A 461,373-nucleotide genomic window follows, 5' to 3' on the forward strand; every position below is an offset into this window, starting at 1 on the left:
GTTCAACATGACCGGTACGAAGAAGTTCCCATCCTCCTGCGATATCGCAACCGGCATGCTGACCGCCTCCTCCGTCAACTACACCCGCCAGGATGCGCCGGCCGGTTCCGTGGCGGTGGTGAAAGTGGGCGACAAGGAAATCCCATCCTTCAACGCCGCGATGACCGCTGACGGCCTGAACTTCGACGCCGACTCCAAGAAGAAGGAAGGCGACCTGAAGAAAGCCATGGGCGACGCGATCAAAGCCGCCGGCTACCCCGCCAAGGCTGATCCAGAGCAGATCAACAAGCCGATGATGGTGTTGGTGCTGTTCGTCCTGGTGCTGTACGTGACCATGGTGTACGGCCCGATCGCCGCCATGCTGGTTGAAATGTTCCCGACCCGCATCCGCTACACCTCGATGTCTCTGCCCTACCACATCGGTAACGGCTGGTTCGGCGGCCTGCTGCCAACCACCGCCTTCGCCCTCGTGGCCTTCAAGGGCGACATCTACTACGGCCTGTGGTACCCGATCGTGATCGCCCTGGCCACCCTGGTCATCGGCGCTCTCTTCATCCGCGAGACCAAGGACGACAATATCTACGCTGCCGACTAATCCCCGCCAGCCCCAACTCCAGGCCGCCCTCGGGCGGCCTTTTTATTTTTCCTCCCCCGCGAGTAGTTAATTTCCTGGTGACAATTGAAGAGTTTTTGAGGCAATTGTTTTCCATATAATTCGCAGGCGCTGTCGCGCATAAAACTCTATAAAACAAAAGGGGAAATAATGAAAAAAATACTGGCCCTCGTGGCGGTGGCAGTCCTGGGCACTGGTTGCGCATCGATTTCGGGCGAGAAGATGCAGCCGATCCGCGTGCTGGCGACGCATGAGAATACCGAAATCGTCGGCGTCGGCTGCACCTTGAGCAATGACACCGGCAGCTGGTTCGTAACCACCCCTGCCAGCGTCACCGTGCACAAGAGCACTGGCGACATGGCCGTCGACTGCAAGAAGGACGATTTCGTAGGCAACCAGACCCTGGTTTCCAAATCGAATGGCGCTGTGTGGGGAAATATTCTGATCGGTGGCGGCATCGGCTATATCGTTGACCGCAATACCGGCGCCGGTTTCGACTACCCGGCCGCGATCACCATCCAACTGCGCAAAATTAACCTGGCGAATTCTCAGGCCAGCGCAGCTGCTGCGCCAGCCGCAGACGCACCCGCGTCGAAATAATTCCCGGGGCTGGACACCGCCCCCGGCGTCCAGCCTATTTAAACAGCAGCGGCAGATACTTCACCACGAGCAGACCGGCAATCTGTATGGCGGCAATTCCGGCGCCGAACATGCAGAAGTCGAGAATGGTGTCCCACATTGCTTCCTCGTCTTTGAATCTTCTTGCGAACCATCTTCGAATCACGTTCGCTCCTTTCAGATCTTGACGAAATGCACAATCGCGTAAGTCGTGGCGGATAACGTTGTGACGACAAGCGAGGCAATCATGCATCGAAAATGCCCAAGCCAGGACGCACTGGGCGAGACGACAAGGGAAGTATGAAACAGGGCTCCTCCTGACGCAAGCAAGCAGGACAGGATTAATAAGAAGATCAGGAGCGCCGCCACCCATCCGGAATTCTCAAGCTCGCACACCGCCGCGCCGCACACACCCGTGGGTGCAAAGAGGGGAAGAAGGATGTTGGCGAAGAGCCAGGACATGGTATCCGCGCTGAAGGCCGCGACAGTCCGATCTTAGCGGAAGGACAGTCGCGGGAACTTGAGCGGAATCTACTCAGCCGATGATGCGCAGGGAGTAGTCGGTAGCCTTGATGTCTTTGGTCAGGGCGCCGATGGAGATGCGGTGGACGCCGGTTTCGGCGATGGCGCGGACGGTGTCGAAGTTGACGCCGCCGGAGGCTTCGAGCAGTGCGCGGCCGCCGTTCAGCTCCACGGCGCTGCGCATCATGTCGAGGCTGAAGTTATCGAGCAGGATGGACTCGGCGCCGGCGGACAACGCTTCTTCCAACTCCGCCAACGATTCCACTTCCACCTGGATGGACACTTTCGCGTCCAGGCGCTTGGCGGCTGCCATGGCAGCGGTGATGCCGCCCGCGGCGGCGATGTGGTTTTCCTTGATCAGGATGCCATCGTACAGCGCCAGGCGCTGGTTCTGGCCGCCGCCCACGCGCACTGCATACTTCTGCGCCAGGCGCAGGCCGGGCAAGGTCTTGCGGGTGTCGAGGATGGCGGCGGTGGTGCCTGCGATCACGTCGACATAACGGCGGGTGGCCGTGGCTACGCCGGACAGCAGCTGCAGGAAGTTGAGCGCCGACCGTTCGGCGGTCAGGATGGCGCGGGCCGGGCCGACGATGGTGCACACCGCGGTATCGGCCGTCATGAAGTCGCCTTCGGCATAATGCCATTCGATGCCGATGGCTGCGTCCAGCGCGTGCATGATGCCTTCGAACCAGGGAGCGCCGCACAGCACCGCGTCTTCGCGCACGATCACGCGGGCGACGGCGCGGCCGTCTTCCGGCACCAGCTTGCCGGTCAGGTCGCCGGTGCCGATATCTTCCAGCAGTGCGGCCAGCAGATTGCGCTCGTAGGCGCCGGCCAGGTCGTCGTCAAACGGGGCAAAGCGATTGATCAGGGTACTCATGCAGGACCGATTCCCGAGAACAGTTTGGCTTCCTTCGCCAGGTCGGCGCCGGGAGCGATACGCGCCTTCTTGGCGGCGGCGAAGTCCAGCATGCGGTTGATGGAGCGCTGCGCCTCGACACCCACAGCCGGATCGACGTGGATCTCGTTGCTCATGTTTTCCAGCACGTCCGCCAGGTTGCGCAGGCCGTTCATGGCCATCCACGGGCAGTGCGCGCAGCTCTTGCAGGTGGCGCTGTTGCCGGCGGTCGGCGCTTCGATGAAGGTCTTGGTCGGCGCGGCCAGGCGCATCTTGTGCAGGATGCCGTTGTCGGTGGCGACAATGAATTCCTGCGCCGGCAGGCTCACGGCAGCGGCGATCAGTTGCGAGGTGGAGCCCACCACGTCGGCCTGCTCCACCACGTTGGCGGGAGACTCGGGATGCACCAGCACTTTGGCATTCGGATGCTCGGCCTTCAGCAGGTCCAGTTCCACGCCCTTGAATTCATCATGCACAAGGCAGGAGCCCTGCCACAGCAGCATGTCTGCGCCGGTCTGCTTCTGGATGTAGGAGCCGAGGTGCTTGTCCGGCGCCCACAGGATCTTCTTGCCCTGCTCGTGCAGGTGCTTGACGATATCCAGGCCGATGGACGAAGTCACCATCCAGTCGGCGCGCGCCTTCACGGCAGCGCTGGTGTTGGCGTACACGACCACGGTGCGGTCCGGATGCTGGTCGCAGAAGGTGGCGAATTCGTCGGCCGGGCAGCCCAGGTCCAGCGAGCAGGTCGCGTCCAGGTCCGGCATCAGGATGGTCTTGTCCGGGCTGAGGATCTTGGCGGTCTCGCCCATGAAGCGCACGCCCGCCACCACCAGCGTCTTGGCCGGGTGGTCGCGGCCGAAGCGCGCCATTTCCAGGGAGTCGGAGACGCAGCCGCCGGTCTCCTCGGCCAGGTCCTGCAGGTCGGCATCCACGTAGTAGTGGGCCACCAGCACAGCCTCGCGTTCGCGCAGCAGGGTGCGGATACGCTCTTTCAGCAGGATTTTCTCGTCCGCCGCCACGGGGGCCGGCGTGCGGGCCCACGCATGGGCGACGCAGCTGCCGCCTTCGGCGGGCTTTTCGTACTCTACCGACTTGATCGGCAAGACTTGCGCATTCATTAATCGATACCTTGGCTCTTCAGATAGTCTTCGTAGTTGCCGCGGAAGTCGATGACTTCGTTTTCCTTGATCTCGACGATGCGGGTGGCCAGCGAGGAAACGAACTCGCGGTCATGCGACACGAAGATCAGGGTGCCGGCATACTTCTCCAGAGCGATGTTGAGCGATTCGATGGATTCCATGTCCATGTGGTTGGTCGGCTCGTCCAGCAGCAGGACGTTGTGACGGCCCAGCATCAGCTTGCCGTACATCATACGGCCTTTTTCGCCACCCGACAGGACACGCACCGATTTCTTGACTTCGTCGCCGCCGAACAGCAGGCGGCCCAGGCTGGAACGCACAGCCTGGTCGTCGTCGCCTTCCTTGGTCCACTGGCCCATCCAGTCGGTCAGGGTCAGGTCGGTGGCGAATTCTTCGGTCGGGTCCTGCGGCATGTAGCCAACGTTGGCGTTTTCCGCCCATTTCACGAAACCGGTATCCGGCTGCAGATTGGCCAGCTCGCCGCCGATCGAGCGCAGCATGGTGGTCTTGCCCGCGCCGTTGGCGCCGATGATGGCGATACGCTCACCCGCTTCCACCAGCATGCTGAAGCTCTTGAACAGCGTGCGGTCATAGGTCTTGGAGATATTGTCCACTTCCACCGCCAGGCGGTGCAGCTTCTTCTCGCCTTCGAACCGGACAAAAGGATAGGCGCGGGAGGACGGCTTGATGTCCTCGACCTTGATCTTTTCGATCATCTTGGCGCGGGAAGTCGCCTGGCGCGCTTTGGACTTGTTGGCCGAGAAGCGGCGCACGAAGTCCTGCAGCTCGGCGACTTTCTCTTTCGCCTTGGCGTTATTGGCCAGCTGCTGGTTGCGGGCCTGGGTCGAGGCCAGCATGTAGTCGTCGTAGTTGCCCGGATAGATCTTCAGCGTGCCGTAGTCCATGTCCGCCACGTGGGTGCAGACCTGGTTCAGGAAGTGGCGATCGTGGGAAATGATGATCATCGTGGAGTTACGCTGATTCAGCACTTCTTCCAGCCAGCGGATGGTGTTGATGTCCAGGTTGTTGGTCGGTTCGTCCAGCAGCAGGATGTCCGGATTCGAGAACAGGGCCTGGGCCAGCAGCACGCGCAGTTTCCAGCCGGGCGCCACTGCGCTCATCGGGCCCTGGTGCAGGTCGATGGACACGCCCACGCCCAGCAGCAGTTCGCCGGCACGCGCTTCGGCGGTATAGCCGTCGTATTCGGCGACCTTGCCTTCCAGTTCCGCCGCTTCCATGTAGTCTTCGTCGGTGGCTTCCGGATTGGCGTAGATGGCGTCGCGCTTCTGAATGGCGGCCCACATCTCGGTGTGGCCCATCATCACTACGTCCAGCACGCGCATTTCCTCGTAGGCGAACTGGTCCTGGCGCAGCTTACCCATGCGCTCGTTGACATCCAGCGAGACGTTGCCGGCGGACGGCTCCAGGTCGCCGCCCAGGATCTTCATGAAGGTCGATTTGCCGCAGCCGTTGGCGCCGATCAGGCCATAGCGGTTGCCGTCGCCGAATTTGACGGAGATGTTCTCAAACAGCGGCTTGGCGCCGAACTGCATGGTGATGTTTGCGGTGGAAAGCACTGGTAAAAGCCTTTACGGTCACAGATTTGATTAACCTCAAATTGTAACATTTTTCGGGGCTTACCGCCTCAGCAAAGGGTAATCCGTCACCGTGAGATCAAAACCGGCCGCATCCGAGCGCAGATGGGCGGGCGCGCCGAACGGCAGCGTGCAGCGCTCCTTGACGTGACCAAATGGCAAGCCCGTCAGCACCGGCACGGAAACGCGGGAGCGGATGAAGGCCAGCATGGCATCGAAATCGTAGCCGTTGTCGGCCGGCGCCAGGCGGTAACCGGAGAAATCGCCCAGCACAACGGCCGACTGGCGTTCCAGGATGCCCGCCATCTGCAACTGAAGCAGCATGCGTTCCACACGGTAGGGATGCTCGGCAATGTCTTCGAGGAACAGGATGCCGCCCTCAATGTGCGGGAAGTAAGGCGTGCCGACCAGGTGGTTGATCATGGCCAGGTTGCCGCCCCACAGCGTGCCGCGCACGTCCACCTGCGGGTTACCCTCGGCCGTGCCGCGCACGCGGTGCGTCGGCCCTTGCAGGCAATCCCAGAATTGACGGATCGTGTAGTCCACCACTTCATCGCGGATGAAATCGTCGCACATCATGGGGCCGGCAAAACTGATGCGGCCGGTAGCCTGGTACAGGCCCATATGGAAAGCGGTGATATCGCTGTAGCCGACGAAGAGCTTGCCGCTGTCGGCCATCTTGCGGAAATCGATCTGCGGCAGGATGCGGCTTATGCCGTACTGGCCGCGCAGGGCGATAACGATCTGGCAGTCCGGATCTTCCGCGGCCGCGTTCAACTGTGCCAGGCGGCCTTCGTCCGTGCCGGCGAAGCGCTGGAACTTGCGCCCGGAGTCGTAATAATTGTGGACCGTGATGCCCTGGGCTTCGAGGCGGGCGATGCCGCGGGAGAGTGCCGCGTCGTCGAGGGCGTAGCCGCCGGGGGCGGCGATGGCGATACCGATGTCAGTCTTGCTCAAGATAGTCTGCTGGTGATGGCTGAGTCGCAGCCATCTTACCTTCCATGTGCGAACCGATCAAGGCAAGCAGGCGGCCGATCAGCTGCGGCGGCAAGTCGTGACCCATGCCTTCGATCAGCTCCAGGCGGGAGCCCGGAATCTGGGCTGCCGTGTCGATGCCGCAGGCGGCGGGCACCAGCGGATCTTCCGTGCCGTGGATAACCAGTGCGGGACATTGCAGGCTGCGCAGCAGCTTGCTGCGATCACCCGAAGCGACGATCGCCACCAGCTGACGCGAAGCGCCATCCGGATGGACGTTGCGGTCGACCGCCCGGCTGCACATCTCACGTACATAGGCTTCCGGCATCGGGTAAGCCGGGCTGCCAATCACATTGAAGGTATTGGCCATGTATTCGATAAGCTGCTCGCGCGTGCCGGCCGGGGGCGAGGAAGAAAGCAGGACGCGGCGGGCGGCGGCCGTGGGTCCCGGCAAGCCGGGCCTGCCGCTGCTGGACATGATGGAAGTCAGCGACAAGGTCCGCTTCGGATAGCGCGCGGCAAAGATCTGCGACACCATGCCGCCCATGGACACGCCGATGATGTGGGCGTGCGGAATCCCCAGGTAGCTCAGCAGTCCGCAGGCATCGGCTGCCATATCGTGCAGGGTATAAGCGGCCTTGAGCTTGAGGCCGGCAAGAGTTTTCAGGTAGGCGAGCCAGAGGCGCGGCGCGCCAAGATGGTCGAACTTGCTGGAGAGGCCGGCATCGCGGTTATCGTAGCGGATCACGTAATAGCCCATCTCCACCAAGCCGTCGACAAAGGCTGGAGGCCATGAAACGAGCTGCAGACCGAGGCCCATATTCAGCAGCACTGCCGGTTTGGCGGGGTTGCCGCTGGCCTCGTAGCTTATCGTAATACCATTTATATTCGCGTCCGCCACGGTTGTTCCTCCATGGTGCAAGGATAGCACCGTGGGGGTGCGCACGGCTCAGCTTTGTTGTTTCGCAACACGGCGCCGTTCGGCGAAAAAGGCCTTCAGCAGATTGCCGCAGTCCTCTGCCAGTACACCGCCTTCCACCTCGGCATGGTGGTTCAGTTTTTCCTGCTCGAACATGTTCACGACGGAACCACAGGCGCCCGTTTTTGGGTCGGACGCACCATATACGATGCGCGACAGGCGTGCGTGCATCATGGCGCCCGAGCACATCACGCAGGGTTCCAGCGTCACGTACAGCTCGCAGCCAGGCAAACGATAGTTGCCCACCGCTTCGGCGGCGGCGCGCAAGGCAACAATTTCGGCGTGGGCAGTCGGATCGTGGCTGCCGATCGGCTGGTTGAAGCCGCGGCCGATCACCACGCCATCCTTGACGACGACGGCGCCCACCGGCACTTCACCCCGGTCCCAGGCGCGCTGCGCCTCGGCCAGGGCTTCGCGCATGAAGTCCTGCTGCTCAGGCATCGGTGATCTCGGCCCAGCAGTTCGGGGTTTCGTGCAGCACCAGCTTGTGCAGGTGCAGGCCGGTGCCATAGCGGTCCTTGAAGGCGGCCTTGAGGATGCCCCAGGCGACGGCGGCCAGGTTTTCCACGGTCGGAATGCGGTCGATCACCACCGTTTTGTGGCCTGGCAGCGAAGACAGGAATTCCTTCACGGCCGCATCCTTTTCGTAGACGAGGAAGGCGTGGTCCAGACGTCCACCAGATGCTCCTTGGCGATCGACTTCACATCGGAAAAGTCCATGATCATGCCATTGTCGGAATTGCCTTCGGCATCGATCACATTGCCGGTCAGCGTGATTTCCAGTACGTAGCGGTGGCCGTGCAGGTTGCGGCACTGGCTTTTGTGGTCGGGAATGCGGTGGCCGGCGTCGAATTCCAGCTTGCGGGTAATGGTCAGCATTGCTTAAGGGATGTTCAAAAGTTTATGGGTTTGCAGGCTCAGGTTCCACTTCGGATTGCGCTTGCAGGTCTCAACGGCCAGCCCGGTATTGAAGGCGGCCAGCGGGCCATCCATCGGCTGTACGAAGAAATGTTCGAAGTCCAGCCCTACGTAGGCGGATAGGTCCTGGTCCTTCTGCGGGATCACGACCTTGATTTCATTGCCCTTCGTGACGACCAGTTGCGAGCCCATCTTCGGGCTTACGCAGATCCAGTCCACACCCGGCGGCACTTCGATCGGTGCCGTTGGTTTCGATGGCGATCGTGAACCCGGCGGCGTGCATCGCCGCGATCAGCGCTTCGTCCAGCTGCAGCAGCGGCTCGCCGCCAGTGAAGACCACGTATTTGTGGCCATGGCCCTGCGGCCACAAGCTGTCGATCTCCTGCGCCAGGGCGTCGGGCGTGCTGAATTTGCCGCCCGCGCTCGCCGTCCGTGCCGACAAAGTCGGTGTCGCAGAACTGGCAGACCGCGGTGGCGCGGTCGCTCTCGCGGCCGGTCCATAGATTGCAGCCGGCGAAGCGGCAGAAAACGGCGGGGCGCCCCGGCGTGGGCGCCTTCGCCCTGCAGAGTATAGAAAATTTCTTTGATGCTGTATGTCACGATAGGTCCAGAATCGGGCGCGAAACCCAGGGAGGCAACCCTCTATTATATACCCGTTTCGCGAACCGAATTAAGTTTGCGCTTGGTCAACAATTGCGTGCAAGGGCGACGGCAAAATCTGTTCATCAGGACATTAAAAGAGGCCGCCGCCAAATGAATCAACTGCACAATATCCAGCCCCTGTTTGCCCACCCCGCTGCCGGACAGGAGCATGGATTTGCCTTCAAGCTGATGGAACTGCTGGTCATCCCCACCTTCGTACTCGACTCCGATTCTAAAGTGATCATCTGGAACCGCGCCTGCGAGCGCCTTACGGGCGTGCCCGCCTATGAGGTGCTGGGTACCGCCGACCACTGGCGCAGTTTCTACCGTGCGCCCCGCCCTACTTTGGCCGACCTCGTGGTCCAGGGCCGCACCGACGAAGTCCACCATCTTTACGACGCCCACGCCCACCGCGGCGAAGGCACGGACAATCTGTGCGCCGAAAACTGGTGCGAAATGCCGCGCACCGGCCGCCGCCGCTATCTGGCCGTGGACGCCAGCCCGATCTACGACGCGGATGGTTCGGTGGTCGCCGTGGTCGAAACCCTGCGCGACATGACCGACGAGAAGCAGGCCCAGATCGCGCTGGAACAACTGGCCACGCGCGACGGCCTGACGGGCCTGGCCAATCGCCGCTGCTTCGATGATACCCTGCACGCCGAGTGGCAGCGCGCCATGCGCCAGCAGCAGCCCCTGTCGCTGCTGATGGTGGACGTGGATAACTTCAAGCAATACAACGATGCCTACGGCCATGTGGGCGGCGACGAATGCCTGCAGCGCATAGCGACCGCTGTCGCGAGCGAAATGCGCGCCAACGACCTCGTTGCACGCTATGGCGGCGAGGAATTCGCAGTGATCCTGCCCAACCAGTCGCTGAAGGGGGCAGCCATCGTGGCCGAGCGCATCCGCTGCCGCGTGGAAGCGCTGCAGCTACCCAACCTGGGCGCGGACAAGCAGTTCGTAACCGTCAGCATCGGCGCGGCGACGGCCATCGCTTCAGCAGAACACGATCCTTCGGCCCTGATCGCCACCGCCGACGCGGCGCTTTACCGCGCCAAACACATGGGCCGCAACCGCATCAGCCTGGATCAGCCGGTGTAGGGCGAATAGGTCAGCGTGGATGGCATCACGCCAACCAGCGAGGCGATGTATTCCGGCGATTCGGAGAAGTTGACCAGCACGTGGGCGCGCGAGCTGCCGTGCTGCAGGTCCGTCAGGTGGAAGGCATAGCCTGACGCATCGGGATCGCGGTGCAGCACGTTCCTGTACAACTGGGTGACGAAATCCTCGTTGCTCAGGTTGGCGCCATACAGGCGCGTGAATTCCGCGCTGTTGATGAAGTCATTGGCGATCGATTCGACGGTCACGCCGTGATCGCGCGCCTGCAGCCAGAAACCGAGGCCGCCCTCGTCCGGCGTGCGGGCGAACATGGCGCCATACAGGCGGTACAGCTGGCCGGCCGAGCCGTTGGTATCAAGCGCGACCGCCCAGTCGCTGAACTGCAGCCGCTCCACGCCGGTCAGCACATCGCTGTTTGCGCCGTCGCTGATCACCACCGCGCCGACGACTGTGCTGATCGCCGCATTTTTGCCGGAGCCCGAGAACACCAGCGTATCGACGCCGGCGCCGCCATCGACCCTGAGGCTGCCGGCCTGCGCCTGAAGCATGTCGTTGCCCGCGCCGCCCGCCAGCGTGATTGCCTGCGCGAGGTCCGAGACGGAGAGCGTGCGGTCGCTGAAGCGCAGCGACTCGACGCCCTGCAGCTTATCGACGCCTTCGCCGATCACCGTCACGTTATCGCCGACGCGCACCACGCCGTATTTGCTGAACGCCAGGTCAAAGACCACGGTATCGCTGCCGCCCGCGCCGGAAACGGTGTCATTGCCTTTGCCCAGTTCGAACTGGTCGGCGCCGGCGCCGCCCGTCATCACGTCGCCCAGGTCATTGCCGATGATGATCGATCCACCCGAACCGGCCACCGCGCGCTGCACCGACACGCCATAGGCGATCGAAATATTGTGCAGGCCCGGCGCCGTTTCGCTGAAGGTACCGGCGTTCAGGTTGATCAGCGCTTTCTGCACGCTGCTGGAGAAATCGAAGGTATTCGTGCCGCCGGCGTCCCAGATGCTGCGCGGAGTCTCGTTGGCGGCGAAGGCATACACGTCATCGCCGGTGCGGTAGCTCATATCGGCGCCGTACAGGTACTGCACGGCCTGGATGTCGTACAACATTGGCGACACAGGATACTTGCCGTTCAGCCGGACGCCGGTGGGCGCCGTGTACGACATGATCGTGTAATCCTCGTTGTCAAGCTCCTTCGGCAGCACGGCGCCGGCCAGGGCATCCCCGGCACTGTCATAGCTGCCGGGGTGCTTCAGGCCCAGCATGTGGCCGATCTCGTGCAGCACCACGTTCAGGCCGTAACTGCCCGGGTTGAAGGTGTTATTGAAACTGGAATGGTTGTCCAGGTACATGGCCACCGAATCGATCCACTTTCCAGGCAGGTAGGCGTAGGCCGCGCTGTTGCTGGCGGACTGGTCGTTCGTGCCAAACTGCAAATTCCCGCCGGACGAGACTTGCTGGAAGCTGATGTTCGCCACATCCGCCCACTGCGCCAGCGCCGTGTTGACCGCCTGGCGCTGGGCCGCGGTCATCGGCGTAAAGCCGGCCCGGTCATCCGCATTGGCGTCAGACGGCGCGCTGGTCAGGAAACTGTAGGTCAGCACCGCCGGCGTATGCGCATTGGTGTTCCAGCTGCTGTAAACCAGGGAATCGATCGAATTGTTACCGGTGACGAGGCTCATGGCGCGAAGATGGTGAGAATTTATTGCATGGTAGCATTATTCGAAGGGGTTGTTCGCCGTCTTCACAGCGGGCGGAGGCAGGCGCTGCGGCAAGTCCTTCGCCGCTTCCAGGGCGGCAACTACGCTAGCCAGCAAGGACTGCAATGCGCGGGCGTCCGCCAGTCCCGCAGCGTCGCGCGTCAGGTCGATATCGCCGCTGATAGTGATGCGGTCCCAGCCGGTTTTCGACCTGCAGCCCGCCGATTTGCAGCACATCCGATTCATTCGCATAAGGTTTCATGATTTTCCTTTCGGCCGCAGCAGGCGCAGCATGGATTCCTTCTGGCTTGCCGACAGGGCCGGCAGCAGGTTAATGCCCAGCTTTCCTTCCAGCTCCGCCACGCTGATGGTCTGATAGTGCGCGTCCGCCTCATTGGCCACGAAATACGCTGCCGCTGCATTCTGACGGGGACTGTACACCACTTTGTAGAGATGGCTCGGCACGAAAACGTTCCCGATCTTGCGCAGATCGCGTCCGAGGAAGGCCGGGCCGGTAATCACATACAGCCCGCCCTCGCGCTTCGCCAGCTTGCGCACGGCCTGTTCGATGCCCGCCCACACGTGGCGGTTATTGTCCGAGTCCTGCGGCACCATATTCGCCAGCGAAAAACTCTGGTGCTGGCTGGTGCGGTCCGGCATATCGCCGTTCGGCGCCATGTGGCCGCGGTCGAAGCCGCTGCGTGCGTAGTCGGACAGCTCGGCGCGCTGCGAAGGAGGCAGCTGCGGGTCGGGATGGAAGCTGTTCTCGCGCGACAGGTTTTGCGCTGCCTCGATGTGCGTCGGCGTCAGGTGCTCAGCCGACCATAGCGGCGTGCGCGTCAGCCCGGAATGCATCAGGCCGAAAGACTGGTAGCACAGCTCCTGCGTGGCGCGCGCCAGCTTTTCGTTGCGGATTTCAGGGGAGCGGCCATCCGCGTAGTGCTGGGGGCAGGATGGCGTGGCCAGGCTTGCGCCATGCGCCAGCAGGGCCAATGCCAGCGCGGTGAATCGTTGAAACATCTGATCCTTTTGACATGATTGAAGGATTGGCATTCTAACGGTTCGAGGAAGAATTTGTCGCACGGAAAATACATTCCACTGGACAAGTATGACATCTTATGACATTACTATTGCTTGTTGATTACAAGTAGAGGGAACCGTAATGCGCCAGCAAGAGCACATCCTGAAAGTTCACCGCTATTTCCTGCCCGTCCTGTGGCTGCTTTTCCTTTTCTCGCTGGCGCTCGCGCCGTGGTACGGCACCTGGGGCCCGGCCATCGCCGTCGGGCTGCCGGCGGCGCTGATCCCGACCATCATGGTGATCGCCATGCCGCAGGCGCTCGCTACCAGGCTCGCGATCGGCACGGCAACCATGGTTTTTTGCGCGCTGAACATTCACCAGTCCATGGGCATGATCGAATTGCACTTCGGAATCTTCGTGCTGCTCGCCCTGCTGGTTTATTACCAGGACTGGCGTGTAATCGTTTTCAGCGCTGGGGTGATCGCCGTCCATCACCTGCTGTTCAACCAGCTGCAGGAGATGGGTTTCGGGACCATGTGCCTGACAAAGCCTTCCCTGCCGGTCATCGTCGTGCATGCGGTCTATGTGGTGATTGAAGCGGCGGCGCTGTGCCACCTCGCCATTACCCTGCGCCGCAATGAGGTGAATGAGGAATCCAGCCGGCACGCCCTGCAGGACAGCTTCGACCGCATGCGCAACACGGTGGAACAGGCCCATTCCGGCATCCGCGCCATCACGGCCGCCGCGCATGAAATCTCCACCGGAAGCAGCGACCTGTCTCTGCGCACCGAGACCCAGGCCGCCACCCTGGTCGAGACGGTCGGCACCATCGACCAGCTGGCGCGCACCGTGCGCCAGAATGCGGACGACGCCCACGCCGCCAATGAGCTGGTGCTGAATGCGTCCACGGTGGCAGTCCAGGGCGGCGGCATGGTGTCCCAGGTGGTCGATACGATGGGCGCCATCCGCGAGAGTTCGCGCCGCATCGTCGAAATCATTTCCGTCATCGACGGCATTGCCTTCCAGACCAACATCCTCGCGTTGAACGCCGCCGTGGAAGCGGCGCGCGCCGGCGAACAAGGCCGCGGCTTTGCCGTGGTCGCGAGCGAGGTGCGCAACCTGGCACAACGCAGCGCCGCAGCGGCAAAGGAAATCAAGGAACTGATTGGCGATTCCGTCGCCAAGGTGGAGGCCGGCGGCCGGTTGGTGGACGATACGGGCCGCACCATGCAGCAGCTGGTGGATGCCGTGCAGCGCGTGGCCAACCTGATGAGCGCGATTTCGGACGCCAGCCGTGTCCAGACCGACGGCATCGAACAGGTGCTGCAGGCGATGACGGGGATGGACCAGGCCACGCAGCAGAATGCTTCACTGGTGCAGCAGGCCAGCACCGCCTCCGAGACCATGCGCGACAATGCCGGCCACCTGGCGCAGCTGATGGAAGCCCTGCATCTCACGCCGGGACAGCCGAAGGGAGTCCGGCTGCCGCGCCTTACAGCGTAAGCGTCGCTTCCAGTCCGCCGCCCTCGCGATTCTGCAGCGTGAGGGTGGCGCCCAAGGCCTGTGCCAACTGGCGCGCGATCGCGAGGCCCAGTCCCGTACCGCCGGTTTCCCGGTTGCGCGAACCTTCCACGCGATAGAAAGGCTGAAACACGGTTTCCAGCAACTCGTGCGGGATACCGGGGCCGCGGTCCAGCACACGGATCTCCGCACTGCCGCTGCCGGCAGGCGCCACCACCACTTCAGCATTGCCGCCGTATTTGATCGCGTTGTCGATCAGGTTTCCGAGCACACGGCGCAGCGCAAGCGGACGCGTGGTCAGCGGCGCGCCAAGCGCGCCTTGCAGCGTGACGGGTTTGCCCAGGTCCTGGTAGTCCAGCACCAGGCTGTCGAGGAAGGCGTCCAGGTCCAGGCTGCGCGGCTGTTCGCTGCCGCCATGGGCCGCTCGGGCGTAGGTCACGCCTTCACGCACCATTTCTTCCATTTGCTGCAGGTCTCGCAGGATGATGTCGCGCTGCGCCGGATCGGCATCCATCAGCTCCGTGCGCAGGCGCATGCGGGTGATCGGCGTCTGCAGGTCGTGCGACACGGAAGCCAGGATCTGCATGCGTTCCGTCATGTACTTCGAGATGCGGTCCTGCATGGCGTTGAAGGCGGTGGCGGCGCGCGCCACTTCTTCCGGTCCGCCTTCTTCCATGCGGCTCGGCCGGAGATCCGGCCCCAGTCCATCCGCCGCGCGCGCCAGCTGAGCCAGCGGGCGCGTGGCCTGCCGCACGCACAGCCAGCAGATCGCGCCAATCAGCAGCAACTGTGCGAACAGCAGCGGCAGCAGCCAGGGCGCCATCGGCAGCCCGCGCGGCAACAGGTCGATGGTCAGCGGAGAGCCATCGCTCAGGCGCAGGTGCACCTGCATATGCTCGGGAGGCCCCGGCAAGGCAGCCGCTTCCAGCTCATAGCGCTTGCCGATGGCCTCTTCCAGGGAATTCATCAGCAGGGTGGAAATGCGCGCTTCCGGCATGCCGCCCTTCTCGCCCGGACCAATCATGAAGCCATAGGTGCGGCGCTGCAGCTTGGGCAGCCAGGCCGGACGCTCCGCGGCGGGAAGGCGGTCCAGCAGGGCGACGGAACTGGCCACGTCCTGCTCCATGTAGCCGAGCATCAGCGATTCGGTGGCGGTACGGCGCTCCCGGGAGATCACGTAGAAGGTCAGCATATGGGCCAGCACCAGGCCTGTGACCAGGATCAGTGCGAGGCGGCCATACAAGGTGCGCGGCAACAGGAAACTCATTCACCGCCCTCTTGCGCCTGCACCGTTGAGGAGAAGATATAGCCTTCGTTGCGCAGGGTCTTGATGTAGCGCGGCTCGCGGGCATCGTCGCGCAGGCGCTGGCGCAGGCGGCTCACCAGCAGGTCGATCGAGCGGTCGAACTGTTCGGCGTCGCGGCCCTGGGTCAGGTTCAGCAGCTGGTCGCGTGTCAACACGCGCTGCGGGTGGTCGAGGAAGACGCGCAGCAGGCGGTATTCGGCGCCGCTCAGCGCCACCAGCGTGCCTTCCGCGTCCAGCAGGTGGCGCCCGGTCGTATCCAGTTTCCAGTCGCCGAATTCCAGCAGCGGCGCGGTTTCCACCGGTGCGCGGCCGGCCGGCAGCATGCGCGTGCGGCGCAGGACGGCGCGGATGCGGGCCAGCAGCTCGCGGGTGGAGAATGGCTTGCCGAGGTAATCGTCGGCGCCCATTTCGAGGCCGATCACGCGCTCCGTTTCTTCGCTCAGGGCAGTCAGCATCAGCACGGGCACGGTGCGCCATTTTCCGGCGCGCAGGTCGCGGCACAGCTGCAGACCGTCTTCGCCCGGCATCATCACGTCCAGCACGATCAGGTCCACCGGACCTTCCTCCAGCGCGGCCCACATCTGGCGGCCATTGGCGGCGGCAGACGCGCTCATGCCATTGCGGTTCAGGTAATTAGCCAGGAGTTCGCGGATTTCGCGATCGTCGTCGACGATGAGGATATGTTCTGCCATTTTCTCTGATTTCTTATCGGGAGCCTGCTTTATAGCCCAAGTGTAACGGACTTTTGTGTCCCAATGTATCTGGGAGAGTGTATAGACACATCGGCAAATATCCCGGACAAACAGGGGCGGTCTAATGCAGTCATCGTTAATTCAAACGGAGTGCTGCCATGACCCACTTGCTAGAAGCGCCGCTTGCCTTTTTTGCCGGCGTGCTGACCATCGCCTCGCCCTGCGTGCTGCCGGTGCTGCCCATTGTGCTGGGCAGCGCGGTCAAGGGGCCGCGTACCCGGCCGCTGTTCATCGTGCTGGGTTTCGTGCTGTCCTTCGCTTCGCTGGGGATGCTGCTGTCGCTGGTGTCGAACGTTGCGACCGATACCCACGAAGCGCTGCGCAATACGGCCATTGCCCTGCTGGGCATCTCCGGCCTGGTGAAACTGTGGCCGCAGCCTTATGAGTGGCTGAAGGCGCGCATTGCGGAACGCCTGCCGGAGCGCAGCGTCTCGGCCGTGCAGCCGGGTCCCGGCAACGGCGGCGGTTTCGTGCTGGGGATGTCGCTGGGCGCCGCGTGGACGCCGTGCGCCGGTCCGGTGCTGGCTTCCATACTGGCGCTGGTGGCCCAGGCGCAGGACCCAGCCCGCTCGGCCGGCCTGCTGATGGTGTACGCACTGGGCGCCGGCATTCCGATGCTGCTGATCGCTTATGGCGGACAGGTGATCACGTCCCGCCTGCGCTGGGTCGCCGTGCGCTCCGAAGGCATGCAGCAGATCTTCGGCGCCCTGGTGCTGCTGACCGCCATCGCCATCTATTTCCACCTCGACGTTCAACTTTATGCCCGCCTGCTCGGGCCTTCCATCTAACCGACAAGGAGTTCCACCATGTTCAAGAAAGCCCTGCTCATTTCCGTTCTGGCCGGCGCCGGCCTTGCCGCCAGCGGCGTATTCACCAGCGGCGTCAGCGCCGCCACGGCGCCTGCCGCCGCCCCTGAATTCAGCGGCATCAACCAGTGGCACAACAGCGCCCCGCTGACCCAGCAGCAGTTGCGCGGCAAAGTGGTGCTGGTCGATTTCTGGACCTTCGACTGCATCAACTGCATCCGCACCCTGCCTTATGTGAAATCCTGGTATGAAAAGTATAAGGACCAGGGGCTGGTGGTGGTGGGCGTGCATACGCCGGAGTATCCGTTCGAGCGCAAGAACGAGAACGTCGCCGCGGCGATCAAGCGCTTCGGCATCACCTATCCGGTGGCGCAGGATAACCAGTACTCGACCTGGCGCGCGTACAACAACCAATACTGGCCGGCCGCGTATCTCATCGATAAGCAGGGGCGCGTGGTGTACACGCATTTCGGCGAGGGGAATTACGACGTGACCGAGGCCAAGATCAAGGAGTTGTTGGCGCAGAAATGATGCGCCCCACGGGCGTGTAGGGCGGATCATTGATCCGCCGTGCATGAATGGCCGCCGGCTAATGCAAACGGTCAAGCGCCTGAAGCACACCCTTGCGGTTCTTATGCTTCGTCTCATACGTCCGAACCTTCCGCCGTTCAGCGGCGCTCAGGTCGGAAACCTTGCTGGCGATGCGCGGCACCGTCAGATGATCATAGTCGTCGATCGGCAGGCTGCGATCGGGTGATTTGCCGGCGCGGTCGGCCGACTTGGCGGATTTGGTCTCGCCATACTGCTTGCGCTGCTTGTTAACGATACGGGCCGCGACTTCCTCCTCGCGGCCCTTGTAGCGTCCTTCCTTCTCGAACTTGCGTTCGATCTCCTTGTACTCGCGCTCGCGTTTGGGGCTGGCTCCTCTTGGCATGATGGCTCCCTCCTTTAGATAAAGGCCATCTTAGCCAATCGGCCGCCCCGGCGGCGCACGGCACTCAGAACTGTTCGACCCAGGCAGCCAGCTGCGACGGGGTCAGCGCGTTTTCGGCGGTGACCATGCGGCACTTCACGCCATCATCGCTGGCCGCCATCTGCATGGACGCACCGCGCTTGCCCATCCACAGCAGCACCGCCAGCCAGAAGGCATGTTCCGACGATACCGGCGCCGCGGTCGGCGTTTCCAGGAACTCGGTGAGCTGGGAACGCTGCAGGAACAGGGCCGTGCCGTTGCCCGTGTCGCGGAAGGTCGGACCGAAAGCCTCGGCCAGCAGCACGAAGGCATACGAAGCCTGTGCGCCGCCGTTCTGCTGCTCCAGGCGGCCCAGGTGCTCGCGCACGGCCACGCCGAAACCGGCGCTGCGGAAGGCTTCGGAACTGATCAGGTCCGAGTGGTCCAGCATCAGCCAGTCCGGCTCCGGCGGGATCATGCCTGCGCTCAGGGCGCCGGACAGATAGCTTTCCACCGGCACGAAAGGCGCGCCGGCCGACAGGCTGGCGGACAGCGTGTACAGCGTGCCGATACGGCTGGCGACAGCCTGTTTCTGGCGCACCAGCAGCTTCTCGCGCAGCAGCTGGGCGTGCTCCTTCTGCAGCCTGGCCAGGGCCAGCGCCTGTTTCAGCTCCATGCGCAGCGACGCGATATCCCACGGTTTCTGGATGTAGCGGTGGATCTGGCCCTGGTTCACGGCGTCCACCGTGTGCTCCATCTCGGAGTAGGCCGTGGTCAGGATGCGCACGATGTGCGGGTAGCGGTCCCACGCATAGAACAGCAGCTCATTGCCGTATGCGCCGGGCATGCGCTGGTCGGACACCAGCACCGCAATCTCATCGGCATGCTCATCGAGCATGCGCTTGCCCTCTTCCACCGATTCCGCGGTGTACACAGGTGCGAGCGAACCGAGGGCGCGCTGGAAGTATTTGAGGGCGGTCGCCTCATCGTCGACGTACAGGATCGCCGGTGCGGTTTTCGTGGGTTCGGTCATGCTCGTTCCTTCTCTAAATCCGGGAAATTCATGGTTACGGTGGTGGAGCAACCCTGTTCGGACTGCACCCGCAGGTGGCCTCCGAACGACTGCATCACGCGGTTACAAAATATCAGGCCCCAGCCGCTGCCGCCTTCCTGGCCATGCATGGTGACGGGGTCCAGCAGCAGTCGGTTGAGCAGCGCCGGCGGGATGCCGGGGCCATTGTCCTCCACAACGATGTAGGGACGGGTATCCACGCCCACGGTGATCTTCAGCACCGGGTCGGGGGTGTCCGTTCAGCGCGCGCAGCGCATTGCTGAGCAGGGAGGACAGCACCAGGGCCACGCAGTTCGGCGAGACCTTGACGGTAAAGTCGCGCTGCACGTCGACCGCGATGGCGGCGCGCTGGGCAGGCGACAGCGGATAAACATTCAGCAGCGCATTCACCATCTGGTGCGCGCTGCCGCTGGCCACGCGGGCGGCCGGCACCACGCTGGCGCGCTTGACCGAGTCCACGAAGGACGACAGCACAGACAGGCAGTAGCGCGCATTGTCGTTCATATGCGCGGCCGCATTGCCGATGTCCGCCTTCAGCGGCAAGCCATTGTCCGGCCCCGTGCCGCTGACGCGGCGCTGGATATTGCGGGCGAAATTGGCGATGGTGGCCAGCGGCGTGTTCAATTCATGCGCCAGGAAGGCCACCGTTTCCTCGATCGCCAGCAGGCTTTGGCGGCGCGCGGCGCGCTCGCGGGCATTGTGGGCCGCCAGGCGCAGGGCGTTGCGGACGGTATCCATGTCCAGCGGCTTTTCCAGGATGCGGAAGATATCGCCGCCATTGATGGTATCCAGCAGCACCTGCTTGTCCGCATAGGCGGTCACCAGGATGCGCACCAGGTGCGGATAATCCTGCTCCACCTGGCGCAGCAGTTCGCCGCCCACGCGGCCCGGCATGCGGTAGTCGGTCACCAGCACATCGATATCCGACTCCGGCTGCGCCAGGATTTCCAGCGCCTCGTCCACGCCCGGTGCGGTCAGCACACGGTAATCGCCTTCGATGGAACGGGCGAAGTACTTGCGCGCCAATTCCTCGTCGTCTACGTACAGCACAGTGGCTGCATTGCGTTCACTGTTCGGCATTTATTTGTCCACCCCTGTTACACGCGGCAGGTCGAAAGTGAATCGGGTCCATTCGCCAGGCACGCTTTCAGCCGCAAGCAGGCCGCCGTGACGCTGGATTACGCTATAGCAGATGCTGAGCCCCAGGCCCAGCCCCTGCCCCACCTCGCGGGTGGTAAAGAAAGGTTCGAATACGCGGCCGATGTTCTCCGGCTGGATGCCGGGGCCGTTGTCGCGTACGGCCACACGCAGGCGGTCGCCATCGGCTTCGGCGCTGATGTCGATGGTGGGCTGCGAGGTGGCGCCCTTGCGCATGGCCAGCGCCGCATTGCTCAACAGGTTGATCAGCACGCCGACAATGGCAGCCTCGTCGCCGCGCACCAGGGTATCCGCGGTCAGATTGCGGTTCACCTTGATGCCCTTGATTTCATGGCCCACCAGGCGCACCGAGGAATCCAGTGCGCGCTCGAACAGGAACTGCGAGCTTTCATGGTCGGCGCCGCTCTTGCGGTAAGCGAAAGTCTTCAGGTCGGAGACGATGTACTGCACCCGCTGCATGCCCTGCTTCGCGTCCGTCAGGCATTCCATCAGCAGCGGGCTGCTTTTCGCGGCCGGTTCTTCCACCGCCACATCGATCGCCATCATGCAGAAGTTCACTGGATTGTTCACCTCATGCAGCAGGCCGGCCGCCAGCGTACCCAGCGCCGCCATTTTTTCCTGTTGCAGCATCTGGCCCTTGATCTCGGCCAGGCTGCGATTGATGTTTTCGAGCTCGCCGTTCTTTTGCGCCACTTCTTCCTTTAAAGCGTGCAGCTGGCGGCGAACGCGTTCGTTATAGTAGGTGTATACGGTGCTTCCAGCAATCGAGAAGACGATGATCGTCGTGTGGAAAGCGAACTGGCTGCCATCCTGGATGCCGCCGGGGCGCATGGCGCATGCCATGTAAAACAGCAGCAGCGTGACGACGCCAAAGCTCAGCGTGTATTTATAGCCGACCGGGAACAGCGTGCCGACGGCAAAGATGGTCAGGATGATGCCGGCATAGAACAGTGAAGTCTCGCCCTGCGTGACGTAGATCATCCAGGCGATCATCACCTGCGGGAAAGTCAGCCAGATGAAAGTCACGCTGTGTACATGGTTGCGGCCGTAACGGGTGTACAGCAGCACCAGCGCGGCGACGATGGCCAGGCTGGTCACGGCGCGCGCAATGGCGAAGCGCAGCATCTCATCCGGGTAGACGGCATAGTCCAGTATCATGCCCAGCAGGACCAGCACCACCACTGTCACCGCGCAGGCGCGGCTGGACAGCAGGTGGTATTCGCTCAGTTCCTGCTCATAGCTGGTAGGCAGCAAAATCGCTACTCCGTTCATCAAAATGCCGCCGCGCCGATGGTGGTTTCGGCGAACACATTGACTCCGGTCGGATCCGTGTACACCGTCGTGCCGCTCGACATCGGCGGCAGGATGGCGTGCATCTTCGCTTCATCCCGGTAAATCAGGTACCACTCCAGTATGTGTTCCATGCTGAAGCGCTCCGGATTGCTGCTGTGGACGTTGGTCACCAGCAGCTTGCCGCCCGGGCGGGTACGCGCGGCAAAGTAGCTGTTCAGGCGCGAGCAGACTTTGTCGGACAGGTAGTCGAACAGACCCGCGCAATACACGGCATCGAATTCGCGCTGCTCCTCATCCACGGCGTCCACGCGGCGTTTCAACAGCTGGTGCACGGAATCATGCACGAAATCGATCTGCGTATGGCGCCCGGTTTTGCGCTGGATGCCGGCCAGGGTATTGCGCGTGTACTCCAGCGTTTCCTCGCTGAAGTCCATCAGCTGGAAGGACAGCAGTTCCGGATGCGGCGAGGTTTCCAGGAAACGCTGGATCTCGACGGCAGGACCGCAGCCCACGTTCAGCACGCGCAGCGGACGGCCGATGCGGCGCGCCTCTTCCGCCAGCCGCTCAAGGTAGCCGACCAGGACATCGATGCGGTGACGGTGGGCGGTGGCCACGGCCGTCTGCAGGAAGGCCGTGTTTACGATCTGGAAATAGGTGCTCGGGCCCTGGCGCGGGTCGCTCAGGATCTGGTTCACCATCTGGTAGTCGCCGGCGTAACCGAGCGGCTTGGTATACGTGCGGAACACGAAAGGCGCGCGCAGGATCAGCGGGTGCAGCGCAGCCTGCGCGAACGCACGGTGCGAGGCTTGCAACTCATCTTCCACCTGCGATGCCTGGCCATTCAGCTCATCAAAGTAATGCTTGGTCTTCAGCATCAGCGGACGCGCCAGCTCATAGAAGTAGTCCAGCGGCAGGCGCTGATCGTCCTTCGGCAGCGCGTCGGAGAGGTCGACCTGCTCCAGCCAGCGCGAAGCGTCGGACAGGAAGGCGCGCGTTTCGTTGACAACAATCTGGTAATCGCGGCGGATACGGAAGCGGTCGCTCCAGTCATCCACGAAGGCCTGCGCTTCGCGGCCGATGGCGCCCGGCGCCACCACCACTTCGGAAAGCTCGCGCCACTCATCGATCAGCGTCACCGACACCACGGCCGTGAGGCCGGTGTTCACCATGCTGATGACGACAGCCTTGCCGATATAGGCGCTCTTGGAACCCATGCGGACCGTCAGCTCGTTCAGGACTTCACTGACCTGGACAATGGAGTACGGGTTGTATACCTCCATCACCAGCGACTTGCGCTGCAGGTTCACGATGGTCCCGCGAACCGCTTCACCCTGGGTGTTAAAAAAACTTACGACCGGATCAATTTGTGTCTGTGAATACACGTTATTGGCTATTGGAGGACGTCAACAAATCGAGTGTATAGGAGAGCGTGTCGTAGCGCAATATTTCCACATGGCGAAGTTAATTTCTTATACACTAAATAAATCCCCGGGGGAGACAGGGGTTTTTAAATCCACAATAAATTAATATGAATATCGCGAATATTAGAATCGGTTACCGGCTGACCATCGCATTTTCACTCACCACTTTCATGCTTGCAGTCGTTGTCGCTCTGGGCGTCGGCGCGCTGCAATTCGTCAAATCCGAAATCGAGCTGACAACGGGCGACCGCTATCACAAGATTAAGATCTTGCACCAGTCCAAGGACTTATTAAATCAACAAGCGCGCAGCCTGAGAAACGCGCTGTTGATGCCGGAAGGCGCCGAAGCCCGCGCTGAATTAGAGTCTTCCATCCAATTGGGAAAAGACGCTGATTCTGCCCTGGACAATTTAGGCGATACCCTCCTCCACCCGGAAGGAAAACGGCTGTATTCCGCGCTGCAGGCCGCGCGCCAGGAATACGACCGGCGCCAGACCGCCCTGCTGGCAACGCTGCGATCCGGCGACCAGGAAGCCACCATACACGCAATGAACAAGGAAGTGCGCCCGGCTCAACTCGCCTATTTCGCCGCCATCGACAGGCTGCTGGCCTTCCAGGGCGAGCTGATGAACGACGCGGCGGACAGTGCCAGCCGTTCCGCCAGCCGGGCGACCATGGCAATGATGGTGCTCGGCGTGCTGGGCGCCGTCCTCAGCCTGCTGACGGCCTGGTACATCACGCGCGGCATCGTGGGGCCGGTGCGCCATGCCGTCAAGGTGGCGCGCACCGTCGCCGAGGGTGACCTCAGCTCCTATATAGAAGTGCGCTCCGAAGATGAAATCGGTCAGCTGTCGCAGGCGCTGAAGGACATGAACGCCAGCCTGCAAAAAATCGTCAGCGAAGTACGGGGCGGCACGGAACAGATCACGACCGCCTCGCGCGAGATTGCGCACGGCAATATGGATCTTTCCAGCCGCACCGAGCAACAGGCGGGCGCACTGGAGGAAACGGCTTCCTCCATGGAGGAGCTCACGTCCACGGTCCGGCAGAATGTGGACAATGCCCGCCAGGCCAACACCCTTGCCGCTTCCGCGTCCGAAGCGGCCGAAAAGGCGGCGACGTGGTGGCCCGGGTAGTCGACACGATGGCGTCGATTAACGCTTCCTCGCGCAAGATCGTGGATATCATCACCGTCATTGATGGTATTGCCTTCCAGACAAATATCCTGGCGCTGAACGCGGCCGTGGAGGCGGCCCGCGCTGGCGAACAGGGCCGCGGTTTTGCCGTGGTGGCGGGCGAAGTGCGCAACCTGGCCCAGCGTTCGGCGGCAGCAGCGAGGGAAATCAAGGCGCTGATCGGCGATTCGGTGGAACAGGTGGGCGCCGGCGCGAAGCTGGTCGACGAGGCAGGCGAAGCAATGTCCGATATCGTGCTGCGCGTGCAGCGGGTGACGGACATCATGGGCGAGATCGCCGAAGCGAGCCGCGAGCAGCTGGCGGGCATCGAGCAGATCAACGAAGCCATCGTGCAGATGGACCAGACCACGCAGCAGAACGCTGCCCTGGTCGAGCAGGCTTCGGCGGCCGCAGGCACGATGCAGGACCAGGCACGCCGGCTGAATGAAACTGTCGGCGTATTCCGGATCGGGGCAGCCGCCACGGCCCAAGTCAGCAGCCTGGCAGCGCGCCGTAAGTACGCTGTCGCACCGACACGACAACTGCGTCATGCAAAAGTGGTAACCATAACAGGAGACCAAGATGACGCAAGTGCGAAAGGGCCAGGCTCCCGGCAAACTGGAACGAGCTGAGTTTCACGCCAGATTCGCGTGCACTTTTGCCGATCCCCGCTTCGACAAGGTGCGCGATGCTGTCGCCGCGCTGGAAGACGTGGCCTGGCAAAACTATTGCGATGGCCGCAAGGCGCCGGTGACCAGGCCGGCCGGGCCCGGTTATGCCGACCCTTCCTACGAATTGTCCGTGGAATGGACGGCCGCGCGCGACCGCCTGCAGGCGGCGGAGGCCCGGCAGAAGGACCCCGCCACGCCGTCGCGCGTGCTACTCATCTGCGGCGCGGCGCGCAATGACGGTTCCTGTCCCGGCGAAATCTCCAAGACCTGGCGCATGCTGAGGATTGCCGAAGCCGCGCTGGCCGATGAAGGTATCGGCACCGATGTGCTGGACCTCAGCCGCCTCACGTCCGAGTTCGACCTGCATATCCATCCCTGCAAGGGCTGCGTGTCCACGGCCCAGCCGCTGTGCCACTGGCCGTGCAGCTGCTATCCCAATCACAGCCTGAACCAGGTCAATGACTGGATGAACGAGATCTACGAACAGTGGGTGTCGGCGCATGGCGTAATCATTTTCACGCCGGTCTACTGGTACCAGGCGCCGTCCGTGCTGAAGCTGATGATCGACCGCCTGGTGTGCGCGGACGGCGGCAATCCCGATCCGTCCAGCACGCACGGCAAGAAGGCCGAGGAAGCCAAGGATCTGGAACTCAAGGGCTGGTCTTATCCCAAGCATCTGGCCGGCCGCGCATTTGGCCTGGTCGTGCACGGCGACGTTGCCGGCGCCGAAAGCCTGCGGCGCAACCTGAGCGACTGGCTGGGGTGGATGGGCCTGATCGACGCGGGCGCCCTGTCCCTGCTCGACCGGTACCTGGGATATTACGAGCCTTACGCGACCAGCCACGATACGCTGGACAAGGCGGAAGACTTCCAGGAGGAAGTACGGGTCGCCGCCCGCGCCGTGGCCCGCGCCGTCCGCATGCTGCGCGTTGGCCATCTTCATCGCGCCGACGAGGACCTCAAGCCCGCCCGTCCCAAGTAGCCGCGCCCTCAGTGTGCCGCCAGCTGCCGCTCGAACTGCTCGACGATGCGGGCCGTCATGGCGTGCTGGCTGAAGCCCGCGTATCGCGCCGCAAACGCGTGAGCGGCAGCGCGGAATCGTGCGTCGCCAAGGACGAGCCGCACAAGCCCCGGCCAATCGAGTGGACCGCGCAGGCGTGCCGTATTGACTCCTGCGCCGCCTGCATCCACGCGCTGGCAAATCAGGAATTGCTCTAGCTGCATGGGCAGCATCAGCAAGGGGACGCCGGCGAGCAAAGCCTGCACCAGGGTCGCCTCGCCGCCGTGGCAAACGCAAAGGTCCGCTTCCGCCATCGCCTGATCCAGCGACACCGGCGCGCGGGCGTAAACGATATTGGCCGATGCCACCGGCGGCGCCATGCCTGACGCCACCTCCGGCAAATAGCAAACCACGCGGCATCCGAGACTGGCCAGCGCCTGCAGCACGGCCGCATGCTCCGCGTGCTCCCGCTTCAGATAGGCAAATACTTTCGGACCGCTACCGGCCGGCCAATGCGGCGGCGTGCCGGTACGGGCGAGGAAATTGGGTCCGTACCAGTCTGCCGACGAAGCTGCCCGGCCATAATGATCCAGCTCCGGCCATGTGCACAGCAGCGCCGAGTCGCCAAGCAGGATATCGCAGGCATGCGCAAGCAAGGGCGCGCGATGATGGGCTAGCACCGCATTCGCCGTGCGCAGCACATGCTCTTCGGCCGCTTCCAGCCGTGCCGCGCTGATCTTTTCCCAGGGTCGCAGATTGGGCAGCGCCCTCCCCGGCGGCGGACTGTAAAAGCCGATGCCCACCGAAGCGGAAGGCAGTCCCAGGCTGCGCGCAGCCAGCAGCGCAGTGGGCGCGTAATCGCCAACCACGAGGTCTGGCTTCAGGGTTGAAAGCAGCGAGCGCCAGCCGCCGCACAGGCCATCGAGGCCGGAAGCATCGAGATAGCCGCTGGGGATCAGGATTTCGGCCAGCGATGCCTGGTTGGCCGGCATGCCCGCGGTACGGTGCAGCCAGACCGGCGCCTGAAATTTCGGCGCCGGCAGCGATTCCAGCACGCGCTGCGTATGTCCCAGATCGCGCAGGCTCAGGCTCACGCGGTGACCCCGTTCCAATAGCACTTGCGCCAGCGATTTCAGCCGGCCGGCGTGTCCAAGGCCGCCGCCAAGTTCCCAGGCTAGATGTATGTGCGCCATATTGTTTCATTAGTGAGCCACGGGCGGTATTTTAGAGCACAAGGCCCTCCCCAGGAGCAGCGGCGTATGCAATACTAGGCCATTCCTGCTGCCACCGAAGCCGATGAGCACACGAAGCCTCTTACCACAAAGCCTCAAGTTCCGCATGTCCAGCGTGGTCATCCTGCTCGTGCTGGCGGCAACGGTGATCGTCACCTGGCTAGCGCTGGTGATGGCGGAGCGCGACATGAAGGCGGTCATCGGCCGGCAGCAATACAGCCTGCTCTCCGCCGCTGCCGCCCATATCGACGAACAACTGGCCGGCAAGCGCCTGATGCTGGCCACCCTGGCCGAAGCCATCCCGGCCGGCAAGGCGAATGAACAGACCATCCGCCACTCCTTCGAGGCCCACCCATCGGCGCGCGCCGAATTCTCCAATCTCGTCGTATTCGATAAACAAGGCAATATGGTGGCGACCATGCGCGAAGAACTGGCGGCGCGCCAGTTCAACGTGGCGTCGCGCCCCTATTTCGAACAAACCCTGAACAGCAAGCGCGGCCTGATTTCACCACCGGTGCGCAGCAAGATCTCCAATCTCCCTGTGGTCGTGCTGACCCATCCCGTGATCGACAGCGGGGGCGACGTGCAGTACGTGATCGCCGGCAGCATCGACCTGCTCAATTCGGACTTCTTCAGCCAGTTCAACAATATGCGCCCCGGCAAGACGGGCTTCATGTTCATCATGACCACCGAAGGCATCCTGGTGAACCACCCCAACAAGGCGCGCCTGCTGGAGCACATCAACGCCCGTCCCGGCAAGAACACCGGCACCGAGATGGCGCTGGCCGGATTCGAAGGCTGGGTCGAGGCCCGCAACAAGGACGGCAACGAAGGCATCTATTCCTACAAGCGCCTGGAAGCGACCAACTGGATCGTCGGCGTGCGCTACCCCACCGCCGAAGCCTTTGCACCAATGTCCGCGCTGCGCCAGACTGCCATCATCGCGGCCACCGCTTTCGCCGCCGTCGCCGGCCTGCTCAGCTGGTTCGTGATCGACCGCCTGCTGGCGCCGCTGGAACGCCTGCGCGCCGGCCTGCAATCGGTGCGCACGAAGGGCGGCGATATCAGCCAGCTGCGCACTGGCCGCAAGGATGAAATCGGCGAAGTCAGCGAAGCGCTGTATGAGCTGACCGCCGAACGCCAGGCAACCCAGGACCGGCTGCGCGAAAGCGAACACCGCGCCCGCATGATCGCCGATAACATCCCGGCCCTGATCGCCTATGTGGACCGCGATCTGCACTACCGCTTCACCAACGAACATTACCGCTACCTGCTTGGCCTCGATCCGAAAGACATGATAGGCCGCAGCGTGGCTGAAGTATTCGGGCCGGAAGTGATGGAGCGCTGGCGCCCCCAGTTCGAGCTGGCCATGTCCGGCAAGCCTGTCCAGCTTGAGCGCGAAGGCGAAGAACTGGGCCGCCACATGCACCTGATGACCCATATGATTCCCGACTTCGCGCCGGATGGCAGCGTGGCCGGCGTTTACCTGACATCCGTGGACATCACGGAGCGCAAGATCGCGGAGCTCACCCAGGCCGCCAGCGAACAGCGCCTGAAACTGATCACCGACCACCTGCCGGTGATGATCTCGGCCATCGACAGCGAGCGCTATCTCCAGTTCGGCAACGCGACCTACCAACGCTGGCTGGGCCTCGATCCGGACAGCCTGGCCGGTCGCCCCGTCAGCACGGTGATCGGCTTCCGCTATTACGAGCAGGCGCGGCCCGCCATCGACCTGGCCTTTAAGGGCGAGGTGACGGTGCACGAAGCGCACGCGCGGCTCAATGGCGCGCCACGCATCCTCGAGACCACCTTCGTGCCTGATGTGCGCAAGGACGGCAGCGTACCCGCCGTCTATGCCCTGACCCACGACGTGACGCGCGCGCGGGAAATCGAAGCGGAACTCACCCAGCAGGCCCGGCGCGATCCCCTGACCGGCATCGCCAACCGCCGCCAGTTCGAAGAGGCGCTGGACCAGGCCATCGAGCGTGTGCGGCGCCAGGACAGCCAGATGGCGCTCGCCTATCTCGACATCGACGATTTCAAGACCATCAACGACACGCAAGGCCACGGCGCCGGCGATGAAGTGCTGAAGGAATTCGCGCTGCGCCTTGCCAACAGCATCCGCGCCACGGATATGGTGGCGCGCCTGGCCGGCGACGAATTCGTCATCATCTTCGAGAACATCCGCCAGCCCGAGGAAGTGACGGTGCTGGCCGAGAAGATCGTGAGCGCCATCGCGCCGGACTTCAGATTCAACGGCAAGACGCTGCACGTGACCACCAGCTTTGGCGTGGCGCTCTACCAGGGTGGCGGCGAGACTTCAGGTGGCCTGATCGGGCGCGCCGACGCGGCGCTGTACGAAACCAAACGGCGCGGGCGCAATGGCTATATGATCGACGCCGGCCGCCATGCGGAGGCGCTCAGCGCTGTTTCAGCAACTCGATAAAGCGGCGGCCCGCCGGCCCGGGCGGCGCATCGCGGCGGTGCAAGGCGTGCATGGAGAAGGCCGCACCCAGCACCGGGCTGGCTTCCAGCTCCAGCCGCACCAGGGCGCCTTGCGCCAGATCCTCTTCCACCATATGCAGGGGCATGCTGCCCCAGCCCAGACCTGCTTTCAGGAAGGCGTGCTTGGCCCCAAGGTCGGCCAGGCGCCAGCCCTGGGCGCTCATCACACCATAGTCGCGCCCCGCCGTAAGCTCCGAACGATCAGTGAGGATCAGTTGCACATGGCGCGACGCGACCCGGCGCGTGACGGTGCCGCGCACGGCGGCCAGCGGGTGGCCGGGCGCGGCCACCACCACGGCCGGCACCGCGAACAGGAACTGGCTGTCGCAACCGGCGGGCGCCTCCGGAAAAGAACCGACAATGCCCAGACGCGCGCTGCCATCCAGCACCGGCTGCACCACGGCGCCCAACGCCTCCACGCCCAGGCGCAACGGCGTATTCGGGAATTCACTGTGGAAGCAGCGCACCGCGTCGGTCAGGCGCGCGATGGGGAACATCACGTCCACCGTCACGGACAATTCCGGTTCCAGCCCTTCGGCCAGTGAGCGGGCGCGCGCCTTGAAGCCATCCATGCTGCTGGCGGCGACGCGTGCATCATCCAGCAGTGCACGTCCCTGCTCGGTCAGGATCGGATAACGCCCGCTGCGATCGAACAGGGCAAAGCCGACCTGCAACTCCAGGTTGGCCAGTGTCTGGCTCACCACCGATTGTGCCCGGCGCAGCTTGCGGCCGGCGGCGGAAAAGCTTCCTTCGTCAGCGGCGGCTATGAAGGTCCGCAGCTGGTCCATCGACATCCCGTCAAGCATCCGCCACTCCCGCCAGCACGCGGTGCAGCGACTGGATGGCCGCCGAGCCCTCACCCACGGCAGCCGCCACCCGCTTGACGGAACCGCTGCGCACATCGCCCACGGCGAAGATGCCGGGATTGCTGGTCTCCAGCGGATGCGGCAGGCGCTCCAGCGGCCAGGCCCCGTCCGGGATCTGTGGCCCGGTCAGCACGAAATCGCGGTCATCCAGCGCCACACAATCAGCCAGCCACCCGGTGTTGGGTTCCGCGCCGAGGAAGAGGAAAACATGGCAGATCGGCTTCGCGATCACTTCCGGTGATCCATCCATGCGGCATCGTATGGATTCCAGGCGGCCTTCGCCCTTCAGTTCCACGATCCGGCTGCGCGTGTGCAGCGTGATGTTGGGAATGGCGTCGATGCGCTGTATCAGGTAGCGCGACATGCTGGCGGCCAGGCCTTCCGAGCGCACCATGATGTGCACATGCTTGACGTGGGATGCCAGGAAGACCGCAGCCTGGCCTGCCGAATTGCCGCCGCCAACGACCACCACTTCCTCCTGGTGGCAGAACTGCGCCTCCATGAAGGATGCCGCGTAATACACGCCGCGCCCTTCGTAGCGCCCAAGCTCGGGCAAATCCGGCTTGCGATAGCGGGCGCCGGTGGCAATCACGATCGAGCGCGCGTACACGCACTCGCCGTCGTCCATGTGGATCGTGAAGTCTTCGCCTGGACCACCGCAATCGACACGGCGCACTTCGACCGGCACCGCCACCTCGGCGCCGAACTTGCGGGCCTGCGTCAGTCCGCGGCCGGCCAGCGCCTGGCCGGAAATCCCGGTGGGGAAGCCGAAGTAGTTCTCGATGCGCGAGCTGGCGCCGGCTTGTCCGCCGGGCGCCTTCGCATCCAGCACGGCCACGCGCAAGCCTTCCGACGCGCCGTATACCGCCGAAGCCAGGCCTGCCGGGCCCGCGCCCACCACCACGACATCGTATTTCTCGCCCTTGAGCCGGTCGGCGCTGATGCCGACCGCATCGGCCAGCTGCCGCATGGTCGGCTTTTTCAGGACCTGGCCGGACTGGGTCACCACGGCCGGCGCATCGTCTTCCGTGATGCCGAAACGCGCCATGATATCGGCCGTGCCTTCGTGCGTGGCCATGTCGAAATAGGCGGAAGGCTGCAAGTTACGGGTCAGGAATTCGCGCACGCGCAAGGTGGAGGCCGACGACTGGGTGCCGATAACAATGACGCCAGCCTGCCGGTCGTTGAAAAACGACACGCGCCGCAGGATGAAGGCGCGCATGATCAACTCGCTCAGCTCCGCCTCCGACACGACCAGGGTGCGCACGGCTTCCTCGTCGATCCTTACCGCCACCACTTCGCTTACCGCGCGCACTGTGGCGCTGCTGGCACGCCCGGCCAGCGTGCCGGTGTCGCCGGTGAACAGGCCGCGGCCATGCCGCCCCAGCGAATGCACGCCCAGGGGCGCCTGCCGCGTCACTTCGATTTCGCCGGAGACAATCACGAACATCGAGGTGTGGCGCTCGCCCTGGTGATACAGATACTCTCCCGCTGCAATGCACACGGTCGTACCGTAGCGCGCAACGCGCCGCATCTGCCCTTCGTTCAATAAAGGGAAGATCTGATGCATGCGATTGCTCAGGTCGGGGGCTGGCGGATGCGGGAAGTCAGACATACACTGGATTCTACACGCGTGTAAGCCAAATCTTACAAGCCGACGGGATGAATGCCGCTAGTCATTAGACTGCACCACGGCCATACTTTTTACTATTATGACAACTATAGAACACGTCCGCCGCAACGGCCACGCTGCTCCCTCTGTCCTGACGGCGCGACAGCTCTATCTGCTGCTGCGCGAACAGAATGACCGCGAGCAGGCCCATTCTTACCTCGAGCGCTGCCTGGACCAAGCCTCCGCCCTGCCCTGCGACCTGCCCGCCGTGCCGGACGAGTGGCCGCAATGGCTGGCGCAGCGCAACCGCGAACGCGAATTGCAGCAACAAAGCTACCGCGATATGCGTACTGCCGGCACGCCGCGCCGCTACTTCGCCAGCCGCAACGAGGCGCGCCGCTTCCTGTGCAATGCAGCGCCGGCCATGCTGGCCGAGGGCGCCTGGCTATACGGCGTAATGCAGCACTGGGATGTGGAAGCGCTGCAGCCGCTGGTGCGGGTTTATCTCGAATACGTGGGCAAAGGCGTGCCGGACTGGAACCGTGTCTTACGCGCGCGACAGCTGCTCGCCGTCCAGGGCTGCGTGCAGTGGCAGGAACAGGAAGACGAGCATTTCGTGCAGGGCGCGCTGCGCCTGGCATTGTCGTGCTGCGGTGACGCCATGCTGCCGGAGCTGCTCGGATACCACCTGGGTGTTGCGAATCAACCACTGTATCGTCCATCCGTCGCCGACGAATTGCGCGAACTTGGCATTCCCTGCTACCTGCTGGAACCCCCGGCGGCCGCCGATCAGGCGGCTATCGATTGCCTGCAACAACTCTTGCCGCACATGCAGGACCCGGACAGCTTCCTGCAGCGGGTATGCCTCGGTTACAGCCTGCATGGCCTCGGCACCGAGCCGGTCGCCGCCGCCCAGGACGCCAGCGCAGCCAGCGCTCCCGGGGCTTCCGCCGCGGCAGTTCCCGCGCCGGCCGCCGACGCGGAAGGCGAGCAGCCGCAGGAACCACCGGTACGCCGCCGCGAGCACAATCCTCGTGCAGTAATCCGTCACGAATTCCCGGAGGACGAACACGCGTGGGAAAGCATCGACAATGAGCTTGGCCTGCTCGAGGCACAGGTGGCGTCTTCGCCGACGCAGGAGGAAGCCATGTCCCTGCTCGCCAGCCGCCTCACGCCGGCACTGCACCACGTGCCGCTCGGCCTGATGGCAGGACGCATTTTCTCGCAGCTGTACGAAGAGCCGCCCGAAGAATCGGCCTGAAGCGCCAGGCCTGCGCACAGCAGGCCTTGAATCTGCCGTGATTTGCGTCTAAACTTGCGAACGCTGTCCACTCCGGACGGCGTTCGCTTCGGAGCACCCACCCCAAATGACCATCTGAGCCCCCACTTCGCAAGAGCACGCACCGGCACTGCCGCGCTGCGCCGCATCGTCTTCCGGGAGCTTGTATGGCCGTTACTTTTCTGCCGCCGCGCGCGCGGCGATCCCCTTTATCGAACTTCGCCAGCTTACGCTGCGCCTTGGCGACGGCCGCGTGCTGCTTTCCGGCGTCTCGCACACGTTTGCGCCGGGGCTGACCGGCATTGTAGGAGCGAACGGCTCCGGTAAAAGCATGCTGGCGCGCGCGATCGCCGGTCTGGCTGTGCCGGACGCCGGCAGCATCGCGGTTGCCGGCGACCTGCATTACGTCGCGCAGTCGCCGGCTGCACACCGTGCCGCCACAGTGGCCGATGTCGCAGGCCTTGGCGCGCTGCTGGCCGCGACCGAGCGCATGTCCGCCGGCGCCGCTGTCGAGGCGGATTTCGAACTGCTCGATGGCCGCTGGACGACACTGGCCGACTTCGAGGCCGCGCTGCAAGCCTGCGGCCTGCCTGGCCTTGCGCCTGGCGACAGCGCGGCCCACCTCAGTGGCGGCGAACTGACGCGCGTGTCGCTCGCGGGCGCCTTCCAGTCCGGCGCCGACTGGCTGCTGCTTGATGAACCCAGTAACCACCTGGACCGCGCGGGTCGCGACTGGCTGATCGCCAGCCTGCGCGCCTGGCCTCGCAACACCCTGGTGATCAGCCATGACCGCAAGCTGCTCGAAGCAGTGGACGCTATCGTGGAGCTGTCCGCACAGGGCCTGTGCGTCTACGGCGGCAACTACACTCTTTACCGCAGCCAGCGCAACGGGGAGCGAGCCGCCGCGCTGGACGCGCTCGCTCATGCCCGCACGGAACGCCTCAACTCCCTGCGCGAACAACGCGAGCGTCACGATGCGCAGCAGTCTCGCGCTGCCCGTAACAGCCGCGCGGGCAAGGATGCGAACATGCCGGCCATCGTGCGGGGCAAGCTCAAATCGGATGCCCAGGCTTCGGCCGGGCGAGATGCCGTCCACCGCGCCGAAACCCGCGATGCGCTCGACGCGGCGGTACGCGCTGCGGCCGCGCGTGTGCAGCCGGCAGCAGCCCGCGCGCTCCTGATGCCCGGCACCGCCGTCCCCGCCGGCCGAAGGGTGTTTGCTTTTGAGTCGGCCGTTCCACCGTGGCGGGCCGGCGGCGCTTCCGAAAACCCAAGGCAAAGAGCTAGTGTCTGCCACGATGTGGCAGACACTTGGGTTACGCCTTTGGTTTTAACGCTTGCCGGGCCCGCACGCCTGGCAATCACTGGACCCAACGGCTGCGGCAAGTCGACACTGCTGCGCATGCTGGCGGGCGAAGTCACGCCGCGCGAGGGTAGCGCAAGGGCCCTCGTTCCCTTCGCCTGGCTGGACCAGCACGCATCCGCGCTGCAGCCCGGCCAAAGCGTGCTCGATGCGCTCCGCGACCTGGACTCGCCGCTGCAGGAAGGCACCCTGCGCAGCCACCTCGCCCTGCTCGGCCTCGGCCCAGCGGCGGTGTCCACCCCAGTCGGCCACCTTAGCGGCGGTGAAAAGCTGAAAGCAGCCCTGGCCTGTGCGCTGTGGCGCAAGGAGCCGGCCCAGCTCCTGCTGCTGGACGAACCGACCAACCACCTCGACCTGGCGTCCACCGACGCGCTGGAACAGGCGCTGAAGGACTATCCTGGCGCTATGGCCATCGTCAGCCACGACAGGCGCTTCCTGCAAGCCCTCCAGCCAACGCACGAACTAAGCTGGGTCCATGGCCGCTGGCAGCTCACGGAGCGCTAATGGTATCCTTGCAAACAAAGAACAATTCGCCGGGAGCCGCCGTGTCCATCGCAGAAAAACTATTCAGACTCCAGGAAGCCAAAACCGACGTGCGCACCGAAGTGGTGGCCGGCGTCACCACCTTCCTGACCATGGCCTATATCATCTTCGTCAACCCCACCATCCTTGGCGATGCGGGCATGCCGAAGGAATCGGTCTTTGTTGCCACCTGCCTCGCCGCGGCTCTGGGTACGGCCATCATGGGCCTGTACGCCAACTATCCGATCGCCATGGCCCCCGGCATGGGGCTGAACGCTTACTTCGCCTACGCCGTGGTGCTGGGCATGGGCATCGCCTGGCCCGTGGCGCTGGGCGCCGTGTTCATCTCCGGCTGCCTGTTCATCCTGGTCAGCATCTTCGGGCTGCGCGAAATGATCGTGAATGGCATTCCGCGCTCGCTGCGCACAGCCATCACGGTGGGCCTTGGACTATTCCTGGCCCTGATCGCGCTGAAAAGCGCCGGCATCGTTACGGCCAATCCGGCGACCATGGTCGGCGTGGGCGATCTGCACAAGGCGCCGCCGCTGCTGGCCATCGTCGGCTTCCTCCTGATCGTCACGCTGGACAGGCTGAAAATACGCGGCGCCATCCTGATCGGCATCGTTGTCGTCACCATCCTGAGCTTCTTCTTCGGCGGGAACAAGTTCGCCGGCATCGTCTCGGCGCCGCCATCGCTGGCGCCAACGCTGATGAAACTGGACGTGCAAGGCGCCCTGGGCGTAGGCATCATCAATGTGGTCCTGGTCTTCTTCCTGGTTGAACTGTTCGATGCCACTGGCACCCTGATGGGGGTGGCCAACCGCGCCGGCCTGCTCGTCAGCGGAAAGATGCAGCGCCTGAACAAGGCACTGCTGGGGGACAGCGTTGCCATCGTCGCCGGTTCCGCAATGGGCACCTCGAGCACCACGGCTTATGTGGAAAGCGCCGCCGGCGTGCAGGCCGGTGGGCGCACCGGTCTCACCGCCCTGGTCGTGGCCCTGCTTTTCCTCGCGTGCCTGTTCATCGCCCCGCTGGCCGGCGTGGTGCCGCCCTATGCCACAGCGCCGGCCCTGCTGTACGTGGCCTGCCTAATGCTGCACGACCTGGTGGATGTGGACTGGAGTGAAACCACCGAAAGTGTGCCGGCAGCAATCACGGCCCTGCTGATTCCCTTTACTTACTCCATTGCACACGGTATTGCCTTCGGCTTTATTACCTATGCCGCGCTGAAACTGCTGACCGGCCGCGCGCGCGAAGTGAAGCCTATCGTATGGATTATTGCTGCAGTGTTCACCTTCAAGTACAGCTGGATCGGCGCCTGACTCTGCGGAGGATCGCTTGCCGCCCTGTCGGCGGACGCCGTGTCGCTTTGAAGGACCAGTCCTACGGGCGGTAGATGCCGCCACTGCAGTTGGCGTGGTTGCCCGGCGAGTGACGAATTGTCACATACTGCTGAGTCCATCCCGGGGGTTTCTTGCAGCGCGGAATTGACCTCCCGCAGCGCAGCGAATTGATAGGATTTCCCGACGCGCCCCACTATGGCGCAGGAGATTCTGTCCATGCACGCACTCGACCTGGTCAAGCCGGACGGTCGGCAAATCACGCTTTACAGCCGTACCGCGATAGCGGCGATCCCATCGGCGCCCAGCCCTTTTGCTGAGCCTCTGAACGCCAATCCGCATCTGCGCTGGCACCCGCTGCGCGGCGAATGGGTGACCTATGCCGCCTTCCGGCAGAACCGCACTTTCCTGCCGCCGCCGCAGTACAACCCGTTGGCGGTCACCGTCGATGAAGCCGCGCCAACCGAACTGCCGGCCGGCGATTATGAGATCGCCGTATTCGACAACCGCTTCCCCTCGCTCGCGCTGTCCGCCCATGATGCGCCCCAGCTGCACGTGCCGACCGCGCCCGCGGCCGGACACTGCGAAGTGGTGGTCTTCACACAGGACCCCGACGCCGCCTTATCCCGCCTCGACGTCGGTCGCATCGAACTGCTGCTGCAGGTCTGGGCCGACCGCACCAGCCGCGTACAGGGCCGCGGCGGCATCCAGTACGTGCTGCCTTTCGAGAACCGCGGCGCGGAAGTAGGCGTCACACTGCACCATCCGCACGGGCAGATCTATTCCTATCCCTTCGTTCCGCCGGTGCCTGCACGCATGCTGGCCCAGGAAAAGACCTTTCACGACAAGAACGGCAAGTCCCTGCTCGTGCATATGGCCGAAGAAGAGCTGCGCGAAGGTTTGCGCGTGGTCTACCGCAGCGAACACTCGGTGGCGTTTGTGCCCGTGTGCGCGCGCTATCCGTATGAAGTGTGGGTGATGCCGATCCAGCCCTGCTCAAGCTTCACGGAGCTGAATGACTTCCAGCGCCGCGATCTGGCGCGCGCGCTGAAGACCGTGCTCCTGAAGTTCGACGGTTTGTGGCAGCGTCCCTTCCCTTACCTGATGGCCTGGTACCAGGCGCCGACGGATGGGCAGCCGCACCCGGAAACCCAGCTGCATGCGGAGTCTACCCACCCTACCGCACCAAGGAACGCCTGAAGTACCTGGCGGGTACCGAGCTTGGCGCCGGCATGTTCGCGATGGACGTGCTGCCCGAGGAAAAGGCGGCGGAACTGATGCAGGTCCCGGTAAGCCTGGAGGGCGCATGAGATCGCCGGCCGAATACTTCACGGGCACGGCAACTGCCCACAGCTGGGCTCCTGGCCGAGTCAACCTGCTCGGCGAGCATACCGACTACAACGACGGCTTCATGCTGCCGATCGCCACGCCCCAGCGTACCGACGTGATGCTGGGTCCCAGCGACGACGGCCGTTTCCACCTGTATTCCGCCACGCTGGATGAGCGCTGCGATTTCGCTCCCCACGATAGGGCGCCGCCCGGCTTCGGGCGCTACATCGAAGGCTGCATCCGCCTGCTCGAACAGCGCGGCGTGACCGTGCCACCGCTGCGCATCTATGTGCACTCCAACCTGGCCCTCGGCACCGGCCTTTCCAGCAGCGCGGCGCTGGAAGTGGCCACGCTGCGCGCCCTGAACGAACTGCTGAAATTGAATCTCGACGGCGTGAGCATCGCCAGGATTGCGCAGCAGGCCGAGATCCAGTATGCGGGCGTCAACTGCGGCATCATGGACCAGATGGCAGCCAGCCTGGCGGACAGCGAACATATGCTCTTCCTGGACGCGCGCTCGCTCGACACCCGCCTGCTGCCGCTGCCCGCGAACACTGAGGTTCTCGTGGTCGACTCCGGCGTGGCGCGCACGCTGGCGGCCAGCAAATACAACGAGCGCCGCGCCGAATGCGAACAGGCGGCCCACATGCTGGGCGTGCCCTCGCTGCGCGACGTCACCCGGCTGGAAGACGTGGAAGCCTTGCCTTCGCCACTGCGCGAACGTGCACGTCACGTTGTCACCGAAAACATGCGGGTCATGGAAGCCTGCGGCGAGATCAGCGCCGGGCGCTTTGGCCAGCTGATGAACGAATCCCACGCCAGCCTGCGCGACGACTACGAAGTCTCGATTGCAGCGCTGGATACCCTTACCGAGGCCCTGCGTGCCCACCCGGCCGTCCTTGGCGCGCGCCTGACGGGCGCCGGCTTCGGCGGCGCCTGTGTCGCCCTGTGCCGCCATGGACTGGCGGACGATGCCGGCCAGTTCGCCGTGCAGCGGGTCAACGCCGCCGGCGGCTCGGCCTCCGTCCTGATACCTCCGCCCCGAACCAAGCGAGGAACGATATGAGCGATTTCGAATATCCGCGCCCGCAACTCGTGCGCAGCAACTGGCAATGCCTGAACGGCCCTTGGGAATTTGCCTTTGACGACGAACGGCGCTACAGCCAGCCGGAGCAGGAAATCCAGTGGACGCACCAGATCAACGTCCCCTTCTGCCCCGAGTCCCGGCTGAGCGGCATCGGCGACGAAGGCTTCCACAATGTCGTCTGGTACCGCCGCACCTTCGACCTGGCGCTGCGCGGCACGCGCACGCTGCTGCACTTTGGCGCCGTGGACTACCACAGCCGCGTGTGGGTCAACAACAAGCTGGTCTGCATCCACGAAGGCGGCCACACCTCCTTCTGCGCCGACATCACCGATGCCCTGATCGAGGGCAAGGCCCAGACCATCGTCGTGCAGGCGGAAGACGATCCGCAGGACCTGGCCAAGCCGCGCGGCAAGCAGGACTGGCTGCGCGAGCCCCACTCGATCTGGTATCCCCGCACCACAGGCATCTGGCAGACCGTGTGGCTGGAACAGGTGCCGTCCACCTATATCAAGACCATCCGCTGGACCCCGTATTTCGACGGCTTCGAAATCGGCTGCGAGATCCAGGCCGCCGGCGATCGCCACGACGGCCTCACGGTCGAAGTCAAGCTGTGGCACGACGGCCAGCTGCTGGCGGACGACTACTACAAGCTGATGGGCCAGGAGGCCAACCGCAAGATCGCGATTTCCGATCCGGGCATCGATGATTCGCGCAATGTGCTGCTGTGGAGCCCTGAGCGGCCAACCCTGCTCGATGCGGAGCTCACCCTGCGCTGCGCTGGCACCGTGCTCGAAACCATCCGTTCCTACACGGCCCTGCGCTCCGTTGCCATCAACCGCGACCGCTTCATGCTGAACGGCCGTCCCTACCCCTTGCGCCTGGTGCTCGACCAGGGTTACTGGCCCGATGGCCTCATGACGGCGCCCAACGACGCGGCTTTGAAGCGCGACGTCGAGCTGGCCAAGGCCATGGGCTTCAACGGGGTGCGCAAGCACCAGAAAATCGAGGATCCGCGCTACCTCTACTGGGCGGACAAACTGGGTTTGCTGGTGTGGGAGGAAATGCCTTCCGCTTATGCCTTCAGCCCGCGCGCCATGACCCGCCTGCTCCACGAGTGGGGCGAAGCCATTGCCCGCGACTATAGCCATCCATGCGTAATCGTGTGGGTGCCGTTCAACGAATCGTGGGGCGTTCCAAACCTGACGTCGATGCAGGCACATCGCAATGCCGTCGAGGCGCTGTACCACATGACGCGCATGCTCGATTCGACCCGTCCCGTGATCGGAAACGATGGCTGGGAGGCCTCGGCCACCGATATCCTGGGCATCCACGATTACGACAATGATCCGCAGCGGCTGAAGGCCCGCTACGAAGTCACGGATCCGGCGCGCACGCTGTTCGACCAGCGCCGTCCCGGCGGCCGCATTCTCACGCTCGATGGCTTCCCGCACCGCGGCCAGCCCATCGTGCTGACGGAATTCGGCGGCATGGCCTTCGATCCCAAAGCGCCCGCACACAAGACCTGGGGGTATGCGCGCGCGAACACTGCGGAAGCTTTCTACAAGGCTTACCGCGAGCTGCTGGAAGTTGTCGGTTCCACGCAGATGTTCAGCGGCTTCTGTTACACGCAGTTTGCCGACACATTCCAGGAGGCGAACGGACTGCTGAACGCAGACCGGACGCCAAAAATACCGCTGGAACAGATCAGCGCGGCCACGCAAAACGTGCCGCTCGTGGTCGAGCCTCCACCGTCGCCAGGCTGACAGGCCATTTATAACCAATCATGACCCGACAAGGGCAAGGGAGATTACATGTCAACCATTATCGTGTTTTGTCATTTACGCTGGGACTTTGTCTTTCAAAGACCACAGCACCTGCTGACGCGCCTCGCCAAGCACTACAAGATTGTCTTTGTGGAGGAACCTGTACAGCAGGAGGGCACGCCGTGCCTCAAGATTTCGCATCCCGCGGAAAACATCACCGTCTATCAGCCGCACACGCCGTGCCATGCCACCGGATTCCACGACGATCAGATTCCGCTCCTGCAGCCGCTGCTGGCGGGGATCGTACCTGAAAACGAAAATCCGATCGTGTGGTTCTACACGCCGATGGCGCTGCCTTTGCTGTCACAGCTCCATCCCGGCCTCGTCGTGTACGACTGCATGGACGAGCTGTCCGCCTTCAAGAATCCCCCGCGCCAGCTGCTGCAGCGCGAAACGGCCCTGCTGAATATCGCCGACCTTGTATTCACCGGCGGCCCCAGCCTGTATGAGGCAAAACGCACGCGCCACCCCAACACGCACTGCTTCCCAAGCAGCGTGGATGCCGAACACTTTTCCAAGGCCCTCGACCGGGCGGACGACCATCCGGACCAGAGCAGCCTGCCGCACCCTCGCCTGGGCTTCTATGGCGTGATCGATGAACGCTTCGACCCGGCCATGTTGAGCGAAATGGCGGACGCCCATCCCGAGTGGCAACTGGTGATGGTCGGCCCGATCGTGAAAATCGATCCGGCTGCCCTGCCGCATCGTCCCAACATCCATTACCTCGGCCAGCGTTCCTACCAGGACCTGCCGCACTTCCTGGCCGGCTGGGATGTGTGCCTGATGCCGTTTGCGCTGAACGAAGCCACCCGCTTCATCAGCCCGACCAAGGTGCTGGAATACATGGCGGCCGAACTGCCCATCGTCAGCACGCCGATCACGGATGTGGTCAAGCCCTATGGCGATATTGTGGCCATCGCCCACACGCCGCAGGAATTCGTGCACGCCTGCGAAATCGCCCTGTCGCAAACACCGCAGCAGAACGAGCACATGGCGGAACAGATGCGCAAGATTGTCGCCGGCACTTCGTGGGAATCCACGGCCGCGCGCATGCGCCTGCTGATCGATGGCACCCAGCCGGGCCGCCGCGCCGCGCGCCTGACGACACCGGAAGGCGCCGCCAACGAGGGCACGGTGGCGCTACGCCAGTCCAGCACGCAGGTGCATACCGCCATCATCGGCGCCGGTCCCACCGGACTGTCGGCCGCTTATCACCTTGGCCCGGATACGCTCCTGCTGGACAAGAATGCGACCGTGGGCGGCTGGTGCCGCTCGATCCAGGACAAGGGTTTCACCTTCGACCACGCCGGTCACATCATGTTCTCCAACGACCCCTATGTACTGAAACTCTACGACGTGCTGCTGGGCGATAACCAGCACTGGCAGTTGCGCGAAGCTTGGGTGTACAGCAAGGAGGTCTACACACGCTACCCCTTCCAGGGCGCGCTCTACGGCCTGCCGCCGGATACCATCCGTGAGTGCATCATGGGTGCGATCGAGGCGCGCTACGGCACGGAAGCCGCGACCTGCGCCAACCAGGGCGTGGAAGACTGCTGCGCCGACGGCACCGCCGACGCGGCCAACGCCAGTAGCCTGGCGGCGCCGGGTAAGCCGCGCAATTTCGAGGAATTCATCTACAAGGTCTGGGGCAAGGGCATCGCCAGGCACTTCGCCATTCCCTACAACCGCAAGCTGTGGACGGTGCCGTTGACCGAAATGGAGACATCCTGGCTGGGCGGCCGTGTGCCGCTGCCCGATCTCGCCGAAATCGTGGACGGCGCCCTGCAGCCAGTTGCCAAGCCGATGGGGCCCAACGCGCGCTTCGGCTACCCGATCAAGGGCGGTTTCCAGGCGCTGATGAACGGCTTCCTGCCCCACATCCGCGGCAAGGTGGAACTGAAGGCGGACGTGGTCCAGATCCTGCCGCAGGAACACGTGATTGCGCTGGACGACGGCCGCCGCTACCGCTACGACCAGCTCGTGTCCACTATGCCGTTGCCCGAGCTGGTGCGCCTGTGCGGCGACGAGGCGCCGGAGGAGGTGCAGGCCGCCGCACGTGGGCTGAAGCACATCTCCATCCGCTGCGTGAACATTGGCGTGAACCGCGAACGCATTACGGACAAGCACTGGATCTACTACCCGGAAGACACGATTTTCCACCGCATTTTCGTCCAGGGTAATGCCAGCGGCGAATGCAATGCGCCGGGCGGCTTCGGCTTCACCTGCGAGATTTCGTACTCGCCGTGGAAGCCGCTGCCGGTCGATGGCGATGACCTGATCGCGCGCTGTGTCGCCGATTGCGTCAAGGTGGGCTTCATCAAGCCGGATGACGAAGTGGTGACCGCGTCCATCGTCGACATGCCTTATGCCTACGTGGTCTATGATCACCAGCGTGCGGACAATGTGGCCGCGGTGCGCAACTGGGCCGAGCAGCACGACATCATCCTGGCCGGCCGCTACAGCGAGTGGGAGTACTACAATTCCGACCACGCTTTCCTGGCCGGCAAGAAGGCGGCCGAAAAGATAAAGGCCAGTGCGTCGCCCGCAACCGGCGGCACGGCCATCAACGCTGACGGCTGATACGCGGCACTTCGCGTATCTTGAGGATGCCAATCACGTTGCAAAGCCGCATGCGGCAGAGCACGAGGGCATCCTCGCCCTCCTCGCCTTCCGCCTTAACCTTCAGTTCCATATTCATCCCGTGCACGCCCGGCGCCATTTCGACGCCGCGCAGTTGCACGCCGCCGCGGCGGATGATCGCGAGCGCCGATTCCAGCGCGGCGGTGGCGCTGGCCGCTTCAACGCGCATTTTGAAAGAAGTCTCCATGGGAGAATGATAGGCTGCCGGGTCCGGAATAGGCATCCGAATATTGCTGCCAATCGCGACCGCTGCAGAATATTCTTCTTCCTACGGTAGAATTGCGGGATTGATCATCCTCTCCGCCGCAAAATCATGGAACAACTGGACGAAATTGACCGCCGCATCCTGCGCGAACTGCGCCGTGATGGACGGCTTAGCAATACCAAGCTGGCCGAAAAAGTCGGCCTCTCGACAACGCCGTGCTGGAACCGCGTCCGCGCGCTGGAAGAAGGCGGTGTTATCGAAGGCTACACGGCATTATTGAACCAGGAAGCGCTTGGCCTGCCGGATACGGTGATCATCGAAGTCACGCTGGAGCGCCACGACGATGCCATGCTGGAGAAATTCGGCCGCGCCCTGGCCCTGCTGCCGGAAGTCATGGAGGCGTATCTGCTGACGGGTGAATATGACTACCTGATCAAGGTCGCCGTCGCCGGCACGGCCGGCTATGAGGAATTCCTGCGGCGGAAACTGTACAAGCTGCCCGGCCTGCGCCATAGCCGCTCGACCTTCGTGCTGCGCTGCCTGAAGCGCGCGCACTCGGTCGAACCCTAGAGCGCCCCTGCAGCAGCGCCAGCACGGCCCGTTCATCCGGGTCGAGCCCCTCGGCCGGCGCCGTGGCCTCGCACGGCCCTTCCTCGCACACCACCACGCCGCCGAGATAGGCATCGATCACCCCCGGATGCACGTAGCACTTGCGGCAGACCGCCGGCGTATTCCCCAGGCGCTCCGCCACACCCTCGATCGCCCGCACGATATTGCGCTTGGCTTCAGCCTCCGAAGAAAACTCCGCGGCCTCGCGCAAGGCCAGCGCCGCCAGTACCGTCCCCGCCCAGGTGCGGAAATCCTTCGCCGTGTAATCCTCGCCGCTGATGGAGCGCAGGTAGTCGTTCACGTCGGCCGAGCCGATGGCGTGCACCTCGCCCTGCTCGTCCACATACTGGAACAGGTCCTGCCCCGGCAAATCGCGCATGCGCTGGATGATCCGCGCCAGCCGCCGCTCGCGGATGCGCACCGCATGATTGATGCCACTCTTGCCACGAAACCTGAATTCAACGGCGCTGCCCGCGATGCGCACGTGCCGGTTGCGCAAGGTCGTCAGGCCGAAGGACTTGTTCTCCCGCGCATATTCCTCGTTCCCGATCCGCATCAGCGTCGCCTCCAGCAGATACACCACCGTCGCCAGCGCCTTCTCGCGCGGCAGTCCCGGCAGGCTTAGTGCCTCGTCAACTGCCTGCCGGATCGCCGGCAGCGCGGCGCCGAAGCTGGCCATGCGGCCGTACTTGGCTTCATCCCGCACCGTGCGCCAGCGCGGGTGGTAGCGGTACTGCTTGCGGCCGCGCGCGTCGCGGCCCGTCGCCTGCAGGTGGCCATTGGCGTGAGCGCAGATCCAGACGTCCGTCCACGCCGGCGGGATGACGAGGGAGCGGATACGGGCAAGTACCGCTTCGTCCTTCACTGGAGTGCCATCGGCATCCACAAAGCGGAAGCCGTCGCCATTCGGGACCCGGCGGTAGCCGCGGGAACTGTCGGTTACATAACGCAGGCCTGCCTCGCGCGCTGCGGCTACGCCATTGCTTGCGGAGTCGTCGAATTTCATGATGTGCAAATCCTACGCCAGCTGGGAAATTCGCGGCTCACGAATGGTGTGTAGGCCTGCATCCTCCTGAGGTACAATGCCGGTTCCCGAAAGTATCAACGGCCCACAGGCCCCCGGAGAATGCCCTTTATGAAATACCTCCCAGCCTTCGCTCTGGCGCTCGCCATGGCACACGGCGGCGTGAGCGCCGCAGACACAGTCGAAGAAAACCATGGTTGGCACACTTCCGCCGAACTTGGTGCGATCAATACCAGCGGTAATACGACTGGTACCACCATCACCGGCAAAATCGATGCGCGCCAGGAACTCGAGGACTGGAGCAATGAGTACATTGCCACCGGCTTCTTCAAGGAAGACCGCTTCAAGGACGGCGACCAGTGGCGCAGCAAAAAGTCCGCCGAGCGCTTCTCGGTTTCCGCGAAAGCAGCCTACAAACTGGTGGACGACCAGGAAAAGCTGTTCGTGCTCGGTTCCCATGTCGACGACCAGTTCGGCGCCTTCACCCGCTATTCCGCCGTCGGCGTCGGTCATTCGACGCGCTGGTATGAGTCTCCCAGCAAGACGCTGGACGTGGAGCTTGGCCCTGGCTATATCAACCGGGTGCGCGCCAATGGCGATGAAGAAAGCGGCCTGACGGTGCGCGGTGCCGCGTCCATGCGCTGGAAGATCAGCCCGACGGCCTCTTTTCGCCCAGGTCGTGAGCATGGAGAGCGGCGCGGGCAACGTGCACTCGGTGTCCGAGACTTCGCTCAGCACGAAGATCAACAGCACGATGCAGATGAAGGCCGCCTTCAGCGCCCGTAACGATTCTTCCGTCCCGGTCGACAAGAAAAATACCGATACGCAGACGTCCGTGACGCTGGTCTACTCCTTCTGAGCTATATGAGCAGGGGCAGCAGCGCCCCTGCGATCCCCTGCAGCACGGCGCCGTGCCAGAACAGCGCCGTGTTATCCCACTCGGCCCGCCAGGGCTTGTACTTTAGTATCCGCGTCGCCAGGTAGGCTCCCACGACGGTCAATGCGACAAGGTGCAGGCCCTGATAGGCAAGCAAGGCGCCAATGCCGGCGCTCCACGCGTCCTTCCTGGGATCCAGCCCCGCGATCCAATACACGGCGCCCGCCATCACCGTCCCCACGACCAGGCATCCCACTGCCGCCACCACCCGTGCCACCAGCCAGCCTCGCCCGGCCCGCGAAGGCCAGGCGAAGAGGAGCGAGCTGGCGGCAAGCAGCGCGCCGGGCAGCGCCAGGGCGGCGCCGGACGGCAGTGACGCACCTGGCGGCGGGCATACAGCCAGCCGCATGGCGGCGTGAACAAACGCAAACGCGAACGACAGGAATATCGAAACATCCACCACAAGCAGGACCGCCGTCGCCCACCACGAGTGCGACGCCCTTCCTACCGCCCCAACCGGCAGCGCCAGCCGCGCCCCCACCTTTACCGTGAGCGGCAAGTCCGCGCCAGGATGCCGCTGCCAGACCCAGAACAGCACGGACGCCACTGCGCCGATGCCAAAGATCCAGGCCGCAGCCACCAGATGCACGGTCAACAGCAGGAAGAACCCGGCTGTCCCCACCGCGGCGAGGAATGGCAACCAGCTATCGCCAGGGAGCACCAGCAGATACTGCGGCACAGCGTGCAGGCGGCTGGTGATCAGGGTCTCGCGGCCCCCGGTCAAGGTGCCGGGAAGCCAGTGCTGGCCGGCTTCGACCTCGTCGCCCAGGCCCGGCTGCTCCCACAGCGGCTCCTCGCTGGACACATGGGGAATACTGCGTGTCGCATACTCATCCTGCGGCAGCCACTCCAGGGTGCCGGCCGACCAGGGATTGCCATGCTCGCGCTGCGGCTTGCGCAAAGTCCGCAGCAGATCGAACATCGTCAGCGCCACGCCGCAGGCCAGCACAGCCGCGCCGGCGCTGGAAAGCATGTTCGGCACATCCCAGCCCAGGCCACCCTGCCAGGTATACACCCGGCGCGGCATGCCGAGCAGCCCGGCGATATGCATGGGAAAAACGCCACGTTAAAGCCCACGAACATCAATCCGAACGCCCAAGTCCCTATCCCCTCGGACATCCGGTGCCCGTCCATCAATGGCATCCAGTAATACATCGCCGCAAACATCGGGAATACCAGCCCGCCGATCAGCACATAATGGAAGTGCGCGACGATGAAATAGGAATCGTGCGCCTGCCAGTTGAACGGCAGCACAGCGACCATCACGCCTGTCAGGCCGCCCAGCACGAAGATGAAGAGAAAACCGAGGATGAACAGGGTCGGCGTGTTGAACTTCACCTTGCCGCGCCACAGCGTGCCGATCCAGGCGAATACCTGGACGGCCGTGGGAATGGCGATCGCCATGCTGGCCGCCGACACCAGCGTCGTCTCCAGCAGCCCCAGGCCGGCGGTAAACATATGATGCGCCCACAACGCGAAACTCAGCGTGCCGACGAGCCCCAGCGACCAGATCACCTCACGCCGTCCCACCAGCTTCACGCCGCACAGCGCCGCCAGCATCATCGACACCATGCCTGCCGCCGGCAGGAAGATGATGTAGACCTCCGGGTGGCCGAAGAACCAGAAGAGGTGCTGCCACAGCACCGGGTCGCCGCCGCGTTCGGGGGCAAAGAAAGGCCAGTCGTAGGCACGCTCCAGTTCCAGCAAGGCGGTGCCTGCGATCACGGCCGGGAAGGCAAAGACAATCATGAAGCCCACCACCAGCATGGCCCAGGCAAAGATCGGCATCCGGCCTAGCGTCATTCCGGGCGCGCGGGTGAACAGGATGCCGATGATCAGCTCCACCGCGCCGGCAATGGCGCTGATCTCGATGAAGCCTATGCCCAGCAGCCAGAAGTCCGCGCAAAGGCCGGGCGACCAGACTTTATTTGTCAACGGCGGGTACATGAACCAGCCGCCGTCCGGCGCCAGTCCGAAGAAGAGCGTGCAGAAGAAGGCCAGGCCGCCTATCGCATAGGCCCAGAAAGCATAAGCGGACAGGCGCGGGAAAGGCAGGTCGCGCGCACCCAGCATTCCCGGCAACAGGAACACACCGAAGGCCTCCACCACGGGAATCGCAAACAGGAACATCATGACGGTGCCGTGCATCGTGAACACCTGGTTGTAGGTTTCCGCGCTGAGCAGCGTGTTGTTCGGGATTGCCAACTGGGCGCGGATCAGGAGTCCCAGGATGCCGGCCAGGATAAAGAAGATCAGCGAAGTCGCAGATATACAGTCGACCGATCATCGTATTGTTCACGGCCGTGAGCACCTTCAGTCCACGCGGGCGGCGCCACACCGCTTCCAGCGAATCGAACTCACCTGATGGTCGCGGCAGGTCATTCGGCGTCATTTCAATGACTCCAGCCATTCCGCGATGGCGCTCACCTGTTCCGCGCTGACCGTGGCGCCGGGCATCCGTGCGCCGGGCTTGATTGCCTGCGGATCGGCGATCCAGGCGGCCAGCGTGCCCTTGTTCATCGGCAGCGCGCCTGCAGCGATGGTCGATCGTGAGCCGACGTGCGTCAGGTCGGGTGCTTTGGGCGCGTCCGGCGCTGGCTGCTCATGCAGGCCGCGCACGGCGTGACACGATACGCACCGCGCTGCCACGAACGACCGCTGTCCCTGAGCGATGCGCGCGGAGGCGGAGGGCGGCGCAGCGGCGGGCCTGGACTGCCTGGCGAACCAGTTGGCGAAGTCGGACGGGGGCTGCGCTGTGAGGCGCAATGCCATATTGGCGTGCTGGGCGCCGCAAAATTCCGCGCATTGTCCGCGGTAGTCGCCGGCGCGGTCGGCGCGCAGGGTCAGGCCGTGCAGGCGTTCCGGCAGCATGTCGACTTTGCCGGACAGCGAAGGCAGCCAGAAGGTGTGAATCACGTCCGCGCTGGTCAGGGCAAGGTAGACCGGCACGCCGGTGGGGATGTGCAGCTCGTTAGCGACGACTGCTTCGCGCCCGGTCGAGGCGTCGTAGTAGCGCGCCTCCCACCACCACATATGCGCCTTCACGGTGATGCGCAGCGGTGCAAGCGAAGATGGCGTAGCGATCTGGCTGGCGCGCAAGGTCGAAAAAGCCAGCAAGACAAGCAGTATCACACCGGGGCGCGGCGACGCCGGCCAGCAGAAGGCGCACGCGTGCGGCGCGGATCGCGGCAGCGGATCGGGACGCGACGCCGGTGTGGCCGCGCCGGCGGCGCTCACGGCGGCTGTGACGCACGGCGGCGGCAACGACTGCCATGACGATGATGAAGATGAGTGACGCACCGGCGACGAGTATCCAGCTGAGTTGAGTCAGCAATTGCGCGTCAGGCCCGCCAGGGGCGAAGACGGATTGCAGGGCGGGCTTCATTTCAGCGTGTACAGGTAAGCCGCCATATGGCGCGCGTCATCCGGCGAGACGCCCATGGCCGGCATGGTTGTGCCGGGAAGCAGCGCACGCGGATTGACGATCCAGCGCACCATCACATCCGGATCATTCGGCAGATGTCCCCCCAGGTAGCTGCGGCTGGCGATATCGGTCAGCGGCGGACCGGCCGTACCGGCGGCGCCTTCAACGCCGGGAATACGATGGCAGGAACCGCACTGGAAGCGCGCCAGCAGCAGCTTGCCCTTTGCCGCATCGCCGGCAACCTTCGGCCTGGACGGCTTCTCCGAATGGCAGGCGCCGAGCGCCAACGATGCGAGGAGCGCGACCGCCCCCACCGCGCAGCGCCGCGCGGCCCCGCGAAAACGACGGTGAAGTGAGCTTGCCTGCACGTATCGTCCCTGCTGTAGCCGGGTGAGTACCTATAATACAAGAAAGACATCATGGCCTTTTCTTCAACAGTGCGCACCCTCTTCCGCTTACTGCTGGGTCTTATCGCGGCCGCGCTCCTGGCGGGGCTGGGCGGCTGGGCTGTGCTCGAAGCGGGCTGGTATGACGCGGGCGCGACGCGCCAGCATTTCCAGTTCGTTCACACCTTGCTGGAGCGCGGCATGCACCAGTCGGTGCGCTTTCATGCGCGCGACATCGTTGCGCCACCAGGGCGGGATGCTGTGATGGGCGCGGCTTCGTATAAGGCGCATTGCCAGCAGTGCCATGGCGGGCCGGGCGTGGCGCAGGGGATAATCGGTCTGTCCATGCAGCCGGTGCCTGGGCCCCTGGTCGATGCATCGCGCCGCTTCGAGGCGAAGGAGCTGTATTGGGTAATCCGGCATGGGATCAAAATGAGCGGGATGCCGGCGTGGGGGTTTCACCTGAGCGAGCAGGAGATGTGGGCGATTGTCGCGTTCCTCGAGCGCTTGCCGCATATGACGCCGGATGAATACCGCGCGGCCGACCCGGGTGGCGCGGTGGGTGGCGATGGCGCGGGGCAGGCTGGGCGCGACGGCGGACAGGCCAACGCGACGCGCGGCAAGCTGGCGTTGACGCAATGGGCCTGCCAGGCCTGCCACCTCATCCCCGGCGTCACTGGGCCGGACACGCATGTCGGCCCGCCCCTGAAAGACCTCGCCAAACGCCGCTTCATCGCCGGCACCCTGCCCATGGGCGAAGAAAACCTGGTCCGATGGATCACGAAGCCGCATGAAGTGGACCCGGCAACGGCCATGCCCCAGCTGGGCGTGCCGGAGCGGGATGCAAGGGATATGGCGGCCTATCTCTTAAGTCAGTGAGCGAGCTGCTTCTGCGTCTGGTACAGGCGCGCGTAAATGCCGCCCTTCTCCAGCAAATCGTCGTGGCTGCCCATCTCGGCGATGCTGCCGGACGCCATCACCACGATGCGGTCGGCGTTCTCGATGGTGGACAAGCGGTGAGCAATGACCACCGTCGTGCGGCCCTGCATCAGCTTCTCGAGCGCCGCCTGCACCTGGCGCTCGGACTCGGTATCGAGCGCGCTGGTCGCCTCATCCAGTATCAGGATAGGCGCATCCTTGTACAGCGCGCGTGCAATCGCCAGGCGTTGACGCTGGCCGCCGGACAGGCGCAAGCCATTCTCGCCAACCTCCGTTTCGTAGCCCTGCGGCTGGCGCGCAATGAACTCGTGCGCATAAGCTGCGCGCGCCGCCGCCTCGATGCGCGACTGGTCCGGTGAAGGATCGCCGTAAGCGATATTGGCCGACAGCGTATCGTTGAACAGCACCACATCCTGGCTCACCAGCGCGATCTGGCTGCGCAGGTCCGGCAGGCGGTAGTCGCGCAAGTCCACGCCATCGAGCAGGATGCGGCCGGAGGCCACGTCGTAGAAGCGCGGCAGCAGGCTGGCCAGCGTCGTCTTGCCGCTGCCCGAGCCGCCCACCAGCGCCACGGTTTCGCCGGCCGCGATGTCCAGCGACACGGACCGCAGCGCGGGCGCGGCATCGGGATCATCCACGTTATAGCGGAAACCCACTTCCTGCAGCTCGATGCGGCCCTGGGCGCGTTCCAGCGCGCGGGTGCCGGTGTCCGGCTCGATCGGCGCATCGATCAGGCCGAACACGGACTTGGCAGCGGCCAGGCCTTTCTGCAGCGGTTCATTGATCTTGGTCAGATTCTTGATTGGCGACTGCATGGCCAGCAGAGATCCCATGAAGGTCACGAAGTCGCCCGCCGACAGCGCACCGGCCCGCGCCCGCAGCAGGGCAAAGTAAATCACGGCCGACAGCGTGGCGCCCACCAGCAGCATGATCACGCCCGAATTCATCGCCGCGGTCGATGCATGCTTGACGGCCAGCTGGCGATTCAGCTTGACCACGGCATCGAAGCGATTCTGCTCGTATTGCTGGCCGCCGAAGATCTTCACCACGCGCTGGCCGCCGATGCTTTCGTCCAGCACGCGGGTCAGTTCGCCCATGGCGTCCTGCGCGCTTTCGCTCAGGCGGCGCATGCGGCGTCCGGCGAAGATCACGACCAGCGCCACCAGCGGAAACAGGCCAAGGCAGAACGCCGCCAGCTGCCAGTCCGTCGTGAGCATGGAAATCAGATAGCCAACCACCGCCACCGAGTCGCGCACGGCCACATTGACCACATTCAGGCCTGCCTGCGCCACCTGGGTCGCGTCAAAGGATACGCGCGACAGGGTCGTACCCGTGGAGGACTGGTCGAAGTAGCGGTTGGGCAGGCGCAGGATACGGCCGAACATCTTTTCGCGCAGGTTGGCCTGCACGCGCTGCGTGAGCCAGGTGGAACCATAGTCGCCGAAGAAGCTGCTGATCATGCGCATGAAGGCCAGCAACAGGATCAGGGAAGGAATCGCCCACAGCATGGCGTCGCCTGAATTGGTTGGCAGCACGCTGTCCGCCCAGCCCTTGACCACGCCCAGCATGCCGCTGGCGTGAAAGGCCGTGCCGCCCAGGCGTTCGCCACCCATGGCATCGATCACATTCTGCAACTGCCGGATCAGCAGCACGTCCGTCAGCGACGCCACGCCCACCGCCAGCAAAGTGGCGAAGACGACCCAGCCATAGGGCTTGAATTCCTTGATAAGTCGGAAGTAGAGTTGGCGGCTTTGCACTATTATTATGGTCGGATGCTCGAAAGGCAGCATTGTACCTCAGGGGTGCCTTGCCTCAAGCTTCGCCCTGACCCGCTCCGCCAGCTCCGTTACGAGGAAGGGTTTGCGCAGCAATTCCGCGTCCGGCGCGGTGGGGCCGGCTGCATAGCCGCTGATCATGATCACAGGCAGCACCGGCATCAGTTCGCGCAACGCGCCCACCACCTGGTTGCCGTCCATTCCGCCCGGCAGGCCGATATCCGTTATCAGCAGATCAACATGCGGGCCGGACTTCATCAGCCGCAGCGCCGCAGCGCCGCTCTCCGCTTCGAGCACCCGATAGCCCATTTCTCGCAATTGCTCACCTGTCATCTCGCGTACATCCTGCTCGTCTTCGACCAGCAACAGGGTCTGGCCTTTGTCCGGGCCCACCGGGATGTCGAATTCCGGGTCGCTGGCATTGTAGGGCAGGCAAATCCGCACTGTCGTGCCCTTCTCCGTCACCGACTCGATCTGCACGAAGCCGCCGGACTGCCGCACGAAACCGTAGATCTGACTCAGGCCCAGGCCCGTACCTTTGCCCAGGGGCTTGGTGGTAAAGAAGGGTTCGAATACATGCACCAGCACGTCCGGCGTCATGCCGAAGCCAGTGTCGGACACCGCAATCGTCGCATAGCGCCCCGGCGCCGCGCCCTCGTAGCGGGCCGCCTGCTCGGTGCTCAATTCCATTTCCTCGGTGCTGATGGTCAGCCAGCCGCCATCCGGCATCGCATCGCGCGCATTCACGCACAGGTTCAGCAGCGCGCTCTCCATCTGGTTCGGGTCGCACATCACCAGCCATTTGCCCTCGCCCATCTGCATTTCCACCTGCACGGAAGGACCGACCGCACGGCGGATCATGTCCTCCATCTCGCGCGCCACGCGGCCCAGGCTGACGCATTTGGGTTCCAGGGTCTGCTGGCGGCTGAAGGCCAGCAGGCGGTGCGTCAGGGCCGCCGCGCGCTGCGTACCTTTCTCCGCACGCCGCAGATAGCCTTCAATTTCGCTTAGTTTTCCCTGCTGAATGCGCAGGCGCACCAGATTCAGGCCGGCGCTGATCGTCTGCAGCATATTGTTGAAATCATGGGCAATACCGCCGGTCAGCTGGCCGATCGCCTTCAGCTTCTCGCTCTGGCGCAGGCGGTCCTCGGCCTGCTTGCGTTCCAGGACTTCCCGGTTGAGCGCGTCGAGCGCGCGCTGCAACTCCTGCGTGCGTTCAGCGACGCGGCTTTCCAGCACTTCGCTGTTCCGCATCCGCATCTGTTCGCGCAGATGGGCGCCGATGGCGTCCGCCGCGTGGCGGGCATACAGGTCGGTCATGCGCAGTTCGCGTTCGGTAAAGCGCCGCTTGTTGCGGAAGTGGGTGGACAGCATGCCCAGCACCTTGCCGCCGTGCGAAATAAGCGGCGTGGCCTGCACGGCGCGGAAGCCGGCGCGGCGCGCCTCGCCACGCATGGTGATGCAGCCCGGTTCCCGCTCGACGTCCTCCACGATCACGCGCTGCACACTGGACAGCGCCAGGCCGCAGGGCGTGCCGTCGCCGGCGCGCACGGCCTTGTAGCGGTACAGGAAATCAGGATCGAAACCGCGTGCGGCTGCCAGGTGCAGCGTGCCGTTATCCGGGTCGTACAGCTGGATATTGCCGGCGAAGGCCCCGTGCAGTTCGATGGTGGCGTCCAGCACTTCATGCAGCAGGCCATGCAAATCCTTGGCCTTGACCATGCGCGTGCTCATTTCATGCAGCCGGCCCATATTCCTCAGTTCCACGCCCAGCGCTTCCTCGGCCCGGGCGCGTTCCACCGCGGACCAGGTACGGTCCGCAATCTCGCGCAACAGGTTGCGGTCCTGGCTTGTCCAGTTGCGCGGCGCCGCGTCTGCGGCGTAGAGGCAGGCGACAAGACGCCCATCCTTGATCAGGGGCGCGACGGCGGTGGCGCGCACGCCGCGTCCATAGATGCCGCCCGCCCTGCCGGCCCGCTCGATCGGCGCACGGCGCAAATCGGCCACGAAGCGCGCGCGCCCATCCTGCAGGGCGCGGCGGAAGCCCGGTGAAAATTCGGACAGCCGGCAGGCAATGCCGTGCAGGGATGGCAGGCGGCCATCGCCATAGCCGCCGCCATCGAGCAAGGTTTCGCCATCGGCCTGCATTTCGGCATAGCCAACCGCCGCTACCTTCAGCTGCCGGCCCACGGCTTCGCAGGCTACATCCATGATGCGGCGCGGGCAGGACAAGGGGCGTAGATTGTCGCTCAGTGCAAGCAGGAAGCTCTGACGGGCCTCGCTCAGCCGCATCGCCACATCGTCTTCATGGTGCGTGGTGATGTCTGTACAGCACAGGGCAATGCGTTCGCCGGCACGCGCCGCCGTGCTGCGCAGCCAGCGTGTTGTGCCGCCGACATGATAGACATGTTCGCCCTGCCAGGGCTGGTCCTTCTCCATCGCGTCTGCCAGCCCCCTGAACAGGGGATTCAAGCCCTCATTCCAGTCCCGTGCTGGCAGTCAGCCGCGCAGAATGGCCGTCTTCGTCCAGCAGATACAGCGCCGCACAGGGAATATCCCAAGGGTTGCGGGAGATGACCGACATCGCCAGCCGGCACGCTTCCTCAGCGTTATGCTCTTCAGCGAGCAGGCCGAGCTGGCGCAAGGTGTCCAGCCGGCGCGCGCCAACGATTTTTCCGGTGACTTCGCTGCACGTGCAGTACAACCCGTCAATCGTGCCATCCTCGCCCAGCACCGGACTAACCGAAAAGGTCACATACACCTCTTCCTGCGGTAACTGTCGGTCGAAGAACATCAGCGTGTCCTCCGACCAGCTGGCCTCGCCAGCGCTGCGCACTTTGTTGATCATGGGGCCAATGGTGTCCCAGACTTCGGCCCAGGCTTCGCAGCCTGAGCGGCCCAGCATGGCTGGGTGCTTGCTCGGCCCCAGGAAGGAAATATAGGCGTCGTTATAGAAGAGAGTGAGATCTGGTCCCCACCACAGGTGCATGGGGAAGCGGGACGTGAGGCAAATGCCAAGCGCCAGGCGCAGGTTCTCAGGCCACTCGCTTACGGGGCCCATGCTGGTCTGCGACCAGTCGATCTGACGCATACGCCGGGCCATTTCCGTGTTGCCCGGAAACACTCGCAGCAACTCGGCTGCAATGCGATCCTGCATGGCCTCTCCACTGCCCTTCGCATCCCTGCATTGCTCAGCCCGCGGGCAGGTGGCCGAGTGCGATTCTTATGTACTTCCACAGTAGCGCATTTTGATAGCCACTGTTGCACAAATTGTGAGCACTTGTCGGATGCCAGCCACTCTTTCTCGCTTGTACAGGACAATCAATCGCTCCACCCGTTGTGCGCGCCCGCGTGCACGCAGCTGCCCAGCCTTATTTCGCCGGCGGCCTGCCGCCGCGCCTGCTGCCAACGCGCTCATCCAGCCAGTGCACGATCTGCGGTCCGTATTCAGCCGGCAGCTTTCTTAGCGTGCGGGCGGCCAGGCTGGCAATCGTATGCTGCGCCAGCGCTTCCCGCATGCGCCGCTCCGCATCCAGCATTACGGCGTGGATGGTGCAGGTCCCGTCCGTCGCATAGGCGGGTGGATCGTCGCCGAAGATGGCGCAGCGGGCGCGGATTTCCTTGCAGTCGAACAACGCCTTATCGCCCTCCACTGCATCCACCACATCCAGCACGGTGATGCTGTCCGCCGGACGCGCCAGCGAGAAGCCGCCCTTCACCCCTTCGGTGGCGACAACGATGCCTGCCTTGTTCAACTTGGTGAACAACTTTGCCAGGTACTCAACGGGCACGCCCTGCAATTCCGCCAGGTCCTTCACGCTCGCCTCGCGCACGCCCGCCTTGCCGCCCGCCAGATAGAGCAGGCAATGCAGGACATATTCACTCGCACTGCTGATATGAGCCATTTTTCTAAAACTCCGCCAAAACTAGTCGCCGTTTCATGATAGTCGCATTTCCGAAGCCTGACAAGACTTGCGGTGTCGGAGTTTGCGTATTAGAGTAAACACCGACTGCGCATGTCGTAGTTTAAAAAAACCGACTTGAAGGAGTAACAATGAAACAGAAGATTCTGATTATCGGCGGTGGCTTCGCCGGCATGTGGAGCGCACTGGGCGCAGCGCGTTTGCTGGACCAGCATGGCAAAACCGAAATCGTTGACGTGACCCTGATTTCCCCCGAGCCGACCCTGCACCTGCGCCCTCGCCTGCACGAAGCCAAGCCGCACGAGATGAGCACACCGCTGGTACCCGTGCTGGAAGCGGCCGGCGTGCGCTATGTGCAGGGCGCGGTGACCCGCATCCGCGCCGAACAACGCATGGTGGATGCTGTCGATGCCGATGGCGAGCCGTTCACCATTGAGTACGACCGCCTGGTACTCGGCACCGGCAGCAAGCTGCATCGTCCCGATCTGCCGGGCGTGCGCGACTACACTTTCAGCGTAGACCAACTGGACGAAGCAGCCGAACTGGATTTGCACCTGCAGCGGCTGGCTGACCGTCCCGCTAGCCCAGCTCGCAATACCGTGGTAGTCGTCGGCGGCGGCTTCACCGGCATCGAAGTGGCATGCGAGATGCCTTCGCGCCTGCGCCGCGTGCTCGGCGACGAAGCCCCGGTACGCGTTGTGATCGTGGAGCGCAATGAAGTGATCGGACCGGATCTGGGCCCTGGCCCGCGCCCGGTCATCACCGAAGCGCTGGACGCTCTGGGTGTGGAGCGCTTCCTCGGCGTAGGCGTCGCCACCGTCGATGAGAACGGACTGGTTACCACTTCCGGCAAGCGTATCAATGCCCACACCGTGGTCTGGACCGGCGGCGTGCGCGCCAACGCGCTGACGGAACAGCTGCCGTCGGCGAAGGATGGCGTAGGCCGCCTGAAGGTGGCCCGCGACCTGCGCGTGCAAGGAGCGGAGGATGTCTTCGCCGCCGGCGATGTGGCTTTCGCAGCGACCGACGACCTGGGCAATCACGCCATGATGGCCTGCCAGCACGCGATCGATATGGGCCGTTATGCCGGCCATAACGTCGCGGCGGACCTGCTGGGCGTGGCCACCCTGCCCTACAAGCAGCCCTTCTACGTGACTTGCCTGGATTTGGGTCCATGGGGCGCCATGTATTCCGAGGGGTGGGACCGCCAGGTCAAGCTGCCGCCTGGTGAAGCCAAGGCCCTGAAGCGCCGCATCAACACGGAATGGATCTATCCGCCGCTGGCCAGCCGCAGCGCCACGCTGGCAGCGGCGGATCCGAACCTCAGCGCCGTCGCCTGACGGGCGGCCGCCGCCAGAGCGCATGCTTGCCATGCGGGGACGGTGCGTATATTGTTTGCACTTCAACATTTCCCTGGAGTGCTAATGCGCCGTCCCCTGCTGCAAGCCTGCGCCGCCCTGCTCTTTGCGGCGCTTGCGCCTTCGGGCGCATTCGCCGCCGATTACGCCGTACCTGTTTTCGCCGACGCCGCCCGCCAGGAGCGCGTGCAGGCCCTGCTGCCTGAAATCGATGCGATGTACAAGGACCTGGCCGCGAAGGAGCACATCCCGGGCCTGGTCTACGGCATCGTGATGGACGGCCGCCTGTTGCACGTGCAGGCTATCGGCCAGGCGGACGTGGAAGCGAAAACGCCGGTCACGCCGGCGACGCGCTTCCGCATCGCTTCCATGACCAAGAGTTTCGTCGCCATGGCGCTGCTGAAGCTGCGCGACGAAGGCAAGCTGCGGCTCGACGATCCGGCCGTGCGCTACCTGCCGGAGCTGAAGGGCGTCGCCTTGCCGACCGCCGATTCGCCGCCGATCACCATACGCCAGCTTCTGACCATGAGCACCGGCCTGCCCGAAGATAATCCCTGGGGCGACCGCCAGATGGCGCGGTCCAACGCTGAAATTGAGCGTCTCCTGCGTGGCGGGCTGTCCTTCTCCACGATGCCCGGCAACGGCTATGAATACAGCAATCTCGGTTACATCCTGGTCGGCAAGATCGTCAGCAAGGTCTCCGGCATGCGCTACCAGGACTATGTGACGCGCCACATCCTGCAGCCGCTGGGCATGCGCAATACGGTCTGGGAATACAGCGCCGTGCCTTCGGCCCAGCTGGCGCGCGGCTATCAATGGGTGCACGGCGCCTGGGCGCCCGAACCTATCCTGCATGACGGTGACGGTGCGGCCATGGGCGGCCTGATCACCACCATGGACGATTTCTCGCGCTACGTCGCCTTCCTGCTCAATGCCTGGCCGGCCCGCAGCGATGCCGAAACCGGGCCGGTGCGCCGTGCCTCCGTGCGCGAGATGCAGCAGCCATCCACGTTCACGGCATACCAGCCCAATGCCACCACGGTCGACGGCGAATCGTCCAATCCGAAGGTGGGCTTCTACGGCTACGGCTTGCACTGGACGCGCGATGCGCACAATGTGCTGATCGTCGGCCACGCCGGCGGCTTGCCCGGCTACGGCAGCCAGTACCGCTTCGCACCGGATCATGGCGTGGGCGTGATCGCCTTCAGCAATCTGCGCTACGGCCCTGTGTACACGCCGACTATCAAGGCGCTGAACCTGCTGATCGAGAAAGGCAAGCTCCCGCCTCGCGCCATTCCGCCGTCGCGTGTGCTGGCGGAGCGCAAGGAACAGGTCCTGCGGCTGCTTCAGGCGTGGGACGCCCAACTGGCGGAGTCCATCGCGGCCGAGAACTTCTTCCTCGACCGCTCGCGGGAGGACTGGCAGCAGTTGATCGCCGAGAAAATGGCCGGGATCGGCAAGATCCAGTCGATTGGCGCCATCGTGCCTGAAAATCAACTTCGCTGCACCTTCCAGGTCATGGGCGACAAGGGTGCAATTGATGTATGGTTCTCGCTGTCGCCTGAAAAAGTACCGAAGCTCCAGGCGCTTGAACTCAGACAACCGAAATCCGAATAGGAGATTCTATGCAATCGCGTCGTGCTCTCGATTTCCACGCCCTGCATGAACAGGGCATCCTGATGCTGGCAAACTGCTGGGACGGCGCTTCCGCGCGCATCGCCGAAGCCGCCGGTTCCCGTGCGCTGGCCACCAGCAGCGCCGCCGTGGCCTGGTCGCATGGCTATGCCGACGGTTACAAGCTGCCGCCGGAGCTGCAGCTGGTCACAGTGCGCAATATCGTGCGCGGCACCAGCCTGCCGCTGACCGTTGATGTCGAAGATGGCTATTCCGACGATCCCGAGGTGGTCGCGCAATTCGTCGGTCAGGTAATTGCCGCCGGCGCAGTGGGCATCAATATCGAGGATGGCAGCAAGCCGCCCGAGCTCCTGGCGCGCAAGATTGCAGCCATCCGCGCTCTAGCCGACCAGGCGGGCGTGAACCTCTTCATCAACGCCCGCTGCGACGTTTATCTACGCGGACTGGTCGAGCCTTCCGGTCGTGCAGCGGAAATGATTCGCCGTGCCGCCCTGTACAAGGCGGCCGGCGCCAACGGCCTGTTCGCGGCTGGAGCTTCAGACGAAGCGGATATCGCGGCCATCGTCGCCGCCGCCGGCATGCCGGTGAACCTGCTGGCTCGCACCACGCTGCCGCCGCCGGCACGGCTGGCCGAACTGGGCGTGCGCCGCCTCAGCGCCGGTTCGGCGCCGGCCGAGGCCATGGCCGGACTGCTGTCGGATTATACGAAGCGCTTCCTTGAAACTGGCGATATCTACGAGGAAAAGACCATCGACTATTCGAGCCTGAACAAGCTCATTTCGGGCGGCTGACCACGCGCAGCGCGGCAGCGCCTGCGCCGCTATGCCATTGCGGGAGGCTGCTGGGCGACCAGGACAGCGGCGGCCAGCATGGCGGCTGCCAGCACGATGGATTCGATTTGCAGCACCAGGCGCGCACTGGCGAGCGCTTCTTCATCGCCCGCTTCGGCGCGCGGGAAGGCTGCCAGTTTGTTGTAGCCGCCCATGGCCGCGGCCAGCAGGACCAGCGCTACTTTTACGATCAGCGCGCTGCCGTAAGGGTTGCCCAGCGCATTCGCCGGGGCGCCGAGGCCATGCCAGGCGTTGTAGATGCCTGTCGCCAGGATGCCGCCGAAGGCGATGGTCGCGGCGCCAGACAGGCGGCGCATGTACGCCACCGGCGCCTGGGCGTCTGAGTCCGCGGGTGCCGCCCGGCGCGGCATCACGATCCACGCTGCCACCGTCACGCCGCCCAGCCACAGGCAGACCAGCACCAGGTGCGTCCACTCGATCAGCATGGAGGCGGTCATCAAGCCGTTTTCCGCCGCGTGACTATTCGCCACCCGTGCCGCAGCGAACGCCGCCAGCAGGCCCGCGGCCAGCAGCCGCCAGCGCGTGCTGTCGCCGGCCATGTCGTCGCCAGCGTGCTGCGCCGACGCTGACACGTCCCCCAACGGCGACATCTGCGGCTGCGTCGCCGCGGACCGACGGCGGGCCGCCATTGGCTGCGCGCCGCGCTTCAAAAGGAAGAACGACCGCCGTCTGTGCGGCGCGGACGGAGCGGCCGCGCAGCAGCAGCGGTCCAGCCAGAACCAGGGCGGCCGCGCAGGCAAGACCGAGCATGCCCGCCTTGCCGAACTCCGTGGCGGTGAGCATCGTCCAAAGCGCAGGGAAGGCGTCGAAAGGCGGCAAGCCGGCCATGGTCGCGGAGGCCGACCATAGCGCGGCAAACTGGCCTGCAAGGCAAGCCAGCGCCACGGGACGCCAGCAGGCGTCCAACCGCGCGCGCACAATCGCGCCGGGCGCGCCGGCGGCCGCGTCGCGCAGCCAGTGCCGCGCCGACAGAACGCCGAACAGCCCCGCCAACGCCAGGTTCACAAGCCATGCGCTGCCGAACTGCAGACCCTGCGCGAAATCCACCTTACTTCACCGTGAAGGAATAGCTGCCCTTGCGGCGATGGCCGTCCGGACCGACGGCGACCCAGTTCACCTGGTAGGAGCCCGCCGCCAGCGAAGGCAGGTCAAGCTTCAGCAGCACCGGGTCGGCCGAATCGACGAAAGCCTTGCTCTCGCCTACCGCCTTGCCCGAGAAATCCTTCAGTTCGATCGAACTGAATGCCGGTTCGACCTTCTCGTTGAAGGTCAGCACGATCTGCTGCGGAGCCTTGTCCAGCGTGGCGCCGGCGGCGGGAATGGACTGCTTCACAGTGGCGTGCGCAAATACGAGCGGCGCAACAGCGCTCAACAGCAAACCGGTCACAAAACGTTTCATGGCATATCCCTAAAAATGACGAATAGTCGGCATATCTAACCCGCTCCAGCCTACCCCGGTCAAGGGGTTTTCACAACTTGATAGGGAAGCCAAAAGAGGGCCGATTTTTCAGCACTTTGTGCCGAATCTTCCGGCCGGCACGGGATGCCATTGCGTTCTTGAAAACCCGCTGGCGCAGGCGCCAAAACGTGGGGTAGCATGGCTGCACGCCGCGATGGAAACGGCATTCTACTAACGGAGGAAACGTGACAGAGCAAATCAATGGCATGGTCCTGTGCTACCGCCGCATGACCGAGGCCGACGTGCCCGCCGCGCACCAGCTTTCCCTTGCCGTCCGCTGGCCGCACCGCCTGGAAGACTGGCAATTTGTACAACGCCTGGGCGCCGGCTATGTGGCTGAAGCGGAAGGACCGGATGGACAACCCGTGATCGCGGGCACCGCACTGTGCTGGAGCCACGGTACGGAATTCGCCTCGATCGGCATGGTCATCGTGTCGCCCGACTGGCAGGGCCAGGGTATTGGCAAGAAGCTGATGTCCCTGGTACTGGGTGAACTGGGCAAGCGCACCGTGCTGCTGCACGCCACCGAGGCAGGCAAGGCGCTTTACGAGTCCTACGGCTTCACGGCTTTCGGCACCGTACACCAGCACCAGGGCACTGTGTTCAAGACGCCGCTGATGCAACTGCCGGTCGGCGAGCGCATTCGACCACTGGGGGCACGTGATGCGTCGAAGATTGCCGCACTGGGCGCCCGCGCCGCCGGCATGCCGCGCGCCACCGTGCTGTCCGCACTGCAGAACGTGGCCGAGGGCGTGGTGATCGATCGCTACGACGAGATGATCGGCTTCGCGCTGCTGCGCCGCTTCGGGCACGGCTACGCCATCGGTCCTGTGGTCGCACCGGACATCGAACGCGCCAAGGCCCTGATCGCCCACTGGACCGGCACCTACGGCGGCGCCTTCCTGCGCATCGACGTCAGCGCGCAGTGCGGCCTGAGCCCCTGGCTGACGGAGCTTGGCCTGGTGCAGGTGGACAGCGTGCTGGCCATGTCCCGCGGCGAGCCGCCCTTATGCGATCCGGGCATGAAAGTATTCGGTTTGATCAGCCAGGCACTGGGCTGAACGCAGTGCAGCAGAAAATGCCGGGGCAAGCGTAAATCCGCAATTTAAGCCCGCCCCGGACCGCAGCAATCGCAAGCTTTCACTTGCAGTCCCGCCCTAAGATGGTTCCAGGATCACACCACGGAAACCATCATGCAAAAATCATCCCTGATTGACCTTGACCGACAACACCTGATTCACCCTGTCACGAACTTCCGCGCCCACGAAAAGCGCGGCCCGACCATTCTCACCGAAGGCAAAGGCGCCTGGCTGCGCGACGCGGATGGCAATGAGTTGCTGGACGCCTTCGCCGGCCTGTGGTGCGTCAACACCGGCTATGGCCAGCAAAGCATTGTCGATGTGGCGATGGAGCAGATGCAGCGCCTGCCTTATGCGACCGGCTACTTCAGCTTCGGCTCCGAGCCCGCGATCAAGCTCGCCGCCAGGCTGGTCGAGCTGGCGCCACCTTCGCTGACTCACGTCTACTTCACGCTGGGCGGTTCGGACGCAGTCGATGCCGCCATCCGCTACATCAGCTACTACTACCGCGCACTGGGCAAGCCGGAACGCGACCAGTTCATCTCGCTGCAGCGCGGCTATCACGGTTCCTCGTCCATCGGCGCGGGCCTTACGGCGCTGCCGGTCTTCCACCGCAACTTCGGCCTGCCGCTGCCGAACCAGCACTACATCTCGTCGCCCTACCCTTACCGCCACGCGCAAGGCGCGGATCCGCAGGCACTGATCGCCGCATCCGTAGCCGAACTGCGCGCGAAAGTGGCCGAGCTGGGAACTGACCGTGTGGCTGCCTTCTTCTGCGAGCCTGTCCAGGGCTCGGGCGGCGTGATCGTGCCGCCGAAAGGTTGGCTGAAGGCGATGGCCGATACCTGCCGCGAGCTGGGCATCCTGTTCGTGGTCGATGAAGTCATCACCGGCTTTGGCCGTACCGGCCCGCTGTTCGCATGCGAAGCGGAAGGCGTAGAGCCGGACATGATGACGATGGCCAAGGGCCTGACCGCGGGCTACTGCGCCAATGGGCGCTCTGATGATGTCGGACGCCGTCTACCAGGCCATCGCCGAAGGCGCCGGTCCGGAAACCCCGGTCGGCCACGGCCAGACCTATTCCGCGCATCCGGTCAGCGCCGCCATCGGCCTCGAAGTGCTGCGCCTTTACCATGAAGGCGGCCTGCTGGCCAACGCCCAGGCGCAGGCGCCCCGCTTCGAGCAGGGCTTGCGCGACCTGCTTGTGCATCCGCTGGTTGGCGACGCCCGCAGCCGCGGTTTGCTTGGCGCGCTGGAGCTGGTGTCGGACAAGGCAAACAAGACGCTCTTTGACCCTTCGCTGCGCATCTACGAACGCATCGGCCAGGCGGCCTCGCAACAGGGAGTCATCTTCCGCGCCTTCACCGACGGTAACCTCGGCTTCGCTCCGGCGCTGTGCTACACGGAGGCTGAATTCGACCTGCTGTTCAAGCGTTTGCGCGCCACGCTGGACCAGGTGCTGGAACAGCCGGAAGTACGCAACGCCTTGCGCTGATTGCTCTTCCGTATCACGTTTTCTGCATGCTACAATCAATTCGGGTAGCCGGTTCCCGGCACCCGATTGCCAAGGGATTCTATGCTAGAAGGTGCGTTCAAACTGGACAGGATCGATATCCGAATCCTGGCCCATCTGCAGCAAAGCGGGCGGATTGCCAACGTGGACCTGGCCGATGCTGTCGGCCTGTCCCCAAGCCCCTGCCTGATCCGCGTCAAGCGCCTGGAGAAGGCTGGTTATGTGACCGGCTACGGCGCCCACATCGAACTGGAAAAAATCGGCAACGTGCAGCTGGTGTTCACGCAGGTCACCCTGTCCGACCACCGCCGCGAAGACTTCGCCAAGTTCGAAGCAGCGATCCGCAAGATTGACGAAATCGTGGAATGCCACCTGGTGAGTGGCGGCTTCGACTACCTGCTCAAGTTCGTCACCACCGGCGTGGTGCACTACCAGACCATTATCGAAGGCCTGCTGGACCAGCATATCGGCATCGAAAAGTACTTCAGCTATATCGTCATCAAGTCGCCTTTCACCAAGGGTTACTACCCGGTGGAGAAACTGTTTACACAGTCCGCCACCTGAAGAAACGGCGGCGCAGAATATGCCGCCGTTTCAGTAAATTCGAAATTAAAGCCGTTTCACAACTGCGATAACGGCCTCCTCCTCTCCCCCTCCCGAATTACCATGGTCCTACACTCACAGACCAGGGTAACTCATGACAACGTCCAACTACATCAATGGTGTATGGCAGCAGGCGCTGGATGGCGCCAGCTACGACGTCACCAATCCCGCCGATAACAGCTTTATCGCCGCCGTGCCGGACAGCTCGGGCGACGATGCACGCGCCGCCGTCGACGCCGCCGCTGCAGCACTTCCAGCCTGGCGCGCACGCAGCGCCCGCGACCGCGCACAGATCCTCAAGCGCTGGCACGCGGCCATCGTAGCGAATGCGGACGATCTCGCGATGATCATCTCCAGCGAACAGGGCAAGCCTGAAGCGGAGGCGCGCGGCGAGGTGGCCTATGGCGCCTCTTATGTTGAATGGTTCGCCGAAGAAGCCGTGCGCGCCTATGGCGATGTAATCCCCGAACCGGTACGCGGCAAAAAGATGCTGGTGCTGAAGGAGCCGGTCGGTGTGGTAGCCGCCATCACGCCTTGGAACTTCCCGCTTGCCATGATCGCCCGCAAGATCGCACCGGCGCTGGCCGCAGGCTGCACCGTGGTCGCCAAGCCTGCCGAAGACACACCGCTCACCGCGCTCGCGCTGGCCTCGCTGGCCGCGCAGGCCGGCGTGCCGCCCGGTGTGCTGAACATCGTCACCGCTTCGCGCGAACGCACGCCGGCGGTTGCCTCCGCATGGCAGGCCGATGGCCGCGTGCGCAAGATCACCTTTACCGGTTCCACCGCCGTGGGCAAGCTGCTGGCGCGCGGCGCAGCCGATACGCTGAAGAAGCTCTCGCTGGAACTGGGTGGCAATGCGCCCTTCATCGTGTTCGAAGATGCCGACCTGGACGCCGCCGTCAACGGCCTGATGGCCGCCAAGTTCCGTAACGGTGGCCAGACCTGCGTCAGCCCGAACCGCGTCTATGTGCACGAGGCAGTCTACGAGCGCTTCGCCGAAAAACTGGCGGCGCGCGTTGGCGCCCTCAAGGTCGGCCCGGCCACCGACGGCGAGTCGCAGATCGGCCCCATGATCAATCTGCGCGCCGTCGACAAGATCGCCGCCCATGTGGCGGACGCCCAGGCCAAGGGCGCCGTGGCGCTATGCGGTGGCGAACGCCTGCGCAATCTCGGCCCGAACTACTATGCACCGACCGTGCTGGGCGAAGCCACGCACGAGATGCAGCTCTCGCACGAGGAAACCTTCGGCCCCGTCGTTCCCCTGTTCCGCTTCCGCGACGAGGACCACGTGGCCGCACTGGCCAACGACACGCCCTTCGGCCTGGCCGCCTACTTCTACTCGCAAAACCTGGGCCGCGCCTGGCGCATGGCAGAGCGGCTGGAAACGGGCCTGGTAGGCATCAACGAAGGCGCACTGGCCGCCGAAGCCGCACCATTCGGCGGCGTCAAGGAATCGGGCTACGGCCGCGAAGGCTCGCGCTACGGCCTGGAAGACTATATGCACACCAAATATCTTTGCATGGGAGGACTGAACTGATGAACCTTGAACGTTATCCGATCGAGGTCGATTTCCCCAACCTGGATGCCTACGCCGAAGGCAATACCGGCGTCCCCTACGTCTACAGCTTCGACAGCGGCGTGCCGGGCAGCCACACGATGATCAACGCCCTCACCCACGGCAACGAGGTGTGCGGCGCCATCGCGGTAAAGGCGATGCTGGATGAAGGCTGGCGTCCGCGCCGCGGCCGCGTCACCTTCTCCTTCGCCAATGTGGAAGCCTACAAGCGCTGGGATCCGGAGAACCCGGATGCATCGCGCTTCGTGGACCAGGACTTCAACCGCGTCTGGAAGCCGGAAGTGCTGGACGACCTGTCGCGCGATTCCCAGGAACTGCGCCGCGCACGGGCCATGCGCCCCATCGTTGACACCGTCGACTTCCTGCTCGACCTGCACTCGATGCACGAGCGCAGCGCTCCCCTGAACGTCTGCGGCCCGCTGGACAAAGGCATCGCCCTGGCCCAGCGCCTCGGCACGCCGGCCCACATCGTCAGCGATGAAGGCCACTCGGAAGGCCGACGCATGCGCGACTACGCCGACTTCGGCCTGCGCGAAAGCTCGCGCAATGCACTGCTGATCGAATGCGGCCAGCACTGGGAAGCCAAGTCGGTAGCCGTGGCGCGCAATTGCTGCGCGCGTTTCCTGATCTTGTGCGGGAATATGGACGTAGCGGACATCCCTTCCGGCTGGTTGCAGCCGCTGCCCGAGCATCGCCACGTGGTGCGCGTAACGGACGCTGTTGTCGCCGAAAGCATGGACTTCCGCTTTGCCGAGAATTACACCGGCCTGGAAACCTTCGCCGACAAGGGCACGCTGATTGGATGGAACAGCGGTAAGGAAGTGCGCACGCCCTATCCGAACTGTGTGCTCGTCATGCCTTCGCTGCGCCAGCTGCGCCCCGGCGTCACCGTAGTGCGCCTCGGCCAACTGCTCGACTAAAGCAAGCGGCGCGCGCCTTTTTCCCGCGGCGCGCGCCGACCAATCCCTCAGCGCAGGAACTGCAGGCCGATATACATCACCAGGCCACGGCGGTGCTCCTTCGCGCCCGCGATATCCCTCCCGCCGCTCACATTCAGGATCAACCCCTCCTGCAGTTTCAGCTTGCCGCCCACGCTGGCGGTGGTCTGCCCACCGTCACGCGGTACGCGGCTGTGTTCCAGCTCCACGCGGCATTCCAGCACCGGCAGGCATTGATGCAGGACCTTCAGGCCTGCCTGCCATTCGTGCGGTCCTTCCTGCACGAAGTTGCGGCCGAATTCAGCGTAGAAACCAGTGTCGCCGCGCTTGTAGCCGGCGACGAGCGGCATCAGGAAGCTGTAGCCACGCGTCTCCAGTCCGCGCGAAGCGGTGGCGGAAGAAGAATTCCAGGACAGCTGCGGGAAGATGGCCAGCGCCGTGCCGCTTTCTTCGTCATCGAAGAAGCGCCATTTCGCGCCGGTCGTGATGTTGCCGAAGCCACTGGAGCGCGCCTCGCCCGCCTCGCGTGACCGCACATAAGGCATGCCCAGCAGGAGTTGCAGGCGCTCGCCGACACCGTAATTGATTTCCGCATCCGGAAACGCCACGCGCCAGCTGCCGTGATGGCGTTCATAGCTGATACCCAGGTTATTCTCCCAGCCGCGCGGGCCGGGAGTGTCGGTATCTTCAGTGGCGGCGGCTGGCAGTGCCAGCACCGCCATCGTGATGCAGGTGGCGCAGGACTTCAGAAATAACGAACCCATGCTGCCTTCGACGTCCGCTTGAAGTTGGCAAAGGCCTTGCATGGCACGTACAGCACCGGCATCAGCAATGGCGCGACAATCCAGACCGGCCAGACTTCGCTCACGCCCCAGCGCTCACCGTGGTTGGCGCCAAACAACGCTACCAGCACATGCTGAATGATCAGCAGGACATAAAGGTGCAGCAGGTAATAGAACATCGGCGCGCCGCCAAAGGTCGCGCAGGCGCGGGTGAACCAGTTCTCCATCGGCTCCATCCAGGCGGCGACCAGCGCGCCCACACCCAGCGTCAACAACAGGAAGTCCAGCGAAGGCGGATACTTCGTGTAGTTGAAGAAGGACATCACGGTGTGGATCGCGTCCTGACCGTGCACCCATGGCAGTTCCTCGCCATAGATATTGAAGCCGCGCAGGACCGCCAGCAGCAGCAAGGCGCCGGCGCCGAATGCGCGCAGCAGGGTGCGGCGGCGCTCCGGCGTCATGCCACGCCCGAACAGCGGTCCGACGGCGTAGCCGCACAGGATTACACCGATCCACGGCAGCAGCGGATAAGTGACCTTCAGCTTCACTGCGCCCTCCGCGACCAGGTAGCCGCGATGCAGCAGCACGGTCCAGACGTAGTACGCGAAGGTGCCCGGCTCAAAACTCATCCAGGTCAGCGCATTGTGGCCGAAGACGATCAGCAGGCCCACGGCGCCAATCAGCTTGATCGGCAGTTTGTGGACCAGGCCGAGGAAGATCATGGCCAGGCCAATCACCCAGATCACCTGCAGGTACAGCGTCGCCGGCGGAAACACGCCGGCCCAGGCAAAGTTCACGGCGAAGATTTCCAGCACCACCAGCAGCAGGCCGCGCTTGACGAGGAAGCCGGTTGCATCACGCGGGCCGGCAGACGGATTGGCATACAGCCAGGCCGAAAGTCCGGTCAGGAAAACAAACATCGGCGCACAGAAGTGCGCCGCCAGGCGGGTGAAGAATAGTGCGGGTTCCGTGGCGTCGATCGTCATCGGATCGGTGACCTGATTATGCAGGTATATCGTTTCCCGCACGTGGTCGAACAGCATGATAAGCATCACCAGGCCGCGCAGGACGTCAATAATGGCAATCCGCGAACGGACGGCCTGCTCGGTCAGGTTGGTAGTGGCGGTTGGTCCCGCCGGCGGTTGGGCCCAAACGGCCGGATTATGAATGCTGGTTCGGTCCATCATGCACTTTCTCTTTATATCTCCGGGGTTAATGGATGCGCGCAAATCCATTGTAAGTAGCGGCAATGGTTTTTTCTGCTTAGTTGGCCCGCGCCCACGGTGCCGGAAACACGAAGTTCTGCCCCGCGCAGCATATTCTACGGCGACGCAAACTATGCTGGCGGGCGCCCGGAAAACCGCCATTTCTGCGTCGCCGCCCTCTGTAAACGCTACAAAGGCTGCGTTAAGCTGTGATGTAATGAGTTTATCAACGAAGCGCATAAGGGTCACTGATGAGAGACGAGATGTTCGGCGCCCGCAGGGCAAGTGGAATGTGTCAAGGCGCGGCGCCCTGCGGCGCCTGGCTGGCATTGGCGCGGGCGGCCTGCTGCTGCCCGGCGGCCTGCTGCATGCTGCCGGACGTGGACAGCCGGAAGCCGCTACGCCGCGCCGCGGCGGTTCCATGACCATTGCCACCCAGTCCAGCTCCACCGCTGATACGCTGGACCCGGCCAAGGGCGCACTGTCCACGGACTATCTGCGCACTCATATGTTCTATAACTGCCTCACGTGGCTGGACCCGCAGCTTGCGCCGCACATGCTGCTGGCGGAGAGCGTCGAAACCACTGATGCGATTACCTGGACTGTCCAGCTGCGCAAGGGCGTGCAATTCCACGACGGGAAGCCACTGACTTCCGCCGACGTGGTCTTCGCCCTCAACCGCCACAACGACCCGGCACTGGGTTCCAAGGCGCGCGCCGTGTCGCAACAGTTTGAATCCGTGCGCGCCACGGGGCCGCTCACTGTCGAGATAGTGCTGAAAGGCGCCAACGCCGACCTGCCGGTGGTGCTGGCCACTTCGCACTTCGCCATCATCGCCGACGGCACCACCAGCTTCGCCACCGCCAACGGCACGGGCGCCTTCCGCTGCAAGGAATTCACGCCAGGCGTGCGTACGGTCGCCCAGCGCAATCCTAATTACTGGCGTCCCGGCCTGCCGTATCTGGATGAAGTGCTGCTGCTGGGGATTCCCGACGAATCCGCGCGCATCAACGCCCTGCTGTCCGGCGACGTGCACTGGGTGAATGAAGTGAATCCACGATCCACCAAGCGCATTCGCGGCGAGCCCGGATTCACGGTGATGGAAAGCCAGTCCGGCCTTTACACGGACCTGATCATCCGCCAGACCGTGGGACTGGGCCGCAATCCCGATTTCACGCTGGGCATGAAGTACCTGATGGACCGCGAACAGATGAAGCGCGCGGCCTTCCGCGGCTACGCAGTGCTGGGCAACGACCACCCTATCGCGCCGAGCAACCGCTATTACTTTGCCGACCTGCCGCAGCGTCCCTACGATCCGGACAAGGCGCGCTTCCATCTGCGCCGCGCCGGTGCGCTGGGCATGACGGTGCCGGTGGTCGCGTCGGTCGCCGCCACCGGCTCGGTCGATATGGCGATGCTGCTGCAGCAATCCGCACAAAAGGCTGGCCTGAACCTGGCACTGAAGCGCGTTTCGGCCGACGGTTACTGGTCTAATCACTGGATGAAGTCACCCGTCGGTTTCGGCAACGTCAACGCGCGCCCCACGGCGGATATGGTCTTCACCCAGTTCTTCAAGTCGGATGCGCAATGGAACGAATCCGGCTGGAAGAACGAGCAGTTCGACCAGTTGCTGGTACTGGCGCGCGGCGAAACCGACGAGGCCAAGCGCAAGCAGTTTTATGCGGACATGCAGGTGATCGTGCACGAGAAGTGCGGCGTCGGCATCCCGTTGTTCATCACCAACCTGGAAGCCTTCAGCAGCAGGATCAAGGGTGCCGTCGCCCATCCGCTGGGCGCGTTCATGGGCTTTACCTGCGCTGAACAGGTATGGCTGGAAAGCTAAAGGATCACTATGCGCAATGCCCGATCGCTGCTGCTGTTTGCCCTGCTCGCACTGTTTGCCGGCGTGTGCCTGGCGCATGGTGTGGCCGATGACGACAAGGCCTATTTCGAACAGGCCGCCGGGGTCAACCTGATTCCCTTCACCTATCTCGGCGCCAAGCACATGGTCACCGGCTACGACCACCTGCTCTTCCTCGTCGGCGTGATCTTCTTCCTGTACCGCCTGAAGGACGTGGGCTCCTACGTGACCCTGTTCGCCATCGGCCACAGCGTGACCCTGCTGGCCGGCGTGCTGAGCGAAACGCACGTGAATCCGTATGCGGTGGATGCGATCATCGGCTTCTCGGTGGTCTACAAGGCGCTGGACAATATCGGCGCGCTCGAGAAGATCCTGGGCTTCCAGCCGAATACGCGGGCTGCCGTGCTGATTTTCGGCTTGTTCCACGGTTTCGGCCTGGCGGCCAAGCTGCAGGAACTGGCTTTGTCCCGCGATGGACTGGTACCGAACATCGTCGCCTTCAATGTGGGCGTGGAAATCGGCCAACTGCTGGCACTCAGCAGCATCCTGATCGCCATGGGCTACTGGCGCCGCAGCGCGATGTTCGCCCGCCAGGCCTTCAGCGCCAATGTAGTGCTGATGATCTGCGGCTTTGTGCTGATGGGTTATCAGCTGACCGGATACTTTACCCAACAAGGAGCCTGACATGGCAAACACCGCCACCGCCGCCCAGCCGCTGCCATCCCTCGCCCAACTCGGCAAAGCCACCGTCACCGCGCTCGCCGTAGCGGGTGTGATTCTCACGACCACGGTGCTGCCGGCCGAATATGGCATCGATCCGATCGGCGCCGGGCGCGCACTTGGGCTGCTGAAAATGAATGCCGGCGGTCCGTCCGCCGCCGCGGCGCCGGCCATTGTCCCTGCAGCTCCAGGCGCGCCGGCTGCCGGCGCTTCCACCAGCCCGGTCGTGCGCACCGATGCGGCCTACCGCAGCGACGAGATGAGCGTCACGCTGGCGCCGGGCGAAGGCGCGGAAATCAAGGCGCTGATCCGCAAGGGCCAGCAGTTCGTGTTCAACTGGTCCACCGACGGCGCGCCCGTGAAGGCGGACATGCACGGCGAACCGGAAAACGCCAAGCCGAACGAATTCACCACTTACTGGAAAGAACCGCAGCAGACCCACGGCCAGGGCAGCTTTACCGCAGGCTTCGACGGCATCCACGGCTGGTTCTGGCGCAGATAGGGCGCCCAGCCGGTAACCATCAAAGTACAGGTCAGCGGCTTCCACGAGAAGCTCTACCGCCCATCCTGATGTTCCGTTCGCGCACTCTACGTCCTTCGCCGGCCTCCGCTTCAAAGCGCTCCGGCTTCGCGGGACTGGTGCGCAGCTTCCACCGCTGGTGTGGATTGACGGCCGGCCTGCTGCTGGTCGTCGTCGCGCTGACCGGCGCGGGGATGGCCTTCCGCTGGCAGCTCGAACCTTCACTCGGCGCGAGCCTTTTGCGCGTGCCGGCATGCACCGCGCCCCTGCCTCCTTCACGGCTGGTGTCCGCCGCACATGCCGCGAATCCCCAAGCCGGCGCATTGTCCGCCATCCGCATGTATGCAGACCCGAATGCCAGCACGCGCGTGCGCTTTGGCGATGGACGCTGGGTCTATGTCGATCCCTGCTCCGGCCGCGTGCTCGGCATCCAGGACGCTTATGGCGGCTTCTTTGGCACCCTGGCGTGGGTACATATTTTTGGCTACCTTTCATTCGGAGCCACCGTCGCCGGCCTGATCGCCTTCGCAGTCATGGCGTTTGTGATCGCCGGCTTGTGGCTTTGGTGGCGCAGCCGCGGCCACCGCCCCCCTCGTTCCGCGCTGTCCGGCGGCGCGCGGCGTTTGCAGTTGCATCGCAGCGTCGGGCCCTGGTGCGCCCCGGTCCTCCTTTTACTGACGCTCACGGGCGTCCCACAAGCCTTCCCGGCGCTCGGCGACGCATTGCAGGCCGCAGGCCGCGCGGCACCCGCCACTCCCGTCGGCCGCGCCACGCCCGCCGCACTTGCCGCATCGCCGCGCCCCGGCGCGAACGCCATCGACACCGCGTGGCGCCATGCCATCGCCGCACCGTGGCAGCAAATTCAGTGGCGCGTCGGCCCCGCCTCCGCCGGTCAGCCAATCAAGGCCGAAATTACCGCCGCGACAGCGCCCCACGCCTACGCAGCGGGCCTCGCCAGCTATGACCAGGCGAGCGGCGCGCCGCTGCAGTACGAACCTTACGACCACGCCGCAACCGGCCGCAAGACCTGGCTATGGGCCCTCGCCCTGCACTACGGCGCAGTTGGCGGAGCGGTCTGGCCGCTGATACTCTTCCTGTCCGTCCTTTCGGTTCCCGTGCTGGCGTGGACAGGCGCAGCAAGCTATCTGCACCGCCGCCAGCGCTTGCGCCCCGCGGCAGCGCTGAACCTGCTGTTGAAGCACAAGCGGATGGAGGCGGCCAACGTCTGTTCCTTCGAGTTTGTCCATCCCCGGGGCCGCAAGCTGCCGCCCTGGACGCCGGGCGCACATATCGACATCCATATTGCGCCCGGCCTCGTGCGACAGTATTCGCTGTGCGGCGATCCGCGCGATCGCAGCCGCTATCTGATTGCCGTCCACCGGTGCTCGCCATCGCGCGGCGGCTCGCAAGCCATGCACGAGAACTTGAACGAAGGTGACCTGGTGCAGGTCGGCACTCCACGCAATCAGTTCCCACTGGCGGACCACTCACCGCACACCGTGCTGCTGGCCGGCGGCATCGGCATCACTCCTTTGCTCGCCATGGCAGAAAAGCTGTCCGCGGCAGGCGCCAGCTTTGAGCTGCACTATTGCGCACGTTCGGCGGGAGAGGCGGCATTCCTTGCGCGACTCGGCGAGGATCGATTCAGCGGCCGCGTGCGGCTCCACTTCAGCCAGGGCGGCCAGCGAGTGGACCTGGACACGCTGCTGTCCTTGCCAAGTGATGGCGCCCGGCTGTATATCTGCGGATCCGGGACGTTCACAGACGCCGCTCTCGCCACAGCGAAGCGTCTAGGCTGGCCGGACGATACGGTCAGCACCGAGCGGTTCGCGCCGGCCGCCGCTGCATCGACCGCCGCGGACGCACAGCCGCAGCGGGCTTTCGACCTGCTTATCGCCAGCACCGGCCGCGTGGTCCACGTGCCTGCCGAACAGAGCGCGCTGGAAGCCTTGCTGGCAGCGGGAATCGCGATTCCCACGTCCTGCGGACAAGGCGTTTGCGGCACCTGCATCACCGGCGTACTGGAAGGCGAACCCGATCACCGCGATCACTGCCTGTCGCCGGAATCACGGGCAGCCAAAGACTGCTTCACGCCCTGCTGCTCCCGCGCCCACAGCGCTCACCTGATCCTGGACCTGTAAACGAAAAAAGCGGCGGCGCCGGCCAGGAAGGCCAAGCGCCGCCGCCCAGGAGAGATCTTACAGGCCGACCAGGGCTGCCAGTCCGCCGATATCCTTGATCTCGGTGTAGCCGTAGAATGGCGTACCCGGTTCGTGGCCGCGGTTGACGAAAGCCTTGTTCTTGATGCCCATATCGTGCGCCGACATCAGGTCATAGCGCATGCTCGACGAAACATGCAGGAAGTCTTCCGGCTTCGCATCCAGCTGGTCGATCATGTATTCGAATGCCTGCAGACGCGGCTTGTAGGCCTTGGCCTGCTGGGCCGTGTAGACGCGGTGGAACGGCACTTCCAGTTTCTCCACGTTGTGGACGAGCTGGTGGTCCATGGCGTTGGACAGGATGACCAGCGGGATCTTGTCCGCGATCTTGGCCAGGCCGGCCACGGTGTCCGGATGCGGGCCCCAGGTAGGCACGGCATCGTAGATCGCGCTCACGTCGGACTCGCGGAACGGCACTTTCCACTTGTTCGCGGTGCGCAGCAGCGAGTTGTACACCACTTCGTAATAGGGCTTCCAGGCGCCCAGCACTTCATCGAAGCGGAAAGCCGAGAAGTCCTTGCAGAACTGGTCCATGTCCTCTGCACGAATACGGTCGGCAAAGAGCTGACGCGCGGCAGGCGCCATCTGGAAGTAGATCAAGGTGCCGTAACAGTCAAAGCTGATGTATTTCGGCCTGAAGACGATGCTCATGGAAGCCCTTTCATTGGTTGATCGAAGTATGAACATCATACCCAGCGCAGGCCAGACGATGGTGCCGCATTGGCCCGCGCAACGCACAGAATGCGGCGTTTGCGCCCAAGTGCGCAGCATATTTTGCTGCTCCTCCGGCCCTATACTGACGAGCAAACCAGAGGCGTAACCCAAGTGTCAGGCACGATGTGCCTGACACTAGCTTCACGCCGTGGGTTCTTACAATTCTACCGCCGGAGCAAGCGAAAATGACCGTACTCTTAAAGACCGACGCCGACCGCGCCGCGCGCTGGGCAGCCTATTTTGCCGAGCACGCGCCGGACATCGATTTCCGCACCTGGCCCGACGCCGGCGATATGGCAGACGTCCGCTATTTCATCGGCTGGCAGGCCGACCGCGAGCTGCTGGCGTCCATGCCTCAGCTGGAAGTCTTCTTTGCCTCGGGCGCCGGCGTCGATCATCTGGACTTCAGCGCAATTCCGGCCCACGTACCGGTCGTGCGCATGGTCGAACCGGGGATCGTGGAAAGCATGGTCGAATATGCGGTGATGAGCGTACTGGCGCTGCATCGTGACCTGCTGCATTACGCCCGTGCCGAGCCGGGCGCGTGGCAGGCCCGCCCCGTGCGGCCGGCCGGCACGCGCACCGTCGGCGTAATGGGCCTGGGCGTGCTGGGACAGGCGGTCCTGAAGCGCCTATCGTCATTTGGCTTCCGGCGCCGCGCATGGAACCGTTCCGCGCGCGAACTGGCAGGCGTAGATTGCTTTGCAGGCGACGCCGGGTTGGCGCCGTTTGCGGCCGGCTGCGACATTCTCGTCTGCCTGCTTCCACTGACGGACGAAACGCGTGGCATCCTTGGCCGCGAGCTGTTCGCAGCCCTGCCGCCTGGAGCAGCTCTGCTGAACGTCGGCCGCGGCGGGCACCTGGACCAGGATGCGCTAGTCGACTCTCTGCACAGCGGACAACTGAGCGCCGCCATCCTCGACGTAACCGAGCCTGAGCCCCTGCCTCCGGATCACGCCCTCTGGCATTCGCCGCGCGTGCTCATCACCCCGCACATCGCAGCCATGACGCAACCCGAGACGGCCGCCCCCGTCCTGCTGGCCAACCTCCGCCGCCACCTGGCCGGCCAGCCGCTCCACGACATCGTCGACCGCCACCGCGGCTACTAGAGGTCAGATCTGACCGCATCGTCACGCCACACCCGCATCGCGTCCGTATAGGGAGGGGTAGTTGATTTTTCGGTTTTTACTAAAAAGCGATATCCCTTACTACTCCGCGCTAGTCGTCACTATTTCGTCGGAGCTCGCGCTATTCGGGGAACTAATTCGAGCTGGCCCGTTCTAACAAACACAGTCCACAAGCAATGCTGGTCGGATTCTTTAACACTGGAGCCCTTCATTTGCGAGGCGATCCGTAACTATCTGCGGCCGGCGCCAGCAGCGCAGGCGCAGGCGGCAGTCGCAATGCGTGGAAGGCCGTCTGGCTCTGCTTTCCCGCAGTGAGGAATGGCTGCTTGCCGATGTCTGCCGTTCCGCGCGGAATGCGGCGATAGCGCGTTTGATTGGAGACAATGCCCGGACCGTGCGCCCGTCGAAGGAGCGGCGGCGCGAGCGGCGCGTTGCGGAGCGTCGCACAAGCCACGGCACGGATAGCTCAAAACGCACCCGTGACTTGCGTCACCGCGCCGCGCGCGACAGCGACTTATATTCAGCCGGTTCACGCCAAAGCGCATTAGGAGCGCCGGTCGCTATGAAAATGGGCGCCCCAAGCGCCTCGCGACGAACGGCCTTCCCGGAGTGAAGCACCAATAAAAAGGCGGGCTGGGCCCGCCAAAAACACACTCTGCTGTGACTTACTTGACGTCGAACGTGGCGCTGACCTTGGTTTTCTTGTCGGCCAGGGTGAGCACGGTCATGACCTTGCTGCCTTTCGCTACGCCCGCGGCCTTGCCGGACAGTTTGTTGTCGCCGGCCGGCGCCAGTGCGAATTCCTTCTTCGCGGCGCCGTTGACGACGGTGAACTTGCCGCTCATGCCGGCGCTGGGCATGTCGTCGCCATCGTCCTGCACGTAGAGGTCGACGCCATCGCCGCGCACGACCAGTTCCAGCCAGGTTTCGCCGACGGCCTGTACGATCCCGCCGTGGTTGGGCTGCGGCGAACCGTGGGCGCGGGCCAGGTTGCCGGTCAGTGCGGCGGTGATGGCGGCGCCGCTCAGCAGCAGCGCTGTCAGAATTCGTTTCATCTCAGAGTCTCCTGTTTATTCGGGTGCGTGGGGCAGGACAAAGGACAGCGAAGCCAGGTGCTCCACTCGGTTGTACTTCTTCGGCTGGTCCGGTTCGGACTCGTAGATCGCCACGATCACGTTCAGGCCCTGGTTACGCACCTTCAGCGTCACATTGCCATCCTTGTCGCTCAGCACCGGCGCACCATCCGGATCGTTGACCCAGTCGTGCAGCACCTTGGCGCCGGCAATCGGCTTGCCCTTGTACAGCACGCGCAGCTTGATCGGCTCGCCCAGCATTGCCGGCAGCTTCGCTTCGACGGGCACCACCTGCAGCACCTGGTCCGGCAGCGGCGCCAGTGGCGCCGACAGCGGCGCGCGCAGGTGCACGGCGTACTTCCACGTGCGCTCGCTCACCACGGCCGTCGGCACTTCATCCTTGCCCTTCTTGTGCCACTTCCCGTCCGGCGTCTTGCTCCAGGTGCCATTGTCCAGCACCGCGGCGACAACTGCCGGCTGGTTTTCCAGATTGACCAGCACCAAGCGGCCATCCGGTTCCAGCTTGGTCGGCACAGCCTTTCCGCTGGCGTCGTAGCCGGCCATGCTGGTCACCTGCGGCAGGCGCTTCAGCGAATCCAGGTCGTCTGCGCCGACACCGTACAGGAAGGCCAGCTGGGTGGCGCGTTGCGCGAACCAGATGCCGTGGGCCTGCACACTACCTGCCGCGAGGCCGGCGGCCACCAGGGCGGCAATCGCTATCTTTCTCATCTTGGATCCTTTCAGAACTTGTAGTTCAGGTTGAGGGTGATGGTGCGGTCCTGGCCTGGTGCGACCCAGACCTGTTGGTAAGAGCTGGCGTAGTACTGCTTGTTGAACAGGTTATCCACGTTCAGCGCAAGACGCAGGTTCTTGGTCGGCGACCACGAGGAAATGAACTTGAACGTGGTGTAGGCCGGCAGCTTGAAGTTGCTGGTGAAGGCCACGTCGCCGAAGCGTTCGCCGACGTAGGTCACGCCGCCGCCCAGGGTTGCCGCCTGGCCGTTGACGGTGAACGCCTTGGTCAGCACGATACTGCCGCTCTGGCGCGGCACGTTCGGGAAGCGGCTGCCGGTAATGATGGTCACGTCGCCCTTGGTGACTTTCGCATCGGTGTACGCATAGGCCAGCGCCAGGCGCAGGTCCTTGTAGATTTCGCCGGACACGTCCAACTCCACGCCCTTGCTGGCAACTTCGCCTGCCGGAATCGAGTAGTCGGTGTTGACCGGGTTCGTGGTCAGCACGTTTTCCTTGGTGATGCGGTACACGGCCAGGGTGCCTGTCAGCTTGCCGTCCTCCGTTTCCAGCTTCACGCCCGCTTCATAGGATTTGCTGTTTTCAGCCGGGAAGCCCTTGTTGTCGATGCTGATGCCGCTGTTCGGGCGGAAGCCCTTGGACGCCGTGGCGTACAGCGAAATCGTGGGAATCGGCTGGTAGACCAGACCGCCGCGCGGGCTTGTCGCACTCAGCGACTGATCGTTGATGGCATTGGTGCGGAAGTTCTGCACGGTCTGGTCGTATTTGTCGTAGCGCACACCGAGCAGCATTTTCCACTGGTCCGTCAGGTCGATCTGGTCCTGGGCATAGAAGGCGTGGGACTTCTGGTTCTCCTTGGTGTCGATGGAGATCAGCAGCGGGTCGGCCTTGCCGCCATAAACCGGGTTGTAGATATCGATCGCGTAAGGATTGGTGGCGTTCGGGTTGCGGCGGGTCTGGATGCGGCGGTCCTCGAAGCGGTAGAAGTCCGCGCCGAACAGCACATTGTGCTTCAGCGAGCCCGTTTCGAATTTGCCCAGCACTTCGAAACGGCCCGACTTGTCGGTCGCCTCGAAATCGCGGTAGCGGCGCTGGCGGCGCAGCGTGCGGCCATCGGCCAGCAGGTTGTTGGCCTCGGTGGAGAAGCCGATCAGCGAGCTGTCGCGGTAGGAAACGCCGGTCTGCAGCTTCCACTTCTCATTGAATTCGTGTTCGACGAAGATCTGGTGGCCCAGCGACTTCACTTCAATCGGACCATCATTTGGCTCGCCAAGGAAGCGCGAATTGGGGACCAGGCCAAGCACGCCGTTGACTGCCACCACGCCGCGGTCGAATGGCACGCGCTGCACGCTACGTTCGAGCTCATAGGACACCTTGGTGCTGTCGCCGATCAGCCAGATGAAGGATGGCGAGATGAAGCTGCGACGGGTCTCGATCGTGTCGCGGAAGCTGTCGCCCTTCTCGAAGGCGCCGTTCAGGCGGTAGGCAATGTCGTCGGTGATGCCGCCGGTGAGGTCAACAGCTGTGCGGTAGGTGTGGAAGCTGCCCACGGACAGGTCGATCGCGTAAGCCGGTTCGAAGCGCGGCTTCTTCGTCGTGATGTTGACCGTGCCACCCGGCTCGCCGCGGCCGTACAAAGCGGAGGACGGGCCTTTCAGCACTTCCACGCTGGCGGTGCTGGCCGAGTCGCGCAGGCCGTTGTAGCCGCGGCTGGAGCTGAAGCCGTTCACCAGGTAGTCGGAACCGAAGTTCGGATCGCCGGTGAAGCCACGCATCGAGTAGCTGTCCCACAGGCCGCCAAGGTTGGACTGGCGCGTGATGCCGCTGGAAAGATCCAGCGCACTCGCCAGGCTGGTTACGCCTGCATCCTTCAGCAGGTCTGCGGTCAGCACGCGCACGCTTTGCGGCAGGTCTTTCAGCAGCGTGTCGGTCTTGGTTGCACCTGTGGCGGAGAGCGCGCGGTAATTCTGGCGCGCGCCCTTCACGATGACTTTCTTGGTATCCGGGCTGTCCGCGGCGGCAGAAGCTTGGGCAGGATCTGCCGCAGCCGGTGCAGCTGCCGCCGGCGCATCCGCACTGGCAGGAGCTTCAGCCGCTACGGCGACTATGACGGGTGCCGGCGCTGCAGCTTCCGGCTCTTCTCGGCTTCGACCTTTGGCTCGGCAGCCATGGCTGCTAGCGGATAGGTCGCGGCCAGGAAAAGGGCCAGGGTGCGATGACGGGTGGGATGCATGACAAAACTCCTCTTGTAGTAAGTTGGATGTGTATTGCTGCGTCTTATGTAAGGATTACATCACGCGGGTCTTGCCATTTATCCTGTAATTGACCTGTCACAAAACAGCTTTATGTGCTTTTTGGCGCTTCCGACAGCACGGCTTGCTGACCTGGGCAAGCTTGCACAGTGAAAGGGCTCACTGTGCCATTTTGCACACTTCTGGTGCGAATTTTGCCACTCAAATATCGATTAAAACGCTCTTGAAACGCAAATTTGCCTCGTAAGACTGCTTGCCGAGGTCCTTTCCAATGCCCGAACGCTTGTATCCCCCGGTCGGAATCACGTAATCGTCGCTGCGACCGTAGCGATTTACCCACACTGTGCCGGCTTCGATGCCGCGCGCGCAGCGCAAGGCGCGGCTGATGTCCGCCGTATGGATGCCGGCCGCCAGTCCATATGATGGATGGTCACCCAGTGACAGCGCTTCTTCATCGTCATCGAAGACTTGCACGGTCAGCACGGGGCCGAAGATTTCGTCGCGCACCACTTCCATCGAAGAGTTCACGCCGGTCAGGATCGTCGGCTGATAATAGGCGCCCTCGCCCACCGGCTGGCCGATCCTGCCGCCCACAGCCAGCTGCGCGCCTTCTTCCAGGCCGCGCTGCACCATGCTGTCGATGCGCTGCGCGTCTTTCGGCGTGATGATCGGGGACAGCGTGGTATCGGCGCTCCACGTCGGACCTGGATGAAGCTGGGCGAAGGCGGACGAGATACCTTCTATCAGTTGCTCGGCCACGCCACGTTGCACGATCAGGCGTGAGCCTGCCACGCAGACCTGGCCCGCGTTGCCTGCAATGGCGCCGGCCACCATGCGCGCCACCTTGTCCAGGTCCGGCGCGTCGGCGAAGACGATTTGCGGGCTTTTGCCGCCCAGTTCCAGCGTGACGGGCTTGGTGCCGGTCTGCGCGCAAGCCTGCATGATGGCTGCGCCGGTGCGGGTGGAACCAGTGAAGGTGACTTTGGATACCAGTGGATGGCGCACAAGCGCATCGCCCGTCGTATGGCCCAGGCCCTGGACAATATTGAAGATACCTGGCGGCATGCCGGCTTCCACGGCCAGTTCGGCCAGGCGCAGCACGGAGAATGGCGTCAGCTCGGACGGCTTCAGCACAACAGCATTACCTGCCGCCAGCGCCGGCGCCACCTTCCAGGAAGCCATCACCAGCGGGAAGTTCCAGGGCGCGATGGCGCCGATCACGCCATAGGGCTCGGCAATCGTCATGCCCAGCGACTCGCGGCGGGTCGCTGCCACGTCGCCGCCGATCTTGTCGGCGAATTCGGCAAAGAAGCGGATGCCTTCGGCGGTAAATGGCACGTCCCAGGCGATGGCGTTGGCGATGGGGCGGGTGGAGCCGATCGCTTCCAGCTTCGCCAGGTACTGCACATCAGCCTCGATCAGCTCAGCCCAGCGGCGCATCACGCGGGCCCGCTCGCGCGGCGCGCGTGTGGCCCAGTTAGTTGTTTTATAGGCCTGCCAGGCATTTTGCACGGCCTGATCCACCACGTCGGCCTCAGCCACCGGCAAGGCGGCGTATGGCTGGTTGTCGGACGGGCGGCGCACATCGAGGGTGTTCGCGGTACCTGCAACATGGCGGCCGCCAATGAAATGGGCGCTATTAATGGTCAACTGGTTCGGGTCAAAGCTTGGCATCACGATATCCTTGGAAATGAATGGTGCATTCAAAGATGCTAAGCCCGAACGCCTGGCATTTAATGCTGCCGACGGACCGCGTGGAGGCGCAAGCTTGTGAAGTTGGTGGGTATTTCGCTATAAGGCGGACCACAGCATACTTTGCTGCGTACAGAGGGAAAAACCGTTCATTCTGTTTCACGGATCAGGCAATATGGAATAAAGCGCACAAGCGAACATGATGTAATGACTAGGCACTTAACCCACACAGGAATATGCATGAAGCTTGAATCGTACTGGCTCGACACTGCGCCGCCCTTCAAGGCGGCAGCCCAGGGAGCCGTGCCCTCACGTGCAGACGTGGTGGTGGTCGGTGGCGGTTTCACCGGCCTTTCGGCAGCCCTTGCGCTGGCCCAGCGCGGCGCAACAGTTGTGCTGCTGGAAGCGGGCCGCATCGCGGGCGAAGCGTCCGGCCGCAACGGCGGGCAATGCAATACGGGGTTGGCCCATGATTATGCGGACCTTTCTTCCCGCCTCGGCGAAGACCGCGCCCGCGCTTATTACGACGCCTATAACGATGCCGTACGCACGGTGGACACCATCGTGGCCCGCGAAGCCATCGATTGCGACTTCCGCCGCTGCGGCAAGCTGAAACTGGCGGCCAAGCCCGAACACTACGACAAGCTAGCGCGTGCCTGGGAATACCTGCGCAAGGTCGAGAGCGATGTGAAGCTGGTGCCGCGCGAGTCGCTGGCATCCGAAATCGGTTCCGACCAGTATTACGGCGGCCTGCTGCAGCCGCAGGGCGCCCAGATGCATATGGGTAAATTCGGCGTGGGCCTGGCGGAAGCGGCGTCGCGCGCCGGCGCCCTGCTGTTCCAGGACGCCGCCGTGCAGGACATCGAGCGCATCAGCGGCGGCTTCCGTGTGAAGTCCGCCCGTGGCGAGATCACCGCCGGCCAGGTCTTCCTCGCCACCGGCAATTCCAGCCTGGGCCCCTTCGGCCATTTCCGCCGCCGCCTCGTTTCCGTCGGCAGCTTCATCATCGCCACGGAGCCGCTGTCGCGCGAGGTGCTGGACCGCATCACGCCGTCGCGCCGCAACTATGTGACGACCAAGAATATCGGCAACTACTTCCGCATCACGCCGGACGACCGCCTGCTGTTCGGCGGCCGCGCGCGTTTCGCGCTGTCCGATCCCAAGTCGGACGCCAAGAGCGGCAAGATCCTGCAGCAGACCATGGCCCACGTATTCCCTGAACTGGCCAACACGCGCATCGACTATTGCTGGGGAGGCCTGGTGGACATGACCGCCGACCGCCTGCCGCGCGCCGGCCAGCATGAAGGCATGTTCTATTCGCTGGGCTACAGCGGCCACGGTGTGCAAATGTCCGTCCACATGGGCCAGAAGATGGCGGACGTGATGGCTGGCCGCGCCGAGAGCAATCCCTGGCGCGACCTGGACTGGCCGGCGATTCCCGGCTATCACGGCAAGGCGTGGTTCCTGCCGTTCGTGGGCGCGTATTACCGCCTGCAGGACATCCTGCACTAAGGACCGACCATGAACAAGACCATGGCAAAACTCCTGTTGAACCGCGTGGCGATGGCCGTGCTGACGCTGTTCATCGTCTCGATCGTCGTTTTCGCGATCACCAACCTGCTGCCGGGCGACGCGGCCGAGGAATCGCTGGGCCAGGCGGCCACGCCGGAAACGGTGGCGGCGCTGCGCGCCCAGTTCGGCCTCGACCAGCCGGCGCCCGTGCGCTATGTGCGCTGGCTGGCCCATATCGTGCGCGGCGACGCCGGCACTTCCCTCGTCAGCGGCCAGGCGATCACGGAAATGATCGGCAAGCGCCTGCCCAATTCGCTGGTGCTGGCAGGAGCCACGGCCGTTGTCTCGGTGCCGCTGGCGCTCTCCCTGGGCATCCTGTCCGCCATGTTCCGCGGCTCGAAGTTCGACCGCGGCATGAATATGCTGGCGGTGTCCCTGGTGTCGGTGCCGGAATTCCTGATCGCCACGCTGGCCGTGCTGCTGTTTGCCGTGAAACTGCGCTGGCTGTCGGCGCTGTCGCACACGGCCGATATACAGACACTGAGCCAGTTCCTGCGCGCCTACGCCATGCCCGTGTTCACCCTGTGCTGCGTGATCGTGGCCCAGATGGCCCGCATGACGCGCGCCGCCGTGATCGACCAGCTGCGCTCCCCCTACGTGGAAATGGCGCGGTTGAAAGGCGCAAAGCCGGTGCGCATCGTACTGACCCATGCGCTGCCAAACGCCGTCGGCCCCATCGCCAATGCGGTCGCGCTCAGCCTGTCCTACCTGCTGGGCGGCGTGCTGATCGTGGAAAGCATCTTCAACTATCCCGGCATCGCCTCCCTGATGATCGATGCAGTCACCACCCGTGACATCCCGGTAGTGCAAGCCTGCTCCCTGATCTTCTGCGGCGCCTACCTGCTGCTGGTGATGCTCGCCGACATCGCCGCCATCGCATCCAACCCGAGGTTACGCAACCCATGAACATGCCCGCTACCCTGCGCTTGCGCCGCCCAATGTTTCCCATCACGCCGCTGGCCCTGCTCGGCGCGCTGATTGTCGGCTTCTGGGTGCTCGTTACCCTGGCCGGCCCGTCGATCGCGCCGCACGATCCGGGCGCCATCGTCGATGCCGACGTCTTTGGCAGCATCAGCGCCGCCTTCCCGCTCGGCACCGACTACCTGGGCCGCGACATGCTGAGCCGCGTCCTGGTCGGCGCGCGCTACACGGTGGCGCTGGCCCTGGCCGCCGCCATGCTGGCCAGCACCACTGGCACCCTGCTCGGCCTTTTTGCTGCCGTTTCCGGCGGCTGGATCGATGCGACGCTGAGCCGGGCGCTGGACGCCCTGATTTCCATCCCCAGCAAGATGTTCGCACTGATGATGGTCGCGTCCTTCGGTTCTTCGGTGCCGCTGCTGGTGATGACGGCTGCCCTGAGCTTCATGCCCGGCGCCTACCGCATTTCGCGTTCGCTGGCCGTCAACGTGCAGGCACTGGACTTCGTTCAGGCCGCCCGTTCGCGCGGCGAAGGCCTGGTCTACATTGCCTGCGTCGAAGTGCTGCCGAACATCATCCGGCCCGTGCTGGCGGACTTCGGCCTGCGCTTCGTGTTCACCGTGCTGCTGCTGAGCGGCCTGTCCTTCCTCAGCCTGGGCGTGCAGCCGCCGGACGCGGACTGGGGCTCGCTGGTGCGCGAGAACATTGGCGGCCTGTCCGAAGGCGCACCCGCCGTGCTGATGCCGGCGCTGGCCATCGCCACGCTGACCATCGGCGTGAACCTGCTGATCGATAACCTGCGCGGCCGCCGCGGAAAGGGCATGTAATGGCACCATTGGTACAAGTTAGCGGCTTGCGCGTCTGTGCACGCAACGATGAAGACGTGGATGTCCCCATCGTCAAGGGCGTGGATTTCAGCATCTTGCCGGGCGAGGTCCTGGCCCTGATCGGCGAATCCGGCTCCGGCAAGACCACGATCGCCTTGTCGCTGATGGGTTATGCGCGCCAGGGTTGCCGCATTGTCGGCGGCAAGGTGCAGGTGGCGGGCCAGGATGTGCTGTCGCTGGACGAAAAGGGGCTGGCTGCGCTGCGCGGCCGCACCGTGTCCTACATCGCGCAAAGCGCCTCCTCCGCCTTCAATCCTTCGCGCACGCTGATGGACCAGGTGGTGGAAGGCGCCGCCATCCACAAGACCATGCCGCGCGCCCAGGCGGAAGCCAAGGCGGTTGGCCTGTTCCGCGCCCTGGCCCTGCCCGATCCCGAAAACATCGGCAAACGCTATCCGCACCAGGTCTCCGGCGGCCAGTTGCAGCGCGTGATGGCGGCCATGGCCTTCATCACCGATCCTGAACTGGTCATCCTCGACGAGCCGACCACCGCGCTGGACGTGACCACGCAGATCGAAGTGCTGCGCGCCTTCAAGGACGTGGTGCGCCAACTGGGCATCAGCGCCGTCTATGTATCGCACGACCTGGCGGTGGTGGCGCAGATGGCGGACCGCATCGCCGTGCTGCGCGATGGCGAGGTGCGCGAGAACGGCGTGACGCCGCAAGTACTGCACGCGCCTGCCCATCCCTACACCCAAAGCCTGCTGGCCGCGGCTGCGCCGGCCACACGCGACCTGGGAGAAGGCCCAGCCGGCGCAAGCCGCCGCGCCGCACCGCTGCTGGAAGTGCGCGGCCTGGTGGCCGGCTATGGCGCCGTCGGCAAGGATGGCCTGCCGGCCAAGCGCATCCTGAACGGCATCGACCTGACCATCGAGCGCGGCGCCACGCTTGGCGTGATCGGCGAATCGGGCTGCGGCAAGACCACGCTGGCCCGCGTGGTGGCGGGCATGGTGCCCAGCGCGCGCGGCGAAGTGCTGTTGGATGGCAAAGCGCTGCCGTCCTGCGAGCATGGACGCACCCGCGAGCAGCACCAGCGCGTGCAGTTCGTCTTCCAGAACGCCGACACGGCCCTCAATCCGGCACACACGATTGGCGCCATCCTGGCCCGCCCGCTGGCCTTCTACCACGGCCTGAATGGCGCGGCGCGCCGCAAGCGCGTCCAGGAGCTGCTCGACCTCGTCAAGCTGCCGGCCGCCGTGGCGAACCGCCTGCCGGGAGAACTCTCGGGCGGCCAGAAGCAACGTATCAACCTGGCCCGCGCACTGGCGGCGGAGCCGGAGCTGATCCTGTGCGACGAGATCACGTCCGCGCTCGATACGGTGGTGGCATCGGCCATCCTCGACCTGCTGGCTGAACTGCGGCGCGAATTGAAAGTGTCGTATATGTTCATCAGCCACGACATCAACACCGTGCGCGCCATCTGCGACGAAATCGTGGTGCTCTATGCGGGCAACAAGGTGGAAGCGCGGCCGCGCGAAGCCGTGTCCACGCCGCCTTTCCATCCGTATGCGCACCTGCTGATCAGCTCCGTGCCACGTCTGCAGCAGGGCTGGCTGGACAGCGCCTGCGCGCGCGGCGCCGACGGATTGCCGGTCCTGAGCCAGCCGCCGGCAGAAGGCGCCGAACTGTGTTCCTTCCTGGGCCGCTGCAGCCAGCGCATCGACGGCGTCTGCAACCGCCTGCCGCCGCCGCGCCAGCCGCTGCCCAACGGCGGCAACATGCTGTGCCACCAATCGACTGCTGCCCTCATCAGCCAGCAGGCATCGTTAAACTGTTTTGAGGAAGTCGCATGAACCAGCGCTTTGTACGGCTGGCGGAAAGGACCGCCAGCCTGTCCACTTCACGATCGATGGCCAGCCGGCGTCCGCACTGCAGGGAGACACCCTGCTGGTCGCCATGCTGGGCGCCACGCGCAGCCTGCGCAGTTCCGAATTCGGCGACGGCCGCCGCGCGGGCTTCTGCCTGATGGGCGCCTGCCAGGATTGCTGGGTGTGGACGGCGGACGGCGAGCGTCTGCGGGCCTGCTCGTCCGAAGTGAAGGAAGGCATGGCATTGGTAACGCGCGATACGGAGGCGGCATGGCTGAACCAGGCGTAATCATCATCGGCGCCGGCCCCGCGGGCGTGCGCGCCGCCGAAGAACTGGTGGCTGCGGCCTGCGCCCGACGCTGATTGAGGAAGGACGGCGCGACGGCGGCCAGATCTACCGCCGCCAGCCGGAGCACTTCAAGCGCGAATACGCCACCCTGTACGGCAGCGAAGCGGAGCGCGCCGCCAGCCTGCACCGCGGTTTCGACGCGCTGCGCAGCCGCATCGACTACCGGCCCGAAACGCTGGCCTGGAATATCTCCGAAGGCCATGTACACATCGTCAGCGAACAACGCAGCAGCAAGCTGCCGTACAGCGCGCTCATCGTGTGCTCCGGCGCCACGGACCGCCTGATGCCGGTGCCGGGCTGGGAGCTTTCCGGCGCCTACAGCCTGGGCGCGGCGCAGATCGCGCTGAAGTCGCAGGCTTGCGCCGTCGGCTCGCGCGTCGTATTCATGGGCAGCGGCCCGCTGCTCTACCTGGTGGCCTATCAATATATGAAAGCCGGCGCCGGCGTGGCCGCGGTGCTGGACACTTCGAGCTTCTGGAACCGCGTGACGGCCTTGCCGAAGCTGCTGGCCCGTCCGGCCGTGCTGAAGCTGGGCATGAGTTATGTGTCGGCGCTGAAGCGCGCGGGCGTGCCGGTGCTGGTTGGCGTCGAGCCGGTCGAGATCCGCGGCGACCGCGAAGACGGCGTGCGCAGCATCGCCTTCCGCGCGGGCTCCGGCCCGCTGCAGGAAATCGCCTGCGACGCGGTGGCCATGGGCTATCACCTGCGCCCGGAAACCCAGCTGGCCGACCTGGCGCGCTGCGCCTTCCGCTTCGATGCAACTGCGCGCCAGTGGTTCCCGGAAGTGACGATGGATGGCCGCAGCTCGGTGCCCAATGTCTATCTGGCGGGTGACGGCGCGCGCATCCTCGGTGCCGAGGGAGCGGAAAATGCCGGCAGGCTGGCCGCGCTTTCGCTGCTGAAGGACATGGGCCGCAGCGTGGACGGCAACCGCGTGCACACCCTGCTCGCCGCGCAGGAAAAGATGGAGCGCTTCCGCCAGGGCCTGGTCGAAGCCTTCCCCTGGCCCGCCGAACAGGCGGGCAAGCTGGCCGACGACACCATTGTCTGCCGTTGCGAATGCATCACGGCGGGCGAATTGCGCCGCGTGGTGAAGGAGATGGGCGCGCAGGAAGCCAACCGCGCCAAGGCCTTCAGCCGCGTAGGCATGGGCCGCTGCCAGGGACGCTACTGCGGCCAGGCCGGCGCCGAAGTCATCGCCCATGCCTGCGGCGTTCCGCTGGAACAGGTTGGCCGACTGCGCGGACAGGGGCCCGTCAAACCACTTTCCATCCACACCATCGAGGAGCAGGCATGAGCGCCACACCGCAAGCCGACGTTCTCATTATCGGCGGCGGCATCATGGGCGCCTCCACCGCATTCTTCCTGCGCAAGCGCGGCGTTTCCGTAACACTGCTGGAGCGCGGCCTGGTCGGCCAGCAGGCCAGCGGCGTCAATTTCGGCAATGTGCGGCGCCAGGGCCGCTTCCTGCCGCAGCTGCCGCTGTCCAACCGCGCCAACGAGATCTGGTACAAGCTGAATGAGTTGCTGGGCGAGGATGCCGAATTCCTGCCGTCCGGCCACCTGCGCTGCGCTTATGACTCGGAGCGCGAGGCCATCCTCGAAAAATATGCAGGCGACTGCCGCGACTACGGGCTGGACCTGCAAATGATCGGCAAGGCCGAAATCCGCAAGCGTTATCCCTGGCTGGGTCCTGAAGTCATCGCCGGCTCCCTGTCCCCGCTGGACGGCCACGCCAATCCGCGCCTCGCCGCCCCGGCTTTCGGCCGTGCGGCCGCGCGCCTCGGCGCCCGCATCATCGAAAACTGCGAAGTGCTGACGCTGGAGCGTGAAGGCAGCGAATTCCGCGCCATCTGCGCCGACGGCCGCGAATTCCGCGCCCCGACCATGCTGGTGGCCAGCGGCGCCTGGGGCGACCGCATGAGCGCCCAGATGGGCGAGCCGGTGACGATGGCCGTGCGCGGCCCGCAGATGGCCGTCACCGAGCCGGTGCCGTACAAGCTCGGTCCCGCCATCGGCGTGGCCGTCAAGACGCCTGAGGAATCACTTTATTTTCGTCAGGTCAAACGGGGCAGATCGTGTTCGGCGGCTGCGGCCGCGGCCCGGCCAGCGCCGAAACGCGCCGCGCCTACGTGCTGCCCGAGATCACTTTGGGCCAGTTCCGCCAGATGGCACGCCTGGCTCCCCCCATCGCAAAGCTGAACATTATTCGGGTGTGGAGCGGCATCGAAGGCTATATGCCGGACGATTTACCGGTAATGGGCCCCAGCGCCAAGGTTCCGGGATTACACTATGCATTCGGGTTCAGCGGCCACGGCTTCCAGATTGGCCCTGGCGTGGGGGATGTGATGGCGGAATTGATTGCCACCGGAGCAACTTCCACACCGATCGAGCCCTTTAGCAGTACGTCGCTTTAACAGCTGAACAACAAATAAATATTCTTTTCCAATAATTCCAGACGGCTGTGCTAGTATGCGGCAGCGCCTTGCGTAGACAGGGCTATTATCCGTAGAAAAGTGAATATTGGAGAAGGAACAGTGAGTATATTCAGAACCAAAAACCTGGACGACATGGTGGCAGCCGCGCGCGCTCCAGGTGGATTGCGCAAGGTGCTCGGCCCATTTGACCTCGTGCTGATGGGCATTGGCGCCATCGTCGGTACGGGTATCTTCGTGCTGACCGGCACCGGCGCGCTGACGGCCGGTCCCGCACTCACTATTTCCTTCGTCGTGGCGGCCATTGCCTGCGCCTTCGCCGCCCTGTGCTACGCCGAATTCGCCTCCACCGTGCCGGTGGCCGGCTCCATCTATACTTATAGTTACGCGACGCTGGGCGAACTGGTGGCCTGGATGATCGGCTGGGACCTGATGCTGGAATATGGCCTGGCCACTTCCGCCGTTTTCCGTTGCCTGGTCGGGCTACTTCCAGTCCCTGATCGGGGGCATCGGCCTGCACCTGCCGACCGTGCTGTCGGCCGCGCCGGGCGCGGTCCCGGGCACCACCACCCTGTTCAACCTGCCGGCCTTCCTGATCATGATCGTGCTGACCGCCCTGCTGGGCTGGGGTGTGCGCGAATCGGCCCGTATGAACAACATCATGGTGGCGATCAAGATCGGCGTCGTCCTGCTGTTCATCGTTGTGGGCGCCCGTCACGTGCAGCCGGTTAAACTGGCATCCGTTCGCTCCGTTCGGCCACACCGGCATCCTGAGCGCCGCCGCCCTGGTGTTCTTCGCCTTCATCGGCTTCGACGCCGTCACCTCGGCTGCTGAGGAAGTGAAGCGTCCGGAGCGCGACCTGCCGATCGGCATCATCGGTTCCCTGACCGTCTGCACCATCCTGTACGTGATCGTGGCAGCCATCATGACCGGCATCGTGCCTTACAAGGAATTCCTGGGCATCGACCACCCCGTGTCGCTGGCGCTGCAATATGCCGGCGAAAACTGGTTCGCCGGCTTCGTATCCCTGGGCGCCATCCTGGGCATGACCACCGTGATCCTGGTGATGGCCTTCGGCCAGACCCGCATCATTTTCGCCATGTCGCGCGACGGCCTGCTGCCGAAGAAGCTGTCCACCGTGCATCCGAAATACGGCACCCCGTTCTTCGCCACCTGGCTGGTGGGCGTGATCTTCGGCCTGATCGCCGCGCTGGTGCCGCTGAACGTGCTGGCTGAACTGGTGAACATGGGCACCCTGGCCGCATTCAGCCTGGTTTCCATCGCCGTTGTCATCATGCGCAAAAAGCGTCCGGACCTGCACCGCGCCTTCCGTTGCCCGGGCGTTCCATACATTCCGGCACTGGCCGTCATCTTCTGCGTGGTCCTGATGTCCTACCTGGCCGCCACCACCTGGATCGCCTTCATGGTGTGGCTGGCAATCGGCCTGGTTGTCTACTTTGGCTACGCACGGCATCGATCAGCATTGAACACCGCTGCACAAGCAGCGTAAGCTAAGAGGCGGGAGACAATGTCTTCCGCCTTTTTTACTTTTGGGAGGAGTAAAGCATGAAGATGTTCTCCGCAGCAGCCCTGTTGTTCGTAGCCGCCGCATGCCATGCGGCCGACGTTCCCACCACCGGCCGCCCCGCCGCAGACACAGAGCGGGATGCCAACCGCAAGCCGGCCGAAATGCTGGACTTCGCAGGCGTGAAGCCCGGCCAGACCGTAATCGACTACTTCCCCGGCGGCGGCTACTTTACCCGCATCTTCGCCAATGCAGTCGGCCCTTCCGGCCAGGTATGGGCGGTGACGCCGCAAGTAGTGCTGGACCGCTTCGCAGACCGTCCCCGCCCCAAGCCGGTATCCAGCGAATCGGGCCGCTCCAACGTCCATGAAGCCATCGGCGCCGCCTCCATGAACGTGCCGGTGAAGGCCGACCTGGTATGGACCTCTCAGAACTACCACGACATCCGCATTTGGGGCGGCGAAAAAGGCACCGCGGAACTGAACAAGGCTGCCTTCGACGCGCTGAAGCCCGGCGGTCTTTACGTGGTGCTCGACCACGCCGCCTCGCCTGGCGTGACGGAAGACCTGATGAAGCGCCAGCACCGCATCGACGAAGGCCTGGTCAAGAAGGAAGTGGAAGCCGCCGGTTTTGTCTTCGACAGCGAATCCCAGGCCCTGCGCAATCCGGCCGATCCCCACACCGCCAATGTGTTCGACGCTTCGATCCGCGGCAAGACGGACCAGTTCATCCTGCGCTTCAAGAAACCTGCGAAGTAACGTAAAGGCCCAGTTCCTGGATCACGTCGGCCACAGCGCGTTCGCTGTGGGCGATGTTGATGATCACATGGGCCACACCCAGCGCGCGCAGGCGCAGCAGGTAAGACAGCAGCGCGTTGCGGCCGGTGCGCATGCCCAGCGTGATGGGTTCGGGCGGCGCGTCCGCATGTGACGCAATCCATTGCAGCGACTGACGCGAAGTGCCGACGACGATCATCGGCACCGGCGCCTCGGGCGGCACATGAATGTCATAGCCGCTGGTGCGGTCGCGCACGGCCGCGTGGCGCGCCGGGTCCATTGCCTCGCGCAGCACATCCCAATGCCTGCGGTAAGTGCCCGCCGCTTCTTCCACTGTGCGGCCGAACGCCGCGAATTCGGCCGGGCGGTCGCCGCAGCCAAGGCCGAGAATCAGCCGCCCTCCGCTCAGCCGATTCAGTGACAGCGCCGATTTCGCCAGGTGAAGCGGGTCGCGCAGCGGCAGCACGGTAGCCGCGGTACCGATTCAATCCGAGGGTCAGGCCGCGCCCGATCACCCTGTGCCAGACGGGATTATCAACTCCTGGTGGAAAGTCATTCGTCACAAGCCACCCTTTTTAGCGAATATTGCCGCACCTACACTACAGGCATCAAGCAAGCACTGCTAACCAACCTTCAGGAGAATACATCATGAAAACCACTTACATCGCCGCCGCCATCCTTGCCCTGTCCACCTTTGGCGCTGCCAACGCCCAGACATCCAACAACGTCAGCGGCGAACTGTATCAAGTTACTGTGACCGCACCGAAATCGACGCTGACCCGCGAGCAGGTGCGCCAGGAAACCATCAAAGCCCTGCGTGCCGGCCAGATCCACAGCGGCGAGGATTATCAGGGCCAGGCTTATGAAGCCAGCCAGTCCAAGGTTTCGCGTGAAGCAGTTCGGGCCGATGCCCGAGGTGCGGCCCGCGCCCACGTCCAGAACGGCGGCGAGCTGTATCAGTAACCGTCTAGCGCGGCGCGGGCAGCAAGGCCGGCGCCGCCTTGATCACATAGTTGATGAAATCCCGCACGCGCTTGGGCATCTGGGTGCGGTGCGGGTAGTACATATAGACCGACGATGCCGCTGTCGCAAACTGCGGCAGGATCTCCACCAGCTCCCCGCTCGCCAGTTCTTCCTTGATCAGATAAAGGCTTAGCTGGCCAATGCCAATGCCCGCCTTCACTGCATCCAGTTCCGGCAACACGCTGTTGAAATTGCAGACGGACGGCACGTCCTGGTAAGTCAGCTCCCCATCGATATTCAGCTCCCACGGCAGCAGGCGTCCCGTGCTGGGCAGGCGGAAGCCGGTGCACGGATGCGTAAGCAGCTCGGCCAGCGTTTTCGGCTCGCCGTGCCGCTTCAGGTATTCCGGCGCCGCCACGATCGCCAGCGGCAGCGCTGACAAACGGCGGGACACTACATTGCGCGAGGGCTGGCCGCCGATGCGGAAGCCGATATCGATCTTGGACTGGACCAGGTCCGTGTCCAGGTCGTCCAGTACCAGGTCGAACAGGATTTTCGGGTGCTCCAGGCGGTAGCTGCGCACCAGAGGCACCAGCATGCGCGCACCCAGCGATACAGGCGCCGTGATGCGCACGATGCCTTCGCGGCCGTCGCTGCTGGTCCTGACTTCATCCAGCACTTCATCCAGCATCTTCAGCGCGGGGCCGGCAACTTCCAGCAGCCGCGCGCCTTCGTCGGTCAGTTTCAGCGTGCGCGTGGTGCGGTGGAACAGGCGCACGCCCAGGTTAGCCTCCAGCTGCTTCACGGCCTTGCTCAGCGCCTGCACGCTCATGCCCACGTCCATCGCAGCCGCACTGAAACCGCCGGCCCGCGCCACCGTCGCAAACAGCTCCACTGCCCTTGCCTTGTCCATTCCCCCTCCGCGTTATAGCTCAGCCATTGTAAACCGGGTGACCCAGGTGACAGCCCACCATTCCGCGGCGCCAGCCAAGGTGTCTGCCACGACGTGACAGACACCAGCACTTGCAGTGGGTTTCCAGCGTATGATCTGCACTTACCAAGGAGATTCCCGTGCCAATACGACTACTCATCGAAGGCCAGGTCCAAGGCGTCGGCTACCGCTACGCGTTCTCGGATGAAGCCGAAGCGCTCGGCCTCAGGGGCTGGGTGCGGAACCGCAAGGATGGTTCGGTGGAGGCATGCGTGCATGGCCCGGAAGCAGCAATCGAGCGTATCGTGGCGTGGGCGCACAAAGGCCCGGCGGCGGCGCAGGTCCGGAGCGTCACTGTCAACGATTCAGACGAAGCCGCAACCGAGCATTTCGAGATCCGTCCCACAGCTTAGCAACTATAGCCAGCGCCGCACCCGCTCGCAGTATGCAAGATACCTGTCCCCAAAGCGGGCGAGCATTGCCTCTTCTTCGAACCGCACCTGAATCTGCACCAACAGCTCGCTGGCTGCCCACAGCGCAAACGATGGCCAGCTTCCGATGACCAGGAACTGCCCGGTCATGGTCACGCGCACGCCGAGATAGATCGGATGGCGCGAAACGGCGAACGGTCCGCCCGTCACCAGCTCGCCTTTCTCGATCACGCCGAGCGCCCAGCTGCTGCCCATTGCCGCCTGGGAGTAGACGATCCACGCCGGCGCCACGATCATCAGCACGGCGCCAATCCAGCGCAGCGCTTCGCTATGGAGCAGCGGCGGGCCGGCGTTGCCGGTGACCGCGTACCACACCAGGAAGGCCGCGTCGGCCATCGGCACCCAGAAGTAGAACCAGCGGGCGGCAAAGTCGCGCGGCGTATTGCCGCCCCAGAAGGTAAAGGGACTGCGTCCCACGAGCCAGGCGCGCAGGATGACGGTCGCCAGTCCGAAGACGATGGCGTGGGCGAGCGGGAAGTATTGCCAGAACATGATGGTTATCATGGCAGAGCGGCGGACGCGCTTCCACTGAATTCTGTTCAAGATCAACTTGAAGAATGATCGCTTCTGCAACGGACAGCTGCGTGGCATTCTTCCGCCATGTTTCGACACGTCCTCAACACCGTTGCCGCCGCGCTGGCGGCCCTGTTCCTTGCGATGCGCCTGGAGCTGCCAATGCCGCCTATCGCCATGGTCTGCGTATTTATCGTCATGCAGCCTGCGACTGAGCTGGTGCTGGCCAAGAGCCTTTACCGCTTGCTTGGTACGGTGGCCGGCGCGCTTGCTGCCTGTGCACTTGCTGCACTTTCTGCCTCCACCGCCGAATTCCTGGCTGGGCTGGGCGTCTGGGCCGCTTTGCTCACCGCGGCCGCGACGCTCAGCAAACAGCCGCGCGCTTACAGCATCGTGCTGACGGGGTATACGCCTATCCTGATCGGCGTTCCGGCGATTGCCCACGCGAGCCATGTCGGGCCGGACGCGCTGGCACGGCTGGCGGAAGTGGGCATCGGCATCGCCTGCGCCACCACAGCCATGCTGCTAAACGGCCCGCGCCGCCCGCAAAACCCACGGCGGAAAACAGGTGTCTGCCACGATGTGGCAGACACCAGCTTCACGCCTTGGGTTCTAAGAGCGCGTGACGGCTCGCTGGCAATGCGGTACTTCGGCATCGTTTGCGCGGCCATGGCAACGCTGCTGAACGGCCAGCGACGCGCGCAAAACCACCAGCGTAAAACAGGTGTCTGCCACGATGTGGCAGACACCAGCTTCACGCCTTGGGTTCTAAGAGCGCGTGACGGCTCGCTGGCAGGCCTGTACCCGGCGCTGGCGATGCTGGCAATGGCGTCGCTGTGGCTGGCCACCTCCTGGCGCGGCGGCGGGATGGCGACGCTGAATGCAACCGTCGACTGCGCACTGATAGCGCTCGCGCCCCAGCCCCTAAAGGCGGCAGTGCAAATGACCATCGGCACCCTTGGCGCCGTCGCAGCGGGACTCGCGCTGCAGCTGGCCTATCCGCTGTTCGGCGCGCACTGGCTGCTGCTGGCGCCCTTCCTGGCGCTGGGCGCCTGGCTCACGGGCAGGCAGGAAGCGCTGGGCGCCGGCCTGGGGTTCAGCATCACGCTGTCCATGCTCGCCTACCCGCCCAACGCCCACAACGGCCAGCACCTGTACGATGCGGCGGGACTGATCCTGTCGGTCCTGATCCTGACCGCAATCGCCGGGGTACTATGGACTTTCCGCCAACAGAGCGACCAGCCATGAACCTCGACCGAATCGACCTCAATCTTCTGCGCGTCTTCAACGTGATCTTCGAAGAGCGCAACCTGCTGCGCGCCGGGAAGCGGCTCAACCTGAGCCAGTCGGCCATCAGCCACGCCCTGGGGCGCCTGCGCGAAGCACTGGGCGACGATCTCTTCGTCCGCAGCGCCGACGGCATGCAGCCCACACCGCGCGCGCTCACCATGTCAGCGCCGCTGCGAGCCGCCCTGCAGCAGATCGGTTCTGCGCTGGGCAACGAGCCCTTCGCGCCGGCGACCACCGAACGCGATTTCGTCATCGCTGCCAACGATTACATGACCGTGCTGCTGCTGGAGCGCCTCAGCCAGCACATGCAGCAGCAAGCGCCGAACACCAACCTGATCGTGCGCCCGTCGACCCGCATCGACCTTGCTGGCCAGCTCGATCTTGGCCGCATCGACATTGCCATCGGCGTTTTCGCCGAAGTGCCGCCACGCTTCGCCTCAATGCCCCTGTGGACGCAGACCGACGCCCTGGCCATGCGCCACGGCCACCCGCTCGCCGCGCGGGATGTCACGCCGCAGGACCTGGCGGCATATCCACTGCTCGCGGTCTCGCTAGGCGGCGCCGAGGAGGGCGCAGTGGAAGGCTTCATCTCCGAGCGCGGCCTGGCCCGCGAATCCGAAATGTTCGACCGCGCCGCCCTGGAAGCGGCCACCGCGCCGCACGCGCCCCGTTTCCGGCTGCTGGTGCCGCACTCGCTTGCCGTGCCGTCCCTGCTCAAGGCCAGCGACATGCTGGCGGTACTGCCGTCCTCCCTGGCGCGCCTGTTCGCGCAGCGGGAAGGGCTGCATACAGCCGCCCTGCCCTACGCCAGCCGCACCGCCCAGGTCCGGGCAGTCTGGCATTCCCGCAATGAAAACGACCCCGCGCACGCCTGGCTGCGCGACCTGCTGCCCGGTTTCGTTCCGCAGTGAAACAAAATTCTGGTTGACTTATGCCCTCTTTTGATTATACTCGCAACGAATACTCGGCTTTACCAGCTGAGGGTGGCGCTCATCCGCGCCATTTTTTAAAGCTCTAACTGTGCATATGCACACTCAATTTTACAAGGAACTGGAAATGGACAAGAAATTCCCTTTGCGACCGCTGGCTTTGACGCTGGCCGCGGCGGGCGTTCTCGCTGCGGCGCTGAGCGGCTGCGGTGAGGCGAACAGCAAGGACGCGCCCCCTGCCGGCCCGAAAGCCGCGCCGGTGACCGCCGCCGTGCTGGTCGAGAAGGCCGTGATCGAAACCCAGGAATTCAGTGGCCGACTTGAGTCGATCGAGCACGTGCAGGTACGCTCGCGCGTAGCCGGCTACATTACGCAAGTCAATTTCCAGCCAGGCGGAAAGGTAAAAAAAGGACAAGTCCTGTTCGTGATCGATCCGCGTCCCTTCAAGGCTGAAGCCGACCGCGCCGAAGCCGCCGCCAGTTCCGCCCGCGCCAAGGCCGACCTGGCACGCATCGAACTGGCCCGCGCCGAGAAGCTGCTGGCCGACAAAGCCATCGCCCAGCGCGAATACGACGAGCGCGCCGCCGGCCTGAAAGAACTGGACGCGAACGCCCGCGCCGCCCTGGCCCAATGGGAGAACGCGAAGCTGAACCTGGGCTATACGAATGTGATCGCGCCGATCGATGGCCGCGTCAGCAAGGCGGAAATCACGGTAGGCAACCTGATCGACCAAAGCGCCGTGCTGACCTCCGTGGTCTCGGACGACAAGATCTACGCCAGCTGGGACGGCGATGAATCGACCTACCTGCGCGTAGGCGCCCAGGCCCACAGCGGCAAGCCGGTAAAAGTGCGCATCGGCCTCGCCACCGAAACCGGCTTCCCGCATGAGGGCAAGCTGGAATTCGTGGATAACAAGCTCGATGTGAAAACCGGCGCCGTGCGCATGCGCGCCGTGCTGCCGAACGCGGACAACCTGCTGGTGCCTGGCCTGTTCGCCAAGGTGCAACTGGAAGGCGGCAGCGGCGAGAGTGCCAAGACCAACGCCCTGCTGGTCAACGAGCGTGCCATCGGTACGGACCAGAGCCGCAAGTTCGTCTTTGTCGTCAACGCGGAAGGCAAGGCGGAATACCGCGAAGTCACCCTCGGCCCGACCATCGACGGCCTGCGCATTGTTCGCACAGGCCTGAAGGCAGGCGAAAAAGTCGTGGTCAACGGACTGCAGCGCGTGAAGCCGGGCGCCCCGCTGAATCCCGAGATTGTGGCGATGGACGCACAAATGGTTGCCGCGCCAAAGAAGGATGAAGCCAACAAGATCGCATCAGCCGACACGAAGGGCCAGGCAAAATGAACTTCTCACGCTTCTTTGTGGACAAGCCGATTTTCGCGGCCGTCCTCTCCATCATGGTCTTCGTGGCGGGCCTGATCGCCATCTTCAAGCTGCCCATTTCCGAATATCCGAACGTGGTGCCGCCATCCGTCGTGGTGCGCGCCCAGTATCCCGGCGCCGATCCGAAGGTCATCGCTGAAACGGTGGCCGCGCCGCTGGAGGAACAGATCAACGGCGTGGAAGACATGATCTATATGTCCTCCCAGAACACCTCGGACGGTGCGCTCAAGCTGACGGTAACCTTCAAGATCGGCACCAACGTCAAGCAGGCCGAGACCGAAGTGCAGAACCGCGTGCAGCGCGCCTTGCCCCGCCTTCCCGAGGAAGTGCGCCAGCTGGGCGTGACCACCGTGCGCGCTTCGCCCAGCCTGACCATGGTGGTGCACCTGGTCTCGCCGGACAACAGCTACGATGAACTCTACCTGCGCAACTATGCCGTGCTGCACGTGAAGGACGAACTGGCGCGCATCTCCGGCATGGGCGACATCGTATTGAACGGCTCCGGCGACTACGCCATGCGCGTCTGGCTGGACCCGCAAAAAGTGGCGGCCCGCAACCTGACCGCCACCGACGTGACCAACGCCATCCGCGAGCAGAACCTGCAAGTGGCGGCCGGTGTGGTCGGCGCTTCGCCCAGCAAGGACAGCGAATTCCAGCTGACCCTGAACACCAAGGGCCGCCTGAAAACGGTGGAAGACTTTGGCAACATCATCGTCAAGACCAATGAGGACGGCGGCGTGACGCTGCTGAAGGACCTGGCGCGCATCGAACTGGGCGCCGGCAGCTATTCCCTGAACGCGCTGCTGGACAACAAGCCGGCTTCCGCCCTGATCATCTACGCCAGCCCAGGCGCCAACGACCTGCAACTGTCTGCGGACGTGCGCGCCAGGATGGAAGAACTGAAGAAGGACTTCCCGAAAGGCGTGGAATACCGCATCGCCTACGACCCGACCGAATTCGTGCGCGATTCCATCAAGGCCGTGATCCATACCCTGTTTGAAGCCATCATCCTCGTGGTGCTGGTGGTGATCGTCTTCCTGCAGACCTGGCGCGCTTCCATCATCCCGCTGCTGGCCGTGCCAGTATCGGTGGTCGGCACCTTTGCCGTGATGCTGTGCTTCGGCTTCTCGATCAATACGCTGACCCTGTTCGGCCTTGTGTTGGCCATCGGTATCGTGGTTGACGATGCCATTGTGGTGGTCGAAAACGTGGAGCGGAATATCAGCGGAGGACTTTCGCCGCGCGATGCGACCGTGCAGGCCATGAAGGAAGTGAGCGGCCCGATTATCGCGATCGCGCTGGTGCTGTGCGCCGTGTTCGTGCCCATCGCCTTCGTCTCCGGCCTTACCGGCCAGTTCTATCGCCAGTTCGCACTGACCATTGCGATTTCCACCGTGATTTCCGCATTCTGCTCGCTGACGCTGGCGCCGGCCCTGTCCGCGGCGCTGCTCAAGCCGCACGATGCGCCGAAGGATGGTCTCACCCGCGTGATGGAGAAATTCCTCGGCCGATTCTTCCACCTCTTCAACCGCTTCTTCAACCGCTCGTCGGAGAAATATGAGGATGGCGTGAAAGGCGTGCTGGCCCGCAAGACCATGTCCATGGGAGTCTACGTCGTGCTGGTGGCTGCCGCCGTGTTGATGTTCAAGCTGGTGCCGGGCGGCTTCGTGCCTTCGCAGGACAAGGGCTATCTGATCGGCTTCGCCAAGTTGCCCGATGCGGCTTCGCTGGAACGCACCGAAGCCGTTATCCGCCGCGTGGGCGATATCGCTGTCGGCGTGCCGGGCGCGCGCAATGCAGTCGGCTTCCCCGGCCTGTCCGTGAACGACCTGACCACCGCGCCAAACTCCGGCATCGTGTTCGTCGGCGAGCAGGCGCCGGAGACCCGCACTACCAAGGAACAGAGCGGCCCGGGCATCGCGGCTGAAATCAACAAGCGCGCCGGTTCCATCCAGGACGCTTTCGTCAAGGTGTTCGCACCGCCGCCAGTCTACGGCCTGGGCACCATCGGCGGCCTGAAGATGATGATCGAGGACCGCGGCAACGTGGGCTACGATGAACTGTACCGCGCCACCCAGGAGCTGATCGAGAAAACCCGCAAGACCCCTGAACTGGTGGGTGCCTTCTCCGGCTACCAGGTCAATGTGCCGCAGCTGTATGCGGACGTGGACCGCACCAAGGCCAAGCAGCTGGGCATTCCGCTGCAGGCGATCAACCAGACCTTGCAGATCAATCTGGGTTCGCTGTACGTGAATGACTTCAACCAGTTCGGCCGCACCTACCAGGTGCGCGTGCAGGCGGACAAGCAATTCCGCTCCCGCGTGGAAGACGTGGCCCAACTCAAGGTGCGCAGCGACAAGGGCGAGATGATTCCCCTATCCTCGATCATGAAGATCAGCGACAGCTATGGCCCGGACCGCGTCCAGCGCTACAACACTTATGTGGCTGCGGACCTGAACGTGAACCCCGCCCCTGGCTATTCCAGCAGCCAGGCGCGCGCCGCCATGGAGCGTCTCGCCGAAGAGACGCTGCCGAAGGGCGTGAGCTATGAATGGACCGAGCTGACCTACCAGGACATCCTGGCCGGCAACACGCTGATCTTCGTGTTCCCGATCTGCGTGCTGCTGGTGTTCCTGGTGCTGGCCGCGCAGTACGAAAGCTGGACCCTGCCGCTGGCGGTGATCCTGATCGTGCCGATGTCCATCCTGTGCGCCATGATCGGCGTGAAGATCACGGGCGGCGACAGCAATATCTTTACCCAGATTGCGCTGTTCGTGCTGGTCGGCCTCGCATCCAAGAATGCGATCCTGATCGTGGAGTTTGCGCGCGAGCTGGAAGACCATGGCCGCAGCATCGTGCAGGCCGCGCTGGAAGCTTGCCGCCTGCGCCTGCGCCCTATCCTGATGACGTCCATCGCCTTCATCATGGGCGTGATCCCGCTGGTGTACTCGCACGGCGCCGGCGCTGAAATGCGCCACGCCATGGGTGTCGCCGTGTTTGCAGGCATGCTGGGTGTGACCCTGTTTGGCCTGTTCCTCACGCCGGTGTTCTACGTGCTGCTGCGCACCCTGGCCAAGCGCCTGGAGCGCGCACCGCAGCCCGCAGCCCAACTGGAAGGAACTCACTAAATGAATAAGATCATTATCCCAATCATCGCGGCTGCCATGCTGAGCGCCTGCGCGGCGCCCGAATTCAAGCAGCCGAAGATCGACGTGCCGTCCGCGTTCAAGGAAAACGAGGTCCAGATCGCGGCCGACGGCACCCGCTGGCGCCGCGCCCAGCCTGCAGAACAGCAAGCCCGCGGTGAGTGGTGGCTTGCCTTCAACGACCCGGCGCTGACGGCGCTGATCGGTGAAGCCACCGCCAACAACGCCAACCTGGCCGTGGCCGCAGCCCGCGTGAAGCAGGCGCGCGCCATTGCCGGCATCGCCGAAGCGGACCGCAGCCCGCAAGTGGGCATCGGCGTCGGCGCCCAGCGCGGCGCGCCGTCGCCGACCGAGCGCGGCCTGCCGGCAGGCACGCAGATCAGCCCCGCCACCAGTTACTCGGCGAAGCTGACGGCCGGCTACGAGGTCGACCTGTTCGGCCGCGTGGCCTCGAACGTGGCAGCCACGCGCGGCGACGCCGATGCATCCCAGGCGACCTATCGTTCAGTGCTGTTGTCGCTGCAAGCGGATGTCGCCCAGACCTATTTCCGCCTGCGCGCCACCGACGCCGAGCTGCAAACCCTGGCGGAAACGGTACGCCTGCGCGAAGAAAACGTGCGGGTGAACCAGCGCCGCTTCGACCTGGGAGACATCGGCGAATTCGACCTATCGCGCGCCAAAACGGAACTGTCGACCACGCGCGCAGAGGCGATAGGCTTGCAGCGCCAGCGTGCGACCACCGAACATGCGCTGGCTGTCCTGCTGGGCAAGCCGGCGGCCAGCTTCAATGCCGGTCCAAGCCCCCTGCTGGATTCGGCCCTGTTGCCGTCCATTCCAACCGGCTTGCCGTCCGAGCTGCTGGAACGTCGTCCTGACATCGTCGCCGCCCAGCGCACGATGGAAGCGGCCAATGCCCGCATCGGCGTGGCCCGCGCGGCCATGTTCCCGGCCCTGAACATCGGCGCATCCGGTGGCGGCGTGGCCGGCACGTTTGCCGATGTGTTCAAGGCCGGCGGCCAGTCCTGGCTGCTGGGCGCGATGCTGACCGCCCCGCTGATCGACGGCGGCCGCAACCGCGCCAATGTCACCCGCGCCGAAGCGGCGCTGGAGGAGTCGGTAGGCTCCTACCGCCAGAGCGTGCTGGTGGCGTTCTCGGAGGTTGAGGACAATCTGGCTGGCTTGCGCATCCTCGCCGGCCAGACGACCCAGATCGACGATGCCCTGCTGTCGGCCCGCCGTTCGGCCGACCTGGCGCAGAAGCTGTACGACGCTGGCCGCTCCAGCTACCTCGAACTGCTGGACGCACAGCGCAACCTGACGTCGGTTGAGCGCAGCGCGGTCCAGTTGCGCGGCAACCGCGCCGTGACCACGGTGGCGCTGGTTCGCTCGCTGGGTGGTGGATGGTAAACTGACGCCATGTCAGAAAAAAAAACCAGCAAAGCTACGGCCTGCAACTTCCTCGCGTTGAAGCAGGCCACGCGCAGCGTGTCGGGGCTCTATGAGCGGCACATCGCCAAATGCGGCCTGACGTCGCCGCAGTTCAGCATCATGCGCGCCATCAAGCATAACCCCGGCATCGATATGCACGATCTTGCCGAGATCATGGTGATGGACCGTACCAGCCTGCTGCGCGCACTCAAACCCCTGACGCGTGATGGCTATGTGCTGCAGAGGGCTTCCGAACTGCACCCGCGCAAGCAGGTGATGTGCCTCACCGGCGACGGCGAGGCCAAGTTCCAGGAAGCGATGGAACACTGGAAAGCCGCGCAGGCCGAGTTCGAGGCGGAAGTGGGCGAGGAGCATGCCCGCACACTGCGCGAAGTCCTCGAAAACCTGGTACACCGGCGTTTCTGAGTTACCGGATATTTGCTTGTGGCGCCGATTCGGGCTTCCGGATTCGGCGCCACGCCGCGCGGCCGCCCGAAAATTCGGCTTTCCGACAGCAGCACATTTATTTGATACGTATTTTTAACCGGATACGTATTTTTTGATTCATTGCACGGATTCGTATCATATACTGGTTTTCACCTGCCGCTCGGCAGGACATGCATACCAACTATATGAGACGAGCCCCATGTACACTGCCCAAACCGGTCTTCCATCGTCCCCGGCTGCTGCTATAGCCGACAGCGACAGCGCGCTTTACCGCAAGGTTTCCCTCCGCATTATCCCCTTCCTCTTTGTCTGCTACGTAGTTTCCTTCCTCGACCGCATCAATATCGGCTTCGCGCAGCTGCAAATGCGCCAGGACCTGGGTTTCAGCGACGCGATGTATGGCATGGGCGCGGCCGTGTTCTATGTGGGCTATGTGCTGTTCGAAGTGCCGAGCAACCTGCTGCTGGAGCGCTTCGGCGCGCGCAAGACTTTTGTGCGCATCATGCTGCTGTGGGGCGCGGCCTCGGTAGGTATGGCGTGGGTGTCTTCGCCCACGGAGTTCTATGCGCTGCGCTTCATGCTCGGCGTGTTCGAGGCGGGCTTCTTCCCTGGAATCGTGCTCTACCTGACGTACTGGTATCCCGCGGCGCGGCGCGCTTCAGTGCTGTCCTACTTCTTTGCCGGCGTCGCGGTGGCCGGTGTGCTGGGCGGGCTGATGTCCGGCTGGATCATGCGCGATATGGCGGGCGTGATGGACCTGCGCGGCTGGCAATGGATGTTCGCCATTGAAGGCGCGCCGGCCATCGCGCTGGCCGTGATGGCGCATTTCTACCTGGACGACAAGCCGTCCGAAGCGAAGTGGCTGGATCGCGGCGAAAAGGCGCGGCTGGCTGCCAATATGGCGGACGAAGCGCCGCGCGGCGCCGCGAAGCACGGCGTCGCCGGCCTGCTGCGCAATCCACGCCTCTATCTGTATTCAGTGGTGTATTTTGCGCTCACCTGCGCCGCACTGACACTGAGTTTCTGGATGCCGATCATGATCCGCGACTTCGGCGTGAAAGATGTTGTGACGATCAGCCTCTATACGGCCATCCCGAACGCCATCGGCGCAGTTGCAGTGATCCTGATCGCCCGCCTGTGCGACCGCAGGCGCCAGCACAAGCAGTTTGTCGCCGCCTGCGCCATTGCCGGCGCTGCCGCGCTGTCCTCGCTGGCCTTGCATCCTGCCGATATCGGCGTCGTGCTGGGCATACTGGCGGTGGCTACCACCGTCATCTACTCGGCGCTGCCCATCTTCTGGGCCATTCCCACCGCAACCCTGCCGCCCCAGGCGCGCGCCGGCGGCATTGCCCTGATCAGCAGCGTGGGCATCACCAGCGGCATCGCGGGCCCATGGGCCATTGGCCAGATCAAGACCACCACCGGCAATATGGACAATGCGCTCTACGTGTTGAGCGCATTGCTGGTACTGAGCGCTGCGGCACTGCTTATCGGACTGCGGAAGCGCTGACCGCTTCGCGCAGTTGCGGCGCCGGTGTGCGGTCGATGTGCAGGCCGAGGAATTCCGGGCGGCTGTAATGGCCGGCCGCATCCATCAGGCGCTTGCGGGCGTCGATCAGGGCGAAGTCCAGGTCGGCGATCACTTCGCCCTCGCCGGAGGTAATCGGGGTGCCGATCACCTGGCCGTCCGGTCCCACGATGGCCGTGAAGCTGCCGCCGGAGATAGGGCCGACGGGGGCGCCGGTGTCCTTTGCAATCAGCGCCTGCTGGTCGGCATCGAGCCAGGCGGTCGCGTTGACCACGAAGGCCGCCGATTCCATTGCGTGCTGGCGGATGTTCACTTCCATCTGCGCCGCAAACAGCGGGCCGCCAAACGAACCAGGATACATGGCGGAGTGGATCTGCTCACCATCCGCAATCAGCGCGTAGCGGGCCAGCGGCTGGTTATGCTCCCAGCAGGCCAGCTGGCCGACGCGGCCGACCGCACTGTCCACTGCGCGCAAGCCGCTGCCGTCGCCCTGTCCCCACACTATGCGCTCATGATAAGTCGGCGTGATCTTGCGGCGGCGCTGGATCAGCGTGCCGTCCGCATCGAACAGCAGCTGCGTGTTGTAGATCGAACCGCCGTCGCGCTCATTGACGCCAATCGACACGACCATGTGCGCTTCCTTCGCCGCTTCCGCGATAGCCTGGGTTTCGGCCGACGGCACCGTCACCGATTCCTCCAGCAGGCGCTGATGCTCCTTGCCCATGGCGTAAGGCGGCATCACGAAAGAGAAATATGGATAGTACGGCACCAGCGTTTCCGGGAAGGTGGCGAATTGCACGCCCTGCTTGCCCAGCTCACGGATCTTCTGGACGACTTTCTCGACAGTGGCTGCACGGCTGTACAGGACGGGGCTGATTTGAACTGCTGCGGCTTTAACGATAGTCATGATTTACTCCGATAGTGTATATACATCATTTAGATTAAAAAAACGGTGTTAGCCGGTGGCTTACTCGGACGGCAGGCCGGCGGCCATGCTGATCAGGGCGGCGGCGCCATCCTCACCCAGCAGGCGCCTGGCCTGTCCCTGCGCTTCCCGCCAGGCCGGCATGGCCGTTTCCAGCAGCTTGCGGCCGGATTCGGACAGCACGATGGGACGGCTGCGTCCGCGCTCGGGCATCTGCTCCTCGATCCAGCCTTCGTCCAGCATCAGTTGCAAATTGCGGGTGGAAGTCGAACGTTCCAGATGGTTGGCGCGGCCCAATTCCGCACGGCTGGCGCCCTTCATGCGGGCGATCAGCACCAGCATCGAGAACTGCGAGGAATTCACGTTAAAAGGACGCAGCGCCTGGTCATACATATTCGTAATGACGCGCGAAATCGAACGGGTGCGCGTCAGCAGGCAATGCTTGATGACCTCTTCGATCAGGCTGGCATCAGGGGCCGGGGTGGTGTGCGATTTCGTATCCATGACCCCAGTATAGTGTAGATACACCACATGTCAAGAACAGATGTGCAGCTTGCTCCTCTGCTATTCTTACGCAATGGTGACAATTCGCGAACAGGGCTTGAGAAAACGTCATCTGCCCACCACTGTTCGTAGTATCCCCATGGCAGCCAGCACCAGCAGGAGATTCCATGACACATGACGCGCAGCAGCACGCCCACGCAGAGAGCCCGGTCCCGCAAATGCCCTTCCGGACCCTGCTCTACCGGTTCATGTTCTTCGACTGGCTGTTCAAGGACGTGAGCGCCGCGCGCAACCTGTTCGAGCGGCACGCCGCCTTGCAGCACAACAAGCACATGAGCCGCTATTTGCCTGTCTACTTTCGCCGCTGGACGGTGCTTGCCACCTTCGACTTCGGCCTCGGCTTCCTGTTTGAGCGCGTCTTGCAAGCCACCGTGGTCTCCGCCTACTTCTTTACCTGGTCCTGCGTCACCATGGCGGGCATGGCGGTCATCGCCGCGGCCTGGGCTTTCCTGACATTCGGAAGGTTGTCCTGATCAGCCTGGCCGCTTGATCGCGCGGATCTTGCCGCTGTTGCCGCCGCCGCAGAAGAACTGGCCGGCGCCGTCGGACTCCAGACCCGAAACCGCAGTGCCGGCCGGCATGGTCAGGCGCTCCAGCACTTCGCCGGTTTGCGGGTCGATATGGCGCACATCACTTTCTTCGCCTTCCCAGGTTCCGTGCCATAACTGGCCATCGACCCAGGTGACGCCGGTGACGAAACGGTTGGATTCGATGGTGCGCAATACGGAGCCCGTCTCCGGATCGATCTGGCAAATCTTGCGGCCGCGATGCTGGCCGACCCAGAGCGTGCCTTCGGCCCAGGCCAGGCCAGAGTCGCCGCCGTGGCCCGGCGCGGGAATGGTGGACAGCACCTGCCCGTTCTGCGGGTCGATCTTCTGGATCTTGTCTTCGGCAATCTGGTACAGGTAGCGGCCATCAAAGGCCGTTCCCGCATCTGCGGGGATGTCCAGGGAGCGGACAACCTCGCCTCGCGCCGTGTCTACGGCATTGAGTTTGTCACCGGACGCGAACCACATACGCTCGCCATCGAAAGTGACACCGGCTACGCTTTCGGCGCCCGGGAAAGGGCCGTACTCGCGGATGATCTGGGCTTGGGAAGTTTTCATGGCTCCATCCTAACCGCCCGGCAGCGCGCCAGGGAGTAACAAAGTTGACGGGAATCCGGGTACGGACGGGATAGTCCACCGGCGCGCGGGGCCGCGTCCGAACGAGTGTACCTTGCCGGCCGCCGCCAGCGATTCCAGCGCACGCTGCACGGTACGCGGACTGGAACCGAGCGCGATCGACAGCGCGGAGCTGGACCAGGCCTCGCCGTCGGACAGCAATGCCCGTAGCGCGCCGTGCTCGCCCTCCCCGCCGGGTGGCGCCAGCACGGCGACTTCGCGGTCGCCGCAAGGCGCGAGCACGAAGCCGTCTTTCGTGGCATTGATCTCCGCCATGCCGGCAATCGCGCTGCGCAGGCGGCCAAGCTCGACGCGCAGGCGGGCGCGGTAGGATTCATCGGCTTCCTTGCCGCGGAATGCAGCGCTGACCAGCACATGGCGCGTTGCATCGCCAGGCCAGCATTCGGCCAGTACGCGGGCCAGCGTAAACAGGACCGGGCGGCCGGCCAGTGCAACTACCGCACCGTCGACGCGCACGGCATAGGCACAGGCATCGACAACCACCGTGTCCGATGCAAGCAGGGATTCGACCTCGCCGAGTTGCAGCAGGCGTTGCTCGCCGCGTGCCGTCATGCGCGCCGCGGGCGCAGCCAGCACACGCGCCGCCGCGTCGACTTCGGCCGCCAGCGCGGGGATGCGCGCCTCCAACGCGGCCCGGCGACCACGCGCCAGCGCGTCAGCTGCTGCGGCAGCGTGCAGGCGACGCATTGCGATGCCGGCCAGGGTGAGATCGTGCGCCGCTCGCAGCGCCGGCGGCAGCGGCGCAGGATCGAGTGCGGACAGCAATTTCGAGGCTTCATCCAGCCGACCAAGCAGCAGCAGGCGGCGTGCTTCCAGGTGGCCGGCGTGCGCCGTATTCATGGCGTCGCCATGCGCTTGCAGCGTGGCGCGGGCGGCGGCAAGAGCCCTGGGCTGCCAGCCAAGGTCGCGCGACACCAGCGCGATCTCAGCTTCCGCGACGATGCAGCGCGCACGCGCCACCGCTTCACGCGGACCAAAGGCATGCGCTGCGGCTTTCAGGAGTTCCTTGGCGCGGGACAGGTCGCCCAGCTGCGCCATCGCGATGCCGCGCAGGGCCAGCGCCGGGGCATCCTCGCGCAGGGCCACGCGCTTCAGCGCGCCGAGCAGGTCGCCGGTGGCCAGCGCCCGCGCCGCCGCGGCAATCATCGAATCCATCGCAATCCCGCCAACAATGTCACTCCCACCCTCCCGAGATCCGGCTCTAGTATGCAGATACTACATTCAAAGGAGATCATGATGCACAAAACCGGAACCCGCCAGCAATGGCTCGACGCCCGCCTCAATCTGCTGGCCGCTGAAAAGGATCTGACCCACCGCAGCGACGCCGTCGCGCTGCAACGCCAGCAGCTGCCCTGGGTCCCCGTCGACAAGGACTACCGTTTCGATACCGCCACCGGCCCGGCCACGCTGCAGGAACTGTTCAAGGGCCGCTCCCAGCTGCTGGTCTACCACTTCATGTTCGGCCCGGATTACACGGCGGGTTGCGCCTCCTGCTCCGCCATTGCGGACGGCTTCAATGGCATCACCGTCCACCTGGAAAACCATGATGTGGCCTTTACAGCGGTCTCCCGCGCGCCGATTGAAAAGCTGCTGGCGTTCAGGAAGCGCATGGGCTGGACCTTCGACTGGGCCTCGTCATTCACCAGTGACTTCAACAGCGACTTCAGCGTCTGGTTCAGCGAGGAGCAGCAGCGCGACGGCGGCGTCGAATACAACTATCGCCGCGAACCGCCGTTGCCGGCAGGCGCAGCCGAAGGCATGCGCGGAAGCCCTGTGGGTCATATGGCCAACATGAGCGGCACCGACCCCGTCACCTATATCCGTGACCGCCCCGGCGTGAGCGCCTTCGTGATCGAAGATGGCCAGATCTATCACACCTACTCCGGCTACTCGCGCAGCGTGGACGGCCTGTGGGGCATGTACCAATGGCTCGACCGCGCGCCCAAGGGCCGCAACGAGCAAGGCATCTGGTGGCGCCATCATGACAAGTATGACGCAGCCTAGCCTCGGCGCGTCGGGCGGCGGCGCCGGCAAGCTGGCCCGCCTGCTTGGCCTGGCCGCTGCGCCTACTTTCGCCGCCATGGCGCTGCTGAGCGCAATGGGCGGGGACGCCAACATGATCTGCTCATCCAGCCGCTGGCCGCTGCCGTTCAGCGATATGGTTGCGATGTACCTGCTCATGGCTGTGTTCCACCTTTCCCACTGGCTAAAGCCCCGATAAGGATGCCGACCGTGCGCGCCTGTATGGCGCTTGCGGCCATAATGCGGCCATCGTTGAAAGGAGTGCGACATGGCCACAGTGAGCGACTTCCTGATCTCCCGCCTCGCAGCATGGGGCGCGCGACGCATCTTCGGTTATCCGGGCGACGGCATCAACGGCATCATGGGCGCCCTGGGCCGCAGCAAGGACGGCATCGCCTTCGTGCAGACGCGGCACGAAGAGCTGGCGGCCTTCATGGCCTGCGCCCACGCCAAGTTCACCGGCGAAGTGGGCGTCTGCCTCGCCACATCGGGGCCCGGCGCCATTCACCTGCTGAACGGCCTGTACGACGCGAAGCTCGATCACCAGCCGGTGGTCGCGATCGTCGGCCAACAAAGCCGCATGGCGCTGGGCGGCGACTACCAGCAGGAAGTTGACCTGCTCTCGCTGTTCAAGGACGTGGCGAGCGATTTCGTCCACATGGCCACCTATCCCGCGCAGATGCGCCACCTCGTGGACCGGGCCATGCGCATCGCGCGCGAGCGCCGCACGGTTACCTGCATTATTGTGCCGAACGACGTGCAGGAGCTGGATGCCGAGGAAACGCCGCCGCGCGAACATGGCACAGTGCATACCGGCATCGGCTATACAGCCCATGCGCTGGCGCCGCCAGACACGGAGCTGGAACGCGCCGCGGCCGTGCTCAATGCCGGCAGCAAGGTCGCCATCCTGGCCGGCGCGGGCGCTTTGCACGCCACCGACGAACTGATCGCCACCGCCGAACGGCTGGGCGCCGGCGTCGCCAAGGCGCTGCTGGGCAAGGCTTGCGTGCCGGATAACCTGCCTTACGTCACCGGCAGCATCGGTCTGCTGGGCACGAAGGCCAGCTGGGACCTGATGAACGGCTGCGATACCCTGCTCATGGTCGGCACGGCCTTTCCTTACTCGGAATTCCTGCCCAAGGAGGGCAAGGCGCGCGCCGTGCAGATCGATGTCGATGGCCGCATGCTGAACCTGCGCTATCCCGTCGAAGTGGGTCTGGTCGGCGACAGCGCGGCCACCCTGCGCGCCCTGCTGCCTTTGCTGGTGCAGAAAACCGATACAGGCTGGCGCGAGCATGTCGAGGAGCAGGTCGCGCGCTGGTGGCGCGTCCTGGAAGGCCGCGCGATGAACGACGCCCATCCCATTAACCCGCAGCGCGTATTCTGGGAACTGTCGCCGCGCCTGCCGGACAACTGCATCCTGACCTGCGATTCGGGCAGCGGCGCCGGCTGGTTCGCCCGCGACCTGCGGCTGCGGCGCGGCATGTCCGCTTCGCTGTCCGGCGGCCTGGCCACGATGGGCTGCGCCGTCCCCTATGCGCTGGCGGCCAAGTACGCATGCCCCGAGCGCCATGTGATCGCGATTGCCGGCGATGGCGCGATGCAAATGAACGGCATCAATGGCCTGATCACGCTGGCGCGCGTCTGGCGCGAATGGGGCAATGGCAAGCTCACGGTGCTCGTGCTGAATAACGGCGACCTGAATATGGTCACCTGGGAGCAGCGCGTGATGGCGGGCGATCCACGCTTCGTACCCTCGCAGGCGCTGCCCGACTTCCCGTATGCGAAGTACGCCGAAATGCTGGGCTTGCGCGGCCTGCGCATCGAGCGCCCCGGCGACGTCGCCCCCGCCTGGGACCAGGCGCTCGCTTCCGACGTGCCGACGGTGGTCGAAATGGTGACCGATCCCAACGTGCCCCCGCTGCCGCCTCACGTTTCAGCCAGGCAGGCCATGGCCTATGTGCGCGCCATGTTCGGCGGCGAAGCGGATGCGACGGCTGTCGTCACCGCATCCATCAAGGAAGTCTGGGAAGGGCTGTTCCCTCCCAAGTCCTAGAACAGCTGATGCACTCCCAGGCGCAGCGCAGTCTGCGTGCGGCCGGACGCGTACCCGATCGAGTTGATGGCGGCAACAGCCCCGGCGCCGGAAGCGCGCTGCAGCACCGCCTGCGCATAGACTGATGTGCGCTTCGACAGCGAATACACATTATTCAGCGTGAACTGGTCCCACCGTATGCCGGCCAGCGTGCTGCGCGACAGCGCCACATTGACGGAGAAGCGCTGCCATACCGGGAAGTTGACGCCCAGCTCGCTGCTCTTCATCGTGGCTTCCGCCGCGCCAGCGGTTATCCGTGTTTGCACGTGTAGCGCATGCAGTACGGCCCACTCGGCAACATAGCTTGCGCTGGCGCCGATGCTGCGTACCCGGTCCGCGGCAAGCGCGGAGTACAGAGGCGCCGCGGCAGGTCCGGAAATAAGCGTGCGGCCCAACAGGCTGCGGATGCCCGTGGTCTGGCCCAGCGTGAGAGCGCGATTGCGCACATCGCTGAGCGCCACGGCGGCCCTCAACGGCCCCTCGACATAGTTCGCGCCAAGGCTGAACGCACGATTGCGGGCGCTGTCGCCGGCCTGCTCGCCCGGCGCCAGCATCGCGCCCAGCGTCGCTCGCGCCATCGGCGTGGCGACCAGCTTCACGGCGTTGTCGTAAGCGCCCGCATTGGTCAGGTCATCGATGTTCCCGGGATGGAAAGCGTAGAAGGTTCCCGCCACGACCGCGTTGCTGTTGCGCGCCACCATATCGAACATGAAATTGTTCTGCCGTCCAAAAGTCAGCGTGGCGTAGCGGTTGCCAAGTCCCACGTAGGCCGCGCGATTGAATAGCTTGTTCGGATTGAGTTGGGCGCCGGTATCGGTAAAGAATCCGGTTTCGAGCTGGTACACGGCCTTGTAGCCTTCGCCCAGGTCTTCCTCGCCGCGAACGCCCAGGCGGTCCGGCTGCATATTTCCGCTGCCGACCAGGGCGACGTGGCCGCCGCCCAGGTCATTGACCTGCGTAACGCCGGCATCGATGCTGCCATAGAAGACCGGCCCGGCGGCATGCGCCAGTGCCGGCGCGGCGGCTGCCACCGCGGCCAGGATGCGCGCCCTCATTCCTTCACCTCAGTGCGGCTGACCGTCACTTCCTGGCCGACTTCGAAGGTCATCAGGTCCTCGCCAACCATCAATGGTCCGGCGTAAGTGCTGCGCGTGCGCCGCTCCAGCTCCGCCTCGGTGACGCCGAACAGCACGATATGGGAATACACGGCCATGCGCGGGGCGGCCTTGCTGAATACGCGGCCCGCATCTTCCGGCGTAGTGTGGATGCCGACCACATTGCGCACCACCGGCGACGTGCGCATCTGCTGTTCCGAGCCGGCCGCCACTTCGTGAACCAGCAGGTCAACGCCCTTCGCGCGCTGCACCAGAGCTTCCGAATATTTCGTGTCGCCGGACAGCACCACGCTGCGGCCGGCATAGTCGATGCGGTAGCCATAGGCCGGATGCACGGGACCATGATCGACTTCGAAGGCGGTGATGGTCACGCCATCCTGCTCGTAGACCACACCCGGGCCAATATCGGCCGCCTTCACGTTCGAGCCGGGATTCTGGTCCAGGCGGATGCGGATGTCGAAATCGAAGGCCTTGGCGATGTGTTCCATCATATTGCGCGTGCCCGCCGGTCCCCACACGTGCAGCGGCGACTTGCGGCCGCGCAGCCAGCCGGTCAGGTAGAGGTCTGGGATGCCGATCGTGTGGTCCGAATGCAGGTGAGTAATGAACAGCTTGTCCACGTCCGCAAACGGAATGCCCAGCGTGTGCAGGCGCTGCATCGGGCCGCGGCCAGCATCGAACAGGAACTTGCGGCCGCCCGCTTCAACCAGGATCGAGGGGCCAAAGCGCTTCGTTTCCGGCAATGGGCTGCCGGTGCCAAGCAGGTGCACACGCATTTCGCCCGCCCAGGCGCTGCAGCCGATTGCCAGTAGCGCGGCGGCCAGAATGGTCCGGGCCTTCATCGCGCCACCTGCCACGCGTCGTAGCCATAGACCCAATCCGCATTGCCACCCTCGCGCAGCCAGTTATTGCCGCGCGAGCCGACCTGGATGCGGGAGGCGCGCTCGATGCGCAGCGACTCGTAATGTTGCAGCGCGGCCGGGATATCGCCCGGACGGCGCGCATGCTCGAGAGAACAGGCCAGCACGACACCGTCTTCGATCGCCATGCCCGCGCCCTGCGCCATGAAGGGCATCATCGGATGCGCAGCATCGCCCAGCAGCACCATATGGCCCTTAGTCCATGCCGCAAGCGGGTCGCGTTCGTACAGGGCCGTCTTCAGGACTTCGTCGCATGCTTCGAGCAGCGCGCGTGCATCGGGATGGTAGCCCGCATAGCTCTCGCGCAATTCCTGCACGCTGCCCTGAGTGGTCCAGGATTCGAGATGCCAGCTTTCCTGGGCGGTGGTGGCGAAGATGAAGACATCCTTGCCGGCGTTCAGCGGGAAAGTCACGATCTGGCTCTGCGGGTTGGGCCCCCACCATTTGGTGAATGCGCCCAGATTGGGCAGGCCGGCCACGCGCTCTGCCGGAATCACGGCGCGGAAGGCCACCACGCCGGTGAAGCGCGGCTGCTCCTTGCCGAACATCGCGCTGCGCACGGCCGAATGGATACCGTCCGCGCCGATCAGCAAATCCACATCATGGCGGCTGCCATCGGCAAAGGCGACGCTGGCGCCCTGCTCCCACGCTTCGATGGCCTGCACATGCCTGCCGAACAACACGCGCTCCGCCGGGAAGGCTTCCGCCAGCGCTGCCAGCAAATCCGCGCGGTGGATGGTCAGCTGCGGCGCGCCGTATTTTTCCTCGGCCGTGTCACCCATCGCCAGGCGCGACGTCTCCTCGCCCGTATCCCAGGTGCGGCTGATGCGGTGCGTAGGCCGCGCCGCCGTGCGCCGCACCGCCGCGCCAACTCCAAGGCCGTCCAGCGCCCGCACGGCATTCGGCGTCAGATTGATATCGGCGCCCACGCGCAGGAAGGCCTTCGACTGCTCGAACACCACCACGTCATGGCCCATTTTGCGCAGCGCGATCGCTGCCGCCAGGCCGCCAATACCGGCGCCGGCCACGCCTATCTTCAGGTTTTCCATCTGTCTCCTCCTTTTTGCAAGCTGATGGATTGACTATAGACCCGGCATTCCGCCATGTGCTATTTTTGTTCAATCTGTTCAATTTTGAACATTGGAGGATTAATGGACGATGCAAAGAACGGCGCCGTGGCACGCGCATTCCGGCTAATGGGCTATGTGGCGCAAGGCGGATCCACGACCAATCTCAGCGAACTGGCGCGCCAGGCCGGTATCAACCGCATCACGGCCGCGCGCCTGCTGGCAACGCTGGAGGAAGAAGGCATGCTGGAGGCACTGCCGCAAGGCGGCCACCGCATCGGCGTGCGCTTCCTGGGCCTGGCCGCCGATGCGCTGGGCCGCGATGACCTGATCGGCCACGGACGCAGACTGGTCGCGCTGCTCAGCAAGCAGGTGGGCTGGTCCGGTTATATGGTCGAACTGGACGGCCCGCATGTGGTCTATCTGGTGCGGGAAGTACCGCTGACGCCATTGGTCAGCAATATCCGCCCCGGCAGCCGCCTGCCGGCCTACCTGATGGCGCCGGGCCGTGCAATCATGGCGCGTCGTCCCGAATCCACCTGGCGCGCCATGTTTGACGCAGCACAGGGCGATGCGCGCGCCGGCCGCATGAGCTACAAGGAGCTGGTGGTCCTGCTGAAGGAAGCGCGCGGCCAGGATTGCGTCTGGAGTTTCGGTAAATTCGAGAGAGGCATCGATGCCTGCGCCGCGCCCGTGTTTGATGCCGGCGGCGAAGCCATTGCCGCCATCAGCGCGGCCGGCCCGAGCTACCACCTGGCCGAACAGCCGGCGCAGAAAGCGGCGATAGAGACGGCCGTGAGGACCACGGCTGCCCAGCTGTCGCAGCTGCTGGGATTCGTGGGCGCTTAGCCGCCGATATTGCGGAACGGGTCAAGCGCCAGGTCGATCAGGCGGCGCTCGCGGACGACAATTTCGGCGGTGGCCGTCATGCCGTAGCGCAGCGGGTAAGCGATGTCGCCGATCTGGTAGCGGTCCTGTTCCAGCGTGACGCGGCCTTCGTAGACGGGCTGCTTGTCCGCCCCGGAGGGCTTGGTGGCGGGCGAGATGAATTGCAGTGTGCCGCGTATCAGCCCATAGCGCTGGTAAGGGAAGGCGTTGAATTTCAGCTGGACCGGCAAGCCCTCGCGCAGGAAGGCGCGGTCGTGTTCCGCGATTTCGATTTTGAGGATGGGCTTCGCATCCTTGGGCGCGATGCCGCCGAGGGGCGCGTTGGCCTGGATCTTGTCGCCGGGCTGGGTGGAGGTGACGTCGGTGATCACGCCATCGACCGGGGCGACGATCAGCAGGAAGTTATCCTTGTCGATGTTTTCGAACTTGATGCGGGCGGCCGCTTCGGCCACCAGGCGCGCGGTCTGGACTTGCAGGCGCAGCTTGTCTTCCGCGTTGGCGACCTCGCGGTCGGCCGCCTCGGATTGCAGGCGCAGCTTGGTCAGTTCCTGGCCGCTGGTTTCCAGCTGCGACTTGGCCTGCGTCGATTCCAGCGACTGGCGCGCCGTCAGTTCGGCGAGCCGCGACTGCGCCACGCGCAGCGCATTGTCCGCGGCCATCAGGGCATTTTTCTTGCCTTCCACCTGCAGCTGCGAGACGCCGCCACCGCCCGCCATCGCAAACAGCCGGGTGTACTTGTCCGCTTCATCCTTGGCCGCATCGCGCGCCCTTTTCGCATCCTCTACATTGGTGCGGGCCTCCTGCTGCTGTGCCGCCTGGGCGCCGGACAGCTTGCTCGTGCCTTCGGCGATGCGGCGCTGGTGCTGGCGCTCCTCGACTTCGGTCGCTTCCTTCAGCGCAGCGGCGCGGCGCTCCATCAGGGCTTTTTTGTCGGGAAATTCCTTCCAGTCCCGCTCCGCATCCTCCAGTTTCAGCCGCGCTTCCAGGGCGTTGCGGGCGGCCTCGATGGCGCCGCGCGCATACAGGCGCGCCACCACGTCGCCCTTGTTCACGGGCTGGCCTTCAGCGATATAGATATTTGTCAGCTCGCCGTCGATCGGGGCGTACAGCCGGCGCACATCGGACGCGGGCACCAGTGACCCGCCGGCCGTCACCAGCACGTCGGCGTGCCCGAAGAACGACCACACCAGCCCGACCACGACCAGTGCGAACATGGTGTACACCGTGGCCTGCGTGTAGCGCCACGGATCTGCCGTCAGAATGGCAATGCCTTCGGCGCTGTGTTCTTCCAGCGCTTCGGTCAAGGGCTTAAGGGCTTGCTGGTTCATGGCCTGGCTCCCCTCCCGCTAGGGCAAGTTTGCGCGCATCGCTCAGCGCGGCGGCGTAGGCGTCGCGGAATTCCGGCACGAAGGAAGACATCGTGACGAAGGCGCGCTGGTGCGCCTCGTTCTGCTCTTCCCACTGCTTCAGGAACTGTTTGATCCTGGCGCCATCGGCGGCATCGCGCACCGGCGCCTGGGCGCCTCCACGCGCGGTGACGAAGCTTTCCAGTTGGACGATCCAGTCCAGTTCCGCCAGCAGGGGCGTGATGTCCGGATTGTTGTGCGCCTGCTGGCGCATGCTCGCCACTTGCGCGGCGGCCGCGGGATACTGGCGCATTTTCATCGACGTGATCCAGCCCGGCAGGCTCGCCTTGAGCTGGGCTTCCAGCGCCAGCGCCCGCAGCTTGCGGTTATCCGGCGCGTCCGCCAGGGCCGCGTTGGCGACCAATGCCGCCTGCGCGTTGTTGCCGCCGGCAAGCAGGTTGGCCGCTTCCCGTTCGGCGCCGCCGATTTGCGACAGGGCCCAGGCCAGCAGGATGACTACGGCCAGCGCAGCGATGGCCATGGTGCGGGCGCGGCGCATGTCCAGGTCGCCCTTGCCACCCAGTGCCTTGTAAAAGCCCGACAGCATGACGGCGGTCTTGCCTTGCGGCTGGACTGCCTCGGCTTGCGGCGTGCCCGCTGCATCGGCCGCGTCGGCGGCCGGGTCCTTCGCGGCGGGGGCATCGACGCAGAAGATATTCAGGAAGGAATCCGCAGCCGCTACAAATGTGGTCTTGTCGTCATTCCCGCCCTGCATGCGGCGCGTAGTCAGCGGCACGCCGAGCTGGGTCAGGGTCGGATCTACCGGCAGGCTTTCCCACTCCATGCTGACCTCGTAGACGAAGTGGTGCCCGCCGAACGCCAGCACATCGCCCTCGTGCAGCGCCACCGCGTGTTCTTCCAGCCGGTCGCCGCCGACGAAGGTGCCATTGGTGCTGCCCAGGTCTTCCACATAAGGCTCGCCGCCCTTGAGGAAGATGTGCGCGTGGCGGCGCGACAGGTAATGCACCTGGGCCGGATCACTGTCCTTGTAGCGGGCGAAAGTATCGTCCGCCTTGCTGATCATGAAGGGGAAATCGCTGACGACGATGGCCTGCAAATCATTGCCGTCGTGCTGCGGCGTCAGCGTGAGGCTGATCAGCCGCGTGCGCTGGGCCTGCACGGCGGCCGACTCCAGCTGCACACGGTAGGACAGCGCCTTGCCCAGCCCCAGCACGTCGCCGCTCTTCAGCCGGACGATGGCCTGGCGTACCGGCGCCCCATTCACCGTGGTGCCATTCTTGCTCCCGAGGTCGGCCAGGTAGACCGCGCCATGCTCGCAGAAAATCCGCGCATGCCGCCGCGACAGGCTGGACGCCAGTTCCGGCGGGTAGGACGCAAACGGTTCCTCCGTCCGCCCCACGGCGAACAGCAGATCATGAATATGGATGGTGTTCAGCTCCGGATGCGAGACCGGCTCCAGCACGATCATCAGCTGGCGCCCCGGCGAGGGACGGGCTGGAGCAAGCACGGTATCGGGCGCCATGGCAGCCATATTCCTCAGTTGCGCCCCGCGTTACGCACATCCACCGGAGGCCAGCCGCCGCCCAGGGCCTTGTACAGCGTGACCGTGTCCGCCAGGATTTGCTGGTGGATCGCCAGCAGCGCCAGTTGCGCCGCCAGCAGAGAGCGTTCGGACTCGAACACTTCGAGCTGGGTGACGATGCCCTCCTTCAGTTGCGCCTGCACTTGCGCAGCCACGAGGGACAGCCGCTGCGCCTGTTCCTGCAGTTCCGTACGCTGGCGCCGGTGCGCATCGAGGTTGACCAGTGCATTCTCAACTTCTTCGAAGGCCCCGATCACAGTGCGGCGGTAAGTCTGCTCGGCCACCTCCGTCTGCGCTTCGCTGGTCTTGATGCGCGCCTTCACTCCCGGGTCGAAGATCGGAAAGTTAATGCTGGGGAGCAGGCCGAAGGTGAACGACTTCATCAGCGAACTGAGTGCAAAGCTGGCCGTGCCGCCATGCCCCGTCATGCTCACGGACGGCAGCTGAGCCAGCTTGGCCTGGCCGACGAGGTCATAAGCGACCAGCACGCGGTATTCCGCGGCCACGATATCAGGGCGGCGTTTCAGCAAGTCGGACGGCAAACCCTCAGGCACCTCCGGCAGGCTGACGCGCTGGCGGAGGGAACCTGGCGGCACCTTGAACTCGCCCGCCGGCACGCCCAGCAGGGTCGCAAGCGCATTGCCGGCCAGCGCGCGCAGGCGCGCCAGCTCGATCAGGTCCTTGCTCATGCGGTTGATTTCCGCGCGCTGCTGCAGCACACGCGTTTCCGGCACCAGGCCGTTCTGCAGCATGGCATCGTAGGTGGCGAGGATCTGCTTGTTCTTCGCCAGCGCCTCTTCCTGCTGGCGGATCTGCTCGTCGAACTGCAGGATCTGGAAATACGTGGTCGAAACGTCGGACACCAGCGTCAGGTAGCCTGCGCGCCAGTCCGCTTCCGAGGCGCGGAATTCGGATGTCTGCGCTTCCACCCCCTTAGCCACCTTGCCCCAGATATCGATATCCCAGTTGACCTGCGTGCCGAGGTTGAATGTCTTGCTGAATTTCTGCCCCGTGCTCTTTTCGAAGCTGGCGCCGGCGCCGGCATCCATCGTCGGCAAGGCGCCGGCACGGGCTTCCTCGATTTGCGCCTTCGCCACACCGGTGCGCGCAGCCAGGATCTTCAGGTCGAGATTCTGGCCGAGGGCGCGGTCGACCAGGCCATCCAGGTAGGGATCGCGGAATTGCTTCCACCAGTCCTGCTCGATGATGCGGGCCGGCGCCACAGGCAAATCCTTCTGGCTGGACCAGGCCCCCTTGGCCGGCATATCCGGCCGCTGGTACGGTTTTTGGCTGACATCGGCGCAGGCGCACAGCAAGGTGGCTGCTGCGGCGGCCATTGTCCGTTGATACATCGCGTTAGTCATTTTCATAATGCCGGCCCCTCATGCGGCGCTACGCGTTTCCCAACTCTTCGAGTCGACGAACACCTTGAACAGCGCCGTGTCCAGGTGCCCCGCGCGGCATTCTTCGGCGATCAGGTCCAGTGCGCGTTCGGGCGGTATCGCCTGCTTGTAGGGGCGGTCGCGCGCCGTCAGCGCATCGTAGATGTCACTGATCGTCAGGATTCGGGTCTGAAGGCTGATCTGGCTGCCGCACAAGCCCATCGGATAGCCCGACCCGTCCAGCTTTTCGTGGTGACCGTGCGCGATGGCGGGCACGCCGGCCAGTTCACGCGTCCATGGTATCAGGATCAGGAAGGCATAGGTATCGGCAACGTGGGCTTCGATCTGGCGTCGCTCATCCGGCGTCAGGCAACCCTTGGTGATGGACAGCGCCGTCACTTCCGCCTCACTCAGCAGTTGGAAATCCGCTTGGTCCGTCCCATGGCAGGTGTGGCAGCGGATCGCATGCAGTTCGGACAACGGTTCCGTGTGCGACACGGAAGGCTCGTTGGCGCGCCGGATAATGTCCAGGAAGGCCTCCAGCCGCGCGCCCTCCTCGCCCAGTTCGGCTTCGATGCGCTCGCGCTCGGCGCGGAAGGCCGCTATGCTCAGTTCGCCTAGCAGATGGCGCTCGGCCAGGTCGCGCCAGGCGCGCCGTTCGAAGCATGCGCGCGCATACAGGAAGCGCTGTTCCAGCAGGCGCATATCGGCATGGTGCAGCTTCTTTTCCTTGCGCAGCACATGCTCGCGCACGCCAACCTTGCCGAAATCGTGCAGCAGCGCGGCGTAGCGGATTTCGCGGATCTGGGCCGGCGTGAAAGACGCATTGGGCAGTGCCGGATGATCGGTGCTGGCGACCGCGATGGCAAGGTTTTCCGCATAGCGCGCCACGCGGAAGGAGTGGCCGGCGGTGACCGGATCGCGCTCCTCGATGGCCTGCACGGAAGCGCAGACGAAACCATCCAGCAGTCCACGGATTTCGGAGTAAAGCTGGAAGTTCTTCAGGGCGACCGCAGTTTCGGCGCAGACGCCGGTGAGGATTTCCAGGTCCGCCTCCTGGAAGGCGTGCGGGTCGGAGGAAGTATCCACCTGGATCAGGCCCAGCACATCGTCGCCAAGAATCAGCGGTACGCACATCACGCTGCGGATGGCTTGCGCGATGATCGAAGCGTGGGCGGCGAAATGGCGGTCGGCCAGGGTATCCACCGACAGGATGGCGCGCTTGCGGTGCAGCACTTCATCGACGATGGTGTAGGAGATGCGCACATCGGCCGGGTCCACCGTGCGGCCATTGCGCAGACGCGCCGCCACCGGCGCCGGCGGGTCGCGCTCATTATTGCGCAACATGATGAAAGCGCGCTCGGCCAGCGGGAACAGATCGAAAATGAAATTCATGATCTTTTCGATCAGCGTGGCCTGGTCCGTCACGGCGCCCAGCGCGATGCTGGCCTGCGCCATCGCATGCAGGCGCTGCACGCTTTTCTCCAGGTCGCTGCGGGCGGCGCTGGCCGGGTCGAGCGCGGGGGCAAACTGGGTGGCGTCGACAGAACGCGTGATCAGGGTGGGCGTGGTGCTTTGCTCGGGGACCAGCAGGGAGTGGAACACCAGCTGGGCGGAGGCCAGGGACAGCTCGTCGCCATCGTGCAAGGCGTGCCATTCGCCGGGCGGCAGGCGCTCGCCCAGCACAAAGGTGCCGTTGCGCGAGTGCAGGTCCTCGATCAGGTAGCGCGCGCCGCGGCGCCGGATGCGGGCATGACGGCGGCTGATGGTCTGCTCGGGGATGACAGGTACTGGTCGGCGCCCAGCGCATCCTGCTTGTCGCGCCCGATCACCACTTCATCGTGCAGCGGGAAGACGCCGGGCTTGGTGGAAGCCGTCCCCAGCCACTCCAGATATGCCCTGACCGGCGCTTCCGGTTCGGGAAATATGGCATTCGGCTCCATGGGGACTTTCCTGCGCCATCACTTGACGGTGATGGTGATCTTTCGCGACGCCACGGGCGGCGAGTGCGGCACGTGGTTCTCGTCCCCCATCAGCAGCTGCAGCGTGTGCTTTCCGGGCGGCAGTTCCAGCATGGTCTCGGTCTCGCCCGCGCCGAAATGCAGGTGGTTGCGATCGGACGGGATTTCCTTGCCTGCCGGCGGCATTTCCGCGTCGATCAGCAAGTGGTGGTGGCCCGTGTTGTTGAAGGCTACGCCCTTGGGCGCCACGCCCATATTGCGCAGCCCGAACCAGACCTTGAAGGGCTTGCCGGCCGCGACAACGGAGCCGTCCTGGGGCCAGCCGATATACAGGTAAGCATTCGGGGCAGCGCTGCCGGCATGGGCTGCTCCGCTGGCGAGCGTGGCCATCAGGGCCGCGGCGGCGAACAGTTTGCGCATGGTCTTCTCCTCCGATGGCGCAGGTGGCGCGCCGTATCAGCGCACCGTGATTGTGATTTTCTTCGACTGTACCGGCGGGTTGTGCGGGATGTGGTCCTTGTCCCCCAGCAGCAGCTGCAAGGTGTGCTGGCCGGGCGGCAGCTCGATGCGGGCTTCCGTCTCGCCGGCGCCAAAATGCAGGTGGTTGCGGTCGTTGGGAATCGCCTCGTTCATCGACGGCAGGTCGGTGTCAATCAGCAAATGATGGTGGCCCGTGTTCGGCCCGCCCGTGCCCTTTGGCGCCACACCCATATTGCGCAGGCCCATGCGCACCCAGAACTTGCCGCCGTTAATCACGGTGCCGTCGGTGGGCCAGATGAAGTAAACCGCAGCGTTTTCCGGAGCGGGGGAAGGGTCAGCGGCCGTCGCGCCGGACTGCAAGGCTAACAGCAGGCAGATCAACACAGCATTGCGCATGATTGAATCCTCCAGCCGAAGTATACTGAGGGGGAGACTCCACTATCTAAATCTGGCACACTATTACTCGGATCGCAAGGTCAATCCCATCCAACGCAGCAAGAAAGAGGGGCCGCTTATGTGGCAGAAACTTCTGGTCGTTTGCGTATTGGCGTTGCCAGCCCTGGTGCTCACAGCCCAGGCGCAAAACAACACTCCCGACATCAAGCTTGCCGGGGTCGTCCCCAAGAACAGTGCCGAACAGTTCGAACTCGCCTTCTGGGAGTCCATCAAGGACAGCACCCACATCAGCGACTACGAGGCTTACCTGAAGGCTTATCCGAAGGGCCGCTTTGCCGCCCTGGCCGAAGCCCGTATCGCCCGCCTGCGCGCCGCGCCGGGCAAACCCGCCACGCAGGCCGAGACCCCGGCCGCAGCGCCGCCCAAGCCGGCGCCGGCGCGTGAACCGGCTCGCGAACCCGCGCGCCCGGCCCCAGCCAGGGAAGCGCCGGTGGCCACGGCGGCGCCGGTCCCCAGCCGCCCCGCAGCGTCGGCCGGCGCCGAATTCAAGGACTGCCCCAACTGCCCTGCCCTGATCCCGATTCCCGCCGGTTCGTTCACCATGGGCAGCAATAACAGCGACCCCAGTGAGAAGCCCGCCCACCCGGTAACGATCAAGGCGGGCTTTGCCATCGGAAAAACTGAGGTATCCGTACAACAGTGGAACGCCTGCGTGGAAGCCGGCGCCTGCCAGAAGGTGGCACTGTCGGCTGGAAGCAACGCCAATGCGCCGATCCGCGACGTCAGCTGGGACGATGCTCAGCAGTATCTGAAATGGCTGAGCTCAACCAGCGGCCACACCTACCGCCTGCCCACCGAAGCGGAGTGGGAATATGCCGCGCGCGGCGGCACCGGCTCGCGCTACTGGTGGGGCGAGCAAATGGTCACGGGCAAGGCAAACTGCAAGGATTGCGGCCAGCCATGGAGCAGCGACGCACCTGCCACCGTAGGCAGCTTCGCCGCCAACGGCTACGGCCTGCATGACACCAGCGGCAGCGTATGGGAATGGGTGGCCGATTGCTGGCACACCTCGTTCAAGGATGCCCCCTCCGATGGCCGCTCCTGGGAAGCGTCGCCATGCACGGTGCGCGTGATCCGGGGCGGGTCCTGGCGCGAGGGGGCCGCCTACATGGTCGCATCCACCCGCTTCAAGTACGACGCCAGCGTGCGCCATTCGCAAAACGGCTTCCGCGTGGCGCGCAACGTCAAATAAGCCTGCCCGCTAGCGCTTGCGGGCCTGGGTGCTGATTTGCAGGAAATCGACGGCGATCCTGTCGCCGCCGTTCTTGTTGCGGATCTGTTCCAGCCGCGCCGCGACCGCGCCCAGGTAGGCGGCGCCCGGGTTCGGAAACGGGGCGCATGGTATCGAACAGCGGCACCGGCGTGGTTACCAGCACCACCAGTTCATTCCCGAAGGGCTTGCCTATGCCCCACTCGCCCATGCTGCCCACCGTGGCACTGTAATGGGGTGGCGCGCGGTTGTCGCGGGCGCGCGGATTGGGCAGCAGGTGGACCACGCTGCCATCCAGCGAAAAGTAATCGACCGATGCGTAGGACTCCGTGGCAGCGGTCGTGATGTCCACCATCAGGGACTCGCCTTCCGTCAGCACAAGCTTGTCCCTGGCGCCAAACAGCTGTATCGCTGCGCCGCCGCCCGCGCGGCGGTGGGCGATCCAGTATGGCGCATAGGTATTGATCACGGGGCACTTTGCCTCGTCCACCTCCTGCACCTTCAGGTTCACGTCCGTCACGCCGCGAATCGTCTTCAGCATCACGGTCAGGCGTTCGGGTCCGACCGATTTCGGCACGAAGCCCTGGACATCGACGGCATGGCCGTGGACAGCGGGAATCAGCGCGGAGCACGGGACTTTCGCAAGCAGGCCCGCAACCGCGGCGAAGGTCGGCATGGGCAGCTCCGGCGGGGGTGGCTCGGGACGTGCGACTTCCGGTTCTGGCCTTGCCGCCGGCACTGACGCGGCGGGCGCCTCCTGTTCCGCTGGCGCCGCCTCAGATGCTGTCTCAGGCGCAGAAGCGGCCGCCGGCGGCGCCGGCTTGTCCTGGCCGAAGAAGCGCCATCCAAGCAGGGCAACAGCGCCCACGAAGACCACGCCCAGGCCGGCCGCCATCGCCGGACCGTAACGGCTTACCGTGCTGCCGCCGCCGAACTCGCTGAGGAAGCGCTGCACGCTCGGCGTGCGCTCATTCCGCTCCAGCGCCAGGCCGCATTTCAGCGCCTGCCATTGCGCACGTCCCAGGCTGGGCGGACGCTGCGGCTTGATGCCGGCGCCGCGCGCCTGCAAGGCGGACATGCGGTTGAACGGATGCCGCCCCGTCAGCAACTCATAAGTGATGCAGGCCAGCGCATAGATATCGTCGCGCGGATCGGGATCGCGCTGCTCCAGCATTTCCGGGCTGGCGTAGGCCGGCGTCAGCGCGCCAAGGCTGCCGGGATCGAACACGGTGACATCGACATCCTGCTCGGACTTCTGGAACACGCGCGCGATACCAAAGTCGATCACCTTCACATCGCCCGAATCCATCAGGAAGACATTGCCCGGCTTGAAGTCGCAATGGACGAAGCCGCGCCCCGTGGGCATAAGCCAGCGCATTGCCCATGCCATTGACGATGCGTACCACGTCCGCATACGGCATGCCGGAAAAGCCGGGCGCGCGCAGCACCTGGCTCAGGGGCTTGCCGCTCAGAAGCTCCATGGTCAGGTAAACCATGGCGCCATCGCGGTCGAAGTCGTACACGGAAACAATGTTCGGATGCGCCAGCGCCTGCGCCTTGCGCGCTTCGCGCTGCAGCGCAATCAGCGACTTCGGGTGGCCGCGGAACTGGACATTCAGCACCTTGATGGCGATGTAGGGCTTGCGGTCGGAAGCCTCCAGCTTGCGCAGGTCAAGCGCCTTGTAGACGGTGCCCATGCCGCCGAAGCCGATGCACTCTTCCAATACGAAGCGGCCGTTGAGGGTATCGCCCACCCCTTTCACCCGCTCCAGTTCGGAGCCGGACAAATCATGCGGCGACGGCGGTGGCGGCGGTGGCGGGCGCGACGGCGGCCCGCTGGGAGGCGGCACGGCGCTGGGCTTGGTCTGGACAAAGGTATCGTCGCCGCCCATGCGCTGGCGCGCTGCAATCAGGCGCTCGATGCGACGCTGCACCTCGGTGTAGACATCCGCCTGCAGCGGTACACGCGCATTTTCTTCGCTCAATACCTCGAGCAAGCGGCCGCCGCTCTCGGGAGCTTTTTCCAGCACACCATCAAGCTGGGCAAAGAACTCCGTACGCTGCAAGGCGCCGCTCTGCAACTGGTGGATCGTTTGGGCGAGACTTCCCATGGTTTTTAATGAACCTTTTATTGGAGCCTAGCATGAATCAATCGATGATCAAGCCCCAGCGGTAGAAGCTGTTGTAGAACGCCATACAGCTTTTCGCGAGCTGTTGGCTCCATCCCCACACCCACGCTCGCCGCGCCTTGCCCATTGCATAAGCCGCGCACGCCGCGCAGGACCAAAGCCCCGCATATTCAAGCACTTAGCTCGCCGCTGCCGGCCGCGTGACGAGCTGGCACGGCTTTCGCTAAATGGTAATCGAGCGCAAACGAAATGCCTCAAACCCAAACCAAACCATCAGACAGGAGCAACACCATGAAAACCTTGACCATCAAAGACCTGGCCCGTACCGAAGAACTGAGCAGCACTGCCATGGCCGGCGTGCGCGGCGGCTGGAAGATGAACACGAGCTATTTCAAAGCCGGCGACTTCACTTATGCCCCGCACTACGACTCCTCCATTACTGCTAAGCAGGACCTGTTCCAAGACCAAGAGGTGTTGACTGCTACTGCCAATAATTCTGCATTCGTCGAAGGCGTGAGCGTCAACAGCCACGTCTCGCAAGACGGCAAGAACCTGATCATCGCGAAATAATCACCATCATATTCAAGGAGAACGATCATGAAAACCCTGACCATTAAAGATCTGGCCCGTACCGAAGAGCTGACCACCACCGCCATGGCTGGCGTGCGCGGCGGCTGGAAGATGAACACCAGCTATTTCAAGGCCGGCGACTTCAGCTACGCCCCGACCTACGACTCGTCCATCACCGGCAAGCAGAGCATGTTCCAGGACCAGGAAGTGATGACCGCCACCGCCAACCAGTCTGCCTTCCTCGAAGGCGTGGATGTGCACAGCGATGTGTCGCAAGACGGCAAAAACGTCATCATCCGCAAGTGAACCGATAGTTAGGAGAACAACCATGAAAACCCTGACCATCAAAGACCTGGCCCGTACCGAAGAGCTGGACAGCGCCAAAATGGCATCCGTACGCGGCGGCTGGAAGATGAACACCTCCTACTTCAAGGTTGGCGACATCGACATCGGCGGCAACTACGATTCCTCGATCGACGCCGTGCAGAAGCTGAGCCAGAAGCAGAGCGTGGTGACTGCCACCGCCAACGAATCGGCCTTCCTTGGCCCCGGCATCCACGTCAGCAGCAATGTGGACCAGGACGGCAAGAACGTCATCGTCGGCTAAATGTTGCGGCATCGCGGGGGCCACAACCGGTCCCCGCGAGACCCTCGAACCAGGAGAAAAGATCATGTCATCCATCGCTATTCGTGACCTCGCTCACAGCGCGGCACTCGACAAACGCGCCATGCAGGCTGTACGCGGCGGCACTCTTGGGCCTAATATGGTCCCTAACATCAACGTCAACGTGAACCTGGACCAGAAATTCGCCCAGATGCAGAAGATTGACATTAACGTGTTGAACAACAACGCGATCATCGGTGCCGGCGTGCTGAGCCCCGACATGAAAGAAGCCGCAGCCTTCTGGGCAGCACACCACGCTGACTAATGAAGCGTTGCACCGCGCGGCAAGCGGTCCGTCCCAGCCATGAGCAGATGGCTGGGACGGACCGCGTAAACATTGGATTAATGCAGGAGGAGGTGAATCATGGCTACTATCGTCATCAAGGATCTACCCGAGAACGTTGACCTCGACCGCGCCGCGATGCGCGCGCTGGTCGGTGGCAGCCGCTTCCGCGGCGCCGCCGGCGCTGCGCGGCCCGTGGCGCGGCGCATCCAGCTGTTCGACCTGTCGCGCGGGCGCCCCACAAAGGCGCCACCCACACGCTGAACCTCGAATACATCAGCGCCAAACCCGACCCGCCGGCGGCACCTCTGTGTGCCGCCGGTTTTTTTTGCCTTCCTGCCGCGAGCTGTTGTGCGCGGACGAACAGTTTTACCGCGGTTGTCGGATCCAGCCCGTCACCGCGTTTGTGGGCTCTCGGCATGCACATCGCAGCGCACCTTATAAATCAATAGGTTAGCGATTTTCGGCGCACTGGCACGCTTTCTGCTGTAAGGACAGTGAGCGCAAACAAATTGCCTCACCAACCCAAACCACCAAGGAGCATTGCCATGAAAACCCTGATCATTAAAGACCTGGCCCGTACCGAAGAACTCAACAGCGCCGAAATGGCCGAAGTGCGCGGCGGCTGGAGCATGAACTCGAAGCACTACGAGTTCGGCGATATCAGCTACGCCCCTCATTATGATTCGTCGATTGACGCGGTCCAGAAGCTGACGCAGAAGCAATCCGTGCTGACTGCGACGGCGAATGAGTCGGCTTTCGTGGAAGGCGTGGACGTGCACAGCAACGTCTCGCAAGACGGCAAGAACGTGATCGTGCGTCACTAATCCAACCAGGCCCAAGGAGAACATCATGAAAACCCTGACCATCAAAGACCTGGCCCGCACCGAAGAACTCGACCGCGCAAAAATGGCTGATGTGCGCGGCGGCTGGAAAATGAACACCAGCTACTACAAAGTTGGCGACATCAACATCGGCGGCACGTACGACTCCTCCATCTTCGGCATGCAGTCGCTGAAGCAGGACCAGAGCATCCTCACCGCTACCGCCAACGAATCGGCTTTCCTCGAGGGTGTGTCCGTGAACAGCGGCGTATCGCAAGACGGCAAAAACAAGATCGTCGGCTAAACGCGAACGCGCCACGCCTCTTTCCACCGCCCAGCCACCGCTGGGCGGTTTTTTTTCACCCACACCCTGGGGTCAGATCCGACATTCGGACACGAACTCAGCACTGAACAAATCCCAGAGTGAGGCATGAATGACGAGCTATGGACGAGCACGTCCCATATTGGCAGAAACTGCCGCCAACCGCCTTGTCGTACGCATTCCAGCACTGGTTTCGCTATACGGACGAGTTTGTGTCCGAATGTCGGATCTGACCCCATGGTGTTTGGGGTGTTGCGGTGGGGCGAACAGGTTTGAGGGTGTTTGTTGGGTGACGCCCGCCAAATCAGGCCGTATCGGGCCTTCTCCCCGGGGAAAACGCCTGGCACGCTTCTCGCTAAATGTATAGCGAGCGCAAACGAAATGCCTCAAACCCAAACCAAACCATCAGACAGGAGCACTACCATGAAAACCTTGACCATCAAAGATCTGGCCCGTACCGAAGAACTCGACAGCGCCAAAATGTCCGGCGTGCGCGGCGGCTGGAGCATGAACGCCAAACACTACGAGTTCGGCGATATCACCTACGCTCCGACTTATGACTCGTCGGTGGACGCGGTCCAGAAGCTGATGCAAAAGCAGTCGGTAGTGACCGCAACTGCCAATGAGTCGGCCTTCCTGGAAGGTGTCGATGTACATAGCGATGTACATCAAAACGGCAAGAACGTCATCGTTCAACACTGATCACAGTAACCCTGGCCGGCATTTTCGGGAGAAATTCCATGAAAACCAAAACCATCGCAGAGCTGACTGGCGCCGAGATCCTCGACCGCAATGCAGCCCAAGCTGAACGCGCTGAAGCAACCGAGATCCTTGAGATCGGCGGCCTGACCTTCCACGTTCGCTACCATGCGCCGAACAAGGCCGGCCAGGAAACCCAGACCCAACCCAACACCCAGGAGAACTGATATGTCCACCATCAAAGTTAGCGACCTGTCGCACAGCACCGAACTGACCGAACAAGACATGGGCGAAGTCCGTGGCGGTTTCAAGTTCGCACCGAACGTCAACCTGAACCTGAACGTGAACCAGCAACTGATCCAGGTGCAGGACATCGACCTCAACGTCCTCAACAACAACGGCTCGATCGGCGCCGGTTTCGTCGGCCCGCACATCGACCTGGACGCACGGCTTAAAGCAGAGAACAAGGTGATTCTTCCAAAATTCGCCTAAACTGAGGAGGCCGGACTCCGGCCTCCCAATCCAATCGGAGACGCAATCATGGCAACCATTTCCATCAACGACCTGCCGGCAAACAAGATCCTGGACCGCAAGGCCATGTCGACCATCCGCGGGGCCGGCGGCGCGCCATGGGTCTTCGGCTGGATCCAGCCCTTCGTCGAAGGATCGCGCGGCCCGGTTCCGGTGATCAACTTCTACCAGATCAATAACTACGCCGACCAGATGATCAACCAGTACCAGATGGTCAACGTCAACAACACCGGCAATAATGCGAACCTGACCGTGGGCGTGGACGAACGCAGCGTCAACAACGGCAAGGTCTGAACCGGGCAAGGTGATGAAGCGCGACAGCCAACTTCTCTCCTGGACATCCGCGGCGCGCACGGACATCGGTCTCGTGCGCAGCCGCAATGAGGACGCCTGCCTGGCCCGGCCCGAACGCGGCCTGTGGGTAGTAGCGGACGGCATGGGCGGCCATGCCTTCGGCGACGTGGCCAGCCGCACCATCGTGGAAGCCATGGACCGCCTCGATCCCGCCCCCAACATGGAACAGTTCATTGCCGACGCCCGCGCCATGATCCACCAGGTCAACCAGGACTTGCGCGCCGATGCCCAGGCCCGGCGCGTACCGGTCATGGGCAGCACGGTGGTCGTCCTGCTGGCCTTCGGCGCCCAGGCAGCCTGCCTGTGGGCCGGCGACAGCCGCATCTATCTGTTCCGCAAAGGCCGCCTGCACCAACTGACCCAGGACCACAGCCAGCCCGATTCGAACATGATCACCCGTGCCGTCGGCGCAGCGGAATCCGTGGAGCTCGACCTGGGCACGCTGGCCGCGCGCGATGGTGATATGTTTCTTCTGTGTAGCGACGGCCTCAGTAATCCTGTCCCGGACGAGGAAATCGCCGGCGCCCTGGCCTGCGGCGAGCCCGGGCAAGCGGCCGATGAACTGATCACGCTGGCCCGCGCCAATGGCGGGCGCGACAATATCACCGCCGTGGTCGTTCGCGCCGACGATACCGCGGACGACAAGACGATGCTGAATCCGGCGCTCTGATCACGCCTGCTTGCGGAAGTCCTTCGAATGCAGGCCATGCTTCTTCAGCAGGATCTGCAGGTGCGAACGGTTCATATCCCAGCGCCGCGCCAGTTCCGATACCGATCCGCCGACTTCCTGCAAGCCCCGCTCCAGACAGCCCCGTTCGGCTTCATCACTGGCAGCGCGCTTGGCTTCGGCCAGCGAGCCGCTGTCGGTTGGCGCTGTGGCGCTGGCGGCACTGGCCCGTGACGGCGCGGGGCGGATATCTTCGGGCAGGTGAGCAAGGTCAGCCATCTCTCCGGCCAGGCAGGCAAGCCGGTACATGATGTTGCGCAGTTCGCGGATATTGCCCGGATATGGGTAGCGAAGCAGGAAATTGCGCAAACGCGGTGTCATTGCGACGGGAGAGCGCTTCAAGGCTTCGGCCGCTTCGTCCCCATAGTAAGCCAGCAGCAGAGGTATCTCATCAGCCCGGTCGCGCAGCGGCGGCAGGGTCACGTGGATCACGCTCAGGCGGTAGAACAGGTCTTCGCGGAAGCTGCCCTGCTCGATCAGCTTGCGCAAGTTCTTGTTGGTGGCGGCGACGATGCGCGCATCCACATTGATGATTTCGTCCGAGCCCACGCGCTGGATCTCATGCGACTGCAGCACGCGCAGCAGCTTGACCTGCCCCGGCAACGGCAGCTCGCCAATTTCGTCCAGGAAGATCGTGCCTTTGTGCGCGCTTTCGAACTTGCCCTTGCGGTCATTCGCCGCGCCGGTAAAGGCGCCCTTCTTGTGGCCAAACAGCTCCGATTCCAGCAGTGTGTCCGGAATGGCGCCGCAGTTGACGGAGATATAGGGCTTGTCGGCGCGCGAGCCATTGGCGTGGATCACTTTCGCCATCAGTTCCTTGCCGGTGCCGCTTTCCCCATCGACCAGCACGGGCAAATCGGTTGGCGCAGCCTTCTCCGCGATTTCCAGCGCATCGAGCAGCTTGGGGTTGTCGCCAAAGGTGCCTTCAAAGACGAAGCTGCGCGCGAGCAGCGCTTCCCGGCGCTGGCCCGTCGACTGCTCGGCCGGAGGCGCGGCGCTGACGGCCTGGACAAAACGCTCCTTGTGCGAGAGCTGCAAGACCTCGTCGCGCAAGGCGCCGGTCTGGCGCAGCATCTTTTCGATATCCGGACGGTCAAGCCGGGTCGACCAGCGCAGCGTCGAGCGCAGGATCTCGATCTTTTCCAGCAGCGCGGCGTAGGACATGGCGGAGCCGCGCTCGCCTCCGGGATTGTAGAGTTTCATGCCGAGTTGAGTTGCTTCTGCACGAGTTCGTAATACATGCCGCGCCGTTCGAGCAACTCCTCATGGCGCCCCTGTTCAACGATCTTGCCTTCATAAAGCACGACGATCTTGTCCGCCCGCATGATGGTGCTGAGGCGGTGCGCGATGATGACTGCCGTGCGGCCGGCCAGGATGGCCTGCATATTGCCGATGATATTGCTTTCCGATTGGGTGTCCAGCGCCGACGTCGCCTCATCGAACACCAGCAGCCGCGGGTCGTGATACAGGGCCCGTGCAATGCACAGCCGCTGCACCTGGCCGCCAGAGAGCCCCATGCCCCGCTCGCCCACCACTTGCTCGTAACCCATCGGCATCTTGGTGATAAAGGCGTGAGCGTCGGCCATCTTCGCCACTTCTTCGATGCGGCGCCGGTCCGGACTTTCGTCGCCGCTGGCGATGTTCTCCGCAATCGTGCCGGAGAACAGCAGGTTGCTTTGCATGACGTAACCGACCTGGGCGCGGTAATAATCCTTGTCGATCACGCTCATATCGTAGCCATCGACCATGATCTTGCCTTCGCTGGGCGGATAGAAACCCACCAGCAGTTTCGCCAAGGTGGTCTTGCCCGAACCGCTGCGGCCGACAATCGCCACCAGTTCGCCCGGCTTAATGTCGATGCTGATGTCTTCCAGCACATAAGGCGTGCCGGCGTCGCCGTAGCGGAAATACATGCGGTCGAGCTTAATTTCGCCTTGCAGGTCGGGCAGCACCACGCGCGACGCTATATCGGCCGGCTTTTGCTCCGGTTCGATATCCAGCACGTCGCCCAGGCGCTCCATCGCAACCGTGGCGTCCGCCAGGCGGCTCCACAGCCCGACCAGTCCCATCAGCGGACCCAGCACGCTGCCCATCAGGGCATTGAAGGCCATCAACTGGCCGATGGTCAGCTCGCGGTTCAGCACCAGGGTGGCGCCCACCCACAGGATCACGATGGTGGTTGCCGAATTCAGCAGCTGGCTGACCAGGCCGACCAGGATATTGTACGTCTGCGATTTGTACTGGATCTCCAGCGCTTTGACGTACTTCTTCTCCCATTTCAGCCGCACGGGGACGCTCGCTGCCCATGCCCTTGATGGTCTCGATGCCGCCCAGCGCCTCCATCAGGAAGGACTGCGCATCGGTGCCGCTGGTGAAGACTTCGCGGGCGTAATCCTTGACCTTGGGCGTCGCAATCACGGTCAGCGCGATGATAGGGATGGTGAAGCCGATCAGCAGCAAGGTCAGCTTCACGTTGTAGAGGAAAAGGATGGTGAAGTAGATAAACACCATCAGCAGGTTCAGCAGCGTGGTGACCGTGGACTCGGTCAGGAAGGCGCGGATGGTCTGGTTCTCACGGAAGCGCGCCAGGATGTCGCCCGTCTTGCGCTTGGCGAAGAAGGAGTACGGCAACGACATCGTGTGCTTGAAAATTGCGCCATCATCGAGAAATCGAGATTGCGCACCATATAATTCGCGAGATAAGCCCGCACCGTGGACATGATCTGCGTGAAGACGGTGGCGATGACCAGCCCCAGGATCAGCAGGTGCAGCAGGCTCAGGTTCTGGTGCACCAGCACGCCGTCCAGGATGTTCTGAATGATCATCGGCGGCACGATGCCCAGCATCTGGATCACGAAGGTGGCCAGGAACAGGTGCATCAGGATTTTCTTGTACGGCTGCAGGTAGCCGACAAAACGCAGCCAGGGCGAACGGGTTGCCGTCATCTGCACCATTTGCTGGCCTGGCGTGAAGACCAGGCAGGTGCCGCTCCAGCCCCGCTCAAATTCCTCCACGCTCAGCTTCTTGAACCCGACGGCGGGGTCGGCCACCCACACCGTGTCGCTGGAAACGCCGTACACGATCACGTAGTGGTAGCCTTCCCAGTGCACGATGAAGGGCAGCTCGAAGCCTTTGAGCGCATCGAAAGTACATTGCACACCGCGCGTGCCGAAGCCCAGTGCTTCACCGGCGCGGGCCAGGCTGTCCAGCGTGGCGCCCTGCGCGGTCACATTTGCCAGCTCGCGCAGCTTGCCCAGCGTCATATTGATGCCGTAATGCTTGCACAGCATGGAAAGGCAGGCTGCGCCGCAATCCATTTCTTCCGCCTGCTCGACCCAGGCGAAGCGCTTGATAACTTTTTCGCCGCTCTCCGGTTTCGAAGCCAGGTCCAGCACCACGGGCTTCTTGCGCCGCTCCGCCAGCTTCTTCTGCCGGTGCAGCTCGCGCTCGAAGAAGCGCACGCGGTCCTCGATCACTTCGCGGAACTTGGCGTTGCGTTCGAGGATGAAGTGCGCGCTCTTCTCGGGGATGACCAGCAGGGTAGCCTCGCTTGCCGCGACAACGGTCGCCGGCTGCTCTTGCCGCATCAGGCAGGCTTTCTCGCCCAGCAGCTCGCCCGGCCCAAGCGTCGCCAGCGTGTATTCATCGTTGGCGTCCTTGTAACTGACCTTTACCTGTCCCTGTCGCACCACGTACAGGCGGTGGTCGTCGCGCGCGCCCTGCTTCAGGATTTCCTTGCCGGCGCTCACGCGCTTGACGCCGACGCTGCGCACGAATTCTTCCAGCTCGGCCTTATTGACCTTGTTGCGCAAATCGAACAGCCGCGCCACCAGGCCGCCTGCCGAACTGATCGCCACATAGTTGTTGATGAAGTCGAGCGCGGCCGGGTTGCGTCCGATCAGGGGCTGGAATGCCGAACGGGGAATGAACCACAGCTCCGTCTTCAGGGCGGCACGCGCCGAGACCTCGTGCCGGTAGCTGCGCAGCATGGCAATTTCGGCGAAGACTTCGCCCGTCTTGCGCACGCCCATGCTGATTTCCTTGCCGTGTTCTTCGCTGAACACACGCACGGAACCGGAGTGGATGACATATAGCCCTTCGGCCGGTTCGCCGGCCGTGCAGACGGTGTCGCCAAAGGCATAGGAACGCGTTTCGATGGCGCCGGCCAGTTCGGCCAGCTCCTCGGCAGTAAATACGGACAGGATTTCAACGGTCGACAGGAACTCGGCCGGAGTCTGCTGTTTAGGCGCTAGTGAATCCATGTCGGTGCCTGCCCCCGTGAGCTGGCCGCGCCGGGATCATCGCGCGGGACAAGCCTCGATAATATGCTCCTGCGCCCTCGCCCCCAGCCATTCTTCCCGCAAGAGGCGGCGCACCTCGATTGCGGTTTCCTCGTCCAGCGCTGCGGGATGCTTTGCATTGACCGCGAAGATTTCAAACGTACTCTTGTCGGCGGACGGGAAAGGCCCCAACAGATCGCCCGGCCCGGCATTGAACACACGCGCCTCGATATCGGGCCGCAGCGAACCGCGCAGCACCCTGCCGATCAGGCCGCCCTGCTGCGCCTCGTCGCCAATCGAGTGCTCGCGCGCCATCTCGGCAAAGCTGTCCGGATCGTCGGTCAGGGCCGACATCATTTCCTTTGCCTTGCCTTCCGTATCCAGCACGATATGGCTTACTTCGACCGCGTCGAATTTGGGCGAGTTCAGCTTGAAGTATTGCTCGACGGCTTTGTCGTTGCACACCTGGGCCATCATTTTCTCGTGATACAGGCTGTCAACGATGAAGTCCTCGAATTCATCCAGCGTCACGCCCAGGGTATCGAGGTAATGGTTCATGTCGGCCGCGCGGTGCAGCCCCTGGATGCGCCGGAACTGGTCGGCGCGCTCCTGGATTTCCTCGGCAGGCATGGCGATGCCCGCCTTCTTGGCTGCTTGCACGGTAAGCTTTTCGCGCACCAGCTGTTCGATCAGGCCTTCGAACTGTCCGGTAAGCTTTAGTGTTCTGATGAAATAGTCGGTGTCGATTACTTCATCGTCAATGCGCACGATCGCAGCCATGACCACTCCCTAAAGTCACTTTCGTTGTAGCAGATCGGATAGGAGACTTCAATGGCGTTGCGCCGATCAGACTGTACGATGCCACGCCATCCCCGCTCCGCGCTTCCTATGCTAGCCGATGCAGGCCGGCTCGCCCATGATGCGCGTCAGCAAGGGATGTCTGATGTGGCGCTCCTCAGACCTTGAAATCGTCAAAGGCCACGCGGCGCGCGCCCAGCTCTTTCAGCATATCGCGGGTGGCGTGCAGCATGGCCGGAGGACCGCAGACATAGAAGTCACAGTCGGTGGCGCGGGGATGCGTGCGCAGGAATTCGTCCAGGACCACCTGGTGCACCATGCCGCGCAACGGGGAAGCCTCGTCCGACGGACCTTCGGAAAGGACCACATGCCAGCTGAAATTGGCATGCCGTGCGGCCAGCGCATCGAACTCCTCACGGTACGGCAGCTCACGCAGGCTGCGCGTGCCATACCAGAAATGAATTGGCTCCGTGGCGCCTGAATCCAGCAGCGAATGGATCATGGCCCGCAGCGGGGCCATGCCCGCACCGCCGCCGATGAACACTTTTTCATTGCGGCCCCGGCGCAGTGCAAATTCACCAAACGGCCCGTTGAAGGTGACCCTGTCGCCAGGCTTCAGCGAATAGACGTAGGACGAGCCCTTACCGCCGGGCATGAAGCGCACCAGCAGCGAGATGCAGCCGCCCGCCTGCGCCGGCGGCATCGACAGCGAGTAGGAGCGTCGCAACGCCAGCCTGGAGCTGATCACCTTGGGCAGCGGGAGCCTTTTCCAGTCCTCATGATGCTCGTCCGGCCTGTGAATGCCGTCCAGGTCAAACTTATAACGCGGAATATGCAGTTGCACATAGCTGCCTGCACGGAAATCGGCGCCCGCCTTCTGGTCCGGCCGCAGCACGATCTCACGCAGGAAGGGCGTGACCGCCGTCACCCGCTCCACGACGCCGGCGCGGCTGACAATCAGCGCCGCGCCGTGATTGACTGCGATTTCCATGTCGCCTTCCACCACCATGCCGCAGGCAAGCCGGTGGCCGCGGCTCAGACGCAGGTCGGGAATATGATCGGCATCGGACGACGATGCCGCGGGCGGCTGGTGGCAGGCACGCACTTCACACAAGCCGCAACTCTGGCCGCCGCCGCAGTTCGAAGGCAACTGGATGCCATTGCGGGCCAGGGCATTGAACACCGAATCGCCCAGGTAGGTCTTCACGATGCCCAGGCGCTTGCCCGCTTCGTCGCGCACTGTGATGTGGCGCGCCGGCAGCAGGCGTCCCGGCACGAAGTCGTGCAGGCGCAGGCTGGTGCACAGCAGCCATACGCCGGTCAGGGCCATCCACAGGCCGCCCAGCGCCATCATGACCACCAGCGAGTTGTTGAAATCCTCGCGGCCTGTATAGTCCATGATGTGCAGCATCCACGCGATGTCGAACAGCCGCCAGGACGAGTTGCGGCGCTCCAGGACGCGCCCGTCCTCGGCGGACACGTAGATCGTGGTGCTGTCGGCGTCATCGAAATCAATGCGCCACGCCTGTCCGGTGTGCTTGCGGATCTCCAGCGTTGGCTCCCTGAGCAGCACGGGCGTGGATGGCTTGCCCTCGCCCTTGTAGTCCGCACGCGCTACCTGCAGGGCGCTGTCAGCGCTGACCGGCAGCGTTTGGCCATTGGCGGCGTCGACCAGCCAGGTTCCTTCGGCGTTCTTCAAGCGGTAAGCCGGCCGTTGCGCCAGCCAGTGGCTGTCTATCGATTCGACCGGTTTCCGGACTGCGGCAAGAATGTCAGCCGGCGCCACCACGCTTTGCGATGGCCAGCGCGCCGGCAGCGGCGCAGGAGCCCGGTGAGACTCTCCCGCCACAACGTGATGGTCGAACAGGCTCATTACCAGCCCGCTCGATAGCCACAGCAGGAATTGCAGACCGATCGCGAGGCCTACCCATTTATGCAGCTTGCGCAGCAAAGGCGTCATGATGCAGTCCTCCTGCGCACGGTAAACCACAACAGCCACAATCCGCTCAGCGCGAACAGCACGCCGGCAGCGGAGGCGGCACGCAGCAGCGAATTATTGACATCGCTGCGCGTGTCGTAATCCATGATGTGCAGCATCCACAGGAAGTCGAACACCCGCCACATCGTGTGGCGCTTGGCCACCACTTCGCCGGTGGACGGCGAAATATACAGCGCGCTGCCGAATTCGTCGTCGAAGTCGGCGCGCCACAACGGGCCCTTGCGCGACGCCACTTCCTGCGGCAACTGATGCAGCAGGCGTATTTCCTTCAGATTGCCTTCGCCCTGGTAGGCTTCCAGCGCCAGGCTCCTGGCGCCCGTCTCGTCTAAAGGATCGAGTCGCTGCCCGGTGCCGGCATCCACCAGGCTCACGCCGGCGGGATGCTTGACTTCGTAGACATCCCTCTCCTGCAGCCGCTTCAGGCGGAAGCTGGTCATGGATGGAAATTGTGCAGCCAATTGTGCCGGCTGGACCGCCACACGCCCCGCGTCCAGCGGTGGGCGCTCCACATGCGACAGGTGGTCGCCGTGAATGAAGTCGATCGAGACCGCCGTCATATACACACCGCTCGCCATCCAGAGCAGGGCCTGTATGCCGACCAGTAAGCCGAGCCATTTGTGCAGCCGGCGTGACCAGAAAGCTAGTTTCATAAATTCCTCAATAATCCGTGTGTTGAAGGTCCCGCGGCGGGATCGCCACAGGACCTGCCTTCCTTACATGCGATAGTTCAGCTTGACGTGCCAGCGGCGTCCCAGCAGATCGTAGGTCATCGTGTCGGTGTTGGCGTCGGTCCAGCTCTGGATGAAGGGCGGCTTCTTGTCCCACAGATCGTCTAAGCCGAAAGCCAGCGTCACTGCCTTGCCGAAAGTGCGGCGAAGCTGCATATTGTGGTAAGTGACCGACGGCGCATGGTCGCCGATCGCGCCCGCGCTGGCATTGATATCGCGTCCCTTGCCGATGTACTGAAGGCTGTAGGAACCGGACCAGTCTCCGCGCGATACCGTCAGCGTATCGAAGGAGCGCCACTTGGTGAAACTGCCGCGGCCACCGGTGATCTTGCCCGCATAGTGCAGCGTTTCGCCTCCTTCGAATGGCGTTACGTCATAATTCTTCAGGTACGACGCTTCTGCATTCAGCGTGGCGCGGAAGCCGGCCAACTGGAAGGTATACAGGCCGCCCAGGTCCAGGCCCGAGATCTTCTCATGCGCGGCGTTGGCCGGCTGCGCGGACAGGAAATCGACTTCGCCGGTCAGGCTATTGCGCGTGAAGTGCTCACGGCCGCAGAACAGGTGGCTGCGGCCGGCCGACTCGTAACAGGCGCGCAGCTTGGTCGAACCATCGACACGGGCGATGGCGTTGGTGATCCTGAAACGGAAGTAGTCCAGCGTCAGCACCAGGTCGCGGGCAAACGCCGGCGTCCATACCACGCCGGCGGTAAGGGTACGGGCATCCTCGGGCTGCAGATTGATGTTTCCACCGGACGTGGTCAATACCGTATTGCCAAGCTGCCGGTAGCCTGCCGGAACGCCATCGGCCTTGCAGTTCTGCGCAATGACCGACGACGCAGTCAGGCTGCTCCAGCCGCTACATGGGTCGGTGGTGGTCAGGTTGCCTTCCGCTGTGCCGCCATACAGTTCCGGAATACTCGGGATGCGGAAGGCGGTAGAGTAATTGGCGCGCAGTTTCAGCGCCGGGCGCACCTGCCAGTCCAGGCCAGCCTTGTAGCTGGTGTTGGACCCGAACAGCTTGTAGCGCGAATAGCGCACCGCCGTGTTGAGGCTCAGCGAATCAGCCAGCCAGTGCTTGTCCAGCAGGGGCACGGCCGCCTCGGCGTAGACTTCCTTCGCGTCGTAATCGCCGGCGATCGGGCTTTGCTGATTGGTGTTGGCGATGCCCAGCACGGTCAGCGCGTCCGGATTCAGCCAGCCCTTATCGCGGCGGAATTCGACGCCCGAAGCAAATCCAACATCGCCCGCGGGCAAGGTGAACACACGGCCGCGGATATTCGCCGATATGCTCTTTTGCTCATTGCCGCCATGGTCGCGCAAGTCATTCATGATGTAGCGCAGGACCTGCGGAGTCACGTCCCCATAACCGAGGTAGTCGCCGCAAGGAATGGCGGCATCGGCCGCCGTGCTGCAGACGGCGCGGTTCAGCGTCTGGTCCACCCGGTCCAGGTTGGCGACATTGGTGGTGGTGCTCACGCCCGTGTTGCGGCCATAGTTGGCGGCCACATTCCAGTCCCAGTTTTCACCCAGCTTGCCTTCCATCCCCACGACGACGCGCGCCGTATCGACTTCCTGCATGAAGTAGCGCACACCCGCTTCGGCCAGGCGCCGGCGCTGCAGCAGCAGGTTCTGGCCGGTCGGATCGGTGGGGTGGCTGGCCGGGATATTGATCGGCCGATAGACGCCCAGCGCTCCCGGCGTGGCGAGTTGCGTGGAGCGGCGGTTGGTATACATCAGTTCCGTGAACAGGCGATTACCGCCTTCCAGATTCAGGCCGCCAAAGGCACTGAAGCTCAGGCGCTTGATCGGGTTCACCGCGTTCAGCGATGGATTGCTGTTGTAATTGTGCTTGTCGCCGCTATAGCGCTCGTAGAAGTTGCCGTTGCCGCCCGGCGTCTGGTTGAAATTGACACGCGTGCCGTCGGCCAGCACGGCGCGGCCGCCAATGGTCGAGGAACTTCCGACACAAACCAGCTTGCCGCTGGATTCGCCCAGTCCGCACGGGGCGCGGTCGGCCATGTTCACCGTACCGGATTCGGCGTAATCGATGGCCGCCATCAGGTTGCCGCGTTCACCGTTGATGCCCCAGGCCAGGCTGGCCGACTTTTCGCGCGCGTCGTCGCGTGTGGTCTGCCCGTAACGGGTCGATACTTCCAGCCCGTCGAAGCCCTTCTTCGTGATCAGGTTGACCACGCCGGCCACGGCATCGGCGCCGTAAATCGCCGAGGCGCCGTCCTTCAGCACTTCGATGCGCTGCACTACCGAAACGGGAATCGTGTTCAGGTCCACCGAGCTGTTGGCGCCCGTGCCGCCACTGACCACGCGGCGGCCATTGATCAGCACCAGCGTGCGGTTCGCTCCGAGACCGCGCAGGTTGACCTGCGTTGTGCCGTAGCCGTTTTCGCCCCAGTAGGCGTTGGTCTGGTTGCCTGCAAAGCCGGCCGACGCCGACATACGCTGCAACAGCGTTTCGACCGATGTCGCGCCGGAGCGTTCGATCGCGTCCTTGTCGATGACGGTAACGGCGCCAATGCCGGTCATCATCGAGCGGTTCAGGCTCAGGTGGCTGCCCGTAACGACAACCTGCTCCATCTGCTTGCCGTTGCCTGCATCCTGTGCGGCGGCGTTTACTGCAACGCCTGCGGCCAGTACAGCGTGAATGGCTGCGGCCATGGTTTTCTGCTTCAACATCCGGACTTCCTTTCGCATCACTTGCGCCGGCCCGCCAAAGGCATGCATTGGCGTTGGCCGGACTTAATCACTGCCACGCCACAGGCGTGACTCTTCGTCTGGAAACTCTGTGATCAGCAGAAGTGATGGCGCGGAGGTCGTTCAAGCCCCTCCGGGATGAAGCCGGCATGGGAGGCCGGCAGCGAAGCTGGGTAAAGGTCGGAATCGTCGCGAGGAGACGCAGCCGCCTCCAGGTTCGGCAGCGCGGCCGAAGCGCCACAGCAGGTGACGCAGGGGCCACAGGCGGTGTGGTCCATGTCCGGCATTGCGCCGGACACAGCCTTCTTTGCCAGTTTGGAGCCGTGCAGGCCTCCGTTGACGGCCATTTGGCGTTTCAGGCGCGGCGACAACCTGGCGTAGCCGCCGTGCCCTTTTCTTGGCAACGTAAGCACCCTGCTGCTGATGACCGATATCGCAAGACAGCTGCATGACACTGGCCTGCGCCTGCCAGGGCAGCGCCAGCATCATCAACCACAGTATCCATGTCTTGACGAAACGATTCATACTTTTTAGTCTAACATGCAAAATATGACTATCGAAAGAACATTGTTGCAGACAGCAGCAGTGTTCCGCACAGGGCTGCAATACTTTATTTGACGGCTTCCAGCGAAGTCACCGTCAACGCGCCGTCCACTTTCGCCACCGTGAAGCGCACCTTGTCGCCCTGCCTGGCCTTGTCCAGCAAGGCGGCGTCCTTGACGCGGAACGCCATCGTCATGCCGCCCATGCCCAGGTTTTTCAGGTCGCCATGTTTGAGCGTGATCTTGCTGGCGGCTTTGTCGATCTTCTTGATTTCGCCTTCCGTGGTGTCGGATGCGGCGGCAGCCATGTGCTGGTCGTGTTCCCCGTGCTGCGCGAATGCCGGCGCGCCAGACATGCATACTGCGGCGAAGAAAGCGGCGCGCAAGGTGGTGTTAAATGCGTTCATTTCTGATCTCCTGATAAATAATTGCCCGGCCGCGCCATTCCAAATGCGAGTGCCAAAAATCTGCTTGGTGCGATACCTCAGGCGAGGACGCGCGGCGGCCTTGTGGGCGTATCAGGGATGAAACCAGGAAGACGGGACTGGCCCGCCATGTAGAGGGAGAATGACGCATCCGGCGCCGGCACCGTCAACGACTCGCCCGGCGCGGCAGCGCCGACGCAGCAGCCCGCACAAGCGCTGCACTTGCCGTGATTGTCGGCCTTATCATGCTTGTCGGCGTGGTCATGCTGATGCTGGTGATGCTGTTGCGCGACGGGCCTGGCGGAGTTGTCCGCACACACGCGCATGGCGGCCAACGCTCCCTGAAGCGGGAGCGCCGCAATGATCAGCCAAAGCAGCAGGCGCGCGAGGTATCGGTACATGGCGCGGATCATACACCTTCCCACGGCGGAAAGGTCAAGCCCTTTTTCCGTGAAGTGCTAAACTCCCGTGCATGCAACAGTCAGTCGATCTTCACGTACGCAGCTATGGTCCTTCCGGGGCTCCGGACCGGCACGACTACGCGCAATTGGTGTTGCCGGTGCGCGGCTCGGTGCTGCTGGAGATCGGCGGCAAACAGGGACGGCTCGATGCGCAGACGGCCGGCTTCGTCGCAGCCGGCGCCTGGCATGACCAATGGGGCGAGCAGGCCAACAGCTCGATCATTCTGGATCTGGCCACGATCGAGCCGCAGGCTGGCGAGCGCCTGTACGCGCGCCCCTTCGCCGCCGTCAACCCGGCTGCACGCAAGCTGGTGGAGTTCATGGCGATCATGACGGAGCAGCAGGCGGCCGCGTCTTCCGTGGTGCAGGGCTGGGTGCCGCTGTTGCTGGATGCGCTGACGCTTGAAGCGCCTCGGCCGGAATCGCGCCTCGCCGCGCTGCGGGCGAAGATCGAAGCCGATCCAGGCCTGCCGTGGACGGTGGAATCGATGGCGCAGAGCGTGGGCGTCAGCGTCAGCCGCTTGCACGCCCTGTTCCGCCTGGAGCACGACCAGAGTCCGCATGACTGGCTGCTGGAGCGCCGCCTCGCGCGCGCCTGCGAGTGGCTGGCCCGCACCAACCGTCCCATCGCCGAACTGGCCCTCAGCGCCGGCTTTTCCGAGCAGAGCGCCCTCACCCGCGCCATGCGCAAGGCGATGGATACCACGCCTGCCGCCTACCGCCGTCAAAGCCGCGAGAACTGGTCAAAATAAGAGGAGTTCGTGTCAAGAAGTTCTGCCGATGAACCGGAATAATCCCGGTCTCGGGAGGATTTCTATGCTATCGAACAAAACCTGGCTTGGCGCCGGGGCCGGCATCCTGGCCGGCGCATTCTGGGGACTGGTCTTTCTTGCGCCTGAACTGGCGCGCGGATTTCCACCGCTGCAGCTTTCGGCCGGCCGCTATCTGGCTTATGGACTGGTGGCTGCCGTGCTGGTCGCGCCATCCTGGCGCAAGCTGCTGCGGGCGCTGACGTGGAAGGAATGGCGAGCGCTGATCTGGCTTAGCTTGACGGGCAATATCATCTATTACGTGTTCCTGGCGAACGCCGTACAGTCGGGCGGCGTGGCCATGACTTCGCTGGTGATCGGACTGCTGCCGATTGCTGTCACCCTCGTCGGAAGTCGCGACCGGCATGCGGTGCCTTTGCGGCGACTGCTGCCCTCGCTGCTTCTCAGCGCGGCGGGACTGCTGTGCATCAGCTGGCAGTCGCTGGCGATGGGCGACGGACGACAGACTGGATCGGCGTTCGGACTGATATGCGCGATCGGCGCCCTCGTTTCGTGGACTATCTACGCGGTCGGAAACAGCCGCTGGCTGGCGCGGCTCGATCATGTGTCCGCTCACGAATGGAGTTTACTGACTGGCGTTGTCACCGGCGGGCAGGCGCTGCTGCTGGCGGTGCCGGCTTTCCAGTTCGTTCCAGGCAGACATTCGTCGGCGGATTGGCTCTGGTTCACGGGCGTGGTGACGGCAGTGGCGATTTTCTGCTCTGTGGTGGGCAATGGACTGTGGAATAAGGCTTCGCGGCTGCTGCCTTTGACGCTGATCGGGCAGATGATCGTGTTTGAAACGCTGTTTGCGCTGCTTTATGGCTTTCTTTGGGAGGCACGCTGGCCGACGGGGTTGGAGTGTGCGGCGATGGTGTTGCTGGTCTTCGGTGTGCTGGCGTCAGCATCCGCGCATCGGCCGTCGTGACGCAGGCACGGCGGATCAATGATCCGCCCTACGCGTTGTGGCCAGGCATAATTTTATTGCCAATTTGACACAAGCTTCGCTTTGCGGTCTAGAATACGGCTTCCACAACTTGTATATGGGAGTTATGCCATGCAGCGAAAACTGATTTCCGCGGTCGTACTGAGCTTATTCTTGTCCAGCGCCGCGATCGCGGAAACCACTACCCAGCTGCCGCGGCATACGCGTCCAACGCATTACAGCATCTCGCTGAAGCCGGATCCCGCCAATGCCGCCTTCAGCGGTCGCGTAAGCATCACCCTGCAGGTTGCAAAGGCCACGCGCAGCCTGACGCTGAATGCGGTGGACCTGGCCATCAAGAGCGCGGAAATCGACGCGGCGAATGGCAAGCAGGCGGCCAGCGCGATCAAGGCCGATAACGAGCACCAGACCGTGACGCTGGAATTCGCCCGTCCGCTGTCGATTGGCAAGCATGAACTGACCATCGATTACAGTGGCAAAATCAACAGCCAGGCTTCCGGCCTGTCTCTACCTGGACTACGACAGCGCCGGCGACAAGAAGCGCGCCCTCTACACCCAGTTCGAGGCGGCCGATGCGCGCCGCATGTTCCCGTCCTGGGACGAGCCGGGGTTCCGCACCACCTTCAGCGTGGAGGCCACCGTACCGGCCGCGCAAATGGCCGTGTCCAATATGCCGATCAAGGACAGCAAGGAACTGGGTGATGGCAACAAGCTGGTGCGCTTCGCCACCACGCCAAAAATGTCCACCTACCTGGTCTTCTTCGGTATGGGCGATTTTGAACGCGCCACGCGCACCAGCGGCAACACGGAGCTGGGCGTGGTGACTGTGCGCGGCCGCCTGCCGCAAGCCCAGTTCGTGCTGGATTCCTCGGACGCCGTGCTGCGCGAATACAACGATTACTTCGGTGTGCCCTACCCGCTGCCCAAGCTGGACAACCTGGCCGCTCCCGGTCGCAGCAACTTCTTCGGTGCGATGGAAAACTGGGGCGCCATCATGAGCTTCGAAACCTTCCTGCTGCTGGATCCGGCCATCGCCACGCAGAGCGACCGCCAGAACGCCTTCAGCATCGCGGCCCATGAAACGGCACACCAGTGGTTCGGCGACCTGGTCACCATGCGCTGGTGGGATGACCTGTGGCTGAACGAGAGCTTCGCCTCCTGGATGGCCGCGCGCACCACCGCAAAGCTGCATCCTGAGTGGCAGACCAGCCTCGATAAGGTCACCGCGCGCAACGCCGCCATGGAACGCGATGCCTTGTCCACCACGCACCCGATCGTGCAGCACGTCGCCACCGTCGAAGAAGCCCATTCGGCCTTCGACGAAATCACCTACGAAAAGGGCGAATCCGTCATCGGCATGCTGGAGAACTATGTGGGCGAGGACGCCTGGCGCAACGGCGTACGCAGCTACATCAAGGCCAACACCTATGGCAATGCCGTGTCCGACCAGCTGTGGAAGCACATCGAGAAGGCCGCGCGCCAGCCCGTGACCGCCATCGCGCATGACTTCACGCTGCAGGCCGGCGTGCCGCTGCTGCGCGTGGAAAGCCAGTCCTGCGAAGGCGGACAGACGCGCGTCAGCCTCACGCAGGGCGAATACAGCAAGGACAAGCCTGAGAAGCGTGCGCTGACCTGGCGCGTTCCGGTGCTGGCGCAGACGGTCGGCAGCAAGGCGCCGGTGCGCGTGCTGGTCAACAATGGCAAGGCCACGCTCACCCTGCCCGGTTGCGGCCCCGTGCTGGCCAATGCGGGCCAGGCCGGCTACTACCGCGTGCTGTACGCGCCTGCGGCCTACGGCGCCCTGGCCGCGAGCTTTGCCAAGCTCGATCCGGTCGACCAGCTGGGCTTCATGACCGACACCTGGGCGCTGGGCATCTCGGGCTACCAGCCTGCATCCGACTTCCTGGCGCTGGTGAACTCGGCGCAAACGGATGCGCCGCCCCAGGTCTGGCTGAAGGCCGCAGAAGTACTGGAAACGCTGCAGTACTATGCGCGTGACAACGCGGCGCGCAGCAAGGCGGTGTCTTCCTTCGCCATTGCCCGCCTTTCTCCCGTCATGCAACACATCGGCTGGGACGCGCGTGAGGGCGAACCGGCGCCGCAAGCCATCCTGCGCGAACGCCTGATCCGCGTGCTGGGATCCCAGGGCGACCCGGCCGTGGTGGCGGAAGCGCGCCGCCGCTACCAGGCGTCGCTGGCGGGCGATGCCAAGGCGCTGCCGCCGGAACTGCGCCGCGTAGTGCTCTACGTGGTCGCGCACCATGCCGATGCTGCCACCTGGGATCAGCTGCATGCGGCAGCCAAAGCGGAGCAATCGTCCATCGTGAAGAACGACCTGTACATGCTGCTGGGCGTTGCGGCCGACGAAACGCTGGCCAAGCGCGCGCTGGAGCTGGCCATCAGCGGCGAACCGGCGGCGACGACGGCGTCCGGCATCATCGGGGCGGTCGCAGGCGATCATAGCGAGCTGGCATTCGACTTCGCGCTGGCCAATGCGGAAAAGGTGAATGCACTCGTTGATGTGCCTTCGCGCGCGGGCTACTACTCGCGCCTGGCCGGCGGCTCGACCCACGCCGAAACGATCGCCAAGCTGAAAGCGTTTGCGGAGGCTAACGTAGCTGCCAACGCCCGCGGACCGGTGGCCACGGCCGTGTCCCGCATCCAGTTCCGCATCGACACCATCCGCGACCGCATGCCGGCGGTCGAGTCCTGGCTGGCGCAAAACGGTGCGCCGCGCCGGGCTGACGCTGCCGGCGCCAGGACGGGCGGCATGTAAGGCACAGGCTTGGGCATGCGCGCCGCGCAAGATGTGCTGCGTCTTATAATGCGCCATGCTCAAGCTAACTTTTCTCGGCACGTCTTCGGGCGTGCCCACCCGCAAGCGCAATGTCACGGCACTCGCGCTGCAGACCTCACTGAACCGCGAATGGTGGCTGGTCGATTGCGGCGAGGCCACCCAGCACCGGCTGCAGCGCACGCCCTTGTCCGTGCATGACCTGGCGGGCATCTGCATCACGCACATCCACGGCGACCACAGTTACGGCCTGCCGGACTGCTCGCCAGCGCCTCCATGACGGGACGCAGCCGGCCCCTGATTCTCATTGCGCCGCGCCCCGTGCGGGCCTGGGTGGAAGCGACCTTGCTGCACACGGAGCTGTTCCTGACTTTCCCGCTGGTTCACGTCGATGTCGATGCCGCCCGACTGGTGCACGAGGAGACAGGCCTGCGCATCGAGCGTTTCCCTCTGTCGCACCGCGTGCCCAGCGTCGGTTTCCGCTTTGCCGTGGAAACCGCGCGCTGGAAGCTCGACGGCGACGCGCTGCGCGCCCGCGGCGTGGCGCCCGGACCCGACTGGGGCAAGCTGCAGGCGGGCGAAAACGTCCAGCAGCCCGACGGCAGCACCCTTCTCGCCAATGATTTCCGCATCGCCCAGCGCGAACACGCCGTGGCAGTCATTGGCGGCGACAACGACACGCCTGCGCTGCTGGCCGAAGCCTGCGCAGGCGCACAGTTGCTGGTGCACGAAGCAACCTACACGCAAGCGGGCCTGGAAAAAGTCGGCCCTGGCCGCGGCCATAGTTCCGCCCGGGACGTGGCCCGCTTCGCTACCGAACTAGGCTTGCCCAACCTGATCCTGACCCACTTCAGTCCGCGCTACGACAATCCGGAAGGCATGGCCAATGTGGAGGCGGACGCGCGCAGCGCCTACGATGGCCACCTGTTCCTGGCCAAGGACTTCGACCGCTACGAACTCGATGCCCACGGCTGCGTCCATGCCCTCGCGGTACAATGACGGCCCTTGCCGCCTGACTTACGCGAACATGCCTGCCATTACCGATTTCCACAGCCCCGCCGTTCAGCCGGAATACGACCACCCGCGCGAGGAGCGCCGGCTGGAGGGCAATCCGAAGCGCACCACCTGGAATCACTTCACCAACGACAGCGGCGAAGTCAACGCGGGCATCTGGTCCTGCGAAAAGGGCAGCTGGCGTATCCAGTTCGCGCCCAACAAGGACGAATATTTCTATGTGCTGGAAGGCCGCTGCCGCGTGATCGACGAACAGGGCCACGCCGCCGAAGCGGGCCCCGGCGACGCGCTGGTGATTCCGGCCGGTTTCAAAGGCGTTTTCGAAGTCCTTGAGCCGGTCCCGCAAGCACTACGTCATCATCGAACGCAATTCCTGAGCGGGATCAGGCCAGTTTCACCCAGTTGGCCTGGTTTCGGTTTGCCGCCGACCGTGCAAAACCACAGGCTGGCGATGTCCGTGCCGCGTTCGTCGCGCGCGATGGTGGCGAGCAGGTCGCCCGCCTTCGCCTCCCCCTTCAGTTCCGATGGCGATGCGATCCGCAACGGCACCAGCTGCACTTGAGGGAAGCCATCCGTGCTGAAAATGCCGCCCCGCCCGGCCTCGCCATGCGCCACGGTGCCCTTCGGACCGCGGGCATAGACGCCGATATCGCCGGTTTCGCCAATCAGGGGAATTTGCGTGTCCCCGGCAAGCCCGATCACGCCTGCACCCACTGGATTGGTGCTGTGCGGGATCGGCACGCCGCCGCGTGCCACAACGCCGGCGCCTGGGAACGGCGGACCGACGATGGTATTCACCCCATCGATATTCATGGTGCTGATTTCAGCCTCGGCGCCGACCGCGAACACGCCGACGCTGCCCGTTTCGGCCGGCGACGGCAACGGCCTGCCACTGCCGCCGGCAATCGCCACAACGCCTGCGCCATGCAGCCGCCGCGCTTCGTTGTCCACCATCCGTCCGCCCTGCGCGACCACGCCGGTTCCCGGCGGCGCGCTGGCGATGAAGCTTGGCGAACCCTGCGACCCGCCTATGCCGTGGACGCCGAAGCCGCCGGTCCCGTTGGCGCCGCCACCGCGGCCAACCAGCCCAGTTCCCTGATTTGGTCCGCCAAAACCGACCACGCCGCTGCCGCCGGACGCCGGCACGCCCGCCGATATTGCGCCATTGTTGCCTACGCCATGGATACCGTCGATCGTGCCGCTCGGCTTCAGGTCACCCGGTTGCGGCGCCACCCGCAGGATGACCACGCCATTGAAGTCGACGTCCTTTTCGCTTGGAATCGCCGCCAGTAAATCCGTCGTGCTTTCACCTGTCGTAACCCGCCCCGCCTCGATATCGTCGCCGCTTGACATGATTCCCTCCTGAAATTAGGAACGAAAGCACTTAGAACTATAGTAACTATTGCTCGCTTTGCAAGCCAGGGACGCGCTCGGGCGCGCTGGCCTATAATGCGGCATGCACAAACGGACCTCCCCAGGCACCCCTGTCGCCGATTTCCACCCTGCCGTGGCGCGCTGGTTCGCAGCCTCGTTTCCCAGTGCAACCGAGGCGCAACGCAAGGCCTGGCCGCTGATCCAGTCCCACCGCCCGACGCTGATCGCAGCCCCCACCGGCTCCGGCAAAACGCTGACCGCCTTTCTCTCCGCCATCGATGCGCTGGTGCGCGAAAGCAGCGTGGCGCCGCTGCCGGACGAAACGCGGGTGCTGTATGTGTCGCCGCTGAAGGCGCTCTCGAACGACATTCGCGTCAACCTGCTGGCGCCGCTGGAAGGCATTGCGCAGGAACTGGAGGCGATGGGACTGCCGCCGCACGGCATCCGCGCCGCCGTACGCACCGGCGACACCTCCCAGGCCGAGCGCAATGCGATGCGCCGCAAGGCGCCGCATATCCTCGTCTCGACGCCCGAGTCGCTGTATGTGCTGCTGGGATCGGACAGCGGCCGCGCCATGCTCTCGCATGTGCGCACCGTGATCGTCGACGAAATCCATGCAGTTGCCGGCAGCAAGCGTGGCAGCCATCTGGCGCTAAGCCTGGAGCGGCTCGATGCGCTGTGCGCGAAAGCGCCGGTGCGCATCGGATTGTCGGCGACGCAAAAACCCCTGTCGCTGGTGGCGGATTTCCTGAGCGGGACGGGCCGCGAATGCGCCGTGGTCGATGTCGGCCATGTGCGGGCGCGCGACCTGGGCCTGGAGCTGCCGCCCGTACCGCTGGAAGCGGTGATGGCCAACGAAGTGTGGGACCGCGTCTACGACCGCCTGGCGGAGCTGACCGCCTTGCATCGAACCACGCTGGTATTCGTGAACACGCGCCGCATGGCCGAGCGCATGGCACGCCATATCGCCGAACGCATCGGCGCGGAGCACGTGGCGGCCCACCACGGCAGCCTGGCCAAGGAATACCGGCTGGATGCCGAGCAGCGCCTGAAGCGCGGCGATTTGCGCGTGCTGATTGCCACCGCATCACTGGAACTGGGTATCGACATCGGCGACGTGGACCTGGTGTGCCAGATCGGCTCCCCGCGCAGCATCGCATCCTTCCTGCAACGCGTGGGCCGCTCCGGACACCATGTAGGCGGCATGCCCAAGGGCCGCCTGTTCCCGACTTCGCGCGATGACCTGATCGAATGCACGGCGCTGCTGGACTGCGTGCGGCGCGACGAGCTGGACGTCCTGCAGATTCCGGACGCGCCGCTGGACGTGCTGGCCCAGCAAATCGTGGCCGAAGTCGGCAATCGCGAATGGAGCGAGGAGGAGCTTTTCGCCCTGGTGCGCCGCGCCATGCCGTATGCGAAACTGGAACGCGACCGCTTTGACGCAGTGCTGCGCATGCTCAGCGAAGGCTACACCAGCCGCCAGGGCGTGCGCGGCGCCTACCTGCACCGGGACAGCGTCAGCGGCACCTTGCGCGCGCGCCGCGGCGGCAAGATGACGGCCGTGACATCGGGCGGCACGATTCCGGACAACGCCGACTTCACCGTGATCCTGGAACCGGCCGGCCAGAACGTGGGCACAGTCCATGAGGATTTCGCCGTCGAGAGCATGGCCGGCGACGTTTTCCAGCTGGGGAATACGTCCTACCGCATCCAGAGGATAGAAGCAGGCAAGGTGCGGGTGGAGGATGCCCACGGCGCCGCGCCCAACATCCCGTTCTGGATCGGCGAAGCGCCGGGACGGAGCGACGAGCTGTCGCTGGGCGTGGCGCGGCTGCGCGGCGAAATCGACCGCCTGCTGGGCGAGAAGGAAGACGGCGATGCGGCCATCGAGCATGCGGTGGACTGGCTGTTCGAACACCTTGGCCTGAACGATGATGCGGCCCGCCAGATCGTCGAATACCTGGCGCGCGCCCGCTCTTCGCTGTCCGCCCTGCCCACCTTCGACACGCTGATCATGGAGCGCTTCTTCGACGAGTCAGGCGGCATGCAACTGGTGCTGCACACGCCCTACGGCAGCCGCATCAATCGCGCCTGGGGCCTGGCGCTGCGCAAGCGTTTCTGCCGCACCTTCAATTTCGAGTTGCAGGCAGCGGCCACGGAAGATGCGATCGTGCTGTCGCTGTCGGAAAGCCACAGTTTCCCGCTGGACGAAGTATGGCGCTACCTGCGCTCGACCAGCGCGGAGCACATCCTGGTCCAGGCCCTGCTCGATGCGCCGCTGTTCAATGTGCGCTGGCGCTGGAACGCGACCACCGCCCTGGCGCTGCCCCGCTTCACCGGCGGGCGTAAGGTGGCCCCGCAACTGCAGCGCATGAAGAGCGACGATCTGCTGGCGGCCGTGTTTCCGGACCAGGCGGCCTGCCTGGAAAACATTGTCGGCGAACGCGAACTGCCCAGCCATCCGCTGGTGGACCAGACGCTGGACGATTGCCTGCACGAGGCGATGGACAGCGAGGGCTGGCTCAGGGTGCTGCGCCGCATCGAAGCCGGCGAGATACAGCTGATTTCACGCGACCTGCCGGCGCCGTCGCCGCTGGCGATGGAAGTGCTGAACGCCCGCCCCTACGCCTTCCTCGATGATGCACCGCTCGAGGAGCGCCGCACCCAGGCCGTGTTGAGCCGCCGCTGGAGCGACCCCGCGTCCACCGACGACATGGGCGCGCTGGACGCCGGCGCCATCGAGGCCGTGGCCAACGAAGCCTGGCCGCACGTGCGGAACGCGGACGAAATGCAGGAAGCGCTGATCCAGCTGGCCTGTATCACCCGCGATGAGGCTGATGCCAACGATGGCTGGCCCGCGCTACTTGAATCGCTCGCCGCCAGCGGCCGGGCAACTCGCCTGCTGCTGCGCGGCGGCGCCGAATTCTGGGTACCGCTGGATCGCCTGGCCTGCCTGCACGCCGCCTATCCGGAAGCCGCCGCCACGCCGCCGCTCGCCATACCGGTACGGCTATCCCTGAACGGCGATGAGCCCTGGGCGCGCGATGCCGCGCTGGTCGAACTGCTGCGCGCCCGCCTGTCCGGCTTCGGTCCGCAGCCCGCTACGGCCATCGCTTCCTCGCTCGCGCTGCCCGAGTCCACCGTGGCTATCGCGCTGGCGCAGCTGGAGAGCGAAGGCTATGTGATGCGCGGCCGCTTCACGCCGCGCGCAACAGGCGAAGAATGGTGCGAGCGGCACCTGCTGGCCCGCATCCACCGCTACACGATCAAGAACCTGCGGCGCGAGATCGAACCCGTCGAGCGCCAGGACTTCATGCGCTTCCTGTTCGAGTGGCAGCACCTGTCCGAGGAAACACAGCTGCAAGGAGCGGACTCACTGCAGCAGGTACTGTCCCAGCTTGAAGGCTTCGAAGCGCCTGCCGGCGCCTGGGAAAGCGAGCTGCTGGCGACGCGCGTGAAGGATTATTCTCTGCTGTGGCTTGATGATCTGTGCCGTTCCGGCCGCATCGTCTGGACACGCGTTGGCGCACCATCCAGCGCCAGTGGCGGCACTGTGCGCAGCACGCCCCTGGTGCTGCTGCCACGGCGCCAGCTCCCGCTATGGCATGCCCTGCCCGCCGTCGCAACCGAAATTGAATTGTCGCCACGCGCAGCGCGTGTGCTGGACGCACTGCGCCGCCAGGGCGCCATGTTCTACGACGAGCTGTCGCACGAAGCGCACCTGCTGCCGGCTGAACTGGAAACCGCGCTTGGCGAGCTGGTCGCCACCGGACTGGTGAACGCCGACAGCTACGCCGGGCTGCGCGCCATGCTGGTGCCGGCCAACAAGCGCAACACGATGGACCGCCGCCGTCGCCGCGGCGCCGGCCCGACGATGGAGGAAGCCGGGCGCTGGGCGCTGGTGCGCCAGTCCGAAGGCGTGACCATCCGGGAGCGCTTCGCCGATCCCTCCGCCGCGGCCTCGGCGCCAACGTCGCCGGCAACGCCCGCCCGCCGCCCGCGCATCGCTCCGGACACGCTGGAGCACATCGCCATGACGCTGCTGCGCCGCTACGGCGTCATGTTCTGGAAACTGCTTGACCGCGAAGCATCCTGGTTGCCCTCCTGGCGCGAGCTGCTGCCCGTCTACCACCGCCTGGAAGCACGCGGCGAAGTCCGTGGCGGCCGCTTCGTGGCGGGTCTGTCCGGCGAGCAGTTCGCGCTGCCGAAGCCATCCCCCTGTTGCGCGAAACGCGCCGCAAGCCGCACGACGGCAGCCTGGTCGCCATTTCCGCGATCGATCCGCTCAACCTGTGCGGCACCGTCCTCGCCGGCGACAAGGTCCCCGCTCTCTCCGGCAACCGCATCCTGTTCCGCGACGGCATGACCGTCGCCACGCAGGTGTCCGGCAAGTTCAACTACCTGGCATCGCCAGACCCCGCCGAACGCGAACAAATGCATGCCTTGCTGATCGAGCAGCGCTAGCGCGTGCTTGCCGCTGGCACGGGCGGCCCGGCACAATCTTGAAAGTTCGTCATCAACCAGTAACAAGATGCTGGCAAACTTCGCATCTTTCGAACCACTGGACTATTTCCATGCCTAAGATCCCAATGCGCGCCATGCTCGGCGCCTGCATCGCTCTCGCACTTGCCGCCTGCGGCGAACATACGCCAGCCGGCACAGCGACTACCGCCCCAACTACCCCGGTAGTGTCGCCTAAGAACGTGATCTTCTTCCTCGGCGACGGCATGGGCCTGACCACGATGACTGCCGCCCGCATTTACTCGGTCGGCGAAGACGGCGACCTCACGATGGATACCCTGCCGGAGACCGCTTTCGTCAAGACCTTCTCGAACGATGCCCAGGTTACCGACAGCGCACCGTCCATGTCCGCCTATATGACGGGCGTAAAGATGAATAACGAAGTCATCTCGATGTCCAGCGACACCGTCGCCATTGACCCTGGCGCGGACTCCAACGGCAACAAGCTGGTCAACAATTGCGGCAGCAAGAACGGTACGCCCGTCACCACGCTGCTGGAACTGGCCAAGGCCAAGGGATGGGCGGCCGGCGTTGTGACCACCACGCGCATTACCCACGCCACGCCCGCTGCTACGTATTCCCACATCTGCCACCGCGACCTGGAGAACGATATCGCGGCAGCCCTCGTGCCGGGCGGCACGGGCTATAACAGCGCCCTCGGCACAACCGGCGTTGACGTGATCCTGGGTGGCGGCAGCCAGTTCTTCACGCCTTTCGCCAACGGCGGCAAGCGCTCCGACGGCCGCGACCTGATCGGCGAACTGAAAAAGTCCTACACCTACGCCAGCAACGCCGCTGAATTCAACGCCATCGATCCGGCCAAGGTGGACCGCATTGCCGGCCTCTTCACCTCCAGCCACATGAGCTATGACCTGGACCGCGACCCGGCCAAGGAACCGAGCCTGGCCGACATGACCACCAAGGCCATGGACGTGCTGGCAAAGAACAACAAGGGATATTTCCTGATGGTGGAAGGCGGCCGCATCGACCACGCACTTCATGAAACGACCGCCAAGAAAGCCCTGCAGGATACCGTCGCCTTCGACAATGCGATCAAGGCCGCCATCGCCAAGGCACGTGTAACGGACCCGGATCTGAAAAACACCCTGATCGTCGTCACCGCCGACCATGACCACACCCTGGTGCTGAACGGCTACGCCAAGCGCACCGGCAAGACCGCCGCCGGCAACGCGGGCGTACTGGGCGTGGTGAAGAACTATGTGACGGGCGCAGTGGAGAAGGATGCCGAAGGCGCACCGTACACCATCATCGGCTTTGGCAACGGCGAGAACCGCACCCAGGGCAGCCGCTCCGCCAATGCCAGCCTGGACGAAAGCGTCACCGGCGCCAACACCTATCACCAGGAAGCCGCGATCCGCGTCAGCGCCGGCAATGAGACCCACGGCGGCACCGATGTCTTCCTCGGCGCGATCGGCATGGGTTCCGAAACCTTCCTCGGCACCATCGACAACACCAAGGTGAACGGCCTGGTCAAGGCAGCCGCCGGCCTGTAATCAACACTACTGAACTGGAAATACTATGAACCGCAATCTGCAACGCTCCCTGCTGGCCCTCGCCATCGGCGGTACGATTACCCAGTCCGCCATAGCTGCCGACGCCAAGAACATCATTTTCTTCCTCGGCGATGGCATGGGCCCGGCGACCATCACCGCATCCCGCATTTATAAATACGGCGAAGACGGCAGCCTGAATATGGACAAGCTGGAACGCACCGCGCGCATCAAGACCTTCTCGAACGACGCCCAGACCACCGACAGCGCGCCATCCATGGCCGCCTACATGACCGGCGTGAAGATGAACAATGAAGTGATCTCGATGTCCTCGGAAACCGTGGCGACGGAACCGGGCAAGGACGCCAACGGCAACCTTGGCATCAATAACTGCGCAGCCGCCAATGGCAAGGCTGTCAGCACCATCCTGGAACTGGCGAAAGCCAAGGGCAAGGCTGTGGGCTCGATCACCACGACCGAACTGACGCACGCCACGCCGGCGGCAACCTTCTCCCATATCTGCAACCGCAACGCGCAATACGCGATTGCCGCGCAGGTCGTGCCAGGCGGCGCGGGCTACAACAGCGCGCTGATGGACGGCGTGGATGTGCTGATGGGTGGCGGCCGCAATCACTTCACCCCGTTCAGCAGCACCAACACCAAGGGCCGCGCCGATGGCCGCGACCTGCTGGCGGAAATGGCCGCCAAGGGCTACACCGTTGCCGCCACCAAGGCAGACATGCAGGCTGCCCCGCTGACCAAGAAGTTCATCGGCCTTTACAGCACCACCAGCCACCTGCAGTATGAACTGGACCGCACTGCCACGCCGCCCCTGGGCGAAGGCGCAAACCAGCCAAGCCTGGCCGAAATGACCGTCAAGGCCATGGACATCCTGGGCCAGAACGCGAACGGCTACTTCCTGATGGTGGAAGGCGGCCGCATCGACCACGCACTGCACGCCACCAATGCCAAGCGCGCTCTGGTGGACACCATTGCTTTCGACGATGCGATCAAGGCGGCCCTGGACAAGGCGCGCACTACCGATCCGACCCTGGCCAATACGCTGATCGTCGTCACTGCCGACCATGATCACACGCTTGCCATCAACGGCTACTCGAAGCGCGGCAATCCTATCCTGGACATCACCCGCGACTACAAGACCGGCCAGCCGGGCAAGGATGCCGACGGCAACACCTACTCCACCCTGGTGTTCGGTAACGGTCCAAACCGTCCCAACGTGCGCACCAACCTGGATAGCGCCGTCGTGCAGGGCAACGACTATCTGCAGGAAACCGGCGTGAAACTGTCCAGCGAAACTCACGGCGGCGGCGATGTGAAACTGTTTGCCACCGGCGCAGGCGCGAAGACGTTCAAGGGCACCCTGGATAACACCAAGGTGTTCACGCTGCTGAAAAACGCATTCGGTTTCTGAGCATGAAGATTCTGCAGTCCCTGTTGTTGTACGCCGGCCTGGCTTGCGCTGCGGCGCATGCCGCGCCGGCGGCGCCTGATCTAGACCTCGGCATCAGCTACTACACCAAGGTCGTGACGGATGAAGGCGTCACGCGCGAGACGCGCTACGAGGAACGCTGGCAGCGACGAGCCGGCCATGTGTGGGTGGAACGCGTGTTGCCGGAGCGTGCGTCGCATCATGAAGATGGGCACAAGCACTTCAATCCTGTAAAGCTGGCCCGTCATGTGATGATGGAAAACGGGAAGCTGAAACTGGAGTATGTTGACCTGCACGGCCGCGAGCGCGTCGCAATTCCTCCGGCGGAATACGAGAACGTGGCCTTCGACGGGTCCTGGGACCGCAGCTTCTACCTGGTTTCGCCGAAGGTGGTCGCCCAGATTCCGCTGTCCACCCGTTCGTCCACTGTGCCGGGCGCCCGCTGGCGCGAACGCGAGCGGAACGGCCGTTTCGAGCGCGTTCTGTGGGATGACTCGCGCCAGGTGGCGCTGGTGATCGAAACCGGCGATCGCAGCGGCCAGGAATACCAGCGCATCGAAGCGCAGCCCGTCTCCAAGGCCAGCCCGGCGTCGCCGTGGACCAGGCTGGTCGGCTTCAGCCAGAAAGAGTACGCCGACTTCCTCGACTAGGCGCTCAGTCGCTGGAGGACATCACCTCCAGCGGCACGCCGCCGCGCGCGGTGCGCAGATTGACCAGCTTTACCGGCTCCAGCGCATTCTCCGCCTTCCCGTCCGTCGTTACCGCGAGCGCGATGGTGTTCTGGCCGTTCGGATTGAGGATGCCCGGCGGGATGACGAAGGTGCGCTGCGGGCCGATATTGGCGATGAACTGGCCCATATTCCAGCCGTTGACGAAAATCAGGGCGCGGTTGTCGCGGCCCGAGCGCGGCCTGGAAGTGTCGCCAAAGGCCAGGCCAAGCTGCACGTCGTGACCCTTGGGCAGGTCAAGGGCAAAGCTGGTGCGCAGCCAGTAGGTGCCCGCGGCCGGAGGTGCGGCGGTTGGCCTAGCGGGCAGCCAGCCGTCCTGCTTGCCGGGCAGGTGCCAGCCCTGACGCTCGCCATACAGTCCGCCGTTGTTCAACGGGCCGCGCACCGTGTCGGCAATCGCTTCCCCACCCTTGTTGCCCTGGATGCGCCATTCGATGGGGACAGCGAAACGCTGTCCGCCGCGCGAGGTGAGTGAAGCCGAGATCAGGCCGCGCGCTTCGCGGTGGTAATCGTCGGCCATCAGGTTCCAGTTGTGCGAGTTGTTGCGCACCATGACCGAAATGATGTGCTCACCGGCCACCAGCTTGCCAAGCGAGTACTTCACGCTGTCGGTCGTTTCAGGGAAGGAGCGGCCGGTATCCATCTCGTCCTGGCCCACGAATTTCCCGTCGATCCAGACCTGGATCATGCCTGCCCCGCCGCCACCGTAAAACAGCTCGAGCTGGTTGGTCTTCGGGTCGGTCACGCGCACACGGCCCCGATACCAGACATCGCCGTGATGGAAACCGTAGTCACTCATGCTCAGCGTGGGCTGGCCGCGCTCAGGCATGGTCCAGGTTTGCGCGGCCGACGCACGGTGGTCGGCCTTGATCCACTGGCTGTCATCAAAGCCGGGGCGTGCTTCCGGGCTGTCCATGCGCCGCATCCACGGCAGCGCCTCCAGCTTGGGCAGGACTAGCGCCACCGGTCCCTTGATGGGGCTCGTCCTGATGCTGCCGTCCGCCTGCACGGCCAGCGCCAGCGCCTCGCCGTTGAATGTGACGGCCGATGCAGCCGTTCCCCAGATTTCCAGCGCCGAGTCCTGGCTGGTGTCGCCAGTGAGCGCCAGCGTGCCGCCATCGAAGCGCGCGGAACGGACCAGGGCCGGTGTCATTTGCAGCACCGGGCCTTGCGCCGTGTCCTGGCGCCACATATTGAAGCTGGCTTTCTCGTCCGCCAGCAGGAGAAGCATGGGCGCGCGGCCGCCGCCGCTGATGCGCACGCGCGCCAGGCCGTCATGCACGTACGAGAGTTTCAGGTCGCCTTTGGCCGCATCGAACGCCGAGGCGACCTTTCCGGACAGGACCTCCACCTGCGGCGCGGAAGCATAGCGCAGCACGGTCTCGCCTTCTTCCTTGTCGCGGCCATGCAGCAGCACGATATCGCGCTCGCCGTTGCGGAAGTGCGTCTGGATTTCGGAGGTCGAGTAGACCAGGTGCTGGCGTTCCATGCCGTAGGACGCCAGCAGCAACTTGCCATCCTGGCCGTTTACGCGCAGCGGGATCCGGTAGCTGCCGTCTGCGGTGTCCAGGTCGACGCTGCCCCGATCGTCGCTGAGCGCATTCGATGGATTGTGCACCGTGAAAAGGATATGCGCTCCCGCCTTCGGATTGATGTTGTGATAGGCCTTCAGCTTAGCGTTGCTGACCTTCAGTTCGGGCCCCTTGTCCATTTCAGCCAGCGCCTGCTCCGCCGCCTGCACGAACATCCCCTGCTGCTTCAGGGCGTACGCCTTCTCGCGCAGCCCGCGATCCTCGGAGATGGCGGCGCCATAGTCGTAGGAGGTGTACACCACCGGACCGGCCAGCCAGCCCCACGAAGTGCCGCCGAATGTCATGTAGATGTTGTGGATCGTCAGGCGGTTGATCAGGTTGGTGCCATAGACCACGCGCTGATAGCCTTTGCCCTGGCGCTGCGCCGTGCAATTGTAGGTACCGTTCGAGCCCCAGTAATCGAACCAGCCACCACCCAGTTCCGCTGCAAAGCCGGGCGTTTTCGGGGAAGTCAGCGAACCGGGCTTCGGCCCGGGCTTGGCGTACATGCCCCAGTCTGGCGCTATATTGGGGCCGGACGGGTCGGCGAAGACATTGCAGCTGCCGCCCGGATAGCCGTCGAAGGCATACATATCGGTCGGCCCGGAATTGGCCCAGGGCGCAGTGGAATCCTTCGGCGCCCAGTCCGGCAGACGGCCGGCCGCGTTGTGGAAGAACGGTACGCTGATGCCGTCCGCACGCGCCTTGTGCGCCAGGTGCTGCATATGGCGCACGTGCTTGGGCTCGACCTTGCCCAGTTCATTTTCCAGCTGGTAGGCGATGACATTGCCGCCGCCCGTGGTGGCCTGGTGGCGGGCGATGATGGCGTTAATCTGCGTCATCCACTCGTCGGTGGCGGCCGTATAGGCGGGATCGTCGGTGCGGGCTTCGGCGCGGTTGCGGAACATCCAGCCCGGATAGCCGCCGCCCGTCAACTCGGCGTTCACATAGGGGCCGGTACGCGCGATGATATACATACCCTCTTCTTCGGCAATCTGCAGTGCGCGCTCGATATTGCGTACGCCGCTGAAGTCATACTGGCCCGGCGCGGCGGAGTGGTAGCCCCAGTCGAAGTAGAAAGCGACAGCGTTGAAACCCGTGGCCTTCATCTTTTGCAGAACGTCGCGCCACAGCGAGGGATTCGGCAGGCGGAATGGGTGGACTTCGCCCGACCAGACAACGATACGCTTGCCGTCCACACTCAGCGAGTGCTCGTCCCAGCTGATTTTCTTCGGCTGGCCCCGGGGCCTGGTCGATTCCGCATAAGTCTTGGGCTCTTCTGCCAGCACGCTGAAATCGCGGACGACGCCGGATACTCCGCCTAGCTCCCTCTTGGGCGCCCAGCTGGCGAAGTTGTCCTGGCTGTCGGAGTACCAGGCGTGACGGCCGCCCTCCTCCTCGAAATACATCCGCCAGCCGCCGCCCGGCAGCCGCACCACGGCCTGTCCCGCGCGGCCCTGTCCCAGCCGGCCCAGTCACCCTTCTTTTCGACCGTCCACGGCCCGGTGAGCGCCTGGGCGCTGGCCAGCTCAATGTAGCCGGTCTGCTGGTTCCTGACGAAGGCGGCATAGCCCTTATCCGATGCGACGATGAAGCTGTCCACATAGCCCTGCAAGCCCGCCAGCGGCTTCGGCTCAGACCATTGGCTGAAGCCGGCGTTCGGCTCCAGGATGTAGGCGCCGGTAGCGCCATTGGACGAAAGCGACACCACCAGTTTGAGAATGCCATCCTTGTCGCGCAGCCATTCCGGCGCCCGCGCCTTGGCGAATCCGGATGCCGCGACCTTGATTTCACCCATCGCCTGCCAGCTTTTCAGGTCGCGTGAGCGCGCCGTGCCGAAGGCTGCGCCGTTTTCGCTGCTGGCGTAGACCAGGTAGTAGTACCCGTCGCTGTGGCGAATAATGGAGGGGTCGCGCAGCATGCGCTCGGGCGCCGTGTAGGTTTCAGAGGCCAGCGTGGTGAACGTCGCGCCGTCGGTGGAAGCAAACAGGCTTAACTTGCCAGGCGAAGCCGCCGTAAAGCCAGGCATCAGGTAAACCGGCTGGTCCTGGGCCCCGACGGCTGTGCCCCGAGCCGCTTGCCGGGCCGCGTCCGACGCCTGGGGGATGCCCAGCTCCTGCGCCATCACCCCGCCGGCATGCAGCGCGGCGGCCACGCAAAGGATTGAGAGTCGCGGCAAAAATGGACGGCGGTGAGCTTTGCTGGTCGGGGCCAATGGGATTCCCTTATCTGTAGACGTTGGCGATAGCCTGTCACTCTGCCATTGATTTGATCGGCAGGCGACCAGGAGTACCAAAAAAATCAAAAAACTGATCGTCCGCAATGTCCCGACTGAGTCGAAAATGAAAAAAGGAATCCTGGGAGATACTTTGCGTGCTGGTTGACTGGTCGACGATGAATTTCCTGCCGCACGAGGCTGTCGGCCCGCGTCCTCGCCAACGACAAGTTCCGAGCCAGTATTGCGCCGACGCTACGGCGCGGTGTAACAGAACCAGCCCGACGACGCCAACCTGACACGGTCGAACATGCACAGGGTCGCTTCCCGCCGCGTGGGCTGCACGGCAGCGCGGCTGAGCTGGCGCCGCGCCAAGCAGCAATACCGGCGGGTGTCAGAGCAAGGCAGGGTTCGATCCGAACATGCGCCACTCGAGGAGCGTGTGCGCCACGACCACGCCCTCCGCCAGGTATGGGTCCTTCAGCAGCAACGTCGCCGCTTCGTGTTTCGACTGCGCACGGTAGATGAACATCGCGCCGGAGCCATCTGAAAAGGGACCTGCCATCAGCAACTGCCCGCTGGCCTTCAGGCCCTGTGCACACTCGTGGTGTACAGATCCGGCGCGTTCACGGCGTGACCGGTCAGAAGTGAACTTCACATGACTGACATAGGTGCGCATAGCACCGGTACCGGCGCTGGCAGGAGCGCGGCGCTCGGGTGCGACGAGCGAGGCGGCGAGCAGCTCGGCGTTGCTGTCGACATCCGTCCATTCGTCCAGGCGATAGCTTTCGATTGCGCCTTGCAGGACAAAGGGGTCGCGCTGCACGAAATTCTCGGCTTCCTGTTCGAGGCCGCCGAATAAATGAGCAGGACCCCGCTGGGCCGGCCATCGTCGCCGAGGATCGGGCCGCCCGTCACAAGGTGACCGTTCTCGCGCAGCGCGTCGGCATAGACCTGGTGCTCGGCGCGCGATGCGTTCACCTTGTTTCGGTCCTCCACATACGTCGCCAAGTTGACAAACATAAGGCGCCCGGCTGCTCTCGCCGAGGCCATTCCGCCCAGCGCCAGGCTGGCGGCGCCGGCAGCGGCCGTTGCCAGAAAGCTGCGGCGTGACTGAATATGAGACATCGTTGTTTCCTTTTTATGGCGCCTTTGCCGCCTTCACCAGCAAGGCGTGCACCGCTTTCAATATTTCATCCGACAAGTCCGGATCGCTCTTGGCGACAGCGCGTGCCGCCGCCATCGCACCGATTTCCGCCGCGACGATGGCCAAGGACATGCGGCGCCGCTCAGCGCCGGAAATGCCTTCGTCCAGCACCGCCTCGAAGGCGCCGGCCTTTTCCTGGAAACCTTTGGCGAAGCGCGCGCTGATTTCCTCCCCGTGCCGTCCGATTTCGCTTGCGGACGCAGTCATCGGGCAGCTCGCGCCCGGGTCGTCGCGATTCAGCGACGAAAGCAGATAGTTGAGATACCCGGCCACAGTGCGCTTGCGCCGCGCCCCATCGCCACGAAAGGCTTCTCGGCTCAACGCCAGCCCGGTCGAAAACGCTTCAGTGGCAAGTGCCTCCTTCGAACGGAAATGCGCGTACAGTGCGCCATGCGTCAATCCGGCCTCGCGGGCGATCTCCGCGACGCCTACTCCATCGATGCCACGTTCGCGAAACAGCTTGCTGGCCGTGGCCAGCAGCGTTTCCCGGTTTTCATCGAACTGTTCTCTTCTTACAAATACCACGGTCTCCTCCTGAAACGACGTTCAGCGCTCCGAGAACGCCAGCAGCGGCTTGGCATCGTGACCGGCGCTCTCTGCCGCTGAGAAAGCGTCGAATGCCTGATCGAGTGCGTAGCGGCGTGATGCGGGCAGCTTCAGGCTGCCTTCGGCCATACGCTCCATCAGATGACGCAACGCCTGGCTGGCTTCAGTCACGCCTTTGCGGGCGAGCCACGAGAACACCAGCCAGCCGCGCACTTCGACGCTGGAATAAACCAGCGCAGGCGCGAAAATCGGCATCTCGAAAGCGGCAGGATCAGTCTGTCGGTGCGACGACAAGGCCCCGTAGACGAGCATGCGTCCATTCAGGGCCAGTTGCCGGGCAAGCGTGGCGCCGGTGCGACCAGCAACGCAGTCGATCGCGCTGACGATGCCGCCCGCGCCGGTAGCTTCCTTCAACTGTTCCGGCCAGTCTTCGTCCGCCGTGCAGATCACCACGTCGCCGCCCAGTTCCTGGATCTCGGCGACCTGCTCCTTGCGGCGCACAAGGTTGATGGTGCGGAAGCCCTGCATTTTCGCGATCTGCAGCACAAGGCGGCCAACCGTTGAACCAGCCGCACTCTGTACCAGCCAGTCGCCCCGCTGCAGCTGGTGCTCGGAAACTGTCATCGCCCATGCGGTCATTGGATTGATCAGGGCCTGGGCAGCGTCCTCATCTGAGATCCCCTCCGGTACGGGAATGGCACGCTCTGAAGGACTGATCACTTTCTCCCGCCAGGTGCCCGCCACATCCAGCAACACGACGCGCTCGCCGACCCGCGCAGGCGAAACGTCGCTGCCCACGGCATCAATGATGCCAACACCCTCAGATCCCGGCGACGCCGGCAGCTGCGGCTGACGCTGTCGGGCAAACCTTCCGCGGATGATGTGCAGGTCCGACGGGTGCACGGGCGCCAGCAGCATCTTCACGCGCACTTCCGTTGGCCCGGGCATGGGTTCGGGCAGTTCACGCCACTGGACCACCTGGGACGGTTCGCCGTTGCGTTCAATAATCAGGGCCTTCATATGCTTACTCCTTACGCTTAATTGCGATCACAATCAAGCTTAGACGCCAAACTTATCACTGTCAAGTATGGATTGCGGGAATCAGGAGCGCTACAATTCGCCGCTGAGTCAACTCATTGCACTGATCATGGACGAGAAAGACGATAACAATCCGCTCAATATGCGCGTGGCCGTGGTCGTGGCCTTGCTTGCCACCTTCATGGGCATCTGCAAGGTCAAGGACGACAACATTAACCAGGCCATGCAACAGACCCAGGCCAACAAGGTGGACCACTGGTCGTTCTACCAGGCCCGCAATATCCGCGAAGAGGTTGCCAATGCGACCATCATCCAGCTGAAACTGGCAAAGGCCGGGCGGCCGGCGAGCGAACAATCGGCCTACGATGACGCTATCGCCAGCTACGGCAAGCTGGCGGCGGACCAGAAGCGCAAGAAGGACGAGCTCAGGCTCCAGGCGGAGCAGGACGACAAGACCTATGACGCCCTGAATTTCAAGGACGACCAGTTCGACTTGTCCGATGCCATGCTCGCCATCGCGATTGCACTTCTGGCAATTACCACATTGACCAGGCAACACTGGCTGTTCTGGGTGTCCCTGGTGCCCACGGCATTTGGCGTCTTCATGGGCTTGAGCGGCCTGTGCGGCTGGCCTTTTCATCCGAGCACGCTGGTGGCACTGCTGTCGTAGCTTGAACGCGACCGGACCAGCGGCGAACAATAATTGGTGAGACTTTGCGTCCCCGAAAAATGATATGGTTCATTTTTCCAACCAGGCCACGACACCGTATGCATGCACCCGCTTTCCAACTGATGATGGTATCCATCGCTCTGCTGTGCGTGCCGTGCGTGGTCGTGGCGCGCTGCCTCATCCGCAAAGGCGATGCGATGGCGTGGCGCAGGCTGCTGTTCATCGTGCCCGGACAGTTAGCGGCAGGCGCCGCATTGTTGGCCGGTATCGATGCGATGGAATTGGACGATCCCGAGGACCTGGTGATAACCGCTTCCTCCCTGCTGGGAGTAGCCGGCGCCCTGGTCTGCCTGATGTGCCACCAGATCGCGCGGATTTGACCAGGCCAGCCTCACGCGATTTTGAACAGGACCACGGCATCCTGGTCGTCGTCAAATGCGGCGCACAATCGATGGAATCCATCGGCGATCACCACCCCGTCGCCGTCGCTATGCACGCCGCACACCAAAAGGATGGGCGAGAACCGCCTTCCCTTCTTGATGGCTTTGTTCTGGCTGGTCCAGTCAAACGCCTTCACCTCGGCCATCGGAGTGTGCGCTGCGCGCAGAATGTCACGTGCCGGCATTTTTTTCACTTTGGCCCGGCGCAGCTTCCCGACCAGGCGTGTCGCAACAGCCTGGTTGAATACGAGGCTGAGATAGGCTAGCGCGGCCGGGTAATCCTTTTTCTGTGGCTTTTTGCGCCATTTCACGGATTTACTCATCTGCTCCCCCTTGCTAGACCGATGTTAGCGTAACGCGCCAGAGCGCGTCGCGCAGTCGGAAGAGTTCGCCGCGAGCTAAACCAAGGTATAGTTCCCGCCGAAAGGAATGCGGACTAACCTCTGTTTCATCCTTGCCACCTCGCGCTAGGAATTCAGGGAAAGAGGTTCGATCATGCACGCAATCCATAGGCTGGCGCGTGGTGGCCTGGCGCGCGTTCGCCAGGCCGCGTTTGGCGCCCGAACTATATCCGGGCGGCTCGCCGCGCTTCGCATCGTCCTTGTGCGTTTGCGCCTGATACTACCGCTCGCGTTGCTGAGCGGCTGCCAGCTCAGTCCATCGCTGCCGGTGCTGGGAGCCTTCTTCCCCGACTGGCTATTCTGCATGCTGTTTGCACTGTTCGTAGCCGTGCTAACCGACGCTGCGCTGGCGGCCGCAGGCTGGCGCCGCCAGTTCGAACATTGGACGCTGGTGGCCGGCTACGGAGCCCTTGCCGTAGCGGCGGCGCTGCTGTCCTGGCTCGCACTGTTCAGGAACTAGGAGCGCCCGATGCAAGCGAAGAAATCCATCCATCCGCGCCTCGTCGCGCTACTGCTTGTGCTGCTGGCCGCAGGACTGGCCGTCTACGTGATCTGGCGCCTGGACACGGCGCCGCGCACAGACAACGCCTATATCTATGCCGACACCATCAGCATCACGCCGGAAGTCAGTGGCCGCATCATCGAATTGAACGTAAAGAACGACCAGCTGGTGCATCAGGGCGATGTGCTGTTCCAGATCGACCCGCGCCCCTTCCAGGCTACTTTGGCCAAAGCCGAGGGCAGCCTGCGCGCGTTGAACGAGCAGATCGAACTGGCGCAACGCTCGGTCAATGCGCAGAAATATGCTGCCGATGCGGCGCGCAGCAATGTCGAACGGGCGCGCGCCGCCGCCGAACAGGCCGCGGACACACTGGACCGCATGGCGCCCCTGCAGGCGCCGGGCTACGTATCCGCCGAACAGCTTGACCAGGCGCGCACGGCGCGCCGCAGCGCGGTGGCCCAGTTGCAGGCGGCAGTGCAACAGTCGCAACAAGCCACCGCGGCCATCAGCGGCGTGGAAGCCCTGGTGGCGCAGCGCGCGGTGATCACCGCCGAAATCGCGCTGGCCAGGCTGAACCTGGAATACAGCACGGTGCGTGCACCATTCGACGGCCGCGTGCTGGGCCTGACCACCACTGCCGGCCAGTTTGCCGCAGCCGGCCGCCCCGTCTTCACGCTGGGGGATACGCGCCATTGGTACGTGGTCGCCAATTTCCGCGAAACGGAACTGGCGAACATCACGCCGGGGCGCCGCGTGCAGCTCTACCTGCTGACGGCCCCCTCCCGCAGGTTCAGCGGCGTGGTCGAATCCGTCGGCCATGGCGTCTTCCCTGACGATGGCGGCAGCCAGGATGCCGGACTGCCCCACGTGGCGCGCACCATCAACTGGGTCCGCGTCGCCCAGCGCTTCCCTGTGCGCGTGCTGGTCGAGCAGGCGGACAGCAGCCTGTTCCGCATCGGCGCATCGGCCGTTGCCATTGTCAACGACACGCACTAAGCCATGCTGTCGCTCGCACACTGGTCCCTGCCGCTGGGCGCCATCCGCAAGGAGCTGGCGCCCCTACCCGGCCGCTACGTGACGCTATGGCGCTACCTGATCGCTTGCGCGATCGTGATCGTTGCGTCCCTGGCCCTGCAGGTTCCGTTTCTTGCGCTGTCCCTGGTCTCCATCTTTTCGACGACGCAGCAGAATACTTATCTCACACGCTTGTCCGGCCTGGTGTGCACAATCGGGCTTACGCTGGCCGTCGCCTGCACGCTTTTGCTGCTGCGCCTGACCTTTGACGTGGCTTTTGCTGCGTATACTGGCAGCCATGTTCATCCTGCTGTGCGCAATGTACTTCCTGCGCAAAAGCAAGCTGGGGGTGATTGGATTCCTGGTGGGTATTGTGGTCGTCTATATCCAGAGCGAGGTGGATGTCATCCCTAATCCCGAAGCGCTGACGCGGGCGGTGCTATGGGTATGGATCGCAATTGCCTATCCGATTGCAGTCAACCTGCTGGTCGGCCAGCTGCTGCCTGCCAGCGCGGACGCACATTTGGCCACCGAGTTGCGCGCGCAACTCGACTGCGTCGCGGACAGTCTTCAGGGAGCCGCACCGCACGCACCGGAGAATGCCGCTATCGAGGACTCGTTTCTGCGCATGCGCCGGCACCTGGGTTTTGCGCTGGCCGAACATCCAGCGCATGCCAAGCGCAATTTGCAATGCAAGGCGCGCGTGCGGGTAGTCGAACGGCTGCTGGTGGCTTCGCGCGCGCTGCCATCCGCCGACGCGTCCTCACGCGACGCTGCATCCCAGCTGCACGTGTCGTCCTTGCTGGCAGCCATCAGCAACTTGCAGGCCCGGCTCGCGACCTCCGATGACGGGGCATTCACAATGCCCATTCCGGCGGTGGATCTTTCGAACGCGCCCACGCCGCTGGCCGCCATGCATCGCGCGTTCGCGCAGCTGGAACAGGACGAGGCCGCACGCCCCGTAACAACGGCGCCAGCCGCCGCAGCGACGCCGTCGCCTGTTCCCGGCGCGCACCCAGGACTCGATCCGGCCGCCCTCCGCTTTGCGCTCAAGGTGGTCCTCGCCACCCAGCTTGGCTACCTGTTCTACACGGCCGTCAATTGGCCAGGCATCCACACCTGCATGCTCACATGCATCATCCTCGCCCTGCCCAGCCTTGGCGCGGTCAGGCACAAGGGCACGATGCGCCTGATCGGCGCTGCACTCGGCAGCCTGGCGGCGCTCTGCGCAACAGTCTTCATCATCCCCCACCTGGACAGCATCACCGGCCTGCTCCTGCTAAGCCTCTTGGTAATCGCCTGCGGCGCCTGGATTGCCGCCGGCTCTCCGCGCACTGACTATGTCGGCTTCCAGATGGTGTTCTGCTTCGCCCTCGCGCTGTTCGGCACCTTCGGGCCCGGCACCGACCTGACGGAAATCCGCGACCGTGCAATCGGCATTGTGCTGGGCGTGCTGATTTCCTTGCTGGTGTATGCCGGAATATGGCCAGAGCATGAGGCGGACAAAGCGTCACAGGCCGAAGCGGAACTGTCGAAGGCACTGGAGCGGTTGGCGGAAACGGCGCCGGCTGGCATGGCCGCCTACGAACAGGCGCGTGCCGATGCCTGGTCGCTCCTGGAACGCCTGCGCCAACTGCAGGGGCGCCTGGCCTTTGAGCCCGGCGCCGATCGTCCGCTGGACAAGGCGCTGGATGACGCGCGCCGGAGATTGCTGGACTACGATTGGCAGGCAAGCACCGGCGCGGAGTGGACGAAGCCATGAAACACAGCTATACCCTCGTCATCGCACTGGCCCTGGCCGGTTGTGCCCAAATGAAGGAAGCACCGGATCGGCAGGCTCTCATCGCGCCAGAGCGCATCGGCCTGGCCGGCGACATTCCCGTCAACGGAGAAGGCTGGCCCGCGCCGCAGTGGTGGCAGCGGTATCGCGATCCGCAGCTCAACGCCCTGGTTGACCAGGCCCTGCGTGATGCACCCAGCCTGGCCGTTGCCGAAGCGCGTCTTCATCTTGGCGACAGCGGCGCCCAACTGGCGGATGCCAACCGGGGCCCGGCCGTTGCCTTGGCCGCAGACGCGGAGCGCCTGCAGTTATCCGAAAATGGCTTCAGTTCCCTGTTCACCCGTCTCGACCCGACAACGGGCGGGCCACATGGCCGCTGGTACACCGAAGGCACGATCGGTCTGCTGGGCAGCTACACACTCGATGTCTGGGGCCGCAAGCGCGCGCAGTTTACCGCCGCCGTGGGCCAGCGGAATGCGCTCAGGGCTGAGCGCGACCAGGCGGCCCTGCTACTCGTTGGCGCAGTGACGCAGACCTATTGCCGCATCCAGACCGATTACGCCACGCTAGTCCTGCTGCAGCGCGCCCGGCGCCTGATGCAGGATCTGCAGCAAGCGCACCAGGAACGATATGCGCGCGGCATCGCGCCGCGCCAGCCCGTCGAAACCGCGCGCGCGCAACTGCTGACGATCGAGCAGCAGATCAGCGCTGTCGAAGATCGCTTGCTGCAATCACGGGAAGCACTGCGCGCTCAAGTCGGCGCAGGTCCCTCGCCGCTGGCGCTCGAAGCACGCGCGCTGCCCACAACCCTGGGCATGCTACCCCCTGCACTCGACTACCGCCTGCTGGCGCGGCGTCCCGACCTGCAAGCGTGGCGCTGGTCGGTTCAAGCTTCGCTGAGCGAAATCGAGACTGCACGTGCCGCCTTCTATCCCAGCTTCGACATCAGGGCCTTCATCGGATTCAATGCCATCCACCTGGGTGATTTGTTCAGCAAATCCGGCACCCAGATGAGCCTCGTGCCCGGCCTGACATTGCCGATATTCGACAGCGGCCGTCTCAATGCCGAACTGGCGATATCCAAGTCGCAGAACGAGATCCGTATCGCCCAATACAACCAGGCGGTGCTGACTGCCGTTGCCGAAGTGGCGCAAACTGCGCTGGCCCTGGAAGGCTTGCAGCGCCAGCGCAAGCTGCAGGACGCAAAAGTGGAATCCGTCCGCTTCACTTCCGCCAGTGCGCACGCCCAACTGGAACGCGGCCTGGGCGACCGCTTGCACGACATCGATCCGAACTACTCCTGCTGCGCGAGCAGGAGCAGTCGATTGCCCTGCATAGCCGCCAGTTGCTGGCAGAAGTTGGCCTGACCATGGCCCTCGGCGGCGGCTATCAGGAATGAGGGACCTCGCTCGCAGGCCGAGCCGGGATACGGGCAACAACGATGACCAACCAGGATGAAACCATGAGCGACACCGATTCGAAAAAATCCATTATTGAAGCCAGCACGTCTGCCGAAGCCAGAAATCCGCCTTCGCGGCGCAACTTTCTGAAGGCATCCGGCCTGCTGGCCGCCGGCGCCGCTTCGACGAGTGTCGTGCCGCAGGCATTCGCCGCAAGCAGGGAAGCGCCAGGCCAGCCTCTGTCCCTGCCTGGTGCATTCAGTGCTGCTGCCAAAACCCCGCCTGAGACGCCCGAGCTGCCCATGAATGGCGCCACCCTTTTCGCCAAGGCCTGCCAGGCGGAAGGCTTGGCCGCGCTATTCTGCTGTCCCGGCAATTACACGGTGACACATGCGCTGGCCGCCATCGGCATTCCAACTTATACCGGCCGTGACGAACGTTCGATGTCCCACGCTGCCGACGCATTTACGCGCGTGACTGGCGAGGTTTCCGCCACTTCCGGCACGGAAGGTCCGGGCTTCACCAATCTTATTTCCGGGCTGGCCAATGCCAAGGCTGCACGCACCCCGGTTCTGTTCATGTCTTCCAATAAGAGCGTGCGCGAAGAAGATACCGAAGCCGCCATTCAGCTGATGGAGCAGCAGTCTGTCACCGCGCATATGGTCAAGTGGCAAAAGAGATTGGTGAATGCGCGCCGCAACCACGAATACGCCGCCTACGCTTTCCGCCAATTGAAGACTGGGGTGCCCAGCCCGGTGCACCTCGATTTTGCCGCCGAAGCGGCTGACGGCAAACTGGCCAAACCGGGCGATATCACCTACAACTTCGACAAAAGCCTGTACCGTACCGACGCCAAGCCCAATCCATCGCCGGCACACGTGCAGAAAGCGCTCGCCCTGTTGCAACAGGCCAGGCGCCCCATGATCGTCTCCAGCACGGGCGTGTTCTACTCCAGGGCCTGGGACGCCCTGCGCCAGTTCGCCGAAAAGACGCAGATTCCGGTGGTGGAATCCGGCGCTATGCGCGGCCAGTTCCCGGACGACCACCCGCTGTCCGCCACCTGCGCCCCGGATGCGCTGGCCAGCGCCGATGTGGTCATGCTGGTTGGGCAGTACTGCATGCCCAACATCGGGGAATACGCTTTCGGCCCGGATGCACGGTATATCCGTATCGACCCCGCCGCAGAGGACATCGGCCGCAACCTGCCGATCGAAGTGGGCATAGTCAGCGATGAAAAGGCCGCGCTGGAAATGCTGGTGCGCGAAGCGCCGGCAATGTCGCCACGATGCCTGGCTGGCCGAAATCGCCAGTGCCCGCAAGAAGTTCGAGGCCGAAAACGATGAAATCTACAAGCAGGTGCAGGGTTATAAGGATGCGGTGCACCCGGCCGTCATCGCCAAGGAACTGGCGGACTTCCTGTATCACGGCAGCCTGCCCAAGGAGCAAACCCTCGTCGGCTCCGGCGGCTTCGGCGTGGCGCGCTATACACGGCGCTGGCTGCGGGCCTTCCGCCCGGCGCAGATCATGAACGGGCAGTACCAGTTCGGCACCGTTGGCGCGGACGTAGGTTATGCGATGGGCGCCGGCGTAGCGGTCAAAGAGGGAGTCGGCGCCCAATCGAAGTACAAGGGGCATCCGACCATCACGATCATGGGCGACGCCTCCTTCGGCTATTCCGGCATGGAAGTGGAAACGCTGGCCAAGTTCCGCATCCCGGCCATCATCATCGTCTATAACAACAATGCCTGGGGAACGTGGTATTTGCAGGACGACGAGCCGAAGGCGTTGCCGATGCACCTGTTCCAGGAAAACGTCCGCTACGACAGGATGGCCGAGGCGCTGGGCGGCCACGGCATGTACATCACCAGGCCCGAAGACTTCACGCCCGCGCTGAAGAAAGCCTACAAACTGGCATCCGAAACCAGCCTGCCCGTGGTGCTGAACGTGCAGGGCAAGAAGGAGTACTGGCAGCGCGAGAAATATCCGCCGGGTTTCCTCGGGAAAGTAGAACCTGGCGTGACCTCCTACTACCACTGAGGCGGCGCGCATGGACGACTTGATTTACCGCCACGCGCAGCAGGAAATAGGCGCTGTTCTACAGGACTACGCTACCCGCGGCGTCTTTCAGGACTATCGCGTCGAGCCGCGCAAGAGCGGCGTGGACTTTCACTTTGGCTGGCTTTACGGCCAACCGTTCACGCTTGGGTGCGAGCCCGGACATCGGCGTTTGTCGCTGCTGGACCTGCTGCCCCGCGTCGAGACCGGATCGCTGATGCACAAAGAGATCAGGGCCTGGCTCAAGGGCCGTAGCGGCGCGGGATGTGCCGGAGCACCGGCGCGTCGATCCGGCAAGGGCGCAAGCGGCTGTGCGCCTGCGTAACGGCACTCTGTCGCTGACGCTGGAGGCCAGGGATGCGGATGACTACGCCTACTGCACCCGGAAAATCGTCAATCTTACCCACGAGTTCTTCCTGTTCCTCAACGAGTACTGGGCGGACTACATGTGGGAAAACTTTGGAATGAATATGGAGTAGACAATGAAACAGCTCAAATACCTGTGCGCCGCGTTGCTGGCTTTCGGCATCACTCAAGTCAATCTCACCGCATTCGGCGCCGAACCGGCGCCTGCCGCCGTGGACGAGAGCGGAGATCCCTCTCCGTTCCCCCGGGGCCAAACGCGATGCTGGTCAAGCAGACCTGCTCCAGGTGCCATTCGCCGAATGTGGTCGTCACCCAGACCTTCAACGAGAAGACTGCGCGCAAGCTTTATCAGAAGATGACGGGCGAGAGCCCGGATAGCGAACGTGGCAAGAAGGTGGTCGAGTACCTCTACACCGTGCTGGCGGAAAAGGCGGATTAGCCCCGCCGCCACTATCCTGTAGCCCTGGACTACTTGATGTTGGCCGCCAGCCGTGCCCAGACCGCATCGCCGATATCAGGCCGTCCGTCCGGGGCGCGGAAGGACAGGAAGAACACTTCGTTCTTTACGCCGGTTGCCATGTACATGAAATAGGCCGGCTGCCCGGTGGTGCCGCTGATCATGGACAGCAGCACGGCCGGATTCTTCGCATCCTTGAACTGCTTGACCTGGATATTGGTGGCAGCGGTCTTCAGCTTGTTCAGCGAACCCGGATCGTCGATGCCGTAGAATACGCGGTGGCGCGCGTCGTAGGTCACGTTGGTAGCGGTCGAGCCGTACATATAGCCATTGCGGTTCGGCAGGTTGGCGGCAGTAGCTGTCGCCGCATCGGCAGGACGCATCCAGTACGAATAGCCGATCTTCTTGACCTTCGACTGCTCGTATTCCGCCGGCACGGGTATATTCAGCGGAATCGGCAACGGCAGCCGGCCCTGCATGAACTGGTTGACCGGCACGTCGCGCGTCTTCACTGCCGCAGCTGCAGGCGGTGCTGTGGGTGCGGCGGGCGCGGCCCAGGCAGCGCTCCCGATGACCAGGCTGGCCACAAATAACATCGATTTCACGTCTCGCTCCTCAGATATAAATCATTTAAACACAGCGCATTCTAACGGCTGGCTGCAAACGGCGCGGGATTCCGAAGCTGGGCCCTATTTGGTGTATGCTGCCGGAATGACTCAAGACACCGATATCCAGCTCAGCGGCCCCCTCAAGGCCACGGACGGCAGCGGCCGTACCATTGACATCAAATCCATCCGCATCTTCGATGAAGGCTACGGCGTCGTCGAGCTGTATGTGGATCTCAAGGCGCCGGCGCCCGACGGACTGCATCGCGACAAGAAGCTGATCGCAGAGATCAGCGCCCACCTGCGCACCCTGGGCTACAAGGGACCGGACCTGTCTGCGGGCGATCCCGTAATCCAGGAAAAGCGCCTGATCGTGCTCGATACGCCGGATGAATTCCTGCCCTTCGCCATGGGCAAGGGCTTCAAGGACCTGACCTCGGAATTCGACGACGAATAAGTCCAAATTCCGGGACCCGCCAGCGCGGTCCAGTCCAATCTTTCATACGTTTTTGCGCCACGCGCGATAACACTTTCAATCAAAACAATAACTTAGCCCGTCCAAGGGCTTAGGCACAGCGCTTGCTATTAAGGAGCCACCCCCGCGGTGGCTCACCGCGGTTTCCACAAAAACGGAGACTGCCATGCAAAAGAAGCGCCCACTCACCCTGTATATCCTGATCGCGATGCTGCTCGGTATCGCGGTCGGCTATGCCTGTAATACCGTCTTCCCCGACAAGAAAATCACTGCCGACATCTCTGCCCACATATCGCTGGTGACAGATATCTTCCTGCGCCTGATCAAGATGATCATCGCGCTGCTGGTGTTCTCCACGCTGACCGTCGGCATCGCCAACCTGGCGGACGGCAAGGCCGCCGGCCGCATCGGCGCGAAAGCGTTCGCCTGGTTCGTGCTGGCTTCGCTGGTATCGCTGGCACTGGGCATGCTGCTGTCCAACCTGTTCCAGCTTGGCACCAACCTCGGTCTGCCGCTGCCCGCCGTCGACGCCAGCACCGGCCTGAAAACCGCAGCCTTCACGCTGAAGGACTTTGTCTCGCACGTCGTGCCCAAGTCGCCCATCGAGGCGATGGCCAACAACGAGATCCTGCAGGTGCTGGTGTTCTCCATCTTCTTCGGTTCCGCGCTCGGCGCGCTGGGGTGAATCCGGCAAACGCCTGCTGGGCGTGGTGGACGAACTGGCGCAAGTGATGCTGCGCATTACCGGCGCCATCATGAACATGGCGCCACTGGCAGTCTTTGCGGCAATGGCCTCGGTCGTGACCACCAACGGGCTGGGCATCCTGGCCACGTTTGCCAAATTCATGGGCGGCTTCTACCTGGGCCTGTTCTGCCTGTGGGCCCTGCTGATCGGCGCCGGCTTGCTGGTACTGGGTCCGCGCGTGTTCCGCCTGGTCGGCCTGATTCGCGAACCCTTCCTGCTTGCCTTCTCCACCGCCAGTTCGGAAGCCGCCTACCCCAAGTTGCTGGTGGCGCTGGACAAGTTCGGCGTACAGCGCCGCATCTCCAGCTTCGTCCTGCCGATGGGCTATTCCTTCAATCTGGATGGCTCGATGATGTACTGCACCTTCGCCGTGCTGTTCATCGCCCAGGCCTACGGCATCGACCTGTCGCTGGGGACGCAGATCAGCATGCTGCTCCTGCTGATGCTGACCTCCAAAGGCATGGCCGGCGTGCCGCGCGCATCGCTGGTGGTGATCGCCGCCACCCTGACCCAGTTCCACATCCCCGAAGCCGGACTGCTGCTCCTGATGGGCGTCGACCAGTTCCTCGACATGGGCCGCTCGGCCACCAACGCCGTCGGTAACGCCATTGCGACCGCGGTAGTGGCCAAGTGGGAAGGCGCGCTGGAAGACAGCCCCACCTCCCACGATGAACACAGCTACATCCACGCGGCATAAAAAAGGAGACTCCATGAAATACGCATTCACTGCGGCGCTGGCGCTCGCCTGCGCCGCTGCTCACGCTCAAACCCAGGTCAAAATCTACGGCGTGATGGACGCCGGACTGGTATCCGAACACGGCGGCCCTGCCGGCAGCCGCACGGCCCTCAGCAGCGGCGTGGCCTCCGGCTCGCGACTGGGATTCAAAGGCACGGAAGACCTGGGCGGCGGCCTGTCCGCCAACTTCGTGCTGGAGAGCGGCATCAATATCGACACCGGCACATCCGGCCAGGGCGGCCTGACTTTCGGCCGCCAGTCCTATGTAGGCCTGACCGGCGCCTTCGGCAGTCTGAGCGCGGGGCGGCAGCTGTCGCCATACTACAAGACCCTGCGCGACGTGGCCGATCCCTTCGCCGACGGCCTGGCAGGGCAGGCCATGAACATCATCGCCGGCAACCGCCGCATGGACAACGCCGTGGTGTACGCCACGCCCAAGCTGGCCGGCTGGTCGGCCGAGATGGCCTACGGCGCGGGCGAAGTGGCGGGTGACTCGAGCCGCAAGCGCGTGTTCAGCGGCGCCCTGAGCTACGCGCCCGGTCCGCTGGCCGTGGTGCTGGCCCACCATCGCCGCGAGGATCCGCTGCTGGTCGACCACGTCAGCAACTCGCTGCTGGCGGTGCGCTACACGGTCGGCGCCGTGACCGCGCATGCGGCGTACGTACGCACCCGCGGCCTGGCCGGTGCAGACAGCCACGACGCCCTGCTCGGCCTGTGCTACACGGCAGGTCCGCACCGCGTGGCCGTCTCCGCCATCCAGCACGAGGACAGCACGGCCGCCCGCCGCGATGCGCGCCAGTTCGCCATCGGCTATCTGTATGCGCTATCCCGCCGCAGCGACCTGTACACCGCTTACGGCCATATCAATAACGATAACGGCGCCACCTTCAAGGTAGGCAACGCCACCGACGACGGCACCGGCAACGCTGCCTTCAATCTCGGCTTTCGGCATTGGTTCTAAGCGGACCGGCGCGCCGGATTTGCTATAGTTGCCATGATGTCTGCCACGTCCGATAACATTGCCACTCCGGCCACAGAGGCGGCCGCCTCCTCGCCACCGCTCGCATCGCGTCTGCGGCGGCGCCGGCTCGCCCGCCTGGCCTGGTGCGTGGCGCTGGCTGTCGGCGTGGCGCTCGCCTATGCTGTCTATTGGTGGACCGAGCAAATGAGCACGGAGCGCCTGCGCGCGGCAGGCGCCCAGCGTCTCGAAGTGTATGCGGCCAGCCTGGAAAACCTGCTCGACAAGTACGACTTCCTGCCGCATATGCTGGAGCTGGACAAGGACGTGCTGGCCCTGCTCGAACATCCCGGCGATTACGCACGCCAGCAGGAAGTGAACAGCTACCTGGAGCGCCTGAGCAGGCAGGCCGGGTCGCGCATCATCTACGTTGTCGACCTGCAGGGCCGCACGGTGGCAGCCAGCAACTGGCGGCAAAAAGACAGCTTCGTCGGCGACGACATCGGCTTCCGCCCTTATGTTCAGGACGCGCTGCGCGGCCGCCCGAACGGCTTCTACGGCGTGGGCACCACCAGCGGCGAGCCGGGCTACTTCTACGCGCGCGGCATGCACCGCGACGGCCGCATGGTTGGCGTGGCCGTGGCCAAGGTCAATATCGAAGAACAGGAAAGGGGCTGGGTGCAAGGCGCCGACAAGGTGATGCTGTCCGACGCCAACGGCGTGCTGTTCCTGTCGTCGGCGCCGGACTGGAAATACCACACGCTGCGACCGCTGCCCGACAGCGTGCGCGCGCACCTTGAACAGACGCGCCAGTACTACCGGCTGCCGCTGTCGGCCCTCCCCTTCACCCATGACGAGCCGCGCGCCGACGGTCTGCGCGTGGTCGCCATCGGCAATTCGCCGCGCATGCTGGCGCAAACGCGCTCGCTGGCGCCGCGCAACTGGACCTTCATCTACCTCTCGGACCTGAGTCAGGTGCGCGCCAATGCGCGCGCAGCCATGCTGTTCGCCTGCATGGCCTACAGCTTCCTGATTCTTCTGTTCCTGTACCTGCGTCAGCGCCAGCGCAACATCCGTCAGCGCCTGAAGGCGAAGGAGCAATTGCAGGACGCATATAACAAGCTGGAACAAATGGTGGCCGAACGCACTTCGCGCCTGGCACGAACCACGCAAAGCCTGAGCGAGGAAGTGGAAGTGCGCCGCCAGGCGGAGCAGCAGCTGCACCGCACGCAGAATGAGCTTTACCAGGCGGGCAAGATGGCCGTGCTGGGCCAGATGTCGTCCAGCATCACGCACGAACTGAACCAGCCGCTGACGGCACTGCGCACCATGTCCGACAACGCCGTGCGGCTGTTCGAGCTTGGCCGCATGGAGGAAGCGAAGCAGAACCTCGACCAAGATTTCCCAGATTGTGGCGCGCATGGGCGGCATCACGGGCAAGCTGAAAAGCTTCGCGCGCAAGTCCAATGCGGAGCTGGCGCCTGTCTCCATCCATACCGCGATCTCGAACGCACTGGTGCTGGTCGAACGCCGCATGGAACTGGACAAGGTGCGGTTCACGCTCAATATCAGCGCTGGCGACATTTATGCGCTGTGCGACAGCAACCGCCTGGAACAGGTGCTGCTGAACCTGATGAGCAATGCGCTGGACGCGCTGGGTACGCTGGAACGCAGCGCGCGCCGTGAACTCTCGGTGAATGTGACGGAGACGCCTTCGACGGTACAGATCCGCGTCTGCGACAGCGGCCCCGGCCTCTCGGACGAAGCGCATGCCCGCCTGTTCGAGCCGTTCTACACCACCAAACCGCAAGGCGAAGGGCTTGGACTGGGCCTCGCCATTTCGGAACAGATCATCCGCGATTTCGGCGGCAGCCTGCGGGCGGAGCGAGCCAGTGCCGGCGCTTGCTTCGTCATCGAACTCAAGGCGGCATCAGTGGACACATGATGAACGAGATAGAAGTCATCCTGGTCGAGGACGACCCGACCGTACGCGAAGGCAGCGCCCAGGCGCTGGACCTGGCTGGTTTTACCGTGCGTGATTTCGACAGCGCTGAACCGGCGCGCGAGCTGCTGCAGGCGCATTGCCGCGCCGTGCTGGTGACGGACGTGCGGCTGCCGGGCATGAGCGGACTGGAATTGCTGGCCGCCGTGCGCGCCGCCGACCCCGAGCTGCCGGTCATCCTGGTCACCGGCCACGGCGACATTTCGATGGCGGTGCAGGCGATGCACGACGGCGCCTATGATTTCATCGAGAAGCCCTACTCGTCCGAGCAATTGGCCGACGTGGTGCGGCGTGCGGCCGACAAGCGCCGCCTGCAGCTGGAAGTGCACGAACTGCGCCAGCGCTTAGCGCACAGCCAGGGCATCGACGCCGCGTTGCTCGGTAATGCTCCCGCCATGCGCGAACTGCGCCGCCTGATTCTGGAAGTGGCGAGCCAGCCAGCCGATGTACTGATCTACGGCGAAACGGGCACCGGCAAGGAACTGGTGGCGCGCTGCCTGCACGAATTCAGCGAACGCGCCAGCCACCATTACGTAGCCATCAACTGCGGCGCGATACCGGAGACGATCTTCGAAAGCGAATTATTCGGCCACGAACCGGGCGCGTTCACGGGCGCGTCCAAGCGCCAGGTCGGCAAGATTGAATACGCTTCCCAAGGCACGCTGTTCCTGGACGAAATCGAGAGCCTGCCGCTGGCCATGCAGGTCAAGCTGCTGCGCGTGCTGCAGGAGCGCTATATCGAGCGCCTGGGTTCGTGCCAGACCTTGCCTGTGGATGTGCGCGTGATCGCAGCGTCCAAGGCGGATTTGAAGGAACTGTCCGGCCAGGGCCAGTTCCGCAGCGACCTGTATTACCGCCTGAACCTGATCGTGCTGCAGATCCCGCCGCTGCGCGAGCGGCGCGAGGATATACCGCTGCTGTTCGAGCACTTCATGCTGGATGCAGCCAGCCGCTACAAGCGCGCCGTCCCGTCCGTGCCTGCCGCGCACATGCAGGCGCTGATGCGGCACGACTGGCCAGGCAATGTGCGCGAACTGCGCAACGCAGCCGACCGCTACGTGCTGGGACTGGCCGGCGCCCTGCCCGGCGTTCCCGCCGCTCCCGATACCGCCACGGCCACCCCCGCCTCGCTGGCAGACCAGGTCAGCGCCTTCGAACGCGCCCTGATCGAACTGGAACTGCGCAATGCGGGCGGCAACGTCGGCGCAGCCTGCACAGCACTTGCCCTGCCCAAGCAGACCATGTATCACAAGATGCAAAAGTATGGCCTGACGGCCGAGGATTACCGCTAGCTTTCAGGGTGTAGCAATATTGCGACAAGCTCAACTACGATTGGAAACGTCACCCACTTAAAAAGTCTCTAGCGCAATGGTATTGTGATCCAAGTTCACCGATAACGAGGCCTGGCCATTCGAAGTCAGGTCCGCGAGTAGAACAGAGGAGACAAGGATGCCGATAGAACTGCAGGAACGCAGGGACAGTGACTTGCTCGCGGGTATTATTGATAATGCCCTTGACCTCGCAAGCCGATGCGGATGGCGCTACGCACTCGCCTATCTCATCAGTGAGGGCGTACCCTCCGAAACCATTCAAAGGCTGCTTGCCGGCGGCGAACGTACACGGCGCCGGGCCCGCGCGCCCGGCGAAAAATCCTCGGAAATCCGCATTGGCGCGAAAGGCCGCAACACCGAAGAGATGACAATGTTATTCGATTCTCTTAACCGGCGTCGCGCCTGAAGCCGACGCAGCGCCGGTGCGGCGTGCGCCATGCAGGATGCGGCATGCAGCCATTCCGATCACGATGCCCCAGAAGGCCGACCCCAGGCCGAGAAAGGTCATGCCGGAAGCTGTGGCGAGGAAGGTGATCACGGAAGCTTCGCGATGGTCTTCCGCGGCCATCACCCCGCCCAGGCTTGCTGCGATCGCGCCCAGCAGCGCCAGGCCGGCGAGGCAGACGATCAGTTCTTTGGGCATCGCCGCGAACAGCATCACGATTGAGCCGCCGCACAGCCCTGCCAATAAATAGAAGGCGCCGTTGGCGATACCGGCTATGTAGCGCTTGCGCGGGTCCTCGTGCGCATCGCGGCCGGTGCACATGGCCGCCGTGATGGCAGCTATCGCGATCGTGATCCCGCCCGTGAACGCAACGGCCAGCGAAGCCAGGCTGCACGAGACGATCACGGGACGCGCCGGCGTGTTGTAACCGGCTGTTTTCAGTACCGTCATACCTGGCAGATACTGCCCGCTCAGCGTGACGAGCACCAGTGGCAGCGCCAGGCTGAAGGTGCTGGCCACGCTCCACTCCGGCCGGATCAATTGCGGCACGAAGACTTCGAAGTGGACGTCCGCAAAATGCGTCATGCCGGACATCCAAGCGATGCCGGTACCCACTGCCATCAACAGCACCACGCTATAGCGCGGCAGGCCACGTCTGAAGACCAGATAGGCCGCAATCATGCCGAAGGCCAGCACCGGCTGTGTGCCAGCAGTCTTGAAGGCATTCAGCCCGAACGGCACCAGGATACCCGCCATCATGCCGCTGGCAACGCCCTTAGGCACGTGCGCCATCACCCGTTCCAGCGTGCCGGATAAGCCAATCAGCAGCAGGATCACGGCCGCCGTCAGATACGCGCCGACTGCCTCGCCCAGCGACAGATCGGGAAACAGCGTAATGAGCAGGGCCGTCCCCGGCGCCGACCACGCCGTAATTACCGGCGTGCGCAGCCGCCAACTGAGAAATATCCCGGTAAGGCCGGCGCCGACCGAAATCCCCCACACCCAGGACGCGAACATCGCGCCCGACATATGCGCTGCCTGGGCGGCCTGGTAGAAGATCGCCAGCGGACCGGCAAAGGAAACCAGCACCGCCAGAAACCCCGCCGCCACGGCCGGCAGGGACCAATCCGATTTCTGCTCCCCGGCTTGCGCCGCTGCGCGTGCACCGGCCAGCCCGTCTTCATACTGTTTTTGGCCGCCTGGGCGCATATTGTCTCCGCTGTTTTACTCGCTCTCAGTGCAGGGTAATGAGAATGCGGAACAGCGTCCAAGACCGTTTTGGTATCTCTTCATACCTCGCAGGTATCGCGACGGGGCGCGACAGCGCCCCGGGGATCAGAACGAATAGCGCAGGGCCACGCGATAGCTGCGGCCCGGCTCGAACCAGGCGCGGCCCATGTTGCCGATGTGCTGCTGCTGCGTCTGCTTGACCACGACATCGGTCAGGTTGTTCGCCGAGAAGTTGGCCGAGATACGGTCGCCGAACTTGTAGTCGATGCCAAAGTCCAGCTGCCCCATCGCTTCCTGCCAGGTTGGCAAGCCCCAGCCCACATCCTGCGCGCCATTGCGGGCAGGATCGGCGCTGGTGGCGTCCGAGCCCTGCGTGCCATTCACGGTCACCCCCTGCAGGAAGCGGCCGCGCCAGCTGTATGCCAGCCGCGCCGACAACGGACCCTTGTCGTACAGCAGCGTCAGGTTATACGCGTTCCTCGACAGGTACATGATGGGCAGCGAGGTGAACGGCAGACCGTTGGTGTCGCAGCCATACAGGTTCAGCGAACTGTTGTTGAACGATCCCGCGGCCGGGCAGTATTTCAGATCGAACGGGTGATCAAGGTTTTGCTTGCTCCTGATATAGGTGTAGTTCGCCGATATGCCAAAGCCCTTGGCCCACTCGGGCAGCCGCCCCTGCAGTCCGGGCACATGGTCGAAATACGTCTGGCCCGCGAGCTCGGCGCCGCTCACCGAGCCTTTGGCCGCGTTGTTCGGCGCCGTGATCAGGAAGCTCTGCGCGTTGCCGGCGAGGTCCTTGTAGCTGCGGGTGAACGCCGACGGCAGGATGATGTCGCGCACCTGCTTGTGGAACAGGCCGAACGTCAGCGACGAGCCGCTGCCCGGATACCACTCCAGCGTCAGGTCATAGCTGTTGGCGCGGATCGGCTTCAGGTTCACGTTGCCGGTATCGCTGCCGCTGTAAGTGATGTTTTGCACCTTGCCGCCCGAGTCGTTGATGACGTTCTGGCTCAGCGTGATGTACTCGCTAAGGTCGCCGAAGCCGGGGCGGTACATCGATTGGGCGAAGGCGAAGCGCGCCTGCAGCTTATCGGTCAGATCCGTCTTCAGGTTGAGGCTGGGCAGCACATTGGTGTAGGTGCGCTCGGCGTTCAGCGGCTCGTCGATGGTGCCGAATTGCGGAACTTCCGGCGGCGTGGTGGTGCCGTAGGTCGGTTTGAATACCGTGTAGCCATGGGCGGTGGTACGCGTGCGCACGACACGCACGCCGACATTCCCCTCGACCGGGTAGCGCCAGTCATCGAAGCCGAAGCGCGTCGACACATAGGCGGCTTGCGTGCTTTCCTTCTGGCGGCCGGTGTTGGCGGGGTCATTGTCGTAGGCCAGCGGTTTCCAGCCGCTGCCAGCCGTCGAGCAGTTGTTATTCGTGCCGTAGAGCTGGTTGCCATCCTGGCACTCCAGTTTGAGGATCTGGGTCGCCTGCTGATAGGCGCCTGGATAATCACGGGTGAACGCCGCGGTCGGCATGATCAGGGCCGGCGGCGCGCCGATCTTGCCGTTGAAGAAATTGGCAAAATCATAGACGGCAGTGGGCGCCAGGGCCGCGTAACGGGGATCCTTCAGGTAGCCGAACGTACCGCGGCTCTGCCAGCTCTGCTGGTCAGTCGAGTTCGGCAAACGGCCTGGCACCGACGTGGTCTTGACGTTCCACGGCTCGGCTACGCTGAACCAGCTGCTACCGCCGGCATTGACGTGGGTTGCCGAGCGGTCGGTCAGCCGGAAGCCGAAACGCACGTCGCGCAGCACCGGCAAGTCGAAGCGGTACTTGGCATCGACTTTCCAGGCATAGAGGTCGCCGCTTGCCTTGCTCATGGCGGGCATGAAATGATCAAGGAAGTAGTTGCCGGGGTTGGCCAGGAAGTCACGCGCCGTCTGGTTGAAGCTGAAACTCGGCGGCGTACCGGTGGCGTCGATGGCCATGCTCGGCACGAAGGTATTCAAGGCCATGTTGCTGCCAAAGCTCTTGTTGGTGGCGTGCACCCACTGCAGGTCGTTCTGCACCGACCAGGCGTCGTTGATGTTCCATTTGGTGTTCCAGGCAATCTCGCGGGTTTGCGAGCGCCGGTCCGCAAAACCGGTGTTGGTGTTGAAGTTCAGGCCGCCGGCGGCGAAGTTGTTCGCGCCCCGTCCGCCAAAGGGATAGGTGAACGTCCCCGACTGAAACACGCCGTTATCGTCAAACCTGGGATCGACCAGCCTGGACATGTACGCGTTCTCCACCCCCGAATACAGGGCGTACTCCTCACTCTTCTCCTTGTAGCCCGAATGGAAATACGTCAGGGCCGATTCAATGCCATTGTTCTTCCACTGCAGCGCGCCATAGATGCCGGCCCGGTCGGTCTGGCCGGTATTGCTGCGCCACGATCCCGATCGCGGCACCCAGACGGTCCGGCCAGCGACGATGTCCGTGCGCGGATAGTAGGCATCCATCTGCACGGTGTCATTGTGGGTATTGGTCTGGTTGAACGACAGGTCCAGCAGGGCGCCCCACTGCCCGCTCGAGGTGTCCCAACGCTTCGAATACAGGCCTGACACGCCGGGAGATTTCTTCTTGCCCAGCTCGTTGTAATTGCCGTTCACCGACAGCGCGAACTTCTCGTTCTTGTAGTCAAACGGCAGCGCGGTACGCAAATCGACCTGGCCGCTGACGCCGCCCTCGATCAGCTCGGCAGGCGGGTTCTTGTGAATGATTACGGCGGACATCAGCTCCGGCGGCACGTCACCCCAGCTCAACTCGCGTCCCGGCCAACCGGCCGAGAACGACTCGCGTCCGTTCAGCGTCGACGATCCCCACGTCAGGCCGCGGATCGAAATGCCGGAACCCTCCACGGAAAAGTGTTCCGGATCGCCACGCGAGCGGTTGCGGTCGATTGTCACGCCGACCACCCGCTGCAGCACTTCGGTAATCGATTTGTCGGGCAGCTTGCCGGCTTCTTCGGCCACCACCGCGTCAACGATCTCCTCGGCATTCTGCTTGATCTTGATTGCCGACTGCAGCGCCGCACGCTGGCCGGAAACGACAATACTCGGCGTCTCCACTTCGGCGCCTCGTTCCGCTCCGGCCGGCGAGGCGGCAGCCGCCTGCACTGCCGTCTGCGCATATGCAGCGCCGCCCAGGATCAGGGCCGCCTGCGCCACTGCGACGGACAGCGCGGTCTTTTTGATTTGTCTCCGCATCTTCTTCAACTCCCCTCTAGAAAAATGTCTTGCTGACCCGCGCCTCGGAGCGATGGCGCGGGAATATAGGTCGCTTGCCGCCTTACTGGAAGGTGATCGGTCCGTTCAAGGTGATCTCGGTCGGATAGGTCGGGCTCGCAGCCGACGCGCTTGGCACCGTGGTATTGGTTTGCGCCGCCTCGATCTTGACCTTCACGATCGGATAGGCGGAAAGCTCGGTCGCAGGAATCAGTCCAGTCAGGTCACAGTTTTCGGCAAAGGCGGTAAAGGCAGCCAGTTGCAGCTCGTACTGCTGGCTGGAGGCACTCTTCGGCGTGAAGGTCGTGGTCAGCGCGACGTTGCAGGCATTGTTGTTATTCGATGGCTTCTTGGCGAAGTGACCCAGCACCAGCGAAATCTTCACGTCCTTGCCCGAGCTGCTGAACCACTCGCTGTTTTCGGCCACGCGCAGTTTCAGCGTGGTCTGCTTGCCAATCTGTATGCCGGTCGTCGTATTGCCGGTCGAACTGATACTGGCAACGCCCGGTGCGAAGATTTCAATGCCGGCATAGCCACCGATCCAGCCGTCGCTGTTCGGGTGTTTGGGATCCTTGGTCTGGATCAGGTAGTGGAAGCTCAGGCTGCTGCCATCCGCACTCACCGTCGCGGCACACCAGTTGGGATCGCTGCACCACCAGCCATCGATATTACTGCCGGAGAAAGTGCTGACAGCACTGCCTTCCCTGGTCGCCGTCGTCGAGGCATAACCGGACAGGAAGGTCAGTACTGGCGGCGGCGCATCGCCCACGCCAAACGCAACCATCACCGGCAATGCCGCGGCAAAGTTATCGTTGCCGGCCTGTGACGCAGCGATGCCGCATTGGCCTTTTGACACCAGGGTCAGCGCAGTGCCGCTGACGGTGCAGACGTCCGGCGTGGTGGAAGCAAAGCTCACAGGCAGACCGGAATCGGAGCTGGCCGCCAGTGGTGCGGGCACGGCAGTGAGCGCCTGGAAGCCGGGCGACTCAAACGTGATGGCCTGCACTTTCTTCAGGATCTTGAACAACTGTTGCGAGGACGCAGGCGCATAGCTGCCGTCGCCCGCCTGGCTTGCCGTGACCGAGCACTCACCCGGCTTTACCGGCACCAGCTTGCCGCCGGATACCGTGCAGGTGTCCGGCGTATTCGACGCGAAGGTCACAGCCAGACCGGCTGAAGATGTCGCAACCAGGGGTGCAGCTTCTGTCGCCAGATAGCGCGCACCCGGATAGGGGAAATCGATCGACTGTTGTTTGTTGCCCGAGGCGCCGCCTCCACCGCCGCACGCACCCAGCAGCGTCGCGCAAGCAAGACCGATTGCAGCAAGCTGGAATCGCATCGTTTGTCTCCTCATGTTTATTCCTTTCTGGTCTTTTGATTGCATTGCTTGTCGCCGGTCCGGCCGGCGGCACGAAAAAAATGAAAAAAATATCCCTCCTGCCCGCGCAAGGCCTTGCGGCGTTGACGGTGGCATTGGTTGCATCAGGCGTTATCTACTTGCCACGGCGCAGGCTTTACGATGCCGCGGCTGTCACAATAAAAAAGATGTTTTCTCTACGCTTGTATCTTGCGAAAAGCGGCACTGGACTTCAATTGCTATATTCATCAACGTGGCTGACAAAATTCAACAACCAGTGCCTGCTTGATGCTGCACGAACGAGTTATTGCGCAGCGCGTGCGGTCGTGGCTACGACCTTTACTTCATCGAGCGCTGCTAGCTGTCCCTGCGCCAGCGCGCCGAAGCGCACTCGCACGAAGCGTGCCCTGACCACGGCGGACAATTGCGCCGGCGTGACCGCCTGCCACTGCACCCGGTCAAGCGACACCTCCACCGTGTAGGCGGCTTCGGCCTGGGCATGCTGCACCACTGTCACGCCCTTCAGCTCATAGATGTTTTCCAGGTCGACCGACCAGTAAGGATCGGCTTCCGATGGCGCGGCCTGCCAATACGTCGCGCCGTTGTCATCGTTGGCCATTGATGGCGGGTGCGCCGTGGCGGACGAACTGGCGGAAGTGGGCCTGTTGATGACGACATTCGCCGGTGCGGCGCCCGTCTCCAGCCTTGCCGCAGCCGGGTAGCTGACCAGTGGGCGGTCCTTGGCGATGCCACTCTTGCCGGCGATGTAGGGCTCAGGTCCTTCGGTGACGATGACCAGCGTAGCTTCCTTGAGGCCGGGCGACGAAGCGCGGATCGTGGTCCTTCCGGCGAAATAGGAGCGGAACTCGATCGCAGCCTGGCCATCCCGGATGTCGATTGGCGTGTCATGCCTGAACGTGATCGTGCGGCCTGTCGGGAATTCGCCCGGCCCATCCACGATCGCCAGGGTGACCTCCGGCGAATTGCTGATGGCCTTGCCCTCCGCGTCGCGCACCGTCACCATCAGCTGCACGTCATCATGGCCCTGGGTTCCCTTGATAACCGTCTTGTCGGCAGTGAGGGACAATTGCGCGGCCGCTCCCGGCGCCGGCCAGGCCGGCGGTGGAACCTGCATGTACTCGTTCCGATACCAGTAGTACTGGCGCTTCGGAATGCGGAAATAGTCGATCATGCCCATCTTGCCAAAGTCGATGTCGGCAATCGTGCCGTGGTCAAAGCCGGCCCAGATCGCTTCTCCGCTGCGCCATGGATAACGCCACGGATAGCGCTGGGTGCTGCCCTTCTGGTCGGGCGGTCCGGGCAGGTCTCCCCAACCGGGGGCATAGGCGCCGGGCCGCTGGGCTATGGTGGAACCGTATTCGCTGACAATGCTCGCAGCACCGGGGTTCAGGTACGCCGGCAGCGCCGCTCCGTCGCCGTTATAACCCGCCACATCGCCCAGGCGATCGACCTCGCCGCGCTGCACGCCGCCGACAGCGGCCGGCCGTGTCGGGTCCGCCGCTCGCATAGCGGCCACTTGACGCCTCACAAAGGCGCGCATAGGCTCCATTGCCTCCGACGCGGAGAAAAAGTATTCGTTGCCATTGCTCCAGGCAATGATGCTGGGGTGGTTGCGATGAATCCTGATCATTTCGGCGGTCTGTGCCAGCACGCTTTCCTCGAAGCCGGCGCGGTCGCGCGGATCGGGCGGGTAGGCGCTTGCAAACCAGTTGCCGTCCGCGCCGAAGCCGCCGATACCCCAGAACGGCGCTTCGGACCAGAACATCATGCCCAGTTCGTCGGCCGCCTGCGTGAAGGCCGGCGCATGGGGATAATGCGAGCCGCGCATGAAATTGAAACCGGCATCCTTGAGCATCTGGATATCACGCCGCGCGCCTGCATGGGTGACAGCGTCGCCCCAGCCGGCGTGGTCCTGGTGAATATTGGCGCCCACCAGGTACACATGCTTCCCATTCAGGAAGAAGCCCTGGTCGGCAGTCCAGCGGATGGAACGGATGCCGAACGGCGTGCTGTAGTCATCGACCACGCGGCCACCGACGCTCACTTTGGTTTCGAGCCTGTACAAGGACGGGCTGCCTGGCTCCCACAGCGACGGCCGCGCGATCGGCGGCGGCTGCTGTTCAAACACTTCGGTCACGCCGGCGCGCACGGCGCGGGATGTGGTGCTCTGCGCGACCATGCGGCCCGAAGGCGCATACACCGTCGAGACCAGCGTCACCATCTTTTCGGCATCGTCGGCGTTGTCGACTTCGGTCTGGATGTGCAGCGATGCGCGCTGCGCCGACACTTCGGGCGTGGTGACGAAGGTGCCGTACCAGGCCACATGCACCGGATCGGTGGCGACCAGCCGCACGTCGCGGTAAATCCCGCCGGCAAACTGATGTTCGCCTGCACGCGGCGCAAGCTGCGCATTCCACAGGTTGTTGACCCGCACCGCCAGCGTATTGGCGCCGGGATGCAGCTGGCGCGTGATATCGATGGAAAAACCGGTGTAGCCGCCGCGATGCCGGCCCGCCAGGTCGCCATTGACAAAGATCTCCGCATCCTGGAACACGCCATCGAATTCAAGCGTGAGGCGCTTGCCACGCAAGGCATCGTCCATGACGATGTCCTTGCGATACCAGCCATATCCGACGTAGACACCGCCGCCGAGGAAGTACGGCATGCTAAACGAGTGCGGCAAGTTGATCTGCTGCCAGTCATGGTCGGCATAGGCGCTTGCCGCTGCACCCGACGGATCGCCCAGGGTGAAAGTCCAGGCGCGATTGAGCTGCAGGACCTGCCGCACCGGCTTCGCCGCGCTCGCGTGCGCACTCGCAAACAGCAGTGCCGCGTATGCCAGCACCAGGACCCGCATCGACATCTTAATCAATCGCATCTTCCCTCACCCATTATGGCGCCCAGCCATGGCACTGCGCGCCGGCCTGGACTTTGTCTCGTATTCTATATATTTAATACAATGCAATCCAGATCAACATGGGTGTTTAAGCATGCGTCCCTGCCATGCTAGACAATTTCATTCACGCTTTTGAGCAATATTATAATTTCGCGCGCTGGCGTCACCTTGCGCGCCGGCTGCGGTGATCATCGTCCGCAGCGTACGGCCCTGGCGGCGCCCGTCGTCGTCTCATCCCCGACGAACTCCTAGCCTTTATCGAACCGTCGGCCAGGATGCGGGGCAGCTCGGTCAGCGCGTTCGGCTGCGCCATGATGGGTCAGGAAATACCAGGCTTCACTGCCCTTCGACTGTTTGCCGTCATCATCCCAGAATAGTGCGCAGTCATCCCAGCCGGAAGCGTCCAGCATGATGGCGGATCGCGCCGGCGCAGATTCCCCGTCCGTAGCGGTTCATCCGCGTCCAGTTCAGTTCAGGCGAAATCCGCGTAAGGTCGGGCACGGCGTGACCGACAGTGCTCCAGTTCACCAGATCGCGCGAATGCAGGATCGCCATCCCGGGCGAAAATTGGAAGGTCGATGAAATCGTGAAGTAGTCGTCGCCTACACGGATGGCATCGAGTTCGCTGTAGTCGGCAGGAAGGATGGGATTGCGGTAGCGGCCATTGCCAAGGTCACCCCACTGTATATATTTACGACATCCGCGATAAAAAAACGCGCTCCGACGAACGCCGCATCCGCGAGAACGGGCGTGCGTACGCGACATACCGCTATTTTCGAGCTTGCACTACCGTTGGAACAATGAGAAATCCGGCAGCTTGCCGTGCATTTTCAGACCGGCATCGTCACCAAGGCGGAGTACAGAGGCGTTCGACCCGTTAAATTTGGGCCACACTGGCAGGCCTCTGCCGCTTGGACTACCGGTGCGTGCGAAATTTACCCAGGTATCGGCAAGTCTTGCCGCCAACTTCCGGTCCGACGTGCTCCAGGGGCGAGGATCAAGGTCGAGCTGGTCGAACACGTATTGGATCTCCGCGCCATGCCCCGCCCCACAGCCATACCCGCAAGGGGTCAAGGGCTCTGTCGGCCTGTGGGCAAATAAATAAACATACGGTTTGGATCGCCCATATTTAGCCTGAAGTCCTGCCCAGTACCACATTCGCCAGCCCCACCAATCGTTGGTAAGTTGATTGATCGAGGCTCTCGCCTGCGCATCGTCTGTACCGGGATAGGCCGCCAGCAATCGGGCGGACGGCGCATAACCCAGAAGCTTCGCGACCAGCTCCCGATGATTGGCGGACGTGAAGTCGTCGGTTCCCAGGATTTCTGGCGCCAGATCCTTTCCCTCTTCGGCATTCCAGCCAACCAGCAAAGGCACATCATTTTGCCGGTTGTAGCGATAGGTTGTCGTCAGATCTTCGCGCAGCACGTGACCGTCCACAATTGTGCGCGGCGACCATGCGGTCTTCTGCAATGTCTCCGCGCTCATGCCGCGCAAGTCGGCCAGAAGTTCCCCTCCAACAGCCTTTACCAACGCCTGGCCTTGTGATTCAGCAGTCTTCCGATCGAATTGGCCGTTTTCGTCGGAGTTGATTGGCAAGGCGTCGTTGCCGCTTTGCGCAATGGCACGTTGGAAGAATCCCTTCGCCAGAGGCGACGCAACCAGGATCGCGACGGATTCGCCCCCCGCTGACTCGCCCATGATGGTGACGCGCCGAGGGTCACCGCCAAAGGCCGTAATGTTATCCTTCACCCAGCGAAGCGCCGCAATCTGGTCCTCGATGCCCTGATTGCCTGAAGCTTTGTCCGGCGACTCCGCCGTCAGTTCTGGATGAGAAAAGAAACCGAATATACCGAGACGATAATTAATCGTCACGACAATGACCCCGCGCTTCGCCAGATTGTGCCCGTCATATCCTGGTTGTGCAGACGTGCCGCCATAAAAGCCACCTCCATGAATCCAGACCAGGACAGGTAGATTTCTGGCCTTCTCAGGCGCCCATATATTGAGATAAAGGCAGTCTTCACTCTTGGGATTCGGGAGCCAGGCCGCGGTCTGGGCACATGCCGGAGAAAAACTGCGCGCTTCCCTGATTCCCGTCCATGGCACCACAGCTTGTGGAGCACGCCAGCGGAGATCGCCGACCGGCGGTGCCGCGTAGGGAATGCCCAGATAGGACCGTATAGCCTCAATCTGGGAGCCCACGATTTCGCCCCCGGAGACTTTGACCGAATCTGTTAGCTGTATGGCGTGTCCTGAATGGGCTGTCACGCATAAGGCGAGGAAAGCAGTTACACGAAAGGCAATCATATTATTCTTCCTTTATTCCAGACAAAAGCGGCCCCCTGCCCCGTTCTTTGTCGGTCACCAGGCCAATCGCCAGCAGCGCGGAAAACAGATCCCGCACTGCTGGCGCCTCCTTAGTAGTTCACGCGCACGCCGACGCGGTAGGTGCGGCCTACCGAGTCGTACACCGCCGGATTGAGCGCGAGGCTGAGGTTGGTCTGCGGCACCAGCACCGGCGCGCGGTCGGCCAGGTTGTCGATCTTGAAGTAGCCCGTCACCTGCTTCGAGTAGTTATAGCTGCCGCCCAGGTCGAAATAGACCGCGCCCGGCATATGGTTGTCGAAGATGGTCGGATGGGCGGCCGTCGGCAGCGGGCAATTGCTCCGGCACTCGATGAACTCATTGTTGAACACGCCGGCGCCGATCCAGCGCTCGCTCAGGTTCAGGCCAAGCTTCCCGTTCAGCAAACCATCCCACGACTGCTGCACCAGCGCCTTCCACTTCGGCGTGGCGCCCGTCATTGCGCCCGCGCCTTCGATCGGCGTCGTACCCGGCACGCCCGGATCGGAGATCGAGTGGATCATGCGCGAGGCCAGGCCGCGCAGGGTCACGCTGCCCGGCAGGCCGAAGTCGGCCATGTTCTTGCGGTAAGCCATCTCGAAGTCGACGCCGCGCGTATGCAGCGAGGCGAAGTTGAAGCTTTGCGCCAGCACATAATTGGTGCCGGCCGGCCCGTTGATGGACACCGCCGAGCACACCTCCTTGTTGCCGCCGTAGCACAGGTCGACTTCCTGCTGCGGGTTCAGCGAGCTGATCACGTTGCGGACCTTGATGTCGTAGTAATCGACCGAGAAGTTGAAGCTGCGCGCCCAGCTCGGCTGGCTCAGCACCAGGCCGAAGGAATTGTTGCGCGCCTCTTCAGGCTTCAGCGCCGGGTTGCCGACGTTGCGCTGCTGGATCTGGATCGATTGCCCCTGGTTGTTGTTGACGGCCTGGTTGGTGACCGTCATGGCGGCATACAGCTCGGACAGATTGGGCGCGCGCACATCCTTGGAACTCACCGCGCGCACGCGCAGGCCGTCGATCGGGGTCTGCCAGGTGGAGCCGATCTTCCACGCGCGCGCCTTGCCTGAAGTGCTGTACTTCTCTTCGCGGTCAGCGATGTTGAGGTTAGCCTCGCCCAGGGTGGCCGACTTCAGGAACGGGATATTGAGCTCGACGTAGCCTTCCCTGACGTTGAATGAGCCCTTGCCGTTGTGATAGTTACCGGCGAACCAGTTGTCGCCGGTGGTGGACAGGGTCGGATCGGCCGGATGCTCAGGGGTGTAAGGCGACTCCACCGCCACGCCGGCGCCGTAAGGATCGCCGTGCACCGAGTATTCCTCGCGCCTCCACTCGGCGCCGAAAGCCAGCGAGATCGGACCCGCCCAGCCTTTGGCCAGTTCCCCGTTGATGTTAGCGCTAACAACATTTTGCGACGAATCCGTATGTTGGAGTGGACCATTGGATGGTGCAATGTAATTCCATCCGGCCATATTGATCGGCACATTGCCGAAGATGTTGATCGGCTGGCAGCCGGCTGCGCGGGCCGCGACGCTACGGCAGACGATCTGCCCGGTGGCGGGATCCTTGATTGCGTCGATAGCAAAGTTGTAGCGCGGGTTGAGCGTAATGTCCTTCACACGGATGACGGTGGTGTTCTCGCCATGCTCGGCGTAGGCGTCATACCTCCATTCCTTGCCGAACAGGTTAAACCTGCCGTCGGCGCCGATCACGCCGCGGCGCTGGGTGCGGGTCGGATGTACATTGATATTGGAGGGGAATTCGCCGTTCGAGGTGCCCACCGACATCACGCCAGTCGGGTAACCGGACGCACAACCGGCGGCCACCGAGGGCGGCAGGAAGGCATTGTCGCAGCGGATGGACAGGTTGCCCTGCTTGGCCGCGCCCGGATTCGGCGAGAATACCGATTTCACCTGCGCCCAATTGCCGGTGACATAGATTTCATTGTCGGCGTCGATGTCCCAGGAGATACGGCTGTAGGCCACCTGGCGCTTGAAATTCATGGCCAGGTTGGTGCCGGCGCCGACGCTGCCGTCGCGGTCGCCGCCTATGCAGAAGTTGCCGACGCAATCCGTGCCGTACTGGAAGGGATACGGCGTGCCGCCCGGCCCGAACGCCGTGCCTTTCAGCGGGCCGTTGGTGATCAGGCCGTATTTCGCATACTGGATGTGCTGCGCGTTGACGATGCTCTTGTAGCGCGGCGCGCCGGCCGCCTGCATGGCTTGGGTCGATTCTTGCAATGCGGGGTTGTTGTACCAGGTACGGCCGCCCGCTCCCACCTGGCCGAAGCCCGGCGAATCGATGCCGTTCTGCTTGGTGAATTCGCCGCTGACGGTCACGTGCAGGCGGTCATCGGCAAAGCCCTGTCCCCAGGCAGCCTGCAGGGTGCCGCTCTTGTCGTCGTGGTACTTGGTTTCGCCGCCGGAGACGTTGGCCTTGAAGCCGGTGAATTTTTTGTCGGTGATGAAGTTGACCACGCCGCCGATCGCATCCGAACCGTAGGATGCCGAAGCACCGCCGGTCACCACATCCACCCGCTTGACCAGCAGTTGCGGGAACTGGCTGACGTCGGTCACGCCGGTGACGTTGGCGCCGACCACACGCTGGCCGTCCAGCAGGGTCAGGGTGCGCAGTGTACCCAGGCCGCGCAGCGACAGCGAGGACAGGCCCTGGATGCCGCTGGAGGTGCTGAAAGTATTGGTGGTGCGGCCGGTGCTGCCCTGCAGGGCCGGCAGTTCGATCAGCGATTCAAAGATATTCGGTTTGGCCGCTTTCTCGAGATCAGCGGACGACAGGCTCGTGGTGGGCGTCGGCTGGGTGAAGCCGCGCGCAGCGATGCGCGAACCGGATACCACCACGGTATTTTCGTTGCTGGTCGATGCCGCAGCAGCTTCGGCAGGCTTTGCCTCGTCCGGGCTCGCTGCAGCCGTTTCGGCCTGGGCTTGCTGTGCATGCCCGGGCATGGCCAGCACGGCGCAGGCGCTGGCGACGGCCAGGTTCATCAATCGACGCTTAAATGGTGTTTGCATATCAGTCTCCTGTTTTCATGGTTCTAAAAGCACAGAGGCCGCCCAAGGCGGCCTGCTGTGCCGGCTACACGTCAGAACTTATAACGCGCGCCGATCATGTAACGCGGTCCGGCCTGCGTCACATTCAGAGTCGATGCCATGGTGCGTCCATGCTGACGCTGGGTGGCATCGTTGAGGTTAATCGCCTCGAGCTGGAAGCTGAGGTTCTTGTTGTAGTTGTAGCCGATGCTGACGTCGATCTGCCCGTAAGCATCGGTGTAGACCGGCGCCGCGCGTCCATTGCCATCGACCGTCGCGGCCAGGAACTCGTCGCGCCAGTTATAGGCCAGGCGCACCGACCAGTCCTTGTTCTCGAAGATGCCGACCAGGTTGGCCGAATTGCTTAGCCCGAGGATCGCGAACTGGTCGTTGACGTCGGCGTTGTTGTACTTCAGCGGCGAGTGCACATAGGTGTAGTTCGCCTGCACACCGAATCCACTTTCGCCAAACATATGCTGAACGTTCACCTCGGCGCCACTGACATTGGCCGATTTCTGGTTCGCATAAGTGGTGGTCTGGAAGTTGAGCAGAGGATCGCTTGGCAGCCCGGTAATGGTACCGTTAAGCATGCCATCGCCTTTGACGCCCGTTTTCGTTACCCCTGGCTTGCCATCGAAATTGCCAAGGATGTAGTTCCGAATACAGTTGGTGTCGGCGGCGGTACAGCCGTGCGCCAACGCCTCCTTGTAATAGGCGCCGCCAATTGGCGTGTGCAGGTCATACAGCGTCTGCGTGATCAGGGTCTGGCCGGCGTAATTGTCCAGTTTTTTGTGGAAGTAAGCCAGCGACACCAGGCTCTGCTTGTCGTAATACCATTCCCACGAAACATCCAGGTTCTTCGATTTGACCGGCTTGAGCGCCGGGTTGCCGACCGAGGCAGTACCACCGGTAAAGACGTTAGCGATGGTACCCAGCGTGAGGCCGCCTTGCAGCTGGTCATATCGTGCACGGCCAATGGTTGAGCCCGCACTGACCCGCAGCTTCATGTCGCTGCGCAGATCGGTATCCAGGTTGATGGCGGGCAGCACACTGGTGTAAGACGCATCGGTATTGCTGAAGGCCTGGCCGCCGAACGTGAGCGGCAACTCATTCTGCGCGACCCACACGACCGCCGTGCCCGGCAGCACCTGGGCGGTGGAGCTGACCCTGGTGCGTTCTACACGCAGGCCGACCGAGGAGTGGAAGGGAATCGCGGTGTCCCAGTCAGTGTCGAAGGACAGATAGCCGGACGTGGTCTTTTCCTGCAGCGTGCGGTCCGTGTCGGCACTGGCGAAGTTGGGCAGATAAGCAGCCTGGTTGCCGACAGCATTCGCGGTGACCTGGCGCACCTTGGCGAAATCGAAGGTGTATAGCGTGCCGAACAAATCAGGTGAGCCGGCGCCGTCGAGCTTATTGAAGAATGACGGCAGCGAATTGGCCTGGAACAGGCTGGCCGGATAGTCGGATGCCTTGGTTGCGCCACCCCAGCTGTTGTTCTGCACATTGGAATACGTCGAGCGATTCGTGGTATCGGTAAATCCGACGCCAAAGTTCAGGTTGGACGCTTCCATCAGTTGCAGACTGCCCTTGGCTTGCGCCTGCTTGATGACAGATTTCTCGTAGCTGTTATGGAACCACGAACCCGCGGCCTGAATCGGCGCGTTGACCAGGTCGGCAGGACGCATGCTCAGAACTGGCAGCTCGTGGGTCAGATCAAGCTTGACCGGACCGCGGCTGAAGCTGGCGTTGGACAGCGCATTCTCGCTGCCAAACGGGCTGTCGGCGCCCGACTCGGCGGTGGAATGATGCGCGTCGAATTCCAGCTTCAGGCCTGGGCTGGGTTTCCAGGCTGCGTTGAAGCCGAGCGATTTGTTCTTCGTTTTGGTGGCGAAGTCGCTGCCCACCACCGAGATATCTTGCGGTGTTGGGTAAACCTCCCGAATAGGTCAGCGGGCTGACCACATGGCCGCTCGGCCAGGTGCTGGTCGAAGTCGGCGTTTGAGCGAACCATACGCTGAGCTCATTCCGCTTGGTCTGTACCTTGTTTTCCGAATAGGTGTAGTCCAGGGTGGTGGTCAGCTCCTTGACCGGGCGGAACTGGAAGGTCAACTGTCCGTTGGTACGCTGCCGCTGGACGGCGGCAACGTTGTAGTTCATGTTCTGTGGAATCGAATAGAGCGCGTCCTGGGCCGGACGATTGGTGATGTTTTGCGCGCCAGGCTGGCCCGGCTGCGGCAGCGTCTGGCCGTCAATGACCGCCGATCCCAGATAGGGTCCCTGGTAGCCGTTGAACAGGCCGGCGCGATTGAAGCCCGAATCGCGCGACTGGTAACTCGCGCTAAGCGAAACGCCAAAGCGGCCATCGGCGCTCGTGTTCGAGTAGATGCCCGACACTTCGGGCGTAACGGTCTTGCCTTTCACCGCTTCCGGCACGTGGTCGTTCGAAGTATCCTTGACCGCCTTCACGCCCACGCTGGAATGCAGGCCTGGATTGTCGAACGGACGGCCGGTGACCACATTGATGGTGGCGCCGATGCCGCCGGTCGGGCTGTCGGCACGGCCGGTTTTATACACCTGCAGTTGCGAAATCGATTCCGACGCCAGGTTGGAAAAGTCGAACGAGCGTCCCGACAAGTCGCTCAGGTCGGTGGTCGGCATCTGGCGGCCATTCAGCAACACCAGGTTGAAGTCCGGTCCCAGGCCACGTACGGTGACCTTCTGTCCTTCGCCATTGCTGCGGTCGATGGATACCCCGGAAATCCGCTGCAGCGATTCTGCCAGGTTGGTATCGGGGAATTTGCCCATGTCTTCGGCCACGATGCCGTCGACAATGCCGTCCGAATTGCGCTTCAGGTTCAGGGTCGACCGCATACTGGCGCGCAGCCCTGTCACGATCACTCGCGCGGAATCATCAGTCACTGCGGTGGTTTGCGCGTCGGCTTCCTGGGCGTGGGCTGCCATGGACAGAGCACTGCACGCGCTGGCAACAGCCAGGTTCATTAAACTACGCTGAAATTTTGTTTGCATCGAATCTCCGTTTTTTTGTTCTTACTATCATTTGCGCGGTGTAGCCGGTTGTATCAGGTCTATAACCTCCAATGTCTTGGTTGATGTGATCAATTTGATGCAGCCGGCTGCAGGTAGCCGTGCATGTCCAGCCAGCGGGCATAACTGTCGAACCAGCCGGTGCTGGTGGTGGTTTTGCGGTACATGCCGAAACCGTGGCCACCCTGCTCGAACAAATGGAATTCCACCGGCCGCCTGGCGCTACGCCAGCTGTCGATCAGGTTATAGCCGGTGTTGCCGAAGAAGGGATCGTCGGCCGCCAGGGCGATGAACAGCGGCGGCGCATCGGCCGGGACTTTCATCGCCGCCAGCGGGCCGTAGATATTGCCGATGAAGGCAGGCTTTGCATCCTGTCCGTGCAGCGCGGTCGCCATGGTCAGCATGGCGCCGGCCGAGAAGCCCAGCATCCCAATGCGGTGCGGATCGACGTGCCATTCGCGGGCGCGGGCGCGCACCAGGGCAAAGGCGGCGCGGGCGTCAGCGATCTGCGGCGCATACGCGGCGGCGGGGTCCTGCGGCGCGGTCGGCCGCTTGGCGCCGGCCGAGAATATTTCCGCCATCGCGCGCTCGAAGCCGGGGATGTCCGCCGGCGTCTGGTTCAGCCGGTACTTGAGCACGAAGGCAGCCACGCCCTTGTCGGCCAGCGCCTGCGCCACCTGCCAGCCCTCGTTTTCCATCGACAGCGTGCGGAAACCGCCGCCTGGCGCAACAATGACCGCAGCGCCGCTGGCCTTGCCGGCGGCCGGCAGGAATGGCGTCAGCGTGGCCACCGTGACATTGCGGGCAAACACGCTGTTGTATTGGCTGTGCCAGGACTCCTGCACGGTGGCGCCCGGCAGCGCGCCGGTATCCAGCGTGATCGCGGCCGGCTGGGCCGGCGTCGTGATCGGCGTCATCTTGTCGTTCTGCGCCATGGCGGGGGCGGCCATCATGCACGCCAGCGCCAGGGTCACCAGCCCGGCTTTGCGGTTCTTCATGGAGTCTCCTTTATTGTGCCAGCGGCACGGTTTTAGTCAGCGCCAGCGGCGCCTGCTGTCCCGCCACGCTCGTGCCCGGCTGCCCGGAGCCCACACTCAATTGATACTGGCCCGGTGTCAGCTGACGCACGCCGTCACGCGTGACGAAACTCAGGTCGCGCCGCGTCAGGCGGAAGCTGATCTGGCGACGTTCGCCCGCTTTCAGCGACACGCGCTGGAAGCCGCGCAAGGCCAGCCGCGGCGCGCCTTCGAAGGCTGGCGGCGCCAGGTAGAGCTGGGCCACCTCGTCGCCGTCACGATCGCCGGTGTTGCTGATCTCGGTGGTGACGATAACGCCGTTTTCCGGCGCCCGTTCCACCGGCGCGATCTGCAGCGGCGCATAGCGGAAGCTGGTGTAACTGAGGCCGGCGCCGAAGGGATAGACCGGCGTGCCCGCGTAATAGCGGTAGGTGCGGCCCTGCATGCTGTAGTCGTCGAACGGCGGCAGGTCGGCCAGGCTGCGGTAGAAAGTCAGCGGCAGGCGTCCACCCGCATCGGCGCGGCCGGTCAGCACATCGGCGATGGCCAGGCCGCCCGACTGCCCGGGATACCAGGCTTCCAGGATGGCGGCAGCGTTGTCCTTGGCCCATGACAGGTCGAGCGCGCTGCCATTCATCAGCACGACCACCAGCGGTTTGCCGAGGGCCTTGGCGCGTTCCAGCAACCGGCGTTGTTCGGCCGGCAGGTCGAGCGAGGTCTTGTCGCCGCCGGCAAAGCCTTCCACCTTGATCGCCATTTCCTCGCCTTCCAGGTCCGAGGTCAGGCCAACCACGGCGATGACGACGTCGGCATCGGCCGTGGCGCGCCGCAGATCGGCATCGGCGTCGCTGGAAATGCGTTTCCAGAACAGGCCGGGCACGCCGGTGCTGCCGGTCTCGGCCTCGAAGTGCAGCGGATAGCCTTGCCCTTTCTCCAACTGCACCGTGTTCAGCTGGAGCGGTTCGCCCCACTGCGAATAGGCGCTGGCCTCGACCGCCGGCTTGCCGCCAACCTTGAGCGCGCCCTTGACGCCGCTGACGCCCAGGCGGTACAAGCCGGTTTCAGGCACAGTCAGGTAGCCGTCCCAGACTACTTTGTGGCGATCGGCAATGGTCTTGAATTGCAGGGCGTGGGATTCCAGCCCCGCCTCGGTGCGGGTCAGCACCGGCTTGCTGTCGTACTTGTCGCCGCTGCGGTTGTAGTAAGCCACCCGCAAGCCAGGCTGGCCGTCCGGTGTGCGCAAGGCCGTGGCCGGCACAGGGTCGCCATCGGTGATCGAGGCGCCGGCCGGTGCCTGGCTGATCTGCGCCTGCGGCAGCACGCGGCGCAATCCTTCCAGCACCGACACTGGCGGCGCCGACTGGGTCGAAGAGTAGTTCCCGCGCAAGACGCGGGTGGCGTCCGCCAATGGTCCGATCACTGCCAGCTTCAGTCCCGGCTTGAGCGGCAGCACACCGTCATTCTTCAGCAGCACCAGGCTGCGCGTGGCGGCCTGCAGCGCCAGTGCCTGGTGCTCGCGCGTCCCGATGGCGCTGACCGGCACCGCGCTCACCTGGCGCTGCGGCAGGCCGGCCAGGTCGCCGTTGCGGTAGCGCGCCGAGAACAGGCGAACCAGGGCCTGGTCGATGTCGCTCATGCTGATCAGGCCGCGCTGCCAGGCTTCGCGATAACGGGCGCTCAGGCCTGGCGTGTCGCCCAGCGTTTTGGTATTGCATTCATTGTCGGTACCCGCCTTCAGGGCGACCGCCACCGCAGCGGCCGGATCGGTCGCGTATTTGTGCTGTTCCGAGATGTCAGTTACCGCATCGCAGTCGGATACCACATAGCCTTTGAAGCCCCAGGCGTCGCGCAGGTGCTGTTTCATCAGCAGATCGCTGCCGCAGGCGGGCTGGCCGTTGATGCGGTTGTAGGCGCACATGATGGAGCCGGCCTGGGCATCGACGATGGCGGCGCGGAAGGCCGGCAGATAAGTGTCCTCCAGGTCGTGCGCCGAGACGAACACATCGGCGACGTGACGAGTCGATTCCGGCCCGCTGTGCACGGCGAAGTGTTTGGGCGTGGCGACCACGTCTGGCAAGTCCGGGTTGTCGCCCTGGATGCCGCGGATGAAGGCGACACCCAGCGCCGCCGTCAGGTGCGGGTCTTCGCCATAAGTTTCCTGGCCGCGGCCCCAGCGCGGATCGCGGAAGATGTTGATGTTGGGCGACCAGGTGTCGAGGCCAGTGCCGATGCGTCCCAGGCGCCCGGTCTCGCGTCCGAGGGTGTGCAGGCCGCGCACCTCGGTACTGATGGCGGCAGCTACCTGCTGTATCAGTGGCGCGTCGAAGCTGGCGGCCAGGCCTATCGGCTCGGGAAAATTGGTGGTGGGCAGCGGTCCCAGCGCACCGTGCAGCGATTCGGTCCACCAGTTGTAGGCGGGAATGCCGAGGCGCGGTACGACCGGCGCCACGTTCAGCAGCTGGTCGATTTTCTCATCCATCGTCAGCTGCGCCACAAGGCCGCGGGCACGCGCCTCTGCGTCGGTGCGCGCATCGGCGCCGTGAACGGCGAACGGCATGACAGCCGCCAGCACGAAGGCAAGTTTAGCCATTCGCACTACCCCGCTTTTCTTGTCTCCTGCATAGCCCTGTTGGCGGGCCTTTTTTGTTCTCATGTTAGTCCCCATGTTAGCGAAGCCAAAAATGGTTGCGGTACCATTTTTTGCCGTTCGGTTAATGTAATCCTCGGATTAACTATTAACCAATAACTTTTTGGCTCGTATTGATATCGAAAATGATATCGATGGAAACGATGCTCGTCAGAGGCGCTAAGATCAGGATTGCTTCAATTGGCCGATGACGCTCGCGACCTTGGTAGTGATGATGTCGACTGCCGGCCCATTGGCGCCGTGGGGCAGGATAAGGTCGGCGTGACGCTTGGTTGGCTCGATAAATTGCTTGTGCATCGGACGTACCGTTTCCAGGTACTGGGTGACGATGCTGTCCAATGAGCGGCCGCGTTCGGTAACATCCCTTTGCATGCGCCGAATGAAACGCACGTCGGATGCCGTGTCGACGAAGATCTTCAGCGACATCATTTTTCGCAAATCCTCGTTGTACAAGGCAAACAGCCCTTCGATCACGATGACCGGGGCTGGTTTGACTGGAATGGTCCTGTTTGAGCGATTGTCGATTGTGAAGTCGTACTCCGGCATCTCGATCGCCTGGCCATTGCGCAATGCCTGGACATGCTGTACTAGCAGCGGCCAGTCGAAAGCCTGCGGATGGTCGTAATTCTGCTGCCGGCGAACTTCAGGAGTGAGATCGGATTGATCGCGGTAGTAATCGTCCTGCATCACGACCGAGACCATCTCTGCGCCGAACGAATCCAGCACTTGTTGGGAAACCGTTGACTTGCCACTGCCGCTTCCGCCAGCGACACCAATAACAAACGGAAGGAAGGAAATATCATTCATACCGCAATGATACCGGAGCCGGACCTGAACTGACAGGGCCCGCCGACGGCTGTTAAATGCTGATGCCGCGCAAGGAACCGATGTGCGTATTTACGTCTGACGCCGTGTGGATCACCACGCCGCAGTCAAACGACTACGGACAGCTTGCGCGAGCGCCACTCGCGCAAATATTTTTGCGGTGGGTGGCCCAGCACGCGCAGGAAGGCACGGCGCATCCTTTCATCGTCGCCGAAGCCGGTCTGGACGGCGATACGCGACGGGGACGTGTGTCCGCTTTCGATCAAGGCGTGCGCCGCTTCCACGCGCAGCTTTTCGATCGCCTTGGCCGGCGAGAGACCTGTTTCGGCCTGGAAGGCGCGGCTGAAATGGCGCCCGCTCCAGTTCACGTGGTCGGCAACCTGCTGGACAGTCAGGGACTGGCGCAGGTTTTCCTTGATAAAGGACAGTGCACGCCGGATGCGTTCCTGCTTGGGGTCGATCTCGGCCAGGATGGAAAACTGACTCTGGCCACCCGAACGGCGATGGTACAGCACCATGGTCCTGCAGATGTTCTTGACCACCTCGTGCCCAAGATCCGCTTCTACCAGCCCCAACGCAAGGTCGACACAGGCAGTCCCGCCGGCCGAACTCCAGACATGACCATCGCGGACAAAAATCTTGTCCGGCACCACCTGGGCTTGCGGGAAGCGCTGCACCAGCGTTTCCGCAAAACTCCAGTGCGTGGTGACCGAGCGGCGATCGAACACGCCGGCCTCGGCCAGGACGAAGGCCCCGGTGCAGATACTGGCGATCCGGCGCGAATTGCCGGCCGCTGCGCGCAGTCGCGCCGCCATTTCCGGCATGGAGCCGGGAATGCCGGGCGTGCTGCCCACGATTACCGTGTCATAGCGCTCGTCACCGAAAGCCTTGGTATCAACCCCCACGCCGGACATGCTGGGGACCAGACCGCCCGTCATGGAAACGATGTCGACGTCGTAGCTGTCCGGCGCGAAATGATTGGCAATCCCAAACACGGACAGGATAGATAAGTCGAGGATATGAAACATTGGATATACCACCAATGCGACCTTCTTGGCTGCCACGAATGCCTCGTTTAAAAGAATCGGTACCTCAGCATTGTACGCGCTAGCGCCGTGCCTGTACTTGTTGATGAAGGGCACTCCAGTGCGAGATCAGACCTTGCTGCGTTGCCAGCACCACGGCTTGCGTGCGGGCGCTGACGCCCAGCTTGCCGAACATGGATTTGAGATGGGTCTTGACCGTGGACACGCTGATATCGAGAGTAAGGGCGATGCGCTTGTTGGAACATCCCGTGGCGAGCAATTCCAATACCTGGCTTTCACGCATGGTGAGATGACAGCCAGGTCGCCGCGGCCTGGCGCGTGCCAGCAGTTCCTTGTTGAAGTAACGCAGCCCCTGCCCCAGCGCGTGCAACGCCGCCTGCAGTTCGGCCGCATCACAGCAATGCGTCAGATAGCCGTGCACGCCGGCCGCCATCGCGGCGCGCACATCGCATTCGCGGTCGCGCTGGCTGACAATCATGATGCGCTCGCGGCGCAGCATGGCCTGTGGCAGGCGCGCCATCCCATCCGAGTAATCAGTCACGACCACCACAAAGCCCACATGCCATGGCGGCGCCTCATCCCTCACTACCGCGTATGGGCACTGGGCCAGCAGGGCCGCCAGGCCGGCCCGGACGATGGCTTCCCCCATGATTGATGCGGACGTGCACCGGCGCCGGCTGCGGCGCCGGTATCTCAAGTGAACTGGATAGCGCTAACATCGATCGACACGACAAGCGGTTCTGGTTGATGCCCGCCGTCTGCGTCGCGCACGTAAAGGAAGTTGACCCGCAACCTGCGCCACTGCTCGCCGTTTTCCAGCCACGGCGAAAGTTCCTCGACGCTGAAGCCAGGACCGGCCAGTGTGAACCGCACGGTCAAATAGTTCCAGATCGCGTAGCCGACGAAATAGGCCAGTTGCAGGTCGCTCCACGGCGTATCCAGCTGGTGGCCAGCGAAAGAGGCGCGGGGTGACAGTGCTTCTTCGATCAGTGCGCCGTCCGCGCTCTCGATTGCGGCGCGCTGGGGCGTCACCGCAGTCCGGCGGCCCGGGGCGCCGAATGGGGAGTGCGACGTCCAGGGTTCATGCAGCTTCACCTGGATGTCCACTTCGCCGAGCATGCCGCCCTTGCCCTTGAGAGGCCAGATCAGGCCTCCCTGCTTCAGGTGGGCGGTCAGGGTACTGAACCGGTTCCAGCGGTCGATCCCGCCGTGTGCGTCGATAACTTCGCCTAGCAACTTCTGCATATAAATAGCCCTCGCTCTGGTTGGTAAAGGAAGCCCGCATCAGACGCCGGCCAGCCAGCGTGCCGCATTGACGACATAGCGCTGGATGTCCGGCAGTGCGGCGGGGTGCGTCGCCATGCTGTCGCCCGGCGTTTCACTGACAAAGCTGGACAGCCGCTGCCGGCGTCCCAGTTATAGTCGGCGAAATGATGGAACGAGCTGTGTGCGAGGGCACGGCCCTTTTCTGCCGTGTCGTCAAAGGCAACCACCAGATTGAACCTGGCGCCGCTGGCCTGGCTCCAGCCGTAAGCGATCACGCGCGCCCCCTGAACCGGCGGGGCGCTGATGGCGCCTTCATGCGGATGCGCGGGGAAAAAGCGAATGGCGCCCGTATCTGAGACGGGATGGATCAGCACCGGGTGCAGCGGGCCGGCAACGGATAGTTCCTGATAATCGCCATTGCGCCCCGAATGGTAGTTCGGCCATTGGATATTCGGCGTGCCGATGTCATCGTTGACGCGGCGCAGCGCGTCCGCTTCCGGATTGCGCGTGTGGAAGTCGTGTGCCGCGCCGATTCCGTCCAGCGCACACAGGGATGAGCCGAGATCCATGTGGTCGCGCGCTACCAGGAGCCCGCCGCCTCGCTGGCGGAAACGCTCGATGGCACGGCACTCTTCCGCATGAAGGCCGGCTCCGGTGTCGACCGCCATCAGCCACAGAACATCGACCTCGCTACTGTCCAGCCGGGAAAGCAGGCTGTCCGGCCCATTGCCGGCATCGCGGTCGCGCGCCAGCACCTTGAACTCAGCCTCTCCACGCACATCGCGCAAGTCGGCCAGCAAGCGCACCAAATGGCTGAAGCGCTGAATACTCCAGTCATCGCCGTTGGCAGCGATGGTGGTCTGGATAAGAAGGGTCTTCACGCCCGAATTTCCTTTGTACGTCTGATTGCAAACTGGCAACGATTATATAAATGGCTTCATTTTGAAAAGGGACACGAAACCCTCACTTCATGCCATGTCCCGATTTGCGTTTTTCCCGTCCTTTCCGAATACCGCCTGGAGCACAAAATGCCTTGCATCATTCCACTCTTGTGAGCACATCATGAAAAACAGCGGCAACACCATCTTCATCACTGGCGGCACCTCGGGCATCGGCCGCGGCATCGCGGAAGCATTTCACCGCCTGGGCAACCAGGTCATCATCAGCGGCCGCCGCAAGGCGCTGCTGGATGAAGTCACGCAGGCCAATCCGGGCATGCACGGCATCGAGCTGGACATTCAGGACCCGCAGCAGATCAAAGCTGTCGCGGCACAGCTGGTGAAGAACTTCCCCAAGTTGAACGTCTTGTTCAATAACGCCGGCATCATGCCCTTCGATGATGCCGCCGGCGAAATCGACGACCACGTGGCCGTGGCTACCGTGACCACCAATCTGCTGGGGCCCGTGCGCATGACTTCTGCACTGCTGCCCCACCTCAAGCAACAGAAGGATGCCGTGATCATCCACAACTCCTCGGTCCTGGCCTTTGTGCCGCTGGCCGGCACTGCCGTGTATTCCGCCACCAAGGCCGCCATGCACTCCTACTCCTTGTCGCAGCGCTTCATGCTGGCAGGCACCGGCGTGCGCGTGGTGGAGATCGCACCGCCGTGGGTCGATACCGACCTGGTGTTCAAGAGCGGCGATTCGCGCGCCATGCCGCTGTCGGATTTCATTGCCGCCACCATGCGCGGCCTGGAAAGCGGCACGGATGAAGTCTATGTCGAGCAGATCCAGGCACTGCGTGACAACCCGGGCTCGGACGAACACACCTTCGTGAATGCCTTCAACCAGTCACTCAAGGAAAATCCGATCCCGACCGGTCACTAAACCATGCACGCAATACCGGCCTGAAGGTGTCCGCCTGGGCCGCTAGCGGCGGTATCGGGGGGCTTGGCGTTTGTCAGTGCTGACGACTACTTCCCTGCCTTCGTAGATTATGTCGATGGCATTTTGTCCTGCGAACTCTCCGCCGCGGCCATTGCTGGAATCGACCACGACCACCTTGAAGCGGCGCTGTTGCCGTATGCCCGGAAAACGGCCACGGCGAGCGCGAATCGTCAGCGTCCGACCGTCGTCATCCCAGCTCATATTCGTCAGCGCGTACTCGCCGCGCTCATAGCCCCAGCCGTCACCGGCGTCTTCGTAGTACGTGTACTCGCCATCGGCGCCCGGATAGACGCGCAGCTCAATCTGCGCATCGGGCACTTCCGATGCATACTGCACTGCCGGCCCCATCGGCAGCACGCTGCCAGCCCGCACATGAAGCGGCATCCGCGACAGCGGCGCGTCGACCGCGATCGTACGGCCGCCGGTATGCGCCTGCCCGGTCCAGAAGTCGATCCATGTCCCTTTGGGCAAATACACGTCACGCGTGCGGGGTGTCCCCTCGATCGGCGCCGACTGCACACCGTAATACATCGGCGCCAGCACCGGACTGACCATGATGCCATCGCCGAACAGCATCTGCGATTTCAGGTCGTGCGTGCGACGGTCGCCCGGAAATCCAAACGCCAACGGGCGGATGAAGGTGGCGCCGGTCAAATGCACCAATCCGGCCTGCGAGTAAATGAACGGCAACAAGCGATAGCGCAACTGGATCGCATCCAGGATGGCGTCATAGAACGGTGTGCCCGGTTCACCGAAATGCCAGGGCTCACGAGGCGTGTCAGTGCCATGGCTCCGGAACATCGGTAGAAACACACCGAATTGCAGCCAGCGCGTGTACAGTTCGCGGTAGCCCAGGTCCTCCACGCCGCCTTCATAGTCGCCATTCCAGAACCACTGCTTGCCGCGCCGGACAAAGAAGCCCCCGATGTCGCAGGTCACATATGGGATGCCAGATGCGCTGCAGCTCTGGAGCGCGGCCACCTGCTGCGCAAAGACCGACCACCTAGCCGAGATGTCGCCGGTCCACACCACCGCCCCCACAGCCTGGCTGCCCGCATAGCCGGAGCGCGTCAAGTTCACCAGGCGTCTGTCTGGTGCGGCCTTGCGCCAGTTGCGGTACAGACTCGTGGAATCGGCCAGTGCGTAGGCATTCAGGAATTGGGCATCGATGATTTTCGCCAGGCCGGCAATATTGACCTCGTCGGCATTCTCCGCGCGTTTGGCTTGAGTCACCCAGTCCGCGACTTCGGGCTCCGTCGAATCGCACCACCATGCATCAATGCCATGCATGCCAAGGTACTTCCACGCGTTGTCAAAGTACATCGCGCCCGCTTTGGGCTGGAAGAAGTCGACAAAGTCAGTGCCGGCCAGCGTATACCCGTTGTCTTTGAGCGTTTTCCCAGGCGGATCGAGCGGACTGGGATTAGGCCAGATCGAAATCATCACGTGCGCATTCATATCATGCACGGCCTTGGTCATCGCGCCGATGTCAGGATAGCGCGCCGCATCCGGAGCAAAACTGCCCCAGTGGTTCGGCACCCAATAGCTCCAATCCTGGACGATGGTGTCCAGCGGGATGTTCCGCTTACGGAACTGCCTGGCCGTGTCAACTAACTCGTCCTGGGTGACATAGCGCTCCCGCGACTGCATATAGCCGAAGGCCCACTTAGGCAACATGGCGGCGGCGCCCGTCAACTGGCGATAGCCGGCAATCGCACCATCCATTGAGGGGCCGAGCACAACGTAATAATCGAGTTCGTCGACCACGTCGCTGCTGATGGACGTGCCATCCGGGCCATCGGCGAAGGTCAGCGCACTGTAAGTATCGAACAGCAGCCCGTAGCCGCGCGTCGAGACCAGGAAAGGTATGACGATGCGTAAGTTGTGCTGATACAGCCGTTTGTGCTTGCCGCGCAGGTTGAGGTCATCTGTTTCATCGAAACCCATTCCGTACAGCGCCTCGCCGTCGCGCAGCCGAAAACGCGCCGTTGCGCTCCAGGCATCGCGGTCTTTCCTTTGCACGTATGCGGCCGCGACTTGCCTCTCGCCGTCCACCGTCCTGACCCGCCTTACTGTTGTCGGATCAGGCACGGATTTGATGACCGCAACCGGCGCGAACGATCGCGGCGAATGCTTATCCTCTTCCAGCAGAAGTTCGCCATCCGCACGCCAGAACGAGACCGCACCGGTGCCACGGTCCAGTTTCGCAGCCAGCTTCGACGACTGAAGCGTGAGCGTGGCGCCATCGTCGCTGCGCTCTATAGTTCCAGGCTTGGCCATGATGGGGACCCGCATCAGGCTGGCAGATTTGGACCACTCAGGATTGCGGGTCACAGTGACACGGACGATCTGGTCCGTCACGAACTGGATTTTTATGCGTGTGTCGTCGATCCGGCATTCAATCACATCCCTGCTCTCGCTATTGAGCAACCTGTCAGCGGCGCTGACATACCTGGTCAACGCCCACGCGGGAATGGATGCACCCAACTGTTTCAGCAACTCTCTACGCCTGTTCATTATTTGAATGTGATCTCACTTTTGGTATCAACTGGCTCTAATCAGTTATCGATACCAAGAATACGTGATATTTTTCCGGCAGGGCATTTCGAAAGTATGATTTTTTGCAAGCGAGGCATACGTTCCGGGCATAGCTGATTGATGTCAGCGGGTCTGGCTAAGGATGATGCGGTCAAACATGCGGTCACCTAACCATACGCGCATGCGGATAAGTAATTTGGCGAACTTGCCGGCTGCATAGCGCGTGCTTGGGTTGTGGCTGGCGACGGCCCTGGAGACGACCTCCGCGATCACGTTCGGATCGCTACCCGTGCCATGGCCATAGGTCTGTTTGATCGACCTGGCGACCATCTGCACCATCCGGCCATAGGGACCATCGGATGAACGCTTGACGATGCTGTCGGTGGCGCCGTCGCCGAAGCCTGTTTCGATCACGCCCGGCTCGACGATCACTACCTTGATGCCGAACTCGGCCACTTCCAGGCGCAGGCAGTCCGACCAGCCTTCCAGCGCATGCTTCGTTGCGTGATACCAGGCTCCCAGGGCGCTGTACATCTTGCCGCCCATCGAGGTGATGTTGACGACGTACCCGGAGCGTCTATCTCGCATCGATGGCAACAACAGCTGCGTCAGCCGCGCAGCGCCGAACAGGTTCACCTCGAACTGGTACCGCGCTTCGTCGATGCCGATTTCTTCCACCGGCCCGTACAAGCCGAATCCGGCGTTATTGACCAGCACGTCCACGCCACCCGTCTGGGCGAGGATGGTGTCGACCCCGGCGACGATCTCCTCATCCCTGGAAATGTCCATACGCAGGGGCTGCGCGCCCAAGCTGGCCAGATCGGCCATTTTGTCAATACTACGCGCGGCCACGTAGACCTGGTAGCCATCCTCGATCAGGCGCATGGCGATGGCCTTGCCCATACCCGACGATGCGCCGGTGACCAGGGCGGTTTTCTTACCTTTGATGAACATGTCGAACCACGTTGTTTGAATGGAGCCTATTGTCCGGATACAGCGGATAACTTCACTTGCAAAGCGCGCCAGAACGCCCACGCTTTGCGCCGCTCGCCGGTGCTTTGCTGATGTCAACGGGCTGCCTGCAGGTAGCTCCTTAGCCCCTTGAGCGTTCCAAAGGGCGTGTCCACCACAGTCTGGTTGGCCAGCCAACCGGGAATGGCGCCGCCGGGTGCCGCATGCATCTGGTAGACAACAATCACGCCATCGGCGCTGGGGGACCAGTTTCCACTGTCCGTTCGCCTGAGGAATACGCACCTAGTTTTCACGCAACGGCAGGTAATCGGGAACTGCCTCCACCCGGATGGTGACCGTCCCATCGCCAGCCTTTGAATAAACGAAGTGGTAAATGCCGTCGCGATTGGATACCGGCCAGGGCGCCTTATTGTCCAGGTAGTGGAATTGCTCGCCGTCTGTGGTCTTGAGCAATTCCGAGGAGGCGACGTCCGGCATCCATTTGCGGAAGGCGTCGGCGTCGCGTAACACCTTGACCACCATCTCCGGAGTGGCCTTTAATTGAACCTCGCCCCGGAATTCGCGCAGAGGGGGAACCCACGATATTGCGCACATAAACCTTGATGCCTTCGGCATCCCTGGCCAGCGACCAATCGCTCTGCGCGAAAGATAATTGGGCGAAGCAAAAACCAAACAAAATGGCGGTGGAGAAGACGATACGGCGGGCATTCATGTGCAACCTCATCAGGAGTGGAGATGCCACTACCTTAGAGAAGACGCCGCACCAATCCACTTGCGCCGTACGCCACTTGCGCCTCAATCTGCGCCGGCAATTCCGAATGCCGAGGCAAGCAGCGCTCGCACGGCGGAAGGCACTTCCAGGCCTGCTTGGGTTCAATTAAGGCGCATGGTGCGCCGCGCGCTGTCGGGCGTCTGCCCGGTCCAGTCCTGGAATGCCCGATAGAAGGAATTGGGATCTTCGAATCCGAGCAGGAAGGCTATCTCCCCTCCCGACAACGCCGTGTTTTCCAAATAATGGCGGGCCAGGCTCTCTCGGGTTACATTGACCAGGGCGCGAAAATTCTGCCCCTCGTCTTCAAGACGACGCTGCAAAGTACGCTTGCTCATGCCCAGGCGCGCAGCCGCATTCTCAATGGTCGCTGAATTACTGGGCAGCAGCTCCAGCAAGACCGCCCTCACCCGTTCGGCCGTCGTCGCAGCCGCATTGAGTTCGCTCAGCCTGCGTCGCAACTCGGGTTCAAATACGCGCCACATGCTTTCATTCGTTGTGAGAAAGGGACGCAAGACGTCCGAGGCGGCGAAGCTTATGCTTGGACCGGCTGCGGCTTCAACAGAGGTTCCGAAAAAGCTTTGGAAGCGCTTGATGTAGGCGCTGGGCGGTAGTTTGGGAAGGGCCACCCGAAGCGCTTTGATGGGCTCACGGGTCGCGAGCCTGGCCAGGCGCAAGAAAAAGGCGATCTCGGCAACTTGCAGCGAGTACGGCACTTCAGTCTGTACCGATAGCCAGCGAGGCGAGACCGTCAGTTCACCAGCTTTTCCGACGTGTACCTCCAGGCTCACGGGCGCGACCAGTTGCTTGTATTTGGCCAGGCGCTGAACCGCTTGCAAAAGATTGGCGCTGCACAAAGCCGCGAACAATGGCGGATCAAAAGACTCGGCCGAGACCGCTTCGACTATTCGGAGGGGAAACATGACATCATGGGATTCAGCCTCCAACGCACGCCAGAAACGGAAATAGTCTTCAGTTGTAAGCTCCCCCTTTCCACTGACAAGCAGATCTTCAGCAAGGCCAGCCCGCCGCAGTACATGAACTGGCTGCAAGCCAAAATCCCTCAGTAAGGCTTGCCAACCAATGTTCAGCAAAAAGGTTTTGTTTTGCATCATGAGTATTCCATCGTAATTCACGGGGGCGCAATTGCATACCTGTGTAAACTCCGCCTGGAGTATAGAAAGATCGGGCGACTTTGTTAATTCAATCCGCGCCACTCGATCTGCAATCGGCGTCATGCCGGATCGGCTCGTCACCTGATTTCGCTGGAAGGCTCTCCAAACCACTTTGACAAGCTGCAGGCAGCGCCGGACTGGTCGCCAGCGATGTCACTGGCCCAGGCAACGATTCCGTCAGGCCGCATCAACAAGGCGCTTAATCCCAGGCGATCCTTCGCGTCGCTTGCGACATAGCCGACGCGGTCATTCCAGCGGCGAGCCAGCGACTTCAGGGCACTGCATTCCTCGAAGTCGAGCAATAGTCCGAGTCCGGTTCGAAGGTGCAGATTCAAGCTTGTTCCATCGGCCAGCTCGAAGTCCGGCGCGCTGCGGCCCACCAGCGGGTGGCCATCGCCATGATCATAACGAACTCCGACGCCCCATACGCGCTGGGCGAAATAGGTGGCGCCGTCACGCGTTTGGATAAGGTCACGAATGATCGCCTCCAGTGCGCGCGAACTCTGGCTTGGGCGCATCAATGCTACCTGTGCGCGGGACCAATCAAGAACCTGCTTACCTACGGGATACCGCTCGCGAGCATAGGTATCCAGCAGATCGGCGGGAGCGCTTCCCCGTATCGTCGCCGCGAGCTTCCAACCCAGGTTCATCGCATCGCCAAGTCCAAGGTTCAGCCCCTGGCCACCCAGCGGCGAATGGATGTGCGCTGCGTCTCCCGCCAGCAGTACGCGGCCCTTGCGGTATTCCGTTGCCTGGTAAGCGCGGTCGGTCCACGTAGTGGCGAGGTCCAGATCCGTTACCCGCACGTCGGCGCCGGTCACCTTGCGCAGAACAGCCTCGATGTGTTCGCGCGTGACCGGATCGCTGCGGTGAAAAGCGCCCCCGTCAAAATCAACCATCGCAATCGTGCCTGGCGCTGCAAATGTGTACATGCCGGTCGGGGTATGGTGGCGGCCAGGCTTGAGCATGTGCCGGTCTGCCAGCCTGACCAGGGCTGAATATCCCGTGAACTCCGGATCTGTGCCGGTGAAGCCGATGCCTGCGGCCTTGCGCACCGTGCTTCGCCCACCATCACAGCCCACCAGCCATTGACCGCGGAATGCTTCGCCACCTGCGAAGACGGTCACGCCGTTCGTCGATTGCTCGAGATTTTCAACGCCGCAGCCGCGCAGGATCTCGACACCCAGGGTTTCAGCACGAGCTGAAAGAACGGCCTCAATACTTGCCATGTCCGCGGCGAGATTGCTGACTGGGCCGGGCAGACGGTATGGCCACTGCGCACTGTCTATCTGGTCGTGGAAGAACTGGATGCCCGCGAAATGACCTGCGGGACGCCGGGATTGCTGCATCCAGTGAGCGGCGGCTGGCGCGTCGCGCCTGACCGCAATCTCTTCCAGAGGGCGCAGCAAATCGCGGCGATCGAGGCTTTCAATGGTCGGTACGGAAAGGCCTCGTAGCCCGAACGGCAGATGCTTCAGCGGTGTGTGCGGCTTCTTGCATCTGCTCCAGCACAAGCACAGAGCAGCCGGCAAGCCGCAGTTCACAAGCGAGAAACAGGCCTACGGAGCCGGCGCCTGCGATCAGGACGTCATGAAAATTGGTGTGGGGGGATTGCATGTCGAGCTCCTTTGTCGATATTCGACCGGAGCGTTCCCAGGTTCAGGGTACACACGGACGAATAGTTGGACGCCATGCGGCGTCAAAAATTCGTCGTGGGGATCTGATGCAAGGGCCAAAGACCAGAGCTTTCGTTACCGAAAGGACTTGGGCTTACCAAACCAAGTCTGCCTTTTCCGACAGCCGGAATATAGCACCGGCGCGAAAAGGCGGTCAAGGGTCGACGAATGCCGACCCTTGACCGCCCGAGGAATCGCAGGCCCGGCGATAAGCCGGCGCGAACTGCGAACGTTAATTGATCTGCACTACGACCTGCCCTTCCGTAATGGTGGGCGGGTTGGCCAGGACGTTCGGAGCATTCTTCTGGATCCACTCGCGTGCGACCTTCATGCTCTCTTCGACACCAGCCCTGTCCTTGCATACCGTCACCGACATGCCACCATCGCCACTGCTCACCAGGATGTAGCTGACGAGCCCGGGCACGTTGCGCAGATTGGCTTCGACATCGGCTTTGCGCGCTTCCAGCACATCGAAAAGCTGCTGTGCGCCAGGTCCTGTATAGGTTCTTACCATCGCATGCATGATCATCTCCTTTGTGAGTTGCCGCATAACTCAATATAGCTGAAGCTCAATCCTCATGATCGCCGCGGCATTTTTTCGAATGCCGATGGTCTTCGTCGCAGTCCGGAATTTCGACGCGCAGGATCTGGCCCAGGCCAATTGGAGGAGGACCGAAACCGATATTGGAAATATACAGCGCACCGTCCGGCCCGAAAGTCATACCGGTGGGGAAGAACAGGAGGTTGCTGCTGCTGTCTATCAACACCTGCTGCTGCCCATTCGGAAGGATGCGAAGCAGCCGGCCGGTGAAGGGGTTCGGCCCCGAATCGGTTGGTGAATACGAGGTTTCGAGCACATATAACCGATCGCGGTCGTCAAAAGCCATCCCCAGTACCTTGCTCAGTCCCGAAGCCACCTGGCGCACGTGGCCGCCATACGAAATCTGGTAGACACCCTGCCGGTTAAGGTCACCAGGGGAAAAGCGGCCGAGATTGGAAACGTAGAATTTGCCGTTCTTATAGGCGACGGAGGTCGGCACTATATGTCCTTGCGAGGCCGAGATGTCGGACACACGGGTGATTTTGCCCCTGGGAGTCACCTTCACGAGCTCGCCATGGTTGGGTTCGACAGCGTAGAAGTCGCCATGCACGACCACCATGCTCCACCAGGTGCCGTCCGGCTCAAAGTCCGTTGGTTCCGGGTTGGCTACCGGATTCGCCATCTGGAAGGCGCTGAGATCGGCAATCAGTTTCCAGGTGCCGTCGCTGTTGACACGAGCGATGCCATTCGTCGTGCCGGGGACGCCGTGCGAGCAGCCCGCGCCCGCCAGCAGCGCGTACATGGTATTGCCGATGAACGCCACATCGGCGACCCCGCTGACCAGGCTGCCAATGGCATCCACCGTCTGGCTGGACGCGAATGTATCCGTGACCGTTGTCCGGTTGCCTGCTGCATCGATGCGCGAGATGCGCCCGCCTGTTGGGCTGCCTTTGTAGGGGCCGGCTCCAGGGACCTGCATACATTGCTCTTCGGTGGTCTGGTTGGTACCGCCAGTCCCGCCCTCGGCGACATACAGATTGCCATCGGGTCCGAAGCGCAAGCCCCGGGGATTATTCAGTCCACTATTCACGAACACGCTGACGCTGACCGTGGGCGTACTGGCCGGCGCTTCGGCAAAGGCCGCCGGCAGGCTGAATGCAGCAGTAATTAATGCCAATGCCGTTACGGTGAGACGATTATAAGTTCCCATTTGAAATCTCCCTTTTCGAACACATTGAAACACCTATTGTTATTTGTTTGGCTGGGATCAATCACTTTAGAAGCTTATAACGCGTTCACTGCAAGTCAAGCGGCGGCCAAAGTATGTGTTGGTTAAATGCAGTGGCCCGGTTTTATTAAAATGTCATCGACGAAATAATAATTGCGATGAGCGCGGATTAAATACGCGGAATAAATAGAGGGGAAATGGCTCCGCCCCTTGCGGACATTGCGCAAGGGGTATTCGTAGGTGAAACGCGCAAGGCGGCGGACGAAAAAGCAGAAAATACGGTTAAATCACAAGGGCCGTCGATAAAAGCCGCAGCCATTCTCCGCGTTTCGCGTCAGTTTAAATATGCAGCGCGTGCCCCAAGGCGCGCAGTGCTGCCTCCTGGATCGCCTCGCTCAATGTAGGATGCGCATGGATCGTCCCTGCCACATCTTCAAGCGTCGCCGCCATTTCGATGGACTGGGCAAACGCAGCGGACAACTCCGACACTGCCTTCCCGACCGCTTGCCAGCCAACGATCAGATGATTGTCGCTGCGCGCCACCACCCGCACGAAGCCATCCCTGGATTCAAGCGACATGGCGCGTCCGTTGGCAGCGAACGGGAACGAGGCGTCGATGCAAGCGATCCCCTGCGCTCGCGCCTGCTGGGGAGTAGCACCGACCACCACGACTTCCGGATCGGTAAAGCACACCGCCGCAATGGCAGCCGGGCTGAAATGGCGCCGCTTGCCACTGATGATTTCGGCGACCATCTCGCCTTGCGCCATGGCGCGGTGCGCCAGCATTGGTTCGCCGGTCACGTCGCCGATGGCCCACACATCGCGCATTGAGGTGCGGCACTGGTCATCGACCTTGATGTAGTGGCCATCCATGTCGATGCGCAGCTTTTCCAGGCCGAAGCCGCGCGTGTTCGGGCGCCGCCCGACGGCGACGAGCACCTGGTCCGCCACCAGTGCCGACTCTTCGCCGGCAGCGTCCCGGATGCGCACCGCAGCGCCCTCCGGATCCAGGCCGAGCACCGAGCAGCCAAGGTGCGTTTCAACGCCCAGGCCCTTGAGTGCAATGGCCACCGGACGGCTCAAGTCCGCGTCGTAGGACGGCAGGATACGCTCCTGCGCCTCCACCACGTGCACCTGCGCCCCAAGCTTGGCATAGGCAATACCCAGTTCAAGACCGATATACCCTGCTCCCACCACCACCAGCTTGCCGGGGATGGTCTTGGGCGAAAGCGCTTCCGTCGCGCTGATCACAGGCCCGCCAAATGGCATGAAGGGCAGTTCTGCGGCATGTGAACCGGTGGCCAGCAACAGGTGCTGGCAGCCGATGCGCTGGGTGCTTTCGCCATCGCGAATCACTTCAACGGTCTTGCCGTCGACGATATTGGCCCACCCTTTGACGACGCGCACGCCACTCTTTTTCAGCAGCGCCGCCACGCCGCCGGTCAGGCGCCCGACGATGCCATCTTTCCACAAGACGGTCTGGCCGATGTCGATGCGCGGCGCCTGTACCGAAATGCCCAGCGCCGAACCGCTTGCGAAATGGCTGGCCTTTTCGAATTCATCCGCCGCGTGAATCAGGGCCTTGGAGGGAATGCAGCCGACATTGAGGCAGGTGCCGCCCAGTTCACCGGCTTCGACCAGCGTGGTGGGTATGCCGAGCTGGCCGGCGCGAATGGCCGCGATATAGCCGCCAGGGCCGCCGCCGATCACCAGCAGCGTAGTGGTATGTTGGTTCATGCTTACTCCACGAATAGCATCGCTGGACATTCCAGCAAGGCGCGGATGGCTTGCACGAACTGGGCCGCGTGCATGCCGTCGACCACGCGGTGGTCGAACGAGGACGACAAATTCATCATCTTGCGAACCACAATTCCACCCTGGCGCACCATGGGCCGCTCCACGATCTTGTTGACGCCGATGATGGCGACTTCCGGATGATTGATCACGGGCGTTGTGACGATGCCTCCCAGGGCGCCCAGGCTGGAGATGGTGATCGTCGAACCGGACAACTCGTCGCGCGTAGCCTTGCCGGTGCGCGCGGCATCGGCAAGGCGCCCGATCTCCGCGGCGCAGGACCACAAGTCGCGCGCCTCGGCGTGGCGCATCACCGACACCATCAGGCCGGCCTCGGTCTGGGTGGCGATGCCGAGATGGACGGCGCCATATTGCGTGACGACGCCGGCATCGTCATCGAAGCGCGCGTTCATCTGCGGGAACTGGCGCAGCGCGACGACCAGGGCACGGGCCAGCAAGGGCAGCACCGTCAGCTTGCCGCGTTCCTTGCCCAGGTCCTCGTTCAGGCGCATACGAAGGTTCTCGAGCTCCGTTACGTCGATCTCCTCCACGTAGGAGAAGTGCGGGATGCGGCGCTTCGACTCCTGCATCTTCTGCGCGATCTTGCGCCGCAGGCCGATCAGCGGAATGGTCTGTTCCGTGTGGTTCTCGCGATAGCCGCCAGCGACGGCGGACGGTGCGCCTTGCGCGCCGCGCGCAACGTAGGAATCCAGGTCGGTGTGCAGGATGCGGCCGGCCGGTCCGCTGCCGTGCACGAACTGCAGTTCAACGCCCATGTCCCATGCCCGCTTGCGCACGGCGGGCGAAGCGAGCGGACGTTCACCGGCTTCGCGCGCCACGCGCACGGACGCGGGGGCGTGCGCCGCGGGCATGGCGGCTGCAGGCGCCGCTGCCGGCGTAGCGACGGCGGGCGCCACCGGCGGCGGTGCAGGAACCGGGACCGGGGCTGGCTTCGCCGGTGCAGCAGCCGCACCGGGTTGCGGTTTCAGGTTGCCCTCGCCCTCCACTTCAATATGAATCAGATCCGCCCCCACAGCCATCACCTGCCCCGCCGCGCCGCCGAGCATGGCCACGGTGCCGTGGACCGGCGAGGGAATTTCAATCGTGGCCTTGTCGGTCATGACGTCAGCCAGGATAATGTCTTCGGTGACCGCGTCGCCCACCTTGACATGCCACTCGACCAGTTCAACTTCCGCAATGCCCTCGCCAATGTCAGGCATCTTGATGACATGAATACCCATCGTTATGCCTCCACCGCACGTTTGAACGCCGCGCCAACGCGCGCCGGTCCGGGGAAATACGCCCATTCCTGCGCATGCGGATAAGGCGTATCCCAACCCGTCACGCGTTCAATCGGCGCTTCCAGATGGTAGAAGCAATGCTCCTGCACCAGCGACACCAGCTCGGCGCCGAAACCACAGGTGCGCGTGGCCTCGTGCACAACCACGCAGCGGCCGGTTTTCCTGACCGACTCGACGATCGCCTCCAGGTCCAGTGGCCACAGGCTGCGCAAGTCGATGATCTCGGCATCGATGCCGGTTTCGCGCGCCGCCGCCTCGCATACCCACACCATGGTGCCGTAAGCGAGTACGGTAAGCTGCTTGCCCGGCCGGAAAACAGCCGCCTTGTCGAGGGGGACGGTGTAATAGCCCTCGGGCACCTCCCCCAGCGGGTTCTGCGACCATGGCACCACCGGTTTGTCGTGGTGGCCGTCGAACGGTCCGTTGTACAGACGCTTAGGCTCGAGGAAGATCACCGGATCGTCGTTTTCAATCGAGGAAATCAGCAGGCCCTTGGCGTCGTAGGGATTCGACGGCATGACCGTGCGCAAGCCGCAAACGTGGGCGAAAACGGCTTCCGGGCTTTGGCTGTGGGTCTGGCCGCCGTAGATGCCGCCGCCGCACGGCGTGCGGATCGTGATGGGCGCGGTAAAGTCGCCAGCCGAACGGAATCGCAGGCGCGCCGCTTCGGACACGATCTGGTCGTAGGCCGGATAGATGTAATCGGCAAACTGGATTTCTATGCACGGCCGCAGGCCATACGCCCCCATGCCGATTGCCACGCCAACGATGCCGCCCTCGGAAATGGGCGTATCGAACACGCGCGACTTGCCGTATTTCTTTTGCAGGCCCTCGGTACAGCGGAACACGCCGCCAAAGTAGCCAACATCCTGGCCGAAGACCACAACATTTTCATCCTTCTCCATCATCACATCCATCGCCGAGCGCAGCGCCTGGATCATGGTCATGGGCGTCTTGACTGTGTTTTGCGCCATCTCAGATCCCCAGTTGCTGACGTTGCACGCGCAGGTGTTCCGGCAGTTCCTTGTAGATGCCATCGAACATTTCCGCGGGACTGAAGGTGTGGCCGCTGGCCATGGTGCCGTACTGCTCCGCCTCCTTCTGCGCGGCCAGCACTTCCGCCTCCAGCAGCTTCTGGGTTTCTTCGTGCTCCTGATCGGACCAGGCGCCGGCCTTGATCAGATACTGCTTCAGGCGCGCGATCGGATCTCCCAGCGGGAAATGCGACCAGTCATCGCCGGGGCGGTATTTCGATGGATCGTCCGATGTCGAGTGCGGGCCGGCGCGGTAAGTAACCCATTCAATCAGGCATGGTCCGAAGTTGCGGCGCGCCCGTTCGGCAGCCCAGCGCGACGCCGAGTAGACCGCCAGGAAGTCATTGCCATCGACACGCAGCGATGCGATGCCGCAGCCGACGCCGCGTGCGGCGAAGGTCGTGTCCTCACCGCCGGCGATGGCCTGGAAGGTCGAGATGGCCCACTGGTTGTTGACCACATTAAGGATTACGGGCGCGCGGTACACGTGGGCGAAAGTTAAGGCGGTGTCGAAGTCCGCCTCCGCCGTGGCGCCGTCGCCGATCCATGCCGATGCAATCTTGGTATCGCCCTTGATGGCCGACGCCATGCCCCAGCCCACCGCCTGGATGTATTGCGTCGCCAGGTTACCGGAGATGGAAAAGAAACCCGCCTTCTTCACCGAGTACATCACGGGCAGCTGCCGGCCCTTGAGCGGGTCGCGTTCGTTCGACATCAGCTGGCAGATCATATCCACCATCGGATAGTCGCGCACGACGAGAATGCTTTGCTGGCGGTAGGTGGGAAAGCACATGTCGTCTTCATTCAGCGCAAGCGCCTGCGCAGTGCCGATCGCCTCTTCGCCCAGGCTCTGCATGTAGAACGACATCTTCTTCTGGCGCTGCGCCATCAGCATGCGGCTATCGAAGATGCGGGTCTTCATCATGGCGCGCAAGCCCTTGCGTACGACTTCGATATCGATCTGCGGCGCCCAGGGTCCGACGGCGTTGCCCTCGGCATCGAGCACGCTGACCAGGGAGTACGCAAGATCGCGCGTATCCATGGGCGCCACATCGACCTCGGGCCGGCGTACGGCGCCGGCCGGCGACAGGCGCAGATAGGAAAAATCGGTTGCACAGCCTGGACGTCCCGTCGGTTCGGGCACGTGCAGGCGAAGCGGTTCGCCCTGGCTCATTCTGATTCCTTCATGTGCGATGGTGTCACACTTGCAGTGATCAATCCTGGCGGGCCTGCAGCGGGTAGCTGCGGCTGGCCAGGATTGTGGAATCGCCCGCTTCGGCTGGCAAAGCGGGCACGAAAATATTTCCTCGGATGCAATGATAGCCTATCATAATTTTCGCGCAATCCGTGCGACAGCCGCTTCGCGCAGCGCCCTCTCGCGCATGCCGGCATATTTCTTCCGCTTGCTGCCTTGGACCAGCCAATGGCTGACACGCTTTCGCTCGTTCCGTACAGCCAACACTAGTGTAAAAAATGTTAGTACCTCAAGTGATAATGTGTGAGAATCAGTGCGTACGCCCAAGCCGCGCGAACATCATTTCTTCCTCGCCCTCAAAAACGTCGGGAACACCTGAGGTATCGAAAATGCTTTCGCCCCAAGTCCCGCCAGAATTGGCAAATGCAGCAGTTTTGCTCAATCACAAATTCGGAACAATCTACGCTTGGAGATTTCTGTCACAAAACGGCATCCCCACCGAGACGATCTACAACCTGCTTAAGAATGTGCATGGTCCGGAGAAGCAGACTGACGTCGAAAATATTGAATTGTGGTCGCTTATTGAAAAGGCAAACGGCGCACGGCGCTAATTGATCCGCGATCCGTGGCATAGCGCTACGCACTATCGGGGAGACGGGAATGACTCTGCATGCGGCAGGCATGGGACAGGCGTTCCAGCAATGGGCAGTGGCGATCGCGGCTTACTCGGGTTATCGAAGCTGCCTGGAACGTGCGCAAGGCATCATCGTGGAAATCGATGACTTGCGCCTCCATTCCGAAGTGCAAACTTACAATGTGGATCAGGAAGATATCCGACTCGACTTCTGCTTCGAGGACGGTGTGCGTGCCACCCGAATGCACGCGGAATGCAAATGGACCGGTGGCGATCCAATTCAACGCTGCCGCACCGCACTGGCCTACCTTGCAGAAGTCGCGACAGACAAAGCACCGGACCGCCTCGTGATCATTGGCTCGTCGCAACAGCGCCTGGACAAGACCAGTGTCGCCGCGGCGGTGCAGGACATCCTGCCGAATTATCTGCCCCAATGGGGATACCAGCTGCCCACTTCGGGAACCGGGGTCTGGCGGTTTGGCACATCGGACCGGGGAGCGCTGACGGTAGTCGGCGTCGTTGCAGCCGATGCCGCCTCGCCCGCCTGTGCGCTGGCAGTTGCGATCCTGCTGGCGAAACCGGGCGAAGCGCCGCCAGAACTGGACGTGGAGAATGCGCTCGAGCGTCTCGCCACTGCCTGCCTGCTGCCTGGCATGCGCAGGCTGCTGGAGCTGCCGAAGTCGACAGCCGCCGGGCTGGATCATGCACGGGCACTGCGCCAGCTGTACGATCCCGGCTTTGTGCTCGATCCGTGGTCTTATTTGCTGGAACAATATGTGGCCGCAATACGCAAGCGCGTACCGGCCGAGCATTGCTGGGTGCACTTGCTGGCCAAGGCTGTGCGCGCCAAGGCGCTGCAACAGCAGGCCGATGAGCGCAAGCTCCCTGGCGAGAACCAACTTGCCGCACGCATCGCGCCGCTGCCACTGCGCTGTGGAACTCTGCAGAATGTCCACGTTGTGCGCGAACTCGCGCGCGCGATTCCCCATGTGCGGCGTGATGGTCGGAGCGAGGCCACCACGGTCCGCATCGTGTGCGGACAGGCCGGTACGGGCAAATCAACTTTGCTGAAATACCTGTACATGGCGCAGCTGGACAGCCTGTGGCGCGGCGGAGCAGCCGGGCACCGCCTCGGTCTGCCGATCTACATCGACCTGCAACGTGACGCTGAGGTGCTGGAACAGCTGCCTGATGCCTGCGACGATGCCAGTTGCATACGGGCGTTGGAGGCACTGGCTGGCTGCAGCAGCGACAATATATGGGCCTTTGTCGGCCGCGACAGCGCCGCGTCCGCACTGGAGGGTTCGGTGCTGGCAGCACTCTGCGCGCGATTCCAGATCTCACTGTATGTTGACGGCTATGACCAGCTGGCGTCGGCCCACGCCAAAAAGCTGCGCGCACTGGGCCGCTGGCTGAAGTCGATCGGTTGTGACTTCGCTTATCTGCTGCTGTCCTCCCGGCCCCGCTACAACGTGGCGGATGCATTCGACTGGGAGCACACGTTCAGCGGCGATTGCGTGCCGCGGGAAAGCGACACCTTGTCGCTCGCCAGCCCTGATCGCGCCGATGTGCTGGCGTATTGCCAGGAATGGCTGAATGTGCTGGCAACGCTCATCCCTGTGCTTCCCGGACAGGAGTATATGCTGGACAAGGCTGCCTTCGTCCAGTGGCTGGGGCAAGGCAGCGCCGCGCGCCACGCAACGGACTTCGATGCCCAGGCGGTGCAGGCGAACCCCCTGCTACTGGCGCTGGCGCTGTCGACCTATATTGCCGGTCTGTTCGAGCGCCCGACCGACCAGCGTCTTCAGGTCCAGGTGCGAGCCGACCTGTATGAGGCGCTGGTCGGCGCACTGACTCAAGCCCTGGCCGACCATTCCGGCAACATCCCGGAGCGCGAGCACGACCTGACGGTACGCCTTCGCGATCCGGTCTGGCGCCAGGCCTTCGAGCAGATCTGTTTCGACAGCCTGCGCCGTTCCAGCCGCACCGTGGGGCGCATCGACCCGGATTCGCTGCAGGCGGCGCAGCCCGACTTCATCGATGCCGTGCGCCGCCTGCCCTTCATGCTGGCGAACCCCGCTGAGCCACGCAGCGCCGCGATCGACTTCGTCCACCCTTCATTCCACGAATATTTCGCTGCAAACTATATTGCACGCATGTTCACCGCGGACCCAGTCAGCATCCGCGTCGGCACCAGCAGTTATGGAATGGACACGCTGGTGAATCTGCGGCGCGAAGGCGGAATGGTCGGCACACCGCTCGGCGCCATTATCGTCGGCCTTGGCCGCGATGGCTTCATGTACCTGCTTGGCCGCCTGCTGGCGGACACGCGCCATGAGCGCTACGCCGGAGAAAGCAGCGCGCTGGAACGCTTCTTCACACTGCTCTATGCGGATTTTGCTCTGCAGCAGTATATGTACGACGCCGGCTATGTGGATGCCTGTATCAGCGAACTGTGCTTTGCCGAAACTCGCCTGCACGCCCACACGACGGCCTACTGCTGCGTCATCAAGTTAATTGGCCATAAATATTACGGCAGCAAGGAGGAACTGGAACACGGCATCGCCTACTTATTCGATCTGGCCAGGCAGGTGCCCGGCTCGAGCGCGCTGACACATTGGTATCGGCTGTTCTGCATCGATCATATCGAGAACCGCCTGCTCCGCATCGACCCTGCCCGCGCACTGGAACTGGTTCGGCAGCGCGCCGGCAACCATTCGAGCTCTCGGCGCCGGCCGCAGGACCTTGAGGGCTGGTGCGAGCGCGAACGCGTACGGCTCATGCGGGGGCTGCCATCCTTCGCCGACGATGCCGGCACGGGCGAAGCAGCCGAAGAACGTGAGCTGCGCAACGTGCCCGAGCCGGACTGGGACAAGGAACGTCTGTTCATCCTGCGCGCCGCCCACTGGTGGGGACATGTCGGTAACCGCAACCTGCTGCTGCAGTCCCGCAGCGCCGACCAGGATCTGCAGCAGCAACGCAGGCGCGCGCGCCGCGCCTATGCGCGGGCGATCGTCTATCGCGCAGTATCGATGGTGCAGAGCCAGGGCAAAGAACAAGCTGCCGCGCTGCTGTCGCTGCTGGCGATCGGCGCCAATTTTCCGTCCTGGTTCCCCGCTTGGGCCGCCGGCGCCGGGCAAGAACTGCGGCCCTTCGAGCGCTTCGTCGGGCCTGCTCAGGCGCTGGGCGACATCGCCAACCAATATTACTGCCTGGCCGACGTGTGGCTGTGGCACGGCCTGCATGCCAGCGAACTGGCGGGACGCCAGGCGGCACTGAACGAGGCCAATGCGTTCAGCGCCATCGCCGATGGCTTGTGGACATTGGCGCGCAGCACACCGGTACAGGGCGCCCAGGGCGAAACACTGCTGCGCTATTTCATCCTTGGCGCAGGCGTGAAGGAGCGCGAGCAACTGCTGCAGGACGCTATGACCAGCCGGGCGCAGGTTTCGGCTGCCACAGCGCACGAGCGCGTCCGAAAACGGCTCGATATCCTCGAACGGCAGTACGGCATGCGTTACGACCTCGGCGCCCAGGACGTCCTGGAAAGCACCGAGGCGTTCAGGCGCGCACTGACCGGGCTGCCTCACTTTCTTTAGTCGCCGGAAGGGGCGCTTGCCTCCGAGGTGGACTTGATGTCCGTCGCATTGCCGCGCTCAAGTATCTCCTTCGCAACCGTTACCTGCTCGGACCTGTCAGTGTGCACTGAAATCAATACATTACCGTTGCGGACTTTGCCGTCATACAGCTTGGCTTCGTATTCCGGAATGCCCATGCCGACCAAGCCGCCAATCAGGCCGCCGGCTGCGCCACCCACCGCGGCGCCGCCCAGGGCCGCCATGATCGGACCGGCAGCGATGAATGGGCCGATACCCGGGATGGCCAGCGTGCCAATGCCGGCCAGCCAGCCGAGCACGGCGCCAGTGCCCATGCCGGCAATGCCGCCCGTCGTCGCGCCTTCGGGTAGCTTGGTATTTTGCTCGTGGGCGAAATCGCGGGTGCCGCCCTTGTCCGGGAACAGCACGGAAATTTCGTTGTTGGAGAAGCCAGCGTCCTTCAAATTAAGAACGATGTTCTCTGCGTGAGCATAATCCTGGGCGATGCCGTATACAGCTGTACTCATAATAGCTCTCCGATTTAGTTGGTTTTGATATCGACTTTGTTGTCCACGCTGACAACGCCGGCAACCGACTTTGCGAGCGCTTCCACTTTGCGTTTTTCATCGTCACTCTGCACCGGGCCTCGCAGCGTCACGACGCCACCTTCCGCCAGTATCTTGATGTTGTGCGCTGTCACTGAAAGCGACTTGTCCTTGACGATGGTGCGGCGCACGGCCGCCAGAATTTCGCGATCAGATTTGGCGTTCGACTGGGTTTGCGGCGTCTGCGAAGGATCGCCCTTGTCGCGATTGTTCATTTTGGTGTTGTCCGCCACGGGCGATTTCTGCCCTTGCTGTGCGGCTTCAGAGGCAGGTCTGGTGGGCGCCTCTTGCCCGATAGCCCAACCGGCACCGAGGGCGGTTACCAACGCTGCGGCCAGCATATTCCTCGACACTTGTTTCATATTCGCCTTTCGAAAATCGCTAATGCGGACTTCCATCATGGCGCGCACGATTAGGCTGCGTCTGTTAGGCCGGTAACGCCCAGCGATCGTCAACAGTGCGTCCCCGAACCAAGGCAGTTGCTAAGATTCGAGCTGAAAGGCAGCGGCAGAATCGCCGTTGCAAACTCTCTGTTCAGTTGAAGGAGGCGGTATGGATCGATTTCTCCTTGTCTATCGCGGCGCGCCCGATGGCTCGACCCAGTCGGTGCAGCATGACCTCCGGCGCTGGGACGGCTGGTTCGATTCCCTGGGCGACCGCATACTGGACCGCGGCAGCCTAAGTCACGCCAGCGTCGACATCGATACGCGGCTGGCAGGCCCCAAGGCCTCCAGCAGTTCACTTTCCGGCTACTCAGTGTTGGCGGCCTCGGATTTCAACGAAGCGGTCGCGTTGGCGCAGCAGTGCCCGATCTTTGACGAGCACGGGTCACTCGAGATCGCGCACCTGGCGAGTTGACGTCCTCGCCCAGTGTTAAGTCGGAAGAAATCGATGGCGGCCTTGAATGGGGCGGTCTGTTGTTCGATCCGCGCCCTGTCATCCTGGCGGGAACGGGGCGGCACCACTAGCTGTTCAGAAATCCTTTTCATATCGAACATCCTCACTTTTATGGTCCGCCTTTCCGCTAACGCGATGCGCCGGCCCCCGGCGGTTGTTGCAGGCTGGCGCGCAAACGTTGGTATTCAGGCGAGGCACGCAACGCGGCGCGTCCGGCCTCCTGCAACTGCTTGACTTGCCAGGGCACGATGGTCAGTGCGGTCGGCACCTGCAGCAGCCTTGATCGGCTCATCTCGTCTTTCACATCGCGCAAACTGACGCTGATAATGTGAATGTCGGCATCGGCAGCAAACGGGCTGCCCTCCTTGCCTCGCACGGCCTCCAATTCCTGGCGCCAGCGCTGCGCGTTGTCACTCATCGCCTCCAGGGTTTCTCCGGTGGCGCGCGAGCCGGCGCCGAACACCAGCGCATTGACCACCTGGCCCACGCCCGGCACATGGTCGCTGCGGTCGATGCGCTCTCCGATATCACGCTCGGAATTGACGCTGACCAGCACAATCCTGTGCACCGAACCGGGCGGCAAGTGCTGGAAGCTCGCATCCAGCGAACCGCCGGCCACCGCGCGCACCAACAGGCCGCGCACGCCGAGATTGTCGATCAGGCCGCCGTCCACCAGGTGCAGAAAGGGACGTTCTTCGGCATCGAGGTAGCTTTGCACGCTTGCCAGCAGCAGGCGCGCCTGCAGGTTGTCCCGGCCGCGCGCGGCGGCGAGCACCGCCTGCGACTGCGGACAGCTGCCCGCGTAATTGCGCATGGTGATGGGGCTCAGCAGCAGCGGCACCGAGGAGGAGGCGGCGACCGCATACGCCAGCGGTACGCGGCTCAAGTCTGAACAGATGAGGGCGAACTGCTCCGGCGTAAACTCGAAAGGCGCGCCGGTGGTCAGATCGGTGGCCGTGACCAGCAGGCGCGGACCTCCTTGCCGCGCCAGCAGGTCGGCAAAGGTCTTTCCGCGGTATAACTTATCCAGCTTTTCGGCCAGCACATTGCTGCGACCATACCAGGGGGAGCTGATGCGGTACAGCGAGCGCGGCGAGAAAGCCTGGGCGATCAGCCCGGCCTGGAAATCCTGCATCAGGAAGTCCGTCTCGAAGCGGGTGAAGGTGTCGTCGCCAAAGGCCACATAATAGGAAGCCAGGACACTGCCGCCCGACACGCCGCTGACCAGGCCCATCTCGTCCATCAGGGTAGTCTGCCGCCCTTCCCATTCGAAGCCGGTCGCCTTCAGCTCTTTCAGCACCCCCAAACCGAAGGCCGCGGCGCGCGCCCCGCCGCCGGATAGGGTCACTGCGCCAATGATGGAAGAAGGCCGCCCGTTATCGGCCACGCCGACCAGTGCGGCCGGCACGGGCGAACTGGCGGTGATCGGCTGGTTGATCCACGGACGCGTCGTCGAGCACGCCCCCAGCGACAGAGCCAGAACGGTGACCATCAGCCCGCCCCACAGGCGGGAAGCAATACAGCGCTTGATGTCGGGATTCACATTGTCCCCTTAATGCATCAGCCAGGGCCCGAGGTCGCGCAGGCTGGACTCATCCAGCTCGCCGGCTGCGGCGGCCAGGCGGAGCCGGCCCAGCAGGTAATCGGCCCGCCCCTGCACCAGATCCAGTTCAGCGGCGAACAAGCGCTGCTGGGCATCCAGCACATCCAGCGCGGTACGGGTGCCGACATCGCGTCCTCCGGAAGTCGCTTCCAGCGCGCTGTACGCCGAGCGCAGCGCCTGCTCCAGGGCAGTAATGCGCGAGACGCCCGTGGTCACGGACAAATAGCCTTCCTGCACTTTCAACCGTACATCGCGCCGGGCCGCCGCCAGGCCCTGTTCGGCCTGCCCGAGGCGCGCCACCGCTTCGCGCTGACGCGAGTCAAGCGCGCCCCCTGCATACAGCGGCACGTTCAGCACCAGGCCGATACTGCCCGTGCGGTCGCCGTTTGTGGCGACCAGCGGAGACAGCGTGCCGCTCTGATGCTTGGCGCCATAGCTGGCGACAAATTCCACTGTCGGGCGGCTCTCCAGCCGGTGCCTGGACAGATCGGCGCGGGCAATTTCCAGTTCGGACTGCCTGGCCAATACTGTCGTGCTGTGCGTTTCGCCGCGCATCTGCCAATCGGACAAGGCAAGGGGCGCCGGCATCCGCGGCACAAAGGTCGGGGCGAACGGGGCCAACTGGTCCGGCTCCGCGCCGGTATTCTCCCGGAACTGAGCACGCCGCAACTCCAGCATCGAGGCCGCTGTCAGCGCACGGGTGCGCACTGCGTCGAGCCGTGCCTGCGCTTCCTGCACGTCAGTGACGCGGTCCTTGCCGACTTCGAAACGGGCCTGGGCGCGGTCGCGCTGGTGGGTCATTGCTTCCAGCTCGGCGCGTACCACGCGCACTGTTTCCTCGGCCACCAGCACACCGAAGTACGCCTCGGCCACGCGCAGCGCCAGATCCTGGCGCGAGGCCGTGAACTGGGTCTGCGACAGCACCGACTGCTCGCGCAGCTGCTGGCGGCTGGCGGCGGCGCCGCGGTCATACAAGGGCTGCACCAGCTGCACGCTGGCCTGCTGCGCGGTGCCGCTGCTTTCCTCAGGCACCAACAGCGACGCTGGCGGCGCCAGCTCACCGGTCTGCCGGTTATGAATGCGCGACACACCGGCCTGCATGTTGACACGCGGGCGTAACAGAGCGTTGCCCTGCACCGCCTTTTCGCGGCCGGCCAACAGGCCCTGGTCGGCCGCCAGGCTGGCCGGATCGTTGCTCAAGGCCTGGCGGTAGGCTTCCGCTACGTCCATCGCGCCAGCCTGGCCGCCGTATAGTGCCAGCAGCAGGCCAAGCGCCGCAGGCATGAATTTCAATTGCGTTTTCATCGTTGTTTTCCTCAGGCTTACGTCGGACGCCTGGCGTTGTAGCAGGCTGCATATAGGGCAGGCAGGAAGACCAGGGTCAGCACAGTGGCCACTGCGAGGCCGCCCATGATGGCCCAGGCCATCGGGCCCCAGAACACGGAATGGGTCAGCGGGATCATGGCCAGGATCGCGGCCAGCGCGGTCAGCACGATCGGGCGCAGCCGGCGCACGGCCGACTCGACGATGGCGTCCCACAACGGCGTTCCGGTTGCCATTTCCTGGTCGATCTGCACCACCAGGATCACCGAATTGCGGATGATCATGCCGGCCAGCGCGATCACGCCCAGCATCGCCACGAAACCGAACGGGATCTGGAAGGCGGCCAGGATCACGGCCACGCCGATCATGCCCAGCGGGGCGGTCAACAGGACCAGCGCCATCTTCTTCATGTCCTGCAACTGGATCATCAGCAGTACCAGCACGACAATGATCGTGACCGGCATCACGGCGAACACCGAAGTCTGCGCCTTGGCCGAAGATTCCGAAGCACCACCCATCTCGATGCCGTAGCCGAGCGGCAGATCCCTGGCCAGCGCCTGCAGCCTGGGCCACACGGCGTTGGTCACGTCCGGCGCCTGGGCGCCTTCCACGTCCGCACGCACGGTCAGGGTCGGGATGCGGTTGCGCCGCCACAACTGGCTTTCCTCACTGTCCAGGGTCAGGCGCGCCACTTGCGATACCGGTACAAACTTGCCGTCGCGCAGATAGATCTTCGCGTCCTTCAGGTTGTTCAGGTCGGTGCGCTCGGCCGCCACCAGCCGCGCCATGACGGCAATCGACTGGTCGTCCTCGCGGTACTGGGTGATCGGGCTGCCGGACAGCGACGCTTGCAATGCCGCCTTGATTTGCACCGAGCTCACGCCCAGGGCACGCGCCTTGTCCTGGTCCACTTCGACGCGCACGCGCTTGACGCGCTCGCCCCAGTCTTCATTCAGGGCGCGCACGTGCGGCTCGCTGCGCATGATGGCGCTCACCTTGCCGGCAATTTCGCGTACCTTGTCCGGGACCTCGCCGTAGACGCGGAACTGCACTGGATAGCCCACCGGTGGACCGTTCTCCAGGCGGTTGACGCGCCCTCGCACATTGGCGAAGCGCTCGTCGAACAGCTTGCGCACCTTGCCGATCACACGTTCGCGCGCCTCGCCGCCCCTGGTCATGATCATCATTTCGCCCAGGTTCAGGTTGGGCGTCTGCACGTCCAGCGGCAGGTAGAAGCGTGGCGCCCCCTCGCCGACGAAGCTGGTGACGGCCTCGATGTCCGGGTCGCCCTTGAGCAATTTCTCCAGTTCTCCCACTTCGCGCTCGCTCGCCTCGAAGGTGGAGGCCTTAGGCATCCACAGATCCACCATCAGCTCGGGGCGGTCGGAGGCCGGGAAGAACTGCTGCGGCACGGCCTTGAACAGCATCAGCGAGCCGGCAAAGATGACCAGCGTGATGGCGATAACCACGAAGCGGGCGCGCAGGCAGAAGTCCACGAAATGGCGGAATTTGACGTAGAAGCCGCGCTGATACACGGCATTTTCGTCGTGGTGGGCATGCTTTTCCTCCTTCAATAGCTTGAAGCCGATGTAGGGAGTAAATACCACCGCCACTACCCACGACAGGATCAGCGCAATGCCCACGACCTGGAACAGCGAATAGACGTACTCGCCGGTGCCGGATTTGGCAAAGCCAACCGGCAGGAAGCCCGCCGCCGTGATCAGCGTTCCCGTCAGCATGGGGAAAGCCGTGGCGGTATAGGCGTACGTCGCGGCGCGGAACTTGTCCCAGCCCTGCTCCAGCTTGAGCGCCATCATTTCCACGGCGATGATGGCGTCGTCCACCAGCAGTCCCAGCGCAATGATCAAGGCGCCCAGCGAAATGCGCTGCAGCTCAATGCCCATGATGTACATGACCATGAATGTCATGGCCAGCACCAGCGGAATGCACAGCGCCACCACCAGCCCGGTACGCACGCCAAGCGAGAAGAAGCTCACCGCCAGCACGATCAGCACTGCCTCGGCCAGGCTCTTCTTGAATTCGTGCACGGCGTGCTCCACCACACGCGGCTGGTCGCTCACGGAATGGATCTGCACACCCACTGGCAGACTCGCCTGGATGCGCTTGACCGTCTCCTGCAGCTGCTCGCCGAGGTGGATCACGTCGCCGCCTTTGCGCATGCTGACCGCCAGGCCCAGCGCAGGCTGGCCGTTGAAGCGCATGCGCATCACAGCGGGCTCCACGAAGCCGCGCCGCACTTCGGCAATGTCGCCCAGCCGGAACGTGCGCTCGCCGGCGCGGATGCCGATGGCACGGATGTTGTCCACCGAATCGAACTCGCCGCTGACAGTCAGGCGCACTTGCTCGGCCGCCGTTTGCACGGTGCCGGCCGCTGCCACCGTATTGGTTTGCGCCAGGGTGGAAGCGATCAGCGCGGGATCCAGGCCCAGCGAAGCCAGCTTGGCAGTCGACATTTCGACATAGATCTTCTCTTCCTGCTTGCCGAGCAGTTCCACCTTGTTGACATCGGCGACACGCAGGAATTCGTCGCGCGCCGCATCGGCCATCTTGCGCAAGTCTTCATAATGGAAGCCATCGCCGGTGATGGCATACATATTCCCGTAGGTATCGCCGAATTCATCATTGAAGAACGGCCCCTGCACCCCTTGCGGCAGGGTTTGCTGGATATCGCTCAGCTTCTTGCGCACCTGATACCACACATCCGGTACTTTGGATGGCGGCACCGCGTCGCGCAGGTTGATCTTGATCTGGGTCTCGCCTGGTTTGACGTAGGTCGACATATAGTCGATCTCCGCCACGCCTTGCAGCTTGCGCTCCATCAGGTCGGTCACCTGGTCGGCCATCTGTTGCGCCGAGCTACCCGGCCAGTAGGCCTGCACCACCATGGTCTTGATGGTGAATTCGGGATCTTCCTTCTGGCCCAGCCTGCTATAGGTGAGGATGCCGGCAATCGACAGCAGCAACAGCAGGAAGGCGATCATCTGCTGGTGCTTCAGCGCCCATTCGGACAGGTTGACGCCTTTCATTTGCCACTCCCGGCCAGCAGCACTTGCTGATTCGGCTGCAGCATGTGCACGCCGGCCGTCACGACCGTCTCGCCACCGGCCAGGCCCGAAGTCACCAGTACGCTGTCATTCTGCGCGCTGCCCAGCTTGACCTCGCGCGCGGCCACGCGCCCGGTCCTGGCATCCACCACCCACACACTGCGCCTGATCGCGCCATCAACGATCGCCGTCAGCGGAAGGCGGATGGCGCTCTTGCCATCCACATCGGGCGCCAACACGGACGCCGTCATGCCCAGGCGTAAGGCCGGGTCGGGCTGGGTGATGGAAATGCGAGCGGAATAGGTACGGGTGACGCTGTCGGTATCCGGCGCCAGCTCTCGCAGCGTGCCGGTCCAGGTCTGGCCCGGATGCGCCCACACTGCCACTTGCAGGCTGCGCGCCTGGCGCAACTCGTCCACACGCGACTCCGGAATGCTGATGGCTACTTCGCGTTCGTCGTCGGCCGCCACGGTGACGACCGACTGGCCGGCTGCCACTACCTGCCCCGCTTCCGCGCGCAGGGAGCTGACCACGCCGTCGCGGTCCGCCACCAGCGTCGTATAGCCGCGCTGGTTGGCGTCGAATTGCTGGCGCGCCGTGGCCGAGCGCAATTGCGCCTCGGCCTGATCCAGTGCCAGGCGCTGGTGATCCACTTCGGCCTGCGATGCAAACTGGTGCGTCAAAAGCGCCTCGGAGCGACGCAGGTCCAGCCGGGCTTGCCCCACGCGGCTGCGCGCCGCATCCACCTCGGCGCCGGCTGCCGCCAGTTGCAGGCTTTCCTGCGCCGGGTCCAGCTGCAGCAGCGGCTGGCCGCGCTTGACATGACTGCCCACTTCCACCAGGCGGGCCACGATCTTGCCGCCGGTACGGAAGCCCAGCTGGCTTTCATAACGGGCACGGATCTCGCCCGAATAAGTTGCCCCTACGGTGCCTTTGCTCTGGCCCACGACCACGGTACGCACCGGGCGTACCTCTTCATGTTGGGCGACCGGCGCCTTGGAGCAGCCGGCCAGCAGGCCGGCCGCACCGAGGGCGAGAGCTAGAGCCGCCTTGCGATAGTTCAGGTTCACTTGAGATGTCCTCCAAAATCAGATGGGGGCCACTATACACCATAACGACTTTTATGTCAGGCTGACGCATAAGTCAGTGTGACATTAAATACAAGTTGAGAAATAGGCATGGCACGGCAAGCACCACGCAGGCGCTTACCGCAGGACTGAAACGAGAGGGGAAAGGAAAAGGAGGGAGAGGCTCAGGCGTCGGTCGGGGCCTGAGCGGCGGCACGCGCCTGGGCGCGCGCCAGCAGGGAGTCGGAGGCGGGCGACAGCCTGGGCAAGGGCACCCCCGTCAAACGTGTGGCATCGTCCACCGTTACGCCCAGACTGCGCAGGATGGCGGCCACGATCTTGTCCGGATAGTCCTTCGGTGTGCGGCCCCGTGCCATATGGTCGATCGCCACCAGGCCAGCTCCGGCAATCATATCCAGCACGATATTGAGCGGCACGTCCGCAAAATCGCCGCGTTTCTGCCCTTCCTCCAGATCGGCGGGCAGATAGCGGAAAGCAGCGTTCTGCTGGGCCAGCAGGCGCAGGCCGGCGCCAGCCAGGAAGCGCGCCAACAGGCGATGCGAGCGCGCCAGGTGGAGGTAGCAGCGCATGCCAGTCGCCACGCGCAAGGCCGGATCACTGATGTCTCCAACCACGGATTCGATCAGTTGCACCATTTCGCCACTCAGTTCATCGCCGACCGCCGCCAGCAAGTCTTCATTGGTACGGAAATAGTTATAGAACGAACCCTGGGAAACACCAGCCTCAGCCTTCACTTCGGGAATCACGCTGGCGCCGACCCCTTTATCGGCGAATACGACCATGGCGCTTTCGATCAGGCGCGAACGCATGCGTTCGCGTCGTTCGGCGGCGACGCGGGGACGATGATCATTGGGCTTTGGGGCGGCTGGCATTGTTGGTCAGGTTGTGTGAGACGTCGCGATCATACCAGATTCATTGCCCGCTCTGGCTAGCCCTGAAACAGCTGCGTGCGCCGCAGGATCGAAGTGGGTGGAAGCTCGAAGGAAGGCAGCGGCAATGACGCCAGCCGCGCCGCTTCCTGGTCCTCCATCCCCAGCGCACGCAGCATGGCCCGCGCGCTGGCGCCGGGATAGTCCGGATCGAGCGCTTCACTTGCCGTGGTATAGGCGGCGCTCAGCACCACTCCGACCAGCAGGTCAGTACCCATGCGCTGGCCGATATCACCGAAGCGGCCTGCGGAAATACCCAGCGCCACGTCACGCGCCAGGTAACGCACTCCCAGCAGGTTGCCGTTGGCCGTCGGGAACGGCAGGCGCCCCATGAAGGTTCCGTAGAGCGGAAAGCGCATGACAGCGTGCAGCAGCAGCCGCGTGCCGCAGGCGATCCGCTCGGCCGGGTCGTCGCAGCGCAACACCACTGGATCGATGGCGCGCAGCAGATCGTCATTGATCTCGCTGGCGACGGCCTCCAGCAGTTCGTCGTTGGTGCGGAAGTAATTGTAAAAAGAGCCGCGCGCCACGCCCGCCTGAGCGATGACGTCTTCAATAACTGCGTGCGGCCCCTTCTGCGCAAACACGAGCAAGGCGCTCTCCAACAACCTGGCTCGGGTCTTTTCGCGTCGCAAGGCAGCAACGCGGGTGCGATGGTTTGGTGTGTCTTCTTTATTCATGATCGTCCACTGTCCAGCGCATTGTACGCAAATTCCAATTGACACACCAGTCATTCTGACGCTATCGTCACTATCACAGACGAATCGGCTGCGTTTCCCTGCGCAGCCGAAAGACAGGAGACCCTATGAAACAAGCTTCCCGTGCGGCGCTGCGCCCGCCGACGGCCCATCCGGAAAGTGCCCTGCCGGCCGGCGTGCAAAAGCTGGATCGGCCAATCCCCCTGGTTAAAGCGCAATCGCTGGCCTTTCTGATGTTCGAAAAGCCGGATCTGGCCGCCTGCGAAACCTTCCTTGCCGACTTCGGCATGCAGCGTTTCACGCGCAGTGACGAACGCCTGCTGATGCGCGGCCACGGCAGCGCACCCTGCATTTACATGGCAAGCCGCGGCAAGGAGGCACGCTACGTGGGCGCCGCCTTCACTGTGGCGGACGAAGCTGCACTGCTGCGACTGCAGCACCGGGCCGGCGCACGCCGCCTGGCGGCCGCCGACATTCCGGGCGGCGGCAGCGGCGTCGAACTCGTGGACCCGGCCGGTAACCTGCTGTGGCTGGTCACCGGCCAACAGTCCAGCGCCCCTCTCCCTCTGCGCGCGCCGCTTCACCCTTATGCCAACTCCTACGGCGACGTGCGCCGCGTCAACGCCACGATCCGGCCGCCGCTGGAGCCGGCCGCCGTGGCCAAGCTGGGACACGTTGTGATGCAGACGGTGGACTTTCAAGGCATGGCCGACTGGTATATGCGACACCTGGGCCTGATCCCCACCGACGTGCAATACCTGGCCGACGGCTCGCCCAACCTGGCCTTCTTTCGCCTGGACCTGGGCGATACCCCGGCCGACCATCACAGCTTTGTGCTGGCGGGCGGCATCGAGGAAAAGTACGAACACAGCGCCTACGAAGTGGTCGACCTGGATGCCCTCGGCCAGGGCCATAACGTGCTGCGCGCCAACGGCCACCGCCACATGTGGGGCATCGGCCGCCATGTCCTGGGCAGCCAGCTGTTCGACTATTGGTACGACCCGGACGGCATGGAGTTCGAACACTACACCGACGGCGACGTGTTCACCGCCAGCCACGAGACCCATTACGTGCCGCTCGAAATGTCCGGCATCTGGGCCTGGGGCGACGACGTGCCGGCCTCCATGGGCGTCAAGCGCAACCTTGGCACGGTGCTCAAGGTGTTGCGGCTGCTGTGGCAGGGCCGGATCAAGCTTGACCGCCTCAAGCTGCTGGGCAGCGCCATGGCCAATCCGCGCCCCTGGCTGTAAGCCTGCTCGCCAACCAACCCATCAGAATCAAGGAGTACTCATGGCAATCCAAGTCGTCCATTATTTGCAGGACGGAACCGCCGCATGGGGCGTCGTGCATGGCGGCCGCATTGCGCCTTTGCCGCGCACTTATGCCAGCACCGCCGATTTCGTGCGCGAGGGCATGGAGGCCGCCTGGGCCAGCACAGCGGACCAGGCCACGCTGGCGCTCAATGCCGTCACCTTGCTGTCACCGGTGACGTCCGACCGCCAGTTCATTTGCCAGGGCATCAATTACGCCAGCCATGTGCGCGAATCGGGCATGGACCCCGCCAGGATCCCATTCAATACGCTGTTCACCAAGGCGCCCTCCAGCCTGGCGCCGGCCCATACGGATATTGTGCGCCCTTCCCATGTGCGCCTGCTCGACTATGAAGTGGAGCTGGGGCTCGTGATGCGCCGCCCTTTGACCGGGCCCGTCACCGTAACCCCGGATTCCCTGCATGAATGGCTGGCCGGCGTCACCATCGTCAACGACATCTCGGCGCGCGACGTGCAACTGCCGCAGGTGCAGTTCTACAAAGGCAAGAGCTACCGCAGCTTCGGGCCTACCGGTCCCTTCCTGCTGCTGCTGACGCCCGCCGAATGGCGGCGCTGGCCGGACCTTCATATGCGACTGCACGTCAACGGCCAGCCGCGCCAGGATGCCTACTGCGGCGACATGATCTACCAGCCGCACCAGACGCTGACCGAACTGTCCGCCCTGCACGATGCGCACCCGGGTGACCTGATCGCCACCGGCACGCCGGCCGGCTGCGCCGCCCGAGCGCCCGGCAAGCTGGTCATGTGGATCATGCGCCATCTGCTGTCGGATGCCACCAAATGGCGCCTGTTCATCAACAAGGGCCTGGGCAACCCGGCCTATCTGCAGCCGGGCGACACCATCTCCACCTCGATTCGCACCGACGACGGTGCACTCGATCTGGGTGAACAGTGCAATCGTGTGGTGGCGGCATGAGCGGACCGTACCTGATGGCTGCGATCGACCAGTTTGGCGACGCGGGCCAAGTCCGTCTGCGTGAGCAGCCGCCGCCCAAGCCGGGGCGCGGCGAAATTGTGGTGCGGGTGGAAGCGGCCAGTGTCAACCCCATCGATACGCGGCGCCGCGCCGGCTACGGCCGCCGCCTGTTTTCCCTGATGGGCGCCGCCCGCATGCCGCTGGTGCTGGGTAATGACTTTGCCGGGACCGTCTGCGCCGTTGGACGCGACGTGACCACCTTGCGCGAAGGCGACACGGTCTTTGGCGCCAAACCGCCGTCCAGCCAGGGCACCCATGCGACGCACGTCGTGGTCGACGCACGCCTGGCCTTGCGCCAGCCGCTAGGCTTGACAGCCGGCCAGCTGGCCGCGCTGCCTTATAACTTTCTCACTGTTACCCGCGCCCTGGCTGGCGCCGGCATCACGCGCGAGGCCATCGCTGGCCGCCCCGTGCTGCTGCATGGCGCTTCCGGCGGCCTGGGCCTGATTGCGCTGCGTCTGCTGCAGGGCATGGGCGCCCGGGTGACGGCCGTGGCCGGCGGCGCGAACCGCCAGGCTTGCCTGCAGGCCGGCGCGGCCAGTGTCGTGGACCGGCATGCGGTCCCGCTGCACGCATTGCCGCGCGAGTACGCCGCCACGCTGAACTTCGCCAACTGGGAAGACGACGCGACCCTGCTGCGCCTGCATGCACCCGGCTCGCTCGGCCACGCAACAACGGTGCATCCGCTGCTTGGCCAATTGGACCAACGCGGCCTGCTCCGGGGACTGGCCGCCTCCTGGCTCATGAGGCGAAGCGTGACGACGCACTTGCCGGGCGGCGCGCGCTACGCCTGGACGGTGTTCCGGCCCGACGAAGCGGCACTGGCCAGCCTTGCCGAGTGGGCACCGCTGCTGAATCTGCCAATGACGCTGGCGACCTACCCGCTGGACAAGGCGGCGCAAGCGCACCGTCATGTCGAGCAACACCAAGCCGGGCGCGCCATCCTGCTGCCCCATTTAACCACCTGAACGACTACCAGGGAGGAGACCCAATGTCCAATAACAATCATTCCACCACGCTGGTACGCACACGCGCCGATATCTTCGCGCTGGAGAAGTCACCATGGCAGGACAAGATGTCCGCCAACACCACCTATGAGGTGCTGCGCCAGGCCGCTGCCCGCCACGCGCAGCGCCCGGCACTGCGCTTCGTGCTGCGCGGCGAAGCCGAAGCGCCATCCTTTACACTCAGCTACCAGGGATTGCTGGAGCGCGTCACCCAGGCGGCCAACGCCTTCCACCGTGCCGGCATCGGTCCCGGCAAGGCGGTCTCCCTGCTGCTGCCCAACCTGCCGGAAACCCATGCCGCGCTGTGGGGGGCACAGGCCGCAGGCATCGCCAATCCCATCAACCCCATGCTCGACGTTGACCACATCGCCGCCATTGTCGACGCGACCCAGGCGGAGGTCCTGGTGACGCTCGCGCCGTTGCCGGACAGCGACGTGTGGCAGAAGGCGGTGGCCGTAATGGAGCGCTGCCCCTCGATCCGCACCGTGTACGTGGTGGACCTGGACGCCTATGTGGACCCGGCGCAACGCCATGCCTTGCAGGCATTACGCGCCGCCGCCCCGTTGCCGCAGCGGGACGGCTTGCGCCTCGCTCCCTTTGCCGGCGCGCTGGCGCAGGAGGCCGCCGACCGTCTGACATCCGGCCGGGAAATTAAGTCCGGCGATATTTGCGCCTATTTTCACACCGGCGGCACCACCGGCCTGCCCAAGGTCGCGGCCCATACGCACCTGAACGAGTGCTTTGTCGCCGCCATGCTGCCGCTGCTGCAGCCCGATCACCACATCGTGCTGTGCGGCCTGCCGCTGTTCCATGTGAATGGCGCACTGGTGACGGGCCTGGCTGCCTTCCAGGCCGGCTGGGAGGTCGTGCTGCTCACGCCGCAGGGCTACCGTGGACCCGGCGTGCTGGCGAACTTCTGGCAGCTGGTCGAGCGTTTTGGCGCGACCAGCTTTAGCGCAGTGCCGACGATTTTCGCCACGCTGGCCAACCTGCCCCGCCATGGCGCCGACATCTCCTCGCTGCGCCAGGCGTTCTGTGGCGCCTCTCCGCTGCCGCCCGAAGTGGCGCGCCGTTTCGAGGAAGTGGCCGGCATACCGCTGTGCGAAGGCTACGGTCTGACCGAAGCGGCATGCATCTCCGCCGTGCAGCCGGCCGGTACCGAGCGTCGCCCCGGCAGCGTCGGCCTGCGATTGCCGCACCAGGCACTGCAGCCGTGGAAAGTGGACAACGCCGGACGGGCCACCCTGCCATGCATCGTCAATGAAATCGGCGTCATTGGCCTGCACGGCCCGAACGTCTTTCCCGGCTATCTGCGCGAAAGCGACAATGATGGTATTTGGCTCAAGCCCGGCTGGCTCAACACGGGCGACCTGGGCTTCATCGACAGCGAAGGTTTCCTGCACCTGACCGGGCGCGCCAAGGACTTGATCATCCGTGGTGGTCACAACATCGATCCCGCCTTGATTGAGGATGCCCTGCTACGCCATCCGGCCGTCGCGATGGCCGCCGCCGTTGGCCAGCCGGACGGGCACGCAGGCGAGCTGCCCATGGTGTATGTCACGCTGAAACCGGGCGCGGCGGCCAACCCGGACGAGCTGCTGGCAGCCGCACGCGAGCTGGTGCCGGAGCGCGCCGCGGTGCCGGTCCGCGTCGAAATCCTGGCGCAGATGGCACTGACGGCCGTCGGCAAAGTGGCCAAGGCCGATCTGCGCCTGCGGGCCGCCAAGGAAGTGTTCGACCGGCTGCTGGCCGATGACGGCATTGCCGCCGACCTGACCGTAGCGGCCGATGCAGTCCGCGGCACTGTCGTGCGATTGCGCTGTGCGCCGAATGATCTCGCCCGCGCCAGCGTCCTGCTGGCGCGCTTTCCCTACGCAATCGACGCGCAAGCCATGGCGGAAGGAGAATAAGCATGGGCCAGACTCTTTCCGTTTCCGTCGACGTGCTGGTGGTCGGCATGGGGCCGGTCGGCGCCACTGCCGCCAACCTGCTGGGCCGTTACGGCCTGCGCACCCTGGTCATCGACAAGGCGAACGACATCTTCCTCGCGCCGCGCGCCATCGTGCTGGATCACGACGCCCTGCGCATCCTGCAAATGGCCGGTCTGGAAGAAGGGGCGTTCGCCACGCGGGCCATCCCCGAGGTGCAGATGCATTCGCCGCTGTTCGGCCAATATGCGCGTGCCAACACGGCAGGACACGTCAATGGCTACCCGCATCTGGTGACCTTCTTCCAGCCCGAGCTGGAACGTGTGTTGCGTGCACGCCTGCCTCAGTACACGCACGTGCAATCGATGCTGGGCGCCGAGCTGGTGAACTTCAGCCAGGACGAGCAAGGCGTGCGGGCCACCGTGCGCCATGCCGACGGCCAGGTAAGCACCGTGCAGGCGCGATTTCTTCTTGGGGTCGATGGCGCCAGCTCCTTCGTGCGTCAGCACGCCGGCCTGGGTTTCGAGGGCAAGACCTTCACCCAGGATTGGCTTGTCGTCGACGTCATCGACGCTCCGGTTCCGATTAATCACGTTGAATTCACGTGCGATCCACGCCGTCCTTCACCGCACATGCCCGCACCTGGCAACCGGCAGCGCTGGGAATTCATGCTGCACCCGGATGAGACACGCGAGCAGATGGAGCATCCAGACACCATTCGCAGGTTGCTGGCGCCGTGGTGCGATACCCGCGACTGCAAGATCGAACGCACCGCCGTCTACCGCTTCCATGCCCGCATCGTGGATCGCTTCTCCAGGGGACGTGTATTCCTGGCCGGCGACGCCGCCCACATCACGCCCCCCTTTGTCGGTCAGGGCCTGGTGTCCGGTCTGCGCGACGTGGCCAACCTGTGCTGGAAGCTGGCATGGGTGGTACAGGGCAAAGCACCGCAGTCCTTGCTCGATAGTTACGACACCGAGCGCCGACCGCACGCCCGCGCCACCATCAACGCCGCCCGCCTGATGGGTGCCCTGGTCATGCCGCGCAACCGCCTGACCGCGCTGCTGGTCCACGGCGTGATGGGAACGCTGCACCGCCTGCCCTTCACGCGCGCCTTCCTGGAGGATTTGAAGATCATGCCCCCCAACCGGTTCCGGCATGGCTTGATCCGGCCCGGTCGCGGAGGCGCGCGCCTGATCCGCGGCAGCCAGCTGCCGCAAGGCCTGATGCGACGCACCCTCGACTCGCCTTATGTGCCCAGTGACGACTGCCTCGGGCAGGGACTGACGCTGGTTGGATTCGGCTGCGACCCCGCCGCCCAGCTGGATCCGCAACTGCAGGGCGCCTGGCGCGCTGCTGGTGGTCACAGCGTGGTGCTGCGCCACCGCGGCCAGGCCGGTCAGGAAGGCTGGGAAGACATGACGGACAGCCTGGTACCGGGGGCCGCCCCGATCGGCTGGGTTGCCATCGTGCGTCCGGACCGTGTGGTGCTGCATGACGGCCCGCTCGCCAGCGTCGACGACATCGTGCGCGAGTCGCTCACCCTGCTTGGTTACGGCGCTCCAACGACCGCACCTTTCCCCCCGCCGGTTCCTTCTTAACCCCAGCCGGTGGGGCGCTTTGCCTGCCGCCACGGCGGCAGGTTTTTTTTCATTTCTCGGTGCTGCAACAACGATTCCAAACAGAAGGAGACCTGCATGACCCGTATGACGCAAGTTGCGAGCTTTGTTTTTCTGATGGGCGCTTTGGCGGGGGCCTACGCCGCCGAAGGTTTCGAGCCGCGCTACAACCTGGCCGGCAGCCTTGGCGGAGAAATCTTCGCCCCGCCCGACCAGACCGGATGGGCCATCGGCATGGCGGTCACCCGCGTGCCAGTGCGCCGCGTAACGGGCGGCGACGGCAAGGATCTGACCTTTCCCTTGCCCGGCGGCACGCTGTCCGTGCCAGGTATTCCGAGCGCCCTGCAGCCGTCCTACGGTCCAGGCATGGCTACCGTGCAAGGAGACGGCTCGATGACGCGCTCCGATTTGGCTGTCGCTTACCTGACCAAAGATCAATACGCTGGCGGGCGTCTGCTTTTCGTGCTCGACCTGCCCTTCATCCGCAAAGACCAGCATATCGGCATCTCCGGCGCCGCGCCCGCCCTATCCTGGCCCGCGCCACTGCCGGCCGAGGTGCAGGCTGGCGTAACAGGCCAGTTCCAGGCCCAGTACAAGGATGCCCTGGCCGCCCAGGGTGCTGCTTCCACCGCCATCGTGCATGGCCTCGGCGACGCCGAGCTGATGGCAGGCTGGCAGTACGTTGGCGAGCGGTTGCGTGTGCTCGGCGGCGCCGCGCTGGTGCTGCCTACCGGTAAATACGATGCGGGCCCTCGGCCGGATACCGGAACCGGCAACTTCCGTACGCTGCGTCCCGCACTGCAGGTAGCATATCTGCCGACAGCGAACATCGCCCTTGGCGCCAAGCTCTCGGTAGGCCTGAACACGCGCAACCGCGACAACCAGCTGCGCAGCGGGAACTGGGTCGGGATCGAAATGGCGGCCGGCTACATGACCCCCATCGGCGTAGTCGGCGTGCACGCCTTGCGCGTGCAGCAGTATCAGGATGACGATAATAATCCGTTTGGCGCGTCGCGCTTTCGCTCAACGAATGCGGGCGCCTTCTTTACTACGCGTCTTCCCGTGGTGGATGCCATCATGACCTTGCAGTATATCGATACTACTTCTTCACGTTACGCCAAGCACGGCAGTTTTACGCAGCTGCGCCTGATCAAGCTGTTCTAGGCGCTTATGGGGTGGCCGGGCCAGGCGCGCCGAGTTGGCCGTCTGCTGCCCCAGCCGAAACTTTGCAAGGTACGTGGGATCTTTGCTCAATCGGCATTGCGCGAGACAAATGCCACGCCTCGGGTCATCGCAGCCGCCCGTCCTGCAGTGGCCGGCCGTTTACTGGCGCGCACCGCAATCCACGCCATCAGCCCAAATGTGGCGATCAATAGAACCGCAGCGCCAACTGTGAGGCTCAACATGCGCTTTGCCCTGCCATTGTCCTCCAGGGCACTTTCAGCAAAGCGGCGCAGCGCAAACAGCCGCACCTCTCGCAGGTCGTTTTGCAGGACGGAGTAATGCCGATCTATGGCTTGGGAAAATTCCGGATCGTCCTCCAGTGCACGCGCGAGCCGCGCCTGCATGGCCGGACGATACCAGGCTTCGAACTCACGCGCCAGGCGCGTGGCCAGCGCAGCATGCTCGGGTAAGGCACCCAGCGCTCGCAATTGTTCGTGCACCTGTTTTGCCTGCACGGCCAGTGCCTCGACGCTTCGTCCTTCACTTCGCGGGTCCATGAATCGCTCGCCCAGCGTATCGACATCCTGGGTGATGGCATTGATTCGCGTTACCACAGCATATTTGGCGCCGGTGACGGTACTTGAATTGGAATACACCATCATGACCAGCGCAAGGCCGAAAAGGACGATAGCGGCCACAGGAACCGCCCAGACACTACGTTTGATGTTCATGCTTGCTTTCTCTCCGGCCCGCACACGCAGCCTCATTCAATAGTGATTATATCGTCAGACTGACATATGTGTCACTATAATTTCAGACAAACGGGCTGCGTCTCATCTTGACATGGCAGGCGTGACCGCGAGAATGTTCTAACCAGCTCTCTTCAGTTCTGCCGCAAGAAAAGGACGCTGTCCGGCTGTTTGCCGCCTGCGCCACTTCCCGGGGACTTCCGACCGCCATGATATGGCCGCCGGCATCGCCCGCGCCCGGCCCCACGTCGATCACCCAGTCGGCCTGCGCCACGGCGCGCATGTCGTGCTCGATCATCACTACGGTGTTGCCGGCATCGACCAGGCGCTGCAACTGCACAAGTAGCCGGTCGGCATCGGACGCATGCAGCCCCGTGGTCGGCTCGTCAAGCACGTACAGACTGCGGCCGCGCTGGCTGCGCTGTAGCTCCGTGGCGAGCTTGATCCGCTGCGCTTCCCCACCGGAAAGCTCGGTGGCAGGTTGACCAAGCCGCAGATAGCCCAGGCCAATTTCACGCAGCAATTGCAGTGGCCGCGCCACCGGATCTTCGTCTGCAAAGAACTCGCGCGCCTCGTCCACGGTCATCTGCAACACTTCGGCGATGTTTCGTCCATTCCAGCGTACTTTCAATGTGCCTTCGTTGTAACGTGCGCCGTGACATGTCGGGCAAGGTGCGTACACGCTGGGCATGAACAGCAACTCCACGCTGACAAATCCTTCGCCCTCGCAGGTTTCGCAGCGCCCTTTGGCCACATTGAACGAGAACCGCCCGGCGTCAAAGCGGCGCCGGCGCGCATCGGGCGTGGCGGCGAACAGTTTGCGCACATGGTCGAACAAGCCCGTATAGGTCGCCAGGTTCGAACGGGGCGTGCGCCCGATCGGCTTCTGGTCCACCTGCACCAGACGCTGTATCGCATCCACGTCACCTGCCAGATGGCCGCCTGTCACTTCAATCACTTCAGGCCCCTCGTTGCTCCCGCCTCCGCTCACGTCATCCTCAGGCTCGTGGCCAAGATGCAGCAGCACCAGTTCAGGCAAGGCTTGCGCGACAAGACTGGATTTTCCCGAGCCGGAGATGCCGGTGACGGCCGTCAGCACACCCAGCGGAATACGGCTATCGACGCCGTGCAGGTTGTGGCGGTGGATGCCCTGCAACTCCAGCCAGCCGAACGGCTCACGGCCGCGGGTGCCTGGTGCGGGCATCTCATCGAACAGGTAGCGTGCGGTACGTGATTCGCCAATCTCGCGCAGACCGCCAGGCGCTCCGCTGTAAAGAACACGGCCGCCGCCTTCCCCGGCATCTGGCCCGACATCGACAAGCCATTGCGCACGGCGCATCAAGTCCAGGTCGTGCTCCACGACAAACACCGAATTGCCTGCATCGCGTAGCCTGTCCAGAGCGTCGTATAGAGCCTGACTGTCGGCCGGATGCAGACCGGCGGAAGGTTCATCCAGTACATAGACGACACCGAACAGCAAGGAACTCAATTGCGTGGCCAGCCGAAGCCGCTGCAATTCCCCAGCCGAAAGAGTCGGCGTGGCGCGGTCCAGGGTCAGATAACCCAAGCCCAGCCCGCGTAGCTGACGCAGGCGCGCCATGACGCCAGCGGCCAGGCGCTGTGCGGCAAGCCGCTTTTCTTCCGACAGCGCAGAAGTGCGGCGCACGTCGGGCGCTACCGAATGGACTGCGCGACCGGTCGCCGCGCGCTCTGCACGGTCTCGCCTGGTCGCTTCCTTATTGGTGCCGGCTCCCGCCGTATGGGCGCGGAAATCGCCTTGTGCGATGGGTTCGAGCAAGGCCGCCAGACGATCCAGCGGCATTTGCATGAATTCGCCAATGTCGATGCCTGCAAAGGTTACCGACAACGCCTCGGGCTTGAGCCGCTTGCCGTGGCAGGCGGGGCACGGCTTGCCCTGCATGTAGCGCGACACGCGCTTTCTCATCAAGGCGCTCTGGGTGTTGGCAAAGGTCTGCAGCACGTAGCGCCGTGCTCCGGTGAAGGTGCCCATGTAGCTCGGCTCCGACTTGCGCTTGAGCGCTGCGCGGGTTTCGGCAGGGGTAAAGCCCGCGTAGACTGGCACGGTCGGGGTTTCCTCTGTGAACAGAATCCAGTCGCGGTCCTTCTTCGGCAAGTCCTTCCACGGCCGGTCAACGTCAAAGCCCATGGTGACCAGGATGTCGCGCAGGTTCTGTCCGTGCCAGGCAGGCGGCCAGGCAGCGATGGCGCGCTCGCGGATGCTTAGCGAGGGATCCGGCACCATGGAGTCCTCGGTCACCTCGTACACATGGCCCAGGCCATGGCAGACGGGACAGGCCCCCTGCGGCGTGTTCGGCGAGAAATCTTCGGCATACAACATCGGTTGCTTGGCTGGATAAGCGCCAGCGCGCGAATACATCATCCTCACCAGGCTGGACAAACTGGTTACACTACCGACGGACGATCGCGCATTGCTGGCGCCCCGCTGCTGCTGAAGCGCAACTGCCGGAGGCAGTCCCTCGATCGCATCCACATCGGGCACACCGACCTGATCGATCAGACGTCGCGCATACGGTGCCACAGATTCGAAATAGCGCCGCTGCGCTTCTGCGTAGATGGTGCCGAAAGCGAGCGACGATTTTCCCGAGCCCGAGACCCCCGAAAACACTACCAGGGCGTTGCGGGGAATGGCGACATCGATATCCTTGAGGTTGTGCTCGCGGGCGCCGCGCACGTCCACGAAGCCGCTTGCCGCAACGGTACAAGAAGATTCACCGAAAGAAGCGTTTTTCATATTCTTATTCTGAAGGTCATCAGAGACTGGGCTTTGTTGTAGAAGGAGATTAGCCCAAATCAAAAGATGCTGGCGTACGCTCGTCGTTTGTTCAAGCTTGCCCTCGACACGTTAAGGTCGAGCTTTGAAGTAATGCAGAGATAGTTTCAGCACGCGCCCGCGCCCACCATCATCGAAAGCTACACCGCGCCCCAGCAAGCGTTCGACGACTGCGGCACGCTAATGTGCAAGACGTAATACCGCACCATATGGCAACCGACGACCGCCTTCAGTCCACCCGGACCGCACAGGCTCGTGCGTCCTCGGTCAACCCGAGACGCTGTATCGCTGAAGGCATCGTCTGCAAGGTATCCTCGAAGAATTGGCCGCGCGTCAGCGTCGCGCGGAAACCTGTGCGCTCCATATTGGCGACCAGGCAGGCTTCGCCCTCCACACCCGCATCGCCACGCAGTTCCACATTGAGCGCCGACACCACGGAGCGCAACATGGCGACGCGCGCCTCCGCGATTGGCCCGCCATCGAAAATGTCGACGTAGGAATCCACATCGAACCCTTCCGCTACCAGTATGCCGAAAGGCAGTTCGGCATCCGGGTGCAACTGTCCCAAGGCCCATTGGGCATCCTTGGACAGCAACGACACATACACAGGCATACGCGGCATCAGCTCGGCAATAAAAGCCTTGGAACGCCCGCCGGTACGCTGCTCGGCCTCGGGAAACGGCATTTTGAAGAAGCGATGCCCCAGCGCATCCCACACGGGGCTATTACCCTCGTCGTCACACAGGCCGGGGTTTTCCGCGCCTATCCGTTCCGCGAACAGGTGGGGGTAGTTGCGGATGAACAGCAGCCTGCCACGCGATAATAGTTGCGGCGCCAGCGTTTCACTGTATTCGGGCTCGATGTAGAAGGAACTGAGCAAAGTGTGGTCGGACAGGTCTTCGCATAGGCGCAAGGTGTGCTCGCGATTGGTGATGCCCAGCTCCTCGCTGCCGTGGACGAGAAACTCGTTGTGGTAGCAGTAGAAGCGGCCATTCGAGGCCGCACTGGCGACGATGCCGCTGGTGCCCACCACCCGCCCGGCCTGCATATCTTCCAGCACAAAGTGGTAAATTTCGTCGCCGTTCACCGGTTCGCTACCGGCAAAGGCTTTGAGTGAGCGTTCAATGCGCGCCGCCAGCCTGGCGCGATCGGGCTTCAAGGTACGGATGCTGAATGTCGCAGCCCTGGAGAATTTTTCTATGACGTCGAGATCATCCAGGGTTGCCGGACGCAACAGGTAGTCCAGGTGATTCATTCCATCTCCTCTCCGGCGTTATAAGACTCGACAAGCGGCATGGTGTGCCGGGCACGCTCCTCCCTCGGGGTGCAGGCAAAATAATTACGGTAGGTCGTGGAAAAATGCGACCCAGAAGTAAACCCGCAGGCCAGCCCCACTTGCTGGATCGAGAGCGTCGTCTGTTTTAACTGACGGCGGGCGTGCTTGAGCCGCAATTCCAGGTAGTAGCGCGAGGGGAAGGTATCGAGGTGCTGGCGGAATAGCCGCTCGAGCTGGCGGCGCGACACCCCAACCAGTTGCGCGATATCTTCTGCCGGCAAGGGTTCGGCCAGATTGGCCGCCATCAGTTCCAGCGCATCCTTGAGCCGTGTCGACCCCACCGCCGGCTGTGCCGATGCGGGCACGGGCTGGCGCTCATCGCCGCCACGCAGCCTGTCCAGCCCCAGCGCGACCGCCACTTCGGCGGCGAACATGCTGCCGTGACGCTTGCCCATCCAGTGCAGGAGCAAATCGATCACCGCGGCGCCGGCGCCGGCACTGATGCGGTTGCGGTCAAGCTCGTATAGGCCCGGCGTGAACATCGTATCGGGATAGCGCTGCGCTGCCTCCGCCTGGAATTGCCAGTCGATCGCGGCCCGGTAGCCATCGAGCAGTCCGTGTTGCGCCAGCACTTGCGCACCCGTGCCACAGGCACCCAGTACCCAGACACTGTCCTGGCCCAGACGGCGTAACTGCTGCCCCAGTTGCTGGCTGGACTCTTCACTCAGACGCTCGTCGAGGCGCTCGTCCGCAATCAGCAACAGCAGGCCGGGCTGCTCGGAATTCAAGCCGGCCAGCGGTTCTGCCGCCAGCGTCAGACCGCATTGGGACAAAGCCGCTTCGCCTTCCGGACTAAATTGACGCAGCCGATACAGGGCCTCCCCTTCCACCTCATTGGCAACGGTGAACGCAGTACGTACCGCCCCCAGCGTGAACAGCGAGAAGCCGGGCAGCAAAATCAATGAAACGGAATAGGGATTCCCCATGCTTTATTAATACCTCAAGCCCATAACAGCGGGCCACTACGCAGCGCATGCTTGCCGGCCACTTTGCTCAAACGCGTCCCGGGCGCGACATAGCGCCTGTTTTCGCGGGCAAAGCAGCACCCGTCTACTGGCGCCAATAATTGTTGCACGCTGCCACTGACAGGGTCAATCAGGTCGATCAGGGGCTCGCCCGCCCGCACGCTCTCGCCCAGTTCGCGCAGATAGACCACCAGTCCGGCCGACGGTGCTGCCACCGGAATGCAGCCGGCCAGCGGGGTCGGTTCACAGGCCGCCGGCACCGCTTGCGACAGGGGGCCGGCCACTACGCCCTGCAGGCGCAAATAGTCCAGTATCGCTGCGGCATCGCGGGCTGCAGTGGCATGGTTGACGTCGCTAAAGCCGCGCAGCTCGATGGTGACGGCCAGGCAGGCCAGCGGGATGGGGAACTTGCCGTCTGCCAGCGCCGCAATGTCCCACCAGATGCGCGAGCAGGCTTCATCAAACGGGTCATCGCCCGATTCCGTTTCGAGCAAAGCGACACTGGCGCCCAGCAAGCCGGCCAGCGGCGCCACCCGCTCCCAGATGGGTGTCCCCGTGTACAGGTGCAGCAGCGATTCGCAGTCGCAATGCAGGTCCAGGACCACATCCGCATCGGCCGCCAGACGCATCAGCGCCAGCCGCTGCGCCGACAGTTCATCGCTGGCCGCCTGATCGCGCTGGATGCCGGCCAGGCTGGCACGGATAGCGGCACGAATCAGCTGCTGGTTGGCCTGTGCATCCTGCCCCAGTTGCGGCTGCACACGTTGCCACACATCGTCCGACAGATCGTGGAACATGCGGTTGAAGTTCTGACCCGTGCGCAAATCGAACCGGCCCTGACTGGTCCCCAGCAGCGTTTGCGCCAGCCCGACCGGATTGGCCGCCGGCACCAGTATCACTTCGCCCAACAGCTTGCCCTGCTGCTCCAGCCCGGTCAGCAGCGCCCGCAGATGGTGGGCTACCAGCATGCCGGGCAGTTCGTCCGCATGCAGCGATGCCTGGATGTAGGCCTTCGGGCCCAGGTCCGGCTGGCCAAAGTGCAGGTAGCTCAGACTGCGGGTGGTACCGGCGGCGGGCGATGGCAGCGCGATTGTGATCTGTTCCATGAAAACTTTCAGTTACCAGTCAAATAATCAGCGGCCAGGCTGGCGAGCGCGCGTACGCCCGTCAGCAGCGCCGCCTCATCAGGATTGAAACGCGGGGAGTGGTTGGCCGCCCACTGTGCCGGATCGGCCCCGGGCGGATTCACGCCGAGGAAAAACAGCATGGATGGGACGTGCTGGCCGTAATAGGAAAAATCTTCCGACGTGGTGCTCGGCACTACATCGCTCAGCAACTGCGCGCCCGCCACGCGGCGCAGGCTGGGCAGCATTTTCGCCGTCAGCGCCGGATCGTTCCATGTCACGGGATAACCGGGATCAAAATTCACCGCGGCCGTGGCGCCGGCCGACAGCGCCAGATGCTCTGCCGTACGCTTGACCTGCTGCAGCAACTGCTCGCGCACGGCCGGATCAAAACTGCGTATCGTGCCGCTCATCCTGGCATCGCCGGGCACGATGTTGGCGCGCTCGCCAGCGTGCAAGCTGCCCACCGTGACCACGGCTGGTGCAACCGTCAAATCAGTCTGACGGCTGACGATGGTTTGCAGTGCCAGCACAATCTGCGCCGCCACCACGACCGGGTCCACCCCATTCCATGGCAGGGCGCCATGGGTCTGGCGGCCCTGCACCACGATCTCGAAGGTATCGCCGCCGGCCATCAGCCCGCGCGCACGGGTAGAGATGGTTCCCGTCGGCTGCGGCGTAATGCCGACGTGCAGCGCAAACATGGCCGACACTTTCGGGTTTTCAAGCACGCCCGCCTTGACCAGCCGTTCGGCGCCGTTCGGTTCATTGGCCACGCCCTCCTCGGCAGGCTGGAACACCAGCTTGATGGCGCCCGACAGCTGCCCGCGCATTCCGGCCAGCACGCGCGCCGCACCCAGCAGCATGGCCACATGCATGTCATGGCCGCAGGCGTGCATCACGCCGACGTCCTTGCCGCCCGACTGCACCCGCTCGCGCGAAGCAAACGGCAGGCCGGTTTCTTCCGTCACGGGCAAGGCATCCATATCGGCCCGCAGGGCTACGACCGGGCCGGCACGCCCCGTTTTCAGCAAGCCGATCACGGCCGTCTCGGCCAGGCCACGCGTCACGTCATAGCCCATGCGGCTCAGCTCTTTCGCCACCAGATCCGCTGTGCGGTGCTCGTGAAACGCCAGTTCAGGATGGGCGTGCAGGTCGCGCCGCCAGTGCACGACTTCCGGCAGAACTTTCGCTGCTGCAGCATCGAGCTGCTGGTGATAGTCGGACGGCGGAGCCGCGCTGACGGACTGGCTGCACAGCAGCAGACATGCCATCCAATGTCGTGGTTTCATTACCAGGCCTGATAGAAAGGGGCTTTCAGGCGCACTGGCCGCACATCGAGCCGCGCATCGAAGATGGAGTAATCATTAGCGTCCAGTCCCTCATTATCCCAGCCATGTGTGCGCTCATCACGCCGCAGCATGAACTCAAAACCCAGCTCAGGGGCAGGATCGGCTACTGGCGCATCGGGTAACTGCTCAAGGTCGAAAGCGATGCCCCGAATATGATCGCGCGGGCCATCCACCAGTTGCGTCAGCGCGCGCAGGATGGCGTTTTCGCCCAGGATGTCGGTATAGGCGGGACGCATGAATTCCAGTTCCGAAGCAAAGCCGGGCTTGCGGAACGGAATCTCGCCCCTGGCCTGTTTGGCTGCCAGCACCCGCCCCTGCAATCTGGCCAGATCATAACGATCGCCATTATCGAGATAGGAAATCCGTACATTGCGCACGTTCACAGGCCCCGACTCCTGCGTCGCCTGACGCAAGTCCAGCAAGAGCGCACCGCTGGCGCCGACAATTTCGATTTCGCTTCCGTGAATAATGGCTGCGGTATTCTCGTCGACCCCAAGCCCCACTTTGTAGCCTTTGGCCAGCATCAGCGCCAGCATGCGCCCCACCCTGCCGCGCTTCAGGAAATGCTGATCGATGAACAGCTGGTCGCCGACAAACCCCAGCCCCCGATCGATTTCCTTGCCCTCGCGCATGACGCCCTTCATCACCTGCACGGAATTCAGCGCATCGCGGAACATCGTGCTGCTCATGATGGCGGCGCCGGCACTGCTGCCGGCAATCACGCCGCCTCGCGCCTGCACCTCCCGCACGGCTTGCAGCACGGGCGACGCCACCCCGTCCGGATTCAGTACATCGGCCGTGCGCTCCTGGGCGCCACCGGTAAAGAACACGCCTGTGGCGGCGCGAATTCTGGCGACGTTGGCAGGGTCGGCCGCTGCCCGGCGTGCGGACTCCAGCGTCTCACCAGCCCAGCGCGGTGCGATCTTCAGCAATTCCGCCTTCGCACCACGGCGCCGCAGCTGCTCCACCGCATCGGCGCCCGACTTTTCAGGATTTGACGATGCGCTGGGAATCACCACAAACCGTGCCTCGGAACCGCCGGCCAGTTGCACCAGCCGCTGGCGCACTGCCTCATTATCGTTGCGCACGGCGCCGCCCATCGGCATCACTGTGCCTGCGACAGGTTGAAACACCAGCGATTGCGAAGTCTCGGCAGCATGGGCAACAGAACCCAGCAACTGAGCGCTCAGCTGCGCCGCACATAGCAGCAATATCGACACGGATTTCACGCTCAAGCTCCTTCACGACGATGGAATTGCCGCCATGTTGCCATTGATCCGGCAGCTGTAACCGGACACACCCCGAGGTTTGCGCAGATTGGCAATTGCATGTCGCCCTGTGGAAAGTCCGCAACACATGATAGCTTCTTGATTGCAACAATGCGACACGGCTTTTACACAGCGCGACCCGCGCCAGGTCCGGTGCGCGCAAGCGGCACAACGTTGCATACACTGCAACTGCCGCATAAACACCCCGGGGCGGCGCAAGCATGTCGCTTGCGTATGAGTACCCACTTACGAGGACTGATCGCATGAAAAAACCTGGCACGCACAAGGCTTTTGCATTCCGCCGCTCCCGCTGCACTCATGCTGTATTGCTCGCGCTTGGCAGCATGAGCTTGAACGCTTACGCGCAAACCATGCCGCGCGTGGAAATCACCGGCTCCAGCATCAAGCGCATCGAGGGCGAAGCGGCACTGCCAGTCGAAATCATCAAGCGCGAAGATATTGATAAGACCGGCGTGACCACGGCCGCCGAACTGCTGCAAAAGCTCTCCTCGAATGTGGGTGGCCTGACCGATGGCGCCAGCGTCAGCGACGTCATGGGCGGCCAGCGCGGGTTCAATGGCGCCAACCTGCGCGGCCTGGGTGTCTCCAGCACGCTGGTGCTGCTGAACGGCCGTCGGATGGCCAACTTCGCCAGCCCTGGCGACAATGCCGGCGTCGACCTGAACAACATTCCCGCCGGCGCTATCCAGCGCGTGGAAGTGCTGAAAGACGGTGCATCGGCGATTTACGGTACCGATGCCATGGGCGGCGTGATCAACTTCATCACCCGCAAGGATTATCAGGGTGGCGATGCCAGCGTATATGGGCTGCGCACGGACGAAGGCGGTGGCGGCAAAAGATCGGCCACGCTGTCCGGCGGCTTTGGTGATCTGAGCACCGACCGCTACAACGTGTTCGGCGCATTTGACGTGCAGAAAACTGACCGTCTGGCCAGCTCGCAACGTCAATTCATGCAGGAGTACAGCCTGCCTGACCGTCTGTCGCCACAGCTGTCAAGCTACTCTTTCCCGGGCAACGTCGACCTGACTTCCGCCCAGCTTGCGACCCTGAATAAATCGGGCTACCTGAAGGGCTCCGGTCCCGGCGGCACCTGGGCGCCATCGCCGGGCCGTCGCGTCAACTTCGGCAAGGACTCCTGCGTGAACGGCAGCCCGAACGTGGTGCGTCCGCTCGGTCCCGGCGGCACGGAAGGCTGTTCCTTCAATTACATGGGTGACTCGGAAGTCTATCCGGACTCCAAGAAACAAAGCTTCATCGGCCGTGCCACCTTCCAGGCGGCTGAAGGCCATCAAGTGTTTGCTGAAGTCCTGTGGAGCAAAGCCGAGACCAGCTATGCCGCCTCGCCCGCCACCTCGGGCAGCATCAACGGCACCAGCACCGGCATCTTTCTGCCAGCCGACCTGCAGGCCAGGACCGGCATCACCACCCCGGTCAACTTTCGCTTCCGCCTGACGGACGCCGGCCGCCGTACCTCGGAAGTGACCAGCAAAGCATCGCGCTTCGTACTGGGGGCGACCGGCAAGGTGGGCGACTGGGACTACGACACGGCCTATAACCACAGCGTCAACAAGGCCACCGACCTGGACATCGATGGCTGGGTTTCGCGCACAAAGATGTTGGCTGGCATTGCGAGCGGCAAGTACAACCCGTTTGTCCCGGCCACGGATGACTCGGGCCGCAAGTTCATGGACTCGATCAAAATCCATGACGCAGCGCGTATTTCCAAAGGCACCAGCGACATCGTCGATGGCAAGCTGACCCGCTCGCTGATGACGCTGGGCGGCGGCGATGCCATGCTGGCTGTGGGCGCCGAATTCCGGCGCGAGAAGACTGAGTTCAGCTCCACCGATGCCTTGCGTACCAACGACGTGCAGGGTGACCGCGCCAGTTCCGACGAATTGCTGGCCGACTCGTCCAACAAGCGCGATATCGCCGGCGTCTACGCGGAGATCAATGCGCCATTCAGCAAAGAATGGGAAGGCCAGTTTGCCATCCGTCACGACCGCTACAAAGGCGTGCATGATCCGCTGACCGGCATCACCACGCCACAACTGAACACCACCAATCCGAAAGTCGCTGTGAGCTACCGTCCGAGCAAGGAAGTACTGGGGCGCGCTTCCTACGGCACCGGCTACCGGGCGCCGTCGATTGCCGAACTGTTCCTGCCGGTACGTTCCGGCACCACGGCCAGCTTCGTGCATGACCCCATCTCGGGCGAAATTGCACAGTTCGATCTGGACCGCTACGGCAATCCGCAGCTGAAACCGGAGAAATCCAAGCAGTTTTCGATCGGCCTGGTACTGGAACCCAACCGAAACTGGAACGCCAGCCTCGACTACTGGATCATCCATAAAACCGACATCATTTCGGAAATCGGCGAGCAAACCGTGTTCGACAATCCGATCTACTACAACGATCCGAAGATCGTGGTGCGTGACGAAGATGGCGCCGTGTCCTACCTGCAGTTCAAGAAGGAGAATCGCGGCAAGCTCAACACGGCCGGCCTGGATATCGCGGTTAACTGGCATGGCGATGCCACTTCGATCGGCCGCCTCAGCGCCAGCCTGAACGGCACGCTGATCACCGAATACAAGTTCCAGTCCGATCCCAACTCGCCGATGACGGATGGCCTGGGCGTATTCCGCGACGACAAGGCCGTACAGCGCTGGCGCCACAAGCTGAATATCGACTGGACTCAGGGCCCCTACAGCCTGAGCCTGGGCAACACCTTCTTCTCCAGCTATCGCGATCAGAACATTGAGGGGCTGGCGGATCCGGGCTGGAACGACCGTGACGTGAAAGCCTATTCGCTGTGGGACCTGACGGGCAGCTATTCGTTCAACAAGAACCTCAAGCTGCGCGCCGGTGTGATCAATCTGGCCGATACGCCGCCGCCATTCACCAACCAGTCCCGCTACTTCGAAGTCACCTGGGACCCAACCTATGGTGATCCCCGCGGCCGCTCGTTCTTTGCCAATCTGCAGTACAAGTTCTAAGCCTCTCCTGAGGCGCCCATCCCTGCCGTGGTAGGCTGGGCGCCTTCCCTTTCCGCAAAGAGCACGGACATGCCCAGCACAACCAGCCGCTTCAAAGTACCCAACACCCTGATTATTCTGCTGTTCATCGCTCTGCTCGTGGCCCTGCTGGTGCCGTGGGTCCCTGCCGGCTATTTTCAGCCTGGCGTAGCCATCTCGCTTGATTCCTACCGCGTGGCCGAACACAACATCAGCATCGAATGGTTCGCCAGCGGCAAGCAGGTCGGCCTGTTCAATGCCCCATTCGAAGGCATGACTTCGGGCAGCCGCTCCGGCTCGGCTATCGGCGTGATCGCCTTCGTCCTGCTGGTCGGCGGCGCTTTTGGCGTGATCAATGCCAGTGGCGCCGTCGATCGTGGCCTGTTACGCCTGATCGCCATCACCGGCGATCACCCGCGTCTGCTGCTGGGCAGCCTGTTCACGGCATTTGCCGCCGGCGGCGCCGTATTCGGCATGGGCGAGGAGACCATCGCCTTCCTGGCTCTGCTGCTGCCGCTGATCCGGCGCATGGGCTACCCGCCCGAAGTGGGCGTGATGATGACCTATGTAGCCAGCCAGATCGGTTTCGGCACCTCATGGATGAACCCCTTCGGCGTAGCGCTGGCGCAAGGCATCGCCAACGTGCCGTTGTTGTCCGGCGCGCCGCTGCGCATCGTCATGTTCGTGATTTTTGTGGGCACCGGCGTCGCTTTCACACTCTGGTACGCCGGGCGCCATCGCAAATATGAAGCGCCACTGGCAGCCGGCCCAAGCGAAGCTCAAGACGACAGCGCCATGCCCGCAGCGACGCCGGCACTGACGCTGGCCGACCGCCTGATCCTGGCCGGCATCGTCGCCACTATCGCCTGGATCGTCTGGGGTGTGGTTGCCGCCGGCTACTTCATTCCCGAAATCGCGACCCAGTTCGTCACCCTGTGCTGCTACACGGCCCTGATCGCCATCTTTGCCAGGCGCCTCAGCGCCGATGGCGCAGCGGAGGCCTTCGTTGCCGGCGCCCAGCAACTGGTGCCGGCCGTGCTGGTGATTTCCGTCGCCAAGGGCATCGAATATCTGCTGGGCGGCTCGAATCCGCACGCGCCTTCGGTGCTGAATACTTTCTTGCACAGCATGGGCAGCATGCTGGAAACCTGGCCGCCACTGCTGGCTGCACAAGGCATGCTGGCCGTGCAGACGGCCTTCACTTTTGTGATCCATTCCGGCAGCGCGCAAGCGGCCATCAATATGCCACTGATGGCGGGCCTGTCCGATCTGGTCGGCGTCACGCGCCAGACGGCCGTGCTGGCCTACCAGTTGGGCAATGCCATGGCCAATATGAGCGTTCCCACCGGCGCCATACTGATGGCCGCCCTCGGCGTGGCCGGCGTACCATGGACGCGCTGGTTTCGGCATCATCTGGCGCTTCCAGCTCCTGATACTGCTGATGTCGATGGGCATGGTGGCGTTTGCCGTTTTGTATGGGTATAACTGAGACGGACCGGGAACAGGCAAAGCTGTGATAATGTGCTGGGCATGCCGCGCTTTCTATTCTTAGCCTGTACGCTATTCCTGTCATTCCCGGCATTCGTCCATGCAGGAACTCCGTCCGCCGCCGCTCCACTTGAATTGCGTATTCCCGTGGTGTCCGGTGGACATACAGATTTTTTCATCCGCCTTCTGGAAGAGTCATTGAAGTTGATTCATCAGCCTTACCGTATCCACTACGTGAAGGATGTTCCAGCCCGGCGCATGTGGGCAATGCTGGGCAAAGGCGACATCAATCTTTTCTACGGATTGCAGACGAAGCAAAAGGATGTCAGCGAAGGAATCGTCCCGGTACGTCACGGTCTAACCAATGGCTTGATCGGCCAGCGTGTCTTCCTGGTTCGCAGAACGGACGCGGCGGCCTTTGCACGCGTCAAATCCGTGGCCGATCTGAGGGAGACCAGGCTGGTGGCCGGCTTTGGCGAGGGTTGGGGCGATGCAAAGATATGGAGCAAGGCGGGCCTGCCGCTGTATGAGCACACCGCCCCGTGGACGACGATCTACGCAATGGTAGCGGCGGGAAACCGTCACATCGATTATTTGCCGCGCGGCGTCATAGAAGTAATGCCGGAGGCGCGCTCACATCCGGAGTTGACGGTGGAGCAACACCTGCTGGTGCAATATCGGGGGGGACTTTGCTTTTTATCTGTCCGCGTCTGCCGCCAGCTATCGCCCCATCATCGAACGCGCCCTGCAACAGGCGGAGACGACCGGACTCAAGGCACGCCTGATCGATGAAACTTTCGGCGCCGACATCAAGGCATTGGGTCTGGATCGCCGGATTCGGCTGCATCTTCCAGCCAACACGGATTGAGTCGGGCAATGCGCGTGATAAACTTCGCCCTTGCATAGGATTCGAAGAAAGATTTTGAATGGCAGTGATGTCGTTGCTTGGTTGGTCGGTGTTCTGGTCACTTCCCCTGTTGTGGCGATTCGTAAAGGTCTTCCTCCTGAAACGAGGCACCTTGCTTGGCCAGGGCTTTATCCGCGTGGTCCTGGGCACGATATTGATGCTGGCGACGTCCTTCCTTGCCTCGACGCTCGGGAAAACCGCTGGTTTGCTACTCATGCTTGCCGCCGCCCCCTTCTTCGGCTCCTGGCTGTTTGGCTACCGTTCGCTGGAATTCCTGTCGACGTGCGTCCGTGTGGCGGCCGGCGACAGGAAGTCGCCTCAGGTGGAACGGCCGGTTACCCCACGTGCGGCTCCTGCGCCTCGACCGGCTACGCCTCGCACACCTACGCGGCGGCCCGAGCGCCGAGCCCCGGAACAGCCGCCTGCCACAATCTTCGGGCCACAGAAGGCCAATGCAAGCGCCGCTCCGCCGGCCCGGTCAAGCGAGGAATGGGCGCCGTTTGAAAGTATTCGGCCAACCTCCGCAATGCTGGCCCGCGCCAGGGCTGAGGAAGAAGCCAACGTCAGGGCCAGGCAGACAGAACCTGTCAGGATCGTGAGGCTGACCCAGCACGCGCCGGCGGCTGCGCCAATGCATGTACCAGCGCCCGCGCCGACGCCGGCACCGGCACCGGCACCGGTACCGGTACCGCAAGTACAGGAAGCGGTCATCATCGAGTCCGCCAGCGAGCCTGCACAATTGGAGTACACCGTGCCGGTTGAGGTCAAGCCGGAGCCGCAGTATGTTGAATGGCGAGAGGTCAAGCCGGCTCCAACGCCCGAGCCCGCGATCTCGGCCCCGATCGCACCGCCTCCGCCAGCACCACCTCCGGCAGTACGGCCACCGATTGCTCCCCCACCCGCGCAAGTCACAGCACCGGTCGCATACGCTCCCCCAGCCGAAAGCGGCGTGGAGCTTCCGGGCCTCGACTTGCTGGCTCCGTACACCGCAGTCTCCGTCGACATATCAACTTCCGAACTCAAAGAAACAGGCGAGTTGATCGAACAAAGGCTGAAGGAATTCAAGGTCCCGGTATCTGTGCTCGGCGCCTCCGCCGGACCGGTGATCACACGTTATGAGATCGAACCAGCCATAGGCGTGCGTGGCGCGCAGATTGTCGCGCTGATGAAGGACTTATCGCGTGCACTCGCCGTGACCTCAGTCCGCGTCGTCGAAACCATTCCCGGCAAAACCTGCATGGGCCTGGAGCTGCCAAATGTACGCCGGCAAATGATCCAGCTTTCCGAAATCCTGGCCTCGGACGCATATCGTGCCTCGCGCTCCATGCTCACCCTGGCGATGGGCAAAGACATCACCGGCGCTCCGGTCGTGACCGACCTCGCCAAAGCACCGCATATGCTGGTCGCCGGCACCACGGGTTCCGGTAAATCGGTGGCAATCAACGCCATGATCGTGTCCCTGCTGTACAAGGCCACGCCCGAAGACGTGCGAATGATCATGATCGATCCGAAAATGCTGGAACTTTCAGTCTACGACGGCATCCCTCACTTGCTGGCGCCCGTGGTCACGGATATGAAACTGGCCGCCAACGCCCTCACCTGGTGCGTCGCCGAGATGGAAAAGCGCTACAGGCTGATGTCCGCGCTGGGCGTGCGCAACCTGGCGGGCTTCAACCAGAAAATCCGCGATGGTAGAGCTGCAGAAAAATACGTGACGAATCCGTTCTCGCTGACGCCGGATGCCCCCGAGCCGCTCTCCACGCTGCCAACGGTCGTCGTGATCATCGACGAACTGGCGGACCTGATGATGGTTGCCGGCAAAAAGATCGAAGAACTGATCGCACGCCTGGCACAGAAAGCCCGCGCGGCTGGCATCCACCTGATCCTGGCTACCCAGCGTCCATCCGTGGACGTCATCACTGGTCTGATCAAGGCCAATATCCCTACCCGCGTGGCGTTCCAGGTTTCTTCCAAGATCGACTCCCGCACGGTGCTCGACCAGATGGGCGCGGAGACTTTGCTGGGGCACGGCGATATGCTGTTCCTGCCACCGGGCAGCGGCTACCCGCAGCGCGTACACGGAGCCTTTGTGTCGGACGAGGAAGTGCACCGAGTCGTCGACTACCTGAAGCAGTTCGGCGAGCCCGAATACGAAGAAGCCATCCTGGCCGGCGAGCCTGTCGAAGAAGCGACGCCCGACCAGGGCGACCTCACCTCCGGCGAATCCGACCCACTCTACGATGAAGCGGTGGCCTGGGTCATTCGGAGCAGGCGCGCTTCCATCTCCTCCGTCCAGCGCCAGCTGCGCATTGGTTACAACCGCGCTGCGCGCCTGGTCGAAGACATGGAAAGGGCCGGCATCCTTTCATCCATGGCGACAAACGGCAGCCGTGAAGTGCTGGTGCCTGTGTCCACCGACTAGATTTCCACCAGCCAGACACCTGACTAGACAGCTTGGGGATGCACCAGACGCCGCAAGTCCATCGACAATCCAGCCAACTGGGACGCCGTCTGCAGGGTCTGGGTCGAGCTGGTTTCCGTTTCCTGGGTGGCCTGCGCGACGTCCGATACAGCGATGCGGACCTGATCTGCCGCCGTGGCCTGCTGCTTGGTGGAAAGTTCGATCTCGCGCACCGCCTCAGTAGTGGTATTGACCAAGTCGGCGATCTGCTTGAAGGCTAAGGCCACGTCGGCAAACTGGCGCGCACCCAAATCAACTGCCTTGGCTCCCCCCTCGGTCGTCATGACGGTAGTATTGACAGCGCTACGAACGTCATCGATCTGGATTCTGATGCCCTTGGTCGCCCCAGCGACGCGATCCGCCAGCTTCCGGATTTCTTCCGCCACGACGGCAAACCGGCGCCCGGCCTCGCCCGCACCGCTGGCCTCAATGGTGGCGTTGATGGCGAGGATATTGGTCTGTTCAGCCAACTCTGACACAATATCGAGCACCGCCCCGATCTCTTGCGATTTGCGTCCCAGGTCAAGCATGTGACTGACCACCAGATCTGTCTGGCGCCGGATGCCAGCGATCGATTCCTGCCCCTTTTCCACTGTGCTCTCACCGTTGCGCGCCGACAGTGCGGTCTGCTCTGCGATCTGCGCTACGCGCTGCGCACTCTCGGCAATCTGGCGCGACGTCACCCCCAGTTCACTGATGGTGGTGCTGATCTCGCTCATCGCGTTCGCTTGCTCTCTGGCGCCCGATGCTTGCTGGGTGGCCGCGGCTTGCAGCTCGGCCGAGGAGCTTTGAACGTGCCCCACCGCCATGCCCAACCGGTCCGTCAGCGAGCCAGTGATCGTAAATCCCGCCGCGATCACGAATAGCAGGCACAGCGCGGTGCCACCCAGGATGGTCATCTTGGCAGTGCTGGCGGTGGCGTCGGCCTCTGCCTCGCGCTTACTTAGCAATTCGCGCTCCTCACGGCTAATCTGCTCGCAGACCGCCCGCAACGTATCCATGACCTTTTTGCCCTCTCCACTCAGCACAATCTTGATCGCCTCATCGGCGCGACCGGCGCGGCGCAATTCGATCGTGCGTTTCAGTTCGCTGAATTTAGCTGCCGTAAGCGCCTCTGCCTGGCTGATACGCGCCTGCTGGTTTGGATTATCGGCGGTCAGCGTGCGCAATTCGGCCAGCACAATCGTCGCGCCGGCGCTGGCCGCCTGGAACGGTTCCAGATAGCTGGGTTCGCCGGTCAGCAAAAAACCGCGCTGGCCGGTTTCAGCGTCCTTCATCTGGCTCAGCAGCCCTGTCACATGCTCCAGCACCCGCTGCGTGTGCGTCACCGAGGTCGCCGTGGCGACCAGCATATAGATGCTCCAGTACGCGGCGACTCCTATCCCCACCAGGAAGGTGGACGACACCGCAAAGCCGAAAGCCAATTTCCTGCCGAAGGTCCAATTTTTATTCATGTTCAAGCACTCCCTAAATCGGCGGACTGGCCCGCCTGTCATGACATGGGCGCGTGGCGCCGGCTCTGTCCCGCTGGCACCGCTATTCCGGCAGCGGCATGCTGGTCCCACCAGTGATGCGTTGCACTTCAGCCAGGAAATCGACATAATTGATCGGCTTTTCGATGTAGCCGTCAAAGCCGCTCGCCAGCAAGCGCTCACGATCGCCCTTCATCGCGTACGCGGTCAGCGCGACCACCGGCACGGCGCAGGTACGCGGATCGCCTTTGAGTATGGCAACAGCGGCGGTCCCGTCCAGTTCGGGCAGTTGTACGTCCATCAGGATCAAATCAAGCGCCTCTTGTTGGGCAATTTCGATGCCCGGCAATGCGCGGTCAGCGCAAAACAGCGTATGCCCTTCACTTTCCAGCACAATGCTGGTCAGCAGCATATTTCCCGGTGTGTCTTCCACGATCAGTATCCTTGCCATTCCGATCTCCCTCGCCCGATCATTGTCACGACAGCGGCCCGCTGCCGCGCTGCTGCAAAGCACGACGAACCTCGAACAGGAATTGTTGGCGGTTAAAGCTGCCTTTTTCCATAATGCGCAGCACCTGTCCGTTCAAGCGCTGCTTGTCGTTCTCGCCGACGGTTCGATCGCTCAGCACCAGAATCGGCAGGTCGGCCCCGGCGCCACGCTTGCGCAATGCACTGATCACCTCAAAGCCGCTGATATCGGACAGCACCAGGCCGATGATGAGCAAGTCGACCGTCATGTCTCCCACCGCCGCCAGCGCGCCAGCCCCGTCGGTAAAACACCGCACTCTGTAGTTCAATGCTGCCAGGTCCGCACTCAGCCGCGCGGTGGTGGCCGCATCATCGATGATCAGCACGCTGGGCGCCAGCGCCCGCTCGCTGCCCAGTCCCAGCGCATACACGGCATCGCGCAGGCTGTCATGCGAAACCGGCTTTTGGAGAATCTGAGCCGCTCCCAGCACACAGGCTTTCATCTCTTCGGCCACGATGGAGACGATGACCACCGGCACCCCTTCCAACCGGCGATTGCTTTTGATCTCGTCCAACACCGCCCAGCCGCTGGCATCCGGCAGCAGCAGATCAAGTGTGATCAGGTCCGGCACTTCCTGGCGTGCCATGGCCAGGGCCGAGACGGCGTCGTGGGCGCAGCTCACCGCCAACCCTATGCTCTCCAGATGGACCCGCAATAGCTGAGCGGCGTGTTCGTCGTCCTCGATCACCAGCACCCGCCGCGCCGCCGATGTCGGCGCTACCGCGCCAGTGTCCGCCGACAGCGGCAGCCAGACCGAAAACCGGGAGCCCTGGCCAGGCGCGCTGCTGACACCGACGGTGCCGCCATGCAGTTCCGCTAACCGGCTCACCAGCGCCAGGCCCAGGCCGCTGCCCTCGTGCTCGCGCGAGCTGGAAGCATCGATTTGACGGAAACTCTGGAACAGCACCGACAAATCGTCGGCGGCAATGCCAACACCGCCGTCACACACCCGGACCTCGAGGAAATCGATCGCGACACCAGGCGGCAGCGGTAACATGCGGCTCGCCCGCACCGGGTCCGGGGCGTAGCCCACCGTCGCGCGCTGTGCCCGATGGAGCGACAAGCTCACCTGCCCGCCGTCGCGGCTGAACTTCACCGCGTTCGACAGCAGGTTGTACACCATCTGGCGAAACCGGCGCAGATCGACCTGAACCTGTTCCAGTTCAGAACAGGGAACGAAGGTGAGATCGATGCTGCGCCGGGCCGCGCCATCCTGCACAATCGACAGACTGGCCCGTAGCACGGCGTTGACGTCGATATACTCCAGCCCCAGCTGCATCTGGCCCGCTTCCACCTTGGACAAGTCGAGAATGTCGTTGATCAGCCCGAGCAGGTGGCGTCCGCTCGCCAGTACGTGCCCAACGCAGGTGCGCTGCTTGGGGCTGAGCGGACCAGCCAGACCGCCCGCCAGCACATCCGAAAAACCGATGATGGCGTTCAGCGGCGTGCGCAGTTCATGGGACATATTCGACAGGAATTCTGACTTGAGCCGGCTGGCCTGTTCCAACTGGCGGTTCTTCTCGTCGACTTCAGCCTGGCGCTCCTCCAGCGCACACACAGCCAGCTCCAAGTCATGATTCTTTTGTTCAAGTATGGTCAGCAGCTCGGCACGGCTCTCAACCAGCGCGCGGGCGGCGCGCATCTCAGCCGCCTCCAGCTCCTTGTTCATCAGCTCTACCCGGATGCGACGGCTCTCGTCCTCAAATTGCTTGCGTCGCAATTGGGCCCGCAGCCGCGCCTTGAGCACATCGAAATCGCTCGACTTGAGCACGTAGTCGTCGGCCCCGGTTGCCAGGCCTTCGATCATCGCTTCCCGCTCCTCCATCGCCGTCAGCAAGATCAAGGGGATATCGCGGGTGGCGGCGTCGCCCTTCAGGCGGCGGCAGGTTTCGGTGCCGGACAGGCCGGGCATCTGGCGATCGAGCAGGACGCAATCGACCTGCTGTACCGCCGTCAGGGCCAATGCCTGCTCACCCGACTCGGCCAGGATGACCTCGTAGCCCTCGGCACGCAGCACCTCGGCCAACCCGTATAAATAGGTTGGGCTGTCGTCCACGGCCAGGATGCGCTGCCCACCGTGCAAGGGCGCCGCAAACCGGCCGGCGTGCTCCACGTTGCGCAACACGGCCGCCAGCCGCGCCAGCAACAAGCCGGTGTCGCCATCCTTGCGGACGAACGCGTCGGCGCCGGAGTCGAGCGCGTGGAGTTCGGCGCCATCGCCATCGGCGCCGGTCAATAAGATGCAAGGGACGGTGCGCAATGCGGGGTCCAGACGCAGCTTGTGGATTACCTCGGCGCCGTCGATGCCCGGCAGCAGGCTGTCCACCAGCACCGCTGTGGGCCGCTTTAGCGCCATCGCGCGCAAGCCGGCTTCGCCGGAATCGGCCAGTGCCACCTGGTAGCCCTGCTCACGCAGTAACTCCGCCAGCTGCTCGCGGTAGGTCAGGCTGTCGTCGATCACCAGCACCAGGGGCCGCAAGTCCGGTGCCGGGCCTGCGTCCGCGAGCAACTGCAGCGCACGCGCCAGCAGACGATCGCGGTCGTAGGGCTTACCGAGGTAATCGTTGGAGCCCGTCAGCATGCCGCGCACCCGGTCGCTGACCTGTGCTTCGTTTGACAGTATCAGGACGGGCAAGCGCACCCCGGCGGCGCTGGTACGCACCGTTCTCAGCCAGTCGATGCCGTCGCCATCGGGCAGCATGACATCCAGGATCACCAGGTCGACCGCCTGCTCCGCCATCACGGCATCGGCTTCAGCCAGGGTGGCACAAGCCACGGTCCCGATCTGGCATCCGGCGAACGCCTCCTCCAAGTCGGCGCGCACCGTCAAACTGTCATCGATGATCAGCACCGAGGCCGTCATGGCCTGCCCCCAGACTCGTGGTACGCCAGCGCAGCCAGCGCCGGGCCGATCTCGGCCAGCGGCAAGATGCGCTGGGCCGCGCCCAGCATGGCGGCCTCGCGCGGCATGCCATAGACCACGCAACTGCTCTCGTCCTGGGCGATAGTGGTCGCACCAGCTGCGCGCAACGCCAGCAGCCCGCGCGCGCCATCCTGGCCCATGCCGGTCAAGAGCACCGCAGCAGCCGCCGGCCCGCACTCCTGCGCCAGCGATTCGAACAGGACATCGACCGAGGGCCGGCACGACAAATGCGCCGGTCCACGCTCGCAGACCAGCCGCCGGCCCCGCAGTTGCAGATGCAGATCGGGGCGCGCCAATACCACGCCGCGGGCTGGCAGCGGCTGATCATCCTGTGCCAGCCGCACTTCCAGCGCACAATGGTCGTTCAGCCATTCGGCGAAAGCGCTGCCAAACGGCTCTGCGATGTGGATGACCACCAGCAGCGGCAGCGGGAAATCGGCCGGCAGCGCGCCCAGCACGTCGACCAGGGCACGCGGTCCGCCGGTCGATGCCCCCAACGCCACCAGGCGCAGCCGTTGCGCCGAAGCCAGCGCTGCCGGCAGTTCCCGCGCCGGCGGCGGGGCGATGCGCCGTCCGCGCAGGTGGGTGACCACCCTGATCCGCGCCACCAGCTTAAGCATGGCCAGGTAGTGTCCGTCCCAGCCCTGCTGCTCCGGCCGCGGCTTCTCGATGACATCCAGTGCACCGGCCGCCAGGGCATCGTACGTGCGGAACAGCTCGCCACGGTTGACCGACGACGAGACCACCAGGATCGGGGTCGGACAATAGGCCATGATGTATTCGGTGGCGGCCAGGCCGCTCATGACCGGCATCATCATGTCGAGCGAGATCACGTCCGGCCGCAGCGCATGGCACAACTCGATGGCTTCCTTGCCATCTTCGGCCGTGCCGACCACTTCAAACGCCGGGTCGGCCGCCAGCAGCTCGCACAGATGCATGCGCACCGTGAGCGAATCTTCCACCACCAGTATGCGCAATCGCGTCATCGCTGCACCAGTTCCCCGATCTGCGCCAGGAACGCAGTCTGATCGAATTCGTTTTTGACGATATAGCCGTTGGCGCCCACCGCGCTGCCGCGCTGCCGGTGCGCCGGCGTATCGAGCGAAGTCACCAGCAGGGCCGGGATCTGGCTCAACTGCGGATCGGCGCGCACGGCGGCGATGAAGCCGAAGCCGTCCATGCCCGGCATTTCGACGTCGACCAGGAACAGTGCGTAACGGCAAAGCCGCGCCAGCTCCAGGCCCTCCTCGGCCGACGCGGCCAGCGCCACCTGGTAGCCGGCCGATTCCAGGATACTGCTCTCCAGCATGCGGGTAGTGAGCGAGTCGTCCACAATCAGGATCGGCAAGGCGGGCAGAGCCGTGACTTCGGCGCCGCCGCGCTGCCGCACCAATGCCGCGCCCAATTCTTCCGGATCCAGCACCATGCGCGGCTCGCCTTCGCTATCCAGATACAAGCCTAGCACTATCGGCTCCACCGCCAACAACGGCGGCAAGGCGCGCAGCACCACGTTGTCGATCCCCGCCAGGCGCTCAGCGGCCAACGCCAGCAGTTGCCCCTGGCTGCGGATCACCACGGCCGTCATGGCGCGTGGCGTCCACTGATGCGTGCCACGCCCGCCCAGCGTAAGCGGCAACAGCGGCAGCAATTGTTCTTCATAGACGATCGCGCCGCCATCCGCCGTCTGCACCACCTGCTCGAACGGCACCCGCAGCGTACCGCACACCGCATCCAGCGGCAGTGCCCTGGCCTGCCCGTCGGCCTCGACCAGCAGCACATCCAGGGCCGCCAGCGACAGCGGCACGCACAACTCGAACGTGGTGCCGTCGCCGGCGCTGGTGCTGGCATAGGCTTTGCCGCCCAATTGCGCCATCGCAGCGCGCGCCACGTCCATGCCGATGCCGCGCCCCGACAACTCGGTGACCACGCTGCTGGTGCTGATGCCGCCTTCCAGCAGCAGCGCCAGCAGGCCGGCGTCATCAGCGGGCACCGGGCGACCGCCCTGGATCAGCAAGCGCCGCAACGCGCCCAGGTCCACGCCGCGGCCATCGTCATGGCAACGGAACCAGGCCATGTCGCCGCGCCGGCTCACATCCAGCGTGACGCGCCCAGCCGGCGCCTTGCCGGCAGCGCTGCGCTCGGCCGGCGTTTCGATACCATGCGCTACCGCGTTGCGTACCATCTGCAACAAGGCGCCCAACACCGCGTCGAGCACTTCGCCATCGATGCGCAACTGGCCACAGCGCGCCTCGAACCCGACAAGCTTGCCGCTGCTGTGGGCGGCATCACGCGCACAGCGCTCCAGGGTGCTGAAGATGCTGGCCACCGGAATCAGGCGCAGGCGCTCGCCAGCGTCGCGGGTCTGGCGCAGCTCGCGATCGATGCGCTCGGCGCCGCCGGCCAGGCTGCGCTCCAACGCACCCAGCTGTTCGACCAGGGCGCGTGCGCCATGCGGCGCCGGCTGGCCCACCGCCAGCGCCAGTTTGCGCACGGCATCCAGTGTGCCAATCGCGCGCCGCATGCCCGCCAGTTCGTTGCCGATTTCGCCCAGTCCCTCCAGCAGCACGTCTACTTCCAACACGTCGGCACGGACAACACGCAGCGGCGCATCGAGCCGCTGCTCCGGCGCGGACGCTGTGGCCGGGACCGTGGCCTCGGCTACGGCCTGCGGCAACTGGGCCAGGCGCATGCTGACCTGGTCGAGTGTGGCCAGCAGTTGGTCAACCATGCCACGCGACAGACGCTGGGGCCCGCTGCGTAGCGGTGCCAGCACCTCTTCCATGCCATGGATCAGGTCGGCGATCTCCACCTGGCGCACTACCCGTGCCGCCCCCTTCAGCGTGTGCGCCCAGCGCAGCATTAGCCCGAGCTGCTCCGCACCATCTCCGCCCTGCTCCAGCTCAAGTATGCCCTTGCTCAGTTGGTCGACCAGCTCGCGCGCCTCGATGCGAAAATAGCGGTAAGGATCTTTAGCCATGCTGCCCCCGCGGTGAGCGCGCCGTGCGCCGTTCGATCTGTTCAGCCAGTAAACGAACTGCAGCACCGGCACCACGCCGTCTTCGATACGCACCGCCTCGCAAGCCGGCGCGCCAGCGTTACCGTCGGCCGCCACGATCACCTGCTGGGCCGTGGCACAGATATGGGTCTCGAAAGTATCGAAGGCCAACGCCAGCGGCGCGCTGGCCCGCAGCAGTACCAACCAGCGCGGCGCGGCCACGCCGCGCTGGCCCAGTAACGCGGCCAGCTGGTAGACGGGCACGATCAGGCCCCGGAAACCAGTAACGCCCAGCAACTCTGGCATGGCACTGGGCAGTGCCGTGATGCGCCGATCGACATGCAAGCCGCTGATGTCGGTCAAGCGGATTGCATGTCGTTCGCTGCCGACGCGTATCAGCAGGAAGTTGACGCTACCGGCGGCCGGCGGCGTCGGCGCCAGCGCGAAAGAACGGTCGAACTGCTCGCGCAGGGTGCGTGCGCTGCGAACTGGTGTTGTCGCAGATGGGGTTGCTGTCATGCCGCCGCTCCAAAAGCTGCCAGCTCGGCCCGGCACAACCCGATCAGGGCGCTGCGCGGGAAGCCACCGCCAAACAGCAATAAGCGCGCAGGATCTTCATGTTCCAGCAGCAGCAAGGCCTGGGCCAGATCGCGCCGCGCCGCCTCGGCTTCGCCCCTGCGTCGTTCCAGCACACCGATATGCAGGCGTGCCAACGCGAATCCGGGATCGAGGTAGGCCGCGCTGCGATAATGCTTCAGCGCCGCATCGAAGTCGCCACTCCCTTCGCGGCACAGCGCCAACACATAATAGGCGCCGGCATGCAGGTCGTCGCGCTCCAACAGTTGGCGGCAAACCTGCTGCGCCGGCACCAATGCGCCACTCTGGCTGAGCGAGACGGCCTTCAGCAGCAGCACTTCCGGGTCGTCGGCGTGTTCAGGCGGCAGCTGTCCGATCTGGGCCAGGCTCTGCGCGAACTGTTCCTGGCGCAGGGAAAGCAGCGCCTGATGCAAGTCGGGTTGCGCCGGCGCCGTACGGTTCGCCTGCCTCGCCGGCATCGTCACCGCCAGTGAATGAATACGCTGGGTCGCACGGGTGATCACACCGCCCCACCAAGCTGGATCGTCCATCTGCACAGGACGCACCGCTGCGCCGCGCCAAGGCAAGGGACCTGGCGCGAGTCCCAGTGCCGGCTCACCGCCGCCCGGTTTGCGCTTGTAATAGAAGGTGCCATGGCTCTGGCACAAATGGAAGTCATTCGACAAGCCGCGCAGGGTTTCCGCATGCCCCAGGAACAGGTAGCCGCCCGGAGCCAGGCCCGTCGCAATCCGGGCCACCGCAGCCCGCGCCTGCGCTGGACTGAAGTACATCAGCAGATTGCGGCAGAACACGATATCGTAGCGGCCCGGAGCCCACAGTTCGGCATCATCCAACGCCAGGTTGCGCTGCTCGAATATGACCGCCCGGCGCACGGCGTCGCTTAGCACGTGCAGCTCGCCATCCCGCGTAAACCAACGGCCGAGCAACTCAGGACGCAGTTCGCGCAGCGACCATGACGTATAGCGCGCACGAGCTGCTTTCGCCAGCATGACAGGATTGGCGTCAATGGCGCGGATCTCTACACTATGCGGCCCCAGCCCCTCCGCCTCGCGCGCGGCGATCGCCAGCGTGTAGGGTTCCTCGCCCGAGGCGCAGCCGACCGATAGCACGCGCACCGGCTCGCCATGACTGCGCGCTTGCTGGCAAGCCGGCGCCGCCAATTCGGCATAGGCCTGAATCTGCTCGGCACTACGGTAAAAATAAGTTTCAGTGACGGTCAGGTCGGCTGCCAAGCGATGCCAGGCGGGCGCTGATGCGGGTTCCGCAGCCAGGCGCGACAGATACGCCGCACCGTCGCTGGTGATCCGCATGGCCAGCACCCTCGCCAGATGGCCCAGCTTGGTGTCGTCGAACTGCAGTCCCAACCTGGCTTCGATCATGTCGCGGAATTGAGCCACTTCGGTCGGCAGCAGTTCCTGCATCATGCCCTGTCCTCCCGAGCCGCCAGCACTTCCCACAGGGAGTCCGGCACCAGCCGGCTGGCTTGCAGCACCATCAGCAATTCAGAGTCCTGGGTGGCAATGGCCTGCACCAGTCCAGCATCGGCGCTATCCAGCAGGGGGGCGGCATCGGCCAGCATGGCGGCCGATAACAGGCGCACGCCGACGACGTCGTCTACCGCAAGCGCCAGCCTGCGCTCGCCTAAAGCCAAGGCCACATAACGCTCCCCCTGTGCCGACGGGCCTGCGCCGACCAGGCGCGCACAATCCACGACCGGCACGGCCGCTCCGCGCATCAGGGTCAAACCCAGCAGGAAGTCCGGCATGGCAGGCACCGGGTCGACAGGCAGTGCGCGCATGATTTCCTGGACGTGAACCAGCGGCAACGCATACAGCCGCTGCCCACTTCGGCACAGGAGCACAAGATTCGATGATTCACGAACGTATGCCATGGATGCTCGACTTCCTGGATCAGGACGACAAAGTAAAGGTGACGCAGCCCATGTAACCTGAGCTCATCCCACCGCTAGCGTTCAATAGATAGCCGACAATCAGCGACAACAGGCATAGCGCACTTGATTACGCACCTGTATGACGGGGATATGCCAGCCGAAACAACGGATGCCGCGCCCTCGCCGGGCGCGCAATCATTCCGGGCAGATACGATGATCACATAAGAGACGGGCAGTGAATCTATCCAATAGTCACCTCATTGCGCGCCATCTTCCGGCAAACGCTCCCATTACCCGATCGTTTTGACTCGACGAATTGTCAGGTGGGCCATCGCGGATCAAGCCTAACGACATTCCGACAATCTCCGACGTGCCTGGCCTTCCAAACTTTCGTGGATGTATATTTTTTTGCGCAAGAAACACGCTGTAATACTATTTTTGGATTTAAGGTGAATGGCGGGAATTTGAAGTTTCCCGCGTAAAAAATTGTTATTTTCCCCGGGATCGCGGCGTCGCACACCGGACACAGGACGATGGCAGGCAGACCGCGGCGTCGATACCCTTGGTCACCAAGTGGAAAGAGTGCCAATTGTCGATGCCGGCATGCCCTGCCGTATCATGGTAATGCGCGCCTGCGGGCCGATACGGTCAATTTGTGTGCTATCGGCGATTTGTGGACTTTGGCGGAAGGCAGGGCCGTTCCCGTTTGTGTGGACGAAAGAGCCGCTCGCCACGAAGCGAGTCCATTTTTGCGGGACTCCGAAGAAGGAGGATGCTCATGCAATCGGCACAACCCTCACGCGGCATCACGCTCTTCATATGTGGCGACGTGATGACTGGCCGAGGCATCGACCAGATTCTTTTACACCCCGGAAAGCCCGGCCTCTTCGAACCCTGGGTTCGCTCTGCACTGGAATATGTGCAACTCGCCGAGGCGGCGAGCGGCCCAATCCGACGACCAGTGGACTTTGTCTACGTCTGGGGTGATGCGAGGAATACCTTGCAGCGCGTGGCGCCAGACTTACGCATCATCAATCTGGAAACCGCAGTGACCACCAGCGAGCATGCATGGCCCCACAAAGGCATCCACTACCGCATGCACCCCGATAATGTCCCCTGCCTCACTGCTGTTGGCATCAACTGCTGCGCGCTCGCCAACAATCATGTGATGGACTGGGGTTATCAGGGCCTGAAGGAGACGCTCGACAGACTGCATCAAGCCGGCATCGCCACGGCCGGCGCCGGTCTCAATGCCGATGAAGCGGCCGCGCCGGCCGTCCTGGATGTACCCGGCAAGGGGCGGGTACTGGTTTTTGCTTGTGCCACGGAAGACAGCGGCGTGCCGCCGGAATGGAGCGCGGGTCCGGCCCGGCCGGGCGTGAATTTCCTGCCCGACCTTACGGCACACAGCCTGGGGACCATTGCGCGGCAGGTGCGCGCAGCGAAACAGGCTGGCGACCTGGTGGTGATATCCCTTCATTGGGGCGGAAACTGGGGCTTCGGTATATCCGCGCAACAGCAGAAATTCGCGCACGGCCTGATTGAATTGGCCGCGGTCGACGTGGTATACGGCCATTCTTCCCACCACGTGAAAGGCATTGAGGTCTACCGCGATAAGCCCATTCTTTACGGTTGCGGAGACTTTCTTAACGATTACGAAGGGATTGGCGGCCATGAACAATTCCGTGGCGACCTGGCCTTGATGTATTTCCCCACCCTGGATGCGGGCAGGCTCACCCGCTTTGCGATGACGCCCACCCAGATCCGGCATTTTCGCGCGAACTCCGCGCCCGAGCCGGGGGTTCGATGGCTGATGGCCACGCTGAACCGGGAGGGACGGCAGTTCGGCACCCAAGTGGACAGGCTGTCGGAGCAGGACCTGCTATTGCATTGGCGGGTGCCAGACTGAACCCGGAGCGGCGATATGCTGCGCGCTTGGGAACCAGTACCAATATATTCGCTCCCGCCCTGGCCCTATACGCTAAATAACAGGCAAGCGCAGTAGCGACTGGATGGCTGCTACCTGGAACGAGGCGCCCGCTCGCGGATCAGTGCTTTCGAGAGCATCTCGAACAACGTGCGCGCCGCAGGCGCCATGGCGTGATTGCGCTTGCTGATCAAGCCCAGTGTCCGATGGATCGCTGGATTCACGAGAGGCACACCAACGATCGTATCCGGCCGCCCAGGCAGGACGGACAAACCCGGCACCGCGGCGACGCCCATGCCCGCCTCGACCAGCGCCAGCACGCCGGATACGTGATTGACCTCGCAAAAGATGAGCGGATGCTTCTCGACGCCCGCCAGCGCGGCGTCGATGACGCTGCGGTTGCCGCTCGACTTGGCGACCGAAATATACCGTTCGCCCACCGTGTCCTTCCAGTTCAGCTTCTTGCGGCGCGCTAAGGGGTGATCGCTCCGCATGGCCAGCACATAGCGCTCCTCATAAATCGGTTCGAAGACGATTTCCGCGTCTTCCGCGCCGGTGAAATTGATCCCGAAATCCGCCTCCCCCGCCAGGACCAGGTTCAGCACGTCCTGCGCGCTTTCGTCGTGGACGCGCACCCGGATGCGCGGAAAGCGTTCACTGAACTGCTTCAACACCTCGGGGAGGAAATGCCAGACGGCAGACGGCACGCACGCAAGGGTCACCGTGCCCGTCCGGTGCGCCGCGAGGTCGGCGACACCCAGCACAGCGTCCTCCAAACCGTCGAGCGCGGTCCGGACATTGACGAGGAAGGTTTGCCCCACATTGGTCAACTGCACGCGGCGCGTAGTGCGCTCGAACAGCTTGACGCCAAGGCCCTCTTCCAGCTTTTCAATCCGCCGGCTCAGCGCTGATTGCGACAGGAACAGGTCGCTTGCGGCCTGGCGGAAACTGGCGCGTTCTGCAACGGCGACGAAGGCCTGCAAGTCGTGGAGATCGTAATTGATGCGCATGATGCATTAATACGCTGGAAAATTGCAATTATCAAATTATGCCATTTGGGGGATGATTCATCCACTGAACATTCAGCCTCATCAAGAAGGCACCCAAAAGGAGACATTGTGCGCCATTCCTGCGCCCTTACCGCACTGCTCATGGCGAGCGGCCCCTGCCTGGCACAGTCAGGCATCGACCTTTACGGCATCGTCGATGTCGGCGTGCGCGCCACCAGCGACCTTAGCGCAAACAATGCGCCCACCCTGCCCGGCCATACCACTGCAGTCAGCAGCGGCGTGAACCAGACCAGCCGCTGGGGCTTCAAGGGCAAAGAGGCACTCGGTGGCGGCTGGGCCGCGCTGGTTCGCCTGGAGGGCGGCATCAATGCCGACACTGGCGCTTCGGCCAAGAGTGATCGCCTGTTCGACCGCCTGGCATGGGTCGGACTCAAACACCGTACGGCACCCTGGCCGCAGGACGTCAGACCAACCTGCTGTCCGACGCACTCGTTCCCGTCGACCCAATCGGCAAACGCTACGCCTCATTCAATCCCAACATCAACGTGGCAGGGCTCAGCAATACCGCCTTTGGCACGCATGCATTTGGCCGCCAGTACGGTCCCAGCGGCTACGCCGACAATTTCTACCGCCTCGACAATACCGTCAAATACACCGCCAACTCAGGGCCGTGGCAAGCGCGCGCCGCCTGGTCCTTCGGCGAAGTGCCCGGCGATTCATCAGCCTCGTCAAGTCATGGTGTCGCGCTGGCCTACCAGCGCCCGGACTGGGTCGTTTCCGGCGCCACCACGCAATTCCGCAGCAAGGAGGACCTACCGCTCAATGCCTGGACGCTGGGCGCAGCATTCCGCATCGCCGGCTGGGAATTCAAGGCAAACGCCGCGCGCAACAAGGCCGACACGGGAGCGGACAAAACGGTACGCCAGCGCGTGCTGTCGGCAGGCGTGAGCCGAGAGGCCCGTCCTGGCCTGCTTGTCACCACGGCCTGGTACAGCGTGCGGCGCGAAGCCACGGGCTTCGTCGACGACGGTTTTGACCGCGGCTTTCTTTTCCTCGAAAAGACGCTGGCGCCGCGCACCACGGCCTATGCCGAAGCCGATTACACCGTCTGGCGCGGCGATGCGGCTGGACTGACCGCGTCGCGCCCGAACGGCCGCCACGGCAGCGGCCTGACACTAGGCCTCATGCACAAGTTTTAACGCTCAAAAGGGAATCGCTATGCGTCCACATCACTTAAAAACGAAGGCGCTGTCGGTGTTCGCGGCGCTCGCGCTCGCTGCCACTGCGCACGCAGCCGACCTCCACGTCGTCAGCTCGGGCGGCTTTGCGCAGGCTTACAAAGACCTGTGCCGCCCCATACGAACAGGCGAGCGGCGACCGTCTGCTGTCCGCATGGGGACCATCGATGGGAACGACCAAGAATGCCATCCCGGCGCGGCTCGCGCGTGGCGAGCCTATCGACGTGGTCATCATGGTCGGCGACGCCCTCGACAAACTGATGGCCGAAGGAAAGCTCGAACCGGGCAGCAAGGTCGTTCTGGCCAACTCCCCGATCGCCTGCGCCGTCAGGCATGGCGCGGCGAAGCCGGATATCAGCACAGTCGAAGGATTGCGCCAGGCCTTCCTGCACGCATCCCACGTGGCCTATTCCGACAGTGCCAGCGGCGAGTATATCAAGCGGCAACTGCTGGAGAAGCTTGGCATCAAGCAGGCGATGGAAGGCAAGGCCGCACAGATTCCCGCCACCCCGGTGGGCGAGATTATCGCGCAAGGCGAGGCCGATTTCGGATGCCAGCAGCGCAGCGAGCTGAAACCGGTACACGGCATTGACATCGTCGGCCTGCTCCCTGAGGAAGTTCAGCTCAGGACGGAGTTCTCCGGCGCGGTTGTGCGCGGCTCCAGCCACCCGGAGGCCGCGCGCCAGCTCTTGCGCTTCCTGGCATCGCCCGCCAACGCGGCAGCCATCGAGGCATCGGGCCTGGAACCGGTAACGACGCAGCACTGAATACTATCTTCAAGCCGGCGCAGTGCGCCGGTGGTTTTTCCTGAGAGGTCATTATGACAAGCTACTCCACCATCAGCGCCGGCGTTTCGGCTGCTCCTGCCGAAACCGTACCGGTGCGCCGCACGTCCAGGCTCGGCACGGTCATCCGCGTCACCAGCGGGAACTTCATCGAAATGTATGATTTCTTCCTGTTCGGTTTTTATGCGCAGCAGATCGCTGCCGCCTTCTTTCCCGCCACGAGCGAATATGCGGCGCTGATGATGACGTTTGCCACCTTCGGCGCCGGCTTCTTCATGCGCCCGCTCGGCGCTATCTTCCTGGGTAGCTATATCGACCGCATTGGCCGTCGCAAAGGTTTGGTGCTGACCCTCGGGATCATGGCCTCGGGTACCGCACTGATTGCCTTCGTTCCTGGCTATGCCAGCATCGGCCTGCTGGCGCCGCTGCTGGTGCTGATCGGCCGCCTGCTGCAGGGCTTTTCGGCCGGCGTGGAGCTGGGTGGCGTGTCGGTCTACTTGTCGGAAATGGCAACCCCGGGCAACAAGGGATTCTACGTCAGCTGGCAGTCGGCCAGCCAGCAAGTGGCCATCATCTTTTCCGCCGCGCTGGGCTATGCGCTCAACCATGCGTTCGCCAAGGACATGATCGCCGACTGGGGCTGGCGCATTCCGTTCTTCATTGGCTGTTCGATCATTCCTGTGGTGTTCTACATCCGCCGCTCCTTGCAGGAAACCGAAGCCTACCTGGCGCAGAAGACGCATCCGACCTTCCGCCAGATGATGCAGACGATCGCCCGCAACTGGCCCCTGGTCACCGTCGGCGCCATGCTGGTCGTGCTGACGACTGTCGCGTTCTACATGATTACGGTGTACACGCCCACGTTCGGCAAGAACGTCCTCAAGCTGAGCACCGAGGACAGCCTGCTCGTGACGCTGTGTGTCGGACTGTCGAATTTCATCTGGCTGCCCATCATGGGCGCCCTGTCGGACCGGATCGGGCGCTGGCCCGTGATGGCTGCCTGTTCGGCGCTGGTGGCGCTGACGGCCTACCCAGCGCTGTCGTGGCTGATCGCCAACCCGAGCTTTGCCAATATGGTGATGATTGAATTATGGCTGTCGTTCCTGTACGGCAGCTATAACGGCGCCACCATCGTCGCGCTGACGGAGATTATCCCCGCCCAGGTACGGACGACTGGCTTCTCGCTGGCCTACAGCCTGGCGACGGCGATGTTCGGCGGACTGACGCCGCTGCTGTCCACCTGGCTGATCGAAGCCAGCGGCGACAAGGCTGCCCCAGGCTACTGGCTGGCAGGCGCGGGCGCCATCAGCCTGGTGGCGACCTACCTCGTGTACCGCGGCATCGTCCGGGAGCGGAAGGCCTGACGGGCGCGCCCGCCATCGCGCTAGCGTTTCCCGATCGGCTCCAGCGTCACCAGCACCACGTCATTGCTGCGCATCGGCACGGTCAGCGCATAGACACCCGACTTGCCGATGCTGACCTCGCGCTCCGTCTCCGGCGCGTCCTTGGTCAAGGCCGTGAGTTTATCCAGTTGCGCCGGCGTAAGCTTGTCCGGCATGCCCATCTCGATATAGGCCGTGTGGGCGTCATTGGCACGGAAGCCGGTGCGGCGCACCTGCAGGCGGTACTTGCCAGGTTTGGCATGGCGGATCGAGAACGCCAGCGGCACGGACGGCGTCGCCGGCAGCACCCTGGTGTAGAACGAACGGTTGCTGACCGGTTGCTGCGGCTGCTGGAAGTCCCAGGCCACGGCGCGCACGGCCAGGCCGTCGCTGGCTGCCATCACCTGTCCATCCTGCGCCGGAATCTCCTTGCCACTCAAGGCGTGCAGGTATTTGTACGAGAAATAAGGCGCCTTGCGCACGCCCTGCGGGTTCATCAGGCCGAAGCCGCCTTCAAACGGCTTCTTCTGGGGTCCCGGTTCTTCGAACAGATCGGTGTAGGTCCAGTAGCTCATGCCCTGCACCAGGCCCTTCGTACCCTTCAGCTTGCTCAGGATGTAGGCTGCGCCGATATAGGAATCGTGCACCCTGTCGCGCGGATTGTAGCTGGTGCTCCATTCGGTGAAATACAGCGGCAGATGCGGATACTTCGACGCCGAGATCTGATCGCGCACCTTGCGCACGTCGGCGATGATGGCATCCGGTGAAGGCGACAGTTTGGTGTCCTCAACGCCCTTCTCGTCCAGGAAGCCGCTATCCACGCCATAGGTGTGAGTGGTCACGAAGTCGACCGCCGCGCCGCTCTTCGATACATGATCGAGGAATTCCGGCACCCAGGCCGCGCCGGCCGTGGAAGGTCCGCCGACGCGCAAGGCCGGGTCGATCGCCTTGATCGCCTTTGCGGTCACGTCGTACAGCTCGAAATACGCCTTCTGGTCGCCGCCCTCCCAGAACCCGTCCAGGTTCGGCTCGTTCCACACTTCGAAGAACCAGCTGCGCACCTCTTCCTTGCCATAGCGTTGCTGGCAATGGGTGACGAACGCAGTGATGAGGTCGCGCCAGCCTTCCAGCTCAGGGTGCGAGGTATAGCCTTCCCAATAGAAGATCTTCAAGTCCGACGTGGCCAGCGCCTTCGGCGTGAAGCCCAGTTCGACGAAAGGCTTGATCTTGCGCGCCAGCAGGTCGTCGTACAGCTTGTCGATGCCGGTCCAGTCATAGACCAGCTTGCCGTTTTCCTTCTTCACCGTTTGCAGGACATCGTGGAAAATCGCGTGGAAGCGGATGTAGCGGAAGCCCGTTTCGTCGACCAGGGTCTTCAACTGGGCCATGCTGTCGTCGCGCCGCAGGGTGCCCGGGTAATCGGAACCGACCGACAGGTCAAAGAAGCGGTCCAGCGGCTGCTCCGCCTTGGCGACGTCAAGCACGACCTGACGCGCGCCAGGTTTTGCAGGCGTGGCGGCCATCGCCACGGTTTGCGTTAGGCAGGCAGCGCCCAAGGCTGCGAGGCAAATGTGCTGCAGGTGCTTCATCCGTCTGACTCCTTATGGTTTCTTATCGTGCGGCCGATGCTAACACCGCGAATCCGGCCTGGATACGAACGGAATGCAGCTTCGATTAAATTGTTGCCGGGTTCGGTGATTTTCATAATCACGGCGCCTTGGCCAAGCCGCTGTGAAATTTCATTCAAGGCGTTGGCGATCTTTGGAATTGCCAGGATATGCGGCCACTCCCACAATCCATTTGGCGGCAATTACACTATCTGGAGGGGACCGTATGAAGAAACTCAAAATGAGGACGATCGTCCTGTCGATCATCGCAGCGGGCCTCGCCGCCGGCTGTGGCGGCGGCTCAGGCGGCACAGCCGGCACAGGCAGTACTGCCGCACCGAGCAGCGCCGGCAACACATCGACCTCAAACGGCGCCGGCGGCACGCCCGGAACCGGCAGCGCACCGGATACTGGCAGCACCGGCAACGCCAACAGCGCGCCGGGCAGCAAGGCCACCACCTGGAGTAGTGTGAAATGGGGCGGCGGCGGCTACGTCACCGGACTGATTTTCCATCCGACCACCGCCAACCTTCTGTATGCGCGCACCGACATCGGGGGCGCCTATCGCTGGAACCAGGCCACCTCGTCCTGGACACCGCTCACCGACGGCCTGGGTTTCGGCGCAGCCGAGAGCAAATACCACGGCATCGAAAGCATTGCCCTCGATCCGAACAACGACCAGCTGGCCTACATGGCGACCGGCATGTACACGTTTGAAGGTAACGGCCGCCTGTATATTTCGAGCGACCGCGGCGACCACTGGGCATACGTGGACTTGCCATTCCCGATCGGCGGCAACAATAGCGGCCGCGCCATGGGCGAACGCCTTATGGTCGATCCGAACAAGCCCTCTACCCTGTTCTACGGCTCGCGCACGGCCGGCCTCTGGAAGAGCGCCGACGCGGGCAAGACCTGGGCCCAGGTGACATCGCTGGCATCGGCCAGGATGACCCAGGATCAGGTCAATGCCGTTGGCGGCAGCGCAATGGGCGTCGAACTGGTGGTGTACGACACGGGGACCAAGGGCAGCGGAACGGCCACTCAGACCATCTATGCCGCCATCGCGCCGGACTACGCCAGCGCGGCGGGCCTGAGCGCGAACATGTACAAGTCCGCGGATGGCGGCGCAACGTGGGCGCCGGTGGCGACGCCGGTGTCCGGCTACCATATCCCGCACATGACGCGTGCTGCGGACGGCATGTTCTATGTCGTATTTACCAAAGATGCGGGTCCCGGCGCCGGCGGCCCGGGCCGCTTCTACAAGTTCGACGGCAGCAACTGGACCCTGCTCAAGAGCGAAGACCCGAATGGCGGAACCAACTTTGGCCTCGGCGGCGTGTCCGTGCAAGGCAGTGGCGCCACCGCCCGCATTGCGCTGGGCGTGACCAACTCCTGGGGCAGCTGGAACGGCCAGCAGATCGTGCAACTGTCCGATGACGGTGGCAAAACCTGGCGCGAAATCGAAGCGACCATGCCGGGGGAAACCACCTCGGGCTGGGTCGACGATGTCGAGATCGATCCCTCCAACCGCGACCACATCCTGCACGTGCACGGCGGCGGCATCGTGGAAACCAGGAATGCTTCCGCTGCCACCCCAAGCTGGAACGGCGCAATCAGCAATATCGAGGAGACCGCCACCCTGGCCCTGACCGCGGCGCCGGCCGGCGCGCCGTACAAGTTCATTAACAGTGCCGGCGACATCGGTACCTGGCTGCAAACCGACCTGGCCAGCAAGCCCACCCTGGGCCCCACGCCCAACTGGAGCAACGGCAACTCCGCCGACATGGCATGGTCCGATCCGCTCTATATCGCCGGCGCCGGCGTGGCCAACTGGTCCGGCGCGGGCGGCTTTGGCTTCTGGTCCGGCGACGGCGGCAAGACCTGGTCGAACTTCGCGGCCCTGCCCGCCGGCGCCCAGGCCAACACTGGCTCCGCAGGCAATATGGTCGTCCCATCGCGCAACAACGTGGTGTGGGCGCCGGCCAACTCGGTGCCGTCCTACACCACCAACAGCGGCGCGAGCTGGACCTCGACCAACCTGCCGGCGCTTGCCGTCGTCGGCCAGGGCTGGGACCGCGGCTACCGCCTGGCCGCCGACCGCAAGAACCCGAACAAGGTCTATGCCTACGATTCAGGCGGAGCAGCGTGGGCCACGGCGGGCAAGGTCTACGTCTCGGCCGATGGCGGCCATAGCTTCGCACTCAGCCAGGGCTCGGTGGCGGCGAACCTGGCGCCGAACGCCTATTGGGCCACTTCGATGGCGGTCAACCCCAACGCCGAAGGCGACCTCTGGCTGGCCGACGGCAACACCGTCTACCACTCGCTGGACTCCGGAGCGAGCTGGAGCAAGCTCAACAACTTCGCCTCCGGCGCCGGCCTGCAGGGCGCCAGCGTGATCGCACTGGGCAAGGCGGCCAACGGCGCCAAGTACTCGGCCGCGGTCTACGTGGTGGGCACGGTCAACGGCGTGTGGGGCGTATACCGCTCCGACGATGCCGGTGCGAGCTGGACCCGCTTCAACGACGACGCCCACCAGTTTGGCGGCATCGGCGTGATGGCGGCGGACCAGAGCACCTATGGCCGGATCTACGTTTCCGGCACCGGCCGCGGCCTGCTCTACTCCAATTAAGGGCAATCGGCCGGTCCGCGAGGGCAGCTTCGGCTGCCCTCCTTTACATTTCCCTCTCGATTCAAGGAGTATCATGAAAGCCCGATCCTGCCTGCAATTCGTCGCCGCGATCCTGTTCTCGCTGGCGCTATTGCCCGCATACGCGCAAAAATTTCCCGCCATCGCCGATACGCCGCCGATGGGCTGGAACAGCTGGAACAAGTTCGGCTGCGATGTCAGCGAAAAACTGATCCGCGACACCGCCGATGCCATGGTCAGCAGCGGCCTGCGCGACGCCGGCTACATCTACATCAACCTCGACGACTGCTGGCAGGGCCAACGAGACGCCGATGGCTTCATCCAGCCCGACCCGGTGCGCTTCCCGTCCGGCATCAAGGCTCTGGCCGACCATGTGCATGCGCGCGGCCTCAAGCTCGGCATCTATTCCGACGCAGGCTCGCAGACCTGCGGCAGACGTGCGGGTAGCCAGGGCCATGAATACCAGGATGCGCAGCAGTACGCACGCTGGGGCGTCGATTACCTGAAATATGACTGGTGCAACACCGGCGAGGGCAAGGCGCAGCGTAACCCGCGCGAAGCATACGCCACGATGCGCGATGCGCTCCACGCCGCTGGGCGCCCAATGGTCTTCTCCATCTGCGAGTGGGGCGACAACCAGCCCTGGGAATGGGCCGGCAATGTCGGCCACCTGTGGCGCACCACTGGCGACATCACGCATTGCTGGGAATGCGAAGAAGGACACGGCTCGTGGTCGTCGCTTGGCGTTCTGAACATCCTCGACAAGCAGGCGCCGTTGCGCAAGTATGCCAAGCCGGGCCAGTGGAATGATCCGGACATGCTGGAAGTGGGCCTGCTGCCGAGCGCCGGCGAAAACCGCGCGCACTTCAGCATGTGGGCGATGCTGGCGGCACCCCTGATCTTCGGCGCCGACGTGCCCTCCATGCCGGCCGAAGTCAGGAACATCCTCGCCAACCGTGACGTCATCGCCGTGGACCAGGACGCGCTCGGCATCCAGGGCTTCGCCTTCTACAAGGCGCCTGGCCTCGAGTATTGGGCCAGGCCGCTGGTGAACGGCGACTGGGCCATCGCCTTCCTGAACCGCAGCGACACGCCGAAGAAGATTTCCCATGACTGGCGCAAGCACGGTATCGGCGACGACGTCAGCGGCCGCAACGTGGACTTTTCCGTTGCGGCCTACGACATACGCGACCTGTGGGCAGGCAAGGCGGCCGGTACCACCGCAACGCCGCTGCAGGTGACGATTCCCGGGCGTGACATCGTGATGCTGAGGCTTTCGCCCAGGAAGTAATGCTTCGCACGGCAGGCGGCGCCAGTGGCCGCCTGAAACGTCACTGCTCGAGCAGGTCAACGCCCAGGGGCTCCAGGCGCAGCACGCCCGGCCAGCGTTTCCCGGTAAGCACGCCGTGCATGGCGCCCTCCAGCGCTACGTCCTTGGGCTCGCCCGTAGTGTTGACGTACAGCGTACGGCCTTCCACAACACGCGCGTAGACCCCGTCGGGCGTCTTCGGCCCCGTTGCAATGCCCAGGCTCGCGTATAGCTGGCGGTACAAAGGGCGCATGAACTGCGGATGCGCGGCCGTGGCGACATAGATCGCGCGTCCCTTGCCGTAGCGGTTGGCCGTGATGGCGGGTGGCTTGCCGTCAACATTGGCGAAGCTTGCCAGCACCTCGGCGGTGGACGGTTCGAGCACCTCGTAGGCGCCCAGTTCGGCCTTGACCTCTGTGCCGTCTATCGTGGTCTGCAGCGTGCCGGCGTTGTAGAAGGCGTTGGTGCGCAAGCCGAACACGTCGGTCAGGCCGCCGGGCAGCGGGGTGTCGTGCCACTGATTGTTGTCATTCACCTTGGCCGACTGTGCGGTCATGATGACCGTGCCGCCGTCGGACACGAACTTGCGCAGCCTGGCGGTCGATGCCGCATCGAGCAGGTACAGGCCGGGCACGATCACCAACTTGTAGCGGCTCAGGTCTTCGTGGCCGACGTGAATAATGGCCACGTCGATATTGTCCTTGAACAGCGGCTCATAGGCGTTGTGCGCCTGCTTCATGTAGCCCGGGTTAATGTACGGCCGCACCGTGTTGTTCATGCCCTCCTTCGGCAAGTTGGTGGCGATCATATTGTCAAACGAGTAGGCGATGGCGACCTGGGGCTGCTGCAGACGGGGGAAGCCCAGCTTTTCCAGCCTGCCGAATTCCTGCGCGATGGTGGCGAACTCGTCGAGCTTCCAGGAAGGCCGGTCGTCGTGGTCGATCAGGCCGAACAGCGCCTGTTCCTCGCCGCCGTGGTGGCTGTGCCAGGTCCACGGCATCACCGCCTGCGCGCCCATCAGCAGGCCAAAGTGCGCCCACATGCGCGAGCGGCCAGGCGTGCCGTAGTAGCCTGGGCCGCCGGCCGTGAATTCGTTGAACCAGATCGGAGCGTTCATGCCGGCACGCATCATCGTCGATTCGAAGCCGGCGCTCAGCGGATCGCCGGGGTAGAAACCCATCGCGCCGTAGCTCACATAGCTGCGGTAGGTGGCCAGGTAGTCGAAGCCCTTGCGCCCGGCGCTGTCCCACAAATTGGAGATGGCGGGTTTGTCCGGCACATTCTTCTTGCGTACCGCTTCCAGCAATCCCAGCACCTCAACGGTCTGATCGGACCAGAAGCGCCGCATGTCGAGATAGCGTTCATATGGCCCAACGCCATCGATGTACGGCAGGCGCACCTCGTCCCAGGTATTAAGGTGGCGCGACCAGCGCTGCGTGGCCCAAGCCTTGTTCAGCGCCGCGATGGTGCCGTACTTGCGCTGCAGCCAGCCGACGAAACGCTTGCGGTCGGCCTCGGAGTACGACACCATGCCGTTGCCGCTCTCATTGTTGTAGCCGATGGCGAACAGCGCCGGGTGTTTCGCGTAACGCCTGGTCATGGTGTCGGCCAGGCGCACCAGCAAGCGCCGGTAGTGCGGGTCGCTGGTGTCGTCCATATAGCGTTCAGCCGCATCGAGGCGCGCGCCGCGCTCGGTGACGATGTCGACGCCCGGGTATTTCTTGTGCAGCCAGACCGGCGCCGGTTGGCCCGGGATGTCCATGATGACCTTCAGGCCGGCGGCCTGCATCCGGTCCATGATCCAGTCGAACAGCCTGAAGTCGAATTTTCCTTCGGCCGGCTCGAAGGCGTCCCACGCCAGGTCGCCCATGCGCACGACCCTCATCCCAGCCTGCTTCATGCGCTGGATGTCGCGCTCGATCTGCTCGCGGCCGCTACGGTCGAAGGGTTGGTAGTTGGTGCCAACAAAAAGCTGGCCTGCGCCTGGCCATCCTGGATGGCCTTCCGCAGCTTGAGCCAAGGCACCTGCAGCGGTGAGGGTGCCCAGTGCCAGCGTGCAGGCGGCAGCGATTTTTTTGAATTTCATGGCGATGTGGGGTTTGCATCAGGGATGCTCGCTGGGTATTCTGCGAACGCCCGCATCGCACTGCAATAGCGAAAATCGACAACACATCCAATGAAATTCATCAGCTGAAAAAAACGGAGGCACGCGGCCTCCGTTCAGCGAGACTGCCGCCTAGTTGGCGTAGAGTACGCCGCGGCCGTTGCCGGCGGCATAGATCCGTCCGTAGGTATTCCAGTCGCCGGCCAGGTGATAGATACCGCCGAACTGGTGCGCATCGTCATTGAATCGCGACCAGGTGGCGCCCCCGTCATCGGAGCGGTACATACCCCACAGGCCATTCATGGCCCCCACCACGTAAACTGCCGCAGAGTACGGCGAGCCGGCCGCCGCCTTGCCCAGGGTCACCGCAGTGGCGCCCTGCACGTCCGGCCACTGGTTGCTGCCCCAGATCGACGAGAAGGCGCTGAGCTTGGTCCAGGTGGCGCCCGCATCGACCGAGTGATACAAGGCGTTGCCATCGGCCAGCCAGACATCGCCTTCCACGCTCGGGTTTACCGCCATCGACGTATTGCCGAAGAACGTCACCATCGGGCTGGTCGCCTTGAATGAGGTACGCTCGGTAAAGGTGTGGCCGCCATCCGCCGAGTACCAGAAGTGTGCTGTATCCGACCATTGATTCCACCATGCGCCGCCCGAATCGTAGGCATAGACCTTGTTCGGATTCTTGCGGTCCACCTTCAGGCGATAGCTGCGCGGCGCGCCGCCGATCAGGGTAAGCGGCGGCAGGTTGGTCGCGTTCCAGCTCGCGCCATTATTGGTGGTGTAGGACGGTACCGCATCGTTCGGCGCCCAGATCACGTTGTTGCGGCTGGTGACGGCGACGTTGGACGCGCCGTCCGTGCCAGCCGCGGCGCCGGTTGGCAGGGAAGCAAACTTCGCCCAGGTATTGCCGCCGTCGCCGGACCAGTAGCCGACGCCCACGTGGTTGTTGGCATTGTCGACGCCGGCCATGGCGATGTATTGCGGATCGGACCAGGCCATGTCGGCCGAATTGCCGCTACTCCACCAGTTCATGGGGCCTTTGGTCGGCCGTGTCGCGAGGTCGGTATCGACCCAGGCGCCGATGTCGCCCGAGCTGTTGATGAACTTGTAAGTCGCACCAGCGGGTGGGGTAACGAGGGCCAGCGTCGCGGTCTCCTCAAGGTTATTGACCTTGCTCGACCAGCTTGGCGTGGCCGCCGAGGCATTCCAGGTTTCGACGATGCCGCCGCCGTGCACGTGCATGATGTGGTCGCGGTTGGACGGGTCGATCTCGACCTCATCGACCCAGCCCGACGCCGTTTCTCCCGCCATGCCCGCCTCGATTTCGCGCCAGCTCTGCCCACCATTGTCGGACAATTGCACGACCTGCTTGCCGGCGTATTCGCCCCAGGTGCCCGTCACACCCAGCGCGATGCGCGCGCTGGCGCCGCTGCCGTAGACCGACAGGCCGCCGTAACCGCCCTGGGTACTGCTGCTGAGCAAGGTCCAGCTGCCATTGCCGACGGTGCCGCCGAACTTGTAGAGATAGCCGGGGCCGCCGGACCTTCCCCGGCGTTCTTGTTGAAGACCAGGTAGAAATTGCCATCGTTGGTACGCACCATGTGCGGAATGTAGAAGCCGGCTGCCTGGGCCGGCACTGGCACCGGCGCCCAGCTCGCACCGCCGTTGGTGGACTTGTACAGCACCGAGGTCAGGCCCGCCGCGTTGGCGTAGTCCGGGGCGATGGCCGCATACATGATCCAGGTTGTCTGGCCGCCGCCGACGCTCGAATTGTCGAACATCAGGTGCTCGACGCCGATCGGCGGGGGATTGCCGGCGATCGTGGCGGACGACAGCGACGTGACCTGGGACCAGGTCTGGCCCGAGTCGGTACTCTTCCACAGTCCAGCCGTACGCGTACCGTAGAACATGGTCGACGGATTGGTGGGGTCGAGTTTCAGGCGCTCGCCGACGGCGCGGCCGGTATCATTGCCGCCCACCATGAACGGCAGGTTGACCCAGGTCCAGTTGTTGCCCCGGTCGCTAGAGATATACAGGCGGCCATTAGCGCCCTGCTTCGTGGTGTCGCCGGTGACGATGTAGACTTTCTGGTCGTTGGCCGGATCGAGGGCCAGGCTCTCCACGTCGTGGAACCTGCCCTCAGCGCCGCCGAATCCCAGGCCGTCGGTCAGCGGCGTCCACGTCGAATCGGCTGCGTTCCAGCGATAGGCGCCGCCGACGTCGGTGCGAGCGTAAAGCAGGCTGGCGTTGACCGGATGGTAGACCAGCCCCGTCACGTAGCCGCCGCCGCCCCACTTGACACTGCTCCAGCTGGCCGCCGCCAGGTTCCCGCTGGCGACAACGACGGCAGCGGTCTTCGCCGAACCGCTCCCGGCGCCGCTGTTCCCGTCGGTACTCATGCCGCTGCCGCAGCCAGCCACAAGAGCGGCCATCATGGCCGGGATGACGAAATGGTATTTTCTACTCATATTTACTCCCAAAAGGCCGACCTGTTAAAAGATCGGCATGACGGACAGCTCTGCGGCGCTGTTCCAGCCGTTGCGCCAGGTCTCCCCCAGCGCATAAAAAGCAAGGTTGGACAGTTGAGTGATGGAGAAAGGCGATGCGCCCGATCGCAGCATGGATGGGGTACGCTCGTGCACATCGCTTGATATGTCTCCGTTGTCAGTGTTGCTGCACCGGTGCACGCGGTCTGTGACGGAGAATAGGCAGACTAGCCGGCAGGCCACTAACACCCGCTGGAGAATTTCTTGAACTGTGCGGGATTTTTTATTCCTTCCGCAGCTTTTTCTTAGCTTGGCGCGGCGCGTGATGCGCTCGGACAGGTTTATACAAGGCCCTCTTCCAGCTTCCAGCGGCTCTTCGCCGATCGGCGCTCAGGATGGACGCGTCCAACGCGACGGAGGGCCCGCGCTGATGACGGGCCTGCTCAATTTGAAGGGCTCGGATAAGGGCTAGGATTACAGAGTTGACTCGAGCGCCGCCTCGGCCAACGGTAACCTGCTTGGGCACGGTCAGCGCGCTATTAAAGGCAGCACAAGCCTTCAGTCATAGGCCCGTAGGGACAACACAACCTCCTGCAAACTGCAGTCGGCTCTCCCGCGTCCCGCACTGTCCGCGGGAGAGCATCGGCAGCTTAGAAGCTGTAGCGCATCTGCAGCGCGTAACGCGGCCCGGTCCCGAAGGCGGAGCGTTCCTTCATGCCGATCTGCTGCTGCATATACTGGCGATAAATGGCGGAAGTCAGGTTCTGCCCCTCGAAGGCCACGGTCAGATTGTCGGTCACCTTGAACTGCACGCCCATATCCAACTGACCGTAAGCGCCGCCCCACGTCGGCAAAGCGTAATTCACCGAATAGGCATTGTTGAAATTCGGGCTGTCCGGATTGCGGTCGATGCCACTGCCGTCAGCCGTACCCCAGGTATTGACCGCCTGCAGGTAGTGTGAACGCCAGCTATATGCCAGGCGCGCCGACCACGGGCCGTAATCGTACAGCAGCGCGAGGTTGAACGCGTTCTTCGACAGGCCCGACATAGGCACGCCGCCAAGCACGTGGCCATCCGTGTCGCAGCCGGCCAGGTCGCGCGCCAGATTTGCCGCCACGGTATCTTTCGGCGTGCACCAAACACCGATCACCGGCTGGTTCATGTTCAGGCGGCTGTCGATGTAAGTGTAATTGGCGGACACGCCAAGACCGGACAACCAGCCGGGCAGCTTGTCGAAATACTGCTGATAGCCGATTTCCAGGCCGCTGGCGCGGCCGTTGGCCCCGTTGACGGGAGCGGTGATCTGGAAATCCTGCTGCTTGCCGGTCGCGTCGTTCAGCGGATAGACCGCCGTCCTGCCGATGATGATGTCCTTGATCTTCTTATTGAACACCGCCAGCGTCAACGAGTTGCTGCGGCCAAAATACCACTCCGCCGTCACGTCGACGTTGTTCGACATGGTGGGCCTGAGCAGCGGGTTGCCGCGCGCCGAGCCGGTGTAATCGATCGAGTCGAGCACCGCCTGGTTGGTAACCGGGTCCGTATGCGTATGAATATTCTGGCTCAACGTCGTGTAGGCCTGCATCTGGTAGAACTCCGGCCTTGTCATGCCCCTCGAAGCGGCAAAGCGGAACTGCAGTTCACTATTGGCCTTCATGCGCAAGTTCACGCTTGGCAGGATCTTCGTATAGTTATTTTCGAACGATTGCTGCGCGGACTGCGCCGGGATGGAAGGCACGCCAGGCGGCTGATTGTTTCCAGACGGCGGGCTGAAAAGCGTATAGCCGGTCGCGGTCGACTCCGTGCGCACCAAGCGCGCGCCTACATTGCCATCCACCGGATATGGCAGCTGTTCGAAGCCGAAGCGCAACTGCGTATAAGCCGCCTTGGTGCGCTCCTTCTGCTGATTCAGCCCCTTGTCGTCGCCGAAGAGCGCAGGCTTCCAGTCGACACAGGAGTTGCCCGTGTTGCAGATCATATTACTGAAGGCGTGCAGCATGGGGAAGCTGGCAGGCGAAGCGGCCGCGGTACCATCTGTCAGCGACATGTTCGGCACAACAATCGACGGTGGCGCCGGCACATCGCCATTGAAGAAGTTGTTAAACGTATGTACGTTGGTGTTGCCGGCAAAGCGTGGATCAGACATGTAAGCGAGCTGGCTTAATGGCTGCCACGAATTGCCGACTGCCCACGACTGGCTGATCTGCGACCATTCGGAATCATGCGTGGACTGCGTCAGCGCTTTGCGCTCGGTCGCGCGCAGACCAAAACGCAGATCATTCAGCACCGGATGATCGAAGGTGAACTTGGCGTCGAGACGCGCTGCGTTCAGCGTGGCCCTGGCGCGGTCGCGGTGCTCCTGGGTCGAGCCCCAGTAGTAGTGCTTGGGATCGGCCAGGAATGCGCGGTCCGCATCATCGAACAGGAAGCGCGGCGGCGACTGGCTCATGTCCACCGTCTGCTTCGGCATATAGCCGCCGGTCCCGATCAGGTTGTCATATCCTTCCGTCGTGGCGCGGGTGTGCTGCAGGTCCGCCTTGAAAGTCCACTGGTCGTTGGCGCGCCACGTCGCGTTCCAGGAGATGTCACGCGTTTCCGCCTCACGGCCCCATGCGCGCGAGTCGGTGCCGAATCCAACGCCCCGGTCCGCGCTTCCGGCAGCGCCCTCGGTCGGATTGCGCAACACGCCGGCCAACAGGGCGCCCTTGTCATCGAAGGTCGCACCCTGGTCCAGTGTCAGCGTACGCGGATTGGTGCCCACGAAGAACGCATTCTCGTTCGAATACATCTTGTACTTCGAACGGAAGTAGGTCAGGCCGGAGGTGAGATCGCCCTTCTTCCATTGCAGTGCACCGTACAGGCCATCGCGCTTGCGGTCGAAGTTGTTGGAAGTCCAGTTGGCGCCAGGGGTAATCCAGCGCAGTGCGCCGCTATTGTCACCCACCACTGCGTCGGTGCGCGGATAGTATGGCGAGACCTGCAGGCCATCACTGCGCGTGGCAATCTTCGAATGCGCCAGATCGATCAAGGCGCCAAACTGGCCGAATGGTGTGTCCCAGCGGTTCGACAGCATGCCGGACAGTGAAGGCTCGGTCTTGCCGCGCAGCTGCGAGCGGGAAGCCTCCATGGAAAACGCGGCCTTCAATCCCTTGTAATCAAACGGCATCGCAGTGCGCAAATTAACCAGCCCGCCGATCCCGCCCTCGATCTGCTCGGCAGAGGGGTTTTTGTAAACGTCCACACCGGCCATCAGCTCGGGCGGCACATCCTCAAAGCTCAGCGAGCGGCCGCCGTTGGCGGAGAACGAATCGCGTCCATTAAGCTCTGAACGCACATAGCTTAGACCGCGGATCGACACGCCGGTGCCTTCGGCAGCGAAGTGCATGACGCCGTCGCCTACGCCTTGCTGCGGATCGACGCGGTTCATGGTGCGGTCAATGGTCACACCCGGCACGCGCTGCAGCACTTCTGTGATCGACTTGTCCGGCAGCTTGCCGATATCGTCCGCGACGATCGAATCGACGATTTCGTCCGCGTTCATCTTGATATTCTGCGCCGATTCCAAGGCCGCGCGCTGCCCGACTACGACCACGGTTGCCTGGCCGGTGTCGCCGCTCTTGTTGGCGGTATCGGCTTGCGCAAAGACTGCGCCGCTCGACAGCAAGACGACTTGCGCAACGGCCGCGGCAATCGCTGTTTTCTTAATATCCTTCAATCAGATTCTCCTCTCCATCATTCACGAAATCGCGGCCAGGCAGTGATCGGCCAGGTGCGATCTGCTTTGTGCTCGGGAACTGTTGAACGAGATGACTGCAACGAAGCGGGCACCGCGCATGCGGTCCGCAGTGAGGAATCTTCGTGACTGTCTCCGTCGTGTTCTCTGGCCGTTCGGCTCTGGTGCTATTGAACTTGCGATACGACGAGCACATTCTGCTGCTCGCAAATAACGCGAGCAATTGCGAAAATCACCAACGCAATTAATGAAAAGGCCGGAGCGCCAGCAAGTACTGCGCGCGGCATCGCAGCGTTACAGACCGTGCTTCGAGAACGGGCCATGTGCTGGCAAGCGCGCGACTGGCGCGTGCTGAGCTTCGTTGTATGACGACTCTTGCAGCACCGCTTCCGTACTATGTGGCCAGTGCTGCATTTCCGCATGCATGACGAGCCAACTAAAGGCATCGAAACCCTCCTCGTCATACAACTGCAACGCGCCCTGTTCGCGCCTGGCATCCCGCCGGAAGGCCAGCGTGCCGGGAAAGTTCCGCGTTCCCCAATGTCTCGTCTCGGCGCGCAATCGCTCCGCGCCACGAGGCAATAATGCAACACTCAAAATGAGCGATTGAAGCTTCTCGCTCCAGCGCCACGAACTCTGCCAGCCGGCGTGATACCGTGCATGGCGATCTCCAATCAACACGCGGGGCAAGCAACGGCCGCAGTTGGGCACCGCTGATCTTGTCCAGGGCCGGCCCTGACTCTGCATCGGCGCCGACGTACCGGCCGAACAAGGCGGTCAAGCGACCGCGGACACGGCACGGCGACACACGATTTCATAAGGGCCGTGCCGACGTGCCACCTTTAATCTGGATCACTCCCAACTCTTCTTGCCGTTTTCGATAATAAGCAGCGGATATTTCCGCTGCCCGAGCGGCTGGCGCAGTACGACGCGGCTGGCAAACTTTTCGATCCCGATATTGTCGTCCAATAAGCGGTCCATGAGCGCCTGGAAATGGGCAACGCTCGGCGCCACGATTTTCAGCAGGTAATCGTAGCCGCCACTGACGTTGTAGCAATCGACTATTTCACTGTACTTGCGCACGCCTGTTTCGAACTTCCTGAAGTCCTGCGGCTTATGGCTGCTGATGGTCACCTCGGAAAACACGATGACGTGATCGCCCACCTTCTCGAATGCGATATCAGCGCCGTAACCGACAATAACGCCAACTTCCTGCAACCGCTTTGTCCGCAGGAGACATGGACTTTCACTGAGGCCCACGGCCTGCGCCAGTTCGACATTGGAGCAGCGCCCCTCGCGCTGAAGGTGCGCCAGAATCTTCAAATCGATGCGGTCGAGGGAACAATCAGGTCGCATAATGGATGATGGACTTAAACGTCGTGCAGGGTTTCGGCTAGCGCTTCATCGAGGGCGTTGATCACCATTCCAGCTTGTTCCGCCGACAATATCAGCGGAGGCCGGATCTTGAGCACATTATGGCCCTGTGCACATGCGCTGAGCAAGATGCCCTTGTCCCGCATGCGATTCACGACCTGGCTGGTACGCCGGCGATCCGGTTCCCGCGATGCGCGATCCAGGACCAGCTCCACGCCTACAAACATCCCGGCGCCCCGCACATCGCCGATGGACTGGTGGCGCGTCGCAAGGTCGGCGATACCGTCGCGGAGCAAAACTCCGATCTTCGCCGCATGCTGCATCAGCTTCTCGCGTTCAATGGTCTCCAGTACCGCCAGCGCTGCTGCGCAGGACACGGTGTTGCCGGCGAAAGTGTTGAAGTACCGGGAGTTTTTGCCGAATTCCGCCAACGCGTCGGCGCTCGCCAGCAATCCGGCGATAGGCTGACCGTTACCCATCGGCTTGCCCATGGTGACAATGTCCGGGCTGAGGCCATGGCGCTGGAAGCCCCACATATACTCGCCCGTCCGCCCGAAGCCCGGTTGGACCTCGTCCGCGATGAACAGACCGCCAGCGCGCTTGATCGCATCGACCGCTCCCTTCAAGAGCCCTGCTGGTTCAGGGAGTATGCCGTCACTGGTGAACAGGGAATCGACGATCAGGGCAGCCGGCTTGATGCCGTGACGGCGCAGGTCGGCGATCGCCGCCTCTACATCGTGCGTGAATCGTTCAGCCAGATCTGCGCCCTCCGCATGATAGAGGCGCGGCGCAGGGACCAGGCGGACGTGCGGGCCAAGATCGACCGAGGCGCCCAGCGACGGCGAGAATTGCGAGACTGCATCGGTGATGCCGTGGTAGGCGGTATCGGTCACGATCACGCCAGTGCCGCCCGTGCGTACCTTGGCAATGCGATAGGCAAGATCGTTGGCCTCGCTGCCGCTGCAGGTGAGCATGAGATGGGCAAGGTCGGTCTCCTGCACGGTGGCCAGCAGGCGTTCCGCCAGTTCAAGAATGGTGTCGTGCAAATAGCGGGTATTGGTAGCGAGGGTGCGCACCTGCGTGCAAATCGCCTCGCTGACCGCCGGATGACAATGCCCGAGCGAAGTCACATTGTTATACACGTCGAGATACCGGCGTCCCTGCGGATCGATCAGCCATGCACCCTCCCCGCGCACGATATGGAGCGGGTGTTCATACATCAGGCGGTACGCGGGTCCGAGCAAGGCATCGCGCCGCGCAATCATCGCCTCGGTGGCCGGTTCCATCCTCGCGCGTCCAGGAATATAGGCATTGACCATATTGAGGTCGGTGGTGCTTTTCATTGGTTTTTTCCCTTTCGTACTTCGCTCAATAATCGATCGCGTGCTTCATTGCGGGAAAGGTCTGCCATCTGGCTCAGAGCCTCCCAACCTGCAGGGTTGTGCCGCATGATATAGGCGCGGTTTTCCGGATACCGTGCAGCGCGCCATTCAGAAATCAGCGCCGTCACGAGATGGCGCGTTGCCATCAGGTCTGTGACGATCTCTTGCTCGGCGTCGGTCAGTGGCAGTATCGAGTGATAGGCGCCAACGAATTGCGACGGCCCTTCGAACGGATCGGCATTGCCAGCCATATGAAAGGCTGCCGCCGTGGCCACCTCGCCTACCAGCGGTGCAAACAGCATGTCGCCGAAGTCGATAATCCCCGTGATACATGTTTGATCTGCCGGGGCGACCAGCACGTTGTAGAAGTGGTAGTCGTTGTGAATCACTTGCGACCGGACCGAGGCAAGCCGCGGCAACACGTGGTCGATGAAACGCTTCATGAACGATTCAGCGAGCGCGCGGCGCGGCGCATCTGTCACGCCATCGAGCTTGGACGCCAGCCGGTGCGCGGCAGAGACGTTCCACAACAAATCGTGCTGTGCGGCGAGATGCGTAAAACCGTGCAGGGCAAGGTCCAGTTGCGCAAGGCCGGCTCCCATCGCCCGGCGCTGCTCGGCGGTGCGGACAGTCTCCTTGACCTGGACGCCGTCCAGATAGGTAAGCATCCGCACCGTGCTTCGCTGCCCGCCTGGCAAGGTAACGAAATCACGCGTTCGTCCGCCCAGGGTGCGCACGACGCGGGGCACCGGCTGGGCGGGCGATACGCGGGCGATGTGCTCCAGCGCTGCGATCTGAAAGTCGACAATTCCTACCGGCTCGGAGGGATTGCTGATCTTCACCACATAGCGGGTGCCGTTCGCGGTTTCCACACAGCCGTTCTGGTCACGCTCGCTCGAAAGCGGTCGTATGCTTCCCCTGATGCCGTAGAGGCGATTAACCAGCTCCTCCACCTCGTTCAGAGGCAGGCTGGGAGCCGCCGTGCTCAGTGCAGGCGCCTCCATCGGGTCACTATCCAGCGCCATCATCAAAGCCCCAGCAAGCCTGGCAGTTGGCGGATGTCCGTCAACCGGCTGACGCCATAGTCCTCGGACGTGGGCTCATGCCCGCGATCGATGAAGGCTTTCGCCATGAAGCCAAGATCGGACGCCGTCATCAAGTCATAGCGGAAGCTCGACGAACAGTGCATCATCTGGTCCGGCCCGCAGCCAAGCTGTTCGAACATGTATTCGAAGACCTGGGCACGCGGCTTGTACGCACGCGCTTCTTCAGCGGTGTACACCGCATGGAACGGGGCTTTGAGGTGGGCGACGCTGTGCGGAATAAGATCGACCATCGAGTTCGACAGGATCACCAGGGGGATGTGCGGAGCGATCGTCTCCAGTACCTCGACCACATTCGGATGCGGCTGCCAGGTCGGTATGGCGTCGTACAATGCCGCCGCGTCCGAGGGATGGTATGCAACCCCGTGCGCCTTGCACGCGCGCCGGATCGAATTTTCGATAACGTCAAAGAAGGGCTTCCACTCTCCCAATACTTCGTCCAGCCGGTAAAACCGGAAGCTCTCCAAAAATGCCGGCATGCGTTCAGCCGGAACGCGCTCCTCGAATAGCAGCCTGGCTGTGGGGCCCATATTGAAGTTAATCAGGGTTCCGTAGCAGTCAAAGCTGATGAATTTGGGTTTGAATACCATGTGCATATCTCCTGTGCTTGGGTAAGGAGAAGTATGCAGTTTCAGCGCTGCAGAAGATTGCATATCGCACTGAAATCCGAGCAGATTCCGGTTCAATCTGGACCTGCGCCGGCATATTCCTTCCGCCGCCGCGGGCGCCTAGTGGCCCTAGTCGGAGCCTGGCGATCCGGCGGCACAGGCGTCAGGCTCCTGCTGCGCCGACAGAGTTCGAAATGCTCCGGGCGTGCAGTCGTATTCCTCTTTGAACAGCCGGTTGAAATAGGAAACATTGGCGTAGCCGACCGAATAGGCAATTTCCGCCACCGCCACATCCTTATTGGCGGTCAACAAGCGGGCAGCTTCGGACAGCCGCAGCTTATTTAGATAGCTGGTGAATGTCATGCCAAGTTCCGCTTTCAATATTTCATTCACTTTTCGGCGGTTCGACCCGGTGCTGGACACCACCCCTTCCAGATCCAGCTCGGCATTCTTGTAATTCGTCGCGATATAGCGCAGCACGGACGCCTTTTCCTTGTCCCTGTGAGGCTCCAGAGTCAGCTGGCGGTATGCAGCCAAGGTCAAATCTTTTTGTAATCTACCGTTGACACTAGTGACCAGGGCACGGGTATGGGCGCGGAAAAAAACGACCGCAAATACCACCCCGCCCGCCACAATGATGAACGCCAGCGCGACAAGATAACGGTAATCACGGCCATGCAGCACCATTTCATTGATTTCCAGGTAACTGTCGACATTATGAGCAGTACGGGGGCTGTTTCCGAACACGATCTTCGACACCTTGTCCAGCTTATAGCCCTGGCGTGACAGATCGAGCTTCATCATGTCAAACCACCATTCGGACATCGCAAGCCGGGTCAGGTCCAGGGGAAACCATTCCGCCCTCCTCGCTGCAGTAAAAAAATGTCAGCGGAGAGCGGTAAGTCAAAAAGTTGCCAGGTTTCGAGAGATTTTCGTCAAAGGTCGAGAGCGAAAAGATCAAGGAATTCGCAGGCGCACATTTGGCGCGGATGGTAATGCTGTTGTACTTGGTCAGATCCAGGTGAGCCAACTTGCCTTTCGAGTCTTCCAGCTGCAGTCCGGCGGAAAAGAATGGAGACTGTGCCGAATCTGCCAGCCGAAAGCCAAAACTCAGCTGCTCCGGCGTTGAACTCTGTATACGGATCGTCGATCTGCCTTCCTGCGTGCCATCGGCAATGGCGCGCCAGCGCACATCGTGTGCCGGCAAAAGAGACAAGGACAAATAGCTGCGATAGATGAAGAAGCCCCCAAGCAGGGCGTCTACTACCAGCAGCAGAATGAACGCGAGAAGCGACTTCTTATAAAACTCTTCCATTATCGTACAGTTGTTATTCAGTCTCCGTGGCTTAGATTAGCGCGGCCGTGGCTTGCATCTTAACAGTCCCTGCCCCGTCCGGCGTCATAGTCAGCTGGCCGACATGGTACAGCCTTCTTGCGCCGGCACCTCGCACGCCCTCGCAGAGCGCGCACGGCGCCCCGTGGCCGCAGCCGTGGACGTGGCCGTAGCCGCGACATCGTTCATCAATAGTATTAAGCCGATTGGTTGATTTCAGAATTGCGCTGGCAGAGGCAAGATTTCAGAATCTTGCATTGTTACAAATAGGAGACCACTGCCGGGCGGTGCGCCATGTGTCCCTGCGCCAAAGCATCGAGCGGCGGATCTGCGCCCGACAACGATTAGGAACCCGGATGATCAAAACACGCATTATCACCCCATTGCTGGCGCTTGCCACGTGCTGCATAAACCTGCCCGCACTCGCTCAGGAGCTCAGCGTGGCGCGCATCTTTTCCGACCACGCGGTGCTGCAGCGCGACCAGCCGATCACTGTCTGGGGCACTGCGAGCGCCGGGCGCAAGGTGACCGTCATGCTGGGCGACCGCGTGGTGGGTGGCAACGCGGACGCGCAAGGCAAGTGGACCATCCAGCTCCCGCCGCAATCCGCTGGTGGCCCCTACACTCTGACGGTGACAGCAGACGGACAGACGGTCAGTCGCAACGACATCCTGATTGGCGACGTCTATCTGTGCGCGGGCCAGTCGAACATGGAATTTGCCGTGCGGGCGTCAACCAATGCCATGGGCGCGACCTATGGCGCCCGCAACGATCAGTTACGCTACCTGAATATTCAGAAGAACAGTGCAGCGACCCCACAGGCAGAACTCAAAGCCCCGGTTCAGTGGACAACGCTGACGCCAGAAACCGTCGGCGAGGCCTCCGCCGTCTGCTATTACATGGCGCGCTCCCTGCAGGCGCAATACAAGATCCCGGTCGGTTTCGTCAATGCCAGCTGGGGCGGCACCATGATCCAGAGCTGGATCGGCGCCGAGTCGCTGCGTTCCCTCAGCGACTATCGCGAAGGGGTCGAGGCTGTGGCTCAGTATGGCGCCGATCCGGCCGCCGCAATGCATGCCGAAGACGCACGCAGCGAAGCGTGGTGGCGCGCACACGATCCGGCAGCGGCCGCACAGCGCGCCTGGATTGCGCCCGACTTCGACGACAGTGCGTGGCCATCCGTCACGCCAGCCGGCTCCTGGAAAGACAGCGGCGTAGCCGGCTTCAAGGACTTCGACGGCGTGGCCTGGTACCGTACTGCCGTGACGCTGACGGAGGCGCAAGCGAAGGCCGCGAACAGGCTGCAACTGGGTCCCGTCGATACCTACGACAGCACCTGGGTCAACGGCGTGCGCGTGGGCGGCGCGGGCCTGCCATGGACCTGGCGCGAATATGCGGTACCGCAGGGCGTGTTCAAGCCTGGCCGCAATGTGATTGCCATGCGCGTGCTGAGCGGTGGCACGGGCGGCGGCTTGTCCGGCCCGCCGACCAGCCGCAATGTGATCATGGCCGATGGCCAGACAGTTCCCCTACCGGCAACGTGGAAGGTCCAGCGCGGCAGCGCAATGACAGGCTTGTCGGTGCGGCCGGCGCCGTGGGACGTGCCAACGAGCCTTACTACACTCTATAACGGCATGATCGCCCCCCTGCTTGGCTATAAATTCAAACTGGTCGCGTGGTATCAGGGCGAGGCCAATGCCGGCGAGGAGGCGGCAAACCCGGGCGGGCCGCAGGAATATCGCACGCTGCTGTCGCTGTTGATGCGCGACTGGCGCCAGCGCTTCGCTCAGCCCGCGCTGCCATTCTTCGTCGTGCAGCTGCCGGCATTCGGCTCGCCGGCGCGTACACCCGGCTACTCTGCCTGGGCCGAGCTGCGCCAGGCGCAGGCGCAGACTGTGGCGCACGATGCGCACGCCGGGCTCGTCGTCACGCTCGACGCAGGCGACCGCTTCGATATCCACCCGACCCAGAAAACGGTGGTCGGAGAACGCCTGGCGCGCATCGCGCGCACCGTCGCTTACGGAGAAAACCCGGCACCCGGCAGCCCCGCGCCCATCTCGGCGCGGCGCGTCGGCCGCAATATCGTCATCGCATTCCGTGACACGGGCAGCGGCCTGGCGACCTATTCGTCCGACAAGGCATTCGGTTTCGAGGTATGCGCACGCAAGGCGTGCCGCTATGCCGATGCGCGCGTCTCCGGCGATACGGTCGTACTGCCCGGCGCGGGCACCGCCGCTACGACGCGCGTGCGCTACGCGTGGGCGGATGCGCCGTTTGTGAACCTGTTCGGCGGTGATGGTCTGCCGGCTGGCCCATTCGAGCTCGACGTGAAATAAGCGCTGACTTCATTCCAAGCAAAACATTAACGGAAACCTTGATGCAAAAACTAAACTTACGCTGGAAACCTCTTCTTGCATTGCTCCCCCTTTGGTTCGCGGCGTCCACATCGCACGCGGCAAATGATCCGCTCGCGCCAACTGCCCGCTGGAGCGCCTATACTGCCGGCCGCGCCCTCACCCCGCCGATGGGATGGAGCAGCTGGAATGCGTTTGGCACCGACATTGATGAAGCAAAGATACTGGGCTCGGCCCAGCGCATCGTTGACGCCGGCCTGGCCGCCAAAGGCTACCGCTATATCAATATCGATGACGGATGGGCCTTGCAGCGCCGTGTTTCCGACGGCCATATGGTCATACGGCCTGACCGCTTTCCGTCCTCGGTGACCGGCAACGCCAGCACCTTCCGTCCCTTTACGGACAAAATCCATGCAATGGGACTCAAGGCCGGCATCTATTCTGACCTTGGCCGCAACACCTGCTCCCAGGCATATTCCGGCAGCGAGACCGATCTGCCCAAGGGCAGCGTACTGGAACGCGAGGTCGGACTCTACGGCCATATCGATCAGGACATCGCGCTCTACTTCGCCGACTGGGGCTTCGATTTCATCAAGGTCGATGGCTGCGGTCTGCGTGCCTACGGTCCGGCAAGCCCGAAGGTGCGCTCGGGTCAGTACCGTGCATTGCCGCCGGTGCTGGACCTGGAATCGGTAAGCCGCTCCGACATTCCGGCGGTACAGGCCGAATTCGCGCAGATTAACGCGGCGCTCAAGCGCAACAAGCCCGACGGCGATTTTCTTCTCTCGCTGTGCATCTGGGGCGCGGCGGATGTGCGTGCCTGGGGCAAGAACGTCGGCAATATCTCCCGCACCAGCGACGACATCACGCCCTACTGGAACCGCATGCTGAGCAATTTCGACAGCGCGGCAAGGCGCGAACTGTATGGGCATCCGGGCAGCTGGAATGACCCGGACATGCTGTACATCGGCAAGGGCGACTTCGACGCCGATCACCTGGTCGAAGCCAGGTCGCATTTCTCGCTTTGGGCCATGCTGAATGCGCCGCTGATGATGGGCGCCGACCTCAGGACCATGCCGCAGGAGCTGATGGAGATCGTTGGCAACGCCGACGTCATTGCGGTCAACCAGGATGCCGCCGGCAATCAGGCCACGCTTGCTTATGACGCCGACGACCTGCAAATTATGGTCAAGCCGCTGGCGTCCGGCAAAAAGCCGTTGCCATCTTCAACCGCGGAATTACCCCGATCGAGGTCGACCTGACTGCCGAGCATCTCAAGTTCCGCAAGGACGCGCCCATCGCCTTGACCGATCTCTGGACCAAGGCCAACGCCGCTTTTACCAATGAGACCAAGCTGCGTGTGGCCCCGCGCGAAACCCGGATCTTCCGTGCTTCCGGCACGCGCGAGCTGTCGCAGGGGCTTTATCTGTCGGAACAGACTGGCAGTGTGAATCCCGCCGTGGATGGCGTGATCAGGCCGCAAGCCGATCCTACCATCTTCCGTTCCTCCGCCGCCTGGAGCGGAACCAAGGGGCCAGGCGAGCGGCCAATGTACGCCGGCTGGGGCGGCGCCCGCGCCGATAGCACGCCCTACGGCCAGACGTTACGAATTGCCGGAGTCACTTACGCTGCCGGTATCGGCATTCTGGCCAACTCCCGGCTGGAGGTGCGCAATCAGGGCTATCGCCGCCTCAACGCCAAGGTCGGTGTCGACGATTCCGCACACGACCGCACGCGCAGCGTGACCTTCATGGTCTATGGCGACGGCAAACTCCTGGCAAAGAGCAAACCTATGCGCTGGGGCCAGCCAGCGCACGCCTTGAACGCCGACGTGGCTGGTGTCAAGCTCATTGAACTGGTGGCGCGCAGCACCGGAGGAGAGAATGAGCACTTGCCGGTAAGCTGGGGCGACGCCGCGCTGTCGTCGCCAGTCCAGCCTGACTGATTGGCGCGGCCCTGTTACGCCACCAAACGTAACAGGGCCGAGCCGTGCGGCGCCAGGGATTGATGGATCACCCCATGCGCCGCCGGGCGGTCCTGTCGCGCCCACAGGTCACGTAGCGCCACCTTCTTATCGCCCAGGTTAAGGCGCGACAGGTCAAACTCAATCTTCGCCGGCAGATCGCCCGTGTTGAACAAGGCCAGGTAATAAACGCCGCTGGCGCCCTTCGCCTGCGCACTCCAGATGCGCGTATCAGGATCGGCCCGATGCGGCCGATTCGCATGGCTTCGCTGGTTCACCGCAATCACCTCCGGATTGGTCAGTAAGGCTAGCGTAGCGGCGTCCAGGCTGCGCAAGTCGCCTCCCATAATGAGCGGCGAACGGGCAATGCCCCATAAAGTCATCAAGGTCTGCTGCTCGTCCGGCGTGAACTTGGTATCGCGCGCGCCCATCGCCAGGCGGCCGAGCGGCAGCATGTCGGCATCAGGCCAGGAATTTGCGCCCATGACGGGATTCCAGTTCTCCAGGCGTTCGAACTGCTCCTTCAGCAGCTTCCACTCGTCCCAGAAATCGTCCGAGATGCGCCACATCTGCGCATAATGCGGCACATGGCTCGCCCATTTGAGATCGGTTTCGCCGGGTGAGATGCTGAGCGTAATCGCCCGCCCGGAAGCCTGGATGGCTTTGTGCGCGGCTTCGATTTCGCGCCAGTTCTTGTCGTACGGGCGCGCCAGGTCGTCCATCTTGACGAAGTCGACGCCCCACGACGCATACAGCTTGAAGATCGAGTTGTAATATTCCTGCGCGCCCGGTCTGGTCATGTCGATGCCGTACATGTCGCCGTTCCAGGTGCAGACCGAGCTGGTGTCGGCGATATCCTGCGCTCGCAGGCTGGTGCCCAGGATCGGCGTATTCAGGCGCACCGCCTGGCGCGGAATGCCGCGCATGACGTGGATACCGAATTTCATTCCCATGCGATGGATCTGGTCGGCCAGACCTTTGAAGCCCCTGCCCTGCGCGGCTGATGGGAACCGGTTCGGCGCCGGCAGCAGGCGGCCATACTCATCCATCGTCAATTCTGCATCCTTGCGGTATTCATAGCCGTTGGCATTCGGCTCATACCACTGGATGTCGACCGTGAAGACGTCGTAGCCCGATGGCAGCAGCTTCTGCGCCATGATGCGCGCATTTTCCAGCGCCTGGGCCTCGGTAATGGTGGTTGCGAACGAGTTCCAGCTGTTCCAGCCCATCGGCGGCGTGGGCGCCAATGGCGCGCGGCCGGTGGCGCGGGCCGCCGATGCGAGCGCTGCTCCCGGCAGTGCCGCGGCGGTGGCCGTGGCCATGGAGCTTGCGAGGAGATGGCGGCGAGGCAGATTAATCATGAGATCCAGGTTGGTTAAGGTGAATGTTGGTATCGAACTTCACTTCCGTGAATTTCCCTTCGTAGCGCACAGTCTTGCTGGCCTGCGCCTGACCGATTCCCTTGCCATTGCCGCGATCGACCAGCACCAGATTCAGCGTGCGGACCTTCGCCATCCCCGGGAAGCTGCCCTTGCGGGCGCCGATCGTCAGCGTCTTGCTCTTGTCATTCCACTTGAGCGTGGTGCGAGCGGCAGCGCCCTTTTCATACGCATAGGTTTCGTTATCGTCTTCGTACAAGGTAAAGCTGCCGTCGGCGCCCGGGTAGATGCGGATCTCATAGGGCGCGTCCGGTTGTTCGGTGGCGTACTGCAGCACCGGTCCCATTGGCAGGATGGCGCCGGCGCGCACATACAGCGGCACGATATCGAGCGGCACGTCGCGCACCACGCTCTGGCCCCCTTCATGACGCTGGTTAGTCCAGAAATCGTACCAGGCTGTGCCCTTCGGCAGATAGGTGCGCATGCTCGCGTCGGTTGATGGTTTGGTCTCGGCGAGCGCACGGATCGCGCTTGGGGTGCGCCAGGCGAGGCGCAGGCTGCGGTCCGAGGTGGCCTGGTAATACTCCAGCGTCAGTTTGACGCGCTGGCCCTTGCGCAGCACCTGGCGCGTGCTGGCCAGCCGCTTGCCGCCGTTCTCCCAGCGCTCAAGCACCACTGCGCCGTCGAGGAGCAGGCGGTAGCCGTCGTCCCCTTCCACGCCGATTTCATACTCGCCATCCTCCGGCGCCTCCAGCGTGCCGGTCCAGCGCGCGGAGAAGTCGTCCAGTTGACTCAAGCCCGCAGGAATGGTGGCCAATGGGGGCGCCGGCCAGGAATGGTCGATCACCTTGTCGATCACTTGGCCCTTCGGGATTTCAAAATTGCGCCCTTCGAAGTACTGCCCCGCCAGGCCGGGCTGGCCGTCCGGCGTGCGCAGGTAATCTACCGGGATGGTTGCCGGTGGCGGCGGCTGGATGCGGTACATCGGCCGCGTGACCGGGTGTACCAGCAATGAGGGGCCGAACATGAAGGCATCGTTGATGCCGTAAGTCGCCTGGTCCTCCGCAAAGTCCATCGGCAAGGCACGCATCAGCGTGTAATGGTCGCTGGTCACCCTGGCGCTGAGGCCATAGGTGTAGGGCAGAAGGCGGTAACGCAAGTGGGCCGCGTCGAGCAGGGATTTGTAGACTTCCGCATCGAGCGTCTTGAAAATGTAGGGCTCACGCTCGATGTCGGTACCGTGTACGCGCATGATCGGGTTGAAGGCGCCATACTGGAACCAGCGCGCGAACAATTCGCGGTAAGCCGGATCTTTCTCTCCCCCCGGGAAATCGCGGGCGACGAAAAAGCCGCCAGTATCCTGCGTCCAGTAAGGATTACCGGTGATGGTCACGTTGACGCCGCCGCTCACCTGCTTGCGCAAGGTATCCCAGCTTGCAAAGATGTCGCCCGACCAGGATGCCGCGGCGGTGCGCTGCGCACCTGCCCAGGCTGAACGGGTCAGTGTGAACACGCGCTTGTTGCTCGTGGCGCGCTGTCCATCGTAAGTGCCCTGGGTGGTCAGCAGCGTATAGGGATTCAAATAGCGGGAGAAGTCGCCCAGTGCATTCCTGCCCAGTAACTTGATGTCGGCTTCATTCCTGGCCGCGTCCCAGGCAGCGGAACCGACTTCCACTTCCGTGCCGTCCATCCACAGTGCATCCACGCCCTTGTCGAACAGGCCGGACTTCGCATGCTTGAAGTAGATCTGGCGTCCCTTGGCGCTGTAAGCGTCGTAGACACGCGCCTTCTGCGAGATCCAGTGCAAGGGTTCGAAACGCAGTCCGTACTGATCGAGTTCCTTGGCCAGCGCTGTGTCGTTGCCCACCGACGGCCAGATCGATACCATCAGCTTCAGGTTGAGCTTATGCAGGCTGTCGGTCATGCCGGCCGGATCCGGAAAACGCACCGGATCCCAGGTCATGCCGCTCCAGGTGCCGTCCTTGTCGCCGCCCCAGTACTGCCAATCCTGCACGATGTAGTCGAGCGGGAAGCGCTCCTTACGGAAGGTCTCGGCCACCTCCACAATGCGGCGCTGGGTGGGATAACGTTCCTTGCTCATGAAGAGGCCAAATGCCTGTTTCGGATACATCGGCGCAGCCCCGGTCAGGCGGCGATAGTCACCCACGACGTCATCCATCGAGCGGCCGCCCATGAAGTAATAGTCCACGCCGCCGGGCGCACTTTCAGCCCACAGGCGGGCGCCATCCGGTCCGTCGTGAAAGCGCATCTTCGAATAGGTATCCCATAGGATGCCATAGCGCTCGGACGACATCATCACGGGAATGATGATGCCCAGGTTGGTCTGCACCAGCAGCAAGTCCTGATTGCGCCGGTTGACCGTATCGCTATCGGTATAGCCAAAGCCAAAGATCGCCTCCTCCGGCTTCAGCGTGAAGCGATTCTCCACTTCGTAGGAAGGCGCGCCAGAAACTTCGATTGCCTTGATCCACTGCGGCTGCCCACCCTCGCGCGTGTACAGCTGGCCGCTACCGTCCATGAAGCTCAGTGCCCCCGTCTTGCGGTCGATCTCGATGCGCAGCCGGGCGCTCTTGATCGTCAGCGTGTTTCCTTTCTCAACGAGGTCGAAAGGGACCTTGACGGGTTTGCTCACCACAACCAGGCTGGGACTGGTCCAATGGCTCGTGCCCAGGTTGGCGTTCACGCGCACTGTCGCCGGACCATAGAAGATCACGTTCTTGACGACGTCTCCAATGCGAAATTGCACGCCATGCTGCAGGCGCACATAGCCGAAGCCATCGATGCCTGCGACCTGCGCCGCCTGCAGGTGGCCGTTTTCGTCCAGACCACTATAGAGCGTTGTTCCCCTGGCGCACGAGACGCTGGGGCTGCACGTCGCCGCGAGCACCAGCAAGCTGGCAATGAAGGACTTCGCGAAATGCTTCATGAATTCTGACTTTCGGGTTGTGGTCCGGCTTCCGAACCGCTGTTGGCTGAGCAAATTCTGCCCATTGTGCGAGCGGCAATACAGAAAAGGCAATTGCGAAAGTCAACAAGAAGACGAACAAATTTTCGCAGTGGTCATGCCGAGCAGAGATCGGAGGACTCAAGCTACGCTTCACGTATTGCGACAGAGTATGAAAGTATCTATAATCTGTCGAGTACATTATATATTAAAGACATGGAGACACAATGATCCGCCGTGCCCTTGCTTCCACCTTCGCCCTGTGCAGCCTATTTGGCAGTCCACTTGCGCCGGCCGCCGACAACGCCGGCGCGGCCGTCGAACTCACACAGCTGGCTGGCCCATTTAGCGCCGCCCCGGCTTCCTTGAGCAAGTACGAAACCCCAGCCTGGTTCCGTGACGCAAAGTTCGGCATCTGGTCGCACTGGGGACCGCAATCGGTGCCGCGTGCCGGCGACTGGTATGCCCGCAATATGTACATCTACGGCAGCGAGCAATACAAGCATCACCTGCAGCACTATGGCCACCCGTCCAAGTCCGGCTACAAGGACATCATCCCCTTGTGGAAAGCGGAGAAATTCGACCCCGATGCGTTGATGGCGCTTTACAAGAAGGCGGGAGCGCGCTACTTCGTCAGCATGGGCGTCCACCACGACAACTTCGATTTGTGGGATTCGCGACACCACGAGTGGAATGCCGTGAAAATGGGCCCGCACCGCGACATCGTCGGTGACTGGCAGAAGGCGGCGCGCAAGGCGGGCCTGCGCTTCGGCGTATCGGAACACCTGGGCGCCAGCTACGCATGGTGGGCGCCAAGCCATGGCTACGATCAGATCTGGCCCATGATGGGCGTGGATTATGACGGCGCCGACCCGAAATATGCCTCGCTGTACCACCCTGCCCATAACCAGCCCTACCGCAACACCAGTACCTGGTACACCACGGATACGCGCTTTCACCAGGAATGGTTCAACCGCATCAGCGACCTGGTCACCCACTATCAGCCGGACCTGCTCTATTCCGACGGTGGTCTTCCCTTCGGCACGGTAGGCCGCACGCTGGTGGCCAACTTCTACAACGCCAACATCGCCAAACACAGCGGAAAACTGGAGGCGGTCTACAACCATAAGGACATAGGCTCCGGTGAGTTCATCCGTGAAGCCGGCGTGCAGGACGTCGAACGCGGTGTCATGAACGGTATCCAGCCGCTGCCATGGCAGACCGACACTTCGATGGGCGACTGGTTCTACAGCGAGGGATACAAGTACAAGACCACGCAGGACGTGGTGTACATGCTGGCGGACATCGTCAGCAAGAACGGTAACCTGCTGCTCAACGTGGTGCAGTACCCGGATGGCAGCCTGCCACCCGAGTCGCGCCAGTTCCTCGACGAGATGGCTGCGTGGATGAAGGTCAACGGCGAAGCGATCTATGGCACGCGGCCATGGAAGATTTTCGGCGAGGGCCCGACCAATATGGAGGGCGGCGCTTTCAAGGAGAATGCCGACTACACTGCCAGCGATATCCGCTTCACCAGCAAGAACGGGGCACTGTACGCCATCACACTGGGCGAGCCGAAGGGACAAGTGCGCATCGCTTCGCTCGGCAAGCAGGCAAAAATCGACACGCGGCCGGTCAAGTCCGTATCCCTGGTGGGTGCGGCCGGAGCCTTGCGCTGGAAGCAGCAGGATGATGCGCTGGTGATCGAGGTGCCGGCCGACTTGCCTTCGCCAATCGCCTCCAGCTTCAAGATCGGTTTCTGACCGCCGGCACACAGCACGACCAGGAGACAGCTGCATGAACACAAAAATGATGACATTGGTGGCAGCGCTGCTGGCCGCCTTCAGCGGTGCTGCGAGCGCCGCAACTGGGGAGCCAGGTCACGGTGACGTCGCCGAACGGCCAGGCCGCCATACAAATCGCGCCGGACGGCGGCAGCTATGTCGTCACACGCGGCGCCGAAACAGTGATCGCCACATCACGCCTGGGCCTCGAGTTCGACGGCCAGCCGGACCTCGGCGAACTCGAACTGGAAAAAGTCACCACGTCGGCCACCGACCGCACGATTCCTCTCATCGCGACCAAGGCGTCCGTCGCGCGCGATCACTATCGCGCCGCGACGCTGGCGTTCCGCGAACGCGGGCAAAGCACGCGCCGCCTGCTCATCGACGTGCGCGCCTACGATGACGGCATCGCATTCCGCTACCGCATCGACGGCAGCGCGCCGATCCGCCTGCGCGGGGAAAAAACAAGCTTCGTGCCGGCTGGCGATCCCGATTGCCTGATCTCGGTCGCGGATGGCGCGCACGAAGTGCCGTTCGCCCGCCAGAAAATATCCCAGCTGCGCGACCAGCAGGGCTACGACCTGCCGGTCGTGTGCACCAGCCCCTCGGGCCGCAGCGCCTACGCAATTACCCAGTCCCACCTGGAAGGCTACACGGGCGCTTCGCTGCGCCGCGAAAGGGATGGCTTGCGCGTGCACCTGTCCGGCCTGCCTGGCCGCCCTGCGCCCGTGTACGAGTCACGCGGCGGGCTGCAGACGGCCTGGCGCGTCGTCATGCTTGGCGACCGGACCGGCGACCTGATCACGTCGAACCTGGTGGGCAACCTGAACCCGCCGCCTCAGGGCGATTTCAGCTGGATCAAACCCGGCAAGGCCGCCTGGGACTGGTGGTCGGGCCCACTCGTGGGCATGAAGCCGGACATGGCCGCCTACCGCCGCTTCATCGACTTTGCCGCCGCCTCCGGCTTTCCGTATTATCTGATCGACGCCGGCTGGGCGCTGGGCAGCGGCCCTTGCTGCGCGGCGCTGCCGACGACGGACATCACCCGCGCCGCCGAGGGCATCGACATGCCAGGCCTGGTACAGTACGCGGCCGCGAAGGGCGTGGGGCTGATCCTGTGGGCCCACTGGGAACACATGAAGGGCCGCATGGACGAGGTGCTCGACACCTATGCGCGCTGGGGCATCAAGGGCGTGAAGATCGACTTCATGAATCGCGACGATCAGGAAGTGGTCGATTTTTATCATCGCGTCGCCGCCGCCACCGCCAGGCGCCACCTGCTGCTGGACCTGCACGGCGCCTATGTGCCGGCAGGCCTGCAGCGAACCTATCCCAACTTCATCACCCAGGAAGGCGTGATGGGCGCCGAGTGGAACAAGATGCAAACGAATATATCGCCCCAGCACAATCTGATGCTGCCTTACACGCGCATGCTGGCCGGCCCGATGGACTACACCCCCGGTGGTTTCCGCAATGGCACGCCCGCGACCTTCAAGGTGCGCGATGTGCTGCCATTCACGCCGAACAGCCGCGGACAGGAACTGGCGAAGTATGTCGTGTACGACAGCCCCCTGCAAATGGTGTCCGATGATCCCGATGCCTACCTCAACGCCGAAGGCTTCGATTTCATCCGCCGCGTACCGACGGCCTGGGATGAGACGCGCTTCCTGTCCGGCGAACCGGGCCGGGACATCGTGCTCGCGCGCCGTCTCGGCAAGACCTGGTACGTCGGCGCGATGTCGGCCGAAGATACCGCGACGACGAAACAGGTGCCCTTGACCTTCCTGCCGGCTGGGCGTTACCACGCCACGATCTGGGAAGACGGCGCCACCCCGAACAACGTCAAGCGCCGCGAAGTAGACGTCACGGCACGCGGCGACCTGGCCTTGCAACTGGCGGCAGCGGGCGGCGCAGCAGTGATCCTGGAACGAAAACCATAAGGGACGATTCATGAAAGTTGCAAAATGCATTCTCGGGGTGGCGATCATGGCTGCTTTGTCAGGGTGCGCGAACGTCACGACCAGTAGGGCGACGTTTAGATGGGCATCGAGCGCGCCGCTTATTTCGCCTCAAGCGGATCCGAGTCGGACCATTTATGCCGTGAAAGATCCATCGATTGTCCACGTGAACGGTAGATATCACGTCTTTATGACGACCGCTGGATCCGATGGCTGGGGACTTGCGTACACTAGCTTTGACAAGTGGCCGGATGCGTCGTCGGCGAAAATAGTCCCACTTGCGAAATCCCCGATGGGGCCGGGTTATCGCGCCGCCCCCGCAAGTCTTCTACTTTGCACCGCAGAAGACGTGGTATCTCGTTTACCAAGGGGGCGATCCGCTCTATTCAACGTCGAGCGATATCAGTGATCCGGAATCCTGGAGCGCGCCTAAACCCTTCTTCCCCGCCATGCCGGACATCGTCAGGCAACCGCAGGGGAATGGCTGGCTTGATTTCTGGGTGATCTGCGACGATAAAAAATGCTATCTGTTCAATACCGACGACCATGGACGTCTGCTACGGTCCGAAACCGATATCAGCCGGTTCCCGAATGGATTCCACAATACTGTCGAGGTCATGGCCGAAAAAACCGAGGACCTGTTCGAGGCGAGCAATACCTACAGGATTGCCAATACCCATACGTACATTACCCTGGTGGAGGCAATGTCACCACAAGGGCGCTACTTCCGCATCTGGAAAAGCGATAGCCTGGACGGAAAATGGGAGCCGTTCGCTTCTGCGCCAATGAACACTTTCGCCAGCCGCGACAACGTCGATCAGCTGTGGTCCGAGGGTGTCTCACACGGTGAAATGATTCGGACGAACGCCGATCAAACAATGACCATCGATCCCTGTCAGCCGCTCGAATACCTCTTCCAGGGCAATGACCCTGCAGTGCATGTTGACGATTACATCAAAATCCCCTATCGCCTGGGGGTTCTCACGGCGAAGGGCGAGAATCCGGTGAGCGCCCTCTGCCCATCTGCATTGCGGCGATAGCCGACTCCGTCGCGCACAGCCAGACTGGTGTGCGCGACGGTGACTTTCCGCGAACTTAATTGGTGTATAGCAGGCCGCGTCCAGTGCCGGAGAAGTAAATCCTTCCGTAGATATTTTGGTCTGCCGCCATCACGCCGATGCCGCCGTACTGATGGGCATCGTCGTTGAACCGCGTCCAGCTGGCGCCGCCGTCGTCGGATCGGTACACGCCCCACTGCCCGTTGACCACGCCCACCACATAGATCGCGGCCGAGTACGTGGCGCCAGGAGCCGCCTTGCCCAGTGCAACCAAAGTGGCGCCCTGCACTTCCGGTATGAACGCTGAGTTGCCCCACACCGAGGTGAAGTTGCTGAGCCTGCTCCAGTTGGCACCCGAATCCGTCGAGTGGAAGATGGCGTTGCCGTCAGCCAGCCAGAGGTCGCCTTCCGCGTTCGGGTTCACCGCCAGCGACACATTGCCGAAGCCGGTCACCATCGGACTCAACCCTTTCAGCGCGGTGCTTTCGGTAAACGTGTGGCCACCATCCGTCGAGTACCAGAAGTGTGCCGTGTCCGACCACTGATTCCACCATGCGCCGCCCGAGTTGTAGGCATAGACCTTGTTCGGATTCTGGCGGTCCGCTGCGAGGCGGTAGCTGCGGTTGATGCCGACCCCGGAGAGCGCGGGCAGATTCGTCGGAGTCCAGCTTGCGCCGTTGTCGGTGGTGTAGGAAGGCACCGAATTGGCCGGTGCCCAGACCGCCTTGTTGCGCGCGGTGACCACGATGTTCGATTCGCCGCTGGTGTTTTGTGCGCCTTGCGGCAAGCTGGCGAACATCGCCCAGGTCTTGCCGCCATCGCCCGACCAGTAGCCGGCGGCGGTGTTGGTCGAGTTGGCGACACCGATACCGGCTATATAGAGGGGATCGGACCAGGCCATATCGGCGGAGTTGCCGTTACTCCAGCCCAGGCCGGGATTCAGGGTTGGCGTGGACATGAGATCCGTATCCACCCACGTGCCGACATCGCCCGAGCTGTTGATGAAGATATAAGGCGCTCCAGCAGGCGGCGTGGCGACGGCGATGGCGGCAGTTTCTTCGATGCCGGTGATCGCTCCTTTCCAGGTCGGCTTGGCCGCAGAGGCGTTCCAGGTTTCGATGATGCCGCCGCCGTGAACATGCAAGATGTGGTCGGGGGTTGGACGGATCGATCTCGACGTCGTCCACCCAGCCTGAGGCGGTTTCGCCCGGCGTCATCGCTTCGATTTCGCGCCAGGTCTGGCCGCCGTCATCGGACAGTTGGACGATCTGCTGGCCGTTCCAGTTGCCCCATGAGTTGGTCACGCCCAGCGCAATTCGGGTAGTCGCGCCGCTGCCGGAGACGGACACGCCCCCCATGCCGAAGTTTGTCCAAGCCGATGAATCTTCACGCTTGAGAAGAGTCCAGTTCGCGCCGTCGAACTTGTAGAGACGGGCCGGGCCGCCGGCTCCCGGACCGGCACCCTGCGTGAACACGACATAGAACATGCCGTCATCAGCGCGCACCATGTGCGGGATATGGTAGCCGGATACCGGGGTCGCGATCGGAGTCCATGTGGCGCCCCCGTCCGTGGACCTGTACATGTTGGAACTGAGGCCGGCCACGTTGGCGTAGTCCGGAGCGATGGCGGCGTAGATGGTGTGGGTTGCCATGCCAGGATCCTGGGGATGTTTCTTCGCCTTGTGCGGCCCCCTGATGTCGGTGTCGAATACAACCAGTTCGATTCCCATTGCGCTGCCGCCAACGGCATTGACCTGGTCCTGGTTCATGGTGGCGGACGACAGCGACGTGACCTGCGCCCAGGTCTGGCCCGAGTCTGCACTCTTCCACAGGCCAGCCGTGCGCGAGCCGTAAAACAGTGTGGACGGCAGGTTCGGGTCGACCATCAGGCGTTCGCCCATGGCCCGGCCCGCATTGTTGCCGCCGATCGGGAAAGGCAGATCGACGTGCGTCCACTGGGTGCCGCGGTCCTTCGAGATATACAGGCGGCCGTTGCCTTCAAAAGTGTACATGCCGGTTGCCATGTAGACCAGCTGATCGTCGGTCGGATCGACGGCGATGCTTTCGATGCCGTGGAATCTGCCCTCGGCCGCCCCGAAACCCAGGCCGTCGGTGATCGGCGTCCAGGACGAGGTCTGCTGGTTCCAGCGGTAGGCGCCGCCAATGTCGGTGCGGGCATACAGGACGTGCGGCGAAGTCGGATGGAAGATGAGGCCTGTGACATACCCGCCACCGCCAAACTTCACGCTGTTCCAGGTGGTGGCGGCGGTGGCCGACACGCGGCTCGCGGCGAGCAGGCGCGGGGCCTGGCTGCTGCTCGATGCGCCGCTATCCTGGCCGTCGCCGCCGCAGGCAGACAGAAGCGCGGTCAGCAGCGCCGGGATGACGAAATGGACGTTGTACTTCCTGTTCAAGATGGTCTCCTCCAAGTAGGGGTGTTATTTTGGATTTGCCGGTTTTACCAACAGCTCATCGCGCCAAACCGGCTGCTGCGCACGACGATAATGTTGCGTGTGGTGGCGCTGAACGACTGGGCCCGGGCCCATGCCAACCCTGCCTTCGGGCGCGCGATTGCTGCAAACATATACGCTCTGCCCGCCAGCTCTCTAACACTTGCTGCGAAATTTCCATCAGCGTGCAGAAATTGCTAGCCAGGCCTGCAGATTTTTGTAGTCGCCGGGAACGGTGTGGCAAAGAACGCCGAAAGGTCGCTCCGCCATGCTGCCGATCTTGGCCGCAATGGCCTCAATGGCTTTTCACAGATTTCGACTCGCCAGAGCTTCATCTATGCAGCTCTGCTCTTCGAGGATTTGCCTGACGCATCGTTCGTTAGCGCGAGAAAAAAAATGGCTCCAAACGGAGCCGGGCCAGAGGGAGGAGCTGGGAGGGACTTGCCAACAAAGGGCTGCAGACTTCTTACTTATCCGTAGGTTTTCCGCTATCAATGATGTTACGATGGACTGTCGAAAAGGGACATGAGAGTTGACCCGGACCGCTGTTGTGCGCGATCGGCAATGAATTTACGTACTACTTCGGGGCGAGTCATGAGGAAATGCATGCGATGTACCGCTCTACTGCCATTTTCGAGTTGTGAACCAGCTATCGATTCGTTTGGCTGTTACTTCATTTGCCCGCGTTGCCGTTACAGAAATACCCTTAGGAACGTTGGAAAGCAAAGCGGCCCAATGCAGTTCATTCAGATTGACAACATCAAAGATCTGCATCGCTGAGCCGCGATCTGCCGATGCTTAAACGACCTTGATGTTGGTAGCTTTTCTCCCCTTTAGGTCCAACACCTTTCTCAAACGAGACGCGTTGATTCTCCTTCAGGCTCTTGAATCCTTCGGTCTGGATGTCCTGGAAATGCGCAAACAGGTCGGCTCCTCCGCCATCCGGCGTAATAAATCCGAAGCCTTTTGCGTCGTTGAACCATTTTACTGTGCCAGTTTGTACCGCCATGATATTTCTCCTTCCGTCGTGAGGGACGTTTGATTTAGAACGCATCGCAGATCAAGCGACGCTAACTGAAGGATTCAATCTGAAATAGCTCGGGAGGGAGCAACAGGAAGGGGCCAACAACGCTTCGACTTGACGACTTGCCAGTTCAGTGTAGCCCCAAAGCAGCGCCTTCCCCAGCTTTTTTTCCACGCCGCGGCCATGGCTGAAGGGCCCGCCGTGCAACGCGGCAAGAGCAGGACCTGTTCGGCGCAAAACCATGCTTGAGGCGCAAACGTGGTACCGTCACATGCAGGCGTCCTTGCCATTGACTGGAGATTTCATGGAAACATTGAGCGCCTTCGTGTCGCACGGTCTTGTCGAGGCAACTTTCTGGCAGCTGGCCGCCTATACTTTACTGACCACTCACGTCACCATTGTTGCCGTCACCATCTATCTCCATCGTGCACAAGCCCATCGGGCGTTAACGCTGCATCCGATAGCGAGCCACTTCTTCCGTTTCTGGCTCTGGCTCACTACCGGCATGGTCACGCGCGAATGGGTCGCCATACACCGTATGCATCATGCTGGCTGCGAAACCGCGCGGGATCCACACAGTCCTGTCGTTTTGGGCGTACGGACTGTCCTCTGGCGAGGTACCGAGCTTTACCGCCTTGCCGCGCGAGACGAGCCCGCAATCGCTCGCTATGGACGCGGAACGCCGGAAGACTGGATCGAGCGGCGCCTATACAGCAAATACAGCTGGCAAGGCGTAGCCGTGTTGCTCATCATGGACGTCCTGATGTTCGGCGCGGCCGGTGCCACAGTATGGGCGATACAGATGCTGTGGATTCCTTTCCTGGCCGCTGGCGTGGTCAACGGCATCGGCCATTTCTGGGGATATCGCAACTTCGACTGCGTCGGCGCCGCAACGAATATCGGTCCTATCGGAATCCTGATTGGTGGGGAGGAACTGCATAACAACCACCACACTTTCGCCACCGCCGCCAAGCTGTCTGTGAAATGGTACGAGTTCGATGTCGGCTGGCTCTATATCAGGCTGCTGCAAATGCTCGGCCTCGCCCGCGTACACCGTCTGCCGCGCTTTCCGCGGCGACGCCGCACCCCGGCCCTGGATCTGACGACACTGCAAGCGGTCCTGGCTAACCGCCCCGTAATCATGGCCCGGCTATCGTCAACCCTTGGCCAGGTATGGCGTGCCGAACTACGCCGCATGATGACGAACGACGCAGCCGGGCGCAGCACCGCTATGCGGCTGCTGCGGCGCGACCCGTCTCTGCTCAGCCCTGCCCAGCATGATTCGCTGCTGGCGATCGTCCAGCGCAGCACTACGCTGAGGGAATTGCAGCAGCTTCGCCAAGATCTGACTCAGTTGTGGCGACGCGATCACGACACACCCGAGCAATTGCTAGGCCGGCTAACGGCATGGTGCAGACATGCCGACACATCCTCCTGCGCCGGAATGAGGCGATTCTCCGCTTCACTGCGTCTCTACAGCTGACATGAGGGAGATCCATGCAGGCCGCATGTGGCCGACGCCATAGGGGCGCCAAAAACTGCCCGATCAGCACGATGCGGACTATTCGCACACGCGCGGGCAATGCTGTCATACTGAGTCGGGTACCATGCCACTTTTCCAGGGGAAACTGTGATGAATCCACCCAGCAGCTCTACCGGCCTCGTTCGTTCTTTTCCGCAGCCGCGCCTGAATCGCAGCCTTTCCGCTATCATCGACCAGGCATTATTGCATGCCGTTCGGCGTCCTAGCGAGGCAACAGCGCTGCTGCAGCGCGCGGGCGTCGATGCGGCAACTATCGTACGCCTACTGTCGGGAATGGAACGCCGCCGCCCCATAGCGCGCGCCTGAAGCTGCTCCTTAACGCGGGTAAAGGGCGAAGAAATGCGAACAAATATCAGTGTTCAGAAGCGCAAATTCAGCGATCTCCCCACAGCCAGCGTATTCATCGGACAGTTCGGGCAAGAGATGTGCTACGCCTTCCTGTTCTCGCATCAGAATGGCGAGCCCGGTGTACTGGTGCTGGAGGGCAGCGAGGCCGGGAAGGTCATGCTTCCGGTGAGCGACAGTGTCCTGGCATTCATTGAGCAGCCAGTGGTCATCCTCTCCAGTGCATCGGAACACTGGTCGCCATCAAGGCCAGCTTCCGGCAACGTTCAGTTATGCCTCACTGACAAAGACCTCTACTTCTCGGTAAATCTCGGCGCTCAAAAAGCGGTAATCAGCGTTGACACTGGGGAGGTGGTTGACGCGCCCTATCGTTCCCCTGTACGCGTCCAAATGGGCGCTGCAAATCCCAGGAGAGAAAGAGCCCTACTATATGCGAGTGCAGAGTCAGGACCGGTAGAGTTACACATCACAGAATTCTTCCGGCCACCATCCTTCACAGCGCAGAGGCTACAGGTTCGGATGTCCCGCCGCAAAGGCAAGGGCGTCGCGCAATTGCTCGTACCGATAGCCCGCATACAGATAGTGGCCTCCGGCGTACGCGATGCCGTGCAGTCTCATCGTATTTTCCTCTTCTTCGCTTGGGTGATATCTGGCGCGCCAGTCAGCCTGAAACGATTCATCCGGCATGAAGCCTGCCTTGGCATGCTCGGCCGCGGCATAACGCAACGCATCCTCAAAAATATCGTAGCGATGCTGCCGGAATGCATATCGCTTCCCGTCGAAGGTAATCTCGAAGCGTGCGGCCAGACTCTCGTCCGACTCCCGGTGCACGTCCGTGTCGCTCAAGCTTTCCATGCCGCGCGCCACTGCCTTCGCGGTGGAGGTGTCAATGCGTCTTTGCCGTTCGATCATTCCATCTCCCCTGGCGGATGCTAAGTTCGTTGATGCTTCATGGCTTCGAACTCGCCGGCCGCAATGCGCTCTTCGAGCGTCGTAATTGGATCGCCGCCATCGTCGACCATGCCTGCCGCGCGCTCCGCGTCAGCCAGAGCGTACGGCGCTACGGATCCTTCCGTCGCTCCGTCTGGCATCGGAGGGTCCAGCATGTCCTGCAGCATCCCGCGCAATTCCGCCGCATCAGGTGATAGGCCGCGCCTGAGCCGCTGGCGAATATAGTGCTGAAGTTCTGATTCCTGCTCGGCGCTCAGCGGCAACCCAAGGAAAGAAATTTCCGGTTCGAGGTCCTCCATGGCGCTTCTCCTGATTACCACTTACATCGACTGTACGCTAATTCCGGCACATGTGTTGGCCTTCTGGCCCTGGCTCTGCAAGCCCTGATGGCCTCGCCGTGCGCCGCGGAACCCAGGCACGGCGGCGGCCACTAGGAAATGCGTGGCCGCAACATCGGCATCAGCCGAGTGAAGCCTTCCGAACTCTTCATCGCCAATGCAACGATGATTTCAAGAAGGCCCGCGATGCAAAGAAAGGTCCAGTGCGTCAGGCCAGGGCCGCAGACGGCGCGGTGCGGAAAGCAATGCCCAGGCGATTGAGGGCATTCATCAGTACGATGCCATAAGACAGACCGGCTATTTCCTTGCTGCCGAATTCTGCGTTCACGGCTGCGTAGTCCTCATCCGGTACACGTGTTTTCGCCCCAACCAGTCCCGCCACCTTGCCGGTGAACTGCAGCGCATGGCGGTATGCCTGCTCGTCGCTTCACGGGACAGAGCATGCCGACGCTGACAGGTTCGCATCGCGCCAGCTACACAGCCCTTATCGGACCCGCAATCATAGGGGCGGCGAGCTGGCGCAGCCGGTCCCCGCCGCATCACCGGCGTGCGCGGCCACGGATGGACTCCGGGCCGTTATCACAGCGTATCGTTCGTGCTTCCCTCGCCATTCAATAAGCTGGTGCCGCGCACGCACAACGCGTGCGGATTGGCAGCGAGAAGCCCTCGTCGAATGCCAGCCCTTTCCTGTTGTAGTCGTCGATAAACTGATGCTGCGCCATCGGCAAGCTGAAGCGAACCAACCAGTCGGCCACGACATCATTCTCGCATTGAGCTTGACTTGATAACGGTAGCAAGTCTCACTAATGCCGAAGACCAAACAAGCGCTCTTGACTGTCATTCGGCCGGCTTCCACTTGGTGTCGCACCATCTAACCTCGGCGAGATGGATTGACCACTAATGGGATAGAGAGGTGCAATCGTAGGAGTAAGTTTGATTTTTGGCGGGCAGCCATAAGAGCAGGAGTGATGAGCCTCCTATCAGGTGGATCTACTCGTCTTCGTCGGCCTCGCCTTGCTTCGCGCTTCTGGCTGAACATTCGTCTCGTACGCGCATCAGCCAATAGACCAGGCCCAGCGTCAGCAATGCGAACGCCAGCGCAGCGATCTTGGCCGGGCTGGTTTCGACATCCAAAATGACGAACTTGCGCGACAGTGCGATCACCGCGATCAGGATGACTGTCTTTACCTGGATGATGCTGTCGCGACGAAGCGCGACTTTGATGATTGAATGTTTGAATTCGAGCGCGATTAGCAAGGTCATGATCATCCAGAATACGACCTGGAAGGTTTCGTGTTGCAGTGGGTTGAGCGACTCGGTGATCAACAACACCACTACCAGCCGGATCAGCTGGGCCAGCGCCACGATGATGATCACGGCGATCAGCGCACCGAGCACCTGTGCAACGACTTGCTCGAACCGCTCGTACAGGGTCATTACCGCCCACTGCCGCCGGCCCCGCTTACGCAGCGCCAACCGGGTCTGTTCCGGGTCCTCCTGTTGAACCCTGTCACCGATGGTCTTCTCTTCCATGGATCCGTCCTTGTGACGCAATTCAGTTCAGGGCGCCGTCGTTGACCGCGCCCGTAATACAGGGCACGGGTAATCAAGGGAGAGGCTCCAGCGGCGAAGAAAACCTGCGCTCCGCGCAATTGCACGAGGGAAGGCATACACTATCGGACGGCGCTGCATACTTCCATTCCGTGCGTTCTGCATGCGCGTCAAAGCAAATATCATACGAAACGCGGTGATGCCTTGGGCAAGATGCAAATTCATCTGAGGCATCTGCCGGCATTCCTGTCAGACGAGCAGTCCAACGCCGCGCGTCCTGATCGCAACCCAAGTGCAGCGCTTCCAACTGGTGAGGGCCGGCGTCTACCCGGTGCGCGATCGCGACACGCACTGCGTCATCGCATTTGTCGGCTAGCCCAGCTTTCCTGCGTCCTTCAGCCAGGCTCACCACGTGCTTGTCTGGCGCAAATTCGAGGTGATTTGAGGCTCTTGACACTATACTCTGACGATCAGTAATGACCTAACCATTTCGGCACATGCAGCGATCCTGCCCGCGGATAGTCTTCTCCGTTGAAGTGCCCCCTTTCCTTAACTCGCCTTCACGCGCTGCTGCGCGTGGTGCATGTACCCTCTCGCTAGCACTTGCATACGCAAGTCATGCCCTGCGCTTTCGGGGCGGGGCAGGTGGACTGTGCTTCATCGCTGGCTCTGTTGGCCTTTAGCCGATATCGATCGTACGGCTCGCGGATCGCGACGGCTCCAGTTTCGGCACGGTCAAAGTGAGCACGCCGTTGTCAAATTTCGCCAGAGCGCGATCGGGGTCAGCGTTTTCCGGCATCGGGATCGTGCGCACGAATCTTCCATAGGCGCGCTCAAGCCGGTAGCAGCCGGCTTCCTCACTCCGCGCGTCCTGCTTTTTCTCGCCGCGCAGCACGAGCGCCCCATCTTCAACAGTCACGTTCAGATCGTCCCGCTCCATTCCGGGAAGCTCGACGGTTACGCGCAGCATTTGCCCTTCATCGACCACGTCGATGCGCGGCTGGAAGCGCGATGAACTGAAGTCGCCAAACCATCGTTCGAGAGTACCTCGTCCGGCGAATGGATCGTGAAGGAGCTCTTCAACTGCACGCCAGGGTTCGCGCGAGAAGAATCTGGGAATCTCAGACCATGAGGCGCGCCACTGCTCGCTCGCCAACGGGCCTTCCGGGCGATCCGCGTCGGCGTTGCGTCCCGCGCCACGAAGGAATTTGAAGGGATTCCACTTTTTCAGGTCGGTGTTCATCATATCCTCCTCTACAGTCTGGCCAGTCGGGAGGTGGCGGCCTGATGACCGCCACCGGTTTCCTCACTATCATTGGTCACCGTTTGCTGACATCAGCCCGCACGCACTTCGATCCGGCGCGGCCGGGCTTCATCCCGGCGCGGTATCGTCAGTTTCAGCACGCCGTCCTTCAGGTTTGCGTCAATCTTCGATGCGTCGAAGTCCGGCCCCAGCGAAAAAGCCCGGGCAAAGTGAGGCTGGCGAATCTCCGCGTGCTGCAGACGCAGCCCCGTTCGCGTGGGCACTACCGCCTCGGCCTCGATATACAAGTTGCCATCGTGCACCTTCACATCGAGCCGGTCCTTCGTCACACCGGGCAGATCCACCCACAAGGTGATGCTCTGACTATCCTCAACGATGTCTACGGGTGGCGTTAGCTTGACCTCGTGTTGCAACTGGTCGTCTTCGCGGCGGGCCACCGATGCCTGGTCTTTCCTGGCAAGTTCTGTCGTGTCATTCATGATGTCCTCCTCAATTTCGCGACGGATTTCATTGAATGGCGATGGCTCGCGGCTTGGATGACTCCCGCTTGCCGATACTTACGGTCAGGCAGCCGTTGGTGTACTTTGCCGTGACCTTGTCGGGGTCCGCGTGCTGAGGTAGTTCAATAACACGCCGGAAAGCCCCGACGAACCGCTCCTGTGCATAGGTACGCGTGTCATCCCCTGCCGCTTTCGGCTGTGCGGCCTTGCGCTCGCCGCTTATGCTCAGCAGCCCCTTGTCAATCGACACATCGAGTTCTTTCGGATTGACACCGGGCGCGAACGCGACGATCTCTATCGAATCGTCGGTCGAGCCGATGTTAACTTGAGGAAAAGCGCCGAAGCGGCCGGAACGAATGCTGGACGGGAATCCGCCGAAAAGGCTCGTCACCTGCCGTTGGAGACGGTCGAGCTCGCCGAAAAGGTCGGTGCCAAAGTAGAGATCACTCATGGTCAGTTCCTCCTACAAACCAGCAGGAAGACGAACCGGCATACGCATTCCAGTCCGTCTGCCGTGCTGTGGGCAAACAAATCGAAATACGCAGCGCGCCTGACTGCTGGCGCGACTGCCCGAGCGAAATCAATATACGACCTTGAGCGGAAATTTCAAGGGGCACGTCCTTCAAAACTTCATATTGCCCTGCCTGACCTTGTTCAATGGTGGGCGCGCATTGCACATCTTAGTGACACATGCGTCACTATGGCCTAACACCGCGGCGCCTGCGTGGTTTTTCCGACAGATCCTTGTCCAGAAGGCAGTCGATAAAGGCGCGCAGTGTCACTGGCAAGTGTCGCCGGCTTGGGTAGTACAAGTACAGCCCCGGTTGTGTGATCGTCCATTTCTCAAGCACCGAGACGAGCTCGCCGCCGGCTAGATGGGCATCGACGCGCTCGCGATCGAAAGCGCAGAGAATGCCCATTCCCTGCAGCGCGGCGGCCACACCGATGTCTGAATTGTTCGTGACGATGGGCCCATCCACCGCCACCTCCAGGCTCTTGCCCGCCTTCTGGAATTCCCACCGGTAGGCGCTGCCCTCGCTCTGGAGCCGCCAGTTGATGCAGGCGTGGTTGTGCAGATCGGCTGGCGAGCCAGGCGTACCGCGCCGCCGCAGGTAATCCGGCGACGCAACGGCGACCATTTTCACGTCCGGCGTCAGGCGCACGGCCACCATGTCCTTCTCCAGCCGCCTGCCCACGCGGATGCCGGCATCAAAGCGGCCGACGACGATGTCGCCGAGCGCGTCGTCCACCACAATGTCCAGCACCACTTCCGGGTGGGCGCGATGGAAGCGGCCCAGGCGTGGCGCGATGATCTGCCGGGCGGCCATGCCCAACGTGTTGATGCGCAGTACCCCGCCCGTCTGGCCCGCCGAAGCCTTGGCCTGGCCGACCGCCTCCGCCATCTCCCGGATCAGGGGCGCAATGCGCCCGTATAGCTGCTCCCCGGTGGTGGTGGGCGACACGCTGCGCGTGGTCCGGTTCAGGAGCCGCGTGCCGAGGCGCGATTCCAGCAGCCGGATGGTTTGGCTCAGGGCGGACGGCGAGAGACCGAGATACTCTGCTGCGCGCGCAAAACTTACCCGCTCGACCACGGCAGCAAACGCCTTCAGCTCTGCAAATTCGGACCCGCGCATTATGCACTCCTTTCTAAACAAGCCATACCAATTCTAGCGCATTCTCTAATTTCAGCCCGGCGCGCATCATAAGGCTTCCAACAACCACACGGAGTCATTGAGGTGAACACCCTTCCTCTTCCCGAACCGATTGTCACGTACTTCGGAGCCGAGCACAATCCGGAAGCCTTGACGCATTGCTTCACGCCGCAAGCCGTTGTGAAGGACGACGGCCACACCCACACCGGCATCGCCAACATCAAGGCGTGGATGGCTGCAGCATCGCTCAAGTACAACGCCACCACCGTGCCGTTCGCCATTGAACGTGATGACGCCTGCCACGTCGTGCGCGCCAAGGTATCCGGCAACTTCACCGGAAGCCCAGTCAACCTGACCTACCGCTTCCGCCTCGAGCGCGGCCTGATCGCATCGCTGGAGATTTCCGTATGAGCTTTGATCTTCAACTGAAAGGACAGCGTGCCGTGGTTACCGGCGGCACCAAGGGCCTGGGCGCTGCGCTCGTCAAGAGCCTGCAGGCAGTCGGCGTGCAAGTCATGACGACTGCCCGCTCCGCCCCCAGACAGCCGCTGGAAGGTGTGACCTACGTCCAGGCCGATTTGGCCACAGCGGAAGGCGTGGCCAAGCTGGCGCAAGCGGTCAAGGAGCGCTGGGGCGGCGCCGACATCCTGATCAATAGCGTCGGCGGCTCAAACGCGCCGGGAGGCGGATTCGCCGCCCTGGATGATGAGATGTGGCTCAGTGAGCTGAACCTGAACCTCATGTCCGCTGTGCGCCTTGACCGTGCGCTGCTGCCCGCAATGCTGGCGCGGGGTGCGGGCGTCGTACTGCACGTGACCTCGATCCAGCGCGTACTTCCGCTGCCGGAATCGACTACGGCCTACGCGGCGGCCAAGGCTGCGCTTTCGACCTACAGCAAGTCGCTGTCGAAGGAAGTCACACCGAAGGGCGTGCGTGTTCTGCGCGTCTCGCCGGGATGGATCGAGACCGAGGCTTCGGTGGCATTCGTCGAACGTACCGCGAGCCAGGCAGGCACCGACTACGAGGGCGGCAAGAAGATGATCATGGACTGGCTGGGCGGAATCCCGGTCGGCCGCCCTGCCAAGCCGGAGGAAGTCGCCGACCTGATCACCTTCCTCGTGTCGCCGCGCGCCTCGTCGGTGGCAGGCTCGGAGCATGTGATCGACGGCGGGACTGTTCCAACCGTATAAGCCGCACCAGCCGTTAGCCGCCTATAGCAGCCGGGCGATGCGAATCGCCCGGCTGCTTTACCAATCAAATTGCGTACTGCGCCTTGATGATCTCCGCCGCACGCTGGCCTCGCCGTCAGCGTCCGGCGCCAGGTCCGTCGCAAGGCAGCTTGTCCAAATCGTCCAGCGTCCAGTTGTCGCGCCATCGCACGACCGGTTTGTCGCCCTCCCATTCGATGGGCAACCATATGTAGCGGCCATCGATGGCGTCCTTCGGGCGCCATACGTCGAACATCAGGATATGCCGCGTGCAGCCGTGGCGGCGCAGCGTCAGCGCATAGGTCGATTGGCCGCCGAACGTGGTCCGCTGCTGTTCCGGGGTCCCGCGCACGGGATTGCCCAGCGGCGTCCACGGCCCCAAGGGATGCGGCGCGAAGTACGACTTGGCCGCGTTCGGCTTCCAGCCGGACAAGCCTGACGTCACGAGATAGTAGTTGCCGCCATGCCTGAACATGGCGGGAGCCTCGTCGTCGCCGTTTGGCAGCACGCGCGCGTATTGCCCGCTGCTGCCAAGGTAATCGCCGCTCAGGCGCGACACGTGCATCGTATGATTTTCCTCGGACGCGTAAATATCGTACGCCGTGCCGTCTTCATCCACGAACAGCGTCATGTCACGCGCCATCTGGCCGCTGGCTTGGTCGCGCGCAAGGAAGGACGTGGCGGGATCCTTGTCTTCCGGCCTGACATCGACCGGCCAGGCGCCGGCGTCCGGACGGAACGAGCCCTGATAGACGTACGGGCCCGCCACCTTGTCGGCCACCGCCACGCCCGCGCGCGCCGCATCGTAGCGCTTGCCCTTGAGCTCGAGGTGAAACCACATCACAAACTTACCCGTGTTCGGATTGCGGATCACTTTTCGGCCGTTCGATGATCGATCCCTTCTCGATGTCGCTGCCCGCAACGTCGCTGACGGCGAGCGCGATGCCTTCGTCATGCCAATCGGTGAGGTTGCGCGAACTGTAGACGTACACCCCGACCTGGGCCTTGTTGCCGGCCTCGCCCGCGACCTTGTACTCGCCGAACCAGTAATACATGCCTTGGTGCTCGAGGATGCCGCCACCGTGCGCATTGATGTGCACGCCCTTGTTGTCGAGCCACAGTGCGCCGGGACGGAACGTGTCGCCCGCCCGCGCCTGGAATGCGCAAGCCACCAGGCCTGCCGCCAGCACTACCTTCGCCCTGATCTTCATATCGCCTCCTTCACTCCCCTCAAAAAGGCCGGCACGGCCGGCCGCGGATGCGGACTGCCGTGCCGGGGCTTGCCGTGATCAGAACTTGTAGCGCAGGCCGGCGCTGAACACGCGGCCGTTGAGGAAGTGCTGGTACTCCCGGTCCGTTTCGAGCGTTTGCACTTCGCCGGCGTAGCGGTTCGGCGCCCGGTTCGTGAGGTTCTGCGCACTGACGGCCAGGGTCAGGTGATCGTCGATCGCGTAGCTGAGCGATGCGTCGAGCAGACCGTAGGCCCCGATGTAAGTGCTGGACAACGGAATGAGTGCGTTGTAAGACCGCGCCTGGGACGAACGCCAAGTGTACACAAGGCGGCCCGACAGCTTGTTGTCCTCATACAGGCCGGAGAGGCTGTAGCTGTTCTTGGACGCGAGGAACTGCTGCGTCTTGATGAAGACTGGCGCCGTCGTCGTGCCGATATTGAGCGGGGCGGAAGTATCGACATACGTATAGGACCCCGCGACACCGAAGTTCTTCAGCCAGCTATCCTTGTCGTTGAAGAACCACTGCCCGGACAATTCCACGCCGCGCGCATAGCCCTTCGCGGCATTGACCTGCTTCGAGACCAGGTACTGGCCGCTCGAGCAGCCGTTGCTGGCACCGGCGTAAGCCGGCGTATTCGCAACCGTCGCGCAGCTCGAAAGCGTGCTGAAGAAACCATCGATGTCCTTGTTGAACACGCCGAGCGCGACATAGTTCGTCGGACTGAAATAGCGCTCAAGCGAGAGGTCGTAACTGTCGGCGACCTGCGGGCGCAGTTCGGGATTACCCACACTGGCGCTGCCGTTCGCGGAATTGACCGAGACGTTCGGATTCAGCGATCCCAGGTCAGGACGGGTCATGCCACGGCCGTAGCCGAAGCGAGCCACGAAATCCTTCGCGATGTCGTAGGTGGCATTGAACGTCGGCAGGACATTCGTGTAGGTCGTCGTCTTCGTAAAGTCGACCAGCGGGGACGTCGGCTGGGCCGGGTTGGAGAGGACGCGCGCGGTCGCCTGGGACTTGGTGCGCACGACGCGCACACCGACGTTACCCTTGAAGCGATCGTCGAACGCCGCGAAGTCGGTGGAGACGTAGCCGGCCAAGGTATTCTCGTGGAGCAGACGACGGCCCGGCTCGAATTCGGGGTAGCTGCCCTCGGGCACGATACCCGATTGCGGGAATTGCGCGGCGACCTGGTTGCCCAGCAGCGCGTCCGGCTGGTAGACGACATAACCGCCGGTATAGCCGTTCTGGTTGCCCATGAGGTTCGTCGGTGCCTGCTCCAGGACCCCCGCCTTGGTCGCCGCGTTAATCGCGTTCGAGTAATCGGCGGCGAGCGGCTTGCCGTCGATCGTCAACCACTTGCCCCCGCCGTACGGATTCTTGTCAAAGAACCGGCTTGTCTGATGCGCATAGCGCGTGCCGAACTTCAACTTGCTGAAGAAGCCATCTTCGAACGTATAGGCGCCGCTGAGCGCGGTCGCATTGCCATTGTCGTCGAAGATCTGGTAGCCGTCGCCGCTGTATTTCTGGAAGAGGAAGTTGGCTGGATCGGAAAAACTGCTGCCGCTGAAGCTTGTGACGTGGCCGTTCGTCCAGTTTTGGTTGACGCGAGAAATGTCCCAGGATGTGCCGGGTGCGTTGACCATCTCGACACGGCGGTTATCCTTGATGCGGTCCGACTTGATATAGGAGAAATCACCCTTGAGCGACAGTGCGGAGGTCGGGCTCCACTCGACGCCCGCCGCGGCGATCCAGGTCTTGTACGGGCTGTGCTCATCGCCGCCCCACGTACCGAGCTGCTGGTTCAGGAAGGTCCCGCTAGCAACACGCTGGGTGCTCAAGACGTCGTCGCTGCCGCCATTGAAGTTGCGGTTGACCATGCTCTCGGTGATGTTGAACGGCGTGAGCGTCAGATTCTGGACGTTGCCTGCATAGCCGCTGTTCACACGAATGAAACGATAATTCTGGTGATACAGGTAATAGTTGTAGTTACCTTCGGCGTAGAAGCGCAAGGTATTGCTGACGCGATAGTCGGCCGCGAGGTTCAGGCCTTTGCGCTCGCGCATGATGGTTTCTTCAGCGGGAAAGGTACCTGTACCGTTGAAGGAGATGATGTTTGCTGCCTCGGCGGGTGTCAGCCCTGTCGTGTTCGGCATTTGGGCGCCGACGGTGGCCGAGGTCGGCTGCAGCGCCACCGGCGCCAGGAAAGTGATGTCGCTGCGGCCGACATACTTCGACATCGGCAGGGCCGTGTTGTTGCCCGTGTTCGTGGCTGCCATGGTCGCGTATTCGGGGCTATCGCCACGGACCATGCGCCGGTAGTCCGGCCCCGTTCCGGCGCCGGCGCTGTCGGAACGGCCGGTGCTCTTCTGGTAGGCGAACGCGGCCATCACGCCGATCCGCGAACCGCCGCCGAGATCGAAGCGGTTGGCGACCAGTCCGAACAGTTCAGGATCCGTCTTCCGGGCCAGATCGTTGTAGCGCATGTTGCCGTTCAGCGCGGCGGTGAACCCTTTGAAATCGCTCGGATTGCGGGTGCGCACATTGACCAGGCCACCGATACCGCCTTCGATGTGCTCGGCGGAAGGGTTCTTGTAGACATCGACGCCGGCGATCATCGACGGAATCGCGTCTTCGATGCTGAACTCGCGGGAGCCGGCGGTGAAATAGGCTCGTCCGTTGACTTGCGACGCCGTCTGGCCCGACAGGCCGCGAATGGTCAGGCCGGAGCCGTTGCCCGACGGCGAAGCGCCTTCGCCGCCGTAGCGGTAGCCCTGTACGCCAGGCAGGCGTGTGAGCGTTTCTGCGACGTTAGCATCGGGCAGCTTGCCGATGTCTTCGGCAGTGATGGAGTCGACGACTTCCATCGCGTTCTTCTTGATTGCCACTGCCGATTGCGCGCTGGCGCGGATGCCGGTCACAAAAATCACATTGTCGCCTCCCTGGACCTGCGCCAGCGCACATGGCGCCACCATCAGGCTCTGCCCTACCGTCAGTGCCAGCGCGGCAACCTGGGCGGAAGTTCTTGCTTTCGAGTTCATACAGCTATCTCCGTTATATTTATGAAATGGATGACGGCTCATCGCCGCCGGCTGCGCAATGCGGCCCGGGCCCGGCAGTGACCAGCTTACTGGCCCGGCCTCCCGACTTGCGCCGGCTCCAGCTGCACCTGCCCGATGGTGCCGCCGGGGCCGTACTTCAGCGGTGCGTACGTGATGGAACGGCGCATGCTCCCACCGCCCGGCAGCAATTGGTCGTGGTAGAACACATACGCTTCGCCGTCGTGCTCAAGGATCGCCTGGTGGTTGGTGGAAATCTTCAGGTAATCGATCACCACGCCGCGGTACGTGAAAGGACCCAGCGGCGAACCGCCGGTGGCATACACGATCTGGCCCGGCCAGCCCGTGGAAAACGTGAAGTAATACACCCCATTGTGTTCATGCAGGAATGGCGCCTCGCCATAGCGCTTCTTGGGATCGGATTCCGGCCAACCCTGGACCACAACGTTCTGGATGGCGCCGGCCAGGTGCACCATATCGGGCGCCAGCTTGACGACCTTGGGCACGCGGGTGCCGAAATACATATAGGCCTGGCCATCCTTGTCGACAAACACGGCCGGGTCGATCGGTTCATCGCCGGCATTGGCGTCGCGCGCTTTATCGACCAGCGCATCGCCGCGCGCGTCCGTGAAGCCGCCATCGGGCCGGCTCGACACTGCCACACCGATCTTGTCGCCACCGACCGGCGCGTAAAAGTAATATTTGCCATTGCGGTAAGCGGCTTCCGGCGCCCAGGCCTTGGCGTCGGGGCGCGCCCATTTGAACACGGTCACCGACAGCGGGATCCCGGCATCGGACCAGGACTGGAGGTCCTTCGAGGTGTACACGCGCCAGCTGGTGGAATCCCAGTATTTGCCCGAATTGGACGCATCGTCCGTGGCATAGACATAAAACCGACCATCGCTGCCGGTCTGGAAATAATGCGGTGACGGATCCGCAGCAAAGCGCGCTGAAATCGGCTGGGCCGCGTGGCCGCAGCTGGCCGCGGCCAGTGAGAACGCCACAACGGCGATCCGCAACGTCGGTAACATCATAGAGCTCCTAAGCAAAGTGAATTCCAAGAAAAGCGCGGGGGCTGGCGCCGCCGCGTGTGTATGCACGCGGTAAACGCGCGGCCTGCCCTGTCTTACGACGCTCAGAACCGGAGCGAACCGCGTCTGCGCCGCCCCGCCAGAGCCAGCATGCCAAGCAGCACCAGCGCCCCCGTCGACGGCTCCATGACCTCGGTGACGACGCTCAGCTGGCCTGCGGCGTTATCCACGACGACCTGATCGCCAATCGCGGCGTCCGGCTCCAGGAAGAAGTGGCCAAGGTCGCCGTCCACGCCGAGGTAGTGCGTCGTATCGAACAGCGCCCAGCCGAACGTCGTACCGGTGCTGCCCGCGTTCATCAGGAAGCCGACGTCGAAACTGAACACGCCGCCGAGCTGGATGGCCTGGACCAGTTCGCCGCCGCCGTTGGCGTTGCTGAACACGAAGGCACCGGGCACGCCGCCGGTGACGGCGCCCGTCAGGTCTGCCGTGCCGTCGAGCGCGCCGATGAGGTCAGTCACGGTCGCGGTCGCGGCAGGCCCGCCGGCCAGTCCCAGGAAATACAGGCCCAGGAAGGCCGGGCCCGAACCCAGCGATGACGTATCGATGTTGACGTGGTAAATCGGCGTGGCCGCCGCCTGCCCGCCGGCGGCGATCATCGACACCACCAGCGCGAGGTGGGCAAGGAAGTGCTTGAAGTTGAACATGGTGATGCCCTTTACTTGATGCTGAACAGAGTCGGCGCATAGGCGATGCCGACTTTGTTCGGGTTCGAGAAGGTGGTCGTCAGGGTGACGCTCTGGCCCGGCGCCAGGTTGGCCACGGGCAGCGCCATGTACGGCACGCCGTCCCTCACACCGGTCTGGGTGTCCAGCGTGACACCGGCGGTCAGCGCCTGCAGGCGGAAATGGAGCGGACCGGCCAGGTTCTGGCCACTCGTGTTCGTAATCGTCACCGTACCCGTGTACTTGTTGGTGAAACGGTTCACCGTCAGGCCCGAGCGCGCGATCGACGCCAGGCTCGTGACGTCGACCGACTTGTCGATCGACACCGTCAGCGTGCGCGGCGGTTCGCTGTTGCCCGCCCAGTCCGCGCTCCAGTAGCTCAGCGTGTGCATACCGCTGGTGGTCAGCGTGGCCGCGTTGCCCTTTTGCTGGGCGCCGCCGTCGACCGTGTAATAGGTCGCCGAGACACCCGAGCCGCCCTGGTTGTCGGTGGCCGTAAAGGTCACGGTCGCATCCGTGGTCACCGTGCCTTGCGGGGCGGTGGCCGTGGTGGTGGGCGCGATCGTGTCGGCGCCATGCAGCGAGCCGTGCAGGCGCACTTCGCTGATGGAACCGTACCAGGCGTTCGGGTTGTAGATGCGAATGTAGCGGTAGGGGGTCAGACTGGCCACCGGCAGGGCCTGCCAATCCGCGGTCGACTTGGCCGCCGGCGTCAGCGTGGTCCAGGTGGTGTTGTCGTTTGAGCCCTGGAACACGAGCCCGTTCACACGTCCAAACAGATCCTGTCTTGCCAGAACCTCGGTGTTCGTCAGGTTGACTTGGTTGCCCGCCTTGAAGTCAAACACCACCCAGGCACCCGTGCCTGATCCGGAAGAGCCGTTGCGGAAATCCGACGAGGTCGCGATATTCGCATCGAACAGGGTTTTCACGACCGTCAAGGTCGTGGCCGCAGTCCGGTTCGTGGTCGAATCGATCAGCGTCGCGATCGTCGGCACGTTCTGGATGGTGTCGCTTTCGTCGACGAGGTTCAGCGACGAGCCGTCGGTCGTCTCGGTGACCTCGTAGCCAGACCTGCCGTCCTGCGTGACGTAATTGATAGCAAACTTCACCGCACCGGGTTGCGTGCCCTGGGGCACGGTCGCGGCGGCAACGTATGTGATGTTGTCCGTCGTGCTGAGTGCGGCGTTCACGCCAGCGATGGTCGCCTTCACGTTACTGATTGCTTCCCTGGCCGTGAAGCTCAGTTTCACGGTATCACCCGCCACGATACGGTTGCGCAGCGCCTGCGTGGAACTGATCGAAGCCGAAGCGATACGGTTCGTCGACGCGGCCACACCGTACAGGCGCAGCTCGGTCATGTTGCCGAACCACGCGTTGGGGTTGGTCATGCGAATGTAGCGGTACGGCGTCGTGTCGGTGATCGCCAGGGTCTGCCAGTCCGACGAGTTTACCGCGGACGTCGAGATCGTGGTCCAGCTCGAATTGTCGTTGGAGCCCTCCACCCGGGTGCCATTGATACGGCCGGCGTTGTTGTCCTGGCGACCAATGACGTCGACGCGCGACAGCACCACGGTGCCGCCTCCGCGGAAATCGAACTCCAGCCAGCTGTTGTTACCGCTTCCGTTGAGACGGAGATCGGTCAGCGTCGTAAGGCTGCTATCGAACAGCAAGTTTGCGTTCTTCAGCACATCGGTCGCGTTGCGGCCGGCAGAGTCCGTCAAGGTCGTGATGTCGAGCAGATTGGCAATGAAGTCCTTCTGGTCCGCGATGAACAACGTGGTGGAATCCGTCGTGAAGAGGACCGGTTCAGCGGGCGTTCCGTCGGCGGTGTTGTAGTTCATCAGGAGCTTCACCGTTCCCGCCGGCGTGGTGGGCTTGACGACTACCGACGCCGTCCAACTGAGGTTGTCGGTGGTCGTGATGGTCGCAGGTTCGCCCTGGATCGTCGCCGACACGTTGTTGATCGGCTCGGAGGACTGGAACGTGACCTTGATGGTATTGCCGGACACGACGCGGTTCTTCAGCGCCTGGTCCGAGCTCATCGACACGCTGGTGAGTTTGTTGACGGTTTCGTAGCGGGTGCCGAAGAACCTGAACTCGCCAAGCTCGAGGATGTTGTATGACGAAATCAGGTGGAACATGGAGATCTTGAAGAAGCGATATCGCTGGCTGCGCAAGTCTTCCTGCACGTCCAGCGTCTGCCTGCCTTCGATCGCCTGGGTTTCTCCGGGTGTGAGCCGCGTCCAGTTCTCATTGTCGTTGGACGCGAAGATGGTCACGCCGCCGACGCGTTCCGGGAAACTGCTGCGCGTCTCGAGCTGGAACGCGTTCGCCGACGCCTTGAAGCCGGGTCCGAAGTCCAGCGTGAACGTGCGAGCGCTGTCCCTGGCGATGGTGTATGCGACGAACGTGTCGGTGTTGTCATCGATGCCGTTCGCGGCCCAGTCGCCGAAGTTCGTCACCAGGTTCGTCTTGAAAAACAGATTGGTGTAGTTCATGCTGCCGTCGGGTAGCAGCGGGGTCAGTTCCTTGAGCCCGGACACCGCGCCCTGCAACGTCGCCAGCTTTTGGAAGTAGCTGGCGTCGGTACTCGACCCGATCGTGTTCTGCATGTCCGCATATGCGGCTTGGTAGGCGCCCTTGGTCGACGAGACGTATAGCGTGTCCGGCTTGAAGAGCGCGGTCACGGCCGATACCGTCGACTGCCGGTCCGCCCCCACCACGACCGTGATCCGCTTGGTGGACACCGTGGTCCCGTCCGAGGCTTCGGCGACGAAGGTGTACGTGCCGGCCTGGGTTGGCTTCCACGAGAACGCGCCCGTGCTGGTGTTGAACGACGCACCCTGCGGCAGGTTGTCCATGTTGTACGTGACCACGTCGCCCACGGCCGGGTCGGTGGCGGACAGGTCGATTGTCGTCGCAACGGTGGCGCCGGCATACGTGTACACGGTCGCGTCGCCACTGCCGTACTTGAAGACCGGAGGGCTCAACAGGGTGCTGGACTGGACGTTGATGTGGTCGATGTCGACCGTGGTACCGTTGCCGCTGATATTGATCTTCAGGAAGTCGGGGATGTTCATCGGCACCACCATGTAGCGCCACTGGCCGCGCGTGTTCGGCAACGCGAGCAGATTGCCGTTAGCGTCCATCATGGCTTGGCCATTGGTCCGGATGCGGAAGCCGATGGAGGTGACTGCGACGCCGTTATAACTGTACACGGCGTAGCGCGTGCCTTCCGGCGTGGCCGTGCTGCGCACGAAACCGGTCGCGCCTTCGGTCTGTGCAACCGACGCACCGGCGAGCAGCGTGAAGCGGTCTTCTACTTCGCGGTAAGGGTCGACGATGGGAATGCCCAGGTATTTGCTGCCCTCGGCTTCCGCCGCCTTGGGGATCGCCAGCCAGAAATCGCCGCCGCCATCGACGCCCTCCCAGTTGTAGGCCTTTCGCTTGGCGAACATCGTGACGTATTCCGGCGCGACCTGCTCGAGGTCGATTCCGCGGACATATTTGTAATAGTAGTAGGCTTCCCAGGTGTTCTGGGTAAGGCGGCCGCGATACGCCTGCGACACGTTGGGATACATCGCGCGAATGGAGCCGTCCGGGTAGACACTCATAGCGACAGGAACCCAGGGGATCTCGTAGCCGATCATGAATTTGCCGAACAGCTCATGGACGGCCAGCAGGCGGTCGTCGAGGAACTCGTAGGGTCCGACGGCGTTCGACTCGGTCGAAGGCGCCCCCGTCACCGGATCGACTTTGGTACCTTGCGCCATCAACATGCGCGCCAGGATTTCGGAGTTGGTCAGGTCGCCGGCGCCGTGAGCCTGGTCGCGCCCCATTTCGACGTGCTGGATCTGGGGCGGAATCGCTTCCCCGGTGGCGTCGTTCTCCGTCACCAGACGGAACAGCTGCTTGATCGCACCGGTCCATGCCGGATCCGGTGCATCCTTGTTCACCGTGAACCACTCGACGGCCTGCTCGTATCCCTCGCGATCACCCATGAAGATCGAGCCGGACATCTTGCCGATTGTCGTGTACAGATGCTGGTTCATGAACCGGCAGTTGCAGTTGTTGAAGGTCTGGATCGTCGGCGTGACGAAGTTGGCCGAGAACTTCTGCGTGTCAGTTTCGGTCCACTCGAGCGTCGGATCGGTGGTGCTGGTATAGCGCAGGATCTCCGCCGCGCCCGCCATCCGCTGCAGCGGGATGCCGGTATGGATGTGCGAGTCGGCGTAATACACGTACTTCGACGGGTCCATGTTCTCGTAAAGGCGAATGATGCGCATGGCATTCGCGCGATACACCTGGTCGCCGGTCACATAGTAGAGGATCGCCTGAGTATAGGCGCGCAGGGCGTCCGCCTTGAAAGCGCCCTCGGCCGAGCCATCGAGCCCGAGGAATCTCGGCATTGTCGGATCGGTACTGCTAACGTTCGAGGGGCCGACGGTGCGCCCGGCGGTGCCCGACGTGAGCATCATGTTGAAATGGGTATACCACGGCTCTTTCTTCGCCAGGACCTGGGCCCGCATGTTCTCCAGTTGCGCCTTCGTAAAGCCGACGCCGGGATGCTTGAATCCGTTGGCATCGATCGATTCGCTGATGACCGGTTGGTAGCTGGTCACGATCGTGTCGATCGGATCGGCCATGGCGCCTTGACCCGGGAAGGGTATCAGCGTCATCGCGAAGGCAGCGGAAATTACCGTGCGAACGATTCGTTTGGTTGCATGGTCGAACTTTATTGCTCTCATGTGTGTCCCCTCATTTTTCTACCTTTTGGTCACGTTATCGATAACATTTTCGCCTGCATTAAAGTCCGGAAACCGGGCCCGAAACCCGCTTCCAGAGGTTTATTAACAATTACGTCCCGATTCGGACGGTCTCGACAGCGTCACCATGCCGACAGCCTTGTTTGGCTGAAGATGATTGTTCGTTATCGATAAAATACAATTGTAGACGTGATTATCGCCAATGCACACATATTTTTTTACGAGTGGGACTGAAACGATGTGGGATTGAACCGATGTGCCGGCACGCCTGCAGTGTAGCCGGCCTCCTTGATCTGCGCGAGATCGCGTTCGATCGCGCTGTGGGTGACCGTCGCTATAGGGATGGGGCGTGCAGTCGGAACGCAAGGTCCGCGTCGCGATCGACGGTAAGGTTGCCGTCCTTGTAGACCAGTTCCGCTACCTGAATGACCGTGCGCTGATGCCAGCGCGGATCCGCGGCCGCTTCGGCCTCGTTCTTCTGATGGACGAAATAGTAGATGAATGCACGATCGCCATCGACAACCACGTCCGCGTGCTGTCCTTTGAAGCGGTCGGTCGGCTCACGTCCCGGCTGGCCGAGGATGTAGCCGGGCTGCTCCGTCCAGTTGAGCGCATCCTCGGAACGCAGCACCACCAAGCCGTCCCACACGTCGACGATCAGCCAGTAGTGCCCTTTGAAGCGGAACGCCTTCGCCCCTCCCCCTTGGTCGGATTGACCGGCTGGTCGCTGACTTTGGTCCAGGTGCGCAAATCGCGGCTATCGGCTGCCAGGATCCGACTGCCGGCCCGCTCGTCCTTGTACCACATGCGGTAGCCCTGTCCCAGCTTCATGACGGTCGGGTCGATCATGCGTCCAGTGTCCAGCTTCACTGTACTTTCGCAGTCCCACTTGGCCAGGTCAGTGCTGGTCAGGTGCACAATGCGGCCGTCCGCCCCGGCCCGCCCCATCGGTGGAATATGCCCGGCACGACGGTAAGCCACATGTGGTAGGTACCGTTTTCATAGAGCACATCCGGCGCCCATGATGTCACGTCCGTGCACGCTTTCGGGAAATCCGCCGTCCCCTGGTAGCGCCAATGCACACCGTCCTTCGAAGTGGCAATGCCGATCGCTGTGCCATGCACCCATTCGACGTCTTGCGGATCGGGCAGCTTCATCGTCGCCCTGCGATTGGTGTAGAACATTTTCCACAGCTTCGCAGCCCGATCATAAACGATAGAAACGTCTGCCGCGCCGTCGAAAACGGGATCTCGATACAGCGGTTTAGGGGCAATGTCGCCAGCGTTTGCCCAGCTTGTAAAAGCGAGCGGCACTGCAGCGGCCAAGGTGGCAAGCAGGAATTTCATTCAATCTCCATGAGAACCGTATGCGTAATCTCGGTCAGAACGTTGGTTCTTTGCGGCTTGTTATTCGCCGGCGGCGTAAGTCACTTTGTCGATGTCTACATAGCCGTTATCTCCGACCGGATTTAACGTGAACAGCCCGACGCGGCTGCCGCGGTATGCGCCCCAGGTCAATGGGAAGCCGGCCAGTACCGTCTCGAATTGCTTGCCGTCGGCACTGATGGCAAAGCTGCTTTTCCCATCCAGCCCCCAGCTCGACCGCAACCAGATCGCGTCATGCGTCCACGGCTGCAGGCGCGTGTAGCTGCCATCGCGCGAGATTTCCACGTAGCGTATGCCGCCCGTCATGACGATGCCTGCCGAAGCGGTGGATTCGGCAGGATTGCCCGCGCGCGGCTGCGCCGTGAACTGGGACAGGCCGGCATGCTGCCCCTCGGCCATTCCCGTCAGTTCCAGCCGCGCGACAAACGACTGGCCGCTGCTGCGTACAACCCGCTGGGTCAGCACATTGCCGACCTTGAGCAGGTTGCCGCCATCCAGGCCAGAAAACCCATGCAACCGCAGGAAGCCGGCACGCTCCGACAGCGACCACTTGTCCATGCGGGGCTGATAGTTCCATTCCCATACCGGCGCCAGCATGTGCCCGTCAAAATTGTCGCTCCCCTGAGGGAACTGACGGCGCGAACCGGAAGCCGGCATGGTTGCCTCCCACACCATCGTGCCGATGCCGTCATGGCCGGGCCGCCCGATCACCGGCCAGCCATCGACCCAATGAACCGGCAGCAGGCTCGCCGCCCTGCCCGCCCAGTCGCCCGAGCCATGATGGGTCAGGAAATACCAGTTCCCATCCGGTCCCTGGAGAATCGCGCCCTGATTCGGCTCCATCGTGCCGCTTTCGCTATGCATCAGCTGGCGCTTCTCCGACCAGGGGCCGCGCAACGAGGCGGCGCGCCGCATCATCATTACGCGCACATCGCCGTGCACCTCGCTGAAAAAATGAAAGTACGTGCCGTTGAACTTATACAGCTTGTTGGCTTCACTGCCCTTCGACTGATAGATCACCCGGTCCGATGCGGCAATGAGCGTCTTGTTGTCGGGACTAAGCTCCCACAGGTGGATCTTGTAGCCGTCGCTGAAGTTCGTGCCGATGAAATACGCTTTGCCGTCATCATCCCAGAATGGCGCGCAGTCATCCCAGCCGGAAGCGTCCAGCATTTGATGCAGTGGCGTCCACGGACCTTCCGGCCGTTCCGCGCTGGTCATGAAATAGCCTTCATCCGGCGTGCCGAAATAGATCCAGAAGCGGCCGGCATGATGGCGAATCGCACCGGCCCAGATTCCCCGCCCGTAGCGGTTCATCTTCGTCCAGTTCAGTTCCGGCGAAATTCGCGTAAGGTCGGGCACGGCGTGACCGACAGTGCGCCAGTTCACCAGGTCGCGTGAATGAAGGATCGCCATCCCGGGCGAAAACTGGAAGGTCGACGAAATCGCGTAGTAGTCGTCACCGACACGAATGGCATCGAGGTCGCTGTAGTCGGCTGGAAGGATGGGATTGCGGTAACGGCCATTGCCAAGGTCACCCCACTGGGTCCAATCGCCCCAAGCCACTTGCTCCGCGGCCTGGCATGGGCTAGCGGCCACCACCGCGGCGGATACGCAAAGGCCGACGAAAAGCTGTGCAAAAGACATACGAACCTCAATAGGTACCTATCGTCACTTTCAGCACCACGGGCTTTCCGGTGAAATTCAGGCCGTGATCGACCTGGTCGCCGTTCCACACGCGTTCCGCCACCCACTTGCCGCCGGCATCGAAACGCCCTTCTTCGACGCGGTCCCACAACGATGGCTTGCCCGCATTGGCGCCATCGCCCTCCATCTTGATGCGTGCGTGCTGGCCGGTGATGATGAATTCATTGTCGCCGGTTTGCGCGATGGCCACTCCACCGCTCGGTGTTTCCGTCCCCGCCGGCACGTCCGTGGAATCCGACCACGTCTGCCTTGTGCCGAACTGCCACTCGCGGAACGACACCGTGGCTTTCCAGTTTTTGAGCGCGATGAATTGCGGCGCACGGTTTTCGCCTTCCGCCACGCCACGGGTGCGGCCCTCGAACGCCCACTTCGCCCACAAGCGCTCCATCGGCCGGAACACCGCCATGATCTTGCCAAACGGCTCGGCCATGGTCTTGTCCGTGGCTTTCGCCCCCAGCGGGTAATTGGTGTAGTCAAAATAATCGATACCGAAGGGCGCCACGCCCAGGGCGCCGCGGCCCAGGATCTGGTAAATGTAGCGCGCAAAATTGGCGGCGTTGCCGATTTCCGGCACCAGCAGTGCGTTGTCCCCACGCTGGTACAAGTCGAGGCTGGCGGTTACCTTGGCGGATTCCTGCTGATAAATGTCAGGAGCGGCGATATCGATGTGCGGCGCCGCAGCCTTGTAGATATCGATCACGTCGAAGTGCGGACCGCCCGGATTGAAGTCATTCTTCCAGGGCGCCATCGGCGCCAGAGGATTGCGCAGCGCATCGTTGACGTACATTGGCAGGTTATACGCTGCGCGCCCGGCCTTCGCCATTTCCTCGACATAGCGCGCGAAACCCCAGGCGTGGAAGTATTCGTCGGCATATGGGCCATACACTTCGCTCCAGGTGCCGGACGGCGGCGCGCCGGGCACCGGCGATTTTTTGTATGCCAGCACGGCCGGCGGCACGGGCTGGCGGAACGCCTCTTCGGCTTTCGGGCCGTAGTCGCGCGCCTGGCGCGCCGTGCCCATTTCATTTTCCACCTGCACCATGATGACGGTGCGCTGTTCTTCATCGATCTTGCGCAAATGCGTCATGAACGCCACAAACGCCTTGCGGTCTGCCTTCAGGGTTTCTTCGCCAAAAGGCGACATGCAATATATGCTCTTGCCATCCTTGTCGACCATGCGCGGAAAGCGCTGGTTGTCGAACTTCGCCCAGCCCGGCATATATTGGGGGAAGGTGTTTTTCCAGGCGCCGAACCACAGCAGCACCAGCCGCACCTTGTGCTCACGCGCCTGCTTCAGCAACTCGTCGACATAGCTGAAATCGAATTTGCCTTCAGTTGGCTCGACCTGTTCCCACGCCACCGGAATTTCCACCGTGTTGGCATGAGCGTCGGCCACGGCAGGCCACAGCAGTTTCAGCCCTTCCACGGAATTGGTGGAATTGTGGGCTTGAACACCCAGCATAGTGAATGGCGCACCATCGACCATCAGCGCGTAGCGTCCATCTTTCTGCACGAGTTGTGGAATCGGTGCGGCGGCTTGCGCCGGGGCGGCCAGCGCCAGCGCGCAAGCCAGCAGGGTCTTGACGGTACGGTGCTTCTGCACAGCGGGTCTCCTTGTTATTGTTGATCACGGCACGCGCATGTTAGCGATAACGTGACATGCGCCCATGCTAACAAAGGGCGTCTTTTGCCGTGTATAAATTTTGCCGGCACTGCTATGCCGTTTTCGCATAGATCAGTCCTTCCTGCGAGCGTGATGGCAAGGCGTCGGTAAGCGACACCAAAAAATTCCTCGACGTCCATGAACCAATGCGATAGCATCCCCCCAAATACGTTATCGATAACATTCTGATGCCTTGCCCGCTGCCTTGTGCTGGCGGTGACACGACCCGCGGCCGTAGGCAGCCAGAGTGATTAAAAGGAGGAGACATGAAGAGACGTAAAATTCTGCAACACTTGGCGGCGGCCATCCCGGCCATTGGCTTGTCCCGGCTGGCGCGCGCAGCGGCCGCAACAGCGCAGCGCAGACTGGAGCCCATGGCGACAGGACCGTTTTCCCCAGACTGGGCATCGCTGACGGCCTTCCAGACGCCCGACTGGTTCCGCAACGCGAAATTCGGCATATGGGCGCACTGGGGTCCGCAATGCGAACCCGAGTATGGCGACTGGTATGCGCGCGGAATGTACATTGAAGGGAGCCCCGCCTACAAATATCACGAACAAAAATACGGCCATCCGTCCAAGTTCGGCTTCAAGGATGTCATCCGCCGGTGGCGGGGCGAGCGGTGGGACCCGGATGCCCTGGTGGGTTTATACAAACAGGCAGGGGCAAGATACTTTGTCGCCCTGGCCAACCACCACGACAACTTCGACTTATACGACAGCAAGTATCAGGCTGAGTGGAATTCCACCAGGATGGGGCCACGCAAGGATTTGATCGATGGTTGGAGCAAGGCGGCGCGGCGCCACGGGCTGCGCTTCGGTGTCAGTGTGCACGCCAGCCATGCCTGGACCTGGTATGGCACGGCGCGGCTCGCGGATCGGGACGGTCCATCGGCCGGCGTGCCCTATGATGGCAAATTGCAGAGCGCCGATGGCAAAGGAACGTGGTGGGAGGGTCTGGACCCACAGGACCTGTATGCGCAAAACCACCCGCAGAGCGCAAGGGCGGCCGATCCGGCGGCGATCCACCAGCAGTGGGGCTGGGGCGCGGGGAGCGCCATCCCCGACCAGACGTACTGCGACAAATTTTACAATCGGACCGTTGACCTGATCAATGCGTACGATCCGGATTTGGTGTACTTCGATGACACCGCTTTTCCGCTATGGCCGGTCAGCGATGTCGGCCTGCGTATTGCCGCGCACATGTACAACCGTAGTATCGCGCGCCAGGGCAAGCTCGAGGCTGTTATCAACGGCAAGGTGCTCGATCCGGTTCAGCGCACAACCATGGTGTGGGACATCGAGCGCGGCCAAAGCAACGAGATTGAACCGCTGCCATGGCAGACCTGCACATGTATCGGCAACTGGCATTATCAGCGGGAGCTCTATGAAAAGAAGAGTTACAAGAGCGCCAAGACGGTGGTTCACACGCTGATCGACGTGGTCAGCAAGAACGGTAACCTGCTGCTCAGTGTGCCGGTGCGCGGCAATGGCACGATCGATGAGCAGGAGCACGCCATTGTCGAGGAAATCGGCAACTGGATGGCGCTCAACGGAGAGGGCATCTACGATACGCGCCCATGGTCCGTGTTTGGCGAAGGGCCGGGCATGGAAAAGGCTGCACCGCTTTCGGCGCAAGGTTTTAACGAAGGCAAGAACCAGCCGTTCACGCCGGCCGATATCCGCTTCACTACCAAGGGCGGCGCCGTCTATGCGTTTGTCATGGCATGGCCGGCGGACGGCAAGGTGGTCATCAAGTCGATGGGCGGTGCGAGCCCCTATTTGAAGCAGCGCATAGCGCGGGTCGAACTGCTTGGGCCGGGCAGCGTATTGCCGTTCGAGCAAACGGCGGATGGCTTGCATCTGACTCTGCCATCCAACGAACCCGCGTTGTCATATGCGGTTGCGCTGAAAATTTCGTAAGCAGCACGGCCACATCCGCAACCATGCCGGCTATTGGCCAAAAACATAGGACACGCTCGCGATCGAGGCCCCGAATGGTCCGACGCCTTCAGACCAATAATTGGTACCGCTGGGGAGAAATTCCTCGTAGGTGGCCTCAGTGTAAGGATCCTCCACCAGCGTGCCCGCGTGACGCATCAATTGAGTTGGGAAGGAAACCGGAACACGTTCCCATCAGGTAAAGGAAACGGCGGTAGCTTTCGGCAATTCTGCAAGCAAAACCCTAATGGGGAGTTCTATTATTGTTGTCGTGCATTAACTACGCTGTTATTCCAACTACGCATACTTGGGCCCATGCATTTTCACGTATCGCCAGGTGGTCAATCCGATCGCCATTGCGACTTTCTTCGCTGTGTCGTTGTCACCGAAGCCATGAACTACTTCGAGATCGAGCACATCTATGGGATCAAAGTCACCCTTTGTGGAAGCAGAAATGCCGCCATGGCGGGTTGTGTCAACGACGTCCCATTGCACTTTGGTTCCAATTTGCTTAGGGCCGATACCATCGCGCACCATGATTCTCGAGCGGGCATCGTCGGAATTGTCAAACGCAGGCATAATATCTTCATATTTCCATAGCCACCCTGCCTGAGGTCCCGTGTCCTCTGCCGTCAAGATCTATCAGGGCCGCTTCGGACGCGTCGCCCTGCTGGATATGGACGCGCCGCTGGTCGGCCATGCGCATCATCACTGCCATATTCTGCTTAAGGCGGGCGGCGCCGATGTCGCCTTTTCCGTGGGCGGCGAGCGCGCGCCCCTAACCGACGAGTCTGCCGTGCTGGTCAACGCCTGGGAGCCGCATGCCTATCTGCATGACGCGCCGCCCGGCCAGCGCACCGTCATTCTGGCGCTGTATATCGAGCCGTCATGGCTGGCCGATCTGCAGCGCTCGCTCGCGCTGTCCGGCCATCCGCGCTTCTTCTCGGAGAAAGTGGTCAAGATCGACAGCCATACGCGCCGCCTGGTGGAGAACTTCGTCATCGAAATGTGGTGGGCCGATGAAGTATCGCCCGAGCGCATGGAGGAGCTGCTGTTCAACCTCATCATTGCGGTCATCGAACGGGCTTCCGGCTGGCGCGATATCGTGGCCATGCTGCGCAGCAGGCCTGCCGCTGCCATGGATGCGCGCATCCGCCGCGCCATTGCGCTAATGCGCGAAGACCTGAGCCGCGAGCTGGACATCGATATGCTGGCCCAGCAGTGCGGCCTGTCGCGCGCCCATTTCTTCACCCTGTTCCAGCAGTCGACCCAGGTCACGCCGCTGGTGTATGCCAATGTACTGCGCTTCGAAGCGGCGATCCAGCGCCTGAGCCAGGGCAGCGACCCGGTGGGCGATGTCGCCTTTGACCTCGGCTTCTCGGCCCCCAGCCACTTTTCCCGCTTCTTCCGCCAGCATCTGGGCATTACGCCCAGCAATTACCGCCGCGTGGTGAACCTGTTCGAACCGCCAGACGCACCATCGGAAACAACCCTGGTCATCTGATGCTGCAGCGCAGCAGCGAATCCATCAGACTTTTGGGATAGTTTCCGGACCGCCGGGCTCATCTCCAGACCGCAGCGTTCCCGTCTCTCCTGCCCTGCCCCCTACACTGGGTCGCAACATCAGGCAGCAAACAGGAGACGGAATTGAACAGCGACGCAGGCGTCCTCCAGCGTCAAGGCCGGCGGCATGTTGGCCGCGACATGGCGCGCATCGAGGACCAAACTCTTTTGACCGGGCGTGGCCGCTACGGCGACGACGCACCACTGCGCAACGGCACGCTGCACGCGGCGATCCTGCGCTCACCTCACGCGCATGCACAGCTGCTGGCCGTGCACACCGAGCGGGCGCTTGCGCTGCCGGGAGTGCGCGCCGTGCTCACCGGCGACGATGTGCGGCGCTGGTCGAAGCCGTTCATTGTTGGCGTCAAGCAGCCAATGGAGCTGTGGGCGCTGGCGGTAGACAAGATCCGCTACGTCGGCGAACCGGTGGCCGTGGTCATCGCCGAAAGCCGCTACCGCGCCGAGGATGCACTGGAACTGCTGCAGGCCGACTACACGCCGCTGCCGGCCGTGGTGGACATCGAAAGCGCCATCGCGGCCGATGCGCCGGTGCTGCACGAGCAGGTCGGCAGCAATGTGGTGAGTGACCGCAGCTTCCGTTATGGCGATCCTGAAGCGGCCTTCGCCGACGCACCGCACCGCGTCAGCATCAGCGTCGAATACCCGCGCAACTCCTGCACGCCGATCGAATGCGCAGTGGTCATCGCCGAATTCATCTCGGCGCAGGACGGCTACGAGATCCAGTCCAATTTCATGGGCCCGTTCTCGCTGCACACCGTCATGTCCATGGCCCTGAAGGTGCCGGGCAACAAACTGCGCCATCGCACCTTCCCTGATTCGGGCGGCAGCTTCGGCGTGAAGCAGGCTGTGATGGCGCCGGCTGTGCTGATGTGCCTCGCTTCGCGCAAGGCCGGCGCGCCCGTCAAGTGGGTGGAGGACCGGCTCGAGCATCTGACCGCCGCCACTTCCGCCACCGGCCGCCTGTGCTACGCCTCGGCTGCCGTGCAAGCGGACGGCCGCATCACCGCCCTCTCGCTGGACCAGCTGGACGACTGCGGCGGCTATCTGCGTGCGCCGGAACCGGCGACCTTCTACCGCATGCACGGCTGCCTGACCGGCGCCTACGATGTGCGCAACCTGAGTGTGCGCAACCGCGTGGTGCTGACCAATAAGACGCCGACCGGTCTGGTGCGCGGCTTCGGCGGACCGCAGCTGTACTACGCGCTGGAACGCCTGGTGCAGCGCATTGCCGTGGAGCTGAACCTCGATCCGCTGGACGTTTACCGCCGCAACTTCATTCCGGCGCGCGCATTTCCCTACCGCGCGGCCGCTGGTGCGCTGCTCGACTCGGGCAATTACCAGAAGGCGCTGCAGATGGCTATCGACGATGGCGGCCTGCAGGCGCTGCGCGAACGGCAGCGCGAAGCGCACGCTGAGGGCCGGCTGTTCGGCATCGGCTTCGCCGCCATCGTGGAACCATCCGTATCGAATATGGGCTATATCACGACCGCGCTGACACGTGAGCAGCGCGCCAAGGCCGGCCCGAAAAACGGCGCCATCGCCTCGGCTACGGTGGCCATCGATCCGCTCGGCGGCGTCAACGTCGTCGTCGCCTCAGCGCCGGCCGGCCAGGGCCACCGCACCGTGTGCGCCCAGATTGCCGCCGACGCTTTCGGCCTCGATCCGCACGACATCAGCGTAAACATCGAGTTCGACACGGCCAAGGACGCCTGGTCGGTGGCGGCCGGCAACTACTCCAGCCGCTTTGCCGGAGCCGTGGCGGGCACCCTGCATCTGGCCTGCGAACGGCTGCGCGCCAAGCTCGCGCGCATCGCTGCGGCGCAATTCGGCTGCGGCGCGGAAGAAGTGGCGTTCGACGCAGGCCGGGTTTATCCGATGGGAGCACCGGAGCGCGCCCTTCCCTTTTCCCGCCTCGCCGCCAGCCCGCACTGGGCGCCGGCCCTGCTGCCTGAGGGCGAAAGCGTGGGCATGCGCGAGACCGCCTTCTGGACGCCGCCGCAGCTGAGCGCCCCGGACGACGAAGAGCGCGTCAACACTTCCGCCGCCTACGGTTTCGCCTTCGACATCTGCGCCGTGGAAGTCGACCGCGCCACGGGCCGCATACGCATCGACAAATACGTCACCATTCATGATGCCGGCAAGATCCTCAATCCCGGCATGGCCGATGGCCAGATTCGCGGCGCCTTTGCTCAGGGTCTGGGCGCGGCGCTGATGGAGGAGTTTCGCTACGGCGCGGACGGCAGCTTCCAGTCCGGCACCTTCGCTGATTATCTGGTGCCGACCACCTGCGAAGTGCCAGACCCATTGATTCTGCACCTGGAAACGCCAAGCCCGTTCACGCCGCTGGGCGCAAAGGGTCTGGGCGAAGGAAACAATATGAGTACACCGGTATGCATTGCCAATGCAGTGGCCGATGCGCTGGGCCACGCAGATATCACGCTGCCGCTCACGCCCGCCCGCGTGATGGCAATGCTGGGCATGGAAGACCCGCCGCCTTCGACGCCACTTTCGACGCCGGCGGCGATACCCGCCCAGTCTGCAGGCAACGTCGGCGCGGGCGGCAAAACCGGCAAAGGCCTTACGGCACAGGGGGAGATCGTGCTGGCGGCGTCGCCGGAAGCCGTGTTCGCGGTGCTACTCGATCCGCAGGCGCTGGCTAAGGTCGTCCCGGGCTGCAATGCGCTGGATACGATTGGGCCGAACCGCTACCGCGCCGACGTCACCGTGGGCATTGGCATGATTAAGGCGCGTTACGCGGCGGAGATTGCGCTGTCCGACATCGAAGCCCCGCACCGGCTGCGGCTGGTCGGATCGGGTTTGTCCGCCGTGGGCACAGCCAAAGGGAGCGGCCTGGTGACCCTGAGTCCTCAGGGCAGCGGCACCCTGCTGCGCTACGACTACGAAGCCGAAGTGTCGGGCAAGGTCGCCGCTGTGGGTGGACGCATGCTGGAAGGCGCGGCAAAGATCGTGTTGAAGCAGCTCTTCGAGCAGCTCGGACGACAGGCCGGCGGCCGTGACACTGTGGCGTCAGGAGCTGAACCATCATGGTGGCGCCGCCTGCTCGCGCGCCTGGGAGTAGCGCAATGAAGCCGGCAGCCTTTGACTATCTGCGCGCCGAAAGCGCGGCCGACGCAGCACGCCAGCTGCGCGAACTGGGCTCCGATGCGCGCATCCTGGCCGGTGGCCAGTCGCTGATGGCGGCGCTGAATATGCGCCTGGCGCAGCCGGCGGTGCTGATCGATATTTCGCGCACGCCGGATCTCGATTATGTGCGCGCCACCGACGGCATGCTGGCCGTGGGCGCTGCATCCACACAAGGCAGCGTCGAATGGCGCCCGGGCCTGCGCAGCGAAGTACCGCTGCTGGCGCAAGCCGTCCCCTTCATCTCCCACTTCCAGATCCGCAACCGCGGCACCGTATGCGGCTCGGTGGCCCACGCCGATCCCAGCGCCGAGATCCCACTGGTGCTGAGCGCCCTGGGCGGCGAGGTGGTGCTGCGCCATGGCGACAAGCGCCGCACGCTGGCCGCCGCCGACTTCTTCCAGGGCATGCTGATGACGGCGCGCGCGCCGGACGAGCTGGTGGAAGAAGTGCGCTTCCCACTGGCGCAGCCGGGCCAGCGCAGCGCCTTCACCGAATTTTCGGCGCGCCATGGCGACTTCGCCATCACGTCCGCCGCAGCAGTTGCCGACAAGCGCGGCCTGCGGCTGGCAGTTGGCGGCGTGGCCGACCGGCCGCAAGTCGCGCACTGGCCCGCCGATCTGCGTGGCGCTGACCTCACAACAGCCATCAACGATTTCGCCTGGTCGCTCCAGGCCCAGGACGACGTGCATGCCAGCGCGCAGTTCCGCCGCCATCTGGTGCGCCAGCTCGGCGCACAGGTGCTGCGTCAAGTTACGGAGGAGATCTCACAATGAAGACCACACTAACCGGAAACACCCCCCTGCCGCGCGACCAGCAGCACCCGGTGCGGCTCGAGCTGAATGGCCAGCAGCGTCAGGGCGGCTGCGAGGCGCGCAAGCTGCTGTCTGACTTCCTGCGCGAAGACCTCGGCGCCACCGGCACTCACGTCGGCTGCGAGCACGGCGTCTGCGGCGCCTGCACCATCCAGGTTGACGGCGTGGCAGCGCGCGCCTGCATGATGCTGGCGCTGCAGGCCGAGGGCCGCCGCATCCGCACCGTCGAAGGACTGTGTTCGCACGACGGCGAACTGTCCGATCTGCAGCAAGCCTTCCGCCGCCACCACGCGCTGCAGTGCGGCTTCTGCACGGCGGGCATCCTGATGAGTTGCGACGACTACCTGCGCCGCAAACCCGACCCCAGCGAAGCCGAAGTGCGCGACATGCTGTCCGGCCATTTGTGCCGCTGCACCGGCTACACCCCAATTGTCGCCGCCGTACTCGAAACCGCAGCACTGCGCCGAGCAACGTCCAACAAACCGAATGGAGACTGAGCCACCATGCTAGACCTAGGAACCACATTCTTGCAAAGCGTCGAACGCAGCCCGCAGGCATTGGCGCTGGTTGACGACGACGTGCGCTGGACCTACGTCCAATGGCGCACGGAGATAGCACGCGTTGCGTGCGCACTGCAGCGCATGGGCGTGAAGCGCGGCGACCGGGTGCTGTCCGTGCTGCAGAACCGGCACCAGGCGGCCACGCTGCACTGGGCGTGCCAGTTCGCCGGCATCGTGATCGTGCCGCTGAACTGGCGCGCCAAGCCGGAGGAGATCGACTATTGCCTGCAGGACGCCGAAGCCAGCGCCCTGTTCTTCGAAGGAGTGAGCGAATCGGCCACGCAATACAGCACGGCCGCCTCGCGCGTGCCGCGCATTGGCGTCGGTGCACTGAGCGGTGAGGTGGTCTGCGAGGCCTGGAACGACTGGCGCGCGGGTCCGGAGAGCGAACTGGCGCCGCAGGCCGACGCCGATGACCTGTCGCTGCTGCTGTACACCTCGGGCACCACGGGCAAGCCCAAGGGCGTGCCGCGCCGCCACCGCCACGAGCGGGCGGCCGCGCTGGCGCACGTGGCGCAGAATCTGTACCGCCATGGCGAGCGCACACTGGGCGTGATGCCGCTGTATCACACGATGGGCGTGCGCTCGCTGCTGGCGATGGCGCTGGTGGACGGCTGCTTCGTCTGCCTGCCGCGCTTCGACACGCACGCCGCGCTGAACCTGATCGAGCAGGAGCAGCTGACCTGCCTGTATCTGGTGCCGACCCTGTACCACGACCTGCTGACGCAGCGCGAACGCGACGGCCGCGGCAGCGGGCCGGGAACCGACCTGGCCTCGGTACGCAAGCTCGGTTTCGCCGGCGCGCCAATGCACGATGCGCTGCTGCAGCGCTTGCAGACGGCGTTCGCCCCGACGCTGTTCGTCAACCACTACGGCTCGTCCGAGGTGTACACCTTCGCGATCGACCAGGACGCGCTACGCAAGCCTGGCAGCGCCGGCCGCGCCGGCATCAACACCCGCCTGCGCGTGCTGAAGCTGGACCCACATGGCGTGGACGACATCGCCGCGCCCAACGAGGAAGGCCAGATCGTGGCCGACCTGCGCGGCGACGAAGCCTTCGAGGGCTACTGGAAGCGCGAGGACGCCAACGCCAGATCGCTGCGTGCAGGCTGGTACTTTACCGGCGATACCGGCTACGTCGATGCGGATGGCGATCTGTTCGTCACCGGCCGCGTGGACGACATGATCATCAGCGGCGGCGAGAATATCTCGCCGGTCGACATCGAATCGGTCATCTCGCTCTGCCCGGGCGTCAGCGAGGTGGCCGTGGCCGGCCTGTCGGACGAACGCTGGGGCCAGCGCGTGGTGGCGTTCGTCACGCGGCGCGACCAGCAAACGCCACTGGACGCCCCCACGCTCGATGCGCATTGCCGCAGTTCCGGCCTGCCCAACTTCAAGCGCCCGCGCGAATATGTGTTCGTTTCGGAGATACCCAAGTCCCCGGTCGGCAAGATCCTGCGCCGCAAGCTGGTCGCGGGCGACTACGCACCTGAAACCCGATAACCCATTACGTTCCAACTACTCAGGAGACCTGTATGACCTTGCTCACCCACCCTGCGCAACTGCTGCTCGAGAAACTGGACGGCTTCCGCGTCGACATCGATGCGTCCCGGGAGCGCGCCGATATCGTGCTGCAGCGCCCGCATTTCAATATCATCTCCATGGCGCAGCGCGATCAATTGCGCCTGGTGTTCGAGTCGCTGGACGCTAACCCGGCAGTGCGCGTGATTGTGCTGCGCGCCGAAGGCGAGAACTTCTCCAGCGGCGGCGACATCAAGGGCTTCCTTGAAGCGTCGCCCGAGCATGTGTCGCAACTGGCGTGGAATATCGCAGCGCCGGCACGCTGCAGCAAGCCGGTGATCGCCGCAACACGCGGCTACTGCTTCGGCGTCGGCTTCGAGATCTCGCTGGCCTGCGATTTCCGCATCGCGACCGACACTACCCTGTATGCGCTGCCGGAGCAGAAGCTGGGGCAGATTCCCGGTTCGGGCGGCTCGGCGCGGCTGCAGAAAATGGTTGGAATCACGCGCACCAAGGACATCGTGATGCGCTCGCGCCGCATTCCCGGCCCGCAAGCTTACGACTGGGGCGTGGCCACCGATTGCGTGCCGGACGCCGAACTGGAAGCGGCGACAGACCGCCTGGTCGACGAATTGCGCGCATTCTCGCCGCTGGCGCAGCGCACCGCGAAGAGGCTCCTCAACGATACCGAGGATTCCACGCTGACCGTGGCAATCGAGCTGGAAGGCCATTGCTACAGCCGCTTACGCAGCTCCGACGATTTCCGGGAAGGCGTCGAGGCGTTCCACCGCAAACGTGCTCCGACATTCAAGGGCAGCTGAAACCGGGGGCGGTGCGCCGCCCTCTCCCGATAGTCCACGCATTTCATCAACCTACAAAAACCTCAGGAGACAACCATGGCAGAGATTTCATTAGGCGCAGCCGATGCCGCGCCACTCGCGCCCAACCAGCGGCAAGTGCTGACCGCTGTCACGGCTTCGCTGATGGGCTGGGCGCTGGACCTGTTTGACCTGTTCATGCTGCTGTACGTGGCGCCGGTCATAGGCAAGCTGTTCTTCCCGTCGCAGCACGCAATGCTGTCGCTGGCGGCGGTGTACGCGTCGTTCGCAGTAACGCTGCTGATGCGCCCCCTGGGCTCCGCGCTCTTCGGCTCCTATGCCGACCGCAAGGGCCGCAAGGGGGCGATGGTAATCGCCGTGATGGGCGTTGGCCTTTCGACGGCGGCCTTCGGCCTGCTGCCCACTGTGGCTCAAGTCGGTCTGCTGGCGCCAGTACTGTTCCTGACGCTGCGCCTGGTGCAAGGCGTTTTCGTCGGCGGCGTAGTCGCGTCGACGCATACAATAGGCACTGAATCGGTAGCAATGAAGTATCGCGGCGCCGTGTCGGGACTGATCGGCGGTTCGGGGGCAGGCCTGGGCGCACTGCTTGCCTCCTTGACCTATCTGGCCATGTCGCAAATCTTCCCGGGCGAAGAGTTCAATGAATGGGGCTGGCGTTGCATGTTCTTCACCGGGATCATCAGCTCCGTACTGGGCCTCATGATTTTCAGCGGGCTGGAAGAATCGCCGCTTTGGAAGCAGCTCGCTGCGCAGAAGGCTGCCCGTCTGGTCGACGCGCGCCGCGAAGCGCCGCTCGATGCCGGCGTATCGCCACTGCGTACCGTGTTCTCGCCGCCGCACCGCAATGTGCTGCTGACCAATCTGCTGGTGACGATCGGCGGCGGCAGCGCCTACTACCTCACTTCCGGCTACCTGCCGACCGTGCTGAAAGTTGTCACGCAAACGCCCAACCACATCGCAGCCGGCATCCTGATGGTGAGCAGCATCGGTGTGATCATTGCCTCAGTGCTGGCCGGACATCTGAGCACCCTGATCGGCCGCAAACGTACGTTCATCGTGACGTCCCTGATCCAGCTTGCGGCCGGTCCGTGGCTCTACCTGCACCTGCCCGAAGTCAGCGACACATGGACGCTGGGCGTCTATGTCACGCTTCTGAGTATGCTCGGTTGCATCGGCTTCGCACCAGCGCTGATCTTCCTCAACGAGCGCTTCCCCACTTCGATCCGCGCCACCGGCACGGGCCTGTCCTGGAACATCGGTTTCGCTCTGGGCGGCATGATGCCTACCGTGGTGTCGCTGGTTAGTTCGGGACCGGGGGCGATCCCCTCCACACTTGCAATGTTCCTGGCCTGCGTGTCGGCGCTGCTGCTGATTGGCGGGCTTGTGGTCCCGGAGACCATGGGGCGTTTGTCCGAGGCTGGACGCAGCGACGACAGCTAATCCTTATGGAAGGTGGGCACGTATCTCATCGGCAGTCTGCCGCGACGCCTGCCGATGCGCGTAGCGCCCCATATTCGGCAAAATCGCGAGCGGCACATTGTTACGCTGGGCGAACTCCTCGCCCATTTCCTATATAGACGTGAGCGAGCGGCACGCAGGGCAGTAGGCTGGGATAGCCCCACATATCGGAAGCAAACAACCGATGACTTGGGCGCCCCACATTTGAGCGTAGCAGGTCATAGCGCCTGCGCCGTGAAGCATCGCCAAACTTAAACCGCATCAGACGCACCGCCCCAGGTACAGCCAATGCAATAGCACTTGCGCGACCAATCGCTGGCCGCGCGCGATCATGTACTATTCCATCGAAGTGCGAGTAACGAGCCAAAGGCTGTACTGAACTTTCTGCATCAGCGCTCTCGAAACTAAGTAAGACTCTTGCGGCAACATCTCATACCAGTAATGACGACCGACTGGTTTCCACGTTGACCCCGTACAAATGGATGTCCCTGCTCGTCGGCGAGAGAAAATGCCTGCGCAGCCTGGTCCGGATCACTGAATACGATGTCACGCAGGCCGCTCTCGCAGACGATAATGTACGCGGTTCCTCGGTCACCTGATCCCCTAAAAATGCTCGTCACTTAGTTCGCCATCACCTTCTCCAATGTGCCTGGCCCGGCCGTGATCATCGCGGCGGCAGTACAGACGGCTGCCCCTTCATTTCAAATTTCTATTCCACAAGCGACATCTCGCAACCAATCACCACCTCTTGCAGCTGCCGCTCATCGAGCCCGATCTAGCTCGCGATCTGTATATGGAGGCTGAGAGTCTGCGGAGTCTTCTTTCTCAGACGTCACCCAAGAACGCATGAGCGAGTGCCTGATACGGAAGCGACCTTTGCCGTCAAGGATTGGTCGAGCATTTTCCGAACTATCGTCCGGTTATCAAGAATGACACCTGGCCCCGGCAGAACGCGCCGCGGTCGGCCGCCCTCTCATGCAAATGCCTTTGTGAATAATTTCACATGAAACGGGAGTTTCTGGGAATTTACGAAGATGGGATGTGCTGCATAGAATCAATACATCTCATCCAACAAGGAGGAACACCATGGAAAACTTTCAAATGCATATAGGCGGTGAATCGCGCAACGCCATTAACGGAGGCACCTTTGAAAGCATGAACCCATACACCGGAAAGGTCTGGGCGCAACTGCCGCGCGGCAATGACGCGGATGTCGACTTCGCCGTGCGTATTGCACATGACGCCTTTAAGAATGGTCCATGGTCACGCATGACGGCGACGCAGCGCGGGCTGATCCTGCACCGCATCGGCGACGTTATGACTGCCAACGCCGACCTGCTGGCCGATCTGGAAGTTAAGGACAACGGCAAATTGAAGGCCGAGATGCTGGTTCAGATGAAATATCTGCCCCAGTGGTTCTACTACTTTGGCGGCATGGCGGACAAGGTTGTTGGCGAGGTCACGCCGATCGACAAACCAGGGATCTTCCATTACAGCACGTATGAGCCGCTCGGCGTCGTAGCCGCCATCGCGCCTTGGAACTCACCGCTGCTGCTGGCATTGTGGAAAGTCGCTCCAGCGCTGGCCGCCGGGAATACGGTAGTCATTAAGCCGTCGGAGTTTTCATCCGCTTCCACCATCGCCTTTGCTGAAATGTGCACAGTTGCGGGCTTGCCTCCAGGCGTGGTCAACGTCGTTACCGGCTTTGGTCCGGAGGTCGGGGAACCATTGGTCACTCATCCGCTGGTGGCGCGCGTGGCATTCACTGGCAGCGAAAATGGTGGCCGCATGGTGTATCAGAACGCTGCGAAGACATTCAAGCGTGTGTCGCTGGAACTGGGCGGCAAGTCAGCAAATATTGTCTTTGAAGATGCCAACCTCGATGATGCCGTCAAAGGCGCGGTAGCCGCCATCTTTGCGGCTACCGGGGCAGAGCTGCATGGCTGGCTCGCGACTGTTGGTGCACTCCAGTATCCACGATGAGTTTGTCGACCGCCTGCTCAACTTTATGAAGGCCGCACATCTGGGCGACCCGATGTCGCCCGAAACCGATATGGGGCCAGTCTCGACCGAGCCACAGCTGGAAAAAACGCTGTACTACATCGACGTCGCGAAGCAGGAGGGCGCGCGCTGTGTACTGGGCGGGCACCGCTCGACGCGCCCCGGTACGGAACAAGGACTGTTCGTTGAACCAACGATTTTCGTCGACGTGCGTAACGACATGCGTATCGCTCAGGAAGAGGTGTTTGGGCCGGTCGTGGCTGTCATCAAGTTCGACACTGACGACGAAGCAGTGGCCATCGCCAACGATAGCAACTATGGCCTCGCGGCAGGTGTCTGGACGCGCGACCTGCAGCGCGCGATGACCATCCCGAAACAGCTCGAGGCGGGCACGGTCTGGGTCAATGCTTACCGTATGGTGAGCTATCAGGCTCCGTTCGGAGGCGTTAAGGCATCGGGCATCGGACGCGAAAACGGTATGCGTGCGATCTACGAATACCTCGAGGCGAAGAGCGTTTTCATCAAGCCTGAACTGGGTTCTGAAAATCCATTCATCCTTAGCTAAGGCGATCGAAGCACGTCCAAGTTCGGAGGCCAGCGACGTGCTTAATCAATATTAAAGCAACAAAATATGCTGCCCAGACGTGATGATTGACACTTCCTTCCGCGCAATGCTCCTCTACGCAGCCCGCGCCGCTTCTGGGGCGACGATTGCTTTATTGATTGCCATGTCGCTTGGTTTGGACGAGCCGCATTGGGCGGCATGGACAGTCATTTCCGTGAGTCTTCCGGCCAGCGGGGACGCGTTCCAGAAATCGTTATATCGAATGCTCGGCACGCTGGTCGGTGCTGTCGCGGCATTTCTTCTCGTGATTGGCAGCCTTGGCGCTCACGCGCTCCTGATCTGCCTGCTAAGCGCATGGTTAATCACATGTGTGTACATTGGACTTCGTCTTCAACCCGCCGCCGGATATGCTGCGGTGCTTGCCGGATATGGCGCGGTGGTTGTAGCGATAGCATCTGTTGATGCCAATGGAGGTATCCACGAACTGGCCTTGTTGTCAGCTACGCGCTTTGCGGCAATCGCTATTGGCGTCATAACGTCAATCATACTTCTCGCCACGACGGAAATGACGCCGCCGCAATGGTGCGCCATTGCTGGAGATGTCTTTAACTTGGGTTCAACATGGCGCGTGTTTGCTACCTGCGCAGAAGAGCAGCATAAGCGGGCGCTGTTCGGTGCGTTGAGAGCAGGGGCATGCTTACAGCTCGCGGGAATGGCATGGTTATCAATTCACTGGGAAGGCGGTGGGTTACTTGTTTCGTTCACCGGCATTACTGCCGGCTTGTTCTCTATCCGTGCCAATCCCAAAGGGGCAACTATTCATTTCATGTGCGCCGCCGTCGCCGGCGCCCTCAGCGCGTTGATGTTGCATCGCTGGCTGGAATTACTTTCCACCGCGCCCCTGGCACTGCCAATAGCGCAGGGAGTGCTGGCTTTCACGGCCGTACTATTGGCCGCGATTTTTGGTAATGGTTTTTTTGCCTCTTGCTATTGCCTGGTCCTGTTTGTCCTCGCCGATCCACAGACATTCGCGGTCAGCGATAGGGCGAGCTTGGCAGCAAAAGGAGCCGGCATACTCGTGGGCTCAGGCATTGCGCTGCTGGGCTATCTGGTGGAGCGGAACAAGCGTCGGCAGTAGCGCGCGGCGGCTACGATTATCACGGCACCGGGCACGCTTCGCGCCGTTTCTCCTGCGCCCGGATGCACGCTCCCAGGTCAGTCGAAGCAATCGACCAGGAAGGACATGACCGCCTGTATCCGCGGCGCGCGGCGCAAGTCGTTGTGCACCGCGATCCAGACTTCGCGCACCAATTCTGCACCAACATGCGGCAAACGAACCAGACGTGGATCCGCACTGCCCATGAAATCGGGAAGAACCGCAATCCCTACGCCAGTAGCAGCAGCCGCCGCCTGTACCGCCAGGTCATTGCTACGCAAGACAATCGATGCACCGCCTGCTTGAGTTTGCAGCCATACTTGCTGAGGCGTGTCGTCCATGCTGGGGCCATAAGCGATATACGACCGCTTCTCGTGCTCAGCCAGATAGGCCGGCGTGGCGTATAGCGAAAACGGAACTGTTGCGATCTTGCGAACCACCACGTCATCGTCCACAGGGCGGCTAAGTCGGACGGCGATGTCAGCTTCACGTCGCACCAGCGAGACATTGCGCGTGTCGCCATCCAGGCGGATGTGTAAAGCAGGATGTTTTGCACGCAGTTTTGACAGCCGCGGCGCGATAAGGAATGCTGCCATGTTTGGCGGAGCGCTCACGGCCACTTCCCCAGCTATGACAGATTGCCCGGCCGATGCGGTCCGCTCGACCGCCAATGACTCAAATTCCATCCGTTTGCCCAGCTCGGCAATGCGCTCGCCGTCGGCAGTCAGGAAATAGGCCCGCGGGCGGCGTTCTACGAGCTTGAGCTTCAAAGCATCTTCCAGCGCGGCGACCCGGCGGGCAATTGTGGCGTGGTCAACATTCAGCCGCCGCGCCGCCGCCGACAATGACTTTTCCTGCGCAAATGCGTTGAAGTGGCGCAAATCTTCCCAGTCGAACATATGCATTTTTTCACAAGCCAGGTTAATAATTGGGGAATTTCGCTTGTAAAGCAAAGCCAGCAGAATAGCAAACATCTGACCATCGGAGTAGAAAATGAATCCGCACGACATCCCCGCCACGTCGCTCATGTGTACTGCCGGCGTCCCCCGTTCGGTATCCGGACGCCGGATTGCCGTCGCCGCTTGGATGGTGACGGCTGTATTCATCCTCTCCAATTCCGCCACCCCCTTGTATGTCCACTGGCAGCATCGATTCGCATTTTCTGCGGCAGTGAGCACCATCATTTTCGCGGCCTATATTGTCGGTCTGATCGGCGCCTTGCTCCTCGCAGCACTGCTATCCGACCGGTTTGGCCGCAAAGCGGTATTGGTGTCCGGTTTTCTGCTGGCCATGCTCGCTTGTGCCGTGTTCAGCATCGCCGACTCGGCGTATGCACTGGTGGCAGCCCGTTTTTTGACCGGCGTCGCGGTAGGCATCATCGTCTCCACCGGCATGGCGGTCGTTGTCGAGGTCGGAGGGGCTGAGCGAAAACGCCAGGCAGCGCAGGCGGCGTCTATCGCCATGGTGCTCGGCGCGGGTCTGGGTCCGCTCTTGGCGGGTGCGTTCGCGCAGGTGATGGCACAACCAGTACCGGTTATTTTCGGCATCGAATTAGTACTGTTGGCAACGGCGCTCGCAACCGTGCTCGCCTTGCCGATTCCGGACGTCAGGAGTGCCCGTATCGCGTGGAGACTGCCCTCGGTCCTGCCGCAGCATCGTTTGTATCTGGCGTCAGGCATCGCCGTATTTGCGCCAGGCCTTTCGGCGACATCATTCGTACTGTCGCTGGGCCCGGCGTTGCTGTCCAGGCTTCTGCATGTCAGCAGTCCATTGCTTGCGGGCGGTACCGCCTGCCTCATGTTCATGAGCGCGACCGGCGTGCAGTTAGCGGTGAAGAGTCTGCCAGTGCGTACCATCCTTCTGATCGGCGCGACCTCAACGGCCCTGGCGATGGTCGCTCTGACGACGGCGATTCATACAGAAACGCCTGTTGTGCTGCTGATTGCCGCGAGTCTTGCCGGTATGGGCCAAGGGCTAGGACAGCTTGGCGGCCTGAGCGCAATCGGGATGCACGTGCCGGATGGTCAGCGCACGGAGGCCATCTCCTTGCTAAACATCGGGGCATACGTTCCGGCCGGTCTACTGCCCGTCGCCAGCGGTTTCCTGATGGACCATATTGGCATGGGCGCAGGAGCAACGTCATTTGCAGCAGTGCTGATCATTGGAGCAGCCATAGCAGCGTACTTTGTTGCGACACACCAGCCGCGATCAATTAATTTCTAGGAGGACTGCATGAACTCAGTAAAAATTGTCGAGGCTTTCTGGGCAGCGGTATGGCAAGGAAAAGATTTCGACGCCATTGACCGCTTTTGCGTGGAAGACTTTGTCATTACTTCCGGAGGTATCGATATCGTTTCGAAATCGAAATTTAAAGCTTGGGTGAAGCAATTCAACCAGTTGGTCACTAACCTGCAGTTCGAGGTTGTCGAAACCTTTCAGAATGAGGACGGCAGTCGCGTCGCCTCGCGCTGGATTGTCAGCGGCCGCAACAATGGCGTGTTCGGGCTGGCGCCAGACCAGCGCGAAGTCCGCTTCACTGGCACAGCGGTATGGCAAGTTCGTGAAGACGGCAAACTGGTTCACAACTGGGTGGAGCGCGCTAGTTGGGAGGCTTATCAAACCTTAACACGGCATGGGTAACCACGCCATCGAAGTGATCCACTTGGATTGCATGGACACTCCGAGGCCGAGAACTCGGTTGGTCAATGGCCTAACTCAAGCCGTCCCAAAACCGTCGCCCTAGCGAAGTCCGTTGGCGCTTGGTCTTTGAGAGCCATGTGAGGCCGGACCTCATTGTAGTCCACGCGCCATGCCTCCACGGCGATTAGAGCCTCGTCCAAGGAGGTTAGCCAGTCACCCTACTCGACGCGCTCTACTACACTTCCATACAAACAACTGGGAGAAGACGATGTTATTTCATGTAAGAATGGATGTGAACTTGCCACAAACAATGCCTGAAGCGCAGTCCGCTTCCTTAAAAAAAGAGGAAATGGTTATAGCCCAGGCACTTCAGGCATGCCGCAAGTGGCGCCACCTATGGCGCATAGCCGGACAGTATGCGAACATCAGCGTGTTTGACGTCGACAGCATCGAAGAACTACATACGGTGCTCAGCACGTTGCCCCTGTTTCCTTTCATGAAAATAGAGGTCATGGCGTTGTGCCGCCATCCTTCGTCGATCCACGGCGACGACCGGTAGTAGGCCGTCGGTGAGAATCTTCATCACCGTGCCGCACATGGCGTCATTTTGCGCGGCGTCTGCCCGCAGGCTGTCGGTGCGCCACATCAGGCTCGGAGTTGCGGCGCTACATCGCCATCCATGCGTTGACGCGCTCCGACACGCCCATCAAACAAATCTCCGGGGATCTCGGATTTGCGGATCCGGCCTCGTTCCAACGCGCATTCGCGCAAGGACCGGACGTCCACCCGGCGCGTGGCGCCGCACCGCAGTATCTGCCAAGTAGAGACGGGCGAGCACTGGCCTCATCGAGCGGGCAGGCAGACGTTCCTTGCGATGGCAGCTTCCCAGTCAGCTTGCTGAATTGTGTGCCACGACGATCCACCGCGCCGTCGATCATCACCGAGCGCTCACCGGGAATGTTCGCGAAGGCGCTACGAACCACGGCCGAGGCGCGGGCGCGGATGTCATCGGGCTGATCAGCAAGCAAGCGCGACAGCGGGCCGAACTCGAACGTCATCCTGACTGTGTCGTCGATCGCCGCATCCCGCGTCCCGCCGTCGCCAAACGGAACCGATGCATCGAAGGGCGCGATAGCGATATCGGCAAAGCCGGCCACCGTCAGGATGCGTGTCACGCGAGCCCGGTCACCGAACGAGAATGGCCCGGGAGATCTCAATCCAACATGGACTGCTGGGCGAAGATACCCGCCATCGCGCCCTGGGATGATGCCTGGGTGACCGATGGCAAGAAAGGTGTAGTAAGGTCGCCCGCGGCGTAGATGCCGGGCACGCTGGTTTGGCGGCGCTCGTCAACCTTGAGGACGATGCCGGTGGGCGTATCGACCGTGGCAAGGCCCAGTGCTTCATGCAGGCTTGCGGACGGCTTGTTGCGCGGCTGGGCAAACAGCACGTCGACCGCGATATGGCGGCGGGTATCGAGATTGACAGTGGCGATATGGCCTTTGCGATGGGCGATCTCGACGATCCTACCGTCGGCGACGGCTATGCCGCGGCGCGCCAGGTCGGCCTGGATATCGGGTGGAATGCTATGACCGTCGGCGAAGACAGTCAACTTGTCGGTCCAATCGTAGAACAGCCTGGCAGACTGATACGACTGCGGGCCGGACCAGACCAGGCCCCAATGCTGGCCGGCGACCTCAAAACCGTCGCAATACGGACAGGGCACGACGGACGTGCCCCAGCTTTCGGCAAAGCCTGGAACATCAGGCATCTGGTCGGCGACGCCATAACTCAGGATCAGGCGGCGCGCCCCCAGGCTTTCGCCATCGCCAGTGAGGACGGAAAAATGGTCGATGGCGCCGGAGATGCTGTCGGCCCGGGCACTCACTAGCCTGATCGTGGGATAACGCGCCAGCTGCTGTCGCGCCTCGGCCAGGATGTCCAGCGGTGGCTTGTGATCGTGGCCAAGTAGGCCATGCGAGTGGCCGGCAAAGCGATTGCGCGGCAGGCCAGTATCGAGAACGGTGACCTTGCGGCGGGCACGGCCGAGCTGCAGGGCGGCGGCGAGGCCGGCAAAGCTTCCACCGATAATGATGACGTCACTCATGGTGATGGGCTCCACGTTGAGGATGGTAAGGGGGGCTGGGCCTGGCGTGCAATGTCGTCCAGCGCTACGCGCTCCAAGGTCAGGCAAGCCCGAAGGATTTCCGCAGGCCTTTCTCAACCGGGCCAGCTGGCATGAAGCGGCGCAACTTTGCCAGGAGAGAGGCCTCGCCTCGGGGCGTATGGCGCATCTTCCAAGCTCCCAAAGCAGCATCGACAATCGTGGCGGCTACGCCATCGGGCTCGGGGGCATTTTGGACATTGTTCTGGATCGCCCGGGAAGCGATGCCAAGCTCTTTGTTGTAGTCGGGGATTCTGGCCGCTGTTTGGGGCGCAATGAGATCTAGATTGGTTTTGGTAAAGGATGGTTCGACCAGCGACACCCGAATGCCGAATTGGCGCACTTCGTGGTCCAGCGATTCTGACAGGCCCTCGACCGCATGCTTGGACGCCGCATAAAACCCCATGTATGGCGCCGGCAGAAAACCAAGCACCGAGCTGACGTTGACGATCCTGCCGGAACGTTGCACTCGCATCTGCGGTAGAACTGCTTGCGCCGTGCGTAGGATACCGAACAGGTTCGTATCGAACAGCACGCTCGCTTCCGTGGTCGAAGTCTCTTCCACCGCACCGACGATGGTCGCCCCAGCGTTATTGACGAGGACATCGATGCGCCCGGCGCGTGCGACGATCTGCTGAAACGCCTGCTTAACGGACGTGTCGCTGCGTACATCCATCTCCACCAGCTCGACGCCAGCCAACGGGCTCGTGCCGGCGATCGCCCGCACGGTTCCAAACACGCGGCAACCGCGCTTGGCAAATTTCTCTGCTGTGGCGCGTCCAATACCCGACGACACTCCAGTAACAACAATTATGGCTTCCGACATTTCCATTTCCTTTTCAATTAATGATGGCCGAGCCGTCCCGAGATTAGAGCCACATTGCCCTGCTTATCCATTTCGTCCTCCGCCCTGCTATCGCCGCCAGGTTGGATTTTGAACCAGATCGCATACATCGCCGGCAGGAAGACCAGCGTAAGAATGGTTCCCGCAAAGGTTCCGCCGATCAGCGTGTAAGCGAGCGTGCCCCAGAACACCGAATGGGTCAGCGGGATGAAAGCCAAGATCGCCGCCAGCGCCGTCAAGATCACCGGCCTGGCACGCTGCACCGTTGCCTCCACAACGGCCTGGAATGGATCCAGTCCAGCTCGCGTGTTGTCATGAATCTGCCCGATCAGGATCAGCGTGTTGCGCATCAGGATGCCTGACAGCGCAATTAAGCCCACCAGTGCGTTGATGCCAAACGGCTGCCCGAAAAGGATCAGCATCGGCACCACCCCGATCAACCCCAGGGGACTGGTCAGGAACACCATCACCATCGCGGAAATCGAGCGCACCTGGAAGATGATGATCAGCAGCGTAATCGCCAGCATGATCGGGAACAGCGGCAGCATGGCGGTAGTCGCCTTGCCCGATTCCTCAATGGACCCAGCTTGCTCGATGCGGTAACCACTCGGCAGCTTGTCAATCAGCGGCTGCAACTGGCGGCTGATAGCTGCAGATACGTCCGGCGGCTGCAGGCCCTCGGCGATATCGCCGCGCACCGTGATTGTTGGCATGCGGTCGCGCCTGCGCATCACCGGTTCTTCCGCGCGCACGTCAACCTTCCCCACTTGGGATAAAGGAATGCGCTGCCCGTTCGCGCCAGTCAGCGTGAAATCGGAAATCCTGGCGGGGTCGAGGCGAGCCGCACCAGCCGAGCGGGCTACCACTTGCACCGTGCGGATATCCTCGCGCACTGCGGTGATCGGCACGCCGCTCAAGAAGAACTGCAATTGCTGCGCCACCGCACTTGAAGTGAGGCCCATAGCTTGCAAGCGGTCTTGCTGCAAGGTGAAATGCAAGGATGGCGTGCGGGTGCCCCAGTCGGTATTCACCGTCCGCATCATCGCGCTGGCACTCATGACCTGCTGCACGTCGGCAGCGATATGGCGCAGCTTTTCCGGGTCGGCGCCAGTGACGCGATAGGCCACCGGGAATGGCGAGTACGGCCCGAAGACAAGCTGGGTGACGCGAACCCGCGCCTCGGGAGCCAGCCCGTCGGCAACCGCTTTGCGCAGACGCTGTTTCAATTCTTCCCGCTGCATCTGGTTATCGGTCCGCACCACAATCTTGGCAAACGATGGATCAGGCAATTCAGGCCCCATCGCCAGGTAGAACCGCGGCGCACCCTGGCCGATATAGGCCGTGACGATTTTTGCTTCGTCCTGCTTGGCAAGCCAGGCTTCCACTTTTGCGGCGGCGGCGCTGGTTGCGGTAATCGACGTACCATAAGGCATCTGCACTTCAACCAGGACTTCGGGACGATCCGAAATCGGGAAGAACTGCTTCTTCACTACCGCCATGCCTAGTACCGCTGCGACAAACAAGCCCACCACCGCACCCGCCACCAGCCACTTGCGGGCGATCACGCGCTTCAGGAGCTGGCGGAAGCGGTTGTAGCGCGGCGTGTCGTAGAGCGCCCCGTGACCGCCAGCCACTTTTTCGAAATCAGGCAGGAGCTTGACGCCGAGGTAAGGCGTAAATACCACCGCGACCACCCATGAAGCGATCAGCGCGATGCCGACGATCCAGAACATATTGCTGGTGTACTCGCCAGCAGTAGAACGGGCGAATCCATTTGGCATGAAGCCTACAGCCGTTACCAGCGTGCCGGCCAGCATCGGCGCCGCCGTATGGCTCCAGGCGTAAGCCGAGGCGGCAACGCGGCTGAAGCCCTCCTCCATCTTCACCACCATCATCTCGATGGCAATGATGGCGTCGTCCACCAGCAAGCCCAGGCCGAGAATGAGCGAGCCAAGCGTAATCCGGTCGAAATTCTTGCCGGTTGCCGCCATCACGATGAACACCGTCGCCAGGGTCAGCGGCACGGCTGCTGCTACCACGATCCCGACCCTCCACCCCATGCTGACAAAGCACACCACCATCACCACCAGCAGTGCAGCGAAGAACTTGAGCATGAATTCGTCGACGGCCGAGCCGATGTTCACGGCCTGGTCGGTGATCTTGCTCAACCCCATGCCCAGCGGCAGTTCGGCATTGATCGCGCCCACTTCCTTGTCGAGTGCCTTGCCGAGGTCAAGGCCATTCCAGCCCTCACGCATGACAATGCCCAGCAGGAGCGCCGGTTCACCGCCATTGCGGATCATGAACGTTGCCGGGTCTTCGTAGCCGCGCTTGACCGTGGCGATGTCGGACAGTTTCAAGGTTCGGCCCTGCGCCACCACCGGCGTATCGCGGATCTTCTGCAGCTGGTCGAAGGCGCCGTCCAGGCGAACCAGCACCTGCGGCCCCTTGGTTTCCACCGAACCGGCCGGTGTCAGCACATTCTGGCTTTGCAGCGCGGCAAACACGTCCTGCGGGCTGACGCCCAATGTTGCCAGCCGCTCATGCGAAAACTCGAGGTAGATGCGCTCTGCTTGCTCCCCGATGATGTTGACCTTTTTCACGCCCGGCACGCGCAGCAGGCGCTGGCGCAACGTCTCCGCCTCGCGTACCAGTGTGCGCTGCGGTTCACCCTTTGCCTTGAGGGCAAACAGAGCAAAGGTAACATCCGCGTATTCGTCGTTGACCAGTGGCCCAATCACCCCTGGAGGCAGGTTGCTGATTTCGTCGCTGACCTTTTTGCGCGCCTGGTAAAAATCACCCTGCACTTCAGACGGCGGCGTGCTGTCCAGTAAGGTCAAGGTCGTAAAGGCCAGGCCAGGACGGGTATAGGTCTCGCTGCGGTCGTACCAGCGCAATTCCTGCAAACGCTTCTCGATCTTCTCGGCGACCTGGTCTTGCATTTCCTGCGCCGTGGCGCCGGGCCAGGCAGTAACGATGGTCATCACCTTGACGGTGAAGGCAGGATCTTCCGCCCGTCCCAATTTGAAGAATGCAATGACGCCTGCCAGGGAGATCAGGCAAATCAGGAACAGGGTGACGGAGCGCTCGCGTACCGCCAGCGCTGACAGGTTGAAGCGCCCTTCGCTCATGGCCGCCCCGCAACGGTTGCAGCAACAGCCTGGCCAGCTACACGCACCCGGTCGCCTTCATGCAGCAAGTGCGCACCGAGGGCAACGATGCGATCGCCCTGTTTAAGACTGCCGGCAATCCGCGCGCTGTCGTCGTCCATGCCCTGCACGGCGACCGGCCGCCATGAGACCTTGGCCGGCTCCCCCCGCCAGCACCCAGACACCCGGCCCCTTCCCTGCATCGAACAGCGCGCCAATTGGCACGCGCAGGCCGCCCGACGCCTGCGCGTTCGCTAGCGGGACCTGGATGGTGACAGTGGCGCCAAGCGGTGCATTCGAGAGCTCGCCTTCGAGCACAAAACGGGCCTCGAACGTGCGCGTCAGCCGGTCGGCGGAATCGGAAAGTTGGCGCAGCCGGGCCGGCACTGATAGTTCCTCCTTGCCAAACAGTCTGGCTTGCGCGGTGGTGCCCACGGCCGGGCGCAGTGTTTCCGGCAACTGGATGACGGCTTCGCGCCGGCCGGCGTGCGCTACACGCACTACGATCTGCCCTGCATTGACGACCTGGCCCGGCTCTGCCAACGTTTCGACAACCACACCATCCGCATCTGCCACCAGTTCCGCATAACGGCTCGCGTTGCGTGCCACTTGCGCCTGCGATTCAGCCGCGCTGAGCTGCGCTTTGGCCGCATCTCCTGCCGCCTTGGCCTGGTCGTAAGCCGATGCCGAGATAGCGCCGGTACCGCGCAAGCCCCGGTAGCGGGCTTCATCGTCGGCCGTTTGCTGGGCGCGCGCCCTTGCAGCTGCAACCACCTCCAACTGGGCGTTGACCGCCAACTGCAGGTCGGCCGCATCGATACGCATCAGCAACTGGCCACGCTTGACGGTTTGACCTGCATCCACAAGCCGCTCCAACACCTTGCCGGCGACACGAAAACCCAGGTCGCTTTGTACTCGGGCAGCGACCGTCCCAGTGAACGTACGTGCATCGGCGACATCGCCCTCGACCCGACCGCCCTCACCAGCGGAGCGGCAGTACGTGGATCGGATGGCGGTTTTTCGCCACAAGCGGCCAGCGCGAGAGGCAAGACTGTCATGACAGACGAAAAAGCAAGGTTGCGGCGGCGCATAGGAATCCCGATAAGGAAACAAACAAGATTCCATTTTGCGACCAGTGACTATTTAAGTCAATAGTCACTATCATATTTTTGCCGCGCTGACGCTTTTAGGGAGACAGGCTTCGGAGCACCAGGCTGGACAATTGAAGCGGAGCCTCCTGTGCGGAGTCCAGTCCGTATTGCAACAGGACCGGGTTCAGGTACGGACGCATCACCAGGTAAATCGCAGTCACAGCCTCGTCGAGAGGCGTCTTTCGCTCGAAATCTTCCGTCTCGCGGCCTTGCCGCAGAATGTCCTGCAAGATGGACTGGATCCGCCGCTCATACACGCTGGTGGCTTCCCAGTTCCCCATGGCTGCTGCTGCCGCTATATCGTAAAGCTTGCGATTTTCGAAAAACAATCGCAGGCTCGATTCGACAATCGCCCTGAACATGCGGCGCAGCTTCTCAGGCGGCCTCTCAACCGCGTCGATGGCTGCCCTGACATCCGCCTCGATTTCAGCCAGGCAGTTCGCACAAATCTGCTCACCGATCGCCTGCTTGGATTCAAAGAACTTGTAGATATACGCCTTGGAAAAGCCGATCGACTTGGCCAAGTCGGAGACGGTGGTCTTTTCATAGCCATACAAACGGAAATGCTCACTCGCTGCGGCGACGATCTGGTCGCGCACTTCATGATCGGCCGGACCGCGGATGGGCTGGGGGTTACGGTTGCTTTATTCATGACCGACAGCTTACCGCCTGACTCCGATTTACACAACAAGTGACCCTTTAGTGATATAGTCACCTCGGAAATCATCTCCTGCGAAAGATAACCATGTTAAAAACCAGCGTTCTCATTACACTTGTTGCCAGCCTCACAACGGGCTGCGCGATCGGACCCAATTACGTTCGCCCCGACACGCCCCTGCCAGACCATTATCCCGGCCAGCAAGCCATCGAACAGCGAGGTACCCGTGCGCCAGAATCATCCAGTGCCTGGTGGGAAGGCTTTCGCGACCCGCAACTGAATCGCCTGGTTGCCCTCGCGTTGCGCCAGAACCTTGACATAGCCCAGGCTGCGGCCTGCGTTACCCAGGTCAGGGCCGGACTGACCTCGGCCAACGCAGCACTGCTGCCTTTTGCCAGCATCAGCGCCCAGGGTGCGCGCGCGCACCAATCGCTGGAAACACCTTTGGGGCAGATTTTGAGTTCTTCGCCTGGGTATAACCGAAATGGCAACACTTATGAGGTCAGTCTCGGAGCGTCATGGGAACTGGACTTGTTTGGCGGCTTGCGCCGAGATCGCGAGGCAGCACTCGCCGAATACCAGGCTTCAGAGGCTGGCGCAGCCGCCGTGCAATTAGCCGTGGCGGCCCAGACTGCCGACCTTTACATGACCATCCGCGGCCTGCAAATTCGCCTTGACGTCGCAGCCAGGCAAATTCAAACGCAGCAGGAACTCCTGGCCAAGATCAAGCAGCTTTACGACCAAGGCCTGGCAGCCGAACTACAAGTACGGCAAACCGAGGGGGCACTGGCGCAGGTACAGGCAACGGTGCCTGTGCTGCAGGCTGGGTTGGATGCGGCCATGAATGCACTGGACGTGATGCTTGGAAGCGCGCCAGGTACACACCGGCTGGATCTGGCGGAGGCACGCGGCGTGCTTCCCGCGATTCCCCAGTTCGCTTCCGTCGGATCGCCGCGCAATCTGCTCCGGCGCCGGCCCGACCTGATCGTTGCAGAACGTCGTCTGGCGGCATCGAATGCCCGAATTGGAGTGGCAACGGCTGAATATTATCCAAAGCTCTCCCTGAGTGGACTACTTGGCAGCACAACAGCCATTTCGGCCGGCAACCTGTTCTCCGGCAGCGCAAACCAGACCGCGGGGGTACTGGGCTTGCGCTGGCGCCTGTTCGATTTTGCACGCATCAATGCGCAAATCGAAGTGGCCAAAGGCCGCGAGGCCGAAGCGCTGGCGGCCTACCGCCTATCGGCCCTGCATGCAATGGAAGACGTGGAGAATGCCTTTTCCACCCTGGTCAACCGCGATCAGCAAGCCAGCATCTTGGCCGACGGCCTGAACTCGCTCGGCCGCGCGCGCGCGGCCTCGTTCGCGGCCTATCAGCAGGGACTTGTCAGCTTGGTTGAAGTGCTGCAAGCCGACGAAAACCTACTGCGAGCCACCGACATGCAAGCACAGGCTCAAATCGAATTGGCCCGCGCCGCTGTCTCTGCCTTCAAAGCGCTGGGCGGCTGACAACCCTATAACCGACGATATCGGTGGTAGCCAAAAAAATAATGGCTCCAAATCGGAGCCATTAAATGTTTATCTACGTTAATTCTAGTTACTATTCTGTCACTCCCACTCGATTATAACGAAAGTTCTAAGCCCTTGAATCCACGATACTTTGCAATAACTCGTGCAAACGACACCAGCAGAAATACCATTATCTATTGTTCGTTTAGAGCGCCCTTTTAATCACGATTCACCTCAATTATCTTACGCCTACAATATAATGCGATCAATGATGTTCGTTTGCTCGGTTTCAACAAAAAAATCCTATGCAGACGAAAGTTTTTAGTTGACCAGTCACGCCGCCTTCTGAGGCGATTCTGACCTGCTACCCAATTTAGTACGAAACCTTACTTGAGTCTGCAGTCAAATGACCCGCCCCCAGAATTAGTACCGGTCTTAAGTAGAAATTTCCGGCTTCATGGATGAGCTCAATCGGGCCCTTTCCCTGGCCTGACAGGCGAACTCGGCTGGCGTGGCCCACTGCAATGCGGAGTGGGGACGCGTCTCATTATAGTACTGGCGCCACTCCTCGATTTTGGCCTTGGCATCATCAAGGGATAAGAACCAATGGGCATTCAGGCACTCCTGTCGGAAGCGTCCATTGAAGCTTTCGACTTTGGCGTTATCGGTTGGCCTGCCTGGCCGGCTGAAGTCCAGTTCGACCCGATGCTCATAGGCCCATTTGTCCATGGCCTTCGAGATGAACTCGCTACCATTGTCGACCTTGATTGTGGTCGGCAATCCGCGATGCGCGACGATACGATTCAGCGTGGCGACCACGTCCTCGCCCTTCAGGCTTTGCCCCACGTCGATGGCCAAACTCTCGCGCGTGTAATTGTCGACCACGGTTAACGCCCGCAGCTTGCGCCCATCGAACAAGGCATCGGCAACGAAATCCATGCTCCAGATCTCGTTGATGGCGGTGGCCAGTTGCTTCGGTTGTCGCAGCCTTGCCGACTTATTCCTCTTGGGGCGCTTGAGACGCAGGGATAACCCTGCTGCCTGGTACAGGCGATACACACGCTTGCAGTTGTCCAGCCAGCCTTCCCGCCGGAGCATGACGTGAATACGGCGATATCCGTAGTGCACGCGCGTGGCGGCAATTTCTTTGATGCGCATGAGTAGCGAGGCCGCATCACGGGCCCTGGACTGATACCCGTACAGTGAACGCGACATCCTGAACAACGCGCAGGTTTGCGTCAAACTGGCTCGGTAGCGGTTGAGCAACTCATCGATCAGCAGCCGTTTGCGGGAAGGCTTCAGAGCTTTTTTGACAGCACATCCTGCAGCATGGCTTTATCCAGCGACAGGTCCGCCACCAGCTTTTTCAGCTTGGTCTTTTCCTCTTCCAGCTGCTTGAGCCGACTCACCTCCGCTGGCCCCAAACCGCCGTATTTCTTCTTCCAGTTATAGAACGTGGCATCGGAAATGCCCATCTTCCGGCAGACTTTTTCAATGGGCGTTCCCAATTCCGCCTGTTTCAGCGCATAGGCGATCTGTTGTTCGGTAAACTTGCTTCTCTTCACGGCATGCCTCCCTTCATGAGGTAGAAATCATGCCGGATTTTCTAGCTTAGAACGGTATTATTTATTGGGGTAGGGTCAAAGGAGAGAGATGGTGCCCCAGGGTGTGGTGTATGAAGAGGTCGCCGGAGTCGGCGTTTAGGAAGGCTGCTTGAGGGCGGCCATTGTGATTCTTAAGGTAATGTTGGGTTTGCGAAGACCTTAACTCAACCTAAGGGAAACACAATGACCAACGCCACTATCGCACTATCCGAGCTCGCCGAAAAGGGGGCGGATGCAGATTTCATCCGTCAGACCTTGCAACATGCCCTGCAGCGGCTCATGGAAATGGACGTGGAAGCGCTTTGCCAGGCCGCCTATGGCGAGCGCAGTGAGGAACGCATCAACAGCCGCAACGGCTATCGCGACCGTGCTTATGAAACCCGGGCCGGCAAAGTCGATCTCAAAATACCAAAGCTGCGCAGCGGCAGTTATTTCCCCGGCTTCCTAGAGCCACGGCGCACAGCCGAAAAGGCGCTAACAGCGGTGATTCAGGAGGCCTATATTCAGGGCATCTCCACCCGCTCAGTCGATGAACTGGTCAAGGCTATGGGCATGACCGGCGTCTCCAAGAGTCAGGTCTCGCGGCTGTGCGAAGAGATCGATGAGCGGGTACAAGCTTTCCTTGGTCGGCCTATCGAAGGCGATTGGCCTTACCTGTGGATCGATGCCACCTACGTTAAATCGCGTCAGGCCGGCCGAGTCGTGTCAGTGGCCGTGATAATCGCGGTGGCCGTCAACACTGACGGCGTGCGCGAAATCCTTGGCGTGGCGACCGGCCCTTCCGAGGCTGAGCCTTTCTGGACCGAGTTTCTGCGCGGCCTGACGCGGCGAGGGCTGCGTGGCGTTAAGCTGGTTATCTCGGATGCCCATGAAGGGCTGAAGGCGGCCACCAGCAAGGTGTTGAAGACAACTTGGCAGCGTTGCCGTGTGCACTTTATCCGTAACGCCCTGGCGCATGTTGGTAAAGGCCAGCGCCAGGCCGTACTGGCCATGATCAATACCATCTTTGTGCAGGAAAGCGCCGAGGCAGCCAGCGGGCAGTGGCGAACAGTGGCCGACCAGCTGCGGGCCAAATTCTCCAAGCTGGCTGCCATGATGGATGACGCCGAATATGAGGTTCTATCCTTCATGAGCTTTCCCAAGGCGCACCGAACCCAGATTCACAGCACCAATCCGTTGGAACGCCTGAACGCCGAGGTCAAACGCCGCACTAACGTTATTGGCATCTTCCCCAATGACCGCGCCATCATCCGGCTCGTGGGCGCCTTGATGCTGGAGCAAAATGACGAGTGGTCACTGCAACGCCGATACATGCAGCTTGAAGGATTGCAGTCCTTGAGCGACAATCAGTCCGCACGGCTCTCTGCCGTGATCAACTGATCGGGGACCCAGCCCCTTGAGAATCACTTCTCGTACACCACTCCTGGGGACACCATCAGGAGAGAAGCGTGACCAGGCCCATGTGAAAGGACTGCTTGCGGGTGCGAGGCCTCGTCAGACTTCGCCACCGGAAAAGGACTACGCCCCTGAAAAATCAGGGGCGTAGTCTTGGTTTGATGCCGAGAGCTGCGCGGTGCAGCCAGACCGGGAATAACTCCATCCGGTCATTCACTTGGCATCGCCTGGTGTGCAACGCACGCGCGTGCAACGTGGCTGCCTGACAAGGACTCTAGCGTGGAGGTGCGGCGATTGCGCCAGCCCCCAAACAAAACACGCTGCAGAGTGGATTCGGCAATTCCCTGATACCGCAAGAACAAGACAGCATAACGCCAGCCATACCTGTATATCAGCTCAAGCGCGTATTCAAGGCAGCGACTGGCATGGTCATTACGTCTTTGATCGCAAGTGCTCATCGTCATCATTTCCGCTCTATCTCGAAAAATATCCGAACGCTGCGTGAGGCGCGGCTAGTTGGCACGACCCGACACGGCCAATGTGTGTGCAATCACGAGTTAAGGATCCCGCACAAAGGAACGCTGCTCGACAACGGATGCATGGCGCACCAGCGCTACCGCTGTCCTTTCCTGCGATCTGGAAGATGGCTCACTACAGCTTCGCTGGTCTGGTGAACTAGCCGACGAAAGATAGAGATCATCAACCCTGTCCGCACGCCGGCATTCAGGGCCAAGCGCTGCGGAAACCTCTCACCAAATGCTTTACGCGCCCCCACCCCTACCGACATCTTTTGCGCCGTCGAGCTGGCCGTTCTCCTGATCATGCCGCCTGCCATGTTGGCTGGTCCAGGGTTGTTGTGCATGAGATGGTGAAGTGGCGCAGGCCACGACACCGATCACTCAATCACATCCATTGGTAGCGTTGTAGTTCCCGGCGCAGTGCACAGTTGAGCATGACCTCTGCTCTCGGCCGCTTGCAGCCGCCCCGAAGCAGGTAAGAAGGCAGCAATTACCTACAATGGTTCTGCGCATGGGCGCCGCATGCCATAGTTGATGACGCGTGCCACGACTCGAGACGGAACGCTATGTGTCCGGAGATATTCCCCAGCGATCCGAAAGCCCTTATTAAAGTTCAACTCAAAGCCCGTGTCGACGATTACAGCAAGGCCGGCGTCAATTCGCCGTTCGTTTTTCATGATGGCCTAATTGGAGGGGCATCTCTCCAGCATAGTCACATTCCACAAGATAGCCAGACAAACTGCATCGCACCGTACCCAATGTGGTGCGTTCCTTCTACGGCCAGCGTCCCATAACAATTGCGATGGATCCGCGCCGCAAAGTCGTCAGCGCAATCGGCATTTAATCGTGTGCCGGTGCACACGCAATTGCCGTACGATTCAAGGTCCCACCAAGAAACAGCCATTCCCACTCTCTAGCCTGTTGTGTAGAAGTCGCAATGACTCAAGGCTAACATCATGGCTCAAGTTGGATCCCGCGTGCTCCTGGTCGATGACAACCACGACGCTGTCGATATGTTTTCAGAACTGCTCGGACTATACAATGTCGAGAGCCGAGTGGCCTACGACGGCTACTCCGCCATCACGCTCCTCGCAGAATGGCCCGCAAGTATTGTCTTCCTCGATATTGTGATGCCCGGCCTGGATGGCTATGAAACTGCCATCGCGATGCGTTCTCTGCCTGGATTTGCCGACCTTCCCATCGTGGCCTGGTCTGGATGGGATGGGCAACATAATGATGAAGCTTTCTCTCGCGCCGGGATGGTCTGTCGGCTGACCAAGCCGGTTGACCTGCAAGACGTACTGGATTTGATTCACCTGTACGAAGCCCGGCAATAGATAGCATTCACGGTAGGCTAACAATCACACCGTGCCAGAACAGGCTGTGGCAGCGCGTCTGCGTCCTGGCGTGCATCGCGACACCAGCGTCCTCCGAAAGCGCTAGCGAGCAGATTGCGCCGTAGCCGCCATCGTGCGCGCGCGGTCTAAAATCCTATCCGTAGCTCGCCAGGCGCCATGCAAAGCGCCGCAAAGGATGCTGTCCAGAACGCCCAGCGTCGACGCACCACCCTTTCAGGCCGGTCAGTAACTGCTCTTGCGTCGACGACGATCGCTGCCACAACTTCTCCAGCGCCTGCCGCGCCACATGCATCTCATGAAGCGCCGCACTATACGCCATCACTTGCTCCAGATCGACTCGCTCCTCGCCAGTGAGATGACAAGGAGCGCGCAGCAACAGGCGCTTGGTCCGCACTAGCGCTGAGCGTGGAACCTGTTGCGCCAACGTCGCGCGTTCCGAATGAAAGACCGCCACCGTCAACATCGTCATTTCACGAATCAAAATGGCGCGATTCCCTAGCACCTGCCTCAACGTAGCCAATGTTGGCGCGAACTGTCCAACCCTGCGCTTCAATGGTTCGCGCGCGTGCCGAACCGACGCGAGGCGCAGCCGCCGCAGCAGGCTGATATATGCCCATCCGATATCCAGCTCAAACCAGCGAACGGAGAATTTTGCCGATGTCGGAAAAGTGTGGTGATTGTTATGCAGCTCCTCTCCGCCGATTAACAGGCCGAACGGCACAATGTTTGTCGCCGCCTCCTTGCAGTCGTAATTGCGATAACCGGCATAATGTCCAACCCCATTGATCACGCCGGCGGCCAGGAAAGGAATCCACATCATCTGGCAGGCCCACAGGGTCAAACCCCACGCGCCGAATAGGACCAATTCAATCAGCAGCAGCAAACCGACACCTTGCCAGGAATATCGGCGATAAATGCGACGCTCCATCCAGTCATCCGGCCCGCCCCCGCCAAAGCGCGCGACCAGCGCGGGATCCTTGATGGCATTTCTGTACAGCTCCGCGCCGCGCCACAAAACCTCGTTCAGCCCGACCACCTGAGGACTATGCGGATCATTCTCTGTTTCGCAATGTGCGTGATGCGAGCGATGGACCGCCACCCACTCCCGCGTCACCATACCGGTGGTTAGCCACAGCCAAAAGCGAAAGCAATGGGCCACCTCCGGTCGCAAGGTGAGCGACCGATGGGTCTGGCATCGATGCAGGTACACCGTCACAGCGACAATAGTCGCATGCGTTGTCACCAGCCCAACCAGTAGCATCTGCCACCAGGTAAACGCCAAGAGCCCTTCCGCCGCCAATTGCAGTTGCATCACCATATGGGTCGTCCTTCAAATCCAAGAGCCTACAAATTCGGATGTGCAGTGGCAAATGCGACTGCGTCGCACAGCTTCTCGTAGCGATAGCCGCCATAGAGAAAGCGGCAAGCGACATATACGACACCATGCAACTTCATCAGCTCCTCCTCCAGATCAGAAGGGCGATAAGGGACCTCCCAGTGCGCCTGGAACGCATCATCAGGTAGAAAGCCGTCTTTGAAGTGCTCCGAGGCGGCATAACGCAACGCATCGGCAAATTGGTCGTAGCGGTGCTGCCGGAACGCATACCGTTTTCCATCGAAGGATATTTCGAAGCGCGCCCCAAGACTTTCGTCCATTTGCTGGGGCCCGCCAATTTCATACGTGCTCAACATGTGGTACTCCAATCAGGATCTATTGAATGCATTCAAAAACTCAGAATCTGTCTGCGCGCATGTGCTACCGCATCCAGATCAGCATCTTCCCGAGTACCGAATGCATCCTCTGGGAACACGATAAGCCGTTTGATCTTGTCGGGCCAATGCAAGCTAGTGGAATCGGTTGGCGGTGGCATGTATTTGAGTATTGCCGTTGACGCGTATCTCACCGTGCCATCCTGGCACCTGAATTCTGCGCATCGCAGCATGATCTTCCAACCACGGAACCATGATGGTGTTCGTCGATGCATTGCAATGCTCCTCCGCTCGCCGTCAGGACATTTTCGGGAAGGAGGTGGTGACGAGCAAGTCCTGCATTCCGGAGTAATACGATATCGACAGACCTATTGCAGCTGCGGCGCACATGAAGGCGACGCTTGATGCTGTGGCCATTTTCTGTGCTCTACGGTGCAGAGGGAGATGGGCAGAAAACGCCCTATTGGCTAAGTACCTGTGACCCACTATACGCGCACAGAACGCAATAACCTAACGAATTCGCGGAAAGGCTTTAAGATACCCGTCGTACCCGAGCGCCAGGTGTCAAGCCTCACATTGCGTCAACTTCACTAATGAGCGCAGTGACAACCCTGCAGCGCAATACTCGGCATAACTTGTGCTCACCCCGCCGAATGCTGCATCGCTTGTGCCTCGCCGGCTGCAATGCGATCCTCGCGTGCAGTAATCGAATCAACGTTACCGTCGATCTGGCATGCATTACTGGAGTCGCTGACGCCGACGAACATGGAATTGATATGGTAGGTGCAAACCTCGCACTAGAAGCTTGTCGTGCCGGCTCCGCGGGAGTTAGCCTGTCAGAGCGCTCTAGTTCAGCAGGCGGGTTCACCTGGACAGCACTGGCCGGAATCGTATTCGGCCTGAAAAGGGCAGTCTCCTCGGCACTATAGTGCCTGCGGCGATCGCATTGACTGCCGCGAGGCATTTCTCTTTTGCATGCGCTGATATTGCGCGCCAGCGCTAGTCGGGTAATGGAAGGGTGAGGCCAACAAGTAGCGCCGTGCGGCGATTGGTCGGCCTTAGGTATTGGCGCTCCACGCCTCAACGAGAACGCCCAACCTCACATGCGTATTTCAAATAAGACGAATGTTGCTCGCCTTTTCACCTTTGGGACCGTTCGCGCGCTCGAACGAAACGCGTTGGTTCTCGGACAGACTCTTGAAACCAGCCGATTGGATGTCCTGGAAGTGTGCAAATAGATCAGCACCGCCTGAGTCCGGGGTGATAAAGCCAAAACCTTTGGCGTCATTGAACCATTTTACTGTTCCGGTTTGGGTAGTCATTTTTAGTCCTTTCAAATGCATGGGCAAGACGCCCGGGCGCACATTTGACCAAGAGGGATAACGGAGGGCATCAAACAGGACCGCGCGACGGCGAGACAGGAGAGAGGGACCAACAATAAGACGACTTGATATAGTGCCAGAGTCACCATACAGGATAACCGTCGGTTTTCCTAATCATTTCGCATTTATTTGGCAGTCGGCTGATTTCCCAAACCGCACCCCGGCCGCTGGGGAGCTTCGAACGCCGCCAGATACAGCGACCTGCAAACAACATCAGTGTGCGGCCAGTATCCTCAGCGCCACTACTTCAGCAAAGCGCCGGCGCTGTCCCCGAAAGAACCAAATAAATATTTAATCGCATCCAACGTGCGCGCTGTGCAAGCGCGTATAGTAGGTGTATCGCACCCTCGCGCCTGTTCTCAATATGGGCTCTGCCTTGCCTGGCCTCATCGCACAGGCAATCCCGTAAATCCCATCATTCCTTGCTCCGCTCGCGTGCAACACTTTTTAGCTCGACGGAGACTGCCATGCCCAATTCATCCCCCTCTCCACGCGGCCAGCGTTCGTCGCCGCAATTCCGACATCGGTATCGCTACGATGCCGACTACATGGAAAGCGTGCTTGACTGCGACGCTGTGACCGCTATCGCCTCTGCAGTGGAGTGCGCTGTCTCGTTGATCGACGATGGGTCAAATGAGATCGAAGCGAGCGAAGAAAGACATGCTGCATACGAAGCGCAGGCAATGAGGTAGCTCCGATGACACCAATTACATCAGCAAGCAGAAACGATGACCGGCGCCGGGATAGCGAAGCGGCCAAGCTTGTCACGTCGGCGCTTCGGCTCAACAATGTAAAGGGGCGGGTGCCGGCTTGGCATTATTTACGCAAGCGTTCAATTTCCGCACAAATTCTGATACGCGTACTGTCCCCGCACGGTCCGCGCCGAAGTAGTGATGCCCGCCCCATTCAACGCGGGCTTACCGTACCAGGAGCCACTGGGGTAGGAAGCGAACACTGCAGCGTGCAGGCAGGCGGGCGCGGATGCGGCCACCTCGCCGCCATGCGGCGCGTTATTGTTGTACCGGAACTGATTTGCGAATCTGCCGTGTACTCACTCCAAATAGAAAGCCGCGAATACGCTGAGAGCTTACTTGGGATGTATAGCCTGAAGAAGGCGGCCACGGTCACGCGAGTACTCTATCAAGCAAAGTAGCGGTGAAAGAAGGCCGGCGGCCAAACCGAAAATTCCTAATTCAGCCCGCGCCACATGCGGTACTGCGAAGGATGTTCTTCGCATTCTATTGCGAGCGGCAACACCTGGGCCTTGTTGTATGTCACTCGGGCGCAGATGCTCCGTGCTTGAGATGGGGTTTATATGGAAAATATGCTGCAGTGGAAAGCCTCCTATTACCGCTCGGATGGCAGCCCCGGTCTGGTCTACATGGCGCTCCCCAAGGAACCAATGATTGCGGATCTCATGGATTCAATTCTTGGGTGCGATGTAGACAGCCAGTACCTGATCGTGAACGCTGAGCCCGGCGCAGATCGTACGGCGCAAGCGATAGCGTTCTTTGAGGCGAATCACATTACGGGGCTTTATGTGCGATCGTTAGACGACCTCCTCGATTCGTCCTCGGACGCGTAGCTCTCTACCGGCTCGATGCACCCAGCCGCCAAATGGGCGATCGAAGTGTCTAGAGGGGCCGCCACAAATGACTGCGCATGGGATTCAATGCGTGTGCCGATACAAGGATGCATCATCAATGGAGGTTGTATGGAACTGATTGAAGCGGAGGAGCTCGCCGAGTTCGAGCATATCCTACGCGAGAATCGATTGCCGCCTAATGAATTTTCGCTGAAGGCTACAGACACAACGGATCCCAAAACCGACGAAATTCAGGCATTGCAGGGTGAATTGACCATCTGCCGCGAATCGACTGGTCAAACAAAGCAATACGTCATTGGCGACGGCAACTCCTGGCTAATGTTGTTTCGTAATGACGTCAGGAGTGGCGCCTTTCTCGACCAGAGCTCACGGAAAGCACGTCCCTTAACGCGACGCCCAAGCGCGACATAACCTCCAGCATGGTTATGCCGACGCTGCGGCGTCAAGAATCTGGCAATCACACTGCAGGCAGGTCTGTGCCACGCCAGTCCTTCGTAGGGGCTACCTATATGGCAATCCCCTTTTACTGTGCAATACTTCAGTAACTTGAGGCACCTCGCAAATGAGCAACCTGACTAAAGTAATCCGACGAGAAGATATTTTGACCGCTGAGCTCGTTCAATACGGCATCGCCCTGCGCGGCATCATTGGGCTTGCAGAGGCGCGGCGATATTTGCTCTCCCGATGCGTTCCGTTAACGGTCGTAGAACGGGTACTGTCGATCGGAGGATTTCCTCGTCGCTTGAAATCGTGGAAAGAATAGATGCCAGTCCATGCAAACAAGCAGGCGTCAGGCACTGCCTGCGACCTGTCGCTTTTACATCCCCGCATTGCTCAAGATATTTCTATGAAATTAGGTTGAAGCCTTCACTCAACTGCTGCTCATCATCACGTTGCGCGCCCGGTATCGAGGCCAGTAGACGCAACGTCAGGTGCCCAGCGCCTCGGTACCGACACCTCATCCACAAGAGCTAGTCAGAAGGCCCTCACGCCGAGTGATGTGAAGCGCAGACCACAGTGATCGAATGGCGTGCTCCGCTCGAACGGAGTGCATGCGCGCAAACGATCGGCCCGGCCTGCAGAGCAGGTTACGGTTCGACTCGGCAGGCATCGGCGCAAATGCCCAGTTATTGTTGGCTGCACACGGCCCGACCGGTCCAATGACCGCTCCAGCGCGGGGTGTCCTGATTACAGACCAGGTGCAGGGCGTCCAACTGATGAACACCATTGCCAAGCCAGTGCGCGATGGCAATGCGCGCAGCGTCATCACATTTGGCAGACTCGCTCATTTCATTGTGCCAAAGGCTTCCGGGAAATTCCACCGAATACTTGAACTCACCGAACAGGGAGTGGACGGCCCAAATCGATATCTGCGCCATCGTCTGCAATACAGAAACGTGGAGATGGGCCTCGACACCAGGTCGGACCACAAAATTCAACTTCATGAGAGCTCCCTATTGGGGCACGGAAAGGCGTGAGACTTCCGAGCAGACTACAAGTTCGGATGACCTGCGGCGAAGGCGATGGCATCGAACAATTGGTCGTATCGATAACCACCATACAGATAGTGCCCCTCGACATACACGATGCCATGTCGTTTCATGATGGTTTCATCATCGTCAGTCGGATGAAATGCCACCTGCCAGCTTGGCCGAAACGACAGGTCACGCACGAAGCCATCCTTGCCATATTCCACAACCGCATAGCGCAACGCATCCCGGAACAATTCGTATTGGTACTGACGGAACACGTACCGTTTTCCATCGAAAGAGATCTCAAAGCGCGCAGCCAGGTTTTCATCCGAATCCTGGCGTGCCAACGTATCACGCGGACTGCCCATGCTCTTGCTCTCGCAGCAGTCCGGGGCCTCATTCAGTGCTAAAACTTGGCGTTGACCTTTTGCAGCCGCATCATTATTGGCTTCTTCTCGCGTGTCAAAGGCATTCTCTGGGAAAATGATGGTACGCCTGATCTTGTCAGGCCAGTACGGACCGCTCCCGTCCGACGGTGGTGACAGGGTTTTAAGCAAGACGGTGGATGCAAACCTGATCCTTCCATCGTGACAATTGAACTGGGAACATCTTAGGGTAATTTTCCATCCTTGAAACCACGAAGTCGTTTGACGGCGCATAGCGCTCTCCATCACTCGATTTCGGGCTCATCCTAGGAAGGAGGTGGCGACGAGCAAGTGCCCCTTCCCGGCGCAGTACCGGAGGCGCGTAAGGTGCGCATGTGTGGTTCCCACGACGCCCTCGGGCCTTGGGGCGATTGCATATTCACTGCCGCGCCGAGGAAGACCGGTAAAAAATGGCAATGGCGGCGGGGGCCAACTACCCACTATACGCTCACAAGCTGCAATGACCTAACGAATTCAGCATCCCAGGCACCTTACGATTACCCGCAACTGCTTCTCATCGGGCGGGCGCGCCGTCGCGCGTCTGCCAACGAATTGGCCGTGATTCAATGGAAGCTCGCCGGCTCATGCTAGCGCGCGGCTCGTCGCCTGCCGCGCAGTCCGTGACGGGACGCGCAGGCCCAACTGCCGTCATTGCTGATAGCGCCGCCTTTCAAACCACTTCATCAGCGGTTGCACGGTAATGCCGTGAACCAGAATCGACGCAGTGACGACCCCTAAAGTCAATGTGACGAACTGTTGTGCAATCCCTCCCGACACCCCGTGATTGAGCGCGAACATGAGGTAGTAAACCGAACCAATCCCACGGATTCCAAGCCATCCAACAAGCGCCTGTCTGTGCAAAGGAACAGTTGAGCCAGCCATTCCTAGCAAGATCGATGCAGGGCGCACAATCAAAAACAGCAGCGGGATAAACCACCACAGGCTGCTGGCACTAGCAATATAAGGCAACATGGTGCCGATCATCAGGACAACGCCAAGCTCAGCGATCCTTTCAAGCTGCTCATTGAAACCAAGCACAGCGCGCGTCATGACGCCGCTGGCATGATGTGAATGGGTAGCAGCGTCCTCAACGTCCGGTTGGTGCTCGCCGGGAATCCGTCCCAGGGGTGCCGTTCCAGCCAGCGGAAAATTCCGCGCCCGTCGCAGCGCGAGGCCGGCAAAGAATACTGACAAAAAACCCGACGCCAGACAAAGTTGTGCGGCACCAAATGAGACAGCTATGACACCTAGCGAAAGAAACTCGTCCATGCCAACCGCACTGTGATGCCTCGTTCGCAAATGGATAACAAGTTTGCCAAGCGCCGCACCGAGAAGTGTGCCGATCAACCCGCCGCCAATGGTCGACCATATCAGATCCACCGTCCACCAGCGCCAACCGAGGTCGCCCAGATCATGCAACTGCATCATTCCCAATCCCAACAGGACAAGCGGAAATGCCGTGCCATCGTTAAGAGCGCCTTCACCTGCCAGACTGAACCGCGTTGGCTCATGATCTGAACCAGGCTCCGATTGAATCGCTGAGGCCAGAACAGGATCGGTCGGTGCCAGTATTGCCCCCAACAAGATAGCGGCGCCAAGCGGCAAGCCCAATCCATACATTCCCACAGCAGCAATCAGGCCAACCGTCAACGCCATCGACAAGAAAGCCAAACGATATGGCGCGATCCACCGACGGTCTAGCATCGGCACCTCGAGCTTCAATCCAACAGAAAATAATGAGATCAGCAATGCGATTTCAGTCATCAACTCGAGCGTCGCTGCATGTGCAATTGGCGCCAGGTCGATGACAGCGATCCCGTATGGACCGAGCAACACGCCAAGCCCTAGATATATCATTGCGCCACTGAGCGGCAGGCGCGATACCAACGTCCCAATGAGCATCATTGCGATCAGGATCAAGCCGGCTAGAAGTGCCCATGTTGCGTTCGACATTGCAGATCTCCATTAGAAGTGCGCTCCTAATCTTCGCCCCAATGCTGTCATCAGTCGGCCCCGGACCAAATCGCCGAAGGTCGAAACGCCACTGGCCCGACAACTATTCCGCGCGGCGATTGCGTGGACCGTCGATCAAGACAAGGCCGCCGTGAGATCGGTGAGACGATATCCAGTTAAGCAAAACGGCTAGTTTGAAAGCAACAAACTGTTGCCGAGGAACTCATGTGCGCAGCGCGGCCTCAGCTCTTCTGACCATAGATGCTGCAAGCAATGCTTCACTAACGGACGAGCGTAACCAGTTCGGGTGCTGCGAAGCCGATCACCTTGGGGCCGAAACGATTTAGGATCAAAGGCAAATGATTTCAAAGGCTCACTTGCGGCGATTTTCCACGCCGAACCGCTTACACAGCGCAGGTCGCGCGACGGTGCAGCAGCGCCGCTGCAGTATAGATGTTTACCAAATATTACGCGTCTTCTCTCGCGGAATTGATCTACGCTTGCTGGCCCGCGGAAGACAGTTGTCAGTCTTGAGCGTACACTTAAGTCAGCACAACACAGCTAATACATTCACATGGACAAAGATTCGCCAGCCATAGATCTCGCATTAGTTCACTCAACCAAATGCCAGCAATTACTGGACGAGGAAGAATTGAATGAGGCAATACGCTACTGTATTGCGCAAGGGATCGAACCGCCGCTCCCGCCATGTGACAAGCGAGCCCCAGATTACGCGCATTGCGTGGAGTTGGCGAAGGCATCCTTATCGGACTATGGTTGGTGGAAGAAACGGTTGAAGCTGCAAAGCGCTCGTACGGGCGGCAGCCGCATGATAGGCCAATATTACTCGTGATAGAGCCTTGGGAATGGGTGCACCGCTCTGCTGTTTGCCAATTACCCTTGTACTTAAGATCCACCCAGTGGCCAATGGCCGAGGGACAGAGCCGCTGCCTCGCCTGTCACTGGAAATCCCCTTGCAGGGCTTGGTCGCAGTAGCGTCACCGTCACGGGCACTCAGATCGCCTGACTGAGGAAGAACCGTAGCATCTCGGCGGACGCATCCGGGCCGGCCGGGTTCGTGTAGGATCCTGCAGCGCTCCCACCCGACCACGCATGGCCGGCGCGATGCAACTGCCAGTATTCCGCGACGGCTCTGCCAGCGCTGTCCAGTATTTCTGTCCGGGTGAAACCGAGCTCCTCACCGCCATGCTGTATCTGCCGACGCGCAGCATTGCACGATCCCTGCGCCGGATGCAGGAATTGCTCCAGCACAGCCTCGCCATTGTACGGGTGCACTTTATCATCCATGTCGCCATGAAACACTATGATCGGTACCGGCGTGGTGACCTTGCCCGCCACCCGGGCGCGCCCGGAACGAGCCTTCTTCATGGCCGCCATGCCCGACACCAAGTCACGCGCCGTGCCGACAGGCAGTCCGGAGTGCACACCGATCGCGGCGTACACGTCGGGATAAGTTGCGCCCATGACCGCCGCCATCGCACCGCCGGCCGACAAGCCTGCCACATAGACGCGATGCTGATCTCCTTGCCAACGCGCGGTGACCTCGCGCGTCATCCCCGCGATCAGTGAAGGCTCCCTGCTTTCTCTCCCCTGCTGTTCCGCTTCAAACCAATTCCAGCACAGCGTCGGATTTGCCTGGCGCGACTGCTCCGGATACAGCACGAGACAGTCGTGCGCCTCGGCCAGGACATTCATTGCCGTACCCGCGGCAAAATCGTCAGCATTCTGCGTGCAGCCATGGAGCATCACAATCAACGGACGAGGCGTAGTAGCCGGCCTGGACGGCACATACAGCTTGTAGTCCAGCCGGTCCTTGGCAGAGTTGAATGACCCTTGTAGAAATTCGCCTGGCGCGCGCGGATCATACGCAGGCATACGGGCTCGCCCAATTGCTGGCGGATACCTGCGCGAGCGCTGGGGCGCATCCCTCACGACATCCTTCGCGCAGTGCGCTTTCTGCAGCCATTCTGGCAATGGGTTCAGGTCGATTGGCTCCGGGACCGACATCTCCCCGCGAGGAGCGTCGTGGGTGGGAAGCAGTCCAGCAGCCTTGAGCGCCTGTTGGATAACATGCGTGGCCGCACGCGGATCGTTATCCTGGGTAAGCCGTGCAGCTGCCGTCATCTGGTCGAGAAATTTTTCAAAAGGACTCATCGTCTGTCCATTCCTATGTGTGAGTGCGGTCAGCCAAGGCATCTCTGACGGCGGGTGAAGCGATAAATGCCCCTAGTACCTGGATCGATGCAATGGCAGCGCGGGCAAGCTCCGGGCTCACATCATCTTCTATGGTGGCCAGTCCGAGTACGTGGATTTCGAGACGCTCTCCGGTCGCTACGACGCGCTCTAAATCCGCGCGGGAATAGCGCTGCAGACCAGTCACAAACCGTTTGCGCACTACAGTCGATCGGATCGCCTCCGCATGCTGCTGCAATAGATTGCGAACAGCCATGCGGACGAAATCCGTGCGATTGGTGTAGAAGCCCTCCCCCACCAGCAGATCCATTTGGGCAAGGTCCACCAGGCCCAGATTGATGGTGACTTTGTCGGTGTCAGGCAACTTGGACTTAATGTCAACGATCTTCATATATCCTCCCTCGATACTCCATATGGAGTATCAATCGTTAAAATCAAGATGGTCTTTTCTCTTGACGCGCAGCAGTGAACTTGCCGAACGTCTGCATCTGCCGCCAGATCATCGCTTTTAGCAACGCCGATCAATTCGAAACCGATGTGGCTCAGGTTGATTGTCAGCGAGCGAGCGCGAAGGTCCTGGCCCGGGAGAAGTGGCAGGCGTTAGCTTGTGCAGGGCCTGGCGCCGCACGTACTCTGCTAATGCAGAACCCGGGTATCATGGCCTGCAAACCAGAAAGCAGGCGGTTCAAGTCGCGAGTTGGAGGCTCGTTGCTGATCAGAAAGCATGGCAGTGCCTGCCCACATCACGTGTGCGAGGTGACCCACGAAATTGACTGCCGCATCTTTGCCTATGGTGGCAGGTCGGCGTCCACGCTGCCTTTACGCGACGCGTGACAGCCCTAGTCAGTAATGGACCAGTGACATCGTTGCCTGACGTTGATACTCGGCCATTTACACGCGCGAAGCGCATCGCGGCACTGCATCTCTGGCTGCATGTGCACCGCTAGCCAGGCTGCTGGTTGTGAGAATGGCTTGCGCGATCTTTCAGCAGGCCACCGCATTCCAGCGCCCTTGTTTTCAATATGAGCGCATAATGAATCCATCAAGAGAACTTCGTGTAACGGTACCGCCTGTAATTGACCGGACACGAGTTTCCCGTCAATCTGGAGGTCACGTTATGCGAAAGAGTATAGAGCGACGGCGGAAGAACGGCCGTGCGGCCGACATTGAGCATGCTGTGCTATTGATGCAGACGCACGGACAATCCTACGCTTCCAGGTACCTCAAGAATATGAAGTTTCCCGACGAAACCATCGCGCGCGTGCTATCGCTGAATCCTAGTGAGCGTCGAAATGTACCGCCTTGCGTTGGACTACGCAGCACCTGGTCCGAAGGGCCAAACGATACGCAGGAGCAATCTACTCGTCCGCTCAGTTACACCTTCCGCGGAAAATTCATTCGCGACCGCTAATATCCTGCGCTGCAATGAGACAGCCTCGGGTGCCTCCCTTAGGTGGCGCACGCCAGATGACTGCCGCGGCAAGTCAAGACTGGCGCCGCCTCGGCCGCATACAGCGCCAGCCGAAGCTCAGCCCGCGTTCGTAGTGGACATTCTGGCACATCCTGAATTGGAGGAGCACGTCAGTTCATCATAGTTTTTGGGGTTCGAACGCCACATCCAGGTGCTGCATGGCGCACTCCAGCCCAAGCGTCTTGGCACTGCTGACCATCCAGGCTGAAACCGACATGTGATAGTGCGTCACAACCTGTCCGCTGCCTCGTCCAATGCTGATATGACAGTTCCAACTCATGTTGGGTTTGCCCTTCGCTTCATTGGTCACAAGACATGTGATCGCATGATTGCGTTACCGTAGCACTTCCATTCGCTTCCCCTTCGGCGGGACGCCGCCCGGGCGTCCCGCCGTTGAGAGACTTCACTACTCATCGCTGCTGCTCGCCTGGCCAACTGGCCTCCGGGCAAATGGCCACTTGCTATGATCGGGCGTTTCGGCAGATTTTCCCACAGTGTTTTCGTCGCCCAACTCATCATCCTGGCGGGTACCTCTATCTCCCCGATCAGGTTCCCCGTTTGCTCGCCGGGTCTCTTCCTGTGCAGCCTGTTCCTGGTCGCTGAACCCTTGCTGCGCCGATCGCACGGATTGTGCATTGCCTTCCTGTTGCGAATCCCCGTCCATATCTTCCACAGCATCTTCCGGCACGGCTGCATCAGCGCTTTTCAAACGAGGGGTTTCAGTGCTATCGCTACGGCTTTTATTCGTTTCCATGTTCTTGCTCCGTCTTGAAAGTGATACCCCTGTATAGCGGGCTTAGACATGGTATTAGAGTGTCTGGCGCTAGTCGTAGGCGCACACCTCCCTCCCGCGTAGGAGGCGCAGCCCTGAGGGAGAAGATGGCGTGGTATTCGCTACCGCTTGACGACAGCTGTAATTGGGTTTGTATGCGTCCGGCAGACGCTTCCATACTGTCGAAACAATCCAGGATATTTTTCAAATCGACGGCCATGGGGGGCACCAGGACTTTGACACTGGCCGACGCCCCAAATCTGCTCGCTATGCTTGGCTCTACCCCGTTGGCCGGGCAAAATCCCCCACCCCTGGCCGGGTCAAAATCCCCCACCTCCTGACCGAGTAGCGCTGCTGTAGGCTGGCGGTCCCCGGAGAGCAATCCCGCTGGCAGGACGTAACCTTACCCCTTCGACCATCGAAGGGGAGCATGGAGGGTGAACGTCTTGAAACCAAACAAACGCACCACAGTCGCCACGCTGCTGGCAACCGGCACCAGCCAGCGCGAGATAGCGCGGCTGACCGGGGTGGACCGAAAAACCATCCGCCGCCTGGCGCTGGGCACGACCGGGCCGGAACCAAATTCCCCCACCCTGGCCGCCGGATCAGCGACAGCAAATTCCTCCACCCCGGCCACCGGCGCCCCGCTTGAAATTCCCCCCACCCCGGCCACCGGCTCCAGATACCGGCCCGCAGTCCCTGTGCGAACCACACCGTGCCTTCATCGAGGCCCAGCTGCGCCTTCGCCGCAACTACACGGCGATCTATCAGGACCTGGTCGACCAATTCGGCTTCACGGGCCGCTACAACAGCGTCAAGCGCTTCGCCGGCCGTCTGGTGCAGCGCGATCCGGAGCAGTTCGACCGCCTTGAGTTCGCGCCCGGCGAGGAAGCCCAGGTCGACTACGGCGAGGGCGCGCTGACGCGCATCGCCGGCAGCGACCGATACCGGCGGCCACGCCTGTTCGTCATGACCCTGCGTTACTCGCGGCGCTGCTTCCGGCGTGTGGTCTGGAAATCATCGAAGGAAACGTGGGCCCAACTGCACGAGCAGGCCTTCCGGTACTTCGGCGGCACCACGGCCTACGTCGTGCTCGACAACCTCAAGGAAGGCGTCATCAAGCCCGACCTGTACGAACCGGAGCTGAACCCCGTCTACAGGGACGTGCTGGCCCACTACGGCGTCGTCGCCGACCCGGCCAGGGTGCGTGACCCAAACCGCAAGGGTACGGTCGAAAACGCGATCCAGCACACCCAGAGCACCGCGCTCAAGGGACGCCGCTTCGAGACCATCGAGGAGCAGAACGCCTTCCTCGAACAATGGGAAATCAAGTGGGCGGCGCCGCGCATCCACGGCAGCGCAAAGCGCCAGGTCGAGGCCATGTTTCAGGAGGAACGCGCCCACCTCGGCGCGTTGCCGCAGCAGGGCTTCGGCTATTACACCGAGTGCGAGCGCACCGTCGCCGACGACACCTGCATCCGCATCGACCATAGCAGCTACGCGGCGCGCCCGGCGAAGATCGGCAGCCGGGTGCTAGTGCGCCTGTTCGAGCGCCACGTCGAGATCCGCGACCGCTTCACGCTGGCCCTATTGCGCACGCATCCGCGCGCCCAGCGCCCCGGCAGCGTGCTGCTGCCCGACGATGAGCGGCCCTTCAACCCCTCACGCGAAACGCGCCGCATCCTGGCCCAGGCCGGCGACATCGGCGACGCCGCGCTGGCCCTGTGCCAGCAATGGTTCGAGCATGAAGGGCGAGTGGGCCAGCGCAAGCTGCGCGGCGTGGTGGGTCTGGCCAAGCGCTTTCCGCGCCGTCTGATCGACCAGGCTTGCGCCCAGGCTTTGCAGGAGAACGTGCGCAACTACAAGTCGATCAAGGTCCTGACCGAACGCTTGCTGGCGCAGGCGCTGGCCAAGATCGACGCGCCGCTCCAGGCCGAACTGGACCTGCAGCAGCACCATCCACTGATCCGCGAAGGCGAGGACTACGCCGACCTGTTCACGCGCGCGGCGAACGCCAGCGCCGCCATTACACCGACCACGGAGGCACCATGAGCATGAGCATGAACGAAATCGAGCGCGCCCTGCGCGAGCTGCGTCTGTCGGGCATCCGCGCCACTCTCGACACCCGCATCTTGCAGGCCCAAGCCAACCAGGAGCCCTTCCTCGACACCTTCTCGCTGATCCTGCAGGATGAACTGGACCGGCGCCGTTCGCGCCTGATGGAACGGCGCTTCCAGCAAAGCGGACTGGATGAACGGATGTCGCTGGCCGACTTCGACTGGCGTTTCAACCCCAAGCTGCCACGGGCCGCCTGCTTCGAGCTGCACACCCTCAAGTTCGTCGCCGAGGGGCAGAACGCCCTGATCATCGGCAGGCCAGGGACCGGCAAGAGCCACATCGCCAAGGCGGTGGCCTACCAGGCCACGCTGCAGGGGCACAACGTGCGCTACCTGGAGGCCGACGGCGCGTTCGCGGCCTATGCGCTGGGTGGCGATGCCGAACAACGGCAGCAGCTACGTACCTTGATCGACGCCGATCTTCTGGTCCTCGACGATCTGTTCCTGGCGCGCCGTATCGGCGACAAGGCCGGTGAGCTGCTGCAGACGCTAGTGCACCAGCGTTACAAACTCAAGCGCAGCATCGTGGTGACCTCCAACCGGGTCGTGCAGGACTGGGGCAAGTACCTTGGCGACAACACGATGGCGACCACCATCTTGGATCGGCTCATGCACAGGGCGCAGATCCTGGAGTTCGAGGGAAAAAGCTACCGACTGAAGGAGGCAGCGTCGCGGCTTACGCGCTTGACGTCTGCCGACGTCAAGCAGGACTGACAAGGCCGGCGGCAGGAACATGAACTACAATCCGGACTGTCCTGCCTGGGGGAATTTGACCTGGCCAAAGGTGGAGGAATTTAACCTGGCCAACGGGGGCTCTACGGCAATCTGGTTCGCCGCACACATGCTGCATTCGCCGCATCGAACGGAGAGAAACCTTGCTTCCAATAGGTCCGCATCTCAAGGGTAGGCCAGCCTCGAAATGGTGCATAGCACTTCTTCGTCAGTTCCCGCCACTCGCGCCATTCCAACGGCTGCTGTTCCACTGAGCTTAACCTTTTATATGATTTATAGCGTTTTTCGTTTGCAGCACTGTCATAAGCTGCACTGCCAAGGATCATCCAAACCCAGCTATCCGACTGCGCTGAAGGCAATCTGCAGAGCTCCTCCCGAAATTTCATCTTGGGTATTCAGTCGAAAGCGTAGATCAGTCAGTTTGGACGACATGGTCCGTGACCGACCGGCACAAAGAGGCCCGCAGATGCGAGCCGATGCCTTTGCAGGCCGAGAATTTTTTATATGCGGAAGAGCAAGCGACCCGGGAACGCCCATCGTCCCGTTCTGTACCTGACTTATGTCGGTACTCTTTGATTCACCCTAGCCCCTACGCCGGTGGTGAAGCGCACGCTTGGCAAGCAAGCAATTTACGAAAAAGAAGCCCGCTCACGAGGGCAGCAATCAGTGGCACAAGAAAAGGAGACTGAGGACGCGCACGGATCCAACACCGTTGGCATCGACGCGTGACTCAAATTCCTGAGATACGCATCTGTTTACCGCCTGGCGCGAGAACAAAAAGATGCGAGACCTGTTGTTTTGCTCCATCGACGCAAATCAGGAAACGGCCAACAAACCGGCCTGCTGAAGCGGGCTCAAGTCCTAAGAGCCTCCCTTGCTCAAGAATCCCGCGAGGTTGTCATGTGGATTAAATGGAAAAGACCTTGCCGTAGCGTTGCCGCCATATGCAAATCCTATTTTAGTTTGTCCGCGGAATTACCGCGTCTGCATAGCGGCCCTCCCGCTATTTTCGTGCTACCGTCCCATGGTGTTGTCATATTGATATTGATTGGCAACATTCGGTTTGGGCATTTATTTGCCTGCGCCTTGGCGACGGCGCTGCACGATCTGGCGCCTTCTAATGTTGATCTTGCTAACAAGGGGTTGCAATGAAGAAAATATCTCAGAAATTGGCTACGGCGGCTGCCGCATGCCTGATCACGGGTAGCGCCTTTGCCGACATCGGCACGGCGTCTGTAAACGATGTAACGCTAGCTGGAAAAGTGGCGGATGCCTTTGCCTATCAGGCAGGATGGAATCCACAGTCAGGTCCAAACGGTGACACCAGCGGGTTTGGCACTACTTTCAATGCGTTCGGCAGCAGCTCTACCTGGGACCTGCTTGGCAAGAAGGATGGCAGCCCGCCATTCAGTACGACGGGGCCATTGGAGTTCACGCTCACAGGTTCCGGCAGCAACGGCACATGGACCGTAACTAACACCGGCGCCACGGGAATGCAATTGGACCTGGTGTTTGCCCTCCATGCCGGCAATCAAGGCGGAGCCTGGTTGTTCGATAACCAAAACATTGCAGCCGGCCAGACCTTGGACGGTACCTGGCGTATGAACTGGACCGTTGGCAATAACGGGAGCAATCCTGATTTCTCGAATGCGACGATCTTTGGCCGCGACGCGGCAACCACGCCAGTTCCTGAACCGGCAACTTATGGCATGCTCCTGGCAGGTTTAGGCCTGGTCGGCGCCATCGCGCGCCGTCGTCGTGACGAGTAATCATTCACTGCAGTAGTAGTCTTTAACGTAGTCGCGGATTCGCGTGCCGGCCCGATACTGATTTGGCCACCCGCCGGCCTGCCCGCGCCAACCTTTAGTTCACAGGCAGCTACCAAGAAAAGTGACATGCGTCCAGCAGCGCGGGCGGTGAGCCCAACGGTAGTTGCTTCAGCTTCGACCAGCATCGCTTCTTCAGCGACGAACAGCATCGCTTGTTACCATTTCCGCAGCCAGGTGCATGGCAGGCGACCAGCCCCCAACCTCAAGTCGCAATCATTACGCACCACCTCGTGGGCCAAGAGCGGCGTTACACCCTAGCCAGCTCAAGGCGAAGCAAGACGGCAGGCACCAGTCGCCATCAAGGACAGGCATTGGAGGGGGTGAACCGGCCCGGGATTTTGAGAGGCCCCTTGGTTTGAGTCAGGCCGGGATGGCTTGACTCGAAAGTTGACGATAGTAATTCAATTCAGCTTCAGGCGGGATGTGGCCAAGCGGTACCAGTAATCGGTGATGGTTAAACCAAGACACCCATTCCAGCGTTGCTAGTTCGACGGCTTCGCGGGTCTTCCAGGGAGCGCGGCGGTGAATCAGCTCGGCTTTGTATAAACCGTTGATGGTCTCGGCCAGGGCGTTGTCATAGCTGTCGCCTTTAATGCCGACCGACGGCTCGACACCCGCCTCGGCCAAGCGCTCACGGTAGCGAATCGAGACATATTGCGAGCCCCTGTCGCTATGGTGGATCAATGCATCATCGCGCTCCGGCTGACGAGCGTACAGCGCCTGCTCTAGCGCGTCCAACAAGAAGTCCGTGCGCATCGAGCTGCTGACGCGCCAGCCGACGATGCGGCGGGCGAAGACATCAATGGCGAAGGCCACATAGACAAAGCCCTGCCAGGTCGACACGTACGTGAAGTCAGACACCCAGGTTGCGACGATCAGCACGGAATTGGCATCAACTCGGTTTTGCGGGCATGGCACTGCCGCGTCGCGCACCGTGGTGCGTATGACTTTGCCGCGTATCACACCACGCAGCCCATCGCGACGCATCAGGCGCTCTACGGTGCAGCGAGCCACCTCAAACCGCTCACGCAACAATTGGCGCCAGACCTTCTCGGCTCCGTAGACCCGGAAGTTGGTTTCCCACACACGGCGAATGTGAGCACTCAAAAAGTCGTCACGATGAGCACGGGCGCAGCGCAGCGCCGGATTGCGCTTCAGCGCGGCATGGCGCCAGTATAGTTGGATGGCGCAACCTGAAGCAGTTTGCGAAGCCACTCAGCGCCGTAATTACCTCTGTGCTGATCGATGAAAGCAATCACGGCTTGAAGCGGCGGTCGAGTTCCGCCTGGGCGAAAAAAGCACTGGCCAGACGCAGGATCTCATTGGTCTTGCGCAGCTCTTTTACTTCTCGCTCCAAGGCACAGATTCGTTCTTGCTCGCTCGTCGTGGGGCCGGCCCGCAGACCCGCATCAGTTTCATGTTGCCGCACCCAACCCCGCAGCGCCTCGGGTGTGCAGCCGATCTTGTTGGCGATGGACATAATCGCGGCCCGCTGCGAATCGTGCTGGCTGACCGATTCCTCGACCATACGCACAGCGCGTTCCATCACTTCCGGGGAGTATCGTGCAGATTTCTTGTTCATAGACTCCATTCTCTCAAAGATTGGAGCCTCTCAGATTTCCGGGCCGGTTCAATATCAAATGCCAATAGCTCGAGCATTCGAAATGTGCTAGCCTGGAAAGTTCGCAGTGTGGATCGAGTTAAAACTTGGTCTGGGTTCTCTGGAGAGCGCACTGATGGCCTAAGGGTGACGGCTTCCAAGTCCAAGCTGCTGACGCTTCGCCCACGGAGGAACATCATGGGAACCATCTGTACCGAACGAAGGCACGACAACGAACAGGTCCGCTATCTCGAGCACGCAATTGACCTTGTGCGCACGCATGGCTGGCGATACGCAGTAGCGTACCTAAGGAACCAACGGGTCGCCGAAGCGACGCTGCAACGCGTCTTGTTTGGCGAATGGGGCCGCCGTCGTTCCATTATTAGCCGGCTGATCATTTTCCAGCAGTTGCGCCTGCGCTATCGTTGACCCACCGTCCTCCACTCCTTGGGGTCAGGAGCAACAAAACGCACCACATGCGACCACCATCCAACACGGTACGCCACCACATCACCAACACCACGCGCTGCCACCTCGCTGGCGACGATAGTACGTGGAATACATAGCGCGCCGGACATACTGAACTAAGGGGCAGCATCTGAGCGCCCCCTGATATCGAGACTGGCCCTGCTGACCGATATCCATCGCCGACGCATTTCCTGGGCTGCCCCTCCGAAAGCTACCTTAGCCACCGCAGGGAGGACTCAATGGCAAACCTACTGCAGTGGAAAGTGTCCTACTGCCGATCGGATGGCAGCACTGGCCTAGTCTACATTGGGCTTCCCAATGAACGCATGGGTTCTGACCTGATGGACCGCATCCTACAATGGGATACCGACCACCAGTACTTGAAGGTGGACGCACGAAATGCAGCCAATCAGCTTGTGCAGGCGACCGCATTCTTTGAGCTAATGGTATTTCACAGATCCATGCGCGATCGTTGGATGACAATCTCGATGCGGCCTCGGACGTCTAATATTCCGCCACGCATTACGGCGCCTGGTCGCTTCGGCCCGCCTGGCGCAAAGAGAACGGCGCACTGAGGCGAACAACTTGCTTCGTCAAGTCGACCACTAGCGCACCGCACGTTGACCAGCCAAACAATAATGCCCCCCATTTCCAGGCATGCTGAAATGGGGGGGCGCTTGCTTCTCGCAACAGCCCCCATTGCGTAATGGGTGTTCCGATGCTCAAGCGGCGCAGATCCCGCCCACTATTCGCACGACAGCCTCGCACGCTCAAGTCCCGACGGCGCGCCGATCCCATGACGCACGATGGCACGAGACCGCTACAAACACCCTGCAAGGGCGCCTGCACGACCTGATCTTGCCGCACCCATTCAGCACGCGCGATGATTGCACGTAGACCCAGCCGCAATAAAGCCTATACTGAACTTGCAGGGACACAATGGGAGGACCTATGGAACTGCTTGAAGCAAATGATTTGGCGGAGTTTGCGAACATTTTGCGACGGCATCGCATGCCGTGTGCAGACTTTTCCCTGAGCGCTACCGATACCACGGATCCAAAGACCGATGAAATACCCGCCTTACAAGGTGAACTGACTGTACGCCGCACATCGACGGGCCAATCCAAACAGTACTTCATCAGTGACGCCACGTCGTGGCTAGACCTGTTCCACAACGACATCAGGGGTGGCGCCTTCGTTGCGCAGACCACCCTGGACGTACGCCACTACACATACAGGGCACTCCGGGCCAAGCACTGAATGCACCGCTATGCTGTAGGCGTTGCGCCAAAAGCCGCGCACCTCCGAGCGGCAAGGTTTTATCGCCCCGTTGGCAGTGCGGCAGGGATGTCTATATCAGGGTGAATTCCTGGGTATCTAACCATCGTTGCGTCAGTTTGGCATCACGCTGACGGAGGGCACCATGCAGGATTGCACTGATAAGTCGCGGCGCGAAGACCAGTGGACCGCCGCCATTGTGCAGTATGCGATTGCACTGAGCGACATCGTCGGTATCGCCAGCGCGGAACGCTATCTACTCTCCCGCTGCGTGCCCTTGTGCGTGGTTCAACGCGTCCTTTCCGGTCATGCCGATCTTCGTCGCTCGACGGCACGTATGGCACCGCATGGCAACTAATGGCCGCAGTATCGCCACACATCGCCGCGAACCCCACAACAACGTCTGCGGCAGTGCTGTACTGCCATGGCTAGTTTGACCTGTGCCTGCCTAGGCGCTTTTGCCGGTACATCTCTTCATCGGCGCGGACAAGGTATTCGGACAGAGGCGCTTCGCCAACGAGGTCGCAACTGATGACGCCAATACTCAACGACAACGCACAGCCTGTGGGCCTTCCCACGTTGAACCGTGCCATTTTCCCTTTCAACCGTTTCACGATGGCACGCGGCGTGGCGTTATCGAAGGTGAACGCGGCGAACTCATCACCGCCAACGCGCCCGACCACATCGGCCTGCCGGAATACACTCTTGAACATGGTTGCCGCATCGCGAATCAACGCGTCGCCCGCCGCATGACCGAACTTATCGTTGACGCGCTTCAAGCCATCGACATCAGCGAAGATCACTGCACATGCCAATTCCTTGCGGCGCGCGATCAGCAAACATTGCTCGGATTTGGACAAGAATCCGCGCCGGTTCTGCAACCCGGTCAGTTCGTCTTGTGCCGCTAGCTCGCGTGCCGCCACCTTCTCGTGCTCACTCACCCGGAGTTCCTCGATGTGGCGCGACTGGGTCGCTGTGAAGACCTGATATTGCTCATGCACCTCTTCGTCCCTATGCAACTGGTCCAGAAGGCTGTTAAGACGAACGCCAGCCAAATCCGCGATCAGTGGCAGCAGCTCAAGTGCATGCTTCTGCGTAGCAGACGCTGGCGGCTCCTTCCAGCTCAAAGCAATATGGCCGCCGGAGGCCCATAAGGGCGCCACGACTTGCATGCCGTCGTCCAGCGCAAAAGCGCCCGCGGCCTGTCCGTGCGCGCTGTCAACGACGTGCTTGTGTACACTGAGGCACATCCGGTGATTCAACTCCATGCACGCGCTGCCCAAAGACGTATCGAGGCAGTAGCAGCTGTCCCCGCTATCGGCGTTACTGATGAGTAAGATGGCATCAGGCTTCAGATCCGCCAGATGTTCCGCGATCGCGCGCAAGGCTGCCCCGATATCGATGGCGCACATCAGCGCTTTTGCCATCTGCAACAGCAATGTGAGCTCGCTCTTTGTTGGCTTATGCCGCATCACTATCTGCACTGCCCCCTCCGGTGTGACCCGGCAAGACTGCCCGGGACGATTTCGCATCATATGCACTTCATCCATCAAAACTACGGTGCAAGGCAAGCCACTCGCATGCCGACGAACAGGGGGACTTCAATCTTGTCGCCCGACGCGTAGTAGCCACGAGCGCGTAACCTTGCCATACACATCTGTCGCAAAGATCCGATCCGACCGCTTGGCCATCCCAACGGTGCCGGCACACGAAACGGGCAGTACCAGATGAGACTATGCTTCAAACGTTGGACCTGCAGGACGAAACTGCCTTCGCACCAGCAACATGCTGGCGCTTCCAACGGCGATTGCCATTTCAGACGCAACGCCATGTCTCAAAAGGCATTCTCGATGAACCCAAGTTCTGTAAATAGCACTAGGTACCGCCGGCAAAGCCTTGTATATTGATTGTACCGCTTCACAGCACCGCAAATTATTGCCGGTCTTTGTCCTGTCTTGCCGTTGCCGGCAACTCCTGCCCGATTCCCCCGATTGTTGAACCTGCTTGTTGGCGCGTTTCGCCGGGCAAGTCCCGACCATCCACATCTTTCAGGAGCTTTCAGCATGCCGCTGCAGTACCTGTGCAAGGATGCAGGGCCCGAATGTTCGAGCCCCGCATTCACCGTTGACTCGGTCCAAAGTCACCCAACATCATTGCATTCGCATTATCATCCAGATAAAAGAACGCACAGCTATCGATCAAAAAGCCAATTAGAAAAGCCCTGTAAAAACAGGGCTTTAGCTTACTTAAATGGATTAATATGCAATCTTAATAATTTACCAACTCACTCCCACTCTATTATTTGCGGCAGACCGAAGTCCTTGATTTGACGCTACTTCCTAAGCTTTCCCGCAACCGATACCAGCAGAAATACCATCACCTATTGTTCGTTTAGAGCGCCCTCTTGCTCACGATTCGACTCAATTATCCTACACCCACAAAATAGTGCGATCAAGGTCGCTAGAGCGCGGCCGCATCGGTGGCGAACATCATACTATGCCGGCAACCGAAGCCGTCCGTTGTCTCCCAGCGTAGAAATTCGCTTTGGTAGCTCGGGTTGGCAGTGGAAGCCTGTTGGGCGCCTGCAAGCATCAACTAGGCGGCCCTAGTTCTGGCCGACACGCGTGCCAGATTTCACATCCGGCGTTGCGCTGACCGGCACCTTAAATTTCGCCCTCTTGAGATCGCCAACAATGACAAGATAAGAGAAGATTGCCACGCCCGCATTGGCGGCTACAAAGACTAGCGCACCAGAGAAGGAGCCTGTGGATTGAAGGATGTAGCCAATCACGATGGGAGTCGTAATGCCGGCCAGGTTGCCAAAGGTGTTGAACAAGGCGCCAGCTTAATCCCCCCGCCTCTTTGGGCGCCGTGTCTGATACGACCGCCCAGCCAAGGGCGCCCACGCCTTTGCCAAAGAAAGCCGCCGACATTACAGCCACCACTATCCAGTCGGTCGACACATAGTTACAGATGATCATGCTGGTAGCCAGCAGCATGCCGCACACGATCGGGGTCTTACGCGCCACGGAGACCGAAAACCCACGCTTGATCATACGGTCGGAGATGATGCCACCCAGCACACCACCGATAAACCCGGCCACCGCAGGCAACGCCGCCACGAAGCCCGCCTTGAGGATGGTCATATGCCGCTCCTTGACCAGATAAACAGGGAACCAGGTCAGGAAGAAATACGTCAGCGTGTTCACACAATATTGTGCGATGTAGACGCCAAGGAACATACGATTAGCCAGCAGTTGGCGAATGCAGCCCCAAGTGTCGATGGAGGCCTTCGACGTGACGGCGGCCGACTCAAGGTCCACCAGTGCGCCCCCCTGTTCCAGCAACTCCAGTTCGGCGGCATTAATGCGCGGGTGCTCACGCCGGGCCATAAATAGTTTTCAACCAGACCACTGACATCACAATCCCCAAGCCCCCCATCACATAGAACACAGACGGCCAACCAAAGCTGTGCACCAGCCATCCCATAAGGGGCGCGAAGAGCACTGTGGCGAAGTATTGTGCGGAATTGAAGATGGCGGCCGCCTTGCCCCGTTCGGTAGTGGGGAACCAGGCGGAAGTCAGGCGGCTGTTACCCGGGAATGAAGGTGCCTCGGCTGCCCCTACCAGCAGGCGCAGGCCGAACAGCGCCGCGACGGCGGCGGCACCGGTCAGCAAGCCTACGCCCCCCATCGTCATGGTGAACAGGGACCACAGGAAGATACTGAAAAAATACGTGATCTTGGAACCGAACCGGTCCAGCAACCAGCCGCCCGGCAGTTGCGCCAACACGTAAGACCAAGCGAATGCAGAGAAGACGAATCCCATTTGCACCGCGTCCAGTCCAAGTTGCTTGCTAATCTCAGGGCCGGCGATGGAAATCGTCGCACGATCGGCATAGTTGATGGTAGTAATCACAAACAGCATCGTAAGTATGCTCCAGCGCACGCGCGTCGCCTGAGCCGCCTGATTTTTCTGCATAGTCATTTCATTGTCTCCTTTGGGGATTGAGTGTCAGTTCAGAAGCTATGCCGAAAGCCCAGGTTGTCACCCGCGTTGCCGCCGCCCGATTCAGAGTTGTTAGGGACCTACCCGGCGCCATTTTTATTGCGGATATGTGTATCGGCGGCACCCAGGTCGTTGCGCTTCGATAGCGAACACAAGTAGCCAATACCCTGGGAACTGGCGTCCTGATTTAAGCCGGTCTTGTCACCTTTGTGCATAACGGAGAACGTCAGCCTGCCTCTGCCCAGCCGCGCGCTCAGGCCCAACATTGCATCTCCTCCATCCGTTGACGGCGTCGGCTTCACACCACCATATGGATTGTTAGCGTTGCCTAATGGGGCGCTATTGAATCCCTTGTCCACGCCATAGGCAAAATACAGTTGCACCCACACCATGTTTTAGTTACCCCCCAAGAGCAGATTGCGGCCGAGGTCGTGGCCGATGGCCAAGGTAGTAGAAGTGGCCGGCACATCGGTGTTTTCGCTGCTGTGTGCGGCGACGAAGCACCAGCTCATCGGAGGAGCTCAAGGGCTCGCAAATTGCTGCGGGCGTTCGAGGACACGGGAATAGTTGCGGGTGGCGTCGATCAGCGTGCGAGTGTAAGGATGGGTGGCGCCGCCGTTGCTGAGCTGCTCGCTGGGCAAGGTGTCGACAATCCGGCCTTGCTGCATCACCGCCAAGCGGTCGCACAGGTGCACTACCACGCCAAGGTCGTGGGTAACGAGGATGTAAGTCAAGCCTTCCCGCTCGCGCAGTTCGGCCAGCAGGTTGAGGATTTCGGCCTGCACCGACACATCCAGTGCGGATGTGGGTTCGTCAAGCAACAGGATACGCGGCTCAAGGATCAGGGCGCGCGCAATCGCCACGCGCTGGCGCTGTCCGCCAGAAAGCTGATGCGGATAGCGGTAGCGGAAAGATTCGTTCAAGCCGACCTTGGCCAGCATCTGCGCCACACGCTCATCCTGCCTGTCCATCTTGTGGATCTTTAGCGGTTCGGAAAGTGCCATATCAATGGTATGGCGCGGATGAAGGGAGCCGTAGGGATCCTGAAACACCATCTGCATCAGGCGGCAACGCTCGCGCGTCAGCTTGTGTCCCAGCGCCTGGCCACCAATGCGAATCTCGCCTTCCCAATGGCGATGCAGGCCAGCCAGACAGCGCAGCACCGTGCTCTTGCCCGAACCGGATTCGCCGACCAGCCCGAACACCTCGCCCTCACCGACCGAAAAGCCCACGTCATGCAGCACCTGGTGAGATTGGCTCCCGCTGCCGAAACTCAGCTGCAAACCCTTTACCGTAATCATACGTCGATTCCTAATGAGTGAGCCAGCGCGGATCGCGCTGCAAAACGGGCAGCACCGCGCGGCGATGGTCGATGCATGGTAATGCCGCTAGCAGGCCACGCGTGTACGGATGCTGGGCGTGGTCCAGATCCGCTGCCGCAATCGATTCCACCACGCGCCCGGCATACATCACCAGCACCCGGTCGCAGAAACTGCGCACCAGATTCAGGTCATGGCTAATGAAGATCAGCCCCAGGCCGCGTTCGTCGACCAGATCATCCAGTACCGACAACACCTGCGAGCGCACCGACACATCCAGCGCCGATGTCGGCTCGTCGGCGATGACCACCTGCGGATGGGGAATCAGCATCATGGCGATCATGATGCGCTGTCCCATGCCGCCGGAAATCTCGTGCGGATAGCGCTCGTAGACACGCTGCGGCTCGCGGATGCGCACCTTCTCCAGCATCGCAATCACGCGTTCGCGCACCTGAGCGCGCGGCAGCTTGTGGTGGGCCAGCACAGCCTCGGCAATCTGGTCGCCTACGCGCATCACGGGGTTCAGCGAATATTTTGGATCCTGCATGATCATGGACATGCGCTGCCCGCGGATGGCGCGCATGGCCCTCTCGTCGGCGCGCAGCAGGTCTGTGTCGCCGAAACGCAAAACACGGGCGTCGATGCGGGCGCTGGCCGGGTGCAGCTTGAGCAGCGTGCGGCCCACGGTGGACTTGCCCGAACCGGATTCACCGACGATGGCCAGCTTTTCGCGTCCCAGCTTAAACGACACGCCGCGCACGGCATCCACCAGGCCATCGCGCGTCGCGAAGCGCACGCTCAGATCTTCCACCGCTAGTTTAATGTCAGTCATTGGTGTTTCCTTTCAGCTGCGGGGATCGAACACATCGCGCAGGCCATCGCCCAGCAGGTTGAAGGCCAGGCTGACCAGCATCACCGCCGCACCCGGCATGGCCACGAGCCACCAGCATTCCATCATGTAGCGCCGCCCCGCCGAGATCATGGCGCCCCATTCCGGTGACGGCGGCTGCGCACCGAGCCCCAGAAAGCCCAGGCCAGCGGCTGTGAGGATGATCCCGGCCATGTTCATCGTCAGCCGCACCAGCACCGACGACAGGCACAGCGGCGCAATATGGCGCAGCAGGATGCGCAGCGGCGCGGCGCCTTGCAGCTGCACGGCGGCCACGAAATCGGCTTTGCGCAGCGAACGCGTTTCGGCGCGCGCCAGGCGGGCAATCGGTGGCCAGGCGGTGAGCGCAATGGCGATCACCGCGTGTTCCAGTCCCGGGCCCAAGGCCGCCACGAATGCCAGCGCAAGCACCAGGCTGGGAAAGGAGATGAAAATGTCGGTGACGCGCATGAACAGCGCATCGACCCAGCCGCCGAAATAGCCGGAGGCGGTACCGATGGCCAGCCCGACCGGCCCCACCACCAGCGTCACCAGCGCGACAATATACAGCGTGGTGCGGGCGCCGTAGACCAGGCGGCTGAAGCTGTCACGCCCATATTCGTCGGTGCCGAACCAATGCACCGCGCTCGGCGGCTGCAAGGCTTGCGACAGATCTTGCAACAGGGGGTTGTGGGTGGCGAGCCACGGCGCACTGCACGCCACCGTGGCCAGCAGCAGGATCACCAGCAGTCCGGCCAGCGTCATGGGATTGTGCAGCAGGTGGCTCACGGCACGGCGCAGGGCCTGGTGGCGGGCGGGCATGGAAGAAGTCGTCATCAGTGCATCCGTGGATCGAAGACTTGATACAGAAGGTCGGAAAGGAGATTGAGGCCGACGAAGATGATGCCGACTACCAGCACACATCCCATCACCGCATTCATATCGCCCAGCAGCATGCTGTTGGTCAGGTACTGGCCGAAACCGGGCCAGGCGAACACGGTCTCGATCAGCACCGCCCCTTCCAGCAATCCGCCATAGGCCAGCGCCACGATGGTCAGCAACTGCACCAGGATATTGCGGAAGGCATGGCGCCAGATGACACTGGACTCCGGCAGTCCCTTCACGCGGGCCGTGAGGATGTATTCCTGCGACAGCTGGGCCAGCATGAAACTGCGCGTCATGCGGCTGATGTAGGCCATCGAATGCAACCCCAGAATCCCGGCCGGCAGCATCAGATGGCGCACGCTGTTGCCGAACGCTTCCCAGTTGCCCGCCAGCGCGCTGTCGACCAGCAGCAGGCCGGTGACGGGGCGCAGCACGCCGTCAAATTCGAGATCGATGCGCCCCGAGCCGCCGGCCCAGCCCAGCCAGGCATAGAACACCAGCAGGCCCATCATGCCGAACCAGAACACAGGGGTCGAATACCCGGTCAGGCTCAGCACGCGCACGGCATTATCCGGCCAGCGGCCACGATGGCTGGCGGCCAGCACGCCCAGCGGCACGCCGGCCAGCGTGCCGAGCACGATGGCGAAGGTGGCCAGTTCCACGGTGGCAGGGAACACACGGGCAATATCGGCACTGACGGCGTTCCCGGTCAGCAGCGAAGTGCCCAGGTTGCCGTGTACTAATTCGTTCAGGTAGCGCCCGAACTGCACCCACAGCGGCTGGTCCAGACCCAGCTGGACTGCCACCTGGTGGTAGGTCGAAGCGTCGGCATCGGGACCGACGATGGACAGCACCGGGTCGATCGGCATCACGCGCCCCACACAGAAGGTCAGCACCAGCAGACCAAGCAGGGTGACCAGGGTACTCAGCAGGCGCGTGCGCTGTGCGCTGGCGCGTGCCCACAAACTTGACATGATCTCTCCTCTCAGGCTGGGCTCAGTCTTTATAGACATCGCGCAGATGGGTGGTAGCGGACGGATGGCCGACATAGCCATGCACGCGCTTGCTTAATACGACGGTCTCCTGCATTTGCGCGATGGGCTGGATGGCGCCCACTTCGCTGTCGTACAGTTGCTGCACTTCGCGGTACATGGCATTCTGCTTCTCCTCATCGGGCTCGCGGACGGCCTGCTCGATCAGGCGGTTGATGGCCGGACTATAGAAACCGGTGCGCCAGCCCTGGAAGTTGGTGAGCCTGGCGGCATCGCTATTGTTCGGGTTGTACACCATGGCCCGCAAGTTGGCGTGCGGGTGCGGTTCCACGCCACCGCCGCCGCGTCCGACCACGATGTCGAACTTGCGGTCGCGCATGGCGCCATAGACCTGGTTGCCGGTGCCGGACAGGATGTCGGCCTGGATGCCGGCCAGCGCCAGCGTGGCCTGCAGCGACGTGGCGATATTGATCAGCGGCGGATCGGACAACACACGGATCGTCGTGTGGAAACCCTGCGCATAGCCCGCCTCGGCCAGCAACTGCCGGGCGCGCGCCACATCGAGCCGGTAGCCCGGATCGGGCAGCGCCGCCGCCAGGCCTATCATCACGGGCCGCTGGTGCGCCACGCCGTAGTTCGGCATGATGGCCTTGTTGATGCCCGCATAGTCGATCAGGCTGCGCAAGGCCAGGCGCACGCGCCGGTCCGCAAATTGCGGATTTTTCATGCTGATCGCCACGTAGTAGGAAGTGCCGCGCAGTACGGGCTGCACCACCACGCTGGCGTCGTGCTTCAGAGCTTCGATGTCCGGGCCCGCCATGCCCGCTGCCAGATCGACGTCGCCGCGATTGATCATGAAGCGCAGCGACAGCGACTCCGGAATATGGCGCATCACTACCCGCCGCAGCTTCGCCGGCCCGCGCCAGTAGCCATCGAAGCGGTCCAGCAGCATGGCATCCTTGGCGCGCCATTCCGTCAGCGAAAAGGGCCCGGAGCCAGCTGCATGCGTCAGCAGCCAGGCCGCGCCAAGGTCACCATGCTGCTGGTGCGCCAGTACTGCCTGCCGATCGAGGATGGCGGCGCTGACCGAGGTGGCCAGCGTGTATAGCACCATTTTCGGGTCGGTCGGTTCCGGGAAGTCGATGCGCAGTGTGCGGCTATCGAGCGCGCGGATCAAGCGCTCCACGTTCTTGGCGCTGAAGCCGTAGCTTTTCCATGGCGAGGCCATGGCCAGGTTGAGCTTCAGCACGCGCTGCAGCGACCAGGCCGCGTCTTCGGCAGTCAGTTCGCGGCCGGACTGGAAACGGGCACCTTGGCGCAGCGTCAGCGTCAGGCTGCCGCGGTCCGCCGCAAATTCCCAGTGTTCCGCCAGCGCCGGCTGCACGTGGTTCAAATCATGCGGATCGAGTTCGACCAGATAATCGTACAGGTTGGCCACCACGCTCAGCACGTCGTTGCCGGTGGCGCCGGCCGGATCAAGCGACAGCAGATTATTCATGTTCATGCCGATCACCAGCTGGTCGCGCGGCGTGGCGGCCAGCGCCGGCGCCGGCGCCACCGCCAGCATCAGCGCTGCCAGCAGCGCCAGCAGCCTCGCGCCGAACATGAGGAAGGTCCGTACAAAGCTCATGCGTGCGCCTTAATAGGTTTCCACGGTGTTGGCGGCAATGTACTCGAAGTCGATATCCTCGCCCAAGCCCGGCTTCTGCGACAGATGCACAAAGCCTTCGGCATCCATCGGGTCCGGCAGGCTATGCAGATAAGCGGGCGGCACATCGTAATCGAGGAAAGGGTGCAGCAGGCCGCGCTCATACCAGGTGCAATTCTTGATCGCAGCGACCACCGTCAAGTTGGCTGCGCCATTGCCGTGCACTTCGCAGTCCATGCCGAAAGCATCGGCCAGCGCCGCCACCTTCATGGTGGGCGTGATCCCCCTACTCCCGGCACGCCGGCGCGCAGGATGTCGCATGCCCCAGCCTGCACCCAGTCGGCGCGGCTGTGGTGCTTGCCCGAGATCGTTTCCGGCCCGACGATTGGAATGTCGAGCTGGTTGGCGAGCCAGGCATACGAAGCGATGCTTTGCTCGTTCATCATCTCCTCGAACCATGCGTAATTCAGTTTTTCCAGGGCGCGGCCGATGGTCAGCGCCTCGCTGCGGCTATACCAATGATACCCGTCCAGCATCAGCGTAATGTCCGGGCCGACCGCTTCGCGCACTGCCGCACATGCCTTGATGTCCATGGCCGGGCTGGGCGCGAACGACACCGGCGGCATCCAGGTATGCACCTTGATAGCCTTGTAGCCGCGCCCCACCAGCTTTTCGGCAAAGGCAGCATATTCGTCCGGCGTGGACAGGCCGCCCTGCAATTCGTCGCCGCACATGGTGCTGCCGTAGGCCGGCACCTTGTCGCGGTAGCCGCCCAGAAGCTTGTAGACTGGCACGCCAAGCGCGCGCCCGGCCAGGTCCCACAGCGCCTGCTCGACCACGGCCAGCGCGCGGTCGGTCAGTTGCCCAGCGCTGCCGCGCTGCCAGTGCACCAGGTCTTGCCACAGGCGTTCGCGGTCGAACGGGTCCTGTCCGATCAGCACTTTGCGTACAAACGCTTCCAGCACATGCGGACGCACCACTTCAACCGGCCCGAAAGCGTAACCACTGACGCCATTGTCGGCGGTGATGGTCAGCATGGCCATATTGACGCGCTTTTCGGGACCTGGATGCGAGTGGCCCGCGCTGTCCACGCTACGGCTGCTCAGATAGTGGAAAACGGTGCCTTGTACACGTTCGATTTTCATGGACTGCCTTTCTTAAAACTCGTAGGTCAGGCGCGCGTTGTAGGCGCGGCCGATCGGGCTGGCGATATTGTTGGCGTATGCGGTGGAGTTCGAGTTGGTGACGGGCGGGTTTTCGTCAAGCAGATTGCTGATGCCCAGCGACACCTTGACGTGTTTGATCCCCTTGTATGTCACGGTCACGTTCCATACCGAATACGGTTTGATGTCACGGTAGATTCCGGCAGCACGTTGTTCAGGTCGTGATAGCCAGTGTTATAGAACTGGGTCAGCTGGCTGAACCAGTCGCCGCGCTCCCAGGACAGTCGCAGTGTGTGCTTCCAGCGGAAAGTGTAGGTGGGACTGGAAGTGACGTTGCCCGAGCCGACGGAGCCGAAGCGTCCCAGATTGGAAATCCACGGGCCATCCTTTTCATTCTGGTTTTCAAAGCGGGTGACATAGGTGCCGTCCAGCCCGGCCTTGAAGTCGCCGAATGCGGTCTTCGGGAAGGCATAGGACAGGCCCACGTCGATGCCGCTGGTGCGCAGGTCGCCCAGATTGGACACCGTATCCTTTACATAGGCCAGCGAGCCGTCCGGGTTGCGCACGAAGAGATCGGCGTACTTTGTGGTGTTGGTAAAGATGGAATTCTGCGGCAGCTGGCCGATGCTGTCCTTCACGTGGATGTTGTAGTAATCCAGCATCACCATCATATTGCGTACTGGCTCAAGCACCACGCCGAACGTCAGATTGCGCGAAGTCTCGGGCTGCACGTCCGGATTGCTGCCCTGCTGAATCGGCAAGAAGGCATTGCAGACCAGCAGCGGGTTGGCGCCGGCGACAGCCTTGCCGCTGCCGGCGATGCCGATCGTGCCCGGGCATAGCTTCGGATCATCCCATTTACTGGTGGTGAGCGCCGTGGCGCCGGGCAGCCGGTAGCCATAACGGTCGAACAGGGTCGGCGCCCGGAAGCCGGTACTGGCCGAACCGCGGAACATCAGCGTCTTGGTGGGTTGCCAGCGGAAGCTCGCCTTGGGATTGCTGGTGCCGCCGAAATCTGAATAGTGGTCGTGCCGCGCCGCCACGTTGAAACTGAGATCGGCAGTTACCGGCAGATCGAGTTCGGCAAACACGGCGGCGATATTGCGGCTGCCCTCGGCATAGCTGGGCAAACGGTTCTGATAAGGCACGTCGATCACGCCATCGAGCGCGCGGTCGTCGTTGGCGTCATGGTGGTATTCAGCGCCGGTGGCCAAGGTCATGGCTCCGCCGCCCAGCTGCATCAGCTCACGCGTCAGGGTCAGGTCGACGCCGGTATAGAGATTGGTGGTGTGACGGATCTGACCGCCATCGGCCGAGATGCTCTTCAGGTAGTCCAGGCCGGAGGCGCTCTGTTTGCCGAAAGGATTCAATATGCCGTTGAGCACACCCGCCTGCAGCTTGGGACGATTCAGATACCCCTGCACGAAATACGAATCGCGCTCGCCGTGGCCATAGATGCCGCCGAGGCGATAGTCCCACTGGCCGAATCCGGCCTTCGTCGGCCACCACCAGGCGCGTGGCCTTCTGCTCGTCCCTCGCAACGGCGGGCCCCAGTTCTGCCACGCTCCACGACACGTTCAGGGTCGAGCCGTTGAGCCCTGCAATGGCCGGCACGCCGGCGCTACCGCCCGGGTAGTAGGGGCTGGCTGGCGTAATCTTCGCTACTGCGCCATTAAAGCCAACCGTGGTGGTAGGCGGCTTCTGGGTCGTGATGTACTCTTTTGCATACAGCAGTTCCGCCGTAATCAGGTGATCGTCGGAGAGCCTAAGGCTGCCCTTGGTAAAGAAGGTAGCCTGGGAATTGCCCGGCAGCGCCAGCACGTAATTGGCGTCCTGAATGCAGGTATTCTTGGTGGCCGGCACCCGAATACGGCGGCAGGCAGCCGCCCGCATAATAGGGATTGCCCGTGATGCCGGTAGTGGGCGAGAAAATATTGGCCGGCCAGGCGTAAGTGCCGCTGGCAGCTTTGGGTGCAATGCCGAGACTCGCCAGCAAGGCCGGATTGGTCAGTTCCGGGCGGTCGAAGGATTCCAGCTTGCTGCGCTTGTGCACGTCAATCGTGGCATACACGTTCCAGCCATCCGTCCCCAGATTGCCAATGCCGCCCAGGATGCTCGCGCGGTGCTCGCGGCCACCGCCCGCCGCTTCCGGCACCACGACCTGGCCGGTAAGTTCCAGCCCCTTGTAACTGCGCTTGGTCAGGAAGTTGACCACACCGCCCATGGCGTCCGTGCCGTAGGTGGAGGAAGCGCCGTCGCGCAGGACTTCGACCCGGTTCAAGGCGCTGATGGGAATCATATCGACGTTGACGAATCCATTGCTGAGCGGCTCATTGACCATGCGCCGGCCATTCAGCAGGACCAGCGTGCGGTTGATGCCGATGCCGCGCATATTCATATTGGTACCGGCGCCGGCGGAGGAAGGCACGTTGGTCGCACCTACCGGCAGCGAGGTCACCAGGTCGGCGATGGTGGTCAGTGCGGCGTTGGCGATATCATCCGACTTCACCGAGGTGACCGGCAGCGCCATCTCCCCCGCCACACGCTTGATGGTCGAGCCGGTGACCTCCACCTTGACCATCTGGCCTGCGGCCTCCGGCGCCGATGCCGCGTCTTGTGCTGCCGCCCGGCCCGCAAGGGTAAATACTGCCAGCGCGATTACGCTCAAGGCAAGCCGTTGCGGAGCTGAGTGATTACGGTGATGCATGTTGTCTCCTCCATAGTTGAACAATGGGTTGTCATGCAGCAGGCGTGAGGATGCGGCGCGATGGCACTACCCTTCTTGTCGCCTGCGAGCGCTTTGCGCGCCGTTTATTTTTGCCACCTAGTTGTCTGTCATCAGACATCTTACGGCCAAGTATAATCATGGTACTAAGAAAACGCAATAACGCTCCAGACCAATGTCACTTATGGACAACCACCAGCCACCACCCCACACCAAACCGCGCAACCTGGCGCACGCCGTGGTCAGTTATGTATCCGAGCTGATCCGAGATGGACGGATCACCCCAGGCCAGAAGGTGCCGTCGGAAGCCGAGATCATTCAGGCACTGGGTGTGAGCCGCTCAGTCGTAAGGGAAGCCATGTCGCAGCTACAGGCGACCGGCGCGGTGGAAACGCGACAGGGCAAAGGCACATTCGTCCTCGACCGCAGCGCACAGCCAATGGGACTACAAGCCCCCGCCGACATGCGCCAGCACGACGTGCTCAGCATCCTGGAATTGCGCATCAGCCTTGAGACCGAGGCCGCCGGCTTGGCCGCACGGCGCCGCAACGCAGCGCAACTGGCGCGCATCCGTGCTGCACTGGACGCCTTTCTGGCGCAATGCGATACGAACGCGGACAACGCCGCCAGCGACACGGAATTTCACTCTCTCCATTGCCCAGGCCGCGGACAATACTTACCTGTACGATGTTCTGAACCACCTCAGCAAAGAGCTGCTGCCGCGCGCCCGCAGCGCGTTCAGGCACCTGCCACGCGATACCCCCGAGGTCTACATCGAGCGCGTGCGCCGCGAGCATGAGGACATTTTTGACGCAATCGACCGCCAGGACCCCGAATCCGCACGCGCCGCCATGCACAACCACCTGAGCAACAGCCGCGAACGCCTGCGCCGCGCGCTGGAACTGCACGGCACAAACAAGCAGTAGCCCTCGCCACCCATCCAACTCCCGAGACCGCCAACTCGCCACCCAACTCATCAGACGTCTGATAAGTTATATCAAATTTTTAGCGGCAGCAAGGAAGATGACACTCCTTCCGCGCGCCCATGTTTTGAGTGCCTTAAGCCGCTTACAGGTCGCGCCCTGTCTGCTACCAGATCGAAGTTGGGCCCACGCCACGATACTACCCTTAGTACGCATCCCGCTTTCGAGGCGGCGCAGCTTGCCGTCCCACAGATTGAGCGACAGCCGATCCTGCTGCGGCAATAACTCCTTCAGCAATAGGACAGAGGGCCAACGCTCACCGCTGACAAGAACGCCGGCAAAATTGCCTGCACTCGCTTTTCGTACAGCGACCACGCGGTCGGCCTCAGTCCGCCACTTGGGTTGCGCTGTCGACATGTAAGGCGTTAGCACAGAACCGGGCGCAAACTTCAGATCAAGCAGGAAATTGCCGATCCAGTCCGCCGCGTCCGCGTGACAGGATGGCATAAGGCTCCAACCCCAGACTGCCGGTGCCAGCGATGCGGCGCGCCACATCCAGCACGCGGAAGAACTCCGGCGTGTGCTGCGTCTCCGCATAGGCGGCCATGAGTTGCGTCACCTTGTCGCGCTCCAGGTCATTGACTGGCAGCGCCTTGATGCCATGCAGGCGCAGCTTGCCCAGTCCCTTCTTTCATTTCGGTACGGCGATTGAGGAAAGCGGGGACGCTCGCGCAAACGCAGATCGCGCAGCAAATCACGCACTATGCCTTCGGCTGTGGCCCGCTCCACCCAACGAGGCTTTCCCTCCGTCAGATTATCAACGTAAGCGTCGAGGAAACCGTGGCACAGGGCTATGGCTTCGGCCGGACGCACCATTAGGGCATCGACTGCGACCAGCACACTTACCAAAAAGCGACTCAACTCCCAACTGGCCGGCGCCAGCAGGGCCTCGCCGAAGTCATTGATGTCAAAGTAGGACAGGCGATTTCCGCACTCTGTATGCACCGAAATTTTCCAGGTGCACATCGCCACAGATCCAAGCCAACGGTGCCTGATTGAAGCGCGCATCGGCCGGATAGTCAGGGTAATAGGGGTGGCAGGTGCCACGCAAAAATGCAAAGGGATTGGCCGAGATCAGTCGGTATTTGTGCGTTACCTGCTCTGCTTCGCGGTCGACGTTGAACGCCGTCACCAAGCTCACCACGTCCCGCTCACGCAACCGCGCCGTCTTCTTCGCCGTAGCCCCTCCTGAAAAATGCATTCACCGGCGCCCTATCATCACGTCATCTTCCACCATCAAATCGCGCGGCACATCATCTGCTTCAGTCCGTCGGTGTCCCATCGCCGCATTGCGCGGGAAGTCATGCGACACCGCCAAGGCGCGCGACCAGGACATGGGCATTATGTGGGACTCCGCCAGAATGTCAGCGAACTGTGAGCTTCCCAGGAAGAGAAATTCCCGCAGGCGGAAGGGCTCGACGCTGCGCGCCACCGACGAGGGGTGGCACATGGCCAGCGCGCCGGATTGCATCAGTGGCGCCAACCAGCCGCGCCAGTATTTCGCCAAGTCTGCCTGATCCGACAGGTCGCCGGCGCGACGTGCCAGACTCATGGTAGCCTCGGCACCGAGCGCACCAATGACAGCGGCTCTACTGCCCCGCCAGCGTTTCGGCGATGTATTGCGAATACAAAAACTCTTGCCCGGAGCCGCATTGGCCAGTACGTCCATCATGGCTTCGCGGATCACGGCAGCTAGTTGCATGGGACTGCCTTCCGCCTCCCGCGGAGGAACATCCACCCTTTCAGCCAAGACGGCTGGTCTATCGCACTGAAGCCTGGCACACAGTGCGCAAGTTGCAGCCCGGCTGGGTTGATGTCGGCGGCATTGCAAAAGGTTACGCAGTCGATCTTGCGGTCGAAGCCTTGCGACAGGGCGGGCGATGCAGGCATGCGTTAACGCCGGCGGCGATCTGAGAGCGCTGGGGGGACCGGTCATGGCCGGTAGCCATCCGTGACCCGAGACAACCACAGCGCGCATCCGTGAGCTCTTGCTGTGCGACGAAGCCCTGGCCACCTCCGCCAGCTACTTTTCACTGCGTCGGAAGGGGGACAGGCGGATCAGCGCACTCGTTGACGGTCGCACTGGATCGCCGATGACAGCGCAGCGTATCGGTGCGTGCGCCGCGTTGCGCTGCAGCCGATGCTCTGGCCAAGGTGGTCATGGCCAGTGGCGATCCGTGCCATCCGACACTGGCACAATGGCAAGCTACCGCATTCATAATCTAGGCAATGCATACTCACCATCGGCACCGCCATCATGTCAATCTACGGATTGAGCGCTTGCACAGGCAAACTATTTATGGCGTTTTGACCCGGCTCACATTGAGCGGTCTGTGTTGGCTGGTCGCACACTATTGGCTGCGATCAGTCGGGCAGTTCGGCGAAACCATACACCCGCTGGAGCCGCTCGCAATGAAGCTGCATGGCGCCGCAGCGATGGCGACGCTATTTTTTGTGGGTAGCCTGATGAACGCGCATATCCGGCGTGCGATCAAGTCCGGGGCGCGACCTAAACGCGGGATGGAGCGTCATCGTCTCCATGCTGCTGCTCATTTTCAGCAGGTATGGCCTCTACTATCTTGCCGCTGAAAGCGACCGGACGCTATAGTCGTCGTTGCACTGGATACTTGGACTATGCGGGGCATTGGGATTCGTCGTACACATCGTGACTGGACGCAGGCAACACGCAAGCACCGCCGCATTGTAGCCGTCACCAGAGATATGATGAACACGCCTCGCGCGTGGGACAATAGCGCATTGATCACAGCCACCGGAGTCGGAATGTTTAAATCCCTGAGCATCAGCAAAAGACTTTTCGCTAGCTTTGCTGCCATCCTTATCATTTTCCTGACTCTCCTCACGATCGCATATAGCTGCTTTAGCAGCCTGTCCGACGCCAACCGCGCAGATCGCCACACCTTACAAGTCATTCAAGCGATCGACCAGTTGCGCATGGATCTCCTGCAAGTGCAAGTCGAGGCGCGCGGCTACTATCTGACGGGCAAACCCGAACGCCTGGAACGCACGCGCAAAGAACTGCATGACCTGCCCGCGTCAATCCAGAACCTTCAAGATCTGACGCACGAGAATGCCGCGCAAGTGAGCAGGTTCAAGAAGCTCGAATCGCTCATTTCCAACTGGGCCGAAGAAGTCATCGACGCCCAACTAAAGCTGCGCCAGTCACTGGGCAACACACCTGGCGCTGCAGACGCGATGGGACGCACCGGCCCGCTGGTTGGCGGCAATAGCGTCATCGGCAAATCTACCAATTCATGGACGAGGCTATGTCAGAAGAGAACAAGCTGCTGGCAGAACGACTCAAGGAATCAACCAGTTTGCAGGCCACCATGCGCTCAGTGCTGGTAGGAGGAGGCCTTACATGCCTGGCTCTGGCTTCCATTATTGCCTGGTTATTGGCCCGTTCGATCTTGAGTCCCTTAGGGCATCTCACTCATGCTGTGAACCAGTTCGGGACGCGGTGACCAAATCTACGCGCGCGCAGATCATCTCGGCGGATGAACTTGGCCAAGTCTCTGCGGAGTTTAACCGCATGGCCCAGGCCATCCAGGATGCAATGGCGAACGAACAGGCTGCCTCCAGCCTTCTTCGCTTCAAGGTCGACGCGCTGCTCGGTGTCGTATCGAAAGCAGCAAAAGGTGATTTAACGGGCCAGATCGACGTCGCCGGTAAGGATGCGATCGGTCAATTGGCCGAAGCTCTGGCCGCATGTTTGAGAGTCTCCGTGCACTGCTCACCAACGTCAAGTCCGCAAGCATTCAAGTGACCACTTCGGCGACCGAGATCGCCGCTTCGGCACGGCAGCAGGAAGCGACCGGTATCGAGCAGTCGCAAACGAGCGTGGAAGTGCTGTCGACCAGCAAAGAAATTTCGGCCAACACCGTCCAACTGTTGAAGACGATGGAAGAAGCCACGGCAGTTGCTGACTACACCAGCAATACCACGGCAAAGGCCCAGGGCGACTTGAAACGATTGGACGGCGTGATGCACCAAATGGTAGGTGCGTCCGATATTATCAACGCCAAATTGGCCGCGCTGTCGGAGAAAGCCTCGAACATTAACAGCGTGCTGACCACCATCGTCAAAGTGGCAGACCAAACCAACATCCTGTCGCTGAATGCCGCCATTGAAGCGGAGAAGGCGGGCGAAGCTGGCCGCGGCTTCTCAGTCGTCGCAACGGAAATCCGGCGCCTGGCTCGACCAGACCTCGGTGTCGACTTGGGATATCGAGCAGATGCTCAAAGAAATGCAGTCTGCGGTCTCGGCGAGCGTCATGGGCATGGAAAAATTCGCGTGTGATATTCGCGGCAGCGTAGGCGAAGTGCAACAGGTGACCGAACAGCTGTCTGCAGTCCTAGACCAGGTGCAGCAGTTGGTGCCGCGATTCGACACAGTTCTGCAGGGCATGCAATCACAAGCCGTTGGCGCCCAGCAGATCTCTGAAACCATGGGGCAGTTGAGCGATACGACACAGCAAACCGCAGAGGCGTCGAAGGCCACCAGTTACGCTGTTTTGCAGTTGCAACACGCGGCCAGCGGCCTGCAATCGAGTGTCACTCAGTTCGCTGTCACAGCGTGACAATAATTTGAGACGAACAGCGTTTGTGAAAGACTACCCATGTGGAAACGATCTTAGCAACGAGCTGATCGACTAGCAGTTGATATTGCTGCCAAAGTCCAATGCCGCATGCTGGGGTTTTAATTTCCACGATCACCGCCAGGACCGAACCCGTCTGCTGTGCCGCACTCTGCCGAATCGGACTCACCGTCGTACTGACCCAGACGGCCGTCCCGTCCGGCCTCAGGTAGCGCTTCTCGATGCTGAACGGTTGACCGTCCACTAGTAGTTGGTGAAACGCCGCGATACTTCTTGCCCGGTCGTCCGGGTGGGTCAGCTCGTGGATGTTGATGCCCAGCACTTGCTCCCGCGTGCGGCCCAGTATCTGGCACAGGCGTTCGTTAACACGGATGAGCCGCCCTTCAAGATCGCGCTCGGCGATACCGGCGGCCGTTTGTTCGAACAATGTACTCAGATGCTCCTCGCTGCGCTGCAGGGCTAGTGCTCAGCATTTTTGCGCGGTCACATCACGAAAGAAGATGGCGAGGCCATGGTTCTTTAGGTTCGAGATGCGCATCTCCAGCCAGGCATCCTTTGTCCCTTCTCGCAGCTCGCTCAGCTCGAGCGTAGTCGGTGCTCCCGTTCGCATGACCGCCTTGCATGCTGCGGCGATCTGGCGCCCGATATCGCTTGTCCAGAGCGTCAAATACTCCCCCTCCAGCACGTCTTGTGCGTGATGCCCAAGCACGCGCAGCGCTTCCGCATTCACTTTGGTGATGCGGCCGTCATCTGCGACCAGCATGAACGCTTCCCGCCATGTGGTTGAGGATGTAATCGCTCTTATCCGTTTCAATTTTCAGCCGCTGCTGCGTGGCAGCGTTTTCCAAGGCCACCCATGTGCGGTCGAGCACATCCTTCGCCGCGCGCACGTCCTCGACTGTCCAGGAATAGGCATGGCGCTTGGTGACATTGATATTGAAAACGAGACGACCATCCTTGAGCACAGGGACGATCAGAATGGAGCCGATCCCTAAGGCCTGATAGCGTCCAGCGAAATCACGCGTGCGGGGATCGTTTGCCACGTCATCGCACACAAACTCCTTGCCCGTTGCGAGCGTTCTCAACAATTGCGGCTAAACTCGTCCACCTTACCGGTGGACGGCAAGGCCGGCAAATCGGGTTCGCTCCAGCCCTTTCTTGTATAAAAAGTCCCGGCGCTGTCGTCAATCTCCGCGTACCACGATCGGGACACTGCGAGATGCGTCGCCAGCGACCGCACTGCTGCCGCGACAATCTCATGGGGGGTGGTCAGGGGATGGAGCTCGTCGGCCAGGTCGAGCTGGAATTGGCGCAGCTTTGTCCTGACGGTCCTGGTGGTCTCAACAACCGAACAAAACATTCCGGAGATGACACCTTCATCATCATGCAGCGGGAATATGAGAACGTGAACCATGCATTCTCCGGCAGCCCGGCACGTTCGACCACAAGCGGCAAGTCTTCGTAGTAACTCGAGTGGCCCTGCAGCGCAGAATCAATGATTGGACTGATATCCGGCCAGATCTCTTGCCAGATATCCTGGAAACGGGCGCCAAGCGCAAGCGGATGCTTGTTCCCCAGGATTTCCGCGTAAGCGTCGTTGTACAAGAAGCCTAACGCCGGTCCCCATGCCACAAACATCGGGAACTTCGAGTTGAGCGTTAGCCTGACAGTAGAGCGCAGAGACACGGGCCATCCGCTTGGATCGCCAAGCACCGACGACGACCAGTCATGCACGCGCATCAACGCGCCGACCTTACCTGTGCCGGGAAAATGCAGATTCACAGCCACGACGCTTTCTCCTTGTTTGAATCACCGCCCCCTTCGAGACAGCACGCTCAAATTGCGCTCACGCCACTTTATCGCAAGTCACCCTCCTCCCGCGCTTCTCATGACAAGCTGTTGCTGTTTGGAACGATCCATCAAGTTTTGGCCGGCTGCTACGAAGCCTCGCCCCTCTTGCAAGCAAGAAAAATCTGCCGACCATCGAAGAGATTGCAGAAGCGGCTCTGGGGTTGATCTACCCATGGCATGGGCATGAAGCCGGCTGCAGGGAGGCGAAACAAGAGCTGGGACGTCGCCCTCGTGCCCAGTCCGGAAGCTTTCACCATTCGCTGCTTATCAGCGTGCGACAGTACTGTGCGCACTGCCTAGCGCCCTTGTAAAAGAGACGCGCTAGAAGCCCACCAGTACATCAGCAATTAAGCGCATGGCTGCTGTGGCGAGCAGCGGAAGCCGCCATTACTTGATTGCGCGATAGGCGTCGGCTGCCATTGAGCGTGCCGAATTGTGCTCCTCGTAGATCTTCCAGCCCTCGGGGCTGCAGCTCCACAGAAGCGAAGTGCGCGAGATCAAGTGCGATGCGGTGCCATTGTTCGCGGTTACTTCGAAGGCGAACTCCATTTCAGAGTGGCTGTACGATGGGCCTGTCGGCACCACATTCGGGCCTTCTGTGATCTTATGATGGACGCTCAGTAGGGGCCACAGGCGCCTAGAGCCAATAGTCAAGCAGTCCAGCCAGCCACTCTCCGAGCCTTGCAAGCAGTGGACGCCGCTGCCATGCACTGAGCGTCACCTCCGTTGAATTGCGTAAATCTTCCTGGAAGGCGCTGTCCATCTCCGCACCAAATGCGTCGCCGATCACAATTACATTTAATTCGTAGTTGTGCACGAAGCTACGTTTGTCGATATTGGTCGACCCGACAGTCGACCAGACACCATCCACCACTACGGTCTTTGCATGTAGCACGGAGTGTTTCAATTCGTGGATTCTTACTCCAGCCTCCAATAGTGGTGTGTAATAGGCCCGACTAGCTTGGTGCACAATGCCAGCATCCGATATGCTGGGAAGCACGAGCTCCACCTCCACACCTCGCCCCGCAGCGGCCGTCAATGCCGACAAGGTTTGCTTATCGGGAACGAAATAGGCACACGTCATATGGATCGACTTTTTCGCTTCCTGCACCGTCAGCAAGAGGGACCTGTATATCTCAAACCGACCCTGCGGCTTGGTGGCAAGCACCCGGAGCACCATGTCTCCCAACGCGAACTGCACCGGGAAATAGTCAGCCTCCCTCAAGTCGTCGGCATCCTGCTCTAACCACGATTGAACAAACGCCCACTGCATGGCAGATACAGCGGGACCCTCGACTTTTAAGTGGGTATCGCGCCAGCCAGAATCGTTATTGTCGTTCGCGCGCTTATCGCGGCGCGCTCGAAAAGGCGAGCTGTTCGCGTAGGTGTCACTGATATTTACCCCGCCCGTGAAGGCAACCTTGCCATCGACGATCAATAGCTTGCGATGGTCACGATTGTTCAATTTCCAACCATTGCCTCGAAGTTTGGCAGGGTTGACTGGATTGAATGCCACCAAATGAATTCCACCAGAACGCATGCGCTCAAAGAACGGTTGTGGCACGTTGATCGTACCAACGCTGTCGTAGATCACGTTGACCACAACCCCTTCCCGTTGTTTCCGCATCAAGAGATCAGCAAACCGTTTGCCTTGCTCATCCTGGTCAAAGATGTAGGTCTCGAAATTGATACTGTTCTTGGCGTTGGCAATCGATTTCTCCATTTCGGCCATTGTCAGCGGACCATCGAATAGTAGCTGGACTTTATTACCGGCAATGAGAGGAGCGCCCGTGGCCGCCTCTTCAAGAATCGCGAGTGCGCTGGCATCCAACGTTGATTTGGACCAACGCCTCTTCAGCAAGATTTCGGTTCCAGGAGCGGGCAAGTTTCCATGTGCATCCCTAGCAAGCGCCATCTGGTTCGCCGTCGCTTTTGCATCATTTAGCGAGACGGTAGGGAGTGCGGCACAGGCCGCCACTATCGCTCCCGCAAGCAGGACAACTAAACCAAGCGCTGCCACCTCGGTTTTCACGTTATCCCCTTCTTTATCTCGTGCAAACGTACCATTCTGAGTCTCATCCAAGTTGTTCTCTGTACGCTTACCAACATATAGACCAGTCAAGACAATCGGCACTCCAATCGATGGCATTGCCGGGCATCTTATCTATACTGGTAGAGCAAGATTCGTTTTTCATTGTTTAGCCACTATTGCACTTGGCTAGGTCGTTCAACAAAAGCGTTTTCTCGATTGGGCCAATATTGCAGGAGGGCGCCCTCTATGTTGCACGATTTCCTGGCGAACAATCGTATGGAACTCATCGCTCGCTGTAGAGCAAAAGTCGCCACGCGTGCGCACTCTGCGACGGCAGAGCAATTGCAAAATGGCGTACCGATGTTTCTTGAACAGCTGATACGCACGCTGCGATCGGAACAATCGAATTGCGTCCTTGAAGGGCAAGCAAATGAGGCCGCCCCTGATCGCGGCAGCTCGCATGGTGAGGTAGTTGCGTCGGCGACACTACACGGACAGGACATGCTTGCCCTGGGATTTACGGTCGACGAAGTGGTTCACAACTATGGTGATTTGTGCCAGGCCATCACCGACTTGGCGGTCGAGCGTGTTGCCCCTTTTTCTGTCGACGAGTTCAGGACATTGAATCGCTGCCTCGACTATGCCATCGCCTACGCGGTTACCGCCTTTAGCAGCGAGCACGATTTTATCGAAACAGACCGCCACAATGCCGAAGAAAATAGGCGAATGGGCTTCTTGTCCACGAGCTACGTAACCAACTTGGTACCGCCAAATTGGCCTATTCAGCTTGCCGAGCTGGAAATCTTAACCTAGGCGGCGCGACTGGGAATATTTTGGGCCGCAGTCTAGACAGTTTAGCCAGTCTGATTCAAGGCACCATTTCGCTTGTGCGTAATGAGCACCTCGAAGCCATTCGGGATACCTTCTCCCTTGCGGAGTTTGTCGCAGAGATCGAAGCGACGTCAGCGTTGACGGCAGTGGCTAAGCAATGCCAACTGAATATCATGCCTGTCGACCCGCAATTGGCCATACGGGGAAATCGGCCTATGCTGCTGGCTGCAGTCGTGAATCTCTTACAAAATGCCTTCAAATTTACGCACTTGCACACGGAGGTGACATTAGCATGCCGCGCTATCGATGACAGTGTCCTGATCGAAGTATCCGACCACTGCGGGGACTAGGAGCCGACTTGGCTGAACGCATGTTCCAACCATTTGAGCAAGGCGGAACGGACCGCTCTGGACTGGGATTGGGCCTGACGATCGCCAGACAGTTTGTCGTCGAGAATGGGGGCCGTCTGAGTGTGCGCGACCTGCCGGATGTGGGCTGCGTGTTTACAATTACGTTGCCACGCTATGAATGCCTGCCATCGCTTAATAGGTAGATCCTAGTTCGAACACCGTTTCTCCAATAAACATGAAACATTACATTCGATTGAATCGCCCGCTGGCAAACACCTTGGCCACTGGCTTAGATGTCGACATGCTATGGGGAACTGTCAACGCATGGGCGCATCTGCGACGGCACCACGTGCCGCCTGATGTAGCTCTGCGTATCCTTTCGAAGTATGGCGCGAGACGAGGATCAGATGCAGAACACCCTGCCCATTTGAGTGAGCAACGCAGCGCTCTGAACCAACTTGCTGAATCGAGTAAGGCTTGCCCCCGACTCGTCGGAATAAGGACCTGGCCCAGGTTGTTGACCAAGCCCTTTTGCTATCGACCACGCGCGGCATTCAATATGCTGAGTCGCTCCTCAAACTTTACCCTGTTTCCTCAACGCTGGTTATGCGTGTGCTCTTTGATGCTAAGCATCGTCGCAGACCACCTGCCTCGGCACTATCTAGTTAAGCAACACTGTTGTCACTGCGCTTTTGATGGTGTCCCCAGGAGTGGTGTACGAGAAGTGATTCTCAAGGGGCTGGGTCCCCGATCAGTTGATCACGGCAGAGAGCCGTGCGGACTGATTGTCGCTCAAGGACTGCAATCCTTCAAGCTGCATGTATCGGCGTTGCAGTGACCACTCGTCATTTTGCTCCAGCATCAAGGCGCCCACGAGCCGGATGATGGCGCGGTCATTGGGGAAGATGCCAATAACGTTAGTGCGGCGTTTGACCTCGGCGTTCAGGCGTTCCAACGGATTGGTGCTGTGAATCTGGGTTCGGTGCGCCTTGGGAAAGCTCATGAAGGATAGAACCTCATATTCGGCGTCATCCATCATGGCAGCCAGCTTGGAGAATTTGGCCCGCAGCTGGTCGGCCACTGTTCGCCACTGCCCGCTGGCTGCCTCGGCGCTTTCCTGCACAAAGATGGTATTGATCATGGCCAGTACGGCCTGGCGCTGGCCTTTACCAACATGCGCCAGGGCGTTACGGATAAAGTGCACACGGCAACGCTGCCAAGTTGTCTTCAACACCTTGCTGGTGGCCGCCTTCAGCCCTTCATGGGCATCCGAGATAACCAGCTTAACGCCACGCAGCCCTCGCCGCGTCAGGCCGCGCAGAAACTCGGTCCAGAAAGGCTCAGCCTCGGAAGGGCCGGTCGCCACGCCAAGGATTTCGCGCACGCCGTCAGTGTTGACGGCCACCGCGATTATCACGGCCACTGACACAACTCGGCCGGCCTGACGCGATTTAACGTAGGTGGCATCGATCCACAGGTAAGGCCAATCGCCTTCGATAGGCCGACCAAGGAAAGCTTGTACCCGCTCATCGATCTCTTCGCACAGCCGCGAGACCTGGCTCTTGGAGACGCCGGTCATGCCCATAGCCTTGACCAGTTCATCGACTGAGCGGGTGGAGATGCCCTGAATATAGGCCTCCTGAATCACCGCTGTTAGCGCCTTTTCGGCTGTGCGCCGTGGCTCCAGGAAGCCGGGGAAATAACTGCCGCTGCGCAGCTTGGGTATTTTGAGATCGACTTTGCCGGCCCGGGTTTCATAAGCGCGGTCGCGATAGCCGTTGCGGCTGTTGATGCGTTCATCACTGCGCTCGCCATAGGCGGCCTGGCAAAGCGCTTCCACGTCCATTTCCATGAGCCGCTGCAAGGCATGTTGCAAGGTCTGACGGATGAAATCTGCATCCGCCCCCTTTCGGCGAGCTCGGATAGTGCGATAGTGGCGTTGGTCATTGTGTTTCCCTTAGGTTGAGTTAAGGTCTTCGCAAACCCAACATTACCTTAAGAATCACAATGGCCGCCCTCAAGCAGCCTTCCTAAACGCCGACTCCGGCGACCTCTTCATACACCACACCCTGGGGCACCATCGCGCTTTTACGCTGATGCAGAAATGTATCACCATGCGCGAGACTAACGGGCCTCGCCGGCGAACTAGCAAATGGCTACTGCTGAAGTTACTTAATTTACGGCTCTCCCAACAGCAAGGGGCGAGAGCAAAGTTGCAATTCTTGAATCTCAGTTTTTTTCGCGCCCTATTCTGCAGCAAGTGATGGTGGAGTTCCGCCGTCAACTTTTCAATTCGCTCCGCCATCGTCCTTGTGACTTCTGTCAGTTCAGTATTCTGGCGGAGCAGCTCCAACATTTGCATGGAGTGCTGGGCCGATGTAACGGCGATTGCTTCGCGGTGTTTGGCATCAGCTTCAGAGTGCGCACTGTCCCGCGCCGCCTGGCGTGTTTGTGCCAGCAAGATAAGCGGTGCTGCATAGGCCGCCTGCAAGCTGAATGCCAGATTCAAGAGGATGAATGGGTAGACGTCAAAATGAGTGAGGTCCAGCACATTGGCTGCAATCCAGATGGCGACAATGATGGTCTGTACACCAAGAAAAACAGGGGTCCCGAAAAAGCGCGCAAAGGCTTCCGCCCTCACCCCGAACAAGTCGCTGCCAAACGTCTTGGATAGGTGCTCATGCTGGCGATGAAAACGCAAATGATCGACATGGGATTCGCCTGCCGAAGACAAGCTATCGGTTTGAGATGAGTTCATACAACCTCCCCAAAATGCCCGGAATTGATTCGCTCACTATAGCCCAACTGGTGATCAGAATTTCGAACTCACTACCGTGGTTGGCATCGGCGATGTCCGGAGACGAGCGTCCCGCGTCATTGTTCCCAGGAAAACCTGCCAAGCGCTGAAAGAATTTGCGTTTCCAGACCTCGGCGTCATGAGTTCAGTACGCAAAAGCAAGGGCAACACTGGATCGATGCACAATATCACGGCGCCAACGCACGAACCAGTAAAGGCGTACTCTTGAAAAGAGTCTTCAAGCGGAAGTTCCGCCATGAACGCCACTGGACCGGAACTCTCCCTTTTCGATCTCCCAATAACCTCAAAGCGGAAATCGGAAATTTACCACCGCTCCCCCGCGCACGCAACGATGGCAGCCATGTGAGTCCACAGAACTACGGGAAAGGTGATCGACATGCTTAGGTCGACCATCGTCGATAGCTGTACAAAGAGTGGAGGTGCCGAAGGCGCAAGGGATCTGCCGGTATACTTTTCTGGCGGTGTCTTCCTGGGCCGCACATTGCGCAGCCACTTCGACCAGTTCCGAATCCGAAAGCCTATGTATAAACAAACGCTGCTGATCTTAATGCTTCCGCTTGCCACTCGAGTAAAATCAAGCCTTATTACTGGCGGTCAGCGAATTCTCCTCGGGAATTTTAATGACAAAAAATTCCCGCGTACGCGGGCAAAGCACTTGGACGGAGCGTTCAGGCATCAATTCGGGGGCTTGTAATTCAGGATAGCACTTAATTTCCAACCTACAATTTCTGGCCGTAGGTTTCGACTGTTCACTACACTACACTTAAAGCAGCACTCGACAGGCACCGACCAGTTGTCGCGACACCGACCAATGAGGCTCGAGTCGATGCCTAAATCAATCCAGGGGCCAACTATATCTGCAACTGCTCGCTTTTCCATTTAGTTCTACACCAAAACTCTTGAAGGTTTTTCTCACCGGCTGCTTGCGGCCGAGAGCCCCAAGTCCACTCAGAAAGAGGCCCGCGAATGCGGGCCAAACCAAAGATGGGCAAAGTCTCAAGAATCCCAGCGGGATTTTAGAGGTTTGGCGTGTGGAGGTAGAGCTCCTTCTATACCAGACATGAGTCGGTAGTCTTTACATTGAACCTACACCCAATTTGGGTAGCGCGCTGTGCCGGAATTCACATTCAAAGGCAGAATCAGAAGCTATTTGTTTCATAGTCTACATCCGAGAACTGATGGGCAGCTCTTGGCCAAGCAGAAGGCGGAGATGTGAAAAAGGATGACAGATCCGACGATAACAATCGATGTCAGGTCGTCGAACTGGACCAGACGGCGCATCCCCATAGGATCTGCGGCATTTTGTCAGTTTTCGTGAGCAAGTAACGAGCGAAAGGCTTCACTGAAGGTTTCTTCACCAACGCTCTCGTAACTCAACACTTTCCGGCCACACCTCGTGCCTGCAATGACGACCGATCGGCTCCCCCGATGGCGCAGCACAAATGGCCGATCCTGCTCATTGGCCTGAGAGAATGCTCGCGCAGCGAGCCCTGGGTCACTGAATTCCGTGCCGCGCTGACCGCTTTTGCAGACGACGGTGTATACGGTTACTGTCACTGAGTTTGCCATCCATTTTCCAATGTACCAACTCTCGATGCACGATTAGATCGACTAGTCGATCGCCGCTGAGAAGAATTATTCCACTTCCGCGCAAGAAATCATAAACTGCTGTCCCGCTGCGGCCGGTGTGAACAAAGACACCGCCATCGATGTTCGCGCAATAGCTCGCGCGACAGCCCTTCGTTCAAATCCGTTGGCACCTGCACCTACGACCACAAGGCATGTGCGCCTACGGTTACTGTGCTGCGCTCGACTACCATGTGAAAGCCCGCTCCATAGGGGTATCACTCTCATTTCGGAGCAAGACCATGGAAACGAACCAAATCGGTAACACCTCTAGCAAACACCTCGCCAAAACCGCCGAGCAACCAACTCTTGAAGGCGCCCCCCAAATGGATGCCGCAAGCGAGGATGAACTTTCAAAATCCACGATGCTCGGTGAGGGTGGTTGCGCGCCTCAGGATGAGGAGATGACCGCAGCGAAAGTGCTGAGTAATGACACTCTCCTCGACGCCGTCCAACCAGACTACCTTGCTGAGGTTGACGCAGACGACTCCAATCATGCCGAAGATGGCGCAGGAAATGAAGGGACATCAAGCGTGTCTGCCGAAATCCCAGATTACAGCCAATGGCCATTTGTCCGAAAACCGATTGCCCCTCCAGGGAGCAGCCGGGTCGAAAAATGAACTATCTTTATATGTAAGAATGGAAGTGTAGCTCTACGCACCCAACACAAAGCAGCACAGTCAAAGCAGAAAGTCGATCATCATATGTGGGGATTTATCCCTCGCTTCCGCCAACCGTGGCCACCTTCCTGCGCATAACACGTGGCTGACCTAAATAAGCGTTGCTGATTTGCGGCCTGTTGTGCCCGAGCTGACGCGCAACCTGTCGATAGGCATCCAACATCACCGCCCGATCAATGACCACCTCACCACCGCGCACCGGCGCCTTTACGCGTGCGATATCGAAATAAAGATCGCCTGCGAACTGGTGGCGCAATCCGTGCGGCGTTACACCCAACTCCTTCTTCGTCAGGCCGACCTGGCGCACAACGTTGGAAAAAAGATCGAGCGACTGCTTCAGCGTAAGTCCTGGGCGACCGATGTGACCGCGTGGACCGCGGGCGATCGCACACGCTTCCTGCAATGCCTCGCTGAGAGCTCATGGCCTTTTTTGGCATCCGAGACTAAGGAATCGATTACACCAGTGTTCTTGGTGACAGTGTCCGCAAAGGCCTTGAACTTCGCTTTGTCCTCGCTACTTAGCGCAGTACTTATCAATTGATCCTGCTGTTGTATTGATGCTGAATAACTCTTGCGCCCTGTCGCGGAGATCTGGCCACCGCCATCAAATGGAAGAAACTTCCCTGCCGCACTCGGAATGCCGGCACTGAGATAGGCGCTCCCACCAAAGGCGACTGCTGCTACTTGCTGCTCGCTTGCGCCGGTCGTCTTGGACACATTTCTCGCTATCTGCTGCAGGGCGCCAACTCGTGCCCCCTCCGTCTCGCTACTCCCAAATCCAGAACCTTCCGAACTAGCGTGGCTCATTGATCGGGTTGCAGCGTTCATCACGACTTCACTCAACGCCGCGGCTTTCTCACGGGATGCCGCAATAGACTCAGACCGAGCAGCGGTGACCGCACTATTGGCAGCGATCACATGTTGCTGAGAGACCTTGGTATCAACCACGCGCGACACCGGGCCTTCATTCGCCAGTGCTTTCACCGAGGTTAGGCCACTCAAGGCGTTACTGGTGTAGATGTTCCCAGACGTGTCGTTTTGCCTGCCGTGGAAAAACGCCGATGACCTGGTGGGTGCAATCGCCATCTGATCCATGCTGGTGTTGCCAAGGCTTACGCTGCCAGTGGCGGCGGATCCCGTAGTTGAACTCACCACGCTTTGTAACGTGGCCACACCGCCGATAAGCGCGCTACCAAAGGTCTCCATCCGCTTCAAGCCCGCCCATGCAATAACTGGAATACTCATCGTCATGTAACCGACCACCGCCTCACCTGAGATCGCGCCAGAGTAAATCGATGAGGAGGTCATTAGCGACAGCGCACTAATCCCATTGCCCACCGACGCGGCCGCCGCCAACTCACGCGCGGCATGAACCATGGCCATATAATTAAGGATCGCGTAAAGCGGTGGCCAAAGCTGAATCCAGATCAGGACCGAAAGATAGTTTTTCAGTCCGATCATGGTCTCTCGCCCGCCAGTCATGAGCAATAGCAGAATTACGATAGGGAAGATAGCGTACACGATCGCTTCAATCGTATTCCGTATCACGGGCAGCGCCTGCTCGGCGACTTTTCCGTTATTGAGCCAAGCTGCGTTGGTTTGCGCGACGGACTGAGCCCTACCTACGGCCAGCAACATTGAGGCCGGATCGTTAATTTTCTGCCCCGCCAAAAGACTTGTGTCATTTACCGCGTTGATCAAGGCGTTCTGACGGATAATGTCGGCGGCGCTGGAGGCGGCAGATGCGATCCCGTTTGCTGACAATGACGCCGGCCTGCAGTATGTCGCCCGGTGCCACCTCGCATTCGAGCTTCGAGCTGACCACCTTCAGGTACAGCTTCGATTCAGTCAGTTCGACTGATTCGAACCGCGCACCAGGCAGTTCCTTCAGGATCGGCATCACGCTCATGGCGAGATCGAAGTTGTCCAGGCGACGGTAACGCGTGGACAGGAATGCCCGTGCCCTGCCGTCGAGCGTACGCACCATGTAGCTATCCGGTGCGTTAATACGCAGCCAACCGTTGATATTTTGATCCAACAGCTCCGGGGACTGTTCCCGCATCAGCTTGAAGTAGGTAAACGGTATGCTCAGCTTCTTCGCTAGCTGGGAGCAGGCCAATTCGCTGAGTGGGTACCGCACTGCTCCCTCTGCCTCGTCGACAACCAGACCACAATGACGGGACTCGAGCGTCGCGCTGTGCATCATCTTTGCGGGAACGATCAAGTCCCTTTTCGCGGCAACCTGACGTTCGAGTTCGGTCGCCAGGTCAATTAGTTTACGTCCAGTCTTCATGATGGAACTCCAGAAAAAAGGCGGACGGCCCGTCCCCGACCGGGGAACAGGCCCCCGCGGGGTTGAAATCGATCCGACAAAATGCCGGTACTACGAAGTGCCAAAGGGTACACACTCAAGGCTCCGTCGAAGCCTCAAAACGCGGTGGCGCACGGAGCGCCCACAACGATCAGGCGGCCCGTTCAACGATTGTCTGCTGTGCAAGCACGTTCGCCCAATCAGCGCCGGCAGCTCGGGGAATGAAGACCTCCGCCGTGCGCCGCTCTCCAACTACACGCCTTTTAAGGAACTGGCGCGCCAGCCCGAAGGCCGACGCCTGGCCATCAAACATAGAATCGGCATCGTTATCGCCGTAGACACGCAAACGACGAACCTCTTCCGGTATCCACATCCGCTCCAGGTTTCCAGCGCAGATCCCCGACCAAATGGACTGGCCTGTCCGCTTCAGGATGGCCAGGCCGGTCTCGATACCTTCGCAGACTGCGAGATCGGGGCCAGCAGGCGTCAATCTGATCGCACCGCCATCGACGCCGCCGCAAAGCAGCTTCTTAGCGTTCCTGCCGGGGATCTTCTGCCCGTCCTGCAGGTACGTGCGGTGCAGCGACACCACCCTGCCATGCCGGTCATGAATGCATGCGACCATGGCGGGATAGCGAGATACCAGCGCTGGCTTCCCAGTCTTGGCGTCCAGCTCGTAATATCCCAGCGAAACATGCGTTCGCAAGGCGTCGGGATATTCAGACATTCCCAAGCCCCGGTTATGCAGGTAGCGGTCCACCTCGTCACCACGCTCAACGGGCGTGCTTTCGGACAGAATTCGCTCAATGAGCGCTTGGGTGTCCTTGGGCGCCGCCGCAGTGGTAGCCAACGCAGGCAGCATGCACAGGCTGCGTTCAACGCGATAAAGCGCAGTCGCTGCACGCCATCCGAAGTAGCCCATGAGCAGCTTGAAACCGCCACCCGCACCACAAGCCCGGCAGACGTAATTGCCATCGCCGAACTTGTCCGTGTACTGAAATCGGTCGGTGCCACCGCATCCCGCCAGTGGACACGGCTGATTCTTCCGGTTCAGCACTTTCTCACTCACTCCCAGGGCCAAAAGCAGGCCGGTCCAACGCCCAAAGGCACTGGTGCGCGCCAGCTGGAAGCGTTCTTCGAACTGTTCCTTGGTCATGACGCCTCCAGGAACGGTCAGCCAGTCAGTCGCCGCGTGAACAGCATGCCGCTCCTGAGGGCATGGCCAATCAGGGCGTCCATTAACAGCCGGCGCGGAAGATACATCTCTCGGCTTGCATCGTCTCGTCCCATGTTGCGAATGACGAAACCGCCGAATTCAAGTGAAATCCTGACGGGCCTGTCCTGACTGCGGATATGGAACAGCCGGCCCATGCAGCCAGTAACGATCTCGCTTTCTTTCACCAAATACTCCAGTTCGCTCAGGGCGTGCACCTGTACGTAATGCTGGTCCGAGCGTAGAGCAATCGAAACCTCTTCAGACATGATGGTCTCCTTTCACATGCGCGGCCGACCACGCGTCAGCCCCTTGGGGCCTGGTCGTCCGGTAAACAAGCGAATTAAGAAAATAGGTCGTTGCGTTCGCTGTGACGCTTGACCTCTTCGTTCAGCCACTGGGGATTCTTCGCGAGGCAGTCGGCCACCCAGTTAGGGTTTGCCATGACCGCTTCCTGAACCCATTTCGGATAGGTGCTGATCGTGGCCTCAAGCCAGCGACGCAGACGTACTCGCAGCCAGTCGCGCAACTCTTCCGGGTCGAGTGACCCTATGAAGGGCAATTCGGAGAGCGGACTGCACGACACAACGTGCAGGCAGTTCACGAAGGAGAATGGCTTGGTATCGCGATCGGGGTCGGTAAACACCCAACGGATGATTTCGAACTTCTCGGCCAGCGGCGTGCCTGGACTACTAAGCAGCCTGACCTTCTGGAGCAGCCACCAATGCAGGCGCACGACATCTTCTTCCGAAAACTCGATCGGAGTATCGTCGTTCAGCAATTGGTGCCAGGGGTCGACAGCGGTATCGCGGCTCGATGGCAAGCAAACACCGTCTGCCGTGTGGGCGGACTAGTTCATGATTGTCTCCCTTAGAAATGAAGAGCGAGACAATCATCCCCACGGGACGGATGTCCCGTGAGGATCGAGAAGAAACCGGCACATGCCGGCAAAAGAAAGGGCTAGCTTGACTACTTCGGCTGATGCCGTTCTGGACGGGCTGCCAGCTACCGTCGGAAAATTCGAGGAGATTCGGCTTCAGCGTTTAGAGTTCGAGCGAAGCGCTTGGATCCAATGTAGGAAATTGCATTAGCAGCGTCAATGCTTGTTCAACGAAAAGAATAGGCCGCAGCCATTCATCGACATATCCGCATGTAGCGCCAACGTCTCAGCGAAAATGGGCAATTCCGTACCACCTTTCGGCTTGTGCGCCCTCTTCTACCGAGTCAGGATCGGACGTAAGCGACACCTGCGGAGGCCACCGTGAACTCACCAACAGAAGCGAAACTGACGATCAAAGCTGACCATGGCGCGACTAACCGTAAGCTGCTGGCCCGCCAGGCTGCAGCCGACCTGACACGGATCGAATCCGCTAGCAGAAAGATCAGCATTCATCTATCGAGCCCAGAACGAAAGCGCCTCTACCTGCGCTGCTTCGATATCACGCAGATGAACCTCCACTTCATTGCCGTGTTCGCGCGCATGAAGGTTCCTGGCGAAGATGTTGATAAAGTCGAACAGGAACTCCGGCAGCTATTCGACACCCGGCTCGCCCGGCTGAATCAATCGCTGGTGGATCTGGAGGCCAAGTGCCATGCGAACACCCTTCCTAATTCGACGATCGAAGGAGATAAGCATGAATGCTCGCACCCTGACCACTAACGACATGATGGCGCCCGGCCGAGTCCTCATCAAACGCAAACAGCTTCTGCAAAAGGTACCGCTCGGCGAACGAACGATCCTTGAACTGGAACGCCGCGGCGATGTTCCCCAAACGCTTTTCCATCACTGCCCGATCGGTGGCATGGGATCTCAGCGAAGTCGACGCCTGGATCGCGAAGCAGCAGGAAGCCGCAGTGGCACAACCAGCGCCAGCACTCAGGAAGCCTTGACCCACTGATCGATCATGTCCGACCAGTCTTGCAGCATGGCCCGGCGCTGTTCGGCGTATTCGGCCTTGTTGTAGACAGCACGCACCCCCTTCTGTTCGTGCGCCAGACACTTCTCGATCCAGTCGGTGTTGTATCCGGCTTCGTGCAGCAACGTAGATGCGGTGCGGCGCAGGTCGTGTGGCGAGAAGTCGGCCAGCGGCTTGCCCGCCTCACGCGCAACACGCGAGACCGACGTGGTTACTTGATTCAGCGTTGCGTTCGAGATCGGCAGATCAGCGTCATAGCGCGACGGCAGCACATACTTCGAGCCAGCGGCGCACGTGCGCAATGCGATGAACATGTCGATCGCTTGCCGTGACAAATAGACGTTGTGCGGGTTACGCCGCTTCATCCGTTGCGCCGGAATCGTCCAGATGCCGTTGGTGAAGTTGATCTCCTCCCAGGTGACATCGGTCAGCTCGGATTTACGCACCATGGTCAGGAGCAAAAGCTCGACCGCAAGGCGTAACGTCGGAGCACTTTGCACCTTTTCCAGGTACTCGTACAGCCAGGGAATCTCGGTGGCGCTGAGCGCCCTATCGCGCGGCTGGAACGTGGCTATCGCGCATGGCGGCACCTTGTCGGCAGGGTTCGGGTGTTCGTGGCCACGCTGGCCGGCATAGCGAAATATCAGCATCACGATCTCCCGCGCGTGCACGGCCGTGGCCGGCGCGCCGCGCGCCACGATCTTGTCGCACAGGGCGCGCAGTTCGTCATGCGATATCTCATGGAGCTGCATTTTCCCAAAAGGACGCTGCAGGTCACGTTCATAAACGGAACGCCGCATATCGCGCGTCGATTCAGCCATACGATAATTGGTGAGCCAACGCTCGGCCCACTCACCGAAGGGTTCCTCCCCTGCCTGACGCAGTTTTTGGCGCCGCTTGTGCTGTGTTGGCGACAAACCTTCGGCCACCAGCTTTCTGGCCGCACCCAACTTCTCGCGCGCCTCCGCCAGCGTGAGTCCCCCGCCCCATATCGACCGAGCACCAATGTTTCCTGGCGCCCGTTGACAGTGTAGTTATAGCGGAATGAGACGACGCCAGAAACCAGCACCATCGCATACAGGCCATCCCGGTCCACCACCTTGTAGGCACGCGGGCCCGGCTTCAAACTTCGCAGCTTCGTATCTGACAGCATTTTCGCCTCCCTTCCGATACCATGATCATCCCTATTTCCCCCATAAAATCAAAACGTTAGCGGCCCAAAACACCCGCTTTCGTCGGGAAAACGGGCCGAAATCGTGCTTCAATACCATGCGCGAAAAGGGTCATGGTATCGTGCCACTTTTCTCTTTTTTATCAACCACTTAGATGGTGTCCCCAGGAGTGGTGTACGAGAAGTGATTCTCAAGGGGCTGGGTCCCCGATCAGTTGATCACGGCAGAGAGCCGTGCGGACTGATTGTCGCTCAAGGACTGCAATCCTTCAAGCTGCATGTATCGGCGTTGCAGTGACCACTCGTCATTTTGCTCCAGCATCAAGGCGCCCACGAGCCGGATGATGGCGCGGTCATTGGGGAAGATGCCAATAACGTTAGTGCGGCGTTTGACCTCGGCGTTCAGGCGTTCCAACGGATTGGTGCTGTGAATCTGGGTTCGGTGCGCCTTGGGAAAGCTCATGAAGGATAGAACCTCATATTCGGCGTCATCCATCATGGCAGCCAGCTTGGAGAATTTGGCCCGCAGCTGGTCGGCCACTGTTCGCCACTGCCCGCTGGCTGCCTCGGCGCTTTCCTGCACAAAGATGGTATTGATCATGGCCAGTACGGCCTGGCGCTGGCCTTTACCAACATGCGCCAGGGCGTTACGGATAAAGTGCACACGGCAACGCTGCCAAGTTGTCTTCAACACCTTGCTGGTGGCCGCCTTCAGCCCTTCATGGGCATCCGAGATAACCAGCTTAACGCCACGCAGCCCTCGCCGCGTCAGGCCGCGCAGAAACTCGGTCCAGAAAGGCTCAGCCTCGGAAGGGCCGGTCGCCACGCCAAGGATTTCGCGCACGCCGTCAGTGTTGACGGCCACCGCGATTATCACGGCCACTGACACAACTCGGCCGGCCTGACGCGATTTAACGTAGGTGGCATCGATCCACAGGTAAGGCCAATCGCCTTCGATAGGCCGACCAAGGAAAGCTTGTACCCGCTCATCGATCTCTTCGCACAGCCGCGAGACCTGGCTCTTGGAGACGCCGGTCATGCCCATAGCCTTGACCAGTTCATCGACTGAGCGGGTGGAGATGCCCTGAATATAGGCCTCCTGAATCACCGCTGTTAGCGCCTTTTCGGCTGTGCGCCGTGGCTCCAGGAAGCCGGGGAAATAACTGCCGCTGCGCAGCTTGGGTATTTTGAGATCGACTTTGCCGGCCCGGGTTTCATAAGCGCGGTCGCGATAGCCGTTGCGGCTGTTGATGCGTTCATCACTGCGCTCGCCATAGGCGGCCTGGCAAAGCGCTTCCACGTCCATTTCCATGAGCCGCTGCAAGGCATGTTGCAAGGTCTGACGGATGAAATCTGCATCCGCCCCCTTTTCGGCGAGCTCGGATAGTGCGATAGTGGCGTTGGTCATTGTGTTTCCCTTAGGTTGAGTTAAGGTCTTCGCAAACCCAACATTACCTTAAGAATCACAATGGCCGCCCTCAAGCAGCCTTCCTAAACGCCGACTCCGGCGACCTCTTCATACACCACACCCTGGGGCACCATCACCACTTACGTGATTCCGATACCATGATCCGCATTCATCCCTCAACATGGTATTGACCTGGCGGCACCAGAACGCTTGGCGCAATACCACGTCCAGATCCATATGAAAGAGGTGCTTGCGGGTGCCAGCCTTGCCAGATTTCGCCACCAGAAAAAGAAAAAGCCCCTGAAAAATCAGGGGCTTAGGCTTGGTTTAATGCCGAGCGCTGCGTGGTGCAGCCAGACGGGAATTATTCCCACTCGATGGTAGCAGGCGGCTTGCCGCTGATGTCGTACACGACGCGGTTCAGGCCACGGACTTCATTGATGATGCGGTTGGAAACCTTGCCCAGCAGCGTGTGCGGCAGGTGAGCCCAATGGGCGGTCATGAAGTCCTGGGTTTGCACGGCGCGCAGCGCAACGACGTAGTCATAGGTGCGGCCATCGCCCATGACGCCGACCGACTTCACCGGCAGGAACACGGCGAAGGCCTGGGACGTTGCGTCGTACCAGTTCTTCGGCGTTTCCTCGCCCTGCATCACAGCGCCTTCGTATGGCGTGTTGCGCAGTTCTTCGATGAAGATGGCGTCCGCGCGGCGCAGCAGGTCGGCGTATTCCTTCTTGACTTCGCCGAGGATGCGCACGCCCAGGCCCGGACCCGGGAATGGGTGACGGTAGACCATTTCGTGCGGCAGGCCCAGGGCCACGCCCAGCTTGCGCACTTCGTCCTTGAACAGTTCGCGCAGCGGTTCCAGCAGCTGCAGCTTCATGGTTTCCGGCAGGCCGCCACGTTGTGGTGCGACTTGATGGTCTGGCCTTTCTTGCCTTTGCCTGCGGACTCGATCACGTCTGGGTAAATCGTGCCTTGCGCCAGCCACTTGGCGTTGACCAGCTTTGCCGACTCCGCCTGGAATACTTCCACGAATTCACGGCCGATGATCTTGCGCTTCTGCTCAGGATCGCTCACGCCGGCCAGGTGGCCCATGAACTGCTCGGTCGCGTCGATCTGGATCACTTTCACGCCCAGGTTCTTGGCGAACATGTCCATCACCATCTTGCCTTCGTTCAGGCGCAGCAGGCCGTGGTCGACGAACACGCAGGTCAGCTGGTCGCCGATGGCGCGGTGGATCAGCGCAGCAGCCACGGAGGAATCGACGCCGCCGGACAGGCCCAGAATCACTTCATCCGTACCCACCTGGGCGCGGATCTTCTCGACCGCCTCGGAGATGTAGTCGGGCATATTCCAGTCGGCCTTGCAGCCGCAGATCTCGTGCACGAAGCGGCCGAGCATGGCCTTGCCCTGCACGGTGTGCGTCACTTCCGGGTGCCACTGCACACCGTAGAAGTGGCGCTGCTCGTCGGCCATTGCGGCGATCGGGCAGGATTCGGTGGACGCCATCAGCACGAAGCCCGGCGGCAGCTCCAGCACTTTGTCGCCATGGCTCATCCAGACCTTCAGCATGCCGTGGCCTTCGTCGGTGACAAAGTCGTTGATGCCGTTCAGCAGGGAGGTATGCGAACGCGCACGCACTTCGGCGTAACCGAATTCACGCACCAGGCCATTCTCCACTTTGCCGCCCAGCTGCGCAGCCATGGTCTGCATGCCGTAGCAGATGCCCAGCACCGGCACGCCCAGCTCAAACACGGCTTGCGGTGCGCGCGGCGAATCGCCTTCCAGCGTGGAGTTGTGGGAACCGGACAGGATCACGCCAGCGGCGCCATAGTTGCGGATGAATTCTTCGTCAACGTCATACGGGTAGACTTCGGAGAAAACACCGGCATCGCGTACGCGGCGCGCGATCAGCTGGGTCACCTGGGAACCGAAATCGAGAATGAGGATTTTAGAGTGCATGTCTAAGCGAAAAAGCAGGAGGAAATAGTAAAACGCCGGCGGGGCCGCCGGCGTTCAGTGAAGCCTTATTCCGAACGGTAGTTCGGCGCTTCCTTGGTGATCTGGACGTCGTGCACGTGCGATTCGCGCATGCCGGCGGAAGTGATCTCGACGAATTCTGCCTTCTCGCGCAGTTCATCGATGGTGGCGCAGCCGCAGTAGCCCATGGACTGGCGCACGCCGCCCACCAGCTGGAAGATGATCGCCAGCACGGAGCCCTTGTAAGCCACGCGGCCTTCGATACCTTCAGGGACGAACTTGTCGGCCTTCATGGTCGCGTCCTGGAAGTAGCGGTCGGCCGAGCCATCGGTCATCGCGCCCAGGGAACCCATGCCACGGTAGGACTTGTAGGAACGGCCCTGGTACAGGATCACTTCGCCCGGTGCTTCTTCGGTACCGGCGAACATGGAGCCCATCATCACGGTCGATGCGCCGGCTGCCAGTGCTTTCGAGATGTCGCCGGAGAAGCGGATGCCGCCGTCAGCGATACATGGTACGCCGGTGCCTTTCAGCGCTTCGGACACGTTGGCGATCGCGGTGATCTGCGGCACGCCCACACCGGCCACGATACGGGTGGTGCAGATGGAGCCAGGACCGATGCCGACCTTCACTGCATCCGCGCCGTATTCGACCAGCGCCTTCGCTGCGGCCGCGGTGGCGATATTGCCGCCGATGACGTCAACGTGCGGGTACTTGGTCTTGATGTATTTCACGCGGTCCAGGATGCCCTGCGAGTGGCCGTGGGCGGTGTCCACCACCAGCACGTCCACGCCTGCAGCGACCAGCAGGTCGATACGCTCTTCATCTTTCGCGCCCACGCCAACAGCCGCGCCTACCAGCAGCTTGCCATGCTGGTCCTTCGATGCGTTCGGGTGTTCGGTGGACTTCTGAATGTCCTTCACGGTGATCAGGCCACGCAGCTCAAAGGTGTCGTTGACCACCAGCACGCGCTCCAGGCGGTGCTTGTTCATCAGGCGCTTGGCGTCTTCGGTGCTCGCGCCTTCCTTCACGTAGACCAGCTTTTCGCGCGGAGTCATCTTCGCGCGCACTTCCGCGTCCAGCTCCTGTTCGAAGCGCAGGTCGCGGTTGGTGATGATGCCGACCACTTCCTTGCCCTGCACGACCGGGAAGCCGCTGATGCCATACTGCTCGGTGAGAGCGATCACGTCGCGAATCTTCATGTCCGGCGGGATGGTGATCGGGTCACGCAGAACGCCAGCTTCGAAACGCTTGACGCGGGCCACTTCGCGGGCCTGGTCTTTCGGCTTCAGGTTCTTGTGAATGATGCCGATGCCGCCCTCTTGTGCCATGGCGATAGCCAGGCGCGATTCGGTAACCGTATCCATTGCTGCGGACAGCAGAGGGATATTCAGGGTGATGTTGCGGGTCAGGCGAGTCTTGAGGGACGTATCCGCAGGCAGGATGTTGGAATACGCTGGGACGAGCAGCACGTCATCGAAGGTGAGTGCTTTTTGGAGAAGACGCATAGTATTTCCTATAGGCGCAAAAGCAGATTATACAGAAAAATTTACTTTGCGTCGCTGCCTTCCCTCTGGCGGGTAGATTCCACGAAGCAATTTATTTGACAGGTGCTCCTATTCAGGGTGAAATGAGGGCTGCTTTATATGGAGAAATGCTCTTATGAATCAACGGATTAGCGGTTTGGCACTGGTGCTTGCAACGTTGGCAACGGCGCTGCCGGCGCAGGCACAGTGGATGTGGGTGAACGAACGCGGCGTCAAGCAGCTGTCCGACCAGCCGCCGCCGCCCTCCGTGCCGCCTGGCCGCATCCTGAAGGCGCCGCCGGGACAGATGTCGGATTTGCGCAAGCAGCTAAATGCGCCGGCTGCCGATGCAGCAGCTGCGCCATCCGCCGAGCCTGCCGAGGCAAAGGTCAAAGGCGCGCCCTACTCTCGCCGAGCGCAACGCTGACTTTAACAAGCGCCGGCTGGACACGGCCGAGAAGGACCAGAAATCCGCCCAGGATGCACAGCAGGCCGCCAGCAAGGCCGAGAACTGCAAGAAGACCCGCACCAACCTTGCCGCGCTCGAAAGCGGACAGCGCATCATCGACATCGACGCCGGCGGCGAGCGTTCTTTCATCGACGACACCCAGCGCGCCAGGCGCATCAAGGAAAACCAGGCGCTGCTGGCGCAAAACTGCCAATAAGCAGGGAACTCCGCCGCCATGTCGGAGGTCTGACTGTTCGTGAAGAGGCCAACCAGCAAGGAGGCTGAAATGAACGGGGACGACCGCAACGCAACTCACGAGGCGCGCATCGGCAGGCTCGAAGTCGGCGTCGAATTCATCATCAAGCGGCTGGATGACTTCGACCGGCGAATGGAACAGGGCTTTCGTGACCTGCGCATGGAAATGCGCTGGCACACCGGTATCCTGTTCGCTGCCCAAATGGCGGCACTCGGGCTCCTGCTGCGATCGCAGCACGTCTTATGAAGACTTCTTCGCCCGGCGGCGGCGTGCGTCCTTGGGGTCGGCGATAAGGGGCCGGTAGATTTCGATGCGGTCGCGGGCGCGGAGGACGGTATCCAGCGTTTTCTTCTTGCCGTAAATGCCGACCGGCATGGTCACGAGATTGATTTCAGGCGCTTCTTGCAGGATGCCGCTGATTTCGATGGCCTGGCCGATGGTTGTACCCTCGTCCACTTCCAGCGCGTACAGGATCGGCACCGGCGACGGCGCGTAGCACAGGGTAATCTTGATGCGTTCAGCCATAGACCGTCTCGGCGCGCTTGCAGAAGGAATCGACCATGGAATTGGCGATCAAGCCGAACACGGAACCGATCACCTGTTCCAGCAGCTTGCTGGAGAATTCATAGTGCAGGTCCAGTTCGACCTTGCAGGCGTCCTCGCGCAGGGCCTTGAAAGTCCAGGTGCCGTCGAGAGCCTTGAAAGGACCGTCCACCAGCTTCATCTGGATCGTGGTATGCGGCGTATTCACATTCGAGGTCGTGAAATGCTGCTTGACGCCGTGGTAATTGATCCCAAGGCTGGCCACAATCGTATTCTCCCCTTTTTCGCGGATTTCAACGCCGCCACACCAGGGCAAAAATTTGGGATAATCCTCGACCTTTGCCACTAATTCAAACATTTGCTCGGCGCTATATCCCAGGAATACCGATTTGTGTACTACTGCCATTGAGTAACCGTTTGATATGATGTTGTCAAAGAACCGTAGTTTAACCGACCCGCGCATTTTTACACATGACCATTGCCGATAACCGCAAAGCCTTTCACGACTACTTCATCGAGGACCGCTATGAAGCGGGCATCGCGCTTGAAGGCTGGGAAGTGAAGGCAATCCGCGATGCGCGCGTCCAGATCAAGGAAGCCTACGTTACGATCCGCGATAACGAACTTTACCTGTTTGGCGCACACATCAGCGCACTGCCGACCGCGTCCACCCACATCCATCCGCAAGCCGTGCGCACGCGCAAGCTTTTGCTGCACCGCCAGGAGATCGACAAGCTGATCGGCAAGGTTGAGCGGGCGGGGTATACGCTGGTGCCGCTGAATCTGCACTTCAAGGGTGGCCGGGTTAAGTGCGAGATTGGGCTGGCGAAGGGTAAGAAGCAGCACGACAAGCGGGCGTCGGAGAAGGATCGCGATGCCAATCGCGAGGTGCAGTCGGCGATGAAGCAGCATCGCCGCTGAAACCCAAGGCAAGGGCTAGTGTCAGCCACGATGTGGCTGACACTTGTTCACGCGGCGCTGACCAGGTGGCTGCCACATCGTGGCTGCCACCAGCCTTTCCGGTTTTAACGTAGCATTCCCACCACGTTGTTTCCAACCGGAAACCCACGTGGTACACTTCGGCGGCTAATCGAAAACCGTTGAAGAGGGGAAACATGCTGACCAAAGCTGTATTTGCGATGACGGCCGCCGCCGTGCTGGCGGGCTGCGCCACACCGCACTCCCCGGTTCCGATTGCATCGAATTTCCCGTCGTCCAAGCAGGAAAAGCTGCAGGCGGCGGCGCATTGGGGCGTGATCGCCAACAGCATGTCCCAGCATCTGATTTCGGAGCTGAAGAAAGGTCCGCAGCGCCCCTTCTACATCGCCGAGCCGTCCCAGGCCTCACCCTTCCAGCGCGCACTGACCACCCAGCTGATTTCGGCGATGGTGAACCAGGGCCAGGTCGTGTCCCGCTCGCCGGCCGGCGCACTGCGCGTTGATCTGGACGTGCAGGCCTACACGTTCGCCCCTGGCCGTCCGCAAAGCCGCTATGCCGGAGTGCCGGCCGCCATCGGCACCGGCGTATGGATGCTGGCCGACATCGACCCAGGCTTCGCGATCGCTGCCGGGGCCGCGGGCTTCGACGGCTACAACTGGTACAGCAGCCAGTACGCCTCGGGCGACACGCCGCAAACCGAATTGATCATCACCGCGTCCGTCAGCGACCAGTTCCGCTATTACGCGCGCTCCACCAACGCCTACTACGTCGCAGACAGCGACCGCGCCCTGTACGGCATCAAGGACGAAGCACTGAAAGAGGTCCAGGTGACGAAGCTGTTCAAGGTAAGGGGAGACCGCTGATGCGCAAGTTTGCCTTTGCCTGCCTGCTGCCGCTGCTGCTGGCGTCCTGCTCCACCACACCACCGAAAGAGGAGCCGAATTACGCGGCCGTTTCGTCCAACCAGTTCGTGGCCTCGAACTACAAGGCGGCGGACGCCCTGCTCCAACAGCTTTCCGGCCGCCTGGTGGCGGACAAGCCGCTGATCATGGCGACCATCGTCAACATCGATTCGCTGGAGCAGACGTCCACGCTGGGCCGCCTGGTCTCCGAACAGATCTCCACGCGCCTCGCGCAGGGCGGATTGAAGATGCTGGAGATGAAGCTCCGGAACAGCGTCTACCTGAAGCGCGGCCAGGGTGAGCTGATGCTGACCCGCGAAATCGGAGAAGTCGCGCAGAATCACAATGCACAAGCCGTGGTAGTCGGCTCCTATGCCGAAACCAGCGACGCGGTCTTCATCAACGTCAAGGTCGTCCAGCCGCAGAATAACTTCGTGCTGGCCGGGCAGGACTTCGTGCTGGCCAAGGACACCGTCGTCCGCTCCATGCTGCTGCAGCGTTAAAATAGGCCCTGCAGGACATCCTGTTCTGCAGGAGATGCCAATGACTCGCACGATCCCGGCATGGCTTGCCTGCGCTGCAGCCATGCTTTCGCTTCATCCCACCGCGCTTGCACAGTCGCTGCAGCCTGCCCGCATTTCGGCCGGCGAGCTGGGCCAGCTTCCAACGTCCACCAGTCCCTCCGGCACACAGCAGACAGCGATACTCGGCGCTGCCAGCGGCACTGGCATTTACGTGGTGCGCGCGAAATTCCCTGCTGGCTTGAAGATACAGCCGCATTTCCATCCTGACGACCGCGTGGTGGTGGTCCTGTCAGGCACCGTCTATGTGGGCTATGGCGAACGCTTCGACGAGAGCGGGATGCGCGCCATGCCCGCGGGCAGCACCTGGACCGAACCTGCGGGGCAGGCGCACTATACCTGGGCGAAGGATGGCGAAGCCGTGATCCAGATCGTAGGCCACGGCCCGAGTGGCATCACGATGCTGCCGCAGAACTGAGCAGCTGAACCACGCGCGGCAGCACCTCCTGCGCGGCCGCTTCCAGCTTGAAGGCCAGAAGGTCGTCGGCGCGGGTTTTGCCGGCGTTGACGGCGGCGATAGGCTTGCCGTCCTGCGCGGCCATGCGGCAGAAGCGGTAGCCTGAGAAGACCATCAGCGAAGATCCCACGACGAGCAGGGCGTCCGCCTCCGCCATGTGCGCGAAAGCGGCTTCGGTACGTTCCTTGGGCACGTTATCGCCGAAGAAGACGACGTCCGGCTGCAGCATGCCGCCGCAGGCTTCGCAGGCCGGTACGTGGAAATCTTCCAGGGAATCCGGTTCCAGCTGGGCGTCGCCGTCCGGCAGTGGATGGGCGAGCAGATTGGAGAATTCAGGATTGAGTGCGTTCAGCCGCTGCTGCAGCGCGGCGCGTGGCACTCGCCTGCCGCAATTGAGGCAGACTACCTGGTGGATATTCCCATGCAGTTCGATGAGATTGCGGGCGCCTGCGCGCTGGTGCAGGCCGTCCACGTTCTGCGTGATCACGGCCGAGATGTGGCCGGACGCTTCCAGTTCCGCCAATGCACGGTGGCCCTCGTTCGGGTGCGCCCCCGAAAGCGTTGACCAGCCGACCATGCTGCGCGCCCAGTAGCGCCGGCGCACTGCTTCGTGGCGGCGGAATTCGGGGCCCTCGATTGGCGCGCGCCCTCGCCTGATGCCGTCCTTGTCGCGATAGCCGGGGATGCCGGACGCAGTGCTCAGGCCCGCACCGGTCAGCACCAGCACGCGCTGGTGGTGGCGCAAAAATTCTACAAGCTGACTTTCCATGCCCGCTACATTAGCACTTCGCCGCGTTTCTTGCCTTTGCAGCCCGCGAGATCGGCGTTGCGTGCCAGTGCGAGCGGCCCGCGCCACTCTTCCTGGCCGGTGTAGCCGCCGCTGCGCCGCAACCACACTTCGCTACGATCGAGGTCGATTACGGCGCGGTAGATGTAGGGATGGTCGATCAAGAGGTTGGTCGCGAGGTCCAGGATGGTGAGGTTGGCATCCGCCGTATCCAGGATTGGTGGACGCTCCGTGACGGGCAGGTCCTCGGCGAGCGTGCTGGTTGAGTCGCGCAGGGCTTGGGCGAAGGCGCAGGGCGCGGTCATCGGCGCGGTGGCGGACGATGCGCTGGCGGCTAGCGCCAGGCTGACCGCCGCGAACGCGCCGACGGGCTTAATCACGCGTCGCGCAGCCTTCGGGCTTGTAGATGCGTGTGGTGGACGCAGGATTCTTGGCAAGCTTGCTGGCGGCGCGAGTGGGCCGCGGCATCAGGTCGCCGCCGCAGTTCGGGCAAACGCCTTTCAGTTTCGTGTCCACGCAATCGACGCAGAAGGTGCATTCGAAGGAGCAGATGCGCGCGTCCTTGGAATCGGGTGGAAGATCACGGTCGCAGCATTCGCAACCTGGACGCATTTGCAACATACATTTTCTCCATAGTTCGCTACAGGGAACCGCGATAGTATGCCCAAAAGGAGAAAAAATGAAGAACTGGGGAGCGATTTTTGCCGGCCTTGCGCTGGCGTGTTCGGCCACGCTTGCGTCGGCCGCGGAACTGGGCGTGCTGGCGCCGGTAATGGCCGACAAGGCGCCTGTAGTGAAGGCGCGGCCAGGCGGCACGGGTAGCGCGCCGGTGCTGTCGCGCGTTACCAGCGGCGCGCTCTACGAAGCGCTGCAGAAGGAAGCGACAAGCGGATTCACGGCCGATATGCTGGCGCTGGACGATCTGGCGATGCAGATCTCGGGCAGCGGGAAGAATACATGGCTGCTGCTGTCGCTCGAAGAAGGCGGCTTTCCGCGGCAGGGCTTCTGGCTGCAGGAATCCGGCGGCACGCGCTGGGTGGCCGAGCCCTATGTGGACCTGGTCGTGGATGCCGACTCCGCCGCCGACGGCAGCTTCGAAGAGATCTTCGCTCACGAATTGGGCCACGTTTTCCTGCGTCGCCTGATTGGTGACCTGCCTGAAGGCCATTCGCGCACGCCGCATCATTCCGTCAGCATCACCGATCAGCAGACCGCTTTCGATGAAGGATGGGCGACGCACTTCCAGCCGCTGGTGCGGCGCTTCACGCGCAACGAGCGTCTACTGGCACAGGATCAGGGCGTCGAGACGCGCAGTTATGTGCCGCTGTGGATGCACCATCTGGACCGTCACTATCGCGTTGAAGGCGTTCGGCAGAATCTCTTCGTGCATCGCGCGGTGACCTTGCCCGGCGCGGGCGATGCCGTTGAGCGACGTGAGCTGAGCACGATGTTTGACCGGGCGCGCTTGAAGAATGCGTCACAGATGTTGGCGTCGGAAGGTGTGGTGGCGACTTTCTTCTTCCGCCATCTTGGGCCGGGCTTGGGCGGGGCGGACGCTCTGAAGGCGCGGTATGAGCCGATGTTCAGGGCTTTCCACGCTCTGCGCGCGCAGAAGCCTTCAGTTGCCACGCCGCTTCTGCCGACCGTGGCGCGCCTGTTAGCCACGCAGTCGGAGGACGATGGCAAGCGCTTTATCAAAGTGCTGGTCGAAACCAGTTATGGCGCCCTCACCTCCCCGGCGCTGGCTGCGCAAGCCGAGCAGCTCGCTGTTGCGGGACGCTTTGGCGATGGCGATGCTTTCGTCCCGCTGCTGCAGGCGGCGCGCAAGGCGATGGCGGCTGAGGTTTCGGCGGTGCAGGCGGATCCTGCCAGGCTGGAATCGCAGATTGGGGCGGCGTTGTGGATGCTGCCGGCCGTGGCGCACAATGCTTCGCGGCCATCGCGCGCGAATGCGGTGCTGGCGGTGCGTACAGTAGATCTGAACACTGCGGAGCGCGAGCAGTTGATGACGCTGCCGGGCGTATCAGCAGCCATTGCGGAGCGCGCGATGGTGAGTCGCGATAAGGATGGGTATTTCACCAGCGTGACCGATTTCGCGCGCCGAGCGGGCCTCCCAGCCGCGCCCATTCAAGCCATGCACGACGCGGCGATCAAGGCGGGGCCATACCCGCGCGAATAACCCGCCACCGCACAAGACGGCGGCGGCCCCGCCCACCGACCGCGCCCCACCACCGCACACGGCGACAACGCTCCCCGCCACCAACGTTGCCTCACCACCGCAGCGTAGGGCGGATCGATTGATCCGCCGTGTTTGCGTCCAGGCGCCGCATCGCGAAACCCCGCCGCCGAGCCAAGCGGCCGGGGCACCCGGCTGTAGGGCGGATCATTGATCCGCCGTGCCCGCGTCCCGGCGCCGCATCGCGAAGCCGGCGGCCCGGGCGCGCGCTCCCACGGGAGGCACCTCGGCTGAGGGTCGACTGGCGCCCTACTCCGCCCGATAACGCAGCGTGTTCAATACGGAATTGGTCAGCTCCAGATCCGCCAGCGCCTCATCATTCACCCGCAGCAGCGTGCGCTCGCGGATGCGGGTCAGCTCGTCGATCAGGAACTGCTTCGGCAGGTTCGAATAGAAGATATCCGACGGCTGCAAATCGTCGTGCTGCCCATAGCGCTCGTCCAGCGATTGCAGCCTCCGGCGGACTTCATCATCGCTGATCGGCGTTTCGCTGCGCTGGCCGCGCATCTGCTCGAAGTTCATGCCCTTCAGCCGCTCGCGCAGGGGCAGGAAGTTTTCGCGGGACTTGCCTAGCAGCGCCTTCGGATCAAAGGCCAGCAGCGCGTCGCGGCCTTGCGGGCCGCCGGTGCGGGCGAGGAAAGTGACGGCGCGCATGAACGTGTCCGGGTCTTCGGTACTCAACAGCCTGGCCACGGCAGGGACGCTGTCCGGCGAGCCGATCGAAATCAGCGTTTCCAGGACTTTGTTGACGACCGCCCCGTCGCTGAGCAGACCGCGCAGGTGAGCCTCACCTTTGGCGCCGTATTGGCCGTAGATCAGGGCGGCGACGCTGGATTCGTCCACCGTGAACGCATGCTGCGGGACGAAGACGGTGACTTTGTTTTTGATGAAGGCATTGTCCATCAACGGGAACAGGCGTTCGTTCTTGCTCGCTGCGGCGGCGTGGACGAAGCGGAACAGCTGTTCGGCGCTGGACTTCACCAGTGGCGCATCGGGGTCAATCGCGAGCAGGGCTTGCATGGATAGCGCTGCATCCTGCGCTTCGCCCTGCCGTTGCAGGAAGTGGCCGGCGTCAAGTAGTAGCAGCTGGTTTGGCTGCGGCTTGCGCAGCTCGGCGGCGAGCTCTCTGCGCAGCACAGGCAGTGACGCAGGTTTGTTATCACCGAAGAAGCGCCAGGCGTTGTCCAGGGCGCGGTTTTGCTCGCGCGCGGCGGCGTCGTTCGCTGGCGCCTGCATCGCGCGGATTTGGGCAAGGCGGGCGAGGACGTCAGCCTCGCCGGCTTGCGTCCCCTGCCCCGCGCCGCCAGCGGCCAGCGCAGCGACGACATCCGGGGCAGCGACGACGAGCGGCGATGCAATCAGGGCGAGCGCGGTGACGATGGCTGCAGCGCGGGGCGCAGAAGCGGCACGCAGGCGCGAGGTCATGCGGACATCCTGGCGCTCAGGTTGTCCACGGAAGCGCGCCATTCGGCGAAATGCTCGCTGTCCTCCCAGAGCTCGCGCAGTTCGGATGCGTCCGACAGCACGAGCACGAGCGCGCGGCGCGCTTTGTCAGCGATGTCGGGACGGGACTTGAACTTGGGCAGGACGGTAGCAACCCACTCGTCAACAGCCGCGGAGTCTTCGTCGGCAGCGCCGCCGCGGCCATACAGGCGCGAAAGCGTTTCGACCGCCGCCAGCGCCTCGGCGCCAAACGGCGCCTCGAGGTACTCGGTAGTCTCCGCCTGAAGCACATTGTTCAGGGTCTCTTCGATGAAATACAGATCCTTCGATTCCTGCAGATCCTCCGCCCAGTCCTGCGCGAAGTCATTGCCGAACGGTCCTACGGCCCAAGTTCCCACATCTACCTCCAGTTCAATTGAGGCGCATTGTACCTACTTCTGCGTCTTCACGACTTGCAAAGCGGTGGCGATCAAGCCGCTAATATCGCCCAGGTTGGCGGGAACGATCAGCGAGTTGTTCGCCTTGGCCAGATGCGCGAACGCGCCCACGTACTGCTCGGCGACCTTCAGGTTCATGGCTTCCTCGCCGCCCGGCGACTGGATCGCATTACCGACCTGTTTCAGCGCGCCGGAAGTAGCCTCTGCGATGGCCAGGATAGCTGCAGCCTCGCCCTGCGCGCGGTTGATGGCGGCCTGCTTGTCGCCCTCCGAGCGGGCAATCGCGGCTTCGCGCTCGCCGGTAGCGATATTGATCTGTTCCTGCTTGCGTCCCTCGGACGCGGCGATCAGCGCGCGCTTGCCCCGCTCCGCCGTGATCTGCGCCTGCATCGCGTGCAGGATTTCCTGCGGCGGCGTGAGGTCCTTGATCTCGTATCGCAGCACCTTCACGCCCCAGTTGTTGGCCGATTCGTCGATCGCGTTCACCACGGTGGAGTTGATGTGGTCGCGCTCCTCGAAAGTCTTGTCCAGCTCCATGCGGCCGATCACGGAACGCAGCGTGGTCTGCGCCAACTGGGTGATGGCGGCGATGTAGTTGGAGGAGCCGTAGGAGGCGCGCATGGCATCCGTGACCTGGAAGTAGAGGATGCCGTCCACCTGCAACTGCGTATTGTCCTTCGTGATGCAGACCTGCGACGGCACGTCCAGCGGGATTTCCTTCAGCACGTGCTTGTAGGCGATGCGGTCGATGAAGGGAACGACGATGTTCAGTCCCGGCCCCAGCGTGGCGTGGTACTTGCCGAGACGCTCGACCACCCAGGCGTGCTGCTGCGGCACGACATTGATGGTCTTGAAGACGAAAACCAGCGCAACGATGAAGACAATAAGCGTAAGGGTGCCAACGGTGAATTCCATGAGATCTCCTGTTTATGCGCCTACAATGAGCCGGCTGCCGCGTATCTCGCAGATGCGGAAGGTGCCGGGTTGCGCCGGTACGCCCGGCGCCAGTTCCACGTCCCACATCGCGCCGCGGTACATCACGCGCGCGGAACGTTCCTGCCATTCGGGGACATGCACGCTTTGGCCGATGTCGATGTTGACGTTGGGGTCGGCGGCGGCATTTGTGCGCTGGAATTTGCCGAAGCGGCTGCGGCGCAGCAGCATGGTGGCGATCACGCCCACCACCGCCGCCGCCAGGGTCTGGCCGGGCAGGTCGATACGCATCAGCGCAGTCGCGGCGCCCGCTGCCATGCCGATGGCGATCATCAGCAGGTAGAAGGTACCTGAGAACAGCTCGAGGATGACCAGCACGCCCGCGCCGATCAGCCACATGATCCAGTCTGCCATTTGGTCTCCTTTGTTAGAACCCACGGCGTGAACCTGGTGTCTGACACGACGTGTCAGACACCTGTTTTACGCCTTGGGTTCTGCAAACAAAAAACCCCCGCAGCCAACAGGCCACGGGGGTTTCTAAGCAACGAGGCTTGTCGTTGGTTTATTTTTGCATTTCTGCCAGTTTCTGCCAAGTGTCCACAACCGAGTCCGGATTGAGGGACATCGACTCGATACCCTGCTGCATCAGCCAGATGGCTAGCTCAGGATGATCGGATGGGCCCTGGCCGCAGATGCCGATGTACTTGTCCAGCTTGCGGCAAGCCTGGATCGCCATGCCCAGCAGGGCCTGGACGGCAGGATCGCGCTCGTCGAAGTCGGCGGCCAGCAGCTCCATGCCGGAGTCGCGGTCCAGTCCCAGGGTCAGCTGGGTCAGGTCGTTGGAGCCGATGGAGAAGCCGTCGAAGTACTGCAGGAACTGCTCAGCGAGTACTGCATTGGAAGGCACTTCGCACATCATGATCAGGCGCAGGCCGTTTTCGCCGCGCTTCAGGCCATTCTTGGCGAGCAGGTTCACCACCTTCTCGGCCTGGCCCAGGGTACGCACGAACGGCACCATGATCTCGACGTTGGTCAGGCCCATTTCTTCGCGCACACGCTTCATGGCGACGCACTCCATCTCGAAGGCCTGGGCGAAGTCCGCGGACAGGTAGCGCGCCGCGCCGCGGAAGCCCAGCATCGGGTTTTCCTCATCCGGCTCGTAGCGCGAACCGCCGATCAGCTTCTTGTACTCGTTCGACTTGAAGTCGGACATGCGCACAATCACTTTCTTCGGCCAGAAAGCGGCAGCGATGGTCGCAATACCTTCGGCCAGCTTGTCGATGTAGAACTGCTTCGGCGAAGCGTGGCCGCGCGCCACCGATTCCACGGCTTTCTTCAGGTCCGCGTCGATGTTCGGGTACTCGAGGATCGCCTTCGGGTGCACGCCGATGTTGTTGTTGATGATGAACTCCAGGCGGGCCAGGCCCACACCGGCGTTCGGCACGGACTGGAAGTCGAAGGCCAGCTGCGGGTTACCCACGTTCAGCATGATCTTGGTCTTCAGTTCCGGCAGCTCGCCGCGCACCACTTCGGATACTTCAGTTTCCAGCAGGCCGTCGTAGATCTTGCCTTCGTCGCCTTCGGCGCAAGACACGGTCACGAAAAGTACCGTCCTTCAGGATCTCCGTCGCATCGCCGCAACCCACAACAGCCGGCACGCCCAGCTCGCGGGCGATGATCGCCGCGTGGCAGGTACGGCCGCCGCGGTTGGTCACGATGGCGGAAGCGCGCTTCATCACCGGCTCCCAGTTCGGGTCGGTCATGTCGGCTACCAGCACGTCGCCTGGCTGCACGCGCTCCATTTCGCTTGGGTCGTGGATCACGCGCACCGGACCGGCGCCGATCTTCTGGCCGATGGCGCGGCCGGAGGTCAGCACGGTGCCGGAGGACTTCAGCTTGAAGCGCTGCTGCGAATCGGTGGCTTTCTGCTGCGACTTCACGGTTTCAGGACGCGCCTGCAGGATGTACAGTTTGCCGTCACGGCCATCCTTGCCCCACTCGATGTCCATCGGACGCTGGTAGTGCTTTTCGATGATCACGGCGTACTTGGCCAGTTCAACGATTTCAGCATCGGTCAGCGAGTAGCGGTTGCGCAGTTCGATTGGCACGTCGACAGTCTTCACGGAACGGCCGGCCTTGGCTTCGTTGGTGAATTCCATCTTGATCAGCTTCGAGCCGATATTGCGGCGGATCACAGGCGACTTGCCCTGCTCCAGCATCGGCTTGTGGACGTAGAACTCGTCCGGATTCACGGCGCCCTGCACCACGGTTTCACCGAGGCCGTAGCTGGAGGTGATGAAGACCACATCCTTGAAGCCGGATTCGGTATCGATGGTGAACATCACGCCTGCCGCGCCCACGTCGGAACGCACCATGCGCTGCACGCCGGCGGACAGCGCCACTTCAGCGTGGGTGAAGCCCTTGTGCACACGGTAGGAAATCGCGCGGTCGTTGTAGAGGGAGGCGAACACGTGCTTCATTGCGTCCAGCACGTTGTCGATGCCGACCACGTTCAGGAAGGTTTCCTGCTGGCCTGCGAACGAAGCGTCCGGCAGGTCTTCCGCGGTGGCGGAGGAACGCACGGCAAACGAAACTTCGGAGGTGGAGTCGGCGACCAGGCGGTCGTAGAAAGCGCGGATCTCGGATGCCAGGCGAGGCTGGAACGGGGTATCTACGATCCACTGGCGGATTTCCGCGCCGGCTGCCGCCAGCGAACGGACATCGTCGATATCCAGGCCATCCAGACGCGCGGCGATACGGTCGGCCAGGGACTGGGCGCCGTCTGCCTTGTGCGACAGGAAGTCACGGAAAGCCTGAGCGGTGGTAGCGAAACCACCAGGCACACGCACGCCTGCACCAGCCAGCTGGGAAATCATTTCACCCAGCGATGCGTTCTTGCCGCCGACGGATTCGACATCCGTCATTCGCAAGTTTTCGAACGAAGCCACGTAAACGGCCTCGTCGTTCTGCTCCTTCAATGCTGCGTTGGACATAAAAACACCTTTTTGATGATAGAAATCTTTACGCAGGCATGCCGGCATTCATTCTTGTCATTCTTAGCGCCGTGCAGCACAATCTTACCGTTGGCAAGCATTTTACAGCCTGTCGAGCAAATTGACGATTCGCAAACCTGAAAAGACCGTTCTGATGTCACAAGAGCAACGCCCTACTCCACCTACTTGCGCACGCACTGTATTCTTCGTGTCCGACGGTACCGGCATTACGGCCGAGACTTTCGGTCACTCCGTCCTCACGCAGTTCGACATGAAATTCCGCCAGTTCCGGCTGCCGTTTATCGACAGCGAGGACAAGGCTTACGATGCGGTCCGCAAGATCAACGAAGTGGCGGATGAGGATGGCGCGCGTCCGATCCTGTTCTCAACGCTGGTGAAGACTGAGCTTTCCAGCATGATCCACCGCGCCAATGCGATGCATATGGACCTGTTCCAGTCTTTTGTGGTCCCGTTGGAACAGGAGCTGTGCGTGAAGTCCACGCACACGATCGGCCGCTCGCACAATGTGGTAGACAGCGAGGAATACAAGAACCGCATCGAGGCCATCAACTTCTCGCTGGCGCATGATGATGGTCAATCGAACAAGAATCTTTCTTCGGCGGACGTGATCCTGGTGGGCGTTTCGCGCTCGGGCAAGACGCCGACCTCCCTGTATCTGGCGATGCAGTACTGGGATCAAGGCGGCCAACTATCCGCTGATTCCCGACGATTTCGAACGCGGCAAGCTGCCCTCGGCGCTGTATCCGTATAAATCGAAAATCTTCGGCCTCAGTATTGAGGCAAATCGTTTATCCGAAATCCGCAATGAGCGGCGGGCGGGGTCGAAGTATGCGTCGCTGGAGAATTGCCGGTATGAGGTGAATGAGGCGGAGGCGATGATGCGGCGCGAGGGGATTCGCTGGCTTTCCTCCACGACCAAGTCGATTGAGGAGATTTCGACGACGATTCTGCAAGAGATTAAACCGAATCGGTCGCAGTATTAGAACCCAAGGCAAAGGCTGGTGGCAGGCACTGAAGTGCCAGCCACCTGTTTATTGCCGCGGACTCCGACCGAGTGTCTGGCACTTTAGTGCCTGACACTAGCCTTCGGGGTGGGTTTAGAAGAAATGCCGCCACTCATTGAGCCAGGTAGGAATCTCCTCCACCGGCATCGGCGCCGCGATGTAAAAGCCCTGCGCATAAGTACACCCCAGCCCCTGCAGGAAATCCCAATCCTGCTTCGTCTCCACGCCAACGGCGGTGGAACGGCGATCCAGGCTGCGCGCCAGTCCGAGGTACGACTTCAGCACCGTGCTCAGCGCGCGTCGCTTCGAAGCCCCGTCCACAAAGCTGCGGTCGATTTTCAACTCCGAGAAGGGAATCGCCGCCAGCAGCTGCAGGTTCGAGCGTCCCGTCCCGTAATCATCCACCGCCAGGCCGAAGCCCATCATGCGCAGGCGCAGCAGGCGTTCAAGGAAGTGCGGATTGGCTGTCAGCACGGCGGACTCGGTGATCTCAAAAGTGATGTAATCCGCCAGGATGCGGTGGCGCTCCATGCAGGCCGTGATCTGCGCAATGAACTGCGGATGCTGCAGCGTGGTCGGCGCCACGTTGATCGAGAAGGAAATCGGAATGCCCTTGTCGTGCAGCTTGCGGCAGGCGGCGACGGACTTCTCGATCATGTTCCAGTCGAGGAAGTCGATGCGGCGGGCCTTTTCCAGCACAGGCACGAAGGCGCCCGGACCCAGCACGCCGTGCTGCGGATGACGCCAGCGGGCGAACATTTCCAGGCCCTTGATCTGGCCCGTTTCCAGCTCGATCTTGGGCTGGAAGAAGGGATCGAATTCGTCCGCCTGCAGGCCGCGGCCGACTTCGGCGAAGGTGAATTCGGGCGGGAATGGTTCGGCGCTGGTGGGCGCGGGCGGCGCGTAGTTTTCGATCAGGGATTCGAGCTTGGCGGCGCTGAGCGGCCTTCCAGCGGTGCCGAGCATGTTGACGCCGTAGGCCTGCGCCATCGTTTCGACGGAGAACATCACGTCGGTGTTCTGGCCGCCGACCACGATCACGCCGGCCTTGTTGTTGCTTTCTCCAAGGCGGCGGATCAGTTCCAGACCATCCATGCCGGGCAGGAAGAGGTCCATCAGCACGATGCTTACCGGCGCGTTCACGCCGTTTTCCAGCAGGCGCAGGGCGCTTGGGCCGTCTGACACCGTGGTCACCTGCTGCGCACCCATGTGCCGCAGCATCCCGACCATCAGCTCGCGCTGGACAGGCTCACCTTCCGCTACCAAAAAATGCAAACTTGCGATGTCCATGGTCTTTTTTCTCTCTGTTCATGCACGGCGGATCAATGATCCGCCCTACACGCCAAGGCGTTTCAAACATTCCGCGAGCGCCGCAGGCGGCCCAAGCGGCCGCCGATCCGTCGTGACGGTCGGCCGATGATCTGTGGTGAAGCGTAGGGCGGATCATTGATCCGCCGTGTCTGCGCTACCCGAGATTTTGCCTTACTTGTTCAAAAAAGCATACCGATGCACATGCGGCAACATTCAACGATTCGACTTTGCCGAGGTGTGGGATGACGACCTTATGTTTCGCCGAAGAAAGCAATTCATCGGAAACGCCCTGCCCCTCGTGTCCGAAAATCCAGGCAACGGGCTGGCGCAGGTCGAGGTCGTACAGCCGCTCGGCCGCGTAGCCGCTGGTGGCGAGCGTGGCGATGCGCGCGCTGGCCACGAGCGGCGCCAGTTCGACATTCTCGTAGATATCGAGCACGAAGTGCGCACCCATCGCAGCGCGCAGCACTTTGGGCGACCAGCAGAAGGCCGTGCCGGGACCGCAATACACTTCCTTGATGCCCGCCGCCGCAGCGCTGCGCAGGATGGTGCCGACATTGCCGGGGTCCTGCACATTGTCGAGCAGTACGGCATTGACGGTCAGCGCCGCCGGCACGGCATCTTGCGGAGTTGAGACCAGGAACATCACGCCGACGCCGTGTTCGACCTGGCTCAGCGCGTTGTACATCGCATCCGGCATGCCGAGAACGTGCGCATGCTCCGCTTCCAGCCGCGCCACGATGGCCGCGACTTCAGGATTATGCAGCGCCGATTCGCTGACGATGCATTGTTCCGGATGGCCGCGCAGCTCCAGCCAGGTTTCGCACAAGTGCACGCCGTCCAGCAGCGAGCGGCCGGCCTTGCGGCGGGCCTGCGAGCTGGTGGCGAGGTGCTTGAGATCCTTGTACTGCGCGTTGTCGCGCGAAGTGATGTGTTTCATAGGAAGGCATCCCGCTCGATCAGTTCGCGCACCGGCGCAAAGGAGCGGCGGTGCACCGGACACGGGCCATGCTCGCGCAGGCGCTCCAGGTGCAGCGCGGTGCCGTAGCCCTTGTGCTGGTCGAAACCGTATTGCGGGTATTTCTTGTGCAGCTTCAGCAGCGCTTCGTCGCGCGCGGTTTTCGCGAGGATGGAAGCGGCTGAAATGGATTCAATCTTGTCGTCACCATCGATAATGGCAATGGTCTGGATCTTCATCACCGGGCACTTGTTGCCGTCGATGAGTGCCAGCGTGGGGACAGTGGCAAGCGCGTACACAGCCCGCTTCATGGCCAGCATGCTGGCCTGCAGGATGTTCAGGCGGTCAATCTCGGCCTCGGACGCTTTCGCCACGGCCCAGGCGATGCAATGCTCGCGGATCAGCGGCGCCAGCTCATCGCGCCTGGCTTCCGTCAGCTTCTTGGAATCGCGCAGGCCGGGAATCGGACGTTCGCGGTGCAGGATCACGGCGGCCGCGTAGACCGGGCCGGCCAGCGGGCCACGCCCTGCCTCGTCCACGCCGCAGATGATCTCTTCCAGCGAGTACGGCAAGTCGTCGAACAGTCCCGGGTTGTGGGGACGTCGATTTGTTAATCACTTTCAGGACTGCGGCCGCGCCTTCCTGCGCACTATTGCGCAGCAGGCTGTAATGCATGTCGGTGAAGCGCTGCGCCAGCTGCAGGCGGTGCGGCGCGTCGCTCAGCTGCTTCCACATGGCGTCCGCCAGCGCTTCCGGCGTGGCCGCATTCTGCAGCAGCTCAGGCACAACGAATTCACGCGACAGGATGTTCGGCAGGCCGATCCACGGCTGGTAGCCCATATGCTTCATGATATGCCAGGAAGCGGCCAAGATCTTGTAGGCGATCACCATCGGCTTCTTGAACAGCGCCACTTCCAGCGACGCGGTGCCGGAAGCGACCAGCACGGCGTCCGCCGCGCAGATCGCGGTGTGCGACTGGCCGTCCAGCAGCGTGATTTCCACGTCCTGCAGGCCTTCCTTCGCCACGATGTCGAGGAAATACTGGCGCAGCTTCTCGTTCGCCATCGGCACGATGAAGCGCAGCGAGCGGTCGCGCTCCTGCAGCAGCTTGCAGGCGCCGACAAAAGCGGCGGTATTGTATTTGATCTCGCCCATGCGGCTGCCGGGCATCACGCAGACCACATTCGCGTCTTCCGGTATGCCGAGCTGGCGGCGTGCTGCCGCTTCATCCGGCTGCACAGGAATCACTTCAGCCAGCGGATGGCCGACGTAGGTCACGGGCACGCCGGCCTTGCGGTAAATCTCTTCCTCGAAGGGGAAGATCACCAGCATGTGCGACACGGACTTGACGATTTTCTTGATGCGGCCGCCGCGCCAGGCCCAGATCTGCGGGCCAATACTAGTGCACGGTCGGAATGCCCGCAACCTTCAGCTGCGCTTCCAGTCCCAGGTTGAAGCCTGGGTAGTCGGCGCCGATGAAAACAATCAGGACGTTCCGCCAGCAGGCGGTCGCGCAATTCGTTCTGGATGCCTTTCAGCTCGCGGTAGCGTGGGATGACTTCGAACAGCCCGCGTACGGTGAGCTTGTCCATCGGCCAGTGCGACTCGAAGCCGTGGGTGCCCATGGCGGGGCCGCCGATACCGTGGAAATGCGCTTCAGGCAGGTGCTGGCGCAGGCCGCCCAGCAGGCGGCCTGCAAGCAGGTCGCCGGAAGGTTCCCCGGCAACGACTGCTATCGATACGTCAGCGGACGATGCCACGGGTCGACGTATCGAGGAACTCGCGCATGGCGCGGGCGTGCAGCGCGCAGTCTTCCGGCAGAGCGGCTTCCTGCTCGATCATGGCGGCTTTCGCCTCGTCCAGCGTAAGGCCGGAGCGGTACAGCGTCTTGTAGGCGTTGCGGATGGCGTTGATTTGCTCGCGCGTGAAGCCGCGGCGCTTCAGGCCTTCGATATTCACGCCGTGGGCCGATGCCGGATTGCCGTTCAGGAGAACGAAAGGCGGCACGTCCTGGGTCAGGCTGGTGCTCATGCCGACGAAGGCGTGCGGGACCGATCTTGCAGAACTGGTGCACATTGGCGAAGCCGCTCATGATGACCCAGTCGCCGATCTCCACGTGGCCCGCGATCTGGGCATTGTTGGAGAAGATCGTGTTGGAGCCGACGATGCAGTCGTGCGCCAGGTGCACGTAGGCCGAGATCCAGTTGTTGTTGCCCAGCTTCGTGACGCCCTTGTCCTGCACTGTGCCGGTGTTGAAGGTGCAGAATTCGCGGATGGTATTGCCGTCGCCGATTTCCAGGCGGGTCGGCTCGCCGCTCCACTTCTTGTCCTGCGGCGCGGCGCCGATGGACGAGAACTGGAAGAACTTGTTGTCCTTGCCGATGGTCGTGTAGCCTTCGATGACCACGTGCGGACCCACGACGGTGTTCTCGCCGATCACCACGTTCGGACCAACGATCGTATACGGGCCGATCTCGACGCCCGCGGCCAGTTCGGCCTTCGGGTCGACAACGGCGGTTGGATGAACGCTCGCCATGATCAGGCTGCCGGCTGGCTGGCGTCGGCGGAGCTGCGGATGGTGCACATCAGTTCAGCTTCCACGGCCACCTGGCCGTCCACGGAGCCCACTGCCTTGTACTTCCAGATGCCGCGCGCCACGCGCAGGATTTCCACGTCCATCTTCAGCTGGTCGCCAGGGCCTACCGGACGCTTGAAGCGTGCATTGTCGATGCCCACGAAATACACCACCGAATTCTCGTCCGGCATCAGGTTCATGGTCTTGAACGACAGCAGGGCCGCGGTCTGGGCCATCGCTTCGATCATCAGCACGCCCGGCATCACCGGCTTGTGCGGGAAGTGGCCGTTGAAGAATTCTTCGTTGACGGTGACGTTCTTGATGGCGGTGATGGACTTGTTGACTTCGTAGTTGAGAACGCGGTCAACCAGCAGCAGCGGGTAGCGATGCGGCAGGTAGGCCTTGATCTCGCAGATGTCCATCGTATTTTTTTCGGTAGAAGTGGTCATGATTCTTCGTGTTTCGTTATCGTTTTAATGGTCTTTTCCAGCGACCGGATTTTATCGCGCATCGTTTCCAGGTTGCGGACGATGACGGCGGACTTCTCCCAGTCGCTGTTTTTCGCCAGCGGATAGAAGCCCGTGTACTGCCCCGGCTCATGGATCGATCGCGATACCAGGCTGCCGGAGGAGATGTGCACGTTATCGGCGATGGTCAGGTGGCCCAGCACCATTGCCGCGCCGCCGAAAGTGCAATACTTGCCGATCTTCGCGCTGCCTGCCACGCCGACGCAGCCGGCCATGGCGGTATGCGCGCCGATCACACAGTTGTGGCCGATCTGGATCTGGTTGTCCAGCTTCACGCCGTCTTCAATAATCGTATCGGCCAGGGCGCCGCGGTCCACGGTGGTGTTGGCGCCGATGTCCACATCGTCGCCGATCACCACGCGGCCCGTTTGCGGGATGCGCACATAGACGCCGCCCTCGTTGGCGAAGCCGAAGCCGTCGGTGCCGATCACGGCGCCCGAGTGGATGATGCCGCGCTTGCCGATCACGCACTTCGCCTGGAAAGTCACGTTGGCGAAGAAATGCGTGCCCTCGCCGATTTGTGCTTCGAGGCCGATGTAGCAGCCGGCATCGATGATCACGCCGGCGCCAATGACCGCGCCGGCATCCACGGTGACCTTGGGTCCAATGTGAGCGCTGGCGTCGATTTGTGCGCTCGGGTCCACGAAGGCGGTCGGGTGCACGCCGGCCGGCTTGATGACGGCCGTTTGCGCCTCGAACAGCTGCGCGGCGCGGGCGAAGTACACATAGGGGTTCTTGACCACGATGCGCGCGCCCTTGTAGCTCTCGGCCACGGTGGCGTCATCGTTGGCGGACACGATCAGGGCTGCCGCCAGGCTCTGCCCCGCCTGTGCGCGGAATTTGCTGTTACTGAGAAAGCTGATGTGCGAAGCGCCGGCGTCGGACAATGGAGCGATGCCGATCACCTCGATATTCGGGTCGCCCTCCAGTTGTCCGCCCAGGCGCTCGACCAATTCTCCTAGTCGAAAGCCCATCGGGTGTTCCAATCTTTGATTTACTTGCTGTTATTTGTCTTTATCCAGCGCTTCCAGCACCTTGTTGGTGATGTCGATGCGCGGGCTGGCCCAGACCGCGTCCTGCAGGACGATATCGAAGCCTTCAGTCTGCGCCAGCTGCTTGATGATCCTCGTCGCCTTGTCGGCGATCGCGGCACGCTCCTCGTTGGTGCGCTGGTTCAGGTCTTCACGGAATTCGCGCTGGCGGCGCTGGAAGTCGCGGTCCAGTTCAAAGGCTTCCTTCTGCAGTTTCACCCGTTCCGCTTCCTGCATCGTCATGCCATCCTTTTCCAGCCTGGCGTTGGCGCCTTTCAGGCGGTTTGCCATGTCCTGCAACGCCTTTTCGCGCCTGGAGAATTCCTCTGCCAGCTTGTCGCCCGCCAGCTTGGCCAGTCTGGATTCATTGTAGATGCGCTCGGAACTGAGCCACGCTATGCGCGAGGACTGCGCGTGCACCGGCGCCAGGGCCAGCCAGCCCAGCGCCAGACCGGCAGCAAACTTGCTCAAGGTAGCGGTTGCAGTCTTCAACTTAACTCTCCGTGAAATGATACTTTTGTTGCTTTTAATGCAATTAGAAGCCGGTACCCATCTGGAACTGGAAGCGTTCCAGGCGGTCGCCATACTTGGCGTTCAGGGGCTTAGCATAACTCAACTTGAGGGGGCCCACCGGCGAAATCCAGCTGATGCCAAGGCCGGTCGAGAAGCGCAGCTCCGAGAGGCGCATCTTCTGGCCTTCCTGGTAGACCTGGCCGCCGTCCAGGAAACCGAACCAGCGCAGCGGAGCGGTCCTGGCCCTGGCCCGGGAACGGCATCTGCAATTCGGTGCTGCCGATCAGGCGCGAAGCGCCGCCCAGGGCGTCGAAGCTGGTCGGGTCGACCGCACCCAGCGAGGAGCTGTAATAGCCGCGCACCGAGCCGATGCCGCCCGCGTAGAAGTTCTTGAACACCGGATAGGCCTTGTTGCCGATGCCGTGGCCATAGTCGATCTCGCCGCGCATGGCCAGCGTGATCTTGGAAGTCAGCGGCTTGTACCACTGGTGTTCGTACACGGCGCGGAAGTAGCGCGAATCGCCGATGGCGTCCAGTTCCAGGTTCACGCGCTGCAGGCGGCCCATGGTCGGGGTCAGCGCGCTGTCGCGGCTGTCGCGCGCCCAGGCTGCGGTCAGCGGCACCGAGTAGGCGTTCACACGGCCGATACCATCGGATGGGCCGCCCAGGTCGCGCACATACTTCTTGAAGTAGGCCGGCGACGTGACGTCGGTTTCCACGCTGGATTTCTCCAGGCCGATACCGAAGAAGATGGTGTCCAGTTCCGAGAACGGCACGCCGAAGCTGATGCGGCCGCCGGTCTGCTTGATGTTGTACGCGCCGATGTTCACTGCGGGCGGGCGCACGGTACGCAGGTAGAGTTCATAGCTGCGCGACACGCCATCGTCCGTGAAGTACGGGTTGGTGTGCGAGAAGGCGATGGTGCGGCTGTACTTCGAGGTATTCAGTTCCAGGCCCACGGTATTGCCCGAACCGGCGAAGTTGGCCTGCTGGATCGCGGCGTTGAAGCTGAACTTCTCGGCCTGCGAGAAGGCGCCGCCGATCTGGAAGTTACCGGTCGGCTTCTCGACCACGGTCAGGTTCACGTCCACCTGGTCGGAAGTGCCCTGCGCTTCCGGCGTGTCGATGGTCACGTCCTTGAAGTAGCCCAGGCGATCGACGCGGTCGCGCGAGAGCTTGATCTTGTCGGCGTCGTACCAGCTCGATTCGAACTGGCGGAATTCGCGGCGGATCACCTCATCGCGGGTGGTCGTGTTGCCGGAGATGTTCATGTGGCGCACGTAGGCGCGCTTGCCCGGGTCGATGAAGAAGGTGAAGGCCACTTCCCGCTTGTCGCGGTCGATCTCGGGGTTGGCGTTCACGTTGGCGAAGGCGAAGCCGAAGGTGCCCAGGCGGTCGGTGATCAGCTTGTTGGTGCCGGTCAGCGCGGTACCGGAATAGGTTTCGCCGCGGCGCAGCAGCACCAGCTGGCGCAGCTCGTCTTCGCGGCCGAACATCTCGCCTTCGAACTTGATGTCCGAGACCTTGTACTTTTCACCCTCGGTGATGTTGATGGTGATGTAGATGTCCTTCTTGTCCGGGGTGATCGAGACCTGGGTGGAATCCACGTTCATCTCGATATAGCCGCGGTCCAGGTAGTAGGACTTCAGCGCTTCGATGTCGCCGGTCAGCTTGGTCTTGGAGTACTGGTCGGCCTTGGTGTACCAGCTGAACCAGCCGCCGGTATTCAGCGCCATCTGGTCGCGCAGGTCCTTGTCCGGGAAGGCCTTGTTGCCGACGATGTTGATCTGCTTGATGCGGGCGACTTCGCCCTCGTCCACCTTGAAGGTGATGTTGACGCGGTTGCGCTCCAGCGGGGTCACGGTGGTCACCACCTTCACGCCGTACAGGCCGCGCGACAGGTACTGGCGCTTCAATTCCTGCTCGGCGCGGTCGACCGAGGCTTTGTCGAAGGTCTTGGCTTCGCCGACGCCGATATCCTTCAGCGCCTTGACCAGCATGTCCTTCTCGAATTCATGGGTGCCGTCGAAATCGACCTTGGCGATGGCGGGACGTTCCTCGACGATCACCACCAGCACATCGCCGTCCTTCTCCAGCTTCACATCCTTGAAAATACCGGTCGCATACAGGGCCTTGATGGCCGCAACGCTCTTGTCTTCACTGAATACTTCGCCGACGCGCACAGGCAGGTAGCTGAACACGGTACCGGCTTCGGTACGCTGGATACCCTCGACACGGATGTCCTTGACTTGGAATGGTTCGATGGCCAGAGCACTGCCGGAGCAGATTGCCAGGACGGCGACGCCGATCAGGCTACGGCGGAAAGAAGGCAAGGCGATACGGTCAGAATATAATTTCATCGGCAAATTCAAGGGCTTAAAACATGCGACTGCCAGGATTTAAAGGAGCCGCGCCACGTCGTTGAAGACAGCCAGTGCCATCAAAGTCACCAGCAAACCCACACCCAGGCGCTGCGCAATCTCCCCAAAACGCTCCGAAACGGGTCGCCCGGTCAAAACTTCCAGCGAATAATACAACAAATGCCCCCCATCCAGAACAGGAATTGGCAGCAAATTCATAACGCCGAGGCTGATGCTGATGAAGGCGATGAAGCTCAGGTAGCTTACGGCGCCTATGCTGGCGGTCTGCCCTGCGTAGTCGGCGATGGTGATCGGGCCGGTCACGTTCTTCCATGAGACCTCGCCCGTGATCATCTTGCCGATCATGCGGATGGTCAGCACGCTGGTATCCCATACCTTCACGACGGCCTTGTCCAGCGCCTCGATGGGGCCGGAGCGCACGACGATCATATCGGGCATGCCGATGACCTCCGCCTTGATCTTACCTATTGTTACAAGGCCTTTACTGGAGCCGTCGGACACGGCTTCCGGCGTGATCTGCAGCTCGAAAGGCTGGCCATTGCGCACACCGGCGACGGTTACGTTGCGGCCGGGCGCCTTGCGGATTTCAGTCAGGAAGGCAGTGCTGTCCGGGACCGGCTGGCCGTCGACTGCGGTGATGCGGTCACCCGCCTGCAGGCCGGCGCGGGCGGCCGGGCCGCCTTCGATCACCTTGCCCAGCACGGCCGGCGGACGGGCGAAGCCGATGCCGAGGGTGCCCGGCACGTCGCCTTCCAGGTCGACCCTGGCAAAGGCATCGACGGGGATGGTGGCCGTAAAGCCGCCGTAGCCGGGGCGGTCCACTTCCACGCGCGCGCCCTGCTTGTTGATGGCGGCCTGGATCAGCTGCCAGCGCAGCTCGGACCAGCCATGCACGGCATTGCCGTTGATGGACGTGACCATGTCGCCGCGCTGCAGGCCCGCCATGGCAGCCGGCGAGCTGGCGGTGGGCGCGCTGATCTTGCTGCTTGGTTCTTCGATGCCGTACATGAACAGGCCGGCAAACAGCGCGATGGCCAGCAGGAAGTTGGCGATCGGGCCGGCGGCCACGATGGCGATACGCTTCCACACGTTCTGGCGCGTGAACTCGCGCTTCAGGTCCGCTTCGGGCAGGCCCTGCAGGTCGGTCTCGCGGCCGTCGAGCATTTTGACGTAGCCGCCCAGGGGCAGCGCGGAGATCGCCCATTCCGTCTGGTCGGGGCCGACCTTGCGCATCCACACTACCTTGCCCATGCCGACCGAGAAGCGCAGCACCTTCACGCCGCACCAGCGCGCCACCAGGTAGTGGCCCAGCTCGTGGAAGACGATCAGCGTGCCAAGGCAGAAGATGAAGGCGATCAGGGTTCGGATCAGTTCCATGGAATCTCCCCTCGCGGTGCGCCGGCGCCCGTCAGGCGGCGCGCGCCGGCAATGCGGCGATATGACGTTCGGCGGCAGCTCGGGCCAGCGCATCCTGCGCCATCACGGCCTCGATGCTGGATGCCGCACCGTGCGGCAGTTCATCCATGACGGCCGCAATCACTCGGTCGATCTGGCGGAAGCCGATACGCTCCGCGAGGAAGGCGGCAACCGCCACCTCGTTGGCCGCATTCAGCAGGGCCGGCGCGGTGCCGCCTGCATTCAGTGCGTCGTAGGCCAGCTTCAGGCAGGGGAAGCGGTTGAAGTCCGGCTTCTCGAACTGCAGCGTGCCGACCTGGGTCAGGTCCAGCTGGGCCACGCCGGAGGCGATGCGCTCCGGGTAGGCCAGGGCCTGCGCGATCGGCGTGCGCATGTCCGGGTTGCCCAGTTCCGCCAGCACCGAGCCATCCTCGTAGGACACCATCGAGTGCACCACGGATTGCGGGTGGATCACGACTTCGATCTGCGAAGACGGCGCGCCGAACAGCCAGTGCGCCTCGATCACTTCCAGGCCCTTGTTCATCATGGTGGCGGAATCGACCGAAATCTTGCGTCCCATGACCCACTTCGGATGCTTGCAGGCTTCGTCCGGCGTCACGTTTTCCAGGGTGGCGACATCGCGCTTCAGAAGGGGCCGCCCGAAGCGGTCAGCAGGATCTTGCTCACGCCGGCGGCAGACGGCACACGTCCATAGCCGGCCGGCAGGCACTGGAAGATCGCATTGTGTTCGGAGTCGATGGGCAGCAGGGCTGCGCCGCTTTGCGCGATGGCATCCATGAACAGCTGGCCGGACATGACCAGCGCTTCCTTGTTCGCCAGCAGCACCTTCTTGCCGGCGCGGGCCGCAGCCAGCGTTGGCGCCAGGCCGGCGCCGCCCACGATGGCGGCCATCACGGCATCGGTACCGGCGGCGGACGCCACATCGCACAGCGACTGCTCGCCCACTCCACTTCCGTACGCGAACCGGCCGCCTGCAGCAGCGCGGTCAATTGGGTTGCCGCCTCGGCCGAGCCGACCACGGCGCGCGCCGGCTTGAACTGGATGCACTGTGCAGCCAGCGCCTCGACGCGGCTGTGCGCCGTCAGCGCGTAGACCGAATAGCGGTCCGGATGGCGGGCGATCACGTCCAGCGTTGAGGCGCCGATGGAACCGGTGGCGCCGAGAATGGTAATGCGTTGCATGGTCTTCCTTTTACAGCCAGCCGCTGATCAGGGCTGCCACCGGCAGCACCGGCACCAGCGCATCGATACGGTCAAGCACCCCCGCCGTGGCCCGGCAGCAGATTGCTGCTGTCCTTCAGGCCCGCGCGGCGCTTGAGCATGGATTCAAACAGGTCGCCGATGATCGAAGCGGCGACAATCACAGTCAGCACGGCCAGCGTGACGAACCAGCCCATCTTGTTTTGCAGCTTTACGGCAAACGTATCCTGCAGCAGCGGCACGGACGGCGCCGCCAGCACGGTGGCGCAGGCGATCAC

At 62.3% G+C, this 461,373-nt stretch carries 378 protein-coding genes, 41 pseudogenes and 1 other annotated feature (2 of these 420 cut by a window edge); of the genes and pseudogenes, 175 read left to right on the forward strand and 244 right to left on the reverse strand.

Annotated elements, in window-relative coordinates:
• Positions 1-595: pseudogene (locus ACHMW6_RS16735) on the forward strand (MFS transporter) (it extends 1,108 nt beyond the left edge of the window).
• 168 nt (positions 596-763) lie between these two features.
• The gene (locus ACHMW6_RS16740) at positions 764-1,213 is read left to right on the forward strand and encodes a hypothetical protein (protein ID WP_395408193.1); all 450 of its coding nucleotides are present in this window, start codon (positions 764-766) and stop codon (positions 1,211-1,213) included.
• Positions 1,214-1,408: 195 nt separating this feature from the next.
• Here ACHMW6_RS16740 and ACHMW6_RS16745 read toward each other — a convergent pair whose 3' ends face one another.
• The 9 genes and pseudogenes from ACHMW6_RS16745 to queE all read right to left on the reverse strand — a co-directional run bounded on the left by ACHMW6_RS16745 (position 1,409) and on the right by queE (position 8,857).
• Positions 1,409-1,693, reverse strand: a complete 285-nt coding sequence (locus tag ACHMW6_RS16745) for a hypothetical protein (protein ID WP_395408194.1) — start codon at positions 1,691-1,693, stop codon at positions 1,409-1,411.
• A 73-nt stretch (positions 1,694-1,766) separates the two neighbouring features.
• Positions 1,767-2,633, reverse strand: coding sequence for a carboxylating nicotinate-nucleotide diphosphorylase (nadC, locus tag ACHMW6_RS16750; protein WP_395408195.1), 867 nt, complete (start codon positions 2,631-2,633; stop codon positions 1,767-1,769).
• Positions 2,630-3,769, reverse strand: coding sequence for a quinolinate synthase NadA (gene nadA, locus ACHMW6_RS16755; RefSeq protein WP_395408196.1), 1,140 nt, complete (start codon positions 3,767-3,769; stop codon positions 2,630-2,632). Before nadA ends, nadC begins: the two co-directional genes overlap by 4 nt.
• Positions 3,769-5,367 (reverse strand): ABC-F family ATPase, encoded by a 1,599-nt coding sequence (locus ACHMW6_RS16760; protein ID WP_395408197.1) that lies wholly within the window; start codon positions 5,365-5,367, stop codon positions 3,769-3,771. Before ACHMW6_RS16760 ends, nadA begins: the two co-directional genes overlap by 1 nt.
• 60 nt (positions 5,368-5,427) lie before the next feature.
• A complete protein-coding gene (gene ldcA, locus ACHMW6_RS16765) occupies positions 5,428-6,342 on the reverse strand; it encodes a muramoyltetrapeptide carboxypeptidase (RefSeq protein ID WP_395408199.1) in 915 nt (304 codons plus the stop codon).
• Positions 6,329-7,261 carry an alpha/beta fold hydrolase gene (locus tag ACHMW6_RS16770; protein WP_395408200.1) on the reverse strand — a complete coding sequence of 311 codons (933 nt, stop codon included), beginning with the start codon at positions 7,259-7,261 and terminating at the stop codon, positions 6,329-6,331. The genes ldcA and ACHMW6_RS16770 overlap by 14 nt, the downstream gene beginning before the upstream one ends.
• A 48-nt stretch (positions 7,262-7,309) precedes the next feature.
• Complete coding sequence (gene tadA / locus ACHMW6_RS16775; protein WP_395408201.1) at positions 7,310-7,780, reverse strand: tRNA adenosine(34) deaminase TadA; 471 nt, start codon at positions 7,778-7,780, stop codon at positions 7,310-7,312.
• A pseudogene (gene queD / locus ACHMW6_RS16780) lies at positions 7,773-8,218 on the reverse strand (6-carboxytetrahydropterin synthase QueD). The gene tadA and the pseudogene queD overlap by 8 nt, the downstream one beginning before the upstream one ends.
• 3 nt (positions 8,219-8,221) lie before the next feature.
• A pseudogene (gene queE / locus ACHMW6_RS16785) lies at positions 8,222-8,857 on the reverse strand (7-carboxy-7-deazaguanine synthase).
• Positions 8,858-9,010: 153 nt separating this feature from the next.
• Here queE and ACHMW6_RS16790 point away from each other — a divergent pair.
• On the forward strand, positions 9,011-10,000 hold the full coding sequence (locus tag ACHMW6_RS16790) for a diguanylate cyclase (RefSeq protein ID WP_395408202.1): 990 nt from the start codon (positions 9,011-9,013) through the stop codon (positions 9,998-10,000).
• Here the strand turns inward: ACHMW6_RS16790 and ACHMW6_RS16795 are convergent.
• The 3 genes from ACHMW6_RS16795 to ACHMW6_RS16805 are packed head-to-tail and all read right to left on the reverse strand — an operon-like array spanning position 9,988 to position 12,741.
• Positions 9,988-11,703 carry a DUF4214 domain-containing protein gene (locus ACHMW6_RS16795; RefSeq protein WP_395408203.1) on the reverse strand — a complete coding sequence of 572 codons (1,716 nt, stop codon included), beginning with the start codon at positions 11,701-11,703 and terminating at the stop codon, positions 9,988-9,990. The two genes, ACHMW6_RS16790 and ACHMW6_RS16795, sit on opposite strands and share 13 nt — an antisense overlap.
• Before the next feature lie 36 nt (positions 11,704-11,739).
• Positions 11,740-11,973 carry a hypothetical protein gene (locus tag ACHMW6_RS16800; protein WP_395408204.1) on the reverse strand — a complete coding sequence of 78 codons (234 nt, stop codon included), beginning with the start codon at positions 11,971-11,973 and terminating at the stop codon, positions 11,740-11,742.
• A 6-nt stretch (positions 11,974-11,979) separates the two neighbouring features.
• Complete coding sequence (locus ACHMW6_RS16805) at positions 11,980-12,741, reverse strand: DNA/RNA non-specific endonuclease (RefSeq protein ID WP_395408205.1); 762 nt, start codon at positions 12,739-12,741, stop codon at positions 11,980-11,982.
• A 142-nt stretch (positions 12,742-12,883) separates the two neighbouring features.
• On the opposite strand from ACHMW6_RS16805, the gene ACHMW6_RS16810 reads away from it, so the two are divergent.
• Positions 12,884-14,245, forward strand: coding sequence for a methyl-accepting chemotaxis protein (locus tag ACHMW6_RS16810; RefSeq protein WP_395408206.1), 1,362 nt, complete (start codon positions 12,884-12,886; stop codon positions 14,243-14,245).
• On the opposite strand, the gene ACHMW6_RS16815 is transcribed toward ACHMW6_RS16810, so the two are convergent.
• Entirely contained in the window at positions 14,235-15,530 is a 1,296-nt protein-coding gene (locus ACHMW6_RS16815) for a sensor histidine kinase (RefSeq protein WP_395408207.1), read from the reverse strand. The genes ACHMW6_RS16810 and ACHMW6_RS16815 overlap by 11 nt on opposite strands.
• On the reverse strand, positions 15,527-16,261 hold the full coding sequence (locus tag ACHMW6_RS16820) for a response regulator (protein WP_395408208.1): 735 nt from the start codon (positions 16,259-16,261) through the stop codon (positions 15,527-15,529). Before ACHMW6_RS16820 ends, ACHMW6_RS16815 begins: the two co-directional genes overlap by 4 nt.
• 158 nt (positions 16,262-16,419) lie before the next feature.
• On the opposite strand from ACHMW6_RS16820, the gene ACHMW6_RS16825 reads away from it, so the two are divergent.
• Positions 16,420-17,109 (forward strand): cytochrome c biogenesis CcdA family protein, encoded by a 690-nt coding sequence (locus tag ACHMW6_RS16825; RefSeq protein ID WP_395408209.1) that lies wholly within the window; start codon positions 16,420-16,422, stop codon positions 17,107-17,109.
• A gap of 18 nt (positions 17,110-17,127) precedes the next feature.
• Positions 17,128-17,658: a thioredoxin family protein gene (locus ACHMW6_RS16830; protein ID WP_395408210.1), complete on the forward strand. Its 531-nt coding sequence runs from the start codon at positions 17,128-17,130 to the stop codon at positions 17,656-17,658.
• A gap of 58 nt (positions 17,659-17,716) precedes the next feature.
• On the opposite strand, the gene ACHMW6_RS16835 is transcribed toward ACHMW6_RS16830, so the two are convergent.
• The 6 genes from ACHMW6_RS16835 to ACHMW6_RS16860 all read right to left on the reverse strand — a co-directional run bounded on the left by ACHMW6_RS16835 (position 17,717) and on the right by ACHMW6_RS16860 (position 22,984).
• Complete coding sequence (locus tag ACHMW6_RS16835) at positions 17,717-18,061, reverse strand: hypothetical protein (protein WP_395408211.1); 345 nt, start codon at positions 18,059-18,061, stop codon at positions 17,717-17,719.
• Between the two features lie 64 nt (positions 18,062-18,125).
• Complete coding sequence (locus ACHMW6_RS16840; RefSeq protein WP_395408212.1) at positions 18,126-19,112, reverse strand: response regulator; 987 nt, start codon at positions 19,110-19,112, stop codon at positions 18,126-18,128.
• Positions 19,109-19,306, reverse strand: a complete 198-nt coding sequence (locus ACHMW6_RS16845; protein WP_395408626.1) for an ATP-binding protein — start codon at positions 19,304-19,306, stop codon at positions 19,109-19,111. Before ACHMW6_RS16845 ends, ACHMW6_RS16840 begins: the two co-directional genes overlap by 4 nt.
• Entirely contained in the window at positions 19,215-20,231 is a 1,017-nt protein-coding gene (locus ACHMW6_RS16850) for a response regulator (RefSeq protein ID WP_395408213.1), read from the reverse strand. The genes ACHMW6_RS16845 and ACHMW6_RS16850 overlap by 92 nt, the downstream gene beginning before the upstream one ends.
• Positions 20,232-21,581 carry a sensor histidine kinase gene (locus ACHMW6_RS16855; RefSeq protein WP_395408215.1) on the reverse strand — a complete coding sequence of 450 codons (1,350 nt, stop codon included), beginning with the start codon at positions 21,579-21,581 and terminating at the stop codon, positions 20,232-20,234.
• A complete protein-coding gene (locus ACHMW6_RS16860) occupies positions 21,581-22,984 on the reverse strand; it encodes a class I SAM-dependent methyltransferase (protein WP_395408216.1) in 1,404 nt (467 codons plus the stop codon). The genes ACHMW6_RS16855 and ACHMW6_RS16860 overlap by 1 nt, the downstream gene beginning before the upstream one ends.
• A 146-nt stretch (positions 22,985-23,130) precedes the next feature.
• Here ACHMW6_RS16860 and ACHMW6_RS16865 point away from each other — a divergent pair, with 146 nt between their 5' ends.
• From ACHMW6_RS16865 to ACHMW6_RS16875, 3 genes are read left to right on the forward strand one after another with little or no spacing between them, the layout of a single operon-like run.
• A complete protein-coding gene (locus tag ACHMW6_RS16865) occupies positions 23,131-24,159 on the forward strand; it encodes a methyl-accepting chemotaxis protein (protein WP_395408218.1) in 1,029 nt (342 codons plus the stop codon).
• Complete coding sequence (locus ACHMW6_RS16870) at positions 24,144-24,830, forward strand: methyl-accepting chemotaxis protein (protein ID WP_395408219.1); 687 nt, start codon at positions 24,144-24,146, stop codon at positions 24,828-24,830. The genes ACHMW6_RS16865 and ACHMW6_RS16870 overlap by 16 nt, the downstream gene beginning before the upstream one ends.
• Positions 24,781-25,851 (forward strand): flavodoxin family protein, encoded by a 1,071-nt coding sequence (locus ACHMW6_RS16875; protein ID WP_395408220.1) that lies wholly within the window; start codon positions 24,781-24,783, stop codon positions 25,849-25,851. The genes ACHMW6_RS16870 and ACHMW6_RS16875 overlap by 50 nt, the downstream gene beginning before the upstream one ends.
• An 8-nt stretch (positions 25,852-25,859) precedes the next feature.
• On the opposite strand, the gene ACHMW6_RS16880 is transcribed toward ACHMW6_RS16875, so the two are convergent.
• Complete coding sequence (locus tag ACHMW6_RS16880; RefSeq protein WP_395408221.1) at positions 25,860-27,062, reverse strand: glycosyltransferase; 1,203 nt, start codon at positions 27,060-27,062, stop codon at positions 25,860-25,862.
• 103 nt (positions 27,063-27,165) lie between these two features.
• Here ACHMW6_RS16880 and ACHMW6_RS16885 point away from each other — a divergent pair, with 103 nt between their 5' ends.
• The gene (locus ACHMW6_RS16885) at positions 27,166-29,550 is read left to right on the forward strand and encodes a diguanylate cyclase domain-containing protein (protein ID WP_395408222.1); all 2,385 of its coding nucleotides are present in this window, start codon (positions 27,166-27,168) and stop codon (positions 29,548-29,550) included.
• Here the strand turns inward: ACHMW6_RS16885 and ACHMW6_RS16890 are convergent.
• The gene (locus ACHMW6_RS16890; protein ID WP_395408223.1) at positions 29,525-30,415 is read right to left on the reverse strand and encodes a LysR family transcriptional regulator; all 891 of its coding nucleotides are present in this window, start codon (positions 30,413-30,415) and stop codon (positions 29,525-29,527) included. The genes ACHMW6_RS16885 and ACHMW6_RS16890 overlap by 26 nt on opposite strands.
• On the reverse strand, positions 30,408-32,090 hold the full coding sequence (locus ACHMW6_RS16895) for an FAD-dependent oxidoreductase (RefSeq protein WP_395408225.1): 1,683 nt from the start codon (positions 32,088-32,090) through the stop codon (positions 30,408-30,410). Before ACHMW6_RS16895 ends, ACHMW6_RS16890 begins: the two co-directional genes overlap by 8 nt.
• Positions 32,091-32,187: 97 nt before the next feature.
• Between ACHMW6_RS16895 and ACHMW6_RS16900 the strand changes: the two genes are divergently transcribed.
• The 7 genes from ACHMW6_RS16900 to ACHMW6_RS16930 all read left to right on the forward strand — a co-directional run bounded on the left by ACHMW6_RS16900 (position 32,188) and on the right by ACHMW6_RS16930 (position 43,410).
• Positions 32,188-33,348: a hypothetical protein gene (locus tag ACHMW6_RS16900; protein WP_395408226.1), complete on the forward strand. Its 1,161-nt coding sequence runs from the start codon at positions 32,188-32,190 to the stop codon at positions 33,346-33,348.
• A gap of 181 nt (positions 33,349-33,529) precedes the next feature.
• Positions 33,530-35,233, forward strand: a complete 1,704-nt coding sequence (locus tag ACHMW6_RS16905; RefSeq protein ID WP_395408227.1) for an ABC-F family ATP-binding cassette domain-containing protein — start codon at positions 33,530-33,532, stop codon at positions 35,231-35,233.
• Between the two features lie 47 nt (positions 35,234-35,280).
• A complete protein-coding gene (locus ACHMW6_RS16910) occupies positions 35,281-36,573 on the forward strand; it encodes an NCS2 family permease (protein ID WP_395408627.1) in 1,293 nt (430 codons plus the stop codon).
• Positions 36,574-36,810: 237 nt separating this feature from the next.
• Entirely contained in the window at positions 36,811-37,791 is a 981-nt protein-coding gene (gene galT, locus ACHMW6_RS16915; protein WP_395408228.1) for a galactose-1-phosphate uridylyltransferase, read from the forward strand.
• A 106-nt stretch (positions 37,792-37,897) separates the two neighbouring features.
• The gene (gene galK / locus ACHMW6_RS16920; RefSeq protein ID WP_395408229.1) at positions 37,898-38,986 is read left to right on the forward strand and encodes a galactokinase; all 1,089 of its coding nucleotides are present in this window, start codon (positions 37,898-37,900) and stop codon (positions 38,984-38,986) included.
• Positions 38,983-40,770 carry a glycoside hydrolase family 2 protein gene (locus ACHMW6_RS16925; RefSeq protein WP_395408230.1) on the forward strand — a complete coding sequence of 596 codons (1,788 nt, stop codon included), beginning with the start codon at positions 38,983-38,985 and terminating at the stop codon, positions 40,768-40,770. The genes galK and ACHMW6_RS16925 overlap by 4 nt, the downstream gene beginning before the upstream one ends.
• Before the next feature lie 48 nt (positions 40,771-40,818).
• A complete protein-coding gene (locus ACHMW6_RS16930) occupies positions 40,819-43,410 on the forward strand; it encodes an NAD(P)-binding protein (protein WP_395408231.1) in 2,592 nt (863 codons plus the stop codon).
• Here the strand turns inward: ACHMW6_RS16930 and ACHMW6_RS16935 are convergent.
• The gene (locus tag ACHMW6_RS16935; protein WP_395408232.1) at positions 43,394-43,639 is read right to left on the reverse strand and encodes a hypothetical protein; all 246 of its coding nucleotides are present in this window, start codon (positions 43,637-43,639) and stop codon (positions 43,394-43,396) included. The genes ACHMW6_RS16930 and ACHMW6_RS16935 overlap by 17 nt on opposite strands.
• Positions 43,640-43,783: 144 nt before the next feature.
• Here ACHMW6_RS16935 and ACHMW6_RS16940 point away from each other — a divergent pair, with 144 nt between their 5' ends.
• The gene (locus ACHMW6_RS16940) at positions 43,784-44,245 is read left to right on the forward strand and encodes an Lrp/AsnC family transcriptional regulator (protein WP_395408233.1); all 462 of its coding nucleotides are present in this window, start codon (positions 43,784-43,786) and stop codon (positions 44,243-44,245) included.
• A 1-nt stretch (position 44,246) separates the two neighbouring features.
• On the opposite strand, the pseudogene ACHMW6_RS16945 reads toward ACHMW6_RS16940, so the two are convergent.
• A pseudogene (locus tag ACHMW6_RS16945) lies at positions 44,247-45,290 on the reverse strand (DNA topoisomerase IB); the annotation flags it as partial.
• A 165-nt stretch (positions 45,291-45,455) separates the two neighbouring features.
• On the opposite strand from ACHMW6_RS16945, the pseudogene ACHMW6_RS16950 reads away from it, so the two are divergent.
• Together ACHMW6_RS16950 and ACHMW6_RS16955 are read left to right on the forward strand one after the other, a co-directional pair.
• Positions 45,456-45,914, forward strand: a pseudogene (locus ACHMW6_RS16950) (DUF481 domain-containing protein); the annotation flags it as partial.
• 79 nt (positions 45,915-45,993) lie between these two features.
• Positions 45,994-46,167 carry a DUF481 domain-containing protein gene (locus ACHMW6_RS16955; RefSeq protein ID WP_395408234.1) on the forward strand — a complete coding sequence of 58 codons (174 nt, stop codon included), beginning with the start codon at positions 45,994-45,996 and terminating at the stop codon, positions 46,165-46,167.
• A gap of 1 nt (position 46,168) precedes the next feature.
• Here ACHMW6_RS16955 and ACHMW6_RS16960 read toward each other — a convergent pair whose 3' ends face one another.
• The 3 genes from ACHMW6_RS16960 to ACHMW6_RS16970 form a co-directional block, all read right to left on the reverse strand.
• On the reverse strand, positions 46,169-47,218 hold the full coding sequence (locus ACHMW6_RS16960; protein ID WP_395408235.1) for a hypothetical protein: 1,050 nt from the start codon (positions 47,216-47,218) through the stop codon (positions 46,169-46,171).
• On the reverse strand, positions 47,170-48,450 hold the full coding sequence (locus ACHMW6_RS16965; RefSeq protein WP_395408236.1) for a cbb3-type cytochrome c oxidase subunit I: 1,281 nt from the start codon (positions 48,448-48,450) through the stop codon (positions 47,170-47,172). Before ACHMW6_RS16965 ends, ACHMW6_RS16960 begins: the two co-directional genes overlap by 49 nt.
• A 183-nt stretch (positions 48,451-48,633) precedes the next feature.
• Positions 48,634-49,290, reverse strand: a complete 657-nt coding sequence (locus tag ACHMW6_RS16970; RefSeq protein ID WP_395408237.1) for a c-type cytochrome — start codon at positions 49,288-49,290, stop codon at positions 48,634-48,636.
• 4 nt (positions 49,291-49,294) lie between these two features.
• On the opposite strand from ACHMW6_RS16970, the gene ACHMW6_RS16975 reads away from it, so the two are divergent.
• A complete protein-coding gene (locus ACHMW6_RS16975; RefSeq protein WP_395408238.1) occupies positions 49,295-49,540 on the forward strand; it encodes a hypothetical protein in 246 nt (81 codons plus the stop codon).
• Between the two features lie 86 nt (positions 49,541-49,626).
• Here ACHMW6_RS16975 and ACHMW6_RS16980 read toward each other — a convergent pair whose 3' ends face one another.
• Positions 49,627-49,983 carry a c-type cytochrome gene (locus ACHMW6_RS16980; protein ID WP_395408240.1) on the reverse strand — a complete coding sequence of 119 codons (357 nt, stop codon included), beginning with the start codon at positions 49,981-49,983 and terminating at the stop codon, positions 49,627-49,629.
• A 105-nt stretch (positions 49,984-50,088) separates the two neighbouring features.
• Here ACHMW6_RS16980 and ACHMW6_RS16985 point away from each other — a divergent pair, with 105 nt between their 5' ends.
• Complete coding sequence (locus tag ACHMW6_RS16985) at positions 50,089-50,934, forward strand: c-type cytochrome (protein WP_395408241.1); 846 nt, start codon at positions 50,089-50,091, stop codon at positions 50,932-50,934.
• On the opposite strand, the gene msbA is transcribed toward ACHMW6_RS16985, so the two are convergent.
• The 4 genes from msbA to ACHMW6_RS17005 form a co-directional block, all read right to left on the reverse strand.
• Positions 50,928-52,751 (reverse strand): lipid A export permease/ATP-binding protein MsbA, encoded by a 1,824-nt coding sequence (gene msbA, locus ACHMW6_RS16990; protein WP_395408242.1) that lies wholly within the window; start codon positions 52,749-52,751, stop codon positions 50,928-50,930. The genes ACHMW6_RS16985 and msbA overlap by 7 nt on opposite strands.
• Before the next feature lie 39 nt (positions 52,752-52,790).
• A complete protein-coding gene (locus ACHMW6_RS16995; protein WP_395408243.1) occupies positions 52,791-55,241 on the reverse strand; it encodes a GAF domain-containing protein in 2,451 nt (816 codons plus the stop codon).
• A 4-nt stretch (positions 55,242-55,245) separates the two neighbouring features.
• Positions 55,246-55,926, reverse strand: a complete 681-nt coding sequence (locus tag ACHMW6_RS17000) for a hypothetical protein (protein ID WP_395408244.1) — start codon at positions 55,924-55,926, stop codon at positions 55,246-55,248.
• Positions 55,927-56,140: 214 nt separating this feature from the next.
• Positions 56,141-56,674: an RrF2 family transcriptional regulator gene (locus ACHMW6_RS17005; protein ID WP_395408245.1), complete on the reverse strand. Its 534-nt coding sequence runs from the start codon at positions 56,672-56,674 to the stop codon at positions 56,141-56,143.
• Positions 56,675-56,823: 149 nt separating this feature from the next.
• On the opposite strand from ACHMW6_RS17005, the gene ACHMW6_RS17010 reads away from it, so the two are divergent.
• The 3 genes from ACHMW6_RS17010 to ACHMW6_RS17020 all read left to right on the forward strand — a co-directional run bounded on the left by ACHMW6_RS17010 (position 56,824) and on the right by ACHMW6_RS17020 (position 60,476).
• Positions 56,824-58,032: an NAD(P)/FAD-dependent oxidoreductase gene (locus ACHMW6_RS17010; RefSeq protein ID WP_395408246.1), complete on the forward strand. Its 1,209-nt coding sequence runs from the start codon at positions 56,824-56,826 to the stop codon at positions 58,030-58,032.
• Positions 58,033-58,116: 84 nt separating this feature from the next.
• On the forward strand, positions 58,117-59,667 hold the full coding sequence (locus ACHMW6_RS17015) for a serine hydrolase domain-containing protein (protein ID WP_395408247.1): 1,551 nt from the start codon (positions 58,117-58,119) through the stop codon (positions 59,665-59,667).
• 8 nt (positions 59,668-59,675) lie between these two features.
• Positions 59,676-60,476, forward strand: a complete 801-nt coding sequence (locus ACHMW6_RS17020) for an isocitrate lyase/phosphoenolpyruvate mutase family protein (protein WP_395408248.1) — start codon at positions 59,676-59,678, stop codon at positions 60,474-60,476.
• A gap of 29 nt (positions 60,477-60,505) precedes the next feature.
• Here the strand turns inward: ACHMW6_RS17020 and ACHMW6_RS17025 are convergent, their stop codons facing one another.
• The 3 genes from ACHMW6_RS17025 to copC are packed head-to-tail and all read right to left on the reverse strand — an operon-like array spanning position 60,506 to position 61,935.
• On the reverse strand, positions 60,506-61,108 hold the full coding sequence (locus tag ACHMW6_RS17025; protein WP_395408249.1) for a copper resistance D family protein: 603 nt from the start codon (positions 61,106-61,108) through the stop codon (positions 60,506-60,508).
• Positions 60,996-61,583, reverse strand: coding sequence for a hypothetical protein (locus tag ACHMW6_RS17030; RefSeq protein ID WP_395408250.1), 588 nt, complete (start codon positions 61,581-61,583; stop codon positions 60,996-60,998). Before ACHMW6_RS17030 ends, ACHMW6_RS17025 begins: the two co-directional genes overlap by 113 nt.
• 1 nt (position 61,584) lies before the next feature.
• Entirely contained in the window at positions 61,585-61,935 is a 351-nt protein-coding gene (gene copC / locus ACHMW6_RS17035) for a copper homeostasis periplasmic binding protein CopC (RefSeq protein ID WP_395408251.1), read from the reverse strand.
• A 245-nt stretch (positions 61,936-62,180) separates the two neighbouring features.
• On the opposite strand from copC, the gene ACHMW6_RS17040 reads away from it, so the two are divergent.
• The 5 genes and pseudogenes from ACHMW6_RS17040 to ACHMW6_RS17060 all read left to right on the forward strand — a co-directional run bounded on the left by ACHMW6_RS17040 (position 62,181) and on the right by ACHMW6_RS17060 (position 67,686).
• Positions 62,181-63,056, forward strand: coding sequence for a GNAT family N-acetyltransferase (locus ACHMW6_RS17040; RefSeq protein ID WP_395408252.1), 876 nt, complete (start codon positions 62,181-62,183; stop codon positions 63,054-63,056).
• Between the two features lie 132 nt (positions 63,057-63,188).
• Positions 63,189-64,569: pseudogene (locus ACHMW6_RS17045) on the forward strand (aspartate aminotransferase family protein).
• An 81-nt stretch (positions 64,570-64,650) separates the two neighbouring features.
• Complete coding sequence (locus ACHMW6_RS17050; RefSeq protein ID WP_395408253.1) at positions 64,651-65,151, forward strand: Lrp/AsnC family transcriptional regulator; 501 nt, start codon at positions 64,651-64,653, stop codon at positions 65,149-65,151.
• 133 nt (positions 65,152-65,284) lie between these two features.
• Entirely contained in the window at positions 65,285-66,727 is a 1,443-nt protein-coding gene (locus tag ACHMW6_RS17055; protein WP_395408254.1) for an NAD-dependent succinate-semialdehyde dehydrogenase, read from the forward strand.
• Positions 66,727-67,686 carry a M14 family metallopeptidase gene (locus ACHMW6_RS17060; protein WP_395408255.1) on the forward strand — a complete coding sequence of 320 codons (960 nt, stop codon included), beginning with the start codon at positions 66,727-66,729 and terminating at the stop codon, positions 67,684-67,686. The genes ACHMW6_RS17055 and ACHMW6_RS17060 overlap by 1 nt, the downstream gene beginning before the upstream one ends.
• A 47-nt stretch (positions 67,687-67,733) precedes the next feature.
• Here the strand turns inward: ACHMW6_RS17060 and ACHMW6_RS17065 are convergent, their stop codons facing one another.
• Positions 67,734-68,468 carry a hypothetical protein gene (locus ACHMW6_RS17065; RefSeq protein ID WP_395408256.1) on the reverse strand — a complete coding sequence of 245 codons (735 nt, stop codon included), beginning with the start codon at positions 68,466-68,468 and terminating at the stop codon, positions 67,734-67,736.
• The gene (locus tag ACHMW6_RS17070; protein WP_395408257.1) at positions 68,450-69,673 is read right to left on the reverse strand and encodes a DUF1624 domain-containing protein; all 1,224 of its coding nucleotides are present in this window, start codon (positions 69,671-69,673) and stop codon (positions 68,450-68,452) included. The genes ACHMW6_RS17065 and ACHMW6_RS17070 overlap by 19 nt, the downstream gene beginning before the upstream one ends.
• A 235-nt stretch (positions 69,674-69,908) precedes the next feature.
• Between ACHMW6_RS17070 and ACHMW6_RS17075 the strand changes: the two genes are divergently transcribed.
• The 4 genes from ACHMW6_RS17075 to ACHMW6_RS17090 all read left to right on the forward strand — a co-directional run bounded on the left by ACHMW6_RS17075 (position 69,909) and on the right by ACHMW6_RS17090 (position 74,933).
• Positions 69,909-71,534 (forward strand): ABC transporter substrate-binding protein, encoded by a 1,626-nt coding sequence (locus ACHMW6_RS17075; protein WP_395408258.1) that lies wholly within the window; start codon positions 69,909-69,911, stop codon positions 71,532-71,534.
• A 9-nt stretch (positions 71,535-71,543) separates the two neighbouring features.
• Entirely contained in the window at positions 71,544-72,236 is a 693-nt protein-coding gene (locus ACHMW6_RS17080) for a HupE/UreJ family protein (RefSeq protein ID WP_395408260.1), read from the forward strand.
• Between the two features lies 1 nt (position 72,237).
• Positions 72,238-72,774 carry a transmembrane anchor protein gene (locus tag ACHMW6_RS17085; protein ID WP_395408262.1) on the forward strand — a complete coding sequence of 179 codons (537 nt, stop codon included), beginning with the start codon at positions 72,238-72,240 and terminating at the stop codon, positions 72,772-72,774.
• A gap of 68 nt (positions 72,775-72,842) precedes the next feature.
• Positions 72,843-74,933, forward strand: coding sequence for a PepSY domain-containing protein (locus ACHMW6_RS17090; protein WP_395408263.1), 2,091 nt, complete (start codon positions 72,843-72,845; stop codon positions 74,931-74,933).
• Positions 74,934-74,990: 57 nt separating this feature from the next.
• Here the strand turns inward: ACHMW6_RS17090 and ACHMW6_RS17095 are convergent, their stop codons facing one another.
• Positions 74,991-75,662 carry a haloacid dehalogenase type II gene (locus tag ACHMW6_RS17095; RefSeq protein ID WP_395408264.1) on the reverse strand — a complete coding sequence of 224 codons (672 nt, stop codon included), beginning with the start codon at positions 75,660-75,662 and terminating at the stop codon, positions 74,991-74,993.
• Between the two features lie 248 nt (positions 75,663-75,910).
• Here ACHMW6_RS17095 and ACHMW6_RS17100 point away from each other — a divergent pair, with 248 nt between their 5' ends.
• Complete coding sequence (locus ACHMW6_RS17100; protein ID WP_395408266.1) at positions 75,911-76,834, forward strand: 2-hydroxyacid dehydrogenase; 924 nt, start codon at positions 75,911-75,913, stop codon at positions 76,832-76,834.
• 683 nt (positions 76,835-77,517) lie between these two features.
• Here the strand turns inward: ACHMW6_RS17100 and ACHMW6_RS17105 are convergent.
• From ACHMW6_RS17105 to ACHMW6_RS17120, 4 genes are all read right to left on the reverse strand, one after another.
• On the reverse strand, positions 77,518-77,907 hold the full coding sequence (locus ACHMW6_RS17105) for a hypothetical protein (protein WP_395408267.1): 390 nt from the start codon (positions 77,905-77,907) through the stop codon (positions 77,518-77,520).
• Between the two features lie 15 nt (positions 77,908-77,922).
• Positions 77,923-78,654, reverse strand: coding sequence for a DUF4198 domain-containing protein (locus ACHMW6_RS17110; RefSeq protein ID WP_395408268.1), 732 nt, complete (start codon positions 78,652-78,654; stop codon positions 77,923-77,925).
• An 11-nt stretch (positions 78,655-78,665) separates the two neighbouring features.
• Complete coding sequence (locus ACHMW6_RS17115; protein WP_395408269.1) at positions 78,666-80,663, reverse strand: TonB-dependent siderophore receptor; 1,998 nt, start codon at positions 80,661-80,663, stop codon at positions 78,666-78,668.
• Positions 80,664-81,131: 468 nt separating this feature from the next.
• The gene (locus tag ACHMW6_RS17120) at positions 81,132-82,604 is read right to left on the reverse strand and encodes an aldehyde dehydrogenase family protein (protein WP_395408270.1); all 1,473 of its coding nucleotides are present in this window, start codon (positions 82,602-82,604) and stop codon (positions 81,132-81,134) included.
• 258 nt (positions 82,605-82,862) lie between these two features.
• Here ACHMW6_RS17120 and ACHMW6_RS17125 point away from each other — a divergent pair, with 258 nt between their 5' ends.
• The 9 genes and pseudogenes from ACHMW6_RS17125 (at position 82,863) to ACHMW6_RS17165 (ending at position 92,875) form a co-directional block, all read left to right on the forward strand.
• The gene (locus ACHMW6_RS17125; protein WP_395408271.1) at positions 82,863-84,134 is read left to right on the forward strand and encodes an NAD(P)/FAD-dependent oxidoreductase; all 1,272 of its coding nucleotides are present in this window, start codon (positions 82,863-82,865) and stop codon (positions 84,132-84,134) included.
• Positions 84,135-84,143: 9 nt separating this feature from the next.
• Positions 84,144-85,100, forward strand: a complete 957-nt coding sequence (locus ACHMW6_RS17130) for an ABC transporter permease (RefSeq protein WP_395408272.1) — start codon at positions 84,144-84,146, stop codon at positions 85,098-85,100.
• A gap of 2 nt (positions 85,101-85,102) precedes the next feature.
• Positions 85,103-85,939, forward strand: a complete 837-nt coding sequence (locus ACHMW6_RS17135) for an ABC transporter permease (RefSeq protein ID WP_395408628.1) — start codon at positions 85,103-85,105, stop codon at positions 85,937-85,939.
• On the forward strand, positions 85,939-87,792 hold the full coding sequence (locus tag ACHMW6_RS17140; protein WP_395408273.1) for an ABC transporter ATP-binding protein: 1,854 nt from the start codon (positions 85,939-85,941) through the stop codon (positions 87,790-87,792). The genes ACHMW6_RS17135 and ACHMW6_RS17140 overlap by 1 nt, the downstream gene beginning before the upstream one ends.
• Positions 87,789-88,096: pseudogene (locus ACHMW6_RS17145) on the forward strand ((2Fe-2S)-binding protein). Before ACHMW6_RS17140 ends, ACHMW6_RS17145 begins: the two are co-directional and overlap by 4 nt.
• Positions 88,078-89,453 (forward strand): annotated as a pseudogene (locus ACHMW6_RS17150) (FAD-dependent oxidoreductase). Before ACHMW6_RS17145 ends, ACHMW6_RS17150 begins: the two co-directional pseudogenes overlap by 19 nt.
• Positions 89,450-90,573, forward strand: a pseudogene (locus tag ACHMW6_RS17155) (NAD(P)/FAD-dependent oxidoreductase). Before ACHMW6_RS17150 ends, ACHMW6_RS17155 begins: the two co-directional pseudogenes overlap by 4 nt.
• A gap of 120 nt (positions 90,574-90,693) precedes the next feature.
• Positions 90,694-92,102 (forward strand): annotated as a pseudogene (locus tag ACHMW6_RS17160) (amino acid permease).
• Between the two features lie 56 nt (positions 92,103-92,158).
• Positions 92,159-92,875, forward strand: a complete 717-nt coding sequence (locus tag ACHMW6_RS17165; RefSeq protein ID WP_395408274.1) for a class I SAM-dependent methyltransferase — start codon at positions 92,159-92,161, stop codon at positions 92,873-92,875.
• 172 nt (positions 92,876-93,047) lie between these two features.
• Here ACHMW6_RS17165 and ACHMW6_RS17170 read toward each other — a convergent pair.
• A pseudogene (locus ACHMW6_RS17170) lies at positions 93,048-93,377 on the reverse strand (LLM class flavin-dependent oxidoreductase); the annotation flags it as partial.
• A 164-nt stretch (positions 93,378-93,541) separates the two neighbouring features.
• On the opposite strand from ACHMW6_RS17170, the gene ACHMW6_RS17175 reads away from it, so the two are divergent.
• Positions 93,542-93,856: a DUF4148 domain-containing protein gene (locus ACHMW6_RS17175; protein ID WP_395408275.1), complete on the forward strand. Its 315-nt coding sequence runs from the start codon at positions 93,542-93,544 to the stop codon at positions 93,854-93,856.
• 4 nt (positions 93,857-93,860) lie between these two features.
• On the opposite strand, the gene ACHMW6_RS17180 is transcribed toward ACHMW6_RS17175, so the two are convergent.
• Positions 93,861-94,769, reverse strand: coding sequence for a LysR family transcriptional regulator (locus ACHMW6_RS17180; RefSeq protein ID WP_395408276.1), 909 nt, complete (start codon positions 94,767-94,769; stop codon positions 93,861-93,863).
• Positions 94,770-94,927: 158 nt separating this feature from the next.
• On the opposite strand from ACHMW6_RS17180, the gene ACHMW6_RS17185 reads away from it, so the two are divergent.
• Entirely contained in the window at positions 94,928-95,200 is a 273-nt protein-coding gene (locus ACHMW6_RS17185; RefSeq protein ID WP_395408277.1) for an acylphosphatase, read from the forward strand.
• Between the two features lie 3 nt (positions 95,201-95,203).
• Here the strand turns inward: ACHMW6_RS17185 and ACHMW6_RS17190 are convergent, their stop codons facing one another.
• A complete protein-coding gene (locus ACHMW6_RS17190; RefSeq protein WP_395408278.1) occupies positions 95,204-95,770 on the reverse strand; it encodes a methyltransferase family protein in 567 nt (188 codons plus the stop codon).
• 108 nt (positions 95,771-95,878) lie between these two features.
• On the opposite strand from ACHMW6_RS17190, the gene ACHMW6_RS17195 reads away from it, so the two are divergent.
• The 7 genes from ACHMW6_RS17195 to ACHMW6_RS17225 all read left to right on the forward strand — a co-directional run bounded on the left by ACHMW6_RS17195 (position 95,879) and on the right by ACHMW6_RS17225 (position 105,928).
• The gene (locus tag ACHMW6_RS17195; protein ID WP_395408279.1) at positions 95,879-97,039 is read left to right on the forward strand and encodes an FUSC family protein; all 1,161 of its coding nucleotides are present in this window, start codon (positions 95,879-95,881) and stop codon (positions 97,037-97,039) included.
• Positions 97,036-97,992, forward strand: a complete 957-nt coding sequence (locus tag ACHMW6_RS17200; RefSeq protein ID WP_395408280.1) for a LysR family transcriptional regulator — start codon at positions 97,036-97,038, stop codon at positions 97,990-97,992. The genes ACHMW6_RS17195 and ACHMW6_RS17200 overlap by 4 nt, the downstream gene beginning before the upstream one ends.
• 145 nt (positions 97,993-98,137) lie before the next feature.
• Complete coding sequence (locus ACHMW6_RS17205) at positions 98,138-99,358, forward strand: efflux RND transporter periplasmic adaptor subunit (RefSeq protein WP_395408282.1); 1,221 nt, start codon at positions 98,138-98,140, stop codon at positions 99,356-99,358.
• Positions 99,355-102,525 (forward strand): efflux RND transporter permease subunit, encoded by a 3,171-nt coding sequence (locus tag ACHMW6_RS17210; protein ID WP_395408283.1) that lies wholly within the window; start codon positions 99,355-99,357, stop codon positions 102,523-102,525. Before ACHMW6_RS17205 ends, ACHMW6_RS17210 begins: the two co-directional genes overlap by 4 nt.
• A complete protein-coding gene (locus ACHMW6_RS17215) occupies positions 102,526-103,950 on the forward strand; it encodes an efflux transporter outer membrane subunit (protein WP_395408284.1) in 1,425 nt (474 codons plus the stop codon).
• 9 nt (positions 103,951-103,959) lie between these two features.
• Positions 103,960-104,397: a MarR family winged helix-turn-helix transcriptional regulator gene (locus ACHMW6_RS17220; RefSeq protein WP_395408286.1), complete on the forward strand. Its 438-nt coding sequence runs from the start codon at positions 103,960-103,962 to the stop codon at positions 104,395-104,397.
• Positions 104,398-104,617: 220 nt separating this feature from the next.
• Positions 104,618-105,928: an MFS transporter gene (locus ACHMW6_RS17225; RefSeq protein ID WP_395408287.1), complete on the forward strand. Its 1,311-nt coding sequence runs from the start codon at positions 104,618-104,620 to the stop codon at positions 105,926-105,928.
• Here the strand turns inward: ACHMW6_RS17225 and ACHMW6_RS17230 are convergent.
• Both ACHMW6_RS17230 and ACHMW6_RS17235 read right to left on the reverse strand, forming a co-directional pair.
• Positions 105,906-106,853 carry a nitrilase-related carbon-nitrogen hydrolase gene (locus ACHMW6_RS17230; RefSeq protein ID WP_395408288.1) on the reverse strand — a complete coding sequence of 316 codons (948 nt, stop codon included), beginning with the start codon at positions 106,851-106,853 and terminating at the stop codon, positions 105,906-105,908. The genes ACHMW6_RS17225 and ACHMW6_RS17230 overlap by 23 nt on opposite strands.
• A 60-nt stretch (positions 106,854-106,913) precedes the next feature.
• Positions 106,914-107,375, reverse strand: coding sequence for a MarR family winged helix-turn-helix transcriptional regulator (locus tag ACHMW6_RS17235; RefSeq protein ID WP_395408289.1), 462 nt, complete (start codon positions 107,373-107,375; stop codon positions 106,914-106,916).
• A gap of 167 nt (positions 107,376-107,542) precedes the next feature.
• Here ACHMW6_RS17235 and ACHMW6_RS17240 point away from each other — a divergent pair, with 167 nt between their 5' ends.
• Positions 107,543-107,908 carry a hypothetical protein gene (locus ACHMW6_RS17240; protein WP_395408290.1) on the forward strand — a complete coding sequence of 122 codons (366 nt, stop codon included), beginning with the start codon at positions 107,543-107,545 and terminating at the stop codon, positions 107,906-107,908.
• On the opposite strand, the gene ACHMW6_RS17245 is transcribed toward ACHMW6_RS17240, so the two are convergent.
• The gene (locus ACHMW6_RS17245) at positions 107,909-108,541 is read right to left on the reverse strand and encodes a DUF5074 domain-containing protein (protein ID WP_395408291.1); all 633 of its coding nucleotides are present in this window, start codon (positions 108,539-108,541) and stop codon (positions 107,909-107,911) included. It lies immediately after the preceding gene.
• A gap of 9 nt (positions 108,542-108,550) precedes the next feature.
• Complete coding sequence (locus ACHMW6_RS17250) at positions 108,551-109,774, reverse strand: helix-turn-helix domain-containing protein (RefSeq protein ID WP_395408292.1); 1,224 nt, start codon at positions 109,772-109,774, stop codon at positions 108,551-108,553.
• 75 nt (positions 109,775-109,849) lie between these two features.
• Here ACHMW6_RS17250 and ACHMW6_RS17255 point away from each other — a divergent pair, with 75 nt between their 5' ends.
• The 3 genes from ACHMW6_RS17255 (at position 109,850) to ACHMW6_RS17265 (ending at position 112,697) form a co-directional block, all read left to right on the forward strand.
• The gene (locus ACHMW6_RS17255) at positions 109,850-110,623 is read left to right on the forward strand and encodes a DUF899 domain-containing protein (RefSeq protein ID WP_395408630.1); all 774 of its coding nucleotides are present in this window, start codon (positions 109,850-109,852) and stop codon (positions 110,621-110,623) included.
• Positions 110,610-110,840, forward strand: coding sequence for a hypothetical protein (locus tag ACHMW6_RS17260; RefSeq protein ID WP_395408293.1), 231 nt, complete (start codon positions 110,610-110,612; stop codon positions 110,838-110,840). Before ACHMW6_RS17255 ends, ACHMW6_RS17260 begins: the two co-directional genes overlap by 14 nt.
• Before the next feature lie 69 nt (positions 110,841-110,909).
• The gene (locus tag ACHMW6_RS17265; protein WP_395408294.1) at positions 110,910-112,697 is read left to right on the forward strand and encodes a thiamine pyrophosphate-requiring protein; all 1,788 of its coding nucleotides are present in this window, start codon (positions 110,910-110,912) and stop codon (positions 112,695-112,697) included.
• Here ACHMW6_RS17265 and ACHMW6_RS17270 read toward each other — a convergent pair.
• From ACHMW6_RS17270 to ACHMW6_RS17280, 3 genes are read right to left on the reverse strand one after another with little or no spacing between them, the layout of a single operon-like run.
• A complete protein-coding gene (locus tag ACHMW6_RS17270) occupies positions 112,694-113,791 on the reverse strand; it encodes a porin (RefSeq protein WP_395408295.1) in 1,098 nt (365 codons plus the stop codon). The two genes, ACHMW6_RS17265 and ACHMW6_RS17270, sit on opposite strands and share 4 nt — an antisense overlap.
• Complete coding sequence (locus ACHMW6_RS17275; RefSeq protein ID WP_395408296.1) at positions 113,788-114,693, reverse strand: MBL fold metallo-hydrolase; 906 nt, start codon at positions 114,691-114,693, stop codon at positions 113,788-113,790. The genes ACHMW6_RS17270 and ACHMW6_RS17275 overlap by 4 nt, the downstream gene beginning before the upstream one ends.
• Positions 114,690-115,820, reverse strand: a complete 1,131-nt coding sequence (locus tag ACHMW6_RS17280; RefSeq protein ID WP_395408297.1) for an FAD-dependent monooxygenase — start codon at positions 115,818-115,820, stop codon at positions 114,690-114,692. Before ACHMW6_RS17280 ends, ACHMW6_RS17275 begins: the two co-directional genes overlap by 4 nt.
• 102 nt (positions 115,821-115,922) lie before the next feature.
• Here ACHMW6_RS17280 and ACHMW6_RS17285 point away from each other — a divergent pair, with 102 nt between their 5' ends.
• Complete coding sequence (locus ACHMW6_RS17285; RefSeq protein WP_395408298.1) at positions 115,923-116,687, forward strand: IclR family transcriptional regulator; 765 nt, start codon at positions 115,923-115,925, stop codon at positions 116,685-116,687.
• On the opposite strand, the gene ACHMW6_RS17290 is transcribed toward ACHMW6_RS17285, so the two are convergent.
• Genes ACHMW6_RS17290 through ACHMW6_RS17320 form a run of 7 tightly spaced genes read right to left on the reverse strand, consistent with a single transcriptional unit; the run spans position 116,684 to position 123,894 of the window.
• The gene (locus ACHMW6_RS17290; RefSeq protein ID WP_395408300.1) at positions 116,684-118,054 is read right to left on the reverse strand and encodes an HlyD family efflux transporter periplasmic adaptor subunit; all 1,371 of its coding nucleotides are present in this window, start codon (positions 118,052-118,054) and stop codon (positions 116,684-116,686) included. The two genes, ACHMW6_RS17285 and ACHMW6_RS17290, sit on opposite strands and share 4 nt — an antisense overlap.
• Positions 118,035-119,615, reverse strand: coding sequence for an FHA domain-containing protein (locus tag ACHMW6_RS17295; RefSeq protein WP_395408302.1), 1,581 nt, complete (start codon positions 119,613-119,615; stop codon positions 118,035-118,037). The genes ACHMW6_RS17290 and ACHMW6_RS17295 overlap by 20 nt, the downstream gene beginning before the upstream one ends.
• Before the next feature lie 14 nt (positions 119,616-119,629).
• Complete coding sequence (locus ACHMW6_RS17300; protein WP_395408303.1) at positions 119,630-121,045, reverse strand: efflux transporter outer membrane subunit; 1,416 nt, start codon at positions 121,043-121,045, stop codon at positions 119,630-119,632.
• Positions 121,046-121,057: 12 nt separating this feature from the next.
• On the reverse strand, positions 121,058-122,839 hold the full coding sequence (locus ACHMW6_RS17305; protein WP_395408631.1) for an HD domain-containing phosphohydrolase: 1,782 nt from the start codon (positions 122,837-122,839) through the stop codon (positions 121,058-121,060).
• Positions 122,776-123,000, reverse strand: coding sequence for a hypothetical protein (locus ACHMW6_RS17310; RefSeq protein WP_395408304.1), 225 nt, complete (start codon positions 122,998-123,000; stop codon positions 122,776-122,778). Before ACHMW6_RS17310 ends, ACHMW6_RS17305 begins: the two co-directional genes overlap by 64 nt.
• Positions 123,001-123,018: 18 nt before the next feature.
• Complete coding sequence (locus tag ACHMW6_RS17315; protein ID WP_395408305.1) at positions 123,019-123,438, reverse strand: DUF4399 domain-containing protein; 420 nt, start codon at positions 123,436-123,438, stop codon at positions 123,019-123,021.
• Positions 123,439-123,474: 36 nt separating this feature from the next.
• Positions 123,475-123,894, reverse strand: a complete 420-nt coding sequence (locus ACHMW6_RS17320) for a DUF4399 domain-containing protein (RefSeq protein WP_395408306.1) — start codon at positions 123,892-123,894, stop codon at positions 123,475-123,477.
• A 118-nt stretch (positions 123,895-124,012) separates the two neighbouring features.
• On the opposite strand from ACHMW6_RS17320, the gene ACHMW6_RS17325 reads away from it, so the two are divergent.
• A complete protein-coding gene (locus ACHMW6_RS17325; protein ID WP_395408307.1) occupies positions 124,013-125,146 on the forward strand; it encodes a formylglycine-generating enzyme family protein in 1,134 nt (377 codons plus the stop codon).
• 9 nt (positions 125,147-125,155) lie between these two features.
• On the opposite strand, the pseudogene ACHMW6_RS17330 reads toward ACHMW6_RS17325, so the two are convergent.
• Positions 125,156-127,275: pseudogene (locus tag ACHMW6_RS17330) on the reverse strand (protein kinase).
• A 309-nt stretch (positions 127,276-127,584) separates the two neighbouring features.
• Here ACHMW6_RS17330 and ACHMW6_RS17335 point away from each other — a divergent pair.
• The 12 genes from ACHMW6_RS17335 to ACHMW6_RS17390 all read left to right on the forward strand — a co-directional run bounded on the left by ACHMW6_RS17335 (position 127,585) and on the right by ACHMW6_RS17390 (position 132,210).
• Complete coding sequence (locus ACHMW6_RS17335; protein ID WP_395408308.1) at positions 127,585-127,863, forward strand: hypothetical protein; 279 nt, start codon at positions 127,585-127,587, stop codon at positions 127,861-127,863.
• Positions 127,864-127,890: 27 nt separating this feature from the next.
• Positions 127,891-128,169, forward strand: a complete 279-nt coding sequence (locus ACHMW6_RS17340) for a hypothetical protein (protein ID WP_395408309.1) — start codon at positions 127,891-127,893, stop codon at positions 128,167-128,169.
• Positions 128,170-128,191: 22 nt separating this feature from the next.
• On the forward strand, positions 128,192-128,470 hold the full coding sequence (locus ACHMW6_RS17345) for a hypothetical protein (RefSeq protein WP_395408310.1): 279 nt from the start codon (positions 128,192-128,194) through the stop codon (positions 128,468-128,470).
• Between the two features lie 64 nt (positions 128,471-128,534).
• Complete coding sequence (locus tag ACHMW6_RS17350) at positions 128,535-128,792, forward strand: hypothetical protein (protein ID WP_395408311.1); 258 nt, start codon at positions 128,535-128,537, stop codon at positions 128,790-128,792.
• 99 nt (positions 128,793-128,891) lie between these two features.
• Positions 128,892-129,074 carry a hypothetical protein gene (locus tag ACHMW6_RS17355; RefSeq protein ID WP_395408312.1) on the forward strand — a complete coding sequence of 61 codons (183 nt, stop codon included), beginning with the start codon at positions 128,892-128,894 and terminating at the stop codon, positions 129,072-129,074.
• A gap of 284 nt (positions 129,075-129,358) precedes the next feature.
• Positions 129,359-129,637, forward strand: a complete 279-nt coding sequence (locus ACHMW6_RS17360; RefSeq protein ID WP_395408313.1) for a hypothetical protein — start codon at positions 129,359-129,361, stop codon at positions 129,635-129,637.
• A 25-nt stretch (positions 129,638-129,662) separates the two neighbouring features.
• Positions 129,663-129,938, forward strand: a complete 276-nt coding sequence (locus tag ACHMW6_RS17365; protein WP_395408314.1) for a hypothetical protein — start codon at positions 129,663-129,665, stop codon at positions 129,936-129,938.
• A gap of 441 nt (positions 129,939-130,379) precedes the next feature.
• Positions 130,380-130,658, forward strand: a complete 279-nt coding sequence (locus tag ACHMW6_RS17370) for a hypothetical protein (RefSeq protein ID WP_395408315.1) — start codon at positions 130,380-130,382, stop codon at positions 130,656-130,658.
• Positions 130,659-130,696: 38 nt separating this feature from the next.
• Positions 130,697-130,882, forward strand: coding sequence for a hypothetical protein (locus ACHMW6_RS17375; RefSeq protein WP_395408316.1), 186 nt, complete (start codon positions 130,697-130,699; stop codon positions 130,880-130,882).
• Between the two features lies 1 nt (position 130,883).
• Complete coding sequence (locus tag ACHMW6_RS17380) at positions 130,884-131,147, forward strand: hypothetical protein (RefSeq protein ID WP_395408317.1); 264 nt, start codon at positions 130,884-130,886, stop codon at positions 131,145-131,147.
• Between the two features lie 48 nt (positions 131,148-131,195).
• Positions 131,196-131,480 (forward strand): hypothetical protein, encoded by a 285-nt coding sequence (locus ACHMW6_RS17385; protein WP_395408318.1) that lies wholly within the window; start codon positions 131,196-131,198, stop codon positions 131,478-131,480.
• A gap of 13 nt (positions 131,481-131,493) precedes the next feature.
• Complete coding sequence (locus tag ACHMW6_RS17390) at positions 131,494-132,210, forward strand: PP2C family protein-serine/threonine phosphatase (RefSeq protein WP_395408319.1); 717 nt, start codon at positions 131,494-131,496, stop codon at positions 132,208-132,210.
• On the opposite strand, the gene ACHMW6_RS17395 is transcribed toward ACHMW6_RS17390, so the two are convergent.
• The 9 genes and pseudogenes from ACHMW6_RS17395 to ACHMW6_RS17435 form a co-directional block, all read right to left on the reverse strand.
• Complete coding sequence (locus ACHMW6_RS17395; protein WP_395408321.1) at positions 132,211-133,470, reverse strand: sigma-54 interaction domain-containing protein; 1,260 nt, start codon at positions 133,468-133,470, stop codon at positions 132,211-132,213.
• Positions 133,467-136,529, reverse strand: a pseudogene (locus tag ACHMW6_RS17400) (peptidase domain-containing ABC transporter). The gene ACHMW6_RS17395 and the pseudogene ACHMW6_RS17400 overlap by 4 nt, the downstream one beginning before the upstream one ends.
• Before the next feature lie 36 nt (positions 136,530-136,565).
• A complete protein-coding gene (locus ACHMW6_RS17405; protein ID WP_395408322.1) occupies positions 136,566-137,327 on the reverse strand; it encodes a peptidylprolyl isomerase in 762 nt (253 codons plus the stop codon).
• A 175-nt stretch (positions 137,328-137,502) separates the two neighbouring features.
• Positions 137,503-139,305: an FAD-binding oxidoreductase gene (locus ACHMW6_RS17410; protein WP_395408323.1), complete on the reverse strand. Its 1,803-nt coding sequence runs from the start codon at positions 139,303-139,305 to the stop codon at positions 137,503-137,505.
• Positions 139,302-139,994 (reverse strand): PepSY domain-containing protein, encoded by a 693-nt coding sequence (locus tag ACHMW6_RS17415; protein WP_395408324.1) that lies wholly within the window; start codon positions 139,992-139,994, stop codon positions 139,302-139,304. The genes ACHMW6_RS17410 and ACHMW6_RS17415 overlap by 4 nt, the downstream gene beginning before the upstream one ends.
• Positions 139,995-140,057: 63 nt before the next feature.
• A complete protein-coding gene (locus ACHMW6_RS17420; protein WP_395408325.1) occupies positions 140,058-142,763 on the reverse strand; it encodes a TonB-dependent receptor domain-containing protein in 2,706 nt (901 codons plus the stop codon).
• Positions 142,764-142,876: 113 nt separating this feature from the next.
• Entirely contained in the window at positions 142,877-143,128 is a 252-nt protein-coding gene (locus ACHMW6_RS17425; protein WP_395408326.1) for a hypothetical protein, read from the reverse strand.
• 263 nt (positions 143,129-143,391) lie between these two features.
• Positions 143,392-143,730, reverse strand: a complete 339-nt coding sequence (locus ACHMW6_RS17430; RefSeq protein ID WP_395408327.1) for a copper-binding protein — start codon at positions 143,728-143,730, stop codon at positions 143,392-143,394.
• Between the two features lie 77 nt (positions 143,731-143,807).
• Positions 143,808-144,161 carry a hypothetical protein gene (locus ACHMW6_RS17435; protein WP_395408328.1) on the reverse strand — a complete coding sequence of 118 codons (354 nt, stop codon included), beginning with the start codon at positions 144,159-144,161 and terminating at the stop codon, positions 143,808-143,810.
• Between the two features lie 59 nt (positions 144,162-144,220).
• On the opposite strand from ACHMW6_RS17435, the gene ACHMW6_RS17440 reads away from it, so the two are divergent.
• The 7 genes and pseudogenes from ACHMW6_RS17440 to ACHMW6_RS17470 all read left to right on the forward strand — a co-directional run bounded on the left by ACHMW6_RS17440 (position 144,221) and on the right by ACHMW6_RS17470 (position 150,149).
• Positions 144,221-144,961 (forward strand): AraC family transcriptional regulator, encoded by a 741-nt coding sequence (locus tag ACHMW6_RS17440; RefSeq protein WP_395408329.1) that lies wholly within the window; start codon positions 144,221-144,223, stop codon positions 144,959-144,961.
• 64 nt (positions 144,962-145,025) lie between these two features.
• Positions 145,026-145,946, forward strand: coding sequence for a DMT family transporter (locus tag ACHMW6_RS17445; protein ID WP_395408330.1), 921 nt, complete (start codon positions 145,026-145,028; stop codon positions 145,944-145,946).
• Positions 145,947-146,075: 129 nt separating this feature from the next.
• Positions 146,076-146,408 (forward strand): annotated as a pseudogene (locus ACHMW6_RS17450) (M1 family peptidase); the annotation flags it as partial.
• Between the two features lie 28 nt (positions 146,409-146,436).
• Positions 146,437-148,740, forward strand: a complete 2,304-nt coding sequence (locus tag ACHMW6_RS17455) for a M1 family metallopeptidase (protein WP_395408331.1) — start codon at positions 146,437-146,439, stop codon at positions 148,738-148,740.
• A gap of 55 nt (positions 148,741-148,795) precedes the next feature.
• On the forward strand, positions 148,796-149,038 hold the full coding sequence (locus ACHMW6_RS17460; RefSeq protein WP_395408332.1) for an MBL fold metallo-hydrolase: 243 nt from the start codon (positions 148,796-148,798) through the stop codon (positions 149,036-149,038).
• Entirely contained in the window at positions 149,035-149,757 is a 723-nt protein-coding gene (locus ACHMW6_RS17465) for an MBL fold metallo-hydrolase (RefSeq protein ID WP_395408333.1), read from the forward strand. Before ACHMW6_RS17460 ends, ACHMW6_RS17465 begins: the two co-directional genes overlap by 4 nt.
• A 28-nt stretch (positions 149,758-149,785) precedes the next feature.
• A pseudogene (locus ACHMW6_RS17470) lies at positions 149,786-150,149 on the forward strand (cupin domain-containing protein).
• Here the strand turns inward: ACHMW6_RS17470 and ACHMW6_RS17475 are convergent.
• A complete protein-coding gene (locus ACHMW6_RS17475) occupies positions 150,130-151,125 on the reverse strand; it encodes a hypothetical protein (RefSeq protein ID WP_395408334.1) in 996 nt (331 codons plus the stop codon). The pseudogene ACHMW6_RS17470 and the gene ACHMW6_RS17475 overlap by 20 nt on opposite strands.
• A 103-nt stretch (positions 151,126-151,228) precedes the next feature.
• Between ACHMW6_RS17475 and ACHMW6_RS17480 the strand changes: the two are divergent.
• The 4 genes and pseudogenes from ACHMW6_RS17480 (at position 151,229) to ACHMW6_RS17495 (ending at position 159,278) form a co-directional block, all read left to right on the forward strand.
• A pseudogene (locus tag ACHMW6_RS17480) lies at positions 151,229-155,610 on the forward strand (DEAD/DEAH box helicase).
• Positions 155,611-155,720: 110 nt separating this feature from the next.
• Complete coding sequence (locus tag ACHMW6_RS17485; RefSeq protein WP_395408335.1) at positions 155,721-157,181, forward strand: alkaline phosphatase; 1,461 nt, start codon at positions 155,721-155,723, stop codon at positions 157,179-157,181.
• Between the two features lie 25 nt (positions 157,182-157,206).
• Positions 157,207-158,610, forward strand: a complete 1,404-nt coding sequence (locus ACHMW6_RS17490; protein ID WP_395408336.1) for an alkaline phosphatase — start codon at positions 157,207-157,209, stop codon at positions 158,608-158,610.
• A gap of 2 nt (positions 158,611-158,612) precedes the next feature.
• Entirely contained in the window at positions 158,613-159,278 is a 666-nt protein-coding gene (locus tag ACHMW6_RS17495) for a hypothetical protein (protein ID WP_395408337.1), read from the forward strand.
• A 4-nt stretch (positions 159,279-159,282) separates the two neighbouring features.
• On the opposite strand, the gene ACHMW6_RS17500 is transcribed toward ACHMW6_RS17495, so the two are convergent.
• The 6 genes and pseudogenes from ACHMW6_RS17500 to ACHMW6_RS17525 all read right to left on the reverse strand — a co-directional run bounded on the left by ACHMW6_RS17500 (position 159,283) and on the right by ACHMW6_RS17525 (position 165,915).
• Positions 159,283-162,366 (reverse strand): beta-galactosidase, encoded by a 3,084-nt coding sequence (locus ACHMW6_RS17500; RefSeq protein ID WP_395408338.1) that lies wholly within the window; start codon positions 162,364-162,366, stop codon positions 159,283-159,285.
• Entirely contained in the window at positions 162,249-163,106 is an 858-nt protein-coding gene (locus tag ACHMW6_RS17505) for a family 43 glycosylhydrolase (protein WP_395408339.1), read from the reverse strand. Before ACHMW6_RS17505 ends, ACHMW6_RS17500 begins: the two co-directional genes overlap by 118 nt.
• A 430-nt stretch (positions 163,107-163,536) precedes the next feature.
• A complete protein-coding gene (locus tag ACHMW6_RS17510) occupies positions 163,537-163,968 on the reverse strand; it encodes a YciI family protein (protein WP_395408340.1) in 432 nt (143 codons plus the stop codon).
• A 29-nt stretch (positions 163,969-163,997) separates the two neighbouring features.
• Positions 163,998-164,270, reverse strand: a pseudogene (locus ACHMW6_RS17515) (twin-arginine translocation signal domain-containing protein); the annotation flags it as partial.
• Positions 164,271-164,283: 13 nt separating this feature from the next.
• Positions 164,284-164,874, reverse strand: a complete 591-nt coding sequence (locus ACHMW6_RS17520; protein WP_395408341.1) for a TetR/AcrR family transcriptional regulator — start codon at positions 164,872-164,874, stop codon at positions 164,284-164,286.
• Between the two features lie 21 nt (positions 164,875-164,895).
• On the reverse strand, positions 164,896-165,915 hold the full coding sequence (locus ACHMW6_RS17525) for a zinc-dependent alcohol dehydrogenase family protein (RefSeq protein WP_395408342.1): 1,020 nt from the start codon (positions 165,913-165,915) through the stop codon (positions 164,896-164,898).
• 127 nt (positions 165,916-166,042) lie between these two features.
• Here ACHMW6_RS17525 and ACHMW6_RS17530 point away from each other — a divergent pair, with 127 nt between their 5' ends.
• Positions 166,043-166,603, forward strand: coding sequence for a DUF4337 domain-containing protein (locus ACHMW6_RS17530; protein WP_395408343.1), 561 nt, complete (start codon positions 166,043-166,045; stop codon positions 166,601-166,603).
• A gap of 98 nt (positions 166,604-166,701) precedes the next feature.
• The gene (locus ACHMW6_RS17535; protein ID WP_395408344.1) at positions 166,702-166,983 is read left to right on the forward strand and encodes a hypothetical protein; all 282 of its coding nucleotides are present in this window, start codon (positions 166,702-166,704) and stop codon (positions 166,981-166,983) included.
• Positions 166,984-166,994: 11 nt separating this feature from the next.
• On the opposite strand, the gene ACHMW6_RS17540 is transcribed toward ACHMW6_RS17535, so the two are convergent.
• On the reverse strand, positions 166,995-167,366 hold the full coding sequence (locus ACHMW6_RS17540) for a hypothetical protein (RefSeq protein ID WP_395408345.1): 372 nt from the start codon (positions 167,364-167,366) through the stop codon (positions 166,995-166,997).
• A gap of 172 nt (positions 167,367-167,538) precedes the next feature.
• Between ACHMW6_RS17540 and ACHMW6_RS17545 the strand changes: the two genes are divergently transcribed.
• The 10 genes from ACHMW6_RS17545 to ACHMW6_RS17590 all read left to right on the forward strand — a co-directional run bounded on the left by ACHMW6_RS17545 (position 167,539) and on the right by ACHMW6_RS17590 (position 175,000).
• Entirely contained in the window at positions 167,539-167,904 is a 366-nt protein-coding gene (locus ACHMW6_RS17545; RefSeq protein WP_395408346.1) for a YtcA family lipoprotein, read from the forward strand.
• Positions 167,905-167,913: 9 nt separating this feature from the next.
• Entirely contained in the window at positions 167,914-168,942 is a 1,029-nt protein-coding gene (mdtN, locus tag ACHMW6_RS17550) for a multidrug transporter subunit MdtN (protein WP_395408347.1), read from the forward strand.
• Between the two features lie 3 nt (positions 168,943-168,945).
• On the forward strand, positions 168,946-169,374 hold the full coding sequence (locus ACHMW6_RS17555; RefSeq protein WP_395408348.1) for a hypothetical protein: 429 nt from the start codon (positions 168,946-168,948) through the stop codon (positions 169,372-169,374).
• Complete coding sequence (locus ACHMW6_RS17560; RefSeq protein ID WP_395408349.1) at positions 169,325-170,722, forward strand: FUSC family protein; 1,398 nt, start codon at positions 169,325-169,327, stop codon at positions 170,720-170,722. The genes ACHMW6_RS17555 and ACHMW6_RS17560 overlap by 50 nt, the downstream gene beginning before the upstream one ends.
• Positions 170,719-172,107 (forward strand): efflux transporter outer membrane subunit, encoded by a 1,389-nt coding sequence (locus ACHMW6_RS17565; protein ID WP_395408350.1) that lies wholly within the window; start codon positions 170,719-170,721, stop codon positions 172,105-172,107. The genes ACHMW6_RS17560 and ACHMW6_RS17565 overlap by 4 nt, the downstream gene beginning before the upstream one ends.
• Before the next feature lie 95 nt (positions 172,108-172,202).
• A complete protein-coding gene (locus ACHMW6_RS17570; RefSeq protein ID WP_395408351.1) occupies positions 172,203-173,483 on the forward strand; it encodes a thiamine pyrophosphate-binding protein in 1,281 nt (426 codons plus the stop codon).
• Positions 173,371-174,177, forward strand: coding sequence for a thiamine pyrophosphate-dependent enzyme (locus ACHMW6_RS17575; RefSeq protein WP_395408352.1), 807 nt, complete (start codon positions 173,371-173,373; stop codon positions 174,175-174,177). Before ACHMW6_RS17570 ends, ACHMW6_RS17575 begins: the two co-directional genes overlap by 113 nt.
• 10 nt (positions 174,178-174,187) lie before the next feature.
• A complete protein-coding gene (locus tag ACHMW6_RS17580) occupies positions 174,188-174,520 on the forward strand; it encodes a hypothetical protein (protein ID WP_395408353.1) in 333 nt (110 codons plus the stop codon).
• The gene (locus ACHMW6_RS17585; RefSeq protein ID WP_395408354.1) at positions 174,507-174,674 is read left to right on the forward strand and encodes a hypothetical protein; all 168 of its coding nucleotides are present in this window, start codon (positions 174,507-174,509) and stop codon (positions 174,672-174,674) included. Before ACHMW6_RS17580 ends, ACHMW6_RS17585 begins: the two co-directional genes overlap by 14 nt.
• A gap of 146 nt (positions 174,675-174,820) precedes the next feature.
• On the forward strand, positions 174,821-175,000 hold the full coding sequence (locus ACHMW6_RS17590) for a hypothetical protein (RefSeq protein ID WP_395408355.1): 180 nt from the start codon (positions 174,821-174,823) through the stop codon (positions 174,998-175,000).
• A gap of 29 nt (positions 175,001-175,029) precedes the next feature.
• Here the strand turns inward: ACHMW6_RS17590 and ACHMW6_RS17595 are convergent, their stop codons facing one another.
• On the reverse strand, positions 175,030-175,623 hold the full coding sequence (locus tag ACHMW6_RS17595) for a hypothetical protein (RefSeq protein ID WP_395408356.1): 594 nt from the start codon (positions 175,621-175,623) through the stop codon (positions 175,030-175,032).
• A gap of 106 nt (positions 175,624-175,729) precedes the next feature.
• On the opposite strand from ACHMW6_RS17595, the gene ACHMW6_RS17600 reads away from it, so the two are divergent.
• The 7 genes and pseudogenes from ACHMW6_RS17600 to ACHMW6_RS17630 all read left to right on the forward strand — a co-directional run bounded on the left by ACHMW6_RS17600 (position 175,730) and on the right by ACHMW6_RS17630 (position 182,276).
• A complete protein-coding gene (locus ACHMW6_RS17600) occupies positions 175,730-176,080 on the forward strand; it encodes a hypothetical protein (protein WP_395408357.1) in 351 nt (116 codons plus the stop codon).
• Between the two features lie 184 nt (positions 176,081-176,264).
• A pseudogene (locus ACHMW6_RS17605) lies at positions 176,265-177,540 on the forward strand (dicarboxylate/amino acid:cation symporter).
• Between the two features lie 13 nt (positions 177,541-177,553).
• Entirely contained in the window at positions 177,554-178,540 is a 987-nt protein-coding gene (locus ACHMW6_RS17610) for a porin (RefSeq protein WP_395408358.1), read from the forward strand.
• 33 nt (positions 178,541-178,573) lie between these two features.
• Positions 178,574-180,223: a cache domain-containing protein gene (locus ACHMW6_RS17615; RefSeq protein ID WP_395408359.1), complete on the forward strand. Its 1,650-nt coding sequence runs from the start codon at positions 178,574-178,576 to the stop codon at positions 180,221-180,223.
• Positions 180,156-180,482, forward strand: a complete 327-nt coding sequence (locus tag ACHMW6_RS17620) for a sensor histidine kinase (RefSeq protein ID WP_395408360.1) — start codon at positions 180,156-180,158, stop codon at positions 180,480-180,482. Before ACHMW6_RS17615 ends, ACHMW6_RS17620 begins: the two co-directional genes overlap by 68 nt.
• A complete protein-coding gene (locus ACHMW6_RS17625; RefSeq protein ID WP_395408632.1) occupies positions 180,482-181,831 on the forward strand; it encodes a sigma-54-dependent transcriptional regulator in 1,350 nt (449 codons plus the stop codon). The genes ACHMW6_RS17620 and ACHMW6_RS17625 overlap by 1 nt, the downstream gene beginning before the upstream one ends.
• Positions 181,832-181,988: 157 nt before the next feature.
• A complete protein-coding gene (locus ACHMW6_RS17630; protein WP_395408361.1) occupies positions 181,989-182,276 on the forward strand; it encodes a hypothetical protein in 288 nt (95 codons plus the stop codon).
• Here ACHMW6_RS17630 and ACHMW6_RS17635 read toward each other — a convergent pair.
• From ACHMW6_RS17635 to ACHMW6_RS17710, 16 genes and pseudogenes are all read right to left on the reverse strand, one after another.
• On the reverse strand, positions 182,244-183,524 hold the full coding sequence (locus ACHMW6_RS17635; protein WP_395408362.1) for a benzoate/H(+) symporter BenE family transporter: 1,281 nt from the start codon (positions 183,522-183,524) through the stop codon (positions 182,244-182,246). The two genes, ACHMW6_RS17630 and ACHMW6_RS17635, sit on opposite strands and share 33 nt — an antisense overlap.
• A 126-nt stretch (positions 183,525-183,650) precedes the next feature.
• On the reverse strand, positions 183,651-186,785 hold the full coding sequence (locus ACHMW6_RS17640) for a TonB-dependent receptor (protein ID WP_395408363.1): 3,135 nt from the start codon (positions 186,783-186,785) through the stop codon (positions 183,651-183,653).
• Between the two features lie 82 nt (positions 186,786-186,867).
• Positions 186,868-188,142 (reverse strand): hypothetical protein, encoded by a 1,275-nt coding sequence (locus ACHMW6_RS17645; RefSeq protein WP_395408364.1) that lies wholly within the window; start codon positions 188,140-188,142, stop codon positions 186,868-186,870.
• Between the two features lie 322 nt (positions 188,143-188,464).
• The gene (locus ACHMW6_RS17650) at positions 188,465-191,059 is read right to left on the reverse strand and encodes a glycoside hydrolase family 2 TIM barrel-domain containing protein (RefSeq protein WP_395408365.1); all 2,595 of its coding nucleotides are present in this window, start codon (positions 191,057-191,059) and stop codon (positions 188,465-188,467) included.
• Between the two features lie 402 nt (positions 191,060-191,461).
• Complete coding sequence (locus ACHMW6_RS17655; RefSeq protein ID WP_395408366.1) at positions 191,462-191,842, reverse strand: family 43 glycosylhydrolase; 381 nt, start codon at positions 191,840-191,842, stop codon at positions 191,462-191,464.
• 21 nt (positions 191,843-191,863) lie between these two features.
• A complete protein-coding gene (locus ACHMW6_RS17660; protein WP_395408369.1) occupies positions 191,864-193,387 on the reverse strand; it encodes a carboxylesterase/lipase family protein in 1,524 nt (507 codons plus the stop codon).
• Between the two features lie 110 nt (positions 193,388-193,497).
• Positions 193,498-196,455 carry a TonB-dependent receptor plug domain-containing protein gene (locus ACHMW6_RS17665; protein WP_395408371.1) on the reverse strand — a complete coding sequence of 986 codons (2,958 nt, stop codon included), beginning with the start codon at positions 196,453-196,455 and terminating at the stop codon, positions 193,498-193,500.
• A 71-nt stretch (positions 196,456-196,526) separates the two neighbouring features.
• Positions 196,527-198,380, reverse strand: a complete 1,854-nt coding sequence (locus ACHMW6_RS17670) for a TonB-dependent receptor (RefSeq protein WP_395408372.1) — start codon at positions 198,378-198,380, stop codon at positions 196,527-196,529.
• A gap of 697 nt (positions 198,381-199,077) precedes the next feature.
• Positions 199,078-199,500 (reverse strand): annotated as a pseudogene (locus ACHMW6_RS17675) (TonB-dependent receptor plug domain-containing protein); the annotation flags it as partial.
• Between the two features lie 89 nt (positions 199,501-199,589).
• Positions 199,590-200,516, reverse strand: coding sequence for an alpha/beta hydrolase (locus tag ACHMW6_RS17680; protein WP_395408373.1), 927 nt, complete (start codon positions 200,514-200,516; stop codon positions 199,590-199,592).
• A 10-nt stretch (positions 200,517-200,526) separates the two neighbouring features.
• Complete coding sequence (locus ACHMW6_RS17685) at positions 200,527-203,124, reverse strand: glycoside hydrolase family 3 C-terminal domain-containing protein (RefSeq protein WP_395408374.1); 2,598 nt, start codon at positions 203,122-203,124, stop codon at positions 200,527-200,529.
• Between the two features lie 222 nt (positions 203,125-203,346).
• A complete protein-coding gene (gene udk / locus ACHMW6_RS17690; protein ID WP_395408375.1) occupies positions 203,347-203,988 on the reverse strand; it encodes a uridine kinase in 642 nt (213 codons plus the stop codon).
• Positions 203,989-204,113: 125 nt separating this feature from the next.
• Entirely contained in the window at positions 204,114-205,148 is a 1,035-nt protein-coding gene (locus tag ACHMW6_RS17695; protein WP_395408376.1) for a GlxA family transcriptional regulator, read from the reverse strand.
• Positions 205,114-205,701: a DNA-binding response regulator gene (locus tag ACHMW6_RS17700; protein ID WP_395408377.1), complete on the reverse strand. Its 588-nt coding sequence runs from the start codon at positions 205,699-205,701 to the stop codon at positions 205,114-205,116. Before ACHMW6_RS17700 ends, ACHMW6_RS17695 begins: the two co-directional genes overlap by 35 nt.
• 44 nt (positions 205,702-205,745) lie before the next feature.
• Positions 205,746-206,297 carry a hypothetical protein gene (locus ACHMW6_RS17705; RefSeq protein ID WP_395408378.1) on the reverse strand — a complete coding sequence of 184 codons (552 nt, stop codon included), beginning with the start codon at positions 206,295-206,297 and terminating at the stop codon, positions 205,746-205,748.
• Positions 206,282-207,199 carry a hypothetical protein gene (locus tag ACHMW6_RS17710; protein ID WP_395408379.1) on the reverse strand — a complete coding sequence of 306 codons (918 nt, stop codon included), beginning with the start codon at positions 207,197-207,199 and terminating at the stop codon, positions 206,282-206,284. Before ACHMW6_RS17710 ends, ACHMW6_RS17705 begins: the two co-directional genes overlap by 16 nt.
• Positions 207,200-207,380: 181 nt before the next feature.
• On the opposite strand from ACHMW6_RS17710, the gene ACHMW6_RS17715 reads away from it, so the two are divergent.
• Complete coding sequence (locus ACHMW6_RS17715; protein ID WP_395408380.1) at positions 207,381-208,145, forward strand: SDR family oxidoreductase; 765 nt, start codon at positions 207,381-207,383, stop codon at positions 208,143-208,145.
• Positions 208,146-208,187: 42 nt separating this feature from the next.
• Here the strand turns inward: ACHMW6_RS17715 and ACHMW6_RS17720 are convergent, their stop codons facing one another.
• From ACHMW6_RS17720 to ACHMW6_RS17775, 12 genes and pseudogenes are all read right to left on the reverse strand, one after another.
• Positions 208,188-210,704, reverse strand: coding sequence for a TIM-barrel domain-containing protein (locus ACHMW6_RS17720; RefSeq protein WP_395408381.1), 2,517 nt, complete (start codon positions 210,702-210,704; stop codon positions 208,188-208,190).
• A 162-nt stretch (positions 210,705-210,866) separates the two neighbouring features.
• The gene (locus ACHMW6_RS17725; RefSeq protein WP_395408382.1) at positions 210,867-211,697 is read right to left on the reverse strand and encodes an oxidoreductase; all 831 of its coding nucleotides are present in this window, start codon (positions 211,695-211,697) and stop codon (positions 210,867-210,869) included.
• A gap of 113 nt (positions 211,698-211,810) precedes the next feature.
• Complete coding sequence (locus tag ACHMW6_RS17730) at positions 211,811-211,942, reverse strand: hypothetical protein (protein WP_395408383.1); 132 nt, start codon at positions 211,940-211,942, stop codon at positions 211,811-211,813.
• A gap of 55 nt (positions 211,943-211,997) precedes the next feature.
• A complete protein-coding gene (locus tag ACHMW6_RS17735; protein WP_395408384.1) occupies positions 211,998-212,237 on the reverse strand; it encodes a hypothetical protein in 240 nt (79 codons plus the stop codon).
• Between the two features lie 351 nt (positions 212,238-212,588).
• On the reverse strand, positions 212,589-213,722 hold the full coding sequence (locus tag ACHMW6_RS17740) for an AraC family transcriptional regulator ligand-binding domain-containing protein (protein ID WP_395408385.1): 1,134 nt from the start codon (positions 213,720-213,722) through the stop codon (positions 212,589-212,591).
• Positions 213,723-213,736: 14 nt separating this feature from the next.
• Positions 213,737-215,276, reverse strand: a pseudogene (locus ACHMW6_RS17745) (FAD-dependent monooxygenase).
• 291 nt (positions 215,277-215,567) lie between these two features.
• A complete protein-coding gene (locus ACHMW6_RS17750) occupies positions 215,568-215,858 on the reverse strand; it encodes a hypothetical protein (protein WP_395408386.1) in 291 nt (96 codons plus the stop codon).
• A 46-nt stretch (positions 215,859-215,904) separates the two neighbouring features.
• Positions 215,905-217,086, reverse strand: coding sequence for a ScyD/ScyE family protein (locus ACHMW6_RS17755; protein WP_395408387.1), 1,182 nt, complete (start codon positions 217,084-217,086; stop codon positions 215,905-215,907).
• Between the two features lie 357 nt (positions 217,087-217,443).
• A complete protein-coding gene (gene lpdA, locus ACHMW6_RS17760; protein ID WP_395408389.1) occupies positions 217,444-218,841 on the reverse strand; it encodes a dihydrolipoyl dehydrogenase in 1,398 nt (465 codons plus the stop codon).
• A 2-nt stretch (positions 218,842-218,843) separates the two neighbouring features.
• Positions 218,844-220,139 (reverse strand): dihydrolipoamide acetyltransferase family protein, encoded by a 1,296-nt coding sequence (locus ACHMW6_RS17765; RefSeq protein WP_395408390.1) that lies wholly within the window; start codon positions 220,137-220,139, stop codon positions 218,844-218,846.
• 2 nt (positions 220,140-220,141) lie between these two features.
• Positions 220,142-221,173 carry an alpha-ketoacid dehydrogenase subunit beta gene (locus ACHMW6_RS17770; RefSeq protein WP_395408391.1) on the reverse strand — a complete coding sequence of 344 codons (1,032 nt, stop codon included), beginning with the start codon at positions 221,171-221,173 and terminating at the stop codon, positions 220,142-220,144.
• A gap of 1 nt (position 221,174) precedes the next feature.
• A complete protein-coding gene (locus tag ACHMW6_RS17775; protein WP_395408392.1) occupies positions 221,175-222,407 on the reverse strand; it encodes a 3-methyl-2-oxobutanoate dehydrogenase (2-methylpropanoyl-transferring) subunit alpha in 1,233 nt (410 codons plus the stop codon).
• 410 nt (positions 222,408-222,817) lie between these two features.
• Between ACHMW6_RS17775 and ACHMW6_RS17780 the strand changes: the two genes are divergently transcribed.
• Together ACHMW6_RS17780 and ACHMW6_RS17785 are read left to right on the forward strand one after the other, a co-directional pair.
• Positions 222,818-223,039, forward strand: a complete 222-nt coding sequence (locus ACHMW6_RS17780; protein ID WP_395408394.1) for a hypothetical protein — start codon at positions 222,818-222,820, stop codon at positions 223,037-223,039.
• Between the two features lie 49 nt (positions 223,040-223,088).
• Positions 223,089-226,661 (forward strand): hypothetical protein, encoded by a 3,573-nt coding sequence (locus ACHMW6_RS17785; RefSeq protein ID WP_395408395.1) that lies wholly within the window; start codon positions 223,089-223,091, stop codon positions 226,659-226,661.
• On the opposite strand, the gene ACHMW6_RS17790 is transcribed toward ACHMW6_RS17785, so the two are convergent.
• On the reverse strand, positions 226,658-227,185 hold the full coding sequence (locus ACHMW6_RS17790) for a hypothetical protein (protein WP_395408396.1): 528 nt from the start codon (positions 227,183-227,185) through the stop codon (positions 226,658-226,660). The genes ACHMW6_RS17785 and ACHMW6_RS17790 overlap by 4 nt on opposite strands.
• Positions 227,186-227,199: 14 nt before the next feature.
• Positions 227,200-227,664 carry a BON domain-containing protein gene (locus tag ACHMW6_RS17795; protein WP_395408633.1) on the reverse strand — a complete coding sequence of 155 codons (465 nt, stop codon included), beginning with the start codon at positions 227,662-227,664 and terminating at the stop codon, positions 227,200-227,202.
• A gap of 151 nt (positions 227,665-227,815) precedes the next feature.
• Here ACHMW6_RS17795 and ACHMW6_RS17800 point away from each other — a divergent pair, with 151 nt between their 5' ends.
• Entirely contained in the window at positions 227,816-228,121 is a 306-nt protein-coding gene (locus ACHMW6_RS17800) for a hypothetical protein (protein WP_395408397.1), read from the forward strand.
• A 166-nt stretch (positions 228,122-228,287) separates the two neighbouring features.
• Here the strand turns inward: ACHMW6_RS17800 and ACHMW6_RS17805 are convergent, their stop codons facing one another.
• From ACHMW6_RS17805 to ACHMW6_RS17830, 6 genes are all read right to left on the reverse strand, one after another.
• Positions 228,288-229,703 (reverse strand): patatin-like phospholipase family protein, encoded by a 1,416-nt coding sequence (locus ACHMW6_RS17805; protein WP_395408398.1) that lies wholly within the window; start codon positions 229,701-229,703, stop codon positions 228,288-228,290.
• Positions 229,704-229,712: 9 nt separating this feature from the next.
• Entirely contained in the window at positions 229,713-231,068 is a 1,356-nt protein-coding gene (locus ACHMW6_RS17810) for a TolC family outer membrane protein (protein WP_395408399.1), read from the reverse strand.
• Positions 231,069-231,085: 17 nt separating this feature from the next.
• Positions 231,086-234,133 (reverse strand): efflux RND transporter permease subunit, encoded by a 3,048-nt coding sequence (locus ACHMW6_RS17815; protein ID WP_395408400.1) that lies wholly within the window; start codon positions 234,131-234,133, stop codon positions 231,086-231,088.
• A complete protein-coding gene (locus ACHMW6_RS17820; RefSeq protein ID WP_395408401.1) occupies positions 234,130-235,221 on the reverse strand; it encodes an efflux RND transporter periplasmic adaptor subunit in 1,092 nt (363 codons plus the stop codon). Before ACHMW6_RS17820 ends, ACHMW6_RS17815 begins: the two co-directional genes overlap by 4 nt.
• A 182-nt stretch (positions 235,222-235,403) precedes the next feature.
• The gene (locus ACHMW6_RS17825) at positions 235,404-236,111 is read right to left on the reverse strand and encodes a TetR/AcrR family transcriptional regulator (RefSeq protein WP_395408402.1); all 708 of its coding nucleotides are present in this window, start codon (positions 236,109-236,111) and stop codon (positions 235,404-235,406) included.
• Between the two features lie 56 nt (positions 236,112-236,167).
• A complete protein-coding gene (locus tag ACHMW6_RS17830) occupies positions 236,168-236,848 on the reverse strand; it encodes a TetR/AcrR family transcriptional regulator (protein WP_395408403.1) in 681 nt (226 codons plus the stop codon).
• A gap of 125 nt (positions 236,849-236,973) precedes the next feature.
• Between ACHMW6_RS17830 and ACHMW6_RS17835 the strand changes: the two genes are divergently transcribed.
• From ACHMW6_RS17835 to ACHMW6_RS17860, 6 genes are all read left to right on the forward strand, one after another.
• Positions 236,974-238,116: a VOC family protein gene (locus ACHMW6_RS17835; RefSeq protein ID WP_395408404.1), complete on the forward strand. Its 1,143-nt coding sequence runs from the start codon at positions 236,974-236,976 to the stop codon at positions 238,114-238,116.
• A 40-nt stretch (positions 238,117-238,156) separates the two neighbouring features.
• On the forward strand, positions 238,157-239,113 hold the full coding sequence (locus ACHMW6_RS17840; protein ID WP_395408405.1) for a fumarylacetoacetate hydrolase family protein: 957 nt from the start codon (positions 238,157-238,159) through the stop codon (positions 239,111-239,113).
• Positions 239,110-240,141 carry a zinc-binding alcohol dehydrogenase family protein gene (locus tag ACHMW6_RS17845; RefSeq protein WP_395408406.1) on the forward strand — a complete coding sequence of 344 codons (1,032 nt, stop codon included), beginning with the start codon at positions 239,110-239,112 and terminating at the stop codon, positions 240,139-240,141. Before ACHMW6_RS17840 ends, ACHMW6_RS17845 begins: the two co-directional genes overlap by 4 nt.
• Positions 240,142-240,164: 23 nt before the next feature.
• A complete protein-coding gene (locus ACHMW6_RS17850; RefSeq protein WP_395408407.1) occupies positions 240,165-242,090 on the forward strand; it encodes an acyl-CoA synthetase in 1,926 nt (641 codons plus the stop codon).
• Positions 242,091-242,092: 2 nt separating this feature from the next.
• Positions 242,093-243,709 (forward strand): bifunctional 3-(3-hydroxy-phenyl)propionate/3-hydroxycinnamic acid hydroxylase, encoded by a 1,617-nt coding sequence (locus ACHMW6_RS17855; protein WP_395408408.1) that lies wholly within the window; start codon positions 242,093-242,095, stop codon positions 243,707-243,709.
• 96 nt (positions 243,710-243,805) lie between these two features.
• Positions 243,806-244,891, forward strand: a complete 1,086-nt coding sequence (locus ACHMW6_RS17860; protein WP_395408409.1) for a transporter — start codon at positions 243,806-243,808, stop codon at positions 244,889-244,891.
• Between the two features lie 86 nt (positions 244,892-244,977).
• On the opposite strand, the gene ACHMW6_RS17865 is transcribed toward ACHMW6_RS17860, so the two are convergent.
• The 7 genes from ACHMW6_RS17865 to ACHMW6_RS17895 form a co-directional block, all read right to left on the reverse strand.
• On the reverse strand, positions 244,978-245,622 hold the full coding sequence (locus tag ACHMW6_RS17865; RefSeq protein WP_395408410.1) for a hypothetical protein: 645 nt from the start codon (positions 245,620-245,622) through the stop codon (positions 244,978-244,980).
• Between the two features lie 82 nt (positions 245,623-245,704).
• Positions 245,705-248,413, reverse strand: coding sequence for an excinuclease ABC subunit A (locus tag ACHMW6_RS17870; RefSeq protein WP_395408411.1), 2,709 nt, complete (start codon positions 248,411-248,413; stop codon positions 245,705-245,707).
• A 268-nt stretch (positions 248,414-248,681) separates the two neighbouring features.
• A complete protein-coding gene (locus ACHMW6_RS17875) occupies positions 248,682-249,707 on the reverse strand; it encodes an arginine N-succinyltransferase (protein WP_395408412.1) in 1,026 nt (341 codons plus the stop codon).
• Positions 249,704-250,714, reverse strand: a complete 1,011-nt coding sequence (locus tag ACHMW6_RS17880) for a GlxA family transcriptional regulator (protein ID WP_395408413.1) — start codon at positions 250,712-250,714, stop codon at positions 249,704-249,706. Before ACHMW6_RS17880 ends, ACHMW6_RS17875 begins: the two co-directional genes overlap by 4 nt.
• Positions 250,715-250,728: 14 nt before the next feature.
• A complete protein-coding gene (locus ACHMW6_RS17885; protein ID WP_395408414.1) occupies positions 250,729-251,859 on the reverse strand; it encodes a succinylglutamate desuccinylase/aspartoacylase family protein in 1,131 nt (376 codons plus the stop codon).
• A gap of 8 nt (positions 251,860-251,867) precedes the next feature.
• Positions 251,868-253,169 (reverse strand): M20 family metallopeptidase, encoded by a 1,302-nt coding sequence (locus tag ACHMW6_RS17890; RefSeq protein ID WP_395408415.1) that lies wholly within the window; start codon positions 253,167-253,169, stop codon positions 251,868-251,870.
• On the reverse strand, positions 253,169-254,458 hold the full coding sequence (locus tag ACHMW6_RS17895) for a cyanophycinase (protein WP_395408416.1): 1,290 nt from the start codon (positions 254,456-254,458) through the stop codon (positions 253,169-253,171). The genes ACHMW6_RS17890 and ACHMW6_RS17895 overlap by 1 nt, the downstream gene beginning before the upstream one ends.
• 302 nt (positions 254,459-254,760) lie before the next feature.
• Between ACHMW6_RS17895 and ACHMW6_RS17900 the strand changes: the two genes are divergently transcribed.
• From ACHMW6_RS17900 to ACHMW6_RS17915, 4 genes and pseudogenes are all read left to right on the forward strand, one after another.
• A complete protein-coding gene (locus tag ACHMW6_RS17900) occupies positions 254,761-257,514 on the forward strand; it encodes a TonB-dependent receptor (protein WP_395408417.1) in 2,754 nt (917 codons plus the stop codon).
• Positions 257,515-257,583: 69 nt separating this feature from the next.
• Complete coding sequence (locus tag ACHMW6_RS17905; RefSeq protein ID WP_395408418.1) at positions 257,584-259,017, forward strand: hypothetical protein; 1,434 nt, start codon at positions 257,584-257,586, stop codon at positions 259,015-259,017.
• A 36-nt stretch (positions 259,018-259,053) separates the two neighbouring features.
• Positions 259,054-259,812 (forward strand): hypothetical protein, encoded by a 759-nt coding sequence (locus tag ACHMW6_RS17910; protein WP_395408419.1) that lies wholly within the window; start codon positions 259,054-259,056, stop codon positions 259,810-259,812.
• Between the two features lie 734 nt (positions 259,813-260,546).
• Positions 260,547-262,349, forward strand: a pseudogene (locus ACHMW6_RS17915) (DNA translocase FtsK); the annotation flags it as partial.
• Between the two features lie 23 nt (positions 262,350-262,372).
• Here ACHMW6_RS17915 and ACHMW6_RS17920 read toward each other — a convergent pair.
• The 7 genes from ACHMW6_RS17920 to ACHMW6_RS17950 all read right to left on the reverse strand — a co-directional run bounded on the left by ACHMW6_RS17920 (position 262,373) and on the right by ACHMW6_RS17950 (position 272,795).
• The gene (locus ACHMW6_RS17920; protein WP_395408634.1) at positions 262,373-263,842 is read right to left on the reverse strand and encodes a CHASE3 domain-containing protein; all 1,470 of its coding nucleotides are present in this window, start codon (positions 263,840-263,842) and stop codon (positions 262,373-262,375) included.
• Between the two features lie 82 nt (positions 263,843-263,924).
• A complete protein-coding gene (locus ACHMW6_RS17925; protein WP_395408420.1) occupies positions 263,925-264,311 on the reverse strand; it encodes a response regulator in 387 nt (128 codons plus the stop codon).
• A 25-nt stretch (positions 264,312-264,336) separates the two neighbouring features.
• On the reverse strand, positions 264,337-267,252 hold the full coding sequence (locus ACHMW6_RS17930; protein ID WP_395408421.1) for a response regulator: 2,916 nt from the start codon (positions 267,250-267,252) through the stop codon (positions 264,337-264,339).
• Complete coding sequence (cheB, locus tag ACHMW6_RS17935) at positions 267,249-268,298, reverse strand: chemotaxis-specific protein-glutamate methyltransferase CheB (RefSeq protein WP_395408422.1); 1,050 nt, start codon at positions 268,296-268,298, stop codon at positions 267,249-267,251. The genes ACHMW6_RS17930 and cheB overlap by 4 nt, the downstream gene beginning before the upstream one ends.
• Entirely contained in the window at positions 268,295-270,826 is a 2,532-nt protein-coding gene (locus tag ACHMW6_RS17940; RefSeq protein WP_395408423.1) for a chemotaxis protein CheW, read from the reverse strand. The genes cheB and ACHMW6_RS17940 overlap by 4 nt, the downstream gene beginning before the upstream one ends.
• A complete protein-coding gene (locus tag ACHMW6_RS17945; RefSeq protein ID WP_395408424.1) occupies positions 270,823-272,328 on the reverse strand; it encodes a CheR family methyltransferase in 1,506 nt (501 codons plus the stop codon). The genes ACHMW6_RS17940 and ACHMW6_RS17945 overlap by 4 nt, the downstream gene beginning before the upstream one ends.
• Positions 272,325-272,795 carry a chemotaxis protein CheW gene (locus tag ACHMW6_RS17950; RefSeq protein WP_395408425.1) on the reverse strand — a complete coding sequence of 157 codons (471 nt, stop codon included), beginning with the start codon at positions 272,793-272,795 and terminating at the stop codon, positions 272,325-272,327. The genes ACHMW6_RS17945 and ACHMW6_RS17950 overlap by 4 nt, the downstream gene beginning before the upstream one ends.
• A gap of 772 nt (positions 272,796-273,567) precedes the next feature.
• On the opposite strand from ACHMW6_RS17950, the gene ACHMW6_RS17955 reads away from it, so the two are divergent.
• Positions 273,568-274,704 carry a CapA family protein gene (locus ACHMW6_RS17955; protein WP_395408426.1) on the forward strand — a complete coding sequence of 379 codons (1,137 nt, stop codon included), beginning with the start codon at positions 273,568-273,570 and terminating at the stop codon, positions 274,702-274,704.
• A 110-nt stretch (positions 274,705-274,814) separates the two neighbouring features.
• Here ACHMW6_RS17955 and ACHMW6_RS17960 read toward each other — a convergent pair whose 3' ends face one another.
• Positions 274,815-275,732 (reverse strand): LysR substrate-binding domain-containing protein, encoded by a 918-nt coding sequence (locus ACHMW6_RS17960; RefSeq protein ID WP_395408427.1) that lies wholly within the window; start codon positions 275,730-275,732, stop codon positions 274,815-274,817.
• Between the two features lie 141 nt (positions 275,733-275,873).
• On the opposite strand from ACHMW6_RS17960, the pseudogene ACHMW6_RS17965 reads away from it, so the two are divergent.
• From ACHMW6_RS17965 to ACHMW6_RS17975, 3 genes and pseudogenes are all read left to right on the forward strand, one after another.
• Positions 275,874-276,931, forward strand: a pseudogene (locus ACHMW6_RS17965) (porin).
• Positions 276,932-276,950: 19 nt separating this feature from the next.
• Positions 276,951-277,737, forward strand: a pseudogene (locus ACHMW6_RS17970) (substrate-binding domain-containing protein).
• A 53-nt stretch (positions 277,738-277,790) separates the two neighbouring features.
• Positions 277,791-279,119 carry an MFS transporter gene (locus ACHMW6_RS17975; RefSeq protein WP_395408428.1) on the forward strand — a complete coding sequence of 443 codons (1,329 nt, stop codon included), beginning with the start codon at positions 277,791-277,793 and terminating at the stop codon, positions 279,117-279,119.
• Between the two features lie 20 nt (positions 279,120-279,139).
• Here ACHMW6_RS17975 and ACHMW6_RS17980 read toward each other — a convergent pair whose 3' ends face one another.
• Positions 279,140-280,726, reverse strand: a complete 1,587-nt coding sequence (locus ACHMW6_RS17980; protein ID WP_395408429.1) for a beta-xylosidase — start codon at positions 280,724-280,726, stop codon at positions 279,140-279,142.
• A 244-nt stretch (positions 280,727-280,970) separates the two neighbouring features.
• On the opposite strand from ACHMW6_RS17980, the gene ACHMW6_RS17985 reads away from it, so the two are divergent.
• On the forward strand, positions 280,971-283,373 hold the full coding sequence (locus ACHMW6_RS17985; RefSeq protein ID WP_395408430.1) for a WD40/YVTN/BNR-like repeat-containing protein: 2,403 nt from the start codon (positions 280,971-280,973) through the stop codon (positions 283,371-283,373).
• A gap of 73 nt (positions 283,374-283,446) precedes the next feature.
• On the forward strand, positions 283,447-284,682 hold the full coding sequence (locus ACHMW6_RS17990) for a glycoside hydrolase family 27 protein (protein WP_395408431.1): 1,236 nt from the start codon (positions 283,447-283,449) through the stop codon (positions 284,680-284,682).
• A gap of 40 nt (positions 284,683-284,722) precedes the next feature.
• On the opposite strand, the gene ACHMW6_RS17995 is transcribed toward ACHMW6_RS17990, so the two are convergent.
• From ACHMW6_RS17995 to ACHMW6_RS18050, 12 genes are all read right to left on the reverse strand, one after another.
• Entirely contained in the window at positions 284,723-286,786 is a 2,064-nt protein-coding gene (locus tag ACHMW6_RS17995; protein ID WP_395408432.1) for a beta-galactosidase, read from the reverse strand.
• 150 nt (positions 286,787-286,936) lie between these two features.
• A complete protein-coding gene (locus ACHMW6_RS18000) occupies positions 286,937-288,289 on the reverse strand; it encodes a hypothetical protein (RefSeq protein WP_395408434.1) in 1,353 nt (450 codons plus the stop codon).
• Entirely contained in the window at positions 288,205-289,275 is a 1,071-nt protein-coding gene (locus ACHMW6_RS18005; protein WP_395408435.1) for a WD40/YVTN/BNR-like repeat-containing protein, read from the reverse strand. The genes ACHMW6_RS18000 and ACHMW6_RS18005 overlap by 85 nt, the downstream gene beginning before the upstream one ends.
• Before the next feature lie 24 nt (positions 289,276-289,299).
• Entirely contained in the window at positions 289,300-289,428 is a 129-nt protein-coding gene (locus tag ACHMW6_RS18010; RefSeq protein ID WP_395408436.1) for a hypothetical protein, read from the reverse strand.
• Between the two features lie 515 nt (positions 289,429-289,943).
• Positions 289,944-293,009, reverse strand: coding sequence for a TonB-dependent receptor (locus ACHMW6_RS18015; protein ID WP_395408437.1), 3,066 nt, complete (start codon positions 293,007-293,009; stop codon positions 289,944-289,946).
• A gap of 312 nt (positions 293,010-293,321) precedes the next feature.
• Positions 293,322-293,717 carry a hypothetical protein gene (locus ACHMW6_RS18020; RefSeq protein WP_395408438.1) on the reverse strand — a complete coding sequence of 132 codons (396 nt, stop codon included), beginning with the start codon at positions 293,715-293,717 and terminating at the stop codon, positions 293,322-293,324.
• Positions 293,718-293,879: 162 nt separating this feature from the next.
• Complete coding sequence (locus ACHMW6_RS18025; protein ID WP_395408439.1) at positions 293,880-294,383, reverse strand: Lrp/AsnC family transcriptional regulator; 504 nt, start codon at positions 294,381-294,383, stop codon at positions 293,880-293,882.
• A gap of 14 nt (positions 294,384-294,397) precedes the next feature.
• Positions 294,398-295,744, reverse strand: a complete 1,347-nt coding sequence (locus tag ACHMW6_RS18030) for an aspartate aminotransferase family protein (RefSeq protein ID WP_395408440.1) — start codon at positions 295,742-295,744, stop codon at positions 294,398-294,400.
• Positions 295,741-296,811 (reverse strand): phosphotransferase, encoded by a 1,071-nt coding sequence (locus tag ACHMW6_RS18035; protein WP_395408442.1) that lies wholly within the window; start codon positions 296,809-296,811, stop codon positions 295,741-295,743. The genes ACHMW6_RS18030 and ACHMW6_RS18035 overlap by 4 nt, the downstream gene beginning before the upstream one ends.
• A complete protein-coding gene (locus ACHMW6_RS18040) occupies positions 296,811-297,476 on the reverse strand; it encodes a haloacid dehalogenase type II (protein WP_395408443.1) in 666 nt (221 codons plus the stop codon). Before ACHMW6_RS18040 ends, ACHMW6_RS18035 begins: the two co-directional genes overlap by 1 nt.
• Positions 297,477-297,623: 147 nt before the next feature.
• Positions 297,624-298,298: a helix-turn-helix domain-containing protein gene (locus ACHMW6_RS18045; protein ID WP_395408444.1), complete on the reverse strand. Its 675-nt coding sequence runs from the start codon at positions 298,296-298,298 to the stop codon at positions 297,624-297,626.
• Position 298,299: 1 nt separating this feature from the next.
• Positions 298,300-298,809 (reverse strand): hypothetical protein, encoded by a 510-nt coding sequence (locus tag ACHMW6_RS18050; RefSeq protein WP_395408445.1) that lies wholly within the window; start codon positions 298,807-298,809, stop codon positions 298,300-298,302.
• 458 nt (positions 298,810-299,267) lie between these two features.
• On the opposite strand from ACHMW6_RS18050, the gene ACHMW6_RS18055 reads away from it, so the two are divergent.
• From ACHMW6_RS18055 to ACHMW6_RS18065, 3 genes are read left to right on the forward strand one after another with little or no spacing between them, the layout of a single operon-like run.
• A complete protein-coding gene (locus ACHMW6_RS18055; RefSeq protein WP_395408447.1) occupies positions 299,268-301,163 on the forward strand; it encodes a sialate O-acetylesterase in 1,896 nt (631 codons plus the stop codon).
• 41 nt (positions 301,164-301,204) lie between these two features.
• On the forward strand, positions 301,205-302,443 hold the full coding sequence (locus ACHMW6_RS18060) for a glycoside hydrolase family 27 protein (RefSeq protein ID WP_395408448.1): 1,239 nt from the start codon (positions 301,205-301,207) through the stop codon (positions 302,441-302,443).
• The gene (locus tag ACHMW6_RS18065) at positions 302,440-303,126 is read left to right on the forward strand and encodes an NPCBM/NEW2 domain-containing protein (RefSeq protein WP_395408635.1); all 687 of its coding nucleotides are present in this window, start codon (positions 302,440-302,442) and stop codon (positions 303,124-303,126) included. Before ACHMW6_RS18060 ends, ACHMW6_RS18065 begins: the two co-directional genes overlap by 4 nt.
• 14 nt (positions 303,127-303,140) lie before the next feature.
• On the opposite strand, the gene ACHMW6_RS18070 is transcribed toward ACHMW6_RS18065, so the two are convergent.
• Both ACHMW6_RS18070 and ACHMW6_RS18075 read right to left on the reverse strand, forming a co-directional pair.
• On the reverse strand, positions 303,141-304,505 hold the full coding sequence (locus ACHMW6_RS18070) for a glycoside hydrolase family 27 protein (RefSeq protein WP_395408449.1): 1,365 nt from the start codon (positions 304,503-304,505) through the stop codon (positions 303,141-303,143).
• Positions 304,498-307,470 carry a TIM-barrel domain-containing protein gene (locus ACHMW6_RS18075; RefSeq protein WP_395408450.1) on the reverse strand — a complete coding sequence of 991 codons (2,973 nt, stop codon included), beginning with the start codon at positions 307,468-307,470 and terminating at the stop codon, positions 304,498-304,500. The genes ACHMW6_RS18070 and ACHMW6_RS18075 overlap by 8 nt, the downstream gene beginning before the upstream one ends.
• Positions 307,471-307,715: 245 nt before the next feature.
• Between ACHMW6_RS18075 and ACHMW6_RS18080 the strand changes: the two genes are divergently transcribed.
• The 3 genes from ACHMW6_RS18080 to ACHMW6_RS18090 all read left to right on the forward strand — a co-directional run bounded on the left by ACHMW6_RS18080 (position 307,716) and on the right by ACHMW6_RS18090 (position 312,270).
• Positions 307,716-309,251 (forward strand): alpha-L-fucosidase, encoded by a 1,536-nt coding sequence (locus ACHMW6_RS18080; protein WP_395408452.1) that lies wholly within the window; start codon positions 307,716-307,718, stop codon positions 309,249-309,251.
• A gap of 122 nt (positions 309,252-309,373) precedes the next feature.
• Entirely contained in the window at positions 309,374-311,212 is a 1,839-nt protein-coding gene (locus ACHMW6_RS18085; RefSeq protein WP_395408453.1) for a glycoside hydrolase family 97 protein, read from the forward strand.
• Positions 311,213-311,508: 296 nt separating this feature from the next.
• Positions 311,509-312,270: a non-reducing end alpha-L-arabinofuranosidase family hydrolase gene (locus tag ACHMW6_RS18090; RefSeq protein ID WP_395408454.1), complete on the forward strand. Its 762-nt coding sequence runs from the start codon at positions 311,509-311,511 to the stop codon at positions 312,268-312,270.
• Positions 312,271-312,325: 55 nt separating this feature from the next.
• Here ACHMW6_RS18090 and ACHMW6_RS18095 read toward each other — a convergent pair whose 3' ends face one another.
• From ACHMW6_RS18095 to ACHMW6_RS18105, 3 genes and pseudogenes are all read right to left on the reverse strand, one after another.
• Complete coding sequence (locus ACHMW6_RS18095; protein WP_395408455.1) at positions 312,326-313,246, reverse strand: WD40/YVTN/BNR-like repeat-containing protein; 921 nt, start codon at positions 313,244-313,246, stop codon at positions 312,326-312,328.
• Positions 313,206-314,702, reverse strand: a complete 1,497-nt coding sequence (locus ACHMW6_RS18100; protein ID WP_395408456.1) for a hypothetical protein — start codon at positions 314,700-314,702, stop codon at positions 313,206-313,208. Before ACHMW6_RS18100 ends, ACHMW6_RS18095 begins: the two co-directional genes overlap by 41 nt.
• A gap of 834 nt (positions 314,703-315,536) precedes the next feature.
• Positions 315,537-315,747: pseudogene (locus tag ACHMW6_RS18105) on the reverse strand (cold-shock protein).
• Between the two features lie 319 nt (positions 315,748-316,066).
• Between ACHMW6_RS18105 and ACHMW6_RS18110 the strand changes: the two are divergent.
• Entirely contained in the window at positions 316,067-317,245 is a 1,179-nt protein-coding gene (locus ACHMW6_RS18110) for a fatty acid desaturase (protein ID WP_395408636.1), read from the forward strand.
• 912 nt (positions 317,246-318,157) lie between these two features.
• Here the strand turns inward: ACHMW6_RS18110 and ACHMW6_RS18115 are convergent.
• The 9 genes from ACHMW6_RS18115 to ACHMW6_RS18155 form a co-directional block, all read right to left on the reverse strand.
• Positions 318,158-318,562 carry a hypothetical protein gene (locus tag ACHMW6_RS18115; protein ID WP_395408457.1) on the reverse strand — a complete coding sequence of 135 codons (405 nt, stop codon included), beginning with the start codon at positions 318,560-318,562 and terminating at the stop codon, positions 318,158-318,160.
• A gap of 20 nt (positions 318,563-318,582) precedes the next feature.
• Entirely contained in the window at positions 318,583-318,900 is a 318-nt protein-coding gene (locus ACHMW6_RS18120; RefSeq protein ID WP_395408458.1) for a hypothetical protein, read from the reverse strand.
• A 131-nt stretch (positions 318,901-319,031) separates the two neighbouring features.
• On the reverse strand, positions 319,032-319,151 hold the full coding sequence (locus ACHMW6_RS18125) for an SMR family transporter (protein WP_395408637.1): 120 nt from the start codon (positions 319,149-319,151) through the stop codon (positions 319,032-319,034).
• Between the two features lie 399 nt (positions 319,152-319,550).
• A complete protein-coding gene (locus tag ACHMW6_RS18130; protein ID WP_395408459.1) occupies positions 319,551-319,694 on the reverse strand; it encodes a hypothetical protein in 144 nt (47 codons plus the stop codon).
• Between the two features lie 235 nt (positions 319,695-319,929).
• Positions 319,930-320,376, reverse strand: coding sequence for a phosphate-starvation-inducible PsiE family protein (locus tag ACHMW6_RS18135; protein ID WP_395408638.1), 447 nt, complete (start codon positions 320,374-320,376; stop codon positions 319,930-319,932).
• 793 nt (positions 320,377-321,169) lie between these two features.
• Complete coding sequence (locus ACHMW6_RS18140; RefSeq protein WP_395408639.1) at positions 321,170-321,733, reverse strand: Hsp20/alpha crystallin family protein; 564 nt, start codon at positions 321,731-321,733, stop codon at positions 321,170-321,172.
• A gap of 92 nt (positions 321,734-321,825) precedes the next feature.
• On the reverse strand, positions 321,826-322,233 hold the full coding sequence (locus ACHMW6_RS18145) for an Hsp20/alpha crystallin family protein (protein ID WP_395408461.1): 408 nt from the start codon (positions 322,231-322,233) through the stop codon (positions 321,826-321,828).
• 28 nt (positions 322,234-322,261) lie between these two features.
• Entirely contained in the window at positions 322,262-322,705 is a 444-nt protein-coding gene (locus ACHMW6_RS18150; protein WP_395408462.1) for an Hsp20/alpha crystallin family protein, read from the reverse strand.
• Between the two features lie 247 nt (positions 322,706-322,952).
• Positions 322,953-323,888, reverse strand: coding sequence for a LysR family transcriptional regulator (locus tag ACHMW6_RS18155; protein ID WP_395408463.1), 936 nt, complete (start codon positions 323,886-323,888; stop codon positions 322,953-322,955).
• A gap of 102 nt (positions 323,889-323,990) precedes the next feature.
• On the opposite strand from ACHMW6_RS18155, the gene ACHMW6_RS18160 reads away from it, so the two are divergent.
• Positions 323,991-324,317 (forward strand): nuclear transport factor 2 family protein, encoded by a 327-nt coding sequence (locus tag ACHMW6_RS18160; protein WP_395408464.1) that lies wholly within the window; start codon positions 323,991-323,993, stop codon positions 324,315-324,317.
• Entirely contained in the window at positions 324,314-325,096 is a 783-nt protein-coding gene (locus ACHMW6_RS18165; RefSeq protein WP_395408465.1) for an SDR family oxidoreductase, read from the forward strand. Before ACHMW6_RS18160 ends, ACHMW6_RS18165 begins: the two co-directional genes overlap by 4 nt.
• 115 nt (positions 325,097-325,211) lie before the next feature.
• Here ACHMW6_RS18165 and ACHMW6_RS18170 read toward each other — a convergent pair whose 3' ends face one another.
• From ACHMW6_RS18170 to ACHMW6_RS18220, 11 genes are all read right to left on the reverse strand, one after another.
• Entirely contained in the window at positions 325,212-325,955 is a 744-nt protein-coding gene (locus ACHMW6_RS18170) for a glycoside hydrolase family 43 protein (RefSeq protein ID WP_395408640.1), read from the reverse strand.
• Between the two features lie 7 nt (positions 325,956-325,962).
• Entirely contained in the window at positions 325,963-326,325 is a 363-nt protein-coding gene (locus ACHMW6_RS18175; RefSeq protein WP_395408466.1) for a hypothetical protein, read from the reverse strand.
• A gap of 78 nt (positions 326,326-326,403) precedes the next feature.
• The gene (locus ACHMW6_RS18180; RefSeq protein WP_395408467.1) at positions 326,404-329,388 is read right to left on the reverse strand and encodes a TonB-dependent receptor; all 2,985 of its coding nucleotides are present in this window, start codon (positions 329,386-329,388) and stop codon (positions 326,404-326,406) included.
• 86 nt (positions 329,389-329,474) lie between these two features.
• The gene (locus ACHMW6_RS18185) at positions 329,475-330,440 is read right to left on the reverse strand and encodes a family 43 glycosylhydrolase (RefSeq protein ID WP_395408468.1); all 966 of its coding nucleotides are present in this window, start codon (positions 330,438-330,440) and stop codon (positions 329,475-329,477) included.
• Between the two features lie 101 nt (positions 330,441-330,541).
• On the reverse strand, positions 330,542-331,144 hold the full coding sequence (locus ACHMW6_RS18190; RefSeq protein WP_395408469.1) for an NF038129 family PEP-CTERM protein: 603 nt from the start codon (positions 331,142-331,144) through the stop codon (positions 330,542-330,544).
• An 11-nt stretch (positions 331,145-331,155) separates the two neighbouring features.
• Positions 331,156-335,910 carry a discoidin domain-containing protein gene (locus tag ACHMW6_RS18195; protein WP_395408470.1) on the reverse strand — a complete coding sequence of 1,585 codons (4,755 nt, stop codon included), beginning with the start codon at positions 335,908-335,910 and terminating at the stop codon, positions 331,156-331,158.
• Positions 335,911-336,262: 352 nt separating this feature from the next.
• Positions 336,263-336,577, reverse strand: coding sequence for a hypothetical protein (locus tag ACHMW6_RS18200; RefSeq protein ID WP_395408471.1), 315 nt, complete (start codon positions 336,575-336,577; stop codon positions 336,263-336,265).
• 8 nt (positions 336,578-336,585) lie between these two features.
• Complete coding sequence (locus ACHMW6_RS18205; RefSeq protein ID WP_395408472.1) at positions 336,586-336,846, reverse strand: hypothetical protein; 261 nt, start codon at positions 336,844-336,846, stop codon at positions 336,586-336,588.
• Positions 336,837-337,274 carry a hypothetical protein gene (locus tag ACHMW6_RS18210; protein ID WP_395408473.1) on the reverse strand — a complete coding sequence of 146 codons (438 nt, stop codon included), beginning with the start codon at positions 337,272-337,274 and terminating at the stop codon, positions 336,837-336,839. Before ACHMW6_RS18210 ends, ACHMW6_RS18205 begins: the two co-directional genes overlap by 10 nt.
• 60 nt (positions 337,275-337,334) lie before the next feature.
• Complete coding sequence (locus ACHMW6_RS18215) at positions 337,335-338,879, reverse strand: family 43 glycosylhydrolase (RefSeq protein ID WP_395408474.1); 1,545 nt, start codon at positions 338,877-338,879, stop codon at positions 337,335-337,337.
• A gap of 88 nt (positions 338,880-338,967) precedes the next feature.
• On the reverse strand, positions 338,968-340,623 hold the full coding sequence (locus ACHMW6_RS18220; RefSeq protein WP_395408475.1) for a DUF5597 domain-containing protein: 1,656 nt from the start codon (positions 340,621-340,623) through the stop codon (positions 338,968-338,970).
• Positions 340,624-340,949: 326 nt separating this feature from the next.
• Here ACHMW6_RS18220 and ACHMW6_RS18225 point away from each other — a divergent pair, with 326 nt between their 5' ends.
• Positions 340,950-342,605: an alpha-L-fucosidase gene (locus ACHMW6_RS18225; protein WP_395408476.1), complete on the forward strand. Its 1,656-nt coding sequence runs from the start codon at positions 340,950-340,952 to the stop codon at positions 342,603-342,605.
• Positions 342,606-342,920: 315 nt separating this feature from the next.
• Here ACHMW6_RS18225 and ACHMW6_RS18230 read toward each other — a convergent pair whose 3' ends face one another.
• Positions 342,921-343,259: a hypothetical protein gene (locus tag ACHMW6_RS18230; RefSeq protein WP_395408477.1), complete on the reverse strand. Its 339-nt coding sequence runs from the start codon at positions 343,257-343,259 to the stop codon at positions 342,921-342,923.
• On the opposite strand from ACHMW6_RS18230, the gene ACHMW6_RS18235 reads away from it, so the two are divergent.
• From ACHMW6_RS18235 to ACHMW6_RS18275, 9 genes and pseudogenes are all read left to right on the forward strand, one after another.
• Positions 343,243-344,127 (forward strand): helix-turn-helix domain-containing protein, encoded by an 885-nt coding sequence (locus ACHMW6_RS18235; RefSeq protein WP_395408478.1) that lies wholly within the window; start codon positions 343,243-343,245, stop codon positions 344,125-344,127. The two genes, ACHMW6_RS18230 and ACHMW6_RS18235, sit on opposite strands and share 17 nt — an antisense overlap.
• A gap of 200 nt (positions 344,128-344,327) precedes the next feature.
• Positions 344,328-347,294: a molybdopterin cofactor-binding domain-containing protein gene (locus tag ACHMW6_RS18240; RefSeq protein WP_395408641.1), complete on the forward strand. Its 2,967-nt coding sequence runs from the start codon at positions 344,328-344,330 to the stop codon at positions 347,292-347,294.
• A complete protein-coding gene (locus ACHMW6_RS18245) occupies positions 347,291-348,124 on the forward strand; it encodes an FAD binding domain-containing protein (RefSeq protein ID WP_395408479.1) in 834 nt (277 codons plus the stop codon). The genes ACHMW6_RS18240 and ACHMW6_RS18245 overlap by 4 nt, the downstream gene beginning before the upstream one ends.
• Complete coding sequence (locus ACHMW6_RS18250) at positions 348,121-348,660, forward strand: (2Fe-2S)-binding protein (protein WP_395408480.1); 540 nt, start codon at positions 348,121-348,123, stop codon at positions 348,658-348,660. Before ACHMW6_RS18245 ends, ACHMW6_RS18250 begins: the two co-directional genes overlap by 4 nt.
• 6 nt (positions 348,661-348,666) lie before the next feature.
• Positions 348,667-350,226: an AMP-binding protein gene (locus ACHMW6_RS18255; protein WP_395408481.1), complete on the forward strand. Its 1,560-nt coding sequence runs from the start codon at positions 348,667-348,669 to the stop codon at positions 350,224-350,226.
• A gap of 32 nt (positions 350,227-350,258) precedes the next feature.
• On the forward strand, positions 350,259-351,065 hold the full coding sequence (locus tag ACHMW6_RS18260) for an enoyl-CoA hydratase/isomerase family protein (RefSeq protein WP_395408482.1): 807 nt from the start codon (positions 350,259-350,261) through the stop codon (positions 351,063-351,065).
• A gap of 84 nt (positions 351,066-351,149) precedes the next feature.
• A complete protein-coding gene (locus ACHMW6_RS18265; protein WP_395408642.1) occupies positions 351,150-352,523 on the forward strand; it encodes an MFS transporter in 1,374 nt (457 codons plus the stop codon).
• Between the two features lie 1,104 nt (positions 352,524-353,627).
• Positions 353,628-355,107 (forward strand): annotated as a pseudogene (locus ACHMW6_RS18270) (aldehyde dehydrogenase).
• Positions 355,108-355,189: 82 nt separating this feature from the next.
• Positions 355,190-356,245, forward strand: a complete 1,056-nt coding sequence (locus tag ACHMW6_RS18275; protein WP_395408483.1) for an FUSC family protein — start codon at positions 355,190-355,192, stop codon at positions 356,243-356,245.
• Positions 356,246-356,322: 77 nt separating this feature from the next.
• On the opposite strand, the gene ACHMW6_RS18280 is transcribed toward ACHMW6_RS18275, so the two are convergent.
• Positions 356,323-357,291: a LysR family transcriptional regulator gene (locus tag ACHMW6_RS18280; protein WP_395408484.1), complete on the reverse strand. Its 969-nt coding sequence runs from the start codon at positions 357,289-357,291 to the stop codon at positions 356,323-356,325.
• Here ACHMW6_RS18280 and ACHMW6_RS18285 point away from each other — a divergent pair.
• Both ACHMW6_RS18285 and ACHMW6_RS18290 read left to right on the forward strand, forming a co-directional pair.
• Positions 357,257-358,486, forward strand: coding sequence for an MFS transporter (locus tag ACHMW6_RS18285; RefSeq protein ID WP_395408485.1), 1,230 nt, complete (start codon positions 357,257-357,259; stop codon positions 358,484-358,486). The two genes, ACHMW6_RS18280 and ACHMW6_RS18285, sit on opposite strands and share 35 nt — an antisense overlap.
• A 9-nt stretch (positions 358,487-358,495) precedes the next feature.
• The gene (locus ACHMW6_RS18290) at positions 358,496-358,903 is read left to right on the forward strand and encodes an ester cyclase (protein WP_395408486.1); all 408 of its coding nucleotides are present in this window, start codon (positions 358,496-358,498) and stop codon (positions 358,901-358,903) included.
• Between the two features lie 62 nt (positions 358,904-358,965).
• Here the strand turns inward: ACHMW6_RS18290 and ACHMW6_RS18295 are convergent, their stop codons facing one another.
• Positions 358,966-359,103, reverse strand: coding sequence for an integrase core domain-containing protein (locus ACHMW6_RS18295; protein ID WP_395408487.1), 138 nt, complete (start codon positions 359,101-359,103; stop codon positions 358,966-358,968).
• A 68-nt stretch (positions 359,104-359,171) separates the two neighbouring features.
• On the opposite strand from ACHMW6_RS18295, the gene catC reads away from it, so the two are divergent.
• Positions 359,172-359,462: a muconolactone Delta-isomerase gene (catC, locus tag ACHMW6_RS18300; RefSeq protein WP_395408488.1), complete on the forward strand. Its 291-nt coding sequence runs from the start codon at positions 359,172-359,174 to the stop codon at positions 359,460-359,462.
• Positions 359,463-359,792: 330 nt separating this feature from the next.
• Here the strand turns inward: catC and ACHMW6_RS18305 are convergent.
• The 6 genes and pseudogenes from ACHMW6_RS18305 to ACHMW6_RS18330 form a co-directional block, all read right to left on the reverse strand.
• Positions 359,793-360,114: pseudogene (locus ACHMW6_RS18305) on the reverse strand (SAM-dependent methyltransferase); the annotation flags it as partial.
• Between the two features lie 2 nt (positions 360,115-360,116).
• On the reverse strand, positions 360,117-361,010 hold the full coding sequence (locus ACHMW6_RS18310; protein ID WP_395408489.1) for an NAD(P)/FAD-dependent oxidoreductase: 894 nt from the start codon (positions 361,008-361,010) through the stop codon (positions 360,117-360,119).
• A 79-nt stretch (positions 361,011-361,089) separates the two neighbouring features.
• Positions 361,090-361,893 (reverse strand): oxidoreductase, encoded by an 804-nt coding sequence (locus tag ACHMW6_RS18315; protein ID WP_395408643.1) that lies wholly within the window; start codon positions 361,891-361,893, stop codon positions 361,090-361,092.
• 17 nt (positions 361,894-361,910) lie between these two features.
• A complete protein-coding gene (locus ACHMW6_RS18320; protein ID WP_395408490.1) occupies positions 361,911-365,042 on the reverse strand; it encodes an efflux RND transporter permease subunit in 3,132 nt (1,043 codons plus the stop codon).
• A pseudogene (locus tag ACHMW6_RS18325) lies at positions 365,039-366,151 on the reverse strand (efflux RND transporter periplasmic adaptor subunit). Before ACHMW6_RS18325 ends, ACHMW6_RS18320 begins: the two are co-directional and overlap by 4 nt.
• 95 nt (positions 366,152-366,246) lie before the next feature.
• Positions 366,247-366,810: a TetR/AcrR family transcriptional regulator gene (locus ACHMW6_RS18330; protein WP_395408491.1), complete on the reverse strand. Its 564-nt coding sequence runs from the start codon at positions 366,808-366,810 to the stop codon at positions 366,247-366,249.
• 146 nt (positions 366,811-366,956) lie between these two features.
• Here ACHMW6_RS18330 and ACHMW6_RS18335 point away from each other — a divergent pair, with 146 nt between their 5' ends.
• Positions 366,957-368,378 (forward strand): efflux transporter outer membrane subunit, encoded by a 1,422-nt coding sequence (locus tag ACHMW6_RS18335; RefSeq protein WP_395408492.1) that lies wholly within the window; start codon positions 366,957-366,959, stop codon positions 368,376-368,378.
• A 435-nt stretch (positions 368,379-368,813) separates the two neighbouring features.
• Here ACHMW6_RS18335 and ACHMW6_RS18340 read toward each other — a convergent pair.
• A protein-coding gene (locus tag ACHMW6_RS18340) for an IS3 family transposase (protein WP_395408493.1) occupies positions 368,814-369,943 on the reverse strand; the annotation gives its coding sequence in 2 pieces (ribosomal slippage) (positions 368,814-369,691 and positions 369,691-369,943; 1,131 coding nt in all).
• A gap of 222 nt (positions 369,944-370,165) precedes the next feature.
• Between ACHMW6_RS18340 and ACHMW6_RS18345 the strand changes: the two genes are divergently transcribed.
• The gene (locus tag ACHMW6_RS18345) at positions 370,166-371,362 is read left to right on the forward strand and encodes an IS256 family transposase (protein ID WP_395401553.1); all 1,197 of its coding nucleotides are present in this window, start codon (positions 370,166-370,168) and stop codon (positions 371,360-371,362) included.
• 1,489 nt (positions 371,363-372,851) lie between these two features.
• On the forward strand, positions 372,852-373,232 hold the full coding sequence (locus tag ACHMW6_RS18350) for a response regulator (RefSeq protein ID WP_395398732.1): 381 nt from the start codon (positions 372,852-372,854) through the stop codon (positions 373,230-373,232).
• Positions 373,233-373,386: 154 nt separating this feature from the next.
• On the opposite strand, the gene ACHMW6_RS18355 is transcribed toward ACHMW6_RS18350, so the two are convergent.
• From ACHMW6_RS18355 to ACHMW6_RS18365, 3 genes are all read right to left on the reverse strand, one after another.
• A complete protein-coding gene (locus tag ACHMW6_RS18355; RefSeq protein ID WP_395398734.1) occupies positions 373,387-374,571 on the reverse strand; it encodes a fatty acid desaturase in 1,185 nt (394 codons plus the stop codon).
• Positions 374,572-374,597: 26 nt separating this feature from the next.
• On the reverse strand, positions 374,598-374,945 hold the full coding sequence (locus ACHMW6_RS18360; protein ID WP_395398736.1) for a hypothetical protein: 348 nt from the start codon (positions 374,943-374,945) through the stop codon (positions 374,598-374,600).
• Positions 374,946-376,075: 1,130 nt separating this feature from the next.
• Entirely contained in the window at positions 376,076-376,285 is a 210-nt protein-coding gene (locus tag ACHMW6_RS18365; RefSeq protein WP_395398738.1) for a cold-shock protein, read from the reverse strand.
• A 1,375-nt stretch (positions 376,286-377,660) separates the two neighbouring features.
• Here ACHMW6_RS18365 and ACHMW6_RS18370 point away from each other — a divergent pair.
• The 3 genes from ACHMW6_RS18370 to ACHMW6_RS18380 all read left to right on the forward strand — a co-directional run bounded on the left by ACHMW6_RS18370 (position 377,661) and on the right by ACHMW6_RS18380 (position 378,714).
• Positions 377,661-377,930, forward strand: coding sequence for a hypothetical protein (locus tag ACHMW6_RS18370; protein ID WP_395398740.1), 270 nt, complete (start codon positions 377,661-377,663; stop codon positions 377,928-377,930).
• A gap of 129 nt (positions 377,931-378,059) precedes the next feature.
• Positions 378,060-378,362 (forward strand): transcriptional regulator, encoded by a 303-nt coding sequence (locus ACHMW6_RS18375; protein ID WP_395398742.1) that lies wholly within the window; start codon positions 378,060-378,062, stop codon positions 378,360-378,362.
• 151 nt (positions 378,363-378,513) lie between these two features.
• Positions 378,514-378,714 carry a hypothetical protein gene (locus ACHMW6_RS18380; protein WP_395398744.1) on the forward strand — a complete coding sequence of 67 codons (201 nt, stop codon included), beginning with the start codon at positions 378,514-378,516 and terminating at the stop codon, positions 378,712-378,714.
• Positions 378,715-379,078: 364 nt separating this feature from the next.
• Here the strand turns inward: ACHMW6_RS18380 and ACHMW6_RS18385 are convergent, their stop codons facing one another.
• The 6 genes from ACHMW6_RS18385 to ACHMW6_RS18410 all read right to left on the reverse strand — a co-directional run bounded on the left by ACHMW6_RS18385 (position 379,079) and on the right by ACHMW6_RS18410 (position 386,240).
• Positions 379,079-379,396: a hypothetical protein gene (locus tag ACHMW6_RS18385; RefSeq protein ID WP_395398746.1), complete on the reverse strand. Its 318-nt coding sequence runs from the start codon at positions 379,394-379,396 to the stop codon at positions 379,079-379,081.
• Between the two features lie 47 nt (positions 379,397-379,443).
• The gene (locus ACHMW6_RS18390) at positions 379,444-379,980 is read right to left on the reverse strand and encodes a hypothetical protein (protein ID WP_395398748.1); all 537 of its coding nucleotides are present in this window, start codon (positions 379,978-379,980) and stop codon (positions 379,444-379,446) included.
• Positions 379,981-380,496: 516 nt separating this feature from the next.
• Entirely contained in the window at positions 380,497-381,801 is a 1,305-nt protein-coding gene (locus tag ACHMW6_RS18395) for a cation:proton antiporter (protein ID WP_395398750.1), read from the reverse strand.
• A gap of 1,014 nt (positions 381,802-382,815) precedes the next feature.
• Positions 382,816-383,976 carry an alpha/beta hydrolase family esterase gene (locus tag ACHMW6_RS18400; protein ID WP_395398752.1) on the reverse strand — a complete coding sequence of 387 codons (1,161 nt, stop codon included), beginning with the start codon at positions 383,974-383,976 and terminating at the stop codon, positions 382,816-382,818.
• Between the two features lie 13 nt (positions 383,977-383,989).
• Positions 383,990-384,406 (reverse strand): CopG family transcriptional regulator, encoded by a 417-nt coding sequence (locus ACHMW6_RS18405; RefSeq protein WP_395398754.1) that lies wholly within the window; start codon positions 384,404-384,406, stop codon positions 383,990-383,992.
• 1,486 nt (positions 384,407-385,892) lie between these two features.
• The gene (locus ACHMW6_RS18410; RefSeq protein WP_395398756.1) at positions 385,893-386,240 is read right to left on the reverse strand and encodes a hypothetical protein; all 348 of its coding nucleotides are present in this window, start codon (positions 386,238-386,240) and stop codon (positions 385,893-385,895) included.
• Between the two features lie 455 nt (positions 386,241-386,695).
• Here ACHMW6_RS18410 and istA point away from each other — a divergent pair.
• The 3 genes and pseudogenes from istA (at position 386,696) to ACHMW6_RS18425 (ending at position 390,876) form a co-directional block, all read left to right on the forward strand.
• Positions 386,696-388,452: pseudogene (gene istA, locus ACHMW6_RS18415) on the forward strand (IS21 family transposase).
• On the forward strand, positions 388,349-389,089 hold the full coding sequence (gene istB / locus ACHMW6_RS18420; protein ID WP_395408644.1) for an IS21-like element helper ATPase IstB: 741 nt from the start codon (positions 388,349-388,351) through the stop codon (positions 389,087-389,089). The pseudogene istA and the gene istB overlap by 104 nt, the downstream one beginning before the upstream one ends.
• A 1,166-nt stretch (positions 389,090-390,255) precedes the next feature.
• Complete coding sequence (locus ACHMW6_RS18425) at positions 390,256-390,876, forward strand: PEP-CTERM sorting domain-containing protein (RefSeq protein WP_395398758.1); 621 nt, start codon at positions 390,256-390,258, stop codon at positions 390,874-390,876.
• 420 nt (positions 390,877-391,296) lie between these two features.
• On the opposite strand, the pseudogene ACHMW6_RS18430 reads toward ACHMW6_RS18425, so the two are convergent.
• Positions 391,297-392,518, reverse strand: a pseudogene (locus ACHMW6_RS18430) (IS3 family transposase).
• Positions 392,121-392,237 (reverse strand) — a sequence feature (AL1L pseudoknot). (Overlaps the previous pseudogene by 117 nt.)
• A gap of 216 nt (positions 392,519-392,734) precedes the next feature.
• Here ACHMW6_RS18430 and ACHMW6_RS18435 point away from each other — a divergent pair.
• The 3 genes from ACHMW6_RS18435 (at position 392,735) to ACHMW6_RS18445 (ending at position 394,640) form a co-directional block, all read left to right on the forward strand.
• Positions 392,735-392,965: a hypothetical protein gene (locus ACHMW6_RS18435; RefSeq protein WP_395398760.1), complete on the forward strand. Its 231-nt coding sequence runs from the start codon at positions 392,735-392,737 to the stop codon at positions 392,963-392,965.
• Between the two features lie 990 nt (positions 392,966-393,955).
• Entirely contained in the window at positions 393,956-394,264 is a 309-nt protein-coding gene (locus ACHMW6_RS18440; RefSeq protein ID WP_395398762.1) for a transcriptional regulator, read from the forward strand.
• A gap of 163 nt (positions 394,265-394,427) precedes the next feature.
• The gene (locus ACHMW6_RS18445; RefSeq protein ID WP_395398764.1) at positions 394,428-394,640 is read left to right on the forward strand and encodes a hypothetical protein; all 213 of its coding nucleotides are present in this window, start codon (positions 394,428-394,430) and stop codon (positions 394,638-394,640) included.
• A gap of 70 nt (positions 394,641-394,710) precedes the next feature.
• Here ACHMW6_RS18445 and ACHMW6_RS18450 read toward each other — a convergent pair whose 3' ends face one another.
• From ACHMW6_RS18450 to ACHMW6_RS18505, 12 genes and pseudogenes are all read right to left on the reverse strand, one after another.
• A complete protein-coding gene (locus ACHMW6_RS18450) occupies positions 394,711-395,766 on the reverse strand; it encodes a GGDEF domain-containing protein (protein ID WP_395398766.1) in 1,056 nt (351 codons plus the stop codon).
• Between the two features lie 1,121 nt (positions 395,767-396,887).
• A pseudogene (locus tag ACHMW6_RS18455) lies at positions 396,888-398,269 on the reverse strand (MFS transporter).
• A 101-nt stretch (positions 398,270-398,370) separates the two neighbouring features.
• The gene (locus ACHMW6_RS18460; RefSeq protein WP_395398768.1) at positions 398,371-398,682 is read right to left on the reverse strand and encodes a hypothetical protein; all 312 of its coding nucleotides are present in this window, start codon (positions 398,680-398,682) and stop codon (positions 398,371-398,373) included.
• 129 nt (positions 398,683-398,811) lie between these two features.
• Complete coding sequence (locus tag ACHMW6_RS18465) at positions 398,812-399,591, reverse strand: ABC transporter ATP-binding protein (protein ID WP_395398770.1); 780 nt, start codon at positions 399,589-399,591, stop codon at positions 398,812-398,814.
• Positions 399,592-399,601: 10 nt separating this feature from the next.
• Positions 399,602-400,441, reverse strand: coding sequence for an ABC transporter ATP-binding protein (locus ACHMW6_RS18470; protein WP_395398772.1), 840 nt, complete (start codon positions 400,439-400,441; stop codon positions 399,602-399,604).
• 12 nt (positions 400,442-400,453) lie between these two features.
• The gene (locus tag ACHMW6_RS18475) at positions 400,454-401,299 is read right to left on the reverse strand and encodes an ABC transporter permease (RefSeq protein ID WP_395408646.1); all 846 of its coding nucleotides are present in this window, start codon (positions 401,297-401,299) and stop codon (positions 400,454-400,456) included.
• A 14-nt stretch (positions 401,300-401,313) separates the two neighbouring features.
• The gene (locus ACHMW6_RS18480) at positions 401,314-402,375 is read right to left on the reverse strand and encodes an ABC transporter permease (protein ID WP_395398774.1); all 1,062 of its coding nucleotides are present in this window, start codon (positions 402,373-402,375) and stop codon (positions 401,314-401,316) included.
• Positions 402,359-403,984 carry an ABC transporter substrate-binding protein gene (locus tag ACHMW6_RS18485; RefSeq protein WP_395398776.1) on the reverse strand — a complete coding sequence of 542 codons (1,626 nt, stop codon included), beginning with the start codon at positions 403,982-403,984 and terminating at the stop codon, positions 402,359-402,361. Before ACHMW6_RS18485 ends, ACHMW6_RS18480 begins: the two co-directional genes overlap by 17 nt.
• A 9-nt stretch (positions 403,985-403,993) precedes the next feature.
• A pseudogene (locus ACHMW6_RS18490) lies at positions 403,994-405,147 on the reverse strand (mandelate racemase family protein).
• Between the two features lie 12 nt (positions 405,148-405,159).
• On the reverse strand, positions 405,160-405,321 hold the full coding sequence (locus ACHMW6_RS18495) for a hypothetical protein (protein WP_395398778.1): 162 nt from the start codon (positions 405,319-405,321) through the stop codon (positions 405,160-405,162).
• A gap of 2 nt (positions 405,322-405,323) precedes the next feature.
• Complete coding sequence (locus ACHMW6_RS18500; RefSeq protein ID WP_395398780.1) at positions 405,324-406,706, reverse strand: TonB-dependent receptor plug domain-containing protein; 1,383 nt, start codon at positions 406,704-406,706, stop codon at positions 405,324-405,326.
• Positions 406,707-406,930: 224 nt separating this feature from the next.
• Positions 406,931-407,872 (reverse strand): TonB-dependent receptor plug domain-containing protein, encoded by a 942-nt coding sequence (locus ACHMW6_RS18505; protein ID WP_395398782.1) that lies wholly within the window; start codon positions 407,870-407,872, stop codon positions 406,931-406,933.
• Positions 407,873-408,074: 202 nt separating this feature from the next.
• Between ACHMW6_RS18505 and ACHMW6_RS18510 the strand changes: the two genes are divergently transcribed.
• Positions 408,075-408,689 (forward strand): FadR/GntR family transcriptional regulator, encoded by a 615-nt coding sequence (locus ACHMW6_RS18510; RefSeq protein WP_395398784.1) that lies wholly within the window; start codon positions 408,075-408,077, stop codon positions 408,687-408,689.
• A complete protein-coding gene (locus tag ACHMW6_RS18515) occupies positions 408,583-408,816 on the forward strand; it encodes an FCD domain-containing protein (RefSeq protein WP_395408647.1) in 234 nt (77 codons plus the stop codon). Before ACHMW6_RS18510 ends, ACHMW6_RS18515 begins: the two co-directional genes overlap by 107 nt.
• A 66-nt stretch (positions 408,817-408,882) precedes the next feature.
• On the opposite strand, the gene ACHMW6_RS18520 is transcribed toward ACHMW6_RS18515, so the two are convergent.
• The 5 genes from ACHMW6_RS18520 to ACHMW6_RS18540 are packed head-to-tail and all read right to left on the reverse strand — an operon-like array spanning position 408,883 to position 410,575.
• Positions 408,883-409,320: a DUF2252 family protein gene (locus ACHMW6_RS18520; protein WP_395398786.1), complete on the reverse strand. Its 438-nt coding sequence runs from the start codon at positions 409,318-409,320 to the stop codon at positions 408,883-408,885.
• A complete protein-coding gene (locus tag ACHMW6_RS18525; protein ID WP_395398788.1) occupies positions 409,268-409,432 on the reverse strand; it encodes a DUF2252 family protein in 165 nt (54 codons plus the stop codon). Before ACHMW6_RS18525 ends, ACHMW6_RS18520 begins: the two co-directional genes overlap by 53 nt.
• Positions 409,429-409,839 (reverse strand): DUF2252 family protein, encoded by a 411-nt coding sequence (locus ACHMW6_RS18530; RefSeq protein WP_395398790.1) that lies wholly within the window; start codon positions 409,837-409,839, stop codon positions 409,429-409,431. The genes ACHMW6_RS18525 and ACHMW6_RS18530 overlap by 4 nt, the downstream gene beginning before the upstream one ends.
• On the reverse strand, positions 409,781-410,074 hold the full coding sequence (locus tag ACHMW6_RS18535) for a DUF2252 family protein (protein WP_395398792.1): 294 nt from the start codon (positions 410,072-410,074) through the stop codon (positions 409,781-409,783). The genes ACHMW6_RS18530 and ACHMW6_RS18535 overlap by 59 nt, the downstream gene beginning before the upstream one ends.
• Positions 410,075-410,575 (reverse strand): hypothetical protein, encoded by a 501-nt coding sequence (locus ACHMW6_RS18540; protein ID WP_395398794.1) that lies wholly within the window; start codon positions 410,573-410,575, stop codon positions 410,075-410,077.
• 1,079 nt (positions 410,576-411,654) lie between these two features.
• Here ACHMW6_RS18540 and ACHMW6_RS18545 point away from each other — a divergent pair.
• From ACHMW6_RS18545 to ACHMW6_RS18560, 4 genes are all read left to right on the forward strand, one after another.
• A complete protein-coding gene (locus tag ACHMW6_RS18545) occupies positions 411,655-412,239 on the forward strand; it encodes a CHASE3 domain-containing protein (protein WP_395398796.1) in 585 nt (194 codons plus the stop codon).
• Positions 412,240-412,351: 112 nt separating this feature from the next.
• Complete coding sequence (locus tag ACHMW6_RS18550; protein WP_395398798.1) at positions 412,352-412,657, forward strand: HAMP domain-containing protein; 306 nt, start codon at positions 412,352-412,354, stop codon at positions 412,655-412,657.
• Positions 412,654-413,190: a methyl-accepting chemotaxis protein gene (locus ACHMW6_RS18555; protein ID WP_395398800.1), complete on the forward strand. Its 537-nt coding sequence runs from the start codon at positions 412,654-412,656 to the stop codon at positions 413,188-413,190. The genes ACHMW6_RS18550 and ACHMW6_RS18555 overlap by 4 nt, the downstream gene beginning before the upstream one ends.
• Positions 413,165-413,470, forward strand: a complete 306-nt coding sequence (locus tag ACHMW6_RS18560; protein WP_395398802.1) for a hypothetical protein — start codon at positions 413,165-413,167, stop codon at positions 413,468-413,470. Before ACHMW6_RS18555 ends, ACHMW6_RS18560 begins: the two co-directional genes overlap by 26 nt.
• Here the strand turns inward: ACHMW6_RS18560 and ACHMW6_RS18565 are convergent.
• From ACHMW6_RS18565 to cls, 5 genes are all read right to left on the reverse strand, one after another.
• Entirely contained in the window at positions 413,460-413,945 is a 486-nt protein-coding gene (locus ACHMW6_RS18565; RefSeq protein ID WP_395408648.1) for a PAS domain-containing protein, read from the reverse strand. The two genes, ACHMW6_RS18560 and ACHMW6_RS18565, sit on opposite strands and share 11 nt — an antisense overlap.
• A 9-nt stretch (positions 413,946-413,954) precedes the next feature.
• Positions 413,955-414,251 (reverse strand): PAS domain-containing protein, encoded by a 297-nt coding sequence (locus ACHMW6_RS18570; RefSeq protein WP_395398804.1) that lies wholly within the window; start codon positions 414,249-414,251, stop codon positions 413,955-413,957.
• The gene (locus tag ACHMW6_RS18575) at positions 414,235-414,576 is read right to left on the reverse strand and encodes a GAF domain-containing protein (RefSeq protein WP_395398806.1); all 342 of its coding nucleotides are present in this window, start codon (positions 414,574-414,576) and stop codon (positions 414,235-414,237) included. Before ACHMW6_RS18575 ends, ACHMW6_RS18570 begins: the two co-directional genes overlap by 17 nt.
• 181 nt (positions 414,577-414,757) lie before the next feature.
• Positions 414,758-415,276: a hypothetical protein gene (locus ACHMW6_RS18580; RefSeq protein ID WP_395398808.1), complete on the reverse strand. Its 519-nt coding sequence runs from the start codon at positions 415,274-415,276 to the stop codon at positions 414,758-414,760.
• Between the two features lie 700 nt (positions 415,277-415,976).
• Entirely contained in the window at positions 415,977-417,371 is a 1,395-nt protein-coding gene (gene cls, locus ACHMW6_RS18585) for a cardiolipin synthase (RefSeq protein ID WP_395398810.1), read from the reverse strand.
• Positions 417,372-417,617: 246 nt separating this feature from the next.
• Between cls and ACHMW6_RS18590 the strand changes: the two genes are divergently transcribed.
• Together ACHMW6_RS18590 and ACHMW6_RS18595 are read left to right on the forward strand one after the other, a co-directional pair.
• Positions 417,618-418,184 carry a hypothetical protein gene (locus ACHMW6_RS18590; protein ID WP_395398812.1) on the forward strand — a complete coding sequence of 189 codons (567 nt, stop codon included), beginning with the start codon at positions 417,618-417,620 and terminating at the stop codon, positions 418,182-418,184.
• A 388-nt stretch (positions 418,185-418,572) separates the two neighbouring features.
• Positions 418,573-418,755, forward strand: a complete 183-nt coding sequence (locus ACHMW6_RS18595) for an ATP-binding protein (protein ID WP_395408649.1) — start codon at positions 418,573-418,575, stop codon at positions 418,753-418,755.
• A gap of 548 nt (positions 418,756-419,303) precedes the next feature.
• Here the strand turns inward: ACHMW6_RS18595 and ACHMW6_RS18600 are convergent.
• Together ACHMW6_RS18600 and ACHMW6_RS18605 are read right to left on the reverse strand one after the other, a co-directional pair.
• Positions 419,304-420,499, reverse strand: a pseudogene (locus ACHMW6_RS18600) (IS256 family transposase).
• A 70-nt stretch (positions 420,500-420,569) separates the two neighbouring features.
• Positions 420,570-421,310: a DUF1003 domain-containing protein gene (locus tag ACHMW6_RS18605; protein WP_395398814.1), complete on the reverse strand. Its 741-nt coding sequence runs from the start codon at positions 421,308-421,310 to the stop codon at positions 420,570-420,572.
• Positions 421,311-423,238: 1,928 nt separating this feature from the next.
• Here ACHMW6_RS18605 and ACHMW6_RS18610 point away from each other — a divergent pair.
• Positions 423,239-423,616, forward strand: a complete 378-nt coding sequence (locus ACHMW6_RS18610) for a hypothetical protein (RefSeq protein ID WP_395398816.1) — start codon at positions 423,239-423,241, stop codon at positions 423,614-423,616.
• Positions 423,617-423,710: 94 nt separating this feature from the next.
• Here the strand turns inward: ACHMW6_RS18610 and ACHMW6_RS18615 are convergent, their stop codons facing one another.
• The 6 genes from ACHMW6_RS18615 to ACHMW6_RS18640 form a co-directional block, all read right to left on the reverse strand.
• Positions 423,711-423,983, reverse strand: a complete 273-nt coding sequence (locus ACHMW6_RS18615; protein ID WP_395398818.1) for a hypothetical protein — start codon at positions 423,981-423,983, stop codon at positions 423,711-423,713.
• Between the two features lie 29 nt (positions 423,984-424,012).
• On the reverse strand, positions 424,013-425,377 hold the full coding sequence (locus ACHMW6_RS18620) for a conjugal transfer protein TraG N-terminal domain-containing protein (RefSeq protein WP_395398820.1): 1,365 nt from the start codon (positions 425,375-425,377) through the stop codon (positions 424,013-424,015).
• Complete coding sequence (locus ACHMW6_RS18625; RefSeq protein WP_395398822.1) at positions 425,358-425,969, reverse strand: hypothetical protein; 612 nt, start codon at positions 425,967-425,969, stop codon at positions 425,358-425,360. The genes ACHMW6_RS18620 and ACHMW6_RS18625 overlap by 20 nt, the downstream gene beginning before the upstream one ends.
• A 169-nt stretch (positions 425,970-426,138) precedes the next feature.
• Positions 426,139-427,143 (reverse strand): toprim domain-containing protein, encoded by a 1,005-nt coding sequence (locus ACHMW6_RS18630; protein ID WP_395398824.1) that lies wholly within the window; start codon positions 427,141-427,143, stop codon positions 426,139-426,141.
• A gap of 17 nt (positions 427,144-427,160) precedes the next feature.
• Positions 427,161-427,469 carry a hypothetical protein gene (locus ACHMW6_RS18635; protein ID WP_395398826.1) on the reverse strand — a complete coding sequence of 103 codons (309 nt, stop codon included), beginning with the start codon at positions 427,467-427,469 and terminating at the stop codon, positions 427,161-427,163.
• 74 nt (positions 427,470-427,543) lie between these two features.
• Complete coding sequence (locus tag ACHMW6_RS18640) at positions 427,544-427,981, reverse strand: hypothetical protein (protein ID WP_395398828.1); 438 nt, start codon at positions 427,979-427,981, stop codon at positions 427,544-427,546.
• 480 nt (positions 427,982-428,461) lie between these two features.
• Here ACHMW6_RS18640 and ACHMW6_RS18645 point away from each other — a divergent pair, with 480 nt between their 5' ends.
• Both ACHMW6_RS18645 and ACHMW6_RS18650 read left to right on the forward strand, forming a co-directional pair.
• A complete protein-coding gene (locus tag ACHMW6_RS18645; protein ID WP_395398830.1) occupies positions 428,462-428,860 on the forward strand; it encodes a hypothetical protein in 399 nt (132 codons plus the stop codon).
• 101 nt (positions 428,861-428,961) lie between these two features.
• Positions 428,962-429,090, forward strand: coding sequence for a helix-turn-helix transcriptional regulator (locus ACHMW6_RS18650; RefSeq protein WP_395408650.1), 129 nt, complete (start codon positions 428,962-428,964; stop codon positions 429,088-429,090).
• On the opposite strand, the pseudogene ACHMW6_RS18655 reads toward ACHMW6_RS18650, so the two are convergent.
• The 4 genes and pseudogenes from ACHMW6_RS18655 to guaB all read right to left on the reverse strand — a co-directional run bounded on the left by ACHMW6_RS18655 (position 429,077) and on the right by guaB (position 435,186).
• Positions 429,077-430,269 (reverse strand): annotated as a pseudogene (locus ACHMW6_RS18655) (tyrosine-type recombinase/integrase). The gene ACHMW6_RS18650 and the pseudogene ACHMW6_RS18655 sit on opposite strands and share 14 nt — an antisense overlap.
• A gap of 229 nt (positions 430,270-430,498) precedes the next feature.
• Complete coding sequence (locus ACHMW6_RS18660; RefSeq protein ID WP_395398832.1) at positions 430,499-431,695, reverse strand: IS256 family transposase; 1,197 nt, start codon at positions 431,693-431,695, stop codon at positions 430,499-430,501.
• 364 nt (positions 431,696-432,059) lie between these two features.
• Positions 432,060-433,660, reverse strand: a pseudogene (guaA, locus tag ACHMW6_RS18665) (glutamine-hydrolyzing GMP synthase).
• 65 nt (positions 433,661-433,725) lie between these two features.
• Positions 433,726-435,186, reverse strand: coding sequence for an IMP dehydrogenase (guaB, locus tag ACHMW6_RS18670; protein ID WP_395398834.1), 1,461 nt, complete (start codon positions 435,184-435,186; stop codon positions 433,726-433,728).
• 154 nt (positions 435,187-435,340) lie between these two features.
• On the opposite strand from guaB, the gene ACHMW6_RS18675 reads away from it, so the two are divergent.
• The 3 genes from ACHMW6_RS18675 (at position 435,341) to ACHMW6_RS18685 (ending at position 436,154) form a co-directional block, all read left to right on the forward strand.
• Positions 435,341-435,631, forward strand: coding sequence for a DUF4124 domain-containing protein (locus tag ACHMW6_RS18675; protein ID WP_395398836.1), 291 nt, complete (start codon positions 435,341-435,343; stop codon positions 435,629-435,631).
• Positions 435,537-435,869, forward strand: a complete 333-nt coding sequence (locus ACHMW6_RS18680; RefSeq protein WP_395398838.1) for a hypothetical protein — start codon at positions 435,537-435,539, stop codon at positions 435,867-435,869. Before ACHMW6_RS18675 ends, ACHMW6_RS18680 begins: the two co-directional genes overlap by 95 nt.
• Before the next feature lie 69 nt (positions 435,870-435,938).
• A complete protein-coding gene (locus ACHMW6_RS18685) occupies positions 435,939-436,154 on the forward strand; it encodes a hypothetical protein (RefSeq protein ID WP_395398840.1) in 216 nt (71 codons plus the stop codon).
• On the opposite strand, the gene ACHMW6_RS18690 is transcribed toward ACHMW6_RS18685, so the two are convergent.
• Positions 436,149-436,433, reverse strand: a complete 285-nt coding sequence (locus tag ACHMW6_RS18690) for an RnfH family protein (RefSeq protein ID WP_395398842.1) — start codon at positions 436,431-436,433, stop codon at positions 436,149-436,151. The two genes, ACHMW6_RS18685 and ACHMW6_RS18690, sit on opposite strands and share 6 nt — an antisense overlap.
• The gene (locus ACHMW6_RS18695) at positions 436,426-436,857 is read right to left on the reverse strand and encodes a type II toxin-antitoxin system RatA family toxin (protein ID WP_395398844.1); all 432 of its coding nucleotides are present in this window, start codon (positions 436,855-436,857) and stop codon (positions 436,426-436,428) included. The genes ACHMW6_RS18690 and ACHMW6_RS18695 overlap by 8 nt, the downstream gene beginning before the upstream one ends.
• 65 nt (positions 436,858-436,922) lie before the next feature.
• On the opposite strand from ACHMW6_RS18695, the gene smpB reads away from it, so the two are divergent.
• The 4 genes from smpB to ACHMW6_RS18715 all read left to right on the forward strand — a co-directional run bounded on the left by smpB (position 436,923) and on the right by ACHMW6_RS18715 (position 439,291).
• Positions 436,923-437,372 carry an SsrA-binding protein SmpB gene (gene smpB, locus ACHMW6_RS18700; RefSeq protein WP_395398846.1) on the forward strand — a complete coding sequence of 150 codons (450 nt, stop codon included), beginning with the start codon at positions 436,923-436,925 and terminating at the stop codon, positions 437,370-437,372.
• A 194-nt stretch (positions 437,373-437,566) separates the two neighbouring features.
• Positions 437,567-438,253 (forward strand): hypothetical protein, encoded by a 687-nt coding sequence (locus ACHMW6_RS18705; protein ID WP_395398848.1) that lies wholly within the window; start codon positions 437,567-437,569, stop codon positions 438,251-438,253.
• Complete coding sequence (locus tag ACHMW6_RS18710; RefSeq protein ID WP_395398850.1) at positions 438,253-438,795, forward strand: FlgO family outer membrane protein; 543 nt, start codon at positions 438,253-438,255, stop codon at positions 438,793-438,795. Before ACHMW6_RS18705 ends, ACHMW6_RS18710 begins: the two co-directional genes overlap by 1 nt.
• Positions 438,796-438,835: 40 nt before the next feature.
• Complete coding sequence (locus ACHMW6_RS18715) at positions 438,836-439,291, forward strand: cupin domain-containing protein (RefSeq protein ID WP_395398852.1); 456 nt, start codon at positions 438,836-438,838, stop codon at positions 439,289-439,291.
• Here the strand turns inward: ACHMW6_RS18715 and ACHMW6_RS18720 are convergent.
• From ACHMW6_RS18720 to ACHMW6_RS18730, 3 genes are read right to left on the reverse strand one after another with little or no spacing between them, the layout of a single operon-like run.
• Positions 439,269-440,099, reverse strand: a complete 831-nt coding sequence (locus ACHMW6_RS18720) for an NAD-dependent protein deacetylase (RefSeq protein ID WP_395398854.1) — start codon at positions 440,097-440,099, stop codon at positions 439,269-439,271. The genes ACHMW6_RS18715 and ACHMW6_RS18720 overlap by 23 nt on opposite strands.
• A gap of 5 nt (positions 440,100-440,104) precedes the next feature.
• Complete coding sequence (locus ACHMW6_RS18725) at positions 440,105-440,497, reverse strand: hypothetical protein (RefSeq protein WP_395398856.1); 393 nt, start codon at positions 440,495-440,497, stop codon at positions 440,105-440,107.
• Positions 440,490-440,738 (reverse strand): DUF1272 domain-containing protein, encoded by a 249-nt coding sequence (locus ACHMW6_RS18730; RefSeq protein WP_395398858.1) that lies wholly within the window; start codon positions 440,736-440,738, stop codon positions 440,490-440,492. The genes ACHMW6_RS18725 and ACHMW6_RS18730 overlap by 8 nt, the downstream gene beginning before the upstream one ends.
• 58 nt (positions 440,739-440,796) lie before the next feature.
• Here ACHMW6_RS18730 and ACHMW6_RS18735 point away from each other — a divergent pair, with 58 nt between their 5' ends.
• Positions 440,797-442,296 (forward strand): ComEA family DNA-binding protein, encoded by a 1,500-nt coding sequence (locus ACHMW6_RS18735; protein WP_395398859.1) that lies wholly within the window; start codon positions 440,797-440,799, stop codon positions 442,294-442,296.
• A 306-nt stretch (positions 442,297-442,602) separates the two neighbouring features.
• Here the strand turns inward: ACHMW6_RS18735 and ACHMW6_RS18740 are convergent, their stop codons facing one another.
• The 5 genes and pseudogenes from ACHMW6_RS18740 to ppsA all read right to left on the reverse strand — a co-directional run bounded on the left by ACHMW6_RS18740 (position 442,603) and on the right by ppsA (position 448,090).
• Positions 442,603-443,778, reverse strand: coding sequence for a hypothetical protein (locus tag ACHMW6_RS18740; protein ID WP_395398861.1), 1,176 nt, complete (start codon positions 443,776-443,778; stop codon positions 442,603-442,605).
• Positions 443,775-444,194, reverse strand: coding sequence for a DUF4259 domain-containing protein (locus ACHMW6_RS18745; RefSeq protein WP_395398863.1), 420 nt, complete (start codon positions 444,192-444,194; stop codon positions 443,775-443,777). Before ACHMW6_RS18745 ends, ACHMW6_RS18740 begins: the two co-directional genes overlap by 4 nt.
• Before the next feature lie 33 nt (positions 444,195-444,227).
• Positions 444,228-445,148 carry an SPFH domain-containing protein gene (locus ACHMW6_RS18750; protein ID WP_395398864.1) on the reverse strand — a complete coding sequence of 307 codons (921 nt, stop codon included), beginning with the start codon at positions 445,146-445,148 and terminating at the stop codon, positions 444,228-444,230.
• Between the two features lie 12 nt (positions 445,149-445,160).
• Positions 445,161-445,580, reverse strand: coding sequence for an NfeD family protein (locus ACHMW6_RS18755; protein ID WP_395398866.1), 420 nt, complete (start codon positions 445,578-445,580; stop codon positions 445,161-445,163).
• 148 nt (positions 445,581-445,728) lie between these two features.
• Positions 445,729-448,090 (reverse strand): annotated as a pseudogene (ppsA, locus tag ACHMW6_RS18760) (phosphoenolpyruvate synthase).
• Positions 448,091-448,313: 223 nt separating this feature from the next.
• Between ppsA and ACHMW6_RS18765 the strand changes: the two are divergent.
• Positions 448,314-449,163 (forward strand): annotated as a pseudogene (locus ACHMW6_RS18765) (pyruvate, water dikinase regulatory protein).
• 114 nt (positions 449,164-449,277) lie between these two features.
• On the opposite strand, the gene ACHMW6_RS18770 reads toward ACHMW6_RS18765, so the two are convergent.
• The 12 genes and pseudogenes from ACHMW6_RS18770 to ACHMW6_RS18825 all read right to left on the reverse strand — a co-directional run.
• On the reverse strand, positions 449,278-450,474 hold the full coding sequence (locus ACHMW6_RS18770; RefSeq protein WP_395398868.1) for an EAL domain-containing protein: 1,197 nt from the start codon (positions 450,472-450,474) through the stop codon (positions 449,278-449,280).
• Between the two features lie 175 nt (positions 450,475-450,649).
• The gene (locus tag ACHMW6_RS18775; protein WP_395398870.1) at positions 450,650-451,435 is read right to left on the reverse strand and encodes a TrmH family RNA methyltransferase; all 786 of its coding nucleotides are present in this window, start codon (positions 451,433-451,435) and stop codon (positions 450,650-450,652) included.
• Positions 451,432-452,037: a ribonuclease HII gene (gene rnhB, locus ACHMW6_RS18780; RefSeq protein WP_395408651.1), complete on the reverse strand. Its 606-nt coding sequence runs from the start codon at positions 452,035-452,037 to the stop codon at positions 451,432-451,434. Before rnhB ends, ACHMW6_RS18775 begins: the two co-directional genes overlap by 4 nt.
• A 22-nt stretch (positions 452,038-452,059) precedes the next feature.
• Positions 452,060-453,213: pseudogene (gene lpxB, locus ACHMW6_RS18785) on the reverse strand (lipid-A-disaccharide synthase); the annotation flags it as partial.
• Positions 453,197-453,989, reverse strand: a pseudogene (gene lpxA / locus ACHMW6_RS18790) (acyl-ACP--UDP-N-acetylglucosamine O-acyltransferase). The pseudogenes lpxA and lpxB, both read right to left, overlap by 17 nt.
• 2 nt (positions 453,990-453,991) lie before the next feature.
• Positions 453,992-454,477, reverse strand: coding sequence for a 3-hydroxyacyl-ACP dehydratase FabZ (gene fabZ / locus ACHMW6_RS18795; RefSeq protein ID WP_395398872.1), 486 nt, complete (start codon positions 454,475-454,477; stop codon positions 453,992-453,994).
• On the reverse strand, positions 454,474-455,529 hold the full coding sequence (gene lpxD, locus ACHMW6_RS18800; protein WP_395398874.1) for a UDP-3-O-(3-hydroxymyristoyl)glucosamine N-acyltransferase: 1,056 nt from the start codon (positions 455,527-455,529) through the stop codon (positions 454,474-454,476). The genes fabZ and lpxD overlap by 4 nt, the downstream gene beginning before the upstream one ends.
• 30 nt (positions 455,530-455,559) lie before the next feature.
• Entirely contained in the window at positions 455,560-456,078 is a 519-nt protein-coding gene (locus ACHMW6_RS18805) for an OmpH family outer membrane protein (protein WP_395398876.1), read from the reverse strand.
• A gap of 43 nt (positions 456,079-456,121) precedes the next feature.
• A pseudogene (gene bamA / locus ACHMW6_RS18810) lies at positions 456,122-458,459 on the reverse strand (outer membrane protein assembly factor BamA).
• A 39-nt stretch (positions 458,460-458,498) separates the two neighbouring features.
• Positions 458,499-459,857 carry an RIP metalloprotease RseP gene (gene rseP, locus ACHMW6_RS18815; RefSeq protein WP_395398878.1) on the reverse strand — a complete coding sequence of 453 codons (1,359 nt, stop codon included), beginning with the start codon at positions 459,855-459,857 and terminating at the stop codon, positions 458,499-458,501.
• A gap of 31 nt (positions 459,858-459,888) precedes the next feature.
• Positions 459,889-461,077, reverse strand: a pseudogene (gene ispC, locus ACHMW6_RS18820) (1-deoxy-D-xylulose-5-phosphate reductoisomerase).
• Positions 461,078-461,087: 10 nt separating this feature from the next.
• Positions 461,088-461,373 (reverse strand): annotated as a pseudogene (locus tag ACHMW6_RS18825) (phosphatidate cytidylyltransferase); it runs 549 nt beyond the window's last position.

The sequence above is a fragment of the Pseudoduganella sp. UC29_106 genome, from assembly GCF_044055365.1.
GTDB lineage: Bacteria > Pseudomonadota > Gammaproteobacteria > Burkholderiales > Burkholderiaceae_D > Rugamonas.

Excerpts from the sequence above, each read along its gene's own strand:
- ACHMW6_RS17940 (WP_395408423.1), bottom strand. The coding sequence starts at position 270,826 with ATGACAGCAACCCCATCTGCGACAACACCAGTTCGCAGCGCACGCACC.
- ACHMW6_RS18070 (WP_395408449.1), bottom strand. The coding sequence starts at position 304,505 with ATGATTAATCTGCCTCGCCGCCATCTCCTCGCAAGCTCCATGGCCACG.
- ACHMW6_RS18250 (WP_395408480.1), top strand. The coding sequence starts at position 348,121 with ATGAAGACCACACTAACCGGAAACACCCCCCTGCCGCGCGACCAGCAG.
- ACHMW6_RS18775 (WP_395398870.1), bottom strand. The coding sequence starts at position 451,435 with ATGAAACACATCACTTCGCGCGACAACGCGCAGTACAAGGATCTCAAG.
- ACHMW6_RS17540 (WP_395408345.1), bottom strand. The coding sequence starts at position 167,366 with ATGAGTAAATCCGTGAAATGGCGCAAAAAGCCACAGAAAAAGGATTAC.
- ACHMW6_RS16805 (WP_395408205.1), bottom strand. The coding sequence starts at position 12,741 with ATGTTTCAACGATTCACCGCGCTGGCATTGGCCCTGCTGGCGCATGGC.
- ACHMW6_RS17830 (WP_395408403.1), bottom strand. The coding sequence starts at position 236,848 with ATGAATAAAGAAGACACACCAAACCATCGCACCCGCGTTGCTGCCTTG.
- guaB (WP_395398834.1), bottom strand. The coding sequence starts at position 435,186 with ATGCGTCTTCTCCAAAAAGCACTCACCTTCGATGACGTGCTGCTCGTC.
- ACHMW6_RS17665 (WP_395408371.1), bottom strand. The coding sequence starts at position 196,455 with ATGCAAACACCATTTAAGCGTCGATTGATGAACCTGGCCGTCGCCAGC.
- ACHMW6_RS17380 (WP_395408317.1), top strand. The coding sequence starts at position 130,884 with ATGTCCACCATCAAAGTTAGCGACCTGTCGCACAGCACCGAACTGACC.
- catC (WP_395408488.1), top strand. The coding sequence starts at position 359,172 with ATGTTATTTCATGTAAGAATGGATGTGAACTTGCCACAAACAATGCCT.
- ACHMW6_RS17995 (WP_395408432.1), bottom strand. The coding sequence starts at position 286,786 with ATGAAATTCAAAAAAATCGCTGCCGCCTGCACGCTGGCACTGGGCACC.
- ACHMW6_RS18625 (WP_395398822.1), bottom strand. The coding sequence starts at position 425,969 with ATGAAGACTGGACGTAAACTAATTGACCTGGCGACCGAACTCGAACGT.
- ACHMW6_RS17555 (WP_395408348.1), top strand. The coding sequence starts at position 168,946 with ATGCTGTCGCTCGCACACTGGTCCCTGCCGCTGGGCGCCATCCGCAAG.
- ACHMW6_RS18690 (WP_395398842.1), bottom strand. The coding sequence starts at position 436,433 with ATGGCTGAACGCATCAAGATTACCCTGTGCTACGCGCCGTCGCCGGTG.
- ACHMW6_RS16955 (WP_395408234.1), top strand. The coding sequence starts at position 45,994 with ATGGAGAGCGGCGCGGGCAACGTGCACTCGGTGTCCGAGACTTCGCTC.
- ACHMW6_RS18560 (WP_395398802.1), top strand. The coding sequence starts at position 413,165 with ATGGGCATGGAAAAATTCGCGTGTGATATTCGCGGCAGCGTAGGCGAA.
- ACHMW6_RS17975 (WP_395408428.1), top strand. The coding sequence starts at position 277,791 with ATGACAAGCTACTCCACCATCAGCGCCGGCGTTTCGGCTGCTCCTGCC.
- ACHMW6_RS18365 (WP_395398738.1), bottom strand. The coding sequence starts at position 376,285 with ATGACTACCCAAACCGGAACAGTAAAATGGTTCAATGACGCCAAAGGT.
- ACHMW6_RS18320 (WP_395408490.1), bottom strand. The coding sequence starts at position 365,042 with ATGAGCGAAGGGCGCTTCAACCTGTCAGCGCTGGCGGTACGCGAGCGC.
- ACHMW6_RS17800 (WP_395408397.1), top strand. The coding sequence starts at position 227,816 with ATGGATCGATTTCTCCTTGTCTATCGCGGCGCGCCCGATGGCTCGACC.
- ACHMW6_RS17660 (WP_395408369.1), bottom strand. The coding sequence starts at position 193,387 with ATGATTGCCTTTCGTGTAACTGCTTTCCTCGCCTTATGCGTGACAGCC.
- ACHMW6_RS17425 (WP_395408326.1), bottom strand. The coding sequence starts at position 143,128 with ATGGCCGTCAACGGAGGCCTGCACGGCTCCAAACTGGCAAAGAAGGCT.
- ACHMW6_RS17280 (WP_395408297.1), bottom strand. The coding sequence starts at position 115,820 with ATGGAAAACCTGAAGATAGGCGTGGCCGGCGCCGGTATTGGCGGCCTG.
- ACHMW6_RS18405 (WP_395398754.1), bottom strand. The coding sequence starts at position 384,406 with ATGAAGATCGTTGACATTAAGTCCAAGTTGCCTGACACCGACAAAGTC.
- ACHMW6_RS17190 (WP_395408278.1), bottom strand. The coding sequence starts at position 95,770 with ATGTTCTGGCAATACTTCCCGCTCGCCCACGCCATCGTCTTCGGACTG.
- ACHMW6_RS17225 (WP_395408287.1), top strand. The coding sequence starts at position 104,618 with ATGTACACTGCCCAAACCGGTCTTCCATCGTCCCCGGCTGCTGCTATA.
- ACHMW6_RS17845 (WP_395408406.1), top strand. The coding sequence starts at position 239,110 with ATGAGCGGACCGTACCTGATGGCTGCGATCGACCAGTTTGGCGACGCG.
- ACHMW6_RS18030 (WP_395408440.1), bottom strand. The coding sequence starts at position 295,744 with ATGAAAAGCACCACCGACCTCAATATGGTCAATGCCTATATTCCTGGA.
- ACHMW6_RS16855 (WP_395408215.1), bottom strand. The coding sequence starts at position 21,581 with ATGAACGGAGTAGCGATTTTGCTGCCTACCAGCTATGAGCAGGAACTG.
- ACHMW6_RS18475 (WP_395408646.1), bottom strand. The coding sequence starts at position 401,299 with ATGCCCGCCCGCCACCAGGCCCTGCGCCGTGCCGTGAGCCACCTGCTG.
- ACHMW6_RS18155 (WP_395408463.1), bottom strand. The coding sequence starts at position 323,888 with ATGCGCGGGTCCGAATTTGCAGAGCTGAAGGCGTTTGCTGCCGTGGTC.
- ACHMW6_RS18630 (WP_395398824.1), bottom strand. The coding sequence starts at position 427,143 with ATGACCAAGGAACAGTTCGAAGAACGCTTCCAGCTGGCGCGCACCAGT.
- ACHMW6_RS17220 (WP_395408286.1), top strand. The coding sequence starts at position 103,960 with ATGTCAGAAAAAAAAACCAGCAAAGCTACGGCCTGCAACTTCCTCGCG.
- ACHMW6_RS18590 (WP_395398812.1), top strand. The coding sequence starts at position 417,618 with ATGTTGCACGATTTCCTGGCGAACAATCGTATGGAACTCATCGCTCGC.
- ACHMW6_RS18755 (WP_395398866.1), bottom strand. The coding sequence starts at position 445,580 with ATGGCAGACTGGATCATGTGGCTGATCGGCGCGGGCGTGCTGGTCATC.
- ACHMW6_RS18635 (WP_395398826.1), bottom strand. The coding sequence starts at position 427,469 with ATGTCTGAAGAGGTTTCGATTGCTCTACGCTCGGACCAGCATTACGTA.
- ACHMW6_RS18445 (WP_395398764.1), top strand. The coding sequence starts at position 394,428 with ATGCAGGATTGCACTGATAAGTCGCGGCGCGAAGACCAGTGGACCGCC.
- ACHMW6_RS17655 (WP_395408366.1), bottom strand. The coding sequence starts at position 191,842 with ATGTCGCGTACGCACGCCCGTTCTCGCGGATGCGGCGTTCGTCGGAGC.
- ACHMW6_RS16800 (WP_395408204.1), bottom strand. The coding sequence starts at position 11,973 with ATGCGAATGAATCGGATGTGCTGCAAATCGGCGGGCTGCAGGTCGAAA.
- ACHMW6_RS16875 (WP_395408220.1), top strand. The coding sequence starts at position 24,781 with ATGACGCAAGTGCGAAAGGGCCAGGCTCCCGGCAAACTGGAACGAGCT.
- ACHMW6_RS18510 (WP_395398784.1), top strand. The coding sequence starts at position 408,075 with ATGGACAACCACCAGCCACCACCCCACACCAAACCGCGCAACCTGGCG.
- ACHMW6_RS18735 (WP_395398859.1), top strand. The coding sequence starts at position 440,797 with ATGAAGAACTGGGGAGCGATTTTTGCCGGCCTTGCGCTGGCGTGTTCG.
- ACHMW6_RS18605 (WP_395398814.1), bottom strand. The coding sequence starts at position 421,310 with ATGAACTCATCTCAAACCGATAGCTTGTCTTCGGCAGGCGAATCCCAT.
- ACHMW6_RS17395 (WP_395408321.1), bottom strand. The coding sequence starts at position 133,470 with ATGAAACTCTACAATCCCGGAGGCGAGCGCGGCTCCGCCATGTCCTAC.
- ACHMW6_RS17815 (WP_395408400.1), bottom strand. The coding sequence starts at position 234,133 with ATGAAAGGCGTCAACCTGTCCGAATGGGCGCTGAAGCACCAGCAGATG.
- ACHMW6_RS17355 (WP_395408312.1), top strand. The coding sequence starts at position 128,892 with ATGGCTACTATCGTCATCAAGGATCTACCCGAGAACGTTGACCTCGAC.
- ACHMW6_RS18595 (WP_395408649.1), top strand. The coding sequence starts at position 418,573 with ATGTTCCAACCATTTGAGCAAGGCGGAACGGACCGCTCTGGACTGGGA.
- ACHMW6_RS17270 (WP_395408295.1), bottom strand. The coding sequence starts at position 113,791 with ATGAGGGCGCGCATCCTGGCCGCGGTGGCAGCCGCCGCGCCGGCACTG.
- ACHMW6_RS18195 (WP_395408470.1), bottom strand. The coding sequence starts at position 335,910 with ATGAGAGCAATAAAGTTCGACCATGCAACCAAACGAATCGTTCGCACG.
- ACHMW6_RS18190 (WP_395408469.1), bottom strand. The coding sequence starts at position 331,144 with ATGTTCAACTTCAAGCACTTCCTTGCCCACCTCGCGCTGGTGGTGTCG.
- ACHMW6_RS17985 (WP_395408430.1), top strand. The coding sequence starts at position 280,971 with ATGAAGAAACTCAAAATGAGGACGATCGTCCTGTCGATCATCGCAGCG.
- ACHMW6_RS17750 (WP_395408386.1), bottom strand. The coding sequence starts at position 215,858 with ATGCATGCGATGGTAAGAACCTATACAGGACCTGGCGCACAGCAGCTT.
- ACHMW6_RS17810 (WP_395408399.1), bottom strand. The coding sequence starts at position 231,068 with ATGAAAACGCAATTGAAATTCATGCCTGCGGCGCTTGGCCTGCTGCTG.
- ACHMW6_RS18710 (WP_395398850.1), top strand. The coding sequence starts at position 438,253 with ATGCGCAAGTTTGCCTTTGCCTGCCTGCTGCCGCTGCTGCTGGCGTCC.
- ACHMW6_RS17930 (WP_395408421.1), bottom strand. The coding sequence starts at position 267,252 with ATGACGGCCTCGGTGCTGATCATCGATGACAGTTTGACGGTGCGCGCC.
- ACHMW6_RS18715 (WP_395398852.1), top strand. The coding sequence starts at position 438,836 with ATGACTCGCACGATCCCGGCATGGCTTGCCTGCGCTGCAGCCATGCTT.
- ACHMW6_RS18750 (WP_395398864.1), bottom strand. The coding sequence starts at position 445,148 with ATGGAATTCACCGTTGGCACCCTTACGCTTATTGTCTTCATCGTTGCG.
- ACHMW6_RS18150 (WP_395408462.1), bottom strand. The coding sequence starts at position 322,705 with ATGAGTGATCTCTACTTTGGCACCGACCTTTTCGGCGAGCTCGACCGT.
- ACHMW6_RS18520 (WP_395398786.1), bottom strand. The coding sequence starts at position 409,320 with ATGCCATCCTGTCACGCGGACGCGGCGGACTGGATCGGCAATTTCCTG.
- ACHMW6_RS17100 (WP_395408266.1), top strand. The coding sequence starts at position 75,911 with ATGACCGTACTCTTAAAGACCGACGCCGACCGCGCCGCGCGCTGGGCA.
- ACHMW6_RS18385 (WP_395398746.1), bottom strand. The coding sequence starts at position 379,396 with ATGAAGTTGAATTTTGTGGTCCGACCTGGTGTCGAGGCCCATCTCCAC.
- ACHMW6_RS16930 (WP_395408231.1), top strand. The coding sequence starts at position 40,819 with ATGTCAACCATTATCGTGTTTTGTCATTTACGCTGGGACTTTGTCTTT.
- ACHMW6_RS17840 (WP_395408405.1), top strand. The coding sequence starts at position 238,157 with ATGGCAATCCAAGTCGTCCATTATTTGCAGGACGGAACCGCCGCATGG.
- ACHMW6_RS17250 (WP_395408292.1), bottom strand. The coding sequence starts at position 109,774 with ATGGATTCGATGATTGCCGCGGCGGCGCGGGCGCTGGCCACCGGCGAC.
- ACHMW6_RS18740 (WP_395398861.1), bottom strand. The coding sequence starts at position 443,778 with ATGACCTCGCGCCTGCGTGCCGCTTCTGCGCCCCGCGCTGCAGCCATC.
- ACHMW6_RS17175 (WP_395408275.1), top strand. The coding sequence starts at position 93,542 with ATGAAAACCACTTACATCGCCGCCGCCATCCTTGCCCTGTCCACCTTT.
- ACHMW6_RS18720 (WP_395398854.1), bottom strand. The coding sequence starts at position 440,099 with ATGGAAAGTCAGCTTGTAGAATTTTTGCGCCACCACCAGCGCGTGCTG.
- ACHMW6_RS17405 (WP_395408322.1), bottom strand. The coding sequence starts at position 137,327 with ATGGCTGCGATCGTGCGCATTGACGATGAAGTAATCGACACCGACTAT.
- ACHMW6_RS18400 (WP_395398752.1), bottom strand. The coding sequence starts at position 383,976 with ATGAGTCCTTTTGAAAAATTTCTCGACCAGATGACGGCAGCTGCACGG.
- ACHMW6_RS17020 (WP_395408248.1), top strand. The coding sequence starts at position 59,676 with ATGCAATCGCGTCGTGCTCTCGATTTCCACGCCCTGCATGAACAGGGC.
- ACHMW6_RS17825 (WP_395408402.1), bottom strand. The coding sequence starts at position 236,111 with ATGCCAGCCGCCCCAAAGCCCAATGATCATCGTCCCCGCGTCGCCGCC.
- ACHMW6_RS17265 (WP_395408294.1), top strand. The coding sequence starts at position 110,910 with ATGGCCACAGTGAGCGACTTCCTGATCTCCCGCCTCGCAGCATGGGGC.
- ACHMW6_RS17095 (WP_395408264.1), bottom strand. The coding sequence starts at position 75,662 with ATGAGCATCGTCTTCAGGCCGAAATACATCAGCTTTGACTGTTACGGC.
- ACHMW6_RS17415 (WP_395408324.1), bottom strand. The coding sequence starts at position 139,994 with ATGAAACTAGCTTTCTGGTCACGCCGGCTGCACAAATGGCTCGGCTTA.
- ACHMW6_RS18010 (WP_395408436.1), bottom strand. The coding sequence starts at position 289,428 with ATGCTGCGATCGGGCGCATCGCCTTTCTCCATCACTCAACTGTCCAAC.
- ACHMW6_RS17770 (WP_395408391.1), bottom strand. The coding sequence starts at position 221,173 with ATGGCGCAAAACACAGTCAAGACGCCCATGACCATGATCCAGGCGCTG.
- ACHMW6_RS18530 (WP_395398790.1), bottom strand. The coding sequence starts at position 409,839 with ATGTGCACCTGGAAAATTTCGGTGCATACAGAGTGCGGAAATCGCCTG.
- ACHMW6_RS17140 (WP_395408273.1), top strand. The coding sequence starts at position 85,939 with ATGGCACCATTGGTACAAGTTAGCGGCTTGCGCGTCTGTGCACGCAAC.
- ACHMW6_RS18610 (WP_395398816.1), top strand. The coding sequence starts at position 423,239 with ATGGAAACGAACCAAATCGGTAACACCTCTAGCAAACACCTCGCCAAA.
- ACHMW6_RS17920 (WP_395408634.1), bottom strand. The coding sequence starts at position 263,842 with ATGAATAAAAATTGGACCTTCGGCAGGAAATTGGCTTTCGGCTTTGCG.
- ACHMW6_RS17000 (WP_395408244.1), bottom strand. The coding sequence starts at position 55,926 with ATGCAGGATCGCATTGCAGCCGAGTTGCTGCGAGTGTTTCCGGGCAAC.
- ACHMW6_RS18050 (WP_395408445.1), bottom strand. The coding sequence starts at position 298,809 with ATGGAAGAGTTTTATAAGAAGTCGCTTCTCGCGTTCATTCTGCTGCTG.
- ACHMW6_RS17120 (WP_395408270.1), bottom strand. The coding sequence starts at position 82,604 with ATGCCAAGCTTTGACCCGAACCAGTTGACCATTAATAGCGCCCATTTC.
- ACHMW6_RS18185 (WP_395408468.1), bottom strand. The coding sequence starts at position 330,440 with ATGATGTTACCGACGTTGCGGATCGCCGTTGTGGCGTTCTCACTGGCC.
- ACHMW6_RS17290 (WP_395408300.1), bottom strand. The coding sequence starts at position 118,054 with ATGAACCAGCAAGCCCTTAAGCCCTTGACCGAAGCGCTGGAAGAACAC.
- ACHMW6_RS17230 (WP_395408288.1), bottom strand. The coding sequence starts at position 106,853 with ATGACTATCGTTAAAGCCGCAGCAGTTCAAATCAGCCCCGTCCTGTAC.
- ACHMW6_RS17345 (WP_395408310.1), top strand. The coding sequence starts at position 128,192 with ATGAAAACCCTGACCATCAAAGACCTGGCCCGTACCGAAGAGCTGGAC.
- ACHMW6_RS17905 (WP_395408418.1), top strand. The coding sequence starts at position 257,584 with ATGCCCAGCACAACCAGCCGCTTCAAAGTACCCAACACCCTGATTATT.
- ACHMW6_RS17180 (WP_395408276.1), bottom strand. The coding sequence starts at position 94,769 with ATGGACAAGGCAAGGGCAGTGGAGCTGTTTGCGACGGTGGCGCGGGCC.
- fabZ (WP_395398872.1), bottom strand. The coding sequence starts at position 454,477 with ATGACCACTTCTACCGAAAAAAATACGATGGACATCTGCGAGATCAAG.
- ACHMW6_RS17300 (WP_395408303.1), bottom strand. The coding sequence starts at position 121,045 with ATGAAAATGACTAACGCGATGTATCAACGGACAATGGCCGCCGCAGCA.
- ACHMW6_RS18255 (WP_395408481.1), top strand. The coding sequence starts at position 348,667 with ATGCTAGACCTAGGAACCACATTCTTGCAAAGCGTCGAACGCAGCCCG.
- ACHMW6_RS16840 (WP_395408212.1), bottom strand. The coding sequence starts at position 19,112 with ATGACCGAACCCACGAAAACCGCACCGGCGATCCTGTACGTCGACGAT.
- ACHMW6_RS17235 (WP_395408289.1), bottom strand. The coding sequence starts at position 107,375 with ATGGATACGAAATCGCACACCACCCCGGCCCCTGATGCCAGCCTGATC.
- nadA (WP_395408196.1), bottom strand. The coding sequence starts at position 3,769 with ATGAATGCGCAAGTCTTGCCGATCAAGTCGGTAGAGTACGAAAAGCCC.
- ACHMW6_RS17370 (WP_395408315.1), top strand. The coding sequence starts at position 130,380 with ATGAAAACCTTGACCATCAAAGATCTGGCCCGTACCGAAGAACTCGAC.
- ACHMW6_RS17420 (WP_395408325.1), bottom strand. The coding sequence starts at position 142,763 with ATGTTGAAGCAGAAAACCATGGCCGCAGCCATTCACGCTGTACTGGCC.
- ACHMW6_RS17390 (WP_395408319.1), top strand. The coding sequence starts at position 131,494 with ATGAAGCGCGACAGCCAACTTCTCTCCTGGACATCCGCGGCGCGCACG.
- ACHMW6_RS17780 (WP_395408394.1), top strand. The coding sequence starts at position 222,818 with ATGCTTTCGCCCCAAGTCCCGCCAGAATTGGCAAATGCAGCAGTTTTG.
- ACHMW6_RS18225 (WP_395408476.1), top strand. The coding sequence starts at position 340,950 with ATGAAGAGACGTAAAATTCTGCAACACTTGGCGGCGGCCATCCCGGCC.
- ACHMW6_RS18025 (WP_395408439.1), bottom strand. The coding sequence starts at position 294,383 with ATGCGACCTGATTGTTCCCTCGACCGCATCGATTTGAAGATTCTGGCG.
- ACHMW6_RS16895 (WP_395408225.1), bottom strand. The coding sequence starts at position 32,090 with ATGTCTGACTTCCCGCATCCGCCAGCCCCCGACCTGAGCAATCGCATG.
- ACHMW6_RS17130 (WP_395408272.1), top strand. The coding sequence starts at position 84,144 with ATGAACAAGACCATGGCAAAACTCCTGTTGAACCGCGTGGCGATGGCC.
- ACHMW6_RS17210 (WP_395408283.1), top strand. The coding sequence starts at position 99,355 with ATGAACTTCTCACGCTTCTTTGTGGACAAGCCGATTTTCGCGGCCGTC.
- ACHMW6_RS16940 (WP_395408233.1), top strand. The coding sequence starts at position 43,784 with ATGGAACAACTGGACGAAATTGACCGCCGCATCCTGCGCGAACTGCGC.
- ACHMW6_RS17525 (WP_395408342.1), bottom strand. The coding sequence starts at position 165,915 with ATGAAGGCCCTGATTATTGAACGCAACGGCGAACCGTCCCAGGTGGTC.
- ACHMW6_RS17295 (WP_395408302.1), bottom strand. The coding sequence starts at position 119,615 with ATGGCGCCCGATACCGTGCTTGCTCCAGCCCGTCCCTCGCCGGGGCGC.
- ACHMW6_RS17340 (WP_395408309.1), top strand. The coding sequence starts at position 127,891 with ATGAAAACCCTGACCATTAAAGATCTGGCCCGTACCGAAGAGCTGACC.
- ACHMW6_RS17705 (WP_395408378.1), bottom strand. The coding sequence starts at position 206,297 with ATGCAGAAGTTGCTAGGCGAAGTTATCGACGCACACGGCGGGATCGAC.
- ACHMW6_RS16880 (WP_395408221.1), bottom strand. The coding sequence starts at position 27,062 with ATGGCGCACATACATCTAGCCTGGGAACTTGGCGGCGGCCTTGGACAC.
- ACHMW6_RS18035 (WP_395408442.1), bottom strand. The coding sequence starts at position 296,811 with ATGATGGCGCTGGATAGTGACCCGATGGAGGCGCCTGCACTGAGCACG.
- ACHMW6_RS17015 (WP_395408247.1), top strand. The coding sequence starts at position 58,117 with ATGCGCCGTCCCCTGCTGCAAGCCTGCGCCGCCCTGCTCTTTGCGGCG.
- ACHMW6_RS17335 (WP_395408308.1), top strand. The coding sequence starts at position 127,585 with ATGAAAACCTTGACCATCAAAGACCTGGCCCGTACCGAAGAACTGAGC.
- ACHMW6_RS17785 (WP_395408395.1), top strand. The coding sequence starts at position 223,089 with ATGACTCTGCATGCGGCAGGCATGGGACAGGCGTTCCAGCAATGGGCA.
- ACHMW6_RS18440 (WP_395398762.1), top strand. The coding sequence starts at position 393,956 with ATGGAACTGCTTGAAGCAAATGATTTGGCGGAGTTTGCGAACATTTTG.
- ACHMW6_RS18075 (WP_395408450.1), bottom strand. The coding sequence starts at position 307,470 with ATGAAGCATTTCGCGAAGTCCTTCATTGCCAGCTTGCTGGTGCTCGCG.
- ACHMW6_RS18370 (WP_395398740.1), top strand. The coding sequence starts at position 377,661 with ATGGAAAATATGCTGCAGTGGAAAGCCTCCTATTACCGCTCGGATGGC.
- ACHMW6_RS17860 (WP_395408409.1), top strand. The coding sequence starts at position 243,806 with ATGACCCGTATGACGCAAGTTGCGAGCTTTGTTTTTCTGATGGGCGCT.
- ACHMW6_RS17875 (WP_395408412.1), bottom strand. The coding sequence starts at position 249,707 with ATGAATCACCTGGACTACCTGTTGCGTCCGGCAACCCTGGATGATCTC.
- ACHMW6_RS18245 (WP_395408479.1), top strand. The coding sequence starts at position 347,291 with ATGAAGCCGGCAGCCTTTGACTATCTGCGCGCCGAAAGCGCGGCCGAC.
- ACHMW6_RS17865 (WP_395408410.1), bottom strand. The coding sequence starts at position 245,622 with ATGAACATCAAACGTAGTGTCTGGGCGGTTCCTGTGGCCGCTATCGTC.
- ACHMW6_RS17435 (WP_395408328.1), bottom strand. The coding sequence starts at position 144,161 with ATGATCCGCGCCATGTACCGATACCTCGCGCGCCTGCTGCTTTGGCTG.
- ACHMW6_RS17685 (WP_395408374.1), bottom strand. The coding sequence starts at position 203,124 with ATGGCTAAACTTGCCTTCGTGCTGGCGGCTGTCATGCCGTTCGCCGTT.
- ACHMW6_RS17490 (WP_395408336.1), top strand. The coding sequence starts at position 157,207 with ATGAACCGCAATCTGCAACGCTCCCTGCTGGCCCTCGCCATCGGCGGT.
- ACHMW6_RS17640 (WP_395408363.1), bottom strand. The coding sequence starts at position 186,785 with ATGCGGAGACAAATCAAAAAGACCGCGCTGTCCGTCGCAGTGGCGCAG.
- ACHMW6_RS17740 (WP_395408385.1), bottom strand. The coding sequence starts at position 213,722 with ATGACGCCGATTGCAGATCGAGTGGCGCGGATTGAATTAACAAAGTCG.
- ACHMW6_RS17835 (WP_395408404.1), top strand. The coding sequence starts at position 236,974 with ATGAAACAAGCTTCCCGTGCGGCGCTGCGCCCGCCGACGGCCCATCCG.
- ACHMW6_RS18425 (WP_395398758.1), top strand. The coding sequence starts at position 390,256 with ATGAAGAAAATATCTCAGAAATTGGCTACGGCGGCTGCCGCATGCCTG.
- ACHMW6_RS17050 (WP_395408253.1), top strand. The coding sequence starts at position 64,651 with ATGCTAGAAGGTGCGTTCAAACTGGACAGGATCGATATCCGAATCCTG.
- ACHMW6_RS17735 (WP_395408384.1), bottom strand. The coding sequence starts at position 212,237 with ATGGTGGTCAAGGTGTTACGCGACGCCGACGCCTTCCGCAAATGGATG.
- ACHMW6_RS16745 (WP_395408194.1), bottom strand. The coding sequence starts at position 1,693 with ATGTCCTGGCTCTTCGCCAACATCCTTCTTCCCCTCTTTGCACCCACG.
- ACHMW6_RS17055 (WP_395408254.1), top strand. The coding sequence starts at position 65,285 with ATGACAACGTCCAACTACATCAATGGTGTATGGCAGCAGGCGCTGGAT.
- mdtN (WP_395408347.1), top strand. The coding sequence starts at position 167,914 with ATGCAAGCGAAGAAATCCATCCATCCGCGCCTCGTCGCGCTACTGCTT.
- ACHMW6_RS17135 (WP_395408628.1), top strand. The coding sequence starts at position 85,103 with ATGCCCGCTACCCTGCGCTTGCGCCGCCCAATGTTTCCCATCACGCCG.
- ACHMW6_RS18290 (WP_395408486.1), top strand. The coding sequence starts at position 358,496 with ATGAACTCAGTAAAAATTGTCGAGGCTTTCTGGGCAGCGGTATGGCAA.
- ACHMW6_RS17005 (WP_395408245.1), bottom strand. The coding sequence starts at position 56,674 with ATGGCTCATATCAGCAGTGCGAGTGAATATGTCCTGCATTGCCTGCTC.
- ACHMW6_RS17790 (WP_395408396.1), bottom strand. The coding sequence starts at position 227,185 with ATGAGTACAGCTGTATACGGCATCGCCCAGGATTATGCTCACGCAGAG.
- ACHMW6_RS17545 (WP_395408346.1), top strand. The coding sequence starts at position 167,539 with ATGCACGCAATCCATAGGCTGGCGCGTGGTGGCCTGGCGCGCGTTCGC.
- ACHMW6_RS18310 (WP_395408489.1), bottom strand. The coding sequence starts at position 361,010 with ATGAGTGACGTCATCATTATCGGTGGAAGCTTTGCCGGCCTCGCCGCC.
- ACHMW6_RS16885 (WP_395408222.1), top strand. The coding sequence starts at position 27,166 with ATGAGCACACGAAGCCTCTTACCACAAAGCCTCAAGTTCCGCATGTCC.
- ACHMW6_RS17925 (WP_395408420.1), bottom strand. The coding sequence starts at position 264,311 with ATGGCAAGGATACTGATCGTGGAAGACACACCGGGAAATATGCTGCTG.
- ACHMW6_RS16740 (WP_395408193.1), top strand. The coding sequence starts at position 764 with ATGAAAAAAATACTGGCCCTCGTGGCGGTGGCAGTCCTGGGCACTGGT.
- ACHMW6_RS17460 (WP_395408332.1), top strand. The coding sequence starts at position 148,796 with ATGCTCAAGCTAACTTTTCTCGGCACGTCTTCGGGCGTGCCCACCCGC.
- ACHMW6_RS16865 (WP_395408218.1), top strand. The coding sequence starts at position 23,131 with ATGAATATCGCGAATATTAGAATCGGTTACCGGCTGACCATCGCATTT.
- ACHMW6_RS18335 (WP_395408492.1), top strand. The coding sequence starts at position 366,957 with ATGTTAAAAACCAGCGTTCTCATTACACTTGTTGCCAGCCTCACAACG.
- ACHMW6_RS18275 (WP_395408483.1), top strand. The coding sequence starts at position 355,190 with ATGATTGACACTTCCTTCCGCGCAATGCTCCTCTACGCAGCCCGCGCC.
- ACHMW6_RS18465 (WP_395398770.1), bottom strand. The coding sequence starts at position 399,591 with ATGATTACGGTAAAGGGTTTGCAGCTGAGTTTCGGCAGCGGGAGCCAA.
- ACHMW6_RS18095 (WP_395408455.1), bottom strand. The coding sequence starts at position 313,246 with ATGTCCACGCCAACCCTGAATCCCGGCCTGGGCTGGAGTAACGGCAAC.
- ACHMW6_RS18170 (WP_395408640.1), bottom strand. The coding sequence starts at position 325,955 with ATGTGGTTTCACCTCGAGCTCAAGGGCAAGCGCTACGATGCGGCGCGC.
- ACHMW6_RS17315 (WP_395408305.1), bottom strand. The coding sequence starts at position 123,438 with ATGCGCAAACTGTTCGCCGCCGCGGCCCTGATGGCCACGCTCGCCAGC.
- tadA (WP_395408201.1), bottom strand. The coding sequence starts at position 7,780 with ATGCCTGAGCAGCAGGACTTCATGCGCGAAGCCCTGGCCGAGGCGCAG.
- ACHMW6_RS17715 (WP_395408380.1), top strand. The coding sequence starts at position 207,381 with ATGAAAAACAGCGGCAACACCATCTTCATCACTGGCGGCACCTCGGGC.
- lpxD (WP_395398874.1), bottom strand. The coding sequence starts at position 455,529 with ATGGGCTTTCGACTAGGAGAATTGGTCGAGCGCCTGGGCGGACAACTG.
- ACHMW6_RS17245 (WP_395408291.1), bottom strand. The coding sequence starts at position 108,541 with ATGAAAACTTCCCAAGCCCAGATCATCCGCGAGTACGGCCCTTTCCCG.
- ACHMW6_RS17945 (WP_395408424.1), bottom strand. The coding sequence starts at position 272,328 with ATGATGCAGGAACTGCTGCCGACCGAAGTGGCTCAATTCCGCGACATG.
- ACHMW6_RS17615 (WP_395408359.1), top strand. The coding sequence starts at position 178,574 with ATGATGTCTGCCACGTCCGATAACATTGCCACTCCGGCCACAGAGGCG.
- ACHMW6_RS17890 (WP_395408415.1), bottom strand. The coding sequence starts at position 253,169 with ATGAAACCACGACATTGGATGGCATGTCTGCTGCTGTGCAGCCAGTCC.
- ACHMW6_RS17260 (WP_395408293.1), top strand. The coding sequence starts at position 110,610 with ATGACGCAGCCTAGCCTCGGCGCGTCGGGCGGCGGCGCCGGCAAGCTG.
- ACHMW6_RS17680 (WP_395408373.1), bottom strand. The coding sequence starts at position 200,516 with ATGAAGAACCGCAAAGCCGGGCTGGTGACCCTGGCGCTGGCGTGCATG.
- ACHMW6_RS17870 (WP_395408411.1), bottom strand. The coding sequence starts at position 248,413 with ATGAAAAACGCTTCTTTCGGTGAATCTTCTTGTACCGTTGCGGCAAGC.
- ACHMW6_RS18240 (WP_395408641.1), top strand. The coding sequence starts at position 344,328 with ATGGCGCGCATCGAGGACCAAACTCTTTTGACCGGGCGTGGCCGCTAC.
- ACHMW6_RS17960 (WP_395408427.1), bottom strand. The coding sequence starts at position 275,732 with ATGCGCATCAATTACGATCTCCACGACTTGCAGGCCTTCGTCGCCGTT.
- ACHMW6_RS17085 (WP_395408262.1), top strand. The coding sequence starts at position 72,238 with ATGGCAAACACCGCCACCGCCGCCCAGCCGCTGCCATCCCTCGCCCAA.
- ACHMW6_RS17570 (WP_395408351.1), top strand. The coding sequence starts at position 172,203 with ATGAGCGACACCGATTCGAAAAAATCCATTATTGAAGCCAGCACGTCT.
- ACHMW6_RS18080 (WP_395408452.1), top strand. The coding sequence starts at position 307,716 with ATGATCCGCCGTGCCCTTGCTTCCACCTTCGCCCTGTGCAGCCTATTT.
- ACHMW6_RS17645 (WP_395408364.1), bottom strand. The coding sequence starts at position 188,142 with ATGCGATTCCAGCTTGCTGCAATCGGTCTTGCTTGCGCGACGCTGCTG.
- lpdA (WP_395408389.1), bottom strand. The coding sequence starts at position 218,841 with ATGAACCAACATACCACTACGCTGCTGGTGATCGGCGGCGGCCCTGGC.
- ACHMW6_RS17630 (WP_395408361.1), top strand. The coding sequence starts at position 181,989 with ATGCCGATAGAACTGCAGGAACGCAGGGACAGTGACTTGCTCGCGGGT.
- ACHMW6_RS17275 (WP_395408296.1), bottom strand. The coding sequence starts at position 114,693 with ATGAAGGCCCGGACCATTCTGGCCGCCGCGCTACTGGCAATCGGCTGC.
- ACHMW6_RS17070 (WP_395408257.1), bottom strand. The coding sequence starts at position 69,673 with ATGATGGACCGAACCAGCATTCATAATCCGGCCGTTTGGGCCCAACCG.
- ACHMW6_RS17010 (WP_395408246.1), top strand. The coding sequence starts at position 56,824 with ATGAAACAGAAGATTCTGATTATCGGCGGTGGCTTCGCCGGCATGTGG.
- ACHMW6_RS17075 (WP_395408258.1), top strand. The coding sequence starts at position 69,909 with ATGAGTTTATCAACGAAGCGCATAAGGGTCACTGATGAGAGACGAGAT.
- ACHMW6_RS17725 (WP_395408382.1), bottom strand. The coding sequence starts at position 211,697 with ATGTTCATCAAAGGTAAGAAAACCGCCCTGGTCACCGGCGCATCGTCG.
- ACHMW6_RS18540 (WP_395398794.1), bottom strand. The coding sequence starts at position 410,575 with ATGCAACTAGCTGCCGTGATCCGCGAAGCCATGATGGACGTACTGGCC.
- ACHMW6_RS17495 (WP_395408337.1), top strand. The coding sequence starts at position 158,613 with ATGAAGATTCTGCAGTCCCTGTTGTTGTACGCCGGCCTGGCTTGCGCT.
- ACHMW6_RS18380 (WP_395398744.1), top strand. The coding sequence starts at position 378,514 with ATGAGCAACCTGACTAAAGTAATCCGACGAGAAGATATTTTGACCGCT.
- ACHMW6_RS18120 (WP_395408458.1), bottom strand. The coding sequence starts at position 318,900 with ATGGAGGACCTCGAACCGGAAATTTCTTTCCTTGGGTTGCCGCTGAGC.
- ACHMW6_RS18005 (WP_395408435.1), bottom strand. The coding sequence starts at position 289,275 with ATGAGTAGAAAATACCATTTCGTCATCCCGGCCATGATGGCCGCTCTT.
- ACHMW6_RS18705 (WP_395398848.1), top strand. The coding sequence starts at position 437,567 with ATGCTGACCAAAGCTGTATTTGCGATGACGGCCGCCGCCGTGCTGGCG.
- ACHMW6_RS18660 (WP_395398832.1), bottom strand. The coding sequence starts at position 431,695 with ATGACCAACGCCACTATCGCACTATCCGAGCTCGCCGAAAAGGGGGCG.
- ACHMW6_RS17215 (WP_395408284.1), top strand. The coding sequence starts at position 102,526 with ATGAATAAGATCATTATCCCAATCATCGCGGCTGCCATGCTGAGCGCC.
- ACHMW6_RS18410 (WP_395398756.1), bottom strand. The coding sequence starts at position 386,240 with ATGGAAACGAATAAAAGCCGTAGCGATAGCACTGAAACCCCTCGTTTG.
- ACHMW6_RS17445 (WP_395408330.1), top strand. The coding sequence starts at position 145,026 with ATGCTATCGAACAAAACCTGGCTTGGCGCCGGGGCCGGCATCCTGGCC.
- ACHMW6_RS18355 (WP_395398734.1), bottom strand. The coding sequence starts at position 374,571 with ATGGTGATGCAACTGCAATTGGCGGCGGAAGGGCTCTTGGCGTTTACC.
- ACHMW6_RS18435 (WP_395398760.1), top strand. The coding sequence starts at position 392,735 with ATGGGAACCATCTGTACCGAACGAAGGCACGACAACGAACAGGTCCGC.
- ACHMW6_RS17195 (WP_395408279.1), top strand. The coding sequence starts at position 95,879 with ATGTTTCGACACGTCCTCAACACCGTTGCCGCCGCGCTGGCGGCCCTG.
- ACHMW6_RS18680 (WP_395398838.1), top strand. The coding sequence starts at position 435,537 with ATGCGCCGGCTGCCGATGCAGCAGCTGCGCCATCCGCCGAGCCTGCCG.
- ACHMW6_RS17240 (WP_395408290.1), top strand. The coding sequence starts at position 107,543 with ATGACACATGACGCGCAGCAGCACGCCCACGCAGAGAGCCCGGTCCCG.
- ACHMW6_RS17880 (WP_395408413.1), bottom strand. The coding sequence starts at position 250,714 with ATGGGGAATCCCTATTCCGTTTCATTGATTTTGCTGCCCGGCTTCTCG.
- ACHMW6_RS18650 (WP_395408650.1), top strand. The coding sequence starts at position 428,962 with ATGTTCCCCAAACGCTTTTCCATCACTGCCCGATCGGTGGCATGGGAT.
- nadC (WP_395408195.1), bottom strand. The coding sequence starts at position 2,633 with ATGAGTACCCTGATCAATCGCTTTGCCCCGTTTGACGACGACCTGGCC.
- ACHMW6_RS17090 (WP_395408263.1), top strand. The coding sequence starts at position 72,843 with ATGTTCCGTTCGCGCACTCTACGTCCTTCGCCGGCCTCCGCTTCAAAG.
- ACHMW6_RS18210 (WP_395408473.1), bottom strand. The coding sequence starts at position 337,274 with ATGAAATTCCTGCTTGCCACCTTGGCCGCTGCAGTGCCGCTCGCTTTT.
- ACHMW6_RS17125 (WP_395408271.1), top strand. The coding sequence starts at position 82,863 with ATGAAGCTTGAATCGTACTGGCTCGACACTGCGCCGCCCTTCAAGGCG.
- ACHMW6_RS17650 (WP_395408365.1), bottom strand. The coding sequence starts at position 191,059 with ATGCGATTGATTAAGATGTCGATGCGGGTCCTGGTGCTGGCATACGCG.
- ACHMW6_RS16850 (WP_395408213.1), bottom strand. The coding sequence starts at position 20,231 with ATGCCGAACAGTGAACGCAATGCAGCCACTGTGCTGTACGTAGACGAC.
- ACHMW6_RS17955 (WP_395408426.1), top strand. The coding sequence starts at position 273,568 with ATGCTCATGCAATCGGCACAACCCTCACGCGGCATCACGCTCTTCATA.
- ACHMW6_RS17310 (WP_395408304.1), bottom strand. The coding sequence starts at position 123,000 with ATGGAGCCGAATGCCATATTTCCCGAACCGGAAGCGCCGGTCAGGGCA.
- ACHMW6_RS16790 (WP_395408202.1), top strand. The coding sequence starts at position 9,011 with ATGAATCAACTGCACAATATCCAGCCCCTGTTTGCCCACCCCGCTGCC.
- ACHMW6_RS18040 (WP_395408443.1), bottom strand. The coding sequence starts at position 297,476 with ATGGTATTCAAACCCAAATTCATCAGCTTTGACTGCTACGGAACCCTG.
- ACHMW6_RS16815 (WP_395408207.1), bottom strand. The coding sequence starts at position 15,530 with ATGAGTTTCCTGTTGCCGCGCACCTTGTATGGCCGCCTCGCACTGATC.
- ACHMW6_RS18505 (WP_395398782.1), bottom strand. The coding sequence starts at position 407,872 with ATGCATCACCGTAATCACTCAGCTCCGCAACGGCTTGCCTTGAGCGTA.
- ACHMW6_RS17440 (WP_395408329.1), top strand. The coding sequence starts at position 144,221 with ATGCAACAGTCAGTCGATCTTCACGTACGCAGCTATGGTCCTTCCGGG.
- ACHMW6_RS18280 (WP_395408484.1), bottom strand. The coding sequence starts at position 357,291 with ATGAGCGACGTGGCGGGGATGTCGTGCGGATTCATTTTCTACTCCGAT.
- ACHMW6_RS18460 (WP_395398768.1), bottom strand. The coding sequence starts at position 398,682 with ATGGTGTGGGTGCAACTGTATTTTGCCTATGGCGTGGACAAGGGATTC.
- ACHMW6_RS18375 (WP_395398742.1), top strand. The coding sequence starts at position 378,060 with ATGGAACTGATTGAAGCGGAGGAGCTCGCCGAGTTCGAGCATATCCTA.
- galT (WP_395408228.1), top strand. The coding sequence starts at position 36,811 with ATGCACGCACTCGACCTGGTCAAGCCGGACGGTCGGCAAATCACGCTT.
- ACHMW6_RS17365 (WP_395408314.1), top strand. The coding sequence starts at position 129,663 with ATGAAAACCCTGACCATCAAAGACCTGGCCCGCACCGAAGAACTCGAC.
- ACHMW6_RS18360 (WP_395398736.1), bottom strand. The coding sequence starts at position 374,945 with ATGTTGAGCACGTATGAAATTGGCGGGCCCCAGCAAATGGACGAAAGT.
- ACHMW6_RS17990 (WP_395408431.1), top strand. The coding sequence starts at position 283,447 with ATGAAAGCCCGATCCTGCCTGCAATTCGTCGCCGCGATCCTGTTCTCG.
- udk (WP_395408375.1), bottom strand. The coding sequence starts at position 203,988 with ATGAATGATATTTCCTTCCTTCCGTTTGTTATTGGTGTCGCTGGCGGA.
- ACHMW6_RS17360 (WP_395408313.1), top strand. The coding sequence starts at position 129,359 with ATGAAAACCCTGATCATTAAAGACCTGGCCCGTACCGAAGAACTCAAC.
- ACHMW6_RS18285 (WP_395408485.1), top strand. The coding sequence starts at position 357,257 with ATGAATCCGCACGACATCCCCGCCACGTCGCTCATGTGTACTGCCGGC.
- ACHMW6_RS16810 (WP_395408206.1), top strand. The coding sequence starts at position 12,884 with ATGCGCCAGCAAGAGCACATCCTGAAAGTTCACCGCTATTTCCTGCCC.
- ACHMW6_RS17320 (WP_395408306.1), bottom strand. The coding sequence starts at position 123,894 with ATGCGCAATGCTGTGTTGATCTGCCTGCTGTTAGCCTTGCAGTCCGGC.
- ACHMW6_RS18165 (WP_395408465.1), top strand. The coding sequence starts at position 324,314 with ATGAGCTTTGATCTTCAACTGAAAGGACAGCGTGCCGTGGTTACCGGC.
- ACHMW6_RS17775 (WP_395408392.1), bottom strand. The coding sequence starts at position 222,407 with ATGAGCCAGGGCGAACCGCTTCGCCTGCACGTGCCCGAACCGACGGGA.
- ACHMW6_RS17600 (WP_395408357.1), top strand. The coding sequence starts at position 175,730 with ATGACTCAAGACACCGATATCCAGCTCAGCGGCCCCCTCAAGGCCACG.
- ACHMW6_RS17350 (WP_395408311.1), top strand. The coding sequence starts at position 128,535 with ATGTCATCCATCGCTATTCGTGACCTCGCTCACAGCGCGGCACTCGAC.
- ACHMW6_RS17410 (WP_395408323.1), bottom strand. The coding sequence starts at position 139,305 with ATGACGCCTTTGCTGCGCAAGCTGCATAAATGGGTAGGCCTCGCGATC.
- ACHMW6_RS17590 (WP_395408355.1), top strand. The coding sequence starts at position 174,821 with ATGCTGGTCAAGCAGACCTGCTCCAGGTGCCATTCGCCGAATGTGGTC.
- ACHMW6_RS16975 (WP_395408238.1), top strand. The coding sequence starts at position 49,295 with ATGCGCAGCGGTGCAAGCGAAGATGGCGTAGCGATCTGGCTGGCGCGC.
- ACHMW6_RS16960 (WP_395408235.1), bottom strand. The coding sequence starts at position 47,218 with ATGCTTTCCAGCGCCGGCGCGGCTGTGCTGGCCTGCGGCGTGGCGCTG.
- ACHMW6_RS17580 (WP_395408353.1), top strand. The coding sequence starts at position 174,188 with ATGGACGACTTGATTTACCGCCACGCGCAGCAGGAAATAGGCGCTGTT.
- ACHMW6_RS17165 (WP_395408274.1), top strand. The coding sequence starts at position 92,159 with ATGAAGATGTTCTCCGCAGCAGCCCTGTTGTTCGTAGCCGCCGCATGC.
- ACHMW6_RS18730 (WP_395398858.1), bottom strand. The coding sequence starts at position 440,738 with ATGTTGCAAATGCGTCCAGGTTGCGAATGCTGCGACCGTGATCTTCCA.
- ACHMW6_RS17080 (WP_395408260.1), top strand. The coding sequence starts at position 71,544 with ATGCGCAATGCCCGATCGCTGCTGCTGTTTGCCCTGCTCGCACTGTTT.
- ACHMW6_RS18535 (WP_395398792.1), bottom strand. The coding sequence starts at position 410,074 with ATGCATTTTTCAGGAGGGGCTACGGCGAAGAAGACGGCGCGGTTGCGT.
- ACHMW6_RS17850 (WP_395408407.1), top strand. The coding sequence starts at position 240,165 with ATGTCCAATAACAATCATTCCACCACGCTGGTACGCACACGCGCCGAT.
- ACHMW6_RS16935 (WP_395408232.1), bottom strand. The coding sequence starts at position 43,639 with ATGCGCGTTGAAGCGGCCAGCGCCACCGCCGCGCTGGAATCGGCGCTC.
- ACHMW6_RS16825 (WP_395408209.1), top strand. The coding sequence starts at position 16,420 with ATGACCCACTTGCTAGAAGCGCCGCTTGCCTTTTTTGCCGGCGTGCTG.
- ACHMW6_RS17625 (WP_395408632.1), top strand. The coding sequence starts at position 180,482 with ATGAACGAGATAGAAGTCATCCTGGTCGAGGACGACCCGACCGTACGC.
- ACHMW6_RS16795 (WP_395408203.1), bottom strand. The coding sequence starts at position 11,703 with ATGAGCCTCGTCACCGGTAACAATTCGATCGATTCCCTGGTTTACAGC.
- ACHMW6_RS18180 (WP_395408467.1), bottom strand. The coding sequence starts at position 329,388 with ATGAACTCGAAAGCAAGAACTTCCGCCCAGGTTGCCGCGCTGGCACTG.
- ACHMW6_RS16900 (WP_395408226.1), top strand. The coding sequence starts at position 32,188 with ATGACAACTATAGAACACGTCCGCCGCAACGGCCACGCTGCTCCCTCT.
- ACHMW6_RS18060 (WP_395408448.1), top strand. The coding sequence starts at position 301,205 with ATGCAAAAACTAAACTTACGCTGGAAACCTCTTCTTGCATTGCTCCCC.
- copC (WP_395408251.1), bottom strand. The coding sequence starts at position 61,935 with ATGAAACGTTTTGTGACCGGTTTGCTGTTGAGCGCTGTTGCGCCGCTC.
- ACHMW6_RS17535 (WP_395408344.1), top strand. The coding sequence starts at position 166,702 with ATGCATGCACCCGCTTTCCAACTGATGATGGTATCCATCGCTCTGCTG.
- ACHMW6_RS18695 (WP_395398844.1), bottom strand. The coding sequence starts at position 436,857 with ATGGCAGTAGTACACAAATCGGTATTCCTGGGATATAGCGCCGAGCAA.
- ACHMW6_RS17105 (WP_395408267.1), bottom strand. The coding sequence starts at position 77,907 with ATGAAACGAATTCTGACAGCGCTGCTGCTGAGCGGCGCCGCCATCACC.
- ACHMW6_RS17385 (WP_395408318.1), top strand. The coding sequence starts at position 131,196 with ATGGCAACCATTTCCATCAACGACCTGCCGGCAAACAAGATCCTGGAC.
- ACHMW6_RS17755 (WP_395408387.1), bottom strand. The coding sequence starts at position 217,086 with ATGGGAACTTATAATCGTCTCACCGTAACGGCATTGGCATTAATTACT.
- ACHMW6_RS17855 (WP_395408408.1), top strand. The coding sequence starts at position 242,093 with ATGGGCCAGACTCTTTCCGTTTCCGTCGACGTGCTGGTGGTCGGCATG.
- ACHMW6_RS17980 (WP_395408429.1), bottom strand. The coding sequence starts at position 280,726 with ATGAAGCACCTGCAGCACATTTGCCTCGCAGCCTTGGGCGCTGCCTGC.
- ACHMW6_RS17900 (WP_395408417.1), top strand. The coding sequence starts at position 254,761 with ATGAAAAAACCTGGCACGCACAAGGCTTTTGCATTCCGCCGCTCCCGC.
- ACHMW6_RS16820 (WP_395408208.1), bottom strand. The coding sequence starts at position 16,261 with ATGGCAGAACATATCCTCATCGTCGACGACGATCGCGAAATCCGCGAA.
- ACHMW6_RS18110 (WP_395408636.1), top strand. The coding sequence starts at position 316,067 with ATGGAAACATTGAGCGCCTTCGTGTCGCACGGTCTTGTCGAGGCAACT.
- ACHMW6_RS18135 (WP_395408638.1), bottom strand. The coding sequence starts at position 320,376 with ATGACCCTGTACGAGCGGTTCGAGCAAGTCGTTGCACAGGTGCTCGGT.
- ACHMW6_RS18770 (WP_395398868.1), bottom strand. The coding sequence starts at position 450,474 with ATGGACATCGCAAGTTTGCATTTTTTGGTAGCGGAAGGTGAGCCTGTC.
- ACHMW6_RS18485 (WP_395398776.1), bottom strand. The coding sequence starts at position 403,984 with ATGAGCTTTGTACGGACCTTCCTCATGTTCGGCGCGAGGCTGCTGGCG.
- ACHMW6_RS16925 (WP_395408230.1), top strand. The coding sequence starts at position 38,983 with ATGAGCGATTTCGAATATCCGCGCCCGCAACTCGTGCGCAGCAACTGG.
- galK (WP_395408229.1), top strand. The coding sequence starts at position 37,898 with ATGAGATCGCCGGCCGAATACTTCACGGGCACGGCAACTGCCCACAGC.
- ACHMW6_RS17950 (WP_395408425.1), bottom strand. The coding sequence starts at position 272,795 with ATGGCATACGTTCGTGAATCATCGAATCTTGTGCTCCTGTGCCGAAGT.
- ACHMW6_RS17200 (WP_395408280.1), top strand. The coding sequence starts at position 97,036 with ATGAACCTCGACCGAATCGACCTCAATCTTCTGCGCGTCTTCAACGTG.
- ACHMW6_RS18175 (WP_395408466.1), bottom strand. The coding sequence starts at position 326,325 with ATGAAGATCAGGGCGAAGGTAGTGCTGGCGGCAGGCCTGGTGGCTTGC.
- ACHMW6_RS17285 (WP_395408298.1), top strand. The coding sequence starts at position 115,923 with ATGGACGATGCAAAGAACGGCGCCGTGGCACGCGCATTCCGGCTAATG.
- ACHMW6_RS18350 (WP_395398732.1), top strand. The coding sequence starts at position 372,852 with ATGGCTCAAGTTGGATCCCGCGTGCTCCTGGTCGATGACAACCACGAC.
- smpB (WP_395398846.1), top strand. The coding sequence starts at position 436,923 with ATGACCATTGCCGATAACCGCAAAGCCTTTCACGACTACTTCATCGAG.
- ACHMW6_RS17530 (WP_395408343.1), top strand. The coding sequence starts at position 166,043 with ATGGACGAGAAAGACGATAACAATCCGCTCAATATGCGCGTGGCCGTG.
- ACHMW6_RS18480 (WP_395398774.1), bottom strand. The coding sequence starts at position 402,375 with ATGTCTATAAAGACTGAGCCCAGCCTGAGAGGAGAGATCATGTCAAGT.
- ACHMW6_RS18675 (WP_395398836.1), top strand. The coding sequence starts at position 435,341 with ATGAATCAACGGATTAGCGGTTTGGCACTGGTGCTTGCAACGTTGGCA.
- ACHMW6_RS16890 (WP_395408223.1), bottom strand. The coding sequence starts at position 30,415 with ATGCTTGACGGGATGTCGATGGACCAGCTGCGGACCTTCATAGCCGCC.
- ACHMW6_RS18570 (WP_395398804.1), bottom strand. The coding sequence starts at position 414,251 with ATGCTGGTCGCAGATGACGGCCGCATCACCAAAGTGAATGCGGAAGCG.
- ACHMW6_RS17885 (WP_395408414.1), bottom strand. The coding sequence starts at position 251,859 with ATGGAACAGATCACAATCGCGCTGCCATCGCCCGCCGCCGGTACCACC.
- ACHMW6_RS16830 (WP_395408210.1), top strand. The coding sequence starts at position 17,128 with ATGTTCAAGAAAGCCCTGCTCATTTCCGTTCTGGCCGGCGCCGGCCTT.
- ACHMW6_RS18315 (WP_395408643.1), bottom strand. The coding sequence starts at position 361,893 with ATGTCGGAAGCCATAATTGTTGTTACTGGAGTGTCGTCGGGTATTGGA.
- cheB (WP_395408422.1), bottom strand. The coding sequence starts at position 268,298 with ATGACGCGATTGCGCATACTGGTGGTGGAAGATTCGCTCACGGTGCGC.
- ACHMW6_RS17700 (WP_395408377.1), bottom strand. The coding sequence starts at position 205,701 with ATGGGGGAAGCCATCGTCCGGGCCGGCCTGGCGGCCCTGCTGGCCCAG.
- ACHMW6_RS16835 (WP_395408211.1), bottom strand. The coding sequence starts at position 18,061 with ATGCCAAGAGGAGCCAGCCCCAAACGCGAGCGCGAGTACAAGGAGATC.
- ACHMW6_RS17475 (WP_395408334.1), bottom strand. The coding sequence starts at position 151,125 with ATGTCAAGCGGCGACGATATCGAGGCGGGGCGGGTTACGACAGGTGAA.
- ACHMW6_RS18470 (WP_395398772.1), bottom strand. The coding sequence starts at position 400,441 with ATGACTGACATTAAACTAGCGGTGGAAGATCTGAGCGTGCGCTTCGCG.
- rseP (WP_395398878.1), bottom strand. The coding sequence starts at position 459,857 with ATGGAACTGATCCGAACCCTGATCGCCTTCATCTTCTGCCTTGGCACG.
- ACHMW6_RS18545 (WP_395398796.1), top strand. The coding sequence starts at position 411,655 with ATGTTTAAATCCCTGAGCATCAGCAAAAGACTTTTCGCTAGCTTTGCT.
- ACHMW6_RS17465 (WP_395408333.1), top strand. The coding sequence starts at position 149,035 with ATGACGGGACGCAGCCGGCCCCTGATTCTCATTGCGCCGCGCCCCGTG.
- ACHMW6_RS17635 (WP_395408362.1), bottom strand. The coding sequence starts at position 183,524 with ATGCGCCCAGGCGGCCAAAAACAGTATGAAGACGGGCTGGCCGGTGCA.
- ACHMW6_RS18145 (WP_395408461.1), bottom strand. The coding sequence starts at position 322,233 with ATGAATGACACGACAGAACTTGCCAGGAAAGACCAGGCATCGGTGGCC.
- ACHMW6_RS17325 (WP_395408307.1), top strand. The coding sequence starts at position 124,013 with ATGTGGCAGAAACTTCTGGTCGTTTGCGTATTGGCGTTGCCAGCCCTG.
- ACHMW6_RS17430 (WP_395408327.1), bottom strand. The coding sequence starts at position 143,730 with ATGAACGCATTTAACACCACCTTGCGCGCCGCTTTCTTCGCCGCAGTA.
- ACHMW6_RS17610 (WP_395408358.1), top strand. The coding sequence starts at position 177,554 with ATGAAATACGCATTCACTGCGGCGCTGGCGCTCGCCTGCGCCGCTGCT.
- ACHMW6_RS17065 (WP_395408256.1), bottom strand. The coding sequence starts at position 68,468 with ATGGGTTCGTTATTTCTGAAGTCCTGCGCCACCTGCATCACGATGGCG.
- ACHMW6_RS17060 (WP_395408255.1), top strand. The coding sequence starts at position 66,727 with ATGAACCTTGAACGTTATCCGATCGAGGTCGATTTCCCCAACCTGGAT.
- ACHMW6_RS17765 (WP_395408390.1), bottom strand. The coding sequence starts at position 220,139 with ATGGGTATTCATGTCATCAAGATGCCTGACATTGGCGAGGGCATTGCG.
- ACHMW6_RS17205 (WP_395408282.1), top strand. The coding sequence starts at position 98,138 with ATGGACAAGAAATTCCCTTTGCGACCGCTGGCTTTGACGCTGGCCGCG.
- ACHMW6_RS17575 (WP_395408352.1), top strand. The coding sequence starts at position 173,371 with ATGAAAAGGCCGCGCTGGAAATGCTGGTGCGCGAAGCGCCGGCAATGT.
- ACHMW6_RS18140 (WP_395408639.1), bottom strand. The coding sequence starts at position 321,733 with ATGAACACCGACCTGAAAAAGTGGAATCCCTTCAAATTCCTTCGTGGC.
- ACHMW6_RS18260 (WP_395408482.1), top strand. The coding sequence starts at position 350,259 with ATGACCTTGCTCACCCACCCTGCGCAACTGCTGCTCGAGAAACTGGAC.
- ACHMW6_RS17795 (WP_395408633.1), bottom strand. The coding sequence starts at position 227,664 with ATGATGGAAGTCCGCATTAGCGATTTTCGAAAGGCGAATATGAAACAA.
- ACHMW6_RS16985 (WP_395408241.1), top strand. The coding sequence starts at position 50,089 with ATGGCCTTTTCTTCAACAGTGCGCACCCTCTTCCGCTTACTGCTGGGT.
- ACHMW6_RS18045 (WP_395408444.1), bottom strand. The coding sequence starts at position 298,298 with ATGATGAAGCTCGATCTGTCACGCCAGGGCTATAAGCTGGACAAGGTG.
- ACHMW6_RS17485 (WP_395408335.1), top strand. The coding sequence starts at position 155,721 with ATGCCTAAGATCCCAATGCGCGCCATGCTCGGCGCCTGCATCGCTCTC.
- ACHMW6_RS17375 (WP_395408316.1), top strand. The coding sequence starts at position 130,697 with ATGAAAACCAAAACCATCGCAGAGCTGACTGGCGCCGAGATCCTCGAC.
- ACHMW6_RS18345 (WP_395401553.1), top strand. The coding sequence starts at position 370,166 with ATGACCAACGCCACTATCGCACTATCCGAGCTCGCCGAAAAGGGGGCG.
- ACHMW6_RS18395 (WP_395398750.1), bottom strand. The coding sequence starts at position 381,801 with ATGTCGAACGCAACATGGGCACTTCTAGCCGGCTTGATCCTGATCGCA.
- ACHMW6_RS18685 (WP_395398840.1), top strand. The coding sequence starts at position 435,939 with ATGAACGGGGACGACCGCAACGCAACTCACGAGGCGCGCATCGGCAGG.
- ACHMW6_RS17565 (WP_395408350.1), top strand. The coding sequence starts at position 170,719 with ATGAAACACAGCTATACCCTCGTCATCGCACTGGCCCTGGCCGGTTGT.
- ACHMW6_RS17110 (WP_395408268.1), bottom strand. The coding sequence starts at position 78,654 with ATGAGAAAGATAGCGATTGCCGCCCTGGTGGCCGCCGGCCTCGCGGCA.
- ACHMW6_RS18115 (WP_395408457.1), bottom strand. The coding sequence starts at position 318,562 with ATGATCGAACGGCAAAGACGCATTGACACCTCCACCGCGAAGGCAGTG.